At 72.8% G+C, this 457,277-nt stretch carries 417 protein-coding genes, 3 tRNA genes, 9 pseudogenes and 1 riboswitch (2 of these 430 running past the window's edge); of the genes and pseudogenes, 242 read left to right on the top strand and 187 right to left on the bottom strand.

Translation table 11 applies throughout. The annotated features are described in order from the left end of the window. From pdxS to ACVW07_RS02355, 12 genes are all read left to right on the top strand, one after another. A protein-coding gene (gene pdxS / locus ACVW07_RS02410; RefSeq protein ID WP_456817694.1) for a pyridoxal 5'-phosphate synthase lyase subunit PdxS crosses the window boundary here: on the top strand, positions 1–759 show its 3' portion. The gene continues 174 nt to the left of window position 1, outside the view; 759 of the gene's 933 nt are visible here — the last part of the coding sequence; the start codon falls outside the window, past its left edge; the stop codon is at positions 757–759. Continuing rightward, positions 756–1,370, top strand: a complete 615-nt coding sequence (locus ACVW07_RS02405) for an NUDIX hydrolase (RefSeq protein WP_456817693.1) — start codon at positions 756–758, stop codon at positions 1,368–1,370. The genes pdxS and ACVW07_RS02405 overlap by 4 nt, the downstream gene beginning before the upstream one ends. Positions 1,371–1,505: 135 nt before the next feature. Beyond that, positions 1,506–2,117: a pyridoxal 5'-phosphate synthase glutaminase subunit PdxT gene (pdxT, locus tag ACVW07_RS02400; RefSeq protein WP_456817692.1), complete on the top strand. Its 612-nt coding sequence runs from the start codon at positions 1,506–1,508 to the stop codon at positions 2,115–2,117. Positions 2,118–2,132: 15 nt separating this feature from the next. Continuing rightward, positions 2,133–2,888, top strand: coding sequence for a YebC/PmpR family DNA-binding transcriptional regulator (locus tag ACVW07_RS02395; RefSeq protein ID WP_456817691.1), 756 nt, complete (start codon positions 2,133–2,135; stop codon positions 2,886–2,888). Between the two features lie 66 nt (positions 2,889–2,954). Continuing rightward, positions 2,955–3,518: a crossover junction endodeoxyribonuclease RuvC gene (gene ruvC, locus ACVW07_RS02390; protein ID WP_456817690.1), complete on the top strand. Its 564-nt coding sequence runs from the start codon at positions 2,955–2,957 to the stop codon at positions 3,516–3,518. An 82-nt stretch (positions 3,519–3,600) separates the two neighbouring features. Next, positions 3,601–4,212 carry a Holliday junction branch migration protein RuvA gene (ruvA, locus tag ACVW07_RS02385; RefSeq protein ID WP_456821013.1) on the top strand — a complete coding sequence of 204 codons (612 nt, stop codon included), beginning with the start codon at positions 3,601–3,603 and terminating at the stop codon, positions 4,210–4,212. Next, on the top strand, positions 4,205–5,257 hold the full coding sequence (gene ruvB, locus ACVW07_RS02380) for a Holliday junction branch migration DNA helicase RuvB (RefSeq protein WP_456817689.1): 1,053 nt from the start codon (positions 4,205–4,207) through the stop codon (positions 5,255–5,257). The genes ruvA and ruvB overlap by 8 nt, the downstream gene beginning before the upstream one ends. Positions 5,258–5,378: 121 nt before the next feature. Next, on the top strand, positions 5,379–5,786 hold the full coding sequence (gene yajC / locus ACVW07_RS02375) for a preprotein translocase subunit YajC (protein WP_456817688.1): 408 nt from the start codon (positions 5,379–5,381) through the stop codon (positions 5,784–5,786). A 128-nt stretch (positions 5,787–5,914) separates the two neighbouring features. Further along, positions 5,915–7,834, top strand: a complete 1,920-nt coding sequence (gene secD / locus ACVW07_RS02370; protein WP_456817687.1) for a protein translocase subunit SecD — start codon at positions 5,915–5,917, stop codon at positions 7,832–7,834. Next, complete coding sequence (gene secF / locus ACVW07_RS02365; RefSeq protein WP_456817686.1) at positions 7,834–8,925, top strand: protein translocase subunit SecF; 1,092 nt, start codon at positions 7,834–7,836, stop codon at positions 8,923–8,925. Before secD ends, secF begins: the two co-directional genes overlap by 1 nt. A 47-nt stretch (positions 8,926–8,972) precedes the next feature. Continuing rightward, positions 8,973–9,509: an adenine phosphoribosyltransferase gene (locus tag ACVW07_RS02360; RefSeq protein WP_456821012.1), complete on the top strand. Its 537-nt coding sequence runs from the start codon at positions 8,973–8,975 to the stop codon at positions 9,507–9,509. Positions 9,510–9,643: 134 nt separating this feature from the next. Further along, on the top strand, positions 9,644–11,977 hold the full coding sequence (locus ACVW07_RS02355; RefSeq protein ID WP_456817685.1) for a RelA/SpoT family protein: 2,334 nt from the start codon (positions 9,644–9,646) through the stop codon (positions 11,975–11,977). A 26-nt stretch (positions 11,978–12,003) separates the two neighbouring features. On the opposite strand, the gene ACVW07_RS02350 is transcribed toward ACVW07_RS02355, so the two are convergent. From ACVW07_RS02350 to ACVW07_RS02340, 3 genes are all read right to left on the bottom strand, one after another. Then, on the bottom strand, positions 12,004–12,564 hold the full coding sequence (locus ACVW07_RS02350) for a hypothetical protein (RefSeq protein WP_456817684.1): 561 nt from the start codon (positions 12,562–12,564) through the stop codon (positions 12,004–12,006). A gap of 136 nt (positions 12,565–12,700) precedes the next feature. After that, positions 12,701–14,779, bottom strand: a complete 2,079-nt coding sequence (locus ACVW07_RS02345; protein WP_456817683.1) for a DUF349 domain-containing protein — start codon at positions 14,777–14,779, stop codon at positions 12,701–12,703. Continuing rightward, complete coding sequence (locus tag ACVW07_RS02340; RefSeq protein ID WP_456817682.1) at positions 14,776–15,558, bottom strand: peptidylprolyl isomerase; 783 nt, start codon at positions 15,556–15,558, stop codon at positions 14,776–14,778. Before ACVW07_RS02340 ends, ACVW07_RS02345 begins: the two co-directional genes overlap by 4 nt. 159 nt (positions 15,559–15,717) lie before the next feature. On the opposite strand from ACVW07_RS02340, the gene ACVW07_RS02335 reads away from it, so the two are divergent. The 5 genes from ACVW07_RS02335 (at position 15,718) to ACVW07_RS02315 (ending at position 21,852) form a co-directional block, all read left to right on the top strand. Next, positions 15,718–16,461 carry an MBL fold metallo-hydrolase gene (locus ACVW07_RS02335; protein WP_456817681.1) on the top strand — a complete coding sequence of 248 codons (744 nt, stop codon included), beginning with the start codon at positions 15,718–15,720 and terminating at the stop codon, positions 16,459–16,461. 44 nt (positions 16,462–16,505) lie between these two features. Further along, complete coding sequence (gene hisS, locus ACVW07_RS02330; RefSeq protein ID WP_456817680.1) at positions 16,506–17,900, top strand: histidine--tRNA ligase; 1,395 nt, start codon at positions 16,506–16,508, stop codon at positions 17,898–17,900. A gap of 102 nt (positions 17,901–18,002) precedes the next feature. Continuing rightward, entirely contained in the window at positions 18,003–19,064 is a 1,062-nt protein-coding gene (locus ACVW07_RS02325; RefSeq protein ID WP_456817679.1) for an Rv2578c family radical SAM protein, read from the top strand. A 185-nt stretch (positions 19,065–19,249) separates the two neighbouring features. Then, on the top strand, positions 19,250–21,052 hold the full coding sequence (aspS, locus tag ACVW07_RS02320) for an aspartate--tRNA ligase (protein ID WP_456817678.1): 1,803 nt from the start codon (positions 19,250–19,252) through the stop codon (positions 21,050–21,052). Beyond that, positions 21,049–21,852: a GNAT family N-acetyltransferase gene (locus tag ACVW07_RS02315; protein ID WP_456817677.1), complete on the top strand. Its 804-nt coding sequence runs from the start codon at positions 21,049–21,051 to the stop codon at positions 21,850–21,852. Before aspS ends, ACVW07_RS02315 begins: the two co-directional genes overlap by 4 nt. Positions 21,853–22,016: 164 nt before the next feature. On the opposite strand, the gene ACVW07_RS02310 is transcribed toward ACVW07_RS02315, so the two are convergent. Further along, on the bottom strand, positions 22,017–24,260 hold the full coding sequence (locus ACVW07_RS02310; protein WP_456817676.1) for an MMPL family transporter: 2,244 nt from the start codon (positions 24,258–24,260) through the stop codon (positions 22,017–22,019). Positions 24,261–24,482: 222 nt separating this feature from the next. Between ACVW07_RS02310 and ACVW07_RS02305 the strand changes: the two genes are divergently transcribed. The 31 genes from ACVW07_RS02305 (at position 24,483) to nusB (ending at position 54,699) form a co-directional block, all read left to right on the top strand. Continuing rightward, complete coding sequence (locus ACVW07_RS02305) at positions 24,483–25,856, top strand: replication-associated recombination protein A (RefSeq protein WP_456817675.1); 1,374 nt, start codon at positions 24,483–24,485, stop codon at positions 25,854–25,856. Between the two features lie 235 nt (positions 25,857–26,091). Further along, complete coding sequence (gene rpsD / locus ACVW07_RS02300) at positions 26,092–26,718, top strand: 30S ribosomal protein S4 (protein ID WP_456817674.1); 627 nt, start codon at positions 26,092–26,094, stop codon at positions 26,716–26,718. 166 nt (positions 26,719–26,884) lie between these two features. Further along, on the top strand, positions 26,885–27,250 hold the full coding sequence (locus ACVW07_RS02295; RefSeq protein ID WP_456817673.1) for a DUF948 domain-containing protein: 366 nt from the start codon (positions 26,885–26,887) through the stop codon (positions 27,248–27,250). Then, on the top strand, positions 27,250–27,606 hold the full coding sequence (locus ACVW07_RS02290) for a hypothetical protein (protein WP_456817672.1): 357 nt from the start codon (positions 27,250–27,252) through the stop codon (positions 27,604–27,606). The genes ACVW07_RS02295 and ACVW07_RS02290 overlap by 1 nt, the downstream gene beginning before the upstream one ends. Before the next feature lie 79 nt (positions 27,607–27,685). Further along, positions 27,686–30,364: an alanine--tRNA ligase gene (alaS, locus tag ACVW07_RS02285; protein ID WP_456817671.1), complete on the top strand. Its 2,679-nt coding sequence runs from the start codon at positions 27,686–27,688 to the stop codon at positions 30,362–30,364. Position 30,365: 1 nt separating this feature from the next. Next, positions 30,366–30,929, top strand: coding sequence for a Holliday junction resolvase RuvX (gene ruvX, locus ACVW07_RS02280; RefSeq protein WP_456817670.1), 564 nt, complete (start codon positions 30,366–30,368; stop codon positions 30,927–30,929). A 7-nt stretch (positions 30,930–30,936) separates the two neighbouring features. Then, a complete protein-coding gene (mltG, locus tag ACVW07_RS02275; RefSeq protein ID WP_456817669.1) occupies positions 30,937–32,127 on the top strand; it encodes an endolytic transglycosylase MltG in 1,191 nt (396 codons plus the stop codon). 70 nt (positions 32,128–32,197) lie between these two features. Beyond that, positions 32,198–33,094: a shikimate dehydrogenase gene (locus ACVW07_RS02270; protein ID WP_456817668.1), complete on the top strand. Its 897-nt coding sequence runs from the start codon at positions 32,198–32,200 to the stop codon at positions 33,092–33,094. Positions 33,095–33,202: 108 nt separating this feature from the next. Continuing rightward, the gene (locus ACVW07_RS02265; protein WP_456817667.1) at positions 33,203–34,876 is read left to right on the top strand and encodes a GspE/PulE family protein; all 1,674 of its coding nucleotides are present in this window, start codon (positions 33,203–33,205) and stop codon (positions 34,874–34,876) included. A gap of 367 nt (positions 34,877–35,243) precedes the next feature. Further along, positions 35,244–36,569 carry a type IV pilus twitching motility protein PilT gene (locus ACVW07_RS02260; protein WP_456817666.1) on the top strand — a complete coding sequence of 442 codons (1,326 nt, stop codon included), beginning with the start codon at positions 35,244–35,246 and terminating at the stop codon, positions 36,567–36,569. Then, positions 36,569–37,801 carry a type II secretion system F family protein gene (locus ACVW07_RS02255; protein WP_456817665.1) on the top strand — a complete coding sequence of 411 codons (1,233 nt, stop codon included), beginning with the start codon at positions 36,569–36,571 and terminating at the stop codon, positions 37,799–37,801. Before ACVW07_RS02260 ends, ACVW07_RS02255 begins: the two co-directional genes overlap by 1 nt. Before the next feature lie 8 nt (positions 37,802–37,809). Continuing rightward, positions 37,810–38,229: a type II secretion system protein gene (locus ACVW07_RS02250; RefSeq protein WP_456817664.1), complete on the top strand. Its 420-nt coding sequence runs from the start codon at positions 37,810–37,812 to the stop codon at positions 38,227–38,229. 231 nt (positions 38,230–38,460) lie between these two features. After that, complete coding sequence (locus ACVW07_RS02245; RefSeq protein WP_456817663.1) at positions 38,461–38,922, top strand: prepilin-type N-terminal cleavage/methylation domain-containing protein; 462 nt, start codon at positions 38,461–38,463, stop codon at positions 38,920–38,922. A gap of 32 nt (positions 38,923–38,954) precedes the next feature. Continuing rightward, the gene (locus tag ACVW07_RS02240) at positions 38,955–39,419 is read left to right on the top strand and encodes a prepilin-type N-terminal cleavage/methylation domain-containing protein (protein WP_456817662.1); all 465 of its coding nucleotides are present in this window, start codon (positions 38,955–38,957) and stop codon (positions 39,417–39,419) included. Between the two features lie 32 nt (positions 39,420–39,451). Next, the gene (locus ACVW07_RS02235; protein ID WP_456817661.1) at positions 39,452–39,883 is read left to right on the top strand and encodes a prepilin-type N-terminal cleavage/methylation domain-containing protein; all 432 of its coding nucleotides are present in this window, start codon (positions 39,452–39,454) and stop codon (positions 39,881–39,883) included. Between the two features lie 90 nt (positions 39,884–39,973). Then, positions 39,974–41,746: a type IV pilus modification PilV family protein gene (locus ACVW07_RS02230; protein WP_456817660.1), complete on the top strand. Its 1,773-nt coding sequence runs from the start codon at positions 39,974–39,976 to the stop codon at positions 41,744–41,746. After that, positions 41,743–42,408, top strand: a complete 666-nt coding sequence (locus ACVW07_RS02225) for a PulJ/GspJ family protein (protein ID WP_456817659.1) — start codon at positions 41,743–41,745, stop codon at positions 42,406–42,408. Before ACVW07_RS02230 ends, ACVW07_RS02225 begins: the two co-directional genes overlap by 4 nt. After that, on the top strand, positions 42,408–44,006 hold the full coding sequence (locus ACVW07_RS02220; RefSeq protein WP_456817658.1) for an RICIN domain-containing protein: 1,599 nt from the start codon (positions 42,408–42,410) through the stop codon (positions 44,004–44,006). Before ACVW07_RS02225 ends, ACVW07_RS02220 begins: the two co-directional genes overlap by 1 nt. A gap of 23 nt (positions 44,007–44,029) precedes the next feature. Then, on the top strand, positions 44,030–44,800 hold the full coding sequence (locus ACVW07_RS02215; RefSeq protein WP_456817657.1) for a prepilin peptidase: 771 nt from the start codon (positions 44,030–44,032) through the stop codon (positions 44,798–44,800). A gap of 102 nt (positions 44,801–44,902) precedes the next feature. Further along, the gene (gene pilM, locus ACVW07_RS02210; RefSeq protein ID WP_456817656.1) at positions 44,903–45,970 is read left to right on the top strand and encodes a type IV pilus assembly protein PilM; all 1,068 of its coding nucleotides are present in this window, start codon (positions 44,903–44,905) and stop codon (positions 45,968–45,970) included. Next, positions 45,967–46,677 carry a PilN domain-containing protein gene (locus ACVW07_RS02205; RefSeq protein ID WP_456817655.1) on the top strand — a complete coding sequence of 237 codons (711 nt, stop codon included), beginning with the start codon at positions 45,967–45,969 and terminating at the stop codon, positions 46,675–46,677. The genes pilM and ACVW07_RS02205 overlap by 4 nt, the downstream gene beginning before the upstream one ends. 1 nt (position 46,678) lies before the next feature. Continuing rightward, complete coding sequence (locus ACVW07_RS02200) at positions 46,679–47,467, top strand: hypothetical protein (RefSeq protein ID WP_456817654.1); 789 nt, start codon at positions 46,679–46,681, stop codon at positions 47,465–47,467. A gap of 114 nt (positions 47,468–47,581) precedes the next feature. Beyond that, a complete protein-coding gene (gene aroC, locus ACVW07_RS02195) occupies positions 47,582–48,772 on the top strand; it encodes a chorismate synthase (protein ID WP_456817653.1) in 1,191 nt (396 codons plus the stop codon). Positions 48,773–48,858: 86 nt separating this feature from the next. Next, positions 48,859–50,100, top strand: a complete 1,242-nt coding sequence (locus tag ACVW07_RS02190) for a hypothetical protein (protein WP_456817652.1) — start codon at positions 48,859–48,861, stop codon at positions 50,098–50,100. A gap of 31 nt (positions 50,101–50,131) precedes the next feature. After that, positions 50,132–50,698, top strand: a complete 567-nt coding sequence (locus ACVW07_RS02185; RefSeq protein WP_456817651.1) for a shikimate kinase — start codon at positions 50,132–50,134, stop codon at positions 50,696–50,698. After that, complete coding sequence (gene aroB, locus ACVW07_RS02180; protein WP_456817650.1) at positions 50,695–51,813, top strand: 3-dehydroquinate synthase; 1,119 nt, start codon at positions 50,695–50,697, stop codon at positions 51,811–51,813. The genes ACVW07_RS02185 and aroB overlap by 4 nt, the downstream gene beginning before the upstream one ends. Before the next feature lie 42 nt (positions 51,814–51,855). Then, positions 51,856–52,296 (top strand): type II 3-dehydroquinate dehydratase, encoded by a 441-nt coding sequence (gene aroQ / locus ACVW07_RS02175; protein WP_456817649.1) that lies wholly within the window; start codon positions 51,856–51,858, stop codon positions 52,294–52,296. 55 nt (positions 52,297–52,351) lie between these two features. Further along, on the top strand, positions 52,352–52,963 hold the full coding sequence (locus tag ACVW07_RS02170) for a hypothetical protein (protein WP_456817648.1): 612 nt from the start codon (positions 52,352–52,354) through the stop codon (positions 52,961–52,963). Positions 52,964–53,009: 46 nt separating this feature from the next. Beyond that, positions 53,010–53,483, top strand: a complete 474-nt coding sequence (locus ACVW07_RS02165) for a hypothetical protein (protein WP_456817647.1) — start codon at positions 53,010–53,012, stop codon at positions 53,481–53,483. A 234-nt stretch (positions 53,484–53,717) separates the two neighbouring features. Further along, the gene (gene efp, locus ACVW07_RS02160; protein WP_456817646.1) at positions 53,718–54,281 is read left to right on the top strand and encodes an elongation factor P; all 564 of its coding nucleotides are present in this window, start codon (positions 53,718–53,720) and stop codon (positions 54,279–54,281) included. A 1-nt stretch (position 54,282) separates the two neighbouring features. Further along, positions 54,283–54,699, top strand: coding sequence for a transcription antitermination factor NusB (nusB, locus tag ACVW07_RS02155; protein ID WP_456817645.1), 417 nt, complete (start codon positions 54,283–54,285; stop codon positions 54,697–54,699). A gap of 124 nt (positions 54,700–54,823) precedes the next feature. On the opposite strand, the gene ACVW07_RS02150 is transcribed toward nusB, so the two are convergent. Beyond that, positions 54,824–57,124, bottom strand: a complete 2,301-nt coding sequence (locus ACVW07_RS02150; RefSeq protein WP_456817644.1) for a putative bifunctional diguanylate cyclase/phosphodiesterase — start codon at positions 57,122–57,124, stop codon at positions 54,824–54,826. 200 nt (positions 57,125–57,324) lie between these two features. Between ACVW07_RS02150 and pyrR the strand changes: the two genes are divergently transcribed. From pyrR to ACVW07_RS02025, 25 genes and pseudogenes are all read left to right on the top strand, one after another. Then, a complete protein-coding gene (gene pyrR / locus ACVW07_RS02145) occupies positions 57,325–57,912 on the top strand; it encodes a bifunctional pyr operon transcriptional regulator/uracil phosphoribosyltransferase PyrR (protein WP_456817643.1) in 588 nt (195 codons plus the stop codon). After that, positions 57,909–58,973, top strand: coding sequence for an aspartate carbamoyltransferase catalytic subunit (locus ACVW07_RS02140; RefSeq protein ID WP_456817642.1), 1,065 nt, complete (start codon positions 57,909–57,911; stop codon positions 58,971–58,973). Before pyrR ends, ACVW07_RS02140 begins: the two co-directional genes overlap by 4 nt. Next, positions 58,970–60,292, top strand: a complete 1,323-nt coding sequence (locus ACVW07_RS02135; protein ID WP_456817641.1) for a dihydroorotase — start codon at positions 58,970–58,972, stop codon at positions 60,290–60,292. The genes ACVW07_RS02140 and ACVW07_RS02135 overlap by 4 nt, the downstream gene beginning before the upstream one ends. Further along, positions 60,289–60,828 (top strand): PH-like domain-containing protein, encoded by a 540-nt coding sequence (locus ACVW07_RS02130; protein ID WP_456817640.1) that lies wholly within the window; start codon positions 60,289–60,291, stop codon positions 60,826–60,828. The genes ACVW07_RS02135 and ACVW07_RS02130 overlap by 4 nt, the downstream gene beginning before the upstream one ends. Further along, positions 60,825–62,048: a glutamine-hydrolyzing carbamoyl-phosphate synthase small subunit gene (gene carA, locus ACVW07_RS02125; protein ID WP_456817639.1), complete on the top strand. Its 1,224-nt coding sequence runs from the start codon at positions 60,825–60,827 to the stop codon at positions 62,046–62,048. The genes ACVW07_RS02130 and carA overlap by 4 nt, the downstream gene beginning before the upstream one ends. Beyond that, the gene (gene carB, locus ACVW07_RS02120; protein ID WP_456817638.1) at positions 62,048–65,395 is read left to right on the top strand and encodes a carbamoyl-phosphate synthase large subunit; all 3,348 of its coding nucleotides are present in this window, start codon (positions 62,048–62,050) and stop codon (positions 65,393–65,395) included. The genes carA and carB overlap by 1 nt, the downstream gene beginning before the upstream one ends. Next, positions 65,392–66,246, top strand: coding sequence for an orotidine-5'-phosphate decarboxylase (gene pyrF / locus ACVW07_RS02115; protein WP_456817637.1), 855 nt, complete (start codon positions 65,392–65,394; stop codon positions 66,244–66,246). The genes carB and pyrF overlap by 4 nt, the downstream gene beginning before the upstream one ends. A gap of 323 nt (positions 66,247–66,569) precedes the next feature. After that, entirely contained in the window at positions 66,570–66,881 is a 312-nt protein-coding gene (mihF, locus tag ACVW07_RS02110; protein ID WP_456817636.1) for an integration host factor, actinobacterial type, read from the top strand. Between the two features lie 48 nt (positions 66,882–66,929). Next, positions 66,930–67,499 (top strand): guanylate kinase, encoded by a 570-nt coding sequence (gene gmk / locus ACVW07_RS02105; RefSeq protein ID WP_456817635.1) that lies wholly within the window; start codon positions 66,930–66,932, stop codon positions 67,497–67,499. 53 nt (positions 67,500–67,552) lie between these two features. Further along, the gene (gene rpoZ / locus ACVW07_RS02100; protein ID WP_203749630.1) at positions 67,553–67,816 is read left to right on the top strand and encodes a DNA-directed RNA polymerase subunit omega; all 264 of its coding nucleotides are present in this window, start codon (positions 67,553–67,555) and stop codon (positions 67,814–67,816) included. A 10-nt stretch (positions 67,817–67,826) separates the two neighbouring features. Beyond that, positions 67,827–69,017 (top strand): bifunctional phosphopantothenoylcysteine decarboxylase/phosphopantothenate--cysteine ligase CoaBC, encoded by a 1,191-nt coding sequence (gene coaBC / locus ACVW07_RS02095; protein WP_456817634.1) that lies wholly within the window; start codon positions 67,827–67,829, stop codon positions 69,015–69,017. Between the two features lie 43 nt (positions 69,018–69,060). After that, entirely contained in the window at positions 69,061–70,263 is a 1,203-nt protein-coding gene (metK, locus tag ACVW07_RS02090; RefSeq protein WP_456817633.1) for a methionine adenosyltransferase, read from the top strand. Positions 70,264–70,345: 82 nt separating this feature from the next. After that, a pseudogene (locus tag ACVW07_RS02085) lies at positions 70,346–72,416 on the top strand (primosomal protein N'). Beyond that, entirely contained in the window at positions 72,413–73,030 is a 618-nt protein-coding gene (locus ACVW07_RS02080) for an HAD family hydrolase (RefSeq protein WP_456817632.1), read from the top strand. Before ACVW07_RS02085 ends, ACVW07_RS02080 begins: the two are co-directional and overlap by 4 nt. Positions 73,031–73,105: 75 nt before the next feature. Then, positions 73,106–74,044, top strand: coding sequence for a methionyl-tRNA formyltransferase (locus ACVW07_RS02075; protein ID WP_456817631.1), 939 nt, complete (start codon positions 73,106–73,108; stop codon positions 74,042–74,044). Then, on the top strand, positions 74,041–75,543 hold the full coding sequence (locus tag ACVW07_RS02070; protein ID WP_456817630.1) for an RsmB/NOP family class I SAM-dependent RNA methyltransferase: 1,503 nt from the start codon (positions 74,041–74,043) through the stop codon (positions 75,541–75,543). Before ACVW07_RS02075 ends, ACVW07_RS02070 begins: the two co-directional genes overlap by 4 nt. 94 nt (positions 75,544–75,637) lie before the next feature. After that, a complete protein-coding gene (locus ACVW07_RS02065; RefSeq protein ID WP_456817629.1) occupies positions 75,638–76,951 on the top strand; it encodes an SWIM zinc finger family protein in 1,314 nt (437 codons plus the stop codon). Then, entirely contained in the window at positions 76,948–80,265 is a 3,318-nt protein-coding gene (locus ACVW07_RS02060) for a DUF7824 domain-containing protein (protein ID WP_456817628.1), read from the top strand. Before ACVW07_RS02065 ends, ACVW07_RS02060 begins: the two co-directional genes overlap by 4 nt. 47 nt (positions 80,266–80,312) lie before the next feature. Next, positions 80,313–80,981: a ribulose-phosphate 3-epimerase gene (gene rpe / locus ACVW07_RS02055; protein ID WP_456817627.1), complete on the top strand. Its 669-nt coding sequence runs from the start codon at positions 80,313–80,315 to the stop codon at positions 80,979–80,981. Positions 80,982–81,133: 152 nt separating this feature from the next. Next, positions 81,134–81,269, top strand: a riboswitch (FMN riboswitch). Between the two features lie 80 nt (positions 81,270–81,349). Beyond that, positions 81,350–82,480 carry a bifunctional diaminohydroxyphosphoribosylaminopyrimidine deaminase/5-amino-6-(5-phosphoribosylamino)uracil reductase RibD gene (gene ribD, locus ACVW07_RS02050; RefSeq protein WP_456817626.1) on the top strand — a complete coding sequence of 377 codons (1,131 nt, stop codon included), beginning with the start codon at positions 81,350–81,352 and terminating at the stop codon, positions 82,478–82,480. Beyond that, positions 82,480–83,085 (top strand): riboflavin synthase, encoded by a 606-nt coding sequence (locus tag ACVW07_RS02045; RefSeq protein ID WP_456817625.1) that lies wholly within the window; start codon positions 82,480–82,482, stop codon positions 83,083–83,085. The genes ribD and ACVW07_RS02045 overlap by 1 nt, the downstream gene beginning before the upstream one ends. Further along, positions 83,082–84,434: a GTP cyclohydrolase II gene (gene ribA, locus ACVW07_RS02040; protein WP_456817624.1), complete on the top strand. Its 1,353-nt coding sequence runs from the start codon at positions 83,082–83,084 to the stop codon at positions 84,432–84,434. The genes ACVW07_RS02045 and ribA overlap by 4 nt, the downstream gene beginning before the upstream one ends. Continuing rightward, a complete protein-coding gene (gene ribH, locus ACVW07_RS02035; RefSeq protein WP_456817623.1) occupies positions 84,431–84,898 on the top strand; it encodes a 6,7-dimethyl-8-ribityllumazine synthase in 468 nt (155 codons plus the stop codon). Before ribA ends, ribH begins: the two co-directional genes overlap by 4 nt. A gap of 252 nt (positions 84,899–85,150) precedes the next feature. Beyond that, on the top strand, positions 85,151–86,155 hold the full coding sequence (locus tag ACVW07_RS02030; protein WP_456817622.1) for a TerC family protein: 1,005 nt from the start codon (positions 85,151–85,153) through the stop codon (positions 86,153–86,155). A 10-nt stretch (positions 86,156–86,165) separates the two neighbouring features. Next, entirely contained in the window at positions 86,166–87,272 is a 1,107-nt protein-coding gene (locus ACVW07_RS02025) for a TerC family protein (RefSeq protein WP_456817621.1), read from the top strand. A 22-nt stretch (positions 87,273–87,294) separates the two neighbouring features. On the opposite strand, the gene ACVW07_RS02020 is transcribed toward ACVW07_RS02025, so the two are convergent. Then, entirely contained in the window at positions 87,295–87,585 is a 291-nt protein-coding gene (locus ACVW07_RS02020) for a YciI family protein (protein ID WP_456817620.1), read from the bottom strand. Positions 87,586–87,670: 85 nt separating this feature from the next. On the opposite strand from ACVW07_RS02020, the gene ACVW07_RS02015 reads away from it, so the two are divergent. Next, positions 87,671–88,828, top strand: coding sequence for an acyl-CoA dehydrogenase family protein (locus ACVW07_RS02015; protein WP_456817619.1), 1,158 nt, complete (start codon positions 87,671–87,673; stop codon positions 88,826–88,828). Between the two features lie 3 nt (positions 88,829–88,831). Beyond that, positions 88,832–89,350, top strand: coding sequence for a GNAT family N-acetyltransferase (locus ACVW07_RS02010; RefSeq protein ID WP_456817618.1), 519 nt, complete (start codon positions 88,832–88,834; stop codon positions 89,348–89,350). Between the two features lie 9 nt (positions 89,351–89,359). On the opposite strand, the gene ACVW07_RS02005 is transcribed toward ACVW07_RS02010, so the two are convergent. Further along, the gene (locus ACVW07_RS02005; protein WP_456817617.1) at positions 89,360–90,055 is read right to left on the bottom strand and encodes an MBL fold metallo-hydrolase; all 696 of its coding nucleotides are present in this window, start codon (positions 90,053–90,055) and stop codon (positions 89,360–89,362) included. A gap of 124 nt (positions 90,056–90,179) precedes the next feature. Here ACVW07_RS02005 and uvrA point away from each other — a divergent pair, with 124 nt between their 5' ends. Both uvrA and ACVW07_RS01995 read left to right on the top strand, forming a co-directional pair. Beyond that, positions 90,180–93,041, top strand: coding sequence for an excinuclease ABC subunit UvrA (gene uvrA, locus ACVW07_RS02000; protein WP_456817616.1), 2,862 nt, complete (start codon positions 90,180–90,182; stop codon positions 93,039–93,041). Then, on the top strand, positions 93,038–93,691 hold the full coding sequence (locus ACVW07_RS01995; RefSeq protein WP_456817615.1) for an acetyltransferase: 654 nt from the start codon (positions 93,038–93,040) through the stop codon (positions 93,689–93,691). Before uvrA ends, ACVW07_RS01995 begins: the two co-directional genes overlap by 4 nt. Positions 93,692–93,713: 22 nt before the next feature. Here the strand turns inward: ACVW07_RS01995 and ACVW07_RS01990 are convergent, their stop codons facing one another. Continuing rightward, positions 93,714–94,241: an OsmC family protein gene (locus ACVW07_RS01990; RefSeq protein WP_456817614.1), complete on the bottom strand. Its 528-nt coding sequence runs from the start codon at positions 94,239–94,241 to the stop codon at positions 93,714–93,716. 123 nt (positions 94,242–94,364) lie between these two features. On the opposite strand from ACVW07_RS01990, the gene uvrC reads away from it, so the two are divergent. From uvrC to ACVW07_RS01945, 9 genes and pseudogenes are all read left to right on the top strand, one after another. After that, on the top strand, positions 94,365–96,500 hold the full coding sequence (gene uvrC, locus ACVW07_RS01985) for an excinuclease ABC subunit UvrC (protein WP_456817613.1): 2,136 nt from the start codon (positions 94,365–94,367) through the stop codon (positions 96,498–96,500). Continuing rightward, positions 96,497–97,441: an RNase adapter RapZ gene (gene rapZ, locus ACVW07_RS01980; RefSeq protein ID WP_456817612.1), complete on the top strand. Its 945-nt coding sequence runs from the start codon at positions 96,497–96,499 to the stop codon at positions 97,439–97,441. Before uvrC ends, rapZ begins: the two co-directional genes overlap by 4 nt. After that, positions 97,438–98,443, top strand: a pseudogene (locus ACVW07_RS01975) (gluconeogenesis factor YvcK family protein). The gene rapZ and the pseudogene ACVW07_RS01975 overlap by 4 nt, the downstream one beginning before the upstream one ends. Positions 98,444–98,492: 49 nt before the next feature. After that, positions 98,493–99,473, top strand: coding sequence for a DNA-binding protein WhiA (gene whiA / locus ACVW07_RS01970; protein WP_456817611.1), 981 nt, complete (start codon positions 98,493–98,495; stop codon positions 99,471–99,473). 213 nt (positions 99,474–99,686) lie between these two features. Further along, complete coding sequence (gene gap, locus ACVW07_RS01965) at positions 99,687–100,691, top strand: type I glyceraldehyde-3-phosphate dehydrogenase (RefSeq protein WP_456817610.1); 1,005 nt, start codon at positions 99,687–99,689, stop codon at positions 100,689–100,691. A 145-nt stretch (positions 100,692–100,836) separates the two neighbouring features. Continuing rightward, positions 100,837–102,036, top strand: a complete 1,200-nt coding sequence (locus tag ACVW07_RS01960) for a phosphoglycerate kinase (RefSeq protein ID WP_456817609.1) — start codon at positions 100,837–100,839, stop codon at positions 102,034–102,036. A 3-nt stretch (positions 102,037–102,039) separates the two neighbouring features. Next, positions 102,040–102,834, top strand: coding sequence for a triose-phosphate isomerase (gene tpiA / locus ACVW07_RS01955; protein WP_456817608.1), 795 nt, complete (start codon positions 102,040–102,042; stop codon positions 102,832–102,834). A gap of 174 nt (positions 102,835–103,008) precedes the next feature. Further along, positions 103,009–103,254: a preprotein translocase subunit SecG gene (gene secG / locus ACVW07_RS01950; RefSeq protein WP_203758379.1), complete on the top strand. Its 246-nt coding sequence runs from the start codon at positions 103,009–103,011 to the stop codon at positions 103,252–103,254. 12 nt (positions 103,255–103,266) lie between these two features. Further along, a complete protein-coding gene (locus tag ACVW07_RS01945; protein WP_456817607.1) occupies positions 103,267–103,617 on the top strand; it encodes an RNA polymerase-binding protein RbpA in 351 nt (116 codons plus the stop codon). Between the two features lie 108 nt (positions 103,618–103,725). Here ACVW07_RS01945 and pgl read toward each other — a convergent pair whose 3' ends face one another. From pgl to tkt, 5 genes and pseudogenes are all read right to left on the bottom strand, one after another. Then, a complete protein-coding gene (gene pgl, locus ACVW07_RS01940) occupies positions 103,726–105,159 on the bottom strand; it encodes a 6-phosphogluconolactonase (protein WP_456817606.1) in 1,434 nt (477 codons plus the stop codon). Next, entirely contained in the window at positions 105,156–106,073 is a 918-nt protein-coding gene (locus ACVW07_RS01935; RefSeq protein WP_456817605.1) for a glucose-6-phosphate dehydrogenase assembly protein OpcA, read from the bottom strand. Before ACVW07_RS01935 ends, pgl begins: the two co-directional genes overlap by 4 nt. Beyond that, on the bottom strand, positions 106,070–107,608 hold the full coding sequence (zwf, locus tag ACVW07_RS01930; RefSeq protein WP_456821011.1) for a glucose-6-phosphate dehydrogenase: 1,539 nt from the start codon (positions 107,606–107,608) through the stop codon (positions 106,070–106,072). Before zwf ends, ACVW07_RS01935 begins: the two co-directional genes overlap by 4 nt. Positions 107,609–107,764: 156 nt before the next feature. Further along, positions 107,765–108,748 (bottom strand): annotated as a pseudogene (tal, locus tag ACVW07_RS01925) (transaldolase); the annotation flags it as partial. A 60-nt stretch (positions 108,749–108,808) separates the two neighbouring features. After that, positions 108,809–110,977, bottom strand: a complete 2,169-nt coding sequence (gene tkt, locus ACVW07_RS01920; RefSeq protein WP_456817604.1) for a transketolase — start codon at positions 110,975–110,977, stop codon at positions 108,809–108,811. 302 nt (positions 110,978–111,279) lie between these two features. Here tkt and ACVW07_RS01915 point away from each other — a divergent pair, with 302 nt between their 5' ends. From ACVW07_RS01915 to ACVW07_RS01865, 11 genes are all read left to right on the top strand, one after another. Next, on the top strand, positions 111,280–112,269 hold the full coding sequence (locus tag ACVW07_RS01915) for a heme o synthase (protein ID WP_456817603.1): 990 nt from the start codon (positions 111,280–111,282) through the stop codon (positions 112,267–112,269). A 16-nt stretch (positions 112,270–112,285) separates the two neighbouring features. Next, entirely contained in the window at positions 112,286–113,242 is a 957-nt protein-coding gene (locus tag ACVW07_RS01910; RefSeq protein WP_456817602.1) for a site-specific tyrosine recombinase XerD, read from the top strand. 90 nt (positions 113,243–113,332) lie between these two features. After that, on the top strand, positions 113,333–114,199 hold the full coding sequence (locus tag ACVW07_RS01905; RefSeq protein WP_456817601.1) for a ParA family protein: 867 nt from the start codon (positions 113,333–113,335) through the stop codon (positions 114,197–114,199). Beyond that, positions 114,183–115,139: a segregation and condensation protein A gene (locus ACVW07_RS01900; RefSeq protein ID WP_456817600.1), complete on the top strand. Its 957-nt coding sequence runs from the start codon at positions 114,183–114,185 to the stop codon at positions 115,137–115,139. The genes ACVW07_RS01905 and ACVW07_RS01900 overlap by 17 nt, the downstream gene beginning before the upstream one ends. After that, a complete protein-coding gene (scpB, locus tag ACVW07_RS01895) occupies positions 115,136–115,798 on the top strand; it encodes an SMC-Scp complex subunit ScpB (RefSeq protein ID WP_456817599.1) in 663 nt (220 codons plus the stop codon). Before ACVW07_RS01900 ends, scpB begins: the two co-directional genes overlap by 4 nt. A 533-nt stretch (positions 115,799–116,331) precedes the next feature. Further along, positions 116,332–117,078, top strand: coding sequence for a pseudouridine synthase (locus ACVW07_RS01890; protein WP_456817598.1), 747 nt, complete (start codon positions 116,332–116,334; stop codon positions 117,076–117,078). Beyond that, the gene (locus ACVW07_RS01885) at positions 117,075–118,184 is read left to right on the top strand and encodes a prephenate dehydrogenase (protein WP_456817597.1); all 1,110 of its coding nucleotides are present in this window, start codon (positions 117,075–117,077) and stop codon (positions 118,182–118,184) included. Before ACVW07_RS01890 ends, ACVW07_RS01885 begins: the two co-directional genes overlap by 4 nt. Next, positions 118,166–118,900 carry a (d)CMP kinase gene (gene cmk / locus ACVW07_RS01880; protein ID WP_456817596.1) on the top strand — a complete coding sequence of 245 codons (735 nt, stop codon included), beginning with the start codon at positions 118,166–118,168 and terminating at the stop codon, positions 118,898–118,900. The genes ACVW07_RS01885 and cmk overlap by 19 nt, the downstream gene beginning before the upstream one ends. Then, a complete protein-coding gene (locus tag ACVW07_RS01875) occupies positions 118,897–119,586 on the top strand; it encodes a lysophospholipid acyltransferase family protein (RefSeq protein WP_456817595.1) in 690 nt (229 codons plus the stop codon). Before cmk ends, ACVW07_RS01875 begins: the two co-directional genes overlap by 4 nt. A 133-nt stretch (positions 119,587–119,719) precedes the next feature. Then, positions 119,720–121,195: a ribosome biogenesis GTPase Der gene (gene der, locus ACVW07_RS01870; RefSeq protein WP_456817594.1), complete on the top strand. Its 1,476-nt coding sequence runs from the start codon at positions 119,720–119,722 to the stop codon at positions 121,193–121,195. Between the two features lie 80 nt (positions 121,196–121,275). Then, a tRNA-Pro gene (locus ACVW07_RS01865) sits at positions 121,276–121,349 on the top strand. Between the two features lie 96 nt (positions 121,350–121,445). On the opposite strand, the gene ACVW07_RS01860 is transcribed toward ACVW07_RS01865, so the two are convergent. Further along, positions 121,446–121,760, bottom strand: coding sequence for a tyrosine-type recombinase/integrase (locus ACVW07_RS01860; protein WP_456821010.1), 315 nt, complete (start codon positions 121,758–121,760; stop codon positions 121,446–121,448). Positions 121,761–121,865: 105 nt separating this feature from the next. Between ACVW07_RS01860 and ACVW07_RS01855 the strand changes: the two genes are divergently transcribed. The 4 genes from ACVW07_RS01855 (at position 121,866) to ACVW07_RS01840 (ending at position 125,247) form a co-directional block, all read left to right on the top strand. Continuing rightward, positions 121,866–122,345: a hypothetical protein gene (locus ACVW07_RS01855; RefSeq protein ID WP_456817593.1), complete on the top strand. Its 480-nt coding sequence runs from the start codon at positions 121,866–121,868 to the stop codon at positions 122,343–122,345. A 315-nt stretch (positions 122,346–122,660) separates the two neighbouring features. After that, the gene (locus tag ACVW07_RS01850; RefSeq protein WP_456821009.1) at positions 122,661–123,335 is read left to right on the top strand and encodes a VIT1/CCC1 transporter family protein; all 675 of its coding nucleotides are present in this window, start codon (positions 122,661–122,663) and stop codon (positions 123,333–123,335) included. A gap of 11 nt (positions 123,336–123,346) precedes the next feature. Continuing rightward, positions 123,347–124,009 (top strand): response regulator transcription factor, encoded by a 663-nt coding sequence (locus ACVW07_RS01845; protein WP_456817592.1) that lies wholly within the window; start codon positions 123,347–123,349, stop codon positions 124,007–124,009. Further along, positions 124,006–125,247 (top strand): sensor histidine kinase, encoded by a 1,242-nt coding sequence (locus ACVW07_RS01840; RefSeq protein ID WP_456817591.1) that lies wholly within the window; start codon positions 124,006–124,008, stop codon positions 125,245–125,247. Before ACVW07_RS01845 ends, ACVW07_RS01840 begins: the two co-directional genes overlap by 4 nt. Here the strand turns inward: ACVW07_RS01840 and ACVW07_RS01835 are convergent. The 3 genes from ACVW07_RS01835 to ACVW07_RS01825 are packed head-to-tail and all read right to left on the bottom strand — an operon-like array spanning position 125,204 to position 127,848. Next, positions 125,204–125,938: an FAD:protein FMN transferase gene (locus tag ACVW07_RS01835; RefSeq protein ID WP_456817590.1), complete on the bottom strand. Its 735-nt coding sequence runs from the start codon at positions 125,936–125,938 to the stop codon at positions 125,204–125,206. The two genes, ACVW07_RS01840 and ACVW07_RS01835, sit on opposite strands and share 44 nt — an antisense overlap. Before the next feature lie 24 nt (positions 125,939–125,962). After that, positions 125,963–126,463 (bottom strand): FMN-binding protein, encoded by a 501-nt coding sequence (locus ACVW07_RS01830; protein WP_456817589.1) that lies wholly within the window; start codon positions 126,461–126,463, stop codon positions 125,963–125,965. Continuing rightward, the gene (locus tag ACVW07_RS01825; protein ID WP_456817588.1) at positions 126,463–127,848 is read right to left on the bottom strand and encodes a ferredoxin reductase family protein; all 1,386 of its coding nucleotides are present in this window, start codon (positions 127,846–127,848) and stop codon (positions 126,463–126,465) included. The genes ACVW07_RS01830 and ACVW07_RS01825 overlap by 1 nt, the downstream gene beginning before the upstream one ends. Positions 127,849–127,977: 129 nt before the next feature. On the opposite strand from ACVW07_RS01825, the gene ACVW07_RS01820 reads away from it, so the two are divergent. Next, complete coding sequence (locus ACVW07_RS01820; RefSeq protein ID WP_456817587.1) at positions 127,978–128,478, top strand: DUF2231 domain-containing protein; 501 nt, start codon at positions 127,978–127,980, stop codon at positions 128,476–128,478. A 99-nt stretch (positions 128,479–128,577) separates the two neighbouring features. Here the strand turns inward: ACVW07_RS01820 and ACVW07_RS01815 are convergent, their stop codons facing one another. The 5 genes from ACVW07_RS01815 to ACVW07_RS01795 form a co-directional block, all read right to left on the bottom strand. After that, complete coding sequence (locus tag ACVW07_RS01815) at positions 128,578–129,456, bottom strand: universal stress protein (protein ID WP_456817586.1); 879 nt, start codon at positions 129,454–129,456, stop codon at positions 128,578–128,580. A gap of 533 nt (positions 129,457–129,989) precedes the next feature. Next, positions 129,990–131,183: an FHIPEP family type III secretion protein gene (locus ACVW07_RS01810; RefSeq protein ID WP_456817585.1), complete on the bottom strand. Its 1,194-nt coding sequence runs from the start codon at positions 131,181–131,183 to the stop codon at positions 129,990–129,992. Next, positions 131,180–134,905 (bottom strand): hypothetical protein, encoded by a 3,726-nt coding sequence (locus ACVW07_RS01805; protein ID WP_456817584.1) that lies wholly within the window; start codon positions 134,903–134,905, stop codon positions 131,180–131,182. The genes ACVW07_RS01810 and ACVW07_RS01805 overlap by 4 nt, the downstream gene beginning before the upstream one ends. Beyond that, positions 134,902–136,884 (bottom strand): caspase family protein, encoded by a 1,983-nt coding sequence (locus tag ACVW07_RS01800; RefSeq protein ID WP_456817583.1) that lies wholly within the window; start codon positions 136,882–136,884, stop codon positions 134,902–134,904. Before ACVW07_RS01800 ends, ACVW07_RS01805 begins: the two co-directional genes overlap by 4 nt. A gap of 177 nt (positions 136,885–137,061) precedes the next feature. Then, positions 137,062–137,466, bottom strand: a complete 405-nt coding sequence (locus ACVW07_RS01795; RefSeq protein WP_456817582.1) for an effector-associated constant component EACC1 — start codon at positions 137,464–137,466, stop codon at positions 137,062–137,064. Positions 137,467–137,650: 184 nt separating this feature from the next. Here ACVW07_RS01795 and ACVW07_RS01790 point away from each other — a divergent pair, with 184 nt between their 5' ends. Then, complete coding sequence (locus ACVW07_RS01790) at positions 137,651–139,321, top strand: esterase/lipase family protein (protein ID WP_456817581.1); 1,671 nt, start codon at positions 137,651–137,653, stop codon at positions 139,319–139,321. Between the two features lie 53 nt (positions 139,322–139,374). Here the strand turns inward: ACVW07_RS01790 and ACVW07_RS01785 are convergent, their stop codons facing one another. Genes ACVW07_RS01785 through ACVW07_RS01770 form a run of 4 tightly spaced genes read right to left on the bottom strand, consistent with a single transcriptional unit; the run spans position 139,375 to position 141,854 of the window. Then, a complete protein-coding gene (locus ACVW07_RS01785) occupies positions 139,375–139,995 on the bottom strand; it encodes a dihydrofolate reductase family protein (RefSeq protein WP_456817580.1) in 621 nt (206 codons plus the stop codon). Next, a complete protein-coding gene (locus tag ACVW07_RS01780) occupies positions 139,995–140,498 on the bottom strand; it encodes an SRPBCC family protein (protein WP_456817579.1) in 504 nt (167 codons plus the stop codon). The genes ACVW07_RS01785 and ACVW07_RS01780 overlap by 1 nt, the downstream gene beginning before the upstream one ends. Positions 140,499–140,501: 3 nt before the next feature. Beyond that, the gene (locus ACVW07_RS01775; RefSeq protein ID WP_456817578.1) at positions 140,502–140,843 is read right to left on the bottom strand and encodes an ArsR/SmtB family transcription factor; all 342 of its coding nucleotides are present in this window, start codon (positions 140,841–140,843) and stop codon (positions 140,502–140,504) included. Positions 140,844–140,891: 48 nt separating this feature from the next. Beyond that, entirely contained in the window at positions 140,892–141,854 is a 963-nt protein-coding gene (locus ACVW07_RS01770) for a patatin-like phospholipase family protein (protein ID WP_456817577.1), read from the bottom strand. Positions 141,855–142,151: 297 nt separating this feature from the next. Here ACVW07_RS01770 and ACVW07_RS01765 point away from each other — a divergent pair, with 297 nt between their 5' ends. Next, on the top strand, positions 142,152–142,517 hold the full coding sequence (locus ACVW07_RS01765; RefSeq protein ID WP_456817576.1) for a hypothetical protein: 366 nt from the start codon (positions 142,152–142,154) through the stop codon (positions 142,515–142,517). Positions 142,518–142,574: 57 nt separating this feature from the next. On the opposite strand, the gene ACVW07_RS01760 is transcribed toward ACVW07_RS01765, so the two are convergent. From ACVW07_RS01760 to ACVW07_RS01750, 3 genes and pseudogenes are all read right to left on the bottom strand, one after another. Beyond that, the gene (locus ACVW07_RS01760; protein WP_456817575.1) at positions 142,575–143,693 is read right to left on the bottom strand and encodes a DNA polymerase domain-containing protein; all 1,119 of its coding nucleotides are present in this window, start codon (positions 143,691–143,693) and stop codon (positions 142,575–142,577) included. Positions 143,694–143,787: 94 nt separating this feature from the next. Continuing rightward, a pseudogene (locus tag ACVW07_RS01755) lies at positions 143,788–144,150 on the bottom strand (DNA polymerase ligase N-terminal domain-containing protein); the annotation flags it as partial. Between the two features lie 111 nt (positions 144,151–144,261). Beyond that, positions 144,262–144,717, bottom strand: a complete 456-nt coding sequence (locus ACVW07_RS01750; protein ID WP_456817574.1) for a DUF6098 family protein — start codon at positions 144,715–144,717, stop codon at positions 144,262–144,264. 275 nt (positions 144,718–144,992) lie between these two features. Between ACVW07_RS01750 and ACVW07_RS01745 the strand changes: the two genes are divergently transcribed. Next, a complete protein-coding gene (locus tag ACVW07_RS01745; RefSeq protein WP_456817573.1) occupies positions 144,993–145,382 on the top strand; it encodes a DUF6766 family protein in 390 nt (129 codons plus the stop codon). A gap of 61 nt (positions 145,383–145,443) precedes the next feature. Here the strand turns inward: ACVW07_RS01745 and ACVW07_RS01740 are convergent, their stop codons facing one another. Next, a complete protein-coding gene (locus ACVW07_RS01740; RefSeq protein ID WP_456817572.1) occupies positions 145,444–146,409 on the bottom strand; it encodes a glycosyltransferase in 966 nt (321 codons plus the stop codon). Positions 146,410–146,753: 344 nt separating this feature from the next. Here ACVW07_RS01740 and ACVW07_RS01735 point away from each other — a divergent pair, with 344 nt between their 5' ends. The 8 genes from ACVW07_RS01735 to ACVW07_RS01700 all read left to right on the top strand — a co-directional run bounded on the left by ACVW07_RS01735 (position 146,754) and on the right by ACVW07_RS01700 (position 156,276). Beyond that, positions 146,754–147,200, top strand: coding sequence for a hypothetical protein (locus tag ACVW07_RS01735; protein ID WP_456817571.1), 447 nt, complete (start codon positions 146,754–146,756; stop codon positions 147,198–147,200). Beyond that, entirely contained in the window at positions 147,197–148,372 is a 1,176-nt protein-coding gene (locus ACVW07_RS01730; protein WP_456817570.1) for a zinc-dependent alcohol dehydrogenase, read from the top strand. The genes ACVW07_RS01735 and ACVW07_RS01730 overlap by 4 nt, the downstream gene beginning before the upstream one ends. A gap of 357 nt (positions 148,373–148,729) precedes the next feature. Then, complete coding sequence (locus tag ACVW07_RS01725) at positions 148,730–149,371, top strand: GAF domain-containing protein (protein ID WP_456817569.1); 642 nt, start codon at positions 148,730–148,732, stop codon at positions 149,369–149,371. Next, on the top strand, positions 149,368–150,843 hold the full coding sequence (locus tag ACVW07_RS01720; protein WP_456817568.1) for a PP2C family protein-serine/threonine phosphatase: 1,476 nt from the start codon (positions 149,368–149,370) through the stop codon (positions 150,841–150,843). Before ACVW07_RS01725 ends, ACVW07_RS01720 begins: the two co-directional genes overlap by 4 nt. Positions 150,844–150,916: 73 nt before the next feature. After that, the gene (locus ACVW07_RS01715) at positions 150,917–151,756 is read left to right on the top strand and encodes a DUF1028 domain-containing protein (protein WP_456817567.1); all 840 of its coding nucleotides are present in this window, start codon (positions 150,917–150,919) and stop codon (positions 151,754–151,756) included. Between the two features lie 91 nt (positions 151,757–151,847). Continuing rightward, on the top strand, positions 151,848–153,632 hold the full coding sequence (locus tag ACVW07_RS01710) for an N-acetylglutaminylglutamine amidotransferase (protein WP_456817566.1): 1,785 nt from the start codon (positions 151,848–151,850) through the stop codon (positions 153,630–153,632). Then, positions 153,632–154,792 (top strand): glutamate--cysteine ligase, encoded by a 1,161-nt coding sequence (locus ACVW07_RS01705; RefSeq protein WP_456817565.1) that lies wholly within the window; start codon positions 153,632–153,634, stop codon positions 154,790–154,792. The genes ACVW07_RS01710 and ACVW07_RS01705 overlap by 1 nt, the downstream gene beginning before the upstream one ends. A gap of 23 nt (positions 154,793–154,815) precedes the next feature. Further along, positions 154,816–156,276 (top strand): aminotransferase class I/II-fold pyridoxal phosphate-dependent enzyme, encoded by a 1,461-nt coding sequence (locus ACVW07_RS01700; protein ID WP_456817564.1) that lies wholly within the window; start codon positions 154,816–154,818, stop codon positions 156,274–156,276. A gap of 76 nt (positions 156,277–156,352) precedes the next feature. Here the strand turns inward: ACVW07_RS01700 and ACVW07_RS01695 are convergent, their stop codons facing one another. From ACVW07_RS01695 to ACVW07_RS01685, 3 genes are all read right to left on the bottom strand, one after another. Continuing rightward, the gene (locus ACVW07_RS01695; RefSeq protein WP_456817563.1) at positions 156,353–156,556 is read right to left on the bottom strand and encodes a DUF2188 domain-containing protein; all 204 of its coding nucleotides are present in this window, start codon (positions 156,554–156,556) and stop codon (positions 156,353–156,355) included. A gap of 49 nt (positions 156,557–156,605) precedes the next feature. Next, a complete protein-coding gene (locus ACVW07_RS01690) occupies positions 156,606–157,040 on the bottom strand; it encodes a DUF4383 domain-containing protein (RefSeq protein WP_456817562.1) in 435 nt (144 codons plus the stop codon). Between the two features lie 132 nt (positions 157,041–157,172). Then, positions 157,173–158,054, bottom strand: coding sequence for a manganese catalase family protein (locus ACVW07_RS01685; RefSeq protein ID WP_456817561.1), 882 nt, complete (start codon positions 158,052–158,054; stop codon positions 157,173–157,175). 330 nt (positions 158,055–158,384) lie between these two features. Between ACVW07_RS01685 and ACVW07_RS01680 the strand changes: the two genes are divergently transcribed. After that, positions 158,385–158,567 (top strand): antitoxin, encoded by a 183-nt coding sequence (locus tag ACVW07_RS01680; RefSeq protein WP_456817560.1) that lies wholly within the window; start codon positions 158,385–158,387, stop codon positions 158,565–158,567. A 78-nt stretch (positions 158,568–158,645) separates the two neighbouring features. On the opposite strand, the gene ACVW07_RS01675 is transcribed toward ACVW07_RS01680, so the two are convergent. Together ACVW07_RS01675 and ACVW07_RS01670 are read right to left on the bottom strand one after the other, a co-directional pair. Beyond that, positions 158,646–160,658, bottom strand: coding sequence for a zinc-dependent metalloprotease family protein (locus ACVW07_RS01675; RefSeq protein ID WP_456817559.1), 2,013 nt, complete (start codon positions 160,656–160,658; stop codon positions 158,646–158,648). Positions 160,659–161,202: 544 nt separating this feature from the next. After that, positions 161,203–161,586, bottom strand: coding sequence for a hypothetical protein (locus tag ACVW07_RS01670; RefSeq protein ID WP_456817558.1), 384 nt, complete (start codon positions 161,584–161,586; stop codon positions 161,203–161,205). A 145-nt stretch (positions 161,587–161,731) separates the two neighbouring features. Between ACVW07_RS01670 and ACVW07_RS01665 the strand changes: the two genes are divergently transcribed. The 5 genes from ACVW07_RS01665 to ACVW07_RS01645 all read left to right on the top strand — a co-directional run bounded on the left by ACVW07_RS01665 (position 161,732) and on the right by ACVW07_RS01645 (position 168,573). Continuing rightward, entirely contained in the window at positions 161,732–163,588 is a 1,857-nt protein-coding gene (locus ACVW07_RS01665; protein WP_456817557.1) for a carboxypeptidase-like regulatory domain-containing protein, read from the top strand. A gap of 145 nt (positions 163,589–163,733) precedes the next feature. Beyond that, a complete protein-coding gene (locus tag ACVW07_RS01660) occupies positions 163,734–165,803 on the top strand; it encodes a thioredoxin domain-containing protein (RefSeq protein ID WP_456817556.1) in 2,070 nt (689 codons plus the stop codon). 59 nt (positions 165,804–165,862) lie between these two features. Beyond that, complete coding sequence (locus tag ACVW07_RS01655; RefSeq protein ID WP_456817555.1) at positions 165,863–167,227, top strand: ferredoxin reductase family protein; 1,365 nt, start codon at positions 165,863–165,865, stop codon at positions 167,225–167,227. Then, positions 167,227–167,808 (top strand): FMN-binding protein, encoded by a 582-nt coding sequence (locus ACVW07_RS01650; RefSeq protein ID WP_456817554.1) that lies wholly within the window; start codon positions 167,227–167,229, stop codon positions 167,806–167,808. The genes ACVW07_RS01655 and ACVW07_RS01650 overlap by 1 nt, the downstream gene beginning before the upstream one ends. A 3-nt stretch (positions 167,809–167,811) precedes the next feature. Next, positions 167,812–168,573, top strand: a complete 762-nt coding sequence (locus ACVW07_RS01645; RefSeq protein WP_456817553.1) for an FAD:protein FMN transferase — start codon at positions 167,812–167,814, stop codon at positions 168,571–168,573. 32 nt (positions 168,574–168,605) lie between these two features. Here the strand turns inward: ACVW07_RS01645 and ACVW07_RS01640 are convergent, their stop codons facing one another. The 4 genes from ACVW07_RS01640 to ACVW07_RS01625 all read right to left on the bottom strand — a co-directional run bounded on the left by ACVW07_RS01640 (position 168,606) and on the right by ACVW07_RS01625 (position 170,981). Then, on the bottom strand, positions 168,606–169,190 hold the full coding sequence (locus ACVW07_RS01640) for an NADPH-dependent FMN reductase (protein ID WP_456817552.1): 585 nt from the start codon (positions 169,188–169,190) through the stop codon (positions 168,606–168,608). 139 nt (positions 169,191–169,329) lie between these two features. Next, the gene (locus tag ACVW07_RS01635) at positions 169,330–169,614 is read right to left on the bottom strand and encodes a hypothetical protein (RefSeq protein ID WP_456817551.1); all 285 of its coding nucleotides are present in this window, start codon (positions 169,612–169,614) and stop codon (positions 169,330–169,332) included. A gap of 197 nt (positions 169,615–169,811) precedes the next feature. Then, on the bottom strand, positions 169,812–170,357 hold the full coding sequence (locus ACVW07_RS01630) for an AMIN-like domain-containing (lipo)protein (RefSeq protein ID WP_456817550.1): 546 nt from the start codon (positions 170,355–170,357) through the stop codon (positions 169,812–169,814). A gap of 111 nt (positions 170,358–170,468) precedes the next feature. Next, positions 170,469–170,981, bottom strand: a complete 513-nt coding sequence (locus tag ACVW07_RS01625; protein WP_456817549.1) for a COG4315 family predicted lipoprotein — start codon at positions 170,979–170,981, stop codon at positions 170,469–170,471. Between the two features lie 194 nt (positions 170,982–171,175). Between ACVW07_RS01625 and ACVW07_RS01620 the strand changes: the two genes are divergently transcribed. Together ACVW07_RS01620 and ACVW07_RS01615 are read left to right on the top strand one after the other, a co-directional pair. Beyond that, on the top strand, positions 171,176–171,658 hold the full coding sequence (locus ACVW07_RS01620; protein ID WP_456821008.1) for a sigma-70 family RNA polymerase sigma factor: 483 nt from the start codon (positions 171,176–171,178) through the stop codon (positions 171,656–171,658). Next, positions 171,655–172,386, top strand: a complete 732-nt coding sequence (locus tag ACVW07_RS01615; protein ID WP_456817548.1) for an anti-sigma factor family protein — start codon at positions 171,655–171,657, stop codon at positions 172,384–172,386. The genes ACVW07_RS01620 and ACVW07_RS01615 overlap by 4 nt, the downstream gene beginning before the upstream one ends. A 31-nt stretch (positions 172,387–172,417) precedes the next feature. Here ACVW07_RS01615 and ACVW07_RS01610 read toward each other — a convergent pair. The 4 genes and pseudogenes from ACVW07_RS01610 to ACVW07_RS01595 form a co-directional block, all read right to left on the bottom strand. Then, positions 172,418–172,764 (bottom strand): annotated as a pseudogene (locus tag ACVW07_RS01610) (UBP-type zinc finger domain-containing protein). Then, positions 172,761–174,200, bottom strand: coding sequence for an ATP-binding protein (locus ACVW07_RS01605; protein ID WP_456817547.1), 1,440 nt, complete (start codon positions 174,198–174,200; stop codon positions 172,761–172,763). The pseudogene ACVW07_RS01610 and the gene ACVW07_RS01605 overlap by 4 nt, the downstream one beginning before the upstream one ends. Next, positions 174,197–175,876 (bottom strand): FAD-dependent oxidoreductase, encoded by a 1,680-nt coding sequence (locus ACVW07_RS01600; RefSeq protein ID WP_456817546.1) that lies wholly within the window; start codon positions 175,874–175,876, stop codon positions 174,197–174,199. Before ACVW07_RS01600 ends, ACVW07_RS01605 begins: the two co-directional genes overlap by 4 nt. 52 nt (positions 175,877–175,928) lie before the next feature. Then, on the bottom strand, positions 175,929–176,903 hold the full coding sequence (locus tag ACVW07_RS01595; protein WP_456817545.1) for a pirin family protein: 975 nt from the start codon (positions 176,901–176,903) through the stop codon (positions 175,929–175,931). 92 nt (positions 176,904–176,995) lie between these two features. Here ACVW07_RS01595 and ACVW07_RS01590 point away from each other — a divergent pair, with 92 nt between their 5' ends. The 3 genes from ACVW07_RS01590 to ACVW07_RS01580 are packed head-to-tail and all read left to right on the top strand — an operon-like array spanning position 176,996 to position 178,471. Next, complete coding sequence (locus ACVW07_RS01590; protein WP_456817544.1) at positions 176,996–177,514, top strand: RNA polymerase sigma factor; 519 nt, start codon at positions 176,996–176,998, stop codon at positions 177,512–177,514. Positions 177,515–177,528: 14 nt separating this feature from the next. Then, complete coding sequence (locus tag ACVW07_RS01585; RefSeq protein WP_456821007.1) at positions 177,529–178,101, top strand: methylated-DNA--[protein]-cysteine S-methyltransferase; 573 nt, start codon at positions 177,529–177,531, stop codon at positions 178,099–178,101. 10 nt (positions 178,102–178,111) lie between these two features. Beyond that, positions 178,112–178,471 carry a DUF2277 domain-containing protein gene (locus ACVW07_RS01580; protein ID WP_456817543.1) on the top strand — a complete coding sequence of 120 codons (360 nt, stop codon included), beginning with the start codon at positions 178,112–178,114 and terminating at the stop codon, positions 178,469–178,471. An 86-nt stretch (positions 178,472–178,557) separates the two neighbouring features. Here ACVW07_RS01580 and ACVW07_RS01575 read toward each other — a convergent pair whose 3' ends face one another. The 3 genes and pseudogenes from ACVW07_RS01575 to ACVW07_RS01565 all read right to left on the bottom strand — a co-directional run bounded on the left by ACVW07_RS01575 (position 178,558) and on the right by ACVW07_RS01565 (position 183,331). Then, a complete protein-coding gene (locus tag ACVW07_RS01575; protein ID WP_456817542.1) occupies positions 178,558–178,866 on the bottom strand; it encodes a hypothetical protein in 309 nt (102 codons plus the stop codon). A gap of 2 nt (positions 178,867–178,868) precedes the next feature. After that, a pseudogene (gene mqo, locus ACVW07_RS01570) lies at positions 178,869–180,315 on the bottom strand (malate dehydrogenase (quinone)). A gap of 175 nt (positions 180,316–180,490) precedes the next feature. Next, on the bottom strand, positions 180,491–183,331 hold the full coding sequence (locus ACVW07_RS01565) for a cellulose binding domain-containing protein (RefSeq protein WP_456817541.1): 2,841 nt from the start codon (positions 183,329–183,331) through the stop codon (positions 180,491–180,493). A gap of 208 nt (positions 183,332–183,539) precedes the next feature. On the opposite strand from ACVW07_RS01565, the gene ACVW07_RS01560 reads away from it, so the two are divergent. Further along, positions 183,540–183,746, top strand: coding sequence for a hypothetical protein (locus ACVW07_RS01560; RefSeq protein WP_456817540.1), 207 nt, complete (start codon positions 183,540–183,542; stop codon positions 183,744–183,746). 86 nt (positions 183,747–183,832) lie between these two features. Here the strand turns inward: ACVW07_RS01560 and ACVW07_RS01555 are convergent, their stop codons facing one another. The 4 genes from ACVW07_RS01555 to ACVW07_RS01540 all read right to left on the bottom strand — a co-directional run bounded on the left by ACVW07_RS01555 (position 183,833) and on the right by ACVW07_RS01540 (position 187,496). Further along, positions 183,833–185,002, bottom strand: a complete 1,170-nt coding sequence (locus ACVW07_RS01555; protein WP_456817539.1) for an App1 family protein — start codon at positions 185,000–185,002, stop codon at positions 183,833–183,835. Further along, positions 184,999–185,565, bottom strand: a complete 567-nt coding sequence (locus tag ACVW07_RS01550; protein WP_456817538.1) for a Dps family protein — start codon at positions 185,563–185,565, stop codon at positions 184,999–185,001. The genes ACVW07_RS01555 and ACVW07_RS01550 overlap by 4 nt, the downstream gene beginning before the upstream one ends. Positions 185,566–185,700: 135 nt before the next feature. After that, the gene (ligD, locus tag ACVW07_RS01545; protein WP_456817537.1) at positions 185,701–186,579 is read right to left on the bottom strand and encodes a non-homologous end-joining DNA ligase; all 879 of its coding nucleotides are present in this window, start codon (positions 186,577–186,579) and stop codon (positions 185,701–185,703) included. Beyond that, a complete protein-coding gene (locus ACVW07_RS01540; RefSeq protein WP_456821006.1) occupies positions 186,576–187,496 on the bottom strand; it encodes an ATP-dependent DNA ligase in 921 nt (306 codons plus the stop codon). Before ACVW07_RS01540 ends, ligD begins: the two co-directional genes overlap by 4 nt. A 97-nt stretch (positions 187,497–187,593) precedes the next feature. Between ACVW07_RS01540 and ku the strand changes: the two genes are divergently transcribed. The 4 genes from ku (at position 187,594) to ACVW07_RS01520 (ending at position 190,533) form a co-directional block, all read left to right on the top strand. Further along, positions 187,594–188,547 carry a non-homologous end joining protein Ku gene (gene ku, locus ACVW07_RS01535; RefSeq protein ID WP_456817536.1) on the top strand — a complete coding sequence of 318 codons (954 nt, stop codon included), beginning with the start codon at positions 187,594–187,596 and terminating at the stop codon, positions 188,545–188,547. Beyond that, entirely contained in the window at positions 188,544–189,584 is a 1,041-nt protein-coding gene (locus ACVW07_RS01530; RefSeq protein WP_456817535.1) for a PHP domain-containing protein, read from the top strand. The genes ku and ACVW07_RS01530 overlap by 4 nt, the downstream gene beginning before the upstream one ends. Before the next feature lie 160 nt (positions 189,585–189,744). Further along, positions 189,745–190,026, top strand: coding sequence for an HU family DNA-binding protein (locus ACVW07_RS01525; protein ID WP_456817534.1), 282 nt, complete (start codon positions 189,745–189,747; stop codon positions 190,024–190,026). 114 nt (positions 190,027–190,140) lie between these two features. Beyond that, positions 190,141–190,533 (top strand): Fur family transcriptional regulator, encoded by a 393-nt coding sequence (locus ACVW07_RS01520; protein ID WP_456817533.1) that lies wholly within the window; start codon positions 190,141–190,143, stop codon positions 190,531–190,533. A gap of 1 nt (position 190,534) precedes the next feature. Here the strand turns inward: ACVW07_RS01520 and ACVW07_RS01515 are convergent, their stop codons facing one another. Further along, positions 190,535–191,029, bottom strand: a complete 495-nt coding sequence (locus ACVW07_RS01515; RefSeq protein ID WP_456817532.1) for a DUF6328 family protein — start codon at positions 191,027–191,029, stop codon at positions 190,535–190,537. A gap of 87 nt (positions 191,030–191,116) precedes the next feature. Here ACVW07_RS01515 and ACVW07_RS01510 point away from each other — a divergent pair, with 87 nt between their 5' ends. Next, on the top strand, positions 191,117–192,178 hold the full coding sequence (locus ACVW07_RS01510) for a threonine aldolase family protein (protein WP_456817531.1): 1,062 nt from the start codon (positions 191,117–191,119) through the stop codon (positions 192,176–192,178). A 98-nt stretch (positions 192,179–192,276) separates the two neighbouring features. Here ACVW07_RS01510 and ACVW07_RS01505 read toward each other — a convergent pair whose 3' ends face one another. Then, positions 192,277–194,892 (bottom strand): glycoside hydrolase family 6 protein, encoded by a 2,616-nt coding sequence (locus ACVW07_RS01505; RefSeq protein WP_456817530.1) that lies wholly within the window; start codon positions 194,890–194,892, stop codon positions 192,277–192,279. A 217-nt stretch (positions 194,893–195,109) separates the two neighbouring features. Beyond that, positions 195,110–196,165: a LacI family DNA-binding transcriptional regulator gene (locus ACVW07_RS01500; protein ID WP_456817529.1), complete on the bottom strand. Its 1,056-nt coding sequence runs from the start codon at positions 196,163–196,165 to the stop codon at positions 195,110–195,112. 181 nt (positions 196,166–196,346) lie between these two features. On the opposite strand from ACVW07_RS01500, the gene ACVW07_RS01495 reads away from it, so the two are divergent. Then, positions 196,347–198,995: a substrate-binding domain-containing protein gene (locus ACVW07_RS01495; protein ID WP_456817528.1), complete on the top strand. Its 2,649-nt coding sequence runs from the start codon at positions 196,347–196,349 to the stop codon at positions 198,993–198,995. Between the two features lie 61 nt (positions 198,996–199,056). On the opposite strand, the gene ACVW07_RS01490 is transcribed toward ACVW07_RS01495, so the two are convergent. Together ACVW07_RS01490 and ACVW07_RS01485 are read right to left on the bottom strand one after the other, a co-directional pair. After that, on the bottom strand, positions 199,057–200,841 hold the full coding sequence (locus tag ACVW07_RS01490; RefSeq protein WP_456817527.1) for a DEAD/DEAH box helicase: 1,785 nt from the start codon (positions 200,839–200,841) through the stop codon (positions 199,057–199,059). A gap of 290 nt (positions 200,842–201,131) precedes the next feature. Next, on the bottom strand, positions 201,132–201,545 hold the full coding sequence (locus ACVW07_RS01485) for a CoA-binding protein (RefSeq protein WP_456817526.1): 414 nt from the start codon (positions 201,543–201,545) through the stop codon (positions 201,132–201,134). A gap of 116 nt (positions 201,546–201,661) precedes the next feature. Here ACVW07_RS01485 and ACVW07_RS01480 point away from each other — a divergent pair, with 116 nt between their 5' ends. The 8 genes from ACVW07_RS01480 (at position 201,662) to ACVW07_RS01445 (ending at position 208,178) form a co-directional block, all read left to right on the top strand. Beyond that, complete coding sequence (locus ACVW07_RS01480) at positions 201,662–202,249, top strand: CDP-alcohol phosphatidyltransferase family protein (RefSeq protein ID WP_456817525.1); 588 nt, start codon at positions 201,662–201,664, stop codon at positions 202,247–202,249. After that, entirely contained in the window at positions 202,246–203,208 is a 963-nt protein-coding gene (locus tag ACVW07_RS01475; protein WP_456817524.1) for a DUF881 domain-containing protein, read from the top strand. Before ACVW07_RS01480 ends, ACVW07_RS01475 begins: the two co-directional genes overlap by 4 nt. Continuing rightward, on the top strand, positions 203,205–203,537 hold the full coding sequence (locus tag ACVW07_RS01470; protein ID WP_456817523.1) for a small basic family protein: 333 nt from the start codon (positions 203,205–203,207) through the stop codon (positions 203,535–203,537). Before ACVW07_RS01475 ends, ACVW07_RS01470 begins: the two co-directional genes overlap by 4 nt. A gap of 2 nt (positions 203,538–203,539) precedes the next feature. Continuing rightward, entirely contained in the window at positions 203,540–205,426 is a 1,887-nt protein-coding gene (locus tag ACVW07_RS01465; protein ID WP_456817522.1) for a DUF881 domain-containing protein, read from the top strand. Between the two features lie 135 nt (positions 205,427–205,561). Then, the gene (locus ACVW07_RS01460; RefSeq protein WP_456817521.1) at positions 205,562–206,047 is read left to right on the top strand and encodes an FHA domain-containing protein; all 486 of its coding nucleotides are present in this window, start codon (positions 205,562–205,564) and stop codon (positions 206,045–206,047) included. A 46-nt stretch (positions 206,048–206,093) separates the two neighbouring features. After that, the gene (gene ftsR, locus ACVW07_RS01455; protein WP_456817520.1) at positions 206,094–206,855 is read left to right on the top strand and encodes a transcriptional regulator FtsR; all 762 of its coding nucleotides are present in this window, start codon (positions 206,094–206,096) and stop codon (positions 206,853–206,855) included. Positions 206,856–206,917: 62 nt separating this feature from the next. Further along, complete coding sequence (locus ACVW07_RS01450) at positions 206,918–207,436, top strand: bifunctional nuclease family protein (RefSeq protein WP_456817519.1); 519 nt, start codon at positions 206,918–206,920, stop codon at positions 207,434–207,436. Positions 207,437–207,590: 154 nt separating this feature from the next. Then, entirely contained in the window at positions 207,591–208,178 is a 588-nt protein-coding gene (locus ACVW07_RS01445; protein WP_456817518.1) for a MerR family transcriptional regulator, read from the top strand. A gap of 30 nt (positions 208,179–208,208) precedes the next feature. Here ACVW07_RS01445 and ACVW07_RS01440 read toward each other — a convergent pair whose 3' ends face one another. Next, complete coding sequence (locus tag ACVW07_RS01440; protein WP_456817517.1) at positions 208,209–208,976, bottom strand: ParA family protein; 768 nt, start codon at positions 208,974–208,976, stop codon at positions 208,209–208,211. A gap of 122 nt (positions 208,977–209,098) precedes the next feature. Between ACVW07_RS01440 and ACVW07_RS01435 the strand changes: the two genes are divergently transcribed. The 3 genes from ACVW07_RS01435 to ACVW07_RS01425 are packed head-to-tail and all read left to right on the top strand — an operon-like array spanning position 209,099 to position 210,465. Beyond that, the gene (locus ACVW07_RS01435) at positions 209,099–209,740 is read left to right on the top strand and encodes an MBL fold metallo-hydrolase (protein WP_456817516.1); all 642 of its coding nucleotides are present in this window, start codon (positions 209,099–209,101) and stop codon (positions 209,738–209,740) included. Between the two features lie 58 nt (positions 209,741–209,798). Further along, complete coding sequence (locus tag ACVW07_RS01430; protein ID WP_456817515.1) at positions 209,799–209,942, top strand: hypothetical protein; 144 nt, start codon at positions 209,799–209,801, stop codon at positions 209,940–209,942. A 37-nt stretch (positions 209,943–209,979) separates the two neighbouring features. Next, positions 209,980–210,465, top strand: a complete 486-nt coding sequence (locus ACVW07_RS01425; RefSeq protein ID WP_456817514.1) for an N-acetyltransferase family protein — start codon at positions 209,980–209,982, stop codon at positions 210,463–210,465. Here the strand turns inward: ACVW07_RS01425 and ACVW07_RS01420 are convergent, their stop codons facing one another. Further along, complete coding sequence (locus ACVW07_RS01420) at positions 210,466–211,302, bottom strand: AraC family transcriptional regulator (protein ID WP_456817513.1); 837 nt, start codon at positions 211,300–211,302, stop codon at positions 210,466–210,468. A gap of 269 nt (positions 211,303–211,571) precedes the next feature. On the opposite strand from ACVW07_RS01420, the gene ACVW07_RS01415 reads away from it, so the two are divergent. From ACVW07_RS01415 to ACVW07_RS01395, 5 genes are all read left to right on the top strand, one after another. Beyond that, positions 211,572–212,285, top strand: coding sequence for a class I SAM-dependent methyltransferase (locus ACVW07_RS01415; RefSeq protein WP_456817512.1), 714 nt, complete (start codon positions 211,572–211,574; stop codon positions 212,283–212,285). 128 nt (positions 212,286–212,413) lie between these two features. Continuing rightward, positions 212,414–212,932 (top strand): N-acetyltransferase family protein, encoded by a 519-nt coding sequence (locus ACVW07_RS01410; protein WP_456817511.1) that lies wholly within the window; start codon positions 212,414–212,416, stop codon positions 212,930–212,932. Positions 212,933–212,984: 52 nt separating this feature from the next. Next, the gene (locus ACVW07_RS01405) at positions 212,985–213,329 is read left to right on the top strand and encodes a VOC family protein (protein ID WP_456817510.1); all 345 of its coding nucleotides are present in this window, start codon (positions 212,985–212,987) and stop codon (positions 213,327–213,329) included. 349 nt (positions 213,330–213,678) lie between these two features. Further along, entirely contained in the window at positions 213,679–214,683 is a 1,005-nt protein-coding gene (locus ACVW07_RS01400; RefSeq protein WP_456817509.1) for a tyrosine-type recombinase/integrase, read from the top strand. 244 nt (positions 214,684–214,927) lie between these two features. Continuing rightward, positions 214,928–216,031 (top strand): fatty acid desaturase family protein, encoded by a 1,104-nt coding sequence (locus tag ACVW07_RS01395; RefSeq protein ID WP_456817508.1) that lies wholly within the window; start codon positions 214,928–214,930, stop codon positions 216,029–216,031. A gap of 57 nt (positions 216,032–216,088) precedes the next feature. Here the strand turns inward: ACVW07_RS01395 and ACVW07_RS01390 are convergent, their stop codons facing one another. The 4 genes from ACVW07_RS01390 to ACVW07_RS01375 all read right to left on the bottom strand — a co-directional run bounded on the left by ACVW07_RS01390 (position 216,089) and on the right by ACVW07_RS01375 (position 219,963). Further along, the gene (locus tag ACVW07_RS01390) at positions 216,089–216,445 is read right to left on the bottom strand and encodes a VOC family protein (protein ID WP_456817507.1); all 357 of its coding nucleotides are present in this window, start codon (positions 216,443–216,445) and stop codon (positions 216,089–216,091) included. A 112-nt stretch (positions 216,446–216,557) separates the two neighbouring features. Next, positions 216,558–218,954, bottom strand: coding sequence for an ATP-binding cassette domain-containing protein (locus ACVW07_RS01385; RefSeq protein WP_456817506.1), 2,397 nt, complete (start codon positions 218,952–218,954; stop codon positions 216,558–216,560). A 146-nt stretch (positions 218,955–219,100) separates the two neighbouring features. Next, positions 219,101–219,508 (bottom strand): VOC family protein, encoded by a 408-nt coding sequence (locus tag ACVW07_RS01380; protein ID WP_456817505.1) that lies wholly within the window; start codon positions 219,506–219,508, stop codon positions 219,101–219,103. Between the two features lie 5 nt (positions 219,509–219,513). Beyond that, positions 219,514–219,963 carry a helix-turn-helix transcriptional regulator gene (locus ACVW07_RS01375; protein ID WP_456817504.1) on the bottom strand — a complete coding sequence of 150 codons (450 nt, stop codon included), beginning with the start codon at positions 219,961–219,963 and terminating at the stop codon, positions 219,514–219,516. Between the two features lie 207 nt (positions 219,964–220,170). Between ACVW07_RS01375 and ACVW07_RS01370 the strand changes: the two genes are divergently transcribed. The 3 genes from ACVW07_RS01370 (at position 220,171) to ACVW07_RS01360 (ending at position 222,296) form a co-directional block, all read left to right on the top strand. Next, entirely contained in the window at positions 220,171–221,037 is an 867-nt protein-coding gene (locus tag ACVW07_RS01370; protein WP_456817503.1) for a DinB family protein, read from the top strand. Positions 221,038–221,086: 49 nt separating this feature from the next. Then, positions 221,087–221,560: a heme-degrading domain-containing protein gene (locus ACVW07_RS01365; protein WP_456817502.1), complete on the top strand. Its 474-nt coding sequence runs from the start codon at positions 221,087–221,089 to the stop codon at positions 221,558–221,560. Positions 221,561–221,756: 196 nt separating this feature from the next. Next, positions 221,757–222,296, top strand: a complete 540-nt coding sequence (locus ACVW07_RS01360) for a hypothetical protein (RefSeq protein ID WP_456817501.1) — start codon at positions 221,757–221,759, stop codon at positions 222,294–222,296. An 80-nt stretch (positions 222,297–222,376) separates the two neighbouring features. On the opposite strand, the gene ACVW07_RS01355 is transcribed toward ACVW07_RS01360, so the two are convergent. Further along, positions 222,377–223,327 (bottom strand): aldo/keto reductase, encoded by a 951-nt coding sequence (locus tag ACVW07_RS01355; protein ID WP_456821005.1) that lies wholly within the window; start codon positions 223,325–223,327, stop codon positions 222,377–222,379. 197 nt (positions 223,328–223,524) lie between these two features. On the opposite strand from ACVW07_RS01355, the gene ACVW07_RS01350 reads away from it, so the two are divergent. After that, the gene (locus ACVW07_RS01350) at positions 223,525–223,869 is read left to right on the top strand and encodes an RNA polymerase-binding protein RbpA (protein WP_456817500.1); all 345 of its coding nucleotides are present in this window, start codon (positions 223,525–223,527) and stop codon (positions 223,867–223,869) included. A gap of 17 nt (positions 223,870–223,886) precedes the next feature. Here the strand turns inward: ACVW07_RS01350 and ACVW07_RS01345 are convergent, their stop codons facing one another. The 11 genes and pseudogenes from ACVW07_RS01345 to ACVW07_RS01295 all read right to left on the bottom strand — a co-directional run bounded on the left by ACVW07_RS01345 (position 223,887) and on the right by ACVW07_RS01295 (position 235,746). Then, on the bottom strand, positions 223,887–224,657 hold the full coding sequence (locus ACVW07_RS01345; RefSeq protein WP_456817499.1) for a polyprenol monophosphomannose synthase: 771 nt from the start codon (positions 224,655–224,657) through the stop codon (positions 223,887–223,889). Beyond that, entirely contained in the window at positions 224,654–225,697 is a 1,044-nt protein-coding gene (gene lnt, locus ACVW07_RS01340) for an apolipoprotein N-acyltransferase (protein WP_456817498.1), read from the bottom strand. The genes ACVW07_RS01345 and lnt overlap by 4 nt, the downstream gene beginning before the upstream one ends. Further along, positions 225,589–226,221: a hypothetical protein gene (locus ACVW07_RS01335; RefSeq protein WP_456817497.1), complete on the bottom strand. Its 633-nt coding sequence runs from the start codon at positions 226,219–226,221 to the stop codon at positions 225,589–225,591. Before ACVW07_RS01335 ends, lnt begins: the two co-directional genes overlap by 109 nt. A 420-nt stretch (positions 226,222–226,641) precedes the next feature. Further along, positions 226,642–228,276: an amidohydrolase gene (locus ACVW07_RS01330; RefSeq protein ID WP_456817496.1), complete on the bottom strand. Its 1,635-nt coding sequence runs from the start codon at positions 228,274–228,276 to the stop codon at positions 226,642–226,644. Positions 228,277–228,388: 112 nt separating this feature from the next. Beyond that, positions 228,389–231,269, bottom strand: a pseudogene (locus tag ACVW07_RS01325) (DEAD/DEAH box helicase). 38 nt (positions 231,270–231,307) lie between these two features. Continuing rightward, positions 231,308–232,222 (bottom strand): diacylglycerol/lipid kinase family protein, encoded by a 915-nt coding sequence (locus ACVW07_RS01320; protein WP_456817495.1) that lies wholly within the window; start codon positions 232,220–232,222, stop codon positions 231,308–231,310. Continuing rightward, positions 232,219–233,019, bottom strand: a complete 801-nt coding sequence (tatC, locus tag ACVW07_RS01315; RefSeq protein WP_456821004.1) for a twin-arginine translocase subunit TatC — start codon at positions 233,017–233,019, stop codon at positions 232,219–232,221. Before tatC ends, ACVW07_RS01320 begins: the two co-directional genes overlap by 4 nt. Before the next feature lie 45 nt (positions 233,020–233,064). Continuing rightward, on the bottom strand, positions 233,065–233,295 hold the full coding sequence (gene tatA, locus ACVW07_RS01310) for a twin-arginine translocase TatA/TatE family subunit (RefSeq protein ID WP_456817494.1): 231 nt from the start codon (positions 233,293–233,295) through the stop codon (positions 233,065–233,067). Between the two features lie 80 nt (positions 233,296–233,375). Further along, on the bottom strand, positions 233,376–233,699 hold the full coding sequence (locus tag ACVW07_RS01305; RefSeq protein WP_456817493.1) for a hypothetical protein: 324 nt from the start codon (positions 233,697–233,699) through the stop codon (positions 233,376–233,378). Between the two features lie 3 nt (positions 233,700–233,702). Beyond that, positions 233,703–234,728 carry a helix-turn-helix transcriptional regulator gene (locus ACVW07_RS01300; RefSeq protein ID WP_456817492.1) on the bottom strand — a complete coding sequence of 342 codons (1,026 nt, stop codon included), beginning with the start codon at positions 234,726–234,728 and terminating at the stop codon, positions 233,703–233,705. Continuing rightward, positions 234,721–235,746 (bottom strand): helix-turn-helix transcriptional regulator, encoded by a 1,026-nt coding sequence (locus tag ACVW07_RS01295; protein WP_456817491.1) that lies wholly within the window; start codon positions 235,744–235,746, stop codon positions 234,721–234,723. The genes ACVW07_RS01300 and ACVW07_RS01295 overlap by 8 nt, the downstream gene beginning before the upstream one ends. A 35-nt stretch (positions 235,747–235,781) precedes the next feature. On the opposite strand from ACVW07_RS01295, the gene ACVW07_RS01290 reads away from it, so the two are divergent. Then, positions 235,782–236,969, top strand: coding sequence for a DUF3866 family protein (locus ACVW07_RS01290; protein WP_456817490.1), 1,188 nt, complete (start codon positions 235,782–235,784; stop codon positions 236,967–236,969). A gap of 52 nt (positions 236,970–237,021) precedes the next feature. Here the strand turns inward: ACVW07_RS01290 and ACVW07_RS01285 are convergent, their stop codons facing one another. The 7 genes from ACVW07_RS01285 to ACVW07_RS01255 form a co-directional block, all read right to left on the bottom strand. Then, positions 237,022–237,480: a PH domain-containing protein gene (locus tag ACVW07_RS01285; RefSeq protein ID WP_456817489.1), complete on the bottom strand. Its 459-nt coding sequence runs from the start codon at positions 237,478–237,480 to the stop codon at positions 237,022–237,024. After that, the gene (hisG, locus tag ACVW07_RS01280; protein WP_456817488.1) at positions 237,468–238,316 is read right to left on the bottom strand and encodes an ATP phosphoribosyltransferase; all 849 of its coding nucleotides are present in this window, start codon (positions 238,314–238,316) and stop codon (positions 237,468–237,470) included. The genes ACVW07_RS01285 and hisG overlap by 13 nt, the downstream gene beginning before the upstream one ends. A gap of 214 nt (positions 238,317–238,530) precedes the next feature. Beyond that, a complete protein-coding gene (locus tag ACVW07_RS01275) occupies positions 238,531–238,794 on the bottom strand; it encodes a phosphoribosyl-ATP diphosphatase (protein WP_456817487.1) in 264 nt (87 codons plus the stop codon). Between the two features lie 172 nt (positions 238,795–238,966). Continuing rightward, entirely contained in the window at positions 238,967–241,072 is a 2,106-nt protein-coding gene (uvrB, locus tag ACVW07_RS01270; protein ID WP_456817486.1) for an excinuclease ABC subunit UvrB, read from the bottom strand. A gap of 63 nt (positions 241,073–241,135) precedes the next feature. After that, the gene (gene pcp / locus ACVW07_RS01265; protein ID WP_456817485.1) at positions 241,136–241,774 is read right to left on the bottom strand and encodes a pyroglutamyl-peptidase I; all 639 of its coding nucleotides are present in this window, start codon (positions 241,772–241,774) and stop codon (positions 241,136–241,138) included. Next, on the bottom strand, positions 241,771–242,400 hold the full coding sequence (coaE, locus tag ACVW07_RS01260) for a dephospho-CoA kinase (protein WP_456817484.1): 630 nt from the start codon (positions 242,398–242,400) through the stop codon (positions 241,771–241,773). Before coaE ends, pcp begins: the two co-directional genes overlap by 4 nt. A 68-nt stretch (positions 242,401–242,468) precedes the next feature. Continuing rightward, complete coding sequence (locus ACVW07_RS01255) at positions 242,469–242,888, bottom strand: VOC family protein (RefSeq protein ID WP_456817483.1); 420 nt, start codon at positions 242,886–242,888, stop codon at positions 242,469–242,471. Between the two features lie 101 nt (positions 242,889–242,989). Between ACVW07_RS01255 and ACVW07_RS01250 the strand changes: the two genes are divergently transcribed. After that, complete coding sequence (locus tag ACVW07_RS01250) at positions 242,990–245,257, top strand: exo-beta-d-1,3/1,6-glucosidase (RefSeq protein WP_456817482.1); 2,268 nt, start codon at positions 242,990–242,992, stop codon at positions 245,255–245,257. Positions 245,258–245,530: 273 nt separating this feature from the next. Here the strand turns inward: ACVW07_RS01250 and rpsA are convergent, their stop codons facing one another. Together rpsA and ACVW07_RS01240 are read right to left on the bottom strand one after the other, a co-directional pair. Then, positions 245,531–247,036, bottom strand: a complete 1,506-nt coding sequence (gene rpsA / locus ACVW07_RS01245; protein ID WP_456817481.1) for a 30S ribosomal protein S1 — start codon at positions 247,034–247,036, stop codon at positions 245,531–245,533. Positions 247,037–247,251: 215 nt separating this feature from the next. Next, a complete protein-coding gene (locus ACVW07_RS01240) occupies positions 247,252–248,277 on the bottom strand; it encodes a 6-phosphofructokinase (protein WP_456817480.1) in 1,026 nt (341 codons plus the stop codon). Between the two features lie 125 nt (positions 248,278–248,402). Here ACVW07_RS01240 and ACVW07_RS01235 point away from each other — a divergent pair, with 125 nt between their 5' ends. Beyond that, positions 248,403–249,230 (top strand): class I SAM-dependent methyltransferase, encoded by an 828-nt coding sequence (locus ACVW07_RS01235; protein WP_456817479.1) that lies wholly within the window; start codon positions 248,403–248,405, stop codon positions 249,228–249,230. Positions 249,231–249,282: 52 nt separating this feature from the next. On the opposite strand, the gene ACVW07_RS01230 is transcribed toward ACVW07_RS01235, so the two are convergent. From ACVW07_RS01230 to polA, 3 genes are all read right to left on the bottom strand, one after another. After that, entirely contained in the window at positions 249,283–250,941 is a 1,659-nt protein-coding gene (locus tag ACVW07_RS01230; RefSeq protein ID WP_456817478.1) for a solute symporter family protein, read from the bottom strand. Next, positions 250,938–251,291 carry a DUF485 domain-containing protein gene (locus ACVW07_RS01225; protein WP_456817477.1) on the bottom strand — a complete coding sequence of 118 codons (354 nt, stop codon included), beginning with the start codon at positions 251,289–251,291 and terminating at the stop codon, positions 250,938–250,940. The genes ACVW07_RS01230 and ACVW07_RS01225 overlap by 4 nt, the downstream gene beginning before the upstream one ends. Before the next feature lie 177 nt (positions 251,292–251,468). Continuing rightward, positions 251,469–254,207, bottom strand: a complete 2,739-nt coding sequence (gene polA / locus ACVW07_RS01220; RefSeq protein WP_456817476.1) for a DNA polymerase I — start codon at positions 254,205–254,207, stop codon at positions 251,469–251,471. Here polA and ACVW07_RS01215 point away from each other — a divergent pair. Then, positions 254,206–254,619 carry a PaaI family thioesterase gene (locus tag ACVW07_RS01215; protein ID WP_456817475.1) on the top strand — a complete coding sequence of 138 codons (414 nt, stop codon included), beginning with the start codon at positions 254,206–254,208 and terminating at the stop codon, positions 254,617–254,619. The genes polA and ACVW07_RS01215 overlap by 2 nt on opposite strands. Here ACVW07_RS01215 and ACVW07_RS01210 read toward each other — a convergent pair. Next, entirely contained in the window at positions 254,535–255,245 is a 711-nt protein-coding gene (locus ACVW07_RS01210) for an N-acetyltransferase family protein (RefSeq protein WP_456817474.1), read from the bottom strand. The two genes, ACVW07_RS01215 and ACVW07_RS01210, sit on opposite strands and share 85 nt — an antisense overlap. A gap of 334 nt (positions 255,246–255,579) precedes the next feature. On the opposite strand from ACVW07_RS01210, the gene ACVW07_RS01205 reads away from it, so the two are divergent. The 4 genes from ACVW07_RS01205 to ACVW07_RS01190 are packed head-to-tail and all read left to right on the top strand — an operon-like array spanning position 255,580 to position 259,737. Beyond that, entirely contained in the window at positions 255,580–256,989 is a 1,410-nt protein-coding gene (locus tag ACVW07_RS01205) for a branched-chain amino acid ABC transporter permease (protein ID WP_456817473.1), read from the top strand. A 9-nt stretch (positions 256,990–256,998) separates the two neighbouring features. Next, on the top strand, positions 256,999–257,985 hold the full coding sequence (locus tag ACVW07_RS01200) for a branched-chain amino acid ABC transporter permease (protein ID WP_456817472.1): 987 nt from the start codon (positions 256,999–257,001) through the stop codon (positions 257,983–257,985). Beyond that, positions 257,975–258,931, top strand: coding sequence for an ABC transporter ATP-binding protein (locus ACVW07_RS01195; protein ID WP_456817471.1), 957 nt, complete (start codon positions 257,975–257,977; stop codon positions 258,929–258,931). The genes ACVW07_RS01200 and ACVW07_RS01195 overlap by 11 nt, the downstream gene beginning before the upstream one ends. Next, on the top strand, positions 258,928–259,737 hold the full coding sequence (locus ACVW07_RS01190; RefSeq protein WP_456817470.1) for an ABC transporter ATP-binding protein: 810 nt from the start codon (positions 258,928–258,930) through the stop codon (positions 259,735–259,737). Before ACVW07_RS01195 ends, ACVW07_RS01190 begins: the two co-directional genes overlap by 4 nt. A 3-nt stretch (positions 259,738–259,740) precedes the next feature. Here ACVW07_RS01190 and ACVW07_RS01185 read toward each other — a convergent pair whose 3' ends face one another. Next, a complete protein-coding gene (locus ACVW07_RS01185; protein ID WP_456817469.1) occupies positions 259,741–260,388 on the bottom strand; it encodes a nucleotidyltransferase family protein in 648 nt (215 codons plus the stop codon). A gap of 59 nt (positions 260,389–260,447) precedes the next feature. Here ACVW07_RS01185 and ACVW07_RS01180 point away from each other — a divergent pair, with 59 nt between their 5' ends. After that, positions 260,448–261,212 (top strand): endonuclease/exonuclease/phosphatase family protein, encoded by a 765-nt coding sequence (locus ACVW07_RS01180; protein WP_456817468.1) that lies wholly within the window; start codon positions 260,448–260,450, stop codon positions 261,210–261,212. A gap of 86 nt (positions 261,213–261,298) precedes the next feature. Here ACVW07_RS01180 and ACVW07_RS01175 read toward each other — a convergent pair whose 3' ends face one another. Beyond that, entirely contained in the window at positions 261,299–262,567 is a 1,269-nt protein-coding gene (locus ACVW07_RS01175; protein WP_456817467.1) for an ABC transporter substrate-binding protein, read from the bottom strand. Positions 262,568–262,747: 180 nt separating this feature from the next. Next, positions 262,748–263,437 carry an ANTAR domain-containing response regulator gene (locus ACVW07_RS01170; protein ID WP_456817466.1) on the bottom strand — a complete coding sequence of 230 codons (690 nt, stop codon included), beginning with the start codon at positions 263,435–263,437 and terminating at the stop codon, positions 262,748–262,750. Between the two features lie 120 nt (positions 263,438–263,557). Here ACVW07_RS01170 and ACVW07_RS01165 point away from each other — a divergent pair. Further along, positions 263,558–263,631 (top strand) — tRNA-Leu (locus tag ACVW07_RS01165). Between the two features lie 88 nt (positions 263,632–263,719). Next, positions 263,720–263,995, top strand: a complete 276-nt coding sequence (locus tag ACVW07_RS01160) for a hypothetical protein (protein ID WP_456817465.1) — start codon at positions 263,720–263,722, stop codon at positions 263,993–263,995. Positions 263,996–264,036: 41 nt separating this feature from the next. On the opposite strand, the gene ACVW07_RS01155 is transcribed toward ACVW07_RS01160, so the two are convergent. Beyond that, complete coding sequence (locus ACVW07_RS01155; protein WP_456817464.1) at positions 264,037–264,723, bottom strand: S1 family peptidase; 687 nt, start codon at positions 264,721–264,723, stop codon at positions 264,037–264,039. 225 nt (positions 264,724–264,948) lie between these two features. On the opposite strand from ACVW07_RS01155, the gene ACVW07_RS01150 reads away from it, so the two are divergent. From ACVW07_RS01150 to ACVW07_RS01140, 3 genes are all read left to right on the top strand, one after another. After that, entirely contained in the window at positions 264,949–266,517 is a 1,569-nt protein-coding gene (locus tag ACVW07_RS01150) for a cation:proton antiporter (protein ID WP_456817463.1), read from the top strand. A 320-nt stretch (positions 266,518–266,837) separates the two neighbouring features. Further along, positions 266,838–268,844, top strand: a complete 2,007-nt coding sequence (locus tag ACVW07_RS01145; protein WP_456817462.1) for a hypothetical protein — start codon at positions 266,838–266,840, stop codon at positions 268,842–268,844. Positions 268,845–269,078: 234 nt separating this feature from the next. Further along, positions 269,079–270,587 carry a non-reducing end alpha-L-arabinofuranosidase family hydrolase gene (locus tag ACVW07_RS01140; RefSeq protein WP_456817461.1) on the top strand — a complete coding sequence of 503 codons (1,509 nt, stop codon included), beginning with the start codon at positions 269,079–269,081 and terminating at the stop codon, positions 270,585–270,587. A 226-nt stretch (positions 270,588–270,813) separates the two neighbouring features. Here the strand turns inward: ACVW07_RS01140 and ACVW07_RS01135 are convergent, their stop codons facing one another. Beyond that, a complete protein-coding gene (locus ACVW07_RS01135) occupies positions 270,814–272,127 on the bottom strand; it encodes an MFS transporter (RefSeq protein ID WP_456817460.1) in 1,314 nt (437 codons plus the stop codon). 310 nt (positions 272,128–272,437) lie between these two features. Between ACVW07_RS01135 and ACVW07_RS01130 the strand changes: the two genes are divergently transcribed. Continuing rightward, entirely contained in the window at positions 272,438–273,763 is a 1,326-nt protein-coding gene (locus ACVW07_RS01130; RefSeq protein ID WP_456817459.1) for a M15 family metallopeptidase, read from the top strand. 106 nt (positions 273,764–273,869) lie between these two features. Here ACVW07_RS01130 and ACVW07_RS01125 read toward each other — a convergent pair whose 3' ends face one another. Further along, a complete protein-coding gene (locus tag ACVW07_RS01125) occupies positions 273,870–275,084 on the bottom strand; it encodes an ROK family transcriptional regulator (protein ID WP_456817458.1) in 1,215 nt (404 codons plus the stop codon). A gap of 78 nt (positions 275,085–275,162) precedes the next feature. Here ACVW07_RS01125 and ACVW07_RS01120 point away from each other — a divergent pair, with 78 nt between their 5' ends. The 4 genes from ACVW07_RS01120 (at position 275,163) to ACVW07_RS01105 (ending at position 280,142) form a co-directional block, all read left to right on the top strand. Further along, positions 275,163–276,833, top strand: a complete 1,671-nt coding sequence (locus ACVW07_RS01120) for a glycoside hydrolase family 13 protein (protein ID WP_456817457.1) — start codon at positions 275,163–275,165, stop codon at positions 276,831–276,833. 162 nt (positions 276,834–276,995) lie between these two features. Continuing rightward, positions 276,996–278,282: an ABC transporter substrate-binding protein gene (locus ACVW07_RS01115; RefSeq protein ID WP_456817456.1), complete on the top strand. Its 1,287-nt coding sequence runs from the start codon at positions 276,996–276,998 to the stop codon at positions 278,280–278,282. Positions 278,283–278,316: 34 nt separating this feature from the next. Beyond that, positions 278,317–279,243, top strand: a complete 927-nt coding sequence (locus ACVW07_RS01110) for a carbohydrate ABC transporter permease (RefSeq protein WP_456817455.1) — start codon at positions 278,317–278,319, stop codon at positions 279,241–279,243. Then, positions 279,243–280,142 (top strand): carbohydrate ABC transporter permease, encoded by a 900-nt coding sequence (locus tag ACVW07_RS01105; protein WP_456817454.1) that lies wholly within the window; start codon positions 279,243–279,245, stop codon positions 280,140–280,142. Before ACVW07_RS01110 ends, ACVW07_RS01105 begins: the two co-directional genes overlap by 1 nt. A 73-nt stretch (positions 280,143–280,215) precedes the next feature. On the opposite strand, the gene ACVW07_RS01100 is transcribed toward ACVW07_RS01105, so the two are convergent. Beyond that, complete coding sequence (locus tag ACVW07_RS01100; protein ID WP_456817453.1) at positions 280,216–280,659, bottom strand: hypothetical protein; 444 nt, start codon at positions 280,657–280,659, stop codon at positions 280,216–280,218. Positions 280,660–280,773: 114 nt separating this feature from the next. Between ACVW07_RS01100 and ACVW07_RS01095 the strand changes: the two genes are divergently transcribed. The 3 genes from ACVW07_RS01095 (at position 280,774) to ACVW07_RS01085 (ending at position 285,875) form a co-directional block, all read left to right on the top strand. Further along, on the top strand, positions 280,774–282,246 hold the full coding sequence (locus tag ACVW07_RS01095; RefSeq protein WP_456817452.1) for a glutamate synthase subunit beta: 1,473 nt from the start codon (positions 280,774–280,776) through the stop codon (positions 282,244–282,246). A 114-nt stretch (positions 282,247–282,360) separates the two neighbouring features. Beyond that, positions 282,361–283,182 (top strand): FAD binding domain-containing protein, encoded by an 822-nt coding sequence (locus ACVW07_RS01090; protein WP_456817451.1) that lies wholly within the window; start codon positions 282,361–282,363, stop codon positions 283,180–283,182. Then, positions 283,179–285,875, top strand: coding sequence for a molybdopterin-dependent oxidoreductase (locus ACVW07_RS01085; RefSeq protein WP_456817450.1), 2,697 nt, complete (start codon positions 283,179–283,181; stop codon positions 285,873–285,875). Before ACVW07_RS01090 ends, ACVW07_RS01085 begins: the two co-directional genes overlap by 4 nt. Before the next feature lie 2 nt (positions 285,876–285,877). On the opposite strand, the gene ACVW07_RS01080 is transcribed toward ACVW07_RS01085, so the two are convergent. After that, positions 285,878–286,906, bottom strand: coding sequence for an XdhC family protein (locus ACVW07_RS01080; protein WP_456817449.1), 1,029 nt, complete (start codon positions 286,904–286,906; stop codon positions 285,878–285,880). A gap of 176 nt (positions 286,907–287,082) precedes the next feature. Here ACVW07_RS01080 and pucL point away from each other — a divergent pair, with 176 nt between their 5' ends. Both pucL and ACVW07_RS01070 read left to right on the top strand, forming a co-directional pair. Further along, positions 287,083–287,976, top strand: a complete 894-nt coding sequence (gene pucL, locus ACVW07_RS01075; protein WP_456817448.1) for a factor-independent urate hydroxylase — start codon at positions 287,083–287,085, stop codon at positions 287,974–287,976. Then, positions 287,973–288,455 (top strand): nucleoside deaminase, encoded by a 483-nt coding sequence (locus tag ACVW07_RS01070; RefSeq protein WP_456817447.1) that lies wholly within the window; start codon positions 287,973–287,975, stop codon positions 288,453–288,455. The genes pucL and ACVW07_RS01070 overlap by 4 nt, the downstream gene beginning before the upstream one ends. Before the next feature lie 79 nt (positions 288,456–288,534). Here the strand turns inward: ACVW07_RS01070 and uraH are convergent, their stop codons facing one another. Together uraH and ACVW07_RS01060 are read right to left on the bottom strand one after the other, a co-directional pair. Next, the gene (uraH, locus tag ACVW07_RS01065) at positions 288,535–288,861 is read right to left on the bottom strand and encodes a hydroxyisourate hydrolase (RefSeq protein ID WP_456817446.1); all 327 of its coding nucleotides are present in this window, start codon (positions 288,859–288,861) and stop codon (positions 288,535–288,537) included. Continuing rightward, positions 288,858–289,343 (bottom strand): 2-oxo-4-hydroxy-4-carboxy-5-ureidoimidazoline decarboxylase, encoded by a 486-nt coding sequence (locus ACVW07_RS01060; protein ID WP_456817445.1) that lies wholly within the window; start codon positions 289,341–289,343, stop codon positions 288,858–288,860. Before ACVW07_RS01060 ends, uraH begins: the two co-directional genes overlap by 4 nt. Between ACVW07_RS01060 and ACVW07_RS01055 the strand changes: the two genes are divergently transcribed. After that, a complete protein-coding gene (locus ACVW07_RS01055) occupies positions 289,342–289,911 on the top strand; it encodes a nucleotidyltransferase family protein (RefSeq protein ID WP_456817444.1) in 570 nt (189 codons plus the stop codon). The genes ACVW07_RS01060 and ACVW07_RS01055 overlap by 2 nt on opposite strands. Positions 289,912–289,939: 28 nt before the next feature. On the opposite strand, the gene ACVW07_RS01050 is transcribed toward ACVW07_RS01055, so the two are convergent. From ACVW07_RS01050 to ACVW07_RS01035, 4 genes are all read right to left on the bottom strand, one after another. Beyond that, on the bottom strand, positions 289,940–291,217 hold the full coding sequence (locus ACVW07_RS01050; RefSeq protein WP_456817443.1) for an allantoate amidohydrolase: 1,278 nt from the start codon (positions 291,215–291,217) through the stop codon (positions 289,940–289,942). Further along, complete coding sequence (locus ACVW07_RS01045) at positions 291,214–292,398, bottom strand: pyridoxal-phosphate-dependent aminotransferase family protein (protein ID WP_456821003.1); 1,185 nt, start codon at positions 292,396–292,398, stop codon at positions 291,214–291,216. The genes ACVW07_RS01050 and ACVW07_RS01045 overlap by 4 nt, the downstream gene beginning before the upstream one ends. An 86-nt stretch (positions 292,399–292,484) precedes the next feature. Continuing rightward, positions 292,485–293,738, bottom strand: coding sequence for an amidase family protein (locus ACVW07_RS01040; protein WP_456817442.1), 1,254 nt, complete (start codon positions 293,736–293,738; stop codon positions 292,485–292,487). Continuing rightward, positions 293,735–294,814, bottom strand: a complete 1,080-nt coding sequence (locus ACVW07_RS01035) for an acetamidase/formamidase family protein (RefSeq protein ID WP_456817441.1) — start codon at positions 294,812–294,814, stop codon at positions 293,735–293,737. Before ACVW07_RS01035 ends, ACVW07_RS01040 begins: the two co-directional genes overlap by 4 nt. 86 nt (positions 294,815–294,900) lie before the next feature. Here ACVW07_RS01035 and ACVW07_RS01030 point away from each other — a divergent pair, with 86 nt between their 5' ends. Beyond that, positions 294,901–295,596: a YoaK family protein gene (locus tag ACVW07_RS01030; protein ID WP_456817440.1), complete on the top strand. Its 696-nt coding sequence runs from the start codon at positions 294,901–294,903 to the stop codon at positions 295,594–295,596. 10 nt (positions 295,597–295,606) lie between these two features. On the opposite strand, the gene allB is transcribed toward ACVW07_RS01030, so the two are convergent. Together allB and ACVW07_RS01020 are read right to left on the bottom strand one after the other, a co-directional pair. Further along, complete coding sequence (gene allB, locus ACVW07_RS01025; RefSeq protein WP_456817439.1) at positions 295,607–296,977, bottom strand: allantoinase AllB; 1,371 nt, start codon at positions 296,975–296,977, stop codon at positions 295,607–295,609. Between the two features lie 26 nt (positions 296,978–297,003). Next, positions 297,004–298,227, bottom strand: a complete 1,224-nt coding sequence (locus ACVW07_RS01020) for an MFS transporter (RefSeq protein ID WP_456817438.1) — start codon at positions 298,225–298,227, stop codon at positions 297,004–297,006. A 75-nt stretch (positions 298,228–298,302) separates the two neighbouring features. On the opposite strand from ACVW07_RS01020, the gene ACVW07_RS01015 reads away from it, so the two are divergent. Next, positions 298,303–299,379 carry a DNA polymerase IV gene (locus ACVW07_RS01015; RefSeq protein WP_456817437.1) on the top strand — a complete coding sequence of 359 codons (1,077 nt, stop codon included), beginning with the start codon at positions 298,303–298,305 and terminating at the stop codon, positions 299,377–299,379. Positions 299,380–299,641: 262 nt separating this feature from the next. After that, positions 299,642–300,844: a GmrSD restriction endonuclease domain-containing protein gene (locus ACVW07_RS01010; protein WP_456817436.1), complete on the top strand. Its 1,203-nt coding sequence runs from the start codon at positions 299,642–299,644 to the stop codon at positions 300,842–300,844. A gap of 24 nt (positions 300,845–300,868) precedes the next feature. On the opposite strand, the pseudogene ACVW07_RS01005 reads toward ACVW07_RS01010, so the two are convergent. Next, positions 300,869–302,351, bottom strand: a pseudogene (locus ACVW07_RS01005) (helix-turn-helix domain-containing protein). A gap of 123 nt (positions 302,352–302,474) precedes the next feature. On the opposite strand from ACVW07_RS01005, the gene ACVW07_RS01000 reads away from it, so the two are divergent. Together ACVW07_RS01000 and ACVW07_RS00995 are read left to right on the top strand one after the other, a co-directional pair. Next, on the top strand, positions 302,475–304,397 hold the full coding sequence (locus ACVW07_RS01000) for a phosphoenolpyruvate carboxykinase (GTP) (RefSeq protein ID WP_456817435.1): 1,923 nt from the start codon (positions 302,475–302,477) through the stop codon (positions 304,395–304,397). A 171-nt stretch (positions 304,398–304,568) separates the two neighbouring features. Beyond that, on the top strand, positions 304,569–304,943 hold the full coding sequence (locus tag ACVW07_RS00995) for an aldehyde dehydrogenase (protein WP_456817434.1): 375 nt from the start codon (positions 304,569–304,571) through the stop codon (positions 304,941–304,943). A 196-nt stretch (positions 304,944–305,139) separates the two neighbouring features. Here ACVW07_RS00995 and ACVW07_RS00990 read toward each other — a convergent pair whose 3' ends face one another. Both ACVW07_RS00990 and ACVW07_RS00985 read right to left on the bottom strand, forming a co-directional pair. Beyond that, the gene (locus ACVW07_RS00990; protein ID WP_456817433.1) at positions 305,140–305,424 is read right to left on the bottom strand and encodes a nuclease; all 285 of its coding nucleotides are present in this window, start codon (positions 305,422–305,424) and stop codon (positions 305,140–305,142) included. Positions 305,425–305,797: 373 nt separating this feature from the next. Further along, a complete protein-coding gene (locus tag ACVW07_RS00985; RefSeq protein WP_456817432.1) occupies positions 305,798–306,205 on the bottom strand; it encodes a hypothetical protein in 408 nt (135 codons plus the stop codon). A gap of 294 nt (positions 306,206–306,499) precedes the next feature. Between ACVW07_RS00985 and ACVW07_RS00980 the strand changes: the two genes are divergently transcribed. The 3 genes from ACVW07_RS00980 to ggt all read left to right on the top strand — a co-directional run bounded on the left by ACVW07_RS00980 (position 306,500) and on the right by ggt (position 309,434). Beyond that, positions 306,500–306,898, top strand: coding sequence for a DUF7144 family membrane protein (locus ACVW07_RS00980; RefSeq protein WP_456817431.1), 399 nt, complete (start codon positions 306,500–306,502; stop codon positions 306,896–306,898). Positions 306,899–306,987: 89 nt separating this feature from the next. Further along, positions 306,988–307,536, top strand: coding sequence for a DUF1269 domain-containing protein (locus tag ACVW07_RS00975; RefSeq protein WP_456817430.1), 549 nt, complete (start codon positions 306,988–306,990; stop codon positions 307,534–307,536). An 86-nt stretch (positions 307,537–307,622) separates the two neighbouring features. After that, a complete protein-coding gene (gene ggt, locus ACVW07_RS00970) occupies positions 307,623–309,434 on the top strand; it encodes a gamma-glutamyltransferase (protein WP_456817429.1) in 1,812 nt (603 codons plus the stop codon). Positions 309,435–309,559: 125 nt separating this feature from the next. Here ggt and ACVW07_RS00965 read toward each other — a convergent pair whose 3' ends face one another. Beyond that, positions 309,560–310,321 carry a deoxyribonuclease IV gene (locus ACVW07_RS00965; RefSeq protein ID WP_456817428.1) on the bottom strand — a complete coding sequence of 254 codons (762 nt, stop codon included), beginning with the start codon at positions 310,319–310,321 and terminating at the stop codon, positions 309,560–309,562. Between the two features lie 177 nt (positions 310,322–310,498). Between ACVW07_RS00965 and ACVW07_RS00960 the strand changes: the two genes are divergently transcribed. The 3 genes from ACVW07_RS00960 to ACVW07_RS00950 all read left to right on the top strand — a co-directional run bounded on the left by ACVW07_RS00960 (position 310,499) and on the right by ACVW07_RS00950 (position 312,996). Further along, positions 310,499–311,065 carry a CD225/dispanin family protein gene (locus ACVW07_RS00960; RefSeq protein ID WP_456817427.1) on the top strand — a complete coding sequence of 189 codons (567 nt, stop codon included), beginning with the start codon at positions 310,499–310,501 and terminating at the stop codon, positions 311,063–311,065. 108 nt (positions 311,066–311,173) lie between these two features. Further along, positions 311,174–312,493, top strand: coding sequence for a serine/threonine-protein kinase (locus tag ACVW07_RS00955; RefSeq protein ID WP_456817426.1), 1,320 nt, complete (start codon positions 311,174–311,176; stop codon positions 312,491–312,493). Next, positions 312,490–312,996 (top strand): hypothetical protein, encoded by a 507-nt coding sequence (locus ACVW07_RS00950; RefSeq protein WP_456817425.1) that lies wholly within the window; start codon positions 312,490–312,492, stop codon positions 312,994–312,996. The genes ACVW07_RS00955 and ACVW07_RS00950 overlap by 4 nt, the downstream gene beginning before the upstream one ends. Before the next feature lie 49 nt (positions 312,997–313,045). On the opposite strand, the gene ACVW07_RS00945 is transcribed toward ACVW07_RS00950, so the two are convergent. Together ACVW07_RS00945 and ACVW07_RS00940 are read right to left on the bottom strand one after the other, a co-directional pair. Next, positions 313,046–313,243 (bottom strand): chemotaxis protein CheW, encoded by a 198-nt coding sequence (locus ACVW07_RS00945; protein WP_456817424.1) that lies wholly within the window; start codon positions 313,241–313,243, stop codon positions 313,046–313,048. An 88-nt stretch (positions 313,244–313,331) separates the two neighbouring features. Then, a complete protein-coding gene (locus ACVW07_RS00940; RefSeq protein ID WP_456817423.1) occupies positions 313,332–313,880 on the bottom strand; it encodes a potassium channel family protein in 549 nt (182 codons plus the stop codon). 244 nt (positions 313,881–314,124) lie between these two features. Here ACVW07_RS00940 and ACVW07_RS00935 point away from each other — a divergent pair, with 244 nt between their 5' ends. The 4 genes from ACVW07_RS00935 (at position 314,125) to ACVW07_RS00920 (ending at position 316,539) form a co-directional block, all read left to right on the top strand. Then, positions 314,125–314,913: a hypothetical protein gene (locus ACVW07_RS00935; RefSeq protein WP_456817422.1), complete on the top strand. Its 789-nt coding sequence runs from the start codon at positions 314,125–314,127 to the stop codon at positions 314,911–314,913. After that, positions 314,910–315,740, top strand: coding sequence for a bestrophin-like domain (locus ACVW07_RS00930; protein WP_456817421.1), 831 nt, complete (start codon positions 314,910–314,912; stop codon positions 315,738–315,740). Before ACVW07_RS00935 ends, ACVW07_RS00930 begins: the two co-directional genes overlap by 4 nt. Positions 315,741–315,895: 155 nt before the next feature. Continuing rightward, positions 315,896–316,336 carry a hypothetical protein gene (locus tag ACVW07_RS00925; protein ID WP_456817420.1) on the top strand — a complete coding sequence of 147 codons (441 nt, stop codon included), beginning with the start codon at positions 315,896–315,898 and terminating at the stop codon, positions 316,334–316,336. 53 nt (positions 316,337–316,389) lie between these two features. After that, positions 316,390–316,539: a hypothetical protein gene (locus tag ACVW07_RS00920; RefSeq protein WP_456817419.1), complete on the top strand. Its 150-nt coding sequence runs from the start codon at positions 316,390–316,392 to the stop codon at positions 316,537–316,539. Between the two features lie 345 nt (positions 316,540–316,884). Here ACVW07_RS00920 and ACVW07_RS00915 read toward each other — a convergent pair whose 3' ends face one another. Continuing rightward, positions 316,885–317,370 carry an Hsp20/alpha crystallin family protein gene (locus ACVW07_RS00915; protein ID WP_456817418.1) on the bottom strand — a complete coding sequence of 162 codons (486 nt, stop codon included), beginning with the start codon at positions 317,368–317,370 and terminating at the stop codon, positions 316,885–316,887. A gap of 298 nt (positions 317,371–317,668) precedes the next feature. On the opposite strand from ACVW07_RS00915, the gene ACVW07_RS00910 reads away from it, so the two are divergent. Next, a complete protein-coding gene (locus tag ACVW07_RS00910; protein ID WP_456817417.1) occupies positions 317,669–318,412 on the top strand; it encodes an MBL fold metallo-hydrolase in 744 nt (247 codons plus the stop codon). A 153-nt stretch (positions 318,413–318,565) separates the two neighbouring features. On the opposite strand, the gene ACVW07_RS00905 is transcribed toward ACVW07_RS00910, so the two are convergent. Both ACVW07_RS00905 and ACVW07_RS00900 read right to left on the bottom strand, forming a co-directional pair. Beyond that, complete coding sequence (locus tag ACVW07_RS00905; RefSeq protein ID WP_456817416.1) at positions 318,566–318,793, bottom strand: CDGSH iron-sulfur domain-containing protein; 228 nt, start codon at positions 318,791–318,793, stop codon at positions 318,566–318,568. Next, positions 318,790–319,800 (bottom strand): iron-containing redox enzyme family protein, encoded by a 1,011-nt coding sequence (locus ACVW07_RS00900; protein WP_456817415.1) that lies wholly within the window; start codon positions 319,798–319,800, stop codon positions 318,790–318,792. The genes ACVW07_RS00905 and ACVW07_RS00900 overlap by 4 nt, the downstream gene beginning before the upstream one ends. A gap of 244 nt (positions 319,801–320,044) precedes the next feature. Here ACVW07_RS00900 and ACVW07_RS00895 point away from each other — a divergent pair, with 244 nt between their 5' ends. Genes ACVW07_RS00895 through ACVW07_RS00860 form a run of 8 tightly spaced genes read left to right on the top strand, consistent with a single transcriptional unit; the run spans position 320,045 to position 330,267 of the window. After that, complete coding sequence (locus ACVW07_RS00895; RefSeq protein WP_456817414.1) at positions 320,045–321,694, top strand: carbamoyltransferase family protein; 1,650 nt, start codon at positions 320,045–320,047, stop codon at positions 321,692–321,694. After that, positions 321,691–323,268 (top strand): HAD-IIIA family hydrolase, encoded by a 1,578-nt coding sequence (locus ACVW07_RS00890; RefSeq protein ID WP_456817413.1) that lies wholly within the window; start codon positions 321,691–321,693, stop codon positions 323,266–323,268. Before ACVW07_RS00895 ends, ACVW07_RS00890 begins: the two co-directional genes overlap by 4 nt. Next, entirely contained in the window at positions 323,265–324,317 is a 1,053-nt protein-coding gene (locus ACVW07_RS00885; protein WP_456817412.1) for a glycosyltransferase family 9 protein, read from the top strand. The genes ACVW07_RS00890 and ACVW07_RS00885 overlap by 4 nt, the downstream gene beginning before the upstream one ends. Continuing rightward, the gene (locus tag ACVW07_RS00880) at positions 324,314–325,273 is read left to right on the top strand and encodes a glycosyltransferase family 4 protein (RefSeq protein ID WP_456817411.1); all 960 of its coding nucleotides are present in this window, start codon (positions 324,314–324,316) and stop codon (positions 325,271–325,273) included. The genes ACVW07_RS00885 and ACVW07_RS00880 overlap by 4 nt, the downstream gene beginning before the upstream one ends. After that, a complete protein-coding gene (locus tag ACVW07_RS00875; RefSeq protein WP_456817410.1) occupies positions 325,270–326,496 on the top strand; it encodes a glycosyltransferase in 1,227 nt (408 codons plus the stop codon). The genes ACVW07_RS00880 and ACVW07_RS00875 overlap by 4 nt, the downstream gene beginning before the upstream one ends. Then, positions 326,493–328,574 (top strand): PfkB family carbohydrate kinase, encoded by a 2,082-nt coding sequence (locus ACVW07_RS00870; protein WP_456817409.1) that lies wholly within the window; start codon positions 326,493–326,495, stop codon positions 328,572–328,574. The genes ACVW07_RS00875 and ACVW07_RS00870 overlap by 4 nt, the downstream gene beginning before the upstream one ends. After that, positions 328,571–329,302, top strand: coding sequence for an SDR family oxidoreductase (locus ACVW07_RS00865; protein ID WP_456817408.1), 732 nt, complete (start codon positions 328,571–328,573; stop codon positions 329,300–329,302). The genes ACVW07_RS00870 and ACVW07_RS00865 overlap by 4 nt, the downstream gene beginning before the upstream one ends. Continuing rightward, the gene (locus tag ACVW07_RS00860) at positions 329,299–330,267 is read left to right on the top strand and encodes a glycosyltransferase family 9 protein (protein ID WP_456817407.1); all 969 of its coding nucleotides are present in this window, start codon (positions 329,299–329,301) and stop codon (positions 330,265–330,267) included. The genes ACVW07_RS00865 and ACVW07_RS00860 overlap by 4 nt, the downstream gene beginning before the upstream one ends. Before the next feature lie 112 nt (positions 330,268–330,379). On the opposite strand, the gene ACVW07_RS00855 is transcribed toward ACVW07_RS00860, so the two are convergent. Then, on the bottom strand, positions 330,380–331,369 hold the full coding sequence (locus ACVW07_RS00855) for a UDP-glucuronic acid decarboxylase family protein (protein WP_456817406.1): 990 nt from the start codon (positions 331,367–331,369) through the stop codon (positions 330,380–330,382). A gap of 280 nt (positions 331,370–331,649) precedes the next feature. Here ACVW07_RS00855 and ACVW07_RS00850 point away from each other — a divergent pair, with 280 nt between their 5' ends. Continuing rightward, on the top strand, positions 331,650–331,952 hold the full coding sequence (locus tag ACVW07_RS00850; protein WP_456817405.1) for an acyl carrier protein: 303 nt from the start codon (positions 331,650–331,652) through the stop codon (positions 331,950–331,952). 42 nt (positions 331,953–331,994) lie between these two features. On the opposite strand, the gene ACVW07_RS00845 is transcribed toward ACVW07_RS00850, so the two are convergent. Beyond that, positions 331,995–332,507, bottom strand: coding sequence for a metallophosphoesterase family protein (locus ACVW07_RS00845; RefSeq protein WP_456817404.1), 513 nt, complete (start codon positions 332,505–332,507; stop codon positions 331,995–331,997). A gap of 122 nt (positions 332,508–332,629) precedes the next feature. Between ACVW07_RS00845 and ACVW07_RS00840 the strand changes: the two genes are divergently transcribed. Further along, a complete protein-coding gene (locus ACVW07_RS00840; protein WP_456817403.1) occupies positions 332,630–333,469 on the top strand; it encodes an SDR family NAD(P)-dependent oxidoreductase in 840 nt (279 codons plus the stop codon). Next, positions 333,453–334,103: a DUF2231 domain-containing protein gene (locus ACVW07_RS00835; RefSeq protein ID WP_456817402.1), complete on the top strand. Its 651-nt coding sequence runs from the start codon at positions 333,453–333,455 to the stop codon at positions 334,101–334,103. Before ACVW07_RS00840 ends, ACVW07_RS00835 begins: the two co-directional genes overlap by 17 nt. 95 nt (positions 334,104–334,198) lie before the next feature. Here the strand turns inward: ACVW07_RS00835 and ACVW07_RS00830 are convergent, their stop codons facing one another. The 5 genes from ACVW07_RS00830 to ACVW07_RS00810 all read right to left on the bottom strand — a co-directional run bounded on the left by ACVW07_RS00830 (position 334,199) and on the right by ACVW07_RS00810 (position 339,709). Beyond that, the gene (locus ACVW07_RS00830; RefSeq protein ID WP_456817401.1) at positions 334,199–334,819 is read right to left on the bottom strand and encodes a hypothetical protein; all 621 of its coding nucleotides are present in this window, start codon (positions 334,817–334,819) and stop codon (positions 334,199–334,201) included. Then, a complete protein-coding gene (locus ACVW07_RS00825) occupies positions 334,816–337,296 on the bottom strand; it encodes a molybdopterin oxidoreductase family protein (RefSeq protein WP_456817400.1) in 2,481 nt (826 codons plus the stop codon). The genes ACVW07_RS00830 and ACVW07_RS00825 overlap by 4 nt, the downstream gene beginning before the upstream one ends. Further along, the gene (locus tag ACVW07_RS00820) at positions 337,296–338,153 is read right to left on the bottom strand and encodes a glucose 1-dehydrogenase (RefSeq protein ID WP_456817399.1); all 858 of its coding nucleotides are present in this window, start codon (positions 338,151–338,153) and stop codon (positions 337,296–337,298) included. Before ACVW07_RS00820 ends, ACVW07_RS00825 begins: the two co-directional genes overlap by 1 nt. 114 nt (positions 338,154–338,267) lie before the next feature. Beyond that, positions 338,268–338,966, bottom strand: a complete 699-nt coding sequence (locus ACVW07_RS00815) for a GAF and ANTAR domain-containing protein (protein WP_456817398.1) — start codon at positions 338,964–338,966, stop codon at positions 338,268–338,270. After that, on the bottom strand, positions 338,963–339,709 hold the full coding sequence (locus ACVW07_RS00810) for a GAF and ANTAR domain-containing protein (RefSeq protein ID WP_456817397.1): 747 nt from the start codon (positions 339,707–339,709) through the stop codon (positions 338,963–338,965). Before ACVW07_RS00810 ends, ACVW07_RS00815 begins: the two co-directional genes overlap by 4 nt. Before the next feature lie 249 nt (positions 339,710–339,958). On the opposite strand from ACVW07_RS00810, the gene ACVW07_RS00805 reads away from it, so the two are divergent. Next, a complete protein-coding gene (locus tag ACVW07_RS00805) occupies positions 339,959–340,918 on the top strand; it encodes an ANTAR domain-containing protein (RefSeq protein WP_456817396.1) in 960 nt (319 codons plus the stop codon). A gap of 43 nt (positions 340,919–340,961) precedes the next feature. Here the strand turns inward: ACVW07_RS00805 and ACVW07_RS00800 are convergent, their stop codons facing one another. Continuing rightward, positions 340,962–341,621, bottom strand: a complete 660-nt coding sequence (locus ACVW07_RS00800) for an ANTAR domain-containing protein (RefSeq protein WP_456817395.1) — start codon at positions 341,619–341,621, stop codon at positions 340,962–340,964. Positions 341,622–341,835: 214 nt separating this feature from the next. Here ACVW07_RS00800 and ACVW07_RS00795 point away from each other — a divergent pair, with 214 nt between their 5' ends. Further along, a complete protein-coding gene (locus tag ACVW07_RS00795; protein WP_456817394.1) occupies positions 341,836–342,939 on the top strand; it encodes a hypothetical protein in 1,104 nt (367 codons plus the stop codon). Here ACVW07_RS00795 and ACVW07_RS00790 read toward each other — a convergent pair. Then, positions 342,843–343,394 (bottom strand): SRPBCC family protein, encoded by a 552-nt coding sequence (locus ACVW07_RS00790; RefSeq protein ID WP_456817393.1) that lies wholly within the window; start codon positions 343,392–343,394, stop codon positions 342,843–342,845. The genes ACVW07_RS00795 and ACVW07_RS00790 overlap by 97 nt on opposite strands. A 232-nt stretch (positions 343,395–343,626) precedes the next feature. Between ACVW07_RS00790 and ACVW07_RS00785 the strand changes: the two genes are divergently transcribed. Together ACVW07_RS00785 and ACVW07_RS00780 are read left to right on the top strand one after the other, a co-directional pair. After that, positions 343,627–344,604 carry a carbohydrate ABC transporter permease gene (locus ACVW07_RS00785; RefSeq protein ID WP_456817392.1) on the top strand — a complete coding sequence of 326 codons (978 nt, stop codon included), beginning with the start codon at positions 343,627–343,629 and terminating at the stop codon, positions 344,602–344,604. After that, entirely contained in the window at positions 344,604–345,548 is a 945-nt protein-coding gene (locus ACVW07_RS00780) for a carbohydrate ABC transporter permease (protein WP_456817391.1), read from the top strand. The genes ACVW07_RS00785 and ACVW07_RS00780 overlap by 1 nt, the downstream gene beginning before the upstream one ends. Before the next feature lie 111 nt (positions 345,549–345,659). Here the strand turns inward: ACVW07_RS00780 and ACVW07_RS00775 are convergent, their stop codons facing one another. The 5 genes from ACVW07_RS00775 to ACVW07_RS00755 form a co-directional block, all read right to left on the bottom strand. After that, on the bottom strand, positions 345,660–347,606 hold the full coding sequence (locus ACVW07_RS00775) for a beta-L-arabinofuranosidase domain-containing protein (protein ID WP_456817390.1): 1,947 nt from the start codon (positions 347,604–347,606) through the stop codon (positions 345,660–345,662). Then, positions 347,603–349,447 carry an MBL fold metallo-hydrolase gene (locus tag ACVW07_RS00770; protein ID WP_456817389.1) on the bottom strand — a complete coding sequence of 615 codons (1,845 nt, stop codon included), beginning with the start codon at positions 349,445–349,447 and terminating at the stop codon, positions 347,603–347,605. The genes ACVW07_RS00775 and ACVW07_RS00770 overlap by 4 nt, the downstream gene beginning before the upstream one ends. A gap of 11 nt (positions 349,448–349,458) precedes the next feature. Continuing rightward, positions 349,459–351,321, bottom strand: a complete 1,863-nt coding sequence (locus ACVW07_RS00765) for a hypothetical protein (RefSeq protein WP_456817388.1) — start codon at positions 351,319–351,321, stop codon at positions 349,459–349,461. Positions 351,322–351,352: 31 nt separating this feature from the next. Then, on the bottom strand, positions 351,353–352,234 hold the full coding sequence (locus tag ACVW07_RS00760; protein ID WP_456817387.1) for a hypothetical protein: 882 nt from the start codon (positions 352,232–352,234) through the stop codon (positions 351,353–351,355). Positions 352,235–352,400: 166 nt separating this feature from the next. Beyond that, positions 352,401–352,673: a hypothetical protein gene (locus tag ACVW07_RS00755; RefSeq protein ID WP_456817386.1), complete on the bottom strand. Its 273-nt coding sequence runs from the start codon at positions 352,671–352,673 to the stop codon at positions 352,401–352,403. Positions 352,674–352,757: 84 nt separating this feature from the next. Here ACVW07_RS00755 and ACVW07_RS00750 point away from each other — a divergent pair, with 84 nt between their 5' ends. From ACVW07_RS00750 to ACVW07_RS00715, 8 genes are all read left to right on the top strand, one after another. Then, on the top strand, positions 352,758–355,313 hold the full coding sequence (locus ACVW07_RS00750) for an alpha-mannosidase (RefSeq protein WP_456817385.1): 2,556 nt from the start codon (positions 352,758–352,760) through the stop codon (positions 355,311–355,313). Between the two features lie 216 nt (positions 355,314–355,529). Continuing rightward, positions 355,530–356,903, top strand: a complete 1,374-nt coding sequence (locus ACVW07_RS00745; RefSeq protein ID WP_456817384.1) for an ABC transporter substrate-binding protein — start codon at positions 355,530–355,532, stop codon at positions 356,901–356,903. Positions 356,904–356,911: 8 nt separating this feature from the next. Beyond that, positions 356,912–357,676, top strand: a complete 765-nt coding sequence (locus ACVW07_RS00740) for a GAF and ANTAR domain-containing protein (protein ID WP_456817383.1) — start codon at positions 356,912–356,914, stop codon at positions 357,674–357,676. 266 nt (positions 357,677–357,942) lie between these two features. Beyond that, entirely contained in the window at positions 357,943–358,830 is an 888-nt protein-coding gene (locus tag ACVW07_RS00735; protein ID WP_456817382.1) for a hypothetical protein, read from the top strand. Beyond that, positions 358,827–359,228 carry a phage holin family protein gene (locus ACVW07_RS00730; protein WP_456817381.1) on the top strand — a complete coding sequence of 134 codons (402 nt, stop codon included), beginning with the start codon at positions 358,827–358,829 and terminating at the stop codon, positions 359,226–359,228. Before ACVW07_RS00735 ends, ACVW07_RS00730 begins: the two co-directional genes overlap by 4 nt. Further along, positions 359,228–359,830 (top strand): DUF3618 domain-containing protein, encoded by a 603-nt coding sequence (locus ACVW07_RS00725; protein ID WP_456817380.1) that lies wholly within the window; start codon positions 359,228–359,230, stop codon positions 359,828–359,830. Before ACVW07_RS00730 ends, ACVW07_RS00725 begins: the two co-directional genes overlap by 1 nt. A 24-nt stretch (positions 359,831–359,854) precedes the next feature. Beyond that, positions 359,855–360,940 carry a YihY/virulence factor BrkB family protein gene (locus ACVW07_RS00720; RefSeq protein ID WP_456817379.1) on the top strand — a complete coding sequence of 362 codons (1,086 nt, stop codon included), beginning with the start codon at positions 359,855–359,857 and terminating at the stop codon, positions 360,938–360,940. A 176-nt stretch (positions 360,941–361,116) separates the two neighbouring features. Next, on the top strand, positions 361,117–362,097 hold the full coding sequence (locus ACVW07_RS00715) for a magnesium transporter CorA family protein (RefSeq protein WP_456817378.1): 981 nt from the start codon (positions 361,117–361,119) through the stop codon (positions 362,095–362,097). Between the two features lie 13 nt (positions 362,098–362,110). Here the strand turns inward: ACVW07_RS00715 and ACVW07_RS00710 are convergent, their stop codons facing one another. Both ACVW07_RS00710 and ACVW07_RS00705 read right to left on the bottom strand, forming a co-directional pair. Then, a complete protein-coding gene (locus ACVW07_RS00710) occupies positions 362,111–362,533 on the bottom strand; it encodes a transferase (RefSeq protein ID WP_456817377.1) in 423 nt (140 codons plus the stop codon). 72 nt (positions 362,534–362,605) lie between these two features. Next, positions 362,606–362,824 carry a PspC domain-containing protein gene (locus ACVW07_RS00705; protein WP_456817376.1) on the bottom strand — a complete coding sequence of 73 codons (219 nt, stop codon included), beginning with the start codon at positions 362,822–362,824 and terminating at the stop codon, positions 362,606–362,608. Positions 362,825–363,111: 287 nt separating this feature from the next. On the opposite strand from ACVW07_RS00705, the gene ACVW07_RS00700 reads away from it, so the two are divergent. Beyond that, positions 363,112–364,395 (top strand): APC family permease, encoded by a 1,284-nt coding sequence (locus tag ACVW07_RS00700; RefSeq protein WP_456817375.1) that lies wholly within the window; start codon positions 363,112–363,114, stop codon positions 364,393–364,395. A gap of 29 nt (positions 364,396–364,424) precedes the next feature. After that, complete coding sequence (locus ACVW07_RS00695) at positions 364,425–365,228, top strand: phosphatase PAP2 family protein (protein WP_456817374.1); 804 nt, start codon at positions 364,425–364,427, stop codon at positions 365,226–365,228. On the opposite strand, the gene ACVW07_RS00690 is transcribed toward ACVW07_RS00695, so the two are convergent. The 5 genes from ACVW07_RS00690 to rlmC all read right to left on the bottom strand — a co-directional run bounded on the left by ACVW07_RS00690 (position 365,170) and on the right by rlmC (position 368,164). Continuing rightward, entirely contained in the window at positions 365,170–365,547 is a 378-nt protein-coding gene (locus ACVW07_RS00690; protein WP_456817373.1) for a fluoride efflux transporter FluC, read from the bottom strand. The two genes, ACVW07_RS00695 and ACVW07_RS00690, sit on opposite strands and share 59 nt — an antisense overlap. A gap of 13 nt (positions 365,548–365,560) precedes the next feature. Further along, on the bottom strand, positions 365,561–366,010 hold the full coding sequence (locus ACVW07_RS00685; RefSeq protein ID WP_456817372.1) for a fluoride efflux transporter FluC: 450 nt from the start codon (positions 366,008–366,010) through the stop codon (positions 365,561–365,563). Further along, positions 366,007–366,534 (bottom strand): universal stress protein, encoded by a 528-nt coding sequence (locus tag ACVW07_RS00680; protein WP_456817371.1) that lies wholly within the window; start codon positions 366,532–366,534, stop codon positions 366,007–366,009. Before ACVW07_RS00680 ends, ACVW07_RS00685 begins: the two co-directional genes overlap by 4 nt. A 200-nt stretch (positions 366,535–366,734) precedes the next feature. Further along, on the bottom strand, positions 366,735–367,040 hold the full coding sequence (locus ACVW07_RS00675) for a DUF1905 domain-containing protein (protein ID WP_456817370.1): 306 nt from the start codon (positions 367,038–367,040) through the stop codon (positions 366,735–366,737). Further along, positions 367,037–368,164, bottom strand: coding sequence for a 23S rRNA (uracil(747)-C(5))-methyltransferase RlmC (rlmC, locus tag ACVW07_RS00670; RefSeq protein WP_456817369.1), 1,128 nt, complete (start codon positions 368,162–368,164; stop codon positions 367,037–367,039). The genes ACVW07_RS00675 and rlmC overlap by 4 nt, the downstream gene beginning before the upstream one ends. Positions 368,165–368,245: 81 nt before the next feature. Here rlmC and ACVW07_RS00665 point away from each other — a divergent pair, with 81 nt between their 5' ends. Together ACVW07_RS00665 and ACVW07_RS00660 are read left to right on the top strand one after the other, a co-directional pair. Beyond that, positions 368,246–371,113: an AAA family ATPase gene (locus tag ACVW07_RS00665; RefSeq protein WP_456817368.1), complete on the top strand. Its 2,868-nt coding sequence runs from the start codon at positions 368,246–368,248 to the stop codon at positions 371,111–371,113. Between the two features lie 109 nt (positions 371,114–371,222). Then, a complete protein-coding gene (locus ACVW07_RS00660; RefSeq protein WP_456817367.1) occupies positions 371,223–371,699 on the top strand; it encodes a hypothetical protein in 477 nt (158 codons plus the stop codon). A gap of 166 nt (positions 371,700–371,865) precedes the next feature. Here ACVW07_RS00660 and pyk read toward each other — a convergent pair whose 3' ends face one another. From pyk to ACVW07_RS00585, 15 genes are all read right to left on the bottom strand, one after another. Continuing rightward, entirely contained in the window at positions 371,866–373,302 is a 1,437-nt protein-coding gene (gene pyk / locus ACVW07_RS00655) for a pyruvate kinase (RefSeq protein WP_456817366.1), read from the bottom strand. 98 nt (positions 373,303–373,400) lie between these two features. Then, complete coding sequence (locus ACVW07_RS00650) at positions 373,401–374,861, bottom strand: glutamate synthase subunit beta (protein ID WP_456817365.1); 1,461 nt, start codon at positions 374,859–374,861, stop codon at positions 373,401–373,403. Then, entirely contained in the window at positions 374,854–379,428 is a 4,575-nt protein-coding gene (gene gltB / locus ACVW07_RS00645) for a glutamate synthase large subunit (protein WP_456817364.1), read from the bottom strand. The genes ACVW07_RS00650 and gltB overlap by 8 nt, the downstream gene beginning before the upstream one ends. A 159-nt stretch (positions 379,429–379,587) precedes the next feature. Continuing rightward, on the bottom strand, positions 379,588–380,466 hold the full coding sequence (lgt, locus tag ACVW07_RS00640) for a prolipoprotein diacylglyceryl transferase (protein ID WP_456817363.1): 879 nt from the start codon (positions 380,464–380,466) through the stop codon (positions 379,588–379,590). Continuing rightward, positions 380,463–381,308 (bottom strand): tryptophan synthase subunit alpha, encoded by an 846-nt coding sequence (gene trpA / locus ACVW07_RS00635; protein ID WP_456817362.1) that lies wholly within the window; start codon positions 381,306–381,308, stop codon positions 380,463–380,465. Before trpA ends, lgt begins: the two co-directional genes overlap by 4 nt. Then, the gene (gene trpB / locus ACVW07_RS00630) at positions 381,305–382,585 is read right to left on the bottom strand and encodes a tryptophan synthase subunit beta (RefSeq protein WP_456821002.1); all 1,281 of its coding nucleotides are present in this window, start codon (positions 382,583–382,585) and stop codon (positions 381,305–381,307) included. Before trpB ends, trpA begins: the two co-directional genes overlap by 4 nt. A gap of 23 nt (positions 382,586–382,608) precedes the next feature. After that, entirely contained in the window at positions 382,609–383,421 is an 813-nt protein-coding gene (gene trpC / locus ACVW07_RS00625) for an indole-3-glycerol phosphate synthase TrpC (protein ID WP_456817361.1), read from the bottom strand. Positions 383,422–383,596: 175 nt separating this feature from the next. Beyond that, the gene (locus ACVW07_RS00620) at positions 383,597–384,130 is read right to left on the bottom strand and encodes a DUF2752 domain-containing protein (protein WP_456817360.1); all 534 of its coding nucleotides are present in this window, start codon (positions 384,128–384,130) and stop codon (positions 383,597–383,599) included. Between the two features lie 22 nt (positions 384,131–384,152). Next, positions 384,153–384,668: a DUF4190 domain-containing protein gene (locus tag ACVW07_RS00615; protein ID WP_456817359.1), complete on the bottom strand. Its 516-nt coding sequence runs from the start codon at positions 384,666–384,668 to the stop codon at positions 384,153–384,155. Between the two features lie 110 nt (positions 384,669–384,778). Next, positions 384,779–385,084: an HGxxPAAW family protein gene (locus ACVW07_RS00610; RefSeq protein WP_456817358.1), complete on the bottom strand. Its 306-nt coding sequence runs from the start codon at positions 385,082–385,084 to the stop codon at positions 384,779–384,781. Between the two features lie 66 nt (positions 385,085–385,150). Continuing rightward, positions 385,151–385,678 (bottom strand): Trp biosynthesis-associated membrane protein, encoded by a 528-nt coding sequence (locus ACVW07_RS00605; RefSeq protein WP_456817357.1) that lies wholly within the window; start codon positions 385,676–385,678, stop codon positions 385,151–385,153. 86 nt (positions 385,679–385,764) lie between these two features. Then, positions 385,765–387,336, bottom strand: a complete 1,572-nt coding sequence (locus ACVW07_RS00600; protein WP_456817356.1) for an anthranilate synthase component I — start codon at positions 387,334–387,336, stop codon at positions 385,765–385,767. After that, positions 387,333–387,734 (bottom strand): phosphoribosyl-AMP cyclohydrolase, encoded by a 402-nt coding sequence (hisI, locus tag ACVW07_RS00595; RefSeq protein WP_456821001.1) that lies wholly within the window; start codon positions 387,732–387,734, stop codon positions 387,333–387,335. The genes ACVW07_RS00600 and hisI overlap by 4 nt, the downstream gene beginning before the upstream one ends. Before the next feature lie 219 nt (positions 387,735–387,953). After that, a complete protein-coding gene (locus tag ACVW07_RS00590) occupies positions 387,954–389,765 on the bottom strand; it encodes an ABC transporter ATP-binding protein (RefSeq protein ID WP_456817355.1) in 1,812 nt (603 codons plus the stop codon). After that, entirely contained in the window at positions 389,762–391,606 is a 1,845-nt protein-coding gene (locus ACVW07_RS00585) for an ABC transporter ATP-binding protein (RefSeq protein WP_456821000.1), read from the bottom strand. Before ACVW07_RS00585 ends, ACVW07_RS00590 begins: the two co-directional genes overlap by 4 nt. Before the next feature lie 121 nt (positions 391,607–391,727). Here ACVW07_RS00585 and ACVW07_RS00580 point away from each other — a divergent pair, with 121 nt between their 5' ends. Next, a complete protein-coding gene (locus tag ACVW07_RS00580) occupies positions 391,728–392,372 on the top strand; it encodes a TIGR03085 family metal-binding protein (RefSeq protein WP_456817354.1) in 645 nt (214 codons plus the stop codon). 24 nt (positions 392,373–392,396) lie between these two features. On the opposite strand, the gene hisF is transcribed toward ACVW07_RS00580, so the two are convergent. The 10 genes from hisF to ACVW07_RS00530 form a co-directional block, all read right to left on the bottom strand. After that, positions 392,397–393,167 (bottom strand): imidazole glycerol phosphate synthase subunit HisF, encoded by a 771-nt coding sequence (gene hisF / locus ACVW07_RS00575; protein WP_456817353.1) that lies wholly within the window; start codon positions 393,165–393,167, stop codon positions 392,397–392,399. Further along, complete coding sequence (locus ACVW07_RS00570) at positions 393,164–394,114, bottom strand: FKBP-type peptidyl-prolyl cis-trans isomerase (protein ID WP_456817352.1); 951 nt, start codon at positions 394,112–394,114, stop codon at positions 393,164–393,166. Before ACVW07_RS00570 ends, hisF begins: the two co-directional genes overlap by 4 nt. A gap of 76 nt (positions 394,115–394,190) precedes the next feature. After that, positions 394,191–395,552 carry a Pup--protein ligase gene (pafA, locus tag ACVW07_RS00565; RefSeq protein WP_456817351.1) on the bottom strand — a complete coding sequence of 454 codons (1,362 nt, stop codon included), beginning with the start codon at positions 395,550–395,552 and terminating at the stop codon, positions 394,191–394,193. 43 nt (positions 395,553–395,595) lie between these two features. After that, positions 395,596–396,327 (bottom strand): proteasome subunit alpha, encoded by a 732-nt coding sequence (gene prcA, locus ACVW07_RS00560; RefSeq protein ID WP_456817350.1) that lies wholly within the window; start codon positions 396,325–396,327, stop codon positions 395,596–395,598. Further along, entirely contained in the window at positions 396,324–397,178 is an 855-nt protein-coding gene (gene prcB, locus ACVW07_RS00555) for a proteasome subunit beta (RefSeq protein WP_456817349.1), read from the bottom strand. Before prcB ends, prcA begins: the two co-directional genes overlap by 4 nt. 6 nt (positions 397,179–397,184) lie before the next feature. Then, positions 397,185–397,382 carry a ubiquitin-like protein Pup gene (locus ACVW07_RS00550; RefSeq protein WP_456817348.1) on the bottom strand — a complete coding sequence of 66 codons (198 nt, stop codon included), beginning with the start codon at positions 397,380–397,382 and terminating at the stop codon, positions 397,185–397,187. A 153-nt stretch (positions 397,383–397,535) separates the two neighbouring features. Continuing rightward, the gene (gene dop, locus ACVW07_RS00545) at positions 397,536–399,158 is read right to left on the bottom strand and encodes a depupylase/deamidase Dop (RefSeq protein WP_456817347.1); all 1,623 of its coding nucleotides are present in this window, start codon (positions 399,156–399,158) and stop codon (positions 397,536–397,538) included. Between the two features lie 76 nt (positions 399,159–399,234). Further along, a complete protein-coding gene (gene arc / locus ACVW07_RS00540; RefSeq protein WP_456817346.1) occupies positions 399,235–400,869 on the bottom strand; it encodes a proteasome ATPase in 1,635 nt (544 codons plus the stop codon). A 221-nt stretch (positions 400,870–401,090) separates the two neighbouring features. After that, positions 401,091–402,122, bottom strand: coding sequence for a tRNA (adenine-N1)-methyltransferase (locus tag ACVW07_RS00535; RefSeq protein ID WP_456817345.1), 1,032 nt, complete (start codon positions 402,120–402,122; stop codon positions 401,091–401,093). A 39-nt stretch (positions 402,123–402,161) separates the two neighbouring features. Beyond that, the gene (locus ACVW07_RS00530) at positions 402,162–403,307 is read right to left on the bottom strand and encodes a site-2 protease family protein (protein ID WP_456817344.1); all 1,146 of its coding nucleotides are present in this window, start codon (positions 403,305–403,307) and stop codon (positions 402,162–402,164) included. A gap of 184 nt (positions 403,308–403,491) precedes the next feature. Between ACVW07_RS00530 and ACVW07_RS00525 the strand changes: the two genes are divergently transcribed. Next, the gene (locus ACVW07_RS00525; protein WP_456820999.1) at positions 403,492–404,367 is read left to right on the top strand and encodes a RecB family exonuclease; all 876 of its coding nucleotides are present in this window, start codon (positions 403,492–403,494) and stop codon (positions 404,365–404,367) included. 124 nt (positions 404,368–404,491) lie between these two features. Here ACVW07_RS00525 and ACVW07_RS00520 read toward each other — a convergent pair whose 3' ends face one another. Next, complete coding sequence (locus tag ACVW07_RS00520) at positions 404,492–405,196, bottom strand: HAD family hydrolase (protein WP_456817343.1); 705 nt, start codon at positions 405,194–405,196, stop codon at positions 404,492–404,494. Between the two features lie 84 nt (positions 405,197–405,280). On the opposite strand from ACVW07_RS00520, the gene ACVW07_RS00515 reads away from it, so the two are divergent. After that, positions 405,281–406,138, top strand: a complete 858-nt coding sequence (locus tag ACVW07_RS00515) for a PAC2 family protein (protein ID WP_456817342.1) — start codon at positions 405,281–405,283, stop codon at positions 406,136–406,138. 43 nt (positions 406,139–406,181) lie between these two features. Here ACVW07_RS00515 and mshC read toward each other — a convergent pair whose 3' ends face one another. Further along, positions 406,182–407,432, bottom strand: a complete 1,251-nt coding sequence (mshC, locus tag ACVW07_RS00510; RefSeq protein ID WP_456817341.1) for a cysteine--1-D-myo-inosityl 2-amino-2-deoxy-alpha-D-glucopyranoside ligase — start codon at positions 407,430–407,432, stop codon at positions 406,182–406,184. A 56-nt stretch (positions 407,433–407,488) separates the two neighbouring features. On the opposite strand from mshC, the gene ACVW07_RS00505 reads away from it, so the two are divergent. Beyond that, positions 407,489–408,505, top strand: coding sequence for a magnesium and cobalt transport protein CorA (locus ACVW07_RS00505; RefSeq protein WP_456817340.1), 1,017 nt, complete (start codon positions 407,489–407,491; stop codon positions 408,503–408,505). A 3-nt stretch (positions 408,506–408,508) separates the two neighbouring features. On the opposite strand, the gene ACVW07_RS00500 is transcribed toward ACVW07_RS00505, so the two are convergent. Beyond that, the gene (locus ACVW07_RS00500; protein WP_456817339.1) at positions 408,509–409,399 is read right to left on the bottom strand and encodes an undecaprenyl-diphosphate phosphatase; all 891 of its coding nucleotides are present in this window, start codon (positions 409,397–409,399) and stop codon (positions 408,509–408,511) included. Between the two features lie 98 nt (positions 409,400–409,497). On the opposite strand from ACVW07_RS00500, the gene ACVW07_RS00495 reads away from it, so the two are divergent. Continuing rightward, positions 409,498–410,460 carry an aldo/keto reductase gene (locus ACVW07_RS00495; protein WP_456817338.1) on the top strand — a complete coding sequence of 321 codons (963 nt, stop codon included), beginning with the start codon at positions 409,498–409,500 and terminating at the stop codon, positions 410,458–410,460. Positions 410,461–410,480: 20 nt separating this feature from the next. Here the strand turns inward: ACVW07_RS00495 and ACVW07_RS00490 are convergent, their stop codons facing one another. After that, positions 410,481–410,789, bottom strand: a complete 309-nt coding sequence (locus ACVW07_RS00490; RefSeq protein ID WP_456817337.1) for a primosomal protein — start codon at positions 410,787–410,789, stop codon at positions 410,481–410,483. 101 nt (positions 410,790–410,890) lie between these two features. Between ACVW07_RS00490 and ACVW07_RS00485 the strand changes: the two genes are divergently transcribed. After that, positions 410,891–411,142 (top strand): DUF5703 family protein, encoded by a 252-nt coding sequence (locus ACVW07_RS00485; RefSeq protein ID WP_456817336.1) that lies wholly within the window; start codon positions 410,891–410,893, stop codon positions 411,140–411,142. 23 nt (positions 411,143–411,165) lie between these two features. Here ACVW07_RS00485 and ACVW07_RS00480 read toward each other — a convergent pair whose 3' ends face one another. The 5 genes from ACVW07_RS00480 to ACVW07_RS00460 all read right to left on the bottom strand — a co-directional run bounded on the left by ACVW07_RS00480 (position 411,166) and on the right by ACVW07_RS00460 (position 417,943). Next, positions 411,166–412,512 (bottom strand): M20/M25/M40 family metallo-hydrolase, encoded by a 1,347-nt coding sequence (locus tag ACVW07_RS00480; RefSeq protein WP_456817335.1) that lies wholly within the window; start codon positions 412,510–412,512, stop codon positions 411,166–411,168. Between the two features lie 37 nt (positions 412,513–412,549). Then, complete coding sequence (locus ACVW07_RS00475; RefSeq protein ID WP_456817334.1) at positions 412,550–414,637, bottom strand: M3 family metallopeptidase; 2,088 nt, start codon at positions 414,635–414,637, stop codon at positions 412,550–412,552. Between the two features lie 59 nt (positions 414,638–414,696). Further along, positions 414,697–415,728 carry an NAD-dependent epimerase/dehydratase family protein gene (locus ACVW07_RS00470; protein ID WP_456817333.1) on the bottom strand — a complete coding sequence of 344 codons (1,032 nt, stop codon included), beginning with the start codon at positions 415,726–415,728 and terminating at the stop codon, positions 414,697–414,699. Between the two features lie 98 nt (positions 415,729–415,826). Continuing rightward, a complete protein-coding gene (ald, locus tag ACVW07_RS00465) occupies positions 415,827–416,939 on the bottom strand; it encodes an alanine dehydrogenase (protein ID WP_456817332.1) in 1,113 nt (370 codons plus the stop codon). A 74-nt stretch (positions 416,940–417,013) separates the two neighbouring features. After that, entirely contained in the window at positions 417,014–417,943 is a 930-nt protein-coding gene (locus ACVW07_RS00460; protein ID WP_456817331.1) for an aminoglycoside phosphotransferase family protein, read from the bottom strand. Between the two features lie 384 nt (positions 417,944–418,327). Between ACVW07_RS00460 and ACVW07_RS00455 the strand changes: the two genes are divergently transcribed. Together ACVW07_RS00455 and ACVW07_RS00450 are read left to right on the top strand one after the other, a co-directional pair. Further along, a complete protein-coding gene (locus tag ACVW07_RS00455; protein WP_456817330.1) occupies positions 418,328–419,155 on the top strand; it encodes a matrixin family metalloprotease in 828 nt (275 codons plus the stop codon). Between the two features lie 105 nt (positions 419,156–419,260). Continuing rightward, positions 419,261–419,911, top strand: a complete 651-nt coding sequence (locus tag ACVW07_RS00450; RefSeq protein ID WP_456817329.1) for an alpha/beta fold hydrolase — start codon at positions 419,261–419,263, stop codon at positions 419,909–419,911. A gap of 2 nt (positions 419,912–419,913) precedes the next feature. Here ACVW07_RS00450 and ACVW07_RS00445 read toward each other — a convergent pair whose 3' ends face one another. The 4 genes from ACVW07_RS00445 to ACVW07_RS00430 are packed head-to-tail and all read right to left on the bottom strand — an operon-like array spanning position 419,914 to position 422,848. Next, positions 419,914–420,759 (bottom strand): ABC transporter ATP-binding protein, encoded by an 846-nt coding sequence (locus ACVW07_RS00445; RefSeq protein ID WP_456817328.1) that lies wholly within the window; start codon positions 420,757–420,759, stop codon positions 419,914–419,916. Then, entirely contained in the window at positions 420,737–421,753 is a 1,017-nt protein-coding gene (locus tag ACVW07_RS00440; RefSeq protein ID WP_456817327.1) for an ABC transporter substrate-binding protein, read from the bottom strand. The genes ACVW07_RS00445 and ACVW07_RS00440 overlap by 23 nt, the downstream gene beginning before the upstream one ends. Beyond that, complete coding sequence (locus ACVW07_RS00435; protein WP_456817326.1) at positions 421,750–422,550, bottom strand: ABC transporter permease; 801 nt, start codon at positions 422,548–422,550, stop codon at positions 421,750–421,752. The genes ACVW07_RS00440 and ACVW07_RS00435 overlap by 4 nt, the downstream gene beginning before the upstream one ends. A 4-nt stretch (positions 422,551–422,554) precedes the next feature. Beyond that, positions 422,555–422,848, bottom strand: a complete 294-nt coding sequence (locus ACVW07_RS00430) for a thiamine-binding protein (protein WP_456817325.1) — start codon at positions 422,846–422,848, stop codon at positions 422,555–422,557. 452 nt (positions 422,849–423,300) lie between these two features. Here ACVW07_RS00430 and ACVW07_RS00425 point away from each other — a divergent pair, with 452 nt between their 5' ends. The 4 genes from ACVW07_RS00425 (at position 423,301) to ACVW07_RS00410 (ending at position 427,594) form a co-directional block, all read left to right on the top strand. Continuing rightward, on the top strand, positions 423,301–424,668 hold the full coding sequence (locus ACVW07_RS00425; protein WP_456817324.1) for a DNA polymerase IV: 1,368 nt from the start codon (positions 423,301–423,303) through the stop codon (positions 424,666–424,668). Positions 424,669–424,764: 96 nt separating this feature from the next. Continuing rightward, positions 424,765–425,718: a hypothetical protein gene (locus tag ACVW07_RS00420; RefSeq protein ID WP_456817323.1), complete on the top strand. Its 954-nt coding sequence runs from the start codon at positions 424,765–424,767 to the stop codon at positions 425,716–425,718. A 146-nt stretch (positions 425,719–425,864) separates the two neighbouring features. After that, entirely contained in the window at positions 425,865–426,485 is a 621-nt protein-coding gene (locus ACVW07_RS00415) for a dihydrofolate reductase family protein (protein ID WP_456817322.1), read from the top strand. A gap of 11 nt (positions 426,486–426,496) precedes the next feature. After that, complete coding sequence (locus ACVW07_RS00410) at positions 426,497–427,594, top strand: DNA glycosylase AlkZ-like family protein (RefSeq protein WP_456817321.1); 1,098 nt, start codon at positions 426,497–426,499, stop codon at positions 427,592–427,594. Positions 427,595–427,634: 40 nt separating this feature from the next. Here the strand turns inward: ACVW07_RS00410 and ACVW07_RS00405 are convergent, their stop codons facing one another. From ACVW07_RS00405 to ACVW07_RS00390, 4 genes are all read right to left on the bottom strand, one after another. Beyond that, positions 427,635–428,021, bottom strand: coding sequence for an iron chaperone (locus ACVW07_RS00405; protein WP_456817320.1), 387 nt, complete (start codon positions 428,019–428,021; stop codon positions 427,635–427,637). Positions 428,022–428,117: 96 nt separating this feature from the next. After that, complete coding sequence (locus ACVW07_RS00400) at positions 428,118–431,465, bottom strand: ATP-binding protein (protein ID WP_456817319.1); 3,348 nt, start codon at positions 431,463–431,465, stop codon at positions 428,118–428,120. Further along, complete coding sequence (locus tag ACVW07_RS00395) at positions 431,462–432,130, bottom strand: DUF4194 domain-containing protein (RefSeq protein WP_456817318.1); 669 nt, start codon at positions 432,128–432,130, stop codon at positions 431,462–431,464. Before ACVW07_RS00395 ends, ACVW07_RS00400 begins: the two co-directional genes overlap by 4 nt. Further along, positions 432,123–433,610, bottom strand: a complete 1,488-nt coding sequence (locus tag ACVW07_RS00390; RefSeq protein WP_456817317.1) for a DUF3375 domain-containing protein — start codon at positions 433,608–433,610, stop codon at positions 432,123–432,125. The genes ACVW07_RS00395 and ACVW07_RS00390 overlap by 8 nt, the downstream gene beginning before the upstream one ends. Positions 433,611–433,870: 260 nt before the next feature. On the opposite strand from ACVW07_RS00390, the gene ACVW07_RS00385 reads away from it, so the two are divergent. Then, on the top strand, positions 433,871–434,062 hold the full coding sequence (locus ACVW07_RS00385; protein WP_456817316.1) for a hypothetical protein: 192 nt from the start codon (positions 433,871–433,873) through the stop codon (positions 434,060–434,062). Between the two features lie 481 nt (positions 434,063–434,543). On the opposite strand, the gene ACVW07_RS00380 is transcribed toward ACVW07_RS00385, so the two are convergent. From ACVW07_RS00380 to ACVW07_RS00355, 6 genes are all read right to left on the bottom strand, one after another. Beyond that, the gene (locus tag ACVW07_RS00380) at positions 434,544–435,485 is read right to left on the bottom strand and encodes a hypothetical protein (RefSeq protein WP_456817315.1); all 942 of its coding nucleotides are present in this window, start codon (positions 435,483–435,485) and stop codon (positions 434,544–434,546) included. Positions 435,486–435,770: 285 nt separating this feature from the next. Then, complete coding sequence (locus ACVW07_RS00375; RefSeq protein WP_456817314.1) at positions 435,771–437,804, bottom strand: DUF1565 domain-containing protein; 2,034 nt, start codon at positions 437,802–437,804, stop codon at positions 435,771–435,773. Between the two features lie 124 nt (positions 437,805–437,928). Continuing rightward, a complete protein-coding gene (locus ACVW07_RS00370; protein ID WP_456817313.1) occupies positions 437,929–438,483 on the bottom strand; it encodes a hypothetical protein in 555 nt (184 codons plus the stop codon). Positions 438,484–438,627: 144 nt separating this feature from the next. After that, entirely contained in the window at positions 438,628–439,590 is a 963-nt protein-coding gene (locus tag ACVW07_RS00365) for a carbohydrate ABC transporter permease (RefSeq protein WP_456817312.1), read from the bottom strand. 9 nt (positions 439,591–439,599) lie between these two features. Next, a complete protein-coding gene (locus ACVW07_RS00360; protein ID WP_456817311.1) occupies positions 439,600–440,652 on the bottom strand; it encodes an ABC transporter permease in 1,053 nt (350 codons plus the stop codon). A 93-nt stretch (positions 440,653–440,745) separates the two neighbouring features. Continuing rightward, a complete protein-coding gene (locus ACVW07_RS00355) occupies positions 440,746–442,410 on the bottom strand; it encodes an extracellular solute-binding protein (protein ID WP_456817310.1) in 1,665 nt (554 codons plus the stop codon). Between the two features lie 677 nt (positions 442,411–443,087). On the opposite strand from ACVW07_RS00355, the gene ACVW07_RS00350 reads away from it, so the two are divergent. Further along, on the top strand, positions 443,088–444,161 hold the full coding sequence (locus ACVW07_RS00350) for a LacI family DNA-binding transcriptional regulator (RefSeq protein ID WP_456817309.1): 1,074 nt from the start codon (positions 443,088–443,090) through the stop codon (positions 444,159–444,161). 55 nt (positions 444,162–444,216) lie between these two features. Here ACVW07_RS00350 and ACVW07_RS00345 read toward each other — a convergent pair whose 3' ends face one another. Both ACVW07_RS00345 and ACVW07_RS00340 read right to left on the bottom strand, forming a co-directional pair. Then, complete coding sequence (locus ACVW07_RS00345) at positions 444,217–444,531, bottom strand: type II toxin-antitoxin system PemK/MazF family toxin (protein ID WP_456817308.1); 315 nt, start codon at positions 444,529–444,531, stop codon at positions 444,217–444,219. Beyond that, a complete protein-coding gene (locus ACVW07_RS00340) occupies positions 444,521–444,754 on the bottom strand; it encodes a hypothetical protein (protein ID WP_456817307.1) in 234 nt (77 codons plus the stop codon). Before ACVW07_RS00340 ends, ACVW07_RS00345 begins: the two co-directional genes overlap by 11 nt. Before the next feature lie 327 nt (positions 444,755–445,081). Between ACVW07_RS00340 and ACVW07_RS00335 the strand changes: the two genes are divergently transcribed. Then, complete coding sequence (locus ACVW07_RS00335; RefSeq protein WP_456817306.1) at positions 445,082–445,270, top strand: substrate-binding domain-containing protein; 189 nt, start codon at positions 445,082–445,084, stop codon at positions 445,268–445,270. 65 nt (positions 445,271–445,335) lie between these two features. Then, positions 445,336–445,653 carry a beta-xylosidase family glycoside hydrolase gene (locus tag ACVW07_RS00330; RefSeq protein WP_456817305.1) on the top strand — a complete coding sequence of 106 codons (318 nt, stop codon included), beginning with the start codon at positions 445,336–445,338 and terminating at the stop codon, positions 445,651–445,653. 313 nt (positions 445,654–445,966) lie between these two features. Here the strand turns inward: ACVW07_RS00330 and ACVW07_RS00325 are convergent. Then, a tRNA-Leu gene (locus tag ACVW07_RS00325) sits at positions 445,967–446,049 on the bottom strand. Positions 446,050–446,206: 157 nt separating this feature from the next. On the opposite strand from ACVW07_RS00325, the gene ACVW07_RS00320 reads away from it, so the two are divergent. Then, complete coding sequence (locus tag ACVW07_RS00320) at positions 446,207–446,833, top strand: AI-2E family transporter (RefSeq protein ID WP_456817304.1); 627 nt, start codon at positions 446,207–446,209, stop codon at positions 446,831–446,833. After that, positions 446,718–447,428 carry an AI-2E family transporter gene (locus ACVW07_RS00315; RefSeq protein WP_456817303.1) on the top strand — a complete coding sequence of 237 codons (711 nt, stop codon included), beginning with the start codon at positions 446,718–446,720 and terminating at the stop codon, positions 447,426–447,428. Before ACVW07_RS00320 ends, ACVW07_RS00315 begins: the two co-directional genes overlap by 116 nt. A 70-nt stretch (positions 447,429–447,498) precedes the next feature. Here the strand turns inward: ACVW07_RS00315 and ACVW07_RS00310 are convergent. From ACVW07_RS00310 to ACVW07_RS00300, 3 genes and pseudogenes are all read right to left on the bottom strand, one after another. Beyond that, a pseudogene (locus tag ACVW07_RS00310) lies at positions 447,499–451,324 on the bottom strand (PHP domain-containing protein). Continuing rightward, positions 451,317–453,035: a DNA polymerase Y family protein gene (locus ACVW07_RS00305; protein WP_456817302.1), complete on the bottom strand. Its 1,719-nt coding sequence runs from the start codon at positions 453,033–453,035 to the stop codon at positions 451,317–451,319. The pseudogene ACVW07_RS00310 and the gene ACVW07_RS00305 overlap by 8 nt, the downstream one beginning before the upstream one ends. Beyond that, the gene (locus ACVW07_RS00300; RefSeq protein ID WP_456817301.1) at positions 453,032–453,940 is read right to left on the bottom strand and encodes a hypothetical protein; all 909 of its coding nucleotides are present in this window, start codon (positions 453,938–453,940) and stop codon (positions 453,032–453,034) included. Before ACVW07_RS00300 ends, ACVW07_RS00305 begins: the two co-directional genes overlap by 4 nt. A gap of 257 nt (positions 453,941–454,197) precedes the next feature. Here ACVW07_RS00300 and ACVW07_RS00295 point away from each other — a divergent pair, with 257 nt between their 5' ends. The 5 genes from ACVW07_RS00295 to ACVW07_RS00275 all read left to right on the top strand — a co-directional run bounded on the left by ACVW07_RS00295 (position 454,198) and on the right by ACVW07_RS00275 (position 457,146). After that, entirely contained in the window at positions 454,198–454,893 is a 696-nt protein-coding gene (locus ACVW07_RS00295; RefSeq protein ID WP_456817300.1) for a Pr6Pr family membrane protein, read from the top strand. A gap of 7 nt (positions 454,894–454,900) precedes the next feature. Further along, the gene (locus ACVW07_RS00290; protein ID WP_456817299.1) at positions 454,901–455,446 is read left to right on the top strand and encodes a YbhB/YbcL family Raf kinase inhibitor-like protein; all 546 of its coding nucleotides are present in this window, start codon (positions 454,901–454,903) and stop codon (positions 455,444–455,446) included. Positions 455,447–455,531: 85 nt separating this feature from the next. Next, positions 455,532–455,936: a hypothetical protein gene (locus ACVW07_RS00285; RefSeq protein ID WP_456817298.1), complete on the top strand. Its 405-nt coding sequence runs from the start codon at positions 455,532–455,534 to the stop codon at positions 455,934–455,936. Continuing rightward, positions 455,933–456,520 (top strand): YbaK/EbsC family protein, encoded by a 588-nt coding sequence (locus tag ACVW07_RS00280; protein ID WP_456817297.1) that lies wholly within the window; start codon positions 455,933–455,935, stop codon positions 456,518–456,520. Before ACVW07_RS00285 ends, ACVW07_RS00280 begins: the two co-directional genes overlap by 4 nt. Next, entirely contained in the window at positions 456,517–457,146 is a 630-nt protein-coding gene (locus tag ACVW07_RS00275; RefSeq protein WP_456817296.1) for a 4'-phosphopantetheinyl transferase family protein, read from the top strand. The genes ACVW07_RS00280 and ACVW07_RS00275 overlap by 4 nt, the downstream gene beginning before the upstream one ends. On the opposite strand, the gene ACVW07_RS00270 is transcribed toward ACVW07_RS00275, so the two are convergent. Next, on the bottom strand, positions 457,127–457,277 hold the final stretch of the coding sequence (locus ACVW07_RS00270) for a TrmH family RNA methyltransferase (protein WP_456817295.1). It continues 704 nt past the right edge of the window; 151 of the gene's 855 nt are visible here — the last part of the coding sequence; its start codon lies beyond the right edge, outside the window; it ends in the stop codon at positions 457,127–457,129. The two genes, ACVW07_RS00275 and ACVW07_RS00270, sit on opposite strands and share 20 nt — an antisense overlap.

Below are 457,277 nucleotides of genomic sequence, written 5' to 3'. Positions count from 1 at the left end.
ATGGCTCTCGAGCGGGTGCCGGCCGACATCCGCGCGCAGGGTGGCGTCGCGCGCATGAGCGACCCCGACCTTGTCGACGGCATCATCGCGGCCGTCTCCATCCCTGTCATGGCGAAGGCGCGCATCGGCCACTTCGTCGAGGCGCAGGTGCTGCAGTCGCTCGGCGTCGACTACGTCGACGAGTCGGAGGTCCTGACGCCCGCGGACTACGCGCACCACATCGACAAGTGGGCCTTCACCGTGCCGTTCGTGTGCGGCGCCACGAACCTCGGCGAGGCCCTGCGCCGCATCACCGAGGGCGCGGCGATGATCCGCTCCAAGGGAGAGGCGGGCACCGGGGACGTCTCGAACGCCACGACGCACATGCGCACGCTGCGCGACCAGATCCGTCGCCTCACCTCGCTGCCCGAGGACGAGCTGTTCGTCGCCGCCAAGGAGCTGCAGGCGCCGTACGACCTGGTCAAGGAGGTCGCCCAGGCCGGCAAGCTGCCTGTCGTGCTGTTCACGGCCGGTGGTATCGCGACGCCCGCGGACGCCGCGATGATGATGCAGCTCGGCGCCGAGGGCGTGTTCGTCGGCTCCGGCATCTTCAAGTCGGGCAACCCGGCAGAGCGGGCCGCCGCGATCGTCAAGGCGACCACGTTCTTCGACGACCCGGACGTCATCGCCAAGGTGTCGCGCGGCCTCGGCGAGGCCATGGTCGGCATCAACGTCGAGGACGTGCCGGAACCGCACCGCCTGGCCGAGCGCGGCTGGTGACCCAGGAGCACAGCCTGCCGGGGGCCGCGGACCACACGCTGGTGTCCGCGGCCCCCGGCACCTCCGCGGACGAACCGCACACCCTGGGGACGGAGTGGGTGCGGGGCGAGGACGGCCTGCTGTTCCGTCGTGCGGCTCGGGTGATCCTCCTCGACGAGGCCGACCGGGTCCTGCTGATCCGCGGTCACGACGTCGACCAGCCGGAGCGCAGCTGGTGGTTCACCATCGGCGGCGGCATCGGCGACGGCGAGGACGCACTGACGGCTGCGGTGCGTGAGGTGCACGAAGAGACCGGCATCGTGCTCGACCCGGCCGACGTCCACGGCCCCGTGTTCACCCGGTCGGCGATATTCGACTTCTACGCCCAGCACTGCCGGCAGGACGAGGAGATCTTCGTCGCCCGCGTGCCGGCGTCGGCGTTCGTCGGTATCGACCGGGCGCGGTGGACGGCCGTGGAGCACGACGTCATCGACGAGCTGCGCTGGTGGACGCTCGACGACCTGTCCCGGGTGCGGATCGAGGTCTTCCCCGAGCGGCTCAGCGAGCTCGTCGCGGGGCTGCTGCCCCGGTGGGACGGCGTGACCCGTCACCTGGGGCTCACGCGGGAGTGAGCACGTCGACGTGACCACGGCCGCCGCGCTCGTGGAGCCACCGGTCACTGCGTGGCCGCGTCCGGTGCTCTCGAGCCGTTCCAGCACGTCCCCGAGTTCGGTCGGGCGGCGTAGGCACACCTAGAATCGCCCGTCGTGACCGTCACCATCGGAGTCCTCGCCCTGCAGGGCGACGTGCGGGAGCACGTGCACGTCCTGTCGTCCCTGGGCGCCGAGGCCGTGCCGGTCCGCCGGGAGCGCGAGGTCGCCGCCGTCGACGCACTCGTCATCCCCGGCGGCGAGTCCACGACCATCGACAAGCTGCTCCGCGCCTTCGAGCTCGTCGAGCCGATCCAGGAGCGCCTCCGCGACGGCATGCCCGCGTACGGCTCGTGCGCCGGCATGATCCTGCTCGCCGACCGGGTCCTGGACGGCATCGACGGCCAGCAGACGCTGGGCGGCGTCGACGTGACGGTCCGCCGCAACGCGTTCGGCCGGCAGGTCGACTCCTTCGAGACGGACCTCGAGATCGACGGCGTGGAGGACTCCGCCACCGAGCCCGTGCACGCCGTGTTCATCCGGGCGCCGTGGGTCGAGGACGTCGGTCCGGCCGCGACGCCGATCGGACGGGTCGAGACCGGCCCGGCCGCCGGTAGGATCGTCGCGGTCCGTCAGGGTCCGCTGCTCGTGACCTCCTTCCACCCGGAGGTCACCGGTGACACCCGCGTGCACCGCCTGTTCGTCAAGATCGTCCGCGAGAGCGTGTAAGGGGTAGCGAGAGCGATGTCGGGTCACTCCAAGTGGGCCACCACGAAGCACAAGAAGGCCGTGGTCGACGCCAAGCGCAGCAAGCTCTTCGCGAAGCTCATCAAGAACATCGAGGTGGCCGCGCGCACCGGCGGTGGCGACCTCGCCGGGAACCCCACGCTGTTCGACGCGGTGCAGAAGGCCAAGAAGAACTCGGTCCCGATCGACAACATCAACCGGGCGGTCAAGCGCGGGTCCGGCCAGGAGGCCGGCGGCGCCGACTACACCACGATCATGTACGAGGGCTACGGCGCGGGCGGCATCGCGGTGCTCGTCGAGTGCCTCACCGACAACCGCAACCGCGCCGCGTCGGACGTGCGCGTCGCGTTCACGCGCAACGGCGGCCAGATGGCCGACCCCGGCTCGGTGTCGTACCTGTTCTCCCGCAAGGGCGTCGTCATCGTGCCCAAGGAGGGGACGGACGAGGACGCGGTCATGGAGGCGGTCCTCGAGGCCGGTGGCGAGGAGGTCAACGATCTCGGCGAGGCCTTCGAGGTGCTCAGCGAGGCGACGGACCTGGTCCCCGTCCGCACGGCGCTCCAGGACGCCGGCATCGAGTACGACTCCGCGGACGTCGTGTTCTGGCCGGCCACGCAGATCGAGGTCGACGCCGAGGGCGCGCGCAAGATCCTGCGCCTGATCGACGCGCTCGAGGACTCGGACGACGTGCAGAACGTGTACGCGAACTTCGACGCGTCCGACGAGGTCATGGCGGAGCTCGAGGACGACTGACGCGCCGGTCCCTCGGCCTGCGCGCGTCGTCCCCGTGGTCGGGCGTCCGGCTGCGACCATACGACCGTGCGCGTCCTCGGAGTCGACCCCGGCCTGACCCGGTGCGGTCTCGGCGTCGTGGACGGCCTGCCCGGACGACGAGCGCGGCTCGTGGCCGTCGGTGTCGCCCGGTCCGAGGTCGGTCTCGACGTCGACCAGCGGTTGCTCGCGATCGAGCGCCGCATCGAGGAGTGGATCGAGGAGCACGCGCCCGACGCGGTCGCCGTGGAGCGGGTGTTCGCCCAGCACAACGTCAGCACGGTGATGGGCACGGCACAGGTGGCCGGCATCGCGATGGTCGCCGCCGCACGCCGGCGCATCCCCGTCGCCCTGCACACCCCGAGCGAGGTCAAGGCGGCGGTGACGGGGAACGGCCGGGCCGACAAGGCCCAGGTCCAGGTGATGGTGGCCCGGCTGCTGGCCCTCGATGCCCTCCCCAAGCCGGCGGACGCCGCCGACGCGCTCGCACTGGCCGTCTGTCACCTGTGGCGGCCCGCCGGCGCTCTCGGCGCCCCGCAGCGAGCGCCCGGGTCGCTCACGTCGGCGCAACGCGCCTGGGCCGCGGCCGAGCAGGCGGCGCGAGGGCGCTGACGCGCGTGTCCTTCGTACACGTGTTCGTCTGCGTGTGGGAAAGTGGGCGCGGCACGGTTCGGTCGACGAGAGGGGTGTGCCAGTGATCGCGTCGGTGCACGGCACGGTGCAGGCCGTCCGGCTGGATGCAGCGGTGGTCGAGGTCGGGGGAGTGGGCCTGCTCGTCCAGGCGACGCCCACGACGCTCGCGGGCCTGCGGGTCGGTTCGACCGCCCAGCTCGCCACCTCCCTCGTGGTCAGGGAGGACTCGTTGACGCTGTTCGGGTTCGCCGACGCGGACGAGCGCGAGGTGTTCGAGCTCGTGCAGACCGTCAGCGGTGTCGGGCCCCGGCTGGCTCTCGCGATGCTCGCCGTGCACACGCCCGACGGGCTGCGCCGAGCCGTGGCGGACGAGGACCTGGCCGCCTTGAAGCGGGTGCCCGGCATCGGTCACAAGGGTGCGCAGCGGATCGTGCTGGAGCTCGGCGACCGGCTCGGTGTGCCGTCGGCCCACCCGGTGACCGGGCCGCAGACACCGTCCACCGACCGCCGCGACCAGGTCGTCGAGGCCCTCGTCGGCCTCGGCTGGACGGCCCGTGCGGCCGGTGACGCCGTCGACACCGTCCTGGAGTCGAGCCCGGGCCCCGTCGGCGCGGACGAGGTGGCGGGTGTGCTGCGTGCCGCGCTGCGCACGCTCGGTGGCGGCCGTGGCTGACGAGGAGCTCGTCACGGAACGGTTCGACGCGGAGTCGCTGGTACGGACGGCCGCGGACGACGTGGAGCGTGCCGCGGAGGCAGCGCTGCGACCTCGGCACCTCGACGAGTTCGTCGGGCAGCGCGTGGTGCGCGACCAGCTCTCGCTCGTCCTCGAAGCCGCACGGGCGCGCGGCAAGGCACCCGACCACATCCTGCTGTCCGGACCGCCGGGGCTCGGCAAGACGACGCTCGCCATGATCGTCGCCGCCGAGCTCGGCGTGTCCCTGCGCGTCACGAGCGGGCCCGCGATCCAGCACGCCGGGGACCTCGCCGCCGTGCTCTCCTCGCTCGAGGAGGGCGAGGTGCTGTTCCTCGACGAGATCCACCGTCTGGCGCGTCCGGCGGAGGAGCTGCTGTACGTCGCGATGGAGGACTTCCGCGTCGACGTCGTGGTCGGCAAGGGCGCCGGCGCGAGCGCGATCCCCCTGGCGCTGCCGCCGTTCACCGTGGTGGGTGCGACGACCCGGGCGGGACTGCTGCCCGCGCCGCTGCGCGACCGGTTCGGCTTCACCGGCCACCTCGACTTCTACACGACCCCTGAGCTCGAGCGCGTGCTCGTCCGGTCGGCGGGCCTCCTCGGCGTCCCGCTCGCGGCCGAGGCGGCGGCCGAGATCGCCGCGCGCTCGCGGGGCACCCCACGGATCGCCAACCGTCTCCTGCGCCGGGTCCGCGACTGGGCCGAGGTGCGCGGCGACGGGACCCTGAGCCTGGCGGCGGCGCGGGCGGCGCTCCAGGTCTACGAGGTCGACGAGCTGGGCCTGGACCGCCTGGACCGTGCCGTGCTCGCTGCCCTCTGCACCCGGTTCGGGGGTGGACCCGTGGGCCTCACGACGCTCGCGGTGGCGGTCGGCGAGGAGCCGGAGACGGTCGAGACCGTCGCGGAGCCGTTCCTGGTGCGCGAGGGCCTCGTCGGTCGGACCCCACGGGGCCGGGTGGCGCTGCCGGCTGCCTGGGATCACCTGGGTCTTCCGGTGCCCGCGGGTGCCGCCACGCTGTTCGGCTGAGCGTGTGCCTGGCGGTGGCACGAGCCGTCGGAACTACGCGTTCCGGTCGGACGTTGGAGGCACCGGCTGCTGCGCCTAGACTGCGGCGGACACCGACGACAGATCCGGAGCCGTAACCCGCATGGGCAACTACTCGTTCCTCATCATCCTCATCATCGCCTTCGGCGCGCTGTGGCTCATGTCGAGCCGCACGCGCAAGCAGCAGCGCGCCGCGTCGGAGTTTCGGAACAACCTGCTGACCGGCGACGAGGTGATGACGGGCTCCGGCCTGTTCGGCACGGTGGTGGACGTCGAGGACGACGTCGTCACGCTCGAGACGAGCCCCGGCGGGAGCCGCACGCGGTGGATCCGTGCGGCCATCGCCAAGAAGATCGAGCCCGTCGTCGAGGACACCACGCTCGACGACGACGAGCTGGAGCCGGCCGAGGCCGACCGCCTCACGCGCGCCGACGACGAGGTCATCGAAGTGCCGGACGACCTGTCGTCGCTGCCGGACGTCCGCAAGGACGACGACCCGGACACCAAGTAATCGCACGGCCCGGGTGATGACGCCCGGGCCCGGACCCCACCGGCCACTCCCGTGGCCGGTGCGCGCACGAGAGAAGAACTCCGTTGGCCCCTCCCTCACGCCGTCAGAGGCCCGTCCGCACGCTCACCGTGCTCGGGATCCTCATCGTCGCCCTCGTCGCCACGATCTTCGCGGGCACCAAGTGGTCCGATGCGACCTGGACCCCGAGCCTCGCGCTCGATCTCGAGGGTGGCACGCAGATCATCCTCGAGGCGAAGCCCGTCGGGGACCAGGAGGTCACGTCCAACACGATCACCCAGGCGATCGACGTGATCCGGCAGCGCGTCGACTCGTCCGGCGTCTCGGAGGCGGAGATCACGAGCCAGGGCTCGGACCAGATCATCGTCGGCCTCCCGGGCAAGCCGAGCGAGGAGACGCTCGCGCTCGTCCGGACCTCCGCGCAGATGGAGTTCCGTCCTGTCCTGGCGACGGGCGCACCGACGACCGCGACAGCCGAGGACCCGGCGGCGGCCCCGACCCCGACGGCCTCCGCGGGTGCGGCGGCGCAGCCGAGCCCGGCCGCCTCCGACCAGGCGACGGCGCCGGCCGAGGAGGCGACCCCGGCGCCCAGCCCGTCGGCCAGCGCACCGGCGTCCGACGCACCGGCCAAGTCCGCTCCGGACAACAACAGCGACGCGGCGTACTACGTCACGCCTGCCGTCCAGGAGGAGTTCGACCAGCTCGACTGCACCGACCCGAAGAACCGCACCGGCGGTGCGACCGGTGACCCGGCGAAGGCCTTCGTCACGTGCGACCCCGAGGGCGCGGCGAAGTACATCCTCGGGCCGGTCGAGATCGAGGGTTCGGAGATCGCCAGCGCGAGCTCGGGGCTCAAGACGCTCCCCAGCGGCGGCGTGAGCAACGAGTGGGTCGTCAACCTCAAGATGAAGTCCAAGGGGACCACCCAGTTCACCGACGTGACCACGCGGCTGCAGGGCCTCACGGAGCCGCAGAACCGGTTCGCGATGGTGCTCGACGGCCTCGTGATCTCGTCGCCGAGCCTGGCGCCCGGCGTGATCATCTCCAACGGTCAGGCCGAGATCTCGGGCAGCTTCACCCGCGAGTCCGCCGCGACCCTCGCGAACCAGCTCAACTTCGGCGCACTCCCGGTCACGTTCGAGGTGCAGAGCCAGGAGCAGATCTCCGCGACGCTCGGAGCCGAGCAGCTCCAGAAGGGGCTCATCGCCGGCCTCATCGGCCTCATCCTCGTGGTGATCTACTCGATGCTGCAGTACCGCGCGCTCGGGCTGCTGACCGTCGCGTCGCTGGTCGTCGCTGCCGCGCTGACCTACGGCATCATCACGCTGCTGTCCTGGACACAGGGCTACCGGCTGTCGCTGCCCGGTGTCGCCGGCCTCATCGTCGCCATCGGCATCACCGCCGACTCGTTCATCGTGTACTTCGAGCGCATCCGAGACGAGCTCCGCGAGGGACGGACGCTCGGCGCAGCCGTCGACCGGGGCTGGGAGCGCGCCAGGCGCACGATCCTGGCGTCCGACGCCGTGAACTTCCTCGCGGCCATCGTGCTCTACCTGCTCGCCGTCGGCGGCGTCCGCGGCTTCGCCTTCACGCTGGGTCTCACCACGATCATCGACGTGGTCGTCGTGTTCCTGTTCACGCACCCGATGATGCAGCTCATCGCCCGCGTGCGGTTCTTCAACACCGGTCACCCCCTCTCGGGGCTCGACCCGAGGCGCCTCGGCGTCGAGGGGAGCCGGTACGTCGGGCGCGGGAAGGTGGTCTCCGGTGCAGGGAGCACCGCCGGCTCGGCCGCGGACACGGCGGATGCGGGCGGCGCCGCGGCGCCGGCGCCCGCCACGCGCGTGCCGGTGGGCGTCGGCGGCGGTCAGACGATCGCAGAGCGCCGTGCCGCTGCGAAGGCGGCGGAGCAGGACGCGTCCACGGCCCCGCCACCGACGAGCGGAGGGGGCGCCGACGACACGCCGCCTGAGCAGGACGCAGAGTCCGGTCGCACGGAGCCTGGTCGCACCGAGGGAAGTGAGCACTGATGGCCGCCGGATTCGCCCAGTGGGGCAACGACCTGTACGCCGGCCGCCGGTCGTACGACATCGTCGGTCGCCGTCGCATCTGGTTCACGATCTCGACGATCCTCGTGATCCTGTCGACGATCCTGCTGATCAAGCCGGGGCTCAATCCGGGCATCGAGTTCCGCGGCGGCTCGCAGTTCGTCGTGTCCAACGTGCCGGACGCCGACGAGCAGCTCGCGATCGACACCGTGCTGTCGATCTCCCCGGAGGAGTCGCCGCAGGTCACGCAGCTCGGGACCGACAGCCTGCGCATCCAGACCTCCAAGCTGACCAACGAGGAGGTCGAGACGGTCGCGTCCGCCCTCCAGGCGGCCTACGGCGTCACCGACGACGACGTCGCGAGCTCGTACATCGGCCCCTCCTGGGGCGCCGACATCTCGCGCAAGGCGATCACGGGCATCCTCGTGTTCCTCGTGTTCGTCACGATCGTGATGACGATCTACTTCCGGAACTGGCGGATGGCCCTCGCGGCGCTGATCGCGCTCTTCCACGACCTCCTCATCACGGTGGGCGTCTACGCGGGGGTCGGGTGGGAGGTCACGCCGGCCACGGTGATCGGCTTCCTCACGATCCTCGGGTACTCGATCTACGACACGGTCGTGGTGTTCGACAAGGTCCGGGAGAACACCGCGGACACGTTGCAGCAGACGCGGTTCACCTACGCCGAGAAGGCCAACCTCGCCGTCAACCAGACGCTCGTCCGGTCGATCAACACCTCCGTCGTGGCGCTGCTGCCGGTCGGTGCGATCCTCTTCGTCGGGGCGTTCATCCTCGGTGCGGGCACGCTGCGCGACATCGCGCTCGCGCTGTTCGTCGGCATGCTGATCGGGACGTTCTCGTCGGTCTTCCTCGCCACGCCGTTCGAGGTGACGCTGCGCGAGCGGGAGCCCGCGATCCGCGACCACACCCGCAAGGTGCTGGCCGCCCGCAAGGCGCGCGTCGAGGGCGGCGAGGGCGACGAGCCCGTGCTCGCGTCGGCGATCCACAGCGCGACCCAGCTGCGCGCGGGCTCCCACCAGGGTGTCCAGGCGCAGCCGAAGCGCCGCCGGTGACGGGACAGACGCAGACGGCACGGCCGGACGGCGAGCCCACGGGCTCCCTGTCCGGCCGTGCGGCCGTGCTGGCCCGGATCGACGCGCTCGTGCGGCTGGTGCCGGACTACCCGCTGCCCGGCGTGCTGTTCCGGGACATCACGCCCCTGCTGGCCGACGCGAACGCGTTCGCCGCGGTGATCGACGAGCTCGCAGCCGCGGTGCAGACCCCTGTCGACCTCGTCGCCGGGATGGAAGCGCGCGGGTTCCTGCTCGCCGCACCCCTCGCGGTGGCCCTCGGCGCCGGTGTGGTCCCGGTGCGCAAGGCCGGCAAGCTGCCCGGTCCGACGGTCGTCGAGCACTACTCGCTCGAGTACGGGGAGGCATCGGTCGAGGTCCACCCGTTCACGGTGCCGTCCGGTGCGCGCGTGCTGGTGGTCGACGACGTCCTGGCGACGGGTGGCACGGCCGCTGCGACGATCCGACTGCTCGAACGCTGCGGCGCGGAGGTCGTCGGGTTGTCGTTCCTCGTCGAGCTCGACGCGCTCGGTGGTCGCGGGCACCTGGGAGACCATCCGATCGACGTGCTCGTCCACGTCCCCTGACAGGGTTCCGGTCCAGGTCTGCGGCCAGTCGGTCGTAGACTGCTGCGAATCCGGTCCCCCCGCCGGCTTCGGCCCACCGCCCTCAGCGGGTCCGCGCAGGGCGGGGTGGGGTCGTCAGGGCGGGAGGGACGCGTTTGAGCGAGGACGTACGTACGCCTGAGACCGGCGAGCCGGCCACATCCGACCTGGCAGGTGCCGCGTCGGGCCGTGTGCGCTCGCGTCTCGCCAGGTTCGGTTCCCGTGCCACGGTGGCCTCGCCCGCGCTGGAGCCGGTGCTCCAGGCGGCACGCACCAACCATCCCAAGGCCGACCTGGCCGTCGTCGAGCAGGCCTACGTCGTCGCGGAACGCGCGCACCGCGGGCAGCTGCGCAAGAGCGGCGACCCGTACATCACGCACCCTGTCGCCGTGGCGACGATCCTGGCCGAGCTGGGCATGACGCCGTCGACGTTGGCGGCCGCGCTGCTGCACGACACGGTCGAGGACACGGACTACTCGCTCGACCAGCTGCGCCGGGAGTTCGGGCCCGAGGTCGCGATGCTCGTCGACGGCGTCACCAAGCTCGACAAGGTGCAGTACGGCGACGCCGCCCAGGCCGAGACGGTCCGCAAGATGGTCGTGGCGATGTCCCGCGACATCCGGGTCCTGGTCATCAAGCTCGCCGACCGGCTGCACAACGCGAGGACCTGGAAGTTCGTCGCGAGCACCTCGGCCGAGAAGAAGGCGCGCGAGACCCTCGAGATCTACGCGCCGCTGGCGCACCGCCTCGGCATGAACACGATCAAGTGGGAGCTCGAGGACCTGTCGTTCGCGACCCTGTATCCCAAGCTCTACGACGAGATCGTGCACCTGGTGGCCGAGCGGGCGCCGGCGCGCGAGGAGTACCTCGCTGTGGTCCGCGAGCAGGTCGGTGCCGACCTGCGCACGTCGAAGATCAAGGCCACCGTCACGGGCCGGCCGAAGCACTACTACTCGATCTACCAGAAGATGATCGTGCGCGGTCGCGACTTCGCCGACATCTACGACCTGGTCGGGGTGCGAGTCCTGGTCGACACGGTGCGGGACTGCTACGCGGCGCTCGGAGCGCTGCACGCGCGGTGGAACCCGGTGCCGGGCCGGTTCAAGGACTACATCGCGATGCCCAAGTTCAACCTGTACCAGTCGCTGCACACGACGGTCATCGGACCGGGCGGCAAGCCGGTCGAGATCCAGATCCGCACGCACGACATGCACAGGCGCGCGGAGTACGGCGTGGCGGCGCACTGGAAGTACAAGGAGTCCGCGAAGAACGCCGGTGCCGGGCAGTCGACCGACCCGGCGGGCAACGACATGATGTGGCTGCGTCAGCTCGTCGACTGGCAGAAGGAGACCGCCGACCCCAGCGAGTTCCTCGACTCCCTGCGGTTCGAGATCGCCGGGTCGGAGGTCTACGTCTTCACGCCCAAGGGTGACGTGATCGGTCTGCCGTCCGGGTCGACGCCCGTCGACTTCGCGTACGCGGTGCACACCGAGGTCGGGCACCGGACGATGGGTGCCCGCGTCAACGGACGGCTCGTGCCGCTCGACTCGACGCTGGAGAACGGCGACGTGGTCGACGTCTTCACGTCGAAGTCGGAGACCGCCGGTCCGTCCCGTGACTGGCTCGGCTTCGTCAAGAGCCCCCGGGCGCGCAACAAGATCCGCCAGTGGTTCTCCAAGGAGCGCCGCGAGGAGGCCATCGAGCACGGCAAGGACTCGATCGCCAAGGCGATGCGCAAGCAGAACCTGCCGATCCAGCGGCTCCTCTCGCACGAGTCGCTCGTCGCGCTCGCCAACGAGATGCGCTATGCGGACGTGTCCGCCCTGTACGCCGCGATCGGCGAGGGGCAGGTCTCGGCCGCGACCGTGGTGCAGCGACTGGTCCACTCGCTCGGTGGCGAACCCGCAGCCGAGGAGGACCTCGCCGAGGCGGCCCGGCCCGGTCAGGTCAACCGACGCGTCCGGACGGGCGACCCCGGCGTCGTGGTCAAGGGTGTCGAGGACATCTGGGTCAAGCTCGCCAAGTGCTGCACGCCGGTGCCGGGCGACGACATCGTCGGCTTCGTCACCCGCGGTGCCGGCGTGAGCGTGCATCGCAGCGACTGCATCAACGTCGAGGCTCTGCGGGCACAGCCCGAGCGGCTGGTCGACGTCGAGTGGAGCCACACCAGCTCCTCGCTGTTCCTGGTGCAGATCCAGGTCGAGGCGCTCGACCGCAGCCGGCTCCTGTCCGACGTCACACGCGTGTTGTCGGACCACCACGTCAACATCCTGTCGGCGTCCGTCTCGACGTCGCGCGACCGGGTCGCACTCTCGAGGTTCGTGTTCGAGATGGCCGAGCCGTCGCACCTCGCGTCGGTGCTCGCCGCGGTCCGGAAGGTCGAAGGTGTCTTCGACGTGTACCGGATCACCGGGGCGAAGGCCTCGGAGGAGCCTGCCATCCGAGCCTGATCGCGACGGCGCCGACGGTGGGCCCGTCACAGCGACCGGAGCGTGGCGCGCGCGGTGCGGACGCCTCGCTGCCCCGGCAGCGCCTCGAGGTCGCGCAACGCGTGCCGGGGGTCGAACCCCACGGCGCACAGGTCGGCGAGGACGGCCAGGGCCGCCGCGCTCGGTACCCACCGGGCCACGTCGGTGCCTGTCCGCTGCACGGTCGTGACCTTCAGTGGACCGATGCGCACGACGTCGTCGTCCGTCAGGGCCGCCTCGGCAGCGACCCGTCGGGGATGCGGGTCTGCCCGGTGGGCACGGGACACGACGAGCACCTCGACCCTGGCCGGAGGGCGGAGCCCGGTGTGCACCCACGCAGCGCTGCACCGACCGACGACACCTCGACGCGGCACCAGGTCCGCGACGGCCTCGCAGCGCAGCGCAGGCGTGTCGTCGAGGTCGGCGGCGATCGCGACATCACCCCAGAGAGGGCGCACGACACGATCGCGCACCAGTGCGTGCCAGGCCGCCGCACCGACCTCGTCCCGGCGGACGATCGACGGCAGGGTCACGGGAGGCGGTCGGTAGACGCTGAGCCTGGAGTTCATGCACGCAGGATGTCGCGTGACGCCGGACTCCGTGAGGGCGCCTGTGGACGACGGCACCGATCCACCGAGACGACCGTGCCCCACCGGCGCCAGGGCGACGGTGGGGCACGGTCGAGACGCTCGGCTCCGGGCGGAGTCAGCCCCGGGCTTCCTCGGCGGCCCGCTGGACCTGCTCCAACCAGCTGCGGCGTGCGTCGAGCGCGGCACGGGCGTCGGCGATCCGGCGGGCGTCGCCGGCAGCCTCCGCCTTGGCCAGGTCGGCCTCGAGCCCGGCGATCGCCTGCTCGAGCTGCGCCGCGGCCCCTTCGGCACGTGCTCGCGTCTCGGGGTTGGTGCGACGCCACTGGCTCTGGTCGGCATCGCGGACAGCGGCCTCGACCGCGCGCAGCCGTCCCTCGATCCGCTGGATGTCTGCCCGCGGCACCTTCCCCGCGGCCTCCCAGCGGTCCTGGATCGAGCGCAACGCCTGCTTGGCTGCGGCCAGGTCGGTGACCGGCAGCAGCGCCTCGGCCTCGCCGAGGATCGCTTCCTTGACCTCCAGGTTCGCGCGGAACTCGGCGTCCGTTGCCGTCGCCTGCGCGTCGCGGGCCGCGAAGAACGCGTCCTGCGCGGCGCGGAACCGGGCCCACAGCGCGTCGTCGTCGGCGCGGCTGGCACGCCCGGCCGCCTTCCACTGCGTCATGAGGTCGCGGAACGTGCCTGCCGTGGCGCCCCAGTCGGTGCTCGACTGCAGCTTCTCCGCCTCGGCGACGAGAGCCTCCTTCGCCGCCTTCGCGCTCGCGTTGCGACTCTCCAGCTCGGCGAAGAAGTGCCGGCGCTCCCGGTCGAACGTCGTCCTGGCATGGCTGAACCGCTTCCAGAGGGCCTCCTCCGTCGGCCGGTCCAGGCGGGGTCCGGTGCGCTGGGCCTCTTTCCACTGGTCCAGGAGGGTGCGCAGCTGCTCGCCCGCGGGTCGCCACTGGATGCGCGACGGGTCGGTCGACGCGACACGCTCCGCCTGCTCGACGATCTCCGTGCGGGCCACGACCGCGGCCTCGCGAGCGGCCGCGCGCTCGGCCTCGGCGACGGCACGTCGTTCGGCGGCTGTCTCTCGCAGCGCGTCGAGGCGGGTCCGCAGACCGTCGAGGTCGCCCACCGCGGCGGGCTCCGACAGCTCGTCGGTGAGGCGGGCGAGCGTCTGGTCGATCTCCTTGACGGACAGCTCGGTCCCGGTCAGCCGTGCCTCGAAGAGGGCCACCTTGGCCTGCAGGTCGAGGAACCGGCGGACGTACAGCGCGAGCGCCTCGTCAGCGGTCGCGCCAGGGAACTGGCCGACGACCCGTTCGCCCGCGGCCTCCCGGACGTACACGGTGCCCTCGTCGTCCACGCGGCCGAACGTCGTCGCGTGGGCCGCCTCGGCCGCATCGAGCGGCGGAGGCGTCGGCGCGACCACGGCGGGCGTGCCCGTCGACGGCGGTGCGGCCGGGTGAGCCGGAGGGTGCGGCACCGGACGCGGCCGGGGTGTCGGGTGCGCAGAGGCGGGCGTCGGACGGGCCGCGCCGGGAGTCGTCACGGTCGTCGCCGCCGGCTCCTCGCTGGCGGCCGGTCGACCCTCCTGCGCCTGGTCCGCGGCGGGCTCGCCCTCGGGGGCCTGGTCCGCGGCCGGCTCACCTTCCGCGGCACGGTCCTCGACCGCTGCGCCGTCGTCGGTGGCCTCGCCGTGCCCCCCGTCGACGGGCTTCGCCTCGCCGTCGGCGGCGACGGCTTCGCCGCCGGCCTCGTCGGCCTCAGGGGCGACCGCCGCGGCCTCGTCGGTCACCGCCTGCTCCTCGACGCCCGCGGTGTCGCCCTCGATCGGCTCCGGCGTGGGCTCACCGAGCGAGACGGGCTCGTCGGCCGACTCCTGTACCGGCTCGTCCACGGGTTCGGTCGCGGAGTCCTCCACGGAGCTGTCCACCGAGCCGCCCACCGAGTCGTCGGCCGACTCCTGTACCGGCTCGTCCACGGGTTCGGTCGCGGAGTCCTCCACGGAGCTGTCCACCGAGCCGCCCACCGAGTCGTCGGCCTCGACCGCCGAGCCACCGGCAGCGGCGTCCTCGGCTGCATCGGGGAGGGCCTCGCTCGCCACGTCCGGCGCGCCGGCGACGGCGCCCGTCTCGCCGTCCGGCTCGTGCGTCGAGGAAGCGACCGTTGCCGTCTCGTCGGGCTCGGACGCCGGTGCGGGGGTCTCGGTCATTGGGTCTCCACTCCCTCGATGATGACGTCGGTCGTCGGGGCCGTGAAGCTGCCCTTGTCGACGGTGCCCGCGTCAGCGATGGCCTGCAGCACGTCCATGCCGGACGTGATGTGGCCAAACACGGTGTAGCCGCCCGCCGAGTCCGACGGGATGGTGCTGTCCTCGTAGACGAGGAAGAACTGGCTGCCCATCGAGCTGCCGTCGTTGCCGACGCGCGCCATGGCGATGGTGCCCGCCGGGTAGACGTCGTCGGCCGGCGCGTTCTCGACAGGGCCCCAGGTGTACCCCGGGCCCCCCTGGCCGGTCGCCGTCGGGTCCCCGCACTGCAGCACGTGGATGCCCTCGGTCACCAGCCTGTGGCACGACGTGCCGTCGAAGTAGCCCTCCTGGGCGAGCGTCACGAAGTTCGCGACCGCCTGCGGTGCCGCGGCGCCGTCGAGCGAGATGCCGAGGGGTCCCTGGCTGAGGTCGATCGACCCGGTCCACTCGCGGCCCTCCGCGAGCGACGCGGCAGGCAGGACGCCACCGTTGCCCGTGCGGGGCGTCGCACTCGTCTCGGGGGTCGAGGCGTCGGTCGGGACCGCCGTGGTGTCGGCTCCGGGCGTCGAGTCGTCACGCGTGAGCGCGATGGCTGCGACGATGCCGATGACGAGGACGAGCGCACCGGCGACGCTGCCGGCGATGACCCGTTGACGGTGACGGGCGCGGGACCGGGCCTGGCGCTCCTGCCACTTCTCGTAACGGCGGCGCTCGTACTCACGCTCGCGCTTGCTTGACACGCACACACTCCTCGCGTCGAGGTGCGGTGGGGCAGGAGCACTACCTGCCGCACTGCACGAAGGGACCCGGGACAGTCTAGGCAAGCGAGGGCCCGGACGAGCCAACGACCGACGCGCGGACGTCGGCGCGTCGATCCGGGACCGTCTAGCGTGCCGTGCATGCAGCTCTCGACAGTGGTGGCACCGGTGTTCGCGGCGCGGTGCACGCTCGTCGTGGCGGAGCACGGGGACTGCGTGGTCGTCGACCCGGGCGCGGGGGTCGCCGGTCAGGTGACGGAGCTCGTCGAGCGCCACGGACTTCGGCCCCGGGCGCTGCTCGCCACGCACGGTCACGTGGACCACACGTGGGACGCGGCCGCCCTGGTCGAGCGGTTCGACGTGCCGTTCCTCCTGCACGCGGGCGACGCGTACCGGCTCGCGGACCCGTTCGGCACGCTGGGCGTGCTCGGGGGACCGTCACCGCACGACCCCTCCGGACCCTTGGCGCAGGCGCTGGCAGCGGCCGGTGTCGCGCCGTCGGCGTACCAGATGCCCGAGCGCGTCGAGGCGTTCGGGACCGCGGTGGGCACCAGGTCGGACGACGTCGCCCTGGCATTCGGCTCCGTGCACCTCGTCGCCCGGCACGCGCCCGGCCACACGGAGGGGTCGACGCTGTACCTGCTCGACGTCGACGGTGCAGGTCTGGTCGCTCTCACGGGCGACGTCCTGTTTGCCGGCAGCATCGGTCGCACGGACCTGCCGGGCGGCGACGAGGCGGAGATGGGTCGCACCCTGCGCGAGGTCGTCGCGACGCTCCCGCCGCAGACCGTCGTGCTGCCCGGGCACGGCCCGGGGAGCGACGTCGCCACGGAGCTGGCCACCAACCCCTACCTGCGCGCGGCCGCCCGGCAGGCGCCCGCCTGAGAGCGGAGGCGTCGGGCCTGCGGAGTCTGGAAGGATCGGGCCCCATGGCCAGACCGACCCCCCTGTCCGGATTTCCTGAGTGGCTCCCCGAGGGCCGCCTCGTCGAGCAGCACGTGCTCGACGTCCTGCGCCGCACCTTCGAGCTCCATGGGTTCGCGGGCATCGAGACCCGGGCGGTCGAGCCGCTCGACCAGCTGCTGCGCAAGGGCGAGACGTCCAAGGAGGTCTACGTCCTGTCGCGCCTCCAGGAGGACCCGGACGAACCCGCCGCCCGCGGGCACCGGGAGGCCGAGCGTGGCCTCGGTCTGCACTTCGACCTCACCGTGCCGTTCGCGCGCTACGTGCTCGAGAACGCCGGACACCTCGCGTTCCCGTTCCGTCGGTACCAGATCCAGAAGGTCTGGCGGGGCGAGCGCCCTCAGGACGGGCGGTTCCGCGAGTTCGTCCAGGCGGACATCGACGTCGTCGGTGCCGGTGCGCTGCCTTACCACTACGAGGTGGAGCTCCCGCTCGTCATGGCCGAGGCGCTGGGCGCGCTCCGCGACATCGGGATGCCGCCCGTGCGGATCCTGGTGAACAACCGCAAGGTGGCGGAGGGGTTCTACCGGGGACTCGGGCTCACCGACGTCGACGCGGTGCTCCGCTCCGTCGACAAGCTGGACAAGATCGGGCCGGATGACGTCGCTGCGCTCCTGGTGGCCGACGCGGGCGCGACCGACGCGCAGGCCGCCGCCTGCCTCGAGCTCGCCGCGATCTCGGGGGCCGACGAGACGGTGATCGACCGGGTCCGGGCGCTCGCCACGCAGCACGGCGTGGTGCACGAGCTGCTGGACCAGGGTCTCGCCGAGCTCGGCGCGCTCGTGCATGCGGCGGCCGAACGTGCACCGGGCGTCGTCGTGGCCGACCTGAAGATCGCGCGCGGCCTGGACTACTACACGGGGTCGGTCTACGAGACGGTGCTCGTCGGGCACGAACAGCTCGGCTCCATCTGCTCCGGCGGGCGCTACGACACGCTCGCGTCCGACGGCACCACGACCTACCCCGGCGTCGGGCTGTCCGTCGGCGTCTCCAGGCTGGTGTCGCGCCTCCTCGGGGACGGTCTCGTCCGTGCCACCCGTGCGGTCCCCAGCGCCGTCCTGGTCGCCGTCACGCAGGAGGAGGACCGCGGCCGGTCCGATGCGGTCGCAGCCGCCCTGCGTTCCCGTGGGATCCCGGTCGAGGTCGCCCCGTCGGCCGCCAAGTTCGGCAAGCAGATCCGGCACGCGGACCGTCGCGGCATCCCGTTCGTCTGGTTCCTCGGGCAGGCGGACGACGAGGGCGTCGTTCACGGGGACGAGGTGAAGGACATCCGGTCCGGCGAGCAGGTCTCCGCCGACGCGGCGTCCTGGCGGCCGCCGGCCGAGGACCGCTGGCCGCGCGTGGTCCCCGCGGAGGGCTGAGCGCGGCACCGAGGGACGGTCGGGGCGGGCGAGGTCTGGAGTCTTCGGGCAGCGCGCGGAGCACGGTTGACGCGGCGGTCGAACACATGTTCGACTGGTGGCATGAGGTGGGACGGGCAGCGGCTGACGGCGGACCAGGACGAGGGGACCTTGCCCGGGCTCCCGCTCGCCGGGCTCGTCCGCACGGTGCGGACGCCGGACTTCGCCGGCGTGACGTTCCACGAGGTGCTGTGCCGCAGTGCGCTCAACAAGGTGCCCGAGGCGTCTCAGATGCCCTTCCGGTGGACCATCAACCCGACGCGGGGTTGCCTGCACGCCTGCCGGTACTGCTTCGCCCGGCCCACGCACGAGTACCTGGAGCTCGGTCCTGGCGTCGACTTCGAGACGCAGATCGTCGTCAAGACGAACGTGGTCGAGGTCCTGCGTGCGGAGCTGGCACGCCGGTCCTGGGCGGGTGAGCACGTCGCACTCGGCACCAACACCGACCCGTACCAGCGCGTCGAGGGTCGCTACATGCTGATGCCCGGGATCATCGAGGCACTCGCGAGCAGCGGGACGCCGCTGTCGATCCTCACCAAGGGCACCTTGCTGCGGCGCGACCTGCCGGTGCTGGTGGAGGCGGCCGCCCAGGTGCCCGTCGGGATCGGGGTGTCGTTGGCCGTCGGCGACGAGGTCCTCCAGCAGAGCGTCGAGCCGGGCACGCCGACACCACGCGCTCGGCTCGACCTGATCCGTGCGGTCCGCGACGCCGGCCTGCCGTGCGGCGTCATGGTGGCGCCGGTGATGCCGTGGCTGACGGACGGGACGGAGCAGCTCGACGACCTCCTGCGCCGGCTGGCCGACGCCGGCGCCAGCGGCGTGACGGTCCTTCCGCTGCACCTGCGCGGGTCGGTGAAGCCGCTGTTCCTCGCGTGGCTCGCCGAGCACCACCCGGGCCTCGTCGCGCGCTACGAGGCGCTGTACGGCCCGCGCGCCACCGTGCCGGCCGAGTACGGCCGCTGGCTGCGCGACCGGGTGGCGCCCCTGCGCGTCCGGCACGGATTCGGCTCCTCGTCAGGGCACCGCGAGGACCGTGGCGAGGGGGCCTACCCGGACGGCAGCATGCCGTGGCGGCGGATGGTCGCTGCGCCGGATCTGCAGGTGGCGCAGCCGACGCTCTTCTGATGACCGGCTGGTCCTGTCCCGGCGCCGGCCGGGCCGCCGCGACGCGGTGACGGCACGGGTACGCGGGGCGGTATGGCGCGAGGTATGCGAGGCGGTGTTGCACGGCGTCCCCGCAGGCGGCGGGCACTAGGATCGTGCGGGCGCCCGACGGGCGCGACACCACTTCCGATCACGAAGGACCTTCCGTGCTCCGTACCCACACGGCCGGCTCGCTGCGAGCCGAGCACATCGGCACCACCGTCACCCTCACGGGTTGGGTGGACCGCCGTCGTGATCACGGCGGCGTCGCGTTCGTCGACCTGCGGGACGCGTCGGGGATCGCCCAGGTCGTGATCCGGGACGAGGCCGTGGCCCACGGTCTGCGTGCCGAGTACGTGCTGAAGGTCACGGGTGTGGTGGGACGCCGTCCGGAGGGCAACGAGAACGCGCACCTCGCCACGGGCGAGGTCGAGCTCGTCGCGGCGGAGGTCGTCGTGCTCAACGAGGCGGCCCCGTTGCCCTTCCAGGTGTCGTCGTCGCTCGACGAGACCGTGGGGGAGGAGGCCCGGCTCAGGCACCGCTACCTGGACCTGCGCCGTCCGGCGCCCGCCCGGGCCATGCGGCTGCGGGCGAAGGCGAACCAGGTCGCCCGTGCGGTGCTCGACGCGCAGGACTTCGTCGAGGTCGAGACGCCGACACTGACCAGGTCGACGCCCGAGGGCGCCCGCGACTTCCTCGTCCCCGCGCGTCTCGCGCCGGGCTCCTGGTACGCGCTCCCGCAGTCCCCGCAGCTGTTCAAGCAGCTCCTCATGGTCGGTGGCCTGGAGCGGTACTACCAGATCGCCCGGTGCTACCGCGACGAGGACTTCCGGGCGGACCGGCAGCCGGAGTTCACGCAGCTCGACGTCGAGATGAGCTTCGTCGAGCAGGACGACGTGATCGCCCTCGGCGAGCAGATCATCGTCGCCCTGTGGCGTCTCATCGACGTCGAGATCCCGACGCCGATCCGTCGGATGACCTTCGCGGACGCGATGGCGCGCTTCGGCAGCGACAAGCCCGACCTGCGGTTCGGGTTCGAGCTCACCGAGCTCACCGAGTACTTCCGGGAGACGCCGTTCCGGGTGTTCCAGGCCCCGTACGTCGGCGCGGTCGTCCAGCCGGGTGGCGCCGCGACGCCTCGCCGTGGCTTCGACGCCTGGCAGGAGTGGGCGAAGCAGCGCGGCGCCAAGGGTCTCGCCTACGTCACGGTCGGCGAGGACGGCGAGCTCGGCGGCCCGGTCGCCAAGAACATCACCGACGCCGAGCGGGCCGGTCTCGCGGCCGCCGTCGGGGCGAGCCCGGGTGACGCGATCTTCTTCGCCGCGGGCTCGGTCGCCGAGGCGCGATCGCTGCTCGGCGCCGCACGGCTGGAGATCGGCCGCCGTGGTGGCTTGATCGACGAGGACGCCTGGGAGTTCGTCTGGGTCGTGGACGCACCGCTGTTCAAGCCCACCGGCGAGGACGACGACGTCGCCGTCGGTGGCGGCGCCTGGACCGCCGTCCACCACGCGTTCACGTCGCCGACGCCTGAGTGGATCGACACGTTCGAGCAGGACCCGGGCAAGGCGCTGGCCTACGCCTACGACATCGTCTGCAACGGCAACGAGCTGGGCGGCGGCTCCATCCGTATCCATCGCCGGGACGTGCAGGAGCGCGTCTTCGAGATCATGGGGATCGGTGCCGCCGAAGCGCAGGAGAAGTTCGGCTTCCTGCTCGACGCGTTCCAGTTCGGGGCCCCGCCGCACGGCGGCATCGCATTCGGCTGGGACCGGATCATGGCGCTGTTGACGAAGTCGGAGTCGATCCGCGACGTCATCGCGTTCCCGAAGTCCGGCGGCGGCTACGACCCGCTCACGGCGGCGCCGGCGCCGATCACGCCCGAGCAGCGCCGGGAGGCCGGTGTGGACGCCAAGCCGAAGCCGTCCACGCCGCCCGCAGCAGGGTCGGCAGGGGAGCGGCCGACCGCGTGAGCGTGCCGCTCGACCGGCTTCCGCAGGCGTGGCGTGGCCACCGCGTGCTCGCGGGTGTCGACGGGCGCTGGCAGGACGCCGTCGTGGTCGGCGACGACCGTGGCGTGCTCCTGGCGTCGCCGTCGCCGCGCGGCCCGTTCCTGCTGGCCCTCGGGGACGGGGCAGCCGTCGAGCGGCTCGTGGCGGACGCCGCCGCGTGCCGGCTGGAGGTCGGATCACCGCTGGCGCGAGCCGGGTTCGTCGACCGGGCCGGTTGGCTGAACGTGTCCCGTGGCACCAGGCTGTCGGAGGCTGTCCTCTCATCGCTCGGGCTGGCGCCGTTCTCTACGTGGGACTGGTTCTCGACGGACGAGGCACCGCCTCCGCATGACGGCGAGGGGGCCGTGCGCCGTCTGGACCCGGTGGCTGAAGCAGCTGCGATCGGTGCCTGCCTCGACTCGGCGAACCCGGCGACGACCGCGGACCCGGCCAGAGCGGGTGAGGCCGGCTGGTGGGGCGTCGACGGCCCGGACGGCCTGGTCGGGGTGGTCGGTGCGGCGCGTCGAGGGGCCCGGGACGGCGCGCAGTCGTGGCACCTGCACGGCCTCGGCGTGGTGCCGGACGCCCGTGCGGCCGGTATCGGCTCGGCCCTGACCACGGTGGCCGTCCGGCGGGCGTTCGTCGAGGGTGCCTCGTTCGTCAGTCTGGGGATGTACGCGGAGAACGTGGTCGCCCGTCGGCTGTACACGCGCCTCGGCTTCTCCCTCGACACGGAGCTCGCGTCATACGGGCCTGCGGGCATCTCCCGGCCTCCGGCCTGACCGGGCGTCCGACACGGGCGGTCGCGTCACCAGCGTCGCGGCGGGGGGGGGGCGGTCCCGGTGAGGCTCTCGTGCGCACCCGATACCGGGTCCTCGTCCGGCGGCAGCACGGGGACGCTCGCTCGCGGCCGCGCCGTCATGACGTGACGCCGGACGTCGGGCCCCTAGTGGCTGATCGAGAACCGGGCGTGCAGTCGGCGCAGGAACTTCGGCGCCCACCAGTTGGCGCGCCCGAGGATGGTCATGGTCGCTGGTACGAGCAGCAGCCGCACCAGGGTCGCGTCGACGAGCACGGCGACGGCGAGCGAGAAGCCGACCTCCTTGATGACGAGCATCTGCCCGGCGACGAAGCCGGCGAACACGACGATGACGATCGCCGCCGCCGAGGTGATGATCCGCCCGGAGCGCTGCAGGCCGAGCCGCACCGCCGCGTCGTTGGGCAGCCCGCTGTCGTAGAGCTCCTTGATCCGGGAGAGCAGGAACACCTCGTAGTCCATCGCGAGCCCGAACGCGAACGCGATGACGAGGGCGACGACGTACGTCTCGATGCCGCCGGCCGACGTGAATCCCAACAGCCCGGACAGGTGCCCGTCCTGGAACACCCAGACCAGCACGCCGAGCGACGCGGCCAGGGAGATCACGTTCGTCAGCAGTGCCTTGACCGGCACGACGACCGATCCGGTCATCAAGAACAGCAGCACGAGCGTGGCTCCGGCGACGATCCCGACGGCGAGGCGCGCGCGGTCCCCGAGCGCCGCGGTGAAGTCGATCTCGGTGGCGGCCTGACCGGTCACCCACGTCGGGAAGGGCGCGTCGAGCGACCGCACGTCCCGCACCACCGAGCGCGCCGCCGCGCCGCCCGGATCGTCGGTCTCGGGCCGCACGCCGATCACCACGTAGGAGCCGAGCACGGACGGCGGGTCCACCGACGCGACGCCGTCGACGTCCTCCAAGGTCGCCGTCCAGGCGGTCGCCTCCTCGAGCGTCGTCTCCGCGACGACCGTGACCGGCGGGGTCGTCGACGCGGGGTACTGGTCGGCCAGCAGGTCCACGAACTCGCGTTGCGTGCTGCCGGCGGGCAGCAGCTCCGTGGTGGAGTTGCGCAGCTCGATGTGGGCGAGCGGCAGCGCGAGCAGGCCCAGCACGCCGAGCGATCCGAGCAGCACCAGCCAGGGGTGGCGCTGGACCCGCTCCGTGCTGCGGGAGAAGGCGCCCTCCTCGGACTGCACGTCGGACGTCCGGGCCAGGACGGACCGCAGGCCGGGGATCCGGGAGAGGATGCTCGGCTTGATGAGGCGGCGTCCGGCCAGGACCACGAGGGCGGGGACCAGCGTGAGTGCCGTCGCGACGGCCACGACGATGACCGCGACACCTGCGGCGCCGATCGCCCGCAGGATCTGGGGCCGGAACACGAGCAGTCCGGCGATCGCGATGGCCACGATGACGGCGGAGAACGTCACGGTGCGGCCCGCCGTCGCCATCGTGCGCTCGAGAGCGTGGATCACGGCGCCGTCGCCTCGGCGCCGTCGGCTGCCCGCGCCGCCGTCGGTGTCGACGAGCTGATGCAGCTCCTCGCGGAAGCGGGAGACGATCAGGAGCCCGTAGTCGATGGACAGCCCCAGACCGAGCAGGGTGACGACGTTGACCACGGACGCGTCGAGGTCGAGCACGTAGGAGAAGCCGAGCAGGACGGCGAGGCCGCCCGCGATCGACGCGAGCGCACCGGCCATCGGCATCGCGGCGGCCAGGAAGCCGCCGAACACGAGCACCATGATGAGCAGCGCGATGGGCAGGGCGATGGTCTCGCCGGTGCGCAGGTCGGTCTCCACCTGCGCGTTGATCGCGCCGACGATGAGCGTGGTGCCGCCCACGATCCCCGTGACGTCCGGGGCGACGTCGCGAAGGTCGTCCGGCACCTGCTCGAGCCGTTCCTCGACGTCCGTCAGCGCCGTCTGTCGGGCATCCTCGCCCAGCTCGGGGTCGATCTCGACCACCACGAGGAAGCCGTCCCCGTCCTGGGCGACCAGCGGCGCCGCTGCCGGGTTCGTGACACCGCCCGGCAGCGCGAGCGGGTCGATGACCGCCGCGACGCCGTCGATCGCGACGAGCTCCTCGCGTGCGGGGGCGAACGCGGTCGCGACCTCGGGGTCCTCCGCGTCGACGTCGTGCAGGACGAGCGTGAGCGACGACCCGCGCGCGCCGCTGCCCTCGAGGATCGCCTGGGCCTGCTCGCTCTCGGAGCCGGGCACACCGGGAGCACCGGAGGTCAGCCGGTCGAACAGGCTCTCGCCGTGCACTCCCACCACGGCCAGGGCGTAGCCGGCGACCGCCACCACCAGCCAGACGAGGACGGTGAGACGGGGGTGGTGGGCCACAGCGCGGCCGAGTCGGGCGAACACGCCGGTCATCGTCGCAGGTCGACCGCCGGGAAACCACGCATCGGAGGCGTGATGTCTCGGAGCACCCGGACAGTCGCCCTCACCGAGGCCGTCGCGACGGTGTCGACGCGTCCGGGAGCCGCTCGTCGAGCGCGAGCCCGTCCCGTGGACGGTCCTGAACCAGCCCGCCGCCCGTCCGGCGGACGCGCAGCCGTGGGGCCGGCGGTCGGTGGGCGTGCGTACCCTGCCCGCATGGACCTGTTCGACGCCGTCACGTCGACCGCCACGGGTGTGCCCGCGGTGGGTGCCGGTGCGCCGCTCGCGGTGCGGATGCGCCCGCGCACGCTGGACGAGGTCGCCGGGCAGGCGCACCTGCTGGTGGCCGGCTCGCCGCTGCGCAGGCTGGTGGAGCCCGCGCAGGACGCCGCAGTCCGGGCCGCGCCCACCTCAGTGGTCCTGTGGGGGCCGCCCGGCACGGGCAAGACGACGCTGGCGTACCTGATCGCCGCGACGTCGGGTCGTCGGTTCGTCGAGCTCTCGGCGGTCACCGCCGGGGTCAAGGACGTCCGCGCGGTCATCGAGGACGCCCGTCGGCGGCTCGCCACGGACGCCTCCGAGACGGTGCTGTTCATCGACGAGGTGCACCGCTTCACCAAGGCCCAGCAGGACGCGCTCCTGCCGAGCGTGGAGAACCGCTGGGTCACGCTCGTCGCCGCGACCACCGAGAACCCGTCCTTCTCGGTGAACTCGCCGCTGCTGTCCCGGTCCCTGCTCCTGACGCTGCAGCCGCTCGGCACGGACGACGTGCGCATCCTCGTGCGCCGTGCTGTCGAGGACGAGCGCGGGCTCGGTGGAGCGGTGACGCTGGCGGAGGACGCCGAGGACCACCTCCTGCGCCTGGCCGGCGGGGACGCCCGCAAGGCGCTCACCATCCTCGAGGCGGCCGCCGGTGCGGCGTTGTCCGACGAGGAGGCGGCGGACGGCCCGGTGCTCGTCGGCCTCGAGACGGTGGAGCGGGCGATCGACGTCGCGGCCGTCCGTTACGACCGCGACGGCGACCAGCACTACGACGTGATCAGCGCGTTCATCAAGTCGGTGCGCGGCTCCGACGTGGACGCGTCGCTGCACTACCTCGCGCGGATGATCGCGGCGGGGGAGGACCCGCGGTTCATCGCCCGGCGGATCGTCATCTCGGCGGCCGAGGACGTCGGCATGGCGGACCCGAGCGCACTGCAGACCGCGGTGGCGGCGGCGCAGGCCGTCGCCCTGATCGGCATGCCCGAGGCCCGGATCATCCTGGCCGAGGCCGTGGTGCACCTCGCGACCGCGCCGAAGTCGAACGCGGCCTACGCGGGCATCAACAAGGCCCTGGCCGACGTCCAGGCGGGCAGGATCGGCTCGGTCCCGACGCACCTGCGCGACGCCCACTACGCGGGGGCCCGCCCGCTCGGCCATGGCGCGGGGTACGTGTATGCGCACGACGAGCCGCATGCCGTGGCCGCGCAGCAGTACCTGCCCGACGAGCTCGTGGGCACCCGGTACTACGAGCCGACCGACCGCGGGTACGAGCGCCAGGTCGCCGAGCGCCTGGAGCGCGTGAGAGCGATCCTGGACGACCGCGGCTGACGGCCCGCGGCAGGGCTGCCCACCGATGCTGCCCACCGATTCGGTCCGGGCACGTCGAGACGGTAAGGTGTGCAGGTCGTCCTCGCGACGGGTGTGCCTGCAGCTCGGGCACAGCCGGGCGGACGGCCACCTGGGGCCCTAGCCGCGCAGCACCCGCCGCGCACCATGGTCGGTCCCACGCCCGCCGGATCTCCGCTCGCGGGTGTGACGTCAACAAACGACAGGAAGTATCTCTGTGAGCAGTGTGACCCGTTCGCGTCGCCAGGTCCGCCTGAGCCGCGCACTCGGCCTGGCCCTGACGCCGAAGGCCGTCAAGCACTTCGAGAAGCGTCCCTACCCGCCCGGTGAGCACGGCCGTGCCCGTCGCCGGACCGAGTCGGACTACGCCGTCCGTCTGCGCGAGAAGCAGCGTCTGCGCGCCCAGTACGCCCTGCGCGAGAAGCAGCTCGCCCGTGCGTACGAGGACGCCCGCAAGGCCCCGGGCCTGACCGGTGAGGCGCTGGTCGAGAACCTCGAGACGCGTCTCGACGCGCTCGTCCTGCGGTCCGGCTTCGCCCGCACCATCCTGCAGGCCCGCCAGGTCGTGGTGCACCGGCACATCCTGGTCGACGGCAAGATCGTGGACCGCCCGTCGTTCCGCGTGAAGCCCGGCCAGACGCTGCAGATCAAGCCGAAGAGCCAGGCCACCGTGCCGTTCCAGGTGGCCGCCGCCGGCGCGCACCGCGACGTGCTCCCGACGGTCCCGGGCTACCTCGACGTGCAGCTCGAGAAGCTCAGCTCCGTCCTGGTCCGCGCCCCCAAGCGCGCCGAGGTCCCCGTGACCTGCGAGGTCCAGCTGGTCGTCGAGTACTACGCCCGCTGAGCCACCCGGTCGACGAACGCCCCGCTGCGCACCCGCGCACGCGGGGCGTTCGTGCGTCCGGACCGTGCCGGGGCCGTCGCGGCGTGCGCGCCGACGGCGGGTTGGTGGGTAGGGTTTCCGGCGGGGTCGTCGGGCCGCACTCGGGGCCCTGAACAGGAGGACGTGCATGTCGGTCGGGGATGTCGCCGGGCTTGTCGCGGCGATCGCGTTCGTTCTTCTTGTCGGGGCGCTCGCGGTCCCGCTGGTCAAGCTGGGCCGTGTCCTCGACGAGGCGCGCACGTCGGTCAAGGAGCTGACGGACCACACCGTCCCGGTGCTGGACGAGACGGCGACTCTCGTCGCGTCGTCCAACACGCAGCTGCAGAACATCGACACGGTGACGACCGCCGCTGCGCAGGTGTCGGAGAACGTCTCGGCGCTGACGGCGCTGTTCGCGGCGACCGTCGGGTCGCCGATGATCAAGGTCGCGGCGTTCTCCTACGGTGCGCGCCGGGCGCTCGCCGGGCTCACCACGAGCCGCCGGGGCAAGTGATGCGCCGTCTCGTGTGGGTCGGCGTGGGAGTCGTCGCGACGGTGGTGTTGGTGCGCAAGGGCCGCGCGCTGCTGGACGCCTACGTCCCGGCGGGCACCACGGAGGCCGTGCAGGGGGTGGGCCGCATCATGACCGCCGTCCGGACCGCGCAGCACGAGTTCCGTGCCGGCATGGCCGAGCGGGAGGAGCAGCTGCGTCGCGACCTGACGGGCGACGCCGACGTGGACGCACTGCGTGCCGAGCGACCGGAGCGGGTGGAGGACCTGCGTCGCACCTGGGCCGCTCGTCGGACCCGCCAGGACTGGGTCGGGCCGACGGAGGACCCGGACGACGACGACGGCTACGCGTTCTTCTGACCAATCACGTCGCAGTGCAGGGCACGGCACGAGCACGATGTCCCGACCGGGACAGGACCGAACGACACACGAGGACACCATGCGTACCGCCGAGATCCGTCAGCGTTGGCTCGACTACTTCGAGGGCCGAGGCCACACCGTCGTGCCGTCGGCCCCGCTCATCTCGCCGGACCCGTCGACCTTGTTCGTCATCGCGGGCATGGTGCCCTTCATCCCGTACATGCTCGGGGAGCAGACCCCGCCGTGGCCCCGCGCGACGAGCGTGCAGAAGTGCGTGCGGACCCTCGACATCGAGGAGGTCGGCAAGACCACCCGGCACGGCACGTTCTTCCAGATGAACGGCAACTTCTCGTTCGGCGACTACTTCAAGGAAGGCGCGATCACGTACGCGTGGGAGCTCGTCACGGGCGCGCGCGAGAACGGCGGGTACGGGTTCGACCCGGACACCATCTGGGTCACGGTGTTCCACGACGACGACGAGGCGGCAGCGCTCTGGAAGCAGGTCGCGGGGCTGCCCGACGAGCGCATCCAGCGCCGCGGCTGGAAGGACAACTTCTGGTCCACGGGTGCGCGTGGCCCGTCCGGCCCGTGCTCGGAGATCTACGTGGACCGCGGGCCGGAGTTCGGGGCCGAGGGTGGGCCCGTCGTCGACGAGGACCGGTACCTCGAGATCTGGAACCTCGTCTTCATGCAGTACGAGCGGGGTGACGGCGGGGGCAAGGAGGACTTCCCGATCCTCGGCGAGCTCAAGCAGAAGAACATCGACACCGGCATGGGCCTCGAGCGGGTCGCGTACCTGCTGCAGGGCGTCGACAACATGTACGAGATCGACGAGGTGTTCCCGGTCATCCAGGGCGCGCAGAGCCTGTCCGGTCGCCGGTACGGCGCGAACCGTGACGACGACGTACGCATGCGGGTGGTTGCGGACCACGTCCGGTCCGGGCTGATGCTCATGGGCGACGGCGTGACGCCGTCGAACGAGGGCCGCGGCTACGTGCTGCGCCGGCTGCTGCGCCGGTCGATCCGGGCCATGCGACTGCTGGGCGTGGAGGACCTCGCCCTGCCCACCCTGCTCCCCATGAGCCGGGACGCGATGAGCCCGTCGTACCCGGAGCTGGCGCGCGACTTCGACCGGATCAGCCAGGTGGCGTACGCCGAGGAGGAGACGTTCCGGCGCACGCTCGCGGCGGGCACGACGATCCTCGACACGGCCGTGCAGGCGGCGAAGAGCGCCCCGGCGCCCGTGCTGTCGGGGGACCAGGCGTTCGCGCTGCACGACACCTACGGGTTCCCGATCGACCTGACTCTCGAGATGGCGGCGGAGCAGGGCGTCTCGGTGGACGAGCAGGCGTTCCGGACGCTCATGCAGGCGCAGCGGGAGCGGGCGCGGGCGGACGCGCTCGCGAAGCGTGCGGGACGTGCCGACACGGCGGCCTACCAGGAGCTGCACTCGACGCTCAGCGAGACCACCTCGAAGCCCGTGCAGTTCGTCGGGTACACGGACGCGGAGGCGCGGTCGCGGGTCGTCGGGCTGCTCGTCGACGGCGTGCCCGCTCCGGCGGCCACCGCTCCGGCCGACGTCGAGGTGGTCCTCGACGTGACGCCGTTCTACGCGGAGTCGGGCGGCCAGCAGGCGGACACCGGCGTGATCGTGCTCGACGGCGGCGCGCGCATCGAGGTCGACGACGTCCAGGCGCCGGTGAAGGGCCTGTCGGTGCACCACGGCCGGCTGGTCGACGGCACGGTGACGTTCGGCGAGCGCGGCGTCGCGCGCATCGACAGGTCGCGCCGCCAGGCGATCGCCCGCGCCCACACCGCGACGCACCTGGTGCACAAGGCGCTGCGCGAGTCGCTCGGCGACACCGCGACCCAGGCGGGCTCGCTGAACGCGCCGAGCCGGCTCCGGTTCGACTTCCGGTCACCGTCCGCGGTGCCGCACGAGGTCGTCGGCGAGATCGAGGAGCGCGTCAACAACCGGCTGCAGGACGACCTCGAGGTCACCGACGCCGTGATGGCGATCGACGAGGCACGGGCCAGGGGAGCGATGGCCCTGTTCGGCGAGAAGTACGGCAACGAGGTCCGCGTCGTGTCCATCGGGGGCGACTGGTCGCTCGAGCTGTGCGCCGGCACGCACGTGAAGCGCTCCGGCGAGCTGGGCCTGGTCACGCTGCTCTCGGAGTCGGCGATCGGGTCCGGCGTGCGTCGTGTCGACGCGCTGGTCGGTGCCGGTGCGTACGGGTACCAGGCGAAGGAGCGCGCGCTCGTCGGCCAGCTCTCGGGGCTGCTCGGCGCCCGCCCGGACGAGCTCGCGGACCGCGTGTCCACGCTGCTCGCGCGCGTCAAGGAGTCCGAGAAGAAGCTGGCGACGCTGCGCTCCGGCCAGCTCCTCGCGGCGGCCGGCTCGATCGTGGACGGCGCGCAGACGGTCGGTGGCACCCGCGTCGTGACGCACGACGCCGGTGAGGTCTCTGCGGACGACGTGCGGGCGCTGGTCCTCGACCTGCGCAACCGGCTCGGCGAGTCGTCCCCGGCCGTGGTCGCCGTCGGCGGCACGAGCAACGGTCGTCCCGTCGTGGTGGTCGCGACGAACGCGGCGGCACGCACCGCGGGCATCCGGGCCGGCGCGCTGGTACGGACGGCGTCGGGCATCCTCGGCGGCGGCGGCGGCGGCAAGGACGACCTGGCGCAAGGGGGCGGTACCGACGCGGGCCGGCTCGGCGAGGCGCTGTCCGCGGTCGTCGGTGCGCTGAGCGCCTGACGTGGCCCGCGACGAGGAGGACGCCGTCCGTGGGGTACGCCTGGCGGTCGACGTCGGCTCCGTGCGGGTCGGTCTCGCGACCAGCGACCCCGACGGGGTCCTGGCCACGCCCGTGGCGACGCTCGCCCGCGACGCGAAGGCGACGGGCGGGCGCGTCGCGGTGGACGTGGCACAGATCGTGCGCGAGGTGGGTGAACGTGGTGCGGTAGTCGTGTACGTCGGACTTCCCCGGCACCTGTCGGGCTCCGAAGGCGCCTCATCAGCTGCCGCGCGCGCGTACGCTGTCCAACTGGCGCAGGCCGTCGCACCCGTCCGGGTGCGGCTGGTCGACGAGCGGATGAGCACGGTGTCCGCCCATCAGGCGCTGCATGCGTCCGGCCGATCCGGACGCCGCCACCGGCAGGTCGTCGACCAGGCGGCCGCGGTGGTGATACTGCAGTACGCGTTGGACGCGGAGCGTGCGACGGGACGGCAGCCCGGAGAACGGGTCGATGCCGGACCACCTCAGCACGGTCGTATGACGCGCGGGGGGGCTGCGGGTGACGGAGGAACGACTCTGGGGTGACGCACACGTGAGCAACAGCCAGACCGACTGGTGGGCACCGGTGGAGCGGAGTGACCAGGTGACAGAGCTCTTCGGCGACCCCACGGACAAGTCGTCCGCGGAGTCCCGGCGTTCCCGGTCCCGCGGTCGCGCCCGCGCCCAGCGTGAGCGCCAGAAGCGGCGCCGCCGCTCGATCTGGGTGCTCCTCGTGGCGCTCGTGCTCGTCGCCGGGGCGGGGTACGTGGTGCTCGAGCTCGTCGGCGGGGTCTTCAGCGGGGGTGGATCCGCGGCGGGCGTCGAGGACTACCCGGGACCGGGGCACCCCGCGGCGCGCGTCGTCGTGGCCAAGGGGGACACCGGTGCGGTCATGGCGCACACCTTGCAGGTCGCCGGTGTCGTGGCGACCGAGAAGGCGTTCAACCGTGCGTACGCCGCAAATCCCGATGCGATCTCGATCCAGCCGGGCACGTACAACCTGCTGCTGGAGATGAAGGCCTCCGACGCGGTCGCGGCGCTGCTCAACCCGGCCAGCCGGGCCACCATGGGCGTGACGATCCCGGAAGGGCAGACGGCCGAGCAGATCCTCTCGAAGGTCAACGAGGTCACCCTGATCCCGATCGAGGAGCTCCGGGCGGCCGCGGCGGACCCGGCGTCGATCGGCCTGCCTGCCGAGGCGGCCGGCAACCTCGAGGGCTGGCTCTTCCCGGCGACGTACCCCGTGGAGCCCGGCGCGTCCGCCACGAGCGTCCTGCAGCAGATGACCGCGAAGACGGTCGCCGTCCTCACGGCGAGGGCCGTCCCGAACGACCAGTGGGAGACGGTGCTCACGAAGGCGTCGATCATCGAGCGGGAGGCGAAGCTCGATGACGACCGCCCGAAGGTGGCGCGGGCGATCGAGAACCGCCTTGCCAGGCAGATGCCGCTCCAGATCGACGCGACGACGGCGTACCGGCTCGGTGGGCGCGCCCCGACGCGGGCGGAGAACAACGACCCGGCGAACGACTACAGCACGTACGTGCGCGTCGGGCTGCCGCCCGGACCCATCTCGTCGCCGGGGGAGAAGTCCATCGACGCCGTGCTCGCCCCCGCCGACGGGCCGTGGCTGTTCTGGTGCACGGTCGATCCCGAGACGGGCGAGACGTTGTTCACGGACAGCAACGAGGAGCACCAGGCGAACGTCGCGCAGCTGCGCAAGTGGCAGGAAGAACACGGCCAGTAGGCAGCAGCACCGCCTTCCGACGGGCGACCACCCACGAGTGGTCGCCCGTCGGGCACCTATGCTCCGGCCCATGGATCGCCCCGTCCCGCAGAGCCCGGCCGAGCACCCGGCGAGCACCCGACCCCGTTCGCGTGCGGCGGTCCTCGGCCACCCGATCGCGCACTCGCTCTCGCCGACCCTGCACCGGGCCGCGTACGCCGCGCTCGGGCTGTCGGACTGGCGCTACGACGCCGTCGACGTGACCGAGGACGGTCTCGCCGGCTTCGTCGGCACGCTCGACGACACGTGGGCGGGGCTCAGCCTCACGATGCCGCTCAAGCAGACCGTGCTGGGGCTGCTCGACCACGTAGAGCCGCTGGCCGAGGTGGTCGGCGCCGTGAACACCGTGCTGCTCCAGGGATCGGGGCCCGGCCGCGTGCTCGTCGGGGCCAACACCGACGTGTACGGCCTGGTGACCGCCCTCGGCGAAGGCCTGCCTGAGGGTGCCGCCGCACGCGTGGGCACGGCGGCAGTCCTCGGCGCAGGTGCGACGGCCGCGTCCACGCTCGCCGCGCTCGGACAGCTCGGCTGTGCCACGCCGGTGGTCTACGTGCGTTCCGTGCAGCGGGCCGGCGGGCTCATGCGGGCCGCCCACCGCATGGGCGTGCAGCCGGTGTTCCGGTCGCTCGAGCACGCGGCGGACCAGATCGGCACCGGGGACGTCGTCGTCTCGACGCTGCCCCCGCACGCCGCCGACGACCTCGCGGCCACGCTGCCGGCCCGGCTCCCGCGCGGTGTGCTCCTGGACGTCGCCTACGACCCGCGCCCCACCGCGTTGTCGGCGGCCTGGGCGGCCCGGGGCGGCGTGGTCGTCCGGGGCGAGCGGATGCTGCTCCACCAGGCGGTCGAGCAGGTGCGGCTCATGACCGGTCGCCCGGGCCCGGTGGACGCCATGGCGGACGCTCTCGACGCGCGGCTCTCGCCCTAGTCACCGGACGGAACCGACCGAATCCCTCACGCGGACCGCTCGTCCTGCCGATGAGCCGAGTGGACCCGCGCGCGAGAGCCGGCCGGGCCTGGACCGGAGGGAACGCGCGTGAAGCAGCTCGGGGAGATCCTGCTCGACGAAGGCCTCGTCTCAGAGGCGCAGCTGCTGGCCGCCATGGACGAGCAGATGAGCAGGGGTCTCTCTCTCGGACGCACGCTCGTCGAGCTCGGGATCCTGTCCGAGGGGCAGCTCGTCAAGGCGCTTGCGGCTCAGGTCGGCATGGACTTCATCGACCTGGACGAGTTCGTGGTCGACCGCGCGGCGGTCTCGGTCGTGCCCGCGGCGCTCTGTCGCAGGTACACGGTGCTGCCGGTCGCGTTCAGCAACGGCTCGATCGTGCTCGCCACGGCGGACCCCGGGAACGTGATGGCCGTCGACGACGTGCGGACCGTCTCCGGCATGCCCGTCATCGCCGTCGTCGCGACGTACGACAACCTGCTGCGTGCCATCGACCGGTTCTGCCGCGCCGACGACGAGATGGAGGACCTGTCCTCCGCGTTCGAGGAACAGAACGTCGAGCAGGAGACCGACCTCTCGAAGATGGGCGAGGTCGCCGACGACGACGCCCCGATCGTGCGGTACGTGAACCTGCTCGTCACCCAGGCCATCACCGACCGCGCGTCCGACATCCACATCGAGCCTAGCGAGCACGACCTGCGGGTCCGCTACCGGATCGACGGCGTGCTGCACGAGACGCAACGCTCTCCCAAGCAGATCCAGGGCGGCGTCATCAGCCGCGTGAAGATCATGAGCGACATCGACATCGCCGAGAAGCGCAAGCCGCAGGACGGGCGCATGTCGGTGGTGCACAACGGTCGCAAGATCGACCTCCGCGTCGCGACGCTGCCCACCGTGTGGGGCGAGAAGATCGTCATGCGAATCCTCGACAACTCGACGGCGAGCCTCGACCTGCGGGACCTCTCGTTCCTCGAGACCAACTACGAGACCTACCGGACGGCGTACACCAAGCCCTACGGGATGATCCTCGTCACGGGCCCCACCGGCTCCGGGAAGTCGACCACGCTCTACGCGACGCTCAACGCGGTGTCCAAGCCGGAGATCAACGTCATCACCGTCGAGGACCCGGTCGAGTACCGACTTCCGGGGATCAACCAGGTGCAGGTGAACCCGAAGGCGGGGCTCACGTTCGCCTCGGCACTCCGGTCGATCCTGCGTTCCGACCCGGACGTCGTGCTGCTCGGCGAGATCCGTGACCACGAGACGGCGCAGATCGCGATCGAGGCGGCCCTCACCGGCCACCTCGTGCTGTCCACCCTGCACACGAACGACGCACCGTCGGCCGTGACGCGACTCACGGAGATGGGCATCGAGCCGTTCCTCGTCGGGTCCGCGCTCGACGCGGTCGTCGCCCAGCGGCTCGCGCGCAAGCTGTGCGGCAAGTGCAAGGAGCCGTACCGGCCGTCCGCCCAGGAGCTGGAGGCCGCGCGCTTCCCGTGGCTGCCGGGCGAGCCGCTGCCCGAGCTCATGCGGCCCGTCGGCTGCGTCACGTGCTCGAAGACCGGGTACCGGGGCCGGCTGGCCCTGCACGAGGTCATGCCCGTCACCGAGGAGATCGAGCGGATGGCCGTCGCGCACGCGTCGAGCGCCGACATCGGCGCGACCGCGGTCGCGAACGGCATGATCACGCTCCGCGACGACGGCTGGCACAAGGTGGCCCTCGGCCACACGTCGATCGAGGAGATCCTGCGCGTCGTCGCGTGACGTGCTCATCCTCAAGTCCGGCGGGACGTCCGCCGATGAAACCAGCAGAGCACCCTGTCGGGGGCCCGAGCGTCCGTGCTGTCGTGAGGACAGGCGACCTGTGGAGGAAATGACGTGAGTGAGTCCTACCGGGCCCCCGAGGGGCAGCCCTCGCGACCGCTGCCGCCGTACCGGCCGGCCGGGCCACAGGCGGGCGCGCCCGTCCCCATGACGGCGATGTACTCGCCTGTCCCGTCGCAGAGCCACGGGCCGCAGCAGCCGCCCGCCGGCGCTCCGGCGGCGGGGAGCATGCCGCTCGCGGCGCCCACGGGCGCCCCGACCGCCACCTACCAGCCGGTCTCCCGGCGGCCCCCAGGGACGGACCTTCGTGCCGCAGCCGACCATGCCGCCGGCGCCGACCCACGCTCCCGCGCCTCAGGCCGCCCAGGCTCCCATGCCCGGCGCGCCGGGGCACATGCCCGCGCCGTCCGCGCCGACCCCCCCGGCGCCGTCCGCGGCTCCGGCCGTCCGGGTCCGCCCCGCGCGCTCCGGCCCGGGCCAGGAGAAGCAGGAGGGCGACGTCGTCATCGACGACGTGCTCTCGGAGATGGTGCGTCTCGGAGCCTCGGACGCGCACTTCACGACGGGGTCCCCCCCGATGGTGCGCGTCTCCGGTTCGCTGCGGCCGCTCGAGGGCTTCGAGATGCTCATGCCGGAGCCGCTGCGCCGATCGCTGTACGCGATCCTCACGCAGAAGCAGCGTGAGAAGTACGAGACGAACCTCGAGCTCGACCTGTCGTACTCGGTCCGCGGCCTCGCCCGGTTCCGTGTGAACCTGTACCAGCAGCGTGAGTCGATCGGCGCCGCGTTCCGTGTGATCCCCTACGAGATCAAGCCGCTCGAGGCACTCGGGGTCCCGCCGATCGTCGGCTCGTTCGCAGGGCTCCCGCGTGGCCTCGTGCTCGTCACCGGCCCCACCGGGTCGGGCAAGTCGACGACGCTGGCGGCGGTGGTCGACCTCGCGAACCGGACGCGCGAGGACCACATCATGACGGTCGAGGACCCGATCGAGTTCCTTCACCGGCACAAGAAGTCGTTGATCAACCAGCGCGAGGTCGGCCAGGACACCCTCTCGTTCGCCAACGCCCTCAAGCACGTGCTGCGGCAGGACCCCGACATCATCCTCGTCGGTGAGATGCGCGACCTGGAGACGATCTCGGTGGCGCTGACTGCCGCCGAGACCGGTCACCTCGTGTTCGCGACCCTGCACACCCAGGACGCCGCGCAGACCATCGACCGCGTCATCGACGTGTTCCCGGCGCACCAGCAGGCCCAGGTCCGCACCCAGCTCGCCGGCGCCATCCAGGGCGTCGTCTGCCAGACGCTCTGCAAGCGCGCCGACGGTCCGGGACGCGCGGTCGCGACCGAGGTGCTCATCGCGACCCCCGCCATCCGGAACCTCATCCGTGAGGGCAAGACGCACCAGATCTACTCGGCCATGCAGGCCGGCGCCCAGCAGGGCATGCACACGCTCGACCAGCACCTCGCCGAGCTCGTCAAGACCGGGAAGATCTCGTACGAGACCGGCCTGGACAAGTGCCACCACATGGAGGACTTCAACCGGCTCACGGGCCGTGCCGAGGGCGGCTCGGCGGGTGCGGGCATCGCCAAGTCCGGCATGGGCGGGGCCTACTACGCGGAGGGGCGTCTCTGATGGCCACGACGACAGCAAAGACGTTCGAGTACGCGATCCGGGACCGCTCGGGCAAGATCGTCAAGGGCCGGATCGAGGCGCCGAACCAGGCCGCGGTCGCGAACCGCCTCAAGTCGATGGGCCTCGCGCCCATGTCGATCAACGAGGTCGGCAACACCGGGCTCCAGAAGGAGCTGTCCATCCCCGGCTTCGGGAACAAGGTCACGCTGAAGGACCTGGCGATCATGGCGCGCCAGCTCGCCACCATGATCGACGCCGGTCTGTCCCTGCTGCGCTCGCTGGCCATCCTCGCGGAGCAGACGGAGAGCAAGCCGCTCGCGAAGCGTCTCGCCCAGGTGCGCAACGACGTCGAGGTCGGCATCTCGTTCTCGGCGGCGCTCACGAAGCACGCCGACGTGTTCCCGCCGCTCATGATCAACATGGTCAAGGCCGGCGAGGTCGGCGGTTTCCTCGACCAGGTGCTCGTGTCCGTCGCGGAGAACTTCGAGTCCGAGGTCAAGCTGCGCGGCAAGGTCAAGTCGGCGATGACCTACCCGGTCGTCGTGTTCATCATCGCGATCCTCGCGGTCGTGGGCATGCTGCTGTTCATCGTCCCGGTGTTCGCGGGGATGTTCGCGAGCCTGGGTGGCGAGCTGCCGCTGCCGACGCGGATCCTCGTGATGCTCTCGGGCCTCCTGAAGTGGATCTCGGTCCCGCTCGTCATCGTCGTCGTGGCCTTCTCCGCCTGGTGGAGCCGGCACAAGAACGACCGGCTCGTTCGGGAGCGGCTCGACCCGATCAAGCTCAAGGTGCCGGTGTTCGGCAACCTGTTCCGCAAGATCGCCGTCAGCCGGTTCACCCGGAACTTCGGCACGATGCTGCACGCGGGTGTCCCGCTGCTGCAGGCCCTCGACATCGTCGGCGAGACGAGCGGCAACCTCGTCATCGAGCGCGCGGCCAAGGCCGTCCAGGAGTCGGTGCGGTCGGGCAACTCGCTCACCGGCCCGCTCTCGCAGCACTCCGTCTTCCCGCCCATGGTCGTCCAGATGATGGCCGTCGGTGAGGACACCGGTGCGCTCGACACGATGCTCGAGAAGATCGCCGAGTTCTACGACCAGGAGGTCGAGGCGACGACCGAGCAGCTCACGTCGCTCATCGAGCCGCTCATGATCGTGGTCCTCGGCTCGCTCATCGGCTCGATGATCATCGCCCTGTACATGCCGATCTTCTCCGTCTTCAACCTCATCAACTGAGGCCGACGGTGCACAGGCTGCGGGCGCAGACCCGCGACGACGGCAACACGCTCCTGGAGCTCCTCGTCGTCATCATCATCATCGGCATCCTCGCCGGCATCGCGATCCCCGTGTTCATCGGGCAGCGCAAGAAGGCCGTGGACGCGTCGCTCAAGTCCGACCTGCGGACCGTCGCGACCGCGATGGAGGCCGGCCGGACGACGACCGGCGACCTGCCGCTGACGGCCGCCGTCGTGAAGAGCGACGCGGTGACGAGCGCGGGCAACACGGTGGACGTCGTGGTGACGGGTCAGGACTTCTGCCTCAGCGGGGACCACCCTGCGGGGATCGGCCCGTCCCACGCGTGGGTGTACGACACGACGCGCGGCGGGTTCGTGGCCGACGCGACGGCCGTCTGCCCGTCCGCGGCGACGTTCACCCTGCCCTGACCGTTTCGTCGTCGCCGCACGGTATTACCGGAATGTCGCGCGCCCGCGGCAGAAATCGCCCGTCCGGGTGCGAACTGCGTCATCCGAGTGAACTCGGCCGGTCACCCGCGTCCGGCGCTCAAGTCCGGACGCCAGGTGCCGAAGAACGGGTCAGTGCGAGAAGCCGACGGCGATGCGCACATTGCCGCACCACTCATTCATGACATCTGAGACCGAAACGGAGTCGAGCAAATGATCGCTCGCGTTCGCAAGTCCCTCGACGAGAAGGACCAGGGCTTCACGCTCATCGAGCTCCTCGTCGTCATCATCATCATCGGCATCCTCGCGGCCATCGCGATCCCGGTGTTCCTCAACCAGCGCAAGAAGGCGGTCGACGCGTCGATCAAGTCCGACCTGCGCACGGTCGCCAACGAGCTGGAGACGTACTACACGGACTCGCAGGCGTACCCGACCGCGGTGACCGCCTCGACCGGTGCGACCGACGGCACGAACACCATCACCGTCACGTCTGGCAGCGCGATCCACCTGAGCTCCGGCAACAAGGTGTCCTTCAAGCTCAACGCGACGAAGGACGCGTACTGCCTGCTCGGAATGAACGACAAGGGCACCAACGGCACGACCTTGGGCTACCAGTACGTCAGCAACGCCGGCGGCCTCAGCTCCACCGCCGTCTCCACCTGCACCGTCGCCTGATCCCCACCCCCCATACATTTCGGAGGCTTGACATGATCGCTCGCGTTCGCAAGTCCATGGACGAGAAGGACCAGGGCTTCACGCTCATCGAGCTCCTCGTCGTCATCATCATCATCGGCATCCTCGCGGCCATCGCGATCCCGGTGTTCCTCAACCAGCGCAAGAAGGCGGTCGACGCGTCGATCAAGTCCGACCTGCGCACGGTCGCCAACGAGCTCGAGACGTACTACACCGACGCCCAGAAGTACCCGGCCGCCACCGAGCTCACGCAGGCCGGCGGCGCCGGCGGCAAGGTCACGGTCGGCACCGGTGGCAACCAGGTGTCGATGAGCAGCGGCAACGTCATCAAGTACGGGATCAACGGCACCGGCGACGCGTTCTGCGTCTACGGCGAGAACTCCAAGGGCACCGGTGGCACCGGCAAGGGCTACCAGTACGTCAGCAACGCCGGCGGCCTGCAGTCCACCGCCGTCAGCGGCACCTGCGCCGTTTCCTGATCCCACTCCCCAGACACATACGGAGGCTTGACATGATCGCTCGCGTTCGCAAGTCCATGGACGAGAAGGACCAGGGCTTCACGCTCATCGAGCTCCTCGTCGTCATCATCATCATCGGCATCCTCGCGGCCATCGCGATCCCGGTGTTCCTCAACCAGCGCAAGAAGGCGGTCGACGCGTCGATCAAGTCCGACCTGCGCACGGTCGCCAACGAGCTCGAGACGTACTACACGGACAAGCAGGAGTACCTGGCCGTGGCCGCCACGACCGGCACGATCGCCGTGAACACGCCTGCCGCCACCCTGAGTGCGGGCAACACGGTCACCGTGACGACGAACACGGCGAAGGACTCGTACTGCATCCACGGTACGAACCCCAAGGGCACCAACACGACCGACGGGTTCTGGTACAGCAGCCAGGGCGGTGGCCTGATGCCCGCCGGCACCGCGTCCTGCACCCCGTGACGTTGCACCTCAGCTAGTGCTCGGGTCTTCCGGGGACGGCCTCGGCCGTCCCCGGAAGACCATTTCTTGACGACCAGAGAGGTACGGACGGTGAAGAAGGCACTGGGAGCCCGCACAGGCTCCGACGACTCCGGCTTCAGCCTCATCGAGGTCGTCGTCGCGCTCTTCCTGCTCGGCGTGGTCGCCGCGGCAGCGCTCAGCTTCTTCGTCCGCGCCATGCAGAACACGTCCCACCTGCAGCGGTCGCAGGCGTCGGTAGCCGTGGCCAACCAGGCGATGGAGCTGGTGCGGTCCGTCACGCCTCGCGAGGTGGACACCGTCAACCACGTGAGCGGTCTGCTCATCGGCCGAACCGCCGGCGCCACCGACGCCGCCTGGCTCGCGTATCCCGCGGACGTCGCGCAGATGAACAAGGTCTCCGACGCCTGGGCCGCGACGCGCGGCGCCAGCCTCCCGATCCCCGTGGTGAAGACGTACCGGGTCTCGAACATGGACTACAAGGTGACGACGCTCATCGGCACCTGCTACCGGCCGGCGACGGCCAGCACGGCGGACCAGACGTGCGTGAAGACGGGTGCGTCCGGTGACGTGCTGCTGTACCGCGTCACGGTCGTGGTGGCCTGGAAGAGCAGCAAGGCCGGGTCGTGCACGGCCGCCGCGTGCGAGTACCGCACCTCGACGCTCGTCGACCCCACGCTCGACGCCAACTGGAACCTCACCGCGAAGCCGGTCGCGTACGACGACGCGATCTCGTCGGTGGCCGGCACCACCACCTCGCTGCCGACCGACGTGCTCGTCAACGACGTCATGGGCGCCGTCACGGCGAACCCCACGACCATCACGCAGAACCCCGCGTTCGGTACCGCCGCCCCGGTGACGTCGGGCACCGGGATGGGCTCGATCACGTACACGCCGGGCAACTTCTCGGGGATCACGTTCCTGAAGTACAAGCTCAAGGACGCCGCCGGTCGCCAGTCGAACGAGGCGACCGTGACCATCACGGTGAACCCGAAGGCCGTCGCCGACACCGCGACCGCCACCGCGGGCGGCCCGGACATCGACATCGACGTCCTGTTCAACGACCTCGGCACCGGTCTGACGATCGTCCCGGTGAGCGGCGGCGGCACTGTGACGGGCGGCATGCTGCACTACACACCGAGCACCTACGTCGGCGACGTGACCCTCAAGTACAAGGTCCAGGACTCGTCCGGCCTCGAGAGCACGACGGTGAACGTCGTGGTCACCCAGCAGACGCCGGTGACGCCGAGCGCGGGCACGCCGTCGATCGCCGTGTCGTTCAGCGGGGTCGCGACGACGGCGAACCTCGACCTCCTGAACAAGACCCTCAACTCGCCGACGTACACGATCCAGCTGCTCGGCCAGCCGACGTCCGGCACGGTCTCGCTGAACTCGCCGACGAATACGGCCGCCACGTTCAACCAGGTCGCGGGGCAGGTGCCGGGGAACTACACCTTCCCGTTCACCGTCACGAACCCCGCGGGTCCGAAGGTCAGCAGCACGGGGACGTACACGATCACGGTGTCGGCCCCGGTCGCGACCGCGGAGGGCGTCTTCACCCTGCGGAAGGGGGACACCCCCCCGGTCGTGGCGGTGGGCACGAACGACACCCCCGTGGCATCGGCGTGGAACACCAAGCTGAAGATCGCGCTGATCAGCGGCTCCAGCGACACGAACTGCGGGTCGGTCTCGATCGTCGACGCGAATGCGGGCACCGTGAAGATCACTCCGAAGACCTCGATCCTGAAGGCCTGCACCTTCACGTACTCGTACCGGCTCGAGTCGACCAGCGGCACGTCGTTCTCGTCGAACACGGTCGTCAACAGCGTGACGGTGAACCTGTGAGCCGGCTGCGAGAGGTCCTGCGGCGCCGCGCCGACGACTCCGGGATGACGCTGACCGAGCTCATCGTGTCGATGGGCATCTTCTCGGTCGTCGTCGTGATCTTCATGTCGGGCGTGGTCGTCATGACGAAGAACACGGCACGCGCCCAGGTGGTCGGCGACTCGGGGGACACGGCGCTGAAGATCTTCCAGAAGCTCGACAAGGAGGTCCGCTACTCCAGCGGGGTCAACGCCGGCGGTGCCGGCGCGACTGCGGGCACCTACTACGTCGAGTACCTCATCACCGCGGTCGAGGGCGGTACGCAGCCGAAGTGCGTGCAGTGGCGCTACTCGTCGACGACCCGGAAGCTCGAGCGCCGGTCCTGGCCGAACGTGGCGACGCCGACGGCGACCGCCTGGCTCACCATGGCGACCAACATGCGCAACGACCTGAGCGTCGTCACGGACCGGCCCTTCACCTTCACGCCCGCCGACTCCGTGAACCTCAACCAGCGGCTCGCCGTGCACCTCGACCTCGGCAAGGGCGCGGCCGGCGGCAAGAGCGGCGCCATGATCGACTCCGTCTTCGTCGCCCGGAACACCTCGAGCTCGTCCCAGTCGAACGCCGTCACCGCTGCCGGCGCCAACGTCACTCCCGTCTGCAACCAGCTGGGGAGGCCCTGATGGCCGTCCGTCCTGTGCGTCTCGTGCTCTCGTCCGTCCGAGCGGCCGTCCGCCGCCGGGTCGCCGGTGACCCGGAGGGGGGTATCGCGATGCTCACCGCGATCCTGCTCATCATGGTGATGACGGCCCTCAGCGTGCTCATGCTGGGCGTGGTCACCGCCCAGGTGCGCCCCACGATGTTCGCCGACAAGAACGGTCGGACCGTGTTCGCCGCGGAGACCGGTCTGGACGCGGCCCTCAGCCAGATGCGCTCGGCGCTCGGTGCGCCCGACGCGATCACCGGCAAGATCTACGGCAACCCGGCCAAGCTGCCGTGCACCGTCCAGGGGCGCGTCGGCGCGGCGACGTCGACGCTGCGGTACGTCGTCAGCGTGACGTACTTCGACGAGAACCCGGCCGGCAAGGACGCCGCGTGGCGCGCCGCCGAGAAGATGAACTGCTCGACCACCACGGGCGTCGGGACGGCCCCGAGCTTCGCCCTCTTGTCCGCCGAAGGGCTCGACGCGGGCGTTCCGGGTCTCGCGACCGCCCAGGGTGACCGCGCGATCGAGACCGTCTACACGTTCCAGGTGACGAACAACAACATCGCCGGCGGCGTGATCTACGCGTTCGGCGACAAGCACTGCCTGAAGGCCTCCGGGCAGACCGCCGGCTCGAAGGTGACGTACCAGCCGGCGTCCGCCTGCCGGGACGACGACCCGACGGTGCTGTGGTCCTACGCGACCGACTACAAGATCCACCTGGCCGTGACCGACCTCGGCGGTCCCACGACCGCCATGTGCCTCACCGGCAATGCCGGGACGGGTGGCAACATCGAGGTCACGCTGCAGAAGTGCAGCTCGGCGAGCGTGACGCAGTACTTCAGCTGGATCGGTGGCGCGAAGTGGATCGGCCAGAAGAACGACAACTCCGACTACAACAACCAGCCGTCGCCCGCGACGGGCTTCTGCCTCAACGCCGGCGCGGAGTACTCGGACACGGACCTGGTCGGCAAGACGCTGCACTACAGCGCGTGCATGGGCAACAACGTCACGTCCGGCTCCTGGGACCCCGATCCCCGCGTCGGCGCGGGCAACGCGAGCAAGGCGTCGAACCAGATCGTGAACTTCCTCGAGTTCGGGCGCTGCATGGACGTGACAGGGGCGAACATCGCTGCCACCTTCGAGATCAGCTACCCGTGCAAGCAGGACCCCAGCCTGGCCAAGACCCACGTCGAGTGGAACCACAAGTGGTACTACAACGAGCCGACGGGCCTGAAGGGCGCGCTGGCGAACCAGACGATCAAGGTCAACAACGGCAGCGACTACTGCCTGCAGACCCCGCCCGCCACCGACAACCCGGCCTACCCCATCTTCAAGACCTGCAGCGGCGCGGCCAACCAGAAGTGGACCCGGCACGCCGAGGAGAGCACGTACGGCGACAGCTGGACCTTCGTCGACACGCACGGCCGCTGCATCTCCCTGGGTGAGAAGATGTCGGCCACAGAGATGTGGTCGAAGCTGATCGTGGCCCCGTGCAACAACGGCCCCGAGCAGAAGTGGAACGCCCCGGCCAACGACCAGAAGGCGCGGCTGGACGACCTGAGGGAGATCAACTGACCGGGGAGTCCGGCCTCACCGCGGTGTTCGTCGGACTCGTCACGGTCGTCGGTCTCCTGATCGGCTCGTTCCTCAACGTCGTCATCTGGCGCGTGCCGAGGGGCGAGTCGATCGTCAGCCCGCCGTCCGCCTGCCCGCGGTGCGGTGCACGGATCGCCTGGTACGACAACGTCCCGGTCCTGTCGTGGCTCGTGCTGCGGGGTCGCTGCCGCCGCTGCCACGAACCGATCTCGGTCCGCTACCCCCTGGTCGAGCTGGGGACCGGCGTGCTGTTCGGTCTCGTCGCCTGGCACTTCGGGATCTCGTGGACCACGCCGGCGTACCTGTACCTCGCGGCGATCTCGGTCGCCCTCGCCCTCATCGACATCGACGTGCACCGGTTGCCGAACGCGATCGTGCTGCCGTCCTACGTCGTGGTACCGGTCCTGCTGGCCGTGGCGAGCTGGGGGTCGGACGACTGGCCCGCCCTCCTGCGCGCCGTCATCGGCGGCGTGGTGCTCTACGCCTTCTACTTCCTGCTCGTCCTGGTGTACCCGCGGGGCATGGGCTTCGGCGACGTGAAGCTCGCGGGGATCCTCGGTGCCTACCTCGCGTGGCTCGGCTGGGGCTCGCTCGTGGTGGGCGCCTTCGCGGCGTTCCTGGTCGGTGGCGTCTTCTCGATCGTCCTCCTGGCCGCCGGTCGCGCGGGCCGCAAGTCGAAGATCCCGTTCGGCCCCTGGATGCTGCTCGGCTGCGCCATCGGGGTGGCATTCGGTGAGTCCCTCTGGTCCGCGTACCTCGGGGCCCTCTCCTGACCTTTCGCCCCTCATCCGGGTGACGTCAGGGCTCAAGTCCCACCGGCCTTCTCCCGATAGGCACGAGAGGTAGGGCAGCGGCGTCCGGAAGGAATCACACCTGTGGGTAAGTCTCGAGTGATCGGGCTCGACATCGGCACGACAGCGGTACGTGCCGCCCAGCTGGACTTCGGCAACGGAGGCCCGGCGGGCCGTGCACAGCCGACGCTGGCACGTTACGGCGAGGTCCCGCTGCCGCTGGGTGCGGTCCGCGACGGAGAGGTCACCGACCAGCCCGTCGTGGTGCACGCGCTGAAGCAGCTGTGGGCGAACTGCAAGTTCGAGTCGAAGGACGTCGTGATCGGCGTCGGCAACCAGCGCGTCGTGGTGCGTGAGCTCGCCGTGCCGGCCATGCCGCTCGCGCAGATCCGTGCGTCCCTGCCGTTCCAGGTGCAGGAGATGCTGCCGATGTCGACCGACGAGGCGCTCCTCGACTTCTTCCCGACGGGGGAGGGGAACTCCGAGTCGGGCCGCGTGGTGCACGGGATGCTGGTCGCGGCCGTCCGCGCCACCGTCACCGCCAACGTGCTCGCCGTCGAGTCCGCCGGCCTCAAGCCCACGATGGTCGACCTCAACGCGTTCGCCCTGCTGCGCGGCATGACCCGCGGCGAGCACCAGAACCGGACGGTCGCCGTGGTGGACATCGGCGCGCGGGTCACCAACGTCGCGATCATCGCGCACGGCGTCCCGCGGTTCGTCCGCACCCTGCCGCACGGTGGCCAGGACGCCACGGACGCGATCGCACGGTCCATGACGATCTCCGCCGTCGACGCCGAGGCCATCAAGCGTCAGATCGGCGTCGGCTTCGCCGTCGGTCCGGAGCTGCAGGCCGCGGCCGAGGCGTCGTCGAACCTCATCCGGAACCTCATCGAGGCCGTGCGCAACACGTTCTCGTACTACACGTCGAACGGACCCGGTGCGGGTATCGACCTCGTGGTGCTGACCGGCGGTGGCGCGCAGCTGCCCGGGCTCGGGCAGTTCCTGTCGAGCGCGAGCCGCCTGCCCGTGACGCTGGGCAACCCGCTCGAGGCCGTCCAGGTCGCGCGGTCCGCCGGTGGTCGCGAGGCGTTCGCCGGTCACGAGTCGCTCATGGCGCTGTCCATGGGCCTGGCCTATGGAGTCGCGGCATGAACCTCACCATGACGCTGGGAGCGTCCAAGACCAAGTCGAAGGGCTCCGCCAAGGGCTCGACGTTCGTCGTCGGCCTGCCGCAGGTCAACCTGCTCCCGCCCGAGGTCAAGGCCGCTCGCGGCCTCGTCAACGTCAAGCGGTGGCTCGGGCTGTCGCTCGTGTTCGTCCTGGCCATGGCCGCGCTGACCTACGGGTTCGCGTTCCTCGAGAACCAGGCCGCCCAGGGCGAGCTGGCCGACGCGCAGCAGGAGAACCAGCGCCTGATGCAGGAGCAGGCGAAGTACGCCGAGGTCCCGGCAGTGCTCACTGAGCTCAACCGGTTCGAGAAGGCCCGCACGCTCGGCATGGGTGCCGACATCCTGTGGAAGTCCTACCTCGACTCCATCGCGGCGGTCCTGCCTCCCGGCGTCAGCATCGACACGTTCACGATCTCGCAGGCCACGGCGTGGTCCGCCGGCCAGACGGTGTCCGACCCGCTCATCGAGCCGGGGATGGGGTCCATCCTCTTCACGGTCCGGACGTCCACCCTGCCCGACGACGCCGCCTGGCTCGACGCGCTGAACTCCATCCCGGGCCTCGGCGACGCCACCATGTCGTCCGCGGGCCTCACCCAGACCGAGGGTGCGCCGTACTACGCGGTGACGTCGTCGGTGCAGGTCCTGGAGCCCGCACTCTCGCTCCGCTTCATCCCCACCGAGGAGAACTGACGTGACCGGTACGAAGGCCGGCCCCTGGATCACCGGCACCGTGTTCGCGGCCCTGGTCATCCTCATCGCCGCATGGTTCCTCGGCGTGTCGCCGCAGCTGTCGGCCGCGGCCGACAACAAGGAGCAGGCGCAGGCGCAGACCGACGCCAACCTCCAGCTCGAGTCGAAGATCGCCGTGCTCGCGACGCAGTTCGCCAAGCTCGACGAGTACAAGGCGCAGCTCGCCGCGGCCCGCCTGCAGATCCCGACGGACGCGCAGCTCGCTGCCTACCAGCGGGAGCTCAACCAGATCGCGAGCGCGCACGAGGTCGTCATCGTGAACCTGAGCGTGAACTCCTCGACGGAGATCAAGGTGGCGGCACCCGCGGCCGCTGCCCCGGTCGAGGGTGACGCGGCTGCCGGCGGCGACGCCGCGGCCGAGCCGGACCCCGCAGCGGCGGCCGACGCCGCCGCCGCGGCGAGCCTGGACGTCCCGGGGTTCTACGAGGTCCCCGTCTCGCTCGAGGTCATCGGCACCTACCAGAACGTGCTGGCGTTCGTGCAGGACGCGCAGGCCGGCACCACCCGGCTGCTGATGGTCACGGGCGTGAACGGCGCGAGCCAGGGCGCGGCCGAGGCCTCCGGCGGTCGTCCTGCGACGGCCCCGGGTGACCTCGACGTGGTTCTGAGCGGTTCGCTCTTCGCCCTGGCTGACCAGTCGGCAGCTCCTGTGGCGGTCGACCCGGCTGCGCCGAAGGCGCCGCTGCCCGTGCCGCCCGGCGACAAGAACCCGATGGTTCCGCTGCCCTGATCTACCCCGCGTGCGGGCCGTGACGACATCCTCGTCACGGCCCGCACGTGTGCGTGCGCCCAGTCGCCGGACCGGGGCACGGTGCCGTCCGGCGAACGTGGAAGGATGCCGCCCATGCTGCGTTGGTTGACGTCCGGTGAGTCCCATGGCCCTGCGCTCGTCGGGATCCTGGAGGGTCTGCCGGCCGGGGTGCAGGTCGGGACCGCCGACGTGCAGGCCGCGCTGGCCCGTCGCCGGCTCGGCTACGGCCGCGGTGCCCGGATGAAGTTCGAGCAGGACGAGGTCCGGCTCCTCGCGGGTGTGCGGCACGGACTCACCCAGGGCGGTCCGGTCGCGATCGAGGTGGGGAACACCGAGTGGCCGAAGTGGGTCGAGGTCATGTCGGCCGACCCGGTCGAGGACCCGGACGTGCTCAACCGCGCGCGCAACGCCCCGCTGACCCGTCCGCGCCCGGGTCACGCCGACCTCGTCGGCATGCGCAAGTACGGGTTCGACGACGCCCGGCCGGTCCTCGAACGTGCGAGCGCGCGGGAGACGGCGACTCGCGTGGCCCTCGGCACGGTCGCCGCACGTCTCCTCGAGCAGGCCGCGGGCATCCGCCTCGTCTCCCACGTGGTCGCGATCGGACCGGTCAGCACACCGCAGGACGCCGAGCTGCCGTCGCCCGACGACGTGTCGACGCTCGATGCCGACCCCGTCCGCTGCTTCGATGCCGCCACGTCGGCGGCGATGGTCGCCGAGATCGACGAGTGCCACAAGGACGGTGACACGCTCGGCGGCGTGGTCGAGGTGCTCGTGTACGGCCTGCCGTCGGGGCTCGGCTCGTACGTCCACGCCGACCGGCGCCTGGACGCTCGCCTCGCCGCGGCGCTCATGGGCATCCAGGCGATCAAGGGCGTGGAGGTCGGGGACGGTTTCCGCACCGCCGCCCGCCGAGGGTCGCAGGCGCACGACGAGATCGAGCGGGACGCGAGCGGACGCATCGTGCGCCGGACCAACCGTGCCGGCGGCCTCGAGGGTGGCATGACGAACGGCGAGATCCTCCGCGTGCGCGCCGCCATGAAGCCGATATCGACCGTTCCCCGCGCGCTGGCCACGGTGGACACGGCGACCGGTGAGGCTGCCCGGGCCCAGCACCAGCGCTCCGACGTGTGCGCGGTCCCGCCCGCCGCGGTCGTCGCCGAGGCGATGGTCGCGCTCGTCGTGGCGGACGCGCTCCTGGAGAAGACCGGTGGCGACTCGGTCGCCGAGGTGCGGCGCAACCTGGAGTCGTACGTCGGCTCGGTGCCGGAGCTGCTGCGCTGACCGATCGCGCGTCCCGGGGCCTCAACCCGAGGCCGTCGGCGGCCGATGGGACTGTGTCCTGACATTCGCTGCCGAGGGAGACGTCCGTGGTCGCCGACACCTGGGTGGCGCCCGGCCCCGGGCCCGTGGCGGGGCGGCTCGGCGGATGGTTCCGCCAGGAGCTCGAGCTCACCCGGGCGGAGCGCCCGCGGCTGTCGCGCACGGCGCAGTCGGTGTGGCGGCGGCCGGCGCTCACGCTCGTCACGTTCGCGTCCGTGTCGGCCGCCGGCGTCACGGCCCTGATCCGGCCCGGCGACACCAGCCTGTTCGTGGAGGCCGGGACGGCCATGCTCGGGCCCGGGTTCCTCGACGTCTTCGCCGACCCGCTCCTGCAGATCGGTCCCGTGTTCCTCCTCGTGGTGGGCGCGCTGGCGCGCGTAGCGCTCCTGGTCGGCCTGCCGGCTGATCCCACGGTGGCCGCGGTGCTCGCGGCTGCCGTGGCCTGGCTCACGGTCGTCGTCACCGGCGGGTACGCCCGGGACGCGGGGCGTGACGTCCGCACGGCGCAGTGGGTGGTGGGGGGCACGGTGGTCGTCGGCGGGCTCCTCACGGACGGGGTGGCCATCGGGCATCCCGAGGAGATCGCACTCGGGCTGATGCTGGCGGCCGCGGCGCGGGCGGGCGCCCGTGGACGAGGACTGGCGCTCGGGGCGATCGTCGGTCTCGCCACCGGTACCAAGCTGTGGGGCGTGCTGGGTGCGGGCGCGGCCCTGCAGGGTCGGCGGTGGCGCACGCTCCTGCCGGCGGCCGGTGCCGCGCTGCTGGTCGTGGCGGTCCTGTACGCGCCGTTCTTCCTGTGGGGAGACGTCGGCACGTTCTCGTTCACGTGGGACCAGACCGACCGGACGAGCCTCCTGCCGATCGTCGCGGCGCACCTCGGGCTCTCGGACTGGGGCATGCGGGTGATCCAGGGCGGCGCGGCGGCCGCCGCCGGTGCGCTGGTGGCGCTGCGGGGACGCGGGTCCCCGCTCGTGGTCGTCGTGACGGTCGTCGCGGTCCGCCTGCTGCTCGACCCGCTCCGGTTCCCGTACTACGTCGGGCCTCTCGTGGCGGTCGTCCTGGTGTGGGCCTGGACCGCACCTGCCCGGCCCGGTCCGGTGGTCCGGACGGTGCTCCTTGCCGCGGTGCCGTTCCTCGTCGTCCTGCCGTACGCCGTGCCCGTCCGCCTCACCACCTGGACGTCGACCTTCATGTTCGCCGCCGTACCGGTCGCCCTGCTGTGGCGCGAGCGTCGCTGGTCCGGCCGTCCGGGGCCGAGCGAGCCGTCCGACAGCCCGACACACGCCTGAGGTCAGGCGTTCGAGAGGTACTCTGCCCGCCGTGCCCCTCGAGTCCACCACCGCCCCCCGCATCGTCCTCGTGGGCCCGCCGGGGTCGGGCAAGTCGACCGTCGCCGCTGCACTGGCGGAACGGTGGCAGCTGCGGGCGCGCGACACGGATGCCGACGTCGAGGCCGTCGCCGGGAAGCCGATCACCGAGATCTTCGTCGACGACGGCGAGCCGCACTTCCGTGCGCTGGAGCGTGACGCGGTGGTGCGGGCCCTCGTCGAGCACGACGGTGTCCTGGCTCTCGGCGGCGGTGCGGTCCTCCACGACGACGCACGCGCTGCCCTGGCGGACTACCGCGCCGGCGGGGGAGTCGTGGTGTTCCTCGACGTGACGCTGTCCCACGCCGCCCCCCGGGTCGGGTTCAACCAGTCGCGTCCCCTGCTGCTCGGCAACCCGCGCGCGCAGTGGCAGGCGCTCATGGAGGTGCGGCGACCCGTGTACGAGCAGGTGTCGAGCGTCCGGGTGATGACCGACGGGTTGCGGCCGGCCGACGTGGCCGAGCTGATCGAGCAGGAGCTGGCGGCGCTGCGGCTGGCCGCTGCGGACGGGAGCGAATGATGACCACGGTCCGGGTCGCGGGCGACCAGCCCTACGACGTCCTGATCGGGAGGCACCTCCTCGGCGAGCTGCCGGGCCTGCTCGGCGAGAGCGTGCGCCGGGTCCTCGTGGTGCACCCCGCGGCGCTCGCCGCGTCCGCGGAGACCGTGCGCGAGGACCTGGTCGCGCAGGGCTACGAGGCGTTCGTCGCCGAGGTGCCGGACGCGGAGGAGGCCAAGACGGCGCAGGTGGCCGCGTTCCTGTGGGGCGTGCTCGGCCAGGCCGGGTTCACGCGCACCGACGCCATCGTCGGGATCGGCGGCGGCGCGACCACGGACCTTGCGGGGTTCGTGGCAGCGACGTGGCTGCGGGGCGTCCGCGTGGTGCAGGTGCCGACCACGGTGCTGGGCATGGTGGACGCCGCGGTCGGCGGCAAGACGGGCATCAACACCGCCGAGGGCAAGAACCTCGTGGGCGCGTTCCACCCCCCGGCGGGCGTGCTGTGCGACCTGGCCTCCCTGGAGTCGCTGCCCCGGCACGACTTCGTGGCGGGGCTCGCGGAGGTCGTCAAGTGCGGGTTCATCGCCGACCCGCGGATCCTCGAGCTCGTGGAGGAGAACACCGCGCTCCTGACCGATCCCGTCGCCGCGTCGACGTCCGACGTGCTCGCCGAGCTCGTGGAGCGGGCGGTGGCCGTGAAGGCGCGGGTCGTGGGGGAGGACCTCCGGGAGGCCGGGCTGCGCGAGATCCTCAACTACGGGCACACGTTCGGGCACGCGGTCGAGCAGGTCGAGCGCTTCCAGTGGCGGCACGGGGCTGCCGTGTCCGTCGGCATGGTGTTCGCCGCCGAGCTGGCCCGGCTCGCGGGCCGGCTGCCCGACGACGTGGTGGACCGTCACCGTTCCGTGCTGACCTCCCTCGGGCTCCCGGTCACCTACCGGGGAGACCGGTGGGAGCGCCTGCTCACCGCGATGCGTCGGGACAAGAAGACCCGCGGGGACCTGCTGCGGTTCGTGGTCCTCGAGGGCGTGGGACGGCCCGCCCGGCTCGAGGGGCCCGACCCGACACTGCTCGCCGCCGCGTACGCCGAGGTGGGCGAGGGCGCTCCGAGCCCGACACGCGCCGTCTCGCTGTAGCGGGCACATGCGGCGGGGCACGGGTCGCCTAGGCTGCCTTCCATGATGCGTGTGCTCGTGCTCAACGGTCCCAACCTCGGGCGCCTGGGAGTGCGCGAGCCGGACGTGTACGGGTCCGCGTCGTACGAGGACCTCGCGGCCGCCGCCGAGAAGTGGGGTGCCGACGCGGGCGTCCAGGTCGACGTGCGGCAGACGGACCAGGAGTCCGAGCTGGTGGGATGGCTGCACGAGGCGGTGGACACGCGGTCGCACGTGGTGCTCAACCCGGCGGCCTTCACCCACTACTCCTACGCGCTGCGCGACGCCGCGGCGCAGGTGACGAAGGCCGGTCTGGTGCTCGTCGAGGTGCACATCACCAACCCGTACGCGCGCGAGGCGTTCCGGCACGTGTCCGTCATCGGGCCGGTCGCGACGGGGACGATCGCCGGGTTCGGGCTCGACTCCTACCGGCTCGCCCTCGCCGCGGTCGCAGGCCACGGCTGACGGGGACAAGCCCCGCGCCTTGTCTTGGGGTGCACAAGGCGTCATCCTTGTCGTCATGTTCGTCATGACCATCGACCAGCGAGGCAGCCGGCGTGTCGGTGACCGGGTCGAGGACCTCCTGCGCGACCTCGATCCGGGGCGTCCCGTCCGCCCGTTCGAGCGCACGGTCGGCGACGAGGTCCAGGCGGTGTACGACGACCCCACCGAGGTGGTGGACGTCGCCCTGCGCGTCCTGAGGATGGGTGGCTGGAGCGTCGGCATCGGCGCCGGGCCGGTCGACGAGCCGCTCCCGGCGTCCACGCGCGCCGCCGCCGGTCCGGCGTTCGTGCTCGCGCGAGCGGCGGTCGAGGCGGCGAAGAGCCGCGTCCGCACCGTGTCGCTCGCGGTGCGCGGCTTCGACGACGGCGCCGGCCGGGACGCGGAGGCGGTGCTGGTCCTCGTGGCCGCCGTCGCCGCCCGACGGTCCGAGGCCGGTTGGGTCGTCGCGGACGCGATGGCGGCGGGCGAGGTGCGGCAGGAGGTCGTGGCCGAGACCCTCGGCGTGTCGCAGCAGGCCGTCAGCCAGCGGTTGCGGACGGCCCTGTGGTCCGAGGAGCAGGCGGCGCGACGTGCTGCAGCGCGGCTGCTGGCGCTCGCCGAGGGCGTGCGGGAGGATCGCGGCGCCTGATCGTCGCCGCTCCGGGCGCGCAGGACCGACCGGACAGGAGCTCCGCGTGCCCGTTGCCCTCGTCGCCGCCCTCGTGGTGGTTGCGCTCGTCGTCTCGACCGTCGGCGGCTGGTTCGTGGTCATGGGCGTGCTCCGGCTCGCCGCCCGTTCCGGCGACGCGGGCGCACCCGGGGGAGACTCGCGCCGGCCACCCGCGCACGCCCGAGGGGTGGCGCAGGATCCGGCGAGCCACCCGGTGATCACGCCGCTCGCGCTGTCCGACGGTCCTGAGGGCCTCGGTGCGCGCGCCGTGCTCCGCGGCGGGACGTGGGTCGGGGCGCTGGAGCGCCTGGCCGTGACGGGCTGCATGCTGATCGGCCAGCCCGAGGGGATCGCGGTGGTCATCGCGGTGAAGGGCCTGGGCCGGTACCCGGAGCTGCGGGAGAACCCCGGCGCGTCCGAGCGGTTCGTCATCGGGACGCTCGCCTCCTTGCTGTGGTCGGCGGCGGTCGGGTACGGCACGGCCCTGCTGATCGCCTGATGAGCCCAGACGGCGCCCAGACGGCGCCCGACCGTTTCCCGCCGGCGTCCCCGGACGGTGGCCGCGACGGGAGCCGCGACGGGAGCTCGTGCTCCGCCACGGTAGGATGATCGGCGGTCTGCGGCCGGACCGGCCCTCGTGCCGGCGCTCGTGCCCGATGCGCGCGCCCGACGTGCGTACCGAGGCACCGGCGGACCGCCGAACGCTCAGAACCCTCGACAGGAAGCGACGATCGTGGCGACCACCAACGACCTCAAGAACGGCATCGTGCTGAAGATCGACGGCCAGCTGTGGACCGTGATCGAGTTCCAGCACGTCAAGCCCGGCAAGGGTGGCGCGTTCGTCCGCACCAAGCTCAAGAACGTCCTGTCCGGCAAGGTCGTCGACCGCACCTTCAACGCGGGCCTCAAGGTCGAGACGGCGAGCGTCGACAAGCGCGACTACCAGTACCTGTACAAGGACGGCGACGACTTCGTGTTCATGGACACGGACACGTTCGACCAGCTGCACGTCTCCGAGGCGACTGTCGGCGACGCGGCCCACTTCCTGCTCGAGAACCAGAGCACGATGGTTGCGACCAACGAGGGTGTCCCGCTCTATGTCGAGCTCCCACCGTCGGTCGTCCTCGAGGTCACGTACACGGAGCCGGGCCTGCAGGGCGACCGCTCGTCCGCCGGGACCAAGCCCGCGACGCTGGAGACCGGCTACGAGATCCAGGTCCCGCTGTTCCTCGAGTCGAACACCAGGGTCAAGGTGGACACGCGCGACGGCAGCTACCTGGGCCGTGTGAACGACTGAGGTGGCTGCTCGGAGCAAGGCCCGCAAGCGGGCCCTCGACGTCCTCTTCGAGGCGGACCAGCGCGGGCTCGCGCCCGTGGCGCTGCTCGCCGACCGCATCGTCGAGCCCGGCACCGAGGCAGCCCTTCCGCAGTACGCCGTGGACCTCGTCGAGGGCGTCGTGGCGCACCAGGAACGCATCGACGAGCTGCTCGCGACGCACGCCCACGGGTGGACGGTGGAGCGCATGCCCGCCGTGGACCGCGCGATCCTGCGGCTCGGGACGTGGGAGGTCCTGTTCAACGATGACGTCCCGGACGCCGTCGCGGTCGACGAGGCCGTCGAGCTGGCGCGCAGCCTGTCCACGGACGACTCGCCGGTGTTCGTGAACGGTCTGCTCGGCCGCATCGTCGACCTCAAGCCGACGTTGCTCGCCTGACGGCTGCCCGGGCGCTCGACACGGTCGTCGGACGCCCGGCCCGGCCGCCCGGCCCGTCAGCCCGGCCCGCCCGCCCGCACGGGCCCAGCGGCCGTCGTCGTGCGGTCGAGCTCCGAGCGCCTCGTCAGACGGAGCGGCGGGCGGCGCCCATCCGACCGCCCTCGGGCGCGGGGGTGGGACGGGGAACGCCGATCGGCCGGACGTTGCGCAGCCGCTCGGGGACCACCGGCAACGACGCGGTCACGGGCCGTGGGCCGCGTACCGGCAGGTTCGGTGCGGCCCGGCCGAGGAAGTTCCCCTGGACGCGGCCGACCCCGAGCTCGACGAGCACGGTGAGGTCGGACGCCTGCTCCACGCCCTCGGCCACCACGTCGAGGCCGTGGGTCTCCGCGAGCGCGATGATGGCGCGGACGACACCCCGACCGCGTTCCGTGCCGACGTCACGGACGAACGAGCGGTCGATCTTGAGCGAGTCGACGGGCAGCCGCGACAACCGCGACATCGAGCTGTACCCGGTGCCGAAGTCGTCCACGGCGATCTGGACGCCGCGGGCGCGCAGCTCGGACAGCACCGGCACCGCGGTCCCCGTGCTGACGAGCGCGCTCTCCGTGATCTCGAGGGTGAGGTGCTCCCAGTACGCGTCGCCCCAGGCTGTCTCGATCTGCTCGAGGGCGTCGGGCTCGGCGAGCTGCCGTGCGGCGATGTTCACGGCGACAGGGACCTGGAAGCGTTCGAGCGAGCGCCTGGCGTGCGCCAGGACCGACAGGCCGATCGGCACGATGAGCCCGGACTCCTCCGCCAGCTCCAGCCAGTCGGCGGGCAGGATCAGGTGGCCGTGGTGGTCCCAGCGGGCCAGCGCCTCGACCTGCACCACCTCGAGGGTGCGGGCGTCGACGACCGGCTGGTAGTACGCGGTGAAGTGGCCCTCCTCGACGGCGGTCTCGAGCGCGGTGCGGCGGTGCCGGTCGGCCTCGACCCGGCGTCGCAGCGCCCGGTCGAACACCCGGAACCCGGACCTGGACCGCTTGGCCTCGAGCATCGCGGTGTCGGCGTGCGACACGAGCGCGTCGGCGTCGACGATGTCGCCCGGGACCCAGGTGGCGACGCCCACGGTGAGCCGGGCCGGCCGGCTGCCGATGGTGCGGTCGATGAAGCCGTCGCGGATGCGGCGGGCGAGCACGACGAGGTCCACGTCCTGCGGCGCACGGGAGACGACCATGACGAACTCGTCGCCGCCGAGCCGCCCGACGAACGCGTCCTCCCCGACGGAGATGCTCCGCAGGTAGTCGCCCACCCGGATGAGCAGGGCGTCGCCGGCGGAGTGGCCGAGCACGTCGTTGACGCGCTTGAACCCGTCGAGGTCGCAGTACACGACGGAGACCCGTGTCCGTTCGACGTTCGCGCGGTCCAGCATGTCGGCGAGGTGGCGCTGCACCGACCGCCTGTTCGGCAGTCCGGTCAGCGGGTCGGCGAACGCCGTCTGGTTGAGGCGTTCCGTCAGGTAGTAGCGCTCGGCGGCAGTCGCGACGAGCTGTGCCGTGTCGACGAGGAAGGCGCGCTCGCGCGGCCCGTGCTGGACCTTGGCCGACGAGAAGAACTCGGCGACGTAGCGTCCGTGCGAGATGGGGCGCAGCGACCCCTCGATGCTCAGGTCGCCCAGCACCGCGCGGACGTCGTCGCGGGCGCGCAGGAGCAGCGCGTCGGCGTCCTTGGCGAACCACGCGGTGTTGGCGAGGGCGGCCAGCGAGTCCCGCATGCGGTGCTGGCGACGGGCGGCGTGCTGCGCCTGCCGGAGCCGGACCAGGCCGAGCGCCTGGAGCCCGAGGGCCAGCGGCACCGCCCACAGGGCCGTGGCACGGGTCGAGACGACATGACCGGGCAGCAGGACGCCGAGCGTCATCAGGCCCAGCGACTCGGCCCCGGCGGTGACGAGCAGGGCCCCGAGAGCGGTCAGCCGGGTCCTGCCGACGGCGACCACCACGTAGGCGACGACCACCGCCGTGGGTGCGAGCAGGAGCGAGACGGCGAGCGGGCCGGGCGCCTGGTGGCGGGACCCGTCGAGCGGGGTCCACCACAGGCCGGCGCGCACCGCGAGCAGGACGGCGGTCACGACGATCCACCAGCGCACCGCGGGGCCACGGCCGAGCGCCCGGGTCGCCGGCAGCGCCAGCAGGAGGAACCCGGCGAGGAGCTGCGAGTGCATGAACACCAGCACGTCGCGCAGCGTGCCGGCCGCGGTGACGGCGTACAGACCGCCGAACAGGAGCATGAGGCAGATGTCCACCGACCACGCCATCGACCAGGCGGCCTGGGACCGGCTGATCCCGTCGCGCCACCAGACCCACTGCAGCACGGCGAACCCGCCGACCAGTCCTGCGGTCAGCAGCTGAAGGACGGTGACCCACACCGGCACGGACCCGAGCACGACAGTCTCATCGGCTGTCGGCGCGCCTCGGATGACGTGGCATCCGGGTGACGGCGGTGCCGGGCGCGCTCCACCAGGGCGGACGTGACCGACGCCGCACGTGGACGGGCGAGGCCCGCCGGGACCAGCACGGTAAGGTGCTTGCCGACAGAGACCTTCCTTTAAGACCCGTCCCGTGAGGCGGGGAAGGAGTCGCTCGGATGAGCACCGGCATGCCCGCGTCCACCGCCGGACGCCCCGACGACGCGAACGTCGTCCTCGGCGCCCCCGAGATCGGGCGGGCGCTCACGCGCATCGCGCACGAGATCCTGGAACGGAACAAGGGTGGCTCCGACGTCGTCCTGCTCGGTATCCCCACGCGCGGGCTGCCGCTCGCACGTCGTCTCGCCGCCCGCCTGGCGGCGGTGGAGCCGGCCCTCGACGGTGACAGCCTGGTCGGCAGCCTCGACGTGACGATGTACCGGGACGACCTGGCGCACCACCCGACCCGCAGCATCGGTGCGACCGACATCCCGGGTGCCGGCGTGGACGGCAAGGTCGTCGTGCTGGTGGACGACGTGCTCTTCTCCGGCCGCACCATCCGGGCCGCGCTGGACGCGATCAGCGACCTCGGCCGTCCGCGGGCGGTGCAGCTGGCGGCACTCGTCGACCGGGGTCACCGCGAGCTGCCGATCCGCGCGGACTACGTCGGCAAGAACCTGCCGACGTCCGTGCACGAGCGCGTGCGGGTGCTGCTGGACGAGACCGACGGCCGTGACGCGGTGCTCATCGAGGGGGGCGCCCGGTGAGGCACCTGCTGTCCACGGCGGACCTCGACCTCGCGGAGGCCGTCCGCATCCTCGACACGGCCGGCCAGATGGCCGCGACGCAGGCCCGGGAGATCAAGAAGCTGCCCACGCTGCGCGGACGCACCGTGGTGAACCTCTTCTTCGAGGACTCGACGCGCACACGGATCTCTTTCGAGACGGCGGCGAAGCGCCTCTCGGCGGACGTCATCAACTTCTCCGCCAAGGGCTCGAGCGTGTCGAAGGGCGAGTCCCTCAAGGACACCGCGCTCACCCTGCAGGCGATGGGTGCCGACGCGGTCGTCATCCGGCACCACGCCTCCGGCGCCCCGCACACGCTGGCGAACGGCCGATGGACCACGGGTGCGGTCGTGAACGCCGGGGACGGCACCCACGAGCACCCGACGCAGGCCCTGCTCGACGCGTACACCCTCCGGCGGCACCTCGTCGGGGACTCGGGCCGGGCGGACGTCTCGGGGCGGGGCCTCGAAGGCCTGCGGGTCGCGATCGTGGGCGACGTGCTGCACAGCCGGGTCGCCCGCTCCAACGTGCAGCTGCTGCACACCCTGGGTGCCGAGGTCACGCTGGTGGCGCCGCCCACGCTCGTCCCGGTCGGGGTCGAGGCGTGGCCCGCGCGTGTCTCGTACCACCTGGACCGGTCGATCGCCGACGACAAGCCGGACGCGATCATGATGCTGCGCGTCCAGCGGGAGCGGATGTCGAGCGCAGGCGGAGGGTTCTTCCCGAGCCCGCTGGAGTACACGCGGGGCTACGGCCTGGACGCCCGCCGGCTGGCCTCGCTCCCGGAGCACGCCATCGTGCTGCACCCGGGACCGATGAACCGTGGGCTGGAGATCTCGGCGGACGCCGCGGACTCACCTCGTGCCGTGATCGTCGAGCAGGTCGCCAACGGCGTCGCGGTGCGCATGGCGGTCCTCTACCTCCTGCTCGCCGGCGGCGCGACGGCGTCCGGCACGCCTGCGAGCACCCGTTCGGGCACCGGTCCGAGCACCCATCCGAGCACCCATCCGAGCACGGCGAACGAGACGAAGGTGGACGCGTGACGACGAGGTACCTGCTGCAGGACGTGGCGCCGCTCGGGAACGGGTCGACGGACGTGCTGCTCGCGGACGGGGTGATCGCCGTCATCGGCGAGGACGCCGCTGCACAGGCCGGCGACGACGCGACCGTCCTCGACTGCCACGGGCTCGTGCTGCTGCCGGGCCTGGTGGATCTGCACACGCACCTGCGCGAGCCGGGCCGCGAGGACGCCGAGACCATCCGCACAGGCACGCGCTCGGCGGCGGTCGGGGGCTTCACGGCCGTGCACGCGATGGCCAACACGACGCCCACGCAGGACACCGCGGGCGTGGTCGAGCAGGTGTGGCGGCTCGGGCGGGAAGCCGGTTGGGTCGATGTGCACCCGGTGGGTGCCGTGACCGTCGGCCTCGAGGGTGAGCGGCTCGCGGAGCTCGGTGCGATGGCCGAGTCGCAGGCACGGGTGCGGGTGTTCTCCGACGACGGCAGGTGCGTGCACGACCCGGTCGTCATGCGGCGCGCGCTCGAGTACGTCAAGGCGTTCGACGGCGTCATCGCCCAGCACGCGCAGGAGCCGCGGCTCACCGAGGGTGCCCAGATGCACGAGGGCGTCGTCTCGGCGGAGCTCGGGCTCGCCGGCTGGCCCGCCGTGGCCGAGGAGGCCATCATCGCGCGCGACGTGCTGCTCGCCGAGCACGTCGGGTCCCGCCTGCACGTGTGCCACCTGTCGACGGCCGGCTCGGTCGAGATCATCCGCTGGGCCAAGTCGCGCGGCATCGACGTGACCGCCGAGGTCACTCCGCACCACCTCGTGCTGACCGACGAGCTCGCCCGTGGCTACGACCCGGTGTTCAAGGTCAACCCGCCGCTGCGCACGCAGCGCGACGTCGAGGCGGTCCGCGCCGGCCTGGCGGACGGCACGATCGACATCGTCGCGACCGACCACGCCCCGCACACCCGCGAGGACAAGGACTGCGAGTGGGCGGCCGCCGCGTTCGGCATGACCGGACTGGAGACAGCCCTCTCGGTCGTCCAGGAGACGATGGTCGACACCGGCCGCATGACGTGGGCCGACGTCGCACGCGTGATGTCCACCGCCCCTGCCCGCATCGGCCGGGTGACCGACCAGGGCCGGCCGATCGCCGTGGGGGAGCCCGCCAACCTGGTCCTCGTGGACCCGGCCGCCCGCCGCACCATCGAGCCCGAGCGGCAGGCCACCAAGGCGGTCAACTCCCCGTTCCGCGGGCACGACCTGTCGGGCTGCGTCATCGCGACGTTCCTGCGCGGGCGCGCCACGGTCCTCGACGGGTCGCCGTGCGACGAGAGCGTGGTGGTCGGCAGATGACGAGGACCCAGGTCTCGGTCGTGGTCCTGGTCGCGGTGGCGGCTCTCGCGCTCGTGGGCATGTGGCGCGGGTGGCGTGGGCGCGGAGGGCGCTCGCAGACCTTCCTCCCGGCCCTGCCCGCGGCTCCTGCCGACCTCGGCGGCACCCGGCTCGGTCCGCTCGACGCGGTGTACGTGTCGACGACGCGAGCGGGGGACTGGCTCGACCGGGTCGTGGCCCACGGGCTCGGCGTCCGCAGCCCTGCGACGGTCGACGTGTTCGACGCCGGGGTGCGGATCGGCCGCACGGGCGCACCGGACGTGTTCGTCCCCGCCGGGTCGCTCCGCGGCGCGACGACGGCTCCCGGCATGGCCGGGAAGTTCGTCGGTGGAGACGGCCTCGTGGTGCTGACCTGGCAGGCCGCCGCTGACGACCCCCGCGGGCTCGACACGGGCCTGCGCCCTCGGCACGCCGCCGACCGCCCCCGGCTGGTCGAGGCCGTCGCCGCACTCATCGACGTGACGCCCGGGGCTCCCGGGCAGGAGGAGAAGCCATGACGGACCGACACACTGACGCGACCCTGGTCCTCGAGGACGGCCGGACGTTCGCCGGCCGCGCCTACGGTGCCACCGGCTCGACTCTCGGGGAGATCGTCTTCAACACCGGCATGACGGGGTACCAGGAGACCCTGACGGACCCGTCGTACCACCGGCAGATCGTGGTGATGACGGCACCGCACATCGGCAACACCGGCGTGAACGACGACGACCCCGAGTCGGCGCGCATCTGGGTGGCCGGGTACGTGGTGCGCGACCCCGCCCGCCGGGCCTCGAACTGGCGTTCGCGCCGCACCCTCGACGACGAGCTCGTGGCGCAGGGCGTCGTCGGGATCTCCGGCATCGACACCCGCGCGCTCACGCGCCACCTGCGGGAGCTCGGCGTGATGCGCGCCGGGATCTTCTCGGGCGACGCGCTGGTCGACGGCAACGGCGACCGCCGCCCCGACGCCGAGCTGGTGGCGGAGGTGCTCGCCGCCCCCGCGATGGCCGGTGCGGACCTTGCCGGGGAGGTGTCCACGGACGCCGCCTACGTGGTCGAGGCGCTCGGGCCGGACGGCGAGCCGCTCGGCACGCCCGTGGCGACCGTCGCGGCGGTCGACCTGGGTATCAAGGCCATGACGCCGCAGCGCATGGCGGAGCGCGGCATCCGCGTGCACGTCCTGCCGTCCTCGTCGACCATCGAGGACGTCCTTGCGACCGAGGCGGACGGCGTCTTCTTCTCGAACGGGCCCGGTGACCCGGGTGCCGCGACGCACGAGATCGACCTGCTGCGCGACGTGCTCGACCGCCGGATCCCGTTCTTCGGCATCTGCTACGGCAACCAGCTGCTCGGCCGCGCGCTCGGGTTCGGTACGTACAAGCTGGGCTACGGCCACCGCGGCGTGAACCAGCCGGTGATCGACCGCGCCACGGGCAAGGTCGAGATCACGGCGCACAACCACGGGTTCGCCGTGGACGCGCCGCTCGACGGCGAGACCGTCGCACCGCACGGCGACGGCAGGTACGGGCGCGTCGTCGTCTCGCACGTCGACCTCAACGACGACGTCGTCGAGGGCCTGCGCGCCCTGGACCTGCCCGCGTTCAGCGTGCAGTACCACCCGGAGGCCGCGGCCGGCCCCCACGACGCCGCCTACCTCTTCGACCGCTTCCTCGACCTGATGACGGGACCCGCCGGCACCGGCGGCGACACCGCCGACGACCAGAAGGGTGCCGCCTGATGCCCCGCCGCACAGACATCTCCAGCGTCCTGGTGATCGGGTCCGGCCCGATCGTCATCGGCCAGGCCTGTGAGTTCGACTACTCGGGGACGCAGGCGTGCCGGGTGCTCAAGGAGGAGGGCCTGCGGGTCATCCTCGTGAACTCCAACCCGGCGACGATCATGACCGACCCGGAGTTCGCGGACGCCACGTACGTCGAGCCGATCACCACCGCGGTCCTCACCACGATCATCGCCAAGGAGCGCCCCGACGCGATCCTGCCGACGCTGGGCGGACAGACCGCCCTCAACGCCGCGATCGCCCTCGACGAGGCCGGCGTGCTCGAGAAGTACGACGTCGAGCTCATCGGCGCGAACATCCCCGCCATCCAGAAGGGCGAGGACCGCGAGCAGTTCAAGCAGGTCGTCGAGGTGTGCGGCGGCGAGAGCGCCCGCTCGGCGATCGTGCACTCGATCGAGGACGCGCTCGCGGCCGTCGAGGACCTCGGCTACCCGGTGGTCGTGCGCCCGTCCTTCACCATGGGCGGCCTCGGCTCGGGCATCGCGTACGACGAGGCGGACCTGCGCCGCATCGTCGGCCAGGGCCTGCACTACTCGCCGACCACCGAGGTGCTCCTGGAGGAGTCGATCCTCGGCTGGAAGGAGTACGAGCTCGAGCTGATGCGCGACAAGCACGACAACGTCGTGGTGGTCTGCTCCATCGAGAACGTCGACGCGGTCGGCGTGCACACGGGCGACAGCGTGACCGTCGCACCGGCTCTGACGCTCACGGACCGTGAGTTCCAGAAGCTGCGGGACATCGGCATCGCGGTCATCCGTGAGGTCGGGGTCGACACGGGCGGCTGCAACATCCAGTTCGCCGTGGAGCCCGACACGGGCCGCGTGGTGGTCATCGAGATGAACCCGCGCGTCTCGCGCTCCTCGGCCCTCGCGTCGAAGGCGACGGGCTTCCCGATCGCCAAGATCGCCGCGAAGCTCGCCGTCGGCTACACGCTGGACGAGATCCCGAACGACATCACCGGCTCGACCCCGGCGAGCTTCGAGCCGACGCTCGACTACGTGGTCGTCAAGGTGCCGCGGTTCGCGTTCGAGAAGTTCCCCGCGGCGGACGACACGCTCACGACCACCATGAAGTCGGTCGGCGAGGCGATGGCCCTCGGCCGCAACTTCACCGAGGCGCTCGGCAAGGCGATGCGGTCGATCGACAAGAAGGGGTCGGTCTTCCACTGGGACGGGCAGCCTGCGACGGGTGAGGACCTCGACCGGCTCGTCCAGACGATCGCGCGGCCCACCGAGGGACGGCTCATCGACGTCCAGCAGGTGCTGCGCGCCGGTGTGAGCATCGAGACGGTGTACGAGCGCACGGGCATCGACCCGTGGTTCCTGGACCAGGTCCAGCTCATCAACGAGGTCGCCCAGACGACCGCCGACGCGCCGGTGCTGACCCGTGAGGTGCTCGCGCACGCCAAGCGGCACGGTCTGTCCGACGTGCAGATCGCCCAGCTGCGCCGCACCTCGGAGGACGCCGTCCGGGGCGCCCGGCACGCCGTGGGCCTGCGCCCGGTGTTCAAGACCGTCGACACCTGCGCCGCCGAGTTCGCGGCGCAGACGCCGTACCACTACTCGTCGTACGACGAGGAGACCGAGGTCCGGCCGCGCACCCGCCCGGCGATCCTCATCCTCGGCTCGGGACCCAACCGGATCGGCCAGGGCATCGAGTTCGACTACTCGTGCGTGCACGCCGCCCTCGCCCTCAAGGGCGAGTACGAGACCGTCATGGTCAACTGCAACCCCGAGACCGTCTCCACCGACTACGACACGTCGGACCGGCTCTACTTCGAGCCGCTCACGTTCGAGGACGTGCTCGAGGTGTACACGGCCGAGCTCGCCGCGGGACCGGTCGCGGGCCTGATCGTCACGCTCGGCGGCCAGACGCCGCTGTCGCTCGCGCAGCGCCTCCAGGACGCCGGCCTGCCGATCCTCGGCACGTCGCCGCAGGCGATCGACGCCGCCGAGGACCGGGGCGAGTTCGGCAAGGTGCTCGCCGCCGCGGGTCTGCCCGCTCCCGCCTTCGGCACGGCCACCACCCTCGCGGGAGCCCGCGAGACTGCGCAGCGCATCGGCTTCCCGGTGCTCGTGCGCCCGTCGTACGTGCTCGGCGGCCGCGGCATGGAGATCGTCTACGACCAGAACCAGCTCACCGGCTACGTCGAGCGTGCGCTGGAGAACGCCGCCGACGGGGGACGCGCCGGCACCCTCCCGCCGCTGCTCATCGACCGCTTCCTCGACGACGCGATCGAGATCGACGTGGACGCCCTGTTCGACGGCACCGAGCTGTTCCTCGGCGGCGTGATGGAGCACATCGAGGAGGCCGGCATCCACTCCGGCGACTCCGCGTGCACGCTGCCGCCCGTCACGCTGTCGACCTCCGAGCTCGAGCGGATCCGCCTGTCCACCGAGGCGATCGCCCGCGGTGTCGGGGTGCACGGCCTGCTCAACATCCAGTTCGCGCTGGTGTCCGACGTGCTCTACGTCCTCGAGGCCAACCCGCGGGCGTCGCGGACGGTGCCGTTCGTGTCCAAGGCCACGGGCGTCTCGCTCGCGAAGGCCGCGGCTCTGGTGATGGCCGGGCGGTCCATCGCGGACCTGCGCGCCGAGGGCATCCTGCCCGTCGAGGACGCGAGCGTGCTCGACCTCGACTCGCCGGTGGCCGTCAAGGAGGCCGTCCTGCCGTTCAAGCGGTTCCGGACGAAGGAGGGCGTGGTCGTCGACACCGTGCTCGGCCCGGAGATGCGCTCCACCGGCGAGGTGATGGGCTTCGACGTCGACTTCCCGACGGCCTTCGCCAAGTCCCAGGACGCGGCGTTCGGTGGTCTCCCGACGAGCGGTCGGGCCTTCATCTCGGTCGCCGACCGCGACAAGCGGTCGATCGTGTTCCCTGTGAAGCGGCTCGCGGAGCTCGGCTTCGAGATCCTGGCCACCGAGGGCACGTCGGCGGTCCTGCACCGCAGCGGCATCCGGTCGACGGTCGTGCGCAAGCACTCCGCCGGCCGCGGACCGCAGGGAGAGCCGACGATCGTCGACCTCATCACGTCCGGCGACGTCGACATGATCGTGAACACGCCCTCCGGCCAGGGTGCCCGCGCCGACGGCTACGAGATCCGTGCCGCGGCGGTGGCCGCCGACAAGGCGATGGTGACGACGGTGCAGCAGCTCGGCGCAGCCGTGCAGGCCATCGAGGCGGCCCAGGCGGGCCCGTTCTCGGTGACCAGCCTGCAGGAGCACGACGCCGCGGCCGCGGTCCGCAGGGAGGCGCGCCGGACGGCTCGGCAGGCGGTCGTCGGATGACCCGCCTGCCGTTCGGCGCCCGCCTCGCCGAGGCGATGGACGCGCACGGCCCGCTGTGCGTCGGCATCGACCCGCACCCGGCGCTGCTCGGCTCGTGGGGGCTCGCGGACGATGCCGCCGGCCTGCGACGGTTCGCGCTCACGGTGCTCGACGCCGTCGGCGGCCGGGTCGCAGCCGTCAAGCCGCAGTCCGCGCTGTTCGAGCGGCACGGGTCGGCGGGTGTCGCCGTCCTCGAGGAGATCGTGGCCGCAGGACGCGAGACCGGCACCCTCGTGGTCGTCGATGCCAAGCGCGGGGACATCGGCTCGACGATGGAGGGCTATGCCGACGCGTACCTGCGCGACGGGTCGCCGCTCGCCGGGGACGCGCTCACGGTCTCGCCGTATCTCGGTTTCGGGTCGCTCGACCCTGCCGTCGACCTGGCGCTCGCGACCGGTCGTGGCCTGTTCGTGCTGTGCCTGACCTCGAACAAGGAAGGGCACGAGGTGCAGCACGCGCGGACCGAGGACGGGGTGAGCGTCGCCGCCTCGATCGCCGCGCGGGCTGCCGCCCTCAACGCCGGGGCCGACCCGCTCGGCTCCATCGGGCTCGTGGTCGGCGCGACGGTCGGTGACGCCGCGCAGAGGACCGGCACCGAGCTCACGCGGGTCAACGGGCCGCTGCTCGCGCCGGGCGTCGGTGCGCAGGGCGCGGGAGCACGCGAGCTCGCGGCCGTGTTCGGTGCCGCCCGGCGGCAGGTGCTCGCGTCGTCGTCGCGCGGCGTGCTCACCGCGGGGCCGGACGTCGCGGCGCTGCGGACCGCCGCCGTGCGGGCCGCCGACGAGGCCGCGGCCGCCCTGCGTCCGTCCTGACGCGTCAGTCGCCGTCGGCGCGGGGGAGCGGTGGCCGATCCTGACACGGAGCTCGGCCGGGGGACGACTCGGCGCCGTCGGGCGACGGTGGCATTCCCGACGATCCGGACGGTGTCCCACGTCGCGGAGCGTACAAGGACGCCGTCCGCGAGGTCGGCTCCGGCCATCGTGTCCAGGTCGCCCGTCCAGTGCGTCTGTGCAGGTCGCAACGACCCCGTCCCGCGCGTCCGCGTTGCCGTGGCGGGTGCTGCTCGCTAGTTTCGTTGTCACGGTCCCGCGCATCTGACGTGGATCGCAGGCCCACTGACGAGAAGGTGACGCGCGTGGCTCTCCCCCCGCTGACTCCCGAACAACGAGCCGCAGCGCTCCAGAAGGCCGCCGCTGCACGGCAGGCTCGAGCCGAGGTGAAGAACCGCCTCAAGTACTCGCAGGGCACCCTCTCGGAGGTCATCGAGCAAGGACGTCAGGACGAGACGATCGGCAAGCTCAAGGTCGTCGCGCTCCTGGAGTCCCTGCCCGGCGTCGGGAAGGTCAAGGCGCGTGCGATCATGTCGGAGATCGGCATCTCCGACACCCGACGGGTGCGTGGGCTCGGCCCGCACCAGGTGAAGGCTCTGGTCGAGCGCTTCGGGTGACGCGCCGGTCGCCGACGACCCGCGCGCACGAGGAGTACAGCACCACACATGACGACGACGCCCGCCCGGCTGACCGTTCTCGCCGGACCTACCGCCGTCGGCAAGGGCACGGTGTCCGCCGACATCCGCGCCCGCTACCCGCAGGTCTGGCTGTCGGTGTCCGCGACGACGCGCTCACCGCGGCCCGGGGAGGTCGACGGGGTGCACTACCACTTCCTGTCGGTCGACGAGTTCGAGCGGATGGCCGCTCGGGGCGACCTGCTCGAATGGGCCGTGGTGCACGGCCGGAACCGGTACGGCACGCCTCGCAAGCCGGTCGAGGACCGGCTGGCCGCAGGCGAGCCGGCGCTGCTCGAGATCGACCTCCAGGGTGCGCGGCAGGTGCGGGCGTCGATGCCTGACGCGCGGTTCGTGTTCCTCGCTCCGCCCTCGTTCGACGAGCTGGTGCGCCGGCTCGTCGGGCGTGGGACGGAGGACGCGGAGGAACGCGAGCGGCGACTGCAGACGGCCCGCACGGAACTGGCCGCCGAGTCGGAGTTCGACCACGTCATCGTGAACGACGACGTGCACAGGGCGACCGACGCGCTGGTCGAGGTCATGGGAATCCCGACCAGGTAGGATCGACGCAGATCTCTCGCCCGAGACCCACCCCCTGACGTACGGAGACCACCGTGTCCGGAACCGTTGCCGCCCCCACGGGCATCACCGACCCGCCCATCGACCAGCTGCTCGAGCGCGCCGACTCCAAGTACGCCCTCGTGCTGTACTCGGCGAAGCGCGCCCGCCAGATCAACGCCTACTACTCGCAGCTCAACGAGGGCCTGCTGGAGTACGTCGGGCCGCTCGTCGAGACCCGTCCCCAGGAGAAGCCTCTGTCGATCGCCATGCGCGAGATCGACGCGGGTCTGCTGACCTCCGAGGCCACGGAGGGCTGAGCCTCCGCCCATGCGGATCGTCCTCGGGGTCGCAGGCGGCATCGCCGCGTACAAGGCCGTCCTCCTGCTGCGTGAGCTCCGCGAGGGTGGCCACGAGGTGCGTGTCGTGCCGACGCCCGCGGCCCTCGAGTTCGTCGGGCGTGCCACCTGGGAGGCGCTGTCCGGCCAGCCGGTGACGACCGACGTCTTCGAGGACGTCGACCAGGTCGCGCACGTCGCGGTCGGCCAGCGCGCGGAGCTCGTGATCGTGGCCCCCGCGACGGCCGACCTCCTGGCCCGTGCCGCGACCGGGCGCGCGGACGACCTGCTCACGGCGACCCTTCTGGTCGCGCGCTGTCCGGTGCTGATGGCGCCGGCGATGCACACCGAGATGTGGCAGCACCCCGCCACGGTCGCCAACGTCGCGACCCTGCGTGCCCGGGGCGTCCACGTGCTCGACCCCGCGTCCGGGCGGCTCACGGGGGCCGACACCGGGCCCGGTCGGTTGCCGGAGCCGGCGGCGATCGCCGCCGCCGCACTCGCTCTGGTCGGACCGCGCGATCTCGCCGGCCGTCATGTCGTCGTCACCGCCGGCGGCACCCGGGAGCCCCTGGACCCGGTGCGGTTCCTCGGCAACCGGTCGTCGGGCCGGCAGGGTGTGGCGCTCGCGCGGACGGCCGTCGCCCGTGGGGCGCAGGTCACCCTTGTCGCTGCGAGCATGTCGGTCCCGGCGCCCCCAGGCGTCGAGCTGGTGCAGGTGGAGACGGCGGCAGAGCTGCGCGATGCGGTGCGGACCGCTGCGAAGGTCGCGGACGTCGTCGTGATGGCGGCGGCCGTCGCTGACTACCGGCCCGTCGCGAGCGCCGCCGCCAAGATCAAGAAGCGGGCGGACGGCTCCGCGCCGACGCTCGAGCTCGTGCAGACGACCGACATCCTCTCCGAGCTCGCGCGCGACCGGCCGCGCCCGGGCCAGCTGGTCGTCGGCTTCGCCGCGGAGACGGGTGACGAGCAGGGCTCGGTACTGGACCACGGGCGGGCGAAGGCAGCCCGCAAGGGCGCCGACCTGCTCGTCGTGAACGCCGTCGGTGACGGGCTCGGTTTCGGCACGGACAGCAACGAGGTCACGGTGCTCGACGGGACGGGCGCTGTGGTGGCGCGGTTCGCCGGGTCGAAGGACGACGTCGCGCACGGAGTCTGGGACGCCGTCCTCGCGGCGTCGTGAACGTGTTCTCGGACACCCCTGGTCGGCCGTTACGCTGTCCGCCATGATCGAGCCGAGCCTGCGCCTGTTCACGTCCGAGTCCGTGACCGAGGGGCACCCCGACAAGGTCTGTGACCAGATCTCCGACGCGATCCTCGACGCGATCCTGGACCAGGACCCGCAGGCGCGCGTCGCGGTCGAGACCATGGTGACGACGGGCCTCGTGCATGTCGCCGGCGAGGTCACCACGAGCGCGTACGTCGAGATCCCGCAGGTGGTCCGCGAGGTTGTGCGGGGCATCGGCTACACGTCGTCGCACATCGGGTTCGACGGGGAGTCCTGTGGCGTCTCCGTGTCGATCGGCCAGCAGTCGCCCGACATCGCGGCCGGTGTCGACAAGGCCATCGAGGTCCGCGAGGACACGTCCGACATGGATCCGCTGGACCTGCAGGGCGCCGGCGACCAGGGACTGATGTTCGGGTACGCGTCGGACGACACGCCGACGCTGCTGCCGCTTCCCATCTGGGTCGCCCACCGGCTCGCCGAGCGGCTCGCCGCCGTCCGCAAGGAGGGTGTCGTCCCGGGGCTGCGCCCCGACGGCAAGACGCAGGTGACCATCGGGTACGACGGTGACCGGGCGGTCTCCGTCGACACGGTGGTCCTGTCCACGCAGCACGACCCGGACGTCCAGCTCGAGACGACCCTGCGCCCGGCCATCGCCGAGCTCGTCGTCGCGCCGGTGCTGGCGTCGCTCGACCTGGACGCGAGCGGCCACCGGCTGCTGGTGAACCCCACCGGCACGTTCGTCGTCGGCGGCCCGCAGGGCGACGCAGGTCTCACCGGTCGCAAGATCATCGTCGACACCTACGGCGGCATCTCCCGTCACGGTGGTGGTGCGTTCTCGGGCAAGGACCCGTCCAAGGTCGACCGGTCGGCCGCCTACGCGATGCGGTGGGTCGCCAAGAACGTCGTCGCCGCCGGGCTCGCCCGCCGGTGCGAGGTCCAGGTCGCCTACGCGATCGGCAAGGCGCACCCGGTCGGTCTCTACGTGGAGACCTTCGGCACCGCGACGGTTCCCGAGGCTCGGCTCACGGCGGCGATCCGCGAGGTCTTCGACCTCCGCCCCGCCGCGATCATCCGCGACCTGGACCTGCTGCGGCCGATCTACCGGCGCACGGCGGCGTACGGCCACTTCGGTCGGGAGCTGCCCGAGTTCACGTGGGAGCGCACGGACCGGGTGGCCGACCTGCAGTCCGCGGTCGGCTGATCGCTCCTGCCGACCGGCGTGCCGGTCCGGTCGTGGATGGTGTGATGGGCGCGTGGAGGTGACGGACGGCGGCGAGCAGCTGATGCTCGACGGGCTGCCCGCACCGCAGGCACGCCGACGGGTCCGCGCGGCCACGGGCGGCCAGCCCCTCGCGGAGCACCTGCCCGTGGCGCGGGTCGCGATCGACCTGCCGCCCGCACACCTCGACCGGCCGTTCGAGTACGCGGTTCCCGCGGGCCTGGCGCACGGCGCCACTCCCGGGACGCGCGTCAAGGTGAGATTCGGCCGGCAGGACGTCGACGGCTACGTGCTCGAGCGCGTGGACACGGCCGAGCACGAGGGCGAGCTCGTGGCGCTGCGGCGGGTCGTGTCCGACCTGCCCGTGCTCACGCCCGCCGTCGCACGGCTGGCCCGCGCGGTGGCGGACCGGTGGGCCGGCACGCTCGTCGACGTGCTGCGGCTCGCGGTGCCGCCGCGGCATGCCCGGGTCGAGTCGGAGCCGCCCGCCGCTGCCGCCGAGCCGTTGGTCCCGGCATCGACTGCGGCGGCGTGGGCCCCGTACCGTGGCGGACCCGCGTTCCTGCAGCACCTCGCTGCCGGTGCCGCACCGCGGGCGGTGTGGACCGCACTGCCTGGTTCGGCGGGGGAGCGCTGGCCCGACGCCGTGGCGCAGGCCGTCGGCGCGTGCGTGCTCGGCGGCCGCGGGGCGCTCGTGGTGGTCCCGGACGCCCGGGACGTGGACCGCGTCCTCGAGGCCCTCGCTGCGGTGGGCGTGCCGCGCTGGGCGCCCGCGCGGCCGCAGGGTGCGGTCCGGCTCATGGCGGACGACGGACCGGCAGTCCGGTACCGGGCGTTCCTGGCGGCGCTGCGCGGTGGCGCACAGGTGGTCGTCGGCACACGTGCCTCGGCGTTCGCGCCGGTGACGGACCTCGGCCTCGTCGTGTGCTGGGACGACGGCGACGGTCTGCACGCCGAGCCGCGGGCGCCGTACCCGCACGTCCGCGAGGTGCTGGCACTGCGCTCCGAGCTCGAGGGGTGCGGATTCCTCGTCGGTGCGCACGGACGGACCGTGCAGGCGCAGTCGCTCGTCGAGAGCGGGTGGGCCCGTGAGGTCGTCGCGGACCGGGCGACGACCCGGTCGCGGACGGCGCGGGTGCTCGCACTCGACTCCACCGAGCTCGCCCGCGAGGGTCCCGCGGCGGCGGCACGGTTGCCGACGCCGGCGTGGCGCACGATCCGCGACCGGCTCGAGGCCGGTCCTGTCCTCGTGCAGGTGCCCCGCGCGGGGTACCTGCCTGTGGTCGCGTGCGGCCGGTGCCGGGCGTCCGCCCGGTGCACCACGTGCCACGGTCCGCTCGGCCTCGCCAGCGCCGATGGCACCCCGACGTGCGGATGGTGCGGGCGGCTCGCCACGGGATGGCGGTGCGACGAGTGCGGCGCGCGGGCGCTGCGGGTCCGTGCACGTCGGCTCCCAGCGGACGGCGGAGGAGCTCGGTCGGGCGTTCCCGGGCGTGCCCGTGCGGGTGTCCGGTGCACGGTCGGCCGGGGGAGTGCTCGCCACGGTGTCCGACGTCCCGGCGCTGGTCGTCGCGACGCCCGGTGCGGAACCGGTCGCGTCCGGGGGGTACGCCGCCGCCGTGCTGCTCGATGCGGCGGTCAGCGCGGGGCAGGGCCTCGGGGCTGCGGAGGACGCCGTGCGCCGGTGGCTGGCCGCCGCCGCGCTGGTCCGGTCGTCGGTCGACGGCGGCCAGGTGCTGCTGGTCGGCGACGCGCCGGAGCGTGCGGCGCAGGCGCTGGTGCGCTGGGACCCGGTCGGTCTCGCGTCGCGCGAGCTCGACGAGCGTGCCGAGCTGCGGCTGCCACCGGTCGTCCGGCTGGCGTCGGTGACGGGTCCGCGCGACGCCGTGACCGCCGTGGTCGAGCGGGTCGAGGGTGTCGAGGTGCTCGGGCCCGTGCCGGTCACGGGCGGCGGCAGGGTCACCGAGCGGTCGGCGCCGGGGGCGCTCGAGCCCGACGTCCGAGCGCTCCTGCGGGTGCCACGCAGCCAGGGTCACGCGCTCGCCCGCTCGTTGGCCTCGTCGCTCGCGGTCCGCAGCGCGCGGCGCGAGGGCGGAACGGTCCGGGTGCAGCTGGACCCCACGGACCTCACGTGACGGCGCCCGACGCGGTCGTGCTCGACCTCGGGAACGTCGTCGTCCGGTGGGACCCCTGCCTGCCCTTCGTGGGGCGCATGGAGCGGTCTGCGGTCGACGCGTTCTTCACCGACGTCGACTTCCCGGCGTTCAACCACCAGCAGGACGCCGGTCGCTCCTGGGCGGACGCGCGGGCGGAGATCGAGATCCGCTTCCCGCAGCACCTCGGCGCGGTCGACATCTACGTCGAGCACTTTGCGGACACGCTGCCCGGTCCGGTCCCCGGCACGGAGGCTTTGGTCCGGGACCTGCTCGCGGCGGGCGTCCGGGTGCTGGGGCTCACGAACTGGTCGGCGGAGACGTTCCACCACGCCGAGCGCGTGGCGCCTGCCGTCGGCCTGCTGCAAGGTGTCGTCGTCTCCGGGGAGGTGGGGCTGGCGAAGCCCGACCCGCGGATCTTCGAGCTCCTCGCCGGCCGGTTCGGGCTCGGCCCGGCGCGGACCGTCTTCGCGGACGACTCCGCGCCGAACGTCATGGCTGCTGCCGGTCTCGGCTTCAGCGCGGTGCTGTTCACGTCCGCGGACCAGCTGCGTGCGGACCTCGTCGCGCTCGGGATCGACCTCCCTGCCGTCTGACACGGGCGCGCAGCGCCGACCGGCTCCGTGGTCACCGGCCCGGACTGCCCGGGCGCGCCACCTAGGATCGACGCCATGCGTCTGCTCTTCGCCGGTACCCCTGCGGCCGCGGTGCCGTCGCTCGAGGCGCTCCTCGCTTCCCGGCACGAGGTCGTGGCGGTGCTGACCCGTCCCGACGCCCGCTCCGGCCGGGGCCGGACGCTGGCGCCCAGCGACGTGAAGGTGGCCGCGACCGCCGCCGGTCTCGAGCTGCTCAGCCCGCCGAGCCCGAGGGACGACGACTTCCGGGCCCGGCTCGCGGACCTCGCCGTGGATGCCGCCCCGGTGGTGGCCTACGGTGCGCTGCTGCCCGCGACGGTCCTCGACGTGCCGACGCACGGCTGGGTCAACCTGCACTTCTCCGTGCTGCCGGCATGGCGGGGGGCCGCCCCGGTGCAGCGCTCGATCATCGCCGGCGACGAGGTCACCGGGGCGTCCACGTTCCGGATCGAGGAGGGTCTCGACACGGGGCCGGTCTACGGGACGCTCACCGAGACGATCCGGCGCCGGGACACCGCGGGCGAGCTGCTCGAGCGGCTGTCCGTCGCCGGCGCCGACCTGCTGGTCCGCACGCTCGACGCCATCGAGGACGGCATCCTGAGCCCCGTGGAGCAGCCGGCGGACGGGGTGAGCATCGCGCCGAAGATCGAGGTCGACGACGCGCGGGTGCGGTGGACCCACCCGGCGCACTCGGTCGACCGTCTCGTTCGTGGCTGCACGCCGGCGCCCGGTGCGTGGACCACCCTGCCCGACGGGTCCCGGCTCGGGCTGGGGCCGCTGGTCCCCGTCCCGGAGGTCGACGACCTGGCACCCGGGCGGCTGCGGGTCGCCAAGCACGAGGTGCTCGTCGGCACGGGTGGGCACGCGGTGCGGCTCGGCGACGTGACACCCCCCGGCAAGCGCCCGATGCCCGCCGCGGACTGGGCGCGCGGTGCCCGGCTCGACGACACGACGGTGCTGGGGGCCGGCGCGTGAGCGAGGGACCTGACCGCCGGGACCCCCGGGGTCGCCAGCGCGGCACCGCCCGTGTGCAGGGGCGGACGCAGCGGACCTCGACGGCTCCGTCCGAGCGCCGCCGGACCGGCGACCCGGCCCGGCGGGCCGCGTTCGACGTCCTGCGCGCCGTCGCCGACAGCGACTCGTACGCGAACCTGGTGCTGCCGCCGATGCTGCGGGAGCGGCGGATCCAGGGCCGTGACGCGGCGTTCGCCACCGAGCTCGCGTACGGGACCCTGCGCATGCGCGGCCGGTACGACGCGGTCATCGAGCAGGCGGCGGCCCGCCCCACGGACCGGATCGACCCGCCGGTGCTGGACCTGCTGCGGCTGGGCACGCACCAGCTGCTCGGCATGCGCGTGCCACCGCACGCCGCCGTGTCGGAGACCGTGGGGCTGGCCCGCGAGTCGGTCGGTGCGGGCGCCGCGCAGTTCGTGAACGCCGTGCTCCGTGCGGTGGGGCGTGACGACGTCGCCGCCTGGGAAGGTCGGATCGCGGACGCCGCGGGCGACGACCCGATCGCGCGTGCGGCCGTCCTGCAGAGCCATCCCGTGTGGGTCGTCCGTGCGCTGCGCGAGGCCCTCGTGGGCAGCGGTCGCGCGGCGGACGAGATCGAGGCGCTGCTCGCCGCCGACAACGTCGCACCGCGGGTGACGCTCGTCGCGCGGCCCGGTCTGGCGGACGTCGAGGAGCTGCTCACCGCACGAGACACGGCCGCCGGGACGCTGGCGCCCACCGCGGTCGTGCTCGCCGGTGGGGACCCCGCGGCGGTCGACGCGGTCCGTGACGGACGCGCCGGGGTCCAGGACGAGGGCAGCCAGCTCGTCGCGCTCGCGCTCGCCGCGGCCACGCTCGACGGTCCCGACGAGCGATGGCTGGACCTGTGCGCCGGTCCCGGTGGCAAGGCGGCCCTCCTGGCGTCGGTGGCCGCCGGGCGCGGGGCGCGACTCGTCGCCAACGAGCTCCAGCCGCACCGCGCACGGCTCGTGGAGCAGGCGCTGCGCGCCGTCCCGGCGGGCGCGGTCGAGGATGTCCGGACGGGTGACGGCCGCACCACCGGCACCGAGGAGCCGGGCGCGTTCGACCGGGTGATGGTCGACGCCCCGTGCACCGGCCTGGGTGCCCTGCGCCGCCGCCCCGAGGCCCGGTGGCGACGCACGCCCGCCGACCTCGCCCCGCTCGGTGCCCTGCAGCGCGAGCTCCTCGGGTCCGCCCTGCGGGCGGTCCGCGTGGGGGGTGTCGTCGCGTACGTGACCTGCTCGCCGCACCTCGTCGAGACCCAGCTCGTCGTCAAGGACACGCTGCGCGCTGCGGAGAAGGCGGGGGTGACCGCGGAGCCGATCGACGCGCCCGCGGTGGTCCGCGCGCTGGCCGGCAGCCCTCTCGACCTGCCGGAGGGCCGCACCGACGTGCAGCTGTGGCCCCACGTGCACGGCACCGACGCCATGCACCTGACGCTGCTGCGCCGCACCGCCTGACGGGCCGACCGGCAGGCGGCACCGCGGTGAGCCTGCGCGTGACGGTGGACATCCGCGCCCGAGATGTCCGGGTGGACACCTACACTCACGGCCCGTGACCTCGCGGACGTTCGCCACCGCCTCCCACCTGGATGAGCACGGCCTGATCCTCGCCCTGGCACCGGCCCTCACACCGGCCGGGACGGACGACGACCCGAGCTTCTTCCACGGTTTCGCCGCGCACCCGCAGGTCCTCGCCCGGGGCCTGGTCACGCTGGCGGACATCACCGCGACCCGCTACGTCCAGCACGCGCCGTCGTCACTGCGTGACCCGGTGCTGACCGCGCACGGCGACCGGCTGCGGGCGGAGTGCTTCTCGGCGTGCAACAGCGTGTACGCCCGTCTCGACCTGCTGCCAGACGGCATCGACGCGGGCGAGGTCGCGCACGGGACCACGAACGTCGACATCGGGTTGGCGACGAGGGCCGCGCTGACGCAGATCGGGCGGGACCGGCTGCTGCACGTCGACGTGGGGCGCACCGGCCTGACGGTGTCGAGCCCGGACTCGACCGTCGCGGAACGACCGGTGGAGATGCCCCGTCGCTGGGTCCGTGCGCTCGGCAACGTCGCGGAGCTGCACCACCGGCTCGTCCCGGCGTTCACCGTCGGTGCGGCGCACGCGACGGCGTTCGTCGCGAGCCTGCCCGCCGTCACCAGCGCGACCCGGACGGGGTGGCTCACGCCCGACCGCACCGGCGTGCGGCTCGGGGCTCGGCGGACCGCCGACGGTGTGCTCGTGGCGGGACTGAGCCGGCTGAGCGCCGCGAAGCGGCTGCTGCCGCACATCACAGGCCTCACCGTCCACGGCGGCGGGGAGCCGGGACCCGTGGTCGTCGAGCTGACGCTCCCCGGGGCGCGGCTGGTGCTCGGCCTCACCGACGAGGCGTGGCGCGGGTACTCCGGCGAGGGCTCGCTGCTCGCGTCGCTCGCCGGTGCGACGGTCGCGGAGGACGTGGACCTGGTGAGCGCCCTCCTGGCGTTCGAGCCCGTGATCGACGTGCCGGCCCTGGTCCGCCGGTCCGGTCTGGACCACCCCCGGGTCAGCGCGACGCTCGCCGTCCTCGCCGCCGACGGGCGGGTCGGCTGGGACGTGCATGACGCCGCATGGTTCCACCGCGAGCTGCCGCACGATCCGGCGCGCATCGAGAAGGACAACCCACGGTTGGTCGGCGCACGCCGCCTCGTCACCGACGGGGCGGTGTCACCGGCGGTCGACGGCTGGAGCGTGCGCAGCCGCACCGGCGGACCCGACCATCGGGTGACGGCCGGCGGCCGCTGCACCTGCACCTGGTTCCTCGTCCACGGCACGGGACGCGGGCCGTGTGCCCACGTCCTGGCCGTCCAGATCCTCACGGAGGCTTCCGCATGATCACTGCCCGGACCGCGGCGGCCGTCAAGGTGTTCACCGACCTCGGCTGGGCGTCGGCGGGCCTGGCCGACGCGGAGACGCGGCCGCTCGGCACCCCCGAGCAGCAGCGCGTGGCCCGCGACGGCCTGGCGTCGGGCGACTGGGGCGAGTGGGGCTTCCTGGAGCCGGAGGTCTGGGACTGGGTCCGGTGGGTCGATGCCGACCCGGACCTGCTCGCGGTGTTCGCGGTCCGGGTCGGGGTCGACGCACGTCGGACGGCACGGCTCCTGCGTGATGCCCACGCCATCGACGACGAGCTCGCGACGCGGCTCGTGGAGGCGCGTGGCCCGGACTTCGCGGCGCGGTTCGTCGCGGAGGGCTGCCGCTCCGTCCGGCGGGACGGGGAGCACGCGACGAGCGACCACGCGGGTGCCCTCGTGCGGCTCGTCGACCGGTGCGACCTGCCTGTGCCCGAGGACGTCGAGTACCTGCGGGACTGGTCCGTGTACGCCCTCGGCGTCCTCACCGGCGGCGGGGAGCTGCACCCGCACGACCGCGGCTGGTGCGAACCGGGGGTGATCGAGCGGCGCCTCCCCGAGCACGTCCGCGCGGCCGTCGGCGCCGGGGTTCCTGGCACCGGTCCGTTCGGGTCCGTCGTGCCGGCCGCCGTCGCTCGCGGCTGGTTGGCGCGTGACGAGGCCGTCGACCTGGTGCTCGCCGCGCTCGACGCCGCCCAGCGGCCCGGCGACCGCAAGGTGTGGGCTCAGGTGCTGACCGGCCCGCTCGGCCTGACGGACGACGAGCTCGTCGAGCGTGCCGACTCGCTGGTCCCCGTGCTCGCGCACGGTGACGGGCCGGTCATCTCGCTGCTCGCTCCGCGGCTGATCGCAGGCGTGCCCGAGGACGTCCTCCGCGACGTCCTCGCGGTGACCCTGCCGGTGCGGACCACGAGGGTGGTGCGCCTGCTGCTCACTGCGGCCGCAGACCGCCCGCGGCCGCGCGGTGACGTCGTCGACGCCGTCACGTCGCTCGTCGCGCCCCACACGGCGAGCACGGACCGCGCGCTCGCCCGCGCCGCCGAGGTGCTCGTGCAGGCGTGGGGGATGTCCGCCCGGGACGTGGCGGACGAACCGGTGGTGACCGGGCTGTGGCGGGCGACGCCGCCCGTCTGGGACGCCCCCCGCTTCGAGGCGGGCACCGTCTCCGGTGCCGCCCTCACGGATGCGGCGGCGGTGCTGACGGGACGACCCGAGGGCGTCGTGGACGTCGAGGTCGAACGCTTCCTCGCGCTCGCGAACGCCGTCGCCGCGCAGGACCGGGAGGCGGCCAGAACCGCGCTCGCCGGGGTGCGGACGTCGTGGGTCGGCGGTCTGCGCGGCGTGGCCGCGTGGGTCAAGGGCGAGCAGCCGGAGATGCTCGACAGCGGAGCCACCCGCCATCGGCGGGCGGTCGTCTGGCGCCCCGCCGAAGCGCGCGAGGCGGCGGTGATGCAGCGGCTCGGTGAGGTGCCGGTGCTGCTGTCCACGCCGACCTGGGTGGACCTGCGGATCGACCCCGCCGACCTCGTCGAGCGGCTCACCACGTACGCCGCCGCCGGTGCCGTCGCCAGCGAGGCCGACCTGTACCTGGCGTGCACCCGTGCCGACCTCGCGCTCGTGACCGACGAGGTCCGCGCCGGGCTCGACGACCTGCCGGTCCCCGTGGTGCTGCAGGACGGCACCCATGCCACGGTCACCGCCGGTCCGACCGTGCGGGGGTATCTCGACGCCCCGTTCCGGGAGCCGGCGCTCCGGCTCACCACGGACGCGGACGAGTGGGAGTGCCCGCCGCTCGGGGTCCCGCCACGGGCGCTCGCCCCGTTACCGGCGCGGCACGGCACCCGGGACACCTCCGACATGCCGGGGATCGAGACGTTCCCCGCCTGGGGCGACGCGACGCGAGGGCTGCAGCAGTCGGCCGACCCGGACGTCGGGCTGCTGCTCCGGCAGCACGCGCGCCGGGCGACGCCGCTGACCCCGGGGCTCGCCGTGAACCTCGTCGCCGCCCAGCGCGGGTTCCACCCGGCCGCCGCAGCCGACGGCGTGACGGCCGTCCACGAGGCGTGGGAGCGAGGGCTGCTCCGCCCCGGCGTCGCCGACGTCGCGCTGCTCGACTGGGCGCGCACGCCGTCGAACCTCGCGGCCCTGGCACGGGCGTGCGGCGGGCTCGCCGCCGAAGGGCTGCTCAGTGTGGTGTGGCCCCTGCTCGACGACGTGCTGCTCGCGTCCCTGCGCGCACCGCGCATGCTCGCCGGGACGGCGGAGGTGGCGCTGACGATGCGGTCCCTGCTCCCCGCGGTCCTCGACGCGGTCGGGTGCGGCGACGCCGTCCCGACCGCCCTCGACGTGCCCGGTGTGCGGGCGCTCGCCGGCCGGTCGGGGTCGTCCAACGCCGTCACCGCAGCACGCGCAATGGTGGACCTGCTCCCGCCCGAGGTGCCTGCCGCCACACCCGTCGGGAACGAGCGCGCCCGCCGCTCGTTCGACGAGGTGTGGGCGCCCGGTGCGGGCACCCGGCCGGCCGTCGACGACGGCGCCGGCCTCACCGTCCGGTGGGAGGACCCGACGGCCGCCAGCAGGATGCTGGCCGTCGACGTCACGCTCGCGCATGTGCCCGGCGAGCCGTACCGCGTGGTGAAGAGATCGTTCTACGACCTCGGGAACGAGGGGCGGTGCGCCGCGCTCTCGGCGGCCGGGGTCGCCGCAGACCCGCCGGGCTCGGGCCGGGCCGACGCCTGGCTGCACTGGGACGAGTCGGCCGGTCGCCTCGTCGCTTCCCCGCACCGGGACCGGCGTGGCGCGCAGGACGCTCCGCTGCGGACCGGCGACCCCCTGCCGCCGCTGACCACGTCGATGGTCGCCGTGGTTCTGGCGAGCCTGTGCCACGACTGCGGCTCGACCTACGAGCAGCGCGAGATCATGGGCCAGGGGCTGTTCGGGTCCGCGGCGGTCACGATCGCCGTCCGGGCCCTCGTCGCGCAGCCCGACATCAGCCCGGCCCGCATGGTCCGGCTCCTCGAGTCCGACCCCACCACCCTGCCCGTCCTGTGGCCCGTGCTCGTCGAGTCGGTCCGGCACGCCGCCGGCGTGGCCGGGCCCCCGCCCCGCTGGCTCAACAGGGTGCTCGACGTCACGCTCCTGCACGCGCCACACCTGCGGGAGGCCGCCGGACGGGGGCTCCTGTCCGACGACGCCGCGACGTGGCCCGGCCTGGCCGAGCTCGCCGCCCGGCCGGGGGAGTCCGCGGTGCTGCGCAAGGCGCGCGAGCTCGTGACCCGGCTCGCGCCTGTGGGGTGAGCCGGCGTCGACGAGGCGGCCGCGCGCCGCGCCGATACGCTGGCGTGGTGTCCGCGCTGATCAACCCGAGCATCCTGTCCGCCGACTTCGTGAACCTGGAGCGGGACCTCGGCCGGATCGCTGCCGCCGACTTCGTCCACGTCGACGTCATGGACAACCACTTCGTCCCCAACCTCACGTTGGGCGTTCCGGTGGTGCGCCGCATCGCGGAGGTCTCGCCGGTGCCGCTCGACGTGCACCTGATGATCGAGGACGCCGACCGCTGGGCGCCGTCCTACGCCGAGGCCGGTGCCGCGTCGGTGACGTTCCACCTCGAGGCGGCCCAGGCGCCCGTCCGCCTCGCCCGCACGCTGCGGGAGATGGGAGCACGCGTCGGTGTGGCGCTGCGGCCCGCCTCCCCGGTGGAGCCGCTCCTCGACCTGCTCGACGAGATCGACATGATCCTCGTCATGACGGTCGAACCCGGCTTCGGTGGCCAGTCGTTCATCGAGGGGACGTTGCCGAAGATCCGCCGGGCGCGTCGGGCGATCGCCGACGCCGGCGCCGACACCTGGATACAGGTGGACGGCGGGGTGTCGCGGGCGACGATCGGGCGGATCGCGGCAGCCGGCGCGAACGTGTTCGTCGCGGGGTCGGCGGTGTACGGCGCAGCGGACGTCGCGGCGGAGATCGTCGCCCTGCGCCACCTGGCCGACGAGGCGCTCGCCGCGCCCTGACGCCGCACCCGACCCTCGACGCCGGCCGGGCACTCGGTGTCCGGTCGGGCCCTGACCTGCGGCGCTCCTCGGCGGACGCGCCTGTTCGCGGGTCGGACGGCGGCGGGGTCGGGAATGTGCCGTGTGGCATGATCGTTGGCGCAGTACAGAACACACGTGCTCCGGGGTCGGTGTAATTCCGAGCCGGCGGTGACAGTCCGCGACCCGCGCGTCCCTCACGGGACGAACGGTTGACCTGGTGGAACTCCAGGACCGACGGTGAAAGTCCGGATGGGAGGAAGTACGTGGCGTCGCGTGCCTTCGGCGCGCGGCGTTGTCGCGGGTCCTTCCTGCGTCCCCCGGAGCCTGAGCGCACCCGGGAGGTGGCGATGACGGGCACGACGGCACAGCATGCGGCGCTGCCACAGCCCGCGACGGACGTCACGGACGTCGAGCTCGAGGCGATGACCCGCGCGGTCGCCCTCGCTCGGCGCGGACCCGCCCACGGACCCAACCCCCGGGTCGGTTGCGTGCTCGTCAGCCCCGGCGGTCAGGTGGTCGGCGAGGGCTGGCACCGCGGTGCGGGCACACCGCACGCCGAGGTCGCCGCGCTCGCCGACGCAGCCGGCCGAGGTGCGGACCTGCGAGGTGTGACGGCCGTCGTGACCCTCGAGCCGTGCAACCACACGGGCCGCACCGGCCCGTGCACCGAGGCGCTGCTGGCTGCGGGGGTCGCGCGCGTCGTCGTCTCCGTCGAGGACCCGAACCCGCAGGCCGCCGGGGGAGCCGAACGCCTCCGGGCAGCCGGGGTGCAGGTGCGGACCGGGGTGCTGGCCGAGCAGGGCCGGGCACTGCTGGGCGTCTGGTTGCCGTCGGTGGAGCGTCGCCGCCCGTTCGTCACGCTCAAGCTCGCCACCAGTCTGGACGGCCGCGTCGCGGCGGCGGACGGCAGCAGCCGGTGGATCACCTCCGACGTCGCCCGCCGGCACGCCCACGACCTGCGCGCCGAGGTCGACGCCATCGCCGTCGGCACCGGGACAGCGCTGGCCGACGACCCGTCGCTCACGGCACGCAACGCGGCGGGCGAGCTGCACGGCCACCAGCCCTTACGTGTGGTCGTCGGCCGTCGGGACGTGCCGGCCGGCGCCCGGCTGCTCGGCCCGGGCGGCGAGCTCGTGCACCTGCGGACGCACGACCCGGCGGCCGTCGTCGACGCGCTGTGGCAGCGGGAGGTCCGGCACCTGCTCGTCGAGGGCGGCCCCACGCTCGCGGCCGCGTTCCTCCGCGCCGGACTGGTCGACGAGGTGCACGCCTACGTCGCGCCGGTCCTGCTGGGCTCCGGGCGCCCTGCCGTCGGGGATCTCGGCATCGGGACCATCGAGGACGCGCTCCGCCTGACGACGCAGAGCGTGCAGCCCCTGGGTCCGGACGTGCTGGTCGTCGCGACCCCTGTCGGCCCCACCCATCCCGCGCCGGCAGAGACCGGCGCACACCCTGCAAGCACGGACGAGGAGCACTGATGTTCACCGGGATCGTCGAGGAGATCGGCACGGTCGAGATGCTGGAGGTGGCCGACCAGGACGCGCGGCTGCGGGTGCGAGGGCCGCTGGTCGTGTCCGACGCGTCCCTGGGTGACTCGATCGCCGTCTCGGGGGTGTGTCTCACGGTCACCGAGCTGCCGGGCGACGGGACGTTCGTCGCGGACGTCATGCCGGAGACGCTGCGCCGGACGGCGCTGGGCGACCTCGAGGTCGCGAGCGTCGTCAACCTCGAGCGAGCCCTGCAGGTGGGCGGCCGGTACGGCGGTCACGTGGTGCAGGGGCACGTCGACGGCGTGGGCACGGTGAGGTCGCGGACGCCCGGGCCCCGGTGGGACGACGTCGAGATCGAGCTCGACAGGGCGCTCGCGAGGTACGTCGCGGAGAAGGGGTCGGTCACCGTCTCCGGGGTGTCGCTCACCGTGACGCACGTGGCCGACGACTCGTTCGGCGTCTCGCTCATCCCCACCACGCTGGAGGCGACGACCCTCGGTGCCCTGGCCGTGGGTGCTCGGGTCAACCTGGAGGTCGACGTGCTGGCCAAGTACACCGAGCGGCTGCTCGCGACGGCAGGGGTGCTGCGATGACCGCCCGGGTCGGCACGGTCGAGGAGGGGCTCGCCGCGCTCCGCGCAGGCCGCCCGGTGCTGGTCGCGGACTCACCGGACCGGGAGAACGAGGCCGACGTCATCCTCGCCGCCCAGTCGGCGACGCCCGAGTGGATCGCGTGGACCATCCGGCACTCGTCCGGCTACCTCTGCGCGCCCATGCCCGCCGCGCGAGCGGACGCCCTCGACCTGCCGCTCATGGTGCCGCACAGCCAGGACCCCCGGCGCACGGCGTACACGGTGACCGTCGATGCGGCCACCGGCGTGACGACCGGCATCTCGGCCTCGGACCGGGCGCGGACCCTGAGGGTGCTCGCCGACCCCGCGTCGGGCCGGGAGGACCTCATCCGGCCCGGGCACGTGCTGCCGCTGCGCGCCGTGCCCGGCGGGGTGCTGCACCGGGCCGGTCACACGGAGGCGGCCGTGGACCTGTGCCGACTGGCGGGCCTCGAGCCCGTGGGCGCGATCGCGGAGCTGGTGGACGACGACGGCTCGATGACCCGGCTGCCGGCCGCCGCCGCGCTGGCGGAGGCCGAGGGGCTGGTGCTGCTCACCATCGCGGACCTGGTCGCCTGGCGCCGGGAGCACGACGAGATCGTCCCCGAGACGGCCGGACCGCCCGTGCTGCACGACCGCGTGCACGCCACCCACACCGCGTACCTTCCCACCCGCCACGGCGACTTCCGGATCCACGGGTACCGCGACCTGCGGACCGGCGACGAGCACGTCGCGCTCGTGTCGACCGCCGGTCTCGCCACCACACCGGTCGTCCGGGTGCACTCGGAGTGCCTCACGGGTGACGCGTTCGGCTCCGCCCGCTGCGACTGCGGTCCGCAGCTCGACGCCGCGCTCGCCCTGGCCGCCGAGCAGGGTGGCGCCGTCGTGTACCTGCGGGGCCACGAGGGCCGCGGCATCGGGCTGCTCGCCAAGGTCGCCGCCTACGCGCTGCAGGACGCGGGCCGCGACACGGTCGAGGCGAACCTCGACCTCGGCTGGCCCGCGGACCGCCGCGAGTACGGTGCCGCGGCGGCGATCCTCGCGGACCTCGGCGTCCGGCGCGTCAGCCTGCTGACGAACAACCCCGCCAAGGTCGCCGGCCTGCGGGCGCACGGCATCGACGTCGCCGAGGTGCGTGGCCTCGAGGTGGGTCGCACCCCGCAGAACGAGGAGTACCTGCGCACCAAGGCCACGTCCATGGGCCACCTGCTGCACCTGGCGGTGGGGACCGAGCGCGAGGCCATCGCAGTGGCTCCCGTGCTCGCCGCCCCGGCGCCACCCGGCGTCGACACGACCGACCACATGTTCGAGAACCTGGAGGACCTGGCATGAGCGGTGCGGGAGCGCCCACCCTGAACGTCGACGGCAGCGGCCTGAAGGTCGTCGTCGTCGCCGCGAGCTGGCACACGGTCGTCATGGACGGGCTCCTCGCGGGCGCGCGCCGTTCGCTCGCGGCGGCCCACGTGGAGGACGTCACCGTCGTCCGCGTGCCCGGCACGTTCGAGCTGCCCGTCGCCGCGCGGGCGGCCGCTGCGGCGGGCGCCGACGCCGTCGTCGCGCTCGGCGTCGTCATCCGGGGGGGTACGCCGCACTTCGAGTACGTGTGCTCGGCGGCCACGTCGGGCCTCACGGACGTCGCGGTGCGCACCGGGGTGCCCGTGGGCTTCGGCGTCCTCACGTGCGACGACGAGGCCCAGGCCCTCGACCGGGCGGGGATCGACGGGTCGCACGAGGACAAGGGTGCGGAGGCCGCGGAGGCCGCCGTCGCGACCGTCATGGCACTGCGGGGGCTCTGACGGGGGTCGGACCACCCGGCCGACGGTCCGACGCGCGGGTCGTGGTCGCAGGGATCGCGGTTCTGACACGGCACGGCGGACCGTCCGGACGTGGCCTATGCTGACGCACGTTGAAGGGGAGTACCCCACACACGATCCCGTCGTCATCACGGACCCGCCTGCGGGGCCCGGCGGAGTCGGTCCGCCGGGGAGCACCGTGCGGGCGGGGGAGACCTTCGGTGTCGATGCGTCTCTCGAACCGGAGGTCTGTGCATGGATGTGTCCGGCTGGGTCTGGGCCTCGACCGCCGTCCTCATCGTCGGCCTGATCGTCTTCGACTTCTTCGCGCACGTGCGCACCCCCCACGCCCCGACGTTCTCCGAGTCCGTGCGGTGGTCGATCTTCTACATCGCCCTCGCGCTCGTGTTCGGTGTCGTCATCGGGATGGTGTGGGGCTGGGTGTTCGGCGGCGAGTACTTCGCCGGGTACATCACCGAGAAGAGCCTCTCGGTCGACAACCTGTTCGTCTTCCTCATCATCATGACGAAGTTCGCCGTGCCGAGGGAGTACCAGCAGAAGGTGCTCCTGGTCGGCGTCGTGATCGCCCTGGTCCTGCGCACGGTGTTCATCCTGCTCGGCGCCGCCGCGATCGAGCAGTTCTCCTGGATGTTCTACCTGTTCGGTGCCTTCCTCGTGTACACGGCGGTCAAGCTGGCTCGCGAGCACCACGACCCCGACCACCCGGAGGAGGAGAAGCTCGGCGAGGGCCTCGCGGTCCGGACCCTCAAGCGCTTCGTCCCGACGACCGACGAGTACCACGGCGACCGGCTCACGGTGCAGATCGACGGCAAGCGGATGCTCACGCCGATGCTCGTGGTCATGGTCTCGATCGGGGCCACGGACGTGCTGTTCGCGCTCGACTCCATCCCCGCGATCTACGGCCTCACGGAGGAGCCGTACATCGTGTTCACGGCGAACGCGTTCGCGCTGCTCGGCCTGCGCCAGCTCTACTTCCTGATCGGCGGCCTGCTCGACCGCCTCGTGTACCTCTCCCAGGGCCTGGCGGTGATCCTCGGGTTCATCGGGGTGAAGCTCGTCCTGCACGCCCTGCACGTCAACGAGCTGCCGTTCATCAACGGAGGGGAGCCCGTCGAGTGGGCCCCCGAGATCCCCACCTGGCTGTCGCTCGCGTTCATCCTCGGCACCCTCGCCGTGGCGACGATCGCGAGCCTGCTGAAGACCCGGCACGACGACCGCGTGCCGTCACCCGAGAGCTGAGGACCACCCGTTGCACATCGACCCACTCGTCTGGCTGGTCTCGCTCGCGGTCGCCGGCGCGATCCTCGTGGTGGACGTCGCCGTCGTCGGCCGTCGCCCGCACGTCCCCAGCACCGCGGAGTGCCTGCGGTACCTCGCGCTCTACATCGGCCTGGCCGTGCTCTTCGGGCTCGGCGTCTGGGCCACGTCGGGCGCGCAGTACGCCGGCGAGTTCTTTGCCGGCTGGCTCACCGAGTACTCGCTCTCGGTGGACAACCTCTTCGTGTTCCTGCTGATCATGGGCCGCTTCGCGGTGCCCCGCGCCTACCAGCAGACGGCGCTGCTCGTCGGGATCATCCTCGCCCTCGTGTTTCGCGGGGTCTTCATCGCGGCGGGTGCGGCGGTCATCTCGTCCTTCAGCTGGGTGTTCTACCTGTTCGGCGCGTTCCTCGTCTGGACCGCGTGGAAGGTGTCCCGGGAGGGCGAGTCCGACGACGACGAGTTCCGCCCGCCGCTCCTCCTGCGCCTGGTCCAGCGCACGTTCCCGGCGTCGACCGAGTACAACGGCGTGCGGCTCACGGTGGTGTCGCACGGCAAGCGGCTGATCACGCCGATGCTCATCGTCCTCGTCGCACTCGGTGCCACCGACCTGCTGTTCGCGTTCGACTCCATCCCGGCGATCTTCGGTCTCACGAGCGAGCCGTACCTGGTGCTCATGGCCAACCTGTTCGCGCTGATGGGTCTGCGCCAGCTGTACTTCCTGCTCGGCGACCTGCTGAAGCGGCTCGTCTACCTGAACATCGGGCTGGGCGTGCTGCTCGGGTTCATCGGCGTCAAGCTGCTGCTCCACGCGCTGCACGAGAACGAGCTCCCGTTCGTCAACGGCGGCGACCCGGTCGCGTGGGCGCCCGACATCCCGATCTGGGCCTCGCTGCTCGTCATCGTCCTCACGCTGGGCGTGACGGCCTGGGCGAGCGTCGTGAGGTCGCGCAGCGACGAGCGGGCCGCGAACCGGTCCGGAGCCGAGCCCGACGTGACGCCCGAGGCGTCCGGGCCCGAGTCCGAGGACGGCGCGGACGACGTCGAGGGGTCCCACGGGGCCGGCGTGGCCGGGGGTGCCGACCGCGCTCGCCGCTGAACCGCGCGTGCAGCCGAGAGCGTCAGGCCGGGGTGCTCCACGGCCCGACCACGACGTCCCAGCTCCGCACGTCGGTGTCCCGGACGATGCCCTCGCGGACGAACGGGTCGGCCGCGACGACCGCGTCGAGCGCGTGCCGGTCGTCGGTGCGGAACACCAGCAGCGCACCCGGGACACCGTCGGTGAACGGGCCTGAGCCGAGCAGGACTCCCTGGCCGGCGAGGGTACCGAGGTAGGTACGGTGCTCGGGGCGGACGGCGTCGCGCACGTCGGTGCGGTCGTCGTAGGTGTAGCGGACGGCGTAGGTGGGCATGCGGGCATCCTGCCCGATCTCTGGTCGGACCGGTGTGCCGTACCACCGCCGGTCGACGTCGGGCCGCCGATGGCAGAGTGGCGTCATGGCCCGGACGCTGCGCACGCTGCTCACCGACGACCTGCTCGCCCGGGTGCATGGTCGCGCGGCCCGCCACGACCGCGACAACACCTTCCCGTACGACGACCTCGCGGAGCTCACCGAGGCGAGGTACCTCCGCGCGTTCGTCCCCGAGCGGCTCGGCGGCGCCGGCCTGAGCCTGGAGGAGGTCGCCCGGGAGCAGGTTCGTCTGGGTGCGGCGGCACCGGCGACGGCGCTCGCGGTCAACATGCACCTTGTCGTCACCGGCCTGGCGGCCCTGCTCGCGTCCCGTGGCGACGACTCGGTCGAGTTCGTCCTGCGCGACGCGGCGGCGGGCGAGGTGTTCGCGTTCGGCAGCTCCGAGGCGGGCAACGACCTCGTGATGTTCGGCTCGCGCACCCGGGCGGAGCGTGACGGTGCGGGCGGTTACCGCTACTTCGGGACCAAGATCTTCACCTCGCTCGCGCCGGTGTGGACGCGCCTGGCGACGTTCGGCCTCGACGACTCCGACAAGGACGACCCCCGGCTGGTGCACGGCGTGGTGTCCCGCGACGGCGTCCGGACGCGGGACGACTGGGACACGCTGGGCATGCGCGCGACGCAGTCGGCCACCAGCGAGCTCGACGGCGCGCACGCGCCCGCCGACCGGGTGTACCGGTCGCTGCCTCCCGGGCCGAGCGCCGACCCGTTCGTGTTCGCGCTGTTCGCGGTCTTCGAGATCCTCCTCGCCGCCGTCTACACGGGCGTCGGCCGCCGTGCGGTCGAGCTCGGCGCCGCCGCGGCGCGCCGGCGCACCTCGCTGAAGCACGATGGCCGCTCCTACGCGCAGGACCCGGACATCCGCTGGAAGGTGGCCGCCGCGGCGCTCGCCCAGGACGGCGCGGAGCTCCAGGTGTTCGCCCTGGCCCGCGACGTCGACGAGCAGGCCGACCACGGCCCGCGGTGGTTCGCCCAGCTCGTGGGTCTCAAGGTGCGGGCGACCGAGTCCGCCCGCACCGTCGTCGACCTGGCGCTGCGCGTCTCCGGTGGAGGCTCGTACTTCTCGGGGGACGAGCTCGGCCGGCTGTACCGGGACGTCCTCGCGGGGATGTTCCACCCGTCCGACGACGAGTCCGCGCACGCCACGGTGGCCGCCTCCGTGCTCGGACCGGTCGAGGAGTGACCCGTGCTCGTCCCCGACACGCTCGACGTCGCGACGTCCGCGGGCACCGTGGCGCGGCTGCGCCCCGTCGAGGAGGACGACTGGCGCCTCGACCAGGAGCTGTCCCGGGTGCCGGACGTCACCCGCTGGACGTACTACCCGCCGGACGTCTCCGAGGAGGAGGCGCGGCGTCGGGTGGCGCGCAACCTCGAGATCCGGGCGGAAGGGCGCGGCGCACGCTACATCGTGATGGCCGACGGCGTACCGGTCGGCACCATCGGAGTCGGTTCGCGTGTCTCCGGACCGTTCCTCTTCTACGCCCTGCTGCCGGTCGGCCGAGGGCGCGGCCTGGCGACGGCGGCGGTGTCCGCGCTCACCGCCTGGTTGCTGGCGCACGGCGAGAGCCTCGTGAGGGCGTCGACCATGGTGGGCAACTCGGCGTCCGAGCGAGTGCTGACCCGGGCGGGGTTCGAGCCCGGTGAGCTCGATGTGGAGCCCGACGGCGTCACGGTCCGGCGATGGGTCTGCGTCGCCGGACCGTGAGGAGCCGCGTCACCAACCGCGACGGCGCCACTCCTGCAGGTGAGGGCGCTCCGCGCCGAGGGTGGTGTCCCGTCCGTGGCCCGGGTACACCCACGTGTCGTCGCCGAAGCGGTCGAACAGGCGCGTGACGACGTCGTCGAAGAGCTGCGCGAACAGTGCAGCGTCTCCGTGGGTGTGGCCGACGCCGCCGGGGAACAGCGAGTCACCTGTGAAGAGATGGACGCGGCCAGGTGCCGACGAGTGTGACGGCTCCCGGTAGGCGAGCGCGACCGAGCCGGGGGTGTGCCCCCGGAGTGCGACCACCTCGAGAGTCAGGTGCCCGACGGCCAGGGCGTCCCCGTCCTGGAGGCGTCGATCGACCGTCACCCCCGTGGCCGCAGTGATCGCCTCCGCGTCCGCCGCGCCCGCGGAGACGGCTGCGCCGGTGACCGCCACGACGGACGGCAGCGCACGATGATGGTCGGCGTGGCGGTGGGTGAGGACCACGTGGTCCAGCCGGGCCGTCGGCGAGCCCTCGTGCACCAGGTGCAGGAGGCGGTCGGGCTCGTCGGCGGGGTCGAGCAGCAGCTGCGCGCCGTCGCGGCGGCACGTGAGCAGGTAGGCGTTGTTGTCCATCGGCCCGACCGCGACCTTGCGGATCTCGGCCTCGTCCAGCACCCGTGCCTGCGTCGGTCCGCCGACCGTGGCGTCGCCCGTGTAGGTCACATGCGTCCTCTCGGTGGAGAGCTCCCAGGATGACCTGGGCGGACGTCTTCGGCATGGCGAGCAGGGCTCCGGCTCGCGTCGAACAGGTGTGCGACTGTCGGCGGCGGGACGTAGACTTCCGGCCGTGAACGAACGTCTGGTGGTGCAGGGCGCCCGCGAGCACAACCTCCGCAACGTCGACCTCGACCTCCCCCGCGACAAGCTCATCGTGTTCACCGGGCTGTCGGGGTCGGGAAAGTCCTCGCTCGCGTTCGACACCATCTTCGCCGAGGGCCAGCGGAGGTACGTCGAGTCGCTCTCCGCGTACGCCCGGCAGTTCCTCGGGCAGATGGACAAGCCCGACGTCGACTTCATCGAGGGCCTGTCGCCGGCCGTCTCGATCGACCAGAAGTCGACGAACCGGAACCCGCGGTCGACGGTGGGGACCATCACCGAGGTGTACGACTATCTGCGCCTCCTGTACGCCCGCGCCGGCACGCAGTACTGCCCGGAGTGCGGCGAGCGCGTCACCGCGCAGACGCCGCAGCAGATCGTGGACCGCCTGCTCGAGCTCCCGGAGGGGACGCGCTACCAGGTGCTGGCGCCGGTGGTGCGCGGCCGCAAGGGGGAGTACGCCGACCTGTTCAAGGAGCTGCAGGCCAAGGGCTTCGCGCGGGCCCGTGTCGACGGTGAGGTCGTGCAGCTCACCGAGCCACCGACCCTCGAGAAGAAGCTCAAGCACGACATCGAGGTCGTGGTCGACCGCCTCGTGGCGCGCGACGGCGTGCAGCGACGGCTCACCGACTCCGTCGAGACGGCGCTCGGGCTCGCGGGCGGCATCCTGGTCGTCGAGCTGGTCGACGCCGACGCGGACGACGCGTCCCGCGAGCGCCGGTTCTCCGAGCACCGCGCGTGCCCGAACGACCATGTGCTCGCGCTCGACGAGATCGAGCCGCGGACCTTCTCGTTCAACGCGCCGTACGGTGCGTGCCCCGAGTGCACCGGCATCGGCACCCGGCTCGAGGTCGACCCGGACCTCGTGGTGCCGGACGAGGACCTCTCGCTCGACGAGGGCGCGATCGCGCCGTGGTCGCAGATCTCGAGCGAGTACTTCGCCCGGGTGCTGAGCGCGCTGGCCCAGGACATGGGCTTCTCGACGAGCGTCCCGTGGCGGGCCCTGCCGCAGCGTGCGAAGGACGCCGTCATGTTCGGCCAGAACCACGAGGTCAAGGTCCGCTACAAGAACCGGTGGGGCCGGGAGCGCCAGTACTCGACGGGCTTCGAGGGCGTCGTCACGTTTCTCGAGCGGCGCCACACCGAGACCGAGTCGGACTGGAGCAAGGAGAAGTACGAGGCCTTCATGCGCGAGGTCCCGTGCCCGGTCTGCCGCGGCGCACGGCTCAAGCCCGAGGTGCTGGCGGTCAAGGTCGGCGACCGGTCCATCGCGGAGGTCTGCGAGCTCCCGATCCGCGAGGCCCGCACGTTCCTCGACGGTCTCGTCCTCGGCGAGCGCGAGCGCGCGATCGCCGCCCAGGTGCTCAAGGAGATCCAGGCACGCCTGGGCTTCCTGCTGGACGTCGGCCTGGACTACCTCTCGCTCACCCGGCCGGCCGCGACCTTGTCGGGCGGCGAGGCGCAGCGCATCCGGCTCGCCACGCAGATCGGCTCCGGGCTCGTCGGTGTGCTGTACGTGCTCGACGAGCCGTCCATCGGCCTGCACCAGCGGGACAACCGGCGCCTCATCGACACGCTCACCCGGTTGCGGGACCTCGGCAACACCCTGATCGTCGTGGAGCACGACGAGGACACGATCCGCACCGCGGACTGGATCGTCGACATCGGCCCAGGGGCGGGCGAGCACGGTGGGCGCGTCGTGCACTCGGGCGACCTGGACGGGCTGCTGAGCTCCGCCGAGTCGGTCACGGGCGCGTACCTGTCGGGTCGCCGCGCCATCCCGATGCCGGCCGAGCGGCGGCCCGTGGACAAGAAGCGGCAGCTCACCGTCGTGGGTGCGAAGGAGCACAACCTGCAGGGCATCGACGTGTCGTTCCCGCTCGGGACGCTGACCGCCGTCACCGGTGTGTCCGGGTCGGGCAAGTCGACGCTCGTGAACTCGATCCTGTACACCGTCCTGGCGAACGAGCTGAACGGTGCCCGGCAGGTCGCCGGACCCCACAAGCGCGTCACCGGGCTCGAGCACCTGGACAAGGTGGTCCACGTGGACCAGGGGCCGATCGGGCGCACGCCGCGGTCGAACCCCGCGACGTACACCGGCGTCTGGGACCACGTGCGTCGGCTGTTCGCCGAGACCACCGAGGCCAAGGTCCGTGGCTACACGCCCGGGCGGTTCTCGTTCAACGTCAAGGGCGGCCGCTGCGAGGCGTGCTCCGGCGACGGCACGCTGAAGATCGAGATGAACTTCCTGCCCGACGTCTACGTGCCGTGCGAGGTCTGCCACGGAGCCCGGTACAACCGCGAGACGCTCGAGGTGCACTTCAAGGGCAAGACGGTCGCGGACGTGCTGGCCATGCCCATCGAGGAGGCTGCCGAGTTCTTCGCTGCCGTGCCGGCGATCTCGCGCCACCTGCGCACGCTCGTCGACGTGGGGCTCGGTTACGTCCGGCTGGGTCAGCCCGCCCCCACGCTCTCCGGCGGTGAGGCGCAGCGCGTCAAGCTGGCTGCCGAGCTGCAGCGACGGTCCACGGGCCGCACCATCTACGTGCTCGACGAGCCGACCACCGGTCTGCACTTCGAGGACATCCGCAAGCTGCTGGGTGTGCTGCAGTCGCTCGTCGACAAGGGCAACTCGGTCATCGTCATCGAGCACAACCTCGACGTCATCAAGAACGCGGACTGGGTGGTCGACATGGGGCCCGAGGGCGGCAACGGCGGCGGTCTGGTCATCGCCGAGGGCACACCGGAGCACATCGCGACGGTGCCCGCGAGCCACACCGGCCGGTTCCTCGCCGAGGTCCTGGAGCCCGTGGCGGAACGGGTCTCGGCGTGACCGCAGAGCGGCAGGGGGCGGGCGGTCCGCTCTCCGAGGAGGTCGGCAGCGAGCACGAGGACGTGGCGATCCTGCGCGAGGACGACGAGCGGGTCGCGCCGCTCCTGGCCGCGGGATGGACGGTCGAGTCCGAGTCGTGGGGTGCACGGTTGCACCTCACCGACGACGACCACCTCGCGAGGCTCGCCGCACGGGTCGAACAGGTCCGTGCGCAGGGCTGGCGGGTCGTGCGGTTGGGCCCGGACCAGGCCGAGGCGATCGTGGCGCTCGATGCGCTCTGCGCGGTCGACTACCCCTGGACGCCGGCGACGGCCCACGACGTCCCCGGCGTGGCCGAGCTCGAGAGCTCCCTCGCCCTGGGCGGCTGGTGGGCGTTCGGCGCGTTCGGGCCACTCGGGGACCTGGATGCGGTGACCGTGCTCTACCCCGCCGACGCCAGGGTCGACACCGAGTTCACGGTCACCCGCCGCGCGGTCCGCGGCCGTGGTCTGGCGACCGCGGTGAAGGCCGCGGCGGTCGTCGAGCTCGCGGCGCAGGGGCACCGGGTCTTCGGCACGGGCGGCGCCGCGGTCAACACGGCCTCGCTGCGCGCCAACACCGCACTGGGGTACGTCCTCGAGCCGCGGTGGCTGAGTCTGCGGCGGCCCTGACCGCGGACGGGACGGTGGTGCGTCAGCCGGCGCCGACGGCTCCGGCAGCAACGCGCCCGGTCCGGTACGGCACGGGCTCGTGGCGCACCGGGAAGTTCACCGACCGGGAGATGAAGCAGTGCTCGTGGGCCCGGTGGTGCACGTCGGACAGCAGTCCGTCGGTCACGGGCGCCCCGTCGGGCAGGTGCCGCCCGGCGGCCACGGTCACCTGCGGCCGCAGCACGACCTCCGTGAACTGTCCGTGGCCGGCCGCCTCGACCCGCATGGTGCCCGTCGCATGGTCCTCGTACGCGACGACGACGATCCCGGTGGCGGCCGCGAGGTGCAGGAACCACAGCATGTGGCACTGGGCGACGGAGCTCACGAGCAGCTCCTCGGGGTTGTAGCGCATCGGGTCGCCACGGAACGACGGGTCCGACGACCCCAGCAACGGAGGCTTGGCCCCGATGCGTACCTCGTGGTCGCGCGAGTACGCGGTGTAGCTCGTGGTGCCGTGCGAGCCGGCACCGGTCCAGGTGAGGTCCGCGGAGTATGTGTGCAGGGGGCCCATGCAGCCAACCTAGCCGCGCAGACCGCCCCTGCATGGCAGGACAGGGGACAGCTCGTCGCTCGTCGCGCGGGGGGACGGCCGGCCGGGTCGGCCACGTCGGTGGTGCGAACTAGGCTCGACGGCATGGCCGATCCCGCGACCTATCGTCCCGCTCCCGGGGAGATCCCGGAGTCGCCGGGTGTCTACCGGTTCCGCGACGAGCACGGTCGGGTCATCTACGTCGGCAAGGCGAAGAGCCTCCGGCAGCGACTGGGCAGCTACTTCCAGGACCTGGCGGGCCTGCACCCGCGGACGCAGACGATGGTGACGACAGCGGCCTCCGTGCAGTGGACGGTCGTCGGCACGGAGGTCGAGGCGCTGGCGCTGGAGTATTCCTGGATCAAGGAGTTCGACCCGCGCTTCAACGTGAAGTACCGGGACGACAAGTCGTACCCGTACCTCGCCGTGACGATGGCCGACCAGTTCCCGCGGGTCCAGGTGATGCGTGGCGCCAAGCGCAAGGGCACCCGCTACTTCGGGCCGTACGCCCACGCCTGGGCGATCCGGGAGACCGTGGACCTGTTGCTCCGCGTGTTCCCGGTGCGGACGTGCTCGGCGGGGGTGTTCAAGCGCGCTCACCAGCAGGGCAGGCCGTGCCTGCTCGGGTACATCGACAAGTGCTCGGCGCCGTGCGTGGGCCGGATCACGCCTGACGACCACCACCAGCTGGCGCAGGACTTCTGCGACTTCATGGCGGGGGACACGGCGAAGTTCACGCGCCGGCTGACCCAGCGCATGAAGGAGGCCGCCGCGGAGCTCGACTTCGAGCAGGCGGCACGGCTGCGCGACGACGTCGCGACCCTCGAGCGGGCCACGGAGCGCAACGCGGTGGTGCTCGCGGACGGGACGGACGCCGACATCTTCGCCCTGGCAGGTGACGAGCTCGAGGCCGCGGTCCAGGTGTTCCACGTCCGGGACGGGCGGATCCGCGGGCAGCGCGGCTGGGTCGTGGAGAAGGTCGAGGACGTCGACGACGCCACCCTCGTCGAGCACCTGCTGCAGCAGGTGTACGGCGCCGACGAGGAGAACTCGGCCGTCCCGCACGAGGTGCTCGTGCCGACGCTTCCCCCGGACGTGGAGCAGGTGCAGGCGTGGCTCGGCGGGCTGCGCGGCAGCCGGGTGCAGGTGCGGGTGCCGCAGCGCGGCGACAAGCGGGAGCTCGCGGCGACGGTGCACCGCAACGCCGAGCACGCCCTGGTGCTGCACCGCACGCGTCGGGCGGGCGACCTCACCACACGGAGCCAGGCGCTCCGCGAGATCCAGGAGGCGCTCGACCTCGCCACGGCCCCGCTGCGGATCGAGTGCTACGACGTCTCGCACAACCAGGGCACGTACCAGTCGGCGTCCATGGTGGTGTTCGAGGACGGCATGGCACGCAAGAGCGAGTACCGGCTCTTCACCGTCCGCGGGCCCGAGGGGCAAGGAGCGCGCGACGACACGGCGGCGATGCACGAGGTGCTCACGCGCCGGTTCCGTCGCTACCTGGCCGAACGCTCCGACGCGCCCGACGTGGAGCTGGGACTGGGCGACGAGGACGACGAGGCGCCGCGCCGTTCGGGGCCGGTCGACGAGGCGACGGGAAAGCCCGCGAGGTTCGCGTACCCGCCGAACCTCGTGGTGGTCGACGGCGGGCCGCCGCAGGTCGCGGCAGCCGCCGCGGCGCTGGCCGAGCTGGGCATCGACGACGTGGCGCTGTGCGGGCTCGCGAAGCGCCTCGAGGAGGTGTGGCTGCCGGGTGAGGCGTATCCGGTGATCCTGCAGCGCAGCTCGGAGGGTCTCTACCTCCTGCAGCGGCTGCGCGACGAGGCCCACCGGTTCGCCATCTCGGCGCACCGGAAGCGGCGCAGCAAAGGCATGACCGTGAGCGTCCTGGACGACGTCCCGGGCCTCGGGCCCGCCCGGCGAGCGGCGCTCCTGCGGCACTTCGGGTCCGTGAAGCGGCTCCGCGCCGCGTCGGCCGAGGAGATCGCGACCGTGCAGGGGATGGGGGAGCGCACGGCGCGTGCGGTCGTCGCCGCGCTGGCCGAGCCCGGCCCGGCCGGCACGGGTCCCACGCCTTCGGGACGCGCGCGCGACGTGGCCGACGTCGGGGCCGTCGGCACGGAGGACGAGGTCGTCCCTCACGTGGCGGCCGGCGCACCGGAGCAGCCCTCGTCCGCGGCGGGGCCCTCGCTCCCGCCCGTGGGCGCACCCGACCGGGCTGGCATGCTGGGCTCATGACCGACGACCGCTCGCCGATCACCGTCCCCACGGGCATCCCGGCGCTCGACGAGGCCGGTGTCTCGCCCGTCCGGCAGGACCCGCAGGTCCTCGTCATCACAGGGATGTCGGGTGCCGGCCGCACACGTGCCGCCGCCGTGCTCGAGGACCTCGACTGGTACGTCGTCGACAACCTGCCCGCGCAGATGTTGACCCACCTCGTCGGCATGCTCACGGGCGGCCCGGCCGGCCAGCGTGCGCAGCGCCTCGCGGCGGTCATCGACGTCCGTGGGCGGGAGTTCTTCTCGGCGCTGCAGGAGGTGCTCGACGGGCTGCGAGCGGCCGGCGTGGAGTACCGGATCCTCTTCCTCGACGCCTCCGACGAGGTGCTCGTGCGCAGGTTCGAGCAGGTGCGCCGGCCGCACCCCCTGCAGAACGAGGGCCGCGTCCTCGACGGCATCGACGCGGAGCGTGCCGTCCTGGCGGACCTGCGCGAGCGGGCCGACACGATCATCGACACCTCCGAGCTGAACGTGCACGACCTCGCCCGCGAGGTCCGGCTCGTCGTGGCGGGGACCTCCGAGGACGTGCTGAGGGTCTCGGTCCTGTCGTTCGGCTTCAAGTACGGTCTGCCCCTCGACGCGGACCACGTGGTGGACGTCAGGTTCCTGTCGAACCCGTACTGGGTGACCGAGCTCCGCCATCTGACGGGCCGGGACGCACCGGTACGCGAGTACGTCCTCGGGCTGCCCGGGGCGGTGACGTTCGTCGAGCGGTACGTCGACGCGCTCGAGCCGGTCCTGGCCGGCTACCTCCACGAGGAGAAGAGGTACGTGACGATCGCGGTGGGCTGCACGGGCGGCAAGCACCGCTCGGTCGCGATCAGCGACGCCATCGCAGCTCGGCTGCGCGACCAGGGTCACCACGTGTCGGTCGCCGCACGCGACCTCGGCAAGGAATGAGCAGCCCCAGCACCCGGCGCAGTGATCGCGGGCTCGGTCCGGCCGTCGTCGCCCTCGGCGGTGGTCACGGACTGTCCGCGACGCTCTCGTCGCTGCGCCTGATGACGGACCGCATCACGGCCGTCGTGACGGTCGCGGACGACGGCGGCTCGTCGGGTCGCCTCCGTGACGAGCTGGGCGTCCTGCCGCCCGGCGACCTGCGCATGGCACTGGCCGCCCTGTGCGACGACTCCGACTGGGGCCGGACGTGGCGCGACGTCCTTCAGCACCGTTTCCTCGTCTGCGGGCGACCTCGACCAGCACGCCGTCGGGAACCTGCTGATCGTGGCGCTGTGGGAGCTGCTCGGGGACACCGTCGAGGGCCTCGACTGGGTCGGCCGCCTGCTCGGTGCACGCGGCCGGGTCCTGCCCATGGCGGCCGTGCCGCTGCGGATCGAGGCGGACGTCCGGCGTCCCGACGGCACGACGGACGTGGTCGTGGGCCAGAGCTCGGTGGCCACGACCGCGGGGTCCATCGTCCAGGTGCGGCTCGACCCTTCCGAGCCTCCGGCCTGCCCGGAGGCGGTGGCCGCGATCGACGCTGCGGACTGGATCGTGCTCGGACCGGGGTCCTGGTACACGTCGGTGATGCCGCACCTGCTGGTGCCCGGCCTGCACGACGCGCTGCTGCGGACGTCCGCGCGCACCGTGCTGACGCTGAACCTGTCACCGGAGGAGGACGGCGAGACGGCCGGGATGCGCGCGCACGAGTACCTGGAGGTGCTGCACGACCACGCACCCGGTCTGCGTATCGACGCCGTGGTCGCGGACCCTGCGACGGTGGACGACCTGGAGACGTTGAGCCAACGCAGCGCCGACCTCGGCGCCCGGCTGCTGCTGCGCCAGGTCAGACGGGGCGACGGCACGCCGCGGCACGACCCCTTGCGGCTGGCAGCCGCCTACCGCGACGTGCACGACGGCTTCCTCGGCGACGTCGGCACACCGGCGGACGGCCGCGGGTGAGCAGCCGGACCGGTCCCGGACGCCTGTCCCAGATGGCAGGATGACGCCCATGGCGTTGACGGCACAGGTCAAGGACGAGCTGGCTCGGCTGAAGGTCGACAAGACGTCCTGCCGCAAGGCCGAGGTCTCCGCGACCCTCAGGTTCGCGGGCGGGCTCCACATCATCTCGGGGCGGATCGTCATCGAGGCCGAGCTCGACACGGGCATCGCGGCACGTCGCCTGCGCCAGTCGATCGCCGAGGTGTACGGGCACGAGAGCGACATCATCGTGGTCTCCGGTGGCGGTCTGCGCCGGGGCAGCCGGTACGTCGTCCGCGTGGTCAAGGACGGTGAGTCCCTCGCCCGCCAGACGGGTCTGCTCGACAACCGGGGACGTCCGGTGCGCGGGTTGCCGCCGCAGGTGGTGTCCGCGGGGGTCGGCGAGGCCGAGGCGGCGTGGAGGGGCGCGTTCCTCGCCCACGGCTCGTTGACCGAGCCCGGGCGGTCCTCGGCGCTCGAGGTGACCTGTCCCGGCCCGGAGGCGGCCCTTGCGCTCGTGGGTGCCGCCCGGCGGCTGGGTGTGTCCGCCAAGGCGCGGGAGGTGCGGGGCATCGACCGTGTGGTGATCCGGGACGGTGACGCGATCTCCGCGATGCTCGCGCGGCTCGGGGCCCACGAGACGATGCTCGTCTGGGAGGAGCGGCGCGTGCGGCGCGAGGTGCGCGGCACGGCCAACCGCCTGGCGAACTTCGACGACGCGAACCTGCGCCGTTCGGCACGCGCGGCGGTCGCGGCCGGAGCGCGGGTCGAGCGGGCGTTCGAGATCCTCGGCGACGACCTCCCGGAGCACCTGCGCGAGGCCGGTGAGCTGCGGCTCGCGCACAAGGAGGCGTCCCTGGAGGAGCTCGGCAAGCTCGCGGAGCCGGTGCTCACCAAGGACGCGGTCGCGGGCCGGATCCGGCGCCTGCTCGCCACGGCGGACAAGCGTGCGCAGGAGCTCGGGATCCCCGACACCGAGGCGGGGCTGAGCCCGGAGCTCCTGGACCTCTGAGGGGGCATCCCACCAGACGGGACGGGTGTCCTGCCAGGACCTCCGGTACCCGGTCCCGCCCAGCAGCGGGTATAGGCTCATGTCATCCGACCGTCACACGACCGTCACGTGCTGGGCACGAACGGGAATGGTGCCGGTCGAGCGCACAGCGGCGTGCGTGTCCCCACCACCAATTGTGTGCGCCGACCTCGTCGGCGCTGCCGAGGAGGGCAAGTGACCATCAAGGTCGGCATCAACGGCTTCGGCCGCATCGGCCGGAACTTCTACCGGGCAATCCTCGCGTCGGGCGCGGACATCGAGATCGTCGGTGTCAACGACCTCACCGACAACGCGACGCTCGCCCACCTGCTCAAGTACGACACGGTCCTCGGCCGTTTCCCCCTGAGCGTCGAGTTCGACGACCAGAACATCATCGTCGACGGCAAGAAGATCCGTGCCCTCGAGGAGCGGAACCCGGCCGACCTGCCCTGGGGCGAGCTCGGCGCGGACATCGTCATCGAGTCGACCGGCTTCTTCACCGACGCGCTCAAGGCGAAGGCGCACATCGACGCCGGCGCCAAGAAGGTCATCATCTCGGCCCCGGCGAAGAACGAGGACGGCACGTTCGTCGTCGGCGTCAACCACGAGCTGTACGACCCGGCGTCGCAGCACATCATCTCCAACGCGTCGTGCACCACGAACTGCCTCGCCCCGCTGGCGAAGGCCCTCAACGACGCCATCGGCATCGAGCGTGGCCTCATGACCACGATCCACGCGTACACGGGTGACCAGAACCTCCAGGACGGCCCGCACCGCGACCTGCGTCGTGCGCGTGCCGCCGCGGCGAACATCGTGCCGACGTCGACGGGTGCCGCCAAGGCCGTCGCGCTGGTGCTGCCGGAGCTCAAGGGCAAGCTCGACGGCTACGCGCTGCGCGTGCCGACGATCACGGGCTCGGCCACGGACCTGACGTTCACCGCGTCGCGCGAGGTCACGGTCGACGAGGTCAACGCGGCGGTCCGGGCCGCGGCCGAGGGCCCGCTCAAGGGTGTGCTCGAGTACGTCGAGGACGAGATCGTGTCGAGCGACATCGTCACGAACCCGCACCAGAGCATCTTCGACTCGAAGCTCACCAAGGTCAGCGGCGACCTCGTCAAGGTCGTGTCCTGGTACGACAACGAGTGGGGCTACTCGAACAGCCTCGTCCAGCTCACGGAGTACGTGGGCGAGCGTCTCTGACGTTCCGCACTGCACACGTCATGCGTCCGCGTGCGCCCCGGCCACCGGCCCGGCGCACGCGGACGCTGCCGTGTCAGGGGTTGTCCGTACTGCCACTCGTGCCCGGGCCGACGCCGGCCCGGACCGTCCTGCTAGGTAGGAGACCATGAAGACCATCGAGGACCTCGGCGACCTGCGCGGCAAGCGCGTGCTCGTCCGCTCCGACTTCAACGTGCCGCTCGACGGCACGACCATCACGGACGACGGCCGCGTACGTGCCGCCCTGCCGACGCTGCAGGCGCTGCTCGGCGCCGGTGCACGGGTGGTCGTGACGGCCCACCTGGGCCGCCCGAAGGGCGCGCCGGAGGACAAGTACTCGCTCGCCCCGGTCGCGACGCGCCTGTCCGAGCTGCTCGGCCGTCCGGTCGCGCTCGCGAAGGACGTCGTCGGCCCCTCCGCCCAGGAGACCGTCGCCGCCCTGCAGGACGGCGAGATCGCCCTGCTGGAGAACATCCGGTTCGACCCGCGCGAGACCTCGAAGGTCGACGAGGAGCGCGCCGAGCTGGCCGGCGAGCTGGCGCAGCTCGCCGACGTCTTCGTGTCGGACGGGTTCGGCGTCGTGCACCGCAAGCAGGCGTCGGTCTACGACGTCGCGCTCGTGCTGCCGCACGCGGTCGGCAAGCTCGTCCTCAAGGAGGTCGACTCGCTGCGCAAGGCGACCGAGGACCCGGCCCGCCCGTATGTCGTGGTGCTCGGCGGCTCGAAGGTCTCGGACAAGCTCGGCGTGATCTCGAACCTGCTCACCAAGGCGGACCGCCTGGTCATCGGCGGTGGCATGCTCTTCACCTTCCTCGCGGCGAAGGGCTACTCGGTCGGCAACTCGCTGCTCGAGCAGGACCAGATCGAGACCGTCAAGGGCTACCTGCAGCAGGCCGAGGCGGCCGGCGTCGAGATCGTGCTGCCGACGGACATCGTCGTGGCCGACGAGTTCAAGGCCGACTCCCCGGCGCAGGTCGTGTCGGCGGACGCCATCCCGGACGGCACGATCGGCCTGGACATCGGCCCGGAGTCCAGCGCGCTGTTCGCGTCGAAGATCGTCGACGCGAAGACCGTCGTCTGGAACGGTCCGGCCGGCGTCTTCGAGTTCGAGGCGTTCTCGGGCGGCACGCGCGCAGTCGCGCAGGCCCTGGTCGACGCGGGCACGAACGGCGGCTTCACGATCGTCGGTGGCGGCGACTCCGCGGCGGCCGTGCGCACGCTCGGCTTCGACGAGGCCGGGTTCGGACACATCTCGACCGGTGGTGGCGCGAGCCTCGAGTTCCTCGAGGGCAAGACCCTCCCCGGCATCGCAGTTCTGGAGGACTGAGCGTTGACGACGCGTATCCCGCTGATGGCGGGCAACTGGAAGATGAACCTGGACCACCACCAGGCGACCCACACGCTGCAGAAGCTCGCCTGGGCGCTGCGCGACGGCAAGCACGACTACTCGGCGGTCGAGGTGGCGGTCCTCCCGCCGTTCACCGACCTGCGTGGCGTGCAGACGCTCGTGGACGCGGACAAGCTCGACCTGAAGTACGGCGCGCAGGACGTCTCGGCGCACAAGGCGGGCGCGTACACCGGTGAGATCTCGCCGTTGTTCCTGGCGAAGCTGGGCGTCTCGTACGTGACGGTCGGGCACTCGGAGCGGCGCGAGTACCACCACGAGTCGGACGCGCTGGTGAACGCCAAGCTCCGCAACGCGCTGGAGGAGGGCATCAGCCCGATCCTGTGCATCGGCGAGGACCTCGACACCCGCCGTGCGGCGGCGCACGTGCAGCACACGCTGCTGCAGCTCGAGGGTGGCCTGGCGGACGTCACGGCCGAGCAGGTCCGCGACGTGGTCATCGCGTACGAGCCCGTGTGGGCGATCGGTACGGGGGAGACCGCCACGCCCGAGGACGCTCAGGAGATGTCCGAGGCGATCCGCGGCCGGCTCGCCGAGCTGTACGACTCGGCCACGGCGCAGGTCGTCCGCGTGCTGTACGGCGGCTCGGTGAAGTCGTCGAACGTGGCCTCGATCATGGCGAAGCCGGACGTCGACGGTGCGCTCGTCGGTGGTGCGAGCCTCGACCCCGAGGAGTTCGCGAAGATTGCGCGCTACCAGGCGCACGCGGTCGGTCTCTGACCGGCGGGCGGACCTCGGCACCCTCGAGGTCCGCCCGCCTGTCCGGCCGACTGCCGTCCAGGAGGCGGTGGTGGTGGATCGAACCGCCCCTCGTCGCCTACCCTGTACCGCGGTCACCCGCAACGTCGCAGCCAACCGGCCGTGGCGTGCCCGTCCAGTGAGGAACGACACCACGTGAACGCCCTGCGCATCACCCTCCAGGTGCTGCTGGTCCTGACCAGCCTGCTGCTCGTCCCGCTCGTGCTGCTGCACAAGGGCAAGGGCGGCGGCCTGTCGGACATGTTCGGCGGCGGCATCACGAGCAGCGCCGGCTCGTCCGGTGTCGCGGAGCGCAACCTCAACCGGATCACGGTCGGCGTGGCCCTGGCCTGGACGGCCATCATCATCCTGCTCGGACTTCTCGAGCGCGTGGCGGACTGAGAGGGGCCGGCGATGGCGAGCGGAAGTGCGATCAGGGGGTCGCGAGTCGGAGCCGGTCCTATGGGCGAGGCGGAGCGCGGCGACGCGGCCCCTCGCATCTGGATCTCCTACTGGTGCGCGAACGGCCACGAGACCCGGCCCAGCTTCGCCGAGGAGGCGGCCGCCGAGGCGCCTGCGACGTGGGACTGCCCGCGCTGCGGCTTTCCCGCCGGCCAGGACCAGGAGAACCCGCCCTCGCCGTCCAAGAACGAGCCGTACAAGACGCACCTCGCGTACGTGAAGGAGCGCCGGTCCGACGAGGACGGCGCCGCCATCCTCGACGAGGCTCTCGCTGCTCTCCGGGCACGTCGCGGCGGCGTCTAGGCCCGAGGGACGGACGCGGTACGCCGAAGGCCCTGACTCCGGTGCAGGCCGGTGTCAGGGCCTTCGGCGTCTGCCGGCACGTGCCGACGCACGGCGAGCAGGTGCCGGTCAGTCCTTGACGCGGATCAGCGCGAACCCGTCGTAGCCCTTGCTCCCCACGGTCTGCACCACGGTCGCCTCGATGTCACGGATCGTGGCGAGGTGTGCGGCGAACCGGCGGACGCCCTGGACGCGCTCGTCGGGGTGGTCCGGCGCCACGACGGCGCCACCTCGGACCACGTTGTCGACCACGATCAGCGCACCCGGGCGCACGAGTGACAGGGCCTGGTCCAGGTACCGGTCGAGGGACTCCTTGTCCGCGTCGACGAACACCAGGTCGAACGGCTCCACACGCTGCGTGACGAGGCGGTCGAGCGACTCCGAGGCGGGCCCCACGACGATCTCGACGAGGTCGCCCACCCCGGCTGCAGCCAGCGACTGCCTGGCGACGTCGGCGTGCACGGGGTCGATCTCGAGCGTGACGAGCCGCCCGTCCGCCGGTAGCGCCCTCGCCAGCCACAGAGTGCTGTATCCGCCCAGCGTGCCGAGCTCGAGGATCCGACGCGCTCCGGCCGTGCGAGCCAGGATGGAGAGCAGTGCACCCTGGTTCGGCGCGACCGCGATCTCGGGCAGACCGTGCTCCGAGGCGTTCCTCCGGACGTCGACCAGGGCGTCGTCCTCGTGGACGAGCGGCTCGAAGTAGGCGTCGACGGCCGACCACAGCGCCGGCGCGGGTCCCACGGGGAGGGCAGCGACGAGCTGCTCCGTGGCCGCGACGTCGACCAGCCACAACGTCCGTTCGGAGCCCAGCGCGCCCGCCGCCGGGGTCCGGTGGAGGTCGTCGTCACCCAGGGCCGCCGCGACCGCGGCGGCCTTCTCGGCCCCCGAGGCGACGACCCATACCTCGCGAGCGGCGTGGATCGCCTCGAAGGTCAGGGACACGCGCTCGGGCGGAGGCTTGGGGGAGCCCTGCACCCCGACCGTCGCGCTGCCCACGGCGTCCAGCGCCGAGTGTCCGGGGAACAGCGACGCGACGTGGCCGTCCGGTCCCATACCGAGGAGCAGGACGTCGAACGCGGGGACGTGCGCGCCGTGCGAGGACCACCGCGCGAGCTCGGCCGCATAGGCAGCTGCGGAGGCCTCGGGTGTCGTGATGTCGTCGCTGAGGGCCGGCATCGCGTGCATGTTGCCTGGCGGGAGGGCGTCACCCAGGGGGTCGAAGAGTGCCGACCGTGCCTGGGTCTCGTTCCGGTCGGCATGGCCGTCCGGCACAAAGCGCTCGTCCCCCCACCACAGGTGGACGCCGGACCAGTCGACGGCGTCGCGCACGGGGCTTGCGGCGACGGCTGCCAGCGCCTTGATGCCCACCGTGCCGCCGGTGAGCACCACGTGCACGGGACGCCGGTGCGACTGGACGTCGACGAGCCGGGTGAGCAACCGGGCGGCGACGGCCTCGGCCAGCACCGTCGCGTCCGGGTGGACGACGACGTCCCGGGCCGTCACGCGTCGATCCTCGCGAGGCCCTTCTGGAGCACCTCGCCGTACACGTCGTCGGCGTCGAGCCGGCGCAGCTCCTCCGCGAGGCACTCGCGCAGCTGGCGGATCGGCAGGGCGATCCGGTGCTCCGGCTGGTTCGGCTGCCGCAACGCAGCGGTCTTCCCGTCCGGGCGGTCCAGGACGATGTCTCCCGACGCACGCTCGAGCCGGACCTGCGTGATCGCCGGAGCGTCCTTGAGCCGCTCCACGTCGACCGGGCACCTCAGCGACTGCGCGAGCCACGCCGCCATGAGGTCGACGGACGGGTGGGTGCTCTCGCCGACCACGACCGCTCGACGGACCGGTTCGTACGGCGGCTGGTCGAGCGTCGCCGCGATCAGGCCACGCCACAGCGTGGCGCGGGTCCACGCGAGGTCGGTGTCACCGTCGACGTACACCTCCGCCAGCTTGCGCAGCTCGGCCGGCGGCTTGGAGACCTGCGACGCGTCCGTGATGCGGCGTTGCGCCATGCGGCCCAGCGGGTGCTCGGCCGGGTTCACTGGGACGTCGAAGGGCCACCACGTGACGATCGGGGCGTCGGGGAGCAGGAGCGGCATGACGAGCGTGTCCAGGTGGTCGTCGAGCTCGCCCGAAGGCCGCAGGACGATCACCTCGCTCGCTCCTGCGTCGCCGCCCAGCCGGATCTGCGCGTCGAGGGTCGCCGACCGCTGCTTCGTGTCCTTCGAGATGACGATGACGCGGCACGGGTGCTCTCGGCTGGCGTCGTTAGCGGCAGCGATCGCCTCCTCAGGGTCGTGCGCACCCGCGTCGATCAGCAGGTTGAGGACCCGGCCGAGTGCGATCGCGCCGCCCTCGTCGCGCTCCTTGACCAGGCGCCTGTTGATGGCGCGGGTGGTCGTCTCGGGCAGGTTGATGATCACGGTCGCCTCCAGGAGCGCCCGTCGCGCTCCATCATCTGGTCGGCCGACTCCGGGCCCCACGTGCCCGAGCGGTACTCGTCAGGCTTGCCCTTGGACGCCCAGTACTCGGTGATCGGGTCGAGGATCTTCCAGGACAGCTCGACCTCCTCGTGCCGGGGGAACAGTGGCGGGTCACCGAGCAGGACGTCGAGGATGAGCCGCTCGTAGGCCTCGGGGGACGACTCCGTGAACGCGTGCCCGTAGCCGAAGTCCATCGTGACGTCGCGCACCTCCATCGCGGTACCTGGCACCTTCGCACCGAACCGCAGCGTGACGCCCTCGTCCGGCTGCACACGGATGACAAGGGCGTTCTTGCCGAGCTCCTCGGTCGCCGTCGACTCGAACGGAAGGTGGGGCGCCCTCTTGAACACGACCGCGATCTCGGTGACCCGGCGGCCGAGACGCTTGCCCGTGCGCAGGTAGAACGGGACACCCGCCCACCGGCGGGTGTCGATGTCGACGCGGACCGCCGCGAACGTCTCGGTGGTGGACTTCGGGTTGAAGCCCTCCTCCTCGAGGTACCCGACGACCTTCTCGCCGCCCTGCCACCCGGCCGTGTACTGGCCACGCACCGTGTGCTTGCCGAGGTCGCGGGGGAGCCGGACCGCGGAGAGCGCCTTGATCTTCTCGGCGCGCAGCCCCTCGGCCTCGAACGACACGGGCTCCTCCATGGCAGTGAGCGCCAGGAGCTGCAGCAGGTGGTTCTGGATGACGTCGCGTGCCGCGCCGATGCCGTCGTAGTACCCGGCGCGGCCGCCGATCCCGATGTCCTCGGCCATGGTGATCTGCACGTGGTCGACGTAGTTCGAGTTCCAGATCGGCTCGAACAGCTGGTTCGCGAAGCGCAGTGCCAGAAGGTTCTGCACCGTCTCCTTGCCCAGGTAGTGGTCGATCCGGAAGATGTCGTCCGGCCGGAACACCGACGAGACGATGTCGTTGAGCTCGCGCGCGCTCTTGAGGTCGTGCCCGAACGGCTTCTCGATGACCACGCGGCGCCAGGTGCCGTCCGACGGCTGCGAGAGCCCCGAGCGCGCGAGCTGCTTGCAGACGACCGGGAACGAGCTCGGCGGGATCGACAGGTAGAACGCGTGGTTGCCGCCCGTGCCGCGTGAGACGTCGAGCTCCTCGACGGTCTGGCGGAGCCGGTCGAACGCGTCGTCGTCGTCGAACGTGCCCTGCACGAAGCGGATGCCCTCGGACAGCTGGCGCCACGTCGCCTCGCGGAACGGTGTCCGCGCGTACTGCTTGACGGAGTCGTGCACGATCTGGGCGAAGTCCTGCGTCGCCCAGTCCCTGCGGGCGAAGCCGGTGAGGGCGAAGCCGGGAGGAAGCAGGCCCCGGTTCGTCAGGTCGTACACGGCGGGCATCAGCTTCTTGCGAGCCAGGTCGCCCGTCACGCCGAAGATCACCAGGCCCGAGGGCCCGGCGATCCGCGGCAGACGGCGGTCCCGGGGGTCGCGCAGGGGGTTCTGCCCCTCGGCGACCTTGGCGCTCACCTGGCCTCCCCATCGGCGTTGTCGGTCTGCGCGTCGCGCAGCCCGTCGGCGACGGTGTCGAGGAGCTGCCCCCAGCTGGCGATGAACTTCTCCACGCCCTCGTCCTCCCAGGTGCTGGGTGACCTCGTCGATGTCGATCCCGACGTCCCGGAGCCGGGCGATCGTCGCCGCCGACTCCTGCTCACGGCCGGTCACGGTGTCCGAGCCGTCGCCGCCGTGGTCGATCACGGCGGTCAGGGTCGCCTCAGGCATGGTGTTCACCACACCGGCGACGACGAGCTCGTCGACGTACAAGGTGTCCGGATAGGCCTTGTCCTTCACACCGGTCGACGCCCACAGAGGTCGCTGCGGCCGCGCACCGGCGGCCTCGAGGGCCTGCCAGCGCTCGCTCGAGACGACCTCCTGGTACACGCCGTAGGCGAGCCGGGCGTTGGCGATGGCAGCCTTGCCGCGCAGGTCCGCGGCCTCGGGCGTGCCGAGCTCGTCGAGCCGGGGGTCGATCGCCGCGTCCACCCGAGAGACGAAGAACGAGGCGACAGAGGCGATGGGGGCGAGGTCGTGGCCGTTGGCCTTCGCCTGCTCGAGCCCCGCGAGGAAGGCGTCGAGCACGGCACGGTACCGGTCGAGCGAGAAGATCAGCGTCACGTTGACGCTGATGCCCTCGGCCAGCACCGCCGTGATCGCCGGCAGGCCGTCGAGGGTGGCCGGGATCTTGATGAACACGTTGGGACGGTCGACCGTCGACCAGAGGGCCTTCGCCGACGCGACGGTCCCCTCCGTGTCCTTCGCGAGCCGGGGGTCGACCTCGATGGACACGCGGCCGTCCACGCCGTCCGTCCGGTCGTACACGGGACGCAGGACGTCCGCACCGGCCCGCACGTCGTCGGTCGTGATCCGGAACACCGCGTCGTCGAGGGACGCGCCGCCCGCCGCCAGCTCACGGAGCTGGGCGTCGTACGCGTCCCCCTTCGACAGGGCGCTCGCGAAGATCGTCGGGTTGGTGGTCACGCCCACCACGCCGGAGTGCTCGACCAGCTCGACGAGGTTCCCGGTGCGCAGTCGCTCCCGCGAGAGGTCGTCGAGCCAGATCGACACTCCCGCGTCGACGAGCCGGGCCAGAGGGGTGCTGCTCGGTGCCATGGTCGTTCCCCACTTCCTTCCCGCAGTCGGCCCCGCGGTGTGGCGGGGCCACGAACCGTCTCAGGCCGGGAGGTCTCCCGTGCCGCTCTGGGTGGGCGCCGCCTGGGACGCGGACGGCGCGGCGTCACCGCGCGCCGCCGCGAGCGACTCGTGGGCCGCCGCGACGACGGCCTCCGCCGTGATCCCGAACTCCCGGTAGAGCGTCTCGTAGTCGGCCGAGGCGCCGAAGTGCTCGAGCGAGATCGTGCGCCCGGCGTCGCCGACGATCTTGTGCCACGACAGGGCGATGCCCGCCTCGACGGACACCCGGGCGCGGACGGACCGGGGGAGGACCGACTCGCGGTACGCGTCGTCCTGCTCGGCGAACCACTCGAGCGACGGGGCCGACACGACGCGGGTCGCGACACCGGCGGCCTCGAGCGTCTCGCGGGCCGCGACGGCGAGCTGCACCTCCGAGCCCGTGCCGATGAGGATCACGTCGGGCGTACCGGTGCTCGCGTCGATCAGCACGTAGGCGCCGCGCTTGACGCCCTCGGCCGACGCGAAGCCGTCCTCGCCGCGCGGGAACGTCGGGACATTCTGTCGCGTGAGGATGAGGCCGACCGGGCCGTCCGTGTGCTCGAGGATCGCCTTCCACGCCTGGGCGGTCTCGTTCGCGTCGGCCGGCCGCAGCACCGTCAGACCCGGGATGGCGCGCAGGGCGGTGAGGTGCTCCACCGGCTGGTGGGTCGGGCCGTCCTCGCCGAGGCCGATCGAGTCGTGGGTCCACACGTACGTCGCCGGGACACCCATGAGCGACGCGAGGCGGACCGAGCCGCGCATGTAGTCGGCGAACTGCAGGAACGTGCCGCCGTAGGGGCGCGTCAGGCCGTGCAGGGTGATGCCGGACAGGATCGCGCCCATGCCGTGCTCACGGATGCCGAAGTGCAGGGTGCGGCCGAGCTCGTCGCCGGCGAACTCGTGGGTGGAACGCTTCGCGGGGATGAAGGACGAGGCGCCCTTCATCGTGGTGTTGTTCGAGCCCGCCAGGTCGGCCGAGCCGCCCCACAGCTCGGGGAGCACCGGGCCGATGGCGCTGAGCACCTCACCGGACGCGGCGCGCGTCGCGACGGCCTTGCCGGCGGGGAACACCGGCAGCGCGTCCTCCCAGCCCTGCGGCAGGCGGCGCGCGACGAGCCGGTCGAGCAGCTCGGCGTTCTCCGGGTTGGCGCTGCGCCACGCGTCGAACGACTTCTGCCACTGAGCCTTGGACTCGGCGGTGCGCTCCGACAGCGACCGGGTGTGCGCGAGGACCTCGGGGGCGACCTCGAACGTCTGCTCCGGGTCGAACCCGAGGGTCTCCTTCAGGCCCCGGATGGCCTCGGTGCCGAGCTTCGAGCCGTGCGACGAGTGGTCGTTCGTCTTGTTCGGCGTGGGCCACGCGATCAGCGTGCGGAGGCCGATGAACGACGGCTTGTCCGTGACCGCCTTCGCCGCGTCGATCGCGGCCGCGAGGGCGTCGACGTCCTCGCGGTACTCGCCACCGGCGGTCCAGTCGACGAACTGCACGTGCCACCCGTATGCCTCGTACCGGGCCAGCACGTCCTCGGTGAAGGCGATCTCGGTGTCGCCCTCGATCGAGATGTGGTTGTCGTCCCACAGCACGATGAGGTTGCCGAGCTCCTGGGTGCCCGCGACGGACGAGGCCTCGCTGGTGACGCCCTCCTGCAGGTCGCCGTCCGAGCAGATGACGTACGTGTAGTGGTCGAACGGGCTCGTGCCCGGGGCGGCGTCGGGGTCGAGCAGTCCGCGCTCACGACGCTGGGCCATCGCGAAGCCGACGGCGGACGCCAGGCCCTGGCCGAGCGGTCCGGTGGTGATCTCCACGCCGGTGGTGTGCCGGTACTCGGGGTGGCCGGGGGTCTTCGAGCCCCACGTGCGCAGCGCCTGGAGGTCCTCGATCTCCAGCCCGAAGCCGGCGAGGTACAGCTGGATGTACTGCGTGAGGCAGGAGTGCCCGGCGGACAGCACGAAGCGGTCGCGGCCCAGCCAGTGCGGGTCGGCCGGATCGTGGCGCAGCACGTTCTGGTACAGCAGGTACGCGGCCGGGGCGAGGCTGATGGCCGTCCCGGGGTGCCCGTTGCCGACCTTCTCCACGGCGTCGGCCGCCAGGACGCGGACGGTGTCCACCGCACGCAGGTCGAGATCGGTCCAACCGACCGTCCGAGCCAGGGGAGCCTTCGCGTTCACCGCACCTCATTCCCACCCGTGCCGGGGGCCGGGTGTCGTGTCAGACGTGATCGGGCGCCCTCGACGGGGCACCGGGCCGGACGTACGGCGCGCTGAGGGGAGCGGTCGACGATCCGTGCGCGTCGAGCCTATATCGCACTCGCAGAAGGGCGACGGGAGTGACCACGGGTCGCGACGGGCGACCGAACTCACACCTGACGAGCCCGTCCGGGGGCCCCAGCAACCATGCGTGGGCCGCACCAGGCCGTAGCATGGCAGCCGCGACAGTCACCCCCGCCGCAACACGAACGGAACCGCAGAGCGTGCGCCTCAGCAGCCCCCTGTCAGTCGACGACGCCGGAGCGTCGACGCTGCCGACCCCAGGTCCGCGGGCGGCCGTCGCGCCGGCGACGCGTCCTGCCGGGCGCCGGCTCCTCGGCACGGTCGGACCGTACGTCGCGCTCACGAAGCCGCGCGTCATCGAGCTGCTCCTGGTGACGACGGTACCGACCATGGTCCTGGCGGAACGGGGCATGCCGAGCCTGTGGCTCGTGGTCGCCACGCTCGTCGGGGGTGCGGGGGCGGCGGGTTCGGCGAACGTCCTGAACTGCTACCTGGACCGCGACATCGACCAGGTCATGAACCGCACGAAGCGACGCCCGATCGTCACGGGGGAGGTGACGCCCCGGTCCGCCCTGGTGTTCGGCCTTGCGCTCGGCGTCCTGTCGTTGGCGTGGCTCGCGTCGTTCGTGAACCCGGCGTCGGCACTGCTGACCGCGGTCGCGATCCTCATCTACGTGGTGGGCTACACGATGATCCTCAAGCGGCGCACGCCGCAGAACATCGTGTGGGGTGGCGCCGCAGGGTGCATGCCCGTGCTGATCGGGTGGTCGGCCGTCACGGGAGGCGTGTCCTGGGCGGCGGCGCTCCTGTTCGGCGTGATCTTCTTCTGGACCCCGCCGCACTACTGGCCGCTGTCGATGAAGTTCCGCGAGGACTACGCCCGCGCCGGGGTGCCGATGCTGCCGGTCGTGGCCAAGGACACCAAGGTCGCCCGCGAGATGATCGCGTACACGCTGGCGATGATCGCGTGCAGCCTCCTGCTCGTCCCGGTGGCCCACATGACGTGGGTGTACGCCGCCGCGGCGACGGCCCTCGGCGCATGGTTCCTGTGGTCGTGCATCGGCCTCCTGCGCCGCGCCCAGGACCCCCAGCACCCCAAGCTCAAGGCGATGAGCGTGTTCCACGCGTCCATCACCTATCTGACGCTGCTGTCGGTCGCGATCGCGGTCGACGTGTTCCTTCCCCTCTGACCTGAGGTCGTTCTCGGTGGTCGGACGCGCGGCGCTTCCCGACGGACCGTTGCGCGCGGCGCTCGAGGGCTATCTGGCCCACCTGAGCGTCGAGCGGGGCCTGTCCGCCAACACGCTCGCCGCCTACCGGCGGGACCTCGAGCGCTACGTCGCCTACCTGCAGTCGATCGGGCGCGCAGCACCCGGTGACGTGGCCGAGCGCGACGTGGAGGACTTCCTCGTCGCGGTGCGGACGGGCTCCGACCGCCGGGCCGCGCTGTCGGCCTCGTCGGCGGCACGCGCCGTGGTGGCCGTCCGGGGCTGGCACCGGTTCCTCGTGCTCGACGGGCTGACGACGGCCGACGCCGCGGGGGCCGTGCGGCCGCCTGCCCAGCCGAGGCGCCTGCCGAAGGCGATCTCGGTCGCGGACGTGGAGCGGCTCCTCGACGCCGCCGGCGTCGGGGACGGTCCGGTCCCGCTGCGCGACCGGGCGCTGCTGGAGGTCGTCTACTCGACGGGCGCCCGCATCTCGGAAGCGGTCGGGCTCGCCGTCGACGACGTGGACCGCGCACCCGGCCGGTCCTCGGTCCGGCTGCTGGGCAAGGGGAACAAGGAGCGGGTGGTGCCGCTCGGCTCGTTCGCCCTCGAGGCCCTCGAGGCCTACCTGGTCCGGTCCCGGCCCGCGCTCGCGGCCGGAGGACGCGGCACGTCGGCGGTGTTCCTGAACACCCGTGGCCATCAGCTGAGCCGGCAGAGCGCCTGGGCGGTGCTGCGGACCGCCGCGAACCGCGCAGGGCTCCCCGGCGCCGACCACATCTCCCCGCACACGCTGCGGCACTCGTTCGCGACGCACCTGCTCGCCGGCGGCGCCGACGTGCGCGTGGTCCAGGAGCTCCTCGGGCACGCCTCCGTGACGACCACGCAGATCTACACCCTGGTCACCCCGGACACCCTGCGTGAGGTCTACGCGGCGGCGCACCCGCGCGCGCTGTGAGGACCCGCCGGCGACCAGGACCAGGCCCGTTCGGACATGTCCGGTCTGTCGCTCCGTCGCGCGGGGTCCACCTCCGGTAGGTTGTGCCGCGTGGTGAGCCAGCAGACGACCGAACCGCAGCTCGACGCCGTCGGCCGTCCCCTGCCCGAGTACCCCGACCCGGCCCCCCTGGTGTCGCACGGTCCGGCCCGAGTGATCGCGATGTGCAACCAGAAGGGTGGGGTCGGCAAGACGACGACCACCATCAACCTGGGTGCCGCGCTGGCCGAGTACGGCCGTCGCGTCCTCGTCGTGGACTTCGACCCGCAGGGTGCCGCGTCCGTGGGCCTGGGCATCAGCCCGCACGAGCTCGACCGGACGATCTACAACCTGCTGATGGAGCGGGACGCCGACATCGCCGCCGTCGTCCGGACCACCGCGAACCCGAACCTCGACCTGCTGCCCGCGAACATCGACCTGTCCGCGGCGGAGGTGCAGCTGGTCGGCGAGGTCGCGCGGGAGACCGTCCTGGCGCGGGCCCTGCGGCCGGTGCTCGACGACTACGACGTGGTGCTCATCGACTGCCAGCCGTCCCTGGGGCTGCTCACCGTGAACGCCCTGACCGCCGCGCACGGTGTGCTCATCCCGCTGGAGTGCGAGTTCTTCGCGCTGCGCGGCGTCGCACTGCTGGTCGAGACCATCGAGAAGGTGCGCGACCGGCTCAACCCGCGCCTCGAGGTCGACGGCATCCTCGCGACCATGTACGACTCGCGCACCCTGCACGCGCGCGAGGTCGTCGCGCGGGTGCACGAGGCGTTCGGCGACACGCTGCTGCAGACCGTCATCGGCCGCACGGTGAAGTTCCCGGACGCGACGGTCGCGGCCGAGCCGATCACCACCTACGCCCCGACGCACAGCGGTGCGGCGGCCTACCGTCAACTGGCACGTGAGCTCGTCGCCCGTGGCGACGCCGCCTGACGAGCGCGCGGTCCCCGAGCACCAGGCCGACGAGCCCGCCCCGGCAGGGACGCACGGCTTCGAGGTCCACCTCGACAACTTCAGCGGCCCGTTCGACCTGCTCCTCGGTCTGATCGCGAAGCACAAGCTCGACATCACCGAGGTCGCCCTGGCGCGGGTGACCGACGAGTTCATCTCGCACATCCGTGCCGCGGACCGGGCCTGGGACCTCAGCCAGGCGAGCGAGTTCCTCGTCGTCGCCGCGACGCTCCTCGATCTCAAGGCCGCGCGGCTGCTGCCGTCCGCCGAGGTCGAGAACGCCGAGGATCTCGAGCTCCTCGAGGCGCGCGACCTCCTCTTCGCCCGGCTGCTGCAGTACCGGGCGTACAAGCGCGTCGCCGCCGACCTCGCGGAGCGGTTCGCGACGGAGGGCAGGCGGTTCCCCCGTGTCGTCGGGCTCGAGCCCCACCTCGCCGCACTCCTGCCGGAGCTCGTCTGGCAGGTCGGTGCGGACCAGCTCGCTGCTCTGGCAGCGAGAGTGACGCAACCGAGGGCGGCACCACCCGGCGTCGACATCAGTCACCTGCATGCACCACCTGTGAGCGTGCGGGAACAGGCCGCGGTGCTCGTCGACCGCCTGCGGCACGGCGGGGCGACCTCGTTCCGCGCGCTCACGGCCGACGCCGGGTCGACGATCGTCGTCGTCGCACGGTTCCTCGCCCTGCTGGAGCTGTTCCGTGAGGGTGCCGTCGGGTTCGAGCAGGTCACGCCGCTCGGCGAGCTCACGGTGCGCTGGACGGGGTCGACCGAGGGGGACGTCGAGGTCTCCGACGACTTCGACCAGCAGGACCCGGCGTCGGTCGAGCCGTCCGACGAGGCGACCTGGGCGAGCCCGGCGACGGGCCAGGACCAGAACGCCGGTGCCGAGCACCGCACGCAGCACGAGGGGACGGACGCATGACCGAGCAGGACGCCCACGCCTCGCCCGACGCGGAGGCGCAGACGACGCCCGTCCAGCCGGACGAGCCGGCGCTCGACGTCGACGACCTGCCGGGCGGTGCGCTGGCCGCCCTGGAGGCCGTGCTCATGGTCGCCGACGAGCCGATCCCGGCGCTCCGGCTCGCCACCGTCCTGGCACTGCCGACCGCCCGTGTCGAGGCCCTCCTCGACGAGCTGGCCGCCGAGTACCGGGGTGCCCTCGGCGGCCGCCCTCGCGGCTTCGAGCTCCGTCGGGCGGGGGAGGGCTGGCGGATCTACACGGCGCCGGCGTACGCGGACGTGGTCGGGCGGTTCGTCGTCGACGGGCAGACGGCCCGTCTCACGCAGGCGGCGCTCGAGACGCTGGCGGTGATCGCGTACCGCCAGCCGGTCACCCGCGGGCAGGTCTCGGCGGTGCGCGGCGTGAACGTCGACGGCGTGGTGCGCACCCTCGCCGCTCGTGGACTCGTCGCCGAGGTCGGGACCGACCCGGGCAGTGGCGCGGTCCTGTACTCGACCACGGGATACTTCTTGGAGCGGATGGGCCTGTCCTCCTTGGACGAGCTGCCCCCGCTCGCGCCCTACCTCCCGGACATCGACGGGCTCGAGGGTGTCGACCACGCGATCGGAGACAGCAGATGACCCCGCAAGAGAGACGCGGAAGCGCAGGCCAGGGCGGTGACCGCGCACGTGGTGCCGGTGGCGCCGGGCGCGGTGGACCCGCCGGCGGACGGTCCGGTGGCGGTGGCCACGGCGGCGGCTCGGGCTCCGGACGTGGCGCCGCCGGCGGTGCCGGGCGCGGAGACTCCGGTGGGACGAGCCGGGGCAGCACGGGCGGCGCAGGCGGCGCTGCAGGCCGAGGCGGTGCGGGTGGCACCGGACGCCCCAGCGGCGCGAACGCCGGACGGAGTGGCGGCACGGGGGGGAGCGGTGCGCCAGGTCGGAGCGGCAGCGCCGGTCGCAGCGGTGCTTCGGGCAGCGGGGGGCGCAGCAGCGGCGGGGCCGGTGCAGGGCGCGGCGGTGCGGGGGCCCCGTCGCGTGGCGCGGCCGGCTCGGGTGGCGCCCGTGGTGCGACCGCGGCACGCCGCGGTTCCACCGGCGGTCCGACGGCACGCGGTGGATCGTCCGGCCGGCCGCCCCGACAGTCGCGTCCGCCGCAGCGTCCGCTGCCCGAGGTGACCATCGACGTGCACGACCCCGAGGGCGTCCGCCTGCAGAAGGTGCTCGCGGCCGCGGGCCTCGGATCGCGACGGGCGTGCGAGGACCTCATCTCGTCGGGCCGGGTCACGGTCGACGGCAACCCGGTGCTGGAGCTCGGGGTCCGGGTGGACCCCGTCAGCGCGGTGATCCACGTCGACGGCATCCGCGTGCAGCTCGACTCGTCGCTCATCACGATCGCGCTCAACAAGCCGAAGGGCGTCGTCTCGACGATGCACGACCCCGACGGGCGTCCGTCGATCGGGCAGTTCGTGGCGAACCGCGACGAGCGGCTGTTCCACGTCGGTCGGCTCGACGCGGACACCGAGGGGCTCATCCTCCTGACGAACGACGGCGACCTCGCCAACCGGCTGTCGCACCCGTCGCACGGCGTCGCGAAGACGTACCTGGCTCAGCTCGACGGCCGGGTGCCCCCGTCGCTCGCCGGCAGGCTTCTCCGGGGCGTCGAGCTCGAGGACGGCCCGGTCACCCTGGACCGCTACCAGGTGGTGCAGCAGACGCCGCAGGCGAGCCTCGTCGAGCTGACGTTGCACGAGGGCCGCAACCGGGTGGTCCGTCGCCTGTTCGACGAGGTCGGCTTCCCGGTGTCGCGGCTGGTCCGGACGCAGATCGGCCCGATCCGGCTCGGCGACCTCAAGCCCGGCCGCACGCGTGTGCTGTCGAAGACGGAGGTCGGCTCGCTGATGACCCAGGCGGGCATGTGACGCTCGCGACGCAAGGACCCGTCCGGGTCGTCGGTACCGGGCTGCTCGGTACATCCGTCGGGCTGGGCCTGTCGACGCGCGGCGTCGACGTGGTGCTGCACGACCCGTCGCGCACCGCGCTCGCACTCGCCCGCGACGTGGGCGCGGGCCGGCTGCCGTCGTCGGACGACCGACCCCCGGCGCTCGTCGTGGTCGCGGCTCCGCCGGACGTGACCGCCGACGTGGTCCTCGCCGAGCTCGCGGCCCACCCCGACGCCGTCGTCACCGACGTGGCGAGCGTCAAGGGCTCCGTCCTCGCCGAGCTCCGCGCCGCGGGTGCCGACCTCACGCGGTACGTCGGGTCGCACCCGATGGCGGGCCGGGAGCGGTCCGGACCGTCGGCGGCGGTGCCGGACCTGTTCCTCGGCCGGCCGTGGGTCATCGCGGACTCCGGGTCGTCCCGTCCCGACGCGCTGCTCGCCGTGCGTGCGCTCGCCGTCGACCTCGGCGCGGTGCCGGTCGCGATGGACGCCGTCGCGCACGATGCCGCCGTCGCGGTCGTCTCCCACGTCCCGCAGGTCGCCTCGAGCCTGGTCGCCGCACGGCTGCGCGACATCGACGACGCGGCCCTCGCGCTCGCCGGTCAAGGTCTTCGGGACGTGACCCGCCTCGCCGCGTCGGACCCGGCGCTGTGGACGTCGATCCTGGCGGCGAACGCGGCCGCGGTCCGGCCGGTGCTCGTCGGTCTGAGGACCGACCTGGACACCATCATCGGAGCATTGACCAGCGCGGACGCCGCCACCGGCCCGGAGACCGTCGAGCTGGGTGCGCTCGCGACGATCGCCCGCGCGGTCGCCGAGGGCAACGCGGGCGTCGTCCGGATCCCCGGCAAGCACGGCGGCGTGCAGCGCACCTACGGCGTGGTCACGGTCCTCGTCCCCGACGCCCCCGGCGAGCTCGCGCGGCTCCTGACCGACGTCGGGGAGGCCGGGGTGAACCTGGAGGACCTGCAGCTGGAGCACGCCGCCGGCCGACCGGTCGGCATGGCGGCGATCTCGGTGCTGCCGGGCAGCGTCGAGCACCTCGAGGCGGAGCTGACGGCCCGCGGATGGAGACTGGTGAGTTGAGCACGGTCCTGCAGCACCCGCTCGTCGTCGCGATCGACGGACCGTCCGGCTCGGGCAAGTCCAGCGTGTCCAAGGCCGTCGCCCGGTCGCTGCGGCTCGCGTTCCTCGACACGGGCGCCTTCTACCGGGCGGCGACCTGGTGGTGCCTCGACCAGGGCATCGCCCTGGAGGACGTTCCCGCCGTCGCGGACGCCGTCCGGACGATGCCCCTCGCGGTGGGCGTCGACCCGGACGCCCCCACCGTGACGGTCGGCGGCACGGACATCGCCGCAGCGATCCGGGAGACCTCGATCTCGGCGGCCGTGAGTGCCGTCGCGACGAATCTCGCGGTGCGAGCCGAGCTCGGTCGGCTCCAGCGCGCGGCCATCGAGGCGGAGCGCGACGCCTCGTCCTACTCCGGGGGGCGGGGCATCGTGGCGGAGGGTCGGGACATCACGACCGTCGTCGCACCTGACGCGGACGTGCGCGTTCTCCTCACCGCGAGCGAGGCTGCCCGTCTCGCCCGCCGCGCGCGGGACGTGCACGGCACCGACGACGCCGCCGCCGTGGAGGCCACGCGCGACCAGGTCGTGCGACGCGACGCCGACGACTCGACCGTCGTCGAGTTCCAGGTGGCCGCCGACGGTGTCGTGACCGTCGACTCCTCCCACCTCGACTTCGAGCAGACGGTGCAGGCGGTGCTCGACGTCGTCGCGTCCGTCGTCGCACGCGCGTGAGCACCGAGCCGCACGTCCCGTCGGCCTCCGGGCCCGCGTGGTCACGCTGGATCGGACGCTTCCTGGCGCGGGTGGTCTGGAACGCGGACGTCGTCGGCGCGCACCACGTGCCCCCCGACGGTCCGGTGGTGTTCGCCGCGAACCACACGGGCGTCATCGACGGGCCGCTGCTGGCCGGTGTCGTCCCTCGGCCCGCGCACATCCTCGTCAAGGAGGAGATGTTCGTCGGGCCCGTCGGCTGGGTGCTGCGCGCCGCCGGGCAGATCCCGGTGGATCGCGACAGCGGGCGGTCGGCCCTCGTCGCCGCGCTCGGCGTGCTGCAGCGGGGCGGTGTCGTCGGGGTGTTCCCCGAGGGCAACCGGGGTCGTGGGGACGCGACGAGCGCACGGGCCGGCGTCGCGTGGCTGGCGCTCAACGGGCATGCTCCGGTCGTGCCGGTCGCCGTTCTCGGCACCCGGCGGACCGGCGAGTCCGTCAACCACGTGCCCGGTCTGCGCCGGCGGCTCGCCGTCGAGCTCGGGGAGCCACTCGTGCTGGAGCGGGCACCCGGGACCTCCGGCCGCGCCGCGCTGGTCGAGGCCAACGAGGCCATCCGGGTCGCGCTCGCCGACCTCGTCGACCGGGCTGCGGCCCGCACGGGGCTCGCCTTGCCGACCGACGACCCGAACCGGCAGCGGACGTCCTGACGCCGGCCGGTGGTGGCGTCGTCGAGCGCGGTACGGACCACGTGGTCAGCGTGAGAGACGTCGTCCGGGGGCCGTGACCGGACTCTCGGCCTGGTCGGCGCGGTGGGGCCGCCCGGCAGGGGACAATGGGGGCATGACCGAGACCGATCCCGACCTGGTGCTGCCCGACGAGACCGGCGACGCCGACCGCGAGCGGGCGCTGCGCGCAGGACTCACGGAGTACGCGCTGGAGGACGAGGACCTCGCCCTCCTGCACGCCGAGGACGTCGGCGACCTCGGCGACGAGCCCGTCGTCGTCTTCCCCGTGCTGGCCGTGGTCGGACGTCCGAACGTGGGCAAGTCGACGCTCGTCAACCGCATCATCGGCCGCCGTGAGGCCGTCGTCGAGGACAAGCCCGGCGTGACGCGGGACCGCGTGAGCTACCCCGCTGACTGGGCTGGTCGCCGCTTCACGCTCGTGGACACCGGCGGCTGGGAGGTCGACGTGGCCGGGATCGACGCACGCGTCGCCCAGCAGGCCGAGGTCGCCATCTCGTTGGCCGACGCCGTGATCTTCGTCGTGGACGCCACCGTCGGCGTCACCGAGACCGACACCCAGGTCGTGCGCCTGCTGCGCCGGTCCGGCAAGCCCGTGGTGCTGTGCGCCAACAAGGTCGACGGTCCCGCCGTCGAGGCCGACGCCGCCGCGCTCTGGTCCCTCGGCCTGGGGGAGCCGTACCCGGTCTCCGCGCTGCACGGCCGCGGCACCGGCGACCTGCTCGACGCCGCCATCGAGGCGCTGCCCCTGGTGTCCGCGCACGGCACGCCGCTGCCCGACGGACCGCGCCGCGTGGCCCTCGTCGGCCGCCCGAACGTCGGCAAGTCGTCGCTGCTCAACAAGGTGCTCGGCGCCGAGCGGGTCGTCGTCGACGAGGTCGCGGGCACCACGCGGGACCCGGTCGACGAGCTCGTGGCGCTCAAGGGCAAGCCGTGGGTGTTCGTCGACACCGCGGGCATCCGGCGGCGCGTGCACCAGACGTCCGGCGCCGACTTCTACGCTTCGCTGCGGACCCAGGCGGCCATCGAGAAGGCCGAGGTCGCCGTCGTGCTCGTCGACGCCTCGACGAAGATGACCGAGCAGGACACGCGCGTCATCTCGCAGGTCGTCGACGCCGGCCGTGCGCTCGTCATCGCGTACAACAAGTGGGACCTCATGGACGAGGACCGCCGCCCGTTCCTCGAGCGCGAGATCGAGCAGGACCTCGTCCAGGTGCAGTGGGCGCCGCGCGTCAACATCTCCGCGAAGACCGGCTGGCACACCGACCGACTGGTGCCGGCCCTGGAACGGTCCCTCGAGTCGTGGGACACGCGCATCTCCACCGGGCGCCTCAACGCGTTCCTCGGCGAGCTCGTCGCCGCCCACCCGCACCCGCTGCGGGGCGGGAAGCAGCCGCGCATCCTGTTCGCCACGCAGGCGTCCACCCGGCCGCCCCGGTTCGTGATCTTCACCACCGGGTTCCTCGACCCCGGCTACCGCCGGTACATCGAGCGCCGCCTGCGCGAGACCTTCGGGTTCGAGGGAACGCCGATCTCGATCTCCGTGCGGGTCCGGGAGAAGCGCAAGCGCTGATCGTGGCACCGACCACCGGTGTCGATGACGGGGCACGGGCGGCGTTGGGGTAGAGTTTCCGAGGCTCCTGCGGGGGCCATCGGGCTGTGGCGCAGCTTGGTAGCGCACTTGACTGGGGGTCAAGGGGTCGCAGGTTCAAATCCTGTCAGCCCGACAGGTAGAAGCGCAGGTCAGGGGCTGTTTCCGGGTTTCCGGGGCAGCCCCTGACCTGTGTCTCAGACGTTCCATGAGTCATTCGCGCGACCATGAGTCATCCGAGGCCGAGCGCACCCGCGGCGGCGTCGACAGCGTCGCGAGCTGACGGCTCCCTGACGTGCCTGTGGACGTCGATCGTGATGGTGATCGACTCGTGTCCGGCGACTCGGCTGACGACCGCGAGCGGGACGCCTGCGTTGACCATGCCGGACAGCGCTGTGTGCCGTGCGGCATGCATCGACCCCTCGACCCCTCCGCGCTTCGCCGGCGCTGTGAACCATCGGCTGATGTTGCGCGGGTCGAGCGGCGGCCAGCCGTCGTCGTGAACACGTGGTGCGCCGCGGCAGGGGTGCGCCTCGTCGTCGTCGATCTGGAGGGCTCGGCTGGGGTTTCCCCACCGATCAGCGCGACCCCGGAGAGCTCATCTCTGGCATCGGGTCGACACGCGGCCCGACACCCACCGAGGAGAACCACGATGACTGCTCTGGATGACGTCTACAACGACATCAAGAACTACCCCAGCACGTACGTGACCATCGACATCATCGACGTCAGCTGGCCGGGCCCGGCGATCAACGACGACGACGAGGTGGAGTTCCGCTTCCAGGCCACCAACACCGGGATGCTCGACATGGCGGACGTCCAGTTCCTGGTCGAGGGCCTGAACGGCACGCTGGTCAAGGGCAACGGTGCGGCCGCCACGTACGTGGGCTCGCTCACGACCAGTGCCGGGTTCTTCGACGACCTGCCCGCCCACCACCCGGACGAGCCGGTCACCTGGGCCACCGGCCCGATCTTCTTCAAGCCGACGAGGGCCTTCCCGAACGTGGCGCACGACCTCGTGCGCGTATCGGTGGCCGGCTGGTCGTCGTCGTGGGACCACGTGTTCGACAACCACACCGAGGCCGACCCGGACGCGAACGACACCTACAGCAGCACCGTGGCGGTCGGGTAGCCGGTACACCGACACTGCGGCGGCGCCGACGGTCGCCGCCGCAGTGTCGTCGAGCACCTCCACGGGTCGGGATCGTCGTGGTGGTGCGTCGACTCCTTGAGCTGGCTCGTACCGTCGCCGTGAATGATCGTGACCAGCGCGCCCGAGATCGTCTTGATCGCCTCCGGCCGGAAGTCTCGTCGAGCCCTCCTGGGTTCGAAGCCGAGAGAGAGGAAAGCCACACCTTCGTGGCGGCACGCCGTCGAGCGGCCTACCGTCGGGACCGTGGCCGAGTCCGGCGAACGCGCGGCCCGGCTCGTCGACGACGGTCGGGGCATGGACGCGGCACGTCTGAACTGGCTGCGCGCCGGGGTGCTGGGCGCGAACGACGGCATCATCTCGACCGCGGGCCTGGTTGTCGGGGTCGCCGGGGCGACGGTGCACATCGGGCCGATCCTTGTCGCCGGCATCGCCGGGCTGGTCGCCGGGGCGGTGTCGATGGCGCTGGGCGAGTACGTGTCGGTCAGCAGTCAGCGCGACGCGGAGCGAGCCCTCATCGAGCAGGAGCGCCGCGAGGTGGAGCGCGACCCCGACGGCGAGCTGGAGGAGCTCATCGGGATGTACGAGGCGAAGGGCCTCTCGCGCGGCACCGCCCGGGCAGTGGCCGAGGAGCTGACCGGTCGCGATCCGCTGGCGGCGCACCTGGACGTGGAGCTGGGTCTCGACCCGGCAGCGCTGACCAATCCCGTGCACGCGGCGATCTCGTCGGGCATCTCGTTCACCGCGGGAGCGGCCCTGCCGTTGGCGGCGGTCGCTCTCGCACCCGCCTCCGTCCGGGTCGCGGTGACGTTCGCCGCAGTCTTGGTCGCGCTGGCCGTCACTGGCGGCATCAGCGCTGGCCTCGGTGGTGCGCGTCGTCTGCCGGCGATGGTGCGGCTGGTCGTCGGCGGCGCCGCGGCCATGACCGTGACGTACTCGGTCGGCCGCCTCCTCGGCGTGTCGGGCCTGTAGGGCGACGCGACGTGGGGACGGGGGTTCCGCTGCTCCTGGTCGAGGACGACCGACAGCTGGCCGCGATGCTCGAGCAGATCCTCGCCGGCGAAGGGTACGACGTCGACGTCGCACCGGACGGGCAGCGGGGTCTGCACCTCGGTCTGACCCGCAGCTACGACGTCATGGTGCTCGACCGCGGCCTGCCCGCGATCGACGGTCTCGATCTCCTGGTCCGACTGCGTTCCCGGGGCGTCAAGACGCCCGCGTTGGTCCTGTCCGCGCTCGGGAACCCGGCCGATCGCGTGGCGGGCCTGGATGCGGGGGCCGAGGACTACATGGGCAAGCCGTTCGACCTCGATGAGCTGGCCGCGCGGCTGCGCGCCCTGCGCCGGCGGCACCACGACGAGGCGACGACGATCCCGGTGCCGGGAGGCTCGCTCGACGTCGGTGCCCGTGTGGTGGCCCGTGGCGGACTGTCCGTCGGCCTGACGGAACGCGAGTGCGCTCTGCTCGAGGTGCTGGCCCGGCGACCGCGGCACGTGTTCAGCCGCCCCGACCTCCTGGACCGCGTCTTCCCGGAGGCCGAGGACGAGGGGGTCGTCGACACCTACGTGTACTACCTGCGCCGCAAGCTCGGCCGCACCAGCGTGCTGACGGTCCGAGGCTCCGGGTACCGCCTGGGTGACGCATGACGGACCTGACGGCCCACGAACGACAGGTCGTGCGGCGCACGTCGTGGCGGCTGGGTCTGCAGATCGCCGGGCTCGCCCTCGTCGTGCTGGCAGCGGTGTGCGCGACGGTCCTGGTCATCGTGAGCCGGTCGCAGCACGCTGCGGCCACCTCTCAGGCGCGGTCGGCCGTCCACACCGTCGACGACGTCCACGACGCCCCTGCCGGCATGTGGGTCGCGGTCGTCGATCACGGTGCGCTGGAGACCTCGGCCGACATGCCGACGGGTCTGCCCGACGTCGACGCACTGCGCGAGGTGGCCGAGAACGGGACGGACGTGCGCACGACCGTCTCCACCAGCGCCGGGGAGCTCACGGTCCTGACGGGGCGCGCGGGGGACCGCGTCGTGCAGGCGGCGCTCGATCCCCGCGTCGGTCACGAGGAGCGGGAGCGGCTCGTCGCGGCCATGCTCGTCGCCGGCGGTGTCGGGGTCGCCCTGGCTGGGCTCGGCGGCGCGGCGCTCGCCCGTCGGGCGGTCCGGCCGATGGTGGCCGCGTTGAGCCTGCAGCGGCGGTTCGTCGCCGACGCCAGCCACGAGCTGCGGACGCCGCTGACGCTGCTGTCCACGCGCGCCCAGCTGCTGAACAGGCACATGACGGCCGACTGGGGCACGTCGCCGCCGGACCGCGTGCAGCACGACGTCGACGGGCTCCTGGCCGACACCGCCGCGCTCACGGCGGTCCTGGACGACATGCTGCTGGCGGCCGACGCCCGATCGGTCGACCCGGTTCCGGTGGACGTCGCCGGTGTCGCCGACGACGTCGTCCAGGCGGCGCGCGCGTCGGGGGAGCACCGCGGCATCACGCTGACCCGGTCGGGTGAGCCCGAGGCCGTCGCCCTGGCCGCGACAGCCTCGGTCCGGCGGGCCCTGACGGCCCTCGTCGACAACGCCCTGGACCACGCGGTCGGCACAGTGGAGGTCTCGGTCGAGGTGGCGGCTGACCGGGTCATGGTGTCGGTGCGTGACGACGGCCCCGGCCTGTCCGGAGACGAGGCCGACCTGTTCCGTCGGTTCGCGTCGCACCGGAACGAGTCGAACACCGACCCGGGGCGGCGCCACTACGGCATCGGGCTCGCACTCGTCGCGGAGGTCGCGTCCCAGCACGGGGGCTCGGTGCGGGCGTCGTCGCGTCCGGGCGGGGCTGCAGGGGCGGTGATCACTCTCGAGCTGCCCGCAGCGTCGCACCGGCCCCGTCGGTGAGCAACCGCCCTTCGGCAGTCACGGCGATCACCGCGGTCGCTCCGGCGCCGGCCGCCCAGCGCACGCCGTCGGGCCCGAGCGCCAGCACGCTCGTGGCCAGCACGTCCGCCGTGGTGAGGTCGGGGGCGACCACCGTCGCGGACAGCAGAGCGGTGGCGGCCGCGCCCGTCCGTCCGTCCCAGACGTGGTTCCCGCGCTCGTAGGTACCGGACGTCGCGACGGCACCGTCGCGAACCTCCAGGACGGCCAGGAACTCCTCGCGGCCCAGCGGGTCGCGCACGGCCACGTTCCATCCGCGGCCGGGCTCCGGCTCACCGCGCGTCACCACGTCGCCCCCGGCGTTCCAGCAGAAGCGCTGCAACCCCCCGGCCACCAGCAGGTCAGCGGCGCGCTGGACGGCCCACCCCTTGACCACTCCGTCGGTGTCCACGGACCCGTCGGGACGACGGACCGAGAAGGCACCGCCCGACTCCCGCCACGCCCGGCCCGCCACGCGCAGCACCTCGCGGAGGTCGTCGGACGCCTCCGCCGCGAGCACCTCGCCCCGTCCGAAGCGGCTCACCTCGCTTCCGGGATCGTGCCGGCTGAACCGTCGGTCCGCCGCACGCAGGGAGTCGAACGCGCGCGCCACCAGCGCGGCCACCGTGGCCGGGTCGCCGTCGCGCACGTCCACCGACACGGGAATTCCCATGACCGTCTCCAGCCGGCGCACGTCTCAGCCCCGCTGGTCGATCGCCGACTGGACGGACTGCAGGTACCCCTGCGACGTGTAGGTGGCACCCGAGACGGTGTCGACGTGCGCCGACTGCGCGGCCACCACCTGGTGAGCGAGCACGGGGACGGAGCGCTCCGAGATCTGCACGCTCCTGCCGTCACGGTTCGGCGACTGCAGCGTCTGCACGTCGATGATCTGCCTGCCGGCGAAGGTCACCGCGACCTGCACCGGGCCGTAGCGGTTCTGCTCGACGGATCCTGCGATCGTCACGGTGCCGGACGTCGTGGTCGAGCCGCTGTCCGTGCCGGTCGGGCCGGGACCGACGCCCGTCGAGCCGCTCGGGGCGACGGGGTCGGTCGCCGCGGTGCTCGCCGCCCGGGCCGCAGGCGCCTGGCTGGCCGGGTGTGGCACGACGCCGGCGAACCGGCCGGCACCGGCCGCAGCCATGGCCGCGGCAGTGCCGACGAAGATCAACGTCCCTCGCCAGGGTCGGGAGGCCATCAGCCGAGCTCCTCTCGGTGGATCGCTGCGGCCGGCACCCCGAGGGCGCGGGCCGAGCGGGCGACGGTGGTCATCATCGCGTCGGGCCCGCAGACGAACACGTCCCGCTCCGCGATGTCCGGCACCGTCCGGGCGAGGTGGGCGGGGGCCAGCGGGTCATGGCCGAGCTGCGCCCGCCGGCCGGGCAGCGGGACGTACCGCAGCCAGGGTGACGGCGTGAACTCCCCGGCCAGGGCCAGCCCGTCGGCAGTGTGGGCGCGGTGGATGACGACGACCTCGTGCCCACGGCGCAGGAGCTCTTCGGCCAGTGCGCGGACGGGTCCGATGCCGGCGCCGCCCGCGACCAGCAGAACCTTCGGAGCGGTGGCGCGCTCCGCGGTGAACCGGCCGAACGGTCCTTCCACCAGTACGCGCGTCCCCGCCCGGACGCGTGAAACGGCCGACGAGTGGTCGCCGAGCGCGCCGATCGTGAAGCGCAGGCTGTCGTCCGTCGGGACCATCGACAGGGAGTACGGGTGAGCCGTCCCGAGGTGCCCGCGCGTCAGGAAGCGCACCAGGAAGAACTGTCCCGCCTGCGCCCCGAGCCGCTCCAGACCCGCGCCGCCGAGCCACACGCTCGACAGCCCGCGTCCCTCCGGGACGACCGCCGTCACCCGCAGGGTGTACTTCCGGTGGTCGACGAGCGGCACGGCGACGCGCCACACAAGGATCGCTGCCGCGGTCCCCGCGTACAGCAGGATCCACGCGAGCCGCGCGAGGGGGTCCGACACGAAGTGCGTCCCTCCCGCGACCTGGTGGAAGAACGTCAGGAAGATCGCGACGTAGGTCGTCAGGTGCACCGCGAACCACACCTCGTACGACAGGCGCTGCCGGGCCAGGCGGGCGCTCGACAGGCCGACGGCGACGAAGATCACCGTGCCGATCACGGCGGGCCAGAGGTACGGCTGGGTCGCCAGGACGCTCGGCACCTCAGCCCACGCCGTCGTCCGGTCCAGCCACGCACCGCCGAGGATCATGAGGACGACATGGGTGACGATCAGCAGGACGACGCTCGTCCCGAGCGACCTGTGCCAGGACACGAGGCGATCGAGCCCGACGGACCGCTCGAACCACGGCACCCGCGCGACGAGCAGCAGCTGGGCACACACCAGGAACGACCCGAGCAGCCCGGCCAGCTCACCGAGGCTCGTCACCGCACCCCCGGGCGTCGCACCGACGAGCGGGGACGTCCTCAGCCACCAGAACCCGAGCACCCCGAGCGAGCCGGCCCACACCGCGACGAGCGCTCCCGACGGCCGCCGTACCGGCCGCTGTGCCACACGGACAGGGACCGAGACAGACATAGGGACTGTCGGACGTGCGACATGGGCGGTGGTGGTGGCCATGTCGACCAGCCTGTCGCGGCGTTCTCAGAGGATTCTCGGAACGCATGTCCGATCGCGCCCGCTGCCTGTGAGAAACCTCTGAGAATCCGCCCGTAGCGTTCCTCGGGCATCCCCACGACGGAGGTCGGCGTGAACGAGGTCAACGGTCTACCCACCCACATCCTGCTGATCCACGCGGTGGTGGTCCTCCTGCCGCTCGCCGCGTTGCTGGTGGCAGTGACCGCGTGGTGGCCGACCCTGCGGCGCAGGCTCGGAGTGCTGACCCCGCTGCTCACCGTCGGCGTCACCGTCCTGGTGCCGCTCACGACGCACTACGGCGAGTGGCTCGAGGGGCACGTGCCCCACACGGACCTGGTCGAGGAGCACGCCGAGCTGGGCGACCAGATCCTCCCGTGGGCGCTCGCGCTCTCTGCGCTGTCGGTGGGGATCTGGCTCTGGGGCCGCTACCTCGACGCCCGTGGTGGGGCGCGCGCCGGGCGCGAGCGCCGGCTCGCGATGGTCGGCGGGATCCTGGCCGTCGTGGTCGCCGTCGGCACGATCGTCGCGGTGGTGCGCGCCGGTGAGTCCGGGGCTCGGGCCGCCTGGGACGACAGGGTCTCCACGGAGCAGTCCGGCGACGTGGACGGCTGAGCCGGCTGAGCCGACGAGGGCGACCCGGTGACGCCGCGCACGGCGAGGTCCCGCCTCCGCATGGAGCCGGGACCTCACTCGTACTGACGCGTCAGTGCCTCAGGGACTGTCGTGCACGACGACGACGGGGACCGTCGCCTCGCGGACCACCGCGCTGCTGACCGAGCCGAGGAGCATGCCGCGGAAGGTGCCCAGCCCTCGTGACCCGATCACCAGCAGCGCGGCGTCCGCTGCGAGCCGGACGAGTGCGTCAGCGGGGTCGTCGTCGACGAGCGTCAGGTCCACGGCGAGCCCGTCGTTCTCGGCGCGCAGCGCGTCGGTCACGGCCACCGCGGCCTGGTGGACGGGGTCGTGCTCGTCGCCGGCCGCCACCGGGGCGAAGCTGCCCCGGCTGAGGGGGTCCGGGACCGACGCACGGGCGTGGACGACGTGCAGGGGTCCACCGCGCATCCATGCCTCGCGTGCCGCGAGATGCGCGGCGGCAAGAGACGCCGGCGAGCCGTCCACCCCGACGACGACCGCCCCGTCCGAGGCCGCCGACGACGTCTGGACCTGGGAGCGGACGACGGCCACCGGGCACTGGGCGTGCGCGGCGACGTGCACGCCCGTCGAGCCGCTCCGCGCCCGTCGTGTCCGCAGGTGCGCGCCGACCACCAAGAGCTGGGCGCCGACGCTCTGCTCGCGCAGCCCAGGCACGACCTGGCCGTGGATCGTGCGCGTATCGACCCGGACCCCGGGGTGGCGCTCCTCGACGAGCTTCGCCTGCTCCGTCAGGTACTGCTCGACCTCGATGTCCAGGTCGGTCTGCCCGGGCAGCGGGTACCCGGCCCAGGACGACATCTGCCAGGTGTCGTCGACGACGCGCACCAGCAGCAACGCCGCCCTCCGCCTGACCGATTCCATGACGCCCCACTCGAGCGTCTGAGCACTGTGCGGCGCGCCGTCCAGCGCGACGACCACCGGTCCGTCGGTACGCATGAGTCGCATCCCCGTTCCGCGCCGGACCAGGCCGGACGTCTGCCGGCGTACCGCCGCGCTCCCTCCAGCGTCCGCTCGTCGCAGCCCCCGTGTCGCGGGACCTCGGTCCCGGACGGGCGAGGCGCGCCGTTCAGCTCGAGGTCGCGTTCCAGTCCGCCGCCACGATGCCCTGAGGCCGACCGGCCTCTCCGGTTCCTCTGGGCCGGCCTGCGTACTCATGCACCACACCCGGCCGCACCCGTAGGCGTGCAACCGCCCGCGGCTGCCGGACGGCGCGCTACCAGACGGGCCGCCTCGGTGTGACACGACCGCCGACGAAGGCCGCCGTGACGACGGCGAGCTGCGGGGTGCGGTAGACCCAGCCGCCGCACACCGGACAGCGCCCCTGGGGGACGTCGGTCAGGGGATCCTTGTCCTCACCGAAGGCGATCTGGACCAGCGATCTCGTATAGGACCCGCCGCACGGGCACCTGCCGAAGCCGAGCCGATCGGCTCTCTCCATGCCACTCACCTCCTGGGTCCGAGGGCCGCTCTCAGCCGCCGAGCCGCGCGACCGGCTGCACGTTGAGATGGTCGGGCAGGTCGCTGAAGCCGACGACCTGGATGCTGGGCACGATCGACCGCACGGCGTCCCGGACCGCGCACCTGCGGTGGTCCTCGGTCAGGATCGCCGGCACGGAGGCCGCGCCGAGCTGGCGGAGCTCGGCCTCGGCAGCAGCACGGAGCCGGTCGCCCGCCTCCGCCTCCAGGTCGCTGGAGAGCAGGTAGACGACCGCCGTGTCCGTCCGGCGTGCGACCGACGCGCCGATCTCCTCGGCCAGCCCCCAGCGCACGAACGTGAGCCGGTCCGGAGCCGCGGACGGGACGTCGTCGTACCGCAGCGCCAGCTCGACGATGCGGCGCAGGTTCCGCACCGTGACGCCATCGCCCAGCAGCCCGACGACGAGCTGGTGCACCTCGTCGGCGCCGAGGGCCTCCGTCGGGGTGGTGAGCGCCGGCGACTGTCGTGCGAGAAGCTCGAGGAGCGTCGAGGTGGCTGACGGGCGATGCAACCAGGGTGCCCACGATCGGATTGTGTCGATGAGATCGACGATCACGAGGTACACGGGGCCGCACGGGAAGTATCCCTTCGCCTCGATCTCCGGCGTGCGCTCCTCGGGAAGCTCCCAGCCCGCACGACCGCCCGCAGTGACGAGTCTCGCGTTCTCGGGCGGGTCCGCCGAGGCCTCCTCGTCCGCCGCCGGGTAGGCGGTGGTCAGGACGGCCACCGAGCCGTCCAGGAGGCCGAGCCGGGGCACGGTCGTCAAGGGCCCGAACGAGAACCTGTACCCCCGCGGCCGCAGGGCAGGATCGGCGGCCAGGCGCAGCGGGGGGAGCACGATCCCGAGCTCGTCGAACATCCAGCCTCGGACGCGCCCGAGGTCGTCGGCGTCGAGCCGGGTCGTGAGGTACCGCAGGTAACCGGGCTCGACGTGCACGGTGAGCCGTTCGTCGGGTGCCGCATCGGCGGTCCCGATCGCGGCCTCGCCGACGACGGCCGCCTCGACGAGTGCGACCGCCTCGGCGAGGACGCTCGGCTCGGACGCCGCCACTGCCGTCGCGACGTCCGTGTGGATCGCCCGGTGGCGTGGCGGCTCGCCGCCCGCATAGGCGAGGGCGTCCAGCGCCCACTGGCGGGGGAAGGCGACCGGGGCGCCGTCGCGCACGATCTCGAACGGCTCGTTCATCGCTGCGGTGCCTCGCTCGCCCGATAGGTCGCGATGTCGGGGGACACGGACCTGGCGATCACGGCGACCGTGTCCCGGAGCGTGTCGTCCTCCACGCGGATGGACACCGGCTCGTCGGCGCCCTCCACGACGTTCCAGAGCCAGCCGACGAGCTTCTGCCAGGCCACCGGCGTGATGCCCCCGTCCGTCCGGAGCGGCTCGAGGAGGACCTCCGGGACGGTGACGACGGCGGACTGCGGCGGCCGGGCGGCGCGCAGCCCGTGGGTCACCGCGGGCGCCAGCGTGGCGAAGGGCTGCTCCAAGCCGCCTGCGTCCGTGATCACGTGCAGGACGTCCCGCCAGTCGGCGATGTCGTTCCCTTCGTGCAGCCCGGCCTGGAGCACCCAGGTCAGCATGAGGGGCGGATCGGGCTCCGGGACGGCTGCCTGAACCGCTGCTGCGTCCGCGGCGCGCCACTCGGCGACGAGGTCCGCGACGTCGTCCGGGCCGACGAACCTCGGGAGGTACGGCCCCACGCCGCGCTCGACGGCGTCGAGGATCTCGTCGTGGACCGACGGGAGGTCCGGGTCCACGCGGGCCCGGTGCACCGGCACGTCGTCGACGAGGACGACGAGCTCGTCGTCCTCGAGCTCGGTGCCTTCACGCAGCACGATCCCGGGCAGCCGCAGACCGCGCTCGGCGAGCACGCGCGCCTGGAAGCGGGGGATCCCCTCCGCGATGAGCGTGCTTCCCTGGTCCGGGTCGACGTGCGGGGTCAGGCCCGACCCGACCCTGACGGCCAACGGGACCGCCCGCGTCCAGGTGTCGACGTCGACCGGCAGCCCCGTGATGCCCAGGAGCTCGTGGAGCCGGTCGGAGAGCCGTTCCGCCAGCACGGGACCGACCGCGGTTCCCACGGCGTCCAGCACCGACCAGAGGCTCGCCGGTGTGCTCACCGACGTCGCCAGCGCCTCGGGCCATCCAGGGAGCCCGCACAGGAGCTTGAGAAGGTCGTCGGCGCCTTCTCCTGCGACTGCCCGAGCGGTGACCTGCTCCGCCAAGGAGGTCGCGAGCCGGCGCTCGACGCCCGAGCGCACGGCAACGAGCGCCGGTGCCAGCGCGCCCGAGACGGCGAGGTCGCCGAGGCGGCGCGCCCATGCCACGAGGTCGGCGTCCGAAGCGGAGCCGGACGACTCGACGTGCCACAGCAGCTGACGAACGACCGCGCGCACGTCGTCCGGCAGGGCGACGCGGTCGACCTCCTCCAGGATCGACACCGGCCGCGACCTCAGCGTGTCCACGCGCTCCGAGGCGAGCCGGCGCAGCCGGTCGGCTGCAGGGCGGGCTGCGGCGTAGGCGGCCGCGAAGAGCGGGAGGGACACGTTCGCCAGCTCGCACAGCTTGGCGGGCGACGGCACCGTACCCACGAGTGCCGCAAGAGCGGCCTCCGCGCCGGCGTCACCTCGCGCGAGTGCGTTGAGCTGGCGCTCCAGCGCGCTGTTCGGGTCCGAGGCGAGCTCGGGCTCCATGCCGTCCAGGACGGTGTCGGAGCCGGCAGGATCGCCGAGCAGGCGGAGCTGCTCCGCGAGCATGAACTGGTCGTCGCCCGACGTGCGCAGGTCGTCGGCGAACGCGCTGAGCCGCGACGTGTGGGCCGCGATGCCGTCACGGAGCAGCCGAAGGCTCAACCGGTCCCACCGCGCCCAGGTGGCGGCGGCCATGTCCGGCGGATCGTCGTCGTACGGCGGGGAGTCCTCGCCAGGGACCGGCTCCGACGGGCGGAGCAGCGCCCAGGCCTCGTCGTGGCGGCCGGTCCGGACCGCGAGATGGAAGCGCACGGACGCCATCCATCTCGCACTCTCCGCGCTCCGGCCGGTCTCGGTCTCGGCGAACGCCCGCAGCTCCGGCTCGACGGCGTCGCGGTCTGCGAGGTGGTTCACGCCCATGGTCGCCGCGCACTCGGCGGCGACACCCACGTCCGTGCTCGTGCTGCGGGCCAGGCGCGACGCCTGGACCGCCACGGCCCAGGCGCTGCCGCGCAGGCCCGCCTCACCGAGTGCGTACGCCGCGTGCGCCACCCGCCAGATCGGCGCACCGTCGACGAGTGCGGCGGCCAACAGGCCCGGGACGGCGCCGAAGGCGTCGGCCCGCGAGGACATCGACGGTGCGGCGCTCGCGAGCTCCGCCCGACGGAACCGGAGGGCGCCGTGCACGAACGCGGGCTCGGAACCTGCGTCGAGGTCGAACTCGCCACGCTCGGCGTCGAACAGCTCCAACGCTGTGGTCAGCATCCCGAGCTGCGAGCTCCCGTCGGTGGTCGGGGCAGCGGGGACGGCGTCGTCGTACGACGCGCGCCAGGCGATGTCGGCGAGCAGGAGCCGCCGGGCCGGGCTGCTCGCGAACCGTACGGCGGACAGGGCGTGGGCGTAGGCGCGGGCGGGGAGCCCGGTCAGGTCCACCGCGCGAGCAGCGGCCTCCTTCGCCGCGGCGGCCGGTTCGCTCCGGTCGTCGCCGAGCGCCGCCTCCGACTGCGCCAGCTGTGCGAGGAGCTCGTCCAGCGCGGCGTCCTGGACGTACGACGTCGTCCGCCGCGCGCACGCGCCGACGGCCGCCCGCGTCGCGTCCGGGTCCTGGCCGAGCGCTGCCACCAGCTCCGCCATGGCGTAGGTGAACCGGTCGTCGCTCATCCGGACGGCCCGCTGCCTGCGGAGCCAACGGTGGTGCAGCAGAGCGGCGGGCGCCGCGCTCCGGCGTGCGATCCGGCGCAGGATCTTCCGGCCCTCGTCGATCGCGTCGAAGGCGGTCCGGACCGTCACCGTCCCCTCCCCGGCCGGTTCGGTGTTGCCCGCGCCCTCGAACAGCAGCTGTGCGCGGAACACCGCGAGGACGTCCGGGCTGGTCGCAGCGCCCCAGTCGCCGTCGACGAACAGCCGTCGTGCCTTCTCGTAGTCCTCGGGCCCGTGCGCCGCGAGGTGCACGACGATCGCCGTCGCCGTCGCGCCCTCGGGGGTGGTGACCGGAGTCGACCCGGACGCCGCCTCGGTGTGCTCGCCTCCGTCGTCCAGGCCCAGCTCGGCGAGCGCGGCCAGGTGCACTCCCTGGCTCCCCGCCTGCAGAGCGCTCGCGCGCGCTTCCGACAAGCGACCCTGAGCCAGGCGGACCTCGGCGACCAGAGCTGGTGGTGCCGACGCACCCAGGGCCTCCAGCACGCCGTCCGCGTCGCCCACCCGGTCCACGCTCAGCAGCGCGTCCACCAGGTCGGCCGTGAGCTCGGGGGCGCCGCGTGCGTCCCAGCGCTCCCACGCCCGCTCGAGCAACGCAGCCGCGCCGGCCAGGTCACCCTCGGACCGACGCAGCCACGCCGCCAGGTGCAGGGCGGCTCCGGACGCCCGTGGGGCCGCGGCGGCGGCGGCCACACGGGCGCGGGTGGCCCCGTCGAGCGAGAGGGCCGGGACGCGCTCGAGCAGGGCGACCGCCCTGCTGGCCGCCTGGGGGAGGGTGGCGTTCTCCTCGACGGCGCTCAGGTAGCTCGCGAACGCGCCGGTCGGGTCGCCGTCGCGGTCGAGCAGGTCTCCGATCGCCGCGTGCAGGTCGGTCGCGTGGGGACGATCACCCGGCTCGTCCAGGGCGCGTCGGTAGTAGTCGATCGCCTCGTGGGTCCGCGTCGCACCGGCGCGCGCGACCTCGGCGGCGAGGTCCCCGAGGAGCTCGCGGATGGTCCGCGGCTGCACGTCGATGCTCATCCCGCGCTCTCCTTCGGGTCCGGCACGCCCTTCTGGACGCGCACGGCACCAGGGCCGGGCACCGACGACGTGACCGGGCGCGCGGACTCGGTGGCAGATCTGGCAACCGGCTCGGCGAAGTCCTGTGCGTAGACACCGGGCAGGCCGCATGCGGTGTCGCAGACGAAGGGGTAGGCACTCTTCATCCTCGAGAGGGCCGCGTACACCGCGCGGTGGGTGGTCTGTCCTTTCATGAGGGCCGCGAGGACGAAGCCCACGAAGGTTCCGAGCAGCTCACGCTGGGTGCCCTCGTCGTCCCTGCTCGGGTACTCCGACGGCTCCATGTACGTGGCGAACTCACGGCTGTGGCACAGGAAGACCACGTCGCCGAGACCGCGTTTGGCGAGCCGATGGGCCAGGAGCCCGGTCGCCTGCGCGGCGGTGGCGCTCCGCTCCTCCGTGAACGTCTCGAGCACGATGACGCGGAAGGGCGCCGCCTCGCCGGTGGCGGGTATGGGCAGGCTGTCGATGAACCGCGCGTCCGTGATCTGGCGTCCGGGCCCGACCTTCAGGTTCACCACGGCCTCCTCGAGGGGGACCTGGAGGCCCTGGACGAGCTCGAGCGTCGGGGCCAGCACGAGGACCGGGGGCCAGTCCTGGGGGACGAACATGCGCTCGAGGGCGGCCCAGGGTCGCCGCTTGTCGCTGAGCCCGAGCGTCCTGAGGTCGGCGAGGATGGCCTCGTCGGCGTCCCTGACCGCCCCACCGTCGGGCGAGCCGAAGAACACGACATCATCGATCGGGCGCTCCGGTGCCGTGAACACCGACCGCACCCCGGTCGCCCGTTCGAGAACGACCCGGGAGTTGAGCGCCAGGGGCCCGGAGCCCAGGACCGCCGAGCCTCCGACCGACTCGATGCGCTGGGGCAGGCGCAGCTGCTCCCAGGGCAGCCCCGCAAGGCCGTCGTCGAGGCCGCCTTCCTGCCGGATCCGGAGGCGCACGAGGGTGTTCGGCTGACGCGGGATCGTGCTCAGCCTGCCGAGCCACGGGACGACCAGCCGCTCCCCGAGGAAGTTGCGCGCGAGATCGACCCGTCGCAGAGCGGTCTCGTCCGCCTGCTGTGCGGCGAGCCGCTGGGTCAGCTCGATGAGGTCGGTGAGCCGGGCGAGGTTGGTCAGGCCCTCCAGCGTGACGTGGTCCGCGCGCGGGATGTCGAGGTACAGCTCGTCGTCCTGCTCCGTGAGCTCGTCGAGATCGACGAACGGGAGGTCCGCCGCCAAGGCGCTGGCCTCGACCCGCCGGCGTCTCGCGATGGGGATGATGCCTTCACCTTCCGGTGGTTTGACCGGCAGGTTCCGCCGGTCCAGCTCGGGCGCCATGGCCTCGAACAGGCTCGAGACCGTGACGAAGGCGCCGCCAGGCTGGACGACCAGCTGATCCAGCGTCTCGACGAGCACCTCGGTGAACTTGCTCTTCGACGTCGGTTCCGCGCCGTCCTGAGACGTCCCATACCCGCTGCTGTACATCCGGACCCAGCCGGGAAGCTTGGGCAGCACCCGTTCGAGGGTGCTCGAACCGGACTTCGGCTTGCCCACCCCCGCATGACAGCAGTCGAGGATCAGCGCGCGGCGGTCGGCCCTGAACGCCTCGAACGTGCCGTTGAGGTCGGTCATCGAGACCGCGGTGCTCGGACGGGCCTGCTTCGTGTCGTGTGCGGCGAGGAAGAGGCGGCCGTCGGCTTCGATCCCGTGCCCGCTGTAGTAGACGAGAACCGTGTCCTCGCGCTTCACAGACGCAGCGAAGTCGTCGACGGCGTCCCAGATCCCTGCACGGCTCCCGTCCGCGCAGATCGCGACGTCGCCCGATCCGAAGAGCCCCGTCACGGGGTCCGTCAACCTCTCGTACAGCGCCTCGACGTCGTTCCTCGGGCCGTTGAGGTCGGCCAGCGTGGGGTCGTCCGGGAAGGTGCTGTTCCCGATCAGGAGCGCGCGATAGGCCATGAGCGCAGCCGCTCAGCCCTGGGGGAGTCCGTGCGGCGCCACGAGCACCGGCGCCGCGCCCACCCGCTCCCTGCGCGGCTCACGTCCCATGTCGTCGCCTCCCACCGCAGCCCGAAGACTCTCCCCACCTGCCAAGGGGCCTGGACGCCCGCCGTTGATACGTGAACGGGCGCCAGGTCAGTCGGCCGGCTTGTCCGCGAGCCTCTGGAGGGCCGCGACGAGCACGTCGTCACCGACGTTCGTCCCCGTCACCTCGACGACGACGTTGCCGTCGGCGTCCACGACCTTGACGGCGCTGTCCTTGGGTCGCCTCTTGAACCAGTCGCGGAGCACCTGCGCGACCTCCGAGATGATGCCGGCCGAGAGGAGCTGCACCGCCAGGTCGGCGACGACGCCCTTGGCGTCCGGCTCGACCGTGACCGGTATCGCCTCGCTCGGCAGGTACCGCTTCAGCGCGGTGAGGAGCTCCGCGCCGGCGTCGTCGACTCGTTGCCCTTCGACCTCCCCGTCGACCTCGACCTGGAGAAATGCCACTGCACCGGCTGCCCCACCCACGAGCGTCCCCTTGCTGCGTCTGATCATGCGTCGCGAGATCTCACGTCCTGCTATACACCCCTGGTATGCCGCGCGGCCAGTGCAATAGCGCTCGGGCGGTAGACGCACGGTTTCCGTGCGCTCCGCCTGCCCGCGCGGGCATTGTGCGGATCGGCGTCGCGCGAGCCTCGGCAGCGCTGTGGGCGCAGGTGTACCGTCGATTTCGAGCTTCGTGGCGGACGGAGCCGTCCGTGGTCTGGGGGCCATGATGGGTGAGCCGTTGCGACCGCTGGTGCTGGTGCGGGGTTTCGGCGGTCCGGACCTCTCGGAGGTTCAAGGCAATCCCTATCAAGGCTTCAACGACGGCTCGGTATATCCGAACCGTCGCGGGGAGAACTACATCTACGAAGGCTTCGTGCTGCGTGCCCTCAAGTCGTCGTCGCATTCCTACCGGGACGCCACGAACGTGGTCGGTTTCTACCCGGAGGACGTGCTGCCCCCGACGGAGCTCCTGCAGCTGAGCGAGGACGACGTCCGCGGCAGCGTGGTGCTGGACCCCGCGACGGAGGAGCGCGTCCTGGCGTCGGGCGTCGCGGGCACCATCTGGGTCTACCGGTACTACGACCTTCGGCCGCGCGCGCTCGAGCGCTACGGGGAGGGACTTCGACGCCTCGTCGAGCTGATCGAACGCTCGGCCCTGCGACACGGCGAGCCGTTCACGGGCGTCGACATCGTCGCTCACAGCATGGGCGGGCTGGTGGTCCGCGAAGGGCTGATGAGCATGCACGAGGCGACGAACGGATCCGCCCTCCGGCTGGTGCACCGGGTGGTCACGCTCGGCACCCCGCACCGCGGCATCGCGTTCCAGCGCGCACCCGGGTGGTTGCTGCGGGTGCTGCCGGGGCTCAACAAGGCGGAGCGTGAGCTTTCCGCGTTCGACCCGACGAAGACCGAGTTCACCGAATGGGCGAGGTGCTTCGACGTGAAGCGGGTGCTGACGGTCGTCGGCACGAACTACCGCACCTACGGGACCGCGATCGCCTCGGCGGGCAACCGGTTGAGCACCCTGTTCGACGAGGGCACGCTGGCGACCAACCGCAGCGACGGACTCGTCAAGCAGGCGTCCGCGCAGCTGCCGGGCGCGCCGCGCACCTTCGTCGACAAGTGCCACGGTGGTCCGGACTCGCTCGTGACGTCCCGGGAGGCCTACGAGATCGCGATGCGGTTCTTCCACGGCTCGCACAAGGTGTCGCTGTGGCTGGACGCGGCAGAGATCAGCCGGGGGAGCGACCTCTTCGGGCGCAGCGAGTTCTACGTCGGCGTGTCGATCAAGCCCCGGTTCGTCGACTTCGAGCTGCTGCACCAGAGTGCCGACGCGGAGAACTGCTACGGGCCGTTCCACGAGGCCGACCTGTCGGACCATCTCCCGGACCTCGAGACGGAGCTGAAAAAGCCGCTCGCCGAGTTCGGCGACCGGACCACCGGCTGGGCAGGCCCTGACCGGCTGGTGTGGGAGGGGTGGATCGACACGCAGCTCGCGGGGGGCGACGACGCCCCGTCTGCCAGGAGGACGGCCCAGGGGATGGTGTTCCGGCTCGACATCTACGTCGGCGAGCGTGACACGTTCGGCATCGGCTTCTCCGACAACGTGGTGTTCCGCAAGCAGTACTACGTGCAGGTGTTCCCCGGCGACCCGTGGGAGCTCTTCGTGCACACCGGCGAGAAGTACCTGGGTACCCGCGCACCTGCGGACCAGGGTGAGCTGCGCCTGCGCGCCGAACCGTCCGCGAGCGCTGAGGTCCAGGCGGCGGCGACGGTGCCGGGGACCACCGGCCAGCGGACGTTCCAGGTGGCGGGGACCGGTTTCCGGGCGACCTTCCGGATCGGCGTCGAGCAGGCCTGACCGATCCTCGGCGTTCCGTGGACCCGGGACGGAGGGCTGCGCCGCCCTGACCGCTACCGCAGCCGGAGCGCGTAGCTCAGATGGGTCACCCGCTGCGTCGGCTCCGCGCGCAACGGCTCCAGGGCGACGCGGCCTGCGTCGACGCCCTCGAACAAGCGGATCCCGGACCCGAGGAGCACGGGGGCGAGCGCGACGGTGAACTCGTCGACCAGGCCGGCGTTGACGTACTGCAGGATCGCCGCGCCGCCACCAGCGATGCGGACGTCCCGGTCGCCGGCCGCCTCCTGGGCCCGGTCGAGCGCGGCCTGGATCCCGTCGTCGACGAAGTGGAACGTGGTCCCACCCTGCCGCTCCCACCGGACGCGCTTCTCGTGCGTCACGACGAACACCGGCGCGTGGAACGGCGCATCCTCGGGCCACGCGTGCTCGCCGGCGTCGAACATGCGCCTTCCCATCACGCTCGCGCCGGTGCGCTCGAACGTCTCCCGGAGGATGTCGTTGTCGCGCCCTTCCTCCCCGCCCTCGCCGATCAGCAGGTTCTCGCGGAAGAACCGCTGCGGGAACACCCACTGCTGCAGCTCCATCCACTGCGGCCCCATCAGGTCATCGAGTGATTCGGGCCCGATGAACCCGTCCAGCGACATGGACACGCTGAAGAACACCTTCCCGGCCATCAGTCCTCGGGTCCCTTCTGGACGAGCTCGGTGACGTAGTCGGCCAGGTGGCCCAGCGTCTGGCGGCCACCTTCGATCGCCTGGAACCTCTCGACGGCCTCGTCGCGCAGCTCCTGGGTGCGGAACACGGTGCGCATCTCGATCCTGGTCGCTGCGCCGTCGGGCGCGAAGGTGAGGACCGACTCGAACGCGTCCGGATCGTCGCGGGACTCGCCGTGAAGCAGTGCGATCCGCGCCGGCGGCTCGATCTCGGTCCACGAGATCCACTCCTGGTAGTCGGTCCCGTCCGGACCGTGCATCACGAAGTCCCACTCGCCCCCGACGCGGAACTCGAACGCCCGCGTGGTGGTGGTGAAACCCTCCGGTCCCCACCACCTCGACAGGTGCCGCACCTCCGTGAACGCCTCGAACACGCGCTCGCGTGGCGCACCGATGACCCGCACGACCACGATCTCGCGCGCGGCCGCCAGCTCGTTCGTCGGCTCCCGTCCTGTCGCTGCCATCGCCTACTCCCGCGGGCCATCCTGCTCGAGGTGCTGCACGTACTCGTCCAGCCGGTCGAAGGTCTCGTTCCAGAACCGCTCGAACCCGCCGGTCCACTCGTGGACCGGCCGCAGCCCTCGCGCGTCGAGGCCGTACACGCGCTGCTTGCCCGCCTGGCGGTGGCGCACCAACCCGACCTCGCGGAGCACCCGCAGGTGTTTCGACGCACCCGGCTGGGTCATCCCCAGGTCGTGTGCCAGCTCGGTCACCGGTCGCTCACCCGCGCGCAGGAGGAGCAGGATCCTCCGGCGCTGCGGCTCGGCGATCGCGTTGAAGACGTCCGACGTGGAGGCGGCACGTGCCATGGGGGACATGGTATGCCCATATAGGCATGCGTCAACGAGCCGCGACGGCTAGCGCCAGAGCTCGGTGAGCCGCTCGGCCAGGGCCGTGCCCTGGTCGTAGCCGGCCCGGGCGGCCGGTGGCCGTAGCGACGGATTCATCGCGTTGGCGCCGAACAGGTGCTCGGACGCGCTGTCCGGGGCGACCGTCTCCACCCTGCTGCCTCGGGCACGCAGCTCGTCGACCTGCGCGGAGAGGTGGGTGCCCCAGTGCAGCGGGTGCAGCGACCTGCCGCTGAACGGTGACAGCACCAGGACCCGAGCACATCCGGACGCCAGGTCGGCGTTCTCGGCGTTGGACCGGTAGCCGCCGTCGATGTACCGCCGGTCCCCGATCCGGTAGGGGAGGCCGCTCGCACAGCTGGCGGCGACCGCGTCCACGAGGTCGACGCCGCTGTCGCGGTCGAACACGACCGGGTCACCGGTCCTGGCGTCGACCGCGGTGAGGAGCACCCGTCGTCGCGGCCAGTGCTGGCTGGGCAGGCGCGCCGCGACGGTCAGCCGCCAGCGGGCCTGCCACGACCCGTCCGACGCAGCGTCCATCTCGAGTGCGGCCGCCCCCATCCTGCGGCGCGCGTCGGCCGGCCCGTCGGCGGACGCGATGATCCCCTTGATGCGTTCCAGGTGGTCCACGACCGGCGTCGCCGCGGTGCGTCCTGGGACGCCGCCCGGACGGCTCGGCTGCTGGGGTGCACCGGCGAGGACGGCGGCGAACAGCTCGGTCGGGGTCGCGCCGCCCAGCTGCGCCGCCGCCGTCGCACCGGCGGACGTACCGATCGTCACGTCGGCGGTCGTGACGTCCAGCTGCGCGTCGAACAGGCCGGCGATCACGCCGATCAGCCACGCGTTGCCTGTCGAACCGCCACCACCGAGGACCAGCGCGCGCTCGCCCGCGGGCGTGCGCTCTGCACCACCGGGCCGTGGCTGGTCGTCGTGGGACGCAGGGGGCCAGGGAGAGGAAGGTGTCGTGCTCATGGGAGTCGCCCTTTCGCGAATGCGTGAGGGGCGCTCCCGGTGGCGACTAACCCAGTCGCGCGATCGTGGACTGCAGCGGAGCGCCCGCTGTGAGTGGTGCCTTCACGGGTCTCACCTCCTGCCGCTGGATCACGATCATCGCGAAGTTAGCACACCGGGCGGCGCACGCCCCCGGCTGCCACGGCGTGCCCCGACGACCGCCCGACTTGCGGCACCGCCGGATCGACCTACGTTCAGTGGACCCGGTCGAGGAGGTGGCCGCCGCCTGTTGCGCACCCTCACCTTCCGGAGGCCTCCGTGCACGTCCCGCGACGACTCCTCCTCGGCGCCCTCCTGGCGTTCGTCTCCCTGTGCCTGCTCGCACCCCACGCGCAGGCCGGAGCGAGCGCCGGCGCGTCCTCGTCCGCGTTCGCACCCGTCGGCATGGCGGCTGCGACGGAGGCGGGATCCACGGAGCCGACGCCGGTGCGGTCCACCGACTACGACAACCAGGTCGGCGGGCCGCACCAGGACACCGACGTGGAGCAGACGGGCCGGGCCGTGTCGAGCGGCGACCGCGTCGCGATCCTCGCCGTGGTCGTCGTGACGGCGGCGACCGTCCTGACGCTGGCAGTGCGCGGCCGCCGGCGGCGGACCCGCGCGGCGGAGGCCGACGGCCGGTGACACGGCGCCGAACCGTGGCGCACCGACGATGGCCGGGGCTGCCGCCGTCCCGGTCCGTCAGCGCAGCCGCGGAAGCACCTGGCTCTCGGTGAGGACCGCCCGGAACGGGTCGCCGAGCTCGGCGACCCGTTCGAGGACGGTGCGGATCGTGAACGCGTCCGGTCGCAGCCACGGTGCGTCCAGCTCGTCCCACGTGACAGGGGCGGAGACCGGCGCGCCCGCGGCCGCACGAGGGCTGTACGGCGCGACCAGCGTCTTGTTGACCGCGTTCTGGGTGTAGTCCAGGCGCGCCTGTCCACCACGCTCGCGTACCTCCCACCGCCAGCTGACCAGGTCCGGGACCACCTTCCCGACGGTCTTCGACAGCGTCTCGACCCAGGCGCGGGTCTCGTCGAAGGTCGGGCCGGTCGCGATCGGCACCCAGACCTGGATCCCACGCCGGCCGGTGAGCTTCGGCTGGGCGCGGACGCCCAGGTGCTCCAACGCGTCGCGGTGCAGGCGGGCCAGCAGCACGACGTCCGCCCAGGACGTCGAGGTGCCGGGATCGATGTCGATCAGGGCGAACGTCGGCAGCTGCGGCTGGGCCGTCCGGGACGTCCAGGCGTGCCACTCGAGCGCCCCGAAGTTGGCCGCCCAGACGAGCGCGGCCGCCTCGTCGACCACGAGGTACGTCCGCGTCTCGCCGGGGTCGGCCTCGGGGTTGTCCCATCGGGCGAGCCAGTCAGGAGCGTGGGCCGGCAGCTCCTTGTGCCAGAACCCCTTGCGGGCCGCGCCGTCGGGATACCGGTGCATGTTGAGCGCCCGCCCGCGCAGGTACGGCAGCACCACCGGCGCGACCCGGGCGGCGTACCGCACGAGCTCCCGCTTGGTCACGGGTGCGTCGCCGTCGCGGCCCGGGAAGAGCTCCTTGTCGAGGTTGGTCAGTCGCAGACGCCGCCCGAACACCTCCCACGTGCCCGCGGCGCCGAGGTCGTCGAGCGCCTCGAGCTCGTCGGTCGTGGGAGCGACGACGGCCTCGGGCCGCAGGCTGACCGACGCCTGCGCCGCCGGAAGGTCCGAGCGCCACAGCCGGTCGGGGTCCGCCTTCACCTCGTCGTTGGTGCGACCGCTGAGGACCGAGCGGGGGTGGTCCTCGGCGTCCCAGCCCTTGACGGCGTGCTCGTCGTGCTTGTGCACGAGCAGCCACTGCTCCTTGCCACCCCCCCCCCCTGTCCGGCTCGCCACGACGCACCAGCACCACGTGACCGCGCAGCTTGACGCCGTGCAGCGCGGCGTGCAGCTCGCCGCCTGCGACCTCGGCCGCGGGATCGTCGCTCTTGTACGGCTCCCAGGTCCCGCGGTCCCAGACGACGACGTCGCCCCCGCCGTACTCGCCCGCCGGGATGATGCCCTCGAAGTCCTCGTACTCGAGCGGATGGTCCTCGACATGGACCGCCATCCGTCGCACGTCCGGGTCGAGCGTCGGGCCGCGCGGCACCGCCCAGCTGACGAGCACGCCGTCGATCTCGAAGCGCAGGTCGTAGTGCAGCCGCCGGGCACGATGGCGCTGGACCACGAACCGGCGTGAGGCCGTGCCGTCGGAGGTCCGCGGGTGCGCACCGGCCGGCTCGGGCGTCAGGTCGAAGTCACGCATCGACCGGTAGGTGTCGAGCCCACGGGTCGCGCCGCCGGTGCTCTGCCGCTTGACCACCCGCATCAACCCCCCGTCCCGTCGTCCGTAGCCCGTCGCAGGCCGCCTGGGCCGTCACCGCTCGTCGGGCAGCCTGCCCGGTGCGAGGACCTCGCGGTACACCACCTCGGCCTCGTCGAGCACCCGCCCGGCGACCGTCGCCACAGGGGTGACCTGCGCGAGCAGCGGCTCGCTGTCGGGGCCACGCCCCACCTCGGTGCCGGTCAGAACCCAGGGCAGCCGCCCGTCCGGGCGGCCGAGGTGGGCGTACTGGACGAGCTGGCGTGCGACCCACACCCGCACCGGCAGGTTCCACCACGGCTCGGGCGCGAGCCGGTTGACGCTGAGGCCGGGAAGGACCGCGCCGCTCTCGCCGTCCCGGCTGACCTCGTCCGCGTCGACCGCCGGCCCGGCACTGAACCGCACGTACGCCGTGCCGAGGACATCCACCAGCTCGACGAGCTGGTCCAGGCTCTCGACATGCGCCATCCCTGGCGCGAGCGTCGCCGCCGACTGCTCACGACCGTCCATCTCGGTCCACCTCCGCGGTCGCCCACGGCCGATCCTGGACCCGGGTCCGAGCCTAGGCGGCCGTCCGCGCCGCGGCGCGGCGAGCGATGCCCGTCGCCGGGGTCGCGGTCGACCGAGGACGTCGGCCGCAGCGACGCACCACGGGGTGCGGAACGCCCCGCACGAAACCACCATGGGAGACACGTTCCACCGCGAGTTCGAGGACCCGGACCTGCTGCCACCCGCACCGATGCCCCCGCATCCGGTGCGTCGTCCCCTCTCGTCGGGAGGCCCAGATGAGCAAGCGCGTCGATCGTCCGCCCTTCTTCACCGCCTACTCGTTCGCCATCGTGACCGGCGCCCTGTTCCTGTTCTCGTGGTTCGGGCAGTTCGTGTTCCAGCTGATCGAGGCCCGCAACGACGCAGCGGAGCACGGGAGCACCTTCGAGTGGTCCCAGTACTGGCCGCAGTTCCTGGCCTCGACGCTGGAGAACTGGCAGTCGGAGTTCCTCCAGCTCGTCTGGCAGGCCGCCGGCCTGGCGATCTTCTACTTCTGGGGCTCGTCGCAGTCCAAGGAGGGCGACGAGCGCCTCGAGTCGAAGATCGACCGGCTCCTGGTGGAGCGTGGCATCGACCCGGCGGAGTTCGAGTACCAGGAGGAGGACCGCGCACGGCAGGAGGTCTGACGCGGGCGACGAGCGGCGGGCACGCAGCGTCTGCCGGTCACAGCGGCGCGCGCCACCCCGGTCACAGCGTCGCGCGCCGTCGCAGCGCGGCCGTGCTGGAGGCCGCCTTGCGGAGTCGGCACCCCCGGTAGGGCACCCCGCCACGTGCCCGCTGCCCGATCGCCAACCACGTGCACACGGCCCGCTCCAGGACCCACAGCGGCGTCCACGCGACGCTCGAGGCGGGGAACGCCGTCCGCCCGCCGTCCCGGACGAGGCCACGCAGCGCCGCGAGGGTCGCGGCCGCCAGCAGCGCGAGGGCTGCGGCCGGCCGCCGGCGGCCGACGGACCACAGGAGGGTGGGCAGGAGAGCCGCCTCGGCGGCCAGCCGGGCGGGCTGGGCGAAGCTGTCGTAGGCCTGCCGGACGCGTTGGGACCAGAAGTGACGGGCGGACGGCGGGCGGCGCCGCACGCACAGGTCGTCGGCGCGGACCTCCGTGCCGCCGCGTGCCACGACGGTGCGGATCAGCTCGAGGTTCTCGAACAGGGCGTCGCCGTCGTAGCCCCCGGCGCCGACCAGCGCCGACCGGCGGACAAGCAGCGTGCCGGGGAAGTCGGCGCCCAGGCCACGGTTCACCAGGATCCGCGCGGTGTCCCAGCGGGCGTGCCACGGCAGCGGGGCGAACGCGTTCTGGACACGGACCACCTCGCACCGCGCCAGCACGTCGACCGCGCGGCGGAGCTGGTCGACCTCCCAGCGCACGTCGTCGTCCGCGATCACGACGGCCTCGTGCCGGGCGTGCCGCACGCCGGTCATCACCCCGGCGACCTTGCCGTTGCGGCCCGGCCAGGGCTCGGGCGCCAGGTGGCGGACCAGTCCGTCCCACCGGGCCGCGTGTGCCGCGAAGAGGCGGCTCGGGGAGCCGTCGACCACGGTGACCGGGACACGACCGGCCAGCGCGGACAGGTAGCCCGTCAGCTCGTCGAGACCGTCGTCGTCCTTCCAGCGCAACGGCAGGACGTACTCGACCGGGACCAGGTCGTCCATGGGGACCCCCACGCCGTCGTCGGCGAGGCCGGACCCTGGACCGCCCTCAGGATAGGCGGGCCTCGAACGACCCGCGCCCGCACGGGGCCGCGTGTGCCGATGCGCGCCGGTGGTCCCGGCCGTAGCGTGAGGCACCCGCACCGGCGACCGGGTCCGTTCGGACGCACCCGGTGGCCGGCCGCGACCGCAGGCTCGGCCGCACAGGTCGGGCCTGACGACGGCGAAGACGGTGCCGTCCCCGCGCGCGACGCCGCGGACGACTGAGACCAGCCGGCCGGTCGGTGCTGCGCCGACCCGGCACGGCGAGCCGTCGGCCGGGTCGCCGTACCTCCATGGAGGTCGACATGAGCTCGAAGAGGGCAGTGACAGCCGCAGCGGCGGGCGCCGCCGCCGTGGTCGCGGCGAGGACGATCACCGAGCATCGCAGGCGGGCCGTCGACGAGGCGGACCTGCACAGGTGGCGGGTCGTCACCGTGAACCGGCGCATCGACGAAGTGGGCGGCACCACACCGCAGCCGCTCGCCTCGCTCGGTGACGAGGTCGAGGTCCAGGCGTGCGCGGCGCCCGGGGACAAGGGCGTCGAGCTGCGCGCCCGCTGGCGCGACGGCGCCCGTCCCACGACGGACGACGACCCCCTCCGGTTGCTGCGGACCGCGCTGCGGGAGTCGAAGCAGCAGCTGGAGGTGGGCTGGGTGCTCGAGCCCGACCACAACGTCACGACGCAGGAGACGCCGTGGAACGCACCTTTGCGCGCGAGCGTGAAGGTCGCCCGGGGGGAGGGGCTGCTGTGAAGGCGCTCCTGTGGACCGGCGTGAACGAGACGTCCGTCGAGGACGTGCCCGACCCGCGCATCCAGAACCCCGAGGACATGATCGTCCGGGTGACGCGCACGGTCACCTGCGGCTCGGACCTGCACCTGCTGGGCGGGTACATCCCCTTCATGCAGAAGGGCGACGTGCTGGGCCACGAGTTCGTCGGCGAGGTCGTCGAGGTCGGCGCAGACGTGCGGACGCACCACGTGGGCGACCGTGTGGTGGTCTGCTCGTTCGTGTCCTGCGGACGGTGCTGGTACTGCCGGAACGAGCTCTACTCCCTGTGCGACAACGGCAACACGAACCCCGCGATCACGGAGGCGCTCTGGGGCGCGAACCCCGGCGGCTGCTACGGCTACTCCCACGCCATGGGCGGGTTCGCGGGCAGCCACGCCGACTACGTGCGCGTCCCGTACGCCGACGTCGGAGCCTTCCGCATCCCCGACGGCGTCAGCGACGAGCGGGCGGTGTTCGCCTCCGACTCCGCGCCCACCGGCTGGATGGGCGCCCATCTCGGCAACGTCTCACCGGGGGACGTCGTCGCGGTGTGGGGGGCAGGTGCGGTCGGCCAGATGGCGGCCCGGGCGGCGGTGCTCCTGGGCGCGGAGCGCGTCGTCGTCATCGATCGGTACGAGTACCGCCTGCGGTCCGCCGAACGGCACGTCGGCTGCGAGGCGCTGAACTACGAGACCACGGACGTCGTCGAGGAGCTGCGGGAGCGCACCGGCGGCCGAGGCCCCGACGTGTGCATCGAAGCCGTCGGGATGGAGGCGCACAGCAGCTCGCCCGTGAACGTCTACGACCAGGTCAAGCAGCAGCTGCGGCTGCAGACCGACCGTCCGACCGCCGTGCGGCAGGCGATCTACAACTGCCGCAAGGGAGGCACGGTGTTCGTGCTCGGCGTGTTCGCCGGCCTCGTGGACAAGTTCCCGCTCGGTGCCGTGATGAACAAGGGTCTCACCGTGCGCGGCGCCCAGATGCACGGCCAGCGCTACATCCCGATGCTCCTCGACCGGATGGAGCGCGGCGAGCTCGTGACCGAGCACCTCGCCACGCACACGATGCCGCTGAGCGACGGACCCCGCGGCTACACCATGTTCAAGGAGAAGCAGGACCAGAACATCCGGTCCGTGTTCCTCCCGGGCGGCTGAGCCGACGTGCGCCGGACCTGGCGTTCCTCCGCCTGCAGCACGGCCCGGACGGTGCGAGGTGCGGCGCGCCGGACGGGAACGCATGCTGGAGGTTCCGCGTCGAGACAGGGCGCCTGCTCGTCCCGGGTGGGTGCTGCAGCACGCACTCGGTCCCGCCGAGGAGGACCTCGTGCCACTGCCCGGCCCATTTAGCTCGCCCGCTCCGGGCACCTGGTTCGTCCCGCCCCCGTCCGTCTCTGCGCAGGTGCGCCGCGGGTGTGAGCCGCTCGGGAGCCGGTCGTGACGGCGCCGCCGGCTCCGGACGGCCTCGGACCGGTCGTGGCGAGGTCGTCCCGCCTCATGCTCAGCGACAGCACCGTGGACTCTCTGCTGGGGCTGCTCATGACGGCGGCGTACCGCCTCGTCCGGACGGCCTCGGGAGCCGGCCTCACCGTCCAGGGCCTCGACTCGCGAGCGGTCTCACTGGCTGCGACCGACCAGCAGGTCGAGACCCTGGACTCGCTCCAGTACGAGCTCGGCGAGGGGCCGTGCCTGACGGCGTGGCGCGACCGGGTCGCCGTCCGGGTCGACGACGTCCCCACCGACCGGCGCTGGCCCCGCTGGAGCGCCGCCGCCGCGCTCACCCCCGTCAGGTCGTCGCTCAGCGCGCCCCTCGTGACCGGCGACACGGTGGTGGGCGCCGTCAAGGTGTACGCCGAGGCGCCGAGCAGCTTCTCCGACGAGGACGAGGCGACCCTCCTCGTCTTCGCCGCGCAGGCCGCGATCCTCGTGACCCAGGCCCAGGCGTTCCGACGGGCCGGAGAGCTCGACGACCAGCTGCGGACGCTGCTGCGCAGGCGCGACGACCTGAACCGTGCGTGCGGAGTCGTCATGCAGCGTGAAGGAGTCTCGGCGGAGTCCGCGATGACCTTCCTCATGAGCCTCGCCGACCGTGATCAGCGCACGGTCCACGACACCGCCGCCCAGGTCCTGCGACGCGCCACCCGAGCACCCCGATGAACACGGAGACGCTCAGCCCGGAGCGGCGTCGGCACCTGATCCGGGTGGCGCACGGTCGCGCGCAGCTGTCGACGGACGAGCTGTGGCTGCGCTGCTTCGCTCTCGGTGCCGTGATCGGGCCTCTCGAGCTCGTCGACTACCTCGACGGGCGGCTGCTCCTCGCCGACGCCGAGGCCGACCGCGTCTCCCTGGCGCTCAACGAACGCCTCGACGACCTGCACTGGCGGCACCGTGCGCCGTACTCACGGCCGGTGCGCCAGCTCGACCGTCCCGGTGGCCCGCTCGCCGCACTGACAGAGCTCCTGCGCGCCACCCACCTCGCCGCACCCGACACGCTCGCCCGTGCCGTCGAGGTCGGCGCCCGCGAGCTCGGGCTGAGCGCCACGGCGTACCTCGTGGACGACACCGACGAGTTCCTCGTCCCGGTGGGTGCCGGACCCGGTGACGTGGTCCAGGAGATCGAGGCGACCCTGGCGGGGCGGGCGTACCGGCTGCTCGAGACCCAGCGGACCGCGGCAGGAGACCCGCGGCTGTGGATCCCGATCCTGGACGGGGCCGAGCGGCTCGGCGTCCTCGAGGTCAGGCTCACGGACCCCCGCGACCTCGACGACCCCACGCTGCGGCGGCAGTGCTGGTGGTTCACGCACTACCTGGGCCACCTGATCGCCGCCCTCGACGACTACGGCGACAGCATCGACGCGGTCCGCCGGCGGCGACGGCCGCGCGAGATCCAGGCGGAGCTGGTCCGTGCCCTGCTCCCTCCGCTCACCGCCGGCTCCGACAAGGTGCTGGTCACCGCACGCCTGGAGCCCGCGGACGCCGTCGGGGGCGACATCTTCGACTACGCGATCGCCACCGACAAGCTCCAGCTCCTCGTCGCCGACGCCACGGGGCACGACCTGCGCGCCGGGCTCGCCGCCTCGACGGCGCTCGCGGCCTACCGTCATGCGCGGCGCTCCGGGCACGGTCTGCTCCAGCAGGCTCAGGCCGTCCAGGACGCGATCGCGGACCAGTTCGACGGAGACATGTACGCGACGGGCGTCCTGGCGGACCTCGACCTGGACACGGGACGGCTGCGCTACATCAACGCCGGCCACCCCGCGCCGCTGCTGGTCCGTGGCGGCCGTGTCGTCAAACAGCTCCGGCGGGGCCGACGCTCGCTGTTCGGCCTCGAGGCCCTCAGGACCACGGTCGCCACCGAGCGTCTCGAACCCGACGACGCGGTCCTGCTCTACACCGACGGGATCGTCGAGGCGCGCGACGCTCAGGGCGCCATGTTCCGGCTCGACAGGCTGGTGGAGGTGGTGGAGCGGTCCGCCGCCGAGTACCTTCCGCTGCCCGAGGTGCTGCGCCGGGTCCGGCGGCGGATCCTCGCCCACCAGGGCGGCGTGCTGCAGGACGACGCGACGATCGTCGTCGTGCAGTGGACGACGCGGGGCCAGGTGGCCCTGGAGCCGGACCCGTCGGACTGACCGGCAGCCGGTGGGCCGCCGACCTGGGCCGCGGGCCCTCACATCAATACCGTGGGCGCATGAGGATTCCCTCGTGACGTTCTCGCTCGTGGCGCGCGACGCCGACAGCCACACGTTCGGCGTCGCGACGTCCTCCAAGTACCTGGCCGTCGGTGCCGACGTCCCGGCGGTCTCCGCAGGCGTCGGCGCGCTCGCCACGCAGGCCGAGACGAACGTCGCCTACCGCGAACGAGGCCTGCGCGCGCTGCGGGCGGGACTGACCGCCGCGCGGACGGTGCACGCCCTCGTGGAGGCGGACGAGGAGCGCGACCGCCGACAGGTCGCCGTGGTGTCCGGCGCGGGGCGCCCTGCCGCGTGGACAGGCCCCCGCTGCTGGCCCGTGGCGGGCGAGCTCACCGGGGACCGGTGCGTCGCCGTGGGGAACTTCCTCGCCGGCGAGCAGGTGCTCACCGCCATGGTGGACGCCTTCGAGCGGACGGCAGGGAGCCTGGCTCGCCGCCTGCTCGCCGGCCTCGCCGCGGGCGAGGCCGCCGGGGGGGACCGGCGGGGCCGACAGAGCGCGGCGCTGCTCGTCGCCTCCGGACCCGGGGTCGTGCGGCTGCGCACCAGCGCCCGCGTCGACCTGCGGGTGGACGACCACCCGGAGCCGGTCACCGAGCTGGCACGTCTGCTGACGAGGTTCGAGGTCCTCGTCGCGGATCCCGACCCGGCCACCGCACTGGTGCTCGACGGGACCACGGCACGGGTGGTCGACGAGGCGCTGCGGACCCTCCAGGTCGTGGACGGCGAGCTCGCGACGCGCCTGTCCGCGTGGGCAGTCGGGGAAAACCTCGACCACCTGCTGCTCGACGGCGCCGTCGACCGGCTGCTCCTGGGAGAGCTGCGCGCGCACGCCGCGGCGCGCACCCCCTGAACCAACGCGCGCGCCACCCGTCGGCATGTGAACCTGTGCTGTACACAGGTCGAGCTCCCGGCCACAGACCGGCGGGAGACGAAGTCAGCACATGTGCGGCATCTGTGGAGAGATCACGTTCGACGGCAGGCCCGCGGACACCCAAGCGGTGGAGCGGATGTCGAAGGCGCTCGCAGCGCGCGGACCCGACGGGTCGGGCCTGTGGGCCGACGGGCGCGTGGCGCTCGGTCACCGTCGGCTCGCGATCATCGACCTGAGCGATGCAGGTCGACAGCCCATGGTCGACGAGGACCTCGACCTGGTGTGCGTGTTCAACGGCATCGTCTACAACTACCGGGAGCTGCGGGCGCAGCTGCAGGGCGAGGGCTACCGGTTCACGTCGGGCTCCGACACGGAGGTCGTGCTCAAGGCGTACCACCGGTGGGGCACGGCGTTCGTGGACCGCCTGGTGGGAATGTTCGCGATCGTCCTGCTGGAGCGGACGAGCGGCCGGGTCGTCATGGCCCGCGACCGGCTGGGGATCAAGCCGCTGTACGTGAGCCGGGCCGAAGGGCGGCTCCGGTTCGCCTCGAGCCTGCCCGCCCTGCTCGAGGCGGGCGACGTCGACACGGCGATCGACCCGGTGGGGCTCCACCACTACCTGTCGTGGCGGGCCGTCGGCCCCGCCCCGCGGACGCTGCTCGAGGGCGTCCGCAAGCTTCCACCGGCCACGGTCCGGGTCGTGGAGCGCGACGGGCGGGAACGGGACCACCGCTACTGGGAGGTCGACCACCGGCGCCGGCCGGAGCACCGGGACTGGGACGAAGGGGACTGGACGGACGCGGTCCACGACGCGCTCCGCACCGCCGTGCGCCGGCGCATGGTGGCCGACGTCCCCGTCGGCGTCCTGCTCTCGGGCGGCCTCGACTCCAGCCTGGTCGTCGGGCTGCTCGCCGAGGCGGGCCAGAGCGGTCTGGCGTCCTTCTCGATCGGCTTCCCGGGCACCGCGGGAGCCGCAGGGGACGAGTTCCGGTACTCCGACGCCGTCGCCGAGATCTTCGGGACCGATCACCACCGCCTGTCCGCCACGGCGCAGGACGTGGTGGAGACGTTCCCGCACACCGTGCAGGCGATGTCCGAGCCGATGGTCAGCCATGACACCGTCGCGTTCGACCTGCTGGCGCAGGAGGTCAGCACCCACCTGCGCGTGGTCCAGTCCGGCCAGGGCGCCGACGAGGTGTTCGGGGGCTACCACTGGCACGCCGCGCTCGCCGACGTCGCCCGCGAGCGCGTCGCCGATGCCTACGCCTCGCGCTACTTCGAGCGCGGCCACGCCGACATGGCGCGGCTCCTGGCGCCCGAGTGGCACCTGGCCACGGACCCGTCGTTCGCGGTCGTCGCCGGGCACCTGGCGCGGCCGGGCGCGCAGAGCACCGTCGACGCCGTCCTGCGGCTCGAGACCGAGGTGATGCTGGTGGACGACCCGGTGATGCGGCTGGACAGCATGTCGATGGCGTCCGGCCTGGAGGCCCGGGTGCCGTTCCTCGACCACCAGCTGGTCGAGCTCGCCGCCGCGTGCCCGCCCGAGCTGAAGCTCGCGGACGGCGGCAAGGGGATCCTCAAGTCGATCGCACGCCGTCTGCTGCCGGCAGACGTCGTGGACCGGCCGAAGGGCTACTTCCCGGTGCCCGCCGTCACGCACCTCGACGGGCCGGTGCTCGACCTGGTGGGCGACGTCCTGACGTCGAGGACCGCCCGTGAACGAGGTCTGTTCACACGCGGGTACGTCGACGCGCTCCTCGCGCAGCCCACCGCGCCGACCGGGGCGACCGGCGTCAACCGGCTGTGGCCCCTCGCCGTCCTGGAGCTCTGGCTGCAGACCCACGGGATCCGCTGATGGCCACCGACACGTCCCAGGAGGTCGACCTCCGGACACCGGCCCCCGCCGTCGCTGCGCCGACCCTGCGCACGATGGGCGTGGAGGAGGAGCTCCTGCTGGTGGACCCCGCCACCGGGGCGGCCGTCCCGGCGGGTCGCGATGTGCTCGCCGCGGCCGCCGGGCTGCCGGCCGGCGCGCTCGAGTCGGAGCTCCAGGAGCAGCAGGTCGAGACGGCGACCAGCCCTGTGCTCACGGTCGGCGACCTCGGGACGGAGCTCGTCGCCCTACGTCGGGCCGCCGACCGTGCGGCACGGCGGGCGGGTGCACGTGTCGCGGCCCTCGCCACGTCGCCCCTGCCGGTCCGGACCAGCCTCAGCGACGGGGTCCGCTACCGCGCCATCAGGGAGCGGATGGGGCTGACCTGCGAGGAGCAGCTCACCTGCGGCTGCCACGTCCACGTCGCCGTCGCCGACGCCGAGGAGGGCGTGGCGGTGCTGGACCGCATCCGGGCGTGGCTCCCGCTGCTCACCGCGGTCGCAGCCAACTCACCGTTCTGGGACGGACGGGACACCGCGTACGCCAGCTACCGGACCCAGGCATGGAGCCGCTGGCCCGGCGCCGGGCCCACCGACGTCTTCGGCTCGGCCACCGCCTACCGGGACGTCGTCGAGCAGATGCTGGCGACAAGGACCGTGCTGGACGACGGGATGGTCTACTTCGACGCCCGCCTCTCCCACCGGCACCCGACCGTCGAGATCCGGGTCGCCGACGTCTGCCTGGACGTGCGGGACACGATGCTGGTGGCGTCGCTGTGCCGGGCACTCGTGCAGACGGCCGCCGACGAGTGGCGAGCGGGGTCGTCGCCGTCGCCGCAACCCGCCGTCGTGCTGCGGCTGGCGTCGTGGCGGGCCAGCCGTTTCGGGCTGGCGGACGACCTCGTCCACCCGGTGCAGGACCGGCTGGTGCCGGCGCGAGCCGCGATGGCCGCCCTGCTGCGGCACGTCTCCGCCGCGCTGGAGGACGCCGGCGAGCTCGACTGGGCACGGGACGCGATGGTGGCGCTCCTGGCCCGCGGCACCGGTGCAGCACGTCAGCGGGCCGACCTGGCCCGCACCGGAACGCTCCGGGCGGTCGTCGCCCGGGCCGCCGACGCGACGCTCGCTCTGCCCGGAGCGTGACCGCCGAGACGAAGGAGAAGGACATGGACCACAGCCGAGCACCCATGGTGGAGGCGCTCGAGGACTTCCGGCGCCGGGGGGACGTCGCCTACGGGCCGCCCGGGCACCGGCAGGGGCGTGGTGTCGACCCGCGGCTCCTGGAGGTCCTCGGTGAGGGCCTGTTCGCGGCGGACGTGCTGACCCTCAACGGGCTGGACGACCGTCGGCAGTCGCAGGGCGTCCTGGAGCAGGCGCAGGAGCTGATGGCCGACGCCGTGCACGCCGAGAAGGCGTTCTTCTCCACGTGCGGCAGCTCGTTGTCGGTCAAGAGCGCGATGATGTCGGTGGCGGGCCCGGGGGAGGAGCTGCTGGTCTCCCGCAACGCCCACAAGTCCGTGGTCTCGGCGCTGATCATCGCCGGCATCCGGCCCGTGTGGGTCCATCCGCACGCGGACGAGGACCTGCACCTGGTCCATCCGCCCGAGCCGGAGGACGTGCGCCGCGCGCTCGCCGCGCACCCCGAGGCGCGCGGGATGCTGCTGATCACACCGACCGACTGGGGGACGTGCGCGGACATCGCCGGCACGGCCGCCGTCTGTCACGACGCCGGCGTGCCGCTCATCGTCGACGAGGCATGGGGCGCCCACCTGCCGTTCCACGGTGACCTGCCGACGTGGGGCATGGACGCCGGGGCCGACGTCGTCGTGACCAGCGTGCACAAGATGGGCGGGGCGATCGAGCAGAGCTCGGTGTTCCACCTCCAGGGCGACCGGGTGGATGCGACCGTCCTGAAGGCGCGCGAGGACCTGCTGGGCACCACCAGCTCGTCCAGCCTGGTGTACCTGACGCTCGACGGGTGGCGCCGCCAGATGATGGAGAGCGGGCACGAGCTGCTCACCGAGGCGTTGGCCCGCGCCGAACGCGTCCGCACGGCCGTCGGCAAGCTCGAGGGCCTGTCGCTGATGGACCGCGAGGTCGTCCGGCCCCAGGGCGCCTTCGACCTGGACCCGCTGGTGCTGACCATCGACGTCCGGGGGCTCGGCGTCACGGGCTACGCCGCCACGGAGTGGCTCCGCGACCGGTGCCAGGTCGACCTGAGCGCCTCCGACACCTGTCGGATCAGCGCGCGCATCACCCACGGCGACGACGACCGGACCGAGGCTCTCCTCGTGTCGGCGCTCGAGGAGCTCGTCGACCGCTCCGGCGAGCTCGACCCGGCCCCGACGGTGGCGTTGCCGAGACTGGGAGACCTGGAGCTCGAGAGCGTCATGCGCCCGCGCGACGCGTTCTTCGCCCGGACCGAGCAGGTGCCGGTGGAGCAGGCCGTCGGCAGGATCGTCGCGGAGATGATCTCGCCGTACCCGCCGGGCGTCCCCGTCCTGGCGCCCGGCGAGCGCATCACCGCCGAGGTGGTCGAGTACCTCCGGACCGGCAAGGCCGCCGGGATGCTCATCCCGGACTCCGCCGATCCTGAGCTGTCGACGCTGCGCGTGGTGGCGGAGTGACGACCGACGACCGCTGACCGTCGGCCGGACCGCGGTCCGTGGGGCCGCCCGCATCCGGGCGGTCCCACGGACCCGGCTAGGCCACGTTGTAGCGCTCGGTGCGATCGAGCAGACCGTGCTCGTCGTGGATGTAGTGCTCGACCTGCCGGGCGGCCGCCTCCGCGCGGCCCGCGGCCACGGCCTCCTCCCGGGTCGCGTACAGGTCGCCCACCTGGCGCGCGGCGACCTCGTTCAGCCACCGGCCCTTCTCGGGGACCGTGTGCACAGGGTTGTCAGACATCTCTCCTCCTCTCGGCGGGCGACCACGCGCTCCGGCTCGGGGACCACGGTTACGACGACGTGCGACTCCTCGCCGGCCACAGTGCGATCGCGAGGCCCGCCAGCGCACTGACGAGGTGCAGCCCGTTGTCCGCCCCGTTGATGTTGAGGATGTTGGTGTCCGGGTCGTTGGCGACGACCAGGCCGTAGACGAAGGTCGCGCCGTACCCGATCGCGAGGATCCAGCCGTAAGCCCGGGCCCTGGCGACGGTCGACCACAGTGCGATGCCGAGGATCCCGACGACGATGTGGACGATGTTGTGCAGCGGGTTGACGGCGAAACCGAGCAGGGTCTGCGAGTGGTCGTGCTCGGTGAAGTCGTCGAAGCCGGTGACGGCGAAGCCGACGAGGCCCACCAGCAGGTAGACGATGCCGATGACCAGGGCGAGCCACTGGAACGGGTACCGGTACCGGACCTCAGTGGACTGCCGGGCGGGTGCTGTCATGTGATGCCTCCGAGATCACGGCCTCGGCACCGCCCTGCGGAGCCGAGGTGAGTTGCGCCTCGGCTCGACGCGATACGACCAGGGTCGCCGAGCACCGGGCTCCGCGCACGCCGAGCCCGGTGCCCTCGGCGCTCACTCCTTGTGGAGCTTGTCCTGCACCACGCCGGCGACCTTCTCGACGGCGTTGGGCAGGTCGGTCGTGCCGTAGAACCGCGCGTCGGGCCGGGTCAGCGCGGGCATCGGCACCCCCGCGGGGGGTTCGGCGACGTAGCTGAACTCGCCCTTGCCGTCGGGGGTCGGCCCGGACGCCCAGCGGCCCTCGCCCGCGCGGTCCCCGTCGGAGAAGTTGATGTACTGGTAGGCCACGTCGCGGTCCTCCTTCTGCAACGGGAAGTTGCTGGGCACGGGCAGCAGCTCGGCACCCTCGGCCTGGAGCTCCGCCGCCGCTGCGAGCCACTGGTTCTGGTGCATGGTGTCCCGGGCGAGGAGGAAGCCGAGCAGGTCCCGGACGCCCGCGTCGTCGGTCATGTTGTACAGCCGGGCGACCTGGAGCCGGCCCTGCATCTCGGCGTTGGCGTTCGCCGTGAAGTCGGCAAGGAGGTTGCCGCTGGCGGTGATGTACGACCCCGACCACGGGTTGCCCATGCTGTCGACCGGGCGGGCACCCGCACCGGCCACGATCGCCTGCTGGAGGTCGGTGCCGCCGATGACGGCCGCGACGGTCGGGTCGTCCTGCATCGCGCCCTCGGTCACACCGATCGGCGCCTTCTCGAGCAGCTGGGCGATCATCGTCGCGAGGATCTCGACATGGCCGAACTCCTCGCTGCCGATGCCGAAGAGCAGGTCGCGGTACTTGCCCGGGACGTGGATGTTCCAGGACTGGAACGCGTACTGCATGGCGACCGTGATCTCGCCGTACTGGCCCCCGAGCACCTCCTGGAGCTTGCGCGCGTACACGGCGTCGGGCTGGTCGGGCTTGGCCTGGTGCTGGAGCGTCTGGCGGTGCAGGAACATCGGGACTCCCGGAAGGGGTCGGCCGCCGGCCGGGCCGGCGGCGGCTCAGGGTGCCCGAGGTCGGCGTCGGCGGTGCCTGGGGCGTCCGCAGGGGCCCGGCCTGGGGCCGCCGACACGCTGCTTGCATCGGTGCTGGTCGGTCCCGCGCGCTCCGGGACCGTCCGACCGACGGTAGACGCGGCGTCACGCCGCGCAACCGGACCCCGTGCGAACTCCCGGTGGCGGCGCACCAGCGGTCGGAGGGACCGGGTCGCGCGGGCAGGAACCGCGACGCACGATGTGTGCGGCCGAAGGAGCGGGCCACCGGAACGGCACGACGAGGACAGCACCATGGGAATCGACGACCTCAAGGACAAGGCATCCGACGCCCTCGACAGCGACAAGGGCGAGCAGGCGAGCGACGCAGGACTGGACAAGGCCGAGGACACCGTGTCGTCCGCCACCGGAGGCTCGCACGACGAGCAGCTCACGAAGGCCCGCACCTCGGCCGACGAGCACGTGGGCAACGGCTGACGCGAGGCCGGCACGTGCGTCCGCCGCGAGCTGTGCGCGACGGACGCACGTGACCGGTGCTGGCTGGTCCGCCTCGCCTCACCAGACACGGGCGACGGTGTACGCGAGGGTGTCGTCGCGGAACGTCACCTCGTAGACCGCCGGGCCCTGCGTCATGGGGATGTGCGGGCCGCCGGGCTCGGCCGTCGCGTCACCGTCGGCGTCCCCGAACGTCGTCGACCCGGAGCCGTCCACGTCGAACACCAGCTCCTCGACGGGGTGCGCACCGAACGGCATGGTGACGCGCCAGGTGTGGTCGGCGACGAGCTCCATCGGCGTCGCCGTCCACTCGGTGCTGGTGCCGCGCAGCGTCATGGTCGGATAGGCGCCGACGAAGCCGCCGGTGGTCCGGTCGACGGAGTAGCGGAGCGTGGAGAGGTCGATCGTGACCGTGTAGGAGCCCGCCTCCGGGACCACGACGTCCGCACCGTCGCGGTCCGCGACACCGTCGGGCTCGTTGTCGCCGTAGGCCGCGCCGCCGGGGGTGGTCCCGAACCGGAGGGTGCCGGGTTCTGCGTACGGCGCCTGGGCGGTCCACGTGCTCGCCGTCCCGGGGACCTTGGTCATCGGGACCGGCACCCAGCCGTTGAACGTCCCGGAGAGCACCGCCTGCTGCTCGACGATGCCCAGCGTCACGGTCACGACGGCGCCGTCGGGCCCGACGGACTCCGTGCGGATCGACACCCCCGAGGCGGCGTCGGTGAACGTCTGCCCGACCTGGAGCGCGGCGTCCGCGTACCCACCTCCGGGCGTCATGTCCACGAGCGCGGTGCCCCAGTCGGTGGCGCGGCGGACCGTGACGCCGTCCATCAGCGCGGCGTAGTCGGCGACCTTGGCGTCCCAGAACCGGCCGTACGGCCGGCGGACGTCCACGTCGTAGTACTCGCCCGACGGCAGGGGTATCCGCAGGTCCTGCGCCTGGTCGGTCAGCGTCTCGGCGGGCGCGACGGTGTAGGTGCCGGACGCGGTGACGGTGACGACGCCCGAGGGCGGGATCCACCCGAGCCGCGCCTTGTAGTTGGCCGAGAACTGCATCTCGTTCCAGGTGTTCCCCATCGAGTCGAACGGGTCGCCGTACTCCTGCACGACGCACGTGCCGCCACCTTCCTCGACCGACGTCTCGTGGCCGTCGGGAGCGGTGCAGTACAGCGCGTTGGCGTGGTTGAGCCCGAGATTGTGCCCGATCTCGTGCTGGGCCACGGCGCGAGTCCCCTCGTCGCCGTAGTACAGGTCCACCGACGCCGTCCCACCGACGTACGCCCAGCCGCCGTACCAGCAGCCGCGGTCGACGGAGTCCAGCACGAAGGCGACGTGGTCGTAGCTGCTGAGATCGATGCCCGCCGCCTGCGCGGCCTCGGTGCCCGCCCTCTCCTCCGCCCAGCACCCGGTGTCGGCGGGGATCTCGAGGTAGCCGTAGACGTCCCCCTCGGGGGCGTCGCGGCCGCGGAGCTCGAGCTGTGACCAGGAGCTCTCGCGGAAGAAGGCGGCGACGGAGTCCTGACCGGTGAAGAAGTCACGGCGGGCGTCGTCGGCCGTCATCGGCTCGGCACCCGAGGGGCCGAGCCGGAGCAGCACCACTGCCAAGGTCCGGTCGTCGACCGCGACGGGGCTCGGCGCCGCCGACAGCTCACGCACGGCCGTGCCGTCGAACGTCGAGCTCGCTCCCGCGACGGTCGGCTCCTCGGCGGCGTGCTCGCCGGTGACCGCGACCCGCTGACCGGGTACCACGTCCTCGAAGAGGTCCGGTGGTCCGTCGATCTCGACACGCGAGCCGTCGGACAGTCGCAGGACGTCGTGATCGGCGTCGGAGACGCCGCCGGACGTGTCGCCGGGAGCGTCGGCCGGTGTGTCGGCGGGTCCGGCGTCGACCGACGTGGCGGAGCTGCGCGCCGCAGCGAAGCCCTGTGGCGCATCGGCCCCCGCCGTCGGCGGCGGGTCGGCGTGCAGCCGCTCGTAGGTGCCCGTGACGGTGGTGTCCGCCGTCGGCGGCGCGGCGGCGGCCCGCGGACCAGCCACGGTGCCGGCGAGGGCGAGGGCGACCGCGACGGTCACGGTCAGGGTTCTGGCGGGTGGTCTGACCGGCGACGGTGACAAGGCGCGCCGGGACCACAGGTCGTGGTGCATGGGATCGTTCCGTTCTCGTGGGCGTCGTTGCTGCGCTCGGTCGAGCCGAGCGGGACGGCCAGCGGGAGGCCCGCACGGTGGTGGCCCGGTACGGCGATGCAGGTGCCGCCGTGGCCGCCCTCGGTGCCGGACGCCGGCTCAGAGGTCCCGGTCGCCGCGAGGCTCGCGCCGACCGTGGCGTCGACGGGCAGGCGCCTGTCGGACGGACGACGGGAGAGGGCTTCGCGGCCCGGGCCGAAGACACTCCTTCGGGTGGTGCGTTCTCAGCTGCGTTCTCACCTGCGCGTGGCTGCACATGTCGTGGTGGGGCCGGTCGAGCGCGGGGCAGTCCGATCTGGGAGCGCTCTCACGGGCGATTCGTCTGAATTGTGTTAGGTCGCTCGGACAGTGTCAAGACGCGTCGGACAGCGACGCAGCGACCGTCCCCGTCAGGAGTGCCCCAAGGTCCGCCGGCGGGGGTCAGCCGGCGGGGTCAGCCGGCGGCGTCGGTACCGAGCCGGTTCAGCGCGAGCGCCTGGCTGGCCCCGAACGCCGCGACGTCCAGGGCGATCGCGAGGACGGAGAGGAGGACGAGAACCCCTGCCGCGGTGATCGAGAACGCCGTGATCCCCGCCGCGGCGACGAGGTTCGCGACCGTCACGACCCGCAGCGCGGCCCGCAACGACACCGAGGCCGCCATCCACGCCACCGCGGCACCCCAGATCACGACGGCCCCGCCGACGGCCCCGACAACCGGTGCGGGTAACGACACGACCGGCGCGACGGACCGTGCGGCGACGACGAGCACGGCACCGAGCACCGCGCAGTACAGCGCATCCATCCGGAGACTGAGCAGCCCGAGCCCGCGACCTGTCATGGCCACCAGCCTACGAGCGACGGGCCTCACCGGGGAGCGTCCCTGGGCCACGTGCGAGCACACCGCCGTATCTCCGTCTGCGCGGGACGCTCCTCAGGCCCAGGCGAGCACACCGACGTGCCCGCGTGAGCAGGGGGTGGGGACGATGGCCTACGAGATCCGCGGTGCGCTGTGGGGCACGTTGTGCCGGGACGACAAGGAGCCGCTCGCCGGGCTGGAGCTGCGCGCGTACCGCTCCACCGGGGACCGGAGCACCGAACGAGCGGTGGCGCCCGACAAGGAGACCTTCCACGAGGTCGTCGACGGTGAGCGCCCCGACGCGCCGCTCGCCGTCGCCGTCGTCGACGCCGCGGGGAGGTACGTGCTGCGCATCGACGACCGGACGTACGACGGCACGGCCCTCGACCTCGACCTCTACTGCGCGACGCCGCCGCGGCCGAAGCGCGACCCCGACGCCGAGCCGCGGCAGTTCGCGATCACGACCCTGCAGCCTCGGTGGAAGCAGACCGGGAAGGGCTTCCTCGCGGCGTGGGAGTACGCCCTGCCACAGCGGTACTGGTGCCACATCCTGGGGCTCCTCGGGATCTGGACGATCAGCGGTCACGTGACGACGTGCGACGACAGGACGCCGATCCCCGGCGCCGTGGTCACGGCGTTCGACGCCGACTGGCTCCAGGACGACCCGCTCGGCAGCGCGACGACCGACGGCTCCGGCCACTACGTGCTGACCTACCTCGCGTCGAGCTTCCGCAAGACGCCGTTCTCGCCCTACGTCAACGTCGAGCTGACCGAGGGACCGGACGTGTACGTGACCGTGGAGCTCGGCGGTCAGCCGATCATCACCGAGACCCAGGCCGACGGTCGGGCCAAGGGCCGCCAGAACGTCGGGCACTGCTTCTGCCTCGACCTGTGCACCGACAAGGTGGTGGGCGGTCCGGAGAACGACCCGCACTGGCAGCAGGTGGAGGTCTTCGACATCCACCCGGGCAACGGCCTGCCCGGCTCGACGTTCGACTCGCTCGGGTACGCGGACCCAGCCGGCGGCGCCTACGTGTTCGGTGGCACCGTGACGCTGCGCGGCAACTGCCCGCTCACGTCGCTCGCCACGGGGCACCCGCTGAAGTACCGGTTCCTGGTCGGCGAGTACACGTGGACGGGCGGCACCGAGGACCCCGCCAGCCCGCCGACCGTCGCGCCGGCCACCCTCACGCCCGTCACCGCGGCGGTCGCCGGCACGTTGGTCGGGTACGTGTTCTACCCGGACGGCAACGGCGCCTCGCAGTCGGCTCCCGTCGTCGTGACCTCGGGTGACGTCGACGCGGACGGCTTCGTGCGGGTCGACGGCAAAGCGGTGACCGTGCCGATGTTCAACCCGCCCGGGTCGACCGCCGTGGTGAACGTGAGCGGCTCCAACTTCCTGCGGACGTTCGACCTCCTGGCACTCAACACCGTGGCGGTCACCGCGGTGCACCCGCTGAAGAAGCCGGGCGGCCTGCCGATCGCGCAGGCCGGTGAGTCGCTCCCCACGAACCAGCAGGAGCCGGTGCGCCGGTACCGCGTGCAGTTCGAGGTGCGCGACGCGGTCACCGACATTCCGCTGTACATCGACCAGCTGGAGTCGATCGTCTTCGACAACTCGCCCGTCGTGTCCGCGCTGGACCTCGAGGAGCTGCGGCTCAACGGCTGTAACCCGCTGTCGGGTGCGACCTCGATCCACCTCCTGCACACGGTCGACCACCCGCACCTGCGCAGCTTCACGGTCACGATCAACAACAACGGCGGAACCGTGCACTCGCCGCCCCAGACCCCCGCGGGCGCCTTCTCGACCGGGGTGTACTCCTTCCGCGGCGGAGCGTCCGGTCCGCACAACGGCTCAGGTACCGGAGGGCTCGCGATCGACGTGTCTGCCGACCCGGCGTGCGCCTACGCCGTGAACCTGAGCTGGATCACGCGTCGGTACCTCGACACGACGGGCCACCTGCAGCGGCTGTACTGCCACTGATGCGACGTCCCGTGGACCCGGCTGCACCCGGGTCCACGGGACCAGGCGTGGAATCGGACACCGGCAGCGGCTCCACCGTCGATACCACGGTGGACCGGACTCGCCGCGGTCGCCGGGAACGGCAATGTGGCCGACCCTGGCTGACGTGCCCAACCGACTCGCCTCCGCCACGAGCCCCTACCTCCAGCAGCACGCCGACAACCCCGTCGACTGGCTCGAGTGGGGGAGCGAGGCGTTCGAGGAGGCTGCCCGGCGCGACGTCCCGGTGCTGGTCTCGGTCGGGTACTCGGCTTGCCACTGGTGCCACGTGATGGCCCACGAGTCCTTCGAGGACCCGGTGGTCGCCGCGTTCATGAACGAGCACTTCGTGTGCGTGAAGGTCGACCGTGAGGAGCGGCCCGACGTCGACGCCGTGTACATGGCGGCCACCCAGGCGACGACCGGGTCGGGCGGCTGGCCGATGACGGTGTTCACGACCCCCGCAGGCGAGCCGTTCTTCTGCGGCACGTACTTCCCGCCCCGCAGGCTCGCGCAGGTCCCCTCGTTCTCCGAGGTCCTCGCCGGCATGGCCGCGGCGTGGCGGTCCCGGCGTGACGACGTCACCGAGAGCGCGCAGGCGGTCACGGAGGCCCTCTCGGCGCGGACGACCGGGGACACGACCCTGACCGCGCGGTACGAGGACGTGGTCACGGACGCGCTCGCCACGCTGGCGGCGACGTTCGACGACGAGCACGGAGGGTTCGGGGGCGCGCCCAAGTTCCCGCCGTCCACGGTGCTCGAGTGGCTGCTGCGGCACCACGGGCGCACCGGTGACCCACAGGCGCTCGCCATGGCCGGGGGGACGATCGAGGCGATGGTCCGCGGCGGGATCTACGACCAGGTGGGCGGCGGCTTCGCGCGGTACGCCGTCGACGCGACCTGGACCGTGCCGCACTTCGAGAAGATGCTCTACGACAACGCCCTCCTCCTGCGGGTGCTCGTGCACGCGTGGAGGATCACCGGCTCCGACCTCGCTGCGCGGGCCGCGACCGGCACCGCCGACTGGCTCCTGGCCGACCTCCGCACCCCGCAGGGCGGGCTGGCGTCCTCCCTCGACGCCGACTCCGAGGGGCACGAGGGCACGTACTACGTGTGGACGCCGGTGCAGCTGCGCGACGCTCTCGGTGAGGACGACGCCGCGTGGGCCGCGCCCCTTCTCGGGGTGACGAGGGAGGGGACGTTCGAGCACGGCTCCTCGGTGCTGCGCCGGGACGCCGGGGCCGACGACCCCGGACGTCTTGACGACGTCCTCGTCCGGCTCGCCGCGGCCCGCGAGCGACGCACCCGGCCGGCCCGCGACGACAAGGTGGTCTCCGGGTGGAACGGTCTCGCGGTCGCCGCCCTCGCCGAGGCGGGCGCGCTGCTGGACCGGCCGGACCTGCTGGACGCCGCCGTCGAGGTCGCGCGCCTGCTCGTGGACACCCACACCTGGAAGGCGGACGACGGCTCGACACGGCTCGTGCGCGCCTCGCGCGACGGGGTCGCCGGACCGGCACCGGGCGTCCTCGAGGACTACGGGAACGTCGCCGAAGGCCTCCTGGCCCTGGCCGCCGTGACGGGCGACCACCGCTGGTCCACCGTGGCCGGCGACCTCCTGGACACCGTCCTCACGCACTTCGCCGCGGACGACGGCGGGCTCGAGGACACCGCCGACGACGAGACCGACGCCGTGGTCGCCCGGGTCGGCCGTCCCCGCGACGCCGCGGACGGCCCCACGCCGTCCGGGCAGGCGGCCGCCGGCGGCGCGCTCCTCACGTACTCCGCGCTCACGGGGTCTGCTCGCCACCGCGAGGCGGCCGAGGGTGCCCTGCGCGGGCCGCTGGCCATCGCGGCGCGGTACCCCCGGGCCGCCGGTGCAGCGCTCGCCGTGGTCGAGGCCCTGGTCGACGGGCCCCGGGAGGTCGCGGTCGTCGGGCCGGACCACGACCAGCGCACCGACGCCCTGCACGGCGTCGCCCTGCGGTCCGCCGCACCCGGTCTCGTCGTGGCGCGGGGCGAACCCGGCGGTGCCGGCCACCGGCCCCCGCTGCTCCGCGACCGCCCCCTCGTCGACGGCGCACCCGCCGCCTACGTGTGCCGGGGGTTCGTCTGCGACCGGCCCACGACGAGCCCGCTCCGGCTCGCCGCGCAGCTCAGCCGCCCAGGCGGCGACCGGTTGCCTCGCGGCGACGGCTGACAGGGACACCATGGCGGCCTCCCAGGCCGCGTCCAGGTACGGTCCGCACGCTGGTGGCCATGAGCACGACGACGCAGGACGCGGGCCTCCGAGCCGCCGTCGCCGCGCGGCCGGTCCCGCGCCGGCCGTTCCCGGCTGCGCGGTGCGTCGTCGCGGCCGGCTGCCTCGCGGTCATCGTCCTGTGGTGGCTCGGGACGCCGGCCACTACCGGTGACACGCCGGGCGGCGCCCTGACCGGCCTCGGGGAGCTCGCCGGCCTGCTGGCGTCGTTCCTCGTGTGCGTGCAGCTCCTCCTGGTGGCGCGGGTGCCGTGGTTCGAGCGCTCCGTCGGCCTCGACCGGCTCGTGTCCTGGCACCGCTCGCTCGGCACGACCGTCGTGCTCCTCGTCGTCACCCACGTGGTGCTGATGGTGATCGGCGGCGCCCTGCTCGACACGCTCACGGCCTGGGCGGAGGTGCCCAGCGCGCTCGCCCGGCAGCCCTACCTCTGGTCCGCGGCCGCCGGGACGGCCCTCTTCGTCGTGGCCGGTGTCTCCAGCGCCCGGGCTGCCCGCAGCAGGCTCTCGTACGAGGCGTGGTTCGCGCTGCACCTGACCACCTATGTGGGCATCTATCTCGCGTTCGCGCACCAGGTCACGGGCGGCCCCCACTTCGTCAGCTCGCCCCTGGCACGGTCGGCCTGGGTGCTGCTCTACGCAGCGACCGCGGCCGCGATCCTGACGTGGCGCGTCGTGCTGCCGCTGGTCGTCCACCGGCGCCACCGGCTGCGGGTCGCGGCCGTCGTGCCCGAGGCTCAGGGGCTCACGAGCGTGTGGCTCACGGGCCGCGACGTGGCGGGGCTGGCCGCCCGTGGTGGCCAGTTCTTCCTCGTGCGCTTCCTCACCAGGGGCCACTGGGGAACCGCACACCCGTACTCCCTGTCGATGGTGCCGACCTCCGACCACCTCCGCTTCACGGTCGGCGCGCTGGGCGACCACTCTGCCGCGGTGGGGCGTCTCCGGCCGGGCACGCCCGTGCTCGTCGAGGGACCGTTCGGGCGCTTCACCGCCCAGCGGGCGACCGCACCCAAGGTGCTCCTCGTCGCGGGCGGTGCCGGCGTCGGGCCGGTGCGCGCTCTTGCGGAGGACCTGCTGCGTGACGGGCACGACCTCGTCGTCCTCCACCGGGCTCACGCCATCGAGTCGCTCGGCCTGGCCGCCGAGTTCACCCCGTCCGCCGCGCTGCGGTACGTGCCGCTCCCAGGTCGCCGCGCCGAGCTCGGGTACGACCCGCTGCACCCGTCGTCGCTCCGCCTGCTCGTCCCGGACGTGGCGGATCGGGACGTGTTCGTCTGCGGCCCCGACGGCATGGTGGCGGCGGTCGTCGCTGCGGCACGCGAGCTGGGCGTCCCCCGCGATTCGATCCATCGAGAGGAGCTGACCTGATGTCGACGACCCGGTGGCGAGGGACGATGGTCTACACCGGGGCCCTCGCGGCCATCGGGGCCGCAGGGTTCGCGCGGTTCGTCCTGGCTCCGGACGACCCTCCGGCGTCCAGCCTCGGGTCCGAGGTGGCGCCCGGTGTGCCCGACGGCTCGGCCGGCACCTCCGGCGGGGCGACGGCGTCTCCCGGGACGCCGTCCTCCGGTTCGGTCGCGCCGGACAGCGCCGGGTCGGACAGCGCCGCGCCGAACGGCGCCGCGCCGGACAGCGGCGGGTCGGGCACCGGCGGGTCGGGCAGTAGCTCCGCCGACACCGTGACGATCGTCGGAGCGGTCGAGCAGACCCGGTACGGGGACGTGCAGGTCGCCGTGACGTTCCAGGGCGACCGCATCACGGACGTCCAGACGCTGCAGGCGCCCGACCGTGACCGCAGGGACCAGCAGATCTCGTCCATGGCCGTCCCGGTCCTCGCGCAGGAGGTGCTCGACGCGCAGACCGCACGCGTGGACACCGTGTCCGGCGCCACGTACACGTCGGAGGGATACCTCGCGTCGGTGCAGTCCGCGATCGACCAGCGGGGCTGACCGGTGCGCCACGTCGAGGTCGTGATGGGCGTCCCCATGTCGGTCCATGTGCCGATGCCGGCGGACCCCCGGGGGGCGGAGCGCGCGGTCCTTGCGGCGTTCGGGCGCCTCCACCAGGCCGACCGCCGGTTCAGCCGGTTCCGTGCGGACAGCGAGGTGAGCAGGCTCGCCCGGGGTGAGGTGTCGCCACGGGGCATGAGTGCGGACCTCGTGGAGGTGCTGGCCGTCGCCGAACACGCCCGGCGCGCCTCGGGTGGCGCGTTCACGGTCCGTCGCGCGGACGGGACCCTGGACACCGACGGCGTGGTCAAGGGATGGGCGGCGCAGCGCGCCGCGGACGTGCTGGTCGGCGCAGGCGTCGCCGCGTTCTGCCTCAACGCGGGCGGTGACGTGGTCACGCGCGGCGGTCCGGCCCGGGGCCGGGGCTGGCGCGTCGGGGTACGCGACCCGGCGGACCCGCTCCGGTTCCTCGCGGTGGTGGAGCAGCACGACGGCGCGGTCGCCACGTCGGGGACGTACGAACGGGGCGCCCACGTGTGGGACGGCCGGACGGGGGAGGCGGCGACCGGTCTGCGGTCGGCGACGGTCCTCGCGGGCGACCTGGTGACGGCGGACGTCCTGGCCACCTCCGTGCTGGCCCTCGGCCTCGACGGCGTGGGTTGGGCCCGCGGGCACGGCGCGGCCGCCGTGGTCGCTGTGGCCGACGACGGACGGGTCGTGGCCGACCGCGGGGGGATCCGGCTCCTGTCCCGCGATGGCCGGTGAGCATCGAGGAGGAACGACGACGACGGGCCGCGTCAGCCTTCGTCGCCGATGTGGCCGGGCGCGGTGACCGACAGCACCCGCTCCACGAACGCCGCGTACTCCTCGATGTAGTGCCGCAGGAATGCCGCCGTCCTCTCGTCGGTCACCGACCCGTCGTCCGCGTAGTGCTCGGGCCGGAACGCGAGGTACACCTCCGGCGAGTTGAGCTGCGGAGCGTTCAGGAAGCTGAGGACGCTGCGCATCGAGGACTGCATGACGGCGGTCCCGATCGGCCCGACCGACGCCCCGACGATCCCGGTGGGCTTGCGGGCGAACGAGTTGGAACCCCATGGGCGGGAGCCCCAGTCGATCGCGTTCTTCAGGGCCCCGGGAATGGACCGGTTGTACTCCGGGGACACGAACAGGATGCCGTCCGACGCCCCGACGGCCTCCTTGAGCGCACGCGCCGCGGGCGGGAAGTCGTCGTCGAAGTCCGGGCTGTACAGCGGCAGGTCCCGGATCGGGATCTCGACGAACTCGAGCTCGGGCGGCGCCAGTGCGACGAGCGCCCGCGCGAGGCGCCGGTTGATGGAGCCGGCGGACAGGCTCCCGACGAAGTAGCCGATGCGGTACGCCACGACAGGTCCTCCTCGACGGTCGGTGTCCGTCCATCGTGCGCCGTGGCCCGCCCGCACGCGCGAGGACGTGGTCCGGGCGACGCGCAGGACGTCGAGCGAAGGTGAGGTGGGAGGCCGACCGCTTCCGCTGCGGCCGCGCTCAGCGGTAGGAGCGCTCGTCCCGGTCCTCGTCGCCCCCGACGGCACCTCGCACGGGCGGCTCCGGCGCGAGCACCCGGTCGAGCTGCCGGGCGCACTGGACGAACACGTAGCCCAGCAGCGCCACGACCATCGCGAGGCAGAGCGAGACGCTCTTCGCGACCAGGTCGTGGACGACGAACGTGCACATCAGGGGTACGACTGCGATCGCGAAGGCGAAGTAGCCCCGCATCCAGAACGTGTCCCGGCGGGACTGGAGCTCGGACTTCATCGAGATGCTCGTCATCGGTGGCCTCTGCAGGGTCGGGCGGTGCGGCTGTCCCGCGTCCTGCCCATCGGTCGGCAGCGTCCACATTCGAGCCGGATGCGACGCCGATTCGAGGCGGTCGGCGTCGGGACACGAGGCGGAGCGGGCCGGTACCCCGGCCCGCTCCGGCTCGTGGCACGGCAGCAGCCGCCGCGCTGCAGGACGGCCCGGCGTCCTCACCACCGATGGGCGACGTCGACGACGAGACGTGAGCCCGACCCTGGCCCGGCCAGGACGAGCACGCGGAACGGCAACCGTGCGCGCACGCCCAGGCCGACCGAGGTGTACCCCTCGAACGACCCGGCCCACACGACCTGGCGGAAGGTGCGGTACCCGGCCACGTCGGTCAGCTCGTTCAGGTCCGCCGGGGCGTACGTCGGGCTCCCGGACTCGTCGTACGCGGGGTCGTTGACGGTGACCTCGATCGCGGCGCCGCCACGCGTCGGCACCACCGCACCTGAGGCGTCCTGCGTGACCGCAGCGACGTACCGCACCGTGTAGCCGCCGGCGGGTCCCGCCAGGTCGAGCACGAGCCGGTCGTAGCAGGTGTGCCGGCCGGTCCGCACGGAGGTCACCGGTGCGACGGACAGCCCCGGGGACGACTTCTCCAGGGAGCCCCAGACGATCCCGCAGTAGGGGGCCGCCGCGACAGGCGACGCCGGGACGAGCAGCAGAGCGAGTCCCATGAGGACCACGGACCAGATCGATGTCGAACGCCTCATCACGCACCTCGAGTAGGTCGCTCCTCGGGCCGGATGTCGGAGTTGTCCAGAATAGTCCCCGTACAGGTGGCCGAGCGGGTGAACCTGTGGCCGGCCGCCGCGGCTCGGCGGTCAGTCGTCGTCGACCTCGGAGCCGTCAGGGGCAAGGACGTACCAGACGTCGTTGACGCCCTGGCCCAGCACGTCGCCGGGAGCCATGTCCTGGGCGTAGGTGTAGACGGGCCGGCCGTCGACCGTGATCTGCTTGCGCCCGTCGGCCGTCGGGATCGTCCCGACCTCGGCCGTCACGCCGTCGACGCTGGGGGTGTCCGACTCGCTGACGATCGCCGGCCAGGCGGCGGCGCACTGGTCGACGCACGCGCTCGTGCCGGAGTCCTTGACGTCCTTGAGGAAGTAGTAGGCGGTCATGCCCTTGCCGTCGACGACGATCGTGCCGAGCGAGGAGTCGGCGGTGGACAGGTCCGCGGTCATGGCTGTCCCCGACGGGGGCGCGGACTCCGCGGTCGTCGGGCTCGAGCTGACGGCGTCGTCCTCCGAACCCGAGCCGGACGAGCAGCCGGCGAGTGCCAGGGCGCCGAGCGCCGAGACGACGAGGCCGACGAAGACGGTGCGTGTGCGTCGCATGAGAGCTCCTCCAATGGGTGCCGGGGAGGCGCCGTCCGGGCCTGCCCCTGCGGTGTGCGGTCACGAGGACCACGGGTGGCGAGGGCCGGAGGTTCACGTTCTGCCGGGATTGAACCGAACGGGAGCCGGCACCGTTGAGGAAGGTGGTGGAGGACGAAGGAGGCGGCGAGGTGGGCGACGGACCCGACGCGCTCATGCGTGCGCTCCACGACGCCTACGCCCGGCCGCTCCACCACTACGTCATGCGCCTGACGGGCGACCACGCGCTTGCCGAGGACGTGGTCCAGGAGGCGATGGTGCGGGCCTGGAAGCACCCCGAGGTGCTGGAGCGTGAGCAGGGTGCCACCCGTGCGTGGCTGTTCACGGTGGCCCGCAACCTCGTCGTCGACGACCGCCGGAGCGCCCGGCACGTGCGCGAGCGCAGCACCGATCTCGCGCCCGAGGTCGCCGAGCCCGACAGGACGCAGGCGGTGCTCGACTCGTGGCTGGTGGCAGACGCGTTGGAGCAGCTGTCGGCCGAGCACCGGGGCGTCGTGGTCGGTGCGTACTACCGGGGACGGTCGGTGGCTGAGCTGGCCCACGAGCACGGCATCCCGGAGGGCACGGTCAAGTCACGGCTGCACTACGCGTTGCGAGCCATGCGGCTCGCGCTGCAGGAAAGGGGAGTGACGTCATGAGCGGCCGCGAGCCGACGCCGGACGGACGCAGCGACGACGTCTTCCGTGAGTGGGACGCCGCCTACGTCCTGGGCGCCCTGAGCGCGTCCGACCGGCGCGCCTACGAGCAGCATCTGCGTGCCTGCGACTCCTGCCGGGCGGGTGTCGGCGACCTGGCCGGGATGCCGGCACTGCTGCGCACCGTCCCCGCCGACGAGGTGCGGGACGAGGTGGGGTCCGCCGACGCCTCGGTGGTGGACCTGCACGCGGTCGCCCACGCGGTGCGCGGGCAGCGGCGTCGGCGGCGCGTGCTGCTCGTCGGCGCGGCCGCGGCGCTCGTCGTCGCGGGCGGCAGCGCCGGTGTGCTCCTCGACCGGGCGGCCTCGCCGGCCGCCCCGCCCGTGAGCGCCGTGACCCGCCTCGACCTCGAGCCGGTGGGCACGCTCGACGTGAGCGCCGACCTCACGCTCCAGGCCAAGGGGTGGGGCACGCGGATCGACTGGTCCTGCACGTACCCCTCCGGTGCCACCGGCCGGGGCTACGGTGACGGCGACGCCGCGAACGGTCCGGTCTACGAGCTCGTCGTGGTCGACGACGACGGCACGAGCACGGTGGTCGCCACGTGGGTCGCGCACAGCACCCGGGCCCGAGGGCTGGGCGCGTCGTCGAGCATCACCATGGCCGACATCGCGGAGGTACAGATCCGGATCCGCGGTGCCCAGGCGCCGGTGGCCAGCGCGCAGACCTGACCCGCACCGGGCGAGACGGTGCCCGGCGGGGTCACCGGTGGATCCGGGACCGCCAGTCGTCCGGGACGCGGTCACGAGGCGCCGGAGACCCCTGGTCGACGGGCCGGTGCTGCGGTTCGGCGAGGTCCGGGCCGGCGCCGTACGCGTCGGCGGCGTAGTCCCACCACCAGTCCTCGCCCGGCTCGAACGTCCGCATCAGGGGATGGCCGGTCTCGCGCCAGTGCGCGGTCGCGTGCCGGGCGGGCGACGTGTCGCAGCACCCCACGTGCCCGCAGGCGGCGCACCGTCGCAGATGGACCCACCAGCCTCCGTCGGCTTCGCACTCGACGCAGCCGGGGTGCCGCTGGGCGGGACGGTGGGATCGATCGTCGCGGTCATGCGGTGGGTCCTTGCGTGAGGGAGCGGGGGAGGCGGACGCGGAAGCGGGTGTCGCCCGGCACCGACGTGACCGACAGGTCCCCGTGGTGCTTGCCGACGACGATGCGCCAGGAGATGTCCAGGCCAAGCCCGGTCCCGGAGCCGACCGGCTTGGTGGTGAAGAACGGCTCGAAGATCCGCCCCAGGACCTCCGGCGGGATGCCGGCACCGGTGTCGGCGACCTCGACCTCCACCCAGTCGTCGACCGTGCGGGTGGTCAGGGTCAGGGTGCCGTGCCCGTCCATCGCCTGGACGGCGTTGTCGATCAGGTTCGTCCAGACCTGGTTGAGCTCGGCGGCGTACACGGGGATCCTCGGCAGCGCCGGGTCGTAGTGCCGGACCACCGCGATCCCGGGACCCGTCCGCTGCTCGAGCATCGTGAGGCTCGAGTCGAGCAGCTCGTGCAGGTCGGCGACCTGGTCGGGCGCTCGCCCGATCTGGGAGTACTGCTTGGCGGCCCCGACGAGCGCGGAGATCCGGCCCGTGGCGTCCTCGACCTCGTTCATGAGCTGCTCGGTCTCCAGGGTGTACGCGAGCCACCGGACCGCACCCTCGAGGACCTCCGGGCCGACGAGCTGCGCGACGTGCTCGAGCCACTCGGTACCGAGCCCGGCCGCGACGAGCACGGGAGCGATCTCCCAGCCGGCGGTGAGGCCGTGCCCGTCCATCCAGTCGGCGAGCTCGTCCTCGCGGTCGGAGACCTCCAGCGGCGTGAGCGCCGCGTCCCCGCGCCCGGCGGCGAGCGCGTCGACCGCCTTCTCCTGCAGCGCGACGAGCGTCGCGAGCGTCTCCCGGTCGTACGGGCCGGCCGCGACCAGCGCGAGCTTGTGGCGCATCCCGGCGACCCGCTGACGCAACGTGGCCGTCGCCCGGCTCGCGGCCGCCGCCGGGTTGTTCAGCTCGTGGGTCAGGCCGGCGGAGAGCGACCCCAGGGCGAGCAGCCGCTCACGCTGGCCGATCGCCTGCTGCGCCTTGCTCTGGCCGAAGAACAGGCCCTCGAGCAGGTGGACCGCCATCGGGAACCACTCGTTCATGAGCGTCGCGAAGTCCGCGGCGGCCAGCACGTAGAACCGCGACGGCTGCAGGACGCGCAGCGACTGGACGTAGGTCTGCGCCCGGTCGCCGAGGTACGCGGCCCAGGCGCCCGCGTACACGCCACGCTGGGTGCTGCGGCTGACCTCGACGTCGTCATCACCGACCCGTCGGTACAGCGCCACGCCACCGTCCTGAAGCACGTAGAACGAGGTGGCGTCCTCCCCCTCGCGGTACAGCATCCCGGGCGGCACGAGCTCGACGTGACCGTGGGTGCAGAGCCAGGTCAGCTGCTCGTCGGTCAGCTTCTCGAACAGGAACAGGCTGCGCAGCTCGTCGATGTCGCACGGCAGGAAGGTGGTCATAGCTGCTCCAGGTAGCGGTGCACGAGCATGACGGCCATCGCGCCCTCGCCGACCGCGGACGCGACGCGCTTGGCGGACTCGGCGCGCACGTCGCCCGCCGCGAAGACGCCCGGGACGCTGGTCTCCAGGTGGTACGGCGGCCGGTCGAGCGGCCAGGACGCGGGCACGCGCCCGTCCACCAGGAGGTCGGGTCCGGCCCGGACGAACCCGTGCTCGTCGCGGGCGAGCGTCCCGTCCAGCCACCCGGTGTGCGGTGCGGCGCCGATGAACACGAACAACCACCCGGTGTCCACGGTCTGCTCGGCGCCGGTGTCGCAGTCCCGGAGCACGAGCCGTTCCAGGTGGCCGTCGCCGACGGCCTCGACGACCTCGGTGCGCGCCAGCACGTCGACCCGGTCGTTGTCGGTGATCTGCTCGACCAGGTAGTGCGACATCGAGGCGTCCAGCGACGCTCCCCGGACCACCAGCGTCACCGACCTCGCCGTCCGGGACAGGAACATCGCGGCCTGCCCCGCCGAGTTCGCCCCGCCCACCACGTACACGTGGTGGTCCCGGCACGCGGGTGCCTCGGTCAGGGCGGAGCCGTAGTACACGCCGCTGCCGGTCAGGGCCCTGAAGCCCGGCCCGTCGAGCTCCCGGTACGCGACACCCGACGCGAGGATCACCGTGTGCGCGCCCACGCTGGTCCCGTCCGCGAACCGCACGGCCCGGGCCGACCCGGCGACCTCCAGCCCGACGGCGTCGCGCGTCATCACGATCTCGGCGCCGAACTTCAGCGCCTGACGGCGGGCCCGCTCCGTCAGCTGCGCCCCCGACACGCCGTCCGGGAAGCCCAGGTAGTTCTCGATCCGTGAGCTCTGGCCGGCCTGACCGCCCGTGGCGGTCCGCTCGACCAGCGCGGTCCGCAGGCCCTCCGACGCCCCGTACAGCGCCGCGCTCAGGCCGGCCGGCCCACCCCCGACCACCACGAGGTCGTAGAACTCGGCCGCGGGGTCCACGCTCAGCCCGACGCGTGCCGCCACCTCCGCGTCGGTCGGCGCCACCAGGACCTCGCCGTCCGTCGTTACGACGACCGGCACCGCGTGCTCGTCCACCCCCGCCGCCTCCAGCAGCCGCCGTCCCTCCGGGGTCTCCGACGAGAACCACCGGTAGGGCACCTGGTTGCGGGCCAGGAACTCCCGCAACGCCGACGACCGCGCCGACCACCGGTGCCCCACCACCTTCGCCTCGGCCACCGGACGGGGGGCCGACGCCGACCACGCCTCCAGCTGGGCGTCCAGCACGGGGTACAGCTTCTCCTCGGGCGGGTCCCACGGCTTGAGCAGGTAGTGGTCGAGGTCCACCACGTTGACCGCATCGATCGCCACGTCCGTGTCCGCGTAGGCGGTGAGCAGCACCCTCCTGGCCTGCGGGTACAGGTCCATGGCGTGCTCGAGGAACTCGATGCCGCTCATCCCCGGCATCCGGTGGTCGGCCACCAGCACCGCCGCCTGCTCCCCGCGCAGCTTCAGCTCCCGGAGCACGTCCATGCCGGCTTCACCCGACTCCGCGCGGACCACCCGGTACTCGTCCCCGTAGCGGCGCCGCAGGTCCCGCGCCACCGAGCGCGAGACGGCGGGGTCGTCGTCGACGGTGAGGATCGCCGGGCGCAGGGTGGGGGAGCCGCTCGTCAGCATGGACACCTCTCGTCGGTCCTGGAGCGTCGGCCGGCGGGCCGGCGCGCGCTCCTCATCCGGGCCTGCGCCGACGCGGCCGGAGCTGGATGTTCGGCAGCTCGGGGGCGGGGATCCGCGCGCCGTCGTGGCCGGCCACCTCTCCGAAACGGTCAGCGCGGTCAGGCGATTCCCACGCCGTCCGGGCCTCGGCCACCTCGGCGTGCGTCCGCCTGACGAAGTTCCACCACATCACCACGTCGTGGCCGAACGGCGCACCGCCCAGGAGCAGCAGCCGGGCGCCCGCCCCCGAGCCGGGCGCCGCTCGCAGCGACACGTGGTCACGCCCGTCGCCCAGGTACAGCAACCCGCCCGGTCCGTGCGTGGTGCCCGCCACGTCGACGGCCCCGGCCAGCACCAGCACCGCGTGCTCGAACCCCGGCCGCACCGGCAGATCCACGGGGCCACCCACCTCGACGGCCACGTCGGCGCCCACCAGCGGCGAGTGCACCCGCGCAGCAGACACCACACCGCCCACGTCGCCCACCATCACGGTCGCCCGCACACGCGGCGCCTCCCACACCGGCAGCTCCTCCACCTGCTGGAACTCCGCCGGCCCGCCCGCCGGCCCGTCCGGCAACGCCACCCACAGCTGCACCGCGTGGAGCAACGGCCCGGCACCCACCGAGACCTCGGAGTGCGCCACCCCCCGCCCGGCCGTCATGACATTCAGCTGTCCCGGCCGCACCACCACGTCCGACCCCACGCTGTCACGGTGCCGGATCTCACCCGCGACCGGCCAGGTGACCGTCTGCAGCCCGACGTGCGGGTGAGGCAGCACCCGCATGTCGACGTGCTGCGGACCGAACTCGTCGAGGAAGCACCACGCCCCGACCAGTGCCAGCCCGCGCTGCGGCAGCGTCCGGCGCACCTGCATCCCGCGGATCCCCCCGAGCGGCACCTCACGCGCGTCGTACCGCTCCACCACGGGGCCGCGCGGCTCGACGGCCCCGCACAGCTCCTCGTCGGGACGGGTGTCGAGGTTGGTCATGCCCTCACTCTGCCTCCCCGGTGCACGAGCGCGGCAGATCCTGCCCACGAACCTCACGAACGCGGCCGCCCGCACGTCTGCACACTGTGACCGTGAAGGAACCGTTCGACCGTGTGGTGCAGACCCACGGCGCCACCGTGCTCCGCGTCTGCCGCGCCGTCGTCGGCCCGGTCGACGCCGACGACGCCTGGTCGGAGACCTTCCTCTCGGCCCTGCGCGCCTATCCCGACCTGCCCGACGACGCGAACGTCCAGGCGTGGCTCGTCACCATCGCCCACCGCAAGGCCGTCGACGTGATCCGCCGCGCCTCCCGCCAGGCTGTGCCCGTCGCCGAGCTCCCGGACACCGCTGCTCCGGTCCTCGCCAGGGACCTCGACCTGTGGGCCGCGCTCGCCGCCCTGCCGACCAAGCAGCGCCACGCCGTGGCGTACCACCACCTGGCGGGTCTGCCCTACGACGACGTCGCGGCGGTGCTCGGCGGCACCGCCGCGGCCGCCCGACGCGCCGCCGCCGACGGCGTCGCCACCCTCCGCCGCACGTATGCCGGCACCCTCCCGACGACCCGACCCCACCACGGGCACCCCCCGGCACCGGAAGGAGCCACCCGGTGACCACCACCGACGACATGACGGACCTCGAGCGCCTCGGCACCCGGCTCGCGACGGCGGCACTCGCCGACGGCACCCTCGACGTCGCGTACCGCACGGTCGACAGCCCGGTCGGCCCGCTGCTGCTCGCCCGCACGCCTGTGGGTATCGTCCGGGTCGCCTTCGCCGTGCAGGACCACGACGTGGTGCTGCAGTCGCTCGCCGACACCATCAGTCCCCGCGTGCTGCGTGCCGCGGCCCCGCTCGACGACGTGGTCCGTGAGCTCGACGAGTACTTCGCCGGCCGCCGGCGCACGTTCGACGTGCCGCTCGACCTGCGGCTCCTGCGCGGCTTCCGCCGGTCGGTCGTCGAGCACCTGCCGGGCATCGCGTACGGGAGGACCGCGACCTACGCGGCCGTCGCCGCCGCCGCCGGGAGCCCTCGGGCCGTCCGCGCCGTCGGCACGGCGTGCGCGCTCAACCCCCTGCCCCTCGTGCTCCCGTGCCACCGGGTGGTGCGCTCGGACGGCAGCCCTGGCCGGTACGCGGGCGGCGACGACGCCAAGCGGACGCTGCTGGCGCTGGAGACGGGGCCCAGGGCGGCGGCGTAGCGTCGGCCGTATGTGCCGGAACATCACGACGCTGCGCGGGCTCGAGCCGCCCGCGACGTCCGAGGAGATCGAGGCCGCTGCGCGGCAGTACGTCCGCAAGGTGACGGGGGTGCAGCAGCTGAGCGACGCGACCCGCGACCCGTTCGAGGCGGCCGTCGCCGAGGTCGCGGCCATCACGGCCCGGCTCCTCGACGAGCTCCCGGAGCGGCGTCAGCCGCCGGCGACGGTGCCGCCGCTCCGCCGGCCCGAGGTGCAGGCCCGCATCGCCGCCCGGGTGGCGGCCCGCGAGGAGCATGAACGGGCGCACGATCTGGGCCTTCCGCACACGCACGAGGAGGACGACGACCTGCACCCGGCTGCCGTGCACTGAGCAGACGACATCAGAGACCTCACGCCGGACGGCGCAGCACACCGGGCGGCACCGAGACGTGCGCCGAGCGGTGCTCGACCCCCTCGTCAGGCGACCGGGGCGCCCGCGTCCTGCGCGAGCGGCCAGCCGACGAGCCGGGGGATCCCGTCGGGCGCCACCGCGGCGAGCGCCAGGAACCGGGCCTCCGCGCGGTGCAGGCGGATGTGCTCGTCGAGCGACCAGGTCGGGCCGTTGGTGAGCGTCATCCCGCACGCGCAGGTGATGGTGACCCGCCCGTCGGGCGTGGTCGTCACCTGGCCGACCGTGGTGTGCTCGGTGGCCGCACGCACCTTCGCGTGACGCATCGGTGCGCTGACCGGGACGGACGCCGTGATCTCCTCGTCCGTCGGGGTCATCGTCACCTCTCGCTGTGCATCTCGGTGTGCATCCGGGTGTGCACGGCCTGGTCGACCAGCTGGTCGAAGGAATCGTCCCACTCGCCGCCGAGGCTCGGCATCATCGCGTGCAGCTGGCCGCGCCATACGTCCTGGCGCTCGGGGAAGCAGCGCTCGAGGAGGTCGAGCATCGTCGCGACGGCGGTGGAGGCGCCCGGGGACGCGCCGAGGAGCCCGGCGATCGAGCCGTCGGCTGCCGTGACGAGCTCCGTGCCGAACTCCAGCACGCCGCCCTTGGTGGGGTGCTTCTTGATGACCTGGACACGCTGACCGGCGGTGATGAGCTCCCAGTCGCGGGGGTGAGCGGTCGGCATGAAGGCGCGCAGCGTGCGCAGCCGGTCGGTGTCCGAGGCGGTGACCTCGCCGACGAGGTACTTCACGAGGTCGAGGTTCTTCAGGCCCACCGCGAGCATCGGCACGATGTTCCCCGGCCGGATCGAGCGCGCCAGGTCGAGCCACGAGCCGTGCTTGAGGAACTTCATGCTCCAGCCGGCGTACGGGCCGAACATGAGCGCGGTGCCGCCGTCGACGACGCGGGTGTCGAGGTGGGGCACGGACATGGGCGGGGCGCCGATGTCGGCCTTGCCGTACACCTTGGCCTGGTGCTGGGCGACGATGTCGGGGTTGGTGGTCCGCAGGAACTGCCCGCTGATGGGGAACCCGCCGAAGCCCTTGGCCTCGGGGATGCCCGACCGCTGCAGGAGCTGCAGGGCGCCGCCGCCCGCGCCGATGAAGACGAACCGGGCGCGCACCTTCCGAGCGCGCCGGACACCGTTCCACCGCAGGTCCTTGACCGTCAGGCGCCAGGAGCCGTCGGGCTCGCCGCCGCAGCCGCCTGACCTCGCTCTCGGTGACGAGACGGGCGCCCCGGGAGACCGCGTCGTCGAGCATCGAGCGCGTCAGGGCGCCGAAGTCGACGTCCGTACCGGAGGGGGCACGCGTCGCGGCGACGGCCTCCGACGGGTCGCGGTCCGCGACGAGCAGGGGAGCCCACTGCGCGATCTGCGCGGGGTCGTCGCTGAACTCCAGGTCGGAGAAGAGCGGGTGCCGGCGCAGCGTCTCCCAGCGGCGGCGCAGGTAGTCCACGTTCGACTCGCCGCGCACGAACGTCATGTGCGGCGTGGTCGAGAGGAAGTCCGTGCCGCCGGGGAGCCGGTCGTGCGTCGCGAGGTGGTGCCAGAGCTCGCGCGAGAGCTCGAACTGCTCGTTGATCGTGACGGCCTTCGTGATGTCGATGGTGCCGTCCGGGCGCTCGGGCGTGTAGTTCAGCTCGCAGAGCGCGGCGTGCCCGGTGCCCGCGTTGTTCCACGGGTTCGAGCTCTCCTGCGCGGGGCCGCTGCGGCGCTCGTGGATCTCCACCGTCCAGGTGGGCTCAAGCGTCGTGAGGAGCGCGGCGAGCGTGGCGCTCATGATCCCGCCGCCGACGAGGACGACGTCCACCTGATCTTCGCGTGCTGGCACGATCTCGATCGTATGTTGACGTCGAGAATCTCCACGGCGAGGGAGCTGTGATCTTGATTACGTCCCATGACTGCGGGGCGGGACACCGCTCCGGTGCCCGCCCCGCAGCCCTCCGGTCATCGGGTCACGAGCCACACACCTGACCGTTGAGCGTGAAGCTCGCCGGCTTCGGGTTCTGGCCGGAGTGGGAGCCGTTGAACCCGAGCTCGACGCTTCCCTTGGCCGGGATCGTGCCGTTCCAGGGCGCGTTCGTCACGGTGACAGCGGCACCGGACTGGCTGAACGTGCCCGACCAGCCGCTGGTGACCTGCTGCCCCGCCGAGAGCTGGAAGGTCAGCTTCCAGCCGGCGATCGCCGCCGTGCCCGCGTTGGTGACCTTCACCGAGGCCGTGAAACCGGTCGGCCAGTCCGAGGTGGTGTAGCTGACCTTGCAGCCGCTCGGGACGGTCGTGGCCGTCGGCGTCGGCGTGGGGGTCGCCGTCGGGGTGACGGTCGGGGTGGGAGTCGGAGTCGGAGTAGGCGTGATGGTCGGTGTCGCCGTGGGCGTCGGTGTCGGGCTGACCGTCGGTGTCACCGTCGGGGAGACGGTGGGCGTCGGGGTCGTCGTGGGGTCCGTCCCCGTGAGGTTCCCTACGACGACGCCACGACCGTTGGTGCCCACGTACACGCGGCCGTACACGTCCGGGTCACCCGAGATGGTCTCGTTGGTGCGGCCCCACTGGTGCTGGTCGTCGTTGATGCGGACCCAGGACGCACCCGCGTCGATGGACCGGAAGATGCCACGGACCCCGCCGATCTTCGCGGAGCTGTAGAGCGCCGGGTAGGACGTGCCGGGTGCAGCCTTGCCGAACCCGATCGTGTCGGCCTCGCCGACGCTGCTCAGCTTCGTGAAGGACGCCCCGCTGTCGGTGGAGTGCCACAGCCCGTAGGTCGCGCCGGTCTCGCCGCCCGCGAGCCAGATGTCGCCCTCACGACCGAACACCGCGCCGAACCGCGCCGCCGTGGTCGGCAGGCCTGCGGCCGAGGATGCCGAGAACGTGGCGCCGCCGTCGGTCGAGACGTAGAACGTGCCGCCCGACCACGCGTAGAACTTCAGCGGGTTGACGCGGTCGGACTCGACGCGGGCCCCGATCGGGACCCCGGTCGACCTGGTCCAGCTCGACCCGGTCGTCGTCGAGACGTGCACGCCGGCACCCGCCGGGCTCCACACGATCCGGCTGCCGTCGGCCGCCATCGCGACCGTGCCCGCGCCGGTGACGCCGGACGGCTCCTGACCTGCCCACCACGAGCTCCCGCCCGAGGTGGAGACGCCGATCCGGGACACGCCGGCGTCGGCGTTGCCCACCCGCACCATCGTCGCCGGCTGCTTCTCGGCGAAGTCGATGCCCAGCTCCGAGGAGTGCACGGGCGCGGTGCCGATCGACTTCGAGGGCACCTTGGTGATGTCGGTGTGCACGAACCCGGCGATGTCGCCCAGGGCCGACAGCAGCTCGGTCGAGCCCGGGGGAGCGGCGAGGTCGAGCACCGCCGTCTCCTCGAGGCCCTGCGCCTTCACGCCGATGGACACCTTGCCGCCGGTGTCCCAGGCCGTCAGGTTCGACCCGCCGTAGATCGTGGCGCCGGTGCCGTACATGAAGCTGTTCGAGTCGAACGGGTCGATCTCGAAGGACTCCGTCATCCAGCCGAGCTTCGGGCTCGTCTCGGGGGCGACGGCCTGCTTGCCGAAGTCGAGCCAGGGCGCCCCGGAGATGTCCTGGGTGTACCGGTCGGTGCGGCTCGGGTAGCCGGCGAAGTCCCAGATGCGGGACCACGTGGCGCCCCGGTCGGTGGACCGGTAGACGATGATGTCCGGCCACCAGGAGATCTGCGTGACGGCCATGATCGTGTCGGGATGCTGACGGTCGATCGTCAGGCCGCTGTAGCCGTAGTACTGGTCGCTGCTGGTCGACGGCAGGGGCGAGATGTTCGTCCACGCGCCGGTGGCCGCGTCGAGCCGCCAGAGGTCTCCGTGGCCGCCGTCGTACGGGCCGCCGGTGTCGCTCGTCGCGACGTAGAGCTGCTTCCCCTTGGCGTCGAAGACACCCTTGTGCGGGAGGAACCCGGTCGGCTGCCCGGCCACACGCGACCAGGTCACGCCCGCGTCGGTGGACCGGTAGACGTTGTTCTCCTTGTCGGCGACACCGACGTAGATGGTCTTGGTGGGCGACCCCTTGGTGCCGCTCGTCGGGTCGAACGTGACCCAGACGACGCCCTGGTTGCCGGTGAGGTAGCCGTTCGCGTCGTTCGGGTCCGCCACGTAGTTGCCGGCGTTCGGGAACGCGGTGACCTTGGCCCACGTGACGCCCGAGTCGGTGCTCCGCCACAGGCCGTTGCCGCCCTCGGTGCCGAGGTATAGGACCCGGTTGTCGTTGGGGTCGACCTGGAGGCGCTCACCCATCCCGCGGCCGGGCATGTTACCGCCCACCTTGAACGGCAGGGCGGTCTTCTTCCACGTGGCGCCGCGGTCCGACGACCGCAGGATGGCGCCGTTGTTCGGGTCCCAGCTGTTCGTGTACATGCCGGCCGCGACGTAGACGTTGTCCGGGTTCACCGGGTCGGTCGCGAGGCTGAGAACGCCGTTGTGCCCCCAGTCGTCCCACCCGACACCGTCGAGCAGCGGCACCCAGCGCTTCGTCGACTGGTCCAGGCGATAGGCGCCGCCGATGTCGGTCCGTGCGTACACCAGACCCTTCTCCGACGGGTTGTAGACGATGCCGGGGACGAAGCCGCCGCCGACGATCTCGACGTTGCCCCACGAGTACGCGGGTGCGGCGGCGGTCGCCGGGGATGCCGTGAGGAGACCGGCGGGGACGAGGCTGACCGCGAGGACGGCGGCGAGCCCGGCGGCAGCGGTCGCTCGGGTGGCCCGGGTGCTGTGGCGCGTGAGCGCCTCGACCTCGCGGCGAGGATGGACGGGGACGCGCATCCGCTGCACTCCTTCATCGGGGGAACGCCCCGACGACGTCCGCCGGGGCGCTGGTGACCGCTGCGCGCGGCAGGGGCGTAGCCGTCGCTGCCAGCGGTCGCGGGGACGCTATCGAAGCGCTTCGAACGCCCGGCAGTGGGCGAAAGGTTTATGAACACCCCTCGGACGGGGTGTGCAGTCGCGCCCTCGGCGGGGTAGAACCGACACCATGAGCCGCGACCGCGACCTGACGTCCGATCCTGCCGTCGAGCACCTCGCCGACCCGGTGCTCCCTGAGGCGCAGCTCGCCGCTGCGGACGCACGGTCGGGTGGTGACGCCCTGCGCGCCCCGCGGTCGCTGCTCGCCGTCGAGCTGGCCCCGGACGACGAGGCGATCGCGAGCCTCGAGGACTGGGACGACCCACAGCGCCTCTAGGCCGTCACCCGGTTCAGCGGTCCGGGACGCCGCACCGCAGCGCACGCCCCAGCGGCCGACCCGCCCACGGATCCAGGCCGGTCGGGTCACGGTTGGAGCACGCCCCGCGTGCGGATCTCCCGCAGGATCGCCGATCCGTCCGGTCCCTGCACCACCGGGATGCCTTCACGGGCTGTCTCCCGTTCGGCCCGGGCACCCGCCGGAGCCTGGACGGGAAGGCCGTGAGCGAGCACGTGCTCACCGAACGTGAGCTGACGGATCACGACGCCGCGGACGTGCTCCGGAAACGTCTGGGCCGCCTCCGCGTAGATCTCCGGGTCGCGCTGCCCGTCGTCGCCGATGAGGACCCACCGGACGCCGGGCAGGTCGTGCACCAGGCGCCGCAGCTGAGCCCGCTTGTGCTCCCGTCCGCTGCGGAACCACCCGGTGTTGGTCGGCCCCCAGTCCGTCAGGAGGAGCGGTCCTGCCGGGTAGCCGTACCGTCGCAGGAAGCGCCCGATCGCGGGTGCCGCGTTCCACGCGCCGGTCGACAGGTACACCACGGGGGCGCGTGGTTCCTGGGCCAGGAGCTGGTGGTAGAGCTCCGCCATGCCCGGCACGGGCTCCCGGGCGTTCTCGTGCCGCACGAGGACGTTCCAGGCGGCGACCAGCGGACGGGGGAGGCGGGTCACGACCACGGTGTCGTCGATGTCGCTGACGATCCCGTACTTCACCTGGGGGTCGACGACGTGCACGGGAGCGACCGCACGGCGCCCGTCCTGCGTCCGCAGCTCGAGGTCGTGCCACCCGGGGCCGAGGTCCGACTCGAGCAGGGTGTCGACGTACCCGCCCCGGTCGGTCACCACGCGGTGCGTCCGCTCGCCGATCCGCACCTCCAGGACGGCTCCGGCGACCTGGGCGGTCGCGAAGCTGCGCCACCCGCGCACGCTCGGCGCCGGCCGCGTCCCCGCCTGCGCGCTGGACCCGGCACCGGGCAGGTCGGAGTCGCGCACGGCGGGCGCGGCGAGCACCGCGCGCGCCATCACCCGTACCCAGCCTGGCGACCCGTATCCGGCGTACGGCTCGATGCGCACGGTCCAGCCGCGGCGACGCAGCAGCGCGGCGAGCCGACGGTCGAACACGTCCTCCCAGCGGGCCGCGCGATGCACGGGTGGTCGAGCCGACCCGGTGGGACGGGCGCCGGCCCGGGCCGCGCGCAGGACCGGCGGGTGGTCCTCGTGCGCGGCCGCGGGCCGGGGGCGCTCGTCAGCGGTCATGCGCTCTCCTTCTGACCTGCCTTCCGGGCAGAGGCGACCTCGCCGTCCACGGACGCCGTGCTCAGCGCGCCGCCGGAGGACTCGAGGTGTGCCCGGACGAACCAGTGGAACAGCTCCAGCTCGTGCAGGTGCCCGATGAGCAGGTCGTTGGTCACCGCGTCGGTCTCCTCGGTGTCCTTGGCGGCCTGCCGGTGGTCGCTGATCACACCGACGTACACCTCGTCGAGCGCGCCCAGGTGGGCGATCGCCCCGTCGCGCCCGATCGCGTAGTCGTCCCACGTGCGGTTCGCGACGAGGGCGCCCGGCGTCCCGACGGGCGCGACGCCGAGCGTGGCGATCCGCTCCGCGATCGCGTCGACCATCAGCCGCACGGCGTCGACCTGCGGGTCCAGCATCTCGTGGACGGCGATGAAGTGCGGACCGACCACGTTCCAGTGGATGTGCTTGAGAGTGAGGGCCAGGTCGTTGAGCGCGTCCAGGCGCTGCTGAAGGATCGCGGCCACCTCGGCCCCCTGCTGCTTCGTCAGGGAGGGGACGGTGTACTTGGGCAGCTTCTGTGCCATGAGGGCGCTCCTTGTGATCGTCTCCCGGGGTCCGCACCCCGGCGCCGTCCACGGTGCCTCAGGTCCGGTGGGCTCGCCATCGGAGACGGGTCGCCTGCGCCCCCCGCCGGCGCGGACGCCGCGGTGCCCGCAGCCTCAGGCGAACGGGTCCCCGTCGGCCTCGAGCCGGTCGGCGACCTCGTCGGGTCCGAGGTGCTGCAAGCCTGGTCCCACCTCGTCCCACCAGCGTGGGGCGGCGACCCGCGGGAGCTCCCGGCCGCGCAGCGAGTAGGGCGTGATCGTCGTCTTCGCGGGATGGTTCTGGGACCAGTCGATGAGCACCTTCCCGCCGCGCAGGTCCTTCTTCATCACGGCGACGACGAGCTCGGGGTGCGCGGCCGCGACGGCGAACGCGAGGTCGCGCGCGTACTGCCGTACCTCCATCACGGGACGTGTGCCGGGGAGCTTCGCGTAGAGCTGCATCCCCTTGCTGCCCGACGTGACCGGCACCGACTCCGGCAGGCCGTCGTCACGCAGCCGGTCGGCGACGAGGTGCGCCACCTGCGCGCACGCCTCGAGACCTGCCGGCGGGCCGGGGTCGAGGTCGATCACCAGCCGGTCGGGGCGACGGACACCACCGCGCGGGCCCACCGTCCACTGCGGGGTGTGCAGCTCGAGCGAGCCCTGGTTGGCGCACCAGACGAGCCCGGCGAGGTCGTCGACGAAGGGCAGCACCAGCTCGGCTCCCTCGTCGTCCGAGCCGGGCGCCGCAGGCAGTGTCTGCCGGCGCAGCCAGTCGGGCGCGCCGCGAGGCACGTTCTTCTCGAAGAACTTCTCGCCGGCCATGCCGTCCGGCCAGCGGATCCGCGTCACCGGGCGGTCCCTGAGCTGCGCCAGCAGTGCTGGTGCGACCCGGACCAGGTAGTTCATCACCTCGGCCTTCGTCGTCCGCGTCGAGGGGTACATCACCTTCTCGAGGTGGCTCACCCGCACCGCCCGGCCCTCCACGTCGACCATCTGGCGTTCAGGTGTCATTTCTGCTCCCAGGGGTCGGCCACGACGTCGGTGCGGATGCCGCGGAGCACGGGCTGCCGCAGGCGCCCGTCGGGGGTGCGGTTGAGGTAGCGGGTGTCGACCACGACCAGGGGATCGCACCACCGGGCACCGCGCGCGTCGAGGACCGGGACCACCTCGTCGAACGGGGAGTCCTCGCGAACCCGCAGGAGGCGGCCCAGCTCCAGGCCGAGCGGCCCCGTCAGACCGCTGCCCGCTCGGCCGAGGAACCGCAGCGCGCCGTGCCCGTCGTACGCGCCGAGCATGAGAGCGCCGAGCCGGCCCGTCCCTGTGCTCTCCTCCCGCCATCCTCCGACCAGCGCCACCCGGGTGCGCACATGGGCCGACTTGACCCAGTCCGTCGACCGGCGGCCCGCCTGGTAGGTGGAGGTGCGGCGCTTCGCGACGACCCCCTCGAGGCCGTGGTCGAGCGTCACCTGCCACAGGTCGTCGCCGTCGGCATAGGACGGGGAGAGCTGTACCCGGTCCGGCAGAGCGAGTCCGGCGAGGAGCGCGCGGCGCTCGTCGTAGCCCCGCGCCGTCAGGTCGACACCGTGGAGCCGCAGCAGGTCGAACACCATGTACGACACGGGCTGCCTGCGGGCCAGCGCCGCGGCGCGCCGGACGTCCCGCACGTGCATCCGCTCGGCCAGCGCCGCGAACGAGGGGACCCCTCCCGCCAGCAGGACGATCTCCCCGTCGAGCACCGCACCGGGGACGTCGGTGAGGGCGGCCAGCTCCGGGTACGCCTGCGTGACGTCCCGCTCGTTGCGGCTCGACAGCCGCAGCACGCCGCCCGCGGTGTCCGCGAGCGCGCGCACGCCGTCCCACTTGACCTCGAACGCCCACCCGGTACCTCTGGGCAGGGCGCCGACCTGCGACGCAGGGGTGGCGAGCATGGGCTCCACGGGTCCATCCTGCCCAGAGGACCCGTGCACGTCACGGGCCGGCCGCCTGCCCCGGCGCGTCGGCCCCTCACCCCGGAGGCGACGACCCATGCGAGCGATCTGGAAGGGAGCAGTCGCGTTCGGCCTCGTCAACGTGCCGGTGCGACTGTATGCGGCCACGGGCGAGCACGAGGTGACGCTGCACCAGGTGCACCGGGAGGACGGCGGACGCATCCGTTACCGCAAGGTGTGCAGCATCGACGGCGAGCAGGTGGAGTACTCGGAGATCGCCAAGGGGTACGAGACCGACGACGGCGAGCTCGTGGTCCTCACCGACGAGGACTTCCAGCAGCTCCCGCTGGCGACCGAGCGGGAGATCGAGGTGCTCGAGTTCGTGCCGGCCGAGCAGGTGGACCCCATCCTGCTCGCCAAGACGTACTACCTGGAGCCGGACAAGACGGCCGCCAAGCCGTACGCCCTGCTGCGTGGCGCGCTCGAGCAGGCCGACCGGATGGCGGTCGTCAAGGTCGCCCTGCGGCAGCGGGAGACCATGGCGGTGCTGCGCGTGCGCGACAACGTGATCTGCCTGCAGACGCTGCTCTGGCCCGACGAGGTGCGCGAGGCGGACTTCCCGATCCTCGACGCGGACGTCACCGTCCGTCCGCAGGAGCTCGCGATGGCGTCGTCGCTCGTCGAGTCCCTGGCCGCGGACTTCGACCCGAGCCAGTACGAGGACCGGTACGCCGCCGCGCTCGAGCAGATGATCGAGGCAAAGGTCTCCTCGGGCAGCACCCGGCCGGTGCCGGCGCCGGCGGGGGAGGAGGCCGAGGCGACCGGTGGCGGCGAGGTGGTCGACCTGCTCGCCGCGCTCCAGCGCAGCGTGGAGAAGGCGCGAGGCTCGCGACCGGGCGCCGAGAAGGCCGCACCGGGGACGCCGGACGACGAGGTTCCGGCGAAGAAGCCCAGGTCGCGTGCGAAGCCCGCCGCCAAGGACGCCGACGACAAGCCTGCCGGCGAGCCGGGTGAGTCCAAGCCGCGCAAGACCCGCCGCAAGGCGTCGTGACCACGTCGGAGCGCCGCGACGACGCGGTCGCGGCACTGCGGCGCGTCGCGTTCCTGCTCGAACGCGCCCAGGCGAGCCCCTACCGGAGCGACGCGTTCCGCAACGCAGCTCGCGCGGTCGAGAAGCAGGACCCCGACCGGTTGTCCGTCCTGGCCGAGGCGGGAGCGCTCACGGACCTGCCGGGCGTGGGGGCACGGACCGCCGAGGTCGTCGCCGTCACTCTGCGCGGCGGCACGTCGCCGTACCTCCAGGAGCTCGAGGACGAGCTGGCGCGGTCGCTCAGCACGACCGTCGACCCGGCGGCGGCCGCGCTCAGGTCCGCGCTGCGCGGTGACCTGCACTCGCACACGGAGGCGTCCGACGGCTCCGCCCCGATGCAGGAGATGGTGCTCGCGGCCCTGGAGCTCGGGCACGAGTACCTGGCCGTCACGGACCACTCGCCGAGGCTCACGGTCGCCAACGGACTGTCTGCGGCGCGGCTGCGCGCCCAGCTCGACCAGGTCCGGGCGCTCAACCGGGCGGTCGGGCCGTTCGTGGTGCTGACGGGCATCGAGGTCGACATCCTCGACGACGGTGGCCTCGACCAGGACCCCGACCTGCTCGACGAGCTCGACGTCGTGGTCGCCTCGGTGCACTCGAAGCTGCGGATGGACCGGGCGGCGATGACCCGGCGGATGGTGGCCGCCGTGAGCGACCCGCGGACCGACGTCCTCGGGCACTGCACCGGCCGCCGGCTGCTGGGCCGAGGGCGGCCGCAGAGCGAGTTCGACGCCCGGGCGGTGTTCGAGGCGTGCGCCGAGCACGGCGTCGCCGTCGAGATCAACTGCCGCCCGGACCGGCTCGACCCGCCGCACGACCTCCTGCAGCTCGCCGTCGACGTCGGGTGCGACTTCACGATCGACACCGACTCCCACGCCCCGGGTCAGCTCGACTGGCTGGGAGCCGGCTGCGCGAGGGCCGCGCAGCACGGGATCGCCGCGGACCGGGTGCTCACGACCTGGCCGGTGCAGGACCTGCTGGCGCGCACTCACAGGTGACCGTCGTGTCGTCGTGCACGGCCATCGCGCACCGACGGGTTAGTGTCTTGCGCATCGTCCCCGGTGCACGCGGCCCGTCCGCACGCCCGGGGGCGGCCCGCCCCGTGCCGGTCCAGCCGACCGGGCCGCATGTCCCACAGTCAACAAGGAGCATGATTCCGTGAGCGTGAACCGCACCGAGCTCGTCCAGGCCGTCGCCGCGAAGGCCGGCCTCTCCAACACCGAGGCGGACAAGGCCCTCAAGGCCTTCCAGGAGGTGCTGGTCGAGCAGCTGTCCACCGGCGAGAGCGTGACCATCCCCGGCTTCCTCGCCGTGGCGCGTGCCGAGCGTTCGGCCCGCACGGGCATCAACCCGCAGACCGGCGAGAAGCTCGAGATCCCGGCCGGCTTCCGCGTGAAGCTGACGGCGGGCAGCGCCCTCAAGCGCGCCGTCCAGGCCTGACGTCCCTCGTCCCGCATCGGGCCGGGCACGACCTCCTTCGGGAGGCGTGCCCGGCCCGACGCCGTTGGCGCCCTCGACTATGATGCGAACGACTCTCAGGAAGGCGGCTCGGTGATGGCAGTGCGGCAGACCCGGCAGCGCGCCGAGATCCTCGACCTCCTCGACGACGTCGCCGAGTTCCGCAGCGCGCAACAGCTGCACGAGCTGCTCCGCGCCCGGGGCTCGAGCATCGGCCTCGCCACCGTCTACCGTGCCGTGCAACGCCTGGCCGAGACGGGAGAGGTCGACGCGCTCCGTACCGCCGACGGCGAGTCCGTGTACCGCCGGTGTGCCCAGCGCAGCCACCATCACCACCTCGTGTGCCGGTCATGCGGCCGCACCGTCGAGATCGACGCGGGACAGGCGGAGGCCTGGGCCGGACAGGTCGCCGCGGCGCACGGGTTCGACGACGTGGACCACACCATCGAGCTGGTAGGCACGTGCGCGACGTGCCGGGCCGCGGCCTGAGTCAGGCCCGCGCCTGCCGGGCGATGGCGCGCGGGAGCAGCCACCAGCAGAGCGCCAGCAGGACCAGCACGGCACCGCCGACCAGCCACCCGGCCGCCCGGGAGACGACGATGTCGAACAGCAGCATCGGGCCGCCCGCCAGGACCAGCGCCAGGACCACCAGCCCGGCGCGCGCAAACCAGTTCGCAGCCCCGACCAGCTCGGCCTTCATCCGACGGCGGAACAGCACCCGGTGCAGGCTCACCGGGGCGACGATGAGCGCGGTCGCCACGGCGGCGAGGATCACCAGCACCAGGTACAGCCTGACCTGGTAGTCGTCGAGGTCCGCGAACCTCTGCTGGAACGGAAGCGTCAGCAGGAAGCCGGTGAGGATCTGCGCGCCGGTCTGCGTGACCCGGAGCTCCTGGAGCAGCTCGTTCCAGTTGCGGTCCATCCGCTCCGTGAAGGTCTCGTGACGGTCGTCCGTCGGGTCCGCGTCGCGCTCCAGCACAGGCATGCCTCCTCGTCGTCGGTCGGATCATGCCGCAGGACCCCGCGCTGCGCCTCCGCGCACGGACCCGGACCGTCGAGGGAGACTGAGGGCGTGACCCGACTTCACGACGCCGACCACCGCGACTTCGCCTCCGACAACTACGCGGGTGCGCACCCGGAGATCCTCGCCGCGGTCGCCGAGGCCAACGGTGGCCACCAGGTCGCCTACGGCGACGACGCCTACACCGCCCGCCTCCACGAGGTCCTCGCGGCGCACTTCGGTCCGCAGGTGCAGGTGTACCCGGTGTTCAACGGCACGGCGGCCAACGTGCTCTCGCTGCAGGCGATGCTGCCGCCGTGGGGCGCGGTGATCTGCGCGGACACGGCCCACATCCACACCGACGAGAACGGTGCTCCCGAACGTGTCGCGGGCCTGAAGCTCCTGACCGTCCCGACGCCGGACGGCAAGCTGACACCGGAGCTCGTCGAGCGCCAGGCCTGGGGCTTCGGGGACGAGCACCGCGCGCAGCCCGGCGTGGTCTCCATCACCCAGGTGACCGAGCTGGGCACGCTCTACACGCCGGCGGAGGTCCGCGCTCTCGCCGACCAGGCCCACTCCCTCGGGCTCCGCCTGCATCTCGACGGTGCGCGCATCGCGAACGCCGCGGCCGCGCTCGACCTGCCGATGCGCGCGTTCACCACGGACGCGGGCGTCGACGTGGTCTCGCTGGGCGGCACGAAGAACGGGCTGCTGTTCGGTGAGGCCGTCGTCGTGCTCGCCCCCGGCGCAGCCACCGGTCTCCCGTTCCTGCGCAAGATGGACATGCAGCTCGGGTCGAAGATGCGCTTCGTGTCGGCACAGCTCGTCGCGATGTTCGAAGGCGACCTGTGGCTGCGCTCGGCCAGGCACGCGAACGCCATGGCGGCGCGCCTCGCCACCGGCCTGGCCGGCATCCCGGGCGCCGAGATCACGCAGCCGACGCACGCGAACGGCGTGTTCGTCGCGCTGCCGGCGGAGGTCACCGCGCGGCTGCGGGAGCGGTGGCGGTTCTACGACTGGCGCATCGAGACGGGGGAGGTCCGCCTGATGTGCTCGTTCGACACGCAGGAGGCCGATGTCGACGACCTCGTGGCGGCGGTGGCGGACGCGCTGGGCGCGGTGCCTTCCGTCTGACGGCGTCACCGCTCGGCTGAACCACCGATCATCGTCGGGCACACGAGCGGGGGCCCTCCGGCGAACCGGAGGACCCCCGCTGCGTCATGCCGTGCGGATCAGCCGATGGTGCAGGGAGCACCGTTCAGCGTGAACGCGGTGGGGGCGTTGTTCGTCCCCGAGTGCGAGCCGTTGAAGCCGATGTCCACCGACTGGCCGGCCGCGAGCGTGCCGTTCCAGGCGGCGTTCTTGGCCGTGACGGCCGTGCCGGACTGCGACCAGTCGGCGCTCCAGCCCTGGGTGACCTTCTGGCCGTTGGCGAACGAGAACCCGAGGTTCCAGCTCGACAGCGCGGCCGTGCCGGTGTTGGTGACCTTGACGGAAGCCGTGAAGCCGTTGTTCCAGCTGTTGGCCGTGTAGACGACCTTGCAGGCGCCCGTGGTCGTGGTGGTGTTCTGGGTGGTCGCCGTCACGGCGGTCGACGCGGCGGACGTGTTGCCCGCGTTGTCCTTCGCCTTGACGGTGAACGTGTACGCCGTGTTCGCGGACAGGCCGGTCACGGTGTAGCTCGTGGTCGTCACCGTGGCGACGAGCGTCGAGCCCTGGAACACCTGGTAGCCGGCGACGCCGGAGCCGGAATCGGTCGACGCGCTCCACGACAGCGGGACGCTGCTCGTCGTCGTGGTGCCCGCGGCCAGGGAGGCCGGGACGGACGGTGCCGTCGTGTCGGTGGTCGTACCCTGCTGGGTGGTTGCCGAGACGGCCGACGACGCGGCCGACGTGTTGCCGGCGACGTCCTTGGCCCGGACGGAGAACGAGTACGCCGTGGCGGCGGTCAGGCCGGTCACCGTGTAGCTCGTCGACGTGGTGGTGCCGACGACCGTGGAGCCCTGGAGGACCTCGTAGCCGGCGACGCCGGAGCCGCCCGTGTTGTCGGTGGACGCGGTCCACGACAGCGGCACGGAGGTCTGCGTCGTCGTGCCGGCGGTCAGACCGGTCGGGACGGACGGCGCAGTGGTGTCGGTCGGCGTGGTGCCGTTCGCCGTCGTGACCGAGACGGCGGACGAGGCCGACGAGACGTTGCCCGCGGCGTCCTTGGCCTTGACCGTGAACGAGTACGTGGTCGAGGCGGACAGCCCGGTGACCGAGAAGCTCGTCGTGGCGGACGAGCCCACGAGCGTCGTGCCCCGGTAGACGTCGTAGCCGGTGACGGCGACGTTGTCGGTGGACGCGGTCCACGACAGCGACACGGAGGTCGACGTCGGGGTGCCGGCCGTGAGACCGGTCGGAGCCGACGGCGCGGTGGTGTCCACCGGCGGCGGGTTGCTGTCGCCGACGGCCGGGTAGGCGTTCTTCACCAGGGTGACGAACTGCGTCTCGAACCACTGACCCGCGAGGGGGGCGTTCGGGGTGGCGCCGGTGAGCTGGTTCTTCAGCTTGGACGACACGTAGGTCGGGTCGCACATGCGGTCGAAGCTCTTGCCCTGGTCGTTCGCGATCTCGCTCGAGGCGCCGTCGGACTCACCCGGGGGCTTGATCCAGACGAACGCATCGAGGTGCGAGGCGGTGTAGCCCGAGGGCGTCGCCTTCGGCAGCTCGCCGAGGCCGGCACCGAGCGGGTTGCACCAGGCGCCGCGGTGGACACGCTTGTCGACCTTGGAGGCGTTGACGTACGTGTTGAGGTCCGTGCTCGTCGACACGGCCGTCGGACGGTTCGCGCCGCCCCAGCCGTTGCGCGACGTGTCGATCAGCATGCCGATCGACGACGGGAAGCCGGCGCTGACGAGGCGCTTGTACATGTCAGCCGTGAAGTCCGCCTCGTCGAGGTCGGGGTTCCACTCGTAGTAGTCGGCCGACTTGATGGCGCCGCTGCCGACCGTCTTGCTCGAGTCGGGCAGGAACGGCTCCTCCAGCGGCGTGCTGTTGGCCGTGTCGGACACGAAGCCGTCGATGGAGGCGAAACCGGCGGTGGTGGACTTGGCGACGTCGGCGAACAGCGTCGCGGACGGGCCGGCGTTGCTGTCCCAGCCGAGCCAGCCGGAGTGGCCGATGTCGACGTAGTTGTACACGTTCGGGATGGCGTGGAACTTGTCCAGCGCGTACTTCACGCCGGCCTTGTAGTACGGCGCCGCCTGCGCGCAGAGCGGCTCACTGATGTTCGTCACCAGGTTCGGCAGCGAGTCGGGCTCGATGGTGAGCGCGAAGCGCAGGCCCGAGTACTTGCTGTCCGAGAGCAGCGACGCGATCGCGTCGATGTACTCGGTCTTGTAGCGCGCCAGGCCGGCGTCGCTGGCGGGCAGCTCACCGTTCGAGGCGAGGGCGAAGCAGTCACGACCGGGCAGGTCGTAGATGACGATGTTCACGAGGAGCGGGGTGGAGCCCGACTTCTGCGCGAGCGCGTTGTCGAGGTGGAACTTCAGGCCGCTGCCGTCGGCGTTGCCGGCGATCGCGCTGATGCGGTCCATCCACACGGCCGTGGGCTGCTTCGCCACCGTGTGCATCTTCGCCGCGAGCGCCGAGTCGGTCTGCCGCGTGGCAGCGCTCTCAACAGACGCGGCCCACGAGGGGTTCACGTACTGCTGGGCGCCCGAGTACGGGTTGTCGACGTGGGACTCGGCGGCGCTGGCGCCAGTTGCCGAGAAGGTCAGCGGCACAGCCACCATGGCTGTGGCCGTCGCAGCCGTGGCGACAGCGCGCAGGCGCCGCCCGACTGCTCTCTTGCCGTGTGTGGACACGTAGTCCTCCGGATGTCGTTCGGCACACCCGGCAGACCGTCCTGCCCAGGCGCGAGTCGCCCGGGGGGAGTCCACGGCGACTGGCCGCCACCTGATCACGCGGGGCCATCAGACGGCATGGTGCAAAACGTTTAAGCACCCACTTTTGCCGAATCGTGACGTATCTCCCGAGGAAACCGGCCTCCGTCGACCGTGAGTCGACGGAGGCCGGCCCGCCTCACCTCGAACGCGGACCTGTACTGCCGCGCACAGCGAGGCCCCCGATCTGGAGCTCGCGACGCGCCCGCAGGTCCCCGTCCAGGACTGCCAGCACCGCCTCGCCGGTCGCCGTGCCGAGCTCACGCTGGCCGGAGGGGAGGGTGGTGATCGACGGGGTCGCGAGGCGGCACAGCGCCGAGTCCGAGCCGGCGACGATCGACAGGTCCCACGGCACGGCGAGGCCGGTGCGGCGAGCCACGTCGAGCGCGGCGATGGCCATCTGGTCGGTGTCGTACACGATCGCCGTCGGCGCCCGACCGCTCGTGAGCAGCCGCCGTGTCGCGACCGCGGCCTCCTCCGCCGTGCCGGCGGTGTGCTCGTGCAGGAGGGTGCCGCCCGCGGGGTCGAGCACGCCCTCGAGCGCCGCTGCGCGCGTCCGCGACCGTGCCAGCACGGCCGGCCCCGTCACCGCCGCGACCCTGCGGTGCCCGAGCTCGAGGAGGTACCGCGCGACCCTCGTGAACGCCTCCGCCTCGTCGAGCGCCACGGACCCGAGGTCGTGCTCACCGTCGCCGCCCACGACCACGGAGGGCGCCCGCAGCCGGCGCAGCGCGTCGATGCGGGGGTCCTCGAGGAGCACGTCGGTGACGACCATGACGTCGAACCGACGCTCGGCCCACCACTCGCCGTACAGCGCGACTGCCGCCTGCGGGCCGTCGACGATCTGCAGCACGAGCGCGAGGTTGCGCGTCGCGAGCACCTCCTGCAGCGACGTGACGAACTCGAGCACGCCCGAGGCGGGCGCCGCCACCCCCGACGCGCCGCGGTCGACCACCAGCCCGACGGCGCGAGGGCCGGTGCGCATCGAGCGCGCTGCCGCGCTCGGCCGCCAGCCGAACTCGTCCGCGACGCGCAGCACGCGTTCTCGGGTCGCCGCCGACACGCCCGGACGCCCGTTCAGGGCGTACGAGACGACGGCGATCGACACACCGGCCGCGCGGGCGACATCGGTGATGGTGGGGCGTCGGGTCGGGGGAGCGACCGGGACACCGACACCCCCGGAGGGCGTCGGCACCGCCGTTCCCGAGGTACCGTGACGGGCTGAGTCATATGCAGGTGTGACCACGATCACCTAGTGTGTCGCCCGATGCGGGTCAAATGCATCATCTCGACTCCGACGATGTGGGCGAGGGGTGTCTGTGATGGGAACGGTGCGGCGCGGGCCGGTGTCACCGACGGCACGACGAACGATCGGCGTGCTGTCGCCCGTCGTGGGCGGCTTCTACTTCGGTGCGCTCATCGCCGGGGTGGCTCGGGCGGCCAGAGCCGCAGGTCACCGTGTCGTCGCGGTCCAGACGTACCCGGCCGGGCTCGATCGCGAGCGGTACCCCGACGAGTCGATCCTCGACGCGCCCGTGGCCCTCGGGGCGGTCGACGGGCTGGTCGTCGTCGGCAAGGCGCTCCGGGCCGACCGGCTCGCAGCCGTCCAGCAGTGGGGCGTGCCGCTGGTCCTCGTCAGCGAGGAGCCGACGTCTGCGGACGACCCGGTGGTGGTCCCGGACAACGACGGGGGCGTCCGAGCCGCGGTCGAGCACCTGCTCGCGCACGGCCATACGAAGATCGGGTTCCTCGGCTGCCTGACGCAGCGCGACATGCGCGAGCGGTACACCGCCTACCGGGCGGTCCTGGCCGAGCACGGCATCGAGCCGGTCGAGCAGTGGAACTACGAGGCCTCGGACAACCACGAGCAGGGCGGCGCGGACGCGGCCGCACGCATGTTCGCCGCAGGCGTGCCCACCACCGCGGTGGTCGCTGCCACGGACCGGAACGCGATCGGGTTCCAGCGTGCGCTGCGCGCCGCCGGGCTCGTGCTTCCCCGCGATCAGGCCGTCATCGGCTTCGACCACGCGGACTCAGGCGCCCGGGTCACCCCCCGGCTCTCCACCGTGGACGCCCACTACGACCGTGTGGGGGAGACCGCGGTCTCCTTGCTGCTGTCGAAGATGCGCGGCGAGGACGTGCCCGGCGGCGAGTACAGGGCCCCGTCCTCGCTCGTGCTGCGTGAGTCCTGCGGATGCACGGACGTCGCGGCTGCCGCACGGGTCGGTGCTCCGGCGTCCACCCTCGCCGCCTGCCACCAGGCACTCCGTGCCGTCGCGGAGTCGGCGTTCGTCGGCCCGCTCGGTGCGGGCGCGGGACGGAGGTCCGGCAGCGCACCGCGGGACACCTGGTGGCACGCCGTGGTCGAGCCGCTCGAGTCGGCGGCCGAGCGCGGGACGGTACCCAACCCGCCGACCCTCGCCCGCCTCGCGGACCTCACGTCGGCGATGCAGCCGCACCCGGAGGCCCTGGAACAGCTGGTGACCTGCCTCCGCGCGATCGAGTCGCACCAGGTCGAGAAGCTGTCCAACGGCAACCACGAGGCCGCGCTCCGACGTACCGTCACGGAGGTCCTGCTCGCCCTGACCAAGGGGTGCACGCGTGCGATGCTCGCGCGCAGCGGACAGCTCGAGCGGACCATCGTCGACCAGTACGAGGTCGACATGGACCTCCTGCGCGGTGACGGCGCGAGCCCGCGGGCGCTCGGCTGGCTGCCGCGCGGCGTCCGAGGGCACGCGTGCCTCGCCCTGTGGCTCGGGGCAGACCGGGGGCCAGGGGACCGCGAGATGGAGATCGTCGGCGTCCACGACACGTCCGGGACGCTGTCCCGCCTGGTCGGCATGCGGACCACCGCGAGCCAGTTCCCCCCGACCGCTCTCACCCGGGCCGGCACCGTGGGCTCGAACGAGCTGACGTTCGTGGTGCCCGTGACGTTCGGCGGGAGCGACTGGGGCCTGCTGGCGATCGACGGCACCGTGGAGACCCGGGCGACGAGCGCGCGCGACCGGTTCAACCACTGGGCGGCCCTCCTCGCCGTCGCCCTGGACCAGGAACGACTCCTGGCCTCGCTGCGCGAGCAGCGACGTGCGCTCGAGCAGGCGGCCGCGCGCGAGCGATCCCTTGCGGACACGGTCCGGGCGAGCGAGGAGCGGTACGCCTTGGCGTCGATGGCCGCACACGACGGCACATGGGACTGGGACGTCTCCGCCGGGACGGTCTACTACTCGCCACGGTGGAAGCAGACCCTCGGCTACGACGACGACGTGATCGGCGACTCGCCGGGAGAGTGGCTTGAGCGCGTCCACCCCGCGGACCGCGACGAGGTCTCCGCCTCGATCGCCTCCCAGCTCGCGGGTACCGGGACCCCTCTCGAGCTCGAGCACCGCGTGCGCACGTCGTCCGGGGACTATCGCTGGATGCTCTGCCGCGCCGTCACGGTGCTGGACGATGCGGGCTGTCCGGCGCGGCTCGTCGGCGCGCTGGTCGACGTCACCGAGCGCAAGGAGGCCGAGCTCGCACTGCAGCGGGACGCTCTGCACGACCCCGAGACGGGCCTGGTGAACCGGCTGCTGTTCCTGGACCGGCTCGGCGCCGCCGTGCTGCGGACCCGGCGGTCGCCGACCTACGACTGCGCCCTCGCCGTCGTACGGGTGCGCGAGGACCTGCCGGTGTCGAGCCATGGCCGCTCCGACGGCGACGGCGACTCCCAGATCGACCTGCACCGTGAGCTCGTGCGCCGCCTGCGCCGACCGCTGCGCGAAGGGGACACGGCGGCGCGGATCGGCGAGGACGAGTTCGCGGTGCTGCTGGACGACGTCGGCCCCGGGGGCCTCCCGGACCGCCTGTCGCAGCTGCTCGACCAGCTCCAGCACGAGATGGGCACCCGCGTCCGCGTCGGTGTGCTCGGCAGCATCCGGGGCTTCCGCGACGTCAGCGAGGTGCTGCGCGAGGCGGACATCGTGGTGCTGCGGGGCGGACCGTCACCGCACCGCGCCGAGGCCCGCCCGGGGCCCGTCCTGCGGTAGAGACGGGCCGAGCCCGGACCGGCGTGCGGTCCGGGCTCGGCGTCGCGGGCGACGAGGATGGTCAGCTGCGGCCGCGGGCAGGCCCGTGCGACGGACGCGAGGCGCCGTGACCCGGACGCGGCCCGGAGTCGAGCCGGATGTGCAGCGGACGACCTGCGACCCTGGTCCGGGCCAGGCGGTCGACGGTCTCGGCGGACAGGCCACCCGGGATGTCGACCAGCGAGAAGCTGCCGAAGATGTCGATCTTGCCGAGGTCCTTGCCGGACAGGCCGCCCTCGCCGGTGAGCGCTCCGACGAGCGCACCTGGCTGGACGCCGTCACGGTGCCCGACGGCGACGCGCCACCTCGCCGGACCGCCGGCGACGTGCGTGTCGGCCCGTCGACGCTCGCCCCGCTCGGGACGGTCGTAGCTGCGGTCCCCGTCACGGTCGCGACCAGCGCCCGTGAGATGAGCCCGCGAGAGCGCGTCGTCAAGGTCGTCGCCCTGGACGGCGACGGGGCCCTCGTCACCGACGGACAGCGCCGCGACCACCGCGAGCAGGTCCACCGGGTCGAGCCCCGGGTTCTGCGCAAGGTGGACGGCGATGGCCTCGCGGTACAGGTCCAGCCGGCCGACCTCGGCGCGGGCTGCCGTCCGAGCGAGGAGCGCCTGCACCCGGTGCGCCGAGACCTCGACGGGCGACGGGATCTCGACCTGGAGGAGCGACTGGCGGGTGGTCCGCTCGATCTGGCGCAGGCGCGACTGCTCGGCGGGCGTGACGAACGACAGGGCCTCGCCCTCGCGACCGGCGCGTCCCGTGCGCCCGATGCGGTGGACGTAGGTCTCCGGCTCCCGGGGGACGTCGAAGTTCACGACGAGCCCGATGCGGTCGACGTCCAGGCCTCGCGCGGCGACGTCGGTGGCGACGAGCACGTCCAGCGCGCCCGTCCGGAGCCGGTCGACGATCTTCTCCCGTTCGGTCTGCGCGACGTCACCGGAGATGTAGGCCGCCGAGATGCCGCGCTCGATCAGCGCGCTCCCGACCTCCTCGGCGGCGCCACGCGTCCGCACGAAGACGATCGCGGCGTCGGCCTCCGACACTGCGAGCACGCGGGCGAGGGCACCGGTCTTGTGTCGGTGCGGCACGACCGCGTAGGTCTGGCGGACGCTCGTCACGGTGGACGCCTGGCGGGACACCGTGATCTCGACCGGGCGGTTGAGGTGCTGCTCGGCGACCCGGCGGATCTGCGGCGGCATCGTGGCGGAGAACAGCGCGACCTGACGCTTCTGAGGTGCGGCCGCCAGCACCTTGTCGACGTCCTCGGCGAAGCCCATGCGCAACATCTCGTCGGCCTCGTCGAGCACGAGGAAGCGGACCTGGTCCATCTTCAGCGTGCGGCGCTCGAGGTGGTCGATCACCCGGCCAGGGGTGCCCACGACGACCTGGACGCCGCGCGAGAGGGCACGCTGCTGCGGCAGGAACGGGGAACCGCCGTAGACCGCGAGCACGCCGAGTCCGGGCAGGTGGGTCGCGAACGACTGGATCGCGTCGGCGACCTGCATGGCGAGCTCACGGGTGGGGGTGAGGACGACGGCCTGGACCGCGGCGACGTCGGGGTCGATCGACGCCAGCAGCGGCAGACCGAACGCGGCGGTCTTGCCGGTCCCGGTCTGGGCGACGCCGACGATGTCGCGGCCCTGCAGCAGCGCGGGGATGGCCTTCGCCTGGATACCGGACGGTGTGACGAACCCGAGGTCGGCCACGGCGCGATCGAGCGCGGCGGGCATGCCGAGGTCGGCGAACGTGGGGCCGGCCGAGAGGGCCGGCTCGGTGGTGGACATGGAGGGGGGCACAGAGGTGCTCATGGCAGCAGCAGACCGATCGTCGTCGCGGGGAGGAGCCCTGGCCCGAGCGCCAGGAGGCAGTCGGCAGGTCGCAGCCCCGAACACCCACGGCGACCCGTCATGGACGGGTGGCTCGACATTTCACGCAAGGGTGGTCACCGCAGACTGCAGGACACACCCAGACCGGGGGACGCGACGAACTCCAGATTCGCTGGACATCCTACGTGGCCCGGGACGATCGCGGGCTGATACCTCGCGGTGACGTGGGGCACATCGTGTGGTCCTGGCACCCTGGTGTCAGGGCAGTGGTGTCAGGACAGGCCGAGCGCCCGACCCTCGATCGCCGGACAGCGGTCCATCACGACGTCCAGACCTGCGTCCGCCGCTCGGCGTGCCGCCTCGTCGTCGACCACGCCGAGCTGAAGCCACACGGCCGCGGCACCGGCGGCGATGGCCTCGTCGACCACGGCGCCTGCACCAGCGCTGTTGACGAAGACGTCCACGACGTCGATGTGGCCGGGCACGTCCGCGAGGGACGCATACCCCGGCGCCCCGTGGACGGTCTCGGCGCGCGGGTGCACCGGTACGATCTCGTGCCCGATCTGCTGGACGTACCGTGCGACACCGAACGCGGGGCGTGCGGCGTTCGTCGACAGTCCCACGACCGCCCATCGCCCCGGCCTGGAGAGCAGGCGGCGGATGACGTCCGGGTCGGTGTGCTCCATCCACGCAGCGTCGCACGCGCGGCAGGGACACGCAGCGTCGTGACCGCGGTCGGGCGTACGCCCCGGGCCGCATAGGATCGTCGCGGCCAGCGACAGCACACCCGACGGGGGAGGCAGTGACGCAGAACGACGTCGTCACCTCGCGGGTGCTGACCGTCCCCAACCTCATCAGCCTCCTGCGCCTCCTGCTCGTGCCCGTGTTCGCCTGGCTCATCGCCAGCGGTCGGGACGCGACCGCGGTCGCCGTGCTGGCGGTGTCCGGCGCGAGCGACTGGCTCGACGGCGTCCTCGCGCGTCGGCTCGGGCAGGTCTCGCGTCTCGGCCAGCTGCTCGACCCCGCAGCGGACCGTCTCTTCATCCTCGTGACCTTGTTCGCGCTCGCCTGGCGCGACGTCGTGCCCTGGTGGCTGCTTGCGGTGCTCGTGGCCCGGGACGTGGTGCTCGCGGTGATGCTGGTCGTGCTCGCGCGCGCCGGGTGGGCGCCCCTGCCTGTGCACCTCGCCGGCAAGGCCGGGACGTTCGCCCTCCTCTATGCCTTCCCGTTGCTGCTGCTCGCCCAGTGGGCCGATCCCGTGGGTGCGGTCGCGTGGGTCGTCGGCTGGGCGTGCGCGCTGTGGGGCGTCGGCCTCTACTGGTTCTCGGGCGCGCTCTACCTCGCGCAGGCCAGGAAGCTCCTGCGGGGTTCGGCACCGGAGGAGGCATGAGCACCCGGCACACGGCAGAGGCGTCGAGGCCGCCCGACGCCTCGATGACCCTCCTGAACGAGGTGTACCGCCGGCCGCTCGACCCGGGGTACGCGCAGGCCGCCGAACGGCGCTCGCAGCGCCCGTCGCGCCGGACGGTCCGCTCCGGTGCCGGTCTCGTCGTGCTGGCGGTGCTGCTCGGGCTCACGGTCACGACGGCGACGCTCTCGCTCCGGCGTCCGACGGGTTCCGTCGTCGCGGCGCGTCACCTGCTCGAGCAACAGATCGTCCAACGGGGCGACGAGGCCGCCGGCCTCCAGGAGCAGGTGGAGCAGCTCAGCGCCGAGATCGCCACCCTCCAGGACGAGCTGCTGCGGGACACGGAGCCCCGGCTCGGTGCCCAGCTCGCCAACGACGCGGTGGCGTCCGGAGCCGTACCCGTGACGGGCCCCGGTCTGCGGGTGGTCCTCACCGACGGGCCGACGCAGGACCCTGACGTCGTCGACCCGGACACCCGGGTGCGCGACGGCGACCTGCAGGTGCTCGTCAACGGGTTGTGGGCGGCCGGAGCGGAGGCCATCGCCGTCAACGGCGAGCGCATCACGTCGATGACCGCGATCAGGAGCGCCGGCGACGCGGTCCTGGTCGACGTCGTCGCCGTGTCCAGCCCGTACACGGTCGACGCCATCGGCGACGCGCCGCACATGCAGACGTCGATGGCCCAGGCGACAGCCGGCCAGCACCTCGCCACGCTCAGGAACTCGTACGGCATCGGCGTCAAGATGTCCTCCGAGCGCTCTCTCACACTGGCGGGCACCGGGCAGACCACGCTGTACTACGCGACCGTGCCGCCCGGGCACGCCCCCACGGTCACACCGGGGTCGGGCGCCACCGAAGGCGCTGAGCGGACGACGAAGAGTGCGCCGACGGGCAGCGGTGTGGCAGGGTCGGCAGGTCGTCCGGGAAGGGTTGGCACGTGATCGCAGTCATCGGGTTGGTCGTCGGAGTGGTCGCAGGGCTGATGCTGCAGCCCACCGTGCCCGTCGAGCTTCAGCCCTACCTCCCGATCGCCGTGGTCGCCGCGCTCGACGCGCTGTTCGGCGGCCTCCGCGCGATGCTCGACGGCATCTTCGACGACCGCGTGTTCCTCACGTCGTTCTTGTCGAACGTCGTCGTCGCGGCCCTCATCGTGTTCCTCGGAGACCAGCTCGGTGTGGGCACCCAGCTGTCGACCGCTGTGGTCGTGGTGCTGGGCATCCGCATCTTCTCCAACGCGGCATCGATCCGACGTCACCTCTTCAAGGCGTGACGATGGACGGGACCAGCCAGGACGGGCGCCCCCAGCCACGCCTCGACGAGACCGGCGAGGCGCCGGTGCCGACGGCTGACGATGTCGAGGTCGAGCCGCCCGCCGACGGGAGCGGAGCCGTCGTCGACGCTGGACCACCGTTCGACCCCGCACCTGTCGCCCCGCCATCGGTCGCACACGCCCTCGGCAGCCGGGAACCGTCCGCCTCCCTGACCGTCCCGCAGCCGTCGCCCGGTCCGGCCGTGGGAGCGGTGGACGTGGCCGACTCCGACGCTGCACCCGTGGACGCGCCGGCGGACCTGCCGGCGTACGCGGACGCTGCTCCCGAGCCCGAGCCCGAGCCCGAGCCCGAGCCCGAGCCCGAGCCCGAGCCCGAGCCCGAGCCCGAGCCCAAGCCCAAGCCCGAGACCGAGCCCAAAGCCGAGCCCGAGCCCGAAGCCGAGCCCGAGACCGAGCCCGCGCTCGAGCCCGAACCACCGCAGGACGCCGAGTCGGACGTCGCCGGGGCGGCGTGGGACAACCAGCCGGGGACGCCGTTCGACGCTCTCGGGAGCGAGCAAGACATCGCGCCGTCCTCGGTCGTCCCTGACGACCGGTCCGCAGCCGCTGCGTCGACGAGGTCGGAGCCTGCTCCCGGACCGGAGCTCGCGGCGGTGCACGAGCTGGCGGCGGTCACGCGGGAGATCTCGCTCGTGGATGCCACGACCTCTCCCGTCGGGCCGGACCGGAGTGTCGGGCCGGACGGCGGCGTCGGGCCGGACGGCGATGTCGAACCGGATCCGCGTGTCGGGCTGGACGCCGGCGTCCGTGCCGGAACAGAGGCGAGGGACGACCTGGAGCACGATCTGGCGCACGAGCTGGACGCCCTCGCCGGCCCTGCCGGTGCGGACGCGCCCGGTGCGACCGTCCTCGACCGCGACGCCCCGACCGACATCCTGCCGCCCGTCGGTGCTCGTGCGGAGGTGCGGTCGGTGTACGCGGAGCCGGTCCTGTTCGCGGACCTCGACCCGGATCCGACACCCCGAGCGGATCTGGAACCCGCACCAGAGCCGGAACCCGCCCCGCAGCCCGACGCCGCCCCGGACCCGGCACCGGACGCCCCGCACCACGGTCCTCCGCAGGGCGCCGCCGAAGAGGGCCGGGCGAGCTCTCCGGCGGTCGCCGAGACCAACGGCTGGGTTGTCCTCGGACGGGCGCTGCGCCCTCGACTGACCCGTGCCCAGCTGCTTGCTGCGGTGCTGTGTGCCGTCCTGGGTTTCGCCCTGGTGGTGCAGGTCCGTCAGACGGGTGGTGCCAGCCTCGAGGGCATGCGTCAGGCCGACCTGGTGCGCATCCTCGACGAGACCACCACGCGGGGTGACGCGCTCGCGCGTGAGGCCGCCGACCTGCAGCGCGAACGGGACGGCCTCGTCTCCGGTTCGGACACGCGTCAGGCGGCGATCGACGCGGCGGAGCGCAACGCCGCGACGCAGGGAATCCTCACCGGCCGCCTGCCGGCGGAGGGCCCGGGGGTCACCGTGACGCTGACCGAGCCCGACGGCCCGATCAAGCCGACGACCATGCTCGACGTCCTCGAGGAGATGCGCAACGCCGGGGCAGAGGCGATCGAGCTGAACGGTCAGCGGATCACCGCGAGCAGCGCCTTCACGGGCGCGCCGGGAGCCATCGACGTGGACGGGGTGACGCTCCATGCGCCCTACGTGTGGATCGCCATCGGCGACCCGGACATCATCGGGCCCGCGCTGAAGATCCAGGGCGGCGCGCTCGCTCAGGTCCGCGCGAACGGAGGGCACGGCACGCTCGAGGCGCAGGACCTCGTGCAGGTGACGGCCGTGCGTGCGGTCCCCGACCCGGTCTACGCGACGCCGGTGGCTCCCTCGACCGATTGATCCCGGATGGCGCCGCGAGCAGCCTGCCCATGGCCGGTGGTCGTGCTGCGCCGACACCGCACGGCCGCATAGGGTGTGGCTGACCACCTCACGGAAGCGGTGGTCGACGGCACCAGCAGGGCTCCGGGAGGCGTAATGAGCGATGATCAGCAGAACCCGGGGGGACAGGCCCCCCAGGTCGCGCGGCCCTCGTACGGCCCGGACACCACGATGGCATTCGGGTCGCTGGAGCCGGTCGAGATCGAGGCTGCGGCGCCGGTCGGTCTGACGCCCGACGAGGTGGCGGCGGTGCACGCCCTGCCGCCCACCAGCGCGCTGCTCATCATGCAGCGCGGCCCCAGCGCGGGAGCGCGTTTCCTGCTCGACGCGGAGCGAACGGTCGCCGGCCGGTCGACCCAGGCGGACATCTTCCTGGACGACGTGACGGTCTCCCGCAAGCACGCCGAGTTCGTCAGGGACGGGCATCAGTTCCTGGTGCGGGACATCGGGTCGCTCAACGGCACGTACGTGAACCGCACGCGCATCGACCAGGTGGTGCTGCGCGCCGGCGACGAGGTGCAGATCGGCAAGTACCGCCTCACGTTCCACCCGAGCCCGCAGCGCGAGTCGCCGCGCTCGTGAACGGGTGGGCGCAGAGTCCGGTCCGGACGTGACGGGTGGTCGAGGGATGAGTGTGGTCGGCACGCAGCGCGCCGCGGTGGTCGAGCCCGGACCGCTCCGCGAGCCGGAGCCATGGCCCCGGGGGTTGTCGCGGCGCGCCTCGATGCGCATCTCCGACGTCCTGGCCGCGCTCCAGCTGGAGTTCCCGGCCGTGACGACGTCCAAGCTGCGGTTCCTCGAGGAGCAAGGGCTGGTGGAACCGGTCCGGACCCCGGCGGGCTACCGCCAGTACTCGCCTGCGGACATCGAGCGGTTGAGGTTCGTCCTGCGCCAGCAGCGGGACAAGTACATGCCTCTCAAGGTCATCAAGGAGCGGCTGGCCGCACTCGACGCAGGGGCCGAGGACGAACCGACGACGCCCGCTCGCCTCGCGACGCGTGACGGCGTGCGCGAGACCGCGGCGGTCCGGTGGACGGTCGAGGCGCTCGCCCGCGAGGCCGGCGTGGAGCCGCCGTTCGTCGAGGACCTCGTCGCGGCCGGGGTCCTGCGTACCCACGGTCGCTCCTCGTTCGACCCATGGGCGCGAGACGTCGTCGTCGCGGCCGCGGCCCTCGCGGAGCACGGCCTGGACGCCCGTCACCTGCGCCAGTTCCGGGCAGCGGCGGACCGGCAGGCCGACATCGTGGAGCAGGTCGTCGCGCCGTGGCGAGGTCGCCGCAGCGCGTCGTCGAGGGCGCGTGCGGGCACGGTCGCCGCCGAGGTCGGCGAGCTCTGCACGCAGATGCACACGGCCCTCGTCCGTGCGGCGGTCGCCGAGCTCGCTCCCTGAGCCGGTCTTCCGGCGTCGTCCCCGCACAGCCGGATCGGCCCAGTCGTCGTAGCGTGGTCCGCGTGGGGGAGGACGCAGAGCTCGTGCCCGTCGAGGTCGTCGGCGTGCGCCAGCACCTGGCCGACGACGAGATCGTCGTGCTGCTGCTGGACCCGGACTCCGAGCTGTTGGTGCCGATCCTCATCGGCGCCTCGGAGGCGAGCGCCATCGCGTCCGCGCAGGCGGGGATCGTGCCGCCACGGCCCATGACGCACGACCTGCTGCGTGACGTGCTCCTGGCGACCGGCTCCGGCCTGACCCGGGTCGAGATCACCCGCCTCGAGGAGGGCGTGTTCCACGCCGAGCTGGTGCTGCAGAGCGGGCCTCGCGTCGACTCCCGCGCGTCGGACGCGATCGCGCTGGCGCTGCGGTTCGGCTGCCCGGTGCTGTGCTCGGCCGAGGTGGTGGCGATCGCCGGGATCGAGGTGCGGACGACGACCTCGGAGCAGGACCTCGAGCGGTTCCGGCGGTTCCTCGACGTCGTGACCCCTGACGACTTCGGCAGCGGAGAAGAGCCAGGAGAGGACACGCGGGCCGACTAGGGGAGCAACGTTCAGGCTCCGGTCGAAGGTGAGACTCGCCAGAGGCGACACGCCCGGACCTGGGGTTCGTTGCATCGGCCCCGGGCCGGGCTTAGCGTGGCAGGCAGTCGAGCGGGACGGTGCACCGGACGGTGCGCCTCGAGTGGAGGACCTCGTGGTCAGCAATGAGAACGCCGAGCCTGTGGTCGGCGTGCCGCAGCGGGTCCAGGGCCTGCTCTTCGACGACGACCTCCCCGACCTCGACACGTCGACCGGCTACCGCGGACCCACGGCGTGCCGTGCTGCCGGGATCACGTACCGCCAGCTCGACTACTGGGCGCGCACCGGGCTCGTCGAGCCCTCGGTACGCCCAGCGACGGGCTCCGGCACACAACGTCTCTACAGCTTCCGCGACATCCTCGTGCTCAAGGTCGTCAAGCGCCTGCTGGACACGGGTGTGTCGCTGCAGCAGATCCGCACGGCCGTGAGCCACCTGCGGGAGCGCGGCGTGGAGGACCTCGCCCAGATCACCCTCATGTCCGACGGTGCGAGCGTCTACGAGTGCACGTCCGCCGACGAGGTCATCGACCTCGTGCAGGGTGGCCAGGGCGTGTTCGGCATCGCGGTCGGTCGCGTGTGGCGCGAGGTCGAGGGCACGCTGGCCCAGCTGCCGACCGAACGCGCCGAGGACGACGAGTCCGCACCGCTGCCCGTCGCCGACGACGAGCTGGCCCTCCGCCGTCAGGCCCGTACCGCCGGCTGAGCGGCGCGGGTGGTCGGTGGCGCAGCGCGGTCAGCCGCGCGGCGCGCGCAGTGCCCTGTCGAGGACCGCGTCGAACACTCGTGCCAGCTCGGCCGCTGCGGCCCCTGGCCACACGTGCACGGGCTGGGCGGCACCCTGGGCCTGCTGCAGTGCGGCGCGCTCGGGGACGGCGGGGGACAGCACCAGGGGGCCGTAGAGCGTCGCGAGCTCTTCCTGACGGAACGCCTGCTCGACCGACCTCGCGCGGACGCGGTTGACCACGATGCCCAGCGGCTGCAGCTGCGGTGCCGGTCCGCGACGCAGCTCGTCGATCGTCCGCATCGCGCGGCCGACGGCCATGACCGCGAAGAGGCCGGGCTCGGTGACGACCACCGCGCGGTCCGCGGCCGTCAGTCCGGTGCGGGTCAGGCCGCCGAGCGACGGTGGACAGTCGATGAGCACCAGGTCGTACCCGTGCACCCAGGACAGCGCGTACCGGAGCCGGTCGAGGTCGGCGTCGTCGAGGCGGTCGTGGGTCACCGACCGTTCCGAACCGACCAGGACGTCGAGGCCCTCGTCCGCCCAGCTGCTGGCCACGGTGGCCCGCACCACGCTGGACTCTCCGGGCTCGTCCAGGACCGACGCGACGTCGGCGCCCGCCGCAGCCCGCGCGCCGAGCGCCATGGTGGCGTCGCCCTGCGGGTCGAGGTCCACGACGAGCGTGCGGAGCCCCCGTTCGAGGGCCGCCGACGCGAGACCCAGCGTCACCGACGTCTTGCCCACGCCACCCTTGAGACTGCACACCCCGAGCACCAGCACGGCGCCACCGTAACGGGCCCGGGCCCTCCTCGACGACATGGCGGCGTCGTGGACGTGCGGCGCAGGGTCCCCGAGCGCCGACGCCCGCGCGCGGCGACGTGAACTGGGCGAGACTCTGGGTCATGACCCGCCTGACTCGATGGGGACACTCGTGCGTGCGCCTCGACCGTGACTCCGCCACCGTCGTGATCGATCCCGGGGCGTTCTCGACGCTCGATGGTGCGCTCGCCGGCACCACCGCTGTCCTCGTCACCCACGAGCACGCCGACCACGTGGACGCCGACCGCGTCGCGAAGGCGAGCCGGGACGGTGTCGACGTGTGGGCTCCGCAGCCCGTCGTCGACGCGCTGGCCGCGGCCGGTGCGCCCGCCGAGCGGTTGCACGTCGTCCGTGCCGGGGACGTGCTGGATGCAGGTGGGTTCGAGGTGCGCGTGCTGGGGGAGTGGCACGCGCTGATCCATGCCGACGTCCCGCAGGTCGCCAACGTCGGCTACCTCGTCGAGTCGGTCCTGCACCCGGGGGACGCCTACGTGGACCCGCAGGGCGCGCAGGTGGACGTCCTCCTCGCGCCCTTGGGCGCCCCGTGGCTGCGGCTGGGCGACGTGGTCGACTACGTCCGCAGCGTCGGCCCCCGCCAGGTCGTCGCGGTGCACGACGCGCTGCTCAGCGACGCCGGTCGTGGTCTTGCGGTGAACCTGCTCGGCCGGCTCGGCGCGGCCGGCGACCCGGTCCTGCTGGGCCCGGGCGACGGGATCGACCTGTGAGTGCTGACGGGGCCGTCCCGGTCCCCGTAACGTGGACGCCCTCGGAGAGGAGAGCCGTGTGACACAGCCCCCGGGGCACGAGGTGCCCGAGCTCGAGTACGACGAGACCGTGCCGCCGAGACCCGAGGAGGAGATCGCCGACGTCGCCCGGGCCGTCCCCGACCCGGACGGGCACGGGACGGCGGCGCGCGAAGAGCCCTGACCGGCGAGAAGCACCTGCCGTGAGGCATTCTGTGCAGGTGTTGATCCACCGTGTGGTCGAGGACGACTGGCGCCTGATGCAGGAGGTGCGGCTGCGGGCGCTGCGGGAGGACTCCGAGGTCTTCGGCTCGTCCCTGCAACGCGAGGAGAGGTTCCGCGAGTCGCACTGGCGGATGCGCACACGTTCGAGCCCCAGCTGGATCGCGCTCGACGAGTCGGGTACCGGGCGGGGGATCGTCGGGATGATCCTCGAGCCGGGGTCGCCCGACGACGACCGGCATGTCGTCTCGCTGTGGGTCGCCCCCGAGGTCCGTCGCCAGGGCGTCGGCTGGTCCCTGCTCGACACCGTCCGTCAGGCGGCGACCGAGGACGGGGCGCGGACGCTCTCCTTGTGGGTGGTCGACGAGAACCATCCCGCCGTCGACCTGTACGTCCGGGCGGGATACACCCGGACCGGCGAGCGCCACGAGGGTCAGCGCGACCCCTCGAAGACCGAGGAGCGGTACGTCCTGAAGCTCCGGTAGTCAGCTCCTGCTCCGTCGACGCCACTGCAGCGGTGTCATCCCGTGCTGCTCCCGGAACCTGCGCACGAGGTACGCGGGATCGCGAAAGCCTGTTCGGCCGGCGACCGCGGCGACGGTGAGTTCCGTCTCCGCCAGAAGTCGACGGGCCTCGACCATGCGGCGCTCGGTCAGCCACTCGAGCACCGTCTTCCCGGACCGTTCCCGCACGACGGTCGTGAGGTGCCCGGTGGTGTAGCCCAGCGCCCGGGCGATCTCACGGGTGGAGATCGGTTCCCGGAAACCCGCCTCCACGGCGTCGAGCACAGCGGTGACGAGAGCGTCCCGGCCCCACCCGCTCGCCGCCGTCCCACCAGCCGACGCCGGTTCGTCGTCGGGCGGACCGGGACGAGCGGGGACGCGCGCGAGCGACACCAGGAGGAGGGTGAGCGCCGCCGTCGCCGCCTCTCGCGCACCCGGCAGCACGGGGTCCGCGGGGTGGCCGCCGGTCTCGGCAGCCAGCACGGTCAGGAGCGCGGCCCACGACGGCCGGTCCGGTTCGGGCAGGCGGAGCACTCGGTCCGACCCTTCTTCGAGCACCCGGAAGGGGGTCAGGAGCGGGTGGTGGCGCGACGTGAGCTGCGTCGTGGTCGTGGTGGCGAGGGCCTCGCCGGCGAAGAACGCGACCCATACCCGCGCGTCGCTCTGGAGCGAGGTGGTGCCGTGCACGACCTCACCGGGGCCGACGAGGCACACGTCTCCGGCGGTGAGCGGCCACTCGGCGGCGTCGACCCGTAACGTGCCGCCGCCGTGCTCGACGTGGACCAGGACATAGAACTCGTGCGCGTGGGGACCGTCCATCGCGACGTGGTCGGGACCGACGCGGCCGCCCGCGATGAGCTGTGCCCCGATCGGTGGGGTACCGGGTCGGGGCAGGTATCCGACCACCGGTGTCCCGTCGGCCCGCCGCCTCCGCACCGAGATCCGAGGGAGCAACGGGCTGGTCACCGAAGAACGTCGCACCATGCCGAACTTCCGTCCTGGTCCCGCGCAGGAAACCGCAGGACGCTCGTCGTAGGCCTTGCGCCGACGGTCCTCCCGGCCGGCACGACCAGGAACAGGTGATCCAGATGAACCCCCAGCACGACGTCCGACTTCTCGACGGCCTGGCGCAGGGCGCCTCGCCGGAACCGTACCTCCCGGCAGCCGGCAAGTCCTGGCTGCTGCCCCTCTACGACCCCATGACCCGCCTCGGCGGCGTCGGGCGTCGTCACGCCCGACTGGTCGCCCTCGCGGGCATCCGACCCGGGGACCGGGTGCTGGACCTCGGCTGCGGCACGGGCAACCTCGCCCTGATGGTCGCGAGGACGGCGCCTGGCAGCGACGTCACGGGTCTCGATCCGGACCGGCCGTCCCTCGTCGTCGCTGCGCGCAAGGCACGTCGCCGCCGCGTGCCCATGACCCTGGTCCGCGGGTACGGGCACGCCGTCCCGCTCCCCGACGAGAGCGTCGACCACGTGGTCTCGTCGCTCGCCCTGCACCACGTCGACCCCGACCGCCGAGCCGCGACGGCGGGGGAGGTCCGGCGGGTGCTGCGCCCCGGCGGCACGGTGACGATCCTCGACTTCGGCGGCGACGACCGTCACGACGACAACGGCCACGGCCACGGCCACGGGTCCCGGCGCGGCCATGGTCGGATGAACCGCGACACGCTGCTCCGCGAGAACCTCGACGGGGGGATCGTGCGCCTCCTGACCGGCGCGGGGCTCGTCGCCGCGACCGAGCTGGAGCACGGCAGGCTGGTCGGTTCACCGGTCACCTATGTCCAGGCACGACGCCCGTGACCGCCGGGCGTCGGCCGCCGGCGCCGGAGACGGTCGTCAGTGCAGCTCCGGCCCCGGACATCCTGAGCCGCCGCCGGGGGAGCGGGCTGCCCTCCTGCGCACCGCTGCACGCCCCGTAGGGTCGGAGGGTGACTTCACAGGTCGTCGTGCGCCGGGCCGACCTGGAGGACGTCCCGGCGCTCGCCAGGGTGCATGTCGCGTCGTGGCGGGAGACCTACCGAGGGGTGATGCGGGACGAGGTCCTCGACGACCCCGAGCTCGTCGAGAGCCGGGAACGTTTCTGGACCGTCGTGATCTCCGGCGAGGGGAGTCACGACCGGACGATCGTGCTCGCCGAGGCCGACGGTGACGTGGTCGGCATGGCGCTCGCCGGTCCTCCGTCCGAGGACGACGCGACGTGGACGCGGCAGCTCTACGTGCTCTACACGCTGCGCGCGGTGCACGGCTCCGGTGCCGGGGCTGCCCTTCTGGCGGCCGTCCTCGACCCGGACGCGCCGGCCGCGCTCTGGGTCGCGGACCCGAACCCCCGAGCGCAGGCGTTCTACCGCAGGCAGGGCTTCGTGCCGGACGGCACCAGCAAGGTCGACGACGGCGTGCACGCGATCCGGATGGTGCGCTCACCGACCGAGTCCGGACCGGAGCGATGACCTCGTAAGATCCGCTGCACGCGCGACAGGCCCGTTGGATAGCCTTCGACGCATGACCTCGCTGGCGCGTGCGGTGGTGTCCGTGTCGGAGCTCGACCGCTCCCTGCGCCTGTACGAGTCGGCGCTCGGCCTGAGACGGACGTGGGTGGCGCCGCCGATCGCCCGGCTCGCCGACGCGTCCGGCATGGAGCTCCTGCTCCACGAACGACCGCCCGCAGGCAGCGATGCCGGCGTCGCACTGAGCTTCGCCGTCGACGACGTCGACGCCGTCACTGCCGCCGCGGTGTCGGCCGGAGCCGAGATCATCGACGAGCCCGCTGACCAGCCGTGGGGAGAGCGGCAGTCCGTGCTCCGCGACCCCGACCGGCACGTCCTGTGCCTGGTCCGTCGGCTCTAGCCGGGCGAGGTCCACTTGGACGAAAATGTCATAATGCACATTATCGGCGATTCGTGGTGACGTGCGGGTGAGCCGTTCGCAGGAGAACGCACCGACGAGCACCCGGACTGACGCCTGACGGACGTCCCAGGTCCGAGGCTGTGCTCACCACGTCGGCACACCGGACCGCCGTTCGGCCGGTGGGCTTCTTTGCCGAGCGGCGGCCCGGCACAGCACGTGGACGTCGCGACGCCGCCTGGTCGTCGGTCCTCGAGAGCCGCGAACCGACAATGCGCGCATAGGGAGCACTATGCGAGCGTTTCGGACGCATCGGCTCCCCGCTGTCGGAGGCGGCAGATAGCGTGCGCCCGTGCTGCTCATCGAGGTCGTCGACGCGTTCCTGCTGGACCGTGCGACGCTGACCCGTCGAGGTCTGAGCGACACCTCCCGGGCCGCCTACCGCAGTGACATCGCGACGTGGGCCAAGCACATCGCACGCCTGGACGGCCGGCTTCCGCAGCAGCCGACGCTCGATGACCCGGACCCGTTCCGCGTCGTCGCCGTCGGCGACCTGACCGAGACGACGATCAAGTCCGCGTACCGGGTGATCCGCCTGACGGAGGCCGCGGCGACGGTGCAGCGTCGAGTCGGCACCCTGCGACTGCTGGTGCACTGGCTCCAGGTCGAGGGACACATCGACGGGGACCCGACGCTGCGGATCGAGGCGCCCCTGCGCCCGACACGCCTCCCCGCGGGCTGGGACGACGACGAGCTCGGGCGGTTGGCTCGGACCGTGTGGGAACCCCGCCCGGGCAGGCCCAACTCCCGGCGCTGGCCCGCGCTGGAACGGGCCTGCTTCGCGATCCTGGCCACGACCGGCGTGCGTGCCGCGGAGCTCTGTTCCCTGACCAACCTGTCGATGCACGATGCCGGCCAGGAGGCGCTCCTCGACGTCATCGGCAAGGGCGACCAGCAGCGTGCCGTCCCGATCCCCCCGGAGGCGGTGACGGTCGTGCGCGGATACGTGGCCGAGCGAGACGCCCGCCTGGGCACCCAGCCGGCGTCCGGGCCCCTTCTCCTGACCACAACGGGCACTCCCCTGACCCGTGGCGCGCTGCGGCACATGGTCGACGGTTGGATCAGCCGGGCCGGGATCAGCCGGTTCGACGGCGAGGCCGTCCACGCCCTGCGACACAGCTACGCCAAAGGACTCATCCGCTCCGGCGTCCCCGCGCCCGCCGTGCAGACGCTCCTCGGACACCGGGACCTGAAGACGACCGGGATCTATGTCAAGGCGACGGCCGCGGACGTCCGCGACGCCGCCCTCCTCTCCCCCGCCCGGCAGGTCCTGCGCGCCGTCGTCGCTCCGAGCTGACTCACGACCGCCGCCACGACGTCGTCGCCGCCAACACGTGGTCCCAAACGCGACACGACGGCATCGGACCTGCTTACGATGGGTCCGATCCAGGACGAACCGCCCCGTCTGGACAGACCGAGATACGGCACGTCGAGAGAGGGCCCATGTCCGTCCAGAGAAGTGGCGGCGCTACGTGGACGATGTCCCCGCGCGCCCTCCGGTCCATGCTGTCCGCGCGGCGACCCGAGCTGGGCTGCTGACGATGGATGTCGCCCCGGGCGCTGACACGACCACGTCCGCCGCCGGTACCGTCCTCGCCCGCGACCGGGTGGTCAGCGAGTTCACCGCGCTGAGCCGCACCGTGCAGGCTTCGGGACTGATGCGTCGCCGGCACGCTTACTACTGGACGCGGTTCGCGGTGCTGACCGCCCTCTTGGGCGCCGCGCTCACCGCCTTCGTCCTCATCGGCCCGTCGTGGTGGCAGCTCGCCGTCGCGGCGGCCCTGGCGGTGATCCTCGGCCAGGTCATGTTCCTCGGCCACGATGCGGCCCATCGGCAGATCTTCGACTCCGGGCGCTGGAACGACTGGTCGAGCCTCGTGATCGCGAACCTGTACGCAGGGATGAGCTACGGCTGGTGGCAGCACAAGCACTCGCGTCACCACGCCCGGCCCAACCAGATCGGTGCCGACCCGGACATCGCGACGGGTGCGCTCACGTTCCACACCGAGGACCTGCCGGCCCCGCGTACCGGCGTCAAGGCCTGGTTCACGCAGCGTCAGGGCTGGCTGTTCTTCCCGCTGCTGCTGCTCGAGGGCCTCAACCTGCACATCTCCGGCGTGAAGACGATCTTCGGACGAGCGCCGGTCAAGCGGCGTCCGGTCGAGATCGTCTTCATCACGGTGCGGCTCGGTGGCTACCTCGGTCTGGTCTTCTGGCTGCTGCCGGTGGGGATGGCGTTCGCGTTCCTCGGCGTGCAGCTCGCGCTGTTCGGCCTCTACATGGGGATGGTGTTCGCACCGAACCACAAGGGCATGCCGCTGGTGCCGAGGGACGCCAAGATCGACTTCCTGAGCCGTCAGGTGCTCATGAGCCGCAACGTCAGGGGCGGACCGGCCATGGACCTGTTCATGGGCGGGCTCAACTACCAGATCGAGCACCACCTCTTCCCCAGCATGCCTCGGCCCAACCTGCGCCGGATCCAGCCCACGGTGCGCGCGTTCTGCGCCGAGCAAGGCATCGCGTACACCGAGACGAGCCTCCTGCGTTCGTACGGGATCGCGATCCGTCACCTCAATGCGGTGGGCCTCGCTGCGCGCGACCCGTTCCAGTGCCCGCTGGCCGCGGAGTACCGGTCCGCCCGGTAGCCGCCGGAACGGCGTGCACCGCACCGAGCACGGTCAGCTCGCGGGCCTGTTCCGTGCTCACTCGTCGTGCACGAGCCCGAGCACGTTGCCGTCGACGTCGGTGAAGGTGGCCACCGAGCGGCCCGGGCCCACCTCGTGGGGCGCCTCGGTCACGGTGCCGCCGGCCTCTGTCACCTCGGCAAGCGTCGCCTCGATGTCCGGCACCTGCCAATAGGCCACCGGGGAGGTCGTCTCCTGCCCGGCGCCGCGCGGCACCAGCCCGATGTGCTGTCCACCCACGTCGTAACCGACGTAGTACGGCGAGTCAGCCTGCGGCTCGATGCCGAGAAGTGCGGTGTACACCGACTTCGCGGCACCGACGTCCGAGACGGGGTGCAGGACGATCGTGATGCCCTGCGTCGGTGAGCCGGCCATGATGTCTCCTCAGGTGGGTGGTGGGAACGGCAAGTGACGTACGGCAGGGCGGACCAGCCCGGGCTCACCGACGGGGCTCCTCGACGGCGCCGGCGCACCTTCTGCCCGAGTGCTAGCGGCCGACGTAGGCCGCGAGGTGCTGTCCTGTGAGGGTGGAGCGGGACGCGACGAGGTCTGCCGGCGTGCCTTCGAAGACGATCCGGCCGCCGTCGTGGCCGGCACCCGGGCCGAGGTCGATGATCCAGTCGGCATGCGCCATCACGGCCTGGTGGTGCTCGATGACGATGACGGACTTGCCGGAGTCGACGAGCCTGTCGAGCAGGCCGAGCAGCTGCTCGACGTCGGCGAGGTGCAGACCGGTGGTCGGCTCGTCGAGGACGTACACGCCGCCCTTCGCGGACATGTGCGTGGCCAGCTTGAGCCGCTGGCGCTCGCCGCCGGACAGGGTGGTGAGCGGCTGGCCGAGGCTCAGGTAGCCGAGACCCACGTCGACGAGCCGGTCGAGGACGGCGTGCGCGGCCGGGGTGCGGGCCTCTCCCCCGCCGAAGAAGTCCTCCGCCTCCGTGACCGGCATCGCGAGCACCTCGGCGATGTTGCGGCCGCCGAGGGTGTACTCCAGCACGGCCGCCTGGAACCGCTTGCCCTCGCACTCCTCGCACGTGGACTCGACCGTCGCCATGATGCCGAGGTCGGTGTAGATGACACCCGCGCCGTTGCAGGTCGGGCACGCGCCCTCCGAGTTGGAGCTGAAGAGCGCGGGCTTGACGCCGTTGGCCTTCGCGAACGCCTTGCGGATCGGCTCGAGCAGCCCGGTGTACGTGGCCGGGTTGCTGCGCCGCGACCCGCGGATCGCACCCTGGTCGATCGAGACCACGTCCGCGCCCGCCGGGACGGACCCGTGCACCAGCGAGCTCTTGCCGGACCCCGCGACGCCGGTGACGACCACGAGCGCGCCGAGCGGGATGTCGACGTCGACGTCCTGCAGGTTGTTCGCGGACGCTCCGCGGACCTGGAGGGCTCCGGTGGGTGTGCGGACCGTCTCCTTGAGGACCGCCCGGTCGTCCAGATGGCGCCCCGTCAGCGTGCCGCTGGACCGCAGACCCTCCAGGGTCCCCTCGAAGCAGACTGTGCCACCGGCCGACCCGGCGCCGGGTCCGAGGTCGACGACGTGGTCCGCGATGGCGATGGCTTCCGGCTTGTGCTCGACGACGAGGACGGTGTTGCCCTTGTCCCGCAGCTGCAGCAGGAGCTCGTTCATCCTCTGGATGTCGTGCGGGTGCAGGCCGATCGTCGGCTCGTCGAAGACGTACGTGACGTCGGTGAGCGACGACCCCAGGTGACGGATCATCTTGGTCCGCTGCGCCTCTCCCCCGGACAGCGTGCCCGACGGCCGGTCGAGCGAGAGGTAGCCCAGACCGATCTCGGCGAACGCGTCGAGCAGGTGCTGCAGACCCGTGAGCAAGGGGGCCACCGACGGGGAGTCGAGCCCTCGGACCCACTCCGCCAGGTCGCTGATCTGCATGGCGCAGGCGTCGGCGATGCTCTTCCCGTCGATCTTCGACGACCGGGCCTCGGCGCTGAGCCGGGTCCCGGCGCACTCGGCGCAGGTCGTGAAGGTGATGGCCCGCTCGACGAAGGCGCGGATGTGCGGCTGGAGGGCGTCGACGTCCTTGGAGAGCATGGACTTCTGGATCTTCGGGATCAGCCCCTCGTAGGTGAGGTTGATGCCCTCGACCTTGATCTTGGTCGGCTCCTTGTACAGGAGGTCGTGCTGCTCCTTCTTCGTGTACTTGCCGAGCGGCTTGTCCGGGTCGAAGAACCCCGAGCCGCGGTAGATGCGGCCGTACCAGCCGTCCATCGTGTAGCCGGGGATCGTGAGGGCGCCCTGGTTGAGCGACAGGTTCTCGTCGTAGAGGGCGGAGAGGTCGAAGTCGGTGACGGAGCCCATGCCCTCGCACCGGGCGCACATGCCGCCGAGCTGGCTGAACGACGCCTTTTCGGTCGTCGTCCTGCCCTCGCCGCGCTCGATCGTGATCGCGCCGCTTCCCTTCACGGACGGAACGTTGAACGAGTACGCGTTGGGTGAGCCGATGTGCGGCTGCCCGAGCCGGCTGAACAGGATGCGGAGCATCGCGTTCGCGTCGGTCGCGGTGCCGACGGTCGAGCGGGGGTTCGAGCCCATCCGTTCCTGGTCGACGATGATCGCCGTCGTCAGCCCTTCGAGCACGTCGACGTCGGGTCGGGCCAGGGTCGGCATGAATCCCTGCACGAAGGCGCTGTAGGTCTCGTTGATCATCCGCTGCGACTCGGCGGCGATCGTGGCGAACACCAGCGAGCTCTTGCCTGAGCCGGACACCCCGGTGAACACCGTCAACCTGCGCTTCGGCAGGTCGACGCTGATGTCCTTGAGGTTGTTGACCCGCGCACCCTGGACGCGGATCAGGTCGTGGTTGTCCGCGGCGTGCCGGCCGGCCGGGATCGCGGCACTCGTCGTCGGGGCCGTGCTCATCGAGCCTCCTCTGTGGTGCGTGGCTGTGTCTGCGAGCGCCTTCGGCGGTGCCGGACACCATCTGACCAGCATCGAGCCGGTCGGCGGCCGCTCGCGCGCCGAAGTTCACCGCCGTGCACCCGGAATCCCCCGCGCGCCGGGGCGTCTCAGCGCTGCTGGATGCGGACGAGGTTGCCGGCGGGGTCCCGGAAGGCGCAGTCGCGCACGCCGTACGGCTGATCGGTCGGTTCCTGCACGACCTCCGCGCCGACGCTCTGCACGCGCTCGAACGTCTCGTCGACGTCGTGCGTGGCCAGCAGGACGGTGCCGTAGCTGCCCTTCGCCATCATCTCGGCGATGGTGCGGCGCTCGTCGTCCGTGACGCCGGGGGTCGCGGCCGGCGGGAACAGGACGATGGAGGTCTCCGGCTGGCCGGGCGGACCGACCGTGATCCAGTGCATGCCTTTGTACCCGACGTCGTTGCGGATCTCGAAGCCGAGCGCGTCGCGGTAGAACGCCCGGGCCTCGTCCGGGTCGTCCAGCGGCAGGAAGCTCGAGTGGATGCTGATGCTCATGCGATTCACGCTAGCTGCGGCTCGACGGGGGCCGCTTCTCGATTCCTGACCGGTCTGGTGACCTGCTTGGCGACGCACGACGGGATGCCGATCGTCTCCTCCGCCGCGCGCGACCGGTACACGCTCGGCGACATCCCGACCAGCTCGCTGAACCGTGTGCTGAACGTGCCGAGCGACGAGCAGCCGACCGCGAAGCACACCTCGGTGACGCTGACACCGCCTCGGCGGAGCAGCGCCATCGCCCGTTCGATGCGCCGTGTCATCAGGTAGGCGTAGGGCGACTCGCCGAACGCCGCCTTGAACTCTCGGCTGAGATGTCCGGCCGACATGTTCGCGCCGCGGGCGAGCGCCTCGACGTCGAGCGGCTGGGCGTACTCCCGGTCGATCCGGTCCCGGACGCGGCGCAGCAGCGCGAGGTCGCGCAGGTGCTGTTCCGCGGCGGCTCTGCTGGTCACCCGACCGATCGTGCCACGCGGCGCGGACGGTTCCCAGGGGCCACCCCACAACCGTTGCACGACCGCACGGCGGCACGGGACGCGTCCGCCGTGCGGCCACGGTTGCAGGTGTCGTCGCCCGGTGCCACCGTGCTGAGCGACGGGGTACCGGATCCGACGCTGGTCGACGGGCGCCGGCGCCCACCCGCGACGAGGACGGTTCCGACGATGACGAGCGCTCAGATCACCCCCGCGCAGTTCCACGAGTCCGACGGCGTCGAGGACTGGCGTGTCCTGTCCGGCGCGGCGCAGGCCCAGTTCCGCACCGGGTCGTTCGCCACCGGGGTCGCTTTCGTCGACGCGATCGGCGAGCTGGCCGACGCCGCCGACCACCATCCTGACGTCGACCTGCGCTACAGCGGTGTGACGGTGCGCCTCGTGTCGCACGATGTCGGTGGCCTGAGCGACCGGGACGTCCGGCTTGCCCGGCAGATCTCGGACGCGGCGCGCGAGCTCGACATCGTGTCGGATCCGTCGGCGGTCCCGGTCGTGCAGGGGGCGGTCGACGCGCCCGACGGCCGCACGGACCCGCCTCCGGCGGCGGACGAGGTCGAGACCCTTCTCGGCTTCCTGGACTACCACCGCTCGACGCTCGCGTGGAAGACCGCCGGGCTCGATGCTGCCGGCCTCGCAGCGACCACCGCCGCCTCGACGATGACGCTCGGCGGCCTTCTGAAGCACCTCGCGTACGTCGAGGAGAGCTGGTTCTCCGGCACGCTCCACGATCGTGACCCGGCACCGCCGTGGGACGCCGTCGACTGGCAGGCCGACATCGACTGGGACTGGCACTCGGCCGCCGACGACTCACCCGACGAGCTGCGAGCCCTGTGGCAGAGCGCCGTGGAGCGGTCGCGGTCGGCCGTCTCCGAGGCGCTCGGGCAGGGCGGCCTCGACCAGCTCGCCCGCCGCAGGTGGAAGGACGGCCGGGCGCCGAGTCTGCGGTGGATCGTGTGCCACATGATCGAGGAGTACGCCCGTCACAACGGCCATGCCGATCTCCTGCGTGAGGCGGTCGACGGGTCGACCGGCGAGTAGCCGCCCTCGGCGCACGCACACATCTCGCGGGCTGCGCGAGGATGGCGGGATGAGCACAGACGACGTCTCCGCCCTGATCGCCCGCGTCGAGCAGGAGGAGCGCGAGCTGCGCTTCCCGTCCTTCACCCACGACGACGCCTGGCGGCTCGGGTGCCTGCTCGTCGAGCTCGCGTCCGAGCGCGAGCTCCCGGTGACGATCGACATCCGACGCGGCGGCCAGCAGCTGTTCCACGCCGCCCGTGAGGGCACGGTGCCGGACAACGACACCTGGGTGGAGCGCAAGGTGCGCGTCGTGCTGCGCTTCGGCGCCTCGTCCTACCTCGTGGGGCTGAGGGCCCGCCAGAACGGAACCACGTTCGCCGCGCAGCATGAGCTGCCGCTGCAGGAGTACGCAGCGCACGGTGGTGCGTTCCCCGTGCACGTCGACGGCGTGGGCGTCGTCGGCGCGGTCACCGTGTCGGGACTCCCCCAGGCCGACGACCACGCGCTCGTGGTCGAGGCGGTCCGTACCTTCCTCTCCTGACCGGAGGCCTTGCCGCGCCGCTGACGGTGCAGCAGGTCGCGGGTCGCCCCTTGGGCAACCACCCGGTCGACTGCGCCACGGCTGCACGAGTCCACGACGTGGCTCGAGCCGTCCACAGCACCCCATACCGCTCCCTCCGTCCCCGGTGTGCGCCGGCGCCGACGATCGCGAGGCGTGGAGCCGCCAGGCTCGGTGCATGGACGATCACCACGACCCCTGGCTCGGACCCCCGTTCCACGCGCCGGACGTCGGCGACGAGGAGGCTCGCGGCGCGCCGCACGACGCCTGGTCGGACGAGCCGTGGATCCTCGACGTGCACGGCCCTGACGACGACCTGCCCCGGCTTCCCGTCAACTCGCTGCACGGCCACGGCGACGTCCTGGCAGTGCTCCTGCACCTGGTGGGGCCGGAGCGCGCCGGTCCACCGGCGCTGTGGTTCCTGCTGCTGGACGACGAGGACCGCTGCCTCCCGCTCGTCCTGCCCGTGAACGACGTCCCGCTGCGCGCGGACCCGGCCGTCGCGGCGCAGGTCATGACCGGGCTGGCGTCCGTGCTGGACCGCGAGGCACCGGGCGGGTCTCTCGTCGTCGCGTGCGTGCGTGCGGGCGGCGGCGACCGCGGCGCCTTCGAGAGCTCATGGGCGCACGCGCTCCGCGAGGCGGCCGACGACCGTGGGCTGCGGGTCCGGGCGGTCGCCGCCCTGGGGGCCAACCGAGCACGAATCCTCGAGTGGTGACGATGCGCCGAAGGCATGGCTCGACACGGCGACCCGGAGCCCCCCGCGGAGGCGCCGCGCCCGGCGCCGGGGAGCCGAGGTCAGGCGAGAGAGCCCGGCGCGACCTCGTCGATGGCGGCCAGCTGCTCGAGCGTCGGCTCCCACGCGATCGAGGTGACGTTGGCACGGAGCTGTTCGGGGGTGCGTGCGCCGGCGATCACGCTGCCGACGGCAGGCTGCGCCGCGAGGCCACCCAGGGCGAGCGTGGGCAGGTCGATCTCCCACTGCTCGGCCAGCGACGTGAGCGCGGCGATCCGGTCGAAGTCGGCGCCGGCCAGCCGTTCCGGCATCCGCGCGAGACGGCTTCCTTCCGGCGCGGGCTGCCCCGGCCGGTACTTCCCGGTGAGGAGCCCGGAGGCGAGCGGCACGTACGGCAGGATGCCGACCCCCACGCGCTCCGCTGCAGGCACGAGCTCCGCCTCCGCCGAGCGGTCGAGGAGGTTGTACCGGTTCTGGGCGGAGACGAAGGGTGTGAGTGAACCCGTCCGCGCGGTCCAGTCCGCGTCGACGACCTGCCACGCGGCGAAGTTGGAGGACCCGAGGTAGCGCACCTTGCCCTCGACGACGAGCTCGTGCAGCGCGGCCAACGTCTCCTCGAGCGGCGTCGAGGGATCTGGCACATGCAGCTGGTACAGGTCCAGGTGGTCGGTGCGGAGCCTGCGCAGCGAGCCCTCGACCGCGCGGCGCACGTACCGACGAGAACCACGTGCACCCCAGTCGGTCCCGTTCAGGCCGCGGGCGTCGGCACCGAACTTCGTCGCGAGCACCACGTCGTCACGGTGGCTGCCGAGAGCGGCTCCGAGGAGCTCCTCGCTCTGACCGGGCACACCGCCGTACACGTCGGCGGTGTCGAAGAAGGTCACGCCGACGTCGAGGGCGGTCGCCACGAGGTCCCGCACACCGTCGGGATGAAGGGTGGCTCCGAAGGTGTTGCACCCGAGGCCCGCGGTGGAGACGGCGAGGCCGCTGTCACCCAGCCGCCGGTAGGTCATGTCAGCAGTCGTGGTGGTCGTCACGTGTGCACCATACGGCCGTGGATGAGACGAGTCTCACCAGGTTTCGCCCGCCAGACGCCTATCGCTTTCACCACACCTTCACGTGGAACTGGAACACTGGGGGCACGAACACCGTTGACAACGGTGGATGTTCCCACTCTCGACGGCCGTCACCACGGCACGGAGGTTCCCAGATGGCTAATCGGTCCCTGCGCGGCATGCGCATCGGGTCCCACAGCATGGAGTCGGACGAGGGCGTGGACTTCGCCCCCCGGCTCCAGGCTCACTACGACTGCCCCAACGGGCACACGATCATCCTGCCGTTCTCGGTCGAGGCCGATGTTCCGGTGGTGTGGGAGTGCCGTTGCGGTACGGAGGCGCTCCTGCGTGACGCGTCGAGGCCCGAGGCGAAGGCCGGCAAGGCGCCCCGTACCCACTGGGACATGTTGCTGGAGCGCCGCACGATCGGCGAGCTCCAAGAGCTGCTCGACGAGCGGCTCGACCTGCTCCGCGCCGGGAAGCTGCGCCGCAGCGCCTGACCGAGGACTGCGCGCGGTCACCTCGACCGACGGAACGCTCCCGCCAGCTGGCGGGAGCGTTCGTGCATCCCCCACCGGGTGACGTTGACGAGAGCCTCGACGATGATGTCGCGGCTCATCTTCGACACGCCCAGCTCGCGCTCCACGAACGTGATCGGCACCTCGACGACGCGCGCGCCGGAGCGGACCGCGCGCCACGCCATGTCCACCTGGAAGCAGTACCCCTGCGAGGACACGTCGGTCAGCGTGAGCGTCCGCAGCAGGTCGGCGCGGTAAGCCCGGAAGCCGCCCGTCGCGTCGCCGAGCGGGAGGCCGAGCATCACGCGGGTGTAGAGGTTCGCGCCACGGGACAGGATCTGGCGCTGCAGCGGCCAGTTCACGACCTTGCCACCCCGCACCCAGCGCGACCCGAGGACCAGGTCGGCGCCGTCGATGCGGGCGAGCAGCCGTGGCAGGTCCTGCGCCCGGTGCGAGCCGTCGGCGTCCATCTCCACGACCACGTCGTACCCGCGCTCGAGAGCCCAGCCGAACCCGGCGACGTACGCGGTGCCGAGCCCCTGCTTGCCCGTGCGGTGCAGCACGCCGATCGTGCGCGTGGAGCCCGAGGACGCCTCGCTCTCCGCGATCTTCTCGGCGAGCTCCCCGGTGCCGTCGGGCGAGCCGTCGTCCACGACGAGCACGTCGGCCGTCGGGACGTGCTCCCGGAGCCGGTCGAGGACGATCGGCAGGTTCTCGCGCTCGTCGTACGTGGGGACGACGACGAGGACGCGGGTGGGGCTCTCGCTCATGCGGGCGGATCCGTTCGGTCGGTGCGGCGCACCCGGTACGCGCCGGCAGCGCCGGCGACGACCATGCACACCGCGAGGGCGTCGACGATCCAGGCGGGCCACGACCCGGACCGGTCTGCAGGTGTCAACGACTGCCGCAGCGGCAGCGTCGCAACCATCTGGTCCGCGGTGAACAGGTCGGTCTGCCGGCTGACGGCCCCGTCGGGCTGGATCACGGCACTGACGCCGACGGTGGAGATCTGCACCGTCGCCCTGCCGTGCTCCACCGCCCGCAGCCGCGCCATCGCGAGCTGCTGCGTGGACTCGTCCGTCATGCCGAACGACGCGTTGTTCGTCTGCACGACAAGCACCTCTCCCCCGGCGCGCACCGCGTCCCGGACGAGGGCATCGTAGGCGACCTCGAAGCAGATCACGTCGCCCAGTCCCACAGTGCGGCCGAGACGCTCGGACGAGAGCGGCACGTAGCCCGGGCCCTCGCCGGGAATCATGTCCCGGGTGACCAGGTCGACCGCCGAGGAGAACGGCCGCACGAACGAGCGCAGCGGGATGTACTCCGCGAACGGAGCCGGGTGCTGCTTCGTGTAGCTCGCGACGACCCCGACGCCCGGCTCCCACAGGACCGCGGTGTTGTACCGGCCGCCGCTCCGGGGGTACTGGACGGTGCCGACCAGCATCGGGGCGTCGACGGCCTGGGCGGCCTCGTCGATCAGCCCGGCCGCCCGTTCGTCGACCTGCGGGTCGATATCGGTCCCGTTCTCGGGCCACAGCACCACGTCGAGCTCGCCGGGCTCCACCTCGTCGAGCAGCGCGTAGGTGCCCGTCAGGTGGTTGTCGAGCACGGCCTCCCGCTGGCCGAACGCGTCGAGCCCTGTGCCGGGGACGTTCCCCTGCACCGCGCCGATCCTCAACGTCCCGCTCTCCTCCTGGGTGCTCAGAGGCAGGGCGAGACCCATGACGGCGACCACGACGACGACTGCTGCCGGTCCGACGAGGTGGCGCGCGCCCAGCGTCCGGGCCGCGAGGTACGCACGGGCCAGCATGACGCCGATGAGCGCGACGGCGCCGCTCTCAGCAACGGTGTGCCGCCGAGCCACATGAACGACGCCAGGGGCGAGTCCGCCTGGGAGAACGCGAGCCGGCCCCACGGGAAGCCGCCGAACGGCCACGCGGAGCGCAGCTCCTCGACAGCCACCCACAGCACGGTGAACACGACCGTCTGCCAGGCCCAGCTGCGCCACACCGCCTCACCCCGTCGCGCCCAGGACCAGGCCGCCCCGAACAGCGCGACGCATGCGGCCTCGAGGGTGCTCAGCGCCAGCCAGGGCACCAGGCCCACGGCCTCCTCCGCCCACGTGAGGAGCGGCGCGAAGCACGCCAGGCCCCACACGAGACCCACGAGTGCGTTCCACCGGGCGCTGTCGCGGCGCAGAGCCAGGTACAGCAGCGCCATGCCCAGGAACGCCGTGCCCCACCACCCGGGCGACGGGAACGCGAGGCGGGTCAGGTACCCACCGGCGACGGCGAGCCCGAGGGTCCACCAGCGGGCGGGTTCACGGGCGGACACCGCGCAAGAGTACGACGCCGGGCTGTCCGCCGAGGTGCGGCTGAACGGGCGGACCGACCGGCCCACGTGTCCTTCGTACCGGTCGCATGCAGCGCACGGACCGTTTTCTGTTGAACACGCGGGCCCGGTCGGAGCCCGACGTCCTCCGCCGCCCAGGCACCGAGGCCCCCGGGGAGAGTGGTCGACCGGCAGCATCGTCGGACGGCCGTGGCGGTGGATTTACCTTCGTGAACCTACCGAGATCCACGGGGGTGTCAAGACGGCGTCGACGCAGGTCGGCGCTGTCCTTGCAGGTGGTGGGCGTGTCGATGGTCCGATCCGTGCGTTCCGGTCCGGCGTGTCGTCGCGCGTGTCGCGAAACCGCCCGGGTGCATGTGTCGGAGCGCCCGCCGAAAATCACCCGGTCCGGACGAGTCGAGCTCAGCCGAGGGCGTCGAACACCACGACGCCGTCGCGGACGGTCCGCAGGCAGACGGGATCGGGGGCGTCCGCCGAGAGGTCGGGCAGCAGCGGCGTTCCCGCCCGCGCGTCGGTGCTCCACGCCGAGAGGCGGCCGTCGGGGGCCTGCACGGCGAGGTGCTCGGCGCGCCAGACCGCGAGATGCGCGGGCGCCCCGACGCGGAGCTCGCCGGCGCCGGTGTGGTCCAGGCCCGCGAGCCGCCACCCGCCTCGGGTCGACGCACGGAACGCCGCACGCGCCGAGATCCGCTGCTCGACCGCGGAGTGCCGGACCGCCGCGCGCACGCCCGCCCACGGGTCCACGGGCGTCACCGGTGCGTCCGACCCGAACGCGAGCGGGACGCCTGCCGCGGCGAGGTCCGCCAGCGGGTTCAGGGCCGCAGCACGGCCCGCGCCCAGACGGGCGGCGTACATCGACGTCTCGCCGCCCCAGGCCGCGTCGAAGGCCGGCTGGACACTCAGCCGGACCCCGAGCAGCACGAGGGCGGCGAGCGTCGGTGCGTCCACCATCTCGGCGTGCTCGAGCCGGTGCCCCGCGCGGGCGATCGCCTCGACTCCCTCGACGTCCGCGGCGGCCCGCAGACCGAGGAGGACCTCGTCCATCGCCCGGTCGCCGATGACGTGGAACCCGCCGTGGACACCTGCCCGCGTGACGGCCGTGACGTGGTTGCAGATCTCCTCGGCGGTCAGGAACAGCACACCGTCGTGGGCAGGGTCGTCCGTGTAGGGGCCGCGCAGCGCGGCAGTGCGGGAGCCGAGCGAGCCGTCGACGTTGAGGTCACCACCGATGCCGGTCAGCCCGGGGATCGCAGCGAGGAGCTCGCGGGCGTCGTCGACGGTGACGCAGCGCTCGCCGCGGTACCCGACGAGGTGCGGCAGACCGTCGACAGCGGACCCGGTCATGGTGAGCAGCTCGACGAGACCTTCGCGGGTGTCGATGAACGGGGCGCTCTGCTCATGGACGGACACCACGCCGCGGGACGCGACGTGGTGCAGCGCCCGGCGGTAGAGCGCCGTGCGCCTCCCGGCCGACATGGCACGGGCGGCGTCACGTGCCGCGTGATGGGCGTCGCGCTCGACGCGCCCGTCGTCGCTCCATCCCGGCAGCAGCTCGAGGCCCGCCGACCGGGCGAGGTCGCTGGACACCACGGCGGAGTGCACGTCGACACGGGCCAGGTACACGGGCGCCCCGCCGGCGGCGGCGTCGACCTCGTGACGGGTCGGTGCACGGCCCTCGGGCCAGTCGAGCTCGTCCCAGCCGAACCCGAGGAGGGGCACGTCCGACGCGGGACGTGTGCTCGCGGCACGGCGCACCGCGTCCAGGGCGTCGGACAACGACCGCACTCCCCCGGCGGCCGAGAGGTCGATGCTCTCGAGCGCCAGGCCGGTCTCGAGCACATGCACGTGTGCGTCGACGAAGCCCGGGGCGACGAGCGCCCCGTCGAGGTCGACCACCTCGTCGACCCGGCCGGACATGCCGTCAGCGGTGTCGTCGGCGCCGAGCCAGGCGACCACGCCGTCCTCGACGAGGAGGGCTTCGGCGAACGGGTCGGCCGGGGAGTGGATCACGCCGTGCCGGTAGAGGGTCGAGGTCACATCGGCTCACGATAGGGCAGGTCAGACGGACGAGCGTGATGACTGGGAGATTCGGAGCTGGAGCCGGCAAGCCAGACGGTGTCGCTGGTGAGTACCACGACGTGCCCCGTCGTCAGACGGACGAGTAGGCGACGACACCGCGCCGCAGGGAGTCGACGGCCCGACGGGCGGTCGTCCTGAGGCGCTCGTCGGGCGACGCCTGACCGAGCTGGTCGAGCACGTCGATGACCTGCTTGCACCAGCGCACGAAGTCCCCGGCGGACAGCTCGCCACCGCGCAGGACCGCGTCGAGGCTGCGTCCGGACGCCCACCGGTGGACGGACTCGACGAGTCCGAGGTCGAGCGGGACGGTCGTCTCGAGGCGGTGCTCCGACTCCAGGTCCTCCAGCTCCGACCAGGCGCGCACGGTGCCCTCCAGGGCGCGGCCGAGGCGGCCGGCAGGGCCTCCCGGGGACGTGCGGCTCGGCCGGGTCGTCGCGACGTGACCTGTAGACGAGCGTCGAGGTCACGGCTGCGAGCCCCGCCGGGTCGAGCTCGTCCCAGGTGCCGCGACGAACGCACTCGGCGAGCAGCAGGTCGTTCTCCGCGTAGAGGCGGCGCAGCCAGCGACCGTCGTCGGACACCGCGAGGACTCCGTCGTCGACCGTGAGGTAACCGAGCCGGACGAGCACCTCGCAGATCCTGTCGAACACCGCCGCGATGGACCCGGTGCGCCCCGCGATCCGGGCGACCAGCGCGTCGTGCTCGGACCTCAGCCGAGTCCAGCGCTCGGCCCAGCGAGCATGCTCCTCGCGGTCGGGGCACGCATGGCACGGGTGGGCGCGGAGGCGGCGGCGCAGCGCCGCGAGGGCGGCGTCCTCGGTCGCTGCCGTCCCCGTCCGGCGCGACGGGCGGGACCGACCACGACCACCCTGGGGCGCCTCCGCACCACGTTCGCCCTGCACCGTGCTCCGCAGGGATGCGGCCAGGTCCCGACGGGCCGCCGGGACCCGGAGGTTGAACGACTTCGGCACCCGGATCCACCCGACCGTCCTGGCGCCGGTGCCGACGTCCGCGACCGTGAGTCGACGCACCTGACGGTCGATGCCGAGCACCGTGGGTCGTGGGCCGTCGAAGCCGGGCTGCCCTCCGGGGTCGAGCACCACCACATGACCCGCGCGCCTGCCCATGGGGACCTCCAGGACGTCGCCGACGCGCAGCCCTTCCAGGGTCCGGGCCACCTCGGCACGGCGCGCCGTCGCCGCGGCCCGGGAGGCGTCCTTCTCGTGCTGCGCGATCTGCCGGCGCAGCTCCGCGTACTCGGTGAAGTCGCCGAGGTGGCACGCCATCGCCTTCGCGTAGCCCTCGAGCGCCTCGGTGTGCGCCTGCGCCTGCCGGGCGAGCCCGACGACACCGCGATCCGCCTGGAACTGCGCGAACGACGTCTCGAGGACCTCCCTGGCACGCTCCGCGCCGACCTGGGCGACGAGGTTGACGGCCATGTTGTAGGTGGGCCGGAAGCTCGAGCGCAGCGGGTACAAGCGCTTCGAGGCCAGGCCCGCCAGCTGGACAGGGTCGAGCCCGGGATGCGCGACGACGACCGCGTGACCCTCTGTGTCGATGCCGCGGCGTCCGGCCCGGCCGGTGAGCTGGGTGTACTCGCCCGGCGTCACGTCGACGTGGCTGGAGCCGTCCCACTTGACGAGCTTCTCGAGCACCACGGACCGCGCCGGCATGTTGATGCCGAGCGCGAGGGTCTCGGTGGCGAAGACGACCTTGACGAGCCCCCGCGAGAAGAGGTCCTCGACGGTCTCCTTGAAGAGCGGCAGCATGCCGGCATGGTGCGCAGCGACGCCGCGTGTCAGCGCCTCCGCGAGGTCCCAGTAACCCAGCACGTCGAGGTCCTCGGGCGGGATGGCCGCCGAACGCTCCTCGACGACCCGGCGGATCTCGGCCTGGTCCGCCGGGTTGGTCAGCCGCACGCCCGCGGAGAGGCACTGCTGCACGGCAGCGTCGCACCCCGCCCGAGAGAAGATGAAGACGATCGCCGGCAGCAGCCCGTCCTGGTCGAGGGCGTCCACCACCGCGAACCGCGGAGTCGGTCGAGCGGCGCCCGGGCGCCCGCCTCCGGGCCGGTGCCCGCCGCGACCGCGGTAGCCGCGGTCGCCCGGCCCGCGCGTCCCGGACTCCTGACGCTCCCGACGCCGGAGCAGGTGCGTCAGGTCAGGGTTGATCGGGGGGTCCACCCCGGGATCCGTCGGGTCGACGTGCCCCGCGTAGAGGTCCAGCAGCTCGTCGCGGACGAGCACGTGCTGCCCGAGCGGCACGGGTCGGTGCTCGCTGACCACGACGGTCGTGTCGCCCCGCACGGTGGCGAGCCAGTCGCCGAACTCCTCGGCGTTCGAGACGGTGGCGGACAGCGACACCAGCTGCACGTCGTCGGGCAGATGGATGATCACCTCCTCCCACACGGGCCCGCGGAACCGGTCGGCCAGGTAGTGGACCTCGTCCATGACGACGTATCCGAGGCCCCCGAGCGTCGAGGAGCCGGCGTACAGCATGTTGCGGAGCACCTCGGTGGTCATGACGACCACGGGCGCCTCGCCGTTGATCGTCGTGTCTCCCGTGAGCAGGCCGACGGACTGCGGACCGTAGCGGCGCACCAGGTCGGCGTACTTCTGGTTCGACAGGGCCTTGATGGGAGTCGTGTAGAAGGCCTTGCGGCCGGCGGCGAGGGCCAGGTGCACCGCGAACTCCCCCACGACCGTCTTGCCCGCGCCCGTCGGTGCCGCCACGAGCACGCCGCTGCCGCGCTCGAGCGCCTGGCACGCGTCCACCTGGAACGGGTCGAGCGGGAACGACAGGAGCTCGCGGAAGCGGCCGAGCTCGCTGCGCTCCACCTCCGCGCGACGACGGGCGGCGGCATACCGCTCCGCCGGTGACGGCTCGTCGGACGCGGGCCCGGTGGAGAGTGGAGCGGCAGCGGACCGGCGGGGGCGGGAGACCACACGCACACCCTAGGCACGTGCGCGCCGTGCGCGCGTCGTGCCGCTCACGCCAGGACCGACAGCGCTCCCGGGTCGACCTGGACCCGCAACGGCAGCACGCCCACGCGCTCACCGTCCGCGAACGCTGCGGGCGGCACCGCGCCGAGCTCGTCGAGCGGCTCGATCAGGACCGACCGGCTGCGGACCACCCGGACGGCGGGGTGGCGCAGGTGCCGGCCGCGGTAGATCCCCGGGAAGATCCTGACGACGCCGGTCTTGGAGAACGGCCCGGCGAGCACCACGTCCAGGAGACCGTCGTCGGGTCGTGCGTCCGGCGCGATCTTGAGGCCGCCGCCGATCCATGGCGCGTTTGCGACCGCCACGAGGGTGCCGGCGGACTCCCAGACCTCGTCGTCGAGCGTCACGCGGTACCCGAACGGCCGGAACGAGGCGAGCTCGAGGCCCAGGGCCCGGACGTACCTGGCCGATCCCTTCGGCCAGGTCAGCTCGTTCGCGCGCGCGTTGATCGCGGCGTCGAAGCCGCACGACAGCACCCCGACGAACCACTCGTGCGCCGCGTGCTGCGGGGAGCCGACCCGGACGGCGTCGAGCCGGCGCGGACCCTCATGGAGCCGCCGCTCGAGGACCGCGACCGCGGCGGCGACGTCTGCGCGCGGAAGCCCGAGCGTACGGGCGATGTCGTTCCCGGTACCGGCGGGCACGATGCCCAGCGGCAAGGCCGTGCCGGCGACGACGTTCACGCCGAGGTGCGCCATGCCGTCCCCACCCACCACGACCACCGCGTCGAGGCCCTGCACCGCCGCAGCCCGTGCCCGGTCGGTCGCTTGGGCCAGCGTGGGGGCCGACAGGTCCTGGACCTTGAAGCCCTTCGCCTCGAGCATCTCGTGGACCTGGCGCCCCGCGGCCGCACCGCGACCCCTGCCCGCCGTCGGGTTGACGACGACACCGACCTGCTTCATGCGGTGGCGCTCCCGGTGCTCGGCTCCTCGCCGGGGAGGGTGCCGTCCAGCCGGGGCAGCCCGGCGGCCACCCGCCGCCGGTCGACCCGTCGGTCGTGCAGGGCGCAGATGCCCAGGGCCGCGAAGTAGAGCAGGCAGATGGGGACCGCCACGGCGATCATCGTGATCGCGTCGGGGGTCGGTGTCATGACCGCGGCGAACACGAAGGCGACGAGCACCGCCCAGCGCCACCCCCGGCGCCACGTGGCTGCGCGACCGATGCCGGCGAAGTTGAGCGCGACCATGACGACCGGGAGCAGGAACGCCAGGCCGAACGCGAGGACCAGCCGCATGACGAAGCTCAGGTAGGTCTGCGCGTCGATGAGGTTCTGGGAGCCCTCCGGGGTGAACCCGGTGAGCAGCTCGACCGCGTTGGGCAACGCCCACCAGGCGAGCGCGGTGCCGGCGAGGAACAACGGCACGGCTGCGGCCAGGAAGCCGATCGCGTACCCCCGCTCGCGGTGGGTGAGCCCCGGCGTGATGAAGGCCCAGAGCTGGTACAGCCACCACGGGCTGGAGATGAGCACGCCGAGGAAGAACGACACCTTGATCTTCATGTCGAACGACGTCGCCACCCCGGCGAAGTTCAGGGCGACCAGGTCGTCACCCCGGAGGTCGGCGACGTGCTGCAGCGGCATCTGGAGCGCGGCGAACACCGGGTCGTACAGCCACCAGCCGACAGCGGCACCCACCACCAGGCCGAGCGCCGCGAAGAACACGCGACGGCGCAGCTCGGCGAGGTGCGCCCGCAGGGGCATCCTGCCGCCGGGCTCACCCCCGCGGCGTGCAGCTTCCACGTGCGGTCAGACCTTCGGCGGGGTGCTGCCCTCGGTCGGCTCGTCGGTCGGCCGGTCCGCCGGGGCAGCCTTGTCCCCGTCCTGGGGGTCGCGCAGGTCCTTGACCTCGTCGCGGAAGATCTTCATGGACTGGCCGACGCTCTTGGCCAGACCCGGCAGGCGCTGCGCTCCGAACAACAGGACGACGAGCCCCACGATGACGATGATGTGCCAGAACTGCAGACCGTTCCTGAACATGGGGGCTCTCCTCAGTGATGCGGGGCCTCTCGATCCTAACCGCCTGGTCGCGCTGCACCGTCAGGCCGCGGCGAGCCGGGTCAGCGCCAGTACGCTCCCCACGACGCCCAGGTCCGCCGATGCCGCGCCGCCCGTGCGCCACGACGTGCGTGGGCAGCCGCGCGGAGGTCGTCGTAGCGGCGCCGGACGGTCTCGACGTCGGCCAGCAGGCTCGGCCCGGTCTCGCGCGCCCCGGCGCCCGCGCGCAGCTGTTCGACGCGGTCGGCGAGCTGCTCGGCGACGGCGGCCGCCCGGGTCAGCTCCGCGGCGAGCGCGACCCCCGACCGCCACAGTCGCCGCCCCAGGAGGAACGCCCCGGCGAGGGTCGCGACCACCAGCACCGTCCACACGCTGAACCAGAGCACCTGTCAGACCCCCGTCCCGTCCGGCGAGCGCTCGGCTGCGTGGATGCTTCCTGCCGCGTCGCCCTGGTCCGCGAGCGGTCCGTAGGCGGCGAGCGCCGCCCGGGCAGCCGCGGCGGCCTCGTTCGTGATCCGCACCGGTGTCGCCCCCAGGACCTCGTCGGCCACCTGCAGCACGAGGTGGCGCAGCCACGCGGGCCGCACCACGCGCAGGTCGAGCTCGAACGACCCGTCGGGCAGGTTCCGCACCGCCTCGACCGGCACGCTCTCGGCGACCCATCGGGCCGGGCTCGCCAGGTGCAGCGTGACCAGCTCACCCTCGGGGCCGGGCGCGAACTCGCCGCCGCGGGCGCCGATGCCGTGGTCCTGGGCTGCCTCGTCGAGCAGCGTCGCCCCGAGGATCCGGTCCACCCGGAACAGCCGCTCGTCGTCCACGAGGAGACACCAGCCGAGCAGGTAGGACCGGTCGTCGTCCGTCACGAGGCGGGCCGGGTCCACGTCCCGCTCGGTCGCGACGTCAGCAGCATTCACGTAGCGCAGGTGCAGCCGCCGCCGTCGACGCAGCGCCGTCGCCAGGGTCGCTGCGACCTCAGGCGCCGCGTCCAGACCGAGCTGCACGTCGACCGCGGCGGCGGCGTCCCCTGTCGCGGCGGTCAGCTTGGCGAGCGCCGAGTCCAGCACGGCCGCCCGCTCCGGGTCCAGCGCCGGGCCCAGGGTCGCGGACAGGGCCCGCAGCGAGGCGACGAGCGCCACCGCCTCGCGCGTGCCGAGCCGGAGCGGCCGCGTCATCCCCCGCGACTCGGTGAGCCGGACCACACCCTGCTCGTACGAGGCCGCGTCGAAGTCGATGAGGTCGTGCGGGAAGTAACCGGGCGTCCCGGTCACCCACAGGGTGTCGATGTCGTCGAGCACCTGGTCGGCGGAGACGCCGAACTGCTCGGCGATGTCCTCGACCGGCACGCCCTCGTGCCGGTCGAGGTACGTGATCATCCCGAGCATCCGGAGCAGCCGGTCGCTCGCTCGCTCAGCCATCGGCCGCGGCCCTCCCGTCCAGCGTCGCCGCCCTGCGCAAGAGGCGCAGCACCGACAGGCGTACCTCGACGGGCGCGAGGACGAGCACCGCGTCGCCGTAGCCGACGAGCTCCTCGGCGAGCTCCCACGCCGACCGGAACGGCACGTGCACGACGTCCCGGTGCTCCAGCAGCGGCCCGGCCACGGGGTCCCGGTACCAGTCGGGCGCGTCGGTGGGAGCCGCGACCGTGCGCGCACGCAGGGCCCCCGCCCGTTCCGGTCGGACCGCGAGCGTGGCGACCTGCTGGGCGCCCGCCGACCAGGACGCCATCGCAGCCTCGAGCTCGTGGGACGCAGGAGGTGCGAACGCCCCGGGATCGCCGAGGGTGCGCACCGCGCCCTCGATCCGGCTCAGGCGGAAGGACCTGCTCGCGTCCCGGTCCCGGTCCCGGCCGACGAGCACCCAGCCGCCGCGTCGCGCCAGCAGCCGCCACGGCTCCACGACACGCTCCCGGACCTCACCCGTGTTCGCGGCCCGGTAGGTGAACCGGACGACGCGCCGCTCGTTCACCGCGTCCATCAGCGGTCCCAGTGCTCCCCCGCCGGGCCGCACCCGTGGCGCGAGCCCCGTCACGAGGTCCGTCGAGCCCGGCGCCTCCCCCACGGCGCGAAGCTTGGTCAGCGCCCGCGACGTGTCCGCCCGCAGCGCCTGGTCCTGCCAGACCTGCGCGGCCATCGCGAGCACACCGAGCTCACCCGCGGTGAGGTCCAGGGGCGGCAGGGCGTACGCGTCCAGGTCGACCCGGTACCCGAAGTCGTCGCCGTGTCCCGCGTCGGTGACGGTGACCACCGGGATGCCGAGATCGCGCAGCGTGTCCTTGTCGCGCTCGAACATCCGCTCGAACGCGTCGTCCGACGGCGCGTCCTGGTAGCCGGCGACGCTGGAGCGCACCTGCTCCTTGGTCATCCGGCCCGGGGTGTTCACCAGGGCGATGACGAGGTTGAGCAGGCGCTCCGCTGGGGCGATCGAGGCGGCCATCGGGGACCACCGTAGCGGCCGGTAGCGTGTGCGCCGTGATCACGTGGCGTGCGGGTGTCGTCGTCGGGCTCGGGGCGTCGTGGCCGGGCGCGGCGGAGGTCACCGTCCGGCTCGATCCGCAGGCGCGGGCCGTCCTGCCGGACGGGTCCCCGACCGTCCTGCCCGACGGGTCCCCGACCGTCCTGCCCGACGAGGTCCGCGCACTCGTCTACCCGGCCCTCGTGGGGCCCGTAGCGCTCGGTGACCGGCTCCTGCTGAACGTGTCGGCCCTCGCCCGCGGACTCGGCACTGGCGGGTACGCGCTCGTCGTGAGCCAGGCGGACCGGCTCCCCGACGACCGGGGGGCCGGTCCGGGGCACCTCGTGAAGGCCCGGTACACGCCTCTGCAGGCCATGGTGCTCGGCGTCGACGACCAGGAGTCGCCGCACCACGACGCGCTGCGTGACGCGGACGACCTCACCGGCATGCCCGTCGTGGTAGCGGACCTGCACTCCGCCCTGCCGGCGGTCGTGGCCGGCGTCCGGTACGCGGCCGCGCGCGCTGGCCGTCCGGCCCCGAAGGTCGCGTACGTGATGACCGACGGCGGCGCGCTGCCGGCCTGGTTCTCCCGGACGGTGGCCGGGCTGCGCGACGCGGGCTGGGTCGAGGCCTGCATCACCACCGGCCAGGCGTTCGGCGGCGACCTGGAGGCGGTCACGGTCCACACGGGGCTCCTCGCCGCGCGGACCGTGCTCGGTGCGGACGTCGCCGTCGTGGCCCAGGGCCCCGGGAACCTCGGTACGGGTACCCGCTGGGGGTTCTCCGGCGTGGCGGCGGGCGAGGCGCTGAACGCGGCCGCGACGCTGTACGGGCGGCCCGTGGCCTCGCTGCGCGTGTCGGGCGCCGACGCCCGCGAACGTCACCTCGGCGTCTCCCACCACTCGATGACCGCCTACGGCCGGGTCGCCCTCGCGCCCGCGGACGTCGTGGTCCCGGTGTTCGACCCCGACCCCGATGGTGGCCTCGACGCGCTGGGGCGACGGGTCCGGCACCAGGTCGCCGCACTCGCCGCACCACACGGTCGCCACCGGCTCGTGGACGTCGATGCCGGCGCCGACCTCCTGTCCGCGCTCGCCGGGTCACCCGTGCGGCTGTCGACGATGGGCCGTGGGCTCGAGCAGGATCCCGCCGCGTTCCTGGCTGCCGCGGTGGCCGGCGTGCACGCGGCACACCTGGCCGGCTGACCGGACGCTCCCGGCAGGCGGCACCGGGGAGCGGACGGGACCGACGCGGGTGTCAGTCGTCCTGCACGGTCGTGGTGTGCACCGCGACGAGCGTCGCCAGCCGGCGGGCCTCCGCCTCGGCCCGCGCCCCGTCCGCGGACTGGATCCCCATGACGGCGAGCGTGTCCCCGTCGGCGAGGTCGAGCTGAACCCACGGGCGCCCGGGTCCGAAGCGCACGGACACGATCTCCGGCCACGTCAGTCGGGTCGTGACCATCAGGTTGCGGACCGTCAGGCCGTCCTCGTCGGGCACCGCACGGACCGACGCCTGCCGCCAGCAGAACCAGGCGATCGCGACGCCCACCACGGCGAAGCCGACCTGGTCGAGCGGGCCGGCGTCCGGCAGCGCAGCGATCAGCGCGGCGGTCAGCACGAGCACCACCACCACCAGCGCCAGCGTCACCATGCGGGCCAGGCGTGGCCGGAACGGAGCAGTCGACACGTCCACGGCGGACCCCGTCAGAGTCGGCACGCGTGGATCGACGTCACGAGGATGGCCCGGGCGCCGACGTCGTACAGGGCATCCATGACGCGGTTCGTCTGGTCGCGGCGGACCATCGCCCGCACGGCAGCCCACTCGCGGTTGTGCAGCGGGGAGACGGTCGGCGACTCCAGGCCGGGCGTGATCGCGACGGCCGCGTCGACGAGCGAGAGAGGGACGTCGTAGTCCATCAGCACGTACTCGCGGGCGGTCAGCACGCCCTGCAGCCGGCGCGTCAGCACGTCGAGCCCGGCCGGGACGGCCACGTCGGACCGTCGCACGAGCACCGCCTCGGAGCGGAGGATCGGCTCCCCGAAGACGGCCAGGCCGGCGGCGCGCAGGGTCGTGCCGGTCTCCACCACGTCGGCGATCACGTCGGCGACTCCGAGCTGGATCGCGCTCTCGACGGCGCCGTCGAGCCGCACCACCCCGGCCGGGACGACGCCCCGCTCCCTCAGGTAGGCGGCGACGAGGACCGGGTACGACGTGGCGATCCGCTTGCCCGCCACCTGGGTCACGTCCTCGAGCAGGCCCGCCGTCGACGCGAACCGGAACGTGGACCGCGCGAAGCCGAGCGGAAGGTGCTCGATCGCCGCGGACTCCGAGTCGAGCATCAGGTCCCGGCCGGTGATGCCGACGTCGACGGTGCCTGCACCGACGTACACGGCGATGTCGCGCGGTCGCAGGAAGAAGAACTCGACGTCGTTGTCGGGATCCGGCAGCACGAGCTCGCGACCGTCGCGACGCTGGCGGTAGCCGGCCTCCCGGAGCATCTCGGCGGCAGGCTCGGACAACGAGCCCTTGTTGGGGACGGCGATCCTCAGCACGGGGGTCCTGTTCGGGAGAGTGGTCGGGACGACGGGTGGGCGGGTCTTGGTCGGGCAGTGCCCGGTCGGCGGCCGGGTCGCGTGGGCCTTGATCGGACCGGGCCCGGTCCGTCCGGGTCTGGTGAGGCAGAGTCGCGGTCAGGCAGGGTCGTGGTCGGGCGGGGTCGTGGTCAGGCGGGCGGGTGGGGCGCGGTCGGCCGGTCAGACGGGCCGGTCACAGGTGCGCGTAGACGTCGTCGAGGGTGAGGCCGCTCGCCAGCATCAGGACCTGCAGGTGGTACAGGAGCTGCGAGATCTCCTCGGCGGTGCGTTCCTGGCCTTCGTGCTCGGCCGCCATCCAGACCTCGGCCGCCTCCTCGACGATCTTCTTGCCGATCGCGTGGACGCCGGCGTCCAGCTCCGTCACGGTGCGGGAGCCGGCCGGCCGGGTGGCTGCCTTCTCGGCGAGCTCGGCGAACAGGAGGTCAAAGGTCTTCACGTCGGTCAAGGGTAGACGGGTCCCGACGCGACCTCGACGCACATCCGCCCCGCGGTCGGACGGGGACGGCTCCGCGAGCCCCCGAGGAGACGACCGGTGCCGGCGGTCGGCCGTGCCGGTCCTCACCCAGCACGACGGTCGCCGGCGCTCCGCGCTTCGACCGTGCGCGCCCTCAGGCCGTGGCGGCCTGCATCTGGCGCAGCTCCTTCTTGAGCCCGCTGATCTCGTCACGCAGCCGCGCCGCGAGCTCGAACTGGAGCTCACCGGCGGCGGCGTGCATCTGGTCGGTGAGGTCCTGGATCAGGCCGGCCAGCTCCGAGGCCGCCGCGCCCGTGAGACGCGTCCGCTCGTCCCGGCCGCCTCCCTTGGAGCCGAAGCCCGGCACCGGCGCCTTCCCGCGGCTCGACTGACGCCCGCCGCCGCCCAGGAGCTCGGCCGTGTCGGCGTCCTCCCGTGCCAGGAGGTCGGTGATGTCGCCGATCTTCTTGCGCAGCGGGGTCGGGTCGATGCCGTGCGCCAGATTGTAGGCGACCTGCTTCTCGCGCCGACGGCTGGTCTCCTCGATCGCGATCTCCATCGCGGCGGTGATCCGGTCCGCGTACATGTGCACCTCGCCGGAGACGTTGCGCGCCGCGCGGCCGATCGTCTGGATGAGCGACTTGCCGGACCGCAGGAAGCCCTCCTTGTCGGCGTCGAGGATCGCGACGAGCGACACCTCGGGCAGGTCCAGACCTTCGCGGAGCAGGTTGATGCCGACCAGCACGTCGTACTCGCCGAGACGCAGCTCACGCAGCAGCTCCACGCGCCGCAGCGTGTCGACCTCGGAGTGCAGGTACCGGACCCGGACACCCTTCTCCAGGAAGTAGTCGGTGAGATCCTCGGCCATCTTCTTGGTGAGCGTGGTGACGAGCACCCGCTCGTCCTTCTCCACACGGTCGTGGATCTCGCCGAGCAGGTCGTCGATCTGGCCGTGGGTCGGCTTGACCACGACCTCCGGGTCGACGAGGCCGGTGGGCCGGATGATCTGCTCCACGACACCGTCGGAGATCGACAGCTCGTAGTCGCCCGGTGTCGCCGACAGGTACACGGTCTGCCCGATGCGCTCGACGAACTCCTCCCACCGCAGCGGCCGGTTGTCGGTGGCGCTCGGCAGCCGGAAGCCGTGTTCCACGAGCGCACGCTTGCGGGACATGTCTCCCTCGAACATCGCGCCGATCTGCGGGACGGTCACATGCGACTCGTCGATGACGAGCAGGAAGTCCTCGGGGAAGAAGTCGAGCAGGGTGTTCGGTGCCGAGCCCGCGGAGCGGCCGTCGATGTGCCGCGAGTAGTTCTCGATGCCTGAGCAGGAGCCGATCTGCCGCATCATCTCGATGTCGTACGTGGTCCGCATGCGCAGCCGTTGGGCCTCGAGGAGCTTGTGCTGCCGCTCCAGCTCCTCGAGCCGGTCGCTGAGCTCCGCCTCGATGCCGGCGATGGCCCGCTCCATGCGCTCCGGGCCCGCGACGTAGTGCGTGGCCGGGAAGATCATCATCTGCTGCTCGGAGCGGACCACGTCGCCCGTGAGCGGGTGGAGCGTGGCGATGGCCTCGATCTCGTCGCCGAAGAACTCGATGCGGATCGCGAGCTCCTCGTACATCGGGATGATCTCCACCGTGTCCCCGCGGACCCGGAACGTCCCCCGCGTGAACGCGAGGTCGTTGCGCGTGTACTGCATCTGGACGAACCGCCGGAGCAGCTGGTCACGGTCGATCTGGTCGCCGACGCCGAGCGTCACCATCCGGTCGACATACTCCTGCGGCGTGCCGAGTCCGTAGATGCACGAGACCGACGCGACGACCACGACGTCCCGCCGGGTGAGCAACGAGCTCGTCGCCGAGTGCCGGAGCCGCTCCACCTCGTCGTTGATCGACGAGTCCTTCTCGATGTAGGTGTCCGTCTGCGCGATGTACGCCTCGGGCTGGTAGTAGTCGTAGTACGACACGAAGTACTCGACGGCGTTGTGGGGCAGGAGCTCGCGGAACTCGGTGGCGAGCTGCGCGGCGAGCGTCTTGTTGGGTGCCATGACGAGCGTGGGGCGCTGGACCTGCTCGATGAGCCAGGCGGTCGTGGCGGACTTGCCCGTCCCGGTGGCGCCCAGGAGCACGACGTCCTTCTCACCGGCGTTGATGCGCCGAGCGAGGTCCGCGATGGCGGTGGGCTGGTCGCCCGACGGCGTGTACTCGGAGATGACCTCGAACGGGGCGACGGTGCGCTGGAGCTCGGTCACGGGTCGCATGGATCCACCGTACGTGGCACCACCGACACGCGGGTCCCGTGCCGGTGCCGCCCGCGGCAGGCGTCAGGACGTCGAGCCCGCCGGCACGCGGAGGTCGGTGGCGACCGTCGCAGCGGTCCGGACCACCTCGGCCAGCGCCCGTGCCGTGGCGTCCAGGTCGAGACCGGTCCCGGGCGCCGCCTGGCCGGGCAGTCGCGGGACGTGGACGAAGCCTGCCCGCAACCCTGGCGTGCGCTCTGCCAGGTGCATCAGGGCGTAGAACGTGGCGTTGCAGACGTAGGTCCCGGCGGTGCCGGACAGCTCGACGGGCACACCTGCCGACCGCACGGCGGCGGCACAGGCCTTCACCGGGAGCGTCGTGAGGTACGCCGTCGGGCCGCCTGCGATGACGGGGACGTCGACGGGAGCGGAGCCGTCCTCGTCCGGGATCCGCGCGTCGATCAGGTTGACCGCGACGCGCTCCAGCCCGACGGCGGAACGGCCGTCGGCCTCGCCCACGCACACGACCACGTCGGGTGCCAGCTCGGCGACAGCGGTGCGGAGGTCCTGCCGGGCGCGGCGGAACGACACGGGGAGCCGGCGCACCACGAGCCCGACGGCCCCGTCCGTCCACCCGGAGCGGACGGCGTCGACACCCTCCCAGGAAGCGTTGACGGACCGGCCGTCGAACGGAGCGAAGCCGGTCAGCAGCACCCGGGTCACGGGGTCTCTGCCGCCAGCTCGTCGGCACGCTCGACGGCGAGCCGGTCCCAGAGCTCGTCCACCTGGACGCGCAGCTCGGCGTCGCTCCCGGTCCCGTCGAGGACGACGTCCGCGACGGCCAGCCGCTCGTCGTCGCTCGCCTGTGCCGCGACGCGTGCCTCGGCCTCCACCCTGCTCATCCCCCGGAGCCGGACCAGCCGCTCGACCCGCAGCACGGCGGGCGCGTGCACCACGACGAGGACATGGAACGCGTCCTGCTGACCGGTCTCGACGAGGAGGGGGATGTCGTGCACGACCACCGCTCCGTGGTCCGTGACGGCAGCGACGGCCTCGCGCTCGGCGGAGAGCCGGCGGACCACCGGGTGCACGATGGCGTCCAGCCGGGCCCGGGCGTCGTCGTCGGTGAACACGATCGACGCGAGGGCCGACCGGTCGAGGCTGCCGTCGGGCGAGAGCACCGTGTCGCCGAAGGCCTCGACGACCGCGTCGAGCCCGGTCGTCCCGGGCGCCACCGCCTCCCGCGCGAGTGCGTCGGAGTCGATGAGCACCGCTCCCAGCTCGGCCAGGCGCTGCGCCGCGACCGACTTGCCGGCCGCGATCCCTCCGGTCAGTCCGATGCGTTGCATCTGCCCATCCTGCCGGACCCGGGTGGCCGACGCCCTGCCCGACGCGAGACTGCTCCCCGGCGCGTGCGTCAGCCGACGAAGAGGCAGAACGGGTGCCCCGCCGGGTCCGCGTAGACGCGCAGCGGCTCCAGCGGGTCGTGCGACCGGTCGTAGAGCAGGCGCGCCCCCAGAGCGAGCGCCCGCTCGTGCTGGGCCTCGAGCGCCGCGAGGTCGGGGACGGTTGCGTCGAGGTGGAGCTGCTGCGGCACAGGGCCCTCCGGCCAGGTGGCCGGGGGCAGCGTCGCGACCTGCTGGAACGCCAACGGCACGCCGTCGCCACCGCGCAGCACGAGCCAGTCCTTGCCGTTCGGGTCGGGCTCCCCGTCCGCCGGCGGGCTGTCGCCGTCCCGGTACCGGAGCCCGAACAGTGCACGGTAGAACTCGGCGAGTCCACGTGCGTCCGTGGTGTCGAGCACGACCTGCCGGATCGTGGGAAAGCTGCCGTCCATCCTGGGTACCTCCTGACGCCCAAGGTGGACCCGGCTGCGCGCGAGCGCTACCGGAGGGCACTCTGGGACCGGAGACGCTGCCGCCGTGAGAGGACCCGCACGTGACCCTGCCGTACCTCGACCCGACCGTGCCCGTGGTGGAGCGCGTCGCCGACCTGGTCGCGCGCATGACGCTCCCCGAGAAGGTCGGCCAGATGATGCAGCTCGACGCGCGGGACGGCGTGCAGCACCTCGTCGAGGACGTCCACGTCGGTTCGATCCTGCATGCCGCGCCCGAAGCCGTCCTCCAGGCGCACGAGGCCACCGCGCGGACGCGCCTCCGCATCCCGCTGCTCGTCGCCGAGGACTGCATCCACGGTCACTCGTTCTGGGAGGGCGCCACCATCTTCCCGACGCAGCTCGGCATGGCCGCCTCCTGGGACGCCGGCCTCGTCGAGCGGGTCGCCCGAGCGACCGCCGTCGAGGTGGCGGCGACCGGCATCCACTGGACCTTCTCCCCCGTCCTCTGCCTGACTCGGGACCTGCGATGGGGACGCGTCGGCGAGACCTTCGGCGAGGACCCGTTCCTCGTCGGCGAGCTCGCGTCGGCCATGGTCCGGGGCTATCAGGGCGACGGTCTCGACGACCGCACCGCCATCCTGGCCACGGCCAAGCACTTCGCCGGTTACTCCGAGACGCAGGGCGGCCGCGACGCCAGCGAGGCGGACATCAGCCACCGCAAGCTCCGCTCATGGTTCCTCCCGCCGTTCGAGCGCGTCGCCCGCGAAGGGTGCCGGACGTTCATGCTCGGCTACCAGTCCACCGACGGCGTGCCGATCACCATCAACGAGTGGCTCCTCACGGACGTGCTGCGCGGGGAGTGGGGCTACCCGGGCACCCTCGTCACCGACTGGGACAACGTCGGGCGGATGGTCTGGGAGCAGCACATCCAGCCCGACCACATGCACGCCGCCGCGGCCGCGGTGCGCGCGGGCAACGACATGGTCATGACGACGCCGCAGTTCTTCGAGGGTGCGCAGGCAGCGGTCGCCGAGGGGCTGCTCCGCGAGGACGCCGTCGACGCGGCCGTCGCACGCATCCTCACGCTCAAGTTCGAGCTCGGGCTGTTCGAGAACCCCCGCCGCCCCGACGCCGCACGCCAGGCCGAGGTGATCGCGTCACACCCGCACACCGCCCTCAACCTCGAGGTCGCCCGCCGCTCGCTCGTGCTGCTCACCAATGACGGCACGCTCCCGCTCGCCGGTGGCACCGGCGTCGACGGTGCCCGGACGTCCGCACCGCGGACGGTCGCGGTGGTCGGCCCGAACGCCGACGACCCCGACACCATGCTGGGCGACTGGGCCGGCTCGTCGGGGCAGGCCGGCTGGCTGCCGGACGGCCACCCACGCGCGATGATCTCCACGGTGCTCGACGGGTTCAGGGAACAGGTGCCCGACGGCTGGACCGTGACGCATGCCCGGGGAGCAGACATCCTCTCGCTCGCGCCCGACCCCGAGGGCGAGCTCTTCCCGGACGGACAGCCCCGGCCGCAGGTCGTCGTCCCCGCGCCCTCCGACCGGGAGCTCGTCGCCGAGGCCGTCGCAGCGGCCCGGTCCGCGGACTACGTCGTGGCCGTCGTCGGTGACCGCATCGAGCTCGTCGGCGAAGGCCGGTCGACCGCGACCCTGGAGCTCGTCGGCGGTCAGGTCGCCCTGCTGGACGGCCTCGCGGAGACCGGGACGCCGATGGTCGTCGTCGTGGTCGCGTCGAAGCCGCTGGTGCTGCCCCGGTCCGCGCTCGACGCTGCCGCCATCGTCTGGGCGGCGAACCCCGGCATGCGTGGCGGTCAGGCGGTCGCCGAGCTGGCGCTCGGCCTCGTCGAGCCGTCCGGCCGGCTGCCGATCTCGTTCGCCGCGCACGTCGGGCAGCAGCCGACGTACTACAACCAGGTCTCCGGGCAGCACGGTGACCGGTACGCGGACCTCTCGCAGCGCGTGCCCTTCGCGTTCGGGGAGGGCCGCAGCTACACGACGGTCGAGTACGGCGACCTGCGCCTGCTGACGCGGGTGCTGGCCGTCGACGACACCGTCCGGGCCCAGGTCACGCTACGGAACACCGGCGGGCGCCCGGCACGCGAGACCGTCCAGGTGTATCTCCACGACCTCGTGACGTCCGCGACGTGGGCAGCCAAGGAGCTGAAGGCCTACCGGCTGGTGGACCTGGCGCCGGGCGAGACCGTGGTCGTCGACCTCGAGCTGCCCGTGGCCGACTGCACGATCGTCGACTCGCGCGAGCGCCGGGTCGTCGAGCCGGGCACGTTCGCACTCCTGGTCGGTCCGTCCTCCCGGGACGAGGCCCTGCTGCGAGCCGACTTCGTCGTCGAGGGCTGACGCTCGGCACCAGCCCGACGACCGGCACGACGTCCCCCAGGGGCCGCCCGGTGACCCGTGGCGGACGGAGCCGACCCGTGGCGGACGGAGCCGACCCGTGGCGGACGGAGCCGACCCGTGCGGACGACGCCGACGTTGCGGACTACGCCGACCGTTGCGGCCGATGCCGACCCCCGTGCGGAGAGCGCCGACCCGTGCGGAGGGCGCAAGAACGCCGACGGGCCGGCCACCCCAAGGTGGCCGGCCCGTCGTCGCGATGCCTCCCGGGCGGGATCAGTTGCCCGTGAGCTTCTCTCGCAGAGCCGCGAGGGCCTCGTCGGACGCGAGGGTGCCGGTGGCCTCCTCGGTCGAGGACGAGTACGTCGACGGCACCGCAGCGCTGGAGCTGGACGTCGAGCTGCTGCTGCTGCTCGTCCCGGCCTCGGCGCCGCTCGCGGCCTCGGCGTCCGCCTTGGCGGCGTCGGAGACCTGCTTGCGGTGCGCCTCCCAGCGCTCGTGGGCCTGCGCGTACTGCGCCTCCCACACCTCGCGCTGGGCCTCGAAGCCCTCCAGCCACTCGTTGGTGGCCGGGTCGAAGCCCTCGGGGTACTTGTAGTTGCCGGCGTCGTCGTACTCCGCCGCCATCCCGTACAGCGCGGGGTCGAAGTCCTCGCTGGCCGGGTCGAAGCCCTCGTTCGCCTGCTTGAGCGACAGCGAGATCCGGCGACGCTCCAGGTCGATGTCGATGACCTTGACGAACACGTCGTCGCCGACCTGGACGACCTGCTCCGGGATCTCGACGTGGCGCACGGCCAGCTCCGAGATGTGCACGAGGCCCTCGATGCCGTCCTCGACGCGCACGAACGCACCGAACGGGACGAGCTTCGTGACCTTGCCGGGCACGACCTGGCCGATGGCGTGCGTCCGGGCGAAGGCCTGCCACGGGTCCTCCTGCGTCGCCTTCAGCGACAGGGAGACACGCTCGCGGTCGAAGTCGACGTCGAGCACCTCGACGGTGACCTCCTGGCCGACCTCGACGACCTCGGACGGGTGGTCGATGTGCTTCCAGGAGAGCTCGGAGACGTGCACGAGCCCGTCCACGCCACCCAGGTCCACGAACGCACCGAAGTTGACGATCGAGGACACGACACCGGGGCGGACCTGGCCCTTCTGCAGCGTCTGCAGGAAGGTGGAACGCACCTCGGACTGCGTCTGCTCGAGCCAGGCACGGCGCGACAGGACCACGTTGTTGCGGTTCTTGTCGAGCTCGATGATCTTGGCCTCGATCTCCTTGCCGACGTACGGCTGGAGGTCGCGGACGCGACGCATCTCCACCAGCGACGCGGGAAGGAAGCCGCGCAGGCCGATGTCGAGGATGAGGCCGCCCTTGACGACCTCGATGACGGTGCCGGTGACGACGCCGTCCTCCTCCTTGATCTTCTCGATCGTGCCCCACGCGCGCTCGTACTGCGCACGCTTCTTGGACAGGATCAGCCGGCCTTCCTTGTCCTCCTTCTGGAGGACCAGGGCCTCGACCGCGTCGCCGACCTTGACGACCTCACCGGGGTCCACGTCGTGCTTGATGGACAGCTCACGGGAGGGGATGACGCCCTCGGTCTTGTAACCGATGTCGAGCAGGACCTCGTCGCGGTCGACCTTGACGATGGTGCCCTCGACGATGTCGCCATCGTTGAAGTACTTGATGGTGGCGTCGATCGCGGCGAGGAAGTCCTCGGCCGAGCCGATGTCGTTGATCGCGACCTGCGGGGTTGCGGGCTTCGCGGGGGTGGTGATGCTCATGTAGGGATGGGCTCCGTTGCGGACATGGAAGTTGTGCGGACAGGGTTCGGGGCCGCAGTGTGCGCCACTGGACGGATCCAGACCCTCAGGTCGCCCTTGCTCGGTCAAGCTGAGTGAACGAGCAGGATGAACTGCGGGAAGGCGCGCGGCACCGCCGTCCACCCTATCCGGGTGACGACGGAGCGGTCAAAGCCGGGCGCCGCCGCGCAGCTCGGTCACGCCAGCGCCCGGGCCACCGCGAGGAGCTCGGCAGGCACGTGCTTGACCTTGCCGGCGATGTCGGCGAGCGGCACCAGCTCCACCCTCTCGCCGCGCAGCGCCGTCATCACGTTCGACTCGCCGCGGGACACCGCGTCGATCGCCGCCACGCCGAACCGCGAGCCGAGGATCCGGTCGGTGGGCGTCGGCGTGCCGCCGCGCTGCACGTGCCCCAGGACGGTCACCCGGGTGTCGAACCCCGTGCGCTGCTCGATCTCGGCCTTGAGCCGCTCCCCGATGGCACCGGCGACGATCTCACCGAACTTCCCGACCTGCGTCTCGTAGTGCATCGCAGTGCCTTCCGCGGGCACCGCTCCCTCGGCGACGACGACGATCGAGAAGCTCGCGTGCGCGCGGTGCCGGTGCTTGAGGAACCGCTCGATGCGGTCGATGTCGAACGGCTCCTCGGGGGCGAGCACGAGCTCGGCTCCCCCGGCGATCCCCGCCGTCGCCGCGATCCAGCCGGCGTGGCGGCCCATGACCTCGACGATCATCACGCGGTTGTGGGACTCGGCCGTCGTGTGGATCCGGTCGATCGCCTCCGTCGCGATCGTCACGGCGGTGTCGAAGCCGATCGACTGGTCGGTGCCCCACACGTCGTTGTCGATCGTCTTGGGGATCGCGACGATCCGGACGCCCGCCTCGGCGACCTTGCTCGCGGCGTGCAGCGTGCCGTCGCCACCGATGCAGATGAGGGCCTCGATGCGCTCGGCCTCGAGGGTGGCCAGCACGGCGTCCAGGCCTCCGTCCGACGTGTGCGGGTGGTACCGCGCGGTTCCCAGGAGCGTGCCACCGACCGGGAGCACGTTGCGGATGTGCTGGCGGGTCATCGGCAGGGAGAACCCGTCGACGACTCCGCGCCAGCCGTTGCGGAAGCCGATGATCGAGTGCCCGTACTCGCCCTCGCCGCGCTTGACGACCGCGCGGATCGCCGCGTTCAGGCCCGGCACGTCGCCCCCGCCGGTGAGCAGTCCGACTCGCACGCTGACACTCCTTCGTCGTCCGGAACCTGACCGGAGCGCGTCGTCGGGCTGCCGTCCGGCCAGCGTATCTGGCCGCCCTCCCCATCCCGTGCCTTCCGTCCCAGGTCAGGCCCGAGACTGGGTGCATGGCACCCGACGCGCTCCCGCCCGACGACGACCCGCTGGTCGAGGCGGGCTACCTCGACGTCCCGGCTGTGGAGGGCGGTGCCGCCGGCAGGGGGTGGTGGGACGCGAACGCTCAGGAGTATCTCGACGAGCACGGCAGCTTTCTCGGACCGGCCGACTTCTGCTGGTGCCCGGAGGGCGTCCGGGAGGCCGACGCCCGACTGCTCGGTGACCTGACCGGTGCGCGGGTGCTCGAGGTGGGCGCCGGTGCGGCACAGTGCTCGAGGTGGCTCGTCGGGCAGGGAGTCGACGTCGTGGCGACGGACGTGTCGGGCGGCATGCTGCGGGCCGGCCTCCGCTACGACGAGCAGGCCGGTGTCCGGACGCCGGTGCTGGTGGCCGACGCGCGAGCACTGCCGTTCGCCGATGCGTCGTTCGACGTCGCGTTCACCGCGTTCGGCGCCATCCCTTTCGTGCCCGACGCGGACCGCGTCCACGCCGAGGTCGCCCGCGTGCTGCGACCCGGCGGGCGTTGGGTCCTGTCCGTCACGCACCCGGTGCGCTGGGCCTTCCCGGACGACCCGTCGGAGCACGGGCTGGTGGCAGCCCGGTCGTACTTCGACCGGCGGCCGTACGTCGAGCTCGGGGCGTCGGGCCGGGTCCGGTACGCCGAGTACCACCGGACTCTCGGCGACCACGTGGCCGAGCTCGTGGCCGCCGGTTTCGTGGTCGACCGCCTCGTCGAACCCGAGTGGCCCGAGGGACACGACAGGGTCTGGGGCGGCTGGGGACCGGTGCGGGGGGCGCTGATCCCCGGGACGGCCATCTTCGTGACCCACCGGACGTAGCGGAGCGGGGTGGCCGCCGTGCGTCGGCGACCACCCCGCTCCCCGTCCGGCGTCAGCTGTGGACGACCGCCTTCTCCGATCCGGCGCCCGTCAGCGACCGGACCTCCATCTCGGCGAACTTCTCCGGGTCGGTCTTCTCCTTGCTCAGGTACGTCCCGAGGATCCCCAGGAGGAAGCCGAGCGGGATCGAGATGATGCCCGGGTTCTCCAGCGGGATGAGGTGGAAGTCGATGCCCGTGTCCTTGATCATCGACAGGCTCGCCCCGGTCTTCGGGTCGACCTTGCCCGACACCACCGGCGAGAACGCGATGAGCACGAGGCAGGAGATGAGCCCGCCGTAGATGCTCCACAGCGCGCCCGACGTGTTGAACCTCTTCCAGAACAGCGAGTAGAGGATCGTGGGCAGGTTGGCGCTGGCGGCGACCGCGAACGCGAGCGCCACGAGGAACGCCACGTTCTGCCCGTTGGCGAAGACGCCGCCGATGATCGCCAGGATGCCGATCACGACGACCGTGATCCGCGCGACCCGCACCTCTCCGTCGGGCTTCACCTCGCCGCGCTTGATGACGTTCGCATAGATGTCGTGCGCGAACGACGTCGCCGCGGTGATCGTCAGCCCGGCCACCACGGCGAGGATCGTCGCGAACGCGACCGCCGAGATGATGCCGAGCAGGATCGTGCCACCCAGCTCGTAGGCGAGCAGCGGAGCAGCCGAGTTCACGCCACCGGGGGCGGCCAGGATCTTCTCCGGACCCACGAGGGCACCGGCGCCGTATCCCAGCACGAGCGTGAACAGGTAGAAGATGCCGATGAGCCAGATGGCCCACACCACCGACCGACGCGCCTCCTTCGCCGAGGGGACGGTGTAGAACCGCATGAGCACGTGCGGCAGGCCGGCCGTGCCGAGCACGAGGGCGAGCGCGAGGGACAGGAAGTTGAGCTGGCTCATCGAGCTCGCGCCGTACTGCTTGCCGGGCCCGATGAGTGCTTCGCCTCCCTCGCCCGCGGAGTCGATCGCACCCTGCAGCAGGTCGGAGAAGTTGAACCCGTACTTCGACAGCACCAGGATCGTCATCACGCCGGCGCCGAGGATCAGCAGCACCGCCTTGATGATCTGCACCCACGTGGTGCCCTTCATGCCGCCGATCAGGACGTACGCGATCATCAGCGCACCGACGACGGCGATGACGAGCCCTTGCGCCTGCGTGCCGGTCACGCCCAGGAGCAGTGCGACCAGACCACCGGCACCGGCCATCTGGGCCAGCAGGTAGAAGAAGACGACCGTCAGGGTGGCCAGGGCGGCGGCCATCCGGACGGGACGCTGACGGAGGCGGAAGGACAGGACGTCGGCCATCGTGAAGCGGCCGGTGTTGCGCAGGAGCTCGGCCACCAGGAGCAGGGCGACGAGCCAGGCCACGAGGAAGCCGATCGAGTACAGGAAGCCGTCGTACCCGTTGATGGCGATCGCGCCGCAGATGCCGAGGAACGACGCTGCGGACAGGTAGTCACCGGCGATCGCGGTGCCGTTCTGCGGGCCGGTGAACGACCGTCCCGCCGCGTAGTAGTCGGCCGCGGTCTTGTTGTTGCGCGATGCGCGGAAGACGATCACGAGCGTCACGAGGACGAACCCGACGAAGATCGCGATGTTGACCCAGGGCTCGCCGATCTGCTCGGCCTCTGCGGCACGGACCAGGGACGTGAGGCCGCTCATGCCACCTCACCTCCGTCGAGCGTTCCTTCCTCGATGTGCAGGCGCAGCCGCTCGGCGACCGGGTCCTGCCGGTTGTTGGCCCAGCGGGCGTACACCATCGTGATGATGAAGGTCGAGGCGAACTGACCGAGCCCGAACAGCAGCCCGACCGTGATGTTCCCCCACACCTTCGTGGACATGAAGTCGTGCGCGTAGTCGGCCAGCAGGACGTAGACGAAGTACCAGGTGAGGAACAGGGCGGTCATGGGAAAGACGAAGCGCCGGAACCTGCGCTTGAGCGCTTGGAACTCGTCGCTGCGCTGTACGCGCTGGTAGTCGGTCTCCGGCGGACTCTCGAACGTGTCTGTCACGAACGCCTCCCAGTTGACGGGGCTGCGTGGCCTCGTTGCCACTCGCGGAGAGTGTGGCGCACATCACCGGGTGAAGTACACGAAATCTTTCGACAAGTCACACGAAAGTTCGACAAGTCCGACCAGCGACCCGGCCCTCGATCAGGCACCGTCGAGCACTGCCGGTGCCCGCGACGCTCAGTGCCCGGCCTCGTGCCAGCTGGCCCCTACCCCGACAGACACGTCCAGCGGCACGTCGAGCGGCCCGTCGGCGGCCGCGTCGCCCGCCGTGCCCATCTGCTGCCGGACGACCTGCTCCACCTCGTCACGCTCGCCGGCGGCCACCTCGAGCACCAGCTCGTCGTGCACCTGGAGCAGCAGTCGAGAGGCGAGGCCGCGCCGGCTGAGCTCGCGGTCCACACCGAGCATCGACACCTTGATCAGGTCGGCCGCGCTGCCCTGGATCGGCGCGTTGAGGGCCATCCGCTCGGCGGCCTCCCGGCGCTGGCGGTGGTCGCTCGTGAGATCCGGCAAGTATCGGCGGCGACCGAGGATCGTCTGGGTGTAACCGGTCGTCCGGGCCAGGTCGACCACCCCCGTCAGGTAGTCGCGCACCCCGCCGAACCGCGAGAAGTAGTCCGCCATGAGCGCCGACGCCTCGGAGACCTCGATCGACAGCTGCTGGGACAGCCCGTAGGACGACAGCCCGTACGCGAGGCCGTAGGACATGGCCTTGATCTTCGAGCGCATCGCGGACGTCACCTCGTCCGTGGGGACCCCGAACACCCGTGACCCCACATAGCTGTGCAGGTCCTCGCCGGACCGGAACGCCTCGATGAGGCCCTCGTCCCCCGAGAGGTGCGCCATGATCCGCATCTCGATCTGCGAGTAGTCGGCGGTCAGGAGCGTCTCGTACCCCTCACCGACGACGAACGCCCTGCGGATCTGCCGGCCCGCCTCCGTACGGATCGGGATGTTCTGCAGGTTGGGGTCCGCCGACGACAGCCGGCCCGTGGCCGCGATGGTCTGCTGGAACGTGGTGTGGATCCGGCCGTCGGGCGCGATCGAGCGCAGCAGTCCCTCGACCGTCTGCCGCAGCCGGACTGCGTCCCGGTGGGCGAGCAGGTGCTCGAGGAACGGGTGGTGCGTGCGCTCGAACAGGTCCGTGAGCGCGGCGGCGTCCGTGGTGTAGCCGGTCTTGATCCTCTTGGTCTTCGGCATGGCCAGCTGGTCGAACAGCACCTCCTGGAGCTGCTTCGGCGAGCCGAGGTTCACTTCGCGGCCGATCACGGCGAAGGCCTCCGCGGCGGCCTCTTGGACCTGCGCGTCGAACGAGCGCTCCAGCCCCGCGAGATAGCCCGAGTCGATCGCGATGCCGGTGCGCTCCATGCGTCCCAGCACGTCGACGAGCGGAAGCTCGAGGCCCGTGAGCAGATCGGTGGCGCCCCGGTCCGCGAGCTCGCCGCCCAGCACGTCCGACAGGTCGCGCACGGCCGCAGCGCGGACGGCCGCCCTGCGGCCCTCGTCGGTGCCGTCGAGCTCGAGGTCGAACGCGCCCTGGCCGCCGGGCGTCGCGTCGTCGGCACCGAGCTCACGATGCAGGTAACCGATGGCCAGGTCCGCGAGGTCGTACGCGCGCCGGTCGGGCTGGCACAGGTAGGCGGCGAGCTCGGTGTCGAACACGACGCCCGCGATCGGCATCGCGCGTCCGGCGAGCGCGTGCCACGCCTCCTTGGCGGCATGCAGGATCTTCGGCGCTGTCGGGTCAGCGAGCCAGGCGGCCAGGGCGGCCTCGTCGAACGGCATGATCTCCGCGAGGTCGAAGACCGCGGCCTGGCCGGCACCGTCGGCGAGCGCGATGCCCCACGCGTCTCCGCCTGCCGGAGCGCCCGACCCCCGCACGTCGAGGCCGAGCGCCTGGCCGGCGCGCGCGTCGAGCCACGCGCCGAGCTCGCCCGCGGCCATCTCGGCCACGTCCAGGGCCGCCGCGGCGACCGCGACCTGTGCCGCACCGCCCTCGTCCGGGAGCATGGCCCACAGCCGGTCCCGGAGCGTGCGGAACTCGAGCTCGTCGAGGATCGCGTGCAGCTCCTGGCGGTCCCACGGCCGCGCCTCGAGGTCCTCCGGTCCGAGCGGGAGGTCCAGGTCGTGCACGAGCCGGTTGAGCTGTCGGTTCAGCTGCACCTGCTCGACGTTCTCCCGCAGCGCCTCCCCCGCCTTGCCGGCCACCTGGTCGGCATGCGCGAGCACCCCCTCGAGGCCGTCGTACGTCGTGATCCACTTCGCCGCCGTCTTCGGCCCGACGCCCGGGATTCCCGGCAGGTTGTCGCTGGACTCCCCCACGAGCGCCGCGAGGTCGGGGTACCGCTGCGGGGGCACGCCGTACTTGGCCTCGACCGCCGCCGGTGTCATCCGGGCCATCTCGGAGACGCCCCTGACCGGGTAGAGCACCGTCACGGACTCGTTGACGAGCTGGAAGGCATCGCGGTCTCCCGAGCAGATCAGGACCTCCATGCCCTGCGTCCGCGCCTGGTCCGCGAGCGTCGCGAGGATGTCGTCCGCCTCGAAGGACGGCTTCTCGAGCACCGGGATGTGCATGGTCGCGAGCACACGTTGGATCACCGCGACCTGACCGCGGAAGGGCTCCGGCGTCGCGTTCCGGTTGCCCTTGTACGCCTCGTACTGCTCGGTGCGGAAGGTGGTGCGGCCCACGTCGAAGGCGACCGCGACGTGGGTCGGCTCCTCGTCACGCAGCAGGTTGGCGAGCATCGAGACGAAGCCGAACACCGCGTTGGTCGGCTCACCCGTCGAGGTCGCGAACTTGTCCACAGGAAGCGCGAAGAACGCCCGGTAGGCCATGGAGTGGCCGTCGATCAGGAGCAGTCGGGCAGGGGCGGCTGGCTGTGCGTCGCTCACGGGTGCCAACCTATCTGCCATGTCCGACACCCTCGACGCCCTCGCCGCCATGCCGTCCACCGCCGGCACCCTGCTCGAACGGATGGGCATCGAGGTGGTCGAGCTGACCGCCGAACGGGCCGTGGGCACCATGCCGGTCGCCGGGAACACACAGCCGTTCGGGCTCCTGCACGGGGGCGCCTCCGCGGTGCTCGCCGAGACGCTGGGGTCCTACGCGGCGCAGGTCCACGCGGGCCCGGACCGGGCAGCCGTGGGCATCGAGCTGAACGCGACGCACCACCGCTCGGCCCGGTCGGGCTCGGTCACCGGCACCGCGACCGCCCTGCACCTGGGATCGACCCTCGTCAGCTACCAGGTCGTGGTGGACGACGAGGACGGGCGGCGGCTCTGCACCGCACGGCTCACCTGCATGTTGATCGACGCGCGGGGCTGAGCCGACGCGTCCGCCCCCGAGGACTCGTCCTGCCGGCGGCGCCCTTCGCGCACCTGGCGCCTGCGGGCGATGAGGTCCTCGAGCCCGCGCGGTCCCGTCCGGCGCACCGCGGGTGTGAGGGCGGCCGGTCCGACCTCGTGCGTGAGGCGACGCTGCAGGACGGCGGTCGTCACGACACGGTGAGCGGCCGCCGGGGCAAAACCGAGCCTGGCGAGGAACCGCTGCATGCCGCGGGCACCGGGGAGCGGCGACGAGTACAGCTCCGTGGCGCCGTTCTCCTCCGCGACCTCAGCGGCACGGAGCAGCAGGGCGTGCCCGAGACCGCGGCGCCGGGAGCCAGGCAGCACGAAGACGGCTTCGATGTTCAGGCTCGACAGGTCCGTGAACGGGCCGGGCCCGACCAGTCGGGCCAGCAGGAGACCGGCAGGCTGGTCGTCCACCGTGCCGACGAGCACCTCGCCGCCGGGCACCGCGAGGAGCGCACCGAGCTGCGATCGGAGGCGCTCGGAGTCCTCCGTGCAGAGCTGGGAGCCGACGGCCGCCTCGGCGCGCGCGGCGAGGCACAGGCCGACCAGGTCCTCGAGGTCGTCGGGGCGAGCACTGCGGACGTGGACTCGAGGGCGCACGGCGACAAGCCTCCAGACGGGACGAGGGGGATCCGGTCAGGCCTGGCGCCGCCTCTGCCCGTGTGGCGCCACGACGATCATGTCGCAGCGGACACCGGCGTGCCTAGTCCCAATGGCCCAGCATGCCCTGTTTCTTGGACGCTCGACCAGTTCGGGGACCCCCTCACCGCCGACTTCCTGCGCGCCGCTCGCTTTGACGTAATGAACAGGACACAATCCGTGCCTATCGTCCTGCCACCCGGCGGACCCGCACCGGGCTCGACGCTGCCGCCGAACCCGGTGACTACGCTCGACGAACGACGTACGGAGGATCCAGGTGCGAGATGTCGCCACCGTGGACCGTTCCCCCACCACCACGCTCCCGCGCGCGCCGCGGCGCCTGACGGTCGCGAGGGCGGCCCTGGCGCTGCTCGTCGTCTGTCTCGCCGCGCTGCTCGGGGCCGCTCCCGCACACGCCGCGGAGGCCACCTGCGTGGCCGACGTGGCGACCGGGTGCATCAACGGCACCATCCGGACGAGTGAACGCGAACCTGCCTCCGGCGTCAGCCTCGAGGTGGCGGGCGCCGGCACCACCGTCACCGTCGTGACGGACGCCGAGGGCCGCTGGTCGGTCCCGGTCACCGTGACAGGGCCGTACACGGTGAAGGTGGACCCCGGCACCCTGCCCGAAGGCGACGCGCTGCGCGACCCTGCGGCGAACCCGCGGACCGTCAACGCCGAGCTCGGTCAGGCGGTGGGGGCGCTGTTCCCGCTCGTCGCCGCGGACGGCTCCGGCTCGACGCCGAAGCCCGGTGCCACCGGCGCCCCGGTCGGCAACGGGGAGGTCGGTACGCCCACCAACTCGCAGGCGGACACCGGCTTCAGCTGGGACCGGCTCGCGCAGCAGACCGTGAGCGGCCTGATCTTCGGCATCCTGCTCGCGCTCGCGTCCGTCGGCCTGTCCCTGATCTACGGGACCACCGGCCTGAGCAACTTCGCGCACGGCGAGCAGGTGACGCTCGGCGGGATCCTGGCCTACGTCGGGTGCCAGCTGCTCGGTCTCCCGCTCGTCGTGTCCGGCGTCCTCGCGGTCGTGGCCGGTGCCGCGAGCGGCTGGCTGCAGGACTCCGGCATCTGGCACCCGCTGCGGCGGCGCCGCGTCGGGACCACGCAGCAGATGATCGTGACGATCGGCCTGTCGATGGCGCTGCAGTACACCTACCAGTTCTTCTTCGGCGGCGGTTCCCTGCGCATCGTGACGACCAACCCGACGACCCTGACGTTCGGGCCGGTCCGGGTGACCGTGACGTCGCTCGTGTCGGTGGCGATCGCGGCGGTCGTGCTCGGCGGCGTCGCGTACTTCCTGCTCGGGACCCGGGTGGGACGGGCCACGCGTGCCGTGTCGGACAACCCCGCGCTCGCCGCCGCCTCGGGGATCGGCGTCGAGCGGATCATCCGGCTCGTCTGGGTGCTCGGGGCCGCGCTGGCCGCCCTCGGCGGCGTCCTCATGGGCCTGTACCTCAACGCGACCAGCTGGAGCATGGGCGCCGCTCTCCTGCTCCTGATGTTCGCCGCCGTGACGCTCGGCGGGCTCGGCGCGGCGTTCGGTGCTCTCGTCGGCTCGATCGTGATCGGCGTCGTCGTCGAGGTCGCCAACCTCTTCATCCCGAGCGACATGCGCTACGCCGCAGCACTGCTCATCCTCATCGTCGTGCTGCTGGTGCGGCCCCAGGGCATCCTCGGCCGCGCCGAGCGGATCGGTTAAGGAGACGTCATGGACTGGAACAACATCCTGACGAACGTCGCCGGGGAGTTCTTCGCCCCGACGACCGCCGCGTACGCGCTCGCCGCGATCGGCCTCAACATCCACTTCGGGCTCACCGGCCTCATCAACATGGGCCAGGCAGGGTTCATGCTGCTGGGGGCCTACGGGTTCGCGATCTCGACCATCGCGGGCTGGCCGCTGTGGGCGGCGGTGCTGGTGGCCGTCGCGTGCTCGGCGATCTTCGGTCTGATCCTGGGCATCCCCACGCTCAAGCTGCGCGGCGACTACCTCGCGATCGTGACGATCGCCGCGGCCGAGATCGTCCGTCTCATCGGCCGGTCGACCGCCCTCACCGAGCTGACCGGCGCGTCGTCCGGACTGCGTGGCAACGACTACAAGCACACCTTCCAGGACGCCTCGCCGTTCGGGGACGGGAACTTCCAGCTCGGCCCGTTCGACTACTCGATGAGCGCCTCGAACAGCTGGTGGGTCCGGATCGTCGGCTGGACCGCGGTCGGCCTCGCCTGCCTGCTCGTGTGGCTGCTCATCCGGTCACCGTGGGGCCGCGTGCTCAAGGGCATCCGCGAGGACGAGGACGCGGTGCGCTCGCTCGGCAAGAACGTCTACTCGTACAAGATGCAGGCGCTCATCCTCGGCGGGTGCATCGGAGCGCTCGCGGGCATCCTCTACGTCCTGCCGCGCGCGGTGCAGCCCGACTCGATGGGCCGGCCCATGACGTTCTTCGTCTGGACGATCCTGCTGCTCGGTGGGGCGGCGACCGTCTTCGGGCCGGTGCTCGGCTCGGTCATCTTCTGGGCGGCCCTCATGCTCATCAAGTCGGTGATGCGTGCCGGGGTGCCGAACAGCATCATGCGGACCGAGCAGATCGAGCAGTTCGGCTGGATCGTCGTCGGCGTCACCCTGATGCTGCTGATCATCTTCCGGCCGCAAGGCATCCTCGGTGACAAGAAGGAGCTGGCGATCGATGTCCGCTGACCAGCCCACCACCGTCGCCGGCCGCCGGGCCGAGGTCGCGGCGGCCCTCGCCGACGTCGCGCGTGTCCCGGGGGCGGCGAAGCCGGACCCGATTGTCGTCGCCGACCACGTCACGCGGCACTTCGGCGGCATGACGGCCGTCGACGTCGACCACATCGAGGTCCAGCGCGGGGCCATCACGGCGCTCATCGGACCGAACGGCGCCGGCAAGACGACGCTGTTCAACCTCCTCACCGGCTTCGACCGCCCGAGCACGGGCGCGTGGACGTTCGACGGGCGGTCGCTGCACGGCGTCGCCGCGGCACGGGTCGCCCGCTCCGGCATGGTCCGCACGTTCCAGCTGACCAAGGCGCTCAGCCGTATGACCGTCATCGAGAACATGCGCCTCGGCGCACCGGACCAACCTGGCGAACGGCTCGTGACCGCCCTCGTCCCGGCCCTGTGGCGGACGCGCGAGAAGGAGATCACGGCGCAGGCCGAGGAGCTCCTCGCGCGGTTCAAGCTCGACACCAAGCGCGACGACTTCGCCGGCAGCCTGTCGGGCGGCCAGCGCAAGCTGCTGGAGATGGCCCGCGCGCTGATGAGCTCCCCGCGGATGCTCATGCTCGACGAGCCGATGGCCGGTGTGAACCCGGCTCTGACCCAGTCTTTGCTGGGGCACATCGAGTCGCTGCGTGACGAGGGCACCACGGTCCTCTTCGTCGAGCACGACATGCACATGGTCCGGCACATCTCCGACTGGGTCATCGTCATGGCAGAGGGCCGCATCGTCGCCGAAGGGCCACCGGAGTCCGTCATGCAGGACCAGGCCGTGGTCGACGCCTACCTCGGCAAGCACCACGACACGGACCTCGGCGACGACAGCCTGCTGAGCGACGAGGTCACGGAGCAGCTCGAGGCCGAGGTGCGCGCCGAGGAAGACACCCGCACGGAGGAGACCCGATGAGCACCACTGCTGTCGACACCGGCGACGCCGGCAGCGTCCACCGCGGCGCACCCGCGGGGGAACCCCTGCTCGACGCCCGCGAGGTGATCGCCGGCTACATCCCCGGGGTCGACATCCTCAACGGGTGCAACCTGGTGGTCCACCCGGGCGAGCTCGTCGGGATCATCGGGCCCAACGGCGCCGGGAAGTCGACGCTGCTGAAGGCGCTGTTCGGGCTCGTGACGATCCGGTCCGGCACCGTGACGCTCCAGGGCGAGAACATCACGCACCAGCGGGCCGACGCGCTCGTCCGCCGCGGGGTCGGGTTCGTCCCGCAGTCGAACAACGTGTTCCCCTCCCTGAGCATCGAGGAGAACCTGCAGATGGGGCTCTTCCAGGCCCCCAAGAAGTACGACGAGCGGTTCGCGTTCATCGTCGACCTGTTCCCGACGCTCGGTGAGCGCCGCAAGCAGCGCGCGGGTTCGCTCTCCGGCGGCGAGCGGCAGATGGTGGCGATGGCCCGCGCGCTCATGATGGACCCGTCCGTGCTGCTGCTCGACGAGCCGTCGGCGGGCCTGTCCCCCGTGCGGCAGGACGAGACGTTCATCCGGACGCGGAAGATCAACAAGGCCGGCGTGTCCGTCGTCATCGTCGAGCAGAACGCGCGCCGAGCCCTGCAGATCTGTGACCGGGCCTACGTGCTCGACCAGGGCCGCAACGCCTACTCAGGTCCGGGCCGGGAGCTGATGCACGACCCGAAGGTCATCGAGCTGTACCTCGGCACGCTCGCGACCGACGTCGAGGAGGCGCACCGGCCTGCCGAGTGACGCTCAGGTCGACGGCGCCGCACCCGACCCCGGCCCCACCTCGTCAGTCGACGACGCAGGAGCGCGATCCGTGATCCCGAGCTCGTCGGCGAGGAAGAGGAACGCCCGGGCGTATGGGTGCCCGCCGACGTCGCCGCGGACACGATCCCAGTCGACCTGCTCCCTCAGTGCCCGCACGATCGCGAGCAACCGCCCGAAGTCGCAGGCGTGCTCCCCCAGCACCCGCATCTTCGCCGACACGACGTCGGTGGCGCTCAGCACCGGCATCCGCACCGCCAGCACCTCGAGGAGGTCGCTCCGGGCCAGCTGCTCGCGGGTGATCGGCTCACCCACCATCCGGAACAGCACGTCGACGAGCTGACCGTGGTGGAACGCCTTGAACAGCCAGTTCTCGGCCGGCTGCTCGACGACGAGCCCCGCGGCGGCGATGGCCGCCTTGGCCCGCTCCACGTCGTCCTCCGTCACGGCGAAGTCCGCGTCGTGACTCGGTTCGGGTGCCCCGCGCGCCCACGCGGCGTAGCCACCGACGAGGGCGAACGGGATCCCGGCGTCCGTCAGCGCGACCGCCGTCAGCCGCAGGCCGTCGTGCAGCGCCGTGCGGTCGTCGGGTGGGTCGACGAGCGCACCTTGCTTGCTCGTGGGCTGAGTCATGAGACGAGTGTCTACACGCCGACGGGCGAGGGCGCAGGTCGACCGGGAGAATCGCGAGCGTGCGCCTGGCAACGTTCAACATCCTGCACGGTCGGTCGGTGGCCGACGGCCTGGTCCGGCTCGACCGGTTCACGAACGCGGTCGCGGCGCTCGACGCCGACGTGCTCGCCCTGCAGGAGGTGGACCGCGAGCAGCCCCGCTCGCACGGTGCCGACCTCACCAGCCTCGCCGCGGAGGCGATGAACGCCCCCGAGCACCGGTTCGTCGCCACCCTGCACGGCGAGCCCGGCCTGTGGACGGCCGCGACGGGCGACCACCAGCCTGCCCGTGCGAGCTACGGCATCGCGCTTCTGAGTCGCTATCCGGTGCTCGAGTGGCGCGTGCTCCAGCTGCCCACGCTGCGTCGCAGGACGCCCGTGCGCTGGCCCGGGAGCCGATGGCCGGCCCTGGTGCGGGACGAACCGCGCGCGGCGCTCGCCGCCGTCGTGCAGGGCCCTCAGGGAGTGCTGAGCGTCGTCGCGACCCACCTGACGTTCATCCCGGGCTGGAACGGTCGCCAGCTGCGTCATCTGGTCACCCAGGTCCAGCCGTTGACACGACCGCTCGTGCTGCTCGGGGACCTCAACCTCGAGGGTGCGGGATCGACACGCTGGTCGGGCATGCGTCCCCTTGCGACCGCCCGCACCTTCCCGGTCGCGGAGCCGACCCAACAGCTGGACCACGTGCTCGGCGATGGTGCTGTCCGCGCCGCCGGTCCCGCCCGGGCCGTCGACACGGGGCTGTCGGACCACCGCGCGCTCGTCGTCGACGTCGTCCTGCACTGACAGCGCCCGACGCGCCGCCTCGGGCACGACGAAGGGCCGGTGCGGACGGATCGTCCCCACCGGCCCTCCTCGTCACGCGGGCGTCGTTACTTGACCGCGCCCTCGACCGCCTTGACCCAGACGTTCTTGTTGTCGGCACCGTACTTGTAGACGCCGATGAACGCGCTGGACGGGTCGTTGTCGGCGTTGAACGGTCCGACACCGGCCTGGCCGGTGTACTGGATGTCCTTGCCGTCCTGGATGAGCTTCACGCAGTCGGCGAACGACGAGCACTTCTCGCCGCCGTCCGCGCCGGAGACCGCCGCGAGGTTCTTCTGGACGGTCGCGCCGTCCGTGGCCTTCCCCTTCTCGGCGGCCAGGGCCACGAGGATCGTCGCGTCGTACGACTCGGGGCCGTAGGCGAAGTCCTTGAGGTTCGGGTCGACCTCCTTGAGACGAGCCTGGAACTCGTCCGACGGGAACGCACCGGGGATGGTGCCCTGAGCGCCCTCCAGGGTGCCCGGCTGGAAGTCCGCCGAGTAGTCGGCGGTGTTGCCGTCCACCAGGTAGATGTTCGCCGGGGCGACGCCGCCGGCCACGAGACCGGGGATGATCTGCTTGGTCTGCTCGAACGCGAGCACGACGACCGCGTCCGGGCTGGTGGCCAGGAGCGCCGTGATGTCCGAGTCGAAGCTGCTCGCCTTCGGGTCGAACTCCTGTCCCTTCTTGCCGTACGTGATCGTGCCGCCCGCGTCCTCCACCGTCTTCTCGACGACGTCGCGCAGCGACGTGCCGTAGTCGTCGTTGAACACGAGGATGCCGACGTTCTCGTGCCCGTCACCCGTGATGAGGTTGCCCAGCGCCGCACCCTGGACGGTGTCCGGCGGAGCGGTGCGGAAGTAGAACGGCGAGTAGCCCGACAGCTTCGTCGCGGTGTTCGCCGGCGAGATCTGGACGATCTTCGCGTTGGTGATGTCGTCCACGACGTTGAGCGTCACGGACGAGGACGCGGCACCGACGATGGCCGACACCTTCTTCGAGATCAGCTCGGTGACCGACTGGGTCGCGACCTCGGCGTTGTCGGCGTCGGACGAGTCGGTGTGCTCCACCGTGACGTCCTCGCCCAGCACGCCGCCGGCCTCGTTGATGTCCTTGATCGCGAGGTCCACACCCGCGATCTCGGGCGGACCGAGGTACGCGAGGGATCCCGTCTGCGGCAGCAGCGAGCCGATCTTCAGCGGCCCGGACGCGGAGGACGTCGATCCCTCGCTCGCGTTGTCGTCGCTGTCCCCGCCGCTGCTGCTGCAGGCGGCCAGGATCAGGGCGGCAGCGCCGGCCAGCGCGGCTGCTCGAACTGCATGTGTCGAACGAATCATGCGTGGTACCCCTCTGTGAGTACTGCGATCCGCAGATCCATGAGGATCCTGCAGTGTGGCGCGAAGGTACTCATTCTTTGTGTCCGCGACGTGAAACCGCGATGGTTGTTGCAGACTTGTGACAAAGAGCGAGCCTGCGCGAACTGGACACCTGACCGAGGTCGTGACCAGGCGAGACGCCTACGACGCACCGCCGCCGACCTGCTCGATGACCGCGTCCGCCACCTCGCGCATGGTGAGCCGACGGTCCATCGAGGTCTTCTGGATCCAGCGGAACGACTCCGGCTCCGTGAGGCCCATCTTGGTCATGAGCAGGCCCTTGGCACGGTCGACGCGCTTGCGGGTCTCGAAACGCTCCGCCAGGTCTGCGACCTCGGACTCGAGCGCGCTGATCTGCGCGTACCGCGAGATCGCGATCTCCACCGCCGGCAGCAGGTCCGCCGGGCTGAACGGCTTCACGACGTACGCCATCGCGCCTGCGTCCCGGGCCCGCTCCACCAGCTCGGTCTGCGAGAACGCCGTCAGCAGCACGACCGGGGCCAGGTGCGCCTTGCCGATCCGCTCCGCAGCCGAGATGCCGTCGAGCACCGGCATCTTCACGTCCATCACCACGACGTCCGGCTTCAGCTCCGTCGCGAGCGCGACCGCACGTTCGCCGTCGCCCGCCTCTCCGACGACGTCGAAGCCGGCGTCGCGAAGCGTCTCCACGACGTCCATGCGGATCAGCGCCTCGTCCTCGGCCACGACGGCCCGGCGAGCGGGACGTGCCGACGCGTTCCGCGCTGCCGGCTCCTGGGCCGGAGCCGATGCACTCAGGTCGAGGGCCCCTGGGGCCTGCTCGGTGGGCTCGGGCGTCACGTCGTTGGTCACGAGGACAGCGTAGTGGGCGGGTGCGGCCGTACCACGGCTGTTCGACTGTGAGGCAGGTCGCGCCGTCCGCCCGCCCGTCGTTGCCGTACCTGCCGTCGGGATATCCTGCTGACCTGCTCGGCCCCGATAGCCCAACCGGCAGAGGCGTTCGGCTCAAACCCGATCCAGTGTGGGTTCGAATCCCACTCGGGGCACCCGTCCGACCTGCGAATACGTTGCAGCGTGTCGCACACGTGTCGCAGTGATCTGCGCGCTGCGGTCGTGTCGCGCGCACTCCCGTCTGTGTCACCGCTCCCCCGTGCCGTCCGCCGCGTGCACTACGCCCACTATCTGTGGACCGCCGAGCCGGCCGGCATGACGACGCTGTCCCCGATGCGGTTCGCCACCGTCACCGGGCAGACCTACGGCGGGACGGTCGTCACGGTGCCGGTCGCGGTCGTGTCCCGTGCGCCCGCGCCGCCGTTGCCGGCTGCGTGGCTATGCGTGCGGCAGTCGGTCGGACACCTGACTGCCGCGCGGTCCGTATGGATGCCGGCCGATCAGGTGCGCATGCTCTGATCGCTCGCCGACCGTCATGATCCCGCGAGGACGACCGTCGACTATCGCTTCGGAATGCCGACCAGTCGTCCGGCCTGCCCGGCCTGGGTCGCGTACGAGAGGCCGGACGGGTACGCGACGACCGATCCCTCCTCCAACGGTCCAGAGATCGCGCCGGCCACGACTCCAACGAACTTCCAGTCGCCGCCAGCGCCGATGTGCGCTGCCACCGGACCACCCGAGAACCCAGGATTCGCGACGACGTCGAGCAACCACCATTCGCCGTCGCCGAACCGTTCGGCTTGCGTCGCGCCGGCGATGGTGCCGCGTTTGGCGACCGGAAAGAACGTGTCGACGCCACCCCAGGTCAGATCGAACGTCAGGCCGTGCGGGTACCCGAGAATGAGGCACTCCTGCGTGAAGACCATGTCCGCTGCGTTCAGCGGCACCACGCCAGGCAGGTTCACGCGTTCGAGCACCGTGCCATGCAAGGCGAACGCCGCTGCGTCTCCACCTTCGAGCGCAGAACCGACCCTCGTCAGTTCGGCCGTGAACGGACGACCACCGTTCGACCAGGGGTAACGGATCGTCAGGTCGTCGCTCGCCGCGTCGTCGCACAGATGCTTCGCAGTCAGCAGGTAGCGCGACCCGTCGACCTCGACGATGAAGCCGGTCCCTGGCCGTCCGGTCCGTTCGCTTCGGATTTGGACCACGCGCTGCCAGATCTGGCTGGGGACGGTGTCGCTCACGCTCGTGAGCGTTCCACGGTTGCGCGTCGCACCGCCCGGATAGGCATCCGTGTCGCGGCACGACTCACCCGAGCGCGGGTCGGTAGTCACGCCGGTGCGATTCTGGCGGAAGCCGGGTTGGGATCTTGCACCAGCCGCCGCTGGCGAAGAAGCCGGTCGGCGAACGGCACTGGTGGCACGCTAGCGACCGTCACCCCGCACCGCACCCCTCGAAGGAGCCGCCCGGTGTCGACCACCCTGCTTGTCGCCCTGCTCGTCGCAGGCATCATCGTGCTCACGCCGGCGGCCGAGCGGTTGCGCGTCCCGTTCCCGGTGCTGCTGACGCTGTTCGGCCTTGCGGTCCCGTTCATCCCGGCCGTGCCCTACGTCACCGTCGAACCGGAGGTCATCCTCCCGCTGGTCCTGCCGCCCCTGCTGTTCGCGGCGACGCAGCGCGCCACGGCCCGCGAGTTCCGCGACAACGCCCGCCCGATCCTCCTCCTGGCCGTCGGGCTGACGCTCGCCAGCGCAGCCGCGGTGGCGGTCCTCGCCCATGGCACGGGGTTCGCCTGGGGCACCGCCGCCGTGCTGGGGGCGGTCGTCGCACCACCTGACCCGGTGGCGGCCACCGCGGTCGCACGACGACTGCGCCTGCCCGGGCGACTGGTCACGGTGCTCGAGGGCGAAGGCATGTTCAACGACGCCACCGCCCTCGTGCTCTACAACGTGGCCGTGGCCGCCGTCGTCGTAGGCGGCGTCACGGCTGGCGATCTCGGCCTCAGCCTGGTGCTCGCCGTCGCCGTCGGTGTCGGGCTGGGACTCGCTGCGGCCGTGCTGACCCGGGTCGCGCTGGCGGGGCTGCACGCCGCCGCGGCCGAGACCACGCTGACCGTCGCCGTCCCCTTCGCGGTGTACCTCACCGCTGAGGAGCTTCACGGTTCGGGCGTGCTGGCCGTGCTGACCCTCGGGCTGTACCTGCGCACCTACGGTCACCGGTCGCTGACGTCCGAGGGCTGGCTCCTGGGCCGTGCCGTGTGGCGGTATGCCGACTACCTGATCACGAGCCTGGTCTTCGTGTTCATCGGGTTCGAGCTGACGGAGATCCTGCGCACCAGCCCCGACCGCACCTCGGCACTCGCCCTCGCAGGCTGGACGTGCGTGACGGTCGTGGTCGTCCGCTTCGCCTGGGTCCTCGGGTCGAGCGCCCTCTTCGCACGACGGCGGCGCGCCGTCGCGGTCCCGCTCGGGACGCGCGAGGCCGTGGTCACCTCCTGGGCCGGCATGCGCGGGGTGGTGACCGTGGCGACGGCGCTCGCACTGCCCTCGGCGATCAGGTCCGGCGCACCCTTCCCCGAGCGCGACACCGTGGTCGTCGTCGCGCTCGTCACCGTGCTGGTGACGCTCGTCCTGCAAGGGCTCACGCTCGCGCCCCTCGTGCGGCTGCTCCATGTGGGGTCGACCGGAGACGAGCGCCGAGAACGACGCACCGTGCGGCGCGACGCGATGTCAGCGGCACTCGAGGCCCTGGACGGCCGACTGGCGGAAGGCCGACCTGAGCGCGTGCGCCTCGCCGTGCGGCTCCAGTACGAGGGATTCCTGGCGGCACAGGATGCGCTGAGCACCGCGCGGCACGGCGCGGCGCAGGACGAGGACGACACCGGCGACGACGCCGCCGTGGGTGCTCTGCTGCGCGAGGCGAACGACGTCGAGCGGGACTATCTCCTGGCGGCGCGCAGCCGAGGCGCGGTGAGCCCGGAGGTGGCGGACGACCTGCTCGACGAGGTCGAAGGACGCGCCCTGCGCCAGCGAGAGTAGCGCTCATCACCCCTCCGGACCGGGCTGACGGCGCCGGGCAGGTCGCCCGTCCGGGGCCGAGCCCGAGCTGTCCAAGGAGCCGCGAGCTTCCGTCAGCCACACGGTCCGGCGGCCGACGCTGTAGCACTGGGCTGCTGCGACTGATGCGTCGCGCCGGCAACGGCGAGCGAACGATCTATCAGCTGCTGCTCTTGTGGACGGTCTCGGACAGGCACCTGCGCGAGGGTGGCCGGTGATGCGGTGAGCTCGCGCGTCCCGGACGCTGGAGGGCAGTGCACTACCGGAGGGTGAGCGCCCACCAGGCACAGACGGAGGCCCCGATGGTCCGACGGAACCGCGCTCGTGAGGCCCGTGCCGCCATGGCGCCGACGGTGTCCGCGACCGGGCACGCCGCGACCACCGTCCCGACGACGCGCCGCGAGATCTCGAGCGAGGAGGAGGCCAGGGCGCTCGCCGCGTTTCTCCTGACACCGGGCCGCCGGTGGCCCGTGGCGGTCGTCACGATCGCCAGCGGCGCCCTGGAACCCTTTGCGGACGTCGACGCGCTCGTCCAGGACCTGCGCGGACTCGTCGAGGTCGTGGTCATGCCGACCTCGGACGTGTCCTGGGCGTTCTCGTCCCAGATGCCCAGCCTCACGCAGGTGTACGGCGGCGCCTCGCGCGTGTACCCGGTGGACCACGGCTGGGTGAGCACGCCCCGTCGGGCACCGCTGCGCTTCGCCTACGCGGCGGCGGAGCGGGACCGCGTGACGGAGGACCTCGTGGCCGACGGGATGGCGGCGGCCGTCGCCGCCGGCCTGTACGAGCAGCGCTCGCCGAGCCTGCGTCCCGTGGTCGGCGGCGAGGTGGTCGGCGTGCTGGGCAGCCGGGCCATCGTGCAGCTCGACCACGGCGGCATGGCCACGTTGTGGGAGGAGCTGTCCGGGTTCGACGTCCCGCTGGATCGGCTCGTCCGACGCGGCCAGCGGGTCCAGGGGCAGGTGGACCCCGAGACCCGGCGCCTCGACCTTCGGGCCGGGTCGGGGCGGTTGGACGGCGCCGCGGCGGGCGTGCCGTCGTCGTACGTCGCGGGCGCGACCGTGCTGGCGGAGGTCGTCGCGGTCCGGGAGGAGCTCCTGACCGTCAGGGTGGTCGTCGGGGCGGACGTGGATGTCCCGAGGTCTGCGGTCACGACGAACGGCCTGGACCGGCTCGACGAGCTCTTCACGCCGGGCGACGTCGTGGTCGCGCGCATGGCGTCGTCGCCACCAATGATCGCGCTGTCGCTCCTCGACGTGGACGACGAGGACGCACCCGTGCTCGCACCGGCGCTGCTCGACGGCGGTCCGGCGTGGCTGGTGCCTCCGCCGGCTCCCGAGGTGGTGCGCCAGACCGGGCTCCTCGACGGGCTCCCCGACGTGCTCCCCGCGGCCGTCGCGCCCGTTCGCGCGACCGGCTCGGATCACGCGGCCGCCGTGGATCCTCTGGAGCACGACGTCGCGATGGATCCTGTGGAGCACGACGTCGCCGCGGGTGCTGCGGATCTCGAGCCGCCGGCGGGCGATGCTGGCGTGCCGCGTCGACCGACACCGCTCGATCTGCGTGCCGGACCTCCGGTCCGCCCGTCCGCGCCGGCGCCGGAAGCAGCCGTACCCGCTCCGCGCGAGGGCACCGCCGTCCGCGACCTCGGGCTCGCGCTCGCCACCGAGCGCGCACGCGTCGCCGAGCTGACCCGCGGCCTCGACACCGTGCGGGGAGCGGCCCGAGAGCTGGCGAGACTTCGGCAGTACGCGGCCTCCCTCGAGGCCGAGCTCGACGCGAGCGAGCGCAACCAGACGGCCTTCCGCGACAAGTACCGCCATGCGGACGCACGGCGGCAGTGGCTGGAAGCCGAGCTCAAGGCGGCGAGCCGTGGGTCCGGACGGGACGACGACACCCGCGGCTGGTTCACCGACCCCGAGCTGGACCTGCGCTACGCCGTGACCGCAGCCTGGGCTCGACGCGTGCCCGCCGGCGAGAAGGCACGGTGGCCGTTGGGTCCGTGGCAGGTCGGCCCGCGGCTCGTCGACTCGCTGACCACCCTCGGGCCGGTCGCGTGGAGCAAGCTCGCCGAGGTGGTGGCGGACGTCGTCGTCGGTGATCCCGCTCGTCTGGCAGCCCGTGAGAACCACGAGCTCCGGGAGCGCGAGAGCGGCAGCGCGCCCGCCGTCACCCGAGCCGACGGGGCGGTCTGTTATCGCGTGGCTCTGCAGCGCAACACACCGTCCGCTCGCCGGCTGCACTACTGGCGACGTGGCGACCTGGTCGAGCTCTCCCGTGTCGTCCTCCACGACGACACGGCGCCGTAGCAGCAGCCACGACGGTGCCTCCGACGGCCCCGAGCGTGACCCGATCGTGCCGATGAACCGTTTCGGTCGTGGTGGGCCCGTCCGGCACTGGCAGTATGTCGGCCGACGAATGTTAGCGCTCACAACGAGCATCCCTCGCAGAGTCGGCGCACCGCTCACCGCTGAGGCACCCCTCGGCACGGCGGCGCGCCTGGCAACACATCCCTGTCTTCCCTCGATGGAAAGGAGCCGACGATGACGTCCTCCCCCGCAGGTGGGCCCGGCCGCCGGGTGACCGGCCTGATCGCGGCGGTCGCCGCCGCACTGGTGGGCGTGGCCGTGGCGCTGGTGCCGGCCACCCCGGCCGCAGCAGCCACCGTGGACACCACCGCCTGGTACGTGCTGGTCAACCGCAACAGCGGCAAGGCGCTCGACGTGTACAACCTCGCCACGAACGACGGCGCACGCATCACGCAGTGGTCCCGCAACGACGGCAACCAGCAGCAGTGGCAGTTCGTCGACTCAGGCAGCGGCTACTACCGGCTCAGGTCGCGGCTGTCGGGCAAGGTCCTCGACGTGTCCAACCGGTCCACCGCCGACGGCGCGGCCATCATCCAGTGGGCCGACAACAACTCCACCAACCAGCAGTTCAGCATGCAGGACATCGACGGCTACACCCAGCTGATCAGCCGCAACAGCGGCAAGGCGGTCGAGGTGCAGGGTGCCTCCACCGCTGACGGCGGCAACATCGTCCAGTACGCCGACTGGAACGGCTCGAACCAGCAGTGGCAGCTGGTCCGGGTCGGCGGGGGCTCCACCTCGACCCCGACCCCGACCCCCACCACGACGGGCGGCTCGTGCTCGTTGCCGTCGTCCTACCGGTGGTCCTCGACCGGCGCGCTGGCGACGCCGCGGTCCGGCTGGGCGTCGTTGAAGGACTTCACCACCGCGGAGTACAACGGCAAGCACCTGGTGTACGCCACCACCCACGACCAGGGCTCGACATGGGGCTCGATGAACTTCGGCCTGGTCTCGAGCTGGTCCGACCTGAGCTCGGCGTCGCAGAACGGGATGTCGTCGGCGACCGTGGCTCCCTCGCTCTTCTACTTCGCGCCGAAGAACATCTGGGTGCTCACCTACCAGTGGGGCGGCAGCGCGTTCTCCTACCGGACGTCCAGCGACCCGACGAACGCCAACGGCTGGTCGGCGCCCCAGACCCTGTTCTCGGGCAGCATCTCCGGGTCCGGCACGGGCCCGATCGACCAGACGATCATCGGTGACGGCACGAACATGTACCTGTTCTTCGCCGGCGACAACGGCAAGATCTATCGGGCCAGCATGCCGATCGGGAACTTCCCGGGCAGCTTCGGCTCCTCGTACACGACCGTCATGAGCGACTCGTCGAACAACCTGTTCGAGGCGCCGCAGGTCTACAAGGTCAAGGGCCAGAACCAGTACCTGATGATCGTCGAGGCGATCGGCTCCAACGGCCGTTACTTCCGCTCCTTCACGGCCAGCAGCCTGTCCGGGTCGTGGACCCCGCAGGCGGCCAGCGAGTCCAACCCGTTCGCGGGGAAGGCCAACAGCGGTGCGACCTGGACCAACGACATCAGCCACGGCGAGCTCATCCGTGCCAGCAACGACCAGACCATGACGATCGACCCCTGCAACCTGCAGCTGCTCTACCAGGGCCGGTCGCCGAGCTCCGGCGGTGACTACGGCCTGCTGCCCTACCGACCCGGCCTGCTCACCCTCCAGCGGTAGGCCCGGGACGGGTCCGCGCCCGGAGTCACTGACGGGAGCGGATCGGTGCACCGCCGCGACGGGGTGGGCCAGACAGGGCGGGCTCGGCACTGCCGAGCCCGCCCTGTTCCGTGGTCGCAGCTCGGCCCTCAGCGGCTCCTCCTCGGGCGCCGGACCGCTGCACCGCCGCACGTGCGCTGCTCGGGCAGGGCAGGGCGGGTCGGGCGCGGCCAGGGCGCCGTCCGGGTCACGCCGGAGCGAGCGCGCGCACCGACAGCGACGCACGGACCGCGCGGGCTGCGTCCCGGGGTCCTCCGGTGAGCACGCAGGCAGCGACGACGACGGCCGCCAGGGCCGTCGCGCCCCCCACGCCGAGGGCAGCACGGGGGCCGAGGGTGTCCGTGAGCCAGCCCACGAACGGCGCGCCGACCATCGACGCGACGGACGAGACGACGCCCTGGACCGCGAGGACCCGGCCACGCAGCGGTCCGGGCGCGAGGAGCTGCACGGTCGTCGACACCGCCGTGTCGTACACCACGCAGCACGCAGCCACCGCCAGCATCGCACCGGCGAACGCCCAGGCCACGGGGGCGGCACCGGAACACGCCTGGACGACCGCGGCGGCGCCGGCAGAGCCCAGCAGCACCGGCATCCGCAGGTGACGCAGTCGTGCGGCGACCGCAGCGCCCACGAGCGCGCCGACGGAGAAGCAGGTGAAGAGGCGTCCGTACAGGCTCGGGCCACCGTGGAAGGTCGCCTCGGCCGTCGCCGCCATGGTGACCTGGAAGTGACGACCCACCGCACCGGTGACCACGCCGGTCGCCAGGACGACGACGAGCTGCTTGCTCGCCAGCACGTGCCGGATCCCGTCCCGCACCCGGCCCGACCCGGGCTCTGCCCGCTCCATCGGATGGAGCTGGTCCCTCCGCAGGCGCAGGATCATCAGAGCGACGGCCACGAACGACGCCGCGTCGATCGCGAACACCGCCCACGCACCAGGGCCGGCGAGCACGACCGACCCGGCACCCAGACCGAGCACCCAGCCGGTCGAGTGGGTCACCGACCCCAGGGCGATACCGTTCGAGAGGTTCTCCCGGCCGAGCACCTGAGCGAGGAGCCTCCCGAAGCACGGGCCGTCGAGCACCCCCACCACGCCCGTGAGCGCCGCGAACCCGTACAGGTGCCAGAGCCGCGCGTCGCCCGTCCAGGTCAGGACCGCGAGGACCGCGGCGAGCACCGCGAACGCACCCTGCGTCAACGGCAGCACCCGACGCGCCTCGAGCCGGTCCGCCAGCGCCCCGCCCGCCAGACCGAGGGCGAGCGCCGGACCCTGCTTGACGGCGACGATCGCGCCCAGCGCAGCGGCAGAGCCGGTCATGTCGAAGACGAGCCAGCCCAGAGCGGCGGTCGACATCCACGACCCGACGTTCGACACCAGGTCGGCCAGCGCCCAGCGGCGGTAGTTGGGCAGAGCCAGCGACCGCAGCGCGACGGGACGACCGATGGTGCGGCGGAGGTTGCGGGCGGGAGGCGGCGGTGGGGTGACGAGGTCGGCGGACACGAGTCAGCCATCGGCGCTCGACGCCCGGTCCTGACGCGGACGAGGCGATGGCTACGTCACACCCGGCGTCGCGCGCTGCCGTCGGCGACCCCGCCCACCGGTCGCCCTGGAACGGCCCACGAAAGGTGCGGAGCAGTCGGGCATTCCGACCGCCGCGCTGCTCCGATGCGGTGACGTCGCACCCGTGTGACGTGCACTTCGTTCAGGACGGGCCGGTGTGCACCGATCAGACCCGTGAACCTCCTGCACCGATTCACGACCCGACGCGCCACTGTCGCGGTGGGCCACCGACCTGGAGAGCCTGCTTCCGATGCGACCGGCGACCCGCGGCATGCATGCCGCCCCACGGCGCCTCCGCATGCCGTCGGCCCGCCGCCACACCGGTCAGCACGCCGCGCGAGGCAGCCTGGACGGTCTGGCCCTCGGCCCGTGGACGCTCAGCCTGGCGGGCATGGCCTCCAGCCGTGCCCTCGTCGCGGCGGTGGTGCTGGCATCGACGACCGCAGGGCTGGTCACCGGCCAGCTCGTCGGTGGGCGCTCCCACGCCGCCTCGGTGGAGGCCGCGCGTCATGCTGTCGTCGTCGAGCAGGCCCTGGTCGCGTCCGACGACGACCGCACCCTGAGCCGGCTGTCGGAGGCGGCCCGACGCCAGGAGTCCGGCCGGATCGTCGCCGCGCACCGGCAGGCCGTCGTCGACACCACCGGCAGGGCGCAGCGAGTGGTGGTCGCTGCCTCGACGCTGGCGACGAGCACGCCGACGCTGCCGCCGCCGGCCGAGCCGCACCTGCCCGTCGACCAGCCGATCGAGCCGGCGCCGGCCGCCGCCCTGCCTGTCGAGCCCCAGCTGCCCGCCGAGCTGCCCGCGGACCTTGCCGGGCTCGGCGAGTCGCTCTCCCGGCTGCAGGACGCCCTGGCCTCCCAGGACGCGACCACCGCCCAGGCACTGGTCGGTGACATGGAACAGCTGGTCCTCACCGTCGCGCAGGTGCACGCGACCGACGCGGAGGCGCAGACGGCTGCCGACCTGGCGGTCGTGCCGGACGACGAGCACGCCGCCGTGGTCGGCGACATGGTCGCCCAGGTCCGTCTCGCAGCAGCGAGCGTCGACGTCGTGGGTGCGGCGCGCGCCGCGGTCTCCGCCGGCGACGCCGCCGCGGCGGTGGCGCGTGCGGCCGGCGAGGAGCGTGCCCGGCTCGCCGCTCGTGTCTCCGCGTCGCCGAACGGTGTGGACGACGGCGCATGGGGCCGCCACGCCAACGGGCGCATCCCCGCAGAGGCTCTGGCGCACACCGACTTCGATGGTGGAGTCCTGCTGCGCACCGACGCCGCTCGCGCGCTGGAACGCCTCGACGTCGCGTTCCGGGCGAAGTTCGGTCGGGACATCGCCGTCTCGGACTCCTACCGGACGCTGGCGGGGCAGCACGCGACCTGGGACCAGCGGCCCACGCTGGCTGCGACGCCGGGCACCTCGAACCACGGGTGGGGCCTCGCGGTGGACCTCGCGGGCGGCATCGGCGACGCCGGCTCGGCACAGCACCGCTGGATGGACGCCCACGCCGGAGAGTACGGGTGGGTGAACCCGACCTGGGCGCAGGCGTCGAGGTTCGAGCCGTGGCACTGGGAGTACGTCGGCTGACGGCGCCCGCGTGCAGCTGCGCCGGTCCAGCGGCGCTCCCGCCGTGGTGGGGGCGTCGGCCGTCTGGTCGCCGACGGCGCGGTGCGTGCGGCCGGGGCGATCTCGGTCAGCGGAGCTCCGAGGGCACGAGCTCCAAGGCGTGCGCACGCACGTGGTCCAGCGCCCGCTTGACCGCGCCGACCGTCACGATGTCGCGCCCCAGCCCCGACGGGAGCACCTCGATCCCCGGTGCGTCGACGTACCGGTCGAGCTCGCGGCGGACCAGCTCGAGCAGGGGCTCGCAGGACTCGGCGACGGCACCGGCGATGATGACGCGTTCCGGGTCGTAGATGCTGGCGAAGGTCGCCACGACGCGGGTCAGCAGCGCAGCGGCGTGCTCCATCACGCTGACCGCGAGCGGGTCCTCGTCGACGGCGGCCGCGAACACGCTCGCCGCATCGAGGGTGGCGGGCTCCAGGTCCTGCAGCGACGAGCCGTCCGCGCTGCCGAGGCGGTCCAGCTGGGCTCGTGCGTCGTCGCGGACGAGCGCCGCGATCCCGGTGGCGGAGCCGACGCCCTCGACGAAGTCGAGGTAGCGCATCTCCCCCACGCCGCCGTGGGCCCCCCGCAGGAGGCGGCCGTCGTCGACCACACCCGCACCGAACCGCTCACCAGCGAGCAGCGTCACGTGGCAGCGCGCTCCCCTGCCGTGCCCACGCCAGTCCTCCGCGACGGCCGCGAGGTTCGCGTCGTTGTCGGCGAGGGCCGTCCACCCGTGCCGGCGGTGCAGGTGGGCGGCGATGTCGGGGTTCATGAGCTCCCAGAAGGGGTTGCCCTGAAAGGAGGTGCGACCGTCCCGGTCGACCGGGGCCGGCACGCCGACGCCTACCGCCAGCACGCTGCGGGACGACGCGCCGGCGTCGGCGAGCGCCGCGAGCGCAGCGTTCTCGATGAGGCCGAGCCGGCGGTCGGCGGCGCCGTCGTCCGGCCCGACGGCGAGCACCGTGCGGGCGAGGAGCCCGCCGCGCAGGTCCGTGACGCTGGCGCTGACCCGGTGCTGGCCGGCGTCGACGCCGACGACGACACCGGCGCGCAGGTCGAACGCATACCGGCGTGCGGGCCGCCCTCTGCCGTGGTCGCCCCCGACGCGCAGGCTCTCGAGCTCGGTGACCCAGCCCTGCTCGATGAGCTGGTCGCACACGTCGTGCACGGTCGCGCGCGACAGTCCCGTGGCCTCGATCAGGGCCGAGCCGGTCACCTCGTCGGCGTCCCAGACGTGGTCGAGCACGAGCCGCGCGCTGACGTCGCGCAGGTGCCGTGACGTCACGGGGATCGCAGCCACCTCTTGACCTCCTCGGTCGACGGCGCCACTCTAGTGCCGAGACCTAAATTTAGGCCCTACATCAAACCGGAGGAACGCGTGACGGCTCTGTCGGCGGTCGGTGACACGTCTGCAGCCCTGCCCAGGCAGGACGCGACCTGGTGGCGGCAGGCTGTCGTCTACCAGATCTACCCGCGCAGCTTCGCGGACTCGAACGGCGACGGCGTCGGAGACCTGCCCGGCATCACGGGCAAGGTCGGCTACCTGCGCGAGCTGGGCGTCGACGCCGTGTGGCTCAGCCCCTTCTACCCGTCGGCGCTGGCCGACGGCGGCTACGACGTCGACGACTACCGCGACGTCGACCCGCGCATCGGCACGCTGGAGCAGTTCGACGAGCTCCGCGCCGCCCTGCACGCGGCGGGTATCCGGCTCATCGTCGACATCGTCCCGAACCACACCTCCGACCGGCACGTGTGGTTCCAGGAAGCGCTCGCCTCCCCGCCCGGGTCCCGGGCGCGCGAGCGGTACATCTTCCGGCCCGGCCTCGGCGAGCACGGGGAGCGCCCGCCCAGCGACTGGACGTCGACGTTCGGTGGCCCGGCGTGGGAGCCCGTGGGCGACGGCCAGTGGTACCTGCACCTGTTCGCCCCGGAGCAGCCCGACCTCAACTGGTCCGACGACGAGGTGCGGCAGGAGTTCCTCACGACGCTGAGGTTCTGGGCCGACCGGGGCGTGGACGGCTTCCGGATCGACGTCGCGCACGCGCTGGCCAAGGACCTCACCGAGCCGCTCCCCAGCCAGGCGGACCTCAAGGCCGACATCTGGGGCGGTGCCCACCCGCTCGAGGACCGCGACGAGGTGCACGACATCTACCGCGAGTGGCGTCGCCTCTTCGACGAGTACGACCCGCCGCGCACCGCGGTCGCCGAGGCGTGGGTCCCCGCGCACCGGCGCTCCCGGTACGCCTCCCCCGACGGGCTCGGGCAGGCCTTCAACTTCGACCTCCTCGAGGCGGGTTGGGACGCGACGACGTTCGCGTCGATCATCGACAAGAACCTCGAGCTCGCACGCGAGTCCGGGGCGTCGTCGACGTGGGTCCTGTCCAACCACGACGTGGTGCGGCACGCCACCCGGTACGCCCTGCCGGAGGGCACCGACCTCGACGCGTGGCTCGCCCGCGACGGCTCGCAGCCCCGCCCGGACGAGGAGCGCGGCCGGCGCCGGGCCCGTGCCGCAACCTTGCTCACGCTCGCCCTGCCCGGCTCCGCCTACCTGTACCAGGGCGAGGAGCTGGGCCTGCCCGAGGTGGCCGACCTGCCCGCGGAGGCGCTCCAGGACCCGACGTTCCTGCGCTCCGGCGGCACGCAGAAGGGCCGCGACGGCTGCCGGGTGCCGCTGCCGTGGGCCCCCCAGGGTCCGACGCTCGGCTTCGGCGACCGGCTCGCGCACCTGCCCGTGCCCGCCGGGTTCCGCCGCTTCGCGGTCGAGAGCCAGGAGACCGACGAGGGCTCCACGCTCAGCCTCTACCGGCGCGCGCTCGCCGAACGGCGGCGCCTGCAGACCGGCGAGACACTCGAGTGGGTCACGCCCGTCCCGGCGACCGTGGTCGCGTTCACCCGCCCCGGTGGCTGGACGTCGGTCACGAACTTCGGCACCTCGCCGGTGCCGATGCCGGCCGGGCACGTGATCGTCTCGAGCTCCCCGCTCGACGGCCGAGAGGTCCCCGCGGAGACGACCGTGTGGCTGCAGCAGGACGGCACGCACGACTGACACGACGACTGACGAGGCACGAAGGAGTGCCCCGCACCCGAGCGACGGTCGAGCAACCCTGCCGTCGGACCACCACCGGACGGGAGACGACGCTGTGCCCAGAACCTGGATCTCACGACCACCGCAGCGCGCCCGCGCGACCTCGACCGAAGAGGTGACGACGTGACCTCCCCCGCTCCCCTGCTGTCGCGGGACCTCAGCCGGCGGGGCTTCCTCCGCGGCGTCGGGGCCGTCGGCGCGGGGCTCGCCCTGGCGTCCTGCGCCCGCGGCTCGTCCGGCTCCGGGCCCACGGAGATCGTCTTCTTCCAGTCGAAGCCCGAGGTGATCGGCTACTTCGACGACCTCATCGAGCAGTTCCACCAGACGCAGGACCGCGTCCGGGTACGCCATGACGCCACGTCGAACCTGGCCGGTTCGTTCGTGCGCGAGTCACCGCCCGACATCGGCTGCCTGAACTACAACTTCGAGATCTCCCGGTACGTCGAGCGCGGCGCGCTCAGCGACCTCGGTGACATGCCGGAGGCGGCCAGGATCCGCGACGAGCTCCGGCCCCTCATCGACGTCACGGCCACCTACCCGCACCGCACCAGTGTGATCCCGTACTCGCTCATGGCGGCCGCTGTCCTCTACAACCGGACGATCTTCGCGCAGCACGGCCTCACACCGCCGACGACCTGGGACGAGCTCGTCGCGCTCTGCGAGGCCCTCACGGCGGCGGGCGTCACGCCGATCTACAGCACCTTCAAGGACCCGTGGACGATCGCCCAGGGCCATTTCGACTACGCCGTCGGCGGCACGGTCGACACCACGGCCTTCTTCCACCAGCTCAAGCGCCAAGGCACCGAGGTGGGGCCCGGCTCCCCCGTGTCCTTCGAGAAGCAGTTCCTCGAGCCGGTCCGGCGGATGCAGGAGTTCGTCCCGTTCTCGAACGACGACGCCGCGAGCCGCGGCTACGGCGACGGGAACCTGGCCTTCGCGAAGGGCGAGGCCGCCATGTACCTGCAGGGGCCATGGGCGATCGGGGAGATCGCGAAGACGAACCCGGACCTCGACGTCGGGGCGTTCCCGCTGCCGATGACGGACGACCCGGCGGACCGCAAGGTGCGCGTGAACATCGACCTGGCCCTGTGGATCCCGGAGGGATCCACCAAGAAGGCGGCGGCCCGCGAGTTCCTCTCGTTCCTCATGCGGCCCGACGTCATCGACGCGTACAACGCGCACGCCCTCGGGTTCGGCGTGACCAAGGACGCAGCACCCGTCACCAACGAGACGCTCGTCGAGCTGAAGGAGTACTACGACCGCGCCGCCTTCTACCTCGGCGCCTCTCAGCTCGTCCCGCAGTCGATCCCGCTCCAGAACTACACGCAGTCCCTCGCCGCGGGCGCCTCCCCGGAGCCGGTGCTGCGCACGCTCGACGCCGACTGGCGGCGCCTGGCCTTCCGTTCCTGACGACCTCCGACTCACCGACCGACGGAGACATCTCATGGCCACTGCTGCCGCCACCCGACCAGCAAGCCGCGACGTCGCGGCGCCGCCACGTCCCCGGCCCAGCCGCCCCCGGGTGGCCCGGACGTTCTACCTGTTCCTGTTGCCCACGCTCGTGCTCTTCACGCTCTGCATCACGTTGCCGGCCGTCATGGGCATCACGCTCAGCTTCACCGACTCGGTCGGCTTCGGGGAGTTCCGGTTCACCGGACTGACCAACTACGTGGCGCTCTTCTCGGACCCGGCGATCCGCAGCTCGTACCTGTTCACGGTCGGGTTCGCCCTGGTCACGGTCGTGCTCGTCAACGTCGTGGCGTTCCTGCTCGCCGTCGGCCTCACCGCCAAGATCCGCGCGAAGGTCGCGCTCCGCGCGGTGTTCGTGCTGCCCATGGTCATCTCGGGCATCGTCATCGCCTACGTCTTCAACTTCCTGTTCTCGAACTCGGTGCCCCGGCTCGGCCAGGCGATGGGTATCACGGCGCTCGAGCAGAGCCTGCTCGCCAACCCCGACCTGGCCTGGGTGACGATCGTCATCGTCACCGCCTGGCAGGCGATCCCCAGCGCCCTGCTCATCTACATCGCCGGCATCCTGTCGATCCCCGGCGAGGTGTACGAGGCGGCGTCGATGGACGGGGCCTCCTCGGCGCGGCGCCTGGTCTCCATCACGCTGCCGCTCGTCGCCGGGTACGTGGTGATCAACATGGTCATCGGCTTCAAGAACTTCCTGAACGCCTACGACATCATCGTCGGCCTGACCAACGGCGGCCCCGGCACAGCGACCCGCAGCGTCGCCATGACGATCTTCTCCGGGTTCACCGGCGGCGACTACGCGTACCAGATGGCCAACGCGACGATCTTCTTCCTCATCGCCGTCGTCCTCGCGGTGATCCAACTGCGCCTCAACCGCGGAAGGAGTGCGTTCTGATGACTGCCCAGACGCTGCTCACCACGACACCCGCCCAGGTGGCGGTCCCTCGCCGCCGCCGGTTCCTCGGCCGGGGAGGCGAGGACCGACCGAGCTGGAAGACCACCGTCACGCTCGTCGTGTGCTCGATCGCGGTCTTCCTTCCTCTCTACGCGACGCTCACGATGGCCTTCAAGACGACCGCACAGTCGGTGGACGGGCAGGTGTTCTCCCTGCCGTCGCCGCTCAGCGTCGACGGGTTCGTCGAGGCGTGGAAGCTGACGAACTTTCCGCGCGGTTTCGCCATCTCCGTGTTCGTCACCGCGGTGACGGTCGTCGGCACGGTCCTGCTGGCGTCGTTCGCCGCCTACGCCATCGCCCGCAACTGGGACCGCCGGTTCTTCCGATGGTCCTTCTTCTACCTGCTCGCGGCGATGTTCCTGCCGTTCCCGGTCCTGGCCCTGTCGCAGGTGAAGCTCACCGGGATGGTCGGGCTGGCGAACCCGGTCGGCGTGGCACTCCTGCACGTGATGTTCCAGCTGTCGTTCAGCGTCCTGCTGTTCACGGCCTTCATCCGAGGGCTGCCCGAGGAGCTCGAGGAGAGCGCCCGGCTCGACGGTGCCACCACCTGGACGGTGTTCCGGCACATCGTCTTCCCGATGATGGCGCCGATGAGCGCGACCGTCGCGATCTTCGCGTTCCTGGCCTCGTGGAACGACTTCATGATGCCGTCGCTCATCACCGCCGACTCCACCCTGCAGACGCTCCCGGTGCTGCAGAGCGTGTTCCAGACGCAGTTCAGCAGCAACTACAACGTCGCGTTCGCGTCCTACCTCATGGCGATGGCGCCCGCGATCGTCGTCTACCTGTTCACCCAGCGCTGGGTGATGGCGGGCGTCACCCAGGGGGCCATCAAGTAGCGGGCCGGACGCAGCGAGCGCGGCGAAGCCGTCCCCCGTGTCTCGGGTGGGACGTCGTGGCCGGTCCGCGTGCTCAGCGCGTCCGCAGCACGAGAAGGAACTGCCCGCCGCCCGGCTCGACGTCCGCGACGACGCGCAGGTTCGGGGCCAACCGGGAGAGCCGGTCGACCAGCCACGCGGCCGCCTCCTCGCCGTCGGCCTTCGTGGGGCAGCGGGCGACGACCTCGCGGCCGCCCTTGCTGCTCAGCCGCTCGGCGGTCGCCACGATGGGAGCCGGGTCCACGACGAACAGTGCCGGCGGCCAGGCCACGACAGGCTTGACCGCGCCCTTGCGTGTGTTGCACGCCCGGTGGGCGAGGCGCTCGGAGCCCGGCGACGGCTTCTTGCCCTTCGGCGTCGCACCGGCGTCGATGCTCGGGCCGCGGTCGGAGTTGACCGACGCGTCCGGGTCGACCGGCTCGTCGCAGAGCCAGCATCGCCAGGAGTCGCGCTCGCCGACCTCGTCAAGGGTGCTCATGGGCGGAGGCTACGGGGCGCACCGCCACGCGCACCAACGGCGAACCGTGCCGTGAGGCGCGGGATAGGACCTTCGGCACCGGTCGGGGCGCGTTCCGGCACTAGGTTCACCCCCATGGCCGACCCCCGTGGTTTCCTCCGGACGCGCGACCGCGAGCTGCCCCCCTCGCGTGCGGTCCCCGTACGCATCCTCGACTGGGACGAGGTCCGTCCGCACCCGGTCGGGGACGCCGGCGCGCTGGAGGCCCTGCACCGGCAGGCCGGCCGATGCATGGACTGCGGGGTGCCGTTCTGCCACCACGGGTGCCCGCTCGGCAACCTGATGCCGGACTGGAACGACCTCGTGTGGCGCGGGCAGTGGGCCGACGCGTCCGACCGGCTCCATCTGACGAACAACTTCCCCGAGGTGACGGGGCGGATCTGTCCCGCGCCGTGCGAGGCGTCCTGCGTCCTCGGGATCAACCAGCCACCGGTGACCATCCGCAGCGTCGAGCTGTCGATCGTCGAGGAGGCGTTCGACCGGGGGCTCGTGCACCCCGAGGTGGTCGGCCGCATGACCGGGTGCACCGTCGCGGTCGTCGGGTCGGGGCCGGCCGGGCTGGCGGCGGCGCAGCAGCTCACCCGCGCGGGCCACAGCGTCACGGTGTTCGAGCGTGCGGCGGCACCGGGCGGCCTCATGCGCTTCGGCATCCCCGAGTACAAGCTGCCCGCCGCCGTCGTGGAGCGCCGGCTGGACCTGATGCGGGCCGAGGGCACCGTGTTCCGGTGCGGTGTGGACGTCGGGCACGACCCGGCCGGCGCCGACCTGCTGCGCCGCTTCGACGCGGTCGTCGTCGCCACCGGCTCGACGATCCCTCGCGACCTGCCCGTCCCGGGGCGGGGCCTGCGTGGCGTGCTGCCGGCGATGGAGCTCCTCGTGCCCGCGAACCACGCCGCCGTCGGAGCACCGCTTCCCGGTGCGGTGGTGGCGACGGGTCTCGACGTGGTCGTGGTCGGCGGCGGGGACACCGGCGCCGACTGTGTCGGCACGGCCGTCCGTCAGGGCGCACGCTCGATCACCCAGCTCGAGATCCTCGCGGCGGCGCCCGACGAGCGCCCTGCAGGACAGCCGTGGCCCGTGTACCCGACGGTGTTCCGGGTGTCGTCGTCGCACGAGGAGGGCGGCGAGCGCGTGTTCGCCGTGAGCACGGTCGAGCTGCTCGGTGACGACGACGGGCACGTCAGCGGCCTGCGGGTCGTCGACGTGGCACCGGTCGACGGCCGCTTCGAGCCGGTCGCCGGGACGGAACGGGTCCTGCCGGCGCAGCTGGTGGTGCTGGCGCTCGGCTTCGTCGGCCCCGAGCGGGGCGGGCTCGCCGAGCAGCTCGGGCTCGCGGTGGACGGTCGCGGCTCGTTCGTCCGGGACGACGACTTCGCGACCGCCGCTCCCGGCGTGTTCGTCGCGGGCGACTGCGGTCGCGGGCAGTCCCTCGTGGTGTGGGCCATCGCCGAGGGCAGGGCGGCCGCAGCGTCCGTCGACCGTCACCTCACGGGCCGCTCGGAGCTCCCGTCACCGATCCGGGCGAGCACCGTGGCGATGCGGGCCTGACCGGTCGCCGACCGCGGCGACGGGGCGCGAGCGTCGGCTGCGCGCTCGACGTCAGGCATCCTGGGATCCCGGCGTGGTTACACGCCCGACACGAAGGTGCTGTTCGCTCAGCCCATGGATCTCGTCGACGTGCGTGAGGTGCGGCTCCCAGCGACCCGCGCCGAGGTCGTGCCGCGTCCGGGTGAGGCTGTGCTGGGCGGCGGCACGTGGCTCTTCTCCGAGCCCCAGCCGGGGGTGCGCGGGCTGGTCGACGTCACAGCGGCGGGCTGGGAGCCGTGGACCGTCACGCCGGAGGGTCTGACCGTCGGCGCCTCGTGCACGCTCGCCGAGCTCGCGGCCGTGCCCCGGCGGCCCGACTGGACGGCGCAGCCGGTGTTCGCCACCGCGGTCGACGCGCTGCTCGGGTCGTGGAAGATCCACCGGGTCGCGACCGTCGGAGGCAACCTGTGCCTGGCGCTGCCCGCCGGGCCCATGACCGCGCTCACCGCGGCGCTCGACGGCACAGCGGTCGTCTGGCGTCCGGACGGCGACGACCGGCGCGTCCCCGTGCTCGACCTGGTCACCGGGGTGCGGCAGACGTCGCTCGGCGCGGGCGAGGTGCTGCGCGCCGTGGAGCTGCCGATGCACGCCCTGCGGGCCAGGGTCGCGTCGCGGCGGGCCTCGCTCAGCGCGCTCGGGCGGTCGGCGGCGTTCGTGCTCGCACGACGGGACGCCGACGGTGCGTTCGTCGTCACCGTCACGGCGTCCACGGACCGGCCGCGCCAGGTGCGCTTCGAGTCCGTCCCGTCGGCCGCCGAGATCACGGACGCGCTCGACGACCTCGGTGACTGGTACGACGACCCCCACGGCGACCCGCGATGGCGACGCGCGACGACGCTGCGGTTCGGGCGCGAGCTGCGCGACGAGCTCGCCGGGAGCCCGGAGGCCGGACGATGACGATCCACCTCGACGTCGACGGGCAGGACCTCACCCTCGAGCCCCGCCCCGGACAGGTGCTGCGGACCCTGCTGCGGGAGCACGGCTTCCACGGCGTGAAGAAGGGCTGCGACGCGGGCGACTGCGGAGCGTGCACGGTCCTCGTCGACGGTGCCCCGGTGCACTCGTGCCTGTACCCGGCGCACCGGGCGGCCGGGGCCGTGATCACGACGGTGGCCGGTCTCGGCGGCCCCGAGGACCCGCACCCCGTGCAGCAGTCGTTCGTGGACGCCGCCGGCTTCCAGTGCGGGTTCTGCACCCCCGGCCTCGTCGTGACGGTCGCCGCGATGGACGACGAGCAGCGCGCCGACCTGCCCCGCGCCCTCAAGGGCAACATCTGCCGGTGCACGGGATACCGCTCCGTCGTCGACGCCGTGCGCGGCGTGCGCAACGTGGAGCACGACGCGGTCGTGGGGGGATCGGCGGCCGCACCGGCCGCGATGCGGGTGGTGACCGGCCGGGAGGAGTACACCCTCGACCTGCGCACCCCAGGGCTCCTCCACCTCGCCGTCCTCGGGAGCCCTCACGCGTCGGCCCGGGTCCGGGGCATCGACACCCGTGCCGCCGAGGCGATGCCGGGGGTACGCGCAGTCCTCACGCACGCCGACTCCCCACCCACGCTGTACTCGACCGGGCGGCACCAGGACCGGCACGAGGACCCTGACGACACCCTCGTGCTCGATCCGGTGCTCCGGTTCCGCGGACAGCGGGTCGCGGCCGTGGTCGCCGACTCGGCCGCCGAGGCCGAACGCGCGGTGCGCGCGCTCGTCGTCCGGTACGACGTGCTGCCGGCGATCCACGACGCCGACGAGGCACGTCGACCGGGCGCCTGGCGGGTGCACGGCGACAAGGACGCCGCGACGAGCCGTCTGGCGGACCCCGGGCGCAACACGGTCGCCGAGATGCACGCCGAGCGGGGCGACGTGGACACCGCGCTCGCTCAGGCGGCCGCCGTCGTGCAGGGGACCTGGACCACGTCCCGGGTGAGCCACGTCGCGCTCGAGACGCATGCCACCCGCGGCTGGCTCGACGCCGACGGCCGGCTGGTGCTTCGCACGTCGAGCCAGGTGCCGTACCTCGTGCGCGACGAGGTCGCACGGATCTTCGGGCTCGACCGTGACGCGGTCCGAGTGTTCGCCGCGCGCGTGGGCGGCGGGTTCGGCGGCAAGCAGGAGCTCCTCACGGAGGACCTCGTGGCGCTCGCCGTGCTGCGTACGGGGCGACCCGTGCAGTACGAGATGTCGCGGGAGGACGAGTTCACGATCGTGCCGCTGCGGCACGCCATGCGTGTCTCGGTGACCGTCGCGGCGGACTCGGACGGCATCCTCACGGCCCTCGCGGTCGACCAGCTCATGGACACCGGTGCGTACGGCAACCACGGCGTCGGGGTGATGTACCACTCGGTGCACGAGTCCCTCGCCCAGTACCGGTGCGGCAACGTGCGGGTGGACGCGCAGTCCGTCTACACGAACAACCCGCCGTCCGGCGCGTTCCGGGGCTACGGGCTCGGGCAGGTGATCTTCGCGGTCGAGTCCGCGGTCGACGACCTGGCTCGCGAGCTGGGGATCGACCCGGTCGAGCTGCGCCGCCGGAACGTGGTGCGCCCCGGCGACCCGATCCGCACGGTCGAGGAGCACGTGCCGACCGACATCACCTACGACGGGGAGCACGGCGCCGGTGCGTGCCTGGACCTGGTGGAGCAGGCGCTGGCCGGACCCGACGACGTGGCGGCACCGCCGGGATGGCGGGTCGGGCAGGGCGTCGCCCTGGCCATGATCGCGACGATCCCGCCCCGGGGGCACTTCGCCGACGCGGTCGTGCGGCTGCTGCCCGACGGCACGTACGAGCTCGAGGTCGGGACGGCGGAGTTCGGGAACGGCTCGACGACGGTGCACGCCCAGCTCGTCGCCCAGGTGCTCGGGACCGTGCCGGGGCGCGTCCGGATCCGGCAGTCGGACACCGACGTGGCGGGGTACGACACCGGTGCGTACGGGTCGACGGGGGTCGTCGTGGCGGGGCGGGCGGTGCACGCCGCGGCGACCGCGCTCGCCGGTGCGATCCGCGAGCGTGCCACCGCACTGGGGGCAGCGGACCCCGCGCCCGGCCCCGACGGGTGGCACGACGGCGCGCGCCAGCTCCGGGCGGCGGAGCTGCTGCGCGCAGGTCCGCTCGAAGGTCGAGGTCATCACGACGGCAGGCAGCGGACCGTGGCGTTCAACGTCCACGGGGTCCGCGTCGCCGTCGATCCGGCGTCGGGCGAGGTCCGGGTGCTGCGGTCGGTCCAGGCGGCGGACGCCGGTGTCGTGCTCAACCCCGAGCAGCTGCGCGGACAGGTCGAGGGCGGCGTGGCGCAGGCGTTCGGGTCGGCCCTGCTGGAGGAGGTGCGGCTCGACGGCGAAGGGCGGGTGACCACGTCGACCCTGCGCGCCTACCGCGTACCGCGGCTGGCGGACGTGCCGCGGACGCACGTGCTGTTCGCCCCGACACACAGCGGACTGGGACCGCTCGGTGCGAAGTCGATGAGCGAGGCGCCGTACAACCCGGTGGCGCCGGCCGTGGCGAACGCCGTCCGCGACGCCGTCGGGGTGCGGCCCTACGGGCTGCCGATGACCAGCGACCGGGTGTGGCTGCTGCTCCACCCGGACCAGGCCTGAGCTCAGGCGCCCTGCACCTGGGCGTGCAACGGACCGGAGAGCTCTCGCAGAGCCGTGCCGCTGCGGCCCGTCCGCGCGGCGACGACCTCGGCGAGGATCGCGACCGCCGTCTCGGCGGGTGTGCTCGCACCCACGTCGAGGCCGATCGGCGAGTGCAGCCGGGCGATCGTCCCGTCGTCGAGGCCCAGCGACCCCAGGGCGGCGACACGACGCGCGTGCGTCCGGCGGGAACCCATCGCCCCGACGTAGCCCGCCGGTGAGCGCAGCGCCACGGCGAGCGTCTCCGCGTCGAACCGGTCGTCGTGACTGAGCAGGCAGACGACGGCACGCCCGTCGAGCCCCGCGTCGGCCAGGTACGACGGCGGCCAGGCGACGACGACGTCGGCCTCGGGGAAACGCGTGGGTGTCGCGAACACAGGACGGGGGTCGACGACCGACACCGCGTACCCCATCGGTCGGGCCGCCGCGGCGAGCGCCGCCGCCTCCTCGGTGGCGCCGACGACGACGAACCGCGCGGGCACCGCCGCCACGTCGACGAACACCTCGACGCGGACGCCGTCGCAGTCGACGGTGACGAGGCCAGCGGTGCCGGTGGCCACCCTCGCGGCGACCAGGGCATCGAGCCGGGGCTGCATCAGCGCCGACGCGCCGCCGAGCACGAGTGCGACCCCGGCGGCGCGTCCGGCGGCGGCACGTCGCAGGGCCGGGACCACCGCGTCGTCGGGCGTGACGCGCGCGAGGTGCACGCGGACACGGCCGCCGCACGCCAGCCCGGCGACGAGCCCGTCCGGGTCACCGACCCCCATCTCGACCGTCCGGGCGCGGCCGTCGTCGAGCACCCGGTCCGCGACGTCGAGCACGGCGCCCTCGACGCAGCCGCCGGCGAGCGAGCCGACCACCTGCTCGCCGTCCCACGCCATCGACGTGCCCAGCGCACGCGGGGCGCTGCCGTCCACGCCGACCACGGTGACCACCACGACGGTCGCGCCCGCGTCGAGGCGGGCGAGCACCCGGGCCGCGATCTCCAGCATCGCCCTACCGTGGCACAGTGCGGATCACGCCGGCGTTTCGAGGCGGCCACGTGACGTTACGTCCTGGACATCTGCCGTAACCGGCCTGTCGCGCGGCGTTCGTAGGGTCCAGCATGGTCTCCACGACGACTGACGACTCAGCGCTCGGCACGACGCCCCTCAGGGAGGACGGGTCGATGACGTTCGTCCTGGCGGACCACCAGTACGGCAAGGCCGAGTCGCGGCTCGTGCGGATCTACCGCGACACGCCCCGTCACCAGATCAGGGACCTCAGCGTCACGACTGCCCTGCGCGGCGCGTTCGACGCGGCCTACCTCGACGGCGACCAGTCAGCGGTGCTTCCCACCGACACCCAGAAGAACACCGCGTACGCGTTCGCGAAGTCGCAGGGCGTCGAGGCCGTCGAGACCTTCGGCCTCGCGCTCGCTCGCCACTTCGTGGCCGACATCGCCCCGGTGCGCGGCGCGCGCATCGAGATCGAGGAGTTCGCCTGGCAGCGGGCTGTCGTCGACGGGGTCGAGCACGACCACACCTGGGTCCGGGCGGGCCAGGAGGTCCGGACGGCCGCCGTGACGGTCGACGAGTCGGGTGAGCGGGTGGTCGGCGGGCTCAAGGACCTCGTGGTCCTGAAGTCCACCGGGTCGGAGTTCGCGGGTTTCCTGCGTGACGAGTACACGACGCTCGAGGACGCGCACGACCGCGTGATGGCCACGTCGCTCGACGTGCGCTGGCGGTTCGCGGGGACCGACGTCGCCTGGGACCAGACGTACGCCGGCATCCGGTCGACGCTCGTCGAGCAGTTCGCGACCGTGCACTCGCTCGCCCTGCAACAGACCCTCTGGCACATGGGCACCGCCGTCCTGCGGGCGTTCCCCCAGGTCGTGGAGATCCGGCTCAAGGCGCCGAACAGGCACCACTTCGCCTACGACCTCGGGCGGTTCGGCCTGGAGAACGCCGGTGAGGTCTTCTACGCGGCGGACCGCCCCTACGGCCTCATCGAGGCGGCGATCGCCCGGGACGACGCTCCCCCCGCCGGCGAGGCCTGGCGGACGTCCGCGGGGCTCGCATGAGCGGGCGGCAGACCGACGAGCACTGGCTCGCGCGAGCCGTCGAGCTCGCGGCCGCGAACGTCCTCGTGGGTGGCGGGCCGTTCGGCGCGCTCGTCGTGAGCCGGTCCGGGGTGGTGGTCGCCCAGGGCGTCAACCGTGTCACGCGGGACCTCGACCCGACGGCACACGCCGAGGTGGTGGCGATCCGGGGCGCCTGCCGGGCCCTCGGGACGTTCTCGCTGGCCGGAGCCACGCTCTACACGTCCTGCGAGCCGTGCCCGCTGTGCCTGGCCGCGTCGCTGTGGTCACGCATCGACCGGGTGGTGTACGCCGCGGACCGGCACGACGCCGCGGACGCCGGTTTCGACGACCGGGAGTTCTACGAGCTGTTCACCCGCGAGCGCTCGCAGTGGCACCTGCCCGTGGTCAACGTCGTCCTGCCCGGCGCGCGGTCGCCGTTCGACGCGTGGCGGGCGCACGCGTCGCGGGTCGACTACTGACGGCCGAGGCACCGCCGGCGCGGCTGCGCGGTCCGGGCTGCGCGAGCCGGAATGCACGAGCCGGGCTCACGAGCGGGGCTCACGAGCCGCGGTACGTCGAGTACGCGAACGGGCTGAGCAGCAGCGGCACGTGATGGTGCGCGGCCGGGTCGGTGACGGTGAAGTCGATCAGCACGCGAGGGTAGAAGGCGGCCGTGCCCTGCACGGCGAACCACCCGCCGGTGTCGAGCTCGAGCCGGTACTCCCCCGGCGGGAGCTCCTCCGGTCCGAGCTCGCGCACCCTGCCGTCGGCGTCGGTCGCGCCGGTGGCCAGCACGTCGCCGGTCGCCGCCAGGAGGCGGACCGCGACGCCGACCGCCGGCCGACCGTGCGCGGCGTCGAGGACGTGCGTCGTCACGGCGCTCACAGTGGCTCTCCGAGAGCTCGCAGCCGCCGGACCGCGATGTCGCGCAGCTCGCGGCCGACGACGGCGGTCTCGGCCGCGTCGTCGAGGGTGAGCCGACGCTCCAGCTCCGCGACGATCTCGGCGCGGGTGCGGTCGGCGGCGCGGATGAGGAAGATCCGGCCGAACCGCTGTTCGTACGCGGCGTTGCCGGCCACGAGGCGTGCGGACAGGCCGGGGTCGTCGGAGTCCGCCGACGACTGCTCACGGCGGCTGTGCTCCTGCGCGGCTCCCGCTCCGACCGGGCGCTCGCCGATGCGGGGGTGGTGGGCGAGGGCCTCGTCGATCTCGGCGGGCGTCAGCGGCTCGGCGTCGAGAGCGGCCGTGACCAGGTCGTCCTGGGAGCTGTAGGGGGCACCGACGAGCACCTGGTCGACCCACCGCTGGACGCCGAGCGCCGCGGTGAGACCTGCGCGCAGATCCTGCGTCCCGTCGACGTCCGGCATGAGGTTCACTCTAGTGATGGGCCTGGTGGGGATCGTGCTGGCGGCCGGTGCGGGTGCACGAGCGGGCGGACCCAAGGTGCTGCGGGCCTCCGACGGCGTGCCGTGGGTCGCTCGGGCGGTCGACCGGCTCCGGGACGGAGGCTGCGAGCCGGTGCTGGTGGTGCTCGGTGCCGGTGCCGACGAGGCGCGACCGCTGCTGCCCCCCGGGTCGGTCGCCGTGCAGGCGACCGACTGGAGTCAGGGCATGTCGGCATCGTTCCGGGCGGGGCTCGTCGCGGCGGGCCGCACGGACGCCACGGCCGCCGTCGTGTCGCTCGTGGACCTGCCGACGTTGCCGCGGTCGGTGGTGCAGCGTCTGCTCGGCGACCCGGTGACGGCGACGACACTGCGGCGCGTGGTGATCGGCGGCGTCCCGGGTCATCCCGTCGTCGTGGGGCGCGACCACTGGGCGGCGGCGTCGACGACCATGTCGGGTGACCTGGGCGCCGGCGCGTACCTGAGGGCCCACCGCGCGGCGACCGTCGAGTGCTCCGACCTCTGGGACGGCCAGGACGTCGACGGACCGTGACTCCCAGCCCGTGGGGTGACCGCTCGGGTCAGCGCGACCGTTCGTGCGCGAGATGCAGGACCGCCGACGCGAGAGCTCGCAGGCCCGCCTCCACGTCGGCGGTGCTCACCGACTCGTCGGGATGGTGGCTGATCCCGTCGGGGTTGCGCAGGAACAGCATGCCGATCTCCGTGACGGCGCCCAGCGCCATGCCGTCGTGGCCGGCCGGGCTGAACAGGTCGAGGGGGTCGGGCCGGCCGGTGTCCTCGATGCCGGCTCGCAGGACGTCGCGCAGCAGCGGGCCGCACGCGACGGCCGGGGCCTCGTGCACCTGACGGGCGTCCCACGTCAGGCCACGGCGGCCGCTGATCTCGTCGAGCGTGGCGCCGAGCTGCGCCCAGACAAGGTCCCGCGAGGGCTCGAGCTCGCCGCGCAGGTCGAGGGTGAACCGGGCCTCCCCGGGCACCACGTTCACCGCCCCCGGGAACGTCTCGAGCCGGCCGACGGTGCCGACGACGTGGTGCTGCGCCATGCACAGGCGCTCCACGGCCAGGACCGCCTCGCTGGCGCCGAGCAGCGCGTCGTGACGTGCGTCGTACGGGGTCCCGCCCGCGTGCCGCGCCTCGCCGACGACCGTCAGCTGGAATCGCCGCGCCGACGCGATCGACGTGACCACGCCGAGCGGCGCGCCTGCGCGGTCGAGCTGAGGGCCCTGCTCGATGTGCGCCTCGAGGTACCCGGCGAGCGACGCCGGCGTGCGGGCGGCCTCGCCGATGCGCCCGGGATCGAGGCCGAACTGGCCGAACGCGTCCCGCAGGGTGGTGCCCTGCTCGTCGCGCAGGTCCCACCATGCGGGGTCCCACGTGCCCGCGACGGCGGAGCTGCCGAGCAGCGCCCTGCCGAACCGGGCACCCTCCTCGTCCCAGAAGGCGACGACGTCGACACCGAACGGGAGCACCGCCGACCGGTCGCCGAGGAGCCGGACGACCTCGATCGCGACGAGCACCCCGACGATGCCGTCGTACCGGCCGGCGTCCGGCACGGTGTCGAGGTGCGAGCCCAGGACGAGCGACGGCGCGTCCGGGTCGCGACCGTCTCGGTGCCCCCACTGGTTGCCGGCGGTGTCCTGCCGGGTGATCAGGCCCGCCTCGCGCATCCATCCGGAGACCAGCTGGTTCACCCGGGCGTGCTCCGCCGACAGGTAGACGCGTTCGATGCGGTCGGTGGCGGACGAGACGCGCGCCAGCTGGTCGCACCGCGCCATCACCCGCGCCGCGGCCTGCCGCCACGCACCGACGGGAAGGTCGGGCAGGACCGGGTCGGTCACGGCTCGTCCCCGTAGACCTCGCAGGCGGCGTCGACCCCGCCACCGGCCGGCACCCGCGCCCCGGCACGACGCAGCACCTGCTCGAGGGCAGCGAGCGTGGTCAGGACGGCGTCGCGGCGGGCGTTGACCCCCATGGTGCCGATCCGCCACACCCGGCCGTGCAGCGGGCCGAACGAGGTGCCGATCTCGATCGCGTAGTCACGCAGCAGCGCGGCCCGGACCGCGTCGCCGTCGACACCCGCCGGGATCTCGACCGCGACGACGTTGTGCATCTTGTGGGCGACGTCACCGAAGACGCCGAGGCCGAGCCCGCGCACCCCCGCGAGCATCGCCGCACCCGCCGTCGCGTGCCGCTCGATCACGGCGTCGCGCCCCTCGTCGAGCAGCACCCGTGCGCACTCGCGGGCGGCGTACAGCATGCTCGTCGCCTCGGTGTGGTGGTTGAGGCGCCGGGGGCCCCAGTAGTCGAGGACCTGTCCGAGGTCGAAGTAGTTGGACAGCACGTGGTCCGGCGCGTCGTCGTCGCCCTCCTCGCGCAGCCCCGCCTCGATGCGGTGCCGTGAGCGCACGACCGCGACGGCGGCCTCCGACAGGCTGACGGGCGCGCTGCCCGACGGGCCGGAGAGGCACTTCTGCAGCCCGGCGGTGGCGGCGTCGATCCCCCACGCGGCCATCTCGAACGCGTTGCCCCCGAGGGACGCGGTCGCGTCGGTGTACAGGAGGGCGCCGTGTCGTGCACAGATCGCGCCGAGCTCGTCGAGCGGCTGGTTCATGGTCGTCGAGGTGTCGCCCTGGACGACGGCGACGAGGTGCGGACGCACGCGGGCCACCGCCTGCTCGATCGCGGACGGGGTGAACACCTGTCCCCACGGCGCCTCGACCGTGTGCACCTCGGCCTGCGCGCGCAGGGCGATCTCGGCGAGCAGGTGCCCGAACCGGCCGAACACCGGGACGAGTACGCGTTGCCCGGGGCGGACGAGCGACACGACGGCAGCCTCGATGCCGGCCCGGGACGTCCCGTCGACCAGGAAGGTGGCATCGTTGCGCGTCGCGAAGACGCGCCGGTAGAGCTCCATCGTCTCGTTCATGTACCCCGTCATGGCGGGGTCGAACTGTCCGACGAGGGGCGCGGACATGGCCCTCAGCACGCGCGGGTCGGCGTTCACCGGGCCGGGGCCCATCAGCAGCCGGGGCGGCGGGTTCAGGGCGTCCACAGGCACGGCGTCTCCTTCGCTGCGGGATGACGGATCGGTTCGGGGCGCGGGCGTCACGGGAGACCCGTCAGGTGCTGCGCCGCTGCCACGAGTGCGAGGTCGGACCCGGGGGGCCCGACGAGGCAGACCCCGACCGGAGCGGGCCCGAGCGGTGTGGGCACGGTCAGGAGGGGCACCGACAGGGCCGGAAGGCCGCCGACCCCGGCGAGAGCCGTCATGCGCAGCGTGGTGGCGCGGACCGTGTCGAGCTCGGCCGGGCCGGCCGTGCGCGCAGGGGCCGGACCAGGCGTCGTCGGGAGCAGGAGGAGCCCGCCCTCGACGATGCCACGCAGCCGGGAACGCAGGTCCGTGACGGCGGTGCGAGCCTCGGCCTCGGACCCCTGCGTGATCGCGGCGGCCGTCGCGAACCGGCGGCCGACGGCGTCCCCGAGCGCTCCCGGGTGGGCCGTGACCCACGAGCCGTCGTTGCGCCACGCCTCGGCGCCCTGCACGGTCCGCGACACGTCGGACCAGGTGTCGAGCGGTCCGACGTGGACGGTCTCGAACGTGCCGATGCCGTCGCGCTGCCACATCTCGCACAGGGCCGCGAACGCGGTGGCCACGGCGGGCTCCACGGCGTCGAGCACCTCGGCGGGCAGCAGGAACAGGCAGGCACCCGGAGGAGCGGAGGCCGGCGGGCCCTCGACGAGCGGTGCCAGGCACCACGTCGCGACCGCGCCGAGCGTCGCGCCGTCGCGGGCCAGCCACCCGACCGTGTCGAACGTCTGCGCGAGCGGCAGCATCCCGTCGCGCGGCACGAGGCCGTGCGTGGTGCGCAGGCCCCACAGCCCCTGCCACGACGCGGGGACCCGGACGGACCCCGCCGTGTCGCTGCCGAGCCCCACGTCGGCCTGGCCGGCGGAGACGGCGCTCGCCGACCCCGACGACGAGCCGCCGGGCAGCGCACCGGGGAGCGCGCCGTTGGGGGGCGTCCCGTAGTGCTCGTTGGCGCCGACGATCGAGTAGGCGAGCTCGTCCGTGCGCGCGATGCCACGGATCGAGGCGCCGCCGCGCAGGAGGTCGAGCACGGCGGCGGCGTGGTGCCGCTCGGTCGGGGCCTCCCGGAGCCAGGTCGGGTTGCCGGCGCCGACCGGGTGGCCCTCGACCGCGAACAGGTCCTTCACCGCGACGCGCAGGCCACGCAGCGGCCCGTCGTGCGTGGCCTCGCACAGCGGGTCGCCCACGGTCCGCCACACCGCCGGGTCGACGTCCCCGCCCCGCGGGGCGCCCGCACGGTGCCCAGGATCGCGGAGCCTGCCGGGCGTCATCGCGGCACCCGGGCGAAGTCGGCGGTGCGGATCCGGGCGTGCGCGCCACAGACCCGGTCCACGACCTGCGTGATGTTCACGTCGGTGGCGGCGGACAGGTACGCATAGGCGAGGTGCTCGTCGAGACCCCAACGGGCGCGCAGCAGCCGGATCGCCGCGCGGACGCACCGGCGGACGGCCTCGTCAAGGTCCTCGTGCAGCCCGGTCGGCACGAGGAGCTCCGCCGTCTCCACCAGCGGTCCGTCGACCTCGCCGAAGCGCCTGACCGCCTCCGCCTGTGGCACCCGGTCCAGCCGGAGGGTCACCCGTAACGACGCCTCCATGGCGGTGAGCGCCACCTCCCCGTCCCCCTGGGCGAAGTGCGGGTCCCCCACGTACAGCAGCGCGCCCGGCACCTGGACCGGCAGGTACAGGGTGGCCCCGACCTGCAGCAGGTTGAGGTCGATGTTGCCGCCGTGCGGGCCGGGCGGCACGGAGTGCGGTCGCCGGGAGCCCGGGACGGCGACGCCCACCAGACCCAGGAACGGCCGCAGCGGGAACTCGACGAGCGGCGCTCCCCCGTCGCGCACGGGCAGGCAGCCGACCAGCCCTCCGGGCCCGGGACGGACGGACGCGAAGACGCTGACGCTCTCCTCGCCGCGTGGCAGCTCACCGGCCAGCGCGCCGCGCCCGTGCCGGTGGGAGATCACGCCGTACGGGACGCGAGGGGTCGTCTCGAGGATGGTGACGGCGAGCAGGTCGCCGGGCTCGCACCCCGCGACGTGGACGGGGCCGGTGACGACGTGGGGTCCGTCGTCGGCGCCGCGCGGGACGAGCGCCGCGATCTGCACGGCGTCGGCCAGCACGTCGGCGGCCGCGACGCCGTGCCGACCGAACCAGGCGACCGGGTCGCCCCCCTGGTCGTCGAGCAGCCCTTCGTGGCTCACGGTGTCGATCGTGACCTCGGTGCCCGGATCCACCCGCAGCACAGGCTCGTCGTCACCGCAGGGCAGGCGCCCCCAGAGCACCGTGGCCGGGGTCGACGCCAGGTGGACGGATCCTCGGACGGCCCCGGTGCCCGGATGCAGGACGATCATGCGTCTCCTCGTCGTCGGGTCGTGCTCGTCCTCCGCCCGGACCGGGTCTCCGTCGACACCGTGGGCCCGAGCCCTAGCATGACGCCGTGACGCCCCGCCCCCCGCACGCCGCCGGCACCCACCTCGTGCTCATGCTCGCGCTGACGTTCACCACCGGGATCGTCGACGCCGTCGGCTATCTGGGGCTGGACCGGGTGTTCACGGCCAACATGACCGGGAACGTCGTGATCCTCGGCATGGCGCTCGCCGGTGCGGACGACCTGCCGGTGCTCGGCCCGGCGCTCGCGCTCGGCGGCTTCCTCTCGGGTGCCGCGCTCGGCGGGCGGGTGCTCCGCAGCGCCCCGCCGGGCTGGGCGCACCGGTCGACGATGACGTTCGGTGCGACGGGCCTCGTGTCGGCCGGCCTCGGAGTCGGTGCACTGCTGGCCCCGCCCGACGAGGGCGAGCTGTGGGCGTCCGTCCTGACCACGCTGCTGGCCCTGGCGATGGGTCTCCAGGCGGCCACCGCGCGACGGCTGGCCGTCAAGGACGTCACGACGGTCGTCGTGACGTCGACCCTGACCGGCCTCGCGGCGGACTCGCGGCTCGCCGGCGGGGACGGCGGCGGGTGGGCCCGCCGGGTCCTCGCGGTCGCGCTGATCCTGGTCGGCGCGTGCGTCGGCGGCCTCCTGCTGCGGACGGGCGAGCGCGGTGTCGGGCTGGGCCTCGTCGTCGCGGGCGTGCTCGCCGTGGCGGTCGCGTCGGTGGGCCACGTGCACCGGGACGCCGGGCCGCCCGGCTGACCGGGGCACCTCAACCACCCGACCGCGCCGGCAGGAGCGTCCGACCCGTGCAGGGTTGCACCACGTGCCCGCCCTCGACCACGACCTCACCGTGCAGCCAGACGGTCCGTGGCACGCCGACGAGGTGCGCCCCGTCGTAGGGCGAGTCGGGGTTGCGGTGCTCCAGCGCTGCGGCGTCCACGACGAAGGGCTGCTCGGGTGCGAACGCCACGAGGTGCGCGGGCGCGCCCGGGGCGAGCACGCCGGGTCCGTCGAGCCCCGCCACCCGCGCCGGTCCGGTGGTGAACGCCGGCAGCAGCGCGGCGAGCGGGACGCCGCGGGCGCGGGCGGCCGTCCAGACGACCGGCAGCCCCAGCTGGAGCCCGGCGATGCCGCCCCACGACAGCCCGAAGTCACCGTCGTGCACGTGCTTGAGGTCCGCCGTGCTCGGCGAGTGGTCGGACACGATCGCGTCGATCGTGCCGTCGAGCACGCCCTCCCAGAGCAGGTCCTGGTTGCGGGCGTCCCGGATCGGTGGACAGCACTTGAACTGTGTGGCGGCGTCCGGCACCTCCTCGGCGCGCAGCGTCAGGTAGTGCGGACATGTCTCGACGGTCACCGGGAGCCCTTCGGCCTTCGCGGCCCGCAGCATGGGCAGCGTGCCGGCGTCGGACAGGTGCAGGACGTGCGCGCGGGCGCCGGTGCGGCGCATCCCCTCGAGGACGCGGGCGATCGCGCGGTGTTCGCTCACGGGCGGCCGGGACGCGAGGAAGTCTGCGTAGCGCGGGCCGAGCGCGCCGGGTCCCGGGGTCGCGAGGAGCGACGCCGGGTCCTCGGCGTGCACCACCAGCACGGTGCCGAGAGCGGCGACCTCAGCGAGCGCCCGGTCAAGCTGGGCGGCGTCGAGGTGGCCGAACTCCTCGACGCCGGAGGGTGCCAGGAACGCCTTGAACCCGCGCACCCCGGCGGCGTGCAGCGCGTCGAGGGCGCCGAGGTTCTCGGGGACCGCGCCGCCCCAGAACGCCACGTCCACGCTGAGCTTGCCGTGGGCCGCGGCCAGCTTGGCGTCGAGGGCAGCCACCGTGGTCGTCGGCGGGATGCTGTTCAGCGGCATGTCGACGAGCGTCGTGACACCGCCCGCGGCGGCCGCCCTGGTCGCGCTCACGAAGCCCTCCCACGCCGTACGACCCGGCTCGTTGACGTGGACGTGACTGTCGACGAGCCCGGGCAGCAGCACCTCGTCCGGTCCCAGCACGTGCACCTCGGCGCCGTCCGGGACCGCACCGGGGCCGTCCACCGCGACGATCCGACCGGCGCTCACCAGCACGTCCGCGGCCCGCCACGTGCCGTCCACCCACGCACGCTCGGCGCGCACCACGTGGGCGGCTCGTGTCGCTGTCATGCGCGCTGTTGTACCAGGCCCGTGTTTCACGAGAGCGTGCGGTCGCCGCGGCCGGGTCGCAGGGCGCGGGCGCTGAGGACGGCGATGCCTGCCGTGACGGCGGCGAGGGATCCCAGGGCGACCGGGAGGCTCGCCGCCACCGCGACCGCCCCGACCAGGAGCGGACCGCCCGCGTCACCGATCTCGCGACCGAGCTCCGCGCTCCCCATCGTGCGGCCCATCCGGCCGTGCGGTGTGGTCGCCGCGAGGTGGGCGAAGGCCAGCGGCGTGGCGATGCCGATGCCGGCCCCGACGAGCAGCGCGGCGGCGTAGACGGTGATCGGGTGCGGTACCGCAGCGACCAGCACCGTCCCGACCGTCACGACGGCCAGCCCGGCAGGGGCGCCGTGCCGGGTGTCCACACGACCCGCGTCCCGGAGCCGGCCGACGACCGGTTGCACGACCGTGGAGGCGAGGGCGAGCACGGTGACGACCGCCATGCTCGCGGGGGTGCCGAGCCCCAGGTTCGTCGCGACGAGCGGGAGGAAGCCCACGGCGACACCGAGCGCGGCGGTGCTCGCGGCGAGGACCGCCGTCGGGACGAGGAAGGCCGGGTCGGCCGTCTGCCGGACCACGTCGGCGACGGTGGCGCGGGCGCGCGGGAGCACGGCGAGCGCCGGCACGCGCCGCGCGGCCCAGAGCGCGGCGCCCCCCGCGAGGACGGCGAGGGCCAGGAGGAGCGCCCGCATCCCGCCGAGCACGAGCAGGCCGGCGCCGAGCAGAGGACCGATCGCGTAGCCGAGGCTCTTCCACGCGCCGTACCGGCCGAAGGAGCGGCCCGCCGAGCCGGGCCCGGCCAGGCGCGCGACGGTCGACGAGGACGCGGGCGAGAACGCCGACGCCGCGGCGCCCTGCCCGAGCCTCACGAGCCCGAGGGCGGCCGGTGCGGCCACCAGGGCACCGAGCAGCGACACCGCGGCGAAGGCGAGCAGTCCGCCGACGACGACGGGCTTCGTGCCGACCCGGTCGCTCAGCGCACCGAACACGGGCTTGAGGAGGACCTCGGCCACGTCGTAGAGCGCGAGGACCGCCCCGAAGGTCAGCAGCGTCAGACCCACGTCGTCCACGCGGGTCCCGAGCGCAGCCGCCAGTCCGTGCGCCCCGAACGCGGTGGTGAACCCGGCGAGGTAGAGCGGAGCGACCGCCCGGACCGGCACGGGACCCGGCTCGGGGACAGGCTGCGCGACCGTGGGGGGCGTCGGGTCCGGCACGCCTCGACGGTACCGACAGCGCCGGACGGGGACGCACCGATGTCGCCCCGCCACCGAGGACGGCAGACTCCGGGGATGGGCACGCGCACGGCCTGGGTGCTGCACGTCGACCTCGACCAGTTCGTGGCGGCGGTCGAGGTGCTGCGCCGCCCGGACCTGGCCGGCAGGCCGGTCGTGGTCGGCGGCCGCGGTGACCCGACCGAGAGAGGCGTCGTCTCGACCGCCTCGTACGAGGCCCGCGCGTTCGGGGTCCACTCCGGGATGCCGCTCCGGCTGGCCGCGCGCAAGCTGCCGGACGCGGTGTTCCTGCCGGTGGACGCCCCGGAGTACGAGGCGGTGTCGAGCAGGGTCATGGCCGCACTGCGCTCGCTCGGCGTCGTCGTCGAGGTGCTCGGGTGGGACGAGGCCTTCCTGGGCTCGGACACCGACGACCCGGAGGGACTGGCCCGGCGGGCGCAGGAGTCGGTGCTCGCGCAGACCCGGCTGCACTGCTCCGTGGGCATCGGTGACAACAAGGTCCGCGCGAAGATCGCCACCGACCTGGGCAAGCCGGCCGGCATCTTCCGGCTCACGAGGGAGAACTGGGCGGCCGTGATGGGTCCGCGCCCCACGATCGCGCTGTGGGGCGTGGGCACCAAGGTGTCGCGCAGGCTGACCGCGTTGGGCATCGGCACCGTGGACGAGCTCGCCGCCGCGCCGGTCGATGCCCTCGTCGCCGAGTTCGGGCCGCGGATGGGGGTCTGGTACCACGACCTGGGCCAGGGCCTCGGGCCCGCGACGGTCGACGACAGCCCGTGGGTGCCCCGCGGGCACAGCCGCGAGACGACCTACCAGCAGAACCTCACGACGCCCGAGCAGGTCCGCGACGCGGTGGAGGAGCTGGCACGCGCCGTGGTCGAGGACGCCGCTCACGACGGTCGTCCGGTCGTGCGCGTCGCCCTGAAGGTGCGGTACGCGCCGTTCGTGACGACGACGGTGAGCAGGAAGCTCGCGGCGCCCACGCGGGACACCGCGACCGTCGTCAGCGCCGTGGTGGCGCTCGCCGAGAAGGTCGAGGACCGGGAGGTCCGGCTCCTCGGCGTGCGCGCCGAGATGGCGATGCCCGAGGAGGACGAGCCCGCCGAACGCACGCCGGTGCGGGGCCGGATCTGACGGCCGGGGGGCGACGACGACCGAAAACCGCCGGCTCGTCAGGACGAGGCCCGGTCGACATGGTGCAGCCGCTGCACGTCAGCACGGGACGACCTGGTGACGGGACGCCGACGGCTCCACGCCAGGTCGGGTGCGTCCCCGTCGTCGGCCCGCGTGAGGGCGGTCACGGGCCGGCCGGCTCATGTCGGCGGGCTCGCAGGCCGACCTACCCACGGTGACCACCTCACCGCCGCAGCGCCCTGGGCCGTCGGCGTCGCCACGCATGTCCCCAAGGACGAAGGTCGGCCTCGTCGGTCTGACCGTGGTGAGCGTGCTCGGTCTCGTCGCCGGCCCGGGGGGTGCCTGTGCGGCGGCCGGTCTGTACCTCGCGGGCACCGGGCTCTGGTCGGTCGTGCGAGGGACGTCCTGGCTCGGCCGGCACGCTCGCGGTGTCTCCGTCGCGTTGCTCGTGGGCGGCCTCGTCATGTCGGGGCTCGGTGTCTCGTCGACCGCCGCGTCCCCCGACGGGGCACCGCAGACGGCCTCGACGGCGGCTCCGACGACCGCGGTTCCCTCCACCGCCGCTCCGTCACCGACGGCCGTCCCGCCCGAGCCGACCCGCACGGTGCTCACCCCGGCACCCGAGCCCACCCCGGAGGTCGAGGCCCAGGGTGCCGCGGCCGGCCCCCCGACCGCGCTGGCGACGGCCCTGCGGCTCGAGGTCAAGGGCCGTGCGGCCAGGACCGGCTACGACCGCGACCTGTTCGGCCACGGCTGGGGCGACGTCGACCGCAACGGCTGCGACACGCGCAACGACATCCTCGCCCGTGACCTCGCCGACGAGACGTTCAAGGCGGGGACCGGCGACTGCGTGGTGCTGACGGGGAGCCTCACCGACCCGTACAGCGCCAGGACCATCGCGTTCGTGCGCGGCGCGGAGACCAGCGGCGCCGTCCAGATCGACCATGTGGTCGCCCTGTCCGACGCGTGGCAGAAGGGCGCTCAGGCCTGGGACGAGCCCACCCGGGTCCGGTTCGCCAACGACCCGATGAACCTTCTCGCCGTCGACGGCCCGCTCAACATGCAGAAGGGCGACGGCGACACCGCGACGTGGCTCCCGCCGAACAAGGCGTACCGCTGCGCGTACGTCGCGCGACAGGTCGGCGTGAAGGTCAGCTACGGGCTGTGGGTGAGCGAGGCGGAGCGCGGCGCGATGGTGAGCGTCCTCTCGACCTGCCCCGGTGAGCCCTTGCCGGACGGGTCGAGCGTCCCGCCCGTACCCACCTCGGAGCCGGCACCCGTCACCGCGGCACGCGCGCCGGCCCCCGGGCCGGCGGTCGCCGAGCCGGAGGCCGAGCGCGCCACCGTCTACTACAGCAGCTGCGCCGCAGCGCGAGCCGCCGGTGCGGCGCCGGTCCACCTGGGCGACCCGGGCTACGGCCCGCACCTCGACCGCGACCACGACGGCGTCGGCTGCGAGTCCTGACCCGACGTCCGGGCGGACGGCGGACTACGCGTCGGCCCCCGCAGCGGGCGGCGCGTGCCGGTCGAGGAACGCGTACACCTCACGGGCGTCCACCCCCGGGAACGCTCCGGTCGGGAGCGCGGAGAACACCTGCTGGTGGATCCGCGCACTGGGCCACGACGCGTCCCGCCACCGAGCGGCGGCGCCGGTGCCCGGTCGGCGACAGCACGCCTCGTCCGGGCACGTGGACTGGTGCCGGTCGGTCGTCTCGCGGCCCCGGAACCAGGTGGCGTGCGCGAAGGGCACCCCGACCGCGAGCGACATGGCCCCCGTGGTCCCGGAACCCGTCTGCGTCGAGCACCAGAACGTGCCCGCCGGGGTGTCGGTGTACTGGTACGACTCGGACGAGCGGTCACGACGGGTCAGCGCGCGCCGCACGCCCCAGCTGCGACAGACGGGCTGGCCCTCGATCGCCCCGGTCACGTCGGTCGGCAGGGGCAGCCCGTCGTTCGCGTACGCGCGGTAGATGGCGCCGTCCCCGCCGACCCGCACGAAGTGCACGGGGATGCCGAGGTGGTGGGTGGCCAGGCTGGTGAACCTCTGCGCGGCGGCCTCGTGTGTCACGCCGAACGCGTCGCGCAGGTCCTCGATCGCGAGATCCTTGTCGCGCTTGTGCTGGGTGAGGTGGTCGACGGCGGCGGACTCGGGCAGGAGGCAGCCGGACGCGAAGTAGGTGATCTCCATGCGCTGGCGCAGGAAGTCGTCGTAGGACGTGGGGCGCTCGTGCCCGAGCACGCGGTGCGCGATCGCCTGCAGAGCCAGCGAACGCAGTCCGTGGCCGCCCGGGGTCGACGCGGGCGGCAGGTAGATGCGGCCGTGCGCGAGGTCGGTGACCGTGCGCGTCGAGCTCGGCAGGTCGTCCACGTAGACGATCGCGAAGCCCAGCTGCTCGGCCATCCGGGTCACCGTGCGGTGCGTGAGGGCCCCGGCGGTGTAGCCGGCCTTGCGCGCCATCGACTCGGCGAGCCGCTCGATGTCGGGCAGGTAGTTGTCACGCTGCTGGCGCTCCAGCCGGATCTGCGTGTTCGCGCGCCGCGCCTCCTCGGGGGTCGCGACCGCCTCGAGGTCGCGTCGGGCGAGCTCGGCGTGCAGGCCGACGAGCTGCTCGAGGATCGGGAGCGGCAACGACCGGCCCGGGCGCACGGCCGGCAGCGAGAGCCGCTCGAAGCCGGCGGAGCGCTGGGCCCGGTCGAGAGCGATCTCCAGGGCGGCGCGCCGGGACGGAGGCTCCACCTCCAGGAGGTCGGCGACGCTCACCTCGAGCACCTCGGCGATGCTCCGCAGCAGCGCGAGGCGCGGTTCGCGGCGACCGTTCTCGACCAGGGACAGCACGCTCGGTGCCCACCCCGACCCGGCGGCCGAGCGCCTCCAGCGTCAGGCCCCGAGCCGTGCGCAGATGCCTGACCCGCCGCCCCAGCGTCAGGGCGTCCGGGGCGCCGTCCCGCTCCTGCTCCGTAGCCACGAACATGACGTTACGACAAGAACAGCCGAATTTGACAGGAGTGGCAGCCCCCGAGGACCTCCCTGTTGCCGTGGGATGGAGAGGAACAAAGCGCGGGCCGACCACGGCCCTGCTGGAGGAGACCACGACATGACCACCCTCACGGCACGTGGGACCGCCACCCGACCGTCCGGCGGCGCGCGCACCACCCTCGCCGACGTGACGTCGGAGGCCCTCACGCAGGACGTCCACCGGTGGGTGGAGGCGGTCGCCGGTCTCACAGAGCCCGACGCGGTCGTGTGGTGCGACGGTTCGGAGCACGAGCGGCGGTCCCTGCTCGCGCAGCTGGTGCGCTCCGGGACGCTCCTCCCCCTCGACCCCGTGCTGCGCCCCCGGAGCTACCTGGCGCGCTCGGACCCCGACGACGTCGCACGCGTCGAGTCCCGCACGTTCGTGTGCCCGCAGAACGAGGCCGATGCCGGCCCGACCAACAACTGGCGGCCCCCGGCGGCGATGCGCGCCGAGCTCGACGCGGTGTTCGCCGGCAGCATGCGCGGACGGACGATGTACGTGGTGCCGTTCTCGATGGGACCGGTCGGTGGGCCGATGTCGCGGGTGGGAGTCCAGGTCACGGACTCCCCCTACGCCGTGGTGAGCATGCACGTCATGACCCGGGTCGGGCGCGAGGTGCTCGACCTCGTCGAGTCGGGTGCACCGTTCGTGCCGGCGGTGCACTCGGTGGGCGCGCCGTTGCGCGACGACGGGCGCACGCCCCGCCCGGACGTCCCGTGGCCGTGCAACCCGACGAAGTACGTCGCGCACTTCCCGGAGACCAGGGAGATCTGGTCCTACGGCTCGGGCTACGGCGGCAACGCGCTGCTCGGCAAGAAGTGCTTCGCCCTGCGCATCGCCTCGGTCATGGGCCGCGACGAGGGTTGGCTCGCCGAGCACATGCTGCTCGTCCGCCTCATCTCGCCGCAGGGTCGCACGTACCACGTCGCCGCAGCCTTCCCGTCGGCCTGCGGCAAGACGAACCTCGCGATGCTCGTCCCGACCCTGCCCGGCTGGCAGGTCCGGACGATCGGCGACGACATCGCGTGGCTGCGGCCCGCCGCGGACGGCTCGCTGCGCGCCATCAACCCCGAGGCGGGCTTCTTCGGCGTCGCACCGGGCACGGGCGAGACGACGAACCCCGCCGCCGTCGAGACGCTGCGCCACGACACGATCTTCACCAACGTCGCCCTGACGCCGGAGGGCGACGTGTGGTGGGAAGGACTGACGCCGACCGCCCCACCGCACCTCATCGACTGGACGGGCCGCGACTGGACGCCCGCCGACGGCGCGGCGGGCCGGCCCGCCGCGCACCCCAACTCCCGCTTCACCGTCGCCGCGGCCCAGTGCCCGACCATCGCGGACGGCTGGGACGACCCCGAGGGCGTCGCACTCGACATGATCGTGTTCGGTGGTCGCCGCGCCACGAACGTCCCGCTCGTGGCCCAGGCGGAGAGCTGGGCCGACGGGGTCTTCATGGGGGCGACGATCTCCTCCGAACGCACCGCTGCGGCGGAGGGCCTGGTCGGCGAGCTCCGCCGCGACCCGTTCGCGATGCTGCCGTTCTGCGGGTACGACATGGCGGACCACTGGACCCACTGGCTCCGGGTCGGGGAGGGCCTCGACGCGAGCCGCAGGCCGCTGGTGTTCCAGGTGAACTGGTTCCGCAAGGACGACGACGGCCGGTTCCTGTGGCCGGGCTTCGGCGAGAACTCGCGCGTGCTCGCCTGGATGGTCGAGCAGGTCGACCGGGCGCGCCGGCTCCGGACGGACGTGGGGGCCAGGACCAGCCCCGTGGGGCTGCTGCCTGCACCGGGGGCGTTCGACACGACGGGGCTGGGTCTCGACGACCGGACCCTGACGCGGCTGTTCGAGATCGACGTCGACTCGTGGGACCTCGAGGCCGACCGCACCGGGGAGTTCTTCTCGACGTTCGGCGACCGCGTGCCGCCCGCGCTGCACGACCGGCTCGCACGGCTGCGGACGTCCCTCGCCCATGCCCGTGCTGTGCGGACCGGCTGACCGCCGTCGCCACGCCCGGACCGGATCCCGAGCCGGACGCCTACGAAGTCGTGCGGCCGTCGGACCGTGGCGACCCTCGGGCCACCCGCGTACCGTCGGTCGCACCGGAGCACGCACGGCGACGAGAGGCGGGGAACAGCGATGAGCATGATGGCGGACATGATGGGGTCCATGACCATGCCGGACATGACGGGCATGGACATGACGGCGATGCAGCAGTGCGTGGAGGCGTGTTCCGCGGCGTCGATGGCGGCCACGATGTGTGCCGACGCCGACGCCGGGGAGAGCATGGCGCGCTGCGCGTCGATGTGCATGAACATGGCGGACGTCGCCGCCGCCATGATGCGGATGATGATGCGCCCGGCCGGCTACGACATGGGCGTCATGACCTCGATGATGACGGCCTGCACGGCCATGGGCGAGGCGTGTGCTGCCGAGTGCGACCTGCACGCCGACATGTCCGAGCACTGCCGCATCTGTGCGTCCGCGTGCCGGGCGATGGTCGCGGCCTGCACGTCGGCGATGTCCTCGATGCCCACCGCGTAGCCACCCGCCCGGCGAGCCGTCGACGCAACGGCTCACCGCGGCGGCGCCGAGGCGCGGAGCTCGGCCGGCGCGGCCGCGAGTGCCGCGACCGCGCGGTCGAGCCGCCTGCGCAGCAGGGCCGCGGTCAGTGCACCGACCGCCGCTCCCTCGCATGCGACGAGCCCGTGGCCGTCGCCGAGCCCCACCAAGCTGCGCGTCAGTGGTCCGGCTGCGCGACCTCACCGTCGCGCTCCGGCAGCGCGCGGGCGGAGTACCACGCGCTGCCGACCGCGAGAACCTCCGCGACAGGATGCACGGCGACGGGCTCGTGGGGACCGGGCGCGGCGCTCGTCGACAGCGCGCGGACCGACCCGTCGAGCAGCACGACAGTCAGCACGTCCCCGTCACGGGCGGCCACGAGGCCGTCGCGCCAGGCGCTCGGTGAGGCGGTGGCCACGGTGACCTGGATGGGAAGCACGTCGATGCGGGTGTGGTGGGACACGTCAGCTCCATGGGTCGTTCGGCCGGTCTGTCGACGCCGCACCGCCGCCACCTGGCTGCACCAGAGGCATGGACGGTGTCGGACTGCGCCGCGATGCGGCGGGACGGGTCCACCACCCACGGACCAGGCGGAACGCCTGCGGGGGCTCCTCAGAGCCGGGTGGACCGGTGCGACGAGGTCGTCAGCGACACATTCGACACAGACACCGGCTCGTCGACATGGCGTCGACGCGGCCCGCGTGGCGCGGGACCTGAGGCTCGGTTCTGGCGACGGGCATACGACGAGTGTCCACAGCGGTCCACATGCTGTCAACGATTCTCACATCACGAGACGGATGAGCCCGCGGACGGCTCACCCTCTCGCGAGTCGACAGTCAGGCGCCGCAGCGGACGAAGATGTAGACCGGCCAGTGGTGGTCGTACGTCACCAGCCCGTCGTCCCAGTTGACGTCGAAGATGATCTCGCCGGTGTACTCGCTGGAGAGCAGGCGCTGCTCGCCACGGATCGTCTCGCCCGGCTGGATCCGGTTCGGCATGCCCACGAGCGGACGGCCCGCCGGGTACGCCCGGACGTTGCCGATGGTGCCGGGCACGTCGGCGGAGCTCGTCAGCTCCCACGTGACGAGCCACTGGTCCGCGACGGGGTCGCACTGGGCGAGCCCGCGGATCCAGATGAAGTGGCTCGACGTCGCGGAGGCCGGAGGTGCGACGAGGGCGAGCGCGGCGACGAGGGCCACGACTGCCACTGCCGCTCGGCGCACGGTCATCGAAGGCTGACGCATGGTGGACTCCCCAGAGAGGGTGGGCGCGGGGGCGTGCCGGGAACGACGGGGACCCCGCTCGTCTGGAGGCTTGAGAGCGCTCTCAGAGAGCGGTCGCCTGATTGTCGTGAGCGGCGCGTGGGGGTGTCAAGGGACGGTCGTCGACCACACTGCACCGGACCTGGAGCTCCGCCGCGTCGCGGTGCTGGTCACGTCCGTGCGGGCTCACCCGGGGCGGGTGATCCGGCAGGGCGCGCGCGCACTCAGGATCGGGACGGGTCCGTACGGGGCCGACGCCGACGAGAGGAATCGAGCATGAGCGAGAACCGCAGCTCCGTGGCGGTGGGGGTCACCGTCTTCGCCGCCACCCTCATGGTGATGATCGGGTTCCTGCACGCGATGCAGGGGCTCGTGGCCCTGTTCAACGACACGTTCTTCGTGGCCGGGGAGAAGTGGACGTTCGCCTTCGACATCACGACGTGGGGCTGGATCCACCTGCTGCTCGGCGTCCTGGTCGTCCTCGCCGGCATCTTCGTGTTCAGCGGAGCGGTGTGGGCGCGCACGATCGGCGTGCTGCTCGCCGCGCTGAGCGCCGTCGCGAACTTCATGTGGCTGCCCTACTACCCGGTCTGGGCCCTCGTCATCATCGCGCTCGACGTGTTCGTCATCTGGGCGCTGACCGTCCACGGGCGCGACATCGTCGCCGACGTCTGACCTCACCCGTACCGAGTGAGGTGCCCCGCGCGGGCCCCCACCTACGGTCGAACTGCAACGGACACGCACACCCCCACCGAAGGAGCACCATGTCGGACGAGGTCATCATCGACGCCGCAGCCATCAGTGACGGCGCGTACACCCTGCTCATCGCCGACTTCGCCGACACCGACGTCGCCTGGGAGGCCTACGAGGCGCTCAAGGCGGTCGAGGACGGAAAGACCGTCAAGATCGAGGGAGCCCTCGTCGTCAAGCGGGACGCCGGCGGCCAGGTCGAGGTCCTCACCGCGACGGACCACAGCACACGCCGGGGCCTGAAGTGGGGGGTCGTCGGGGGCGTCGCGCTGGGGCTGGTCTTCCCGCCGTCCATCATCGGCAGCGCCGTCGCGCTCGGTGCGGTCGGCGCCGCGACGGGCAAGGGGATCGAGCTCCGCCACCGCAAGGGCCTGGAGGAGGACCTGAAGGACGCCGTCGCGGCCGGCCACTCGGGCATCGTCGTCCTGGTGTCCGACCCGGCCGTGGTCGAGCTGCGCCACGCGCTGGACAAGGCGGAGGCCATCGTCGAGAAGGCCGTCGACAAGGCGGAGGCCGTCGAGCTGCAGGCTGCTGCCGACGAGGCCGTGGCCGAGGCGCAGTAGCCGGGGCGTCGTGCTGCCCGCGGTGGCGGGCAGGGGGCAACCTGGTACGACTTGAGTCTCTCGTCGCCTCGACACCGGAGGTCCCTGTGCGCGCGTCCCGGAACCCAGGCACGCTCGGCGGGCTCGCCGCGGCCGCCGTGCTCGCTCTCACCGTCGGAGCCACGCCGGCGGCCGCGCACCACCCCCCGCCCACGGACAAGGTCCCGGTCGCCGTCGGCACCGGCGGTGCCGTGGCCACGGTGGACGCGGACGCCACCCGCGTCGGGCTCGACGTGCTGCGCTCGGGCGGCAACGCGGTCGACGCCGCTGTGGCCGCAGCAGCGACACTCGGTGTCACCGAGCCGTACTCGTCGGGCATCGGCGGCGGCGGCTTCTTCGTGTACTACGACGCGGCGACCGGACAGGTCCACACGATCGACGGTCGCGAGACCGCACCGCAAGCCATGCAGAGCGACGCGTTCGTCGAGAACGGTGTGCCGATCCCGTTCGCCGACGCCGTCACGTCCGGCTTGTCCGCCGGCGTGCCCGGCACGCCGGCGACGTGGGCGACCGCGCTCGACCAGTGGGGCACGATCGACCTGTCCCGTGCGCTGCGTGGCGCGACGGAGGTCGCCCGGCGTGGCTTCGTCGTGGACCAGACGTTCGCTGACCAGACGGCCGCGAACGCGGCCCGGTTCGCCGCGTTCACCTCGACGGCGAAGCTGTTCCTGCCGCACGGTGCGCCACCCCCCGTGGGGTCGGTCTTCCGCAACCAGGACCTGGCTCAGACGTACGACCTCCTCGCCCGGCGCGGGGTCGGGGCGCTGTACGCCGGGCGCCTTGCGCAGGAGGTCGTGGACACCGTGCAGGACCCGCCGGTCGCGCGGCGCAGCACCCTGGTGGTGCGCCCGGGGCTGTTGGAGCTGGGCGACCTCGCCGCGTACCAGGCCCTGCTCCGGGACCCCACGCACGTGCAGTACCGCGGGCTCGACGTTTTCTCGATGGGACCGCCCTCGTCCGGCGGCTCCACCGTCGGCGAGGCCCTCAACATCCTCGAGCCCACGGACCTCGGTGCCCTCGGTGAGACGCAGGCGCAGCACCGGTACCTCGAGGCGAGCGCGTTGGCGTACGCGGACCGCAACCGGTACGTCGGCGACCCGGCGTTCGTCGACGTCCCTCTCGCCGAGCTCCTCTCGGACGGTTTCGCGGCCGAGCGCGCCTGCCTCATCGGCGACCGTGCCGCCGTCAAGCCGGTCGCACCCGGTTCGCCCGACGGTGACTACGCCGCCTGCCCGAGCCCGCCCGTCGTCGCGACCGACGGGTCGGACGGGCAGTCCACCACGCACCTGACCACCGCGGACCAGTGGGGCAACGTGGTGTCCTACACCCTCACCATCGAGTCGATCGGCGGGAACGGGATCGTCGTGCCGCACCGCGGCTTCCTGCTCAACAACGAGCTCACCGACTTCAACTTCACCGACACCCAGGGGGGCAACGACCCGAACCTGCCCGCCCCCGGGAAGCGGCCCCGCAGCTCGATGGCACCGACGGTCGTGCTGGACGGCGGCCGGCCCTTCCTGGCTCTCGGGTCGCCGGGTGGCGCGTCGATCATCACGACGGTGCTCCAGGTGCTCCTGAACCGCCTGGACCTCGGCATGGACCTGCCGGGGGCCATCGCGGCGCCGCGGGCCTCGCAACGCAACAGCGTGTCCGTCCAGGCCGAGCCGGCGTACCCCCGCTCGGAGCTCGCCGCGCTCGGGCACACGTTCGTGGACACCCCCGAGCTCGGCGCCGCGACGGCGATCGAGCTGCTCCCCGACGGCGGGCAGCAAGCCGTCGCCGAGCCCGTCCGTCGCGGCGGCGGCAGCGCGGGGGTCGTGCGCCCGGAAGGCCATCACGGGCCTGGCGGGGGCCATTGACCGGTCGGGGTCACTGACCGGAGGGGGTCAGCGGCCGATCGGGGTCACTGGCTGGTCCAGGTCGCTGAACGGTGAGGTCACTGACCTGGACCTCGCGGTCCCACGGGCCGTGGCTGATCGACGGGTCAGCCCGCGAGCGCCGCCCGGAGGAACGCGATGTCGTCCGCCTGGCCCTCGGCAGGCGTCTCCACCACGGCGTCGCACGCCGCCTCCCGGACCACGTGGGCGAGGAGCTCGGGCGGGATCGTGCCGGCCGCGAAGCTCGCGTGACGGTCGCGGCCGGAACCGGGCTCGTCGCGCGAGCTGTTCGCGTGCACGAGATCCACGCGGCCGGTAATCGCACGGACCCGGTCGACGATCGTCTCGAGGTCCTCCCCTGCCGCCCACGCGTGGCAGGTGTCGAGACACAGGCCGACGTCGTACCCGCCGATCGCGTCCCACAGCATCGCGAGCCGGTCGAGCGTGCGGGCGCACGCGTTCTCGCCGCCCGCTGTGTTCTCGACGAGGACCCGCACCGGGAACGTCGCCCGCTCGAACGTCTTGCGCCAGTTCTCGATGCCGACCGCGATGTCGTCGCCGTCGCCCACGTGGCCGCCGTGCACCACGAGTCCCCGGGCACCGAGACCCGCCGCGGCGGCGGCGTGCTGGGCGATCATGGTGCGGCTCGGGATACGGATCCTGTTGTTCGTGGATGCGACGTTCACCAGGTACGGCGCGTGCGCGTAGACGCCGAGACCGGAGGCGACGATCGCGGCCGCGTCCGCGCGAGGAGCCGGCTTCTTCCAGCCCTGCGGGTCGGCGAGGAACACCTGGACCGCCTGGGCGCCGATCTGGGCCGCCCCGGCCACCGGGTCGTCCCCCCGCACATGGGCACCGATCAGCACCACGTCACACTCCTTCCGCCCGGCCCTCCGGTGAGCCAGCGCCAGGCTAGACCGGACCGGTGACTGACGCCGGGCCACGAGCCGAGCAGCGCACGGCGGCGAGGATCGCCTCGCCGGTCCAAAGGTTCTTCCCAGGGACACGTCCTAGCGTGGGGGCAGCCGCGAGCACCTGGAGGAGCCATGACGTCCGAGTCGAACCCTCACCCCGCGCAGGACCCGTCCGGGGGCATCCCTGGCCCTGCCGTCGACCCTGCCGGTGCGCCGCCCCCCACCACGCCACCCGCCGGTCCGCCGCCAACTACCACGCCACCCGCCGGTCCGCCACCGGGCTGGGTCCCCACGCAGCCGCTCCCCGCGACGCACCGGTACCCGGCAGAGCCGTCGGCTCCCGTGGGGTGGGTGGTCGCCGCCATGATCCTGTTCTGGCCCACGGGGATCCCGGCGCTCCTGGCGTCCCACCGCGCTGCCGGCGCAGCAGGCGCCGGCGACACGTGGTCCGCGGCCCGCGAGGCCGCCTCGGCGCGGCGTTGGGCGATCGTGAGCGTGTGCGTGGGAGCGGGCCTGGCCCTGCTGTCGATCCTCGTCTCCGTCGCGTGGGTGATCTTCGCCGCGATCGCGGTTCAGCACTACCACGGCGGCGGTCCGTGGGAGGACGGGCCGGGCTGGACCGAGCGGTCGGCGCCGGCGTTCCCCTTCGACGGCTCTGGGCCGCCTGACGTGCAGCGACGCGGTGACGGGCCCGGCTGACGGCCCTGTTGCGGGCCCACCCCGCTCGCGGGTGACGTCCGCACCGACGCGTGAGGCCGTCGTCGCGGTCGGCGTGCGGGCCCCTACGGGGCCACCTACCGTCGATGGATGCTGGAGCGACGCAGCGAGCCCGGGACGGGTGCGACGAGCGGCGGCACGGCGGTGCACGAGCAGCAGCGCTCGGGCCTCGACGAGACGCCGTCACTGCACGACGCCGCCGCCTTGTCGGTGCTCGACGAGCGGTACGCCCTCGGGCCCGTCGTCGGCCGGGGCGGGATGTCGACCGTCTTCCGGGCGCACGACCTCGTGCTCGAGCGCGACGTCGCCGTCAAGGTGTTCCCACCCGTCGAGGACGACGACGACCTCTCCCGGCACACGGCTGAGACGCGTGTGCTCGCGGCCCTCAACCACGCGAACCTCGTCACGCTCTTCGACGCCGGATCTGTGCCCGCGACGGGTGGTGGCCGCCAGGCGTACCTGGTGATGGAGCTGGTCGACGGACCGACGCTCGCCGAGCAGCTCGTCGGGGGTCCGCTCAGCACCGACGAGGCGCTCGTCGTCGGCCACCAGCTCGCCGAGGCGCTCGCCGTCGTGCACGACGGACAGGTCGTGCACCGGGACATCAAGCCCGGCAACGTGCTGCTCACCTCGGCCACGTGCCTGGAGGACCTCGACCGCCGGGTGGAACCGGTGGTCAAGCTCGCGGACTTCGGCATCGCCCGCCTGGCCGGTGCGACGCGGCTGACGCAGACCGGCGTCACGGTCGGCACGATGCGCTACCTCAGCCCGGAGCAGGTCACGGGCGGTCCGCTCGGTCCGGCCACCGACATCTACTCGCTGGGGCTCGTGCTCATCGAGTGCCTGACGGGCGTCCCGGCGTTCGGCGGAACCATCGCGGAGTCAGCGGCACTGCGGCTCACGACGGGACCTGCCGTCCCCGACGTGGCCGGCGCCGACGTCGCCGCACTGCTCACCCGGATGACCGCGACGGACCCCGGGGACCGACCGACGGCCGCGCAGGTGGCTGCCGCGACCGCGTCCGCACTCGCCCAGCGTGCGGGCCGCTCCCAGGACGCCCCCGCCGACCACGCCCTCGACCGCCACGTGCCCGACCACCCGGCGACGGTGCCCTACGCGACGCCGATCGACGTCGGGCCCTCTCGCCGGACCACGTCGACCACACCGGTCCGGTCCGTCCCGGCGGACGCACGTCCCCCGGCACGTCGGTGGTCACGTGGGTGGACAGGTCCGTGGAGGCGGCGCCCGGTCGTGGCTGCGGGCGGTGCCGTGCTGCTGGCGGCAGGCGCGCTGGTGGTCGGCCTCCACGTCGCCGGGGTCGACGAGCAGCGGGAGCCGCCCAGCTATCCCCAGGTCGACGGCGACCTCGGGGACGCGCTCAGCTCGCTGCAGCGGAGCGTCGAGCCATGACCCCGGCCCGGACTGGACGCCGGACGCTCACGGCTGCCGTGCTGACCGCAGTGCTCGTCACCGCCGGGTGCGGCGCACGCACCGACCTGGACGCCGACCGGGCGGTCGCGCTGCAGGACGCGGTGCTGGACGTCACGTCCGCGGCTGCCACGGGCCAGTGGGACGCCGCCGAGGCCGCGCTCGCCGACACGCGCGCCCGCCTCGACGAGGGGGTCGACGACGGACAGGTCTCGACCGCGCGCTACCGCGAGATCGACGAGGCGCTCGACCGCGTCACCGGGGCGGTGGCGGCGGCCCGGGCGCAGGCCGAGGCCGCGCAGGCGGCCGCGGCACAGGCCGCTGCCGAGCAGGCGGCCGCAGACCAGGCCGCTGCGGAACAGGCGGCCGCGGCACAGGCCGCTGCGGAACAGGCGGCCACGGACCAGGGTGCGGCACCGCACGGGCCGAAGCCTGCCCCGCCGCCCGCCGACAAGGGACACGGCAAGCACGGGCCCAAGCCGTAGGCACAGTCCGGTCGCGGGTCCGGTCGTGGGTCGGGGCGCCCCGCACGGCTCAGCCGAGAAGCGGCAGCGCCCTCCCGAGCAGTGCGGCGAGCCCGAGGCCGACGGCGGTCCATGCGACCATGCTCGCCCCCACGTAGGCGATGAACCGCGCCCGGCGACCGGGCTCCCACAGCGGTGGGGGCGCCCAGCGGACGGCGCGCACACGTGCGGTGACATCGGTGGGGGCGTGAGTGGTGGCGGCGGACATCGGGCGCTCCTCGTAGGTGCGTGCGGCGGGTGCGTCGGGGTCGCCGACTCCCCCATCGTCTCGCTGCCACCGCACCCGCGGGTGGGATCTAGGGCCCATCCTCGGACGGGGCCGCCGCATCGTTCACGGGAGCCTCGCGGCTCATCCGCTCCCGGCCTCGCTGCACCGCGCCGACGAAGGCACGGATGCCCAGACCGAGGACGAGCAGGTCGAGGATCATCTGGACCGTGACCATGGCCCGAGCGGTCTGGCTGGTCGCGACGATGTCCCCGAACCCGACGGTGGCGAACACCGTGACGGTGAAGTACAGGGCGTCGACGCGGGTCAGCCCGTCGCTGTTGAAGCTGTCGGCCTGCGCCTGCTCGAGCACCACGTATCCCGAGGCGAACAGGAACAGGAACAAGGTGCCCGTGACCGCCAGCGCCTCGATGGCCCGGATCGCGGGAAACGGTGCGTGGACGACGGAGCGGATCTGCAGCGCCCCGACGACACCGAGGGCGACGACGCCGACCGAGAGCGAGATCGGCAGCGGCACCTCGGACAACCTGTCGAGCGGGGAGACCGCGTACACGGCCGTGAGGCCACCGACGAACGCGGACGTGCGGAGCACGACGCCTGTCACCCGGCGGGCTGTCATGGCCCGTCCCAGACCGAGCGGGACCGCAGGCGCTCCCGGGCCGCCCGTCATGGTCGGGCTGCCTTGGTCGTCCCGACACGCATCGCGGTCCTCCGTGGCTCTGGTCGGCTGGGCCCGTCCCGGGACCGACGCTAGGCAGCGACGGGGACCTGCGGCATCACACGTACCGGGTGAGACGGCGGGCTCGTCGGGCCTCGTGACACGAGCGGTTGAGGCGCTCGGGCGCCCTGCCTAGGCTGCGAGCGTGAGCCAGGAGCCGGGCGCGGCGGCGCACCCGGCGAGCGAGCAGCCTGCGGTGCCGCTCGACGCCGCGCTCGGGGCCGAGCGGCGGCTCGTTCCGACCGCCGGTCTCACGGACGGGCCGGACCCGGACGGTCGGCGACACGCGCAGCGTCTCGAGCTGATCGCGACCGTCCTGCTCGCCGCCGCGACCGTCATGACGGCGTGGTCCGCGTTCCAGAGCTCGACGTGGGGCAGTCTCGCGACCAGCTCGTACAGCGCCGCGTCGGCCGACCGGACCCTGTCCAACCGTGCCGCGACGACCGCCGGGCAGCAGACGATCATCGACGTGACCCTGTTCACCGACTGGCTCGCGGCCGTCGACGACGAGCAGGGTCACGTCGCTCTCGCGGGGTACGTGCCCGACCCCGCCCTGTACTCGGGCTTCCTGTACGAGCGGTTCCGTCCCGAGTTCCGCCCGGCCGTGCACGCGTGGCTCACCCTCGAGCCCGGGTCGGACCCGGCGGCGCCGCCGAGCCCGTTCGTGATGGACGAGTACGTCCTCGCGGAGGCCGAGGAGTCGCACCGCCTGGAGCGGTCCGCCGACGTGTCGGCCTCGCGTGCCCAGCGCGCGAGCGAACGCAAGGACGACTACGTGCTGGCGACCGTGATGTGCGCGTCCGTGCTGTTCTTCACCGGAATCGGCACGAAGCTCAGCTCGCGCCGCACGCGCACGACCATGGTCGTGTCCGGGGGCGTCGTCCTGCTCGCGACTGCCGCCGTCCTTCTCGCCTCCCCGGTCCGGTTCGGATGAACGTGCTGCTCGCCGGGCTGCTCACCGTCCTGGTCACCGCCCTGACGGTGACCGCGATGCTGGTGATGCGCAGCCGGTCGCCCGACGGGAGCTGGTTCAGTGACGGCGACCGCGCCTCGGGGGTGTTCGGTGTCCTGGCGACAGGCTTCTCGGTGCTGCTCGGGTTCATCGTCTTCCTCGCCTTCGAGTCGTACGACGAGGCCCGGTCGGGCGCGGCGAGCGAGGCCGAGCTCGTCGACCTCCAGCTCGAGACGGCCCAGCTGATGCCTGCGGAGGTCCGGGCGGAGCTCACCGGCCAGCTCGTGTGCTACGCCCGGTCGGTCGCGGGACCGGAGTGGGAGGCGATGGTGGACGGGACCATCGGGGACGCGGTCAACCCGTGGGGCGTCGCGATGTTCCGGACCTTCGAGGCCACGGACCCCCGCACAGGTACCGAGCAGTCCGCGTACGACCGCTGGGCGGACCAGACGGCCGACCGGGAGCAGGCCAGGGCGGCGCGGGTGCACGGCGCGGAAGGGTTGATCCCGTTCCCCCTGTGGCTCGTCCTCTACGTGGTCGCGGGCCTGATCTTCGTCTACCTGCTGTTCTTCGCCGACCCTCGTGAGCGCGCCGTGACGCAAGGGTTGCTGATGGGCAGCATCACCGTGGTGATCACCCTGCTCATGCTCCTGCTCGGCTTCTTCGACCATCCGCACGGGCACGGCGTCGGCAAGCTCGCGCCGACCGCGATGCAGCGCACGCTGCGCGTGGCCGACGAGGAGGCCGCCGCGGTGGACCTCGGGATCGACCCGCCGTGCGACGAGGACGGCCGGCCCGACCGCGGCTGAGCGCCGCAGATGCGGGTTGTCCGCGAGGCGTGCACCATGGGCGTCGACAGGCCGCCCGCCCGTTCCAGCAGCAGGACGCGGACCGGCCCTGACACGGCACGTGCCGGAGGTGGTCTGTCCACCGACCTCGCTCCCGGTGCGGCGAAGGAGACGCCGTGGTCATCGAGCAGGTCACAGCGGAGCAGCTCCCCGTCGAGCAGGCTCCCCCCGAGCAGTACACGCCCCCCCGGCTCGCCACCGTCCGTCGCGAGCAGCGCACGGTCCCCGCGCTGGGCGGGCACGTGACGGTCCGCGTGGTCGGGTTCGACGAGCGCACCCGCGTGAGATCGCCGGACTGCGACGGACTGGGCCGGCTCACGGTCCGGCTCGAGCGAGACGGCGACGGCTCGGTGGCGGTGCTCGACCACACCGGCGACGAGCTCGGCCGGCTGCCGGACCCCTGGAACCGGACCCTCGAGCGTGAGCTCGTCCGCTGCGAGGTCGACGGCGTCGAAGCCGTCGCCCGCGCCACCTTGACGGGCCCGCGCGACGGGCGTGACCTGTGCGTCCTGCTCGGCTGGCCCGGCAGGCCGGGAGGGGTTCGGCGCACCGCGTGACGCGGCGGCGCCCGTGGGTCGTCGCCGAGAAGGCGAGCGGAAGGAGCGAGAACATGACAGAGCAGGCACCCGACGACGTCCCGGCGCTGCCCGACGCCGATCTGGGTACCAGGGACGCCGACCAGCCGAGCCAGGGAGACAACCAGGACGTGGCGGCCCGGCGGATCTACCCGACCGACCCCACGGGTGCGGACCCAGCCTGAGGGCGCACGGCCCCCCGTCCGACAACACCGGAGGGCACGCGTCAGGGCTCGCGCGAACGGGCTCACGCGTCAGCGCTCACGCGTCCGTGGCTCACGCGTCCGTGGCTCACGTGTGCGGGCTCACGGCAAGGGCGGTGCCGGCCGGCGCCGCCCTCCGGCCGACGACTCGGCACCGCCCGGCCCTCACGCGTGCTGCCCTCCGTCGTCCTCACGCGTGCCGCCCTGCGCGGCGGCGTGGGTGGGGAGGATCGGCTCGACCGCACAGGTCGTCCCTCACCTCGGACCGGCGCTCTCGCGTACTGGCCCACGCTCGCCGCCGCGGCTCAGGCGATCACGGCGCGACGCTCAGGCGTTGACGTCCGCGCCGCTCTGCACGTCCGCGCTGCTGTGCACGTCCGCACTGCTGTGCCCCGACGTGATCTGCGACGCCTCGCTGCCGTGCTGCACCTCGATGCGGCGCGGCTTCGCCTGCTCGGCGACGGGGATGCTCAGCGTGAGCACACCGTCCGCATACGTCGCCGAGATGGTGTCGAGCGCGAGCCCGCGGCCGACGGTGAGCTGCCGCGCGAACGTCCCGGACGGACGCTCCTTGGCGAGCCACTGGACGTCCCGCTCGGCGTTGGCGGTCCGCTGCGCACGGATCGTCAGCGTGCGGTCCTCGACGTTGACGTCGATGGTGCCCGGGTCGGCGCCCGGCAGGTCCACGTGGAGCACGTAGTGGTCCCCTGCCCGATACAGGTCCATCGGCATGGCCGCCGATGCGCGGTCGGCGTTCAGCATCTGGTCGAACAGCCGGTCGATCTCCTGGAACGGGTCGTAACGCGTAGCCATCGCCCCTCACCTCCTCGTCGTCGAGGCACCGGGTCCCCGGGCCTCGGGTGCTGTCCGGCGACCCTCGCCGGAACTGGCTACAGGACATTGATTTAGCACTCTCCGACGCCGAGTGCCAGCCCTCCCGTGGGGTTGTTCGCCGACCGTGAACGTCGTCCTGCCGGTGCGACCGGCTCGACGCGCGGGACGCTCCGAGCGGTTGCACGATGCACGGATGACCCTCCGTGGACCCCGCTCCGATCCGACCGCGTCGGCCTCCTCGCTGTCCCGGCGCACCGCGAGGGCCGGTGAGCGACCGATGGCACTGACCGAGGTCGCCGACCGCGTCTACCGGCTCGCGCACGCCTACGTGAGCTGCTACCTCGTGGAGGACGACGGCGAGCTCCTCGTCGTGGACGCGGGACTGCCGAACACGTGGCCGCTGCTCGCCCAGGCCCTGCGCCAGCTGCGCCGCAGACCGCAGGACATCCGTGCCGTCGCCCTGACCCACGCGCACTTCGACCACACCGGGTTCGCCGCCCGGGCGCGGGCGGAGCTGGGCGTGCGGGTGTGGGCACACGAGGGCGACTTCTTCATCGCGGCACACCCCTACCGCTACGCGCACGAGAACCCCCGGGCGCTGTATCCCGTCCGACACCCTGCGGCGCTGCGCATCCTCGCCTCGATGACCCGGGCCGGGGCGTGGCGGGTGCCCGGCGTGCAGGACCTCGTGCCCTACCCCCCCGACGGCGTCCTGCCGTTGCCCGGCTCGCCTCGGCTCGTGCCGACACCCGGTCACACAGCGGGCCACTGCGCGCTGCACCTGCCGGACCGGGACGCGGTCCTCAGCGGCGACGCGCTGGTGACGCTCGACCCGTACACCGCGCAGACCGGCCCGCAGATCGTCGCCGGCGCGGCGACGGCCGACAGCGCACAGGCGCTCGCGTCCCTCGACGCCCTGGCCGCCACCGGAGCGGCTGTGGTGCTGCCCGGGCACGGCGAGCCCTGGACCGACGGGGTCGTCGCCGCGGTGCGCGCCGCACGGGAGCGGGGCGCGCACTGACCGCACCACACCCACCGCGTCCGCCGGACGGGCCGCGCCCGGCGGACGGACCGCGCCCGGCCGCTGGGGCCCCACCGAACACGGGTTCACCTGCCCGCCGCCGCGACGGGACCTCGTCCGGTCGGAGCTCAAACCGGTCCGACGGGACGTCGTTCAGTCCGATCTGAAGCCGATCGCCTTGTGCGTGCCGTCGCAGTAGGGCTTGATCGCCGAGGCACCGCAACGGCAGAGCGCCACGGTGGCGCGCCGCCGCGGGACCGGCACACCGTCGGGGTCGACGATCGACACGTCACCACGGACCAGGATGGGACCGTCGGGGCAGGCCACGACGACCGCCTGGTCCCGTGGGCGCGGCGGGCGCGGCTCAGGTCCGGCGCTCATCCCAGCCTCAGCGACGTCGCGCCGAACTCCCACGCCGACAGGAGGTGGCGCCCCACCAGGTCGTCCATGAACAGGCAGACCGAGGCGCCGAAGACGATGTCGTCGAGCAGCTCCGGCTCCTGCTCGGCGAGGGCGCCCGCCAGGTCCCGTCCGGCGATCTGCTCGTGCACCGCGTCCGCCTCGACGTGCTCGTCGAAGTACCAGGTGGTGCTCTCGTCGTAGCCGTGCCGACGGAAGCCGTCGCCGTAGAGGCGATTGGGCAACGACGACGTCATCTCGAACGCCGCGAGGTGTCCTGCCACGGCGCCCCGACGGCTGCGGTGCAGGCCGAACAGCGACATGACGTTCACGAGGGCCAGCGTCACGGCAGGCACCTGCTCCACGTACGCGCCGTACTCGGCGTCCAGGCCCGCTCCGCGCATCGTCCGGGCGAACAGCTCACAGTGCATCCGGTCCGGCGCTCCCCCGCCGTACTCGTCCGCCTGGATCTCGACGAGCGCGGCCTTCGGCTGCCCGGTCAGGCGCGGGATCGCCCACGTGTGCGGGTCCGCCTCCTTGAGCTGGTACAGCGATCGGTGCATCAGGAGCTCGTGCAGCTGGTCGAGCGTCGCCCGCCGCGCCACGAAGCGGGCGACGCTCGGACCCGGTGCGGGCGCGGTCATCGCGAACAGGGCCTGCGCGACCGCGGCGCGCTCGGGCGCGATGTCGCGACGCAGCTCGACCCGGCTCCGCAGCGTCTCCTCGAGCGCCCGCTCGAGGACCGTGCGCGCACGGAGCAGGTCGGGGTGCCACTCCCACTCGTCGTCCACGCCGTCGAAGCCTCGGTAGAACAGCTCGTACAGGACGTACAGCGCGAGCTGCACGTCCTCGTCGACGAGCACGTCGGACGCCTCGTCGACGGCCGCGCGGGCCAACGCCGCGAGGTGGTCGGCGCGATCGGTCGAACCGCCGGTCAGGACCTCGGTCACCGACCGGCTGAGCACTCCTCGCGGGCGGGGCAGCTTCACGACACCTCCGGGTCATCACGTCCGCGCCCTGACACCGGAGCGCGCTTTCGTCGGCCCAGCGTCACACGGTGCACGGCCGCCGCAACCGGTGCGGCGACCTGGGGTTCTGGGAGAAGCGGTTCGAAGTGCGGCTCTCGGAGAAGTGCTCCACAGTGAACCGGACGGAGGGCCCGCAACCCTCCCAGCAGCACTCTCGTGTCGAGACCACGCACGACCGCGGACCACCAGGAGAGGTCTGCCGCCCATGCGCGTGCTCGGTGTCAACGCGATCTACCACGACCCCTCCGCGGCACTCGTCGTCGACGGCCGGGTGGTCGCCGCGGCGGAGGAGGAGCGGTTCAGCCGCCGCAAGCACGGCAAGCGACCAGTGCCCTTTGCGGCGTGGGAGCTGCCCGAGCAGTCGATGCGGTGGTGCCTCGCGGAGGCCGGCGTGCGACCGCAGGACCTCGACGCGGTGGCGTACGGCTGGGACCCCGCGCTCGCGAAGAACGCCGAGGACCTGGGGCTCGACGACCCGTGGGACCACCTGCGCACCAGCTACGCCGAGCGCTTCGGCGGCTTCCTCACGACAGCCCTGCCCGGAGTGGACCCCTCGGTGGTGCGCTATGTACCGCACCACGTGGCGCACGCCGCCTCCGCCGCGCTCGCGTCACCGTTCGAGACGAGCAGCGTCCTCGTCCTCGACGGCCGTGGGGAGCGTGCGTCGCACCTGGCCGGCCGCTACACCGGCGGGCGGCTGGAGATCCTCGCCACGCAGGAGCTGCCGCACTCCTTGGGCCTCCTGTACGAGTCGCTGACCGAGCACCTCGGCTTCCTGCGGTCCAGCGACGAGTACAAGGTGATGGCCCTCGCCTCCTACGGCACACCGCGCTACCTGGACGACCTGCGGGACCTCGTCTACGCGACGGACGACGGCGGGTTCGTGGCGGAGGTTCCCGACTGGACCAGGTGGGCGCCACGCAGGGTCGACGACGGCACCTGGGGCGGCGAGCACGCCGACCTGGCGTGCTCCGTGCAGGCGCGGCTCGAGGAGGTCCTCGTCGACCTGGCGCGCTGGCTGCAGGACCGGACCGGGGACCGGGTGCTGACCATGGCCGGCGGCATCGCCCTGAACTGCGTGGCGAACTCCAGGATCTGGCGCGACAGCGGTTTCGAGGAGATGTGGGTGCAGCCGGCCTCGGGTGACGCCGGGACCGCGCTGGGAGCGGCGATGCAGGTGGCCGCCGACCTGGGCGACGCCCTCGAGCCGATCCCCGGTGCCGACCTCGGCCGGGCCTGGTCCGACGACGACCTCGCCGCCTGGCTGCGGGCCGCGGCAGTACCCTTCCGCACGCCCGCGGACCTCGCGGGCGAGGTGGCCGACGTGCTGGCCGCCAACGGCGTCGTGGGGTGGTTCGACGGTCGCAGCGAGTTCGGACCCCGCGCGCTGGGGCACCGCTCCCTCCTCGCGCATCCCGGCTTCGCCGAGAACCTCGAACGCCTCAACGACGTCAAGGGGCGCGAGCAGTTCCGGCCGGTGGCGCCGATGGTCCTGCTCGACCACGCCCACGAGATCTTCTCGGGCGGGCCGCTGCCCAGCCCCTACATGCTCTTCGTGCATCACGTGGCGTCCGCCTGGCGCGACCGCATCCCCGCCGCCGTGCACGTCGACGGCACCGCACGGATCCAGACCGTCGACCCGTCCTCGCAGCCACGGCTGGGCGCGACGATCGAGGCCTTCCGCGAGCGCACGGGCCTGCCGGTCGTCATCAACACGAGTCTCAACACGGCCGGCCGGCCCATGGTCGACGACCCGCGGGACGCCCTGGAGCTGTTCGGCTCCGCGCCCGTCGACCTCCTGGTGCTGGGTCCGCACCTCGTGCGGCGGGCCGAGATGTTCAGGACGGACGGGTGAGCGTCGTGGACGCACGCCGCGGGACCGGTGCACCGGTGCCCTCCTGGTCGGTGGTCGTGCCGACGGTCGGCCGACCCTGCCTGGACCGGATGCTGCGCAGCCTCGCCGGGCAGGACTGGGAGACCGCCGGCACGGCGCCTGCCGGCGTCGTCGTGTGCGACGACCGCCCCTCCGGTGGCCCGGCGCTCACGCTGCCGCCGCTGCCGTGGCCGTGCAGCGTCGTGCGCACGGGCGGCCGGGGACCCGCGGCGGCCCGCAACGCCGGCTGGCGCACCGCCCGGGAGACCTGGGTCGAGTTCCTCGACGACGACGTGGTGCTCCCCGCGGGCTGGGCGCAGGCGTTCGCCGCCGACCTGCGCGCGGTGGACGACGACGTGGCGGCCACCCAGGGGCGGCTGCACGTGCCGCTCCCCCCGGACCGGCGTCCCACCGACTGGGAGCGCAGCACCGCCGGCCTCGAGCACGCGCGCTGGGCGACCGCGGACATGGCGTTCCGCCGGTTCGCGCTGGAACGGGTCGACGGCTTCGACGAACGGTTCCCCCGCGCCTACCGTGAGGACGCCGACCTCGCCCTGCGGCTCCGCCGGGCGGGATGGCGCCTGGAGCAGGGCGCACGCACGACCCACCACCCGGTGCGCCCGGCGGACGACGCCGTGAGCGTCCGGGTGCAGGCCGGCGCAGCCGATGACGCGCTCATGCGGGCGCTGCACGGCGCGGCGTGGCGCGCGGCGGCCCAGACCGGCCGCGGCAGGTTTCCCTGGCATGTCGTCACGGTGGCCTCGGCGCTCGTCGGTCTCCTCGCCGCCGCCGCGCACCGGCGCCGGACGGCGACGTTCGCGCTCGGTGCGTGGGCGGGGCTGACCGCCGACTTCGCCTGGCGGCGGCTGTCGCCCGGGCCCCGTCCGGGCGACCCCGGTGCCCCCGCCGAGTGGCGGCGCATGGCCTGGACCAGTGTGGTCATCCCGTTCGCGGCCGTCCTTCACCGGCTGCGCGGGACGGTCGCCCACGGGGTCCGTGCCGAACCGTGGCGGCCGCCGGCCCGGGCGGTGCTCTTCGACCGCGACGGCACGCTGGTGCACGACGTGCCGTACAACGGCGACCCCGACCGGGTGCGGACCGTGCTCGGCGCGCAGGAGGCGCTGGACGCCGTGCGCGGGACGCACCGCGCGGTGGGTCTCGTGTCGAACCAGTCGGGTGTCGCGCGCGGGCTGCTCAGCCGGGCGCAGGTCGACGCGGTGAACGACCGGGTCGCCGAGCTGCTCGGGCCGTTCGACACCGTCCAGGTGTGCGTGCACGGGCCCGACTCGTCGTGCGGGTGCCGCAAGCCTGCCGCCGGCCTGGTGCTGCAGGCCGCGCGCGAGCTCGGGTTGCAGCCGTGGCAGTGCGCGGTGGTCGGCGATATCGGAGCCGACGTCGACGCGGCCGTCGCCGCCGGGGCACGGGCGGTCCTCGTGCCGAACGCTCGGACCCGCCCCGAGGAGATCCACCGCGCAGAGGCCGTCGCGACCGACGTCCGCGAGGCCGTCTCCCTGTTGCTGCCTCCCTCGCGCCCGGCCCGGGCGGAGGCACCATGACGCGCGTCCTGGCGGTACGGCTGGACTCCGACGGCGACGTGCTCGTCACGGGGCCGGCGATCCGCGCCCTCGGGGCGCTGGGGCGGGTGGACGTGCTCGCGTCGCCCGCAGGGCAGGCCGCCGCGCGGCTCCTGCCGGGCGTGGCGGACGTGCTCGTGTTCGACCCGCCGTGGGACGGTCTGTCTCCCGCCGCCGTCGACCCGGAGGCGGTGCACGGCCTGGTCGCCCGGCTGGGGGGGAAGCAGTACGACCGGGCAGTCGTGTTCACCTCCTTCCACCAGAGCCCCCTGCCGGCGGCGTTGCTGCTCCGGCTCGCCGGGGTCGCGTTCGTCGCCGGGACCAGCGAGGACTACCCGGGCACGCTGCTGGACGTCAGGCACCGGCGACCTCAGGGCCTGCACGAGGTCGAGGCCGCGCTCGACCTCGCCCGGGCCGCCGGCGGGGCCCTCGCCGCCGGGGACCCCGGGCTGCCCCGGGTGCGGCGTCCTCTGCCCGACGTCACGCACCTGGTGCCCGCCCAGCCGTACGTCGTGGTGCACCCCTCCGCGGCGGTGCCCGCCCGCGCCCCGGCCCCGGACCAGGCCCGAGCGCTGGTGACGGCGCTCGTCGGAGCAGGCTGGGCGGTCGTCGTGACGGGTGGCCCCTCCGACCGCACGCTCACCGCACACGTCGCCCGCGGCGCGCCGGCGGCCCTCGACCTGGGAGGCCGCACCACGCTCGCGCAGCTGGCGGGGGTCCTGGCGGGCGCCGCGGCCGTGGTCGTCGGCAACACCGGGCCCGCCCATCTCGCGTCGGCCGTGGGGACACCCGTCGTGTCCCTGTTCTCCCCCGTGGTGCCCGCGGGGCGCTGGGCCCCGTTCGGCGTTCCGACGGTCCTGCTCGGCGACCAGCACGCCGCGTGCGCGGGCAGCCGGGCGAGGACCTGTCCTGTCGCGGGGCACCCGTGCCTCACGTCGGTCGGTGCGCGGGACGTGGTCCTGGCCGTCGACTCCCTGGCCGGCGCACCGCAGCGACCGGCCGGCATGCCGCAGCGGGAGGTGTCCGCATGAAGGTGCTGGTGTGGCACGTGCACGGCTCGTGGATGACGTCGTTCGTCCAGGGGTGCGACGACTACGTCATCCCTGTCGACGACGCACGCTCCCCCGACGGCCGCGGCCGTGCGCGCACCTGGGACTGGCCGTCGTCCGCCCGCGAGGTGGCCCCGCGCGACCTGCGCCATGAGGAGCTCGACGTCGTGGTGCTGCAACGGCTCCGGGACCTGGAGCTCGTGGAGCGGTGGACGGGCCGGCGGCCCGGTGTCGACGTGCCGGCGGTGTACGTCGAGCACAACACGCCGGCGGGCCCCGCCGCCGCCACCCGCCACCCGCTGGCCGACCGTTCCGACGTGGTCCTCGCCCACGTCACCGCGTTCAACGCGGCCATGTGGGACAACGGGCGCGCCCCGACGGTCGTCATCGAGCACGGCATCCCCGACCCCGGCCACCGGTACACCGGTGAGCGCGCCGCCGTCGCCGCGGCCGTGAACGAGCCCGTCCGCCGGTGGCGCGTCGCCGGCACCGACGTGCTGCTCGACGTCGCCGCCCAGGTCCCGGTGGAGGTGTACGGCATGGGCATGGGCGCCCTCGCGGAACGTGCCCCGCAGCTCGCCCCGCACCTGCACGCCGACCTCCCGCAGGCCGCGCTGCACGACGTGCTGGCCGGGTGTCGCGCCTATCTGCACCCGTTCCGCTGGACGAGCCTCGGCCTCGCCCTGGTGGAGGCGATGACGCTCGGCCTGCCCGTCCTCGCGTTCGCGGGGACAGCGGCCCCGGAGGCGGTCCCGCCGGACGCCGGGGTGGTGAGCGCCCGGCCCGAACGCCTCGTCGAGGCCGCCCGCCGGTGGCTGCACGACCCCGACGAGGCTCGCGAGCGCGGGTACGCCGCCCGCGAGCACGCGCTCCGGCACTTCGGACTGGAGCGGTTCCTGTCCGACTGGCAGTCCCTGCTCAAGGAGGTGGCCCGATGAGGATCGCGATGGTGTCCGAGCATGCGAGCCCGCTCGCGACGCTCGGTGGCGTGGACGCCGGCGGCCAGAACGTGCACGTGGCGGCCCTCGCCTCAGCCCTCGCCCGGGCCGGGCACCAGGTGGACGTCTACACCCGGCGGGACGACCCCGGCCTGCCCGACCGGGTGCAGCTGGTCCCCGGGGTGGACGTGCTGCACCTGGACGCCGGGCCACCGCGCCCGGTGCCCAAGGACGACCTGCTGCCGTACATCCCCGAGCTCGGTGAGCGGCTGGCTGCCGCGTGGGCCGCTCACGGGACGCCGGACGTGGCGCACGCCCACTTCTGGATGTCAGGGCTCGCCGCGCTCGCCGCGGCGGAGACGACCGGTGTTCCCGTGGCGCAGACGTTCCACGCGCTCGGCACGGTCAAGCGCCGCCACCAGGGCGACAAGGACACCAGCCCCCTGGGCCGCGTCGCCGCCGAGGCGTCCGTGGCCCGACGGGCCGACGTGGTGGTCGCGACGTGCACCGACGAGGTGGCCGAGCTGGCCCGGATGGGCGTCCCCCCCGCGCACGTCCGTGTGGTGCCGTGCGGCGTGGACGTCGACCACTTCCGGCCCGACGGCCCGCGGGACGAGGAGCGGGCGCCTCGACGTGCCCGTTTCCGGCTGCTCTGCATCGGGCGGCTCGTCGAGCGCAAGGACGTGGAAGCCACCGTGCGGGCGCTCGCGGCCCTGCCGGACACCGAGCTGGTGGTGGCGGGCGGGCCGGCGGAGGAGGACCTGGCGCACGACGCGGAGGCGGCGCGGCTGCTCGACGTCGCCGCGGCCCTGGGCGTGCAGGACCGCGTCCACCTCGTCGGCCGCGTGGATCACGGCGACCTGCCGGCGCTCGTCCGGACCGCCGATCTGGTGGTGGCGACACCCTGGTACGAGCCGTTCGGCATCGTCCCGCTCGAGGCCGCCGCGTGCGGGGTGCCCGTCGTCGGGTCGGCGGTCGGCGGCCTGCTCGACACCGTCCGGGACGGCGTCACAGGGCTGCTGGTCCCGCCCCGCGACGTGGCCGCTCTCACGCGGGCCGTCCGGGCGTTGCTCGACGCCCCCTCGACGCGTGCGTCGTACGGGGCCGCGGCCCGCGGCCGCGCGGTCCTCCTGTACGGGTGGGACCGCGTCGCGGCACGGACCGAGCTCGTCTACCACACCCTCGTGCGCCGCTCCGCGCTGAGGGAGGTGGCAGCGGGATGAGCGGGCAGGACTGGGTGAGCGACCACCTCGACGAGCTGTCGGCCGCGCTCGACGCCGTGCGGGAGCAGGCGACGACGGTCGACGAGTGGGGCCGTCTCCTCGCGGGACGGCTCGCGGCCGGTGGACGGGTGCTCGCCGCCGGGAACGGGGGCAGCGCCGCCGAGGCGCAGCACCTCACGGCCGAGCTCGTCGGCAGGTTCGTGGCCGAGCGCCGGCCGTACTCGGCGATCGCCCTGTGCGCGGAGACCTCCAGCCTCACCGCGATCACCAACGACTACGGCGCCGACGAGATGTTCGCGCGGCAGGTGGAGGCGCACGGCCGCGCGGGCGACGTGCTCCTGCTGCTGTCGACCTCCGGTCGCAGCCCGAACGTGGTACGCGCCGCCGAACGCGGCCGGAGCCTCGGGATGCGGGTCTGGGCCCTCACCGGCCGTGGCCCGAACCCGCTCGCCGCCGCGTCCGACGACGCCCTGTGCGTCCCGGCCGCGTCGACGGCGGCCGTGCAGGCCGCGCACCTCGTGCTCGTGCACGCCCTGTGCGCCGCCGTCGACGCCCATCTGCCCGCGGCTGCCGGCGCCGCCGACGCCGCCGACACCGCGGCACCCGTCGTCGGCGTACCGGCCGGGCACGACACCCGGCCGCACGTCGTCGTGGTCGGGGACCTGCTGCTGGACCGAGACGTCGACGGCCACAGCGAACGGCTCTGCCCCGACGCGCCTGCCCCGGTGCTCGACGTGACGGCGACCTCCGAGTCGCCCGGCGGGGCAGGTCTCGCCGCCCTGCTCTGCGCCGCTGACGGTGCCCGCGTGACGCTCGTGGCACCGGTCGCCGACGACGCGAGCGGCCGGCTGCTCACGGACGCCCTACGGTCCCGGGTCGACGTGGTCGGGCTCGGCCACGACGGACCCACGCGACGCAAGGTCCGGGTGCGGTGCGAGGGCCGGTCGCTGGTGCGGATCGACGACGGTGGTCCCGGCACCCCCACGGACGTCCCCGACGACGCCGTGCGGGAGCTCCTGGCGTCGGCCGACGCCGTCCTCGTGGCCGACTACGGCGCGGGCACCACGCGGGACGAGCGGCTCCGGACGATGCTCGCCGCCGCCGCCCGGCGGTGCCCCGTGGTGTGGGACCCCCACCCGCGGGGTGGACGCCCCGTGGAGGGTGCAGCCCTCGTGACCCCGAACCTCGGTGAGGCGCGCGGGGCCGCCCGGGAGACGGACGGTGACCCGGGACGGGCGCCGGACGCGCTCGCGCAGCACCTGCGCGCCGCCTGGAAGGCCCGGGCGCTCGCCGTCACGGCCGGTGCGCGTGGCGCGTTCGTCGCGACGACCGCGGACGAGGCGGTCTTCGTCCCCGCCGCTGCGGTCGCCGGCGGCGACACCTGTGGTGCGGGCGACAGCTTCGCCGCGGCCGCCACGGTCGCGCTGTCCCGGGGCGCCCTGGTGTCGGCGGCGGTCGAGATTGCCGTCGCACGGGCGTCGGCGTGGGTGGCGGCCGGAGGCGCCGAGGGTTTCCGTGCGCAGGCCGGGCGCGGGGGCGGGCACGGCCTGTCGCCGACGGCCCCGGCTCGTGACGCACCGGCGCTCACCACGCCCGGCACCGACGACGTGGCAGCCCTCGGGGCCCGTCTGCGCGTCGGTGGCCGGACGCTCGTCGCGACGGGTGGCTGCTTCGACATCGTCCATGCCGGCCACGTCGCGACCCTCCAGGCGGCGCGCCGGCTCGGTGACGCCCTGGTGGTCGTCATGAACTCCGACGCGTCCGTGCGACGCCTCAAGGGCCCGGGCCGGCCGGTGGTCGCCGCCACCGACCGCGCCCGCGTCCTCGAGGCGCTCGACTGCGTCGACGCCGTGGTGGTGTTCGACGAGGACGATCCCCGCAGGGTGCTCGCGGCCCTCGCGCCGGACGTGTGGGCCAAGGGCGGCGACTACGGCGGTCGACCGCTGCCGGAGACCGACGTGGTCCGCGCAGGCGGTGGCCGTGTCGTGCTCCTCCCCTATCTGGACGGCCGGTCCACGTCGTCCATCATCGAGCGGACGGGCAGCGCCCGGACGCCAGTCCCGCAGGAGGTCCCATGACCGACACCCTCGTCCGCCCCGGCTCGTCGGGCGTCCCCGGCCCCCGAGCGCTCGGCACGGTCTTCGTGACCGGTGGTGCGAGCGGCCTCGGCGCGGCGGTCGTCGCGGCCGTCGCCGCCGCGGGCGGCACCCCCGCCGTGCTCGACCGGGCGGCGCCCGCGGACGACGTCGCGCACGCACAGGTCGACCTGTCCGACTCGCACGCGGCCGCGCGGGCGGTCGAGGAGCTCGTGGCGCAGGTCGGGCCACCGAGCGGGCTGGTCACCGCGGCGGGGATCGACTCGTGCGGACCTCTCGCGGACGTCGACGTGGAGTCGTGGGAGCGCGTGGTCCGCGTCAACCTCTTCGGGACCGTGGCCGTCGTGCGGGCGTGCCTGCCGTACCTGGAGCAGACCCGCGGCACGATCGTCACGGTCGCCTCGACGCTCGCGCTGCGTGGTGTGAGCGACGCGACGGCCTACTGCGCGTCGAAGTTCGCCGTCCGCGGGTTCACCCATGCCCTTGCTGCCGAGCTCGCCGGTCGCGTCGGCGTCACGCTGCTGGTGCCCGGCGGCATGAGCACCCCGTTCTTCGACGGTCGCACCGAGCAGTACCGGCCCGGCCCGGACGCCCAGCTCAACGACCCCGCCCACACGGCCGGCGCCGTGCTGACCGCGCTGACCCAACCGGTCGGCAGCGAGATCCGCGAGATGCTCGTGATGGCGTCCGGGGAGTCGTCCTGGCCGTGAGCGCGCAGCAAGCCGGGGACGTGCTCGTGCTCAGGGCGCTCGGACTCGGCGACGCCCTGACCGGGGTGCCGGCGCTGCGCGGTGTACGCCGCGCGTGGCCCGACCGGCGGCTGGTCCTGGCCGCACCCGCACGGCTCGGGTCATGGCTGCGCGACCTGGGTCTCGTCGACGCCGTCGCGGCGACCGCCGGGCTGGGCACGCCCGTCCCGTGGGCGGGCGGCGGCCACGTGGCCGTCAACCTCCACGGTCGAGGGCCGCAGAGCAACGCCCGTCTGCGCGCCACGGGGCCGCAGCGGCTCGTGACGTTCGCGACGCCTGGGCACGATGACGGACCACCATGGCGGGACGACGAGCACGAGGTGGACCGTTGGTGCCGGCTCGTCCGCTGGGCAGGCGGACCGTGCGGGCGCGAGGACCTCCGGCTCGAGCCACCCGGCGACGACCTGGAGCGGGCCGGGGCACGCCATGAGGTGCTCCTGCACCCGGGGGCGGCGTCGGTGTCGCGCCGCTGGCCGCCCGGCCGGTGGACCGCCGTCGCCCGGCACCTGGTGCGCGCCGGGCGACACGTCACCCTCACCGGTGACGCGCGCGAGGTCGAGCTGTGTGCTCGCGTCGGAGCCGGGCTGCCCGGCGTCACGAGCACGGCGGGGCGGCTGACGCTTCCGGCGCTCGCCGCCCGGGTCGCGGCCGCCGACCTGCTGGTGTGCGGCGACACCGGGGTCGCGCACCTCGCCACGGCGCTGGGCACACCGTCCGTGCTGCTGTTCGGGCCCGTCTCGCCCGACCGGTGGGGACCGGCCGTCGATCCCGAGAGGCACACCGTGCTGTGGCACGGCGACGCCCGTACCTCGGGAGACCCGCACGGTGCGACGACCGACCCGGTGCTGGCCGCGACGACCGTCGCCGAGGTGGTCGCGGCGGTCGAGCGCCAGCTCGACCGCGCGGACCTGCCGACGCCAGGCTGACTGCGGGCGGCCCACCGCGTACTCGCCGACGCCAGGTTGACTGCGGACGGCCGCAGACCGGCGGCCGCAGACCGGCGGCCGGAGGGCGGCGGCCCCGGGCCGGACCAGCGGCTCAGGCGGGCACGCTCGCGGCCTGTGCGAACCACCGCACCGTGCGGCCGAGGCCTTCCTCCCAGGGCACCTCAGGCACCCAGCCGAGCTCGCGCCGCGCCAGCGCGGTGTCCGGGCGACGGACCTCGGGGTCGTCGACCGGGCGGGGCACGAGGTCGATCCGCGATCGCGACCCGGTCGCCTCGACCACGTCCTGGGCGATCCGCAGCACCGTGAGCTCCGTCGGGTTGCCGATGTTCATCGGTCCGGGGTGCCCGCTCGCGGCGAGCCCGAGGATGCCCCGGACGAGGTCGTCGACATAGCAGACGGACCGGGTCTGGCTGCCGTCGCCGGCCACCGTGACGGGTTCGCCGGCGAGCGCCTGACGGACGAACGTGGGGATCGCCCGGCCGTCGTGAGGGCGCATCCGGGGCCCGTAGGTGTTGAAGATCCGGACGATCGCCGTGTCCACGCCGTGCGCGGTGCGGTAGGCCGTGGTCAGCGCCTCGCCGTACCGCTTCGCCTCGTCGTACACGCCTCGTGGCCCGACCGGGTTCACGTGACCCCAGTACTCCTCCGGCTGGGGGTGCACCTGCGGGTCGCCGTACACCTCGGAGGTCGACGCCAGCACGAAGCGGGCACCCTTGTCCTTGGCGAGGCCGAGCGCGTGCAGCGTGCCGATCGACCCGACCTTGAGGGTCTCGATGGGCAGCTGCAGGTAGTCGACCGGCGAGGCCGGCGACGCGAAGTGCAGGACGAGGTCGACGGGACCTGGCACGTGCACGAAGTCGGTGATGTCGCACCGCGCCAGGCGGAACGTGGGCTCGTCGAGCAGATGCGCGACGTTCGACGGAGCCCCGGTGAGGAAGCTGTCGAGACACACCACCTCGGCACCGCGCGCGACGAGCTCGGTGCACAGATGGCTGCCGAGGAATCCTGCGCCGCCGGTGACGACGACGCGCCCCCGGGTGGGGTCGGCCTGGCCGGCGCGGTCGTGCATGAAGGGGGTCATCGGCGGTCCCTGGCTGTGCGGTCCTCCGCGTCGCCGGCCGCCTTCTGCACCGACACCGTGCTCGTGCTCGTGCTCTCGTGCCCTCGCGCCGCCGTGTTCGGACAGCGGCGGTGCGGCACCCCTTTCCTACCCCCGGCCCGCCGCTCCCGCGCGTCGAGCCGGGCCCCGGCCGTGCAGCGGTTGCGGGGCCCGGGCCGCGGGTTAGCGTGAAATCCGGTCAAGGAACGGCTGGCAGGGACACGCCGGCTGACGACCCGGCGTCGTCGTCGAGGAGAGCACGATGGCAACTGGAGAGACCGGGTTCGATGACGTCACGTTTGACCTCATCTCCCTGCAGTACCACTCGCTGAAGGCGGGCCACGACTACGGCCAGTACGTCCGGGACGCCCGCAACGCCGGCAAGGACGACATCGCCTCGTTCTTCGAGCAGGTCATGAGCGAGGACTCGCGGCGCGCGCAGCAGTGCCACGAGTACCTCTCCGAGCTCACGCAGCACGGCACGTCCGCCACGTCGCCGCAGCGCGACACCGAGTCCGCCTCCCAGGGGACGGGCGCGCTGCAGGACGCCTCCCGCTCGGAGTGAGCTCCGCACGCCGGATGCGGGGGCGGTGGGCGCGGACGACGCTCACCGCCCCTGTCGTGCGACGGGGTGCAGCGTCACGCCGACGAGCGTCCCGTCCTCGACGGCGGCGGTCATGAACGTGGCGGTCGGCTGGCGTCGGCGGTCCGTCGGCGAGCCGGGGTTGAGCATCCGCAGGCCGGCCGGCGTGACGCTGTCCCACGGGATGTGGCTGTGCCCGAAGACGAGGACGTCCAGGCCGGGGTGCTGCTCGTCGGCGCGCCGTTCGCGCCCCTGGGCGGGGCCCGTCTCGTGCACCACGCCGAGCCGGAGCCCGGCGAGATCCGCGTGCGCGACCTCCGGGAGGCGGGCGCGCAGAGCGGGGCCGTCGTTGTTCCCGACGCAGGCCACGAGCCGCGCCGACCTGGCCTCCAGCGCGTCCAGCAGGTCCTCCGAGACCCAGTCGCCGGCGTGGACGACCACGTCCGCCGAGTCGACGGCGGCCCACACGGGCCCGGGCAGGTCCCGTGCCCGCGTCGGCAGGTGGGTGTCCGCCAGCAGGAGCAGTCGCAGGTGCATGCCCCCATCCTGAACGGGCGCGGCGTGGCAGGGCCGTCGACGTGCGGGCCGGCGAGCGTCTGCCTACGGTCGGGTGAGGCGTGAGGCAGGCGGCGCCGCCGGGCAACCCACCGGAGGAGCTCATGACCGCCGACACGTCCACCCGCCCGCTCGCCGTCGTCACGGGTGCCTCGAGCGGCATCGGCCGCGCGATGGCCGACACGTTCGCGCAGCACGGGTTCGACGTCCTGCTCACCGCCGAGGACGACGACGTCCACCGCGCCGCCTCCGAGGTCGGCGGGCAGGGCGTCGCCGCCGTCGCCGTGCAGGCGGACCTCACCACACCGGCAGGCGTCGACCGGCTCGTCGAGGCGGTGGCGGGCACCGGCCGGCCCGTCGAGGCGCTCGCGCTCAACGCGGGCGTCGGGCAGGGCGGCGCGTTCCTGGACACCCCGCTCGACGGCGACCTCGAGGTCATCGCGCTCGACGTCGTCGCGCCGGTGCGTCTGGCCAAGGCGCTGGTGCCGACCATGGTGGCCAGGGGCCAGGGACGCGTGCTGTTCACCGCCTCGACCGCAAGCCTCATGCCGGGGCCCTACTACGCCACGTACGCGGCGTCGAAGTCGTTCGTGCTGTCGTTCAGCGAGGCTCTGCGGCACGAGCTGAGGAAGACCGGCGTGACGGTCACCGCCCTGCTCCCCGGCCCCACCGACACCGAGTTCTTCGAACGTGCCGACATGACCGACACCCGGGTGGGCCAGGGGCCCAAGGACGACCCGGCCAAGGTGGCGACAGAGGCCGTCGAGGCGTTGCTGGCGGGCAAGGACAAGATCGAGGTGCACAGCCTGAAGGTCCGCAGCCAGACCGCAGCGGCGGCCGTGCTGCCCGACCGCGCCAAGGCCGCCGTGCACGCGTCCTTCACCAAGCCCCGCAGCACCTCGGGCACGGACACCGCCGGAGGTCCCGGTGACGACGACCGCTGACGCAGCACCCGACGTGCCGCTCCCCCGTCGGCTCGCCGCGGCGGCGGAGACCGACGCCACCCTCGGTCGCGCCGCCGACCGGCTGCGTCCGCTCGTCCGTCGGCTCGTCGGCACGTCCGGCCGACGCGCGCTGCTGCGTGGCGCTCCCCTGGGGCACGCAGCGCACCCGCTGCTCACCGACGTGCCCATCGGGCTCTGGCTGAGCGCCACCACCCTCGACGTGGTCGGGCCGCCGGCGTCGCACGCGGCCGCCGACCGGCTGCTCGGCACGGGGGTCCTCGCGGCGATCCCGACGGCCCTGACGGGCTGGGCGGACTGGGACCGGTCCGGCGAACGGGTGCAGCGCGTCGGCACGGTGCACGCCGCCCTCAACGCAGCGGCGGTGCTGACCTTCGGGACGTCGTGGCTGCTGCGCCGCCGCGGCCACCGAACGGCGGGCGTCGCACTCTCGCTGGCGGCGACCGCCGGCGTGCTCGTGAGCGGCTACCTCGGCGGCCACATGACGCTCGTGCTGAAGGCACCGCCGGACGACCGGTCCACCGAGCCGGACGTGGCCGCGCACGACACCGCCACGGAGGTGGCCGGGGCCGCGTCCGCACCGGCGGCGGGTGCGCGACCCGCCGCCGGTGCGTGAGCGGGGGCGCCCGGCCACCAGTCAGGACGTCCCGCTGGTCACCAGCGGGACGTCCTGATGCCCCCGGGAGCGCGTGACGGGCTCGACGGCTGCGGTCACGCGTGGATGATCGGCCCGTGCGCGTCCGGGTCGGCCGGGTCGCGCGTGGCGGGCGGCGAGTCCGCGGGCTCGTCGTGCGGGAGCCCGTCGAGCTCCTCCGGCAGCTCCGGCACGTCGTCCGGGCTCGGGTCCTTCCTGTCCATCGTCGTTCCTCCTTCGATCTCCGGTGGTGCTAAGTCGAGAGCGCCTTGGGCCGCCGACTCGCGGAGCTTGGCGCGCAGCCAGGTCACCTGCTGCTCGGTGTGCGGCGCACCTGCCTCGACCAGCGCGGCGAGGGCGTCGTCCCGCGACGCCAGGGCGACCTGCCGCAGGACGTCCCAGTCGGCGCCGACCCCGGACGCCGTGACGTAGGCGTCGCGCAGGTCGGCGAGCAGCGGCGGGCGCGGGTCGTCGGAGGCGACCGCGGAGCGCGGAACGGCAGGCAGTGGTGAGCGGTCCCCGCGCGCACCGGCGACCCGCGTGAGGTCCGCCACGTGCTCCCGCGACCGTCCCGCGAGATCGCGGGCCACGACGGCGACGTCCGCGTCGTCGGGGTGCCGCGCCGCGAGGTCGTCGAGGGCGGCGGCGAGGACGCGCTCGCCGGCGGCCAGCGCGGCCAGTGCCAGGTCGGTCCTCACCGGACGACCACCTCCTCGGGGCGCACCTCGGACTCCTCGTCGGCCTCGGCGTCGGGACCGCCGCGCGTCGGCGGGACGCCTCCTGTCACCGGCGCCGAGGCTGCGGTGGTCGGTGCCGACGACGGCGAGCCACCGCCCGCCGCGACCTTCCGCAGGCGCGCGGCCCCGGTCTTGAACAGGGGTTGCTTGGACGCGGGGTCCCACTCGGTGCGCGTGAGCTCGTTCGCGGCCCTGCGGTGCCCGTCGGCTGCGCCACCGGCGACGTCGCCGGACGTGGCGTCGTCGCCGTCCCAGTACCCGTAGTGGAACGGCAGGAACACCACACCCGGCCGGATGCCGGTGACCCTGACCTGCGCCCGCACGCTGCCCCGCGGCGTGGTGACCTCGACGGTGTCCCCCTCGGCGAGCCCCGAGGACCTGGCGTCGGGTGCCGACACCTCGACCCAGACCTCCGGGGCCGCGGCCTGCAGCTGGGGGGCTCGCGCCGTCTTCGTCCTGGTGTGGAAGTGGTACAGCGTCCGGCCGGTGAGCAGGGAGAACGGGTACTCGTCCGTCGGCACCTCGTGGGGCGGGCGGTACTCCACCGCCTTGAGCATCGCCCGGCCGCCGGGGTTCGTGGCCCGGTAGGTGGTCGCGTCCACCGGCGCACCCGTCTCGAGGTCGCGGCCGTAGGTCTCGCACCGGTCAGGGGCCGCCCAGAAGCCACCGTCGACGTAGAGGCGTTCCGTCCCCTCCGGCCGGGCCTCGGTGCAGGGCCACGGGATGCCGCTCGGGCCACGCAGCCGGTCGTAGGTCAGGCCGGTGTAGTCGCACAGCCGTCCCGCGCTGCACCGCTTCCACGCCTCGAATGCCTCCTCCGGCGTGCGCCACGCGACGAGGGGCTCGCCGTCCCGGTCGGTGAGCCGGAGGCGGTCGGCGAGGTCCACGAAGATCTCGAGGTCCGACCGGGCCTGCCCGGGAGGCTCCACGGCCTGCTCGGACAGGTGCACCGTCCGGTCCGCGTTGGTGAACGTGCCGGTCTTCTCGCCCCAGCCCGCCGCCGGCAGGACGACGTCGGCGAGAGCCGCCGTCTCGGTCAGGAACATGTCCTGCACCACGAGGAAGAGCCCCTCGGACGACAGGATCGACCGCACCCGGTCGAGCTCCGGCAGCGAGACGGCGGGGTTGGTGGCCTGCACCCAGAGCAGCCCGATCGACCCCTGCTCGGCGTACCGGAAGATCTGCATCGCGTGCGTGGGCGGCACATGGTGCGGGATCCGGCCGGTCTCGACGTTCCACAGCCGGGCGAGCTCCTCCACGTGCGCCGGGTTCGCCCAGTTCCGGAACCCCGGCAGGTCGCCGTCGGCGCCGCACTCCCGGGTGTTCTGCGCGGTGGGCTGCCCGTTCATCTGGAGCACGCCGCAGCCGGGCCGCCCGAGCATGCCGCGCAGCAGGTGCACGTTGTTGACCTGCACGGACGCCGCCGTCGCCTGGTGCGACTGGTAGAAGCCCTGCAGCACGGTGGACGTGAGGCGCGACGCCGTGCCGAGCAGCCCGGCCGCCTCCCGCAGCGCACCGACGTCGACGTCGCAGATCTGCGCGACCCGCTCCGGCGGGTACGCGGACACGGTGGCGGCCAGGTCCTCGAACCCCCGGGTGTGCGTCGCCACGTACTCGCGGTCCACCCAGCCGTGCGCGACGAGCTCGTGCAGCAGGCCGTTCATCAGCGCGAGGTTGGTGCCCGGCCGGGGAGCCAGATGGACGGTGGCGGCCCGCGCGACCGGCGTCGGGCGCGGGTCCAGGCAGACGAGGGCGGGCGGCCGGGCACCCGCGAGCCGGTCGAGCATGCGGCTCCACAGCACGGTCTGGGTCTCGGCGACGTTGTGCCCGTACAGCGCCAGGACGTCCGCGTGGTCGATGTCGGCGTACGAGCCGGGCTGGCCGTCGGAGCCGAACGACTGCTTGAGGGCCTCCGCCGCGGTCGCGGTGCACAGCCGGGTGTTCCCGTCGAGGTGCGGCGTGCCGATGCCGGCCCGGGCGAGCACGGCGAGCGTGTAGTACTCCTCGAGGAAGAGCTGGCCCGAGGTGTAGAACCCGACGCTGCTCGGTCCGCGCTCGTCGAGCAGGTGCTGCATCCGCCCGACCGCACGCCCCATCGCCTCGTCCCACGACGCCTCGACGAGCCGGCCCCCGTCCCGCACGAGCGGCCGCCGGAGCCGGTCGGGCGAGCCGTTCGCCTGCCACCCGAACAGGTCCTTGGGGCCGAGCCGTCCGTGGTTGACCCGGTCGTCGGCGCGCCCGCGGACGCCGACGATCCGCCCGCCGCCCACCGCGATGTCGAGCCCGTCACCGTTGGAGTGCAGCACCGACGCGCTGCGCACCCACCGGTCGACCTCCGCACCCGGCTCGACGAACGTGTCGACACGCACCGGCCAGCGCTCACCCGGGCCGTAGGGGGTCCTTGTCCCCCACGGCTGCGCGATCCGGTCGGTGCGCATCAGAACACCGGCTTGCCGCCGGTGACGCCGAGCACCGTGCCGGACACGTACGACGCGGTGGACTCGGCGGCGAGGAACACGAAGGCCGGCGCCACCTCGGCCGGCTGGCCCGCCCGGCCGAGCGGCGTGTCGGCGCCGAAGTGCTCGATCTTCTCGGTGGGCTGCGTCGCGGGCTGCAGCGGTGTCCAGATGGGTCCGGGCGCCACGGCGTTGACCCGGATGCCGCGAGGTCCCAGCTCCGCGGCGAGGTTCACGGTGACGTTGTTGATCGCGGCCTTCGTGGACGCGTAGTCGAGCAGCGACGTGGAGGGCTGGTACGCCTGGATCGACGAGGTGTTGATGATCGCTCCGCCCACCCCGAGGTGCTCGAGAGCTTCCTGCGTGACCCAGAACAGCGCGTACAGGTTCGTCTTGATCGTCCGGTCGAGGTCCTCGGTGGTGACCTCCGCCATCGACCCGCGGCGTGCCCACTGGAAGCCGGCGTTGTTCACGAGGACGTCGAGCCCGCCGAGCTCGGCGACGGCGCGGGTCACGGCAGCGCGCGCCTCGTCCTCCTGGGTCAGGTCGGCGGGCACCTGGATGCAGCGGCGCCCCGCGCGCTCGACCCACTCGGCGGTCTCGTCCGCGTCGGCCTTCTCCTCGGGGAGGAACACGATCGCGACGTCGGCCCCCTCACGCGCGAACGCGATGGCGACGGCGCGCCCGATCCCGGAGTCCCCGCCGGTGACGAGCGCGCGGCGGCCCTCGAGCAACCCCGTGCCCTCATAGCTCGACTCGCCGTGGTCGGGCGTGGGGGTCATCGGGTCCGTCAGGCCGGGGGGCTGCTGCTGCTGGGCGGGGAGCTCGGGCTCGGGCATGGCGCACTCCTGCGGAGAGGCCGGGAGCGGTCACCGCCCCCGGAGGCCGCCGACTCCTTCAGCCCGTCGAGCCTCTCACCGACCTCGGGACGCTTCCACCGCAGCCCTCGGGGCTCACCGCTGCTGGGCGGCGTGGACGATCTGCTCCGCGGTCGCGGCGAGGCTCGACCCGTCCGAGGACGACCGCCGCAGCAGCTCCGCGTACGCCTGCGCCATGTCGACATCCAGCTGGACCGCGAGCACTCCCTTGGCCCGCTCGACGACGACGCGCCCTGCGAGGGCCTCGGTCACCCGCCTCCCGAGCTCGTCGTCGGCGAGGGCCGTCGGCTGGACGATCGCCAGGGTCGCGAAGTTTGCGAGGCTCTGTCCCAGTGCGACGGCCGACGGACTCAGCTCGTCCGCCCCCGCGGAGAACACGTTCAGACCGCCGACGACGTGGTCTCGCCAGTGCATCGGGAAGGCGTACACCGCCAGGAAGCCGGCGTCGACGACCGCCCGACCGACCTTGCCCCACCGCTCGGCGATCTCGTCCGCACCGTGCGCACTGACCAGGGTGCCGGTACGGATCACGTCGACGCACGGCCCTTCGAGGCGTTGGGACTGGTACAGCTCGAGCTCGGCGGCCCGGTGCGAGGTGGCACTGAGCAGCTCCAGCCCGCCGTCCTCGGACCGCACCAGCAGTGCCACGGCGTCGGCGGGGAGCACCTCGGCCGCGTCACTGACGAGCCGGGCGAGCAGCCCGGTGGTCTCGTGGTCGGCCACCAGGGCGCTGGCGACGTCCGCGAGCACCTGTGCCGACGTTCGTGCACTCATCGGTCACCGTTTCCCATGCTGTCGTCGGCGGCGCCCGTGTCGTGGTGGCCGCCGGAGGTGCTGTTCGTGAAGGTGAGGGTGCGGTCGACGACCGCGCGTGCGATCTCGTCGAGCGTCGTGGCCTCGGCGTACGCGTGGGCCCGGAGGATGGCGAGCGCGTCGTCGGGGGCGATGGCGAGCTGCGCGACGACCATCCCGGTCGCCTGGTGGACCCGCGCCCGGTCGGTCCAGGCGCCGAACGGCACCATGCCGTCGTGCGCGCGGTCGTCGAGCAGGGCCGCCCCCACGGCGTCGGCGAGGAACTGGGCGTCGTCGGAGCCCTGAGCGAGCTCTCCGGCCGACCGGTACAGGGTGAGGACCCCGATCGTCACCCCGCCGGGATGCATGGGGATCGCCCAGACCGTCACGGGCCCGGCGATGTCCCCGGCCAGTTCGGTGAACATCGGGAACGGGCCCCCCTGCCCGCCGTTCACGTGGGCGACGACCGTCCGTCCCTGGCGGAACGCGTCCTGGCCCGGGCCCTCGCCCAGCACGTCCTGGAGGTCCTCGATGCGGGCGGACGTGCCGTTCGACGTGCTGACGGTGAGCCGCTCGGGACGGGTGGACGACAGCGTGATGGCGCCGCCGTCCGCTCCGAGGATCTCGACGCTCGCCCGGCAGAGCCGCACGGCCAGGGGCTGGTCGGCGGGGCTGCCGGCGACCGCCCGGGCCAGACGCGCGAGGACGGTGGTCCGGTTGTTCACACCGCCTCCTGTCTTCGCGGTGGAACCTCACCACGTCGAAACGTCACTGTTCCATCTTCCACCCGTGCAGGCCTGACGGCTCGTGACGCCGAGCGGAGATGGGCCGGTCGGCGACGCGTCTCGACGCGCGTGACCGCGGTCGTAGGGCTACTGTCGCTGCACGCAGTCCACCGACGATGTCGGCCATCTCTGGGTTCGGACGGGAGCCCAGCAGCAAGGCGCCAGTCGTCGGGCCCCCGGAGTGTCAACATGAGCGCTGCATCGATCCACGCTGGTCGGTTCCGATTCACCACCTCGACGGACAGGTGGTGGTGGTCGGACCAGATGTACACCATCCACGGCATGGACCCGGGCGACGTGGTGCCCACCCGGGACGTGCTCCTCGCCCACGCTGTCCTCGAGGACCGCGGCCGCCTGTCGGCGGCCCTCGACTCCGCGCCGGGCGCCGTCGAGCCGCACACCTGCGAGTACCGCCTGCACGACCTCCAAGGCGTCGAGCACACGGTGCTGCTCACCCTCGCGGTGGAGGGCCCCGGACCGGAGGGCCCGGGGGTCAGCGGCTTCGTCGTCGACCGGACCGCCGCCCTCGACACGACCGTCGCCGAGCGTGTGAACGCGCACCTCAGCGCCGCCCTCGAGTCGCACGCGGTCATCGACCAGGCCAAGGGCGTGCTGATGCTCACCTACGGCGTGGACGGGGACGCCGCGTTCGCGATGCTGCGCTCGAGCTCCCAGGAGCGCAACGTCCGCCTGCGGGCGCTCGCCGAGCGGGTGGTCCACGCTGCGCGGCACGGGCTCGACCCTCAGGTCCGCGAGCGCCTCGACACGCTCGTCGTGTCCGCCCTCGCGGAGGCGGCCACCCCGACGCCGGCGCCGGTGGACGCGGCGCCCCTGCGGGTGCAGGCGGAGAGCCGGGCCGGCGTGGCGGCCCTGCGCGTGGCCGGCCGCGTGGACCTGGCCACCAAGGACGACCTCGGCTCGGTGATCGCACAGACGGTGCAGAGCGCCCGGCACCAGGGTCGTGTGCTCGTCGATGTCCGCGACGTCCGGCCGGTGAGCACCGCCCTGTCGGAGGTCCTGTGTGCGGCGCTGCGGCGGAGCGCCGCACAGGGCGTCACCATGACGATCGTGGGAGGCCATGCCAACCGCGACGCGGGCGAGTCGCGCACGTCCGGGGGCACCCGCGCCGGGAGCGCCGCACGATCCTGAGGCGCCCCCGGTGGTCAGGCGGGCGCGTGAGGCGCCCCCGGGGTCAGGCGGGCGGCAGGCGCAGCTCTCGCAGGACCCGGTGGGCGACCTCGGGGAGCGGCAGGTCGTCCCGTGCGCTCTCGCGCCGCAGCATCGCGAGCGCCTCGGCGGCCGACAGGTTGTGCACGGCCATCGCGGCACCGACCGCACGGTCGATCTCGGCCTGAGCCTGCAGCGCGTCGGCCACGAGGCGTTCCTCGTCCTGCAGCTTCTCGACGCGCAGCGCCCAGGTCAGCACGAGCCCGATCTGCTGCGCGTACACGTCGGTGCGGACGATGCGGTCCGTGTCCCAGGGGTCCACCAGGTCGCTGTACACGTTGAGCGCCACCTCCGCCCGGGGCCCGACGTGCACGGCGAAGGCCGCCGCGGAGCGGAACCCCTCCTCGAGGGCGACGGTCCGCCAGTCGGTCCACCGCTCGTCCGCGGCGATGTCGGGCACGAGCACCACGCCGAGGGTGTCCATGGCGGTCACGCACGGTCCCGAGCGGCGCTCGTACTCGACCTCGTCGCACCGCGCGGCACGGGGCCCGCTGCTCGCCACCCGACGACCTTCGCCGCTGTGCCGCACGGAGATGCTGCACTCGATGTGGGTCCCCAGGTGGTACGCGGCGTGCAGGACGAAGTCCTCCAGCGCGTCCTCGACCGTCTCGCCGAGGTCGAGCACCTCGGCGACCGGGTCTGCGGCTTAATCGCGCATGCGTCCTCCGTCCGGTGGCGGGCGCCGGGTCGGCAGCCGGGCGCTCCGCTGCTCCCATCCTCGCACCGTGGGCGTCGTCAGGACCCTCCGGGCCCTGTGAGGACCCGGCGGGTCCTGCGGCGAGCCGGCCCACGAGGAGCCGACCCACGAACGAGGCGCCTGCGCGCGCGACAATGCCCGCATGGACGAGCGCCCTACGAGCAGCAGGAGGCGTCGGCGGCGCGCTCTGCTCGTGGGCGGCGTTGTCCTTCTCGCCGTCGCCACGGGGACGGCCCTCGTCCGGTCCGGCCCGGACGACACCCCGGGCGCCGGTCCGGAGTGCAACGGGTCCGTCGCCCTCTGCGACCGCACGTACGACCAGGTCGCCTACCCCGCCACCCACAACTCGATGTCGGCCGCCGATGCACCCGGGTGGTACTTCGCGGAGCAGCCCACGGGGATCGTGGGGCAGCTCGACGCGGGGATCCGCGTGTTCCTGGTCGACACCTGGCCCGGGCGGGCGACGCAGCGGCCGGGGCTCGTCACCACCGCCGACCGGGAGCGGCTGCGGGCCCGCGCCGCCGCCGACGAGGAGTGGGGAGCCGACGCCGTCGACGGTGCGCTGCGCCTCACGGACGCGGCAGGCGAGCGTGGCGTCGGGCCGGTCGAGCCGTACCTGTGCCACAACCTGTGCGAGCTCGGCGCGACGAAGCTGGAGCCAGAGCTGCGGCGCGTCGCCGCCTGGCTCGCCGATCACCCACGGGAGGTCGTCACCTTCGTGGTCCAGGACGAGGGCGTCACGCCCACGCAGACGGCCGACGTGCTGGCGCGTGCCGGCCTCCTGCCGTCGGTCTACCAGCCGTCCGCCGGCGGGGCGTGGCCGACGCTTGGTCGCATGGTGTCGTCGGGCCGGCGTCTCGTCGTGCTGATGGAGCACGAGGGCGGTGGCACGCAGTACCCCTGGATGCTGCAGGCGTTCGACTGGGTGCAGGACACCCCGTACTCCTTCGACACCGCCGCCGACTTCAGCTGCGACCTGCTGCGCGGCGCGGCGGACCACCCGCTCCTCCTGGTCAACCACTGGCTGAGCAGCACCGCCACCCGCCGGTCGGACGCCGAGGAGGTGAACGCCGAGGACGTGCTGTGGCCCCGCGTGGAGCGGTGCAGGGCGGAGCGCGGGCAGATGCCGAGCTTCGTCGCCGTGGACTTCTACGACCGCGGTGACCTGTTCGCCGTGGTCGACCGGCTCAACGGGCTGGACGGGTCCTCCGCCGAGGAGGGCACCGAGGGGGCCGACGACGACTGACCGTGGCCCTGACCGCGGCCCTGACCGCGGCCCTCCGCCAGGTACGCGAGCCGGCGCAGGCTCTCCGTGTTGCGGCGGACCAGCACGGCGGTCCGCAGCGCACGCGGCACCAGCGTCCCGGGCCCCCGGACCGCGTCCTCCACCATCCGGACGTCGCACCCGTGCGGCCGGGCCCGAACCTGGATCACGACGCGCGCCTCCCCTGCCGGCCAGCCGCGCGCCTGCAGGTCGATGCCCCTGCGCTCGTCCCAGCCCCGCACGACGGTCACGTCGTCGAGCAGCGCGGGCCACACGCCCACCGAGTGCGCCACCTGCGACCCGGGCGCGGGCCAGTGCTGGTCGACGGACCGGATGCGCGACGTGCCGACGACCCAGCCGGCGTACGTCCAGCCGTCGGCGAGCACGTCGAGCACCGCCTGGGCGGGGCAGTGGAACTCTCGGGACACGGTGGCCATGGCTCCGAAACTAGCGACCGGACGGGGCTCGGCAACCTGGTCGCGGCCCGGTCGCGGCCCGGTCGCGGCCCGGTCGCGACGTGGTCGCGACGTGGTCGCCGTCCGGTTGCGAGGGCCGGGGGGCAGAGTTACGTTCCCCGTCTCGCGGCCCCCGGGTCGCGGCACGGGGGTCGAGACGTGGCCGTCGACGCGCATGCGGCAGCAGAGCAGCTGTCGCGCGGGCGGAGGTGTCATGACGCAGATCGGCGCGGAGCCTGCAGCGGTCGCGGACGCCGCCGCCCAGGTCGCGGCGCCCGCGCCGCAGCGGGCCCGGGTCCGCTTCAACCGCCGGGAGGCCGTCGCCGGCTACCTGTTCATCTCGCCGTGGCTCCTGGGCTTCCTCGTGTTCACGGCGGGCGCGATGATCTACAGCCTCGTCATCTCGTTCAGCCACTACAACCTCGCCACCAACACCGCCCGGCCCGCAGGGCTGTCCAACTACCAGGGCCTCCTGGAGGACCCGCGCGTCGCCACCGCTCTCGGCAACACGCTGTTCTACGCCCTGCTGGCCGTGCCGCTGGAGATCGTCTTCGCGCTGTTCCTCGCGTCGCTGCTCAACGGCATCGGGCGCGGCGCGGGAATGTTCCGGACGCTCTTCTACCTGCCCAAGATGACGCCGGTCGTCGCGACCGCCGCGATCTTCTTCCTGCTGCTCAACGGCAACAGCGGCGCCATCAACGAGGGGCTGCGGGTGTTCGGCGTCGAGGGACCGCAGTGGCTGGTGGACCCGACGTGGATCAAGCCGTCGATCGTGCTCATGCAGCTGTGGGCCGTGAGCGGCACGATGGTCATCTTCCTGGCCGCCCTGAAGAACGTGCCGCGCGAGCTGTACGAGGTGGCGTCCCTCGACGGCGCCGGACCGGTCCGGCGGTTCGTCAGCATCACGCTCCCGATGATCTCCGGCGCGATGTTCTTCAACGTCATCGTGCTCACCATCGCCGCGTTCCAGGTGTTCGACTCCGCGTACCTGCTGTTCTGGCGCGACCAGTCGAACTCCTCCCCCGAGGCGTCGCTGTTCTACGCCGTGTACCTGTTCCAGCAGGCGTTCCGGCAGTTCAACTTCGGGTTCGCGGCCTCGATGGCCTGGCTGTTGTTCGTCATCATCATGGCGGTCACGTTCGTCCAGATGCGGTTCGGGAACCGGCTCGTCCACTACGAAGGTGACCGCTGATGGCCACGCTGCCCGTCGCCGGCCCCCGACCGGGTCCTGCGCTCGTCACCGGTCCGGTCACCGGCCCTGCCGGCGGCGACACCGCGTCGAAGCCGAAGGGCCCGCGCCACCCCGTCGGCCGGGTGGTCCTGTGGGTGCTGCTCGTCGCCTTCGGCCTGCTCTTCCTGTACCCGTTCGCGTGGCTGCTCTCCGCGAGCCTCAAGGGCCGGGGGCAGGTGTTCGACAACTCGCTGTGGCCGAGCGAGGTGCACTGGCAGAACTACGCCGAGGTGTGGCACCAGCTCCCGCTGCTCAGCTGGATGTTCACCAGCGTGTCGATCGCGCTGCTCGCCTCGGTCAGCGTCGCGCTGTCGAGCTCGGTCGTCGCCTTCGGGTTCGCATACTTCCGGTTCCCCGGACGGGGCGTGCTCTTCGGGCTGGTGCTCGCGACGATGATGCTGCCGGGTGCGGTGACGATGATCCCGATCTACCTCATCTGGAAGGAGCTCGGGGCGCTCGGCACGTGGATCCCGCTGTTCGGCGCCAACCTGTTCGGGTCGGCGTTCTACATCTTCCTGCAGCGGCAGTTCTTCCTGGGCCTGCCGCGCGAGCTGTTCGAGGCGGCGCGGATCGACGGGGCGAGCTACTGGAAGATGTTCTGGAAGGTCGCGATGCCGCTGTCGGTCCCGTCGTTCGTCATCGTGCTGCTCTTCGAGTTCCAGGCCAGCTGGAACAACCTCCAGCAGGCGCTGATCTACCTCAACGCCGGCAGCGTGGAGGGCTTCACGGCCCCGCTCGGGATCGCGTACGCGATGACGCGGTACAGCCCGACGGCCGGCGGGCAGGGCGACTACCAGTACGTGATGGTCGCGTCGCTGCTGGTGACGGTGCCGATGCTCGTGCTGTTCGCCTTCGGTCAGCGGTACTTCATCGAGGGCGTCGCGACGACCGGGCGCAAGGGGTAGGAACGCGCGGCCTCGGTGAGCCTGCGCTCCGCGACGGCCGACACCCTCTCGCCCGTCCGCTCCGGCCGCGGCGACGAGCGTCGGACCCGAGCCGTCACGGGGCCGACTCGGTCACACGGGCGCCACCAGCAGGTCGGGATCGGCGAGCGCCTCCTCGCAGCCCAGCAGGAGCACGCCGGCGGTCCACGCGTGCGACAGGGTCAGGAGCATGCCCTTCGGCTGGAAGCACTCGGTCTGGTAGTACCGCTCGCTGGCCATGCCCCGGTAGGCGTTGAAGTCGCCGTCGAACCGGGCGATCATCTGCCGGAAGCACGCCAGCGTCTCGCGGGCGCGCTCCACGTAGTGGGCGTCGCCGGTCTGGGCGGACAGCTCGGCGAGCTCGGCGGTGCACACGAGGCCGTAGGCGTGCAGGTGCTGGTTCGAGGGTGAGGCGTTGTCCGCGCCGCGGGTCGCGAACCGGTAGGTGTCGAGGATCGTCCCGGGTGGGAACGCGGTGTTGTACGAGTACCGGAAGGTCAGCATCCAGTCGGCGGCGCGGCGGGCCAGGTCGAGCCAGCGCGGGTCGCCCGTGCGGCGGTGCAGGGCCACGTACGACATGACCGCGACGTAGCCGTCCTCCGACGTGGGTGCCAGATCCACGTCCTCGGGCGCGCCGTGCAGGAACTCCCGGTCGACGAACTGGGCGTAGTACCCGGCCGCCCGCACCGCGGCGGCGAGGTACCGCCCGTCGTCGTCCCAGCGTCCGGCCTCCGCGAGCGCCGCGACCCACGCGAGCCCGGCGGCACCCTCCCAGGAGAGCACCTCGCCGGTCAGGGCGTGATGGGTCGAGCCGAGGTTGCCGTCGGAGCGTTGCCGGGCGGCCACGGAGTCGAGCGTCGAGCGCACCACGGCCGACCACGGGGGGTGATCGGTGCGCGGGGCCTCGTCGAGCTCCAGCGCCCGGACCAGGAACAGCGTCGCCTCGGCGAGCGTGCGGGAGTGCAGGGCGTGCGGCACCGGGGACCAGCTCTGCGACCAGCCCGAGCCGCGGTACCAGACCCCCCACGGCGTCCCGGACGGCGACAGCTCAGCGCACACGAAGTCGAGGACCCGCTCGGCCCGGCCCACGATCTCGGGCGACCCGACCCGACGGCCGTGCACCAGCAGCGCGTACGCCCACGGGACCCCGCTCACCCACCCGACGTGCATCGCCTGCCGGTCGACGGTGAGTCCGTCGCGCCCGGACACCTCCCGGTCGAAGCCGACGGTCTCGAGCAGGACACCGGGCTCGGCCCAGTGCCAGCGCCAGAGCCCCTCGGCGGCGAGGTGTGCCGCGGAGGCGACGCCGACCCAGGGTCGCAGCGGCGCCGTCGACCGGAGCCGCGCGTGCGTCCGCCGCAGCACCGGCGCGTACGCGTGCCGGTCGGCGCCGAGCGCGTGGACGCCCACGTGGAGGGTGACCCGCTCGCCTGGGGTCCAGCGGTGCGTGGTGACCTCGGCCGGCGCAGGCGTGCTCGAGCCGTGGTAGCTCACGGGCTCCTCACGGAACGGGAACGTGAGGTGGACGCTCCCCCGCCGTGCGTCCGGGTCGTGCGCCAGGCCGACGCCGGTCATGCCGAGCGGGCTCGTCTCGTCGGTGACGAGGGCGACGCCGCCGGGACCGGCCCAGGCGAACACCGCCGGGGTCGCGCACCGGTCCGCCCGGACCGCCCACCGGTCGCTCACCATGCCCTGCGGGTCGTGCGCGCCGACCTCGAACCGAGGGAACACCCGCCGGCAGCCGGCCGGGCGGTTCTCGCCGTAGAACGCGCCGGGGACGAGCCACCACGGCGGCTCGTCGTCCGGCAGGAGGTCGGCCCGGACCCGGACGCACGCCTCGGCCGGGACCTCGCCCCGGAACGTGACCGTGAGCACGAGCGCGCGGCGACCGGTGCCGTCGTCGGGCGCCCACCGGGAGGCCGCCGTGAAGTCCGTGGTCGAGCCGACCGGCTGTACGCGGCCGTCCGGCCGCACGATCTCGGCGACGTGCGGCACGCGGCCGACGAGGACGCCGTCCGGCGTCCGCAGCTCCGTCGTCACCGGTCCTCCTCCACCACGTCCACGAGGGCCTCGGCGTGCTGACCGAGGCGCAGGTCGCCGAGCTGCAGGTCCACGGCGACGGGCACACGGCGGCGAGGCGGGCCGGCGGGCCGGACGTCGAGCGGCACCGTCACCTCGGCCGCGGCCGGCACCGTGGCGACGACGACCGTCGGCTCGGCGGACCATCCCGCGGGCAGCACCGGGCGAAGGACGAGCTGCTGGGGCGTGTCCAGGGGGTTCACCACCGTGACCGAGAGCCGTTGCGCCGCGCCGACTGGCACCCGCGACCGGTACGGCTCGATCCGCGCCAGCACGCCGTCCGCGGTCCTCCCCAGGACGTCGACCGGCAGCAGGTCGTCGTGCACGCGGACCACCTCCTCGCCCTGGGTCGCAAGCATCGCGAGATAGGCCTCGTCCACCCAGCGCGGCTCCCAGTGCCCGCTGACCATCAGGCCGGGGGCGACCCGGCGGTACAGGTCCGCGCTGGCGCGGTAGTCCTCGACCCGGAACCGGTTGCGGTACTGGTAGTTGAGGACGTCGCGCCGCTGCCCCGGGATGCCGAGCCCGTCCTGCTGGTCGCCGGTGACCAGCACGGTGAGACCGTCCACCACCACCTCGTAGGCGGCGGCGTACAGCGTGTGCCCGGGCAGCTCGTGGGCCGTCAGCACGTACTCGCGCCACCGGAACGGCTCGCCCAGCGGCAGCACGCGGTCCACGGGGACGGGGTCGAACCACAGGCACGGCAGGTCGTACGTGTGCGGTGCCGCGAGCACCGGTGCGACGTTGGCCGGCGCCCACACCTCGGTACCCTCCACCGCGCGCAGCAGCGCCAGGCCCGCGACGTGGTCGTCGTGGTAGTGCGTCGGCAGAGCCACCTCGACGGCCTGCACGCCCATCCTGCGCAGTGCCGGCAGCGACGCGAGCCAGGGCCGGCGCGACGCCCGGTCACCGCCCGGTGGGAGCCCGGTGGTCATGTCGTAGCCGTAGTCGACGACCAGCGCGGCGCCGGACGCCGACACCAGGACGTAGCTGCACGACACGCTGGACGTGTTGAGCAGCAGGTGCTCGGTCAGTCGGAGGTACGGCTCCGTGAAGCGGGTGCTCAGGTCCCAGGGCAGCGGCCGTCGCGAGTCGACGTACGCCCGCATCCGGGTGGCCAGCAGGTCGAGCGCCTGCTGGGGATCGCGCATGGGGTCACCGTGGGACGGCAGCAGGACGTCCGGGCGGCGGTCGAGCAGCGTGTAGCAGCTCAGCACCGTCATCGCGGCGCCCTCCGTGCCCGTGTAGCTCCACTGGGTCGCCGCGAGCGACCACACCCGGCCGGGGGCGTACACGAGGTCCCCGGTGAACGCGAGCGTGTCGCCGTCCCGCTCGACGAGGTAGGTCACGGACCCGGTGGTGTGGCCGGGCGTCGGCAGCACCTCCACCGCGACGCCGCCGTACGTCGAGGTGCGGTACTCGGGCACGACGCCGTCCACCGGGACCGGCTCGAGCAGCGAGAAGCGGTCCTGCCGCAGGTTGTAGTCGCCGTCCAACGGGCGCGTGCGCCACATCCGGTCGACCGCGTCGAACAGGTCCCGCTCGACCGGCGGCACGTGGATCGCGATCCCTGCGGCGACCGCGCGCGGCAGGCCCTGCGCCTGGTCACGGTGGTGGTGGGTCATCAGCACGTCGGTGATCCGGTCGACCCCGAGGTCCGCCAGCACGTCGAGCACCAGGCCCGAACCGAAGTCGACGGCGACGGCGGTGCGGGCCCCAGGGGCGACGACCACGTACACGTGGCACGTGTCCGCCACACGGAAGACCCCGGGTGCCACCTGCGTGACCAGCGTGGTGGCCATGCGTCCCGATCCTAGGAACCGCTTCGAGGCGGGACAACAGACCGGTGCACGCGCTCCCGGTAGCCGGCCCACGCGGCGGCCACCAGGGCGAGGTCCGCGTCCCCCAGCTCGTCACCGGACCGGTCCAGCCGCTCGGCGTAGTAGAGCGCCGGCACACCCCAGGACCCCTGTTCGGTGACGTACGCGCGCCACTGCACGAGGTCGGCCACCGGCCACTGGTCGGTGTCCACGAGGTGGCCGGGAAGCACGGCTGCGACGATCGCCCGGCGGGACCGCGCCTGCTCGACGGCCGGGACCGCACGCCCCTGGGCGTCACGCTCGAGGATGTCGTCGAGCCGCACCATGTCGCAGACGTCACCGAACGACGGGTGCGGGGTGTGGGTCACCACGAGCGCGTCGGGCTTCGCTCTCCTGGCGGCGACGTACAGCCGCCGCAGGAGCACGTGCAGGGCGGCGACGCCCCACGGCGCGTCGAGGTCCCCGTCGCCGCGCAGCAGCGCTCCTGCGGGCGACCGCTGCGTGAAGTCCACCTTGAGCCCGTCGGCGTCGACCCCGTCCGGGCCGAGCAGGTGCCCGACGACCCCGTCGAGCCGCCGCAGGTAGGCGGTGCTGCCCACGTCGACCGCCACCGGGCGCCCGGACGGGTCGCGCAGGCACTCCCGCGCAGGGAGCCCCGTCGGGTCCCAGGCCTTCCACCAGAGCAGCACCCGCTGCCCGGCGGCGTGCCGGGCCGCCACCCAGGACGCGAGGTCCGGCCACCGGTCGGTGTCGACCTCCCCCGTCCCGCACGCCCGCTGCCAGCGGTCGTCCACCACCACGGTCCCGGGGACGACACCGTGGCGGGCGAGCCGGTCGAGCAGGTCGTCGTACACGTCGGCCCGCGACAGGTCGCTCGGCACGGTCGTGCCGGCAGGAAGCAGGGCGGGGGGCAGGTCGGGGAGCCGGCGCGGGTGCAGCGACGGCTCCCCGGGGAGCGCCGCCCGGGCGCACTGGGCGCCCCACCCGCAGAACATCGGCTCGTGCCACCAGGCGGGCGCCGGGCCGGACGGGCCGGCGGGGGCGTACCCGGCGTCCACGAGGTCCTGCCGGTACCGGTCGAGCGCCGTCCACGGGTCCGGCACGGGCCGGAGCACCAGTGGCGGCGTCTCGAACGTGCCGCGGACCCGCGTGTGCCCGTCGTAGTCGAGCGCGACCAGGAACCCGTCGTCGAGCGCGTCGTAGCGCAGCTCGGTGAACCGCAGCGCGGTCACCGGCGCCACGACGGCGAGGGAGAGCCAGTCACCGGCAGGCACGTCCAGCGCACCCGTCGGCGACGCCCGGCCGAGCGCGAGGCAGAGCGGCGGCGGCGAGAAGAGGGCGTGCACCCGACCGGCGCGCGCGTCGCCGAGCACACCGAGGACGGCCGAGGCGCCCGGGGGACGGACCAGCCGCACGGGCTCGGCGGGCGCCGGGACGAACACCGAGCCGAAGTCCACGGAGGACCGGAACATCCCCGCCGCACCGTCCGCCAGGACCGCCCGGCCGCCCAGCAGGCGCGCCTCCCCGAGCACACCCTCGCCCTCGACCTGCACGGTGACCTCGATGCGGTCGGCCAGACAGCGCAGGACCACGCGCCGGACGTCCCACGCGGTGCTCCGCGCCACCACGCAGACCTGGACCGCGGCACCGACGACCTCCACCACCGGGACCTCGAGCGCGAAGGACTCGTCCGGCTGGTCGACCCGGTCCACCGAGGCGAGCAGGCTCAGCTGCGACCAGATCCGCCCCGCCCGGTCCGCCACGACCGCGCGGGGCGGCTGGCGGCCCACCTCCACCACGTAGGTGTCGGCGGTGACGGTCCAGGTCCCGGCACCGTGGGTCAGCCCCGGGACCACCACGCCTCACCGCCGTCCGTCGTGCGGTGGCTCATGCGTCCCGCCATGGCCGCGCGGTCTGCTCGACGAGCGCGACGAGGCGCTCGAGCCTCGGCACGGCGACCTCGGTGAGCGCCGCCCGCACGTCGGGCCGCCCGACCACGTCGCTCCACAGCGCCCGGCCGGCCAGGAACCCGCTCGCACCCGCCCGGCAGGCCGCCTCCACGCCCCGCGGGAAGTCGTCGCGCTCGACACCCTGCGACAGGACCACCCACGGTCCCGTGACCGTCCGCCCGAGCCGCTCGCACGCCTCCCGCAGCGCCTCGTCGGGGCCCCGGCCGGCGAGCGGGACCTGCACCTTCGACAGGTCGGGACCGAGGGCGGACATCTCCGCGGCCGCCTCGAGGATGGCGGCCTCCCGGTCCCAGGTCCCGGCGGCCTCCTCGACGGCCGTGGCCCGCACCACGGGCTCCAGCACGGACAGCACACCGCGCTCCCGGGCCACCGCCACGAACCTGCGGGCCAGGTCGAGCCGGGCGGCGCGGCGCTCGTCGTCCCGCCACACCACCAGGAGCTTCAGCGCCGTGACCCCGGTGAGGTCGACGTCAGGCCCGACGACCCTCTCGTCCAGGTCCGTCTCCTGCACCGGGCCGCCGGGTTCCTGCTGCAGCGCGTCCGCGGCCAGCAGCAGGCCGGTCGTGGGCGGCAGCGCGTCCCGGACGACGGCGAGGCCGTACTGCCGGTCGACGAGGAACCCGGAGGCGAGGGGGCCGAGCACCCGGGAGACGTCGCGCTTGAACGCGACCATCCGCTCGTCGTCGACCCGGCCCGCGCCGGCCTGGTCGAACAGGGTGCGCAGGCTCTCGCGCTGGTCCATGGCGACCATCGCCAGGCCGCCCGAGGGCAGCGCCAGGGAGTCCAGGGTCGTGGTCACGTGCCACGCACCGTCGAGCGCACCACGTCATCGTGGGCACCGTTCCGCGGGACGGTCAAGCGCCGTTGACAACCTGGGGAAGCGCTTCGTCCAATGGCAGGGTGCGGTGCAGAGACGTCGACGCACACGTCGAGGCGAAGGTCGACCCTCCCGGCGGACGGTGCCGTCAGCGGGCCGGGATCGTCGCCTGGTCCGGGTCGGACGGTCGGACGGTGCCGCCGAACTCGCGGCTGTGCCGCACCACCCAGTCGAGCGCCGCAGCCCCGGCGCCGTCGTCGACGACCAGGGCCGAGGTGTCGAGCTCCGGCCGTTCGCCCGCCACCTCGAGCAGCCGCGCGACCGTCTCGCGGAAACCAGGGGCGGAGTGGACGTCGAGCACGCCGCTCGCGACGATGCGCGCGGGACGGCCGCGCGCGCCCAGCCGGATGGTCACGTCCATGGCGATCTCCGAGGAGGTCGGGGCGAGGGACCGTCGCTGCTCACGGCTCCTCGTGGAGGATACGGCCGGCGGGGCGGCTCCGCCATGAGCGGCCCGCTGTCCAACGCACCGGCAGGTCCCCAGCCCGACGGCCTGCCACCCGGTCGGCGACCGGCGGCCTCCCCCGACCGCGTGGTGCACATGGTGGGCCACGCGCATCTCGACCCGGTGTGGCTGTGGCCGTGGCAGGAGGGGTACCAGGAGGCTCGCGCGACGTTCGCGTCGGTGGTCGACCGGATGGACGAGTACGACGACTTCGTCTTCACGTGCGACCAGGTGGTGCTGCTCGAGTGGGTCGAGGAGTCCGACCCGGTGCTCTTCGAGCGGATCCGCAAGCGGGTCGCGGAGGGCCGGTGGGTCAACGTCGGCGGCTGGTGGGTCGAGCCGGACACCAACATGCCCATGGGCGAGAGCCTCGTGCGGCAGGGGCTCCACGGTCAGCGGTACCTGCAGTCCCGGTTCGGCCGCGCGGCGACCGTCGGGATGAACGTCGACCCGTTCGGCCACTGCGCCACCCTGCCGACGATCCTGCGCGGCCAGGGGATGGACTCGTACCTGTTCCTGCGCCCGGGCCCGCACGAGAGCGACTTCCACAGCACGCTGCTGGTGTGGTCGGGACCGGACGGGAGCCACGTCCTCGCCTACCGGATCCCGCACGAGTACTCCAGCGGCGACGGGTCGGTGGACGGGCAGGTCGACAAGGCGCTCGCCGCCTCGGACACGGGCCTGCCCGAGGTGATGGTGCTCTACGGCGTGGGCAACCACGGTGGCGGACCCACGCGGGCCAACATCGAGTCCATCCACCGGTACGACCGGATGGGCACGTTCGGGACCCTGCGGATGTCGACGCCCCGGGAGTACCTGGACGCGGTCCTCGCCCTGGGCGACGGCGTCGTCGACGGGCTCCCCCGCCGCACCGGTGACCTCCAGCACCACGCCCCCGGCTGCTACTCGGCGCACTCGGGGATCAAGGCGTGGCAGCAGCGAGCGCAGCAGGCCCTGCTCGCCGCCGAGCGCTGGGCGGCCGTCACCGCCGTGCGCGGGGAGCTCCGGTACCCGCGCGACGAGCTGGAACGGGCCTGGAAACGGGTGCTGTTCAACCAGTTCCACGACGTCCTGCCCGGCACCGCCATCGAGCACGCGTACGAGGACGCCCGCGACGAGCTGGGCGAGGCGACAGCCGTCGCGAAACGGGTGACCGCCCGGTCGCACGGCGTGCTGGCCCGCCAGGTCCGGATCCCGGCGCAGGACGGTGCACAGCCGCTGGTGGTGCTCAACCCGCACCCGTGGCCGGTGGTCTCCGACGTGGAGCTGCACCTCGGCGCGGTGCGTGGCGAGGTGCACGTCGTCGACGAGGCGTCCCGCCCGGTCGTCTGGCAGCTGACCCAGTCCCGGGCGACCACCACACCGGCCTCCCGCGGCGCGCTCGTGCTGCGGACCGACGTCCCCGCCCTGGGCTACCGCGTCTACCGGGTGTGCCCCGGACCTGGACCGGCGGCGCCCGCCGGCACGCTGCGGTCCACCCCCACGCTCCTCGAGAACGACCACGTCCGGATCGAGCTCGACCCGGCGACGGCCTGGATCTGCTCGTACCTCGACAAGGCCACCGGCCTCGACGTGATGGCAGGGGTCGACGGGACCCGGCACACCCAGGTCTGCGCGGACCCGACCGACACGTGGGGTCACCGGGTGGTCTCGTACGCGTGGCCCGGTGACGCCATGGCGCCGGTCCGGGTGACCGTGAAGGAGCACGGGCCGCTGCGGGCGCGCCTGCGCGTGGAGCGCGCGTGGGGCTCGTCGACCCTCGTGGAGGAGCTCCTTCTTGACCACGACGCGACCACGGTGCGGGTCGACGTCACGCTCGACTGGCGCGAGCAGGCCCATCTCCTCAAGCTGCGGGTCCCGACGGTCCTCGCCGAGCCGCGCGCCACGTACGACATCGCGTTCGGATCGATCGAGCGACCCGTGGACGGCGCGGAGGAGCCGGGCCAGCGCTGGCTCGACCTCACCGGGACGCTGGGCGGGCGGCCCGCGGGCGTCACCGTCCTCGTGACGAACAAGCACGCCTACGACGTGTCGGGCGGGGACCAGCCCAGCATCGGGATCACCGCCGTCCGCAGCCCGGTGTTCGCCTGGCACGACCCGTACCTGCTCGATCCGGAGGCGACGTACACCTACCAGGACCAGGGGGTGCAGCGCTTCACCTACGTGCTAGTGCCGCATGCCGGGGACCACCTGGCCGCCGACCCTGCGCGCCGCTCGCTCGAGCTGGGCTCACCGGTCCGCGCGATGCTCGAGTCGGCGCACGACGGCCCGCTGCCGCCGGTCGGGTCGTTCGTCTCGGACGGTGGTGGTGGCGTCATGATCACGACCGTGAAGGGCTCGGAGGACCCCACGGACGGGCCCGGCGGCGCGGACCTGGTGGTCCGGGCGGTCGAGACCCGCGGCGTCCGGACCGCTGCCGTGCTCGACCTGCCGGTGCTGGGCCGCCGCGTCGAGGCCCCGTTCGGTCCTCATCAGCTGCGGACCTTCGTGGTCCCCGCGGACCCCACCGCCTCGGTCACCGAGGTCGATCTCGTCGAGCGTCCGCTCGACAGGTGACGGGTGACGGTCTCGGGATGCGGTCAGGACACAAGTCGCCGACCCTGAGGGGGACCGCCCCGCCGTCGCGGGGGCGGCCTGCGTCCAGAGCCGGGCGCGCACGGAGTGCCTCCGCCGCGAGCCGGTCCGGCCGCCCCTACGGCCCCGACGAGCGTGACCGGAGGCGAGCAGCGCCTGCGTGGCGAGGACGCCACGGCAGACCCGAAGGGACCTGTGATGAGAACGACGCGCCGCGGCGCGCTGGCCGTGCTGCCCGCGGTCGCGCTGGTGCTCGCCGCCTGCAGCACCGGCGGCGGCGAGGACGCCGACGTCACCGCCGGGACCGACTTCACCGGCACGCCGAGCGGCACCCTGAACGGCTGGGCGTTCGACAACGCCGACGAGGTCGGCACGTCGCGCATGGACTACGCCGCCGGCCAGCTCGACGGCGTCACGGTGAAGCTCGACCAGACCGCCTTCGACGCCCAGAAGTTCACCACCCGCCTGGCGGGCGGTGACGTGCCGGACGTCGTGCAGATGGACCGCCGCTACGTCACGACCTACGCCGCCCAGAACCTGATCCTGCCGCTCGACCAGTGCTTCTCCGCCCACGACGTGGACCCCGACACCCGCTGGTACCCGTTCGTCGTCGACGACGTCCGCTACCAGGACAAGGTCTGGGCGGTGCCGCAGTTCTACCAGCCGCCCGCCATCCTGCTGAACAAGCGCGTCATGGACGCAGCGGGCGTCACGGACGACCAGATCGACACGTCGAACCCCGACACCCTGGTCAGCGCCATCTCCGCCATGTATCAGGAGAGCGGCGGCGTGCCGACCACCCTCGGCCTCGACCCCGTCGCGACCGGGCAGGCAGGCCTGTGGGTGCTGGCCATGGGCGGGAAGCTGACCGACGAGGACGGCCGGCCCACGCTCGACGACCCGTCGAACGAGGCGGGTCTGACCCTGCTCAAGCAGATCACCGACGCCCAGGGTGGTTTCGCCAAGGTCAAGAGCTTCACCGACGCGTTCGACACGTTCGGCGACAAGAACCAGTTCGTCACGGACCAGGTGGGTTCCCAGGTCGACGCCCAGTGGTACCCGAACGTGCTGTCCCCGTACCTGGACAAGGTCCAGCTGGCCGCCGTCCCCTTCAAGGGCAAGGACGGCCAGCCCTTCTCCGTGGCCTCGGGGACCGCGTTCGTGGTCCCGCAGGGCGCCAAGAACCCGGACGCCGCATGCGCGTGGGCGCTCGAGCTCACGTCGCTGGAGGCGTGGCAGGCCGCCGGTCAGGCCCGCAACGCCACGATCCAGGACGACGGCGGCGTGAACACCGGCCTCTTCACCGGCTCTCCCGAGGCCGACAAGGCACTGCGGGACCAGTACGTGGTGCCGACCGGCAACGCCGGCTTCGACCAGGTGATCTCCACCTACTACGACGTGCTGGGGTACGGGAAGACGTTCGGGTCGTCGCCCGCCGGCCAGGAGATCCAGAGCGAGCTCAACAACGCGGTGACGGCGACGCTCCTCGGCGACAAGTCCGCGACGGAGGCGCTCGCCGACGCCCAGTCCGCCGCCCAGCGGGCGTACGACAACGTCGCCGGAGGGAGCTGACGGGACCGATGCCCGACCCCGAGGCACGTGCCGCCGCCGTGACGGACCTCCAGTCGATCCTGCTGAGCACCGCGGGGATCGAGGAGTTCGTGGACGGCGTCGCGCGGGCCGCCGCGCACCATGTCGGCCCGGCGACCTCCGCGACGATCACGCTGCGGCGCGACGGCCGTCCTCGGCTCATCGGCGCGAGCGACGGTCTGGCCGCCCAGTGCGACGAGGTGGAGTACGCGACGGACCAGGGCCCGTGCCTGGAGGCCATCGACACCGGGGCGCTCGTGCACGTACCTGACGTCGCGGTGGAGACGCGCTGGCCCGGCTGGTGCGCGGTCACGAGCGCCCACGGCTTCGCCTCCGGGGCGGCGCTGCCACGCACGGTGCGGCCCGGTGTCGCGACCGCGCTCAACCTCTACGCGACGTCGCCGCACGCCTGGACGGTCGAGGCGCTCGCGGTCGCCGAGATGTACGCGGACGAGGTGGCGCGGACCCTCGCGCTCTGCCTGCGCATCGCCGACCAGGCCGAGCTCAACGCCGACCTGCGGGCCGCGCTCGTGTCGCGGGCGGTCATCGACCAGGCGATCGGCGTGATCATGGCGGAGAACCGGTGCAGCGCCGGTGAGGCGATGACCATCCTGCGCAGCGCGTCGCGGCACCGGAAGGTCAAGCTGAGAGACGTCGCTCGCGTGGTCGTCGAGACCGTCACGGGCAGCCCCGCGCGCGAGGAGGACACCTTCGTCGAGCGGACCCGGGTGGCGGGTCTCGGCGGAGGCGCTTAGCGTCGAACGTGCCGGCCGAGGAACGCCGCCGGTGCAGAGTCGCCCGGGACCGGACACGTCGCCGGGCACAGGACAGGTGCCGGCCGTGCGGCCGCACCCCGACCGACGACTCGCAGGCGCACGCCTGCTGCGCCTCCCCCCACAGGCCGCGCGAGCCAGTACGCGGCCGATCATCCCCGACGCTCACGCGCGTCGCGGTGACCACGGACGTCGTGGTCGCGCACCGACGCGCCGAGCTCGTCCGACCCTCGAGACGAGGCATCACGATGACCGATCCCTACGCCACCCCTTCGTCGCCCACGGCGGGCAGCACGACGACCGCCCCCGGCACGGCCGGCGGGACCCTCGGCACGACCGGGACCGCCGGGCCCACGGGGGCCACCGGCACGACAGGTACGACGAGCGGCCCGACCGGCGCGTCGGGTACCTCCACCACCGACGCCGCCAAGGACCAGGCGCGGAACCTCAAGGAGCAGACCGCCGCCGCGGGAGAGCACCTGCTGGACGAGGCGAGGAGCGAGGCGTCCGCCGTCGCCCAGGAGGCGCAGCAACGTGTCGGCGACCTGTGGTCACAGGCCCGCACGGAGGTGTCCGGACAGGTCGGCGGCCAGCAGAACCGGTTGGCGGGCGGCCTGCGCTCCTTCGGGGACCAGCTCCATCAGATGGCGGACGCCCCCGCCGAGCAGAGCGTCGCGTCCGACGTCGTCCGGGAGGTCGCCTCGCGCGTCGGGACCCTCGGCCGGTGGCTCGAGGACCACGAGCCGGACGAGGTGCTCGACGAGGTCCGTCGCTTCGCCCGTCGTCGTCCTGGCACGTTCCTCCTCGCGGCGGCCGCCGCCGGGGTCGTCGTGGGGCGGCTCACGCGGGGCCTGAAGGACGCCGGTCCGGCGACGCAGAGCACCGACCACCGCCGGCAGCCCGCCGGTTCCTCGACGAACGGCTCCGGCTGGGCCGCCCCCTCGCCGGTGACGTCGGCCGCGCCGAGCGGCACGGGCGCGTCCGTCGGCAGCTCGTCCGGACTCCCCTCGAGCGTGTCGTCCGGCACCTCGACCGCCACCCGCGAGGGCTTCGCCGACCCGGTCGGCGAGCGGCCGACGTTCACCACCGATCCCGGCGCGAGCGTGCCCGGGCAGGGCGGGTGGGCCGACCGATGACCGAGCCGTCCGCTCCGTCCCGCCAGTCCGTCGGCGGCCTGCTCGGCGACGTCACCCGCGACCTGTCCACGCTGATCCGCCAGGAGGTCGAGCTCGCGAAGGCCGAGCTGCGGGAGTCGGCGACCCAGGCCGCGAAGGGGGGCGCCATGTTCGCGGGCGCCTCCGTCGCCGGTCACATGGTGCTCCTGTTCCTGTCGGTCGGGCTCTGGTGGGCGCTCGGCGACGCCATCGGCCGGGGCTGGTCCGCGGTCGTCGTCGCCGCCCTGTGGGCGATCGTCGGGGCAGTGCTGTACAGCCGCGGGCGAGCCGAGTCGCGTCGCGTCAAGGGACTGCCCCTCACGGGCGAGTCCGTCAAGAAGATCCCGAACGCACTGCAGGGCCACGAGGAGAAGAACTGATGAGCACAGACCCGGACCAGATCCGCGACGACATCGAGCGCACGCGCGCCGAGCTGAGCTCGGACGTCGACGCGCTCGCCGACAAGGTCAGCCCCAGCCAGGTGGCGCAGCGGCAGGCCGACAAGGTCCGTACCGCCGTGAGCGACGTCCGTGACCGCGTGATGGGCGTCGCGTCGTCCGGCGCCGACCAGGCCGGGTGGGCTGCGTCCGCCGTCGGGGAGACCGCTGCTGGGCTCCCCGACGCCGCCCGGGAACGCGCCCGGGGCAACCCGCTCGCAGCGGGCCTGGTCGCCTTCGGGGCCGGCTGGCTCCTCTCGTCGCTGCTGCCGAGCAGCCGCGCGGAGCAGCAGGTCGCCCGGCAGGCCAAGGAGCAGGCGGCGCCGCTCGTCCAGGAGGCCAAGGACGCCGCCAAGGATGTGGCCGACCAGCTCCGCGAGCCCGCTCAGGACGCCGTGTCCGCCGTGAAGGACCGTGCGACGGAGGCCGGCAGCACGCTGCGGGACGAGGGCCGGTACGCGGCGCAGGACCTGCGCTCGGAGGCGACGGACGCCTCGGACGCCGTCCGCGGCGCGCACGCAGCGGCCGGCGACGGCCGCCCGTAACAGCAGGCAGCACCGGAGGACATCGTGACGACACGACAGGAGGGCGCGCGCGCCGCCGAGAAGGACCAGGCGCCCGCACCCGAGGACCCGCGCAAGCCGGACTCCCCCGACGACCTCACCAAGCCGTCGTGGGCGTACGTCGCCCGCAAGACGGTGCGTGAGCTCAACCACGACCAGTGCACCGACCTGGCCGCGGCGCTCACGTACTACGCGGTGCTGGCGATCGCGCCCGCCCTCCTGGCGGTCGTGTCGATCTTCGGTCTGGTCGGGGACCCCGACCAGATGGTCGACCAGGTGGTGCAGATCGCGAACGACGTCGGGCCGTCCGACGCCGTCGACACGGTCCAGCCGATCCTCGACCGGCTGACCGCGGCGCCGTCCGCGGGGTTCGGCCTGGTCCTCGGGCTCCTCGTGGCGTTCTGGTCCGCGTCCGGCTATGTCGCGGCCTTCAGCCGTGGGATGAACCGGGTGTACGAGGTGGAGGAGGGCAGGCCGTTCTGGAAGCTGCGGCCGGCCCTCCTCGCCGTCACCGTGGTGCTGGTGCTCATCGCAGTGGTGATCGTGGCCGCCGCCGTCCTCAGTGCCGGTGTGGCCCGCTCGGTGGGCGACGCGATCGGGCTCAGCGACGCCGCGGTGACCGTGTGGGACGTGGCCAAGTGGCCCGTCATGGTCGCGCTCGTCGTCCTCGCGGTCGCGGTCCTGTACTACGCCACACCCAACGTGCGGCAGCCGAAGTTCCGGTGGATGAGTGTCGGTGCGCTCGTCGCGATCGTCGTCTGGGTCCTCGCCTCGCTCGCGTTCGGGTTCTACGTCGCGAACTTCTCGAGCTACGACAAGACCTACGGCTCGCTGGCCGGCGTCATCGTCTTCCTGCTCTGGCTCTGGATCACCAACCTCGCCCTCCTGTTCGGCGCCGAGCTGGACGCGGAGCTGGAACGTGGCCGCCAGCTCCAGGGCGGCATCGCGGCCGAGCAGACCATCCAGCTGCCGCCGCGGGACACCAGGGCCAGCGACAAGCGGGAAGCGAAGCAGGAGGAGGACGTGCGACGGGGCAAGGCGCTGCGCGAGAGCGGTGGCGGGAAGCACGGCGACCCGTCCCGCACCCGCTGAACGACGCGCACGACACGGTCGGCCTGCACCTGCGCGTGGAGCGACATCTCCACGCGGTCCTTGGACGTCCCAGGTCCAGGCGCAGTGCCAGGACGGGTGCCGCACGCCGGTGCGGCACCCGTCCTGCGTGTTCGGCGGCGCGGCAGCATGATGGCGCCAGGACAGGAGGCCGGCCGATGGACGTGCACCTCATCGACGAGCAGGGCGTGCGGGAGTGCGCGGTCGACCAGATCCCCGACCTCCTCGCCGCGCACCATGGCCTGCTCTGGGTCGACGTGCCCCACTGGGACACGCAGGCGGAGGACGTCCTCGGTCGGGTGCTCGGCCTGCACCCGCTGGCGCTGCGCGACTGTGCGGTCCGCAACCGGCTGCCCAAGGTCCACGCCTACCCGGACGTCCTGTTCCTCGTGCTGCACGCCCCGGAGCGCGGCGTGGGCGGACACATCCACCACGTGGAGCTCGACCGGTTCGTCGGTCCGCGGTACCTCGTCACGGTGCACGGGCCGGCCAACTCCGCGGTCCCGGCCGACGTCCTGCTGCGCGACACGCGGGAGGTCCTGGAGCGGATCCGCTCCGGGCGGCTGCACCCGCGCACGTCGTTCGACATCTCGCACGCGATCGTCTCGACGATCACCCGGCGGATGGAACGGTTCGTCGAGACGCTCACCGAAGAGGTCTGGGACCTGGAGCAGCGCGTGACCGCCGACTCCTACCACGACCCCGAGAAGTTCCTCGACGAGATGTTCCGCACCCGGCACGGCCTGCTGTCGGTGAAGACGATCGCGGCCCAGACGGCGCAGATCTACCGCCGGGTCGGCACGCTCGCCCGGGTACCCGAGGAGAGCCGGCACCTGGTGGGTGACCTGGTCGACCAGTTCGACCGCATCGCGGGCCTGGCCGGCGAGGAGAAGGAGTACCTGCAGGGCGTCATCGAGTTCTACCGGACCCGGACGGACACGAAGATGACGATCGCGGCGGAGCGCCTGGCGGTGATCGCCGTCGTCACCCTGCCGATCACCGCCCTCGCGTCGGTGCTCGGGATGAACCTCATCGTGAACCGGCACACCTCGGCGCTGCCGCTCACGGCCGCCCTGGCCGTCATGCTCGCGATGTCCTGCACGCTGCTGTGGTGGGCCCGCCGTCAGGGCTGGTGGTAGCCCGGCCCGGTGCTCACGCGGCGTCCTCCGCGCGGGCGGCACGACGGTGCGGGCCGCGCACCATGGCGCCGTCGCGCACCACCGTGTCCGAGCCGACGTTCGCCCCGGACTCGACTACCACCGCCGCCCCCACCTTCGCGCGGCTGCCGATCCGTGCGTGGTCGCCGACCCACGTGCCGGGGCCCAGGTGGACGTTCCCACCCACCCGCACGCCGACCCCGACGCACACGTCGCAGTCCACCCAGCTGCCCTCGCCGACGGTGCTGTGCCGCCCGACACGGGCCCCTGCCTCGACGTAGGCCGTCGGGGCGATCGCCGCGTCCGGGTCGACGACCGCGGCCGGCGACACGAGCCCGCCGCCGTTCGGGTGCCGGTCGTAGCGCACCACGCGCCCGGCGTCGTCCTCGAACTCGACCCGTCCTGCCTTCCTCGCCATGCCACCCTCTTCCTTGGAACCGTTCTCAGGTGACACAACAGCATCTGCCCCCTGCAGATTCCGGCCGGGCCGCTACCCCCGGGAGTCGCTCGGCATCAGGATCCAGAGCAGCGGGTACACGAGGAGCTGGCTCCCCGGGACGATCATCAGCACCAGCACGAACAGCAGGCGCGCCGTCCACGGCGACAGGCCGAACCGCCGACCCAGCCCGGCGCACACGCCCGCCACCACCCGTCCCCGCGCCGGTCGGGACAGTCCGCCCCGCGCCATGCCCTCGTGGATCTCGCCCATCGTCCGTCTCCTCGCTGTCGCTCTCGGGCCCGACGTCGATCACCGACCCGTCGGGTCCACGATGCCCCTGCCGCACGCAGAACGACATCGGGGATCTCCCGGGAGCAGCCCTGGGACCGCCCTGAGCGACCCCCGAGACGGCACCGGCACGGCGGCACCGGCACGGCAGCGCCGGCGCGACCGGACGCCGGCACGTGGTCGTGCACACCTGCTCCACCCGCCATGATCGGAGGCGTGCACTCCCACCTCGATCCCCTGCTCCCGCGCGCCACCGACCCGACCCGCTCGTGACGTCCCCCCACCCGCCCGCCGCGCTGGGCCGCCGCCTGGGTCTGACCGACGCGGTCGTCGTCGGGCTCACCGCCATGCTCGGCGCCGGGGTGTTCGGCGCCCTTGGACCCGCTGCCGCCTCGGGCGGCTCGGGCCTGCTGGTGGGCCTCGCGCTCGCTGCCGTCGTCGCCCTCTGCAACGCGACCTCGTCCGCACGGCTCGCCGCGGTGCACCCCGAGTCCGGTGGCACGTACGTGTACGCGCGCCACCGGCTCGGTGCGTTCTGGGGATACCTCGCCGGCTGGTCGTTCGTGGTCGGCAAGACGGCGAGCTGCGCGGCGATGGCACTCACGTTCGCGGCCTACGCGGCGCCGCACCACACCCGGCTCGTCGCGGCCCTGGCCGTCGTCGCGCTCACGGCTGTCAGCTACCGCGGCGTCGAACGGTCCGCCCGGGTCGGCCGGGTCGTCGTCGTGCTCACGCTGGCGACCCTGACGGTCGTGGTGGTCGCAGCGCTCGGCGGCGGGACCGCGAGCCCCGAGCACCTGCAGCCGTTCCCCGGCGCCGACGTGCGGGGCATCCTCCAGTCGGCCGGCCTGCTGTTCTTCGCCTTCGCAGGTTACGCGCGCATCGCCACGCTCGGGGAGGAGGTGCACGAACCGGCCCGCACGATCCCCCGGGCCGTCGCCGTCGCGCTCGGCACCGTCCTCGTCGTGTACGCGGTCGTCGCCGTGACCGCGCTGCTCGCCGTCGGCGCGGACCGGCTCGCCATGAGCACCGCCCCGCTGCGCACCGTCGTCGAGGCAGGCTCGTGGGCGCGGCTCGCACCGGTGGTCCAGGTCGGGGCCGCCGTCGCGTCCCTGGGTGCTCTCCTCGGGCTGGGTCTCGGCGTCTCCCGGACCGCCCTGGCCATGGCGCGCGACAGGCACCTGCCCGGCAGCCTCGCCGCCGTCCACCCACGGTTCGGGAGCCCGCACCGGGCCGAGCTCGCCGTCGCTGCCGCGGTGGTGGTGCTGGTCCTGACGGTGGACCTGCGTGGTGCGATCGGCTTCTCGTCGTTCCTCGTCCTCACGTACTACGCGCTCGCGAACGCGTCGGCCCTGCGGATGCGACCCGACGAGCGCCGCCCGCCACGCTGGGTGCCTGTCCTCGGGGTTCTCGGATGCGCGACCCTGGCCCTCACGGTGCCGCCGTCGGCCGTGGCGGGCGGGATCGCGGTGCTGCTGGTGGGCGCGGGCGTGTGGTCGCTCCGGTCGAGACGCCGGGCGCCGGCCGCTCAGGATCGGCCGACCGGAACCTAGCCGTGCAGGGTTCCCACTAGGGTGTCCGCGTGAGCCGACAGGCGGACCGCCAGCTCGCCGGTACTGCTGGGCCCAGGGGGCCGGCCGGGCACGTCGAGCTGCTCGTGCTCGTGGCCTGCTTCGCCGCCTTCACGTATCTCCACGGCGCAGTCGCCCACGACTTCTCGTCGGCGACGGCCGACGCCGGCGCCGTCCTGTCCGTGGAACGCACCCTCCACCTGGACGTCGAGCTCGCCATGAACGCCTGGCTCTCCCGTCACAGCGCGCTGAGCACGGTGGCGGTCTACGTCTACCGCTCGTACTACCTCGTGGTCGCCGGGGTGCTGGCGTGGGTCCACGTCCGGCACGCCGCGGCCTACCTGCCGGTGCGCCGGGCCCTGGTCGCGATGTTCTTCCTCGTCCTGCCGGTCTACTGGGCCGTGCCCCTGTCGCCGCCCCGGTTCGCCCTGGCCGGCACCGTCGACGTCGTCGCCGAGCGCGACCCGCGCGGGAGCCACGCACTGCCGGCGGGTGCGGACGGCCAGAGCTACACGGCGATGCCCAGCATGCACGTCGGGCTCTCCGCCTGGTGCGCCTGGGCCGTGTGGTCCGTGCTCCGCGACTCGCACCCGAGGCTCGCACTCCTGCCGTGGCTCTTCCCGCTCACCATGACGGCCGTCGTGCTGACCACGGCCAACCACTACGTGCTCGACGTCGTCGGGAGCGCGGTGCTCCTCGTCACCTCCGTCGCCGCGGCGACGGTCTGGGGTCAGCACGTCGGTCCACGCTCCGAGCTCAGCGCGGCAGCAGCACCGTCGCCAGCGCGACGCCCGCAGCGGCTGCAGCGACGGTGACGACGAGCGATCCGCCGGCATTCACCACCGCCCGGCGGTAGGCACCCGCCTGGGCGAGGCGGACGGTCTCGACCATGGCCGTCGAGAAGGTCGTGTACCCACCACAGAAGCCGGTTCCCGCGACCGTGAGCACCGTCGGGCTGATCGCCCCCGTCGCCAGCGCGCCGCCGAGAAAGCCCAGCAGCAGCGACCCGCTCGTGTTGACGACGATCGTCCCGACCGGCAACCGGCTCGACCAGCGCCCGCGGAACCACCCGTCGATGACGAACCGGGTCGCGGCCCCCGCACCGCCGAGCACGGCCATGAGCAGCACCGTCATTCGCCCGTCCTCGTCATGTGCCGGCCCCCGTCGCCCGTGACCGCCGCAGCCGGGCGCCCAGCAGCACGCCGAGAGTGCACGCGACGAAGCCGAGGACCACGCTGCCCACGCCGTAGGCGACGCCGAGGCCCACATCGCCTCCGGCACCGAGCTGCTGCACCTCGAACGCGAGTCCTGACCACGTGGTGAAACCCCCGAGCGCACCGGTACCGACGCCGAGCCGCACCACCCGGCGGCGGCCGTTCTCCGCGCCCGCGCGCACGAGCACCTCGAGGAGCATCCCGAGCAGGAACGCACCGAGCAGGTTCTCGACGAGCGTCGCCACCGGGATGCCGTCGCTCGCGGGGATCGACCGGCTGACGCCGTACCTGGCCAGCGTGCCGACCACACCGCCGGCGGCCACCAGGAGGACGAGCCGCGGGTCGGTGTGGTGCGGGTCGGTGTGGTGCGGCCGGCCGGTCATCGGGCGGTCCCGTGCTGCGCGGGGACCACCAGGACCGGGCGGTCCTGGGTGTGCGCGAGGTGGCCGGCCACGGATCCGCCGACGACCTCGGCCATCCATCCTCCGAGCCCCGGACGTCGCGTGCCGACGGCGATCAGCGGGGCGTCGTGCGCCTCGGCCGCCGCGTGCAGCCCGCGGGCGGTCTCGCCGGTCACGTACTCGAAGCGCCACGAGATCCCGGCATGGACGAGCAGCGCGCTGACGTGCGCGAACAGGAGAGCCTCGGCCGGGCTGCCGTCGAGGTCGTCGTCGACGTCGTCGTCCCGGTCGGGATCCATCGGCGTCGTGTCGAGGGTGCCGTCGGGCTCCCGCCCGACTGTCACCTGCGACGGGTCGACCCACACGCACACGAGTCCGGTGCCCAGCGCCCGGGCGATCCCGGCCGCCTGCACGACGACTGTCCGGTCCTGGTCGGGATGCACGCCCACCACGACCGGGTGCAGCGGCACGGGTCCCGACCACGGCCGCGGTCGCGTCCGGCTCATCGTCGCCTCCTCGGTCCACCGAACGGCTCGCTCCGCCGGGCAGCAGGCCCGGTCCGACCTGGAGGCCGCCGGGAGCTGTCACCACGGCGACTGTACGGCTGGCGGGTGCCACGTGGCAGCGGCGCCCACGGCGGACGGGGCGCGGCGCGCACGGGCGGACGGGGCGCAGCGCGGCGCGCACGGGCGGACCGGGCGGCCGGTCAGGCGTCGAGCAGCTCCAGGTGCACCCCGACCCTGTCGCCGGCCTCGACCCGCTCCGCGACCCGCACCGCCTTCTTCACCGGCAGCACGAACGTGCCCGCCTTGTCGTCCGGGAAGATCGAGGTCGTCCAGACCGAGCTCCCCACCTGCACACGCACCCGCAACGAGCCGAACCCGCGGGTGACGCCGGCGCCACGCTCGAGCACCTCGTCAGCGACGTCGGGTGGCAGCCTGACGAACGTCCAGGTGTCCGTGCGCCGGGCGGTCCACACCCACAGCTCGGCCGTGAAGTCGTACGCGGTCATGCGGCGCGCTCCAGCAGCGCGACGACCTCGTAGTGCGTGGTCTGCGGGAACATGTCCAGCAGCCGGGCCCGGCGCGGGCGCAGGGAGGGCATCGCCGCCAGGTCCCGGGCGAGCGACGCCGCGTTGCAGCTGGAGTAGACGACCTGCCCCACCGAGGAGTGCTCCAGCCACCGGGCCAGCGTGTCGCCGATGCCGCGCCGCGGGGGGTTCACGATCACGAGGTCCGGTTCGTGGGTGGCCTCGACGGCGAACGCCGTGGCGTCGCCCACCTGGAACGCCACCCGGGACAGGCCGGCCTCACGGCCGCTCGTCTCGGCGCTGGTGACCGCCTCGGCGCTCGTCTCGACGCCTGTCACGTGGCGCGACCCGTCGGCGCAGTGCAGCGCGAAGCCCCCGACACCGCAGTACAGGTCCCACACCGACGACGGCCCCAGCTCGTCGACCCAGTCCCGCGCCTGCCGGTACAGGGCGGCCGCGACCCCGGTGTTCGTCTGGAAGAAGCTCTGAGGCCGCACGTGCAGGTCGATGCCGTTGAGCCGCATGCGCAGCGTGTCCTGCGAGGTGAGCACGATCTCGCGCTCCCCCTCGAGCACCGCCTTGTGCTCCGGCTGCAGGTTCACGGACACGACGCGCAGCAGCGGCAGCGCCTCCCGCAGCGCGGGCAGGTGCTTGCGAAGACGCGTCACCGCCTCCTGCGACCGCAGCACGAACCGGACCATGAGCTCGCCGTCGGGCGACTGCGTGACCAGGAGGTACTTGAGCTCGCCGGTCCGTGCGCCGATGTCGTACGGCGCGACCGCCGCGCGGGTCACGAACTCCCCCAGGACCGGGAACGTGGCGCGCAGGCCTGGCGGGTACAGGCCGCAGTCCCGCAGGTCGACGCCGAGGCCGTGCGCGTCGACGATCCCGAGGGACGGCCGCTCGACGGTCCCTGTGACCACCATCTTCGCCTTGTTCCGGAACCCCGACTCGGCGCTCGTCACGGGAGCGGTCCACGACAGGTCGGGGCGGTCACCCAGCAGGTGCCGGCAGTGCTCCTGCTTGGTGGCCACCTGCACGGCGTAGGGCCGCCCCATCCACGAGCAGGAGCGGCATCGCTCCGCGTCGAAGTAGGAGCACCGCATGCCGGAAGTCTAGGTCGACGGTCCGACAGCCGGTGCCGTGCGCTCGTATCACCGCTCCGCCGCGCCGACTCCTCACTCACGATGACCGTCGCGACCTCCACCCGACCACCGTCGGCCCCGCCCGCCGGGGCTCCACCGACCCCGGCACTGCCCCGGGGCGCGATCACCGGACGGGACACGGAGCTGGCGCGCGTGGAGGAGCTCGTCGGCACGCTCGGCACCGGCGCCCGCTCGCTCGTGCTGGTCGGCGAGGCGGGGATCGGCAAGACGACCCTGTGGGCGCACGCGGTCGGGCGGTGCCGGTCGGTCGGTGCCCACGTGCTGGTCACGCGGCCTGCCGAGGAGGACCGGCACAACGCCGGCCAAGGCCTGCGGGACCTGCTCGACGACCTGCCCGAGGCCCGGTCCCGGCCCGACCGCCATCCCGACGTCCGGTCGGCGGCGGACCGCACCCATCACCTCCTGGCGGACGACCTGCCCGTCGTCGAACGGGCGCGCGCGATGCTCGACGTCCTCCGGGGCCTCGCCGAGGACCGGCCCGTCGTCGTCGCCGTCGACGACCTGCCGTGGCTCGACGACGTCACCTGGAAGGCGCTCCGGTTCTCGCTGCGTCGGCTCACGGACGCGCGGGTCGCGCTGCTCGCCACCGCCCGGACCTGGGCCCCCGACACGTTGGCGACCTCCGTGCCGGACGTCGGGCCCGGGGTGGACCTGCTGACCGTCGGCGGCCTGCCGTCCGCCGACCTGCGCCGCCTGGTCGTGGCCGCACTTCCCGGCACCAGCGGGCCGCTCGCGGTCCAGGTCGGGGACCTGGCACACGGCAACCCCTTCTTCGCCCTCGAGCTCGCCCGCGCCGCCCGGGAGCGCCGTGACCCCAGCACCCAGGAAGGCACGCCGCTGGCCGCGCTCGCGGCGCGCGTCCGGCGGCTGCCACCCGCGACGCTCCGCCTGGCTCGGCTCCTCGCGGTCGCCGGACCGTCGCCCGTGCCGCTCCTCGCCGCTGCCGGAGACATCGCGGACGTCGACCACGCGGTCCGTCCGGGTCTCGACTCCGAGGCGTTCGCCCTGGGCCCCGACTTCGTGCTGCGGTTCACCCATCCGCTCATCGCGACGGCGGTCCTCGCCGACACGAACGCCCTCGACGCCCGTGAGCTGCGGCGGGCGCTCGCGGACACCGTGAGCGACCCCGACGTCCGCGCGGTCCACCTCGCCAGGGCGGTCGTGACGCCGGACGCCTCGGTGGCCGCCGAGCTCGAGGTGGCGGCAGCGCGGGTCGCCCGCCGCGGCGCACCTCGGCTCGCCGCCGACCTGCTCGCCGACGCCGTCCGGCTGACCGACTCCGGCGACCTCGAGCCGCGCGTCCGCCGCACCCTGTCCCGGATGATGCAGTGTGCGACGGCGGGCGACCTGCCCGCGGCCCTGCGGCTCGCCGCGGCACTGCTCGACGAGCTCGGCCCCGGGCCGCTCCGCGCGCAGGTCGTGACCGGGCGGGTGGTGCTCGACTTCACCGGCGCCGAGGCGTTCCTGCGTGCCGCGCTCGACGACGTCCCGACCGACGGCCTGCCCGACCACGAGCTGCTGCGCGGCCGCCTTCTCGGCCTGCTCGGGTGGCTCCTCGGCATCCACCTCGGCCGGCCCCGCGAGGGCCTGCGCCACGCGTCCGAGGCGCTGGCGCTCGGGCGGGCCCACCACGACGACGTGCTCGTCGCTCAGGCCGCCGCGGCGGCCTCGACGACCTCGCTGCTGGTCGGCAGGCGCGCCGACGACCTCGTCGACGAGTCCGTCCGGCTCGGCTCCGAGGTGGTCCAGTCGCAGCTGGCACTGTGGCCCCGCGTGCTCCAGGGACGCCAGCAGCTGTGGGACGGCCGGTTGGCCGCCGCCCGCACCAACCTGGAGATGATGCACAGCAGCGCGGTGGCGAACGGCGCCGAGTTCCAGCGGTCGTACCGGCTGGCCGATCTGGGTCTCGCGGCGATCGCGTCGGGCGACCTCGACCTCGCCGCCCAGCGCACGAACGACGGGCTGGAGGCCGCGGACGACTGCTCCGACCAGCGGGCCGTCGCCTGGCTCGCCTACCCCGCCGGGCTCGTGGCGGCCCTGCGCGGCGACGAGCCGGCCGCCGAGTGGGCTGCCGAGCGGCTCGAGCACTGGGCCGCGCACGTCGGGGAACGCCCACGGGCTGCCATGGCCGGTCACGTCCGTGGGGTGCTCGCCGCCTCCCAGCAGCACTGGGCGGCGGCCCTCGACCACCTGCTCGATGCGCTCGCCGTCCTGGACGACCTCGGCCTCGCGCATCCCGGGGCCGTGCCCGTCCTTCCCCTCGCGGTGCAGATGGCGACGCTCGCGGGCGCGACGGACGAGGTCGGGCGCCTGCTCGGCCGCCTGCACGACCAGGCCTCCGGTCTCGGCGCCCCCTGGGTCGACAGCCAGCTGGTCGCCGCGCGCGGCCAGCTCGCGCTGCTGCGCGACGAGCCCGACGCACAGTCGACGCTCCGGGCGGCACGACAGTCGATGGCCTCGCTCGGATACCGCCTCGACGCAGCCCGTGTCGGCACGTTCGAGGTGGCGGCAGCCCTGCGTGCCGGACGCCGCACCTCGGTGCGTCCGGTCGCCGAGGATGCTCTCGCCACCTTCTCTCGAGAGCGCGTGCACGGCTGGCGATCCGTCGCCCAGGACCTGCTCGACCGGGTCCGCGGCGGGCCGGACGACGAGCTGACCGCGACCGAGCAGGAGGTCGCCGGCCTGGTCACGTCGGGGCTGCGCAACCGTGAGATCGCCGCTCAGCTGTTCGTCGGGGAGTCGACCGTGGAAGCGCATCTCACGCGCATCTACCGCAAGCTGGCCGTCCGCAACCGTGCCGAGCTGGCGAGCCGCGTCGGGCAGGCCGGACACCGTGACGCTGCGCGGAGCCACAGGGCAGCCCCCGCGATCCCCGAGGGGCAGCCGTAGGGCACCCCCTGGGGTTTCCCCGCTGCCGCGGCCCAGCCCTGGCGCCATACGTTCGGCGGCGTCGGACCGAGAGGCGGTCCACGCAGCAGCCCGAGGAGGAGGACCCATCATGGGAGTTCTGTCGGACCTGACCGACGCGGTCGAGGCCTATCCGCACGAGTACCTGACGCTGGACATCGTCCAGGTCGACCCGCCGGGAGTGGCGGTCAACGCCGGGGACGACGTGCTGTTCCGCATCCAGGTGGCCAACTCGGGCCCCCTCGACGCCGACGAGCTCAGCCTGCTCGTCGAAGGCCTGAACGGGACGGAGGTGAAGAGCAACGGGGCCGCCGCGCAGTGGGGTGACAGCTTCGAGATCTCCGGGACGTGGTTCGGCACGGTGCCCGCGCACTCCGCCGACAGCCCGGTGGTGAGCGGGGGCAACAAGTTCCACTTCAAGCCGTCGACCAGCTCGACGTCCGTCCGCGACCTGGTCCGGGTGTCCGTCCTGGCCTGGGAGACGGACTTCGGTCACATCACGTCGTCCCACAGCCGCGCGGACACCGAGGCGGAGGACACGTACAGCTCCACCGTCGCAGCGGCGTAGCACTGTCCTGCCGGCACCCGAGGCCCTCGTCCCCCACCGGGGCGAGGGCCTCGCTCCGCACCTCGGGACGGCTCGGCGGCCGGGACGCGCATCTCTGGCACGGCCCCTGACGCCGACGGGCCCCGGGACGTGTGTCCCAGGGCCCGTCGGTCGTGCGTACGGAACGTCAGGCGACGCGGCCGCCCGGGTTCTCCTCGTCGCCGATCTTGTGCACGACGATCGCGTTGGTCGAGCCGACCACGCCGACCGGCGTGCCGGCGACCACCACGACGTAGTCCCCGATCTCGGCAAGTCCGTTCGCCCGCAGCGTCGCGTCCACCTGGTTGACCATCTGGTCCGTGTTGTCGACCGACGGCACCTGGTAGGTGTTCACGCCCCAGCTCAGCGAGAGCACGTTGCGCACCTGCTGCTCCGGGGTGAACGCCAGCAGCGGGATCGCCGAGCGCAGACGCGACATCCGCCGCGCCGAGTCGCCGGACTGCGTGAACGTCACGAGGTACTTCACGCCGAGCGCCTCGCCGATCTCGGCGGCCGCCCGGGTGATGGCACCACCGCGGGTGTGCGGCGTCGAGCCGAGCGGCGCGATGCGCTCGCGACCGAGCTCCTCGGTGGCCTCGATGATCCGGGCCATCGTCCGGACCGTCTCGATCGGGTAGTCGCCGACGCTCGTCTCGCCCGACAGCATCACGGCGTCCGCACCGTCGAGCACCGCGTTGGCGCAGTCGGACGTCTCGGCGCGGGTCGGCCGGGGGTTCGTCGTCATCGACTCGAGCACCTGGGTGGCCACGATGACCGGCTTCGCGCTGCGGCGGGCCAGCTCGACGGCCCGCTTCTGCACGAGCGGGACCTGCTCGAGCGGGAGCTCCACACCGAGGTCCCCACGGGCGACCATGATGCCGTCGAACGCCGCGATGATCTCGGCGAGGTTCTCGACGGCCTGCGGCTTCTCGATCTTGGCGATGACCGGGACGACCCGGTTCTCCTCCTCCATGATCCGGCGCACGTCGTCGTAGTCGGCCGCGTTGCGGACGAACGACAGCGCGATGATGTCGGCGCCGATCTGGAGCGCCCAGCGCAGGTCGGCCTCGTCCTTGTCGCTCATCGCGGGGATCGACACCGCGACGCCCGGGAGGTTCAGGCCCTTGTTGTTCGACACGGGGCCCGGGACCTCGACGCGCGTGACGACGCGCGGTCCGTCGACGGCGGTGACGCGCACCAGCACCTTGCCGTCGTCGATGAGGATCGGGTCGCCCGGCTTGACGTCGCCCGGGAGGCCCTTGAACGTCGTGGAGGCCAGCTCCTTGGTGCCCTCGACGTCCTCTGTCGTGATCGTGAACACGTCACCGACCGCGAGGTCGTGCTTGCCGTCCACGAACCGCCCGAGGCGGATCTTCGGACCCTGCAGGTCCACGAGCACGGCGACGGAACGCCCGGAAGCCTTCGCGGCCGCGCGCACGTTGTCGTACACCTTCTTGTGCGCCTCGGTGTCTCCGTGGCTCCGGTTGATCCGGGCGACGTCCATCCCGGCGTCCACGAGGGCCTGAAGCTGTTCGGCGGACTCCGTGGCGGGGCCGATGGTGCAGACGATCTTTGCTCTACGCATGGGACGAGCCTATGCCTTCCTGGTGTACGTGATCGGACCAACGTCCCGGTCCGACCCCCAGGGCCGGCCGGTGGGGCGACGAAGGTCCGGGGTGGGTCTCAGGGCCGCATCGCCACGGTGGACGCGGTGACCGGGGAGGGCAGCTCGGTGCTGCCCGAGAGATAGGTGTCGACCGCCGCGGCCGCTGCCCGGCCCTCGGCGATCGCCCACACGATGAGCGACTGGCCGCGACCGGCGTCACCGGCGACGAAGACCCCGGGCACGGTGGTCGCGAAGTCGTCGCCGCGCGTGACGAGACCCCGCGCGGTCAGCTCGACGCCGAGCTGCTCCGTCAGAGGGTCGGTCTCGGGACCGGTGAACCCCATCGCGACCAGCACGAGGTCGGCCGGGATCTCCCGTTCCGTACCCGGCGTGGGCACGCGGCGTCCGTCAGACAGGTACTCCGTCGTCGCGAGCCGCAGCCGCTCGACGTGCCCCTCACCGAGGAACTCGACCGTCGACGCGAGGTAGTCGCGCTCACCGCCCTCCTCGTGCGACGAGGAGACCTCGAACAGGATCGGGTCGGTGGGCCACGGCTGGTGCACGGGCCGCTCCTCGGGCGGGCGCTTGCCGATCGCCAGCGTCGTGACGGACGCCGCGCCCTGTCGCAGCGCGGTGCCGAGGCAGTCCGAGCCGGTGTCCCCGCCGCCGATGATGATGACGTGCTTGCCGGTGGCGGTGATCTGGTCCTCGACCGACCTGCCGGCCGCGACCGCGTTGGCCTGGTGCAGGAACTCCATGGCGACGTGCACGCCGCCCAGCTCCTTGCCGGGGACCCGCAGCTCGCGCGGGACCGTCGCGCCGGTGGCGATGACGATCGCGTCGTAGCGCGCCTGCAGCTGCGCCCAGGTGACGTCGCGGCCGATCTCGACTCCCGGGCGGAACCGGGTGCCCTCGGCCTCCATCTGCGCCAGGCGGCGGTCGATGTGGATCTTCTCCAGCTTGAAGTCGGGCACGCCGTAGCGCATCAGACCGCCGATGGCGTCGTCACGCTCGTACACCGCGACCGTGTGGCCGGCCCGGGTGAGCTGCTGGGCGGCGGCGAGACCGGCCGGTCCCGAACCGACGACAGCGACCGTGTGGCCGGTGAGCCGCTGCGGCACCTGCGGGGTGACGTAGCCGCGCTCGTAGGCCTCGTCGATGATCGAGACCTCGATGTTCTTGATCGTCACCGCGGGCTGGTTGATGCCGAGCACACAGCTCGACTCGCACGGCGCCGGGCAGATCCGACCGGTGAACTCCGGGAAGTTGTTCGTCGCGTGCAGGCGGTCGATCGCGTCCGACCACTGCCCGCGCCACACCAGGTCGTTCCAGTCGGGGATGAGGTTCCCGAGCGGGCAGCCGTTGTGGCAGAACGGGATACCGCAGTCCATGCAGCGACCGGCCTGCTCCTTGAGGAACGGCTGGCCCTCCTCCAGGTGGGCGTGCACGTCCTTCCAGTCGCGCAGACGCACCTCGACGGGGCGGTTGGCCGGGAGCTCGCGCTCCCGGACCTTCAGGAAGCCGCGGGGGTCAGCCACGGGCCACCTCCAGGATCTGGTCCCACACGCCGGGCGCCGCCGGGTCGAGGCCGTCGGCCTCGGCCTGGGCGAGCGCGCGACGGACGCGGGCGTACTCGGTCGGAAGGAGTCGCGTGAACCGCGCCCGGGTGGTCGCGAAGTCGTCCAGCAGCTGCGCGGCGACGGGCGAGCCCGTCTCCTCGTGGTGCGCGTGCAGGAGCCGTTCGACGAGCGCGGCGTCCTCGTCGTCGAGGGGGTCGAGGGACAGCTCGCGGGTGCGGACGGCCTCGATGTTGACGAGCGCGGGCACGAGGTCGAGCACGTACGCCGTGCCGCCGGACATGCCGGCTCCGAAGTTGCGCCCCGTGGGCCCGAGCACGAGCACGGTGCCGCCGGTCATGTACTCGCAGCCGTGGTCGCCCACGCCCTCGACGACCAGGGTGGCGCCGGAGTTCCGCACGCCGAACCTCTCGCCGACGAGCCCGCGCAGGAAGATCTGTCCGGTGGTCGCGCCGTAGCCGATGACGTTGCCCGCCACGACGTTGATCTCGCTCTGCAGCACCGCGTTCCGGTCCGGCCGGATCACGACTCGACCGCCCGACAGACCCTTGCCGACGTAGTCGTTCGCGTCACCGAACAACCGCAGCGTGATGCCGCGGGGCAGGAACGCACCGAACGACTGGCCCGCCGACCCGGTGAGGGTGACGTCGATCGTGTCGTCCGGCAGGCCCGCGCCGCCGAAGCGCTTGGTGACCTCGTGACCGAGCATCGTGCCGACCGTGCGGTTGACGTTGCGCACCGGCAGCGCGACCCGCACCGGCTCGCTGCGCTCGAGGGCGTCCTGGGCCAGCGCGATGAGCTGGTTGTCGAGGGCCCGGTGCAGACCGTGGTCCTGGTCCTGCGTGTGGAACAGCGACGAGCCGGGGACCGGCTCCGGGACGGCGAGCACCGGCCCGAGGTCCAGGCCCTCGGCCTTCCAGTGGTCGATCGCCGCCCGGGTGTCGAGCAGCTCGACGTGGCCGACGGCCTCCTCGATGCTGCGGAAGCCGAGCGCCGCGAGGTGCTCGCGGACCTCCTGCGCGATGAACTCCATGAACGTGACGACGAACTCGGGCTTGCCGGTGAAGCGGGCACGCAGCTCCGGGTTCTGTGTCGCGACGCCCACCGGGCAGGTGTCGAGGTGGCAGACGCGCATCATGATGCAGCCCGAGACCACCAGCGGTGCCGTCGCGAAGCCGAACTCCTCGGCGCCGAGCAGCGCGCCGATGATCACGTCCCGCCCCGTCTTGAGCTGACCGTCGACCTGCACCACGACCCGGTCGCGCAGGTTGTTCAGCACGAGCGTCTGCTGGGTCTCGGCCAGGCCGATCTCCCACGGCGTGCCCGCGTGCTTGAGCGACGTCAAGGGGCTAGCACCCGTCCCGCCGTCGTGGCCGGAGATGAGCACGACGTCGGAGTGCGCCTTCGCGACACCCGCGGCGATGGTCCCGACGCCGAACTCGCTGACGAGCTTGGTGTGGATCCGGGCCCGCGGGTTCGCGTTCTTCGCGTCGTGGATCAGCTGCGCCAGGTCCTCGATCGAGTAGATGTCGTGGTGCGGCGGCGGCGAGATCAGCCCGACGCCCGGCGTGGAGTGCCGGGTCTTCGCGACCCACGGGTACACCTTGTGCCCGGGCAGCTGACCGCCCTCACCGGGCTTGGCGCCCTGCGCGAGCTTGATCTGGATGTCGTCGGCGTTCGTCAGGTACTCGCTGGTCACGCCGAAGCGGCCGGACGCGATCTGCTTGATGGCCGAGCGGCGCGCGGGGTCGTGCAGCCGGTCCGGGTCCTCGCCGCCCTCGCCGGTGTTCGACTTGGCGCCGATGCTGTTCATCGCCACGGCGAGCGTCTCGTGCGCCTCCGCCGAGATGGACCCGTAGGACATGGCCCCGGTGTTGAAACGCTTGACGATCTCGCTGACCGGCTCGACCTCGTCGAGCGGCACGGGCTCGCGCACGCCTTCCTTGAACGCCAGCAGGCCGCGCAGCGTCATGAGCCGTGACGACTGCTCGTCCACCCGGTTCGTGTACTGCCGGAAGATGTCCATCTGGCGCGTCCGGGTGGAGTGCTGCAGGCGGAACACCGTCTCGGGGTCGAACAGGTGGTCCTCCCCGTCGCGACGCCACTGGTACTCGCCGCCGACGGCCAGCCGCTGGTGGGCGAGCCGGTTGCCGCTCGCCGGGTAGGCGTCCGCGTGACGGGCCGCGACCTCGGCGGCGATGACGTCGAGCCCGATGCCGCCCAGGCGGCTCGTGGTACCCGTGAAGTACCGGTCGACGAGGGCGTGCGACAGGCCGATCGCCTCGAACACCTGCGCTCCGCGGTACGACGCGATGGTCGAGATCCCCATCTTCGACATCACCTTGAGGACGCCCTTGCCGAGCCCCTTGATCAGGTTCGCGACGGCCTTCTGCGGGCCGACGCCCGGCAGGTAGCCGTTGCGCGCGAGATCCTCGACGGTCTCCATCGCGAGGTACGGGTTCACCGCGGCAGCGCCGTAGCCGATCAGGAGCGCGACGTGGTGCACCTCACGGACGTCACCGGCCTCGACGACGAGCGAGATCTGCGTGCGGGTGTGCCGGCGCAGCGTGTGGTGGTGCACCGCGGACAGCAGCAGCAGCGACGGGATCGGCGCCAGGTCGGCGTCGGAGTTCCGGTCGGACAGGACCAGGAAGCTCACGCCGTCGGCCACCGCCGCGTCGACCTCCGCGAAGATCTCCTCGAGCCGCTGCTCGAGCGCCTCGCCACCGCCGGCCGCACGGTACAGCCCACGGATCGTCGTCGCCCGGAAGCCGAGCGCAGGCTCCTTCTGGACGTGCACGATCTTCGCGAGCTGGTCGTTGTCGATGACCGGGAACGGCAGGACCAGCTTGCGCGCGTGGCCCGGCCCGTCCTCCAGCAGGTTCGGCTCCGGGCCGATCGCCCCGCCGATGGCCGTGACGAGCTCCTCGCGGATCGCGTCCAGCGGCGGGTTGGTGACCTGCGCGAACATCTGCGTGAAGTAGTCGAAGAGCAGGCGCGGGCGGCTGGACAGGACCGCGACCGGGGTGTCCGAGCCCATCGCCCCGAGCGGCTCGGCGGCGTTGGCGGCCATCGGGCTGAGCAGGATCTTGAGCTCCTCCTCGGTGTACCCGAACGCGCGCTGACGGCGACGGACCGACGCGGCGGAGTGCGCCACGTGCTCACGGTCGGGCAGCTGCTCCAGGTAGACGGAGTTGTCGCGCACCCACTCGGCGTACGGCCGCTGGGCGGCGAGCTGGGCCTTGATCTCCTGGTCCTCGATGATCCGGCCCTTGCCGGTGTCGACCAGGAACATGCGACCGGGCTCCAGACGGCCCTTCGCGACGACGGTCGCGGGGTCGATGTCGAGCACGCCGGCCTCCGAGGCGCACACCACGAGGCCGTCCTCCGTGACCCAGAAGCGCCCGGGCCGCAGCCCGTTGCGGTCCTGCACCGAGCCGACGAGCGTGCCGTCCGTGAACGTCATCGCCGCCGGGCCGTCCCACGGCTCCATCAGCGTGGAGTGGTACTCGTAGAACGAGCGGCGCGCGGGGTCCATCTGGGCGTGGTTCTCCCACGCCTCCGGGATCATCATCATCACCGCGTGCGGCAGCGAGCGGCCCGACAGGTGCAGCAGCTCGAGCACCTCGTCGAAGCTGCCCGAGTCCGAGCCGCCGGGCGTACAGACGGGGAGCAGCGGGGCCAGGTCGCCCAGCGCCTCGCTGGACAGCGTGCCCTCGCGGGCTGCCATCCAGTTCCGGTTGCCGCGGACCGTGTTGATCTCGCCGTTGTGGGCGACCATCCGGAACGGCTGCGCGAGCGGCCACGACGGGAACGTGTTCGTCGAGAAGCGCGAGTGCACGAGCGCGATCTCGCTCGCGTAGCGCGGGTCGGACAGGTCCGCGAAGAAGGGCTCGAGCTGCCCCGTGGTGAGCATGCCCTTGTACGCGATGGTCCGCGCCGACAGGGAGGCGAAGTACACGCCGAGCTCGCGCTCGGTCCGCTTGCGCAGACGGTACGCCCGGCGGTCGAGGTCGAGACCCGACAGCTCTCGCGACGGGTCCGCGACGACGAGCTGCCGGAACACGGGCATCGAGGCGCGCGCGGTCGGTCCGACGAGGTCGGCCGTCACCGTGACCTCGCGCCATGCGAGCACGTCGAGCTTCTCCTCCGCCGCGATCGACTCGATCGCGGCGACGACCGTGCGCTGCTCGGTCTCGTCGACGGGCAGGAACGCCATGCCGATCGCGTAGAAGCCGGCCGGCGGGAGCTCGGCGTCCACGACGTCCCTGAAGAACGCGTCGGGGATCTGCGTCAGGATGCCCGCCCCGTCGCCGCTGTCCTCCTCGGCGCCGACCGCGCCGCGATGGTCCAGGTTGAGCAGGGCCGTGAGCCCGGCATCGACGATGTCACGGCCGGGCGTGCCCCGGAGGGTGGCGACGAACGCGAAACCGCATGCGTCGTGCTCGGCGGACGGGTCGTAGAGACCCTGACTCACCGGGGCTGCCGGCGCGAAGGATGCGCCGGGGCTCACGGGCGACGTCGACATCAGCACCGTCCTCACGGACCCCGGAGGCCCGGGGCATAGCACGAACATGGGGAACGCGCGGGACGTCGTCGGCCCAGACGTGTGGGCGACGATACAACCCGGAATCCTCCGGGACCGCATCGCCGCTGTGGTGAGGTGGCTCGTCAGGTTGGCTCGCGGTCAGCGAGCGGGCTCCGACGTGCTCTCCTCGTCGTCCTGCGTGCGGGGGGGTTCTCGCAGGAGTGTCGTGTCTCGCCCAGGTTGCCGGCGTCCGACCACCACGAACGCTACCAGCGCGCCGAGGCCCACGATGATGGACGTCCAGACGTTGAGGCGCAGGCCCAGGATGTGGTGTGCCGTGTCGATCCGCAGCAGCTCGATCCACAGCCGGCCGGTCGTGTAGACGACCACGTAGAGCCAGAACACCCGCCCGTGGCCGAGCCGGTAGCGCCGGTCGAGCCAGATCAGGAGGGCGGCACCGGCGAGGTTCCAGACGATCTCGTACAGGAACGCGGGGTGGAACAGGGTGCCGGGGTCGTAGCCGGGCGGCAGGTGCGCGTCGTCGATCCGCAGACCCCACGGCAGGCTCGTGGGACCACCGAACAGCTCCTGGTTGAACCAGTTGCCGAGACGGCCGATCGCCTGCGCCACGAGCAGGCCCGGGGCGAGCGCGTCCGCGAACGGGGCGAGAAGGACGCCGTGACGGCGGCACCCGATCCACGCGCCGACCGCGCCGAGCGCGACGGCGCCCCAGATGCCGAGGCCGCCCTCCCAGATGGCGAGGGCACGCAACGGCTCGCCACCCGCGCCGAAGTACGCGTCCGGAGACGTGATGACGTGGTAGATCCGCCCACCGAGGATGCCGAAGGGCACCGCCCAGAACGCGATCTCGAGGACGGTGTCGGCGTCGCCGCCACGCTCCACCCACCGGCGCCGGGTCATCCACAACGCCACGAGGATGCCGAGCAGGATCGCGAACGCGTACGCCCTGATCGGAAACGGCCCCAGGTGCCAGACGCCCTGGGACGGGCTCGGGATCGACGTGGCCAGCGATCTCACCGGGCGACCCGGGCGGACGAGGCGACCCCCGCCGCCAGGTCGGCCGTCAGCCGGGCCAGCGCGTCGAGGCCGGCCGCCGGGGTGCCCGCGTCCTGTGCGTCGAGCAGCGTCCGGACGAGCGCCGAACCGACGATGACGCCGTCGGCGTACGCGCCGACCTGCGCCGCCTGCTCCGGACGGGAGACGCCCAGCCCGACGCACACGTGGTCCGCGCCCGCCGCCCGCGTGTGTGCGACCAGCTCCTCGGCCCGCGAGCCGACGGTCGACCGTTCGCCCGTGACGCCCATCGTCGACGCGGCGTACACGAACCCGCGCGACGCCGCTGCCGTCGAGGCCAGCCGCTCCGCGGTCGAGCTCGGCGCGACGAGGAACACCCGGTCGAGGCCGTACGCGTCGGCGGCCGCCATCCACTCGCCCGCCTCGTCCGGTATGAGGTCCGGGGTGATCAACCCTGCGCCACCCGCCGCGGCGAGGTCACGGGCGAACGCCTCGACGCCGTAGCGCAGCACGAGGTTCCAGTACGTCATGACGAGCACCGGCGCACCACGACCGGCGACCTTCTCCACGGCCTCGACCGTGTCGCGCACGCGTGCACCACCGAGCAACGCGGCGTCGGCCGCCCGCTGGATCACCGGCCCGTCCATCACGGGGTCGGTGTACGGGACACCGAGCTCGACGACGTCGACGCCGGCGTCGATCATGGTCCGCACGGCCTCGACCGACCCGGCCACGCTCGGGTACCCGACCGGCAGGTAGCCGATGAGCGCGGCGCGGCCCTCGTCGGCACGGAGCGCGTCCAGCCGCTCCCCGACCTGGGACCGGATCCCGACGCTCCCCGTCACAGCTGCTCCCCCTCGTCGGCCAGCACGACAGGCTCGTCCTCGATCAGGCCGAACCACGCGGCGGCGGTCGCCACGTCCTTGTCGCCGCGACCCGACAGGTTCACGAGCAGGACGGGGTCGTGGCCGTCGTCACCGCGCCACGTCGACGCCTCGCGGCCGATCTGCATCGCGCCCGCCAGGGCGTGCGCCGACTCGATGGCCGGGATGATGCCCTCCGTGCGGCACAGGAGGCGGAACGCCTCCATCGCCTCGACGTCCGTCACCGGCCGGTAGTCCGCGCGACCGATGTCGTGCAGCCATGCGTGCTCCGGCCCCACGCTCGGGTAGTCGAGGCCCGCCGACACCGAGTGGCTCGGCAGCGTCTGGCCGTCCTCGTCCTGCAGCAGGTACGACTTCGCGCCGTGCAGCACACCGGGCGCACCACCACGGAACCGGGCCGAGTGCCGGCCGGACTCGATGCCCTCTCCCCCGGCCTCGAAGCCGAACAGACGGACGTCGGGGTCGTCGAGGAACGCGTTGAAGATGCCCATCGCGTTGGACCCTCCCCCGACGCACGCCGCGACCGCGTCGGGCAGCCGGCCGATCTCCTCGAGCAGCTGGGCGCGCGCCTCCTCGCCGATGACCCGGTGGAAGTCCCGGACCATCTCCGGGAACGGGTGCGGGCCGGTGACGGTGCCGAGCAGGTAGTGGGTCGTCTCGACGTTCGCCACCCAGTCGCGCAGGGCCTCGTTGATGGCGTCCTTGAGCGTGCGGGTGCCGATCGTCACGGGGACGACCTTCGCGCCGAGGAGCTCCATCCGGGCGACGTTGAGCGCCTGACGGCGAGTGTCCTCCTCGCCCATGTAGATCGTGCACTCGAGGTCCATGAGCGCCGCGGCAGTGGCCGTCGCGACGCCGTGCTGACCGGCACCCGTCTCCGCGATGACGCGCGTCTTGCCCATGCGCTTCACGAGGAGCGCCTGCCCGAGCACGTTGTTGATCTTGTGCGAACCGGTGTGGTTGAGGTCCTCGCGCTTGAGGAACACGCGCACGCCCTCACCGACGTGGCGCGCGAACCGCGGGACCTCCGTCAGCGGGCTGGGCCGCCCGGTGTACGTGCGGTGCAGCCGTGCGAGCTCCTTGCCGAACGCGGGGTCGGTGAGCGCCTTGTGGTACTCGGTGTCGATCTCGTCCAGCGCCGCGATCAGCGCCTCCGGGACGAACCTGCCGCCGAAGTCACCGAAGTAGGGGCCCAGGTGCGCCGCCAGCGGGCCGCCGCCGGAGCGGATGTCCCGCATGCCAGGGACGCCGGGCCGACCGCTCACCGGCGCACCGCCCGCAGCGAGGGGTGCGCTCCGGCCGCCACCAGGTCCGCGACCGAGTTGCGAGGCGCGTCGTCCGTGACGAGAGCCTCTCCGACGAGCACCGAGTCGGCGCCGGCGCGTGCGTAGTCGACGACGTCGTGCGGACCACGGACCCCGGACTCCGCGATCTTGACGATGTGGGACGGGATCGAGGGTGCGACCCGGGAGAAGGTGGTCCGGTCCACCTCGAGCGACTTGAGGTTCCGGGCGTTGACGCCGATCACCCGCGCGCCGGCGTCCACGGCGCGCGCCACCTCCTCGGTGTCGTGCACCTCCACGAGCGCCGTCATGCCGAGCGAGTGCACCCGCTCCACGAGCGACTCCAGCACGGTCTGCTCCAGCGCCGCGACGATGAGGAGCACCGCGTCGGCGCCGTGCGCCCGCGCCTCCCACACCTGGTACGGCGTGACGACGAAGTCCTTGCGCAGCACCGGGATGTCGACCTTCGCGCGCACCGCGTCGAGGTCCGCCAGGGAGCCCTTGAACCGGCGCTGCTCGGTGAGCACCGAGATGACGGCCGCACCGCCCTTCTCGTACTCGGCGGCCAGCGCGGCAGGATCCTTGATCGGCGCCAGCGAACCCTTGCTCGGGCTCGAGCGCTTGACCTCGGCGATCACCGTGACCGCGTCCTCGACCCGGAGCCGCGCCACGGCGTCGAGCGCCGACGGCCGCTTGGCCGCGAGCTCCTTCACGACGGCCAGCGAGGTCGCCGCCTCGCGGACGGCAAGGTCCTCCCTGACGCCTGCGACGATGTCGTCGAGCACGGTCATCGAAGCCTCACCCCTTCCCCGGTGCGGAGCCCTCCCGCTGCCCTCGGTGGCGACGGTGTCTCCGGTGGCCATCGTAGAGGCGTCCGGAGGTGACACGGACCACACGCCGGTCCGTGGACCGGCCGCCCCACAGCCACGACGCCGGCGTGCGGACCGGGACGAACCGGTCGTGCGGTCAGGGCGCCAGCCAGGGTGCGAGCGCGGGGACGTTGCGCAGCACCCCGAACACGAGCACGACCGCCAGCCCGACCCACCCTGCCGTCGGTGGGATGGTCCGCCACGGCCGCTTCCCTGCCGCGGAGGCCCACCACCGCAGCCAGAGTGCGGCGACGACCGGCACCGCGAGCACCCACAAGGGGTTCATGCCCCAGGCGCCGACCACGTCCCCGTGAGCCAGGTCGTGCGTCGCTCGCAGGCAGCCGCACGCCGGGCACCACAGCCCGGTCAGCGCGTGCAGCGGACAGAGCGCGTAGCTCCCCGCCACGTGAGGGTCCCGTACCGCGAGCAGCACCGTGCCCGCCGCGACGCCGGCGGCCACGGCGAGCGGACGTCGCGTGCTGCCCGTCAGCGCCCACACGCGCCACCGCCCGGCCGGTGGCGGGGCCGGCGTGGGACGAGCCCGCGCGACGGCACCTGCCACGAGCGGATCCGGCGTCAGGAGATCCTGCGGGACGGGGTCCTGCGGGAGGGCCGGCCGCTCGGACGACATGGGATCAGCAGCTCGGCACGGGTCAGTAGTTCGACGTGCCGGCGTTCAGGCCGGCGACACCGATCACGAACACCCACAGCACGATGCCCAGCACCGACAACCCGATGCCGATCCACCCGAGGATGACGCCCGCCGTGGCGAGACCGCCGTTGTTGGCCTCGCCCTCCGCGACGGCGCGCTTCGCGCTGCTGCCGACGATCACCGCGGGGATGCCCGTGAACAGGCCGCACAGGACCATGCCGAGGATGCCCAGGACCAGCGACCAGACGCCGAGCGAGTTCTTGGGATAGACGTACCCGTACTGACCGGCCCCGTAGGGCGTCGCGGCCGGGTACTGCCCCGCCTGCGGGTACTGGCCGGACGGGTACTGGGGCGGCGGGTACTGCGACGCCTCGGCGCCCTGCCCGTACGTCGGGTACTGCGGTGCCGGCGGATATCCCTGCGACGGGTCAGGCGGGGGCGTCGGTGCGCCGTAGGGGGACGTCGGCTCGGGTGGCGAGTCTCCGTAGGGGTTCTGCGGGTCCTGGGGGGTCGACATCGGTCCTCCTCGGTCACGTCCGGCGTGAGCCGGACGAACGTCCGTGCGGTCACTGCAGTGCGTGGTGCTACGGACGGGCGGGGCCGCCGGCGTCCTGTCGGTCGGACCGGTCAGTGACCGCCGGAGCGGGCCTCGCGTGCACGCGTCGCCGCTCCGCCCTGACCGTGGCCCAGCACCTGGAGGACCTTGCCGAGCACGAGCGACGCGACGATGACACCCAGACCGACCCAGACCAGCCAGACGATCGCGAACGTCATGGCGACACCCATGACGACGGCCCCGCCCACGACGCCGTACGTGGTGACCCACGCGGCGAGGGTCTTGCCGTGGTTGGTCGGCGGCGCGCTCGGGGGCAGGTGCACGGTCTCGGTGCGGGTGGCGTGCTGCGCGCGGTGCGCAAGGGACTGGTCGGCCATCAGATGGTGCCCTTCGTGCGAGGTTCGACCATCACCTTATCGGACCACGACCTGCAGACGTGGTCCTCACGACGGGTCGTCGCCGCGGCTCAGCGCGTCCCAGTCCGCACGCTCGTCGTCAGGCCCGACGCCCGGCTGCGTCCCCGCTGCCTCGTGCCGGGGGGACGTCCCGCCCCACCCCCGCGACGTGCGGAGGAACCAGACCGCGCTCAGCACGACGAGGACGCCGACGCCGACGGTGACCCACGGCCACACCGTCGTCTCGACCGGACCTGAGATGTGCCCCACACCAGTGACGTCCGCCACGACGGGTGTCGCCGCGGCCACCGGGTGCGCGACGACCGCGACCGCGCCGAGCACGACGAGCACGCCGCAACCGGCGACGACGACCGCCACCACCCAGCGTCCCGCGCGGCCGACCAGGGCCGCTGCGGCCGCCGCGGCGAGCAGGGCCACGCCGGCGGCGAAGATCCCCGGCGCGACCTGCGAGCCGGCGATGGTGACGGTGACGGAGTCACGGAGCGGCGTGGTCCCCGTCGTCGTCAACCACGTCGGGAGGGCCGGCGCGACCGTGACGCCCGCGAGCAGGACCATGAGGCCGGCGGTCCGCCCACGGGTGCCGCGCCGCGACGGGGTTGCCGATGCCGGAGCCGATGGCGGTACGCCCGGTGCGGCCTGCGTCATGCCTCCGCCCGGCGGAGCCGGGACGCCGTCTGGACGGCACGCACGGCGGCGGCTGCCTTGTTGCGGGACTCCTCGTACTCCAGGGCGGGGACCGAGTCCGCGACGATACCGCCGCCCGCCTGGACGCTCGCCCGACCGTCCCGGATGAGCGCCGTCCGGATCGCGATCGCCATGTCCATGTCCCCCGCGAAGTCGAAGTAGCCGACGGTGCCGCCGTAGATCCCGCGACGGGCGGGCTCGAGCTCGTCGATGAGCGCGATCGCCCGAGGCTTCGGGGCCCCGGACAGCGTGCCGGCCGGGAACGTGGCGACCAGCGCCTGCAGCGCGGTCGCCCCCTCACGGAGCCTGCCGACCACCGTCGAGCAGATGTGCATGATGTGGGAGTACCGCTTGACGGCCATGAACTCGACGACCTCGACGCTGGTCGGCTCGCACACCTTCACGAGGTCGTTGCGCGACAGGTCGACGAGCATGATGTGCTCGGCGCGCTCCTTGGGGTCCGCCAGCACCTCGTCCTGCAGCGCCCGGTCCTCTTCGGGCGTAGCCCCGCGCGGGCGGGAGCCGGCGATGGGGAACGTGACCACCCGTCCGTCGGTCACCTTGACGAGGGTCTCCGGGCTCGAGCCCACCACCGCGAAGCTCGCACCGTCGGCGTCCTGCAGCTGCAGGTAGTACATGTACGGGCTGGGGTTGATGGTGCGCAGGACGCGGTACACGTCCAGCGGCTCCGCGTCGCAGTCGAGGTCGAGCCGCTGCGAGACGACCACCTGGAACACCTCGCCGTCCCGGATCGCCTCCTGGCCGCTCCGGACCGCCTGCTCGAACTCGTCCCGGGTGGACCGGAACGAGAGCTCCGGCTCGTCGACGTCGACGAGGACGGAGACGCCCGGGTCGACCGGGTGCAGCAGCGCGGCCTGCATCGCGTCCAGCCGGGCCACCGCGTCCGCGTGCGCCTCGTCGACCCGGTCGTCGGTGTCGTCGAAGTTGATCGCGTTCGCCACGAGCCACACGGACCCGTCCTGGTGGTCCACGACCGCCAGGTCCGTGGCGAGGAGGAGCGTCAGCTCGGGCACGCCCAGCTCCTCGGGTGCCTTCGCGGGCAGCGTCGGCTCCCAGTGCCGGACGATGTCCCAGCCGAGCGCCCCGACGAGCCCGCTGGTCAGCGGCGGGAGGCCGGGGACCGCGGGCGTCCGCAGGACGTCGAGCGTGCGGGCCAGGACGTCGAGCGTGTCCCCCTCCGTCGGCACCCCGACGGGCACGTCCCCCACCCAGACGGGCGCACCGTCACGGACCGTCAGGGTGGCGCGCGACCGCACGCCCACGAACGACCAGCGCGACCACGTCCCGTCCGACTCGGCCGACTCCAGGACGAACGTGCCCGGGCGTCCGGCGGCGAGGGTGCGGTACAGGCCGACCGGGGTGACGTCGTCGGCCAGGAGGCGGCGCACCACCGGGATCACCCGTCGCTCACGTGCCAGCCCGCGGAACGTCTCGAGGGCGGGCCAGGTCGCACCCCACGGGACGTCGGCGATGACGGTGTCAGGGCTGTCGACGCTGGGCGCGCTCATCGGTCTCCTCCGGTGGAAGCCTCGGCACGGGAGGGCTCCGGCCGCCGGCCGACGACCGCCGACAGGAGTCCGCCCGCCTCGAAGCAGGTGTGGGTGCCGGTGTGGCAGGCCGCGCCGATCTGGTCGACCTGCACGAGCAGTGCGTCGCCGTCGCAGTCCAGGCTCACCGCCTTGACGTACTGCGCGTGGCCGGAGGTGTCGCCCTTGCGCCAGTACTCCTGGCGGGACCGGCTCCAGAAGGTGACGCGGCCGGTGCTGAGCGTGCGGCGCAGCGCCTCGTCGTCCATCCAGCCGACCATCAGGACCTCGCGCGAGTCGTGCTGCTGCACGACGGCAGCCACGAGGCCGTGCTCGTCCCGGCGCAGGCGAGCAGCGACCTCGGGATCGAGGACCGGCACCGGGCCGACGGCACGGTCGTCGGCGGGGTCGGAGGGGCGGGGGCCAGGACCGTTCTCAGGCACGGACCGATCCTGCCACGGCCCGCTCACCAGGGAGGTCGGCGTCCAGCCCGCGTCCGGGTCAGCTTCGGGTCCGCGTCGTGACCGGCGTCCTGGCGCGGTCGGCGTCCGGGCGACGTCGGGTCCGGGCGCGGCCGACGGCGAGGGCGACGGCGGCGCTCAGCGGGTCTGGGACACCCACGCGCCGTGCATCGCCGCGTAGGTGCCGCCCTGCGCGACGAGCTCGGCGTGCGGCCCGACCTCGACGACACGGCCGGCCTCGACCACGACCACGACGTCGGCCGCCTCCGCCGTCGAGAGCCGGTGCGCGATGGTCAGCGTGCTGCGCCCTCGGGCGAGCGACTCGAGGGCGCGGGCGATCCGGACCTCGGTAGCCGGGTCGACCGCCGACGTCGCCTCGTCGAGCAGGAGGAGGTCCGGCCCGGCGAGGTAGGCGCGGGCGAGCGCGACCAGCTGTCGCTCCCCTGCCGACAGCGACTCGCCGCGCTGGCCGACGGGTGCCGACAGCCCGCCCGCGAGCTCGTCCACCCACGGTCGCAGTCCGAGCGCGTCGACCGCCTCGCCCACCCGGGCGTCGTCGGCGGCCGGCATCCTCCCGTCGAGGTCCCGCAGCCCGTAGGCGACGTTCTCGGCGAGCGTGCCGTCGAACAGGAATCCCTCCTGGGGCACGAGCACGACACGTCGTCGGAGGTCCTGCACCGGGATGTCCCGCAGGTCGACACCGTCGAGCAGCACCGCCCCGCTGGTCGGGTCCATGAGCCTCGACACGAGGCGGGCGATCGTCGTCTTGCCCGACCCGGTCGCGCCCACGACCGCCACGGAGGACCCGGCGGGGATCGTGATGTCGACGTCACGCAGCACCGGCGGGCCGTCCGGGTAGGCGAAGCCGACGCCTCGGAGCTGGACGGTCGCCGCGCCGCGAGGGCTCGGCACGCCGGTCGCTCCGGCGTCGACGACGGAGACCGGCGTCTCCAGGACACCGAGGACCCGGCGCCATCCCGCGGTGGCGTTCTGGAGCTCGTTGAGGATCTCGGTCGCCTGCTGCACGGGCCCGGTGAACATCTGCACGAGGAACAGGAACGCCAGCAGGCGGCCCGCGGAGAGCTCCCCGGCGATCCCGAGGTACGTCCCCGCGACGACGACCACCGCGAGCACGAGGTTGGCGACGAGCACGCCGGTGGAGAAGACGACCGCCACCAGGTTCTGCGCCCGCACCATCGCCCGCCGCGTCGCGGCGACCGCCGCGTCGACCCGGCGCTGGGTGCGGTCCGCCGCACCGTAGGCGCGGATGGTCTGGGCTCCGACCACGGCCTCCGAGATGGCGCCGAGCATCGCGCCGTACTGCTCGCGGACGGCGGTGTACCGGGCGTTGACCCGCTTCTGGAGGGGCCGCAGCGCCACCACGAGCGGCACGAACCCGAGCCAGACGAGCACGGTGAGCTGCCACGAGTACACGGCCATCAGCACGGTGGCCACGCCGATCTGCAGCACGGAGACGAGCAGCATGACGCCGCCCCACTGGACGAACAACGAGATCGTGTCGACGTCCGAGGTGACGCGCGACACGAGCGAGCCGCGACGCTCGGTGTTCTGCGTGAGCACCGAGAGGTCGTGCACGTGCCGGAACGCGCGCGTGCGCAGGGTCCACAGACCCGCCTCGCTCGACCGGAACAGCCGGACGTTCACCACCGCGGAGCACGCCGCACCGACGAGGAGCCCGACGGCGGCGACACCGGCGAGCGCGGCGACCCGCGACACGTCGGGCCCTCCCACGGCGAGGATCCCCGTGTCGACGGTCTGCTGGACGGCGACGGGCACGAGGATCTTGCCCAGCGACGCGACGACGGCGAGCAGCAGCGTCACCCGGAGCCCGCGGACAAGCTGCGGCGAGACCTCGACGCCCCGGCGGAGCGTCGCGAGCACGCCGAGTCCGCTCGCGGGCGCGAACCGGTGGTCCGGCGAGGGCGTCATGCGCGCTCCTCGACGGCCTCGGTCGCCGCCTCGTCGACCAGGTGGGACGCCCGCCGGGCCGACTCCTGCTCGTATGCCGTGGCCAGCTCCCGGTATCCGGGGTCACGGGTCAGGAGCTCGTCGTGCGTGCCGCGGTCGACGACCCTGCCTGCCTCGACGTGCAGCACCTCGTCGGCCAGCAGCACCGACGACATCCGGTAGGCCACGAGGAGCACCGTGGGCGACCCCTGCGCGCCGCGCAGGCCGGCGAGGATCGCCTGCTCGATGCGCGGGTCGACGGCGGACGTGGCGTCGTCGAGGACCAGCACCCGCGGCCGCCGGACGAGCGCTCGCGCCAGGGCGAGGCGTTGGCGCTGGCCGCCCGACAGGTTCGCGCCCCGTTCGCCGAGCGGCGCGTCGAGCCCGCCCGGCAGCGCAGGGACCACGTCGTCGACGTGGGCGAGCCGCAACGCGTCCCACACCTGCTCGTCGGTCGGCGCGTCCGGGTCGTCGGTGTCGGCCAAGGTGACGTTGCCACGGACCGTGTCCTCGAACACGAACGTGCTCTGCGCGACGAACGCGACGTGCCTGGTCAGGTCGTGCGAGGCCATGTCCCGCAGGTCGATGTCGTCGACGAGCACCGCACCGCTCGTCGGATCCGCCAACCGGCTGACGAGCGACACGAACGTGGTCTTGCCTGCGCCCGTCGACCCGACGACGGCCACGGTCCGCCCCGGCTCGACGACGACGTCGACGCCGCGCAGGAGCTCGACCGGGCCGGCTCGCCCGGGAACCTCGAGGTGGACGGCGCGCAGCTCGACCCGGGCCCCGGCCCCTCGCGGTTCCCACCGGACGCTGCCCGCCGGCCGCTCACCACGGGCGTCCAGGACCCGGGAGATCCGGTCGTAGCCGACGAGCGCACGAGGCGCCTCACCGAGGACCCAGCCGAACGCCCGGACCGGCACGGCGAGCAGCGTGAGCAGGTATGCCGCGGCGACCACGTCCCCGGTCTGGATGCGACCCTCCGTGACCTGGACCGTGCCGACCACCAGGACCAGCAGCGTGCCGAGGCTCGGCAGCAGGTCGATCACCGGGTCGAACAGCGCCCGCACCGTACCGACCCGGACGTTCGCGTCCCTCAGCCGCGCGGCGCGCTCGGCGAAACGGACCTCCTCGCGGTGCTCGGTGCCGAGCGCCTTCACCAGCAGCGCCGCCTCGAAGCTCTCGTGCGCGACGTCGGCCACCTCGGCGCGCAGCTGCTGCGCACGGCCGACCGCGGGCGACATCCGCCGCTGGAACACGACGTTCGCGACGGTGGCGAGCGGGAGCACCACGAGCGCGGCCAGCGCGAGCCACACGTCGGTGCGGAACAGCGCCACCGCCGCCACCGCGATCATGACGACGACGCCGAGCGCGAACGGCAACGGGTTGAAGATCGACGTCGCGGCCTCCACGTCGGCGCTCGCGTTCGAGAGCAGCTGACCCGTCGGGTGCTGTCGGTGCCAGGACATCGGCAGGTGCAGGTACTGGCGGGTGACGGCCTCGCGGTGGTCGGCCTGGATGGACGCGAACCCCTTGCCCGCGAACGCCCGCCGACCCGCGACGGACGCGCTCAACGTGACGGCCACCAGCACCAGCGCCAGGCCCGCCAGCCAGATGTCTCCCCTGGCCTGCTCGTCGCCCGCCAGTGCAGGGACCACGACCCGGTCGGTCACCGCGCCCAGCACACGGCTGACGCCCACCGTCGCGGCACCGAAGACTGCCGAGGTCGCGACCGCCAGGGCATACGTCCCGGGATGCGCACGCATGCCCCGAGCGACGAGGGTGACCGCACGACGTGCCGCGGATCCGGTGAGGGCCATCGACCGTGGTGGCTCGACTCGCGTGCGCACGCCAGACCTTCCGAGCGGGGCGGGGAACCGGTCGATCGTCTCACGGAACGTTCGACCGCCCCGGCCCGCCGGGCGCGTGCGAGCATGCGGCATGACCTGGCACCAGCACGAGCGCGCCCAGCTGGCGCAGGCCCTGTCCGCCGTCCCGCCCGAGGCGCCCACGCTGTGCGAGGGATGGCAGGCACGTCACCTCGCCGCGCACGTCGTCCTGCGGGAGAGCTCCCCCCTGGTCGGCGCGGGGATCGTCGTGCCGGCGCTGGCCGGCCGGGCCGAACGTGCCATCCAGGAGCTCGCGGACCAGGTCACCGGTGAGGGCGCGTACCGCGACCTGGTCGCGCGTGTCGCCGCGCCGCCCGCTGCGTGGCACCCGATGTCGTGGGCGGGCGAGCCCGTCAACCTCGTGGAGCTCTTCGTGCACACCGAGGACGTCCGTCGAGGCGGTGGGCAGGTGCCGCCCCGCCCGCTCGAGCCCGCGCTCGCCGACGCGCTGTGGCGCCAGCTCCTGCGGACCGCGCCCCTGCGGTTGCGCCGTGCGGGCGTCGGCGTCGTCCTCGTGCGGCCGGACGGTGTCCGGCGCCGCGTCACCAGGACGCGGGGCGACCGCGGCACCGTCATCGTCCGAGGCGACGTCGGCGAGCTCCTGCTGCACGCGTTCGGCCGCGGGCGAGCAGCCGACGTGACCACCGAGGGCGCACCGCACGACGTCGAGGCGCTCCGACAGGTAGTGCCCGTGTGACCGCCCAGGGCCCGGCGCCGCCGGTCAGCGCACGGTGACGCCCGCGGCGGCCAGTCCGTCCTTGACGTCGCGAACCGTCAGCTGGCCGAAGTGGAACACGCTGGCCGCGAGCACCGCGTCCGCGCCCGCGCGCGCCGCCTCGACGAAGTGCTCGACGGTCCCCGCCCCCCCGCTCGCGATCAGCGGGACGTGCACGACGCCGCGGACGTCCCCGATCATCTCCAGGTCGAACCCGTCCTCGGTGCCGTCCGCGTCCATCGAGTTCAGCAGGACCTCACCCGCCCCGAGCTCCGCCGCCTGCACCGCCCACGCCACCGCGTCGATCCCGGTGCCGCGCTTCCCGCCGTGGGTCGTCACCTCGTAGCCCGACTCCGTCCGCACGTCACCCGTGACCCGTCGCGCATCGATCGAGATCACGAGCACCTGGCTGCCGAACCGCCGGGCGATCTCGGAGATCAGCTCGGGCCGGGCGATGGCCGCCGTGTTGACGCCCACCTTGTCGGCGCCCGCCCGCAGCAGCCGGTCCACGTCGTCCGTCGAGCGGACACCGCCGCCGACCGTGAGCGGGACGAACACCTCCTCCGCCGTGCGGCGGACCACGTCGAACGTGGTGTCCCGGCCCGCGAGCGACGCCGACACGTCGAGGAACGTCACCTCGTCCGCCCCTTCGGCGTCGTACCGCCGAGCGAGCTCCACCGGGTCGCCGGCATCCCGCAGGTTCTCGAAGTTGACGCCCTTGACGACGCGTCCGGCGTCGACGTCGAGACAGGGGATCACACGTAGGGCCAGCGTCACTTGGTGCCTCCGTCCGGGCTGCCCGTGGCAAGGATGTCGATCACGAACACGACGGTCTGCCCCGCGAGCTCGGGACTGTCCGTCACGCCCAGCGCGTAGGTGGGCGGCACCACCAGCATCACCTGGCTGCCGACAGGCTGGTCCACCAGGCCCTCCTGCCACGCCTCCACGTCCTGCAGCGAGAACGAGACCGGCAGACCGCTGTGCCAGGTCGAGTCGAACGACTCGCCCGTGGTCCAGGCGAAGCCCGTGTACTGGACCGTGATGACGTCGCCCTCGGCGACCTGGTCGCCGGTGCCACGGATGAGCGCCTGCACGTCCAGCCCGGCCGGGGGGTCGGTCCCGGTCGGGGTGATCGAGGGAGCGCCGTCGTCTCCGAGCGTGACCGCCGGGAGGTCCTGACGTGGCGGCACGGCCTCGCCGTCCGCCCGCGTCGGCAGGACGTCCAGCACCGTGACGGTCGGGTAGTCGAGCGCACCCGATCCCGAGCCGGGGCTGACCTGGAGCAGGCGGGCGCCGACGTGCTGACCCTTGAGCGTCCGGTACAGGTCGGTGCCCAGGTCCTCCTCGGTGAGGAGCCGCGGCGTCGGGTTGGTGGAGTAGCTCTCCTTGACGAGCGAGGCGTCGGTCGCGTTCTCGAGCCAGAAGTCGATCAGCACGGGGCCACCCTCCACGAGTTCCGGACCGGGACCGGGCCACACGGTGGAGCGATGGGTCTTCGACACCGCGAGCGGTGTGACGTAGGTGACGGTGGGAGCCTCGCCGGGCTCGCCTGTGACCGTCACCTCGGGGCTCGTCGAGTCGTCGGTGGAGCACCCCGCGAGGGCGACGAGCGCCAGGACCGCAGCGGCAGCCGTGGCACGAAGTCGTCGCACGGTGTTCCTTCCTGGTGGAGCGCGCGTCGGGTACCGGCGCGACGGTGTCCCGGCCGCGAGCGGCCGGGGCACCGCCACACTGTACGGCCCGGGGACGGGAGACAGCGGTCGCGCCTGGATCGACTCCAGGGAGGCGCAGAGGCCGTGCCTACATCGACTCGATGAGCCGGTCGACGCGCTCGTCCACGCTCCGGAACGGGTCCTTGCAGAGGACCGTCCGCTGGGCCTGGTCGTTCAGCTTGAGGTGCACCCAGTCGACCGTGTAGTCCCGGCGGGCCTCCTGGGCCGCACGCACGAAGTCGCCGCGCAGCTTGGCGCGGGTGGTCTGCGGCGGGACGGCCGTCGCCTCGAAGATCTCGAGGTCGGTGCTCACGCGTTCCACGAGACCCTTGGCGGCGAGCAGGTTGTACAACCCCTCGGTGCGCGAGATGTCGTGGTAGGCGAGGTCGAGCCGCTGCACCCGCACGTCGGACAGCTCGAGGCCGTGCTTGGCCCGGTAGCGCTCGATGAGGTTGTACTTGATGACCCAGTCGAGCTCCCGCTCGACGAGCGACAGGTCTCCGGTGCGCAGCGCCCGCAGGCCTCGCTCCCACAGGTCCAGGACCATCTTCGTCTCGGGCGTCGGTCCGCCGTCCGACGACACGAAGTCGGTCACCCGGGCCAGGTACTCCTCCTGCAGGTCGACCGCCGTCACCGTCTTCCCGTTGGCCAGGACCACCGGGTGCATGCCCGTCATGTCGTGGCTGATCTCGCGGATGGCGCGGATGGGGTTCTCCAGCGACATCTCCCGGATCGGGATGCCGGCCTCGATCATGCGCAGCAGCAGGTCGGTGGTGCCGACCTTGAGCATCGTGGTGGACTCCGACATCGACGAGTCGCCGACGATGACGTGCAGCCGCCGGTAGTGCTCCGCGTCCGCGTGCGGCTCGTCGCGCGTGTTGATGATCGGCCGGGACCGGGTCGTCGCGCTGGAGACCGCCTCCCAGATGTGGTCCGCCCGCTGGGACAGGCAGTAGACGGCGCCGCGAGGAGTGCTGAGCACCTTGCCGGCGCCGGTGAGGATCTGGCGCGTGATGAGGAACGGCACCAGGACGTCCGAGAGCCGCGAGAAGTCGCCCTGCCGCCGCACGAGGTAGTTCTCGTGGCAGCCGTAGGAGTTCCCGGCGGAGTCGGTGTTGTTCTTGAACAGGTGGATCCGGCCGGGCAGGCCCTCGTGCTCGAGGCGCTGCTGCGCGTCGGCGACCAGACCCTCGAGGATGCGCTCGCCGGCACGGTCGTGTGCGACGAGCTGCCGCACGTCGTCGCACTCCGCCGTCGCGTACTCGGGGTGGGACCCGACGTCGAGGTAGAGCCGCGAGCCGTTGCGCAGGAACACGTTCGACGAGCGACCCCACGCGACGACCTTGCGGAACAGGTAGCGCGCGACCTCGTCCGCCGACAGCCCGCGCCCGTCCTGGGCCGCACACGTGACGCCGTACTCGGTCTCGAGGCCGAAGATCCGTCGGTCCATGCCCTGCTCCCCTCGTCGGTTCCCTGCTCACCGGACCGACCTGTCAGTCCGTGGTGCCCTCGCCGCCCGACGCCACCGGCGCCGCCAGCAGGTCGTCGAGGAGAGCACCGGTCAGCCGCCGGAACGTGCGCCGGGGCCTCGTCCTGTCCAGCACGGCGACCTCGAGCTGCTGGGCGGGGATGACCCGCACGTCGCCGCCGTCGTCCCCCGCCGATCCGAGCACCCGGACGCCCAGCGCCAGCACCTCAGGGAGCGTCATGCCCGGCGACCAGCCGGCCTCGAGCAGCCCTCCGAGCCGGTCCGCCTGGCCGCCCATCACGACGAACCCGTGCTCGTCCGCCACCGAGCCGTCGTACGACAGCCGGTAGATCTGGTCGCCGGCCGGCTGGCGGGCGACCTCCGCGACCACGATCTCGACCTCGAGCGGCTTCGACTCCGTGGTGAACACGGTGCCGAGCGTCTGCGCGTACGCGTTCGCCAGCCCGCGGGCGGTGACGTCCTCCCGGTCGTAGGAGTATCCGCGGAGGTCCGCGTACCTGACCCCGGCGACCCGCAGGTTCTCGAACTCGTTGTACTTGCCGACCGCGGCGAAGGCGATCCGGTCGTAGATCTCCGAGACCTTGTGGAGCGCACGGGAGGCGTTCTCGGTCGCGAACGCGATGCCGTCGTCGTACTGCAGGACCACGACGGACCTGCCGCGGGCGATGCCCTTGCGGGCGTAGTCCGCGCGGTCCTTCATGAGCTGCTCGGGAGCGACGTAGAACGGCATGCTCATCGGAGGGCACCTCCCCGTCCGAGGTGGGCCTGGCGGCGTTCCTGCTCGACGACCTCGACGACCGCGCCGAGCTCCTCGTCGCCGGACCGCAGGTATCCCGCGGCGGTGACGGTGGCGACGACCGGCCAGATGCGCCGGACGGTGTCCGGGCCACCCGTCGCCGAGTCGTCGTCGGCCGCGTCCACGAGCGCCTCGACCGCCACCCGGACCGCCCCGGCCGCATCGAGACCCGGCCGCCACAGCTTCTTCAGCGAGCCGCGCGCGAACACCGAGCCGGATCCGACCGCGTGGTGCTCGTGCTCCTCGTACCGGCCGCCCGTGACGTCGTACGAGAAGATCCGGCCCGCGCCCCGGTCCAGGTCGAAGCCGCCGAACAGCGGCACGACCGCCAGGCCCTGCATGGCGAGCCCCAGGTTGCCCCGGATCATCGTGGCGAGCCGGTTGGCCTTGCCGTCGAGCGAGAGCAGGCTGCCCTCGATCTTCTCGTAGTGCTCCAGCTCGAGCTGGAACAGCCGGACGAGCTCGACGGCCAGCCCGGCCGCTCCCGCGATGCCCACGGCCGAGTACTCGTCCGCCGGGAACACCTTCTCGATCTCCCGGCTCGCGATCATCGAGCCCATCGTGGCCCGGCGGTCGCCCGCCATGACGATCCCGCCGTCGAACTGCAGCGCGACGATCGTGGTCCCGTGCGGGGCCGCCACCTCAGAGGCCGGCACCGAGCGGTTGCCTGGCAGCAGCTGCGGGGCGTAGCCCGCGAGAAAGTCCACGAACGAGGACGAACCCGGCGTGGTGAACGCGTGAGGCAACCGCCCCGACGTCGAACGGTCGGGCCCTGAAGTCAGTGCGGTCATCGGCGCTCACTGACCGCCCTTCTGGACGAAGCCCCGCACGAACTGCTCGGCGTTCGACTCCAGCACGTCGTCGATCTCGTCGAGCAGCGCGTCGACCTCGGCGTCGCGCGCCTGCGCCGAGGGCGCCGCGGGCGTCGGGGTGTCCGGGCCGTCGACCGGCTCCTCGTCGTCGCGGCGGGGCCGCACCTGTTCCTGACCAGCCATGAAGACCTCCCCGAGCACCGACGATCCTTCTCACCCCCACCCTAGGCCCAACCTCCGACGCATCCGAGGTCCGGCCCGCGTCCCGGACGTCCTGGAGCCGTCGACGCGGTCCGTCAGCGGGGGGGCGGGCGCCGCCGCGGGCGCCCCCGGACGTCAGGAGCCGAGCGCCACGAGGAGCGACGCCGCGTCCGGGCACCGGTCCAGCAGGTCACCGACGTGCGCGCGCGTGCCGCGCAGCGGGTCACGCATCGGGACGCGCTGCAACGTCGCCGCTCCGGGCACGTCGAAGACGACCGAGTCCCAGCTCGCCGCAGAGATCTCACCGCCGTACCGGGCCACGACCTCTCCGCGGAAGAACGCCCGCGTGTCGGCCGGCGGGTGCGCGACGGCGTCGTCGACCTGCTCGGGCGTGACCAGCAGCTCGACCGCCCCTGCCGCCACGAGGCGGTGGTACAGGCCGCGCTCCGGCCGCACGTCCGACCACTGCAGGTCAACGGCCGCGAGGCGCGGGTGGTCCCACGCCAGCCGGTCGCGACGGCGCATCCCGTCGAGGAGGCGCAGCTTGGCGAGCCACTCGACCTGGCGCGCGCACGACGCCGGGTCCGTGCCCAGCGCCGTCAGCAGGGCCTCCCAGCGATCCAGGACGTCGACGGTCTGCGCGTCCAGCTCTCCCCCGGCGTGGGCGAGCGCGGTGCGCACCGCGACGAGGTACTCCTGCTGGACCTCGAGGGCCGTCAGCCGTCGACCGTCGGCGAGCTCCAGCCGGGCCGACAACGTCAGGTCGTGGCTCACGGCGTGCACGGCCGTCACGGGGTCGCGCAGCGCGAGGCGGTCGATCTGCGCGAGCGCACCGCCGGCACCGCCCTCGGCGACCGCCCGCTCGATCAGCCACAGGACGAGCGACGCCGTGCCGAGCCGCAGGTACGTCGCCACCTCGAGCATCGTCGCGTCACCGATGATCACGTGCAGCCGGCGCCACCGGTCGGGGTCCGCGTGCGGCTCGTCGCGGGTGTTGACGATGGGCCGCCGGAGCGTCGTCTCGAGCCCGACCTCGGCCTCGATGTAGTCGGCGCGCTGCGACAGCTGGAACCCCGCCTGCTCGCCGCGCTGACCGATCCCGACCCTGCCGGCGCCGGTGAACACCTGCCGCGTCACGAGGAACGGGATCAGGCGCGCCGCCAGGTCACCGAAGGGCACCGCGCGCTCGACCAGGTAGTTCTCGTGCGTACCGTACGTCGCGCCCTTGCCGTCCACGTTGTTCTTGTAGAGGGCGACGTCGGGCAGCGCCGCCGTCGAGGCGAGCGCACGCACCGAGCCGAGCATCACCAGCTCGCCGGCTCGGTCCCACCGCACCGCGTCGAGCGGGTTCGTCACCTCCGGCGACGAGTACTCGGGGTGGGCGTGGTCCACGTACAGCCGTGCGCCGTTGGTGAGGATGACGTTCGCGGCGCCCGGATCCTCGTACTCCTCGGCGCTCGCCCGGGGCAACGACTGCGGGCCGTCGGACGCCCGCTCGTCCGCTGAGGGCGCCGCGGCCGTCGGGTCGTCCGTCAGCAGCGACGGGTGCGCGGAGGCCCGCTGCAGGTGGAACCCTCGCGCGTCGTGCAGGGGGTCCTCGTCGTCGTAGTCCCAGCGGGCCTTGGCCCGGGCGCCCTCCCGCGCAGCCGCGTGCACGGCCACCACGTGGCTGGACAGGAGCATCGGGTTGGCGAGCGGCCGTCCGGGCTGGAGGATCCCGTACTCGGTCTCGATGCCCATCACGCGGCGCACGGTCACGGACCCACCCTAGGGGTGGCGTGACCGTGCACCTGAACGTGCGCCTGCTCGTGGACCGGCCGTGCGCCCCGGTCGGTCAGAGGTACTGGCCCGTGCTCGTGACCGTCTCGATCGTCCGCGAGCCGTCCGTGCCCTTCTTGCCCTGGACGATCGTGCGGATGAACACGATCCGCTCGCCCTTCTTCCCGGAGATCCGGGCCCAGTCGTCGGGGTTCGTCGTGTTCGGCAGGTCCTCGTTCTCGCGGAACTCGTCGACGCACGCGTTGAGGAGGTGGTCCACCCGGATGCCGCGCTGACCCGTCGAGAGCAGGTCCTTGATCGCGGACTTCTTGGCCCGGTCGACGACGTTCTGGATCATGGCCCCGGAGTTGAAGTCCTTGAAGTACAGGACCTCCTTGTCGCCGCTCGCGTACGTCACCTCGAGGAAGCGGTTCTCCTCGCTCTCGGTGTACATGCGCTCCACGACCCGGGTGATCATCGCCTCGACGGCGTCGACGGGCGAGTCGCCGTGCTCGTGGATGTCGTCGGGGTGGATCGGCAGGTCCGGCGTGAGGTACTTCCCGAAGATCTCGCGGGCGCCTTCCGCGTCCGGCCGCTCGATCTTGATCTTCACGTCGAGCCGGCCGGGACGCAGGATCGCGGGGTCGATCATGTCCTCGCGGTTGGAGGCGCCGATGACGATCACGTTCTCGAGCCGCTCGACGCCGTCGATCTCGCTGAGGAGCTGCGGCACGATGGTCGTCTCGACGTCGCTCGAGACGCCGGTGCCACGGGTGCGGAACAGCGACTCCATCTCGTCGAAGAACACGACGACCGGGTGCCCCTGCGACGCCTTCTCCCGGGCCCGGGCGAAGATGAGCCGGATGTGCCGCTCCGTCTCGCCGACGTACTTGTTGAGGAGCTCGGGCCCCTTGACGTTGAGGAAGTAGCTGCGCGCCTCCGTGAGGTCGTCACCGCGCGCCTCGGCCGCCGTAGCGGCGAGCGAGTGGGCGACGGCCTTCGCGATGAGCGTCTTGCCGCACCCCGGCGGGCCGTACAGCAGCACGCCCTTCGGTGGCTTGAGCCCGTGCTCCCGGAAGAGCTCCGGGTGCAGGAAGGGCAGCTCCACGGCGTCGCGGATCGCCTCGATCTGCGGACCGAGACCGCCGATGTCCGTGTAGTCGATGTCCGGCACCTCTTCGAGGACGAGCTCCTCGACCTCGGCGCGCGGGATGACCTCGAAGACGAACCCGCTGCGGGAGTCGATCGTCAGGGCGTCGCCGATCCGGACAGGCGAGTCGAGCAGCTGGCCGGCGAACCGGACGACCCGCTCCTCGTCCCCACGGCCCACGACGAGGGCTCGCCCCTCACCCAGCATCTCCTTGACGGTGACGATCTCGCCGACCTTCTCGTACCCGCCGGCCTCGACCACCGTGAGGGCCTCGTTGAGCATGACCTCCTGGCCGGGGCGGAGCCGGTGGACGTCGATCGCGGGGCTCGCGCCCACGTGCATCTTGCGGCCGGAGGAGACCACGTCGACGCTGCCGTCGGCCCGGGAACCGAGGAACGTGGCATAGGTGCCCGGCGGCTTGGCGAGGTCGTCCACCTGCCGCTTGAGGTCGAGGATCTGTTCACGTGCGGCCACCAGCGCCTCGCTGAGGCGCTCGTTCTTCGCGGCGAGCACCGCGAGCTCGCGCTGCACGTCACGTCCAGGGGCGTTCGGGTCGGTCATCGTCTCGGCCTCCGTTCCGCGTCGTGCCCGGTGGGTGTCGGACCACTGCTGAACCACCGTCCACGGCGCTCCGCCTGCTGGGTGCCTGCTGGTTCGACGACCCTAACCACCAGTGTCAACCGGTCTGTACCAACGGGTGCGGTGTGTCCGGAACGTCTCGCGTGGCGGACGCCGGTCCATGACGCGAGACCGCTGCGCCTGCCGGACGTCCCGGGTACGCCTCAGTCGGTCGGCGCCTGCCCCACGTCGCGACGCGCGCGGCGCAGCTTCTTGTCCGAGACGGCGCGCTCACCCATCGCCTCGGACGACCAGAGCTCCGGGTCTGCGGCGGGTGCCCCGTCCTCGCCGACCGGGTAGGCGCCCTTCGCGGGACGGCGGCGGCGCAGCGGCGCCTCGACGCCGTCGGCGAGCCGCCTGGTCGTCAGCAGGAATCCGGTGTGGCCGATCATCCGGTGCTGCGGGCGGACGGCGAGGCCCTCGAGGTGCCAGCCGCGGACCATCGACTCCCAGGCTTCGGGCTCGGTGTACCGGCCGTCGGAGCGCACGTCCTCCGCGAGCCGCGACAGCTGGGTCGTCGTCGCGACGTACGCGATGAGCACGCCGCCGGGCGTGAGCGCCTGCGCGGCCACCTCCAGGTTCTCCCAGGGCGCGAGCATGTCGAGCACCACCCGGTCGACGGTGGCGGGCCCCGCCACCTCGGGCAGGACGTCCGCGAGGTCGCCCACCGACAGCTGCCATGCCGGGTGCGGACCGCCGAAGAACCCCTCGACGTTCCCGCGCGCGATCGCGGCGAAGTCCTCGCGACGCTCGATCGAGTGCAGCGACCCGCTGTCGCCGACGGCCCGCAGCAAGGACATCGTCAGCGCGCCGGAGCCCACCCCGGCCTCGATGACCCGTGCGCCCGGGTAGATGTCCGCCATCGCGACGATCTGGCCTGCGTCCTTGGGGTACACGACGGCGGCGCCGCGCGGCATGGACAGCACGTAGTCCGCGAGCAGCGGGCGCACCGCGAGGTACTCGATGCCGGCCGTGTTGCGGACCACCGATCCCTCGGGGGCGCCGATGAGGTCGTCGTGCGTGAAGTAGCCGCGGTGGGTGTGGAAGGTGCCGCCCGGGGCGAGGGTGATCGTGTGCAGCCTGCCGCGCGGGTCGGTCAGCTGCACGCGGTCGCCGGTGCGGAAGGGACCGCGCCGCTGTGCGGCGCCGGCGGGGAGGGAGTCGGTGGTCACGGGGCCCGAGTCTAGGAGGCGCATCGAGACGTTCCTCCTCGCCCCGATCGGTGCGGCGGCCCCTCAGGTGCGGATCGCCGCGATCACGTCCGTCGCGCGGATCAGTCCCACCACCCGTCCGTCGCTCGTCGCGGCGACCACCGGGGAGATCCGGGTCGCCTGCCCGACGGCGGCGACCAGCGCGGAGCCTGTGAGCGAGGCGTCGACGACGGCCCCGACCGGGAGCGGCACGGCGACCGCCGTCACGAGGGTGGTCCCGGCCGACCCCGCCGGGACGGACGCGGCGGCCGCCGGGTCCACGTAGGCCGCGGGGCGGCCGTCCGGCGACAGGACGACGACCTCGTCGGCTCCTGCTGCGGCGGCGACCGCGAGCGCCTGCGCCACCGAGTCGCCGTGCCCCACGGTCGCGGCGCGACGGCCCACCGTGGCGAACGTGACCTGGGCGACGGCCTTCTGCGTCTTGCCGCCCCGGACCGCGCCCGACGCACCGGACCAGAGGAACGCGCCGATGAGCGCCGCCCAGAGCACCTGGCCCAGGTCGGGCTGGTAGCCCTGCAGGACCGGCACGACGAGCGCCCACGCGAACACGGACACCGCGACGACCCGGCCGCACCAGCCTGCGACGACGGTGCCCGTGTGGCGGTTCCCGGTGACGGCCCACACGAGCGCCTCGAGCACGCGGCCACCGTCGAGCGGCAGGCCGGGCACGAGGTTGAACAGGCCGACGAAGCCGTTCGCGACCGCACCGGAGTACAGCAGCAGGCTCGTGATCCCGGGCTCCCCGAACGCCGGCGGGTCCACCCACCGGGCTGCTGCGAGGAACAGGGCGGCGAGCAGGAGGTTGGCGAGCGGCCCCACGACCGCGATCAGTGCGCTCGTGGCGGGCGTCGGCGCGGCCCCGCCGAACGACGTGTGACCGCCCCACAGTGTGAGCACGAACTCCTGGGGCTGCTGGCCCCGCGCCTTCGCGACCAACCCGTGCGCCAGCTCGTGCACCAGCACGGACCCGAAGAGCAGGACCACGAACACCAGCGCGACGACGTAGACGCCGGCCCCGACGTCACCGATGCGGTTCCGCACGGTGGGCGCGAAGAGCAGGGTGAGGACGACCGCCGCGAGCAGCCAGCTGGGCGCGAGGATGATCGGCGCACCGGCCGCGCGCCCGATGACCCAGCCGGACGTGCGTCGGGCGGGAGGCGGTGTGCTCACGGCGCCAGCCTAGGTGCCGCGACGCGGGGGCCCTGGCGCACCGGCTCGTCGGGCGGGGCTTGTCAGTGCTGGCGCCTAGGCTCGTGGGGTGAGCTCTCAGGACGTGGACGAGTCTGTGGCCGGCGAGCTGCCGGACCTGGTGCCGGACGTGGCGACAGCGCGGGACGACTCCGTCGAGGAGCTCGTGGAGCAGCAGGTCGAGGCCGCGTCGTCCAGGCCCCCGTCGACGCCCGGGCTGTCGCCCTCGCGCGCCAACGACTTCCTGCAGTGCCCGCTCATGTTCCGCCTCCGGGTCGTCGACCGGCTGCCCGAGCCTCCGAGCAGCGCGGCGGCGCGTGGCACGCTCGTGCACGCGGTGCTCGAGCACCTCTTCGACCTGCCCTCGGTCGACCGCACGCTGGAGGCGGCAGGGGCCCTGCTGCCGGCCCGGTGGGACGCGCTCCGCGAGCGGTCGCCGCAGGTCGCCGACCTCTTCGCCACGCCCGACGAGCTCGCCGAGTGGCTCGACAGCGCCGAACGTCTTCTCGCGACCTACTTCACGCTGGAGGACCCGACCCGGCTGGAGCCCCGCGAGAGGGAGCTGGCGGTGTCGATGGAGCTGGAGGACGGTCCGCAGCTGCGCGGCATCGTGGACCGGGTCGACGTCGCACCGAACGGGTGGGTGCGTGTCGTCGACTACAAGACCGGGCGGTCGCCGCGCGCGGGGTTCGAGAGCTCGGCACTCTTCCAGATGCGCTTCTACGCGTACGTGATCTGGCGTACCCGCGGCGTCCTCCCGAAGCTGCTCCAGCTCGAGTACCTCGGTGACGGCGTGGTGCTCAGGCACGAGCCGACAGAGCCGGAGATGCACACGTTCGAGGCGCGCGTGCGGTCCATCTGGGCGGGGATCCAGGAGACGGCGCGCGCCGGGGACTGGCGACCCAGGCCGTCGAAGCTGTGCGACTGGTGCTCGTTCCGCGACGTATGCCCCGCGTTCGGCGGCACGCCGCCGGACATCCCCGAGGGCGCCGTCGAGCGGGCGATCGGCGTGGTACCGAAGGAGGTCGTGCCGGACGCCTGACGGCAGCGCGGACGCCGGGCTCGTCGGGCCGGGCCCGCGCGTCAGGCCGGACCGCGGCCGTCGTGTTCGTGCTCGCCCGGACTGATCAGCCGGTGGGCCGCGTACTCCTGCTCGCCCGGACTGCTCAGCCGGTGGGCCGCAGGTCCAGCCGTTCGCCGGCGGCGATCCGCGCGAGGTCGTCGAGCGTCAGGTCCTCGAGCGACGCCACCCGGCTCAGGCCCGGACGTGGCGCGACGGGCTGCATGACCTCGACGGCCACCACGTGCGCGCCCGACGCGACGGCCGACGCGATCCCGGACCTCGAGTCCTCGACGGCGACGCACACCGTCACGTCGACACCGAGCGCCTCGGCGGCGCGCAGGTACGGCTCAGGGTCGGGCTTGGGCCGGACCACGTCGTCACCGGCGACGACGACGTCGAAGAAGCGAGCGGCCCGTGCGAAGGGCTCCGCCAGGACGCGGAACGACGACGTCACGAGGGCCATCGGCACCCCGGCCGCCTGGAGGTCCAGCAGGAGCCGTTCCGCGCCCGGCTGCCACGGGACGCCCGCAGCCACACCGGCGCCGACACGCGAGTTGAGGAACGCGGCGATCGCCTCGTCCGGGAGGTCCACACCGCGCGAGCGCAGGACGCCGGCCGAGACGTCCATCGAGCTGCCCACCATGGCGAGCCCGTCCTCGTGCGTCCACACCCCGCCGTGGGCCTCGACCAGCTCGACCTCCGCCGCGATCCAGAACGGCTCGGTGTCGATCAGGGTGCCGTCCATGTCCCAGAGCACGGCCGCGGGCGGCGCGGGAGCGGCGAAGGGGTCGTCGGCAGGGGCAGGCATGGGCTCCATGCTAAGCACGGCCCGGCCGCGCCCTCCGACCACCCCTTGCGTGGGTGCGCGAGGCGGGCGTCCTACGCTGGGTGGATGACCGAGCACGGACCCGCAGAGCTCCCGGACGACGAGCCGGTGATGCTCGCCGCCTTCGAGGGATGGAACGACGCGGGATCAGCCGCGACGCAGGCTCTCGAGCACCTGCACGAGGTGTGGGACGCCGAGCAGGTCGACGAGCTCGACCCGGAGGAGTACCACGACTTCCAGGTGAACCGGCCGATCATCGGACCCGGCCCGGACGGGACGCGTGAGATCACGTGGCCGACCACGGCGGTCGCGCTGGCGGACGCGAACCGCACCGGACGTCGGGTGGTCCTGGTGCACGGCATCGAGCCGTCGATGCGGTGGCGACGCTACTGCGCCGAGCTCCTCGACATCGCGGCCGGCATGGGCGTACGGACGGTGGTCACGGTCGGGGCCCTGCTCGCCGACGTGCCGCACACGCGGCCGATCCCGGTGAACTCCACGAGCGAGGACGCCGGGCTGCGTGAGCTCATCGGACTCGACCCCAACACGTACGAGGGCCCCACCGGCATCGTCGGCGTGCTCCAGCACGAGGCGGCGGTCCGCGGCATGCGTGCGATGTCCCTGTGGGCGGCGGTCCCGCACTACGTGGCCCATCCACCGTCGCCGAAGGCGACGCTGGCGATCCTGCACCGCATCGAGCAGCTCCTGGGCGAGCCGGTCCCGCTGGGCGAGCTGCCCGACGACGCGATCGCCTGGCAGCACGGGGTCGACGAGCTCGCCGGCGAGGACAACGAGATCGGCGAGTACGTGCGTCAGCTCGAGGAGGCCAAGGACACGGCGGACCTGCCGGAGGCGAGCGGAGAGGCGATCGCCCAGGAGTTCGAGCGCTACCTGCGACGGCGGGACAAGGGCACCGGCGGCTGACGTCAGGGCCGGCTGTGCCGGTCCGTCCGTCGCGACGCAGCGCTCAGATCCGGATCCCCAGCAGCGCGTCGATGGTGCGGGCGACGACGCCCGGTGCACCCTCGACGGGGTCGGCGGTCCCCGCGAGCGAGTCCTCCACCCAGGCGTCCACGACCGCGAGGGCCGCGGGGGTGTCCAGGTCCGCGGCGACCGCGGCGCGCACGCCGGCCAGCATGGCGGTGGCGTCAGGCCCGCCGTTGCCGGACACCGCGCGGCGCCACCGCTCGAGACGCTGCTGGGCGCGGTGCAGGTCGGCGTCGGTCCAGTCCCAGTCGTCGCGGTAGCGGTGGGCGAGGATCGCGAGACGCACGGCCATCGGGTCCACACCGGCGGCTCGCAGGCTCGACACGAGCACGAGGTTGCCGCGGGACTTGCTCATCTTCTCGCCGTCGAGCCCCACCATCCCGGTGTGCACATGGACCCGGGCACCTTCGCCCGCGTCGAGCAGACGCGCGTGGGAGGTGCTCATCTCGTGGTGCGGGAACAGCAGGTCGGACCCGCCGCCCTCCACATCGAACGGCAGGCCCAGCCCGTCCCGCGCGATGACCGCGCACTCGATGTGCCAGCCGGGACGGCCGGGACCCAGCACGCCGCCGTCCCAGGCGGGCTCGCCGGGCCGCTCGGACCGCCAGAGCAGCGGGTCGAGCACGGACCGCTTCCCGGCGCGGTCGGGGTCTCCCCCGCGCTCCGCGAGCAGGACACGCATCGTGTCGTGGTCCAGGCCCGCCACGGTGCCGAAGTCGGCGTCCTTGGACAGGTCGGCGTAGACGTCGCCCTCGCCGGTCGAGCCCGGTGTCGGGACCCGGTAGGCGGCACCGACCTCCAGGAGATCGCTCACGGCAGCCACCACGGCGGGGATGGACTCCACGACGCCGAGGTACGTGTCGGGCGGGAGCACGCCCAGCGCCGTCATGTCCTCGGCGAACAGGGCGGTCTGCTCGACCGCGAGCGTCCGCCAGTCGACGCCGGTCGCGGTCGCCCGCTCCAGCAGCGGGTCGTCGACGTCCGTCACGTTGGACGCGTACCTGACCGTGTGGCCGGCGTCGCGCCACGCCCTGCCCAGGACGTCGAAGGCGACGTAGGTGGCGGCGTGGCCCAGGTGCGTGGCGTCGTACGGGGTGATGCCGCAGACGTACAGGGTCGCCACCTGCCCGGTCGCGGCGACGACGAGCCGACCCGACGAGGAGTCGCGGACCTGGACCGGTGCACCGCGTCCGGGGAGCTGAGGGATCGGCGGGGTCGGCCAGGTGAGCACGGCGGCAGCCTAACCGTCACCGCACGCCCGGGGTCCTGGGGTGTCACGATGCAGCCGTGGAGACGACGACACCGGCGCGCGACGACCGGGGCGAGCGCGTGTGCGAGCAGACCGGCGACGGGTGGCAGCCCCTGGAGCACGACCGCGGTCCCGGCGGTGGTGCCCGGTGGGTCGTCGTCCAGGAGCCCGGTCGGCTCGTCGACGCCGCTCGACGGTACGGGCTCGGCGAGGGTGTGGTCGCCGCGCTCGAGCACCGTGGGGCGAGCGCCCACCCGGTGTCGCCGAGCCTCCCGATGCGAGCGCGGGTGGACCGCACGCTGGGCGGGGAGCTCGTGCTGACCGTACCCACGCTGTCGTACGTCGAGCAGACACGTGACGTGCGCACCGGAGCACTCACGTGCGTCGTCGGACCCGACGTGCTCCTGATGTGCGAGCTGGGCGACGCCCAGGTGATCGAGCACGCCGAGCACAAGCTGACCTCGGGCACCGCCGTGCCTGACCGCGGCGTCCAGCAGGTGCTCGCCGCCGTGCTCCTCACGCTCGTCGCCACGGCGTCCGAGGTCGAGATCGCGCTCGGGGAGGCCACCGCCGAGACCGAGCGGGTGGTCTTCTCGTCGGACGGCCGCACCCGGTCCGTCGAGCAGATCTACGACCTCAAGCGTGAGATCGCCGAAGCCCGTCACGCCCTCGGACCGGTCACGACCGTGCTCCCGGACCTGCTGGCCGAGGAGGAGGAGGCGTCCGGCGGCGCTGCGGCGCCACCGTGGCTGCGCCGTCTGCAGGCCAGCACCGACCGCGTCGACCGACACCTGGACGCGCACGACCGCCTGCTGGGCGACATGCTCTCGGCGCACCTCGCGCAGGTCTCCGTGCAGCAGAACGAGGACATGCGCAAGATCTCGGCGTGGGCGGCGATGATCGCCGTGCCGACGCTGGTGGCCGGTGTCTACGGCATGAACTTCCGGCACATGCCGGAGCTCGACTGGACCTACGGCTACCCCGCCGCGCTGGTCGGCATGGCCGTCGCGTGCTGGGTGCTGTTCCGCGTGTTCCGACGGTCCGGCTGGCTGTAGCCGTCAGGCGTTCGCGGGCGCCGAGCTCGCATCGAGAACTCCCGTGAGCAGGAGCAGCACGACAAGGACGGCCAGCCCGACCCGGTACCAGACGAACGGCGCGTAGCTGAACGTCGAGACGATCTTCAGGAACACGATGATGACCAGGTACCCGACGACGAACGAGACGAGCGTGGCGAGCAGCGTCGCACCGAACCCGGGCGTGCCTGCGTGACCGAAGTCACCCACGCTCTTGGCCAGCTGGAACAACCCTGACCCGAACACCGCCGGGATCGCGAGCAGGAACGAGTAACGAGCGGCCGCCTCCCGGGTGTAGCCCATGAGCAGACCACCGGTGATGGTGCCCCCGGACCGGGACACCCCGGGGATGAGCGCCAGGGACTGCCACAGCCCGAACTTGACGGCCTCCCGGGGTGTGAGGTCGTCGAGCGGCCTGGCGTGCCGGCCACGCCGGTCGGCCCAGCCCAGGAACAGACCGAACCCGGCCAGCGTGAGCGCGATCAGCCACAGGTTGCGGAACGTCTGCTCGATGGCGTCCTGGAAGAGCAGGCCGAGCACGACGATGGGCACCGACCCGATCGCGATGAACCAGGCCATGAGCGCGTCGTGGTCCGCCGGCCGGTCGTTGGGCAGGCCGGCGCGCGAGCGCCAGTCGAGGCCCCGGTCCCCGCGCACCGCGCTCCACCACGCCGAGCAGATGCGTGCGATGTCGCGGCGGAAGTAGAGGATCACCGCGGACTCGGTGCCGAGCTGGATGATGGCCGTGAACGCCGCGCCCGGGTCGGAGGACCCGATCAGCTCACCGACGATGCGCAGGTGCGCGCTCGACGACACCGGCAAGAACTCGGTCAGTCCCTGGACCAGACCCAGGAGGATCGCTTCACCTGCACCCATGCTCACGAGCCGCAACCCTAGCGGGGCCGCAGGGCGACGGATGCGACCCGGCGGGCCGTCCTCGGGGGCCATGGGCGCCGCGGCTACTGTTGCGCCTCATGGAACAGCGCCATCTCGGCCGCACAGGTCTGCGCGTCTCGCGGCTCGGGCTGGGCACCATGACGTGGAGCCGAGACACGGACGAGCACGAGGCGGCCGAGCAGCTGCGGGACTTCGTCGACGCCGGAGGCACCTTTCTCGACACGTCCGCGTCGTACGCCGACGGGGGGGCCGAGGAGCTCGTCGGCGCCCTGCTCGGCGACGTCGTCGCGCGGGACGAGCTCGTCCTGTGCACCAAGGCGGGCGTCCGACGCACGGGTTCGGGCGGCGTGCTCGACGCGTCGCGGGGAGCGTTGCTCACGTCGCTCGACGCGTCCCTGCGGCGACTCGGCACCGACCACGTGGACCTGTTCCTCGTGCAGTCGCCGGACACACGGACGCCGCTGGACGAGACCGTCTCCGCGCTGCGGCTGGCCGTGTCGAGCGGGCGCGCCCGGTATGTGGGGCTGTCCAACCACGCGGGCTGGCAGGTCGCCCGGGCGGCGACGCTGCTCGAGGGAGACACCGGCCTCGCGGCCGTGGAGGCCGAGTACTCGCTCCTGCAACGTGGCATCGAGCGCGAGGTGCTCCCCGCAGCGGCAGCCCTCGGGATCGGTGCCCTCGCCTGGTCGCCGCTCGGTCGCGGTGTGCTCACCGGCAAGTACCGCCGGACGATCCCGGCCGACTCGCGGGCCGCGTCGCCCCATCTCGCCGGGTTCGTCGAGCCCTACCTCGGACGCGACTCCGCCGCGGTCGTCGAGGCGGTCGCCACGGCGGCGGACGGCCTCGAGCGGACTGCCCTGGAGGTGGCGCTGGCGTGGCTGCGCGGCCGTCCGGGAATCTGCTCGGCGATCGTCGGCGCACGGACCGCCTCGCAGCTGCGCGGGTCGCTCGCCTCCGAGGACCTCGAGCTGCCGGTCGAGCTGCGGCGCGCTCTCGACGAGGTCAGCGCACCGGAGGTCGGGTACCCGGAGCGGTTCTGAGCCCGTCCGAGCCGGCCGCCTCAGCGGCTGCTGAGCCCGGTCGGCTCGTCCGCGAGGTCGTCGACGTCGTAGCCGTCCTCGTCGACCTCGTCATCGTCCTCGTCCTCGTCGTCCTCGTCGTCCTCGTCCTCTTCGGCGAGGTAGAACGGCGTCGCCTCCCCGTGGACCGTGCCGAGCGCGTCGTCGTACACCTCGAACGCGTCCGCCAGCACGTCGTACGCGTCGTCGACGTTCGGGTCGTCGTCGCCGTGCTTGGAGACGACGGCGTTGTAGTGGGCCTCGAGGGCTGCGATCAGGCGGTCCAGCGCGGCACGCGGGTCGACGGTCATGCGACGACCGTAGCGCCGTGCGGGGCACAATGGCACCGCGTAAGGTCGGTCGGCACCGGTGGGACGGCGACGCGTGCACGGCGCGCGGGACGGGGTGGCGGATGGCACAGGGTCAGGCGGGGACGAAGCGTCAGGACTGGATCTCCCAGGGCGGCCAGTACGAGGTCAGGGTCATCGTGATACCGCCGTCGACGACCCGGAGCGAGGCCCGGCAGCTCCTCACCGAGCAGGCCGAGTACGGGCGCTGGGAGCTGGCCCGCACCCGCCTGTTCGCGGGCGGCGGCCGCAAGGTCTGGCTGCGGCGCAAGATCATCCGGGTGCACAGCACCCTCTCGCAGGCCGAGGACGACTGACCCGTCGTCGGTGCGGCAGCGCGTCAGCAGGAGCGCAGCAGCCGGTCCAGCACTCGGGTGCCGAAACGCAGGGCGTCCGTCGGGACGCGCTCGTCGACCCCGTGGAACATCCCCGCGAAGTCGAGGTCCGTCGGCAGCCGCAGCGGTGCGAACCCGTACCCCGTGATGCCCAGCCGTGACAGCGACTTGTTGTCGGTACCGCCGGACAGCGTGTACGGCAGCACTGTCGCGTCGGGGTCCTCCGCGAGCAGCGAGTCCACCATGGCGTCCACCAGACCACCGGAGAACGGCGCCTCGAGCGCGACGTCGTGGTGGATGCGCTCGAGCCGGACGTGCTCGCCCGCCAGGTCCGTCACCGTGGCGACGAACTCGTCCTCGAGGCCGGGCAGGAAGCGGCCGTCGACCGTGGCCTCGGCGCTCCCCGGGATGACGTTCGCCTTGTACCCGGCGGTGAGCTGCGTCGGGTTGGTGGTGTGACTCAACGTTGCCCCGACGAACTTGCCCGCGGGTCCGAGCGCTACCACGAGCGCGTCGACCGACGCGGGGTCCTCGGGGTCGAACGGCAGGCCCGTGAGATCCGCGACGCCCCGCAGCAGCGCGTGCACGGTCGGCGTCAGGCGCACCGGCCACGGGTGGCGGCCGATCCTGGCGACGGCGTCGGCGAGGTGCGTCACCGCGTTGTCGCTGTTCACCTGGCTGCCGTGCCCCGCCCGGCCGTCGGCGACGAGCCGCAGCCACGACAGGCCCTTCTCGGCGGTCTGCAGGAGGTAGGCCCGCCGCCCGTCGACGTCGACGGAGAAGCCGCCGACCTCGCTGATCGCCTCCGTGGCGCCCTCGAACAGGTCGGGACGATGGTCGACGGCCCACCGGGCGCCGTACGTGCCCCCGGCCTCCTCGTCCGCGAACATCGCGACCACGAGGTCCCGCGCGGGCCTGCGACCCTCGCGCACCATCTGGCGGACGACCGCCAGGATCATCGCGTCCATGTCCTTCATGTCGACGGCTCCACGGCCCCAGACCAGCCCGTCGGTCTCCTCCGCTGCGAAGGGGTCCACGGTCCAGTCCGCGGCGCGGGCCGGCACGACGTCCAGATGACCGTGCAGCACGAGCGCCGGCCGCGACGAGTCCGCACCCTCGAGACGCACCACGACGCTCGAGCGGCCCGGCTCGCTCTCGAACAGCTCCGGGGCGAGGCCGACCTCGGTGAGCAGTCCCATGACGTGCTCCGCGGCGGCCCGCTCCCCCGGGCCCGAGCCGTCGCCGTAGTTCGACGTGTCGAACCGGATCAGGTCACGACAGATCCCGACGACCTCGTCCTGAGCGGTGGGGCTGTTCAGGGGCACGGCTGAGCCGGTACGGGTGTCGGGCATGCCGACCACCGTACCGGCCCTCCCGTGCACCGGACGGTCAGCGTTCCCCGGCTCCCAGCAGGCCCCGGCGGGCCAGCAGCGGCCGGATGTCCGCGTCGCGGCCACGCAGGTCACGGAACGCCTGGAGCGGGTCGACGGAGCCCCCGCGGGACAGGAGCCGGGCGCGGAACGTGTCGCCGTTCTCGCGGCGCAGACCGCCGTTCTCGCGGAACCACTCGACCGTGTCGGCGTCGAGCACCTCGGACCAGATGTACGAGTAGTAACCGGCCGAGTACCCGCCGGCGAACACGTGGTTGAAGTACGTCGTCCGGTAGCGCGGTGGCACCGGTGGGAACGCGACGCCGGCCCGCTGCAGCGCGGCCGCCTCGAAGGTCTCCACGTCGGCCGGGTCGGTCGGCACCTCGTCGGGCGACAGGCGGTACCACGCCTGGTCCAGGAGCGCCGCGGCCAGGTACTCGGTCGTGGCGAACCCCTCGCCGTCCTGCCGGGCGGCGAGCAGCGTGTCGACCCACTCGGACGGCATCGGCTCACCGGTCTCGTGGTGCAGCGCGAACGCCCGCACGATCGACGGGTCCCACGCCCACATCTCGTTCACCTGCGACGGGAACTCGACGAAGTCCCGCGGCACGTCGGTCCCGGACTGCGACGGGTAGCGCACCGCCGAGAACAGGCCGTGGAGCGCGTGGCCGAACTCGTGGAACGCGGTGATCACCTCGTCCCAGGTGAGGAGGGTGGGCTGTCCCTCGGGCGGCTTCGGGATGTTGAGGTTGTTGACCACCACGGGCAGCTCGTCGAGCAGCGTCGACTGGTCGACCAGGTTGTTCATCCATGCGCCGCCGCGCTTGGACTCGCGCGTCCAGAAGTCACCGAGGAACAGGCCGAGACCGCTGCCGTCGGCGTCGAACACCTCGAAGACGCGCACGTCCGGGTGGTAGCCGACCAGGTCGTGACGTTCTGCGAACGTCAGTCCGTAGAGCGCGTTCGCCGCCCGGAACACACCGTCCGCCAGCACGCGCTCCAGCTCCAGGTAGGGGCGCAGCACGGCGTCGTCGAGCGAGCGTCGCTCCTTGCGGACCTGCTCCGCGTAGAACGCCCAGTCCCACGGCTCCAGGGTGGCACCCGGGTGGTCACGGACGAGCGCCGCCTCGAGCTCGGCGGCCTCGGACCGGGCGTTCGCCACGGCCACCGGGGCGAGCCGCTCGAGGATGTCGGCGACGGCCTGGGCGGACTTGGCGGTGGCGTCCGCCGCGACGTACGCGGCGTGGTGGTCGAACCCGAGGAGCTGGGCCCGCTCGGCCCGCAGCCGGACGAGCCGCAGGACCGTGGGCCGGGTGTCGTGCGGACCCTGCGACGCACCGCGCGTCGCAGAGGCCCGGAAGACCCGCTCGCGGAGCCCACGGTCCCGCAGCGTCGCCAGCGGCGCCTGCTGGGTGGGGAGCTGCAGCTCGACGAGCCAGCCGTCGTCGTGGCCGCGCTCCTTCGCCGCCAGTGCCGCCGCCGCCCGGGCGTCCTCCGGCAGGCCGTCGAGCTCGGCCTCGTCCGTGACCAGGACCGCCGCCGCGTTGGTGGCGGCTAGCAGGTCGCGGCCGAACGTCGTCTCGAGCGACGTGATCTCGGCGTTGAGCGCTCGCAGCCGGTCCTGCGCCCGGGCGTCGAGGTGGACACCCGAGCGGACGAACTCCGTGCGGGTGCGGTGCAGCAGCCAGGCGGTGTCCGGCTCCAGGTCCAGCCGGCCGTCCTCGGCCGCCGCGTGCAGCGCCTCCAGCCGGTCGAACAACCGCACGTCGAGGTACGTCGCGTCGTGATGCTCGGCCATCAGCGGCGCGACCTGCTCCTCGACCGCGTCCAGGCCCGGGGTGGAGTCGCTGCTCGCCTGGTTGTAGAACGACGTGGCCGCGCGGTGCAGCAGCCGACCGGAACGTTCCAGGGCGACGAGGGTGTTCTCCACCGTCGGCTCCGCCGGGTCGGTGGCGATCGCCTCGAGCTCGGTCCGGTGCTCGGCCATGCCGGCGAGCAGGGCGGGGAGGTAGTGCTCCTCACGGATCCGGGTGTGGTCGGGGAGCCCGTACGGCAGCGTCGAGGGGGCCACGAAGGGGTTGTCCGCGGCGAGGGTGGTGTCCGTCATGGCGGCCATCCTTCCGGAGCAGCCGGTCGTGTGCCGCTCATGACACCCGGCGGTCCGTCTCAGCTCACCTGCCCGCGACCTGCCAGGAACCGGTCCTCGGCCGCGTACGGGAAGAGGTCGCCCCTGGCCTCCATGCGGACGAACCCCGGGAAGGCAGCTCGCCAGTCGCCGGTGCGTGCCTGCTCGACGAGCCACTCGACCGTCGGGCGGACCGACTGGGCGTAGCCGGCCGGGGCGACGTAGCCGAGCGTGCGCTCGGCCTGCCCCATGTCGAGCACCATCGGGCGGGGCACGCACCACGGCGTGAGGCCCACGCCGTCGACCGGCGGGCCGGCGAACGTGACAGTCCGCGTGTGCACCCCGAGCGCGGCGTCGACCGCGGCAGCGATCTCCGCGACGGTCAGTGCCTCGGGATCGGCCGCATTGAGGACCCGGTCCCCCGGACGGGCGGCCGCGAGGCGCACGAGCTCGGCGAGCACGGATGTCGAGGTGGTGTGGAAGCGGCTGGCGCCGTCGTAGGCCAGCACGCGGACGTCGCGGCCGTCGAGCACGCGCTTCACGAACGTCCACTCGCGCGGCTGCCGGCAGCCCGGTCCGTGGATGGCCCCCGGTCGCAGCACGGTCACCGGGACGTCGGCCGCGAGCCAGGCCCGCTCGAGGGCGACCTTGCCGGTGGCGTACGAGCCCGTGGCGGGGCCGACGGTCGGCTGGTCCTCCGTCACGGGCACGGGGAACGCCCCGAACTCCTCGGTCTCGAACCCGTCGCCGTGCGCGTCGACGTACACCGCCGCGCTGGACACGACGACGGCCGAGCCGATGCGGTCGCGTCTCGCGAGGAGCGGCCGGGCGTCCGCGTCGTCGTACGCCACCACGTCGACGAGCACGTCGACCCCGGCCCCCAGCGCCCGGTCGAGCACCTCGGGGTCGCCCCGGTCGCCGACCACCGGCTCGGCTCCCCAGCGGGCCACCTGCGCGCCGTGGGTCGCCGCGTCCCGGGTCAGCACCCGGACGTCCCAGCCGTCCGCGAGGAGCGCCGGTACAGCTGCCCGGCCGATCTGTCCGCTGCCGCCGATCAGGAGCGCCGTCGCCATGAGGGCACGCTAGGACGAGCGGCGCACCGGCGCCGTCCGGACGAGGTGTGGATGCACCGCGCCCGTGGTGCTGCGTCCGGCCGGCCGGCCGGAGACGGTCAGGTCGCGGCGGCCAGGTCGCTGACCGGGTAGCCGTGGGCGTCGCCGACGGCGGCGTTGAACAGCAGGCCACCGTCCGTGGTGACGCCGGCGGCCAGGGCCGGGTCGTGGGCGACCGCCTGGCGCCACCCGTGGTCCGCCAGCGCGGTGAGGTAGGGCAGCGTCACGTTGGTGAGCGCCCGTGTGGACGTCACCGGGACGGCACCGGGCATGTTCGCCACGCAGTAGAAGACCGCCTCGTGCACGCGGAAGGTCGGGTCGTCGTGCGTGGTCGGTCGCGTGGACTCGAAGCAGCCGCCCTGGTCGACGGCGACGTCGACCAGCACCGACCCGGCGCGCATGCGGGCGACGACCGCGTCGGACACGAGGTGCGGTGCCCGGGCGCCCGGCACGAGGACCGCACCGATGACGAGGTCGGCGTCGACGACCTCCCGCTCGAGCACCCAGGCGCTCGAGGCGAGCGTCCGGACCCGGCCGCCGAACGCGGCGTCGACCTCGCGCAGGCGGGGCATCGACACGTCCAGCATCGTCACGTCGGCGCGCATGCCGACGGCGATCTCCGCGGCGTGCCGGCCGACGACACCGGCGCCGAGCACCACGACCTTGGCCGCGTCGACCCCCGGGACGCCCCCCAGGAGGAGGCCCGCGCCGCCCTCGTTCTTCATCAGGTGGTAGGCGCCCACCTGCGTGGCGAGGCGCCCGGCGACCTCGCTCATCGGCGCGAGCAGGGGCAGCGAGCGGTCCGGGAGCTGGACCGTCTCGTAGGCGATCGACGTGGTCCCACCCTCGAGCAGCGCGTCGGTGGTCGGCCGGTCGGCCGCCAGGTGCAGGTACGTGAAGAGCACGAGGTCCTTGCGCAGGAACCCGAACTCGCTGGAGACCGGCTCCTTGACCTTGCACACGAGGTCGGCTGCTTCCCACACGTGCGCGGCGTCGGGGACCACCCGGGCGCCCGCGTGCACGTACTGCTCGTCCGGGATGGCTGACCCGGCGCCGGCGCCCGTCTCCACGAGTACCTCGTGCCCGTGCCGCACGAGCTCGTGCGCTCCCGCGGGCGTCAGGGCGACGCGGTACTCCCGGTTCTTGACCTCGCACGGGATGCCGATGCGCATGGCGTGGTCCCTTCGCTCGCCCTGTCCGCCAGTCTCGTCGCCCTGAGGCGTCCCGGCAGTGCGGGAGCGGGATGTCACCCGAGCAGGCGCGCCCAGACCGCCGCGTCGGCCAGCTGCTGCCGGAGGGTGGCGACGTCCCCGGAGACGTCCCACCACCACAGCGCGGACTCGACGCCGCGCGCGAGCCCCCACGCCACGATGCGCTGCCGGTCCAGACCGGTCGCGTCGCCGACCAGCGCCACCCGGGCCCGCAGGGCGCTCGCAGGGTCGAGGTGCGTGGACGGGTCGTCGACCTGCGCCAGCAGCGGCCACAGGTCGTACGCCGGGTCACCTCGCATGGGCTTGGGGTCGATCGCGACCCACCGGTGGCCGGCACCCTGCAGCACGTTGCCCGGGTTGAGGTCGCCGTGCACCGTGGCCGGCTCCCCGGTCACGGTCCGCGGCAGGGTACGCAGGACCTGGACCGCCTCCCGGACGAGGCCCGGGTCGGCCCCGGTGCCCGCCCGCCGCGCCCGGTCCGTCAGCAGGTCCGCCCAGCGCCCACACACGTCCGCCATGGACGGCACGTCGGCGCCTGCCGCCGCCGGGGCGGCCAGCAGGGCACGCAGCACGCCTGCGCCGGCAAGCAGCCGGTCCCCCGCCGGAGCGCTCGACCTGCTGAGCGGCGTCCCCGGCGTGACCCGCTCGAGCAGCAGGGCCCAGTCGCCCGGGTCGTCGTCGAGGAGCAGCGGGACCCCGTGCCCGTGCCACGCCCGCAGACCCGCGGCCTCGTGGCGGGCCTCGTCGTGCGGGAACGAGACCTTGAGCACCGCGGCCGTGCCGTCCGCGCACCGGACCGGCGCCGTCCACGACGCGGTACCGGAGGGAAACGGCTCGCCGAGCCGCAGGTCCCAGCGGCGGACCGCGCGCCCGAGGAGGTCCGGCAGCCGCGCGATCCAGTCCCGCCCGTTCTCCGTGCGGCCGACGCCGTCCTGCAGGATCCTGGGGACGGTCACCTCGGGCACCTGCCGAGGGTAGCGACGCGCGTGCGCGAGGGGTGGCGAGCAGTCCTGGCCGGGTCCGCGCCTGGTCTCGCGCGCACCTGGGCGATCGGCGGGTGATGTCTGCCCGCCTGACCCCGACAGCGTCGGGCCCTGTGCGATCCTCGCGGGATCCACGACGGGTGGGTCGGGCGGGTCAGGTCGGGTCGAGGAGGACGGCACGTGAACGGGGGCTATCGGTTCGACGAGGGCGTCGCCACGCCGCCCGGGGCTCCTCCTGCGCGCGTGCCGTCCTTCGTGCCCGCCTCCGTCGCGACCCCCGTGCCGAGCATCGTCCTCCTGCCGGCACCCGCCTCTTCGGCTCTGGTCCATCCCTCTCTCCCGGCCGGTCCACCCGCCGACCGGCCCATGCTGGCGCCGACGGCCGGTGGGGTCCGGTTCCTGGCGCCGCCGCAGTCTGCGCGGCGCCCGTCCCGGCTCGTCAGGATGATGATCGCGGGCGCGATCGCGGCCACCGTCGTCACCGGTGGCCGGTGGTGGGTGTCCGTGGCGCTCCCGTCGTCGAGCCCGCCGGCCGGTCTGGAGGAGGCCCGCCTCCCCCTCGGCGCCCCGCCGCCCGAGTCCGTGCTCGACACCGGGTCGTACGCGTTCTCCGCGATGCAGCCCGACGGATCCGGCCCCGTCACGTACAGCCCGTGCCGGCCCATCCACTACGTCGTCCGGCCCGACCAGGCGCCCGACGGGGCCGACGCCGTGCTGCAGGCCGCCGTCGAGCGCGTGGCCCACGCCACTGGGCTGCGGTTCGTCGCGGACGGCGCGACGGACGAGGCGCCCGACCCCGGCCGGCCCGCGTACCAGCCGGACCGCTACGGCAAGCGGTGGGCACCGGTGCTCATCGCCTGGTCCACGGCGTCCGAGACCCCCGGCCTGGCGGGCGACGTCGCCGGCACCGGCGGATCCGCGGTCCTGACGCACGACGGGCGGAGCACCTACGTGACCGGCGCCGTCACGATCGACGCCGAGGAGCTCGGGCGTCTCCTCGCGGCCCCGAACGGCAGCGGCGTCGCGATCGGCGTCCTCACGCACGAGCTCGGCCACCTCGTCGGGCTCGCCCACGTCGACGACGCCACCCAGCTGATGTACCCGCGCACGAGCGCGAACGTGACCACGTTCGGCGCCGGCGACCGGGCGGGGCTGGCGCTGCTGGGCTCCGGCGCCTGCGCGCGTGACGTCTGACTCGCTTCAGGAACCACCCAGGAGTGCCGATTACTCTCACGTCAACGCGTCCCACGCACGCGGTCCCGTCCTGAGGAGCGTCCCATCCACCGTCCGATCATCTTCGTGCACGGCACCCGCACGTCGTCGGCCATCTGGCAGCGCCAGGTCGACGCGCTGAACGCCTCAGGACACCCCACGCTCGCGCTCGACCTGCCGGGGCACGGCACGCGGTCGCACGAGCGGTTCAGCCTCGACGGGGCGATGGCCGCGATCGACGACGCGGTCGCGTCGTTCGCCGTCGCCCCGCTGCTGGTCGGCCTCTCCCTCGGCGGCTACGCGAGCCTCGCGTACGCCCGCCGGCACCAGCACAAGCTCGCCGGCGTCGTTCTCGCCGGCTGCTCCACGGAGATCAAGGGCAAGCCGCTGCACGCGTACCGGCGCGCCTCCACGTTCGTCACGCGCGCGCTGAACCTCGGCGGTGGGACGTGGCACGTGGTCGCCGACATGCTCTCGGCGCTCGCCGGGTACTCCCCCCTCGCCGACCTCCGCAGGATGCACCTGCCGGTGTGGCTCGTGAACGGCAGCCGCGACCCTCTGCGGATCGACGAGCGCCGCTACCTCGTGGCTCGTCCCGGCGCCCGGCTGACCGTGGTGCAGGGCGCGGGCCACGACGTGAACTCCCATGCGCCGGCCGCGTTCAACCGCGTGCTGTTCGACGCGCTGCACGAGCTGCGGCACCACGGCCCGGTCCACGTCGCGGCCGCCACGCTCTGACCTCACGGCCTGCGGCGGGACGCACCCGTTCCCGGGTCGAGCGCCTGCAGGAGCTCGCGCCGTGCGTCGTCCGGTTCTCCACGGGGGACGGGCAGGTCGAGGACGACGCGTCCGGGACGGTCGGACAGCACCACCACCCGGTCGGCGAGGAGCAACGCCTCGTCGACGTCGTGCGTGACGAGCACGACCGTCCGCCCGCTGCCGTCGCGACGGCCATGGCCGGCGAGGTCGAGGTCCGCCAGCCAGGCGTTCATGCGGCGCCGCGTGATCGCGTCGAGAGCGCCGAACGGCTCGTCGAGCAGCAGCACCGGCCGCCCTGGCAGGCATGTCCTGAGCAGGGCCAGCCGTTGGCGCATGCCGCCCGACAGCTCGTGCGGCCAGGCGCGCTCGAAGCCGGACAGACCGAACGCGTCGAACAGCGCCCGTGCCTGCGCGGCGGCGACCGCCCGGTCGAGACCGGCGATCCGCGCACCGACCAGCGCGTTCGGCAGGGCGCGCCGCCACGGGAGCAGCCCGTCGCGCTGCGGCATCCACGCCGTGGCCGTGCCGCCCGACGGGCTCACCGGCCGGGTCATGGTGCGCGCGGTCACCGTGGCTCCCGTCGGTGTCAGACCCGCGAAGATCCGCAGCAGCGTCGACTTGCCGCACCCCGAGGGGCCGACCACCGCGACGAACTCGTCCGGTCCCACCCGCAGGTCGACGTCGCGGAGCGCCACGACGTCGGACCGGGTCCGGCGGCCGGCGGTGGAGAACGTCACGGTGAGCCCGGAGACCTCCAGCGCCGGCCCCCGGCCCGGGTCACCGGCTCCGCTCCGGAGCTCCGCCTCAGTCGACGGGGAGGTAGTCATCGGTCCACGCCGCGTCCGTGTCGAACCCCGCGTCGGCGAGGTCGTGCTCCTGCAGGAACCCGACGAAGTCGTTCCAGACCTTCGCCTCCTGGACGCCCCAGTGCTCCGGGTCGTCCGTGTAGCGCGGTCCGAGCCACTGTGCGCTGAGCGTGAGCAGCTTCGCGTCGATCTCGGGTGCGGCCGCGTGGATCGCGTCGGCGGCAGCCTGCGGCTCGGCGATCGCGTCCTCGTAGCCGTGCGTGAGGGCGGCGAGGAAGTCACGGACGAGCTGGGGGTCGTCGTCCAGGTGCTGCTGGGAGGTCGCGACCAGCGGTGTGTACCAGTCGGGGATGCAGTCCGTGTGGTCGACGAACGGGATCGTCGAGACGTCGAGCCCGTCGATCTCACGCAACCGGACGGTCTCCCAGGCCTCGAACCCCCAGGCCGTGTCGTACTGGTGCGCGGTGAGACCGATACGGAAGTCGTCGCCGCCCAGCGGTGTGAACTTCACGGCGTCCGGGTCCCCGCCGTCGCACGCCACCAGGGTGCGCAGGAGGGCCGCCTCGAGGTCCGAGCCGTAGGTGCCGTACGAGTGCCCGGCAAGGTCGCGGGGACGGGTGATCCCGGAGGACGTGAGGGACACGAGGCTCGACGTGTTGTGCTGGATGACGGTCGCCACCGAGACGACCTGCGCCCCCTGCTCGCGGGCCGGGACGAGCCCTTCGGCCACCGAGTAGGCGAAGTCGGCCTTCCCTGCGGCGACGAGCTGCAGGCCTGAGGTGTCACCGGGCTCGACGATCGTCAGGTCGATCCCGGCATCGGCGAAGTAGCCGCGTGCCTGCGCGAGGTACAGGCCGGAGTGGTTCGTGTTGGGCGTCCAGTCGAGGACCACGGACACCGGTCGCAGCGGCGGCCCGGAGGCATGGTCGCCCGCGTCGGCGGTGGAGCACGCCGTGAGCAGGACGAGGCCCGCGGCAGCCGCGAGCAGACGGGCACGGGAAGCGGTGGTGGTCATGCAGGGGTCCTTCCGGGACGAGAGGTCGGTGCCGGCGCCGACGGTCGGAGCCAGGGGGTGGCGAGCCGCGAGAGACCGTCGACGAGCAGGAAGAGCAGGCCGGTGAGCACGGCCACGAGGGCGACGGCGACGAGGATCTGGTCGACCTCGTAGCCCTTGCGGGAACGCTGGACGAAGACGCCGAGACCGCTCTGGCCGGCGAGGTACTCGGCGACGACGGCCGCACCGATCGCGTAGGTGGCGGCGACCCGTAGGCCGCCGAGCGCACCCGGCACGGACGCCGGGAGCTGCACGAGCCAGAACTGGTGGCGGCGGGTGCCACCGAGCCCGGCGACCATCTCGGCGTGCTCCGCGTCCACGGCGGCCATCGCGGTCACGGCCGCGACCAGGACGGGGAAGAACGCGGTGAGCGCGACGAGCACGACCTTGGGCAGCAGCCCGAACCCTGCCCACAGGATGAGCAGCGGGGCGAGCACCACGGTGGGTACCGTCTGGGTGAGCGTGACCAGCGGGTACACGGTGTCGGACACCCACGGGAACGCCGCGATGAGCACGGCGAGCAGCAGGCCGACGACGGCACCGACCAGAAGCCCCAGTCCGGCCTCCGTCAGCGTCGTGACGACGTCGGTCCCCAGCAGGGGCGCGACCTGGACCGCGGCCCGGGCGACCTGCGTCGGCGGAGGCAGCACGAAGGCCGGGAGGCCTGACACGCGCACGCCGACCTCCCAGCCGACGAGGAGCACGAGACCGGCCACCGACGGCGCGACGAGGCGACGCCAGCGATGCCCGACGCGCATCGCGTCAGGCCCGGAACTTGCCGACGAGGTCCTGGATCGTGGGTCCGGCGTCGTCCTTGGCCTGCCCGACCTTGATGACGCTGGAGACGCCCGAGGCACCCGCCAGCACGGTCGCCTCGTGGACGGCGCGGAGCAGCGGCCAGAGCTCGTCGGGGGTGCCCTGGATGGTGGTGCCCATGGCGCCGACCTCGAACACGAGGCCGGACTGCTGGATCACGGCGATGGCGGCGTCGACGTAGGCGTAACGGTCGTCCTCGGTACCGCTCGGGCGGGGCGAGACCTGGATCTGTGCGAGCACGGTGTTCCTCCGGTGGGTCGGACCGGGCACGCAGCACCGAGGTCCGCCCGTACCGGGACGACGACGACGGACGTCCGGCGACGGCCGGGAGACCGCCCACGCCGCGCTCGGTGGCGCATCCCTCCGCTGGCATTACCCAGTTCAGGTTCTCGGGTCGACGTGCGCTGGCACCTTGCGGTGCCGCGGCTCGTCCTCTCAGCCCGGCTGTCCCGAGCTCCCCGGCGTTGGCAGGACGAACCTACCGGGACCGGACGGACGCGGCGGACGGCTTCTCACCCTGTGGTCGCCGGTCGGCCCTGCTCTCGGGCGAGGAGGTCGGGGCGGTGCTCGTCGAACCGCGAGGCACCACCAACACCGGCGACGCCGGTGGTGAGCGCACGGCACCTCTACGCGAGCTCGGCGACTCGTAGCGCCTGCCCTGCGCCGGACCTGCAGCGGGGCAGAGTAGGCACGTGGATCCCGAGCAGCTCGCCGACCCGTCGCGGGTGCGTGCGCGGGCGACCGTGCTGCACGCCGACGCGGACTCGTTCTTCGCGGCCGTCGAGCAGCGGGACAAGCCGTCGTTGCGCGGCAGGCCGGTGCTGGTCGGCGGGACCGGACCGCGCGGGGTCGTCTCGACGGCCTCGTACGAGGCCCGGCGAGCGGGCGCGCGGTCCGCCATGTCGATGAGCCGCGCGCGGCGGCTCGTCCCCGCCGCCGCCGTCCTCTCCCCTCGCTTCGAGGCCTACTCGGCGTACTCCCGGCAGATCATGGCCGAGCTCGGCACGCTGTCCGAGCTCGTCGAGCCGATCAGCATCGACGAGGCCTTCGTCGACCTGGACGCCGGGCCGCACGGGAGCGACGCCGCCGGTGCCGCCGCGGGCGTCCGTACCCGGATCCGCGAGCACACGGGGCTCGCGGTGTCCATCGGTGTCGGACGGACCAAGCTCGTCGCGAAGCTCGCGTCGGACGCGGCCAAGCCGGACGGGCTGCTCGTCGTCGAGCCGGCACAGGAGGACGACTTCCTCCTCCCCCTGCCTGCCCGGGCGATCCCGGGCATCGGTCCGGCGACCCAGGCGGCGCTCGAGCGGCTGGACGTGCGCACGGTGGCCGACCTGCGCAGGCAGCCGCTCGACGTCCTCACGATGACGATCGGCGAGTCCGCGGGAACCACCCTGTACCGGCTGGCGAGGGGCATCGACCCGCGTCCGGTCGGGCGCAGCGGCGAGCGCAAGTCCGTGGGCGCGGAGCGCACGTTCGCCGAGGACATCTTCGGCCGCGACACGATCGCGGCCGCCGTCGACGCGGTGGCCGACGAGGCGCTGCGCCGGCTCACCGCGCACGGCGGCGGCGCCCGGACCGTGGTTGCGAAGGTCCGCTTCGCCGACTTCACCACGGTGACGCGCTCCGTCACGCTGCCGCAACCCTCCGCGGAGCCGACCGAGCTGCGTGCGGCCGCCCAGCAGGCCGCGCTGGCGGCAGGCATCGGCGACTCGGTGCGGCTGCTCGGCGTGTCGTTCCACAACCTGTCGAGCCACGCACAGCTCACCCTGCCGTGGGACGACGCGGCGGTGGAACGTGCCGTCCCGGAGCCCGCGACGGCGGACGCCGGACCCGCCCCGGCACGGCTCCTCGACGAGGCCGTCGCACGGCCGGGCCTCGACGTCGAGCACGCCGTGCTGGGGCGGGGCTGGGTGGTGCACGTGCGCGGGCGCGAGGCGACCGTCCGTTTCGAGACGGTCGACACCCCGGCGGCGACGTCCCGGGTCCTGGACCTCGACGCGGACCCGCTGGTCGTGGTCCGCCCGCTCTCCGCGCTGCGCCTGGCGGCCGACGCCTGACGCCGTGGCGGTCGGCAGGGCTGCGCGGAGGCGGGTACGACCCGCCTCGCACCATGATGTGCACGGACGCGACTCGCACGGCGGGCAGGGGTGAGCATGACGGACGGACCAGCAACGGCTCCACCACCGCAGCCGGCGCCGCCCGAGGCGGTCGCCGAGGCCCTGACGTCGCCGATCCGCGCCACCTACCGGTCGCTCCGGATCGCCATCGTCGCCATGGCGCTGCTCCTGGCCACGTCGATCGTCGTCGAGCTCGTCTGGGGCGACGGTGAGCGCTTCGGTTCGATCAGCGGGTACTTCTACTCGCCGGTGCGCAACGTCCTGGTCGGCACGCTGGTGGCGATCGGGCCGGCGCTCGTGGCGATCAAGGGCCGGCCGGGGTGGGAGGACAGCCTTCTCGACCTCGCGGGCATGGTGATCCCGCTGGTCGCGTTCGCTCCAGCACCGTACGACGCAGGCCCCGACGTCTGCCCCGGGCAGGACCGGTGCGTCCCGCCGGACCTGGTCCCCGGCGTGGACAACAACGTCACGGCGCTGCTCGTGGTGGGTGCGCTGGTCCTGGCCTTCGCGTGGTGGAACCGTGCGGACGTCACGGCCGGGACGGTCCGTGTCGGGCTGGTCATCGCGACCGGGGTCTGGCTCGCCTTCGGGGTGTGGTTCGTCGGCTGGCACGACTCCTTCCTGCTCGGTGCGCACTACGCGGCCGCCATCGTGTTCTTCGTCTGCATCTCCGGTGCAGCGGCCTACGCCGCCCGGAACGTGAAGGAGCCCCCGCTCGGCAAACCGAAAGGGCTCTCGCCCGAGGGGTACAGCGCGGCATACCGCCTGATCAGCCTGCTGATGGCCGTGACCGTGGCCGCAGCCGCCGTCGCGGGGCTCGTCGGCTGGTGGCGCGACGTCGACCAGTGGCCGTACCTGCTGTTCACCGTCGAGGCGGCGCTGCTCGGGCTCTTCGTCGTCTTCTGGGTGCTCCAGACCGCCGAGAACTGGGACGAGGAGGCGGTGGAGACGACCGCCCGGTACTGCAGCCCGGCACCGGACGCCGCCTGACGGCTGTCCGCACCGGCCGCGACCGGGGGCTCCAGCCGCACCACCTCGAGCCGATCGTGGGACACCCTCGCGCTCACACGTCGGATGCGGTCTGATCGTCGTGCGGCCGCGCGGCGCGGACGCTCACACCCCACCTGGAGGACCCGATGGCGACGATCGTCTCCACCCTGTTCACGTCGCTCGACGGCGTCGTCGAGATCGACCCGGCGTGGCACTTCCCGTACTTCGACGAGCACATGGGCGCCGCCGTGATGGAGGACTACAGCAGCGTCGACGTGCTGCTGATCGGCCGCGTCACCTACGACAGCTTCGCGGGCGCCTGGCCGGAGCGGGAAGCAGCCGGCGGCGTGGACGCGGGCTACGCGGCACAGCTCGGCGACACCCGCAAGGTCGTCGTCACCCGTGGGAGCCAGGACCTCGGCTGGCGGAACGCCGAGCCGCTGCGTGGCGACCTGGTCGAGGCCGTCACTGCACTGTCCGCCGAGCCGGGAGTCGGCAAGATCCTCGTGCCGGGCTCGATCTCCGTCGTGCGCCAGCTGCTCGCCGCCCACCTGCTCGACGAGCTGCGCCTGCTCGTGCACCCCGTCGCGGCCCGCCGGGGCGAGCGCCTGTTCGACGAGGGCGACCCGATCTACCCGCTGCGCCTGCTGCGGTCGGAGATCTTCCCGACCGGGGTCGTCCGGCTCGTGTACGGACCGGGCGAGGTGCCGGGCACCGAGGCCTACGAGGACGTCGTCGAGCACATCCCCGGTTCCGACGAGTCCTGACCGGCCCGTCCGTGCTGTCGCTCACGTGGTCGCAGGCCCTCGCGTGGCGGCTGCGACGCCACCTGCTCGACCCGGTCGGTGCGAGGTCGACCGCCGACGTCGTCCGGACCCTCGGCGCCGTGACCGCCCAGCACGAGGCCGCGACCGAGCTCGCGGTCCGCACCCGCCGCCGCGACTCGACGGCCGGCGAGGTGGCACGCGCGCTCGCGGAGGGAGAGCTCATCAAGACGTTCGCGTTCCGCGGCGCGACACACCTGATGACGCCCGAGGACGGCGGCGCCTACCTCGCCCTGCGTGCCTCGAGCCGGATGTGGGAGCTCCCCAGCTGGCAGACGTACTACCGGCTGGCCCCGACCGACTGGCCCACGCTCAGACAGGCCGTCCGGGACGCCCTGTCGGACGGCCCCCGGACCCGCGACGAGCTCGGTGCGGCACTCACCGCGGACCCCCGGTTCGAGCACCTCGCGCACACGCTCGCGGCCGGCGCATGGACGTGGCTGAAACCTCTCGCGTGGCAGGGCGACCTGAGCTTCGGCCCGACGAGGGACGGTCGGGCGACGCTCCAACGGCTGGACCACAACCCGCGGTGGCGCGGCCTGCCGGACGTCGACACGGCCGGCGCCCGTGCCGTCGAGGCGTACCTCACGGCGTACGGGCCGACCACCCCCGCCCACGTGCACCGCTGGTTGGGCGACGGCCTCGGTGCGGCTCGGGCGGCGGTCCGTCGCTGGCTGGACGACCTCGGGGACCGGGCCGCTCGGATCGACGTCGAGGGCGTCGAGCTCCTCGTCCTGCGCGAGGACCTCGACGAGCTGGCCACGACCGAGCCGTCCTCCAGCGTGCGACTGCTCCCCCGCTACGACCAGTGGGTGCTCGGCCCCGGTACGGCCGACCCGCACCTCGTGCCGCCGGAGCATCGCGCTGCCGTCAGCCGAGGCGCGAACGTCGTGCTCGTCGGCGGATCCGTGCAGGGCACGTGGTCCGTCACCGGCCACGAGGTGGCGATCACCTGGTTCGGAGCCCCGCCCTCCAGGGAAGCGGTCGAGCTCGAGACCGACCGGCTCGCGAAGGCGCTCGACGCACCGCTCCACCTGGGAGATCCACGCTGAGAAAGCGGCGACGGCGCCCGGCTCAGCGCCAACGCCCGGCTCAGCGTCCGCGCGCCGCCAGCACCGCGTCGACCTCGGCGATCCGGCCCTGCACGACCTGCCGCAAGGTCGCCTCGGAGAGCGGTGCGTCGGCCGTGAAGTGGAGCGTCGCCCCCGACCAGTGGCCCTCCGTGACCACCCTGGAGAGCGCCTGCGCGAGCGGGGGGCTCTGCAGGTGCAGGCTCAGGTGGTCCCGGGCGTGGGAGATGCTGACCAGCGGCTTGCCCCGGTACGTGATGCAGGGCACCTGATAGGAGATGACCTGCCCGGCGTCGGGGACCAGCGCCACGAGGGTGTCCCGGACCTCTCCGAGCGCCCGGGCGGAGTCGAGCGGCAGGGCTGCGAGGTACTCGTCGACGGTCGTCGAGGGCGCATCTCCGCGGGCCATGGGCTCACCGTAGGGGTCATCGCGATGCCGGGGCCAGATCCCCGTTCGCTCAGCACACGAACGGACGACCGCTCGGAGCCCGGCGAAGCCACGGACTCATCCCGTGACCGCAGAGTCGGCCAGGCCGGCAACCGGCTTGGTCCGCGAGCGGCCAGAGGCGTCCTTCAGCACCACGTACTTCATGTCGACGTGGGGCTCCAGCGCCCCGAACTTGTCGTTGGGAGCGCCGATCACGAGCTGGAAGCCGAGCCCACGCCACGCTCCGACGGCTCGGCCGGTGAACCGGGCGTCCGCCTTGATGAGCGCCTCGTCGAGGAACACCGGGGCGTAGCGGGGACGGTCCGCTCCGGCGTCGCCGAGCTGGTACCGCAGCGCGGCGCCGACGATGAACGCGACGAGCTCCTGTGACTCGCCACCGGACTTCTCACCGATGTGGTCGTAGAGCGCGACGTGCTGCCCCTCGAGGTCCACCTTCTCGGCGCTGAGCCGCACATGCCGGCGCACGTCCACCAGGTCGGCGAAGTCCGGGGCGGTGCGGCGGATGCGGTCGATGACCTTGGCCATCCGGACGTAGCGGCGCTCTCGCTCGGCGTCCGACGCCTCGGTGGACAGCACCTCGCGCAGGTCCCGCAGCTCCTTGCGGAACCGCGCGACGACGGTCGACTGGGTGTCGCGGGCGTCGATCCGCAGACGGTGCTCGTCGTCCGCGAACGGCAGGTCGGCGAGGATCTCGTTGACGGGGCGGATCCGCTCCTTGATCTCGCGCACGGACCTGCTCAGGGCGTGGTGCAGGTCCGTCAGGTCGTTCCCCGACAGCCGCAGGAGGCTCCTGCGCCACTCGGCCTCGAGGTCGTGGAGGCCGTTCGTCTCGAGCTCGGACAGGATCCGCGCGAAGTCGCCGTAGGACGACTCCGGGTCCGTGCCGAGGTTCGGGTCGGGCCAGCGCTCGACGAACGTCTCGAAGGTCCGGTGCAGGGCGTCCCGTGCCGTCCCGATGGTCTGCTGGGCCGCCTGCCGGTCGGACCGGAGCACCTCGCCCGCACGTGCCAGCACGGCGTCGAAGGCGTCCAGCGAGTCGCCCGGACCGTGCGTACCGAGCAGGCCGTCGAGATACGTGCGCTGTTGCGCTCCGACCGTCGTGCCCGCAGCCTCGGCCCGGTCGAGCGCCTCCTGGGCGAGGTCCACCTCGTCGCTCGTCGCCGACCAGAGCGCGCCGAGCGACTCGACCGTACCTTTCGTTCGCCCCACCTCCTCGGTCAGCGTGCGGATGGTCCCGTCGAGCTCTGCGGCCCGGCGCTGGAGCCGGATCACCTCCGGGTTGCCGGCCGTCACGTCGTCCACGACCTGCGCCCACCTGGCCTGCTCTGCCTCGACGGCGGCGACGTCCACCTGGTCCCACGTCAGGTCGACGAGCGAGCCGTACCCCCGGAGCGCGGTGTCGTGCCCGTCGAGAACCCGCTCGGCATCGACCACGCGACCTTCGGCGAGCTCGGCCCGCTCCCGCGCACGCACGACCTGCAGGTCGAGGTGCGCGAGACGACGGGCGTTGGTGAAGCCCAGGACGTTGGCCCGGTCCTGCCCGCCGTGGGCGCCGTGCGTCCCCTCCGACACCTGCCCTGAGCGGGTCAGCGCCCGGGCGTGCTGCGAGAGCTCCCCGGGAGTGTCGACACAGACGTACGCGAACCGCCGCGCGAGCTCGCTGCGGAGCCAGCCCGTGAACGGGCCGCCGCGGAAGTCGAGCCGCCCGGGCAGCGTGCGCGCGTCGAGCCCGATGTCGTCCCGCAGACCTGTGGGCACCCCTTCGAACTGGATCCGTCGGGCGGTCGGGACCGCGTCGATCGCCTTGCGGAAGGCCCCGAGGTGCGCGACGTCGAGCAGGATCCGGGTCGCGAACCCGCCGAGGGCAAGGTTGAACGCGTCGCGCCAGGGCTCGTGCTCGGTACGGACCTCCACGAGCTCCGCGACGAACGGCAGCTCGTCGGGCGTGAGCCCCGCCGCCTGGGCCAGGGCCGCGCGTGCGGCGTGCAGGTCGCCTGGGATGTTGTCCCGCCTCCGGATGACCGCCGCGCGCTCGGCCTCCAGGTCGGCCAGGTCGGCCGCCGCCTCCTTCTTCTCGGACATCGCGTCGAAGAGAGCCTGCCGGGCGGCCGCCTTCGCGTCCGTGTCCTGCAGGGCGACGCGTGCTCGGGCGACGAGGTCGGAGAACTCCGCCTCGGTCGAGACCGTCGTGCCCAGCGCAGATCGCAGCGCCTGGTCGAGCCGGTCCCTGACCCTCGTGACCTCCCCCAGCCGCACCCGCACGCCGCCGAGCTCGCGCTGCGCCGTGGCGAGCCGGTCGCCGCCCGACGACCACAGCGTCTCCTTCACCCCGTCGAGCTCCGAGGTCGCCGCCGCGATGCGGCCCGCGGTCTCGACAGCGAGGTGGCGTGCCTCCTGGTGGCGTCGCTGGAGGTCCTGCTCGACGGACCGCAGCAGGCCCAGCCGATGCTCGTGTCGCCACAGGGCGGCCGGCGACGTGTCGTCGTCGAACGTGCCGATCTCGTCGATGACGCGCAGCCGGTCGGCCGCGTCCTCGATGGCGGCCCGGTGCTCGCGGATCGGCTCCAGCGCCTTGACCTGCTGGCGCGCGGTGATCATCTGGTCACGTGTGCCGCTGAGCTTGTCGAACTGCTCGACGACCGCGTCGGCCGTCGCGAACGTGTCCGGGTCCTCGAGCACCATCGCCTTGTACAGCGCGTCGACCGTCGTGATCTGCTGCCCGGCCTGAATGCGACCGAGCAGCGCGACGGCCTTGCTGCCGTCCCCCGACGCACCGATGCCGAGGGTGGAGTACAACCGCGCGGTGAAGTCCCGGTCCGTGTCGAACGCGGTCAGCCCGGCGGCCGTCACCGCCGCACGGCCGAGCCGCTGCGCCGCCGCACCCTCGAGGTCGCGCAGGTCGAACGCGCCGTCCGCCGTCGCGCGGACCGGCACCACGTCGTCGAGGGTCCGGGCCGCGGACGGCACGTACCAGGCCCGCACCCCGGTCACCTCGGTGCCCGACTGGTCGGCCCACGTCATCGCGATCGCCGACCAGGTGTCCCGGCCGTCACCCCGCAGCACCCGCTGCCGCGTACCGTCCTCCGTGCGCGACTCGTCCACCTTTCCGCGCGCGTACGACAGGATGTTGCGCTGGTCCTTGCCGCGCGGACGCCCGACGACACCCCCGTTGGAGGCGCCGTTGAACGGCGTCGTGTGCGGCATGAGCAGCGCGATGTACGCGTCCATCAGCGTCGACTTGCCGGACCCGGAACTGCCGGACAGCAGCGTCGCGGTCGACGCCAGCCGCACCCGGTGGTGCCCGTCGTAACCGCCCCAGTTGACGAGCTGGAGGTCGCGCGCGACCCACTGCTGCCCCGTGGACGCGGCCGGGATCAGCCCGAACAGGGTGTCGATCATGGTCATCGTGCCGCCACCTCGACCGTGCCCGCCTGCTCCGCGAGCCACTCGCGCAGCTCACCGAGACGCTCGTTGCTGAGCACCACCTCGACCAGCGGCGTGACGCGGTAGCGGCCCTCGGACTCCTCCTCGACGAGCCCGTCCTTCGCGAGGCGCGTCACCGCCGCACGGATCTCCCGCTGGTTCGTCGCGACGTTCGTGTCGTCCGGGTCGAAGTACGTCAGCGCGGTGCGCTCGATCTCCTCGACGTCCACCCGCACCGACGTCTCGCCCACGCCCTGCTCCCGCTGGTACACGGTGCGCAGATGCACCAGCACGAGCGTCTCCGCCCGCGAGTACGCCTCGTCGCGCAGCAGCACCGGCACGTCGAGCTCCGCGGAGCGGACCTGACGCTTGTAGGCGACGCCCCGCTCGTGGTCGACGACGAGGTGGACGAACAGGTCGTGCAGGCGCGACTCGATGACCTGCTGGTTCTCCAGGAGCGTGCGCCACTGGGCGCGGTTCCGGTCGGCGAGCAGGAACCTGCGCTGCAGGAGCCGGACCAGCACCGTGCGCACGTCGCCGTCGAGCGTGCCGGAGTCCCCCGCGAACAGCTCGGCCGGGTCCTCCTCCATCGACACCGGGGCGATGAACCCGTTCTCCTGCTCGTCGGCCACGACGGTCTCACTCATCGATCGGTTCCTTCGTCGAAGTGGTGACGGCCGCCCGTGCGGTGACGGCGCCGAAGGCGAAGCGCCGGCGGGTGCCGTCGGGGCGGACGGCGTCGACGAACGCGACCTCGCCGGTCTCGGTCATGCCGCGTTGGTCGGCGATCTCGAGCAGGCCCAGCAGGTCCACCGGGCGCCGGAGCGCCTCCGGTGCGCTGCGGAACGCGGTGGCGACGTCCACGTCGCCGTCGAAGCCGGCGAGCAGCTCGTCGAGCTCCGCGTAGTGCGGGCCGCCCCACGCGCGCGCCTCGTCGTGCGACACGTCCGGGCCGGCACCGTCGTCGGCGTCGGGCAGCGGCGCCGGGGCCTGCGGGGGGCGCAGGTCACCCGGCGTCTGGCGGAGGTGGTCGACCTCGGCGACGGGCAGCCGCCGCAGCGGGTCGACCGGCTGACCGCGCCGAGAGTCCGAGATCCACGACTGCACGCCGGTCATCACGTCGCGCAGGAGCTCGTCGACCTGCCGGTCGCGCAGCGGGTCGTGGTTGCGGACCTGGGTCGTGATCACGTACGACGCCTCGCGCTGCGCCGCGAAGACGAGGTCGATGCCCTGCTCGATCCGGCGGGCGATCTCGGCGAGGTCGTTGCGCTGCTGCGGCAGGAGCCGGTGCGTGAATCGGTGCCGCAGCACGGTGTCGAGCTGCGTCGACAGCTCGTCGAGCCGCTCGGGATCGCCGATCAGCCGCAGCGCACCGGCGAACGCCCGGCCCTCGGTCGTCGACTCCATCACGTGCTCGCCACGCTCCAGGTACTCGCGCAGGACGTCGCCCGTCGGCCGCTCGTCCTGCCGCAGCGCCGTGACCACGTCGCGCTGCATCGCCCTGATCGACTCCGCGACCCGGGCGAAGTCGGCGGGCAGCTCACGCGCGAGATGCAGGACGTTCTCGGCCTCCTCGAGCAGCTGCTCGTCCTCGACCTCCTCGACCACGCCCGTCCGCTGGACCGTGTCGAGCTCCTTCTGGAGCCACCTGATCTCCGCGTCGAGCCGCGCCATCCGCACCAGCGCGTCCGGGTCGGCGTCCTGGGCGAGCCGACCCACCGCGTCGAGCATCGTCCGGAGCCTCGACTGCGAGACGCGCGCGCGGGCGCCGCCCGCACGGCCCGCGACCTCCAGCGCTCCGACGGCGTGCGCCGAGAGGCGGTACACCTCGACGTCGTCCTCCAGCACCTGCCGCACCAGCCAGCCCGCGTCGGCCCACTGCCGGCACAGGTCGCGCGCGGAGCCGACCGGGAGCCCGTCCTCGTACCCCGCCGCCCGGAGCTGGTCGAGGGCGTCACCGACCTCCGTGTGCGCGTCGGCAACGGGCACGCTCGGGCGCTCCGCCGAGAACACGGCGGACAGCAGCGACACGACGAGCGGGGCGTACCGCTTGTGGAGCAGGTCCAGCATCGGGTTCTGGAAGGCCCGGACGGCGCCCAGGTACGCCGCTTCGGCACGAGTGATCATCGCCGCACAGCGTAGGTGGGCCGGGACGGTGCTCGTGGCACCGGCACCGACCGCGCGTCGCCGCTCGCGAGCGTCCTCGCCCGGCCGGCGCCTGAGCGGCCACCGGCGACCCGCAACGCGGTGCCCGTGACGTGCGGGGTATCCACCGCATGAGAGATCGCTCCTTTCACCACAGACCGGGCACATCGGGGCGAAGTTCCCGATAGAGTCCCGCGCGACTGCTGGACGAACGACCAGGTGGACGCCCGAAGGAGGATCCGATGACGGACCACGACAACACCGCCCCGCATGGGCTGTCCGAACGCAACCTCACGCACGCGTTCACGGACCCGAACCCGTTCCTCTCGGAGGACCGGACGCTGCACCTCGCGGTCGGCGCTGCACTGATGCAACGCGCCGTGAACGCGATCCCGGACGACCAACCGGGTCCGGCGGCACCTGGCCTGCACTGAGCCATCCGGTCCGGCACCACGCGACGGCAACATGGATCCGGGCGGTCTCGCTTGCACCCAGTGCCGGCACCGCCCAAGAAGCCACTCGACCCCCACGTGCCCCTCGGGGCAGGTCCGTCAGCGCGCTGGTGAACGGCCGCAGGCAGGCGACCAAGGTCTCGACGGTCAGCCGCGGACGTCTGGCCAGACGATGACCCGAGCGCCGCCCGGCAGAGCTGTCCGGCGGGGCGGCGCAGGTGAGTCCCCCGCGCCGACGGCCACCCGAAGCTCGCCCAGTGGTGTGGCGATCGAGACATCGGCGCGCATCGGCTCATCGTCTCGGGCCCGCGCGGCGGACAGCTGCCGCACACACCGGCTGCCGGAGGCCTCGCACAGGCGGCGGTCGTCTCGCTGGTCAACGGTCTCGCGCTTCCGCCTCCAGGGACGCTGTGAGCCCATGGGCTCACCGACCCGCACGGACCCACGAGCCCCGACGCGCGCCCTAGTGCTGCGCAGAGCTCTCGACCAGCTCGTCGTCCTCGACGAGCTCGACGTCCACGGTCTCGTCGGAGGCCTGGTCGGCCGATCCGTCGGCGCGTCCAGCCTTCGTGAGCTCGAGACTGGACAGGTGCTTCTGCAGCTTCTTCGACATGGGGAGGAATGTGCCCAGGGTCAGGGCGCCCGAGAGCACTGCTCCGACCACTGGGATGACTTTCGCGACGCCACTGGCGAAGATCTTCTTGGTCATCGAAACACCGAGATATCCCGCGACCTTCTTGACGATGGGGTAGACGGCACCCTTGGTGAGCGCCTGCTGGGGGAGCTTCTTGACTACCTGTGCAGCGATCATCGCCGACACCTTGGAAACGCCACTCTGAGCGACGTTGACACCGGCCATCACCCCCACGAACAGGGTAAGAATGCCCTCGGTGGCCTCGTCCATCTTGTCACCGTCGGCGAAGAAGTCGGGCCAGCTGTAAAGGTACGCGAGCTTCTGCGAGACACGGAGCATATGGCCGACGTACTGCGCCATGTCCGCCGGCACCGTTCCAACCATCCAGAGGCCACCTGGGATGCCCGCGGCCGTCGAGATCGCGGTCACCTTGCTCGTCTCGTACTTGATCGAGGTGTTCGCCGCTCTCGTGATGACGGCGCTCGCAACGCCGGCGGCCGCAGGGCTCGTCGTGATGGCGCGTTGGATCTGCTCCTGGGTGCAGTAGCGGCCGAGCGCCGATCGGAGAAAGGCCGCACGGTTGATCCGAACGCCCGGGAGCCTCGCCGCCGCGTCGAGCACCTGGCCAAACTTCGATCCCGCGTCGTCGGACTCGCCACCGTGGGCGTCGGGCGCGTCGGGCCGCACAGCGTTCGTCGACATAGAGATCCGTTCCTCACTCACGTCCAGGTGGCATTGCGGCCGGGGTTCGGCGACCACGAGAGCCGCCACGGTGCAGTGGTGATTCCGCGTCGGGCGAGAAGATGACCCCGTCGCTGTGGCGTCCTGCGCACTCCCCGCTCGCTCGATCGACACACGCGCCCGGATCTTGACGCGAACCGACCTCGAGGATTGTGAGCAGCCCACCCGTCATCGGCGTCCGGAGACGGCCATCCCGTCCGGAGTGTTGACGTTCTCACCTCCGGACCATGGCTCTCATCCATCTCTCCTCTGACCGGGGACCGAGTCACCAGGAGCGTCGACACGGTCATCGAGGCGACACGCACGACCTGACGCTCACCGGCCCGGACCCGGTGCGGCAAGAATCCGAGTCGCGGGTGCCGATACGGCGAACGGCCCGGGCACGACCTGGTCCCGTGGGATCCCGAAGGCATCGGCGCTCAGGTCCAGATCGGACCCGTCGGGATTGGTGTAGGGCATCTCGGCCTGGTAGCTCGTCCCGAGGCGCGCGGTCGTCACCGGGGCGACGACGTCGATGTCGTCCGCGTAGCTCACGTCGACCCGGACGGTCCCGGCTTCGGCGTCGACCACCTCGACGCGCACCGGCGACGTGCCGATCACGAGGGCCGTGGGCTCCGCGCGGAACGGCTCGGCGCCGTCCGCGTAGAGGTTCCCCTCGATCCAGACCGGGAGCCGTGGCCCGGCCAACGCGCTGCCGTGCTCGTTCGGGTACTCCTGCGACGTCGGGTAGGCGTCGTACTGCGAGGTGCCCACAGGGGTCGGCACGAAGGTCGCCTCGCCGGGCACGCCGTCCATGTCGATCGCGCCGGACCAGAAGCTGGCGAGCTCCGGTTCCGCCTGTCCGTCCGACTCGGTGCCCTCGCCGGTGGCGCGGTCACCGACAAAGACGTTGTTGTAGAACCGGTTGTCGCCGCCGAGGATGTTCGAGACGCCGTAGACGGCCGTGGAGTGCGGGACGTGGTACGGGGTGTACCGCTGGTGCTCCGTGCAGTTCGCGATGCGACCCGCGACGTAGTTGTGGACGTAGGCGCCACCGGTGGACATGTCCTTGACCGCCCACGGCGACAGGAAGAGGTTCGAGTCCACGAGGTACGGGCCGTGGCAGACCTCGACCATGAAGTCCTCGGCGGTCGAGGCGTAGAACACGTTGCGCCGCACCAGCGTGCCCTGGGCCTGCCAGTCGAGCCACAGCGCGCGGTGCGTGTGATGGATCGTGTTTCCGCTGATGACGGTGTCGATGGCGGCGTGCAGCTTGATTCCGGCCACCTCGGCGCCGTGCCACTGCCGCTTCACGTGGATGCGCGAGATGTGGTTGTCGGCGATGGTCGAGAACGCCGCCCCCAGGTGCCCGACGACGCCGGCCTGCTCGCAGTCCCGGATCGTGTTGCGGCGCACGGTGTGAGAACCCACGTGGTCCCGGTGCCACGGGTGCGGCTCGCCTGCGCCGGGCCCGCCCAGGACGAGCGCCCGCTGGATCACCTCGCGCTCGCGCTGTGTGCCGCCCTTGGCGCCGTCCGGCCCTGCGGCCGCCTCGTTCTGCCCGGTGCTGGCCTCCTTGCCGAGCGACACGCCGACGTTCTTCGAGTCGGTGATCGTGTTGTCCTCGATCACCCAGCCCTTCGACCAGTGCGGGCCGATCAGACCCTCCTGCAGCGCGGTGGGCGGGGCCCACTGCGTGGCGGCCTTCGTCAGGGTGAACCCGCGCACCGTGACGTAGTCGATGCCCGTCGCCGTGGGCCAGAGGACGAAGGTGCGCGCATTGATCTCGACCTCGTGCGCGGCCGGGTCCGCGCCACCGAAGTTCGCCCAGATCGTCGTGACGTCGTCGCCGACCTCGCAGTACCAGGTCAGCAGCGAGCCCTCCGGGTCGAACGAGTCCGGGGTGACCTCGGGGTGCTCGACGCCGCCGAGGGTCAGCGACTCGTACATCGACCTGCCGTCAAGATACACCTCGCCCGTGTGCCAGGTGTTGACCCGGTCGAAGAACCAGTCGCCGCCGATGCGCTCCGCGTACGGGTTGCGCGCCCCGAACAGGGCGTTCGGCACCTCCGTGACCCAGACGCGACCCTCGGCGCCGGGGTGGGGGCGCCAGTCGGTGACCACCTCGGCACCGGAGATCGTGACGGGCTCGAAGCGCCCGTCCGGGCCTACCGCGGCCTGGTAGGTGATCGGCGCGTCGGCCGTGCCGCCGCGCGGTGGGTTCACCCACTCTCGGTACACGCCTTCATGCACGGCGACGGTGTCGCCCGGCATGGCCGCCTGGGCGGCCCGGTTGATGGTCCGGAACGGGGCGTCGGCCGACCCGTCAGCACGGTCGGAGCCGGTGGTGGTGACGTGCAGGATGGTCACGACAGCGCCTTTCGTCGATCACTGGAGTCGTGTGGTTGAGAGCGCCTCTCGTACGAGGCCCGGGAGAGCGTCGAGGGTCTCAGCGGCGGGCCCCGAGACAGCTCAGGTCGACGGCGAAAGAGCGTCAGACCTCCGCGTCCTCCTGCTCCGGTGGCACGTACCCCCGGGCGACGAAGAACCGCTCGAGCAGGTAGCACCACCACAGGAGGATCAGGCCGGGTGCCACGAACACCGCGGGCATGAAGTTCCAGATGGCGACGCCCGCGAGGACCACAGCGATCCCGAGCAGGAACGTCAGGCTGGGCGTCGTCAGCCCCAAGGTGAGCCCGTTGCGCACCTGTCGCCAGGTGGGGTTGGTGAAGCGGGCTGCGAGGGGCAGGCACCAGAAGACCAGGAGCAGGAGGAAGAGTCCGACCACGAGGAGCGGGACCAAGACCCCGGCCAGCCCCAGAGTGGGCAGGTAGGAGAGCGTGAGGATGCCGACGGCCGCGACCGGGACGGCCAGCAGGCCGATGATGGTCGCCTGCCTCCAGCTCTGCCGCAGGGCCAACGCGCCGACGGCCCAGAGGCCCGCGTCCTTGCCCAGGACGTACCGGCGGCACACCTCGTAGGCGACCACCGTCCCCGCTCCCGCCGTCACGACGAGGCCCAGGCTCACCAGCCAGAACAGGCTGATCACGATGACGGTGCCCAGCGAGTCCAGGACGCGCCACAGTCGCGACGCGGGGTTGAAACGGAGGATGGTCGGGGCCTCTCGGTGTGCGGAGCTGCGGGTCCCTGAGGACGGGGCCGGCCTCCCCCGGTGTGTGGGAGGCCGACGCCATCAGCCCTTCACGGAGCCGATCGTGAGACCGCCCACGAAGTGCTTCTGCAGGAACGGGTAGACGAACAGGATGGGGACGGCCGCCACCATGGTGATCGCCGACCGCAGCGCGATCGGTGTGGTGAGCTGCCCGCCGCTTCCCACAGAGGCCGCGTTGCCCGCGACGTTCGCGGAGTTCGCGCCGGCGTTCATCGAGCTCGCCAGCAGCTTCTGCAGCTCGTACTGCAGGGTCGACAACGCCTGATCGCCCGAGTTGTACAGCAGGGTGTCCAGCCAGGCGTTCCAGCTGCCGACGGCTACGAACAGACCCACCACGGCCAGCGTGGGCTTGCACAGCGGCATCACGATCTGCCACCACGTGCGGAACTCGCCCGCGCCGTCGACCCGTGCCGACTCGGTGATCTCGTCGGGGATCGACTTCATGTACGTGCGCAGGATGATCAGGTTGAACGCGCTGATCATCGTCGGGACCCAGTAGGCCTGGAAGCTGTTCAGCATGCCCAGGTCCCTGATGAGCAGGTAGTTGGGGATCAGCCCGGCGTCGAAGTACAGCGTCAGCACGAAGATCAGGGTGATCGAGCGGCGGAAGATGAACTCCTTGCGGCTGAGCGCATAGGCGAGCATCGAGGTGAACAGCAGGTTCGTCGCCACGACCACGACGGTCTTCAGGACGCTCATGAAGAACGCCTGGTAGATCGTGTTCATGTTGAGCACGACCTCGTAGTTCTTCAGCGAGAAGACCCGAGGCCAGATGCCGATCCCGCCACGGACGGCGTCCTGGCCCTCGTTCAGGGAGATGGCGAGCGTGTTCAGCAGCGGGTAGATCATGAGCGCCGCGAGGGCCAGCAGGAAGGCCGTGTTGAGCGACGTGAAGATGATCCGCTCGGGCGTCCACCTGCGACGCGGTGACCTGCCTCGTGACACGCGCCGCGCCAGAGGCTTCACGACAGAGGTGCTTGACATGAAGTCCTCCTAGACCAGCGTCTCTTGGTTGAAGCGCTTGGCCGCTAGGTTCGCCGAGCCCACCAGGATGATGGCGACGATGGTCTTGAAGATGCCCGCGACGACGGCGAGGCTGTAGTTGCCGAGCTGGTAGCCGTAGCGCAGCACGAAGACGTCGATGGTCTCGGCCCTCTCGGAGATCAGGCCGTTGCCGAGGAAGTACGGCAGCTCGAAGTTCGTCGACAGGATCCAGCCGCTGTTGATGATGAGCAGCACCACGATCGTGGGCCTGATGCTCGGGAGCGTGATGTTGAACATCTTGCGATAGCGGCCTGCTCCGTCGACCTCGGCGGCCTCGTACAGGCTCGGGTCGATCGCGGTGATCGCGGCCAGGTAGATGATCGTGTTCCAGCCCAGCTCCTTCCACAGGCTCGTCCCGGCGACGATCCCCCAGAAGTCGTTGGGCTCGGTCAGGAACAGGACGGGTTCGTGGACGAGTCCCAGGCTCATGAGTGCCTGGTTGATGAACCCGCCGGAGGAGGGCAGCGAGAGCGCCACCGATGCCAGGCTCGCCACGATCACCCAGCTGAGGAAGTGGGGCATGTACGTGATGTTCTGCATGATCCGCTTGAACGGACGGTTCTTGACCTCGTTCAGCAGCAGCGCCAGGACGATGGCCCCGACGGTCCCGACGGCCAGGCTCAGGACCGACTGTCCCAGCGTGTTGACCAGGACCCGGCGGAACCGTTCACCGTTGACACCGGTGAACAGGTCGACGAAGTTCTCGAAGCCGACCCACTTCTGGTGCCAGATGCTGCCGCGACCCGGCTTGTAGTCCTGGAAGGCGATCGCCCACCCGTAGACCGGGACGTACTTGAACAGGATCTGGTACATCAGCAGCGGGACGGCCATCACGAGCAGGGCTCGCTGCGCCCAGACCTTGTCCCAGGTGATCTTGCGCCGGGGACCCTTCGCTGCTTTCTTTCGGGCCTTGCGGTTGGGGGCACGCGAGCTGCTCGCGGGCTCCAGGACCGGTTCGAGCCCGGTGGCGGTCACAAGGGTGACGACCGGTGCGTCCGTCATCTGTCCAACCTCGTCGTCAGGAGCAGTGAGTGGTGAGCGAGAACGCCTCGTGGTGGGGGGCGCACGCCCCCCACCACGACTGCGCGCGGACTGTTACCAGTTTTCCAGACGGTCCTTGATGCCGGCGTTGACGGCGTCCTCGTACACCTTGACGTCGATCTTGTGGATGGCGTCGACGTACGCCTTCCAGCTCGCGTCGAAGTCGGCAGGATCACCGGCGATGATCTTCGGCAGGTTCTGCACGTTGGCATCGGTCAGCTGCTGGTTGACCTGGTTGGCGTCCTCGGAGAGCCCGATGTTCCACGCCGGGTAGTACTTGGGGTTCTCCGGCTGCGGGTTCATGAACTCGAGCCAGGTCTTCTTGCCGTACTTCTCCATGACGTTGCGGTCGTAGTCGGTCAGCGTCGCGAAGAACTCGGCGGGCTGGTCGTCGGGGCTGTAGGCGTTGCCGTCGGAGAACTGACCGTTGTGCTTGGGGAGCACGTCGAGCAGCGCGTCGAGACGGTTGGAGGCACGCCAGGTGATGTCCTTGGAGTTGACCCGCTGCTCGTCCGTGCGGGAGAACATGCCGTCGTCACCGACCTGGTAGTCCTCGCCCTCGACACCCCACGAGAGCACCTTCTGCCAGGGCTCGCTGAGCATGACGTCCAGGAACTTCAGTGCCTTCTCCGGCTGCTTGCTGGAGACGGAGATGCCGAACCCCTGGTTGGTGTTCATGACGGGGCGGTCGGCGTACCAGGGCTTCACCCCGTCGTAGACGGGCATGAGGGGCACGTAGGTGTACTCGTCCTTGCCGGCGCTCTGCAGCGACTGGGTGGCGGTCTGGAAGTCCCAGCCCTGGTCGTGCATGCCGAGGACGGTGCCGGTGGCCAGCTTCGCGGTGTACTGGTCGTACGACAGGGTGAAGGACTCGCGGTCGACGAGACCCGCCTTGTACTGCTCGTTGAGGACCTTGTAGAAGTCCTTCGCGACGTCCTTGTCGGCGTAGATCGACGCGTGGTTCTTGTCGTCGACGATGACGCCACCGTTGTTCGGGGAGCCTGACAGCAGCGCCGGCGGGTTGGTCATGCCCCACTCACGGCCCGTCGACGCCAGAACCTCGAAACCGACGGTCGGGGCGCCGTCTGTCTCGGGGTTCTTCGCCTTGTAGTCCGCGATGAGCTGGAAGTAGCGGTCGAGCGTCATGTTGCTGAGGTCCGGGTAGCCGGCGTCCTCGAGCACACGCTTCTGGATCCAGAACGCGGGACCGAAGTAGGTGCCGCCCGTGGGGTCGCCGTAGAAGCGGTTGTAGTTCGGCAAGATGTACAGGCCCGGGTCGACCTCGTCGCCCGAGTAGCTCATCTTCTTGATGTCGTCCTCGACGTGCGTGGAGAGGTTGGGGTAGTCCCCGGTGGCCAGCATGTCGTCCAGGCGCAGGAGAGCGCCGCCCTCGAGGAGACGCATCTTCAGGTCGGTGGTGCCGACGAGGTCGGGGTACTGACCGCCCGCGAGCATGACACCGATCTTCTGGTCCACGTTGTCCGGAGTGACGATCTCGTACTTGAGGGTGACACCCAGCTGGTCCTTGAGCAGCTTGGTGATCTTGTTGTCGGCTGCCGGGGCCTGCTGGGCCGACGTGATCCAGGTCGTGAGCGTCGTCGGGTTGCTGGGGGTCAGCGTTCCTGACTGGTCAGCCAGATCGCCCGCGGGGATGACGGCGTCCTTCGAAGGGGCCTCTTCGGGGGCGCCGGAGGTACATCCGACAAGTCCCACTGACACTGCCGCAACCAGGGCAAGAGCTGACAACTTCGTTCTTGCGGTACGCACCGAGGTCTCTCCCTTGAGATCAGTTCCGATCATCCTTGACTGGAACGTGCACATCGGACGCGACGAGTTGGGGCTTGCGTCCTCATCCCGAGCGGGATTTTAGCGTTAAAGTAGAGACGCCGTCGCGAGCAGTCAAGCCCTCGAACGTCTCGAGATGATCACGGCGACGTCCCGGTACCGCCGTCCGTGGCGGCGTGGGCACCCAAGCCTGAGCCTCGACCTCGACACCTTGTGGTCCGGCGGACCTGCGACCAGGGATGGCGCTCGACGGCCCGGAGACCCGCTGCCGCTGCGTGGCCGCCGGCGAGCACGCCCGGGAGCCGGCTCGCTCGAGCGCCGCAGGACCCTCCATCAGCTCTCCGGCATCGCCTCGACCGCCGATGCGACAGGTGCCCGGCTCGAGACCTTCGTGGCCCGCGCCGACGGTGTGCTCGTCTGCCGTGCCACCGGCCCGTCGACGGCGGTGCCGAGCGTGGGCAGCTCGCACCCCGCCCTTCGACCTGCCCGACAACCAGCCGGGACGTGTCAGGCGGACGGTGTCGCCACGCGCCGGGAGGTCGCTCCAAGGCGCCCCGAGGACCCCTTGCAGTCGTGCGTTTTATCGATATATTGAGCACGCTTCCGGCGGCGTGGCCGGGCCCTCCGGGTTCGACGAGCGCACGCTGGACCTGCTCGATGTCGCGGGAAGGCGGATGCGCATGGTGAGGATGGCGGACGTGGCCAGCGCGGCCGGCGTCTCGGTCATGACCGTGTCGAACGTCCTCAACGAGCGCCTTCCCGTCGGCGAGCCGACGCGTGCCCGGGTCATGGCGGCCGTCGAAGCCCTCGGGTACGAGGTCAACCTGACTGCGCGCCACCTGCGGGCCGGACGGACCGACACCGTCGCCTTCGTCGTTCCGAGCTTCCACGACTACTTCGGCGAGCTCGCCGACCAGGTCGCCCCGCTGATCGAGGCGGAGGGGCGTCACCTCGTCCTCGAACGGACGAGCGCCAGCGCCGAACAGGAGATGGAGGCGCTGAGCGTCGCGAGGCTCCAGATCTACGACGGCGTCCTGCTGTCCATCGCCGGTCTCGACCTGGAGCAGCTGGGGCGCGTCCGCACCTCCAAGCCGATCGTGCTGCTGGGCGAGCGCGACGTTCCCGGTCACCTCAACCACGTGCGCCTGGCGAACGAGTCAGGTGCCCGCCTCGCCACGGCACACATGATCGAGCGCGGATCGCGCCGCATCATTGCGCTCGGATGCTCGTTCGACGCCGCACCCATGATGACCACGGACCGCCGCATCGGGTGGGAGCACGCGTGCCGCGAGGCCGGCCTCGCCGCCGATCCCGCCTACGTCGTGCCCATCAGCGACTACACCTCTCTCGGTGCTCGCGACGCCATGCTCGAGGTCATCGCCTCCGGGCTGCCCTTCGACGGGGTCTTCGCCGTCACCGACATCGTCGCCCTCGGGGCGCTGTCCGCCCTGGCAGACAGTGGGCTTCGCGTCCCCGTCGACGTCCAGCTCGCCGGGTTCGACAACCTCGACATGTCACGCTTCATCCCTCCGGGCATCACGTCGGTCGACGCCAACCACGAGGGCGTGGCCGAGTCGGCGGTCGGACTGTTGCACCGCCAGATGTCGGGTACGACCGGCCCTGCCGAGCACGTCGTCGCACCCGTCCGCCTCGTGGTGCGTGGATCCACCCGCGGCAGCGCCTGACCACACGCAAGCGAGCGGCTCCTGTGCCATGGATGTCGACGAATGGCGCGTCGCACTAGATGTCGAGGACGAGACGTAACGCTGCGTCGACGGCGCGTAGCTCGTCGAACCGCAGGTTCCCTACCCGGTCGCCAAGCCGGCTTGGGTCGACGGCGCTGGTCTGCTCCACAAGCACCAGGGTGCGCTCGCCGTCGACCTGGACTGCGGGTCGGAACGTGGCATCGCGGGCGGACGTCGACGTCGGTGCAACTAGCCATGTCGAGAGCACGTCGAACCTGTCCGACTGCACTACGACGGCGAACCTGTTGCGCGCCTGCTCGTGCCCACGGGCGCCTCGCGGCGCTCGGAGCTCGTAGACATCACCACGCACGCAGCGTCTCCATGTCACGCAGCACGCGCGCGCTCTCGGCCCGATCCTCGGGGTCAGCGGCCAGCGCTTCGACCTCGGCGCGCAGTCGAGCGTGTGCGTGTCGTGTGGCGGCCTCCATCAGTGCGTCCCGGACGGCAGCGGAGACCGGGGTGCCGTCAGAGGTGAGCTCCTCGAGCGCGAGTCGGGTGTCTGCGTCGGGTCGGAACGTGATGGTGTCTGCCATGACAACAGCGTCTCACATGGCGTAAGACACGAGGGCTGCACGGCACCCGTCGCGTCCGCACCTCCAAGCCGATTGTGCTGCTGGGCGAGCGCGACGTTCCCGGTCACCTCAACCACGTGCGCCTGGCGAACGAGTCAGGTGCCCGCCTCGCCACGGCACACATGATCGAGCGCGGATCGCGCCGCATCATTGCGCTCGGATGCTCGTTCGACGCCGCACCCATGATGACCACGGACCGCCGCATCGGGTGGGAGCACGCGTGCCGCGAGGCCGGCCTCGCCGCCGATCCCGCCTACGTCGTGCCCATCAGCGACTACACCTCTCTCGGTGCTCGCGACGCGATGCTCGAGGTCATCGCCTCCGGGTATCACGTCGGTCGACGCCAACCACGAGGGCGTGGCCGAGTCGGCGGTCGGACTGTTGCACCGCCAGATGTCGGGCAGGACCGGTCCTGCCGAGCACGTCGTCGCACCCGTCCGCCTCGTGGTGCGTGGATCCACCCGCGGCGGCGCCTGACCACACGCAAGCGAGCAGCTCGCCCCCTCCCCCACGTAGTTGCCCAGCCAAAGGAGACCAACCCCGTGAGCACCCCTCTGCCTCCGGCCGGCTACTGGAACACGGCCGACGCCGCTGCACTGACGACGTCGGACGAGAACGTCTGGAACAAGTCGAGCCTCGGGCTGCCGTGGCAGTGGAACCACACACCGGACAACCGGTGGTCGCTCACCGACCGGCCTGGCCACCTGCGGCCGACCACGGGAAGCATCGCGTCAGGCACCATCGACGCCCGCAACACGCTCACCCAGCGCACGTGCGGGCCGGCGGGCGCCGCGGCGATCTCGCGGGACGTCTCCGGGATGAGGGGAGCGCCGCCTTCACCAGCGCTCACGTGCCGCTGACGGCCGAGACGGTCCTGCTCCGCGTGGATGTGGACTTCCGGGACGCCGCCGACCGCGCGTCGTCCGCGTACCCGCTCGACGGGCCGTCTGGACGCCGATCGGCGACGACCTGGTGATGGAATGCAGCCTCGAGCACTTCACCGGGTACCGGTTCGCGATCTGCTGTTACGCCACGGCCGAGACCGACGGGCATGTGGATATGTCGACTGGTTCCGTGTCGGCGACGACATCGACGGGACAACACGACCTACGAAAAGTGCCCCTGCACTGCGTTTCCGCAGTTCAGGGGCACTATCGTCGCTGTCTCAACGAGTGTCCGGAGGGGGACTTGAACCCCCACGCCCTTTCGGGCACTAGCACCTCAAGCTAGCGCGTCTGCCATTCCGCCACCCGGACGAGTGGACCGTCAGGAGCCCACAGACTCCCTCAGGTGCGGCATGAAAGATAGCACGGTGCGGCGCACGGGCATGCATCGGCCCGGGAGGGCAGACTGGCGCGTACGGCACCCGGCACCACCGTGGCGGCCGCCACCTCGCAGACAGCCGGGAGCCCGATGTCCGACCTGACCAGCACCTCCGGGAGCCGTCCTGCGGCCGCACGGAAGGTGGCGGGGGCACGCCGCAACCCGAACGCGTACGGCATCGAGCACACGGCTCCGCGCTGGCTGCGGAGCATGGCCGGGGTCTCTTGGCGACTGCTCGTCGTGGTCGCCGCGGTAGGGCTGATCTTCTACGCGACCTCCAGGGTCCAGCTCCTGTTCATCGCTCTGTTCCTCGCCTTCGTGTTCACCGCCGTGCTCCGCCCGTTCGTCGAGCTGCTGTCCCGGTTCATGTGGCGTGGGCTCGCGACGGCGCTGTCGATCCTCGGCGGGATCCTGTTCTTCGTCGGGTTGCTCACGTACGTCGCGTACTCGATCGCGAACCAGTGGCAGGACCTCACCGAGCAGTTCAACGACGGCATCGGGCAGATCACCGACTTCCTGGAGAACGGCCCGCTGCCGTTCAAGATCACGAACGAGCAGATCGCGCAGTGGTTCACCAACGGGCAGGCCTGGGTCCAGGAGCATGCGCGGCGACCTGGCGGGCCAGGCGGCCGCGGGGGCGGGGTCGGTGGTCGAGGTCTTCACCGCCCTGGCGCTGGCGATCTTCTGCACGATCTTCTTCCTCGCGCGCGGCCGTGAGATGTGGACGTGGTTCCTCAACCAGCTGCCCGTCCGTGCGCGCGACACGTGGAAGACCGCCGGCGGGGCCGGCTGGTACACGTTCTCCGGCTACACGCGGGGCACCGTCATCATCGCGGTCACGGACGGGATGCTCGCGTTCATCCTGCTGACGATCCTGCAGGTGCCGCTGTCCGCGCCGTTGGCGGTACTGGTGACGATCGGCGCGTTCATTCCCCTGGTGGGCGCGCCCGCCGCGATGGTGATCGCAATGATCGTCGCGCTGGCCGCGAACGGGCTGCTCTCCGCGGCGCTCGTCGGGGCAGGCATCGCCCTCATCGGCCAGCTCGAGGGGCACGTCCTGCAGCCCTTCGTGATGGGCAAGCAGGTGTCGCTGCACCCGGTCGTCGTGGCGCTCGCCGTGACGTGCGGGACGCTGACCGCCGGCATCCTCGGTGCGATCATCGCGGTGCCGCTCGTTGCGGTGGTGTGGGCGATCTTCTCCCGGCTCCGCACGCTCGACCCGCCGATGGACGAGGACGAGGCGGACGACGAGGTCGAACCCGTCGACGACGCCGAGCAGATCGAGGACGGCGAGGTCGTCAAGGAGCGCTGACCGTTCCTTCCTCGGCCTGAGGCGGTCGCCGGGCACGTCTTTCTTGGCGCGTGGCCGTGCATCGTGCCACCTACTGGAAGTCGCGCGAGGAGCTGCGCACCCGCAGCGACATCGGGGCCAGGTGCTCGGCGACGAGGTTGGTGGCGCCGTCCGACCGTTCCAGACGGCCGCGGACCACGAGCGCCTTCGACGTGCGGGCGACCCGCCGGAACCGCTGCCACAGGCCCGCCGAGCACACGATGTTGAGCAGACCCGTCTCGTCCTCCAGGGACAGGAACGTCACGCCGCCCGCGGGTCCCGGGTCGCTGGCGGTGGGTCACGACCCCGGCGACGGCCACCCGGCGACCGACCTCGTGCCGGTACGCCTCCTCGACCCGCAGCACGCCCGCGGCGTCGAGGCCCTTGCGGACGAACTGCGTGGGGTAGGAGTCGACGGACACACCCGTGGCCCACACGTCGGCCGTCGCGATCTCGACGTCGCTCAACCCGGGCAGCATCGGCGCCGTCACCCCCACCGAGACGCCGTGCAGCGTGTCCGGACCCTCCTGGGCGAGCGCTCCCGCCGCCCACAGCGCCTCCCGGCGCGTGACGCCCAGGCGGTCGAGGGCCCCCGCCGTCGCGAGCGCCTCGAGGTGCGCGGTGGTCAGCTGCACCCGGCGGACCAGGTCCCGCAGGTCGGCGAACGGACCGTGCGCCCGGCGCTCGTCGACGAGACGCTGGGCGACGCCCTCCCCCACCGACCGCACCGACACCAGCCCCAGCCGCACCGCGAGCGAGCGTGGCACGCCCGCCGCGGCCGACGTACGCACACCCGCAGCCGGCGCCCGGCCCGTACCGCTGGGGGACGGCACCAGCAGCGGCTCGCCCTCGACGGGCGTCGGACCCGTGCGCTCCACGCACGCCTGCACGTCGGACGCCTGCACGTCGGGTCGCAGCACCTCGACGCCGTGCCGGCGGGCGTCCGCCGCGAGGCTCTGCGGGGAGTAGAAGCCCATCGGCTGCGCCGCGAGCAGCCCCGCGTAGAAGGCCGCCGGGTGGTACACCTTCAGCCACGCGCTGGCGTACACGAGGAACGCGAACGAGTAGGCGTGCGACTCGGGGAAGCCGAAGTCGGCGAACGCCCTGAGCTTGTCGTAGATCTGCTCGCCGACCTCCCGGGAGATGTCGTGCTTCGCCATCCCCGACAGCAGCCGCTCCTTGAGCGCCTCCATCCGCTCGGTGGACCGTTTCGAGCCCATCGCCCGGCGCAGCTGGTCGGCCTCCGCAGGCGTGAAGTCGGCGACGTCGATCGCCATCTGCATGAGCTGCTCCTGGAACAGCGGCACCCCCTTGGTCTTGGCGAGCGACTTCTCCAGCAGCGGGTGCAGGTAGCTGACGGGCTGACGGCCGTGCGCCCGCTCGATGTACGGGTGCACCGAGCCGCCCTGGATGGGACCGGGACGGATGAGCGCGACCTCGATGACGATGTCGTAGAACGTGCGAGGCTGCAGGCGCGGCAGGGTGCCCATCTGCGCGCGGGACTCCACCTGGAACACCCCGACGGTGTCCGCGGCGCTCAGCAGGTCGTAGACCAGCGGGTCCTCGTCGGGCAGGGCGTGCAGGTCGAGCGCGCGGCCCTCGTGCTGCTCGACGAACGTGAACGCGATCCGCAGCGCGGTGAGCATGCCGAGGCCCAGCAGGTCGAACTTCACCAGCCCCGCGTCGGCGCAGTCCTCCTTGTCCCACTGCAGCACCGTGCGACCGGGCATGCGCGCCCACTCGACCGGGCACACCTCGATGACAGGGCGGTCGCACATCACCATCCCGCCCGAGTGGATGCCGAGGTGGCGGGGCAGGCGCAGGAAGCGGTCGGCCAGGTCGATGACGTGCGCGGGGATCTCGTCGAGGTCGCTCGCCGCCGGCGGCAGGAGGGCGGGGACCACGTCGTGCCCGTCGGCCGTGGCCAGACCCGGGACGTCGGTGCCCTTGGGCGCGCGCAGGACGGTCCGCTCCTGAGCACCCTGCGGTGGCCGCAGCACCGCGGGCGGCTCCCAGGTGTGGCCCCACATCGAGGCCCGGTCGCGCGTGCGCACCTGCCGGGGCGTGGTCACCGTGGCGGGCGTCTCCGGCACCGGGCCGACGTGCCCGACGTGCGGACGGGACCGCCGGCCGCCGTAGCCCAGCGTCGGGGTCCAGGTCGCCTCGCTCGTCCCGGGTCCAGCGCCGGACGACGAACCGGACGACGAGGCCCGCGCCGGGACGTGCGACCTGCCCGACGACCCACCCGACGAGGTAGCGGGCGGCGTGGTCGGCGGCGTGGCAGCCTCCACCACCGCCGGCGACGGCCGCAGGCTCCCCCACCGCTCGATCGACGACGCCCACGCGTCCTGCTGGCCGGCGTCGTACCCGAGCGCCCGGGCGGCGTCCCGCACGGCCGACCGTGGCCGGTACGAGATGACGTTCGCGACCTGGGCGGCGTGCGTGCGGCCGTGCTTGGCGTAGACGTACTGGATGACCTCCTCGCGGCGCGCGGACTCGATGTCGACGTCGATGTCCGGCGGGCCGTCCCGCTCGGGCGCCAGGAACCGCTCGAACAGCAGCCCGTGCTTCACGGCGTCCACCGCAGTGACCCGCAGGGCGTAGCAGACGGCCGAGTTGGCCGCCGAACCCCGGCCCTGCGCGAGGATCCCGTTGTCCCGGCAGAACTTCACGAGGTCGTAGACGACGAGGAAGTAGCCGGGGAACCCCAGGTCCTCGATCACGGTGAGCTCGTGGGCGAGCTGCCGGTACGCCCCGGGCACACGCTCGTCCTCCGGCGACCCGTACAGCTCGAGCGCCCCCTGACGGACGAGCTCACGCAACCAGGTGGCCTCGGTGTGCCCGGGGGGCACCGGGTACGGGGGCAGCTCGGGCGCGACCAGCGACAGGTCGAACGCGCACTCCGCCGCCAGGGCCGCCGCGGTCGCCACCGCCGACGGGTGACGGCGGTGCAGGGCGAGCATCTCGGCGGCCGACCGCAGGTGAGCCGTGGGTCCGCCCGGGAGCCAGCCGTCGAGGTCGTCGAGCGACGACCTCGACCGCACCGCGGCGAGCCCGGCCCAGAGGTCTGCGTCCCTCGGGGTCGCGTAGTGCACGTTGCCGGTCGCGACGAGCGGCAGACCCGCGTCGGCGGCGAGCGCGGCGAGCGCGTCGGCACGATCGGAGTCGTACGGGTCACCCGCCGCGGTGATCTCGACCGCCACGTTGTCCCGGCCGAACAGGGTGACGAGCCGGTCGAGCTCGGTCCTGGCCGCGGCGAGCCCGCCGGGGGCGACACCCGCGACGCCCGACGGGTCACCGCCCGCGAGCGCGCGCCGCACGGCGCCCTTGCGGCAGCCGGTGAGGACCAGCCACTGCCCGGCCGCGGTCGCGGCGAGCTCGTCGAGCCGGTAGTCCGCGGCGCCCTTCTCGCCGGTGCGCAGGTGCGCCTCGGCGATCGACCTCGACAGTGCGCGGTACCCGTCCGGTCCGCGGGCGAGCACCAGCAGGTGGGAGGCGCGGGGGTCCGGGATGCCCGTCGGCGGGTCGAGCACCGGCAGGCCCGGGGTGGCGCGCGTGCGTTCGTGCGGGTGCCGCCGGCCGTCCGGTGCGGGCAGGTGCAGCTCCGCACCGAACACCGTCGGCATCCCGACGGCCTTGGCGGACTGGCTGAACCGGACGACGCCGTAGAGCCCGTCGTGATCGGTCACCGCGAGCGCCGTCAGGCCCAGGCGGGCAGCCTCGGCAGCGAGCTCCTCGGGCTGGCTGGCACCGTCGAGGAAGCTGAACGCGGAGTGGGCGTGCAGCTCGGCGTAGGGGGGGTGGTGACCTGGTGGACGGCCGGACGGACGGCCGGACGGGCGACCTGCTGTGCGGCCGGTGACCGGCGGCTCAGTCATAGGTGGCCTCGCAGGTCCACCCCTGCACGCCGCACGCGAGGAGCAGGGCGCGGCCGTCGTCGAGCACGACCTGCACGTGCGCCCGGAGCCCGAGGCCCGGCGTCGCCCCGGCGGTCCACCACCGTGCGCCGAGCAGCCATGGCCCGGCCCACCCGACGACCGTCCGCACCTCCCGCTCCCCCTCGGCGGGCGACCAGCGCACGGTCGCGGGCTCGCCCTGCAGCCCGGTGCGTGCGTCGAGCCGGACGGGCGCACCGGCGGCGTCCCGCACGTCCGCCGGCCGCGGCAGGCTGAGCACGGTCGCGGGGGCCGGCTCGGGCAGCCGTCCCGGCCAGGGACGGTCGAGAGGGCGGGGTGGCTCGGTCTGCTCGCCCCACGGGCGCAGGTGCACCTGCTCGCGGACGTCCCGGCCGCCCTGCAGCGTCGCCGTCAGGATGCCACCGCCTCCGACGATGCCCTGCACGCGGTCGAGGGCGCGGTGCGCGCGCAGGTCGCCGCCCGACGGCCCGCCCCACAGCCGGCCCTGCTCGGCGCCGGCAGCCGCGACGTCGAGCGCGGTGACGACGAGCCGGACGAGCGTGACGGCGTGCGTGTCGTCGTCGAGCCACGGGTCCATCACCGGGAGGTCGTCGTGCGCCCACGGGTCCTGCGAGCGGGGCCGGGGCCGCCGTCGGGTGGCGGAGTCGTCCTTGGCGCGGGCGCGGGCGGTCTCGACGGCCGTGGCCGACAGCCAGCTCTCCAGCTGCCACCGGATGCGGTCGGTGATGCGGGCAGGGGTCAGGCCGCCCCAGCCGCCGAGGTCGGTCCGCCATGTCCGTACCAGCTCGGTGCCCTCGTCGGTACGCGCGGCGATCTGCAGGCGGCCGCACGTCACGGCCTGCCGGACGAGGAGCTCGTGCAGCTCCTCGGCGAGCCGGCGGCCGGCGAACGCGGCGGTGTCGACGCGGTCGACGGGCGGGTCGAGCTCGGTGCCGACCTCGAGGTCCGGCTCCGGTCGACGACGGGCCGGCGGGCGCTCGTCGTCCCCGCGCGCGAGCGTCTGCGCCCAGGTGCCGAGCCGGCCGAAGCGGGCGTGCACGTCCGCCGGCGGCAGGGTGGCGAGCTGGCCGAGGGTGCGCAGACCGAGCCGGTGCAGCAGGTCGACGAGCTCGGTGACGGCGGCGGCCACCTCGTCGGTGACGGCGGCGTGCACGAGCTCGGTCACGCCGAGCGGTGCGAGGTACGCGGGCGACCCCCCCGGCGGCACCACGGCGCCCGTGCGGGCGGCGAGGACGGCGGCGAGCAGCCCGTCGGCGGTCCCCACCGCGCACTCGTGACCCGACCCTGCGGCGACGGCGTCGACGAGCCGCTCCGCCAGGCCGTCCTCCGACCCGTGGTACCGGCTGGCCCCACCGGCAGGCAGCAGCAGCAGCCCGGCCCGGACCACCTCGATGCCGGCGACGACCGTCTCCGCCGCCACCGCGACGGGCTCGAACAGCCGCACGTCCCGGGCGTCGTCGGCCGTCAGCAGGACGAGCTCCGGGCAGCAGCCCTGCGCCTGGCGTCGGCGCATCCCCCGTCGCACCCCCTCCGCGCGGGCGAGCGCCGAGACGGCGGTGACCTGTCGGCCGTCGTGCACCGCGGCGGGAAGGTGCGCCGGGACCTCCTGGCCGGTCATCGCGGCGACGACCGGCCAGTCGGGCACCCACAGGACGGTGGTGCGCGTGCTCATCCGACGAGCCTCAGTCCCGGGGGCGCGGGGGGCGCAGGAGACACCGGCGCGGCGCCGGACGGCGCGTCGGCGTCCGCCCGACCGGCTGCGGCGACGTCACTCACCGCCCCGAGCGGCAGCGCGAGGTCCACCGACAGCGGCGTCGCCGAGCTCCCCCGGCCCGACCGCGTGACCCTCAGCTCGTGCGTCCGGAGCCGCCCGTCCCCCGCCCCGGCACCGGTCCAGCGGCCGGCCTCGACCGTGAGCACCGTCGAGGCGCCCGGCCAGTCGACGGTGGACAGCAGCACCGCGCCGCGGTCCCGTGCCCGCGCGGACAGCCGGCGACGGTCGGCGTCCGTCAGCACCGCCTCGGGCCCCACGACCACCACGTCCATGCCGTCGACCAGCGCGGCCACGACCGTGGGTGCCTCCGCACCCGGGCTCGGCACCACGGCGAGCCGCTCGAGCGCCACCCCTGCCTGTGCCGCCGCGAGCAGGCCGACCGTGGGCTGGCCCACCACGGCCGCCCAGGCACCGCCGGCGCACGCGTACGCGAGCACGGTCAGCACGAGCGAGGTGGACCCGACGACCGCGGTCGTGGCGCCCCGCTGCAGGCCGTCGGGCAGCAGCGGAAGCAGCTGCGGTGGTACGGGCATGGGAGGGCGTTCGGTGGTGATGAGGCTGGTGGTCCGGGTGGGTGGTGCGACCTCGCCCGCGGGGAGCGGCTCCACGAGCGCCAGGGCCGGCGTCTCGTCGTCCGTGTGCTCGTCCACCACGAGCGGGCCGGTGAGCGGGACGCCGTCCGGGACCGGCCGCCCCCCGGTGCCCGTCCGGGTGCTGCGTGCCCCGGTGCGCAGCTCGGCCCGGGCCAGCACGGCACGCGCCAGCACGGCCCGGTCCTCTCGGGACAGGGTGCTCGTCGACATGTCTGCCTCCTCCCGGTCGTCACCGGTCATCACGCGCTGACCTGCAGGTTCACTACAAACGTTCGGCGTGATCGAACGCATGTTCGAGTATGTCAGTGAACGCTGACACTCCCCGCACTGTCAATCCGGACGACCGCGCTCACCCGATCAGCGGTGGACCACCGGGAGCCCCGCGGCGGTGACCTGCACTACCGTCGTGCCCGTCCGGCAGCGCCCGGTGCCCGGCCGTGGTGACGCACCACGAAGGAAGGACACGCATGTCAGTCGTCGTGGGTCTCTACCGGCTCGCGCTGGCCGCGATCACGCTCGTCGCCCTGTTCTGGAGGCCCAGCACCGGGCTCCACCTCACGGTCGAGGACTACGTCTACTTCACGAACCAGTCCAACCTGCTGATGGCGCTGCTCATGCTCTGGGGTGCCGCCGCGGCCTTCACGCGACGACCCGACCCGCCCTCGTGGGCGTTCGGCGCCGTCACGCTGTTCCTGCTCATCACCGGGCTCGTGTCGTACTTCATCCTCGACCCGTCGCCCCTCGGTGAGGAGGTGATCGCGCTGGGGCTGACCAAGGCGGAGATCGTCCACCGCCTCACGCCGATCGCCACGACGCTGCACTTCGTGCTGATGGTCCCGCACCGCCGGCTGCGGGTCCGGAACGCCGCATGGTGGCTGCTGTACCCGGTGGCGTACTGCGCGTTCAGCACGCTCCGCGGCGTGCTGAGCCCGGGCAGCGACTACCCGTACGGGTTCGTCGACGTCTCCGAGCTCGGCTACGGCGGCCTGCTCACCAACGTGCTGGTCTACAGCACCGGCTTCTTCGTCCTGGGCCTCGTCGTGGTGGGTGCCGACCGCCTGCTGCCGGCCCGGGCTCTGCTGGGTCGGCAGCAGGACGCAGCGCCGGGGTCCGCCCGGCCGCCGGAGACCTCACCGAGCGACGTCCCGGAGCCCGCGCGATGATGGCGCGATGACTGTCTCCCTCACCCGTCCCGTCGCCCCCGACCCGTACTCCCTGCTGCCGCCCGTTCCCGCGTTCGACCTGCGCAGCGACGACGTCACGCACGGTGAGCGCGTGCCCGACGTGCACACGAACACCCCGGCGGGACAGAACCTCTCACCGCATCTGGCGTGGTCCGGCCACCCGGCGGAGACACAGTCGTTCCTCGTGACGTGCTACGACCCGGACGCGCCGGGTCCGGCCGGCTGGTGGCACTGGACGCTCGTCGACGTGCCGGCGTCGACGACCGAGCTCCCGCAGGGAATCGGCACGCACGACCGGGCGGACCTGCCACGGGGTGCGTTCCAGCTCCGGGGGGACGACGGGGTCGCCGCCTACCGGGGTGCCGCTCCCCCGCCCGGCGACCAGGTGCACCGCTACTTCTTCGTGGTGCACGCGCTCGACGTCCCGTCCCTGGGCCTCGACGCCGACACCCTGCCGGGCAAGACGAGCACCGCGGCGGTCTTCCACACCCTCGCGCGAGCGGTCCTGGTCGGTACCTACCAGACGACGTGAGGCCCCTCGCCGCACACCCCGGACGTGCCGGACACGGCGCTGCGGCCTCCCTGCAGCGCCGACCGGGGTGTGCAGAATGACGCCCATGCAGTTCTCCCACGGGACCGGGCCCGACCACGAGCGACTCGCCCAGGACGTCGAGTCGCTCGAGGCCCTGGCCGAGTGGCTCGCGCACGTCCAGCTCGACAGCGAGACCGACCAGGCCCTGCTCGAGCGGGGCACTCTCGCCCTCGACCGCATCGCGTTCTCGTCCGGCGTGCTGATGCGCCGTCTCGCCGACCTGACCGAGGAGCGCGAAGCGCCGGACCGCGACGAGAGCCGGGCCGTCGTCGCCCTTGCCCGGGAGCGTGGGCTGCTGACGGCCCTGCACCAGCTGGTCGACCAGGCGGACGCACGCCACGGCCTGCGCCGCGGGCAGGTGCGTACCGCGGACCTGCGCCTGGTCCTCCCGGCGATCGACGAGGGGCCCCGACGGACGGACGAGCCGTGACCGCTGGCCGACCGACCACCTTCCCCAGCGGGTCGCTGACCTGGGTACCCGCGCTCGAGCGGCCCGACCTGCTGGCGGCCGGCACGCTGGCCCATCTGCGCCGGTGGGCGGAGCACGACGCCACGGCGGTCGCCCGGGTGCTCGTGACCGAGATCGACCCGGACCTCGCGGACACCGCCGCCCTCACGGACGCGTACGGCCTGCCGCCCGCGGCGTCCGCCAACTGCGTGCTCGTCGCGGGTCGGCGTGAGGGTGACGAGCGCATCGCCGCGGCCGTGGTACGCGCCACGACCCGGGCGGACGTCAACAACGCCGTCAAGCGGCTGCTCGACGTCCGCAAGGCCTCCTTCCTGCCGATGGACCGGGCCACCGCGGAGTCGGGGATGGAGTACGGCGGCATCACCCCGCTCGGGCTGCCCAGCGCGTACCGGGTGCTCGTCGACAGCCGTGTCACGGTCGACGACACCGACGCGGGCGCCGACGTCGTGATCGGCAGCGGCCTGCGCTGCTCGAAGCTGGCCCTCCCGGGTGCGCTGCTGGGGCGCGCCCCCGGTGTCGAGGTCGTCGACGGCCTCGCGCTGTGATCCGGTCCGTGCTGCCGGCGGGCGTCGAGGCCGAGGAGCACGCAGGGCCCGCAGGTCCTGCGCGGCTGTACCCCGAGGAGGAGGCGGCGGTGACGGCAGCGGTCCCTGCACGCCGCGAGGAGTACGCGGCGGTCCGGGTGTGCGCGCGCACCGCGCTCGGCAGGCTCGGGTTCCCCGCCGGCCCGATCCCGTCCGGACCGGACCGGGCGCCGCGCTGGCCTCCGGGGGTGGTGGGCAGCATGACCCACTGCAACGGGTACCGCGCCGCCGCCGTGGCCCACGCCCACGCGTGGTGGGGCGTCGGGATCGACGCGGAGGTCCTCGCACCGCTGCCCGACGGCGTCGGCCCCCTCGTGATGAGCGCGGCGGAGCGTGCCGCGCTCGACGACGTCGACCCCGCGCTGTGTCCCGACCGCGTGCTGTTCTCCGCCAAGGAGTCGGTCTACAAGGTCTGGTACCCGGTGGTGCGGGCCTGGCTCGGGTTCGAGGACGTGGACGTCCGGCTGGGTGACGGCACCTTCGTGGCCCGGGTCGAGCCGGACGGCCTCGGCACCGACGAGCTGCACGGCCGGTGGGCGGTCCGCGACGGGTTCGTCGTCACCGCGGTCACGCTCGCCCGGCGGTGATCGCCCGGCGGTCGCCGGGCCCGCCGCCACAGCTGGCCCAGAACGCGACGGCGCTCGCGGCGGCCACGTTGAGCGAGTCAACGCCGAGCTGCATGGGGATGCGGACGACGGTGTCGGCGGCGTCCATGGCC

It is taken from the genome of Cellulomonas sp. URHB0016 (assembly GCF_054057935.1).
Note: the sequence above shows the minus strand (reverse complement) of the source record. Positions and strands in the feature narration are given on the sequence as shown.

Coding starts and splice junctions, on each gene's coding strand:
- ACVW07_RS01295 (WP_456817491.1), bottom strand. CDS start 235,746: ATGGCCGCCTCGATCGCCCCAGCGGAGCGCCTGCTCAACCTCGTCATC.
- ACVW07_RS00495 (WP_456817338.1), top strand. CDS start 409,498: ATGGAACAGCGCCATCTCGGCCGCACAGGTCTGCGCGTCTCGCGGCTC.
- gmk (WP_456817635.1), top strand. CDS start 66,930: ATGACGACGACGCCCGCCCGGCTGACCGTTCTCGCCGGACCTACCGCC.
- ACVW07_RS01550 (WP_456817538.1), bottom strand. CDS start 185,565: ATGGCACAGAAGCTGCCCAAGTACACCGTCCCCTCCCTGACGAAGCAG.
- ACVW07_RS00820 (WP_456817399.1), bottom strand. CDS start 338,153: ATGCCCGAGCCCGAGCTCCCCGCCCAGCAGCAGCAGCCCCCCGGCCTG.
- ACVW07_RS01620 (WP_456821008.1), top strand. CDS start 171,176: ATGCGTGCGCTCCACGACGCCTACGCCCGGCCGCTCCACCACTACGTC.
- ACVW07_RS01175 (WP_456817467.1), bottom strand. CDS start 262,567: ATGATTCGTTCGACACATGCAGTTCGAGCAGCCGCGCTGGCCGGCGCT.
- ACVW07_RS01625 (WP_456817549.1), bottom strand. CDS start 170,981: ATGCGACGCACACGCACCGTCTTCGTCGGCCTCGTCGTCTCGGCGCTC.
- ACVW07_RS00825 (WP_456817400.1), bottom strand. CDS start 337,296: ATGCGCACCGACCGGATCGCGCAGCCGTGGGGGACAAGGACCCCCTAC.
- ACVW07_RS00710 (WP_456817377.1), bottom strand. CDS start 362,533: ATGGCGAGGAAGGCAGGACGGGTCGAGTTCGAGGACGACGCCGGGCGC.
- ACVW07_RS01785 (WP_456817580.1), bottom strand. CDS start 139,995: ATGGCCGGGAAGGTGTTCTTCAGCGTGTCCATGTCGCTGGACGGGTTC.
- ACVW07_RS00475 (WP_456817334.1), bottom strand. CDS start 414,637: ATGACGGACACCACCCTCGCCGCGGACAACCCCTTCGTGGCCCCCTCG.
- aroQ (WP_456817649.1), top strand. CDS start 51,856: ATGATGCGTGTGCTCGTGCTCAACGGTCCCAACCTCGGGCGCCTGGGA.
- cmk (WP_456817596.1), top strand. CDS start 118,166: ATGGAGACTGGTGAGTTGAGCACGGTCCTGCAGCACCCGCTCGTCGTC.
- ACVW07_RS01520 (WP_456817533.1), top strand. CDS start 190,141: ATGGCAGTGCGGCAGACCCGGCAGCGCGCCGAGATCCTCGACCTCCTC.
- ACVW07_RS01320 (WP_456817495.1), bottom strand. CDS start 232,222: ATGAAGCAGGTCGGTGTCGTCGTCAACCCGACGGCGGGCAGGGGTCGC.
- ACVW07_RS01830 (WP_456817589.1), bottom strand. CDS start 126,463: ATGGCCTCCCGACCCTGGCGAGGGACGTTGATCTTCGTCGGCACTGCC.
- arc (WP_456817346.1), bottom strand. CDS start 400,869: ATGACCGACCCGAACGCCCCTGGACGTGACGTGCAGCGCGAGCTCGCG.
- ACVW07_RS00585 (WP_456821000.1), bottom strand. CDS start 391,606: ATGGCCCTCACCGGATCCGCGGCACGTCGTGCGGTCACCCTCGTCGCT.
- ACVW07_RS01685 (WP_456817561.1), bottom strand. CDS start 158,054: ATGTTCCTGCACCGCCAGACGCTCCAGCACCAGGCCAAGCCCGACCAG.
- ACVW07_RS01105 (WP_456817454.1), top strand. CDS start 279,243: ATGACTGCCCAGACGCTGCTCACCACGACACCCGCCCAGGTGGCGGTC.
- ACVW07_RS00910 (WP_456817417.1), top strand. CDS start 317,669: ATGGCACTGACCGAGGTCGCCGACCGCGTCTACCGGCTCGCGCACGCC.
- ACVW07_RS01055 (WP_456817444.1), top strand. CDS start 289,342: ATGAGGTTCACTCTAGTGATGGGCCTGGTGGGGATCGTGCTGGCGGCC.
- ACVW07_RS01465 (WP_456817522.1), top strand. CDS start 203,540: ATGGACGGGACCAGCCAGGACGGGCGCCCCCAGCCACGCCTCGACGAG.
- ACVW07_RS00360 (WP_456817311.1), bottom strand. CDS start 440,652: ATGACGGACGCACCGGTCGTCACCCTTGTGACCGCCACCGGGCTCGAA.
- ACVW07_RS01690 (WP_456817562.1), bottom strand. CDS start 157,040: ATGACAGCACCCGCCCGGCAGTCCACTGAGGTCCGGTACCGGTACCCG.
- ACVW07_RS01010 (WP_456817436.1), top strand. CDS start 299,642: ATGTCCCCAAGGACGAAGGTCGGCCTCGTCGGTCTGACCGTGGTGAGC.
- ACVW07_RS01345 (WP_456817499.1), bottom strand. CDS start 224,657: ATGAGCGAGAGCCCCACCCGCGTCCTCGTCGTCGTCCCCACGTACGAC.
- ACVW07_RS01355 (WP_456821005.1), bottom strand. CDS start 223,327: ATGACCTACCGGCGGCTGGGTGACAGCGGCCTCGCCGTCTCCACCGCG.
- ACVW07_RS02205 (WP_456817655.1), top strand. CDS start 45,967: ATGAACCTCACCATGACGCTGGGAGCGTCCAAGACCAAGTCGAAGGGC.
- ACVW07_RS01405 (WP_456817510.1), top strand. CDS start 212,985: ATGACCTCGCTGGCGCGTGCGGTGGTGTCCGTGTCGGAGCTCGACCGC.
- ACVW07_RS00755 (WP_456817386.1), bottom strand. CDS start 352,673: ATGGACGTGACCATCCGGCTGGGCGCGCGCGGCCGTCCCGCGCGCATC.
- ACVW07_RS01555 (WP_456817539.1), bottom strand. CDS start 185,002: ATGACCGCTGACGAGCGCCCCCGGCCCGCGGCCGCGCACGAGGACCAC.
- ACVW07_RS02345 (WP_456817683.1), bottom strand. CDS start 14,779: ATGACCGAGACCCCCGCACCGGCGTCCGAGCCCGACGAGACGGCAACG.
- ACVW07_RS01145 (WP_456817462.1), top strand. CDS start 266,838: ATGGTCCGACGGAACCGCGCTCGTGAGGCCCGTGCCGCCATGGCGCCG.
- ACVW07_RS00950 (WP_456817425.1), top strand. CDS start 312,490: ATGACCCCGGCCCGGACTGGACGCCGGACGCTCACGGCTGCCGTGCTG.
- ku (WP_456817536.1), top strand. CDS start 187,594: ATGCGAGCGATCTGGAAGGGAGCAGTCGCGTTCGGCCTCGTCAACGTG.
- ACVW07_RS00590 (WP_456817355.1), bottom strand. CDS start 389,765: ATGACGCCCTCGCCGGACCACCGGTTCGCGCCCGCGAGCGGACTCGGC.
- uvrB (WP_456817486.1), bottom strand. CDS start 241,072: ATGCGACCCGTGACCGAGCTCCAGCGCACCGTCGCCCCGTTCGAGGTC.
- ACVW07_RS00780 (WP_456817391.1), top strand. CDS start 344,604: ATGGCCACGCTGCCCGTCGCCGGCCCCCGACCGGGTCCTGCGCTCGTC.
- ACVW07_RS01365 (WP_456817502.1), top strand. CDS start 221,087: ATGAGCACAGACGACGTCTCCGCCCTGATCGCCCGCGTCGAGCAGGAG.
- ACVW07_RS01560 (WP_456817540.1), top strand. CDS start 183,540: ATGAGCCGCGACCGCGACCTGACGTCCGATCCTGCCGTCGAGCACCTC.
- whiA (WP_456817611.1), top strand. CDS start 98,493: ATGGCGTTGACGGCACAGGTCAAGGACGAGCTGGCTCGGCTGAAGGTC.
- lnt (WP_456817498.1), bottom strand. CDS start 225,697: ATGCTGGCCCGTGCGTACCTCGCGGCCCGGACGCTGGGCGCGCGCCAC.
- ACVW07_RS00295 (WP_456817300.1), top strand. CDS start 454,198: ATGTCAGTCGTCGTGGGTCTCTACCGGCTCGCGCTGGCCGCGATCACG.
- ACVW07_RS01185 (WP_456817469.1), bottom strand. CDS start 260,388: ATGACTCAGCCCACGAGCAAGCAAGGTGCGCTCGTCGACCCACCCGAC.
- ACVW07_RS02295 (WP_456817673.1), top strand. CDS start 26,885: ATGTCGGTCGGGGATGTCGCCGGGCTTGTCGCGGCGATCGCGTTCGTT.
- coaBC (WP_456817634.1), top strand. CDS start 67,827: ATGCGGATCGTCCTCGGGGTCGCAGGCGGCATCGCCGCGTACAAGGCC.
- ACVW07_RS01215 (WP_456817475.1), top strand. CDS start 254,206: ATGTCCGACACCCTCGACGCCCTCGCCGCCATGCCGTCCACCGCCGGC.
- ACVW07_RS01770 (WP_456817577.1), bottom strand. CDS start 141,854: ATGAGCACGACACCTTCCTCTCCCTGGCCCCCTGCGTCCCACGACGAC.
- ACVW07_RS01110 (WP_456817455.1), top strand. CDS start 278,317: ATGGCCACTGCTGCCGCCACCCGACCAGCAAGCCGCGACGTCGCGGCG.
- ACVW07_RS00340 (WP_456817307.1), bottom strand. CDS start 444,754: ATGGCAGACACCATCACGTTCCGACCCGACGCAGACACCCGACTCGCG.
- ACVW07_RS01800 (WP_456817583.1), bottom strand. CDS start 136,884: ATGGCCTATCGCGCGCTCCTGATCGGGAACAGCACCTTCCCGGACGAC.
- metK (WP_456817633.1), top strand. CDS start 69,061: ATGATCGAGCCGAGCCTGCGCCTGTTCACGTCCGAGTCCGTGACCGAG.
- ACVW07_RS01710 (WP_456817566.1), top strand. CDS start 151,848: ATGTGCGGCATCTGTGGAGAGATCACGTTCGACGGCAGGCCCGCGGAC.
- ACVW07_RS00365 (WP_456817312.1), bottom strand. CDS start 439,590: ATGTCAAGCACCTCTGTCGTGAAGCCTCTGGCGCGGCGCGTGTCACGA.
- ACVW07_RS01385 (WP_456817506.1), bottom strand. CDS start 218,954: ATGAGCACGGCCCCGACGACGAGTGCCGCGATCCCGGCCGGCCGGCAC.
- ACVW07_RS01195 (WP_456817471.1), top strand. CDS start 257,975: ATGTCCGCTGACCAGCCCACCACCGTCGCCGGCCGCCGGGCCGAGGTC.
- ACVW07_RS01805 (WP_456817584.1), bottom strand. CDS start 134,905: ATGAGCATCGACGTGCAGCCGCGGACCATCCGCGAGCTCCTCGGGGAC.
- ACVW07_RS01200 (WP_456817472.1), top strand. CDS start 256,999: ATGGACTGGAACAACATCCTGACGAACGTCGCCGGGGAGTTCTTCGCC.
- ACVW07_RS00605 (WP_456817357.1), bottom strand. CDS start 385,678: ATGGTCCTGCTCGCGGGCGTCACGGTCGCGCCGGCCCTCCCGACGTGG.
- ACVW07_RS02045 (WP_456817625.1), top strand. CDS start 82,480: ATGTTCACCGGGATCGTCGAGGAGATCGGCACGGTCGAGATGCTGGAG.
- ACVW07_RS00470 (WP_456817333.1), bottom strand. CDS start 415,728: ATGGCGACGGCGCTCCTGATCGGCGGCAGCGGACAGATCGGCCGGGCA.
- ribD (WP_456817626.1), top strand. CDS start 81,350: ATGACGGGCACGACGGCACAGCATGCGGCGCTGCCACAGCCCGCGACG.
- scpB (WP_456817599.1), top strand. CDS start 115,136: ATGACCGAGCAGGACGCCCACGCCTCGCCCGACGCGGAGGCGCAGACG.
- ACVW07_RS00660 (WP_456817367.1), top strand. CDS start 371,223: ATGGGAGTTCTGTCGGACCTGACCGACGCGGTCGAGGCCTATCCGCAC.
- aroB (WP_456817650.1), top strand. CDS start 50,695: ATGATGACCACGGTCCGGGTCGCGGGCGACCAGCCCTACGACGTCCTG.
- ACVW07_RS01840 (WP_456817591.1), top strand. CDS start 124,006: ATGACGGACCTGACGGCCCACGAACGACAGGTCGTGCGGCGCACGTCG.
- ACVW07_RS01585 (WP_456821007.1), top strand. CDS start 177,529: ATGACGGACCTCGAGCGCCTCGGCACCCGGCTCGCGACGGCGGCACTC.
- uvrC (WP_456817613.1), top strand. CDS start 94,365: ATGGCCGATCCCGCGACCTATCGTCCCGCTCCCGGGGAGATCCCGGAG.
- ACVW07_RS00385 (WP_456817316.1), top strand. CDS start 433,871: ATGACGGACCACGACAACACCGCCCCGCATGGGCTGTCCGAACGCAAC.
- ACVW07_RS00725 (WP_456817380.1), top strand. CDS start 359,228: ATGAGCACAGACCCGGACCAGATCCGCGACGACATCGAGCGCACGCGC.
- ACVW07_RS01780 (WP_456817579.1), bottom strand. CDS start 140,498: ATGGCAGCGACAGGACGGGAGCCGACGAACGAGCTGGCGGCCGCGCGC.
- coaE (WP_456817484.1), bottom strand. CDS start 242,400: ATGCAACGCATCGGACTGACCGGAGGGATCGCGGCCGGCAAGTCGGTC.
- ACVW07_RS00985 (WP_456817432.1), bottom strand. CDS start 306,205: ATGCGTCAGCCTTCGATGACCGTGCGCCGAGCGGCAGTGGCAGTCGTG.
- ribA (WP_456817624.1), top strand. CDS start 83,082: ATGACCGCCCGGGTCGGCACGGTCGAGGAGGGGCTCGCCGCGCTCCGC.
- ACVW07_RS01420 (WP_456817513.1), bottom strand. CDS start 211,302: ATGGACGGTCCCCACGCGCACGAGTTCTATGTCCTGGTCCACGTCGAG.
- tatC (WP_456821004.1), bottom strand. CDS start 233,019: ATGCCCCTGCGGGCGCACCTCGCCGAGCTGCGCCGTCGCGTGTTCTTC.
- ACVW07_RS00620 (WP_456817360.1), bottom strand. CDS start 384,130: ATGTCGTCCGAGCGGCCGGCCCTCCCGCAGGACCCCGTCCCGCAGGAT.
- ACVW07_RS02015 (WP_456817619.1), top strand. CDS start 87,671: ATGGCCCGGACGCTGCGCACGCTGCTCACCGACGACCTGCTCGCCCGG.
- ACVW07_RS00400 (WP_456817319.1), bottom strand. CDS start 431,465: ATGACCATGATCGACACCCTGTTCGGGCTGATCCCGGCCGCGTCCACG.
- ACVW07_RS00740 (WP_456817383.1), top strand. CDS start 356,912: ATGCCCGACCCCGAGGCACGTGCCGCCGCCGTGACGGACCTCCAGTCG.
- ACVW07_RS02350 (WP_456817684.1), bottom strand. CDS start 12,564: ATGAACTCCAGGCTCAGCGTCTACCGACCGCCTCCCGTGACCCTGCCG.
- ACVW07_RS02020 (WP_456817620.1), bottom strand. CDS start 87,585: ATGCCCACCTACGCCGTCCGCTACACCTACGACGACCGCACCGACGTG.
- ACVW07_RS00705 (WP_456817376.1), bottom strand. CDS start 362,824: ATGGGCGAGATCCACGAGGGCATGGCGCGGGGCGGACTGTCCCGACCG.
- ACVW07_RS00750 (WP_456817385.1), top strand. CDS start 352,758: ATGAGCGGCCCGCTGTCCAACGCACCGGCAGGTCCCCAGCCCGACGGC.
- ACVW07_RS00735 (WP_456817382.1), top strand. CDS start 357,943: ATGACCGATCCCTACGCCACCCCTTCGTCGCCCACGGCGGGCAGCACG.
- ACVW07_RS00845 (WP_456817404.1), bottom strand. CDS start 332,507: ATGCACCTGCGACTGCTCCTGCTGGCGGACACCCACCTGCCGACGCGG.
- ftsR (WP_456817520.1), top strand. CDS start 206,094: ATGAGTGTGGTCGGCACGCAGCGCGCCGCGGTGGTCGAGCCCGGACCG.
- ACVW07_RS01350 (WP_456817500.1), top strand. CDS start 223,525: ATGGCTAATCGGTCCCTGCGCGGCATGCGCATCGGGTCCCACAGCATG.
- ACVW07_RS00795 (WP_456817394.1), top strand. CDS start 341,836: ATGGACGAGCGCCCTACGAGCAGCAGGAGGCGTCGGCGGCGCGCTCTG.
- pyk (WP_456817366.1), bottom strand. CDS start 373,302: ATGCGTAGAGCAAAGATCGTCTGCACCATCGGCCCCGCCACGGAGTCC.
- ACVW07_RS01705 (WP_456817565.1), top strand. CDS start 153,632: ATGGCCACCGACACGTCCCAGGAGGTCGACCTCCGGACACCGGCCCCC.
- ACVW07_RS00675 (WP_456817370.1), bottom strand. CDS start 367,040: ATGACCGCGTACGACTTCACGGCCGAGCTGTGGGTGTGGACCGCCCGG.
- hisS (WP_456817680.1), top strand. CDS start 16,506: ATGGCCAGACCGACCCCCCTGTCCGGATTTCCTGAGTGGCTCCCCGAG.
- ACVW07_RS00955 (WP_456817426.1), top strand. CDS start 311,174: ATGCTGGAGCGACGCAGCGAGCCCGGGACGGGTGCGACGAGCGGCGGC.
- ACVW07_RS01960 (WP_456817609.1), top strand. CDS start 100,837: ATGAAGACCATCGAGGACCTCGGCGACCTGCGCGGCAAGCGCGTGCTC.
- ACVW07_RS00455 (WP_456817330.1), top strand. CDS start 418,328: ATGCTGGCGCCGACGGCCGGTGGGGTCCGGTTCCTGGCGCCGCCGCAG.
- ACVW07_RS00680 (WP_456817371.1), bottom strand. CDS start 366,534: ATGAGCCGGACGCGACCGCGGCCGTGGTCGGGACCCGTGCCGCTGCAC.
- ACVW07_RS02235 (WP_456817661.1), top strand. CDS start 39,452: ATGATCGCTCGCGTTCGCAAGTCCATGGACGAGAAGGACCAGGGCTTC.
- pyrF (WP_456817637.1), top strand. CDS start 65,392: ATGACCCGCCTGCCGTTCGGCGCCCGCCTCGCCGAGGCGATGGACGCG.
- ACVW07_RS01475 (WP_456817524.1), top strand. CDS start 202,246: ATGAGCACCCGGCACACGGCAGAGGCGTCGAGGCCGCCCGACGCCTCG.
- ACVW07_RS01000 (WP_456817435.1), top strand. CDS start 302,475: ATGACCACCCTCACGGCACGTGGGACCGCCACCCGACCGTCCGGCGGC.
- ACVW07_RS01040 (WP_456817442.1), bottom strand. CDS start 293,738: ATGACGCCCGGCAGGCTCCGCGATCCTGGGCACCGTGCGGGCGCCCCG.
- trpC (WP_456817361.1), bottom strand. CDS start 383,421: ATGACCGTGCTCGACGACATCGTCGCAGGCGTCAGGGAGGACCTTGCC.
- ACVW07_RS01515 (WP_456817532.1), bottom strand. CDS start 191,029: ATGCCTGTGCTGGAGCGCGACGCGGACCCGACGGACGACCGTCACGAG.
- ACVW07_RS01775 (WP_456817578.1), bottom strand. CDS start 140,843: ATGGCACGTGCCGCCTCCACGTCGGACGTCTTCAACGCGATCGCCGAG.
- ACVW07_RS01630 (WP_456817550.1), bottom strand. CDS start 170,357: ATGAGGCGTTCGACATCGATCTGGTCCGTGGTCCTCATGGGACTCGCT.
- ACVW07_RS00435 (WP_456817326.1), bottom strand. CDS start 422,550: ATGCGCGTCGGGCATCGCTGGCGTCGCCTCGTCGCGCCGTCGGTGGCC.
- ACVW07_RS01095 (WP_456817452.1), top strand. CDS start 280,774: ATGGCCGACCCCCGTGGTTTCCTCCGGACGCGCGACCGCGAGCTGCCC.
- ACVW07_RS00420 (WP_456817323.1), top strand. CDS start 424,765: ATGACGGACGGACCAGCAACGGCTCCACCACCGCAGCCGGCGCCGCCC.
- ACVW07_RS00490 (WP_456817337.1), bottom strand. CDS start 410,789: ATGACCGTCGACCCGCGTGCCGCGCTGGACCGCCTGATCGCAGCCCTC.
- ACVW07_RS01825 (WP_456817588.1), bottom strand. CDS start 127,848: ATGGCCACCACCACCGCCCATGTCGCACGTCCGACAGTCCCTATGTCT.
- ACVW07_RS00790 (WP_456817393.1), bottom strand. CDS start 343,394: ATGGCCACCGTGTCCCGAGAGTTCCACTGCCCCGCCCAGGCGGTGCTC.
- ACVW07_RS01085 (WP_456817450.1), top strand. CDS start 283,179: ATGACGATCCACCTCGACGTCGACGGGCAGGACCTCACCCTCGAGCCC.
- tatA (WP_456817494.1), bottom strand. CDS start 233,295: ATGTTCAGGAACGGTCTGCAGTTCTGGCACATCATCGTCATCGTGGGG.
- ACVW07_RS01600 (WP_456817546.1), bottom strand. CDS start 175,876: ATGCTGACGAGCGGCTCCCCCACCCTGCGCCCGGCGATCCTCACCGTC.
- ACVW07_RS00690 (WP_456817373.1), bottom strand. CDS start 365,547: ATGACGGTGCTGCTCATGGCCGTGCTCGGCGGTGCGGGGGCCGCGACC.
- ACVW07_RS00850 (WP_456817405.1), top strand. CDS start 331,650: ATGGCAACTGGAGAGACCGGGTTCGATGACGTCACGTTTGACCTCATC.
- ACVW07_RS01090 (WP_456817451.1), top strand. CDS start 282,361: ATGGATCTCGTCGACGTGCGTGAGGTGCGGCTCCCAGCGACCCGCGCC.
- ACVW07_RS02130 (WP_456817640.1), top strand. CDS start 60,289: ATGACGAGGACCCAGGTCTCGGTCGTGGTCCTGGTCGCGGTGGCGGCT.
- ACVW07_RS00415 (WP_456817322.1), top strand. CDS start 425,865: ATGGCGACGATCGTCTCCACCCTGTTCACGTCGCTCGACGGCGTCGTC.
- ACVW07_RS02310 (WP_456817676.1), bottom strand. CDS start 24,260: ATGACCGGCGTGTTCGCCCGACTCGGCCGCGCTGTGGCCCACCACCCC.
- ACVW07_RS01370 (WP_456817503.1), top strand. CDS start 220,171: ATGACGAGCGCTCAGATCACCCCCGCGCAGTTCCACGAGTCCGACGGC.
- ligD (WP_456817537.1), bottom strand. CDS start 186,579: ATGACACCTGAACGCCAGATGGTCGACGTGGAGGGCCGGGCGGTGCGG.
- ACVW07_RS00315 (WP_456817303.1), top strand. CDS start 446,718: ATGCGCGGCGACCTGGCGGGCCAGGCGGCCGCGGGGGCGGGGTCGGTG.
- aroC (WP_456817653.1), top strand. CDS start 47,582: ATGCTGCGTTGGTTGACGTCCGGTGAGTCCCATGGCCCTGCGCTCGTC.
- ACVW07_RS00405 (WP_456817320.1), bottom strand. CDS start 428,021: ATGGCCCGCGGAGATGCGCCCTCGACGACCGTCGACGAGTACCTCGCA.
- ACVW07_RS00915 (WP_456817418.1), bottom strand. CDS start 317,370: ATGGCTACGCGTTACGACCCGTTCCAGGAGATCGACCGGCTGTTCGAC.
- ACVW07_RS01575 (WP_456817542.1), bottom strand. CDS start 178,866: ATGACCCCGACGGACGAGGAGATCACGGCGTCCGTCCCGGTCAGCGCA.
- ACVW07_RS01485 (WP_456817526.1), bottom strand. CDS start 201,545: ATGGAGCACACCGACCCGGACGTCATCCGCCGCCTGCTCTCCAGGCCG.
- ACVW07_RS01655 (WP_456817555.1), top strand. CDS start 165,863: ATGAGCACGACGACGCAGGACGCGGGCCTCCGAGCCGCCGTCGCCGCG.
- der (WP_456817594.1), top strand. CDS start 119,720: ATGACCGAGACCGATCCCGACCTGGTGCTGCCCGACGAGACCGGCGAC.
- ACVW07_RS01700 (WP_456817564.1), top strand. CDS start 154,816: ATGGACCACAGCCGAGCACCCATGGTGGAGGCGCTCGAGGACTTCCGG.
- ACVW07_RS00395 (WP_456817318.1), bottom strand. CDS start 432,130: ATGAGTGAGACCGTCGTGGCCGACGAGCAGGAGAACGGGTTCATCGCC.
- ACVW07_RS01815 (WP_456817586.1), bottom strand. CDS start 129,456: ATGCGTACCGACGGACCGGTGGTCGTCGCGCTGGACGGCGCGCCGCAC.
- ACVW07_RS01695 (WP_456817563.1), bottom strand. CDS start 156,556: ATGTCTGACAACCCTGTGCACACGGTCCCCGAGAAGGGCCGGTGGCTG.
- ACVW07_RS02395 (WP_456817691.1), top strand. CDS start 2,133: ATGTCGGGTCACTCCAAGTGGGCCACCACGAAGCACAAGAAGGCCGTG.
- ACVW07_RS02270 (WP_456817668.1), top strand. CDS start 32,198: ATGGATCGCCCCGTCCCGCAGAGCCCGGCCGAGCACCCGGCGAGCACC.
- ACVW07_RS00550 (WP_456817348.1), bottom strand. CDS start 397,382: ATGGCTGGTCAGGAACAGGTGCGGCCCCGCCGCGACGACGAGGAGCCG.
- ACVW07_RS01080 (WP_456817449.1), bottom strand. CDS start 286,906: ATGCTGGAGATCGCGGCCCGGGTGCTCGCCCGCCTCGACGCGGGCGCG.
- ACVW07_RS00785 (WP_456817392.1), top strand. CDS start 343,627: ATGACGCAGATCGGCGCGGAGCCTGCAGCGGTCGCGGACGCCGCCGCC.
- ACVW07_RS01650 (WP_456817554.1), top strand. CDS start 167,227: ATGTCGACGACCCGGTGGCGAGGGACGATGGTCTACACCGGGGCCCTC.
- ACVW07_RS01855 (WP_456817593.1), top strand. CDS start 121,866: ATGACTGCTCTGGATGACGTCTACAACGACATCAAGAACTACCCCAGC.
- alaS (WP_456817671.1), top strand. CDS start 27,686: ATGCGTACCGCCGAGATCCGTCAGCGTTGGCTCGACTACTTCGAGGGC.
- ACVW07_RS01720 (WP_456817568.1), top strand. CDS start 149,368: ATGAACACGGAGACGCTCAGCCCGGAGCGGCGTCGGCACCTGATCCGG.
- ACVW07_RS00535 (WP_456817345.1), bottom strand. CDS start 402,122: ATGCGCCTCCTAGACTCGGGCCCCGTGACCACCGACTCCCTCCCCGCC.
- ACVW07_RS01605 (WP_456817547.1), bottom strand. CDS start 174,200: ATGACCACCTTCCTGCCGTGCGACATCGACGAGCTGCGCAGCCTGTTC.
- ACVW07_RS01045 (WP_456821003.1), bottom strand. CDS start 292,398: ATGGGCCCCGGCCCGGTGAACGCCGACCCGCGCGTGCTGAGGGCCATG.
- ACVW07_RS02240 (WP_456817662.1), top strand. CDS start 38,955: ATGATCGCTCGCGTTCGCAAGTCCATGGACGAGAAGGACCAGGGCTTC.
- ACVW07_RS00960 (WP_456817427.1), top strand. CDS start 310,499: ATGACGTCCGAGTCGAACCCTCACCCCGCGCAGGACCCGTCCGGGGGC.
- ACVW07_RS00480 (WP_456817335.1), bottom strand. CDS start 412,512: ATGCCCGACACCCGTACCGGCTCAGCCGTGCCCCTGAACAGCCCCACC.
- ACVW07_RS00600 (WP_456817356.1), bottom strand. CDS start 387,336: ATGAGCGCGCCCAGCGTCGACAGCCCTGACACCGTCATCGCCGACGTC.
- ACVW07_RS00305 (WP_456817302.1), bottom strand. CDS start 453,035: ATGAGCACGCGCACCACCGTCCTGTGGGTGCCCGACTGGCCGGTCGTC.
- prcB (WP_456817349.1), bottom strand. CDS start 397,178: ATGACCGCACTGACTTCAGGGCCCGACCGTTCGACGTCGGGGCGGTTG.
- ACVW07_RS00865 (WP_456817408.1), top strand. CDS start 328,571: ATGACCGACACCCTCGTCCGCCCCGGCTCGTCGGGCGTCCCCGGCCCC.
- secF (WP_456817686.1), top strand. CDS start 7,834: ATGGCCGCCGGATTCGCCCAGTGGGGCAACGACCTGTACGCCGGCCGC.
- ribH (WP_456817623.1), top strand. CDS start 84,431: ATGAGCGGTGCGGGAGCGCCCACCCTGAACGTCGACGGCAGCGGCCTG.
- ACVW07_RS02060 (WP_456817628.1), top strand. CDS start 76,948: ATGATCACTGCCCGGACCGCGGCGGCCGTCAAGGTGTTCACCGACCTC.
- ACVW07_RS01665 (WP_456817557.1), top strand. CDS start 161,732: ATGGCCTACGAGATCCGCGGTGCGCTGTGGGGCACGTTGTGCCGGGAC.
- ACVW07_RS00320 (WP_456817304.1), top strand. CDS start 446,207: ATGTCCGACCTGACCAGCACCTCCGGGAGCCGTCCTGCGGCCGCACGG.
- ACVW07_RS00870 (WP_456817409.1), top strand. CDS start 326,493: ATGAGCGGGCAGGACTGGGTGAGCGACCACCTCGACGAGCTGTCGGCC.
- ACVW07_RS01565 (WP_456817541.1), bottom strand. CDS start 183,331: ATGCGCGTCCCCGTCCATCCTCGCCGCGAGGTCGAGGCGCTCACGCGC.
- ACVW07_RS01390 (WP_456817507.1), bottom strand. CDS start 216,445: ATGGCCGGCTCACCGACGCAGGGCATCACGATCGTCCTGCACCCCGTC.
- ACVW07_RS00905 (WP_456817416.1), bottom strand. CDS start 318,793: ATGAGCGCCGGACCTGAGCCGCGCCCGCCGCGCCCACGGGACCAGGCG.
- ACVW07_RS01230 (WP_456817478.1), bottom strand. CDS start 250,941: ATGAGCGGCCTCACGTCCCTGGTCCGTGCCGCAGAGGCCGAGCAGATC.
- ACVW07_RS01945 (WP_456817607.1), top strand. CDS start 103,267: ATGGCGAGCGGAAGTGCGATCAGGGGGTCGCGAGTCGGAGCCGGTCCT.
- ACVW07_RS02290 (WP_456817672.1), top strand. CDS start 27,250: ATGCGCCGTCTCGTGTGGGTCGGCGTGGGAGTCGTCGCGACGGTGGTG.
- ACVW07_RS02075 (WP_456817631.1), top strand. CDS start 73,106: ATGCGTCTGCTCTTCGCCGGTACCCCTGCGGCCGCGGTGCCGTCGCTC.
- ACVW07_RS01130 (WP_456817459.1), top strand. CDS start 272,438: ATGCGACCGGCGACCCGCGGCATGCATGCCGCCCCACGGCGCCTCCGC.
- ACVW07_RS01015 (WP_456817437.1), top strand. CDS start 298,303: ATGGGCACGCGCACGGCCTGGGTGCTGCACGTCGACCTCGACCAGTTC.
- ACVW07_RS00920 (WP_456817419.1), top strand. CDS start 316,390: ATGACAGAGCAGGCACCCGACGACGTCCCGGCGCTGCCCGACGCCGAT.
- ACVW07_RS00445 (WP_456817328.1), bottom strand. CDS start 420,759: ATGACTACCTCCCCGTCGACTGAGGCGGAGCTCCGGAGCGGAGCCGGT.
- ACVW07_RS01060 (WP_456817445.1), bottom strand. CDS start 289,343: ATGCCGGACGTCGACGGGACGCAGGATCTGCGCGCAGGTCTCACCGCG.
- ACVW07_RS01835 (WP_456817590.1), bottom strand. CDS start 125,938: ATGGGAATTCCCGTGTCGGTGGACGTGCGCGACGGCGACCCGGCCACG.
- ACVW07_RS01415 (WP_456817512.1), top strand. CDS start 211,572: ATGAACCCCCAGCACGACGTCCGACTTCTCGACGGCCTGGCGCAGGGC.
- ACVW07_RS01460 (WP_456817521.1), top strand. CDS start 205,562: ATGAGCGATGATCAGCAGAACCCGGGGGGACAGGCCCCCCAGGTCGCG.
- ACVW07_RS00390 (WP_456817317.1), bottom strand. CDS start 433,610: ATGATCACTCGTGCCGAAGCGGCGTACCTGGGCGCCGTCCGGGCCTTC.
- allB (WP_456817439.1), bottom strand. CDS start 296,977: ATGACAGCGACACGAGCCGCCCACGTGGTGCGCGCCGAGCGTGCGTGG.
- ACVW07_RS02255 (WP_456817665.1), top strand. CDS start 36,569: ATGGCCACGACGACAGCAAAGACGTTCGAGTACGCGATCCGGGACCGC.
- ACVW07_RS00880 (WP_456817411.1), top strand. CDS start 324,314: ATGAAGGTGCTGGTGTGGCACGTGCACGGCTCGTGGATGACGTCGTTC.
- ACVW07_RS00770 (WP_456817389.1), bottom strand. CDS start 349,447: ATGGCCACCACGCTGGTCACGCAGGTGGCACCCGGGGTCTTCCGTGTG.
- ACVW07_RS00745 (WP_456817384.1), top strand. CDS start 355,530: ATGAGAACGACGCGCCGCGGCGCGCTGGCCGTGCTGCCCGCGGTCGCG.
- ACVW07_RS01300 (WP_456817492.1), bottom strand. CDS start 234,728: ATGGCTGAGCGAGCGAGCGACCGGCTGCTCCGGATGCTCGGGATGATC.
- ACVW07_RS01140 (WP_456817461.1), top strand. CDS start 269,079: ATGACGTCCTCCCCCGCAGGTGGGCCCGGCCGCCGGGTGACCGGCCTG.
- ACVW07_RS00715 (WP_456817378.1), top strand. CDS start 361,117: ATGGACGTGCACCTCATCGACGAGCAGGGCGTGCGGGAGTGCGCGGTC.
- ACVW07_RS01580 (WP_456817543.1), top strand. CDS start 178,112: ATGTGCCGGAACATCACGACGCTGCGCGGGCTCGAGCCGCCCGCGACG.
- ACVW07_RS01380 (WP_456817505.1), bottom strand. CDS start 219,508: ATGAGCATCAGCATCCACTCGAGCTTCCTGCCGCTGGACGACCCGGAC.
- ACVW07_RS01190 (WP_456817470.1), top strand. CDS start 258,928: ATGAGCACCACTGCTGTCGACACCGGCGACGCCGGCAGCGTCCACCGC.
- pyrR (WP_456817643.1), top strand. CDS start 57,325: ATGAGCACCGGCATGCCCGCGTCCACCGCCGGACGCCCCGACGACGCG.
- rapZ (WP_456817612.1), top strand. CDS start 96,497: ATGACCGACGACCGCTCGCCGATCACCGTCCCCACGGGCATCCCGGCG.
- ACVW07_RS01235 (WP_456817479.1), top strand. CDS start 248,403: ATGGCACCCGACGCGCTCCCGCCCGACGACGACCCGCTGGTCGAGGCG.
- ACVW07_RS00855 (WP_456817406.1), bottom strand. CDS start 331,369: ATGACCCCCTTCATGCACGACCGCGCCGGCCAGGCCGACCCCACCCGG.
- pucL (WP_456817448.1), top strand. CDS start 287,083: ATGACGTTCGTCCTGGCGGACCACCAGTACGGCAAGGCCGAGTCGCGG.
- carB (WP_456817638.1), top strand. CDS start 62,048: ATGCCCCGCCGCACAGACATCTCCAGCGTCCTGGTGATCGGGTCCGGC.
- ACVW07_RS00885 (WP_456817412.1), top strand. CDS start 323,265: ATGACGCGCGTCCTGGCGGTACGGCTGGACTCCGACGGCGACGTGCTC.
- ACVW07_RS02220 (WP_456817658.1), top strand. CDS start 42,408: ATGGCCGTCCGTCCTGTGCGTCTCGTGCTCTCGTCCGTCCGAGCGGCC.
- ACVW07_RS00875 (WP_456817410.1), top strand. CDS start 325,270: ATGAGGATCGCGATGGTGTCCGAGCATGCGAGCCCGCTCGCGACGCTC.
- ACVW07_RS00975 (WP_456817430.1), top strand. CDS start 306,988: ATGTCGGACGAGGTCATCATCGACGCCGCAGCCATCAGTGACGGCGCG.
- ACVW07_RS01255 (WP_456817483.1), bottom strand. CDS start 242,888: ATGGACGGCAGCTTTCCCACGATCCGGCAGGTCGTGCTCGACACCACG.
- ACVW07_RS01810 (WP_456817585.1), bottom strand. CDS start 131,183: ATGAACGAGCCGTTCGAGATCGTGCGCGACGGCGCCCCGGTCGCCTTC.
- ACVW07_RS00930 (WP_456817421.1), top strand. CDS start 314,910: ATGAACGTGCTGCTCGCCGGGCTGCTCACCGTCCTGGTCACCGCCCTG.
- ACVW07_RS01745 (WP_456817573.1), top strand. CDS start 144,993: ATGAGCAAGCGCGTCGATCGTCCGCCCTTCTTCACCGCCTACTCGTTC.
- ACVW07_RS00895 (WP_456817414.1), top strand. CDS start 320,045: ATGCGCGTGCTCGGTGTCAACGCGATCTACCACGACCCCTCCGCGGCA.
- ACVW07_RS01850 (WP_456821009.1), top strand. CDS start 122,661: ATGGACGCGGCACGTCTGAACTGGCTGCGCGCCGGGGTGCTGGGCGCG.
- ACVW07_RS01635 (WP_456817551.1), bottom strand. CDS start 169,614: ATGACGAGCATCTCGATGAAGTCCGAGCTCCAGTCCCGCCGGGACACG.
- ACVW07_RS01100 (WP_456817453.1), bottom strand. CDS start 280,659: ATGAGCACCCTTGACGAGGTCGGCGAGCGCGACTCCTGGCGATGCTGG.
- ACVW07_RS01035 (WP_456817441.1), bottom strand. CDS start 294,814: ATGATCGTCCTGCATCCGGGCACCGGGGCCGTCCGAGGATCCGTCCAC.
- ACVW07_RS01680 (WP_456817560.1), top strand. CDS start 158,385: ATGGGAATCGACGACCTCAAGGACAAGGCATCCGACGCCCTCGACAGC.
- ACVW07_RS01750 (WP_456817574.1), bottom strand. CDS start 144,717: ATGGACGGTCGTGAGCAGTCGGCGGCGACGCTCGCGCCAGGGATGGCG.
- ACVW07_RS00665 (WP_456817368.1), top strand. CDS start 368,246: ATGACCGTCGCGACCTCCACCCGACCACCGTCGGCCCCGCCCGCCGGG.
- ACVW07_RS01395 (WP_456817508.1), top strand. CDS start 214,928: ATGGATGTCGCCCCGGGCGCTGACACGACCACGTCCGCCGCCGGTACC.
- ACVW07_RS02030 (WP_456817622.1), top strand. CDS start 85,151: ATGGATGTGTCCGGCTGGGTCTGGGCCTCGACCGCCGTCCTCATCGTC.
- ACVW07_RS02325 (WP_456817679.1), top strand. CDS start 18,003: ATGAGGTGGGACGGGCAGCGGCTGACGGCGGACCAGGACGAGGGGACC.
- pafA (WP_456817351.1), bottom strand. CDS start 395,552: ATGGACCGACGGATCTTCGGCCTCGAGACCGAGTACGGCGTCACGTGT.
- ACVW07_RS01735 (WP_456817571.1), top strand. CDS start 146,754: ATGAGCTCGAAGAGGGCAGTGACAGCCGCAGCGGCGGGCGCCGCCGCC.
- ACVW07_RS00290 (WP_456817299.1), top strand. CDS start 454,901: ATGACTGTCTCCCTCACCCGTCCCGTCGCCCCCGACCCGTACTCCCTG.
- ald (WP_456817332.1), bottom strand. CDS start 416,939: ATGCGCATCGGCATCCCGTGCGAGGTCAAGAACCGGGAGTACCGCGTC.
- ACVW07_RS00995 (WP_456817434.1), top strand. CDS start 304,569: ATGACCATGCCGGACATGACGGGCATGGACATGACGGCGATGCAGCAG.
- ACVW07_RS00610 (WP_456817358.1), bottom strand. CDS start 385,084: ATGGCCGACCAGTCCCTTGCGCACCGCGCGCAGCACGCCACCCGCACC.
- ACVW07_RS00515 (WP_456817342.1), top strand. CDS start 405,281: ATGACCGAGCACGGACCCGCAGAGCTCCCGGACGACGAGCCGGTGATG.
- ACVW07_RS01540 (WP_456821006.1), bottom strand. CDS start 187,496: ATGCTCGCCACCCCTGCGTCGCAGGTCGGCGCCCTGCCCAGAGGTACC.
- trpB (WP_456821002.1), bottom strand. CDS start 382,585: ATGCGGGACATCCGCTCCGGCGGCGGCCCGCTGGCGGCGCACCTGGGC.
- yajC (WP_456817688.1), top strand. CDS start 5,379: ATGGGCAACTACTCGTTCCTCATCATCCTCATCATCGCCTTCGGCGCG.
- ACVW07_RS02305 (WP_456817675.1), top strand. CDS start 24,483: ATGGACCTGTTCGACGCCGTCACGTCGACCGCCACGGGTGTGCCCGCG.
- gltB (WP_456817364.1), bottom strand. CDS start 379,428: ATGTCGACGTCGCCCGTGAGCCCCGGCGCATCCTTCGCGCCGGCAGCC.
- ACVW07_RS00285 (WP_456817298.1), top strand. CDS start 455,532: ATGCAGTTCTCCCACGGGACCGGGCCCGACCACGAGCGACTCGCCCAG.
- ACVW07_RS00805 (WP_456817396.1), top strand. CDS start 339,959: ATGAGCGCTGCATCGATCCACGCTGGTCGGTTCCGATTCACCACCTCG.
- ACVW07_RS01360 (WP_456817501.1), top strand. CDS start 221,757: ATGGACGATCACCACGACCCCTGGCTCGGACCCCCGTTCCACGCGCCG.
- ACVW07_RS01615 (WP_456817548.1), top strand. CDS start 171,655: ATGAGCGGCCGCGAGCCGACGCCGGACGGACGCAGCGACGACGTCTTC.
- ACVW07_RS00485 (WP_456817336.1), top strand. CDS start 410,891: ATGGCACAGGGTCAGGCGGGGACGAAGCGTCAGGACTGGATCTCCCAG.
- ACVW07_RS01670 (WP_456817558.1), bottom strand. CDS start 161,586: ATGACAGGTCGCGGGCTCGGGCTGCTCAGTCTCCGGATGGATGCGCTG.
- ACVW07_RS00615 (WP_456817359.1), bottom strand. CDS start 384,668: ATGTCGACCCCCCAGGACCCGCAGAACCCCTACGGAGACTCGCCACCC.
- ACVW07_RS01990 (WP_456817614.1), bottom strand. CDS start 94,241: ATGGGCCCCCTGCACACATACTCCGCGGACCTCACCTGGACCGGTGCC.
- ACVW07_RS00945 (WP_456817424.1), bottom strand. CDS start 313,243: ATGTCCGCCGCCACCACTCACGCCCCCACCGATGTCACCGCACGTGTG.
- ACVW07_RS00685 (WP_456817372.1), bottom strand. CDS start 366,010: ATGACCGGCCGGCCGCACCACACCGACCCGCACCACACCGACCCGCGG.
- rlmC (WP_456817369.1), bottom strand. CDS start 368,164: ATGCGGTGCTCCTACTTCGACGCGGAGCGATGCCGCTCCTGCTCGTGG.
- ACVW07_RS00580 (WP_456817354.1), top strand. CDS start 391,728: ATGACCTGGCACCAGCACGAGCGCGCCCAGCTGGCGCAGGCCCTGTCC.
- ACVW07_RS00520 (WP_456817343.1), bottom strand. CDS start 405,196: ATGCCTGCCCCTGCCGACGACCCCTTCGCCGCTCCCGCGCCGCCCGCG.
- ACVW07_RS02335 (WP_456817681.1), top strand. CDS start 15,718: ATGCAGCTCTCGACAGTGGTGGCACCGGTGTTCGCGGCGCGGTGCACG.
- ACVW07_RS00840 (WP_456817403.1), top strand. CDS start 332,630: ATGACCGCCGACACGTCCACCCGCCCGCTCGCCGTCGTCACGGGTGCC.
- ACVW07_RS01490 (WP_456817527.1), bottom strand. CDS start 200,841: ATGAGCACCTCTGTGCCCCCCTCCATGTCCACCACCGAGCCGGCCCTC.
- carA (WP_456817639.1), top strand. CDS start 60,825: ATGACGGACCGACACACTGACGCGACCCTGGTCCTCGAGGACGGCCGG.
- ACVW07_RS01595 (WP_456817545.1), bottom strand. CDS start 176,903: ATGACCAACCTCGACACCCGTCCCGACGAGGAGCTGTGCGGGGCCGTC.
- ACVW07_RS00440 (WP_456817327.1), bottom strand. CDS start 421,753: ATGACCACCACCGCTTCCCGTGCCCGTCTGCTCGCGGCTGCCGCGGGC.
- ACVW07_RS00500 (WP_456817339.1), bottom strand. CDS start 409,399: ATGGGTGCAGGTGAAGCGATCCTCCTGGGTCTGGTCCAGGGACTGACC.
- rpsA (WP_456817481.1), bottom strand. CDS start 247,036: ATGAGCATCACCACCCCCGCGAAGCCCGCAACCCCGCAGGTCGCGATC.
- ACVW07_RS00940 (WP_456817423.1), bottom strand. CDS start 313,880: ATGACAGCCCGCCGGGTGACAGGCGTCGTGCTCCGCACGTCCGCGTTC.
- ACVW07_RS01435 (WP_456817516.1), top strand. CDS start 209,099: ATGACCCGCCTGACTCGATGGGGACACTCGTGCGTGCGCCTCGACCGT.
- ACVW07_RS00730 (WP_456817381.1), top strand. CDS start 358,827: ATGACCGAGCCGTCCGCTCCGTCCCGCCAGTCCGTCGGCGGCCTGCTC.
- ACVW07_RS00300 (WP_456817301.1), bottom strand. CDS start 453,940: ATGTCGACGAGCACCCTGTCCCGAGAGGACCGGGCCGTGCTGGCGCGT.
- ACVW07_RS01795 (WP_456817582.1), bottom strand. CDS start 137,466: ATGATCAGACGCAGCAAGGGGACGCTCGTGGGTGGGGCAGCCGGTGCA.
- prcA (WP_456817350.1), bottom strand. CDS start 396,327: ATGAGCATGCCGTTCTACGTCGCTCCCGAGCAGCTCATGAAGGACCGC.
- ACVW07_RS01740 (WP_456817572.1), bottom strand. CDS start 146,409: ATGGACGACCTGGTCCCGGTCGAGTACGTCCTGCCGTTGCGCTGGAAG.
- ACVW07_RS00815 (WP_456817398.1), bottom strand. CDS start 338,966: ATGAGTGCACGAACGTCGGCACAGGTGCTCGCGGACGTCGCCAGCGCC.
- ACVW07_RS01070 (WP_456817447.1), top strand. CDS start 287,973: ATGAGCGGGCGGCAGACCGACGAGCACTGGCTCGCGCGAGCCGTCGAG.
- ACVW07_RS00980 (WP_456817431.1), top strand. CDS start 306,500: ATGAGCGAGAACCGCAGCTCCGTGGCGGTGGGGGTCACCGTCTTCGCC.
- polA (WP_456817476.1), bottom strand. CDS start 254,207: ATGGCAGATAGGTTGGCACCCGTGAGCGACGCACAGCCAGCCGCCCCT.
- ACVW07_RS02170 (WP_456817648.1), top strand. CDS start 52,352: ATGTTCGTCATGACCATCGACCAGCGAGGCAGCCGGCGTGTCGGTGAC.
- ACVW07_RS02245 (WP_456817663.1), top strand. CDS start 38,461: ATGATCGCTCGCGTTCGCAAGTCCCTCGACGAGAAGGACCAGGGCTTC.